At 63.0% G+C, this 452,096-nt stretch carries 431 protein-coding genes, 4 tRNA genes, 7 pseudogenes and 2 riboswitches (2 of these 444 running past the window's edge); of the genes and pseudogenes, 234 read left to right on the top strand and 208 right to left on the bottom strand.

Annotated features, from left to right (window positions below; all coding sequences use genetic code 11):
- Positions 1 to 75: the 5' end (the start) of a TonB-dependent receptor gene (locus IVB05_RS07340; protein WP_247783736.1), read on the bottom strand. It extends 2,283 nt beyond the left edge of the window; only the first 75 of its 2,358 coding nucleotides appear in the window; its start codon is at positions 73 to 75; the stop codon falls past the left edge of the window.
- Between the two features lie 114 nt (positions 76 to 189).
- Positions 190 to 391, bottom strand: a riboswitch (cobalamin riboswitch).
- A gap of 120 nt (positions 392 to 511) precedes the next feature.
- Between IVB05_RS07340 and IVB05_RS07335 the strand changes: the two genes are divergently transcribed.
- Positions 512 to 1,084, top strand: a complete 573-nt coding sequence (locus IVB05_RS07335; protein WP_247783735.1) for a histidine phosphatase family protein — start codon at positions 512 to 514, stop codon at positions 1,082 to 1,084.
- A gap of 10 nt (positions 1,085 to 1,094) precedes the next feature.
- On the opposite strand, the gene cobT is transcribed toward IVB05_RS07335, so the two are convergent.
- From cobT to cbiE, 8 genes are all read right to left on the bottom strand, one after another.
- On the bottom strand, positions 1,095 to 2,147 hold the full coding sequence (cobT, locus tag IVB05_RS07330; protein ID WP_247786613.1) for a nicotinate-nucleotide--dimethylbenzimidazole phosphoribosyltransferase: 1,053 nt from the start codon (positions 2,145 to 2,147) through the stop codon (positions 1,095 to 1,097).
- Positions 2,148 to 2,174: 27 nt separating this feature from the next.
- Positions 2,175 to 2,924, bottom strand: a complete 750-nt coding sequence (gene cobF / locus IVB05_RS07325) for a precorrin-6A synthase (deacetylating) (RefSeq protein WP_247520408.1) — start codon at positions 2,922 to 2,924, stop codon at positions 2,175 to 2,177.
- A gap of 45 nt (positions 2,925 to 2,969) precedes the next feature.
- Positions 2,970 to 3,647 (bottom strand): energy-coupling factor ABC transporter permease, encoded by a 678-nt coding sequence (locus IVB05_RS07320; RefSeq protein WP_247783734.1) that lies wholly within the window; start codon positions 3,645 to 3,647, stop codon positions 2,970 to 2,972.
- Positions 3,648 to 3,752: 105 nt separating this feature from the next.
- Positions 3,753 to 4,478 (bottom strand): uroporphyrinogen-III C-methyltransferase, encoded by a 726-nt coding sequence (cobA, locus tag IVB05_RS07315; protein ID WP_247512642.1) that lies wholly within the window; start codon positions 4,476 to 4,478, stop codon positions 3,753 to 3,755.
- Positions 4,475 to 5,785 carry a cobyrinate a,c-diamide synthase gene (locus tag IVB05_RS07310; RefSeq protein WP_247783733.1) on the bottom strand — a complete coding sequence of 437 codons (1,311 nt, stop codon included), beginning with the start codon at positions 5,783 to 5,785 and terminating at the stop codon, positions 4,475 to 4,477. Before IVB05_RS07310 ends, cobA begins: the two co-directional genes overlap by 4 nt.
- A complete protein-coding gene (gene cobM, locus IVB05_RS07305; protein WP_247783732.1) occupies positions 5,785 to 6,567 on the bottom strand; it encodes a precorrin-4 C(11)-methyltransferase in 783 nt (260 codons plus the stop codon). Before cobM ends, IVB05_RS07310 begins: the two co-directional genes overlap by 1 nt.
- Positions 6,564 to 6,932, bottom strand: coding sequence for a cobalamin biosynthesis protein (locus IVB05_RS07300; RefSeq protein WP_247512645.1), 369 nt, complete (start codon positions 6,930 to 6,932; stop codon positions 6,564 to 6,566). Before IVB05_RS07300 ends, cobM begins: the two co-directional genes overlap by 4 nt.
- On the bottom strand, positions 6,929 to 8,110 hold the full coding sequence (gene cbiE, locus IVB05_RS07295) for a precorrin-6y C5,15-methyltransferase (decarboxylating) subunit CbiE (protein WP_247520413.1): 1,182 nt from the start codon (positions 8,108 to 8,110) through the stop codon (positions 6,929 to 6,931). The genes IVB05_RS07300 and cbiE overlap by 4 nt, the downstream gene beginning before the upstream one ends.
- Between cbiE and IVB05_RS07290 the strand changes: the two genes are divergently transcribed.
- Positions 8,109 to 8,855: a cobalt-precorrin-6A reductase gene (locus IVB05_RS07290; protein WP_247783731.1), complete on the top strand. Its 747-nt coding sequence runs from the start codon at positions 8,109 to 8,111 to the stop codon at positions 8,853 to 8,855. The genes cbiE and IVB05_RS07290 overlap by 2 nt on opposite strands.
- Here the strand turns inward: IVB05_RS07290 and cobJ are convergent.
- From cobJ to IVB05_RS07255, 7 genes are read right to left on the bottom strand one after another with little or no spacing between them, the layout of a single operon-like run.
- On the bottom strand, positions 8,831 to 9,565 hold the full coding sequence (cobJ, locus tag IVB05_RS07285; protein WP_247783730.1) for a precorrin-3B C(17)-methyltransferase: 735 nt from the start codon (positions 9,563 to 9,565) through the stop codon (positions 8,831 to 8,833). The genes IVB05_RS07290 and cobJ overlap by 25 nt on opposite strands.
- A complete protein-coding gene (locus tag IVB05_RS07280) occupies positions 9,562 to 10,293 on the bottom strand; it encodes a precorrin-2 C(20)-methyltransferase (RefSeq protein WP_247783729.1) in 732 nt (243 codons plus the stop codon). Before IVB05_RS07280 ends, cobJ begins: the two co-directional genes overlap by 4 nt.
- Positions 10,294 to 10,295: 2 nt before the next feature.
- Positions 10,296 to 10,925: a precorrin-8X methylmutase gene (locus tag IVB05_RS07275; protein ID WP_247520416.1), complete on the bottom strand. Its 630-nt coding sequence runs from the start codon at positions 10,923 to 10,925 to the stop codon at positions 10,296 to 10,298.
- Complete coding sequence (gene cobG / locus IVB05_RS07270; protein ID WP_247783728.1) at positions 10,925 to 12,088, bottom strand: precorrin-3B synthase; 1,164 nt, start codon at positions 12,086 to 12,088, stop codon at positions 10,925 to 10,927. Before cobG ends, IVB05_RS07275 begins: the two co-directional genes overlap by 1 nt.
- Positions 12,085 to 15,327, bottom strand: coding sequence for a cobaltochelatase subunit CobN (cobN, locus tag IVB05_RS07265; RefSeq protein ID WP_247783727.1), 3,243 nt, complete (start codon positions 15,325 to 15,327; stop codon positions 12,085 to 12,087). Before cobN ends, cobG begins: the two co-directional genes overlap by 4 nt.
- Complete coding sequence (gene cobW / locus IVB05_RS07260; protein WP_247520419.1) at positions 15,327 to 16,355, bottom strand: cobalamin biosynthesis protein CobW; 1,029 nt, start codon at positions 16,353 to 16,355, stop codon at positions 15,327 to 15,329. Before cobW ends, cobN begins: the two co-directional genes overlap by 1 nt.
- Positions 16,352 to 16,726, bottom strand: coding sequence for a DUF1636 domain-containing protein (locus IVB05_RS07255; RefSeq protein ID WP_247783726.1), 375 nt, complete (start codon positions 16,724 to 16,726; stop codon positions 16,352 to 16,354). Before IVB05_RS07255 ends, cobW begins: the two co-directional genes overlap by 4 nt.
- A gap of 92 nt (positions 16,727 to 16,818) precedes the next feature.
- Positions 16,819 to 17,037: riboswitch (cobalamin riboswitch) on the bottom strand.
- Positions 17,038 to 17,080: 43 nt separating this feature from the next.
- On the opposite strand from IVB05_RS07255, the gene cobO reads away from it, so the two are divergent.
- Positions 17,081 to 17,734, top strand: a complete 654-nt coding sequence (gene cobO / locus IVB05_RS07250) for a cob(I)yrinic acid a,c-diamide adenosyltransferase (protein WP_247786612.1) — start codon at positions 17,081 to 17,083, stop codon at positions 17,732 to 17,734.
- 4 nt (positions 17,735 to 17,738) lie between these two features.
- The gene (locus IVB05_RS07245; RefSeq protein WP_247512655.1) at positions 17,739 to 19,187 is read left to right on the top strand and encodes a cobyric acid synthase; all 1,449 of its coding nucleotides are present in this window, start codon (positions 17,739 to 17,741) and stop codon (positions 19,185 to 19,187) included.
- 10 nt (positions 19,188 to 19,197) lie between these two features.
- On the opposite strand, the gene cobD is transcribed toward IVB05_RS07245, so the two are convergent.
- Complete coding sequence (gene cobD, locus IVB05_RS07240; RefSeq protein WP_247520422.1) at positions 19,198 to 20,154, bottom strand: threonine-phosphate decarboxylase CobD; 957 nt, start codon at positions 20,152 to 20,154, stop codon at positions 19,198 to 19,200.
- A gap of 11 nt (positions 20,155 to 20,165) precedes the next feature.
- On the bottom strand, positions 20,166 to 21,107 hold the full coding sequence (cbiB, locus tag IVB05_RS07235) for an adenosylcobinamide-phosphate synthase CbiB (protein ID WP_247520423.1): 942 nt from the start codon (positions 21,105 to 21,107) through the stop codon (positions 20,166 to 20,168).
- A gap of 125 nt (positions 21,108 to 21,232) precedes the next feature.
- Between cbiB and cobU the strand changes: the two genes are divergently transcribed.
- The 5 genes from cobU (at position 21,233) to IVB05_RS07210 (ending at position 26,281) form a co-directional block, all read left to right on the top strand.
- Positions 21,233 to 21,736 carry a bifunctional adenosylcobinamide kinase/adenosylcobinamide-phosphate guanylyltransferase gene (cobU, locus tag IVB05_RS07230; RefSeq protein WP_247512659.1) on the top strand — a complete coding sequence of 168 codons (504 nt, stop codon included), beginning with the start codon at positions 21,233 to 21,235 and terminating at the stop codon, positions 21,734 to 21,736.
- On the top strand, positions 21,733 to 22,524 hold the full coding sequence (gene cobS / locus IVB05_RS07225; RefSeq protein WP_247520424.1) for an adenosylcobinamide-GDP ribazoletransferase: 792 nt from the start codon (positions 21,733 to 21,735) through the stop codon (positions 22,522 to 22,524). Before cobU ends, cobS begins: the two co-directional genes overlap by 4 nt.
- Positions 22,524 to 23,156 (top strand): 5,6-dimethylbenzimidazole synthase, encoded by a 633-nt coding sequence (gene bluB, locus IVB05_RS07220; RefSeq protein ID WP_247783725.1) that lies wholly within the window; start codon positions 22,524 to 22,526, stop codon positions 23,154 to 23,156. Before cobS ends, bluB begins: the two co-directional genes overlap by 1 nt.
- A 925-nt stretch (positions 23,157 to 24,081) precedes the next feature.
- Complete coding sequence (locus IVB05_RS07215; RefSeq protein ID WP_247783724.1) at positions 24,082 to 25,284, top strand: site-specific integrase; 1,203 nt, start codon at positions 24,082 to 24,084, stop codon at positions 25,282 to 25,284.
- A 520-nt stretch (positions 25,285 to 25,804) separates the two neighbouring features.
- Positions 25,805 to 26,281, top strand: coding sequence for a tyrosine-type recombinase/integrase (locus tag IVB05_RS07210; protein WP_346771832.1), 477 nt, complete (start codon positions 25,805 to 25,807; stop codon positions 26,279 to 26,281).
- A gap of 146 nt (positions 26,282 to 26,427) precedes the next feature.
- Here IVB05_RS07210 and IVB05_RS07205 read toward each other — a convergent pair whose 3' ends face one another.
- The 5 genes from IVB05_RS07205 to IVB05_RS07185 form a co-directional block, all read right to left on the bottom strand.
- Positions 26,428 to 26,841: an MAPEG family protein gene (locus IVB05_RS07205; RefSeq protein WP_247783723.1), complete on the bottom strand. Its 414-nt coding sequence runs from the start codon at positions 26,839 to 26,841 to the stop codon at positions 26,428 to 26,430.
- 44 nt (positions 26,842 to 26,885) lie between these two features.
- Entirely contained in the window at positions 26,886 to 27,371 is a 486-nt protein-coding gene (locus IVB05_RS07200) for an SRPBCC family protein (RefSeq protein ID WP_247783722.1), read from the bottom strand.
- Positions 27,368 to 27,685, bottom strand: coding sequence for a metalloregulator ArsR/SmtB family transcription factor (locus tag IVB05_RS07195; RefSeq protein WP_247783721.1), 318 nt, complete (start codon positions 27,683 to 27,685; stop codon positions 27,368 to 27,370). The genes IVB05_RS07200 and IVB05_RS07195 overlap by 4 nt, the downstream gene beginning before the upstream one ends.
- Before the next feature lie 114 nt (positions 27,686 to 27,799).
- Entirely contained in the window at positions 27,800 to 28,606 is an 807-nt protein-coding gene (locus IVB05_RS07190) for a nucleoside phosphorylase (protein WP_247783720.1), read from the bottom strand.
- Between the two features lie 20 nt (positions 28,607 to 28,626).
- Positions 28,627 to 29,295, bottom strand: coding sequence for a metalloregulator ArsR/SmtB family transcription factor (locus tag IVB05_RS07185; RefSeq protein WP_247783719.1), 669 nt, complete (start codon positions 29,293 to 29,295; stop codon positions 28,627 to 28,629).
- Positions 29,296 to 29,368: 73 nt separating this feature from the next.
- Here IVB05_RS07185 and IVB05_RS07180 point away from each other — a divergent pair, with 73 nt between their 5' ends.
- The 4 genes and pseudogenes from IVB05_RS07180 (at position 29,369) to IVB05_RS07165 (ending at position 32,885) form a co-directional block, all read left to right on the top strand.
- Positions 29,369 to 30,109, top strand: a complete 741-nt coding sequence (locus IVB05_RS07180; RefSeq protein WP_247783718.1) for an MBL fold metallo-hydrolase — start codon at positions 29,369 to 29,371, stop codon at positions 30,107 to 30,109.
- A gap of 4 nt (positions 30,110 to 30,113) precedes the next feature.
- Positions 30,114 to 31,373, top strand: coding sequence for an MFS transporter (locus IVB05_RS07175; protein WP_247783717.1), 1,260 nt, complete (start codon positions 30,114 to 30,116; stop codon positions 31,371 to 31,373).
- Positions 31,370 to 31,756, top strand: coding sequence for a GFA family protein (locus tag IVB05_RS07170; protein WP_247783716.1), 387 nt, complete (start codon positions 31,370 to 31,372; stop codon positions 31,754 to 31,756). The genes IVB05_RS07175 and IVB05_RS07170 overlap by 4 nt, the downstream gene beginning before the upstream one ends.
- Positions 31,757 to 31,764: 8 nt before the next feature.
- Positions 31,765 to 32,885: pseudogene (locus tag IVB05_RS07165) on the top strand (cysteine desulfurase family protein).
- Positions 32,886 to 32,900: 15 nt separating this feature from the next.
- Here the strand turns inward: IVB05_RS07165 and IVB05_RS07160 are convergent.
- Entirely contained in the window at positions 32,901 to 33,518 is a 618-nt protein-coding gene (locus tag IVB05_RS07160; protein WP_247783715.1) for a class I SAM-dependent methyltransferase, read from the bottom strand.
- A gap of 1,388 nt (positions 33,519 to 34,906) precedes the next feature.
- On the opposite strand from IVB05_RS07160, the gene IVB05_RS07155 reads away from it, so the two are divergent.
- The 5 genes from IVB05_RS07155 to IVB05_RS07135 all read left to right on the top strand — a co-directional run bounded on the left by IVB05_RS07155 (position 34,907) and on the right by IVB05_RS07135 (position 39,757).
- Positions 34,907 to 36,061, top strand: a complete 1,155-nt coding sequence (locus IVB05_RS07155; protein WP_247783714.1) for a PLP-dependent aminotransferase family protein — start codon at positions 34,907 to 34,909, stop codon at positions 36,059 to 36,061.
- A gap of 623 nt (positions 36,062 to 36,684) precedes the next feature.
- Complete coding sequence (locus IVB05_RS07150; protein WP_247783713.1) at positions 36,685 to 37,233, top strand: hypothetical protein; 549 nt, start codon at positions 36,685 to 36,687, stop codon at positions 37,231 to 37,233.
- Between the two features lie 311 nt (positions 37,234 to 37,544).
- On the top strand, positions 37,545 to 37,787 hold the full coding sequence (locus IVB05_RS07145) for a hypothetical protein (protein WP_247783712.1): 243 nt from the start codon (positions 37,545 to 37,547) through the stop codon (positions 37,785 to 37,787).
- A 263-nt stretch (positions 37,788 to 38,050) separates the two neighbouring features.
- On the top strand, positions 38,051 to 39,175 hold the full coding sequence (locus IVB05_RS07140) for an acetylserotonin O-methyltransferase (protein WP_247783711.1): 1,125 nt from the start codon (positions 38,051 to 38,053) through the stop codon (positions 39,173 to 39,175).
- A 54-nt stretch (positions 39,176 to 39,229) separates the two neighbouring features.
- Positions 39,230 to 39,757, top strand: coding sequence for a cytochrome c (locus IVB05_RS07135; RefSeq protein WP_247783710.1), 528 nt, complete (start codon positions 39,230 to 39,232; stop codon positions 39,755 to 39,757).
- A gap of 301 nt (positions 39,758 to 40,058) precedes the next feature.
- Here the strand turns inward: IVB05_RS07135 and IVB05_RS07130 are convergent, their stop codons facing one another.
- From IVB05_RS07130 to nagA, 3 genes are all read right to left on the bottom strand, one after another.
- The gene (locus tag IVB05_RS07130) at positions 40,059 to 41,201 is read right to left on the bottom strand and encodes a hypothetical protein (protein WP_247783709.1); all 1,143 of its coding nucleotides are present in this window, start codon (positions 41,199 to 41,201) and stop codon (positions 40,059 to 40,061) included.
- A 92-nt stretch (positions 41,202 to 41,293) separates the two neighbouring features.
- Positions 41,294 to 42,496, bottom strand: coding sequence for an aspartate kinase (locus IVB05_RS07125; protein ID WP_247783708.1), 1,203 nt, complete (start codon positions 42,494 to 42,496; stop codon positions 41,294 to 41,296).
- Positions 42,497 to 43,669, bottom strand: a complete 1,173-nt coding sequence (gene nagA, locus IVB05_RS07120) for an N-acetylglucosamine-6-phosphate deacetylase (RefSeq protein ID WP_247783707.1) — start codon at positions 43,667 to 43,669, stop codon at positions 42,497 to 42,499.
- Positions 43,670 to 43,786: 117 nt separating this feature from the next.
- Between nagA and IVB05_RS07115 the strand changes: the two genes are divergently transcribed.
- The 5 genes from IVB05_RS07115 (at position 43,787) to IVB05_RS07095 (ending at position 48,796) form a co-directional block, all read left to right on the top strand.
- Positions 43,787 to 44,725, top strand: a complete 939-nt coding sequence (locus IVB05_RS07115; protein ID WP_247783706.1) for a BadF/BadG/BcrA/BcrD ATPase family protein — start codon at positions 43,787 to 43,789, stop codon at positions 44,723 to 44,725.
- Positions 44,697 to 45,689 carry an N-acetylmuramic acid 6-phosphate etherase gene (locus tag IVB05_RS07110; RefSeq protein WP_247783705.1) on the top strand — a complete coding sequence of 331 codons (993 nt, stop codon included), beginning with the start codon at positions 44,697 to 44,699 and terminating at the stop codon, positions 45,687 to 45,689. The genes IVB05_RS07115 and IVB05_RS07110 overlap by 29 nt, the downstream gene beginning before the upstream one ends.
- 11 nt (positions 45,690 to 45,700) lie before the next feature.
- On the top strand, positions 45,701 to 46,699 hold the full coding sequence (locus tag IVB05_RS07105) for an SIS domain-containing protein (protein WP_247783704.1): 999 nt from the start codon (positions 45,701 to 45,703) through the stop codon (positions 46,697 to 46,699).
- A 308-nt stretch (positions 46,700 to 47,007) separates the two neighbouring features.
- Positions 47,008 to 48,066 (top strand): hypothetical protein, encoded by a 1,059-nt coding sequence (locus IVB05_RS07100; protein ID WP_247783703.1) that lies wholly within the window; start codon positions 47,008 to 47,010, stop codon positions 48,064 to 48,066.
- Positions 48,067 to 48,400: 334 nt separating this feature from the next.
- Entirely contained in the window at positions 48,401 to 48,796 is a 396-nt protein-coding gene (locus IVB05_RS07095; RefSeq protein ID WP_247783702.1) for a hypothetical protein, read from the top strand.
- Between the two features lie 41 nt (positions 48,797 to 48,837).
- Here IVB05_RS07095 and IVB05_RS07090 read toward each other — a convergent pair whose 3' ends face one another.
- From IVB05_RS07090 to IVB05_RS07020, 15 genes are all read right to left on the bottom strand, one after another.
- On the bottom strand, positions 48,838 to 49,503 hold the full coding sequence (locus tag IVB05_RS07090; protein WP_247783701.1) for a tetratricopeptide repeat protein: 666 nt from the start codon (positions 49,501 to 49,503) through the stop codon (positions 48,838 to 48,840).
- 38 nt (positions 49,504 to 49,541) lie between these two features.
- Positions 49,542 to 49,949, bottom strand: coding sequence for a hypothetical protein (locus IVB05_RS07085; RefSeq protein ID WP_247783700.1), 408 nt, complete (start codon positions 49,947 to 49,949; stop codon positions 49,542 to 49,544).
- Between the two features lie 13 nt (positions 49,950 to 49,962).
- Positions 49,963 to 51,600 carry a type II and III secretion system protein family protein gene (locus tag IVB05_RS07080; RefSeq protein WP_247783699.1) on the bottom strand — a complete coding sequence of 546 codons (1,638 nt, stop codon included), beginning with the start codon at positions 51,598 to 51,600 and terminating at the stop codon, positions 49,963 to 49,965.
- Between the two features lie 451 nt (positions 51,601 to 52,051).
- On the bottom strand, positions 52,052 to 52,465 hold the full coding sequence (locus IVB05_RS07075) for a TadE family protein (RefSeq protein WP_247783698.1): 414 nt from the start codon (positions 52,463 to 52,465) through the stop codon (positions 52,052 to 52,054).
- Positions 52,465 to 53,811: a pilus assembly protein TadG-related protein gene (locus IVB05_RS07070; RefSeq protein WP_247783697.1), complete on the bottom strand. Its 1,347-nt coding sequence runs from the start codon at positions 53,809 to 53,811 to the stop codon at positions 52,465 to 52,467. The genes IVB05_RS07075 and IVB05_RS07070 overlap by 1 nt, the downstream gene beginning before the upstream one ends.
- A gap of 9 nt (positions 53,812 to 53,820) precedes the next feature.
- The gene (locus tag IVB05_RS07065; protein WP_247783696.1) at positions 53,821 to 54,351 is read right to left on the bottom strand and encodes a hypothetical protein; all 531 of its coding nucleotides are present in this window, start codon (positions 54,349 to 54,351) and stop codon (positions 53,821 to 53,823) included.
- Positions 54,352 to 54,357: 6 nt separating this feature from the next.
- Positions 54,358 to 55,002, bottom strand: coding sequence for a methyltransferase (locus IVB05_RS07060; protein ID WP_247783695.1), 645 nt, complete (start codon positions 55,000 to 55,002; stop codon positions 54,358 to 54,360).
- A 3-nt stretch (positions 55,003 to 55,005) separates the two neighbouring features.
- Positions 55,006 to 55,917, bottom strand: a complete 912-nt coding sequence (locus IVB05_RS07055; protein ID WP_247783694.1) for a type II secretion system F family protein — start codon at positions 55,915 to 55,917, stop codon at positions 55,006 to 55,008.
- Positions 55,914 to 56,843, bottom strand: a complete 930-nt coding sequence (locus IVB05_RS07050) for a type II secretion system F family protein (protein ID WP_247783693.1) — start codon at positions 56,841 to 56,843, stop codon at positions 55,914 to 55,916. Before IVB05_RS07050 ends, IVB05_RS07055 begins: the two co-directional genes overlap by 4 nt.
- Positions 56,843 to 58,243 carry a CpaF family protein gene (locus IVB05_RS07045; RefSeq protein WP_247783692.1) on the bottom strand — a complete coding sequence of 467 codons (1,401 nt, stop codon included), beginning with the start codon at positions 58,241 to 58,243 and terminating at the stop codon, positions 56,843 to 56,845. The genes IVB05_RS07050 and IVB05_RS07045 overlap by 1 nt, the downstream gene beginning before the upstream one ends.
- Positions 58,240 to 59,442, bottom strand: a complete 1,203-nt coding sequence (locus IVB05_RS07040; protein ID WP_247783691.1) for an AAA family ATPase — start codon at positions 59,440 to 59,442, stop codon at positions 58,240 to 58,242. Before IVB05_RS07040 ends, IVB05_RS07045 begins: the two co-directional genes overlap by 4 nt.
- A gap of 11 nt (positions 59,443 to 59,453) precedes the next feature.
- Positions 59,454 to 60,362, bottom strand: coding sequence for a Flp pilus assembly protein CpaB (gene cpaB / locus IVB05_RS07035; RefSeq protein ID WP_247783690.1), 909 nt, complete (start codon positions 60,360 to 60,362; stop codon positions 59,454 to 59,456).
- Between the two features lies 1 nt (position 60,363).
- Positions 60,364 to 60,870 carry an A24 family peptidase gene (locus IVB05_RS07030; RefSeq protein WP_247786611.1) on the bottom strand — a complete coding sequence of 169 codons (507 nt, stop codon included), beginning with the start codon at positions 60,868 to 60,870 and terminating at the stop codon, positions 60,364 to 60,366.
- Positions 60,871 to 60,935: 65 nt separating this feature from the next.
- A complete protein-coding gene (locus tag IVB05_RS07025; RefSeq protein WP_346771831.1) occupies positions 60,936 to 61,118 on the bottom strand; it encodes a hypothetical protein in 183 nt (60 codons plus the stop codon).
- Positions 61,119 to 61,265: 147 nt separating this feature from the next.
- Complete coding sequence (locus IVB05_RS07020; RefSeq protein ID WP_247783688.1) at positions 61,266 to 61,475, bottom strand: hypothetical protein; 210 nt, start codon at positions 61,473 to 61,475, stop codon at positions 61,266 to 61,268.
- Positions 61,476 to 62,087: 612 nt separating this feature from the next.
- Between IVB05_RS07020 and IVB05_RS07015 the strand changes: the two genes are divergently transcribed.
- From IVB05_RS07015 to IVB05_RS06905, 23 genes are all read left to right on the top strand, one after another.
- A complete protein-coding gene (locus IVB05_RS07015) occupies positions 62,088 to 62,828 on the top strand; it encodes an SDR family oxidoreductase (RefSeq protein WP_247783687.1) in 741 nt (246 codons plus the stop codon).
- A 261-nt stretch (positions 62,829 to 63,089) separates the two neighbouring features.
- Complete coding sequence (locus tag IVB05_RS07010; protein ID WP_247783686.1) at positions 63,090 to 63,326, top strand: hypothetical protein; 237 nt, start codon at positions 63,090 to 63,092, stop codon at positions 63,324 to 63,326.
- Between the two features lie 12 nt (positions 63,327 to 63,338).
- Positions 63,339 to 63,953, top strand: coding sequence for a DUF4255 domain-containing protein (locus IVB05_RS07005; RefSeq protein ID WP_247783685.1), 615 nt, complete (start codon positions 63,339 to 63,341; stop codon positions 63,951 to 63,953).
- Positions 63,950 to 65,122 carry a hypothetical protein gene (locus tag IVB05_RS07000; RefSeq protein ID WP_247783684.1) on the top strand — a complete coding sequence of 391 codons (1,173 nt, stop codon included), beginning with the start codon at positions 63,950 to 63,952 and terminating at the stop codon, positions 65,120 to 65,122. The genes IVB05_RS07005 and IVB05_RS07000 overlap by 4 nt, the downstream gene beginning before the upstream one ends.
- 25 nt (positions 65,123 to 65,147) lie before the next feature.
- Positions 65,148 to 68,273: a phage tail sheath subtilisin-like domain-containing protein gene (locus IVB05_RS06995; protein ID WP_247783683.1), complete on the top strand. Its 3,126-nt coding sequence runs from the start codon at positions 65,148 to 65,150 to the stop codon at positions 68,271 to 68,273.
- 4 nt (positions 68,274 to 68,277) lie between these two features.
- The gene (locus tag IVB05_RS06990) at positions 68,278 to 68,721 is read left to right on the top strand and encodes a phage tail protein (RefSeq protein WP_247783682.1); all 444 of its coding nucleotides are present in this window, start codon (positions 68,278 to 68,280) and stop codon (positions 68,719 to 68,721) included.
- Between the two features lie 4 nt (positions 68,722 to 68,725).
- Positions 68,726 to 70,702 carry a phage tail sheath C-terminal domain-containing protein gene (locus IVB05_RS06985; protein WP_247783681.1) on the top strand — a complete coding sequence of 659 codons (1,977 nt, stop codon included), beginning with the start codon at positions 68,726 to 68,728 and terminating at the stop codon, positions 70,700 to 70,702.
- Positions 70,699 to 71,259, top strand: a complete 561-nt coding sequence (locus tag IVB05_RS06980) for a phage tail protein (RefSeq protein WP_247783680.1) — start codon at positions 70,699 to 70,701, stop codon at positions 71,257 to 71,259. The genes IVB05_RS06985 and IVB05_RS06980 overlap by 4 nt, the downstream gene beginning before the upstream one ends.
- 11 nt (positions 71,260 to 71,270) lie before the next feature.
- Positions 71,271 to 71,477 carry a hypothetical protein gene (locus IVB05_RS06975; protein WP_247783679.1) on the top strand — a complete coding sequence of 69 codons (207 nt, stop codon included), beginning with the start codon at positions 71,271 to 71,273 and terminating at the stop codon, positions 71,475 to 71,477.
- A gap of 7 nt (positions 71,478 to 71,484) precedes the next feature.
- Positions 71,485 to 72,198, top strand: coding sequence for a LysM peptidoglycan-binding domain-containing protein (locus tag IVB05_RS06970; RefSeq protein WP_247783678.1), 714 nt, complete (start codon positions 71,485 to 71,487; stop codon positions 72,196 to 72,198).
- Entirely contained in the window at positions 72,195 to 73,415 is a 1,221-nt protein-coding gene (locus IVB05_RS06965) for a contractile injection system protein, VgrG/Pvc8 family (protein ID WP_247783677.1), read from the top strand. Before IVB05_RS06970 ends, IVB05_RS06965 begins: the two co-directional genes overlap by 4 nt.
- Positions 73,415 to 73,936 carry a phage baseplate assembly protein V gene (locus tag IVB05_RS06960; protein ID WP_247783676.1) on the top strand — a complete coding sequence of 174 codons (522 nt, stop codon included), beginning with the start codon at positions 73,415 to 73,417 and terminating at the stop codon, positions 73,934 to 73,936. Before IVB05_RS06965 ends, IVB05_RS06960 begins: the two co-directional genes overlap by 1 nt.
- A gap of 7 nt (positions 73,937 to 73,943) precedes the next feature.
- Entirely contained in the window at positions 73,944 to 74,714 is a 771-nt protein-coding gene (locus tag IVB05_RS06955; RefSeq protein WP_247783675.1) for a hypothetical protein, read from the top strand.
- Positions 74,711 to 75,133, top strand: a complete 423-nt coding sequence (locus IVB05_RS06950) for a GPW/gp25 family protein (protein ID WP_247783674.1) — start codon at positions 74,711 to 74,713, stop codon at positions 75,131 to 75,133. The genes IVB05_RS06955 and IVB05_RS06950 overlap by 4 nt, the downstream gene beginning before the upstream one ends.
- Positions 75,134 to 75,135: 2 nt before the next feature.
- Positions 75,136 to 77,109, top strand: a complete 1,974-nt coding sequence (locus IVB05_RS06945; RefSeq protein WP_247783673.1) for a putative baseplate assembly protein — start codon at positions 75,136 to 75,138, stop codon at positions 77,107 to 77,109.
- Positions 77,106 to 79,244 carry a phage tail protein gene (locus IVB05_RS06940; RefSeq protein WP_247783672.1) on the top strand — a complete coding sequence of 713 codons (2,139 nt, stop codon included), beginning with the start codon at positions 77,106 to 77,108 and terminating at the stop codon, positions 79,242 to 79,244. Before IVB05_RS06945 ends, IVB05_RS06940 begins: the two co-directional genes overlap by 4 nt.
- Positions 79,241 to 80,863 (top strand): hypothetical protein, encoded by a 1,623-nt coding sequence (locus tag IVB05_RS06935; protein ID WP_247783671.1) that lies wholly within the window; start codon positions 79,241 to 79,243, stop codon positions 80,861 to 80,863. Before IVB05_RS06940 ends, IVB05_RS06935 begins: the two co-directional genes overlap by 4 nt.
- On the top strand, positions 80,821 to 81,765 hold the full coding sequence (locus tag IVB05_RS06930) for a collagen-like protein (RefSeq protein WP_247783670.1): 945 nt from the start codon (positions 80,821 to 80,823) through the stop codon (positions 81,763 to 81,765). Before IVB05_RS06935 ends, IVB05_RS06930 begins: the two co-directional genes overlap by 43 nt.
- Positions 81,766 to 81,782: 17 nt before the next feature.
- Positions 81,783 to 83,681 carry a hypothetical protein gene (locus IVB05_RS06925; RefSeq protein WP_247783669.1) on the top strand — a complete coding sequence of 633 codons (1,899 nt, stop codon included), beginning with the start codon at positions 81,783 to 81,785 and terminating at the stop codon, positions 83,679 to 83,681.
- Positions 83,682 to 83,693: 12 nt separating this feature from the next.
- Positions 83,694 to 86,489: a hypothetical protein gene (locus IVB05_RS06920; RefSeq protein WP_247783668.1), complete on the top strand. Its 2,796-nt coding sequence runs from the start codon at positions 83,694 to 83,696 to the stop codon at positions 86,487 to 86,489.
- Position 86,490: 1 nt separating this feature from the next.
- Positions 86,491 to 88,032: a hypothetical protein gene (locus tag IVB05_RS06915; protein WP_247783667.1), complete on the top strand. Its 1,542-nt coding sequence runs from the start codon at positions 86,491 to 86,493 to the stop codon at positions 88,030 to 88,032.
- Positions 88,029 to 90,041, top strand: a complete 2,013-nt coding sequence (locus tag IVB05_RS06910) for an ATP-binding protein (RefSeq protein WP_247783666.1) — start codon at positions 88,029 to 88,031, stop codon at positions 90,039 to 90,041. Before IVB05_RS06915 ends, IVB05_RS06910 begins: the two co-directional genes overlap by 4 nt.
- Entirely contained in the window at positions 90,038 to 93,574 is a 3,537-nt protein-coding gene (locus tag IVB05_RS06905) for a DUF4157 domain-containing protein (RefSeq protein ID WP_247783665.1), read from the top strand. The genes IVB05_RS06910 and IVB05_RS06905 overlap by 4 nt, the downstream gene beginning before the upstream one ends.
- On the opposite strand, the gene IVB05_RS06900 is transcribed toward IVB05_RS06905, so the two are convergent.
- Positions 93,575 to 94,564 (bottom strand): sigma-54 dependent transcriptional regulator, encoded by a 990-nt coding sequence (locus IVB05_RS06900; protein WP_247783664.1) that lies wholly within the window; start codon positions 94,562 to 94,564, stop codon positions 93,575 to 93,577. It lies immediately after the preceding gene.
- A gap of 359 nt (positions 94,565 to 94,923) precedes the next feature.
- The gene (locus tag IVB05_RS06895) at positions 94,924 to 95,730 is read right to left on the bottom strand and encodes a DUF2066 domain-containing protein (protein ID WP_247783663.1); all 807 of its coding nucleotides are present in this window, start codon (positions 95,728 to 95,730) and stop codon (positions 94,924 to 94,926) included.
- Between the two features lie 446 nt (positions 95,731 to 96,176).
- On the opposite strand from IVB05_RS06895, the gene IVB05_RS06890 reads away from it, so the two are divergent.
- The 25 genes from IVB05_RS06890 (at position 96,177) to IVB05_RS06770 (ending at position 123,865) form a co-directional block, all read left to right on the top strand.
- Positions 96,177 to 97,427: an ABC transporter substrate-binding protein gene (locus IVB05_RS06890; protein WP_247783662.1), complete on the top strand. Its 1,251-nt coding sequence runs from the start codon at positions 96,177 to 96,179 to the stop codon at positions 97,425 to 97,427.
- Between the two features lie 142 nt (positions 97,428 to 97,569).
- Positions 97,570 to 98,397 carry an AraC family transcriptional regulator gene (locus IVB05_RS06885; RefSeq protein ID WP_247783661.1) on the top strand — a complete coding sequence of 276 codons (828 nt, stop codon included), beginning with the start codon at positions 97,570 to 97,572 and terminating at the stop codon, positions 98,395 to 98,397.
- A 129-nt stretch (positions 98,398 to 98,526) separates the two neighbouring features.
- A complete protein-coding gene (locus IVB05_RS06880; RefSeq protein ID WP_247783660.1) occupies positions 98,527 to 99,537 on the top strand; it encodes a branched-chain amino acid ABC transporter permease in 1,011 nt (336 codons plus the stop codon).
- A gap of 1 nt (position 99,538) precedes the next feature.
- The gene (locus IVB05_RS06875; protein ID WP_247783659.1) at positions 99,539 to 100,621 is read left to right on the top strand and encodes a branched-chain amino acid ABC transporter permease; all 1,083 of its coding nucleotides are present in this window, start codon (positions 99,539 to 99,541) and stop codon (positions 100,619 to 100,621) included.
- Positions 100,614 to 101,396, top strand: coding sequence for an ABC transporter ATP-binding protein (locus tag IVB05_RS06870; protein ID WP_247783658.1), 783 nt, complete (start codon positions 100,614 to 100,616; stop codon positions 101,394 to 101,396). Before IVB05_RS06875 ends, IVB05_RS06870 begins: the two co-directional genes overlap by 8 nt.
- Positions 101,389 to 103,626 carry an ABC transporter permease gene (locus IVB05_RS06865; protein ID WP_247783657.1) on the top strand — a complete coding sequence of 746 codons (2,238 nt, stop codon included), beginning with the start codon at positions 101,389 to 101,391 and terminating at the stop codon, positions 103,624 to 103,626. Before IVB05_RS06870 ends, IVB05_RS06865 begins: the two co-directional genes overlap by 8 nt.
- Before the next feature lie 2 nt (positions 103,627 to 103,628).
- Complete coding sequence (locus IVB05_RS06860) at positions 103,629 to 104,462, top strand: phosphoenolpyruvate hydrolase family protein (protein WP_247783656.1); 834 nt, start codon at positions 103,629 to 103,631, stop codon at positions 104,460 to 104,462.
- Between the two features lie 24 nt (positions 104,463 to 104,486).
- A complete protein-coding gene (locus tag IVB05_RS06855) occupies positions 104,487 to 107,384 on the top strand; it encodes a flotillin family protein (RefSeq protein WP_247783655.1) in 2,898 nt (965 codons plus the stop codon).
- A 9-nt stretch (positions 107,385 to 107,393) separates the two neighbouring features.
- Positions 107,394 to 107,831 (top strand): SRPBCC family protein, encoded by a 438-nt coding sequence (locus IVB05_RS06850; RefSeq protein ID WP_247783654.1) that lies wholly within the window; start codon positions 107,394 to 107,396, stop codon positions 107,829 to 107,831.
- A gap of 1 nt (position 107,832) precedes the next feature.
- A complete protein-coding gene (locus IVB05_RS06845) occupies positions 107,833 to 108,276 on the top strand; it encodes an SRPBCC family protein (RefSeq protein WP_247783653.1) in 444 nt (147 codons plus the stop codon).
- Between the two features lie 16 nt (positions 108,277 to 108,292).
- Positions 108,293 to 109,111, top strand: coding sequence for an FAD binding domain-containing protein (locus IVB05_RS06840; RefSeq protein ID WP_247783652.1), 819 nt, complete (start codon positions 108,293 to 108,295; stop codon positions 109,109 to 109,111).
- Positions 109,112 to 109,117: 6 nt separating this feature from the next.
- Positions 109,118 to 109,597, top strand: coding sequence for a (2Fe-2S)-binding protein (locus tag IVB05_RS06835; RefSeq protein ID WP_247783651.1), 480 nt, complete (start codon positions 109,118 to 109,120; stop codon positions 109,595 to 109,597).
- A gap of 11 nt (positions 109,598 to 109,608) precedes the next feature.
- A complete protein-coding gene (locus IVB05_RS06830) occupies positions 109,609 to 111,192 on the top strand; it encodes a xanthine dehydrogenase family protein molybdopterin-binding subunit (RefSeq protein WP_247783650.1) in 1,584 nt (527 codons plus the stop codon).
- A 2-nt stretch (positions 111,193 to 111,194) separates the two neighbouring features.
- Positions 111,195 to 112,217, top strand: a complete 1,023-nt coding sequence (locus tag IVB05_RS06825) for a molybdopterin cofactor-binding domain-containing protein (protein ID WP_247783649.1) — start codon at positions 111,195 to 111,197, stop codon at positions 112,215 to 112,217.
- An 8-nt stretch (positions 112,218 to 112,225) separates the two neighbouring features.
- On the top strand, positions 112,226 to 113,107 hold the full coding sequence (locus tag IVB05_RS06820; protein WP_247783648.1) for a MoxR family ATPase: 882 nt from the start codon (positions 112,226 to 112,228) through the stop codon (positions 113,105 to 113,107).
- The gene (locus tag IVB05_RS06815) at positions 113,104 to 114,222 is read left to right on the top strand and encodes a VWA domain-containing protein (protein WP_247783647.1); all 1,119 of its coding nucleotides are present in this window, start codon (positions 113,104 to 113,106) and stop codon (positions 114,220 to 114,222) included. The genes IVB05_RS06820 and IVB05_RS06815 overlap by 4 nt, the downstream gene beginning before the upstream one ends.
- The gene (locus IVB05_RS06810; protein WP_247783646.1) at positions 114,219 to 115,109 is read left to right on the top strand and encodes an amidohydrolase family protein; all 891 of its coding nucleotides are present in this window, start codon (positions 114,219 to 114,221) and stop codon (positions 115,107 to 115,109) included. The genes IVB05_RS06815 and IVB05_RS06810 overlap by 4 nt, the downstream gene beginning before the upstream one ends.
- Positions 115,110 to 115,139: 30 nt before the next feature.
- Positions 115,140 to 115,988, top strand: coding sequence for an MBL fold metallo-hydrolase (locus tag IVB05_RS06805; protein ID WP_247783645.1), 849 nt, complete (start codon positions 115,140 to 115,142; stop codon positions 115,986 to 115,988).
- A gap of 19 nt (positions 115,989 to 116,007) precedes the next feature.
- Entirely contained in the window at positions 116,008 to 117,585 is a 1,578-nt protein-coding gene (locus IVB05_RS06800; protein WP_247783644.1) for an isochorismatase family protein, read from the top strand.
- A 13-nt stretch (positions 117,586 to 117,598) separates the two neighbouring features.
- Positions 117,599 to 118,225: an NAD(P)H-dependent oxidoreductase gene (locus tag IVB05_RS06795; protein WP_247783643.1), complete on the top strand. Its 627-nt coding sequence runs from the start codon at positions 117,599 to 117,601 to the stop codon at positions 118,223 to 118,225.
- A 73-nt stretch (positions 118,226 to 118,298) separates the two neighbouring features.
- On the top strand, positions 118,299 to 119,312 hold the full coding sequence (locus tag IVB05_RS06790; protein ID WP_247783642.1) for an NAD(P)-dependent alcohol dehydrogenase: 1,014 nt from the start codon (positions 118,299 to 118,301) through the stop codon (positions 119,310 to 119,312).
- Positions 119,313 to 119,722: 410 nt separating this feature from the next.
- Positions 119,723 to 120,784: an efflux RND transporter periplasmic adaptor subunit gene (locus IVB05_RS06785; protein WP_247783641.1), complete on the top strand. Its 1,062-nt coding sequence runs from the start codon at positions 119,723 to 119,725 to the stop codon at positions 120,782 to 120,784.
- Between the two features lie 50 nt (positions 120,785 to 120,834).
- The gene (locus tag IVB05_RS06780; protein ID WP_247786610.1) at positions 120,835 to 121,515 is read left to right on the top strand and encodes an ABC transporter ATP-binding protein; all 681 of its coding nucleotides are present in this window, start codon (positions 120,835 to 120,837) and stop codon (positions 121,513 to 121,515) included.
- Complete coding sequence (locus tag IVB05_RS06775) at positions 121,512 to 122,672, top strand: ABC transporter permease (protein ID WP_247783640.1); 1,161 nt, start codon at positions 121,512 to 121,514, stop codon at positions 122,670 to 122,672. Before IVB05_RS06780 ends, IVB05_RS06775 begins: the two co-directional genes overlap by 4 nt.
- A 2-nt stretch (positions 122,673 to 122,674) precedes the next feature.
- Positions 122,675 to 123,865, top strand: coding sequence for an ABC transporter permease (locus IVB05_RS06770; RefSeq protein WP_247783639.1), 1,191 nt, complete (start codon positions 122,675 to 122,677; stop codon positions 123,863 to 123,865).
- A gap of 3 nt (positions 123,866 to 123,868) precedes the next feature.
- Here IVB05_RS06770 and IVB05_RS06765 read toward each other — a convergent pair.
- Positions 123,869 to 124,847: pseudogene (locus IVB05_RS06765) on the bottom strand (tripartite tricarboxylate transporter substrate binding protein).
- Positions 124,848 to 124,958: 111 nt separating this feature from the next.
- Here IVB05_RS06765 and IVB05_RS06760 point away from each other — a divergent pair.
- Positions 124,959 to 125,681, top strand: a complete 723-nt coding sequence (locus IVB05_RS06760; protein ID WP_247783638.1) for a LysR substrate-binding domain-containing protein — start codon at positions 124,959 to 124,961, stop codon at positions 125,679 to 125,681.
- 289 nt (positions 125,682 to 125,970) lie between these two features.
- Positions 125,971 to 128,649 carry an alpha/beta hydrolase fold domain-containing protein gene (locus IVB05_RS06755; RefSeq protein WP_247783637.1) on the top strand — a complete coding sequence of 893 codons (2,679 nt, stop codon included), beginning with the start codon at positions 125,971 to 125,973 and terminating at the stop codon, positions 128,647 to 128,649.
- Between the two features lie 57 nt (positions 128,650 to 128,706).
- On the opposite strand, the gene IVB05_RS06750 is transcribed toward IVB05_RS06755, so the two are convergent.
- Complete coding sequence (locus tag IVB05_RS06750; RefSeq protein ID WP_247783636.1) at positions 128,707 to 129,093, bottom strand: TfoX/Sxy family protein; 387 nt, start codon at positions 129,091 to 129,093, stop codon at positions 128,707 to 128,709.
- Positions 129,094 to 129,278: 185 nt separating this feature from the next.
- On the opposite strand from IVB05_RS06750, the gene IVB05_RS06745 reads away from it, so the two are divergent.
- The 3 genes from IVB05_RS06745 to IVB05_RS06735 all read left to right on the top strand — a co-directional run bounded on the left by IVB05_RS06745 (position 129,279) and on the right by IVB05_RS06735 (position 131,136).
- Positions 129,279 to 129,662: a nuclear transport factor 2 family protein gene (locus IVB05_RS06745; protein WP_247783635.1), complete on the top strand. Its 384-nt coding sequence runs from the start codon at positions 129,279 to 129,281 to the stop codon at positions 129,660 to 129,662.
- Between the two features lie 39 nt (positions 129,663 to 129,701).
- A complete protein-coding gene (locus IVB05_RS06740) occupies positions 129,702 to 130,202 on the top strand; it encodes an L-2-amino-thiazoline-4-carboxylic acid hydrolase (protein WP_247783634.1) in 501 nt (166 codons plus the stop codon).
- Between the two features lie 82 nt (positions 130,203 to 130,284).
- Positions 130,285 to 131,136, top strand: a complete 852-nt coding sequence (locus IVB05_RS06735) for a phytanoyl-CoA dioxygenase family protein (RefSeq protein WP_247783633.1) — start codon at positions 130,285 to 130,287, stop codon at positions 131,134 to 131,136.
- A gap of 34 nt (positions 131,137 to 131,170) precedes the next feature.
- On the opposite strand, the gene IVB05_RS06730 is transcribed toward IVB05_RS06735, so the two are convergent.
- Both IVB05_RS06730 and IVB05_RS06725 read right to left on the bottom strand, forming a co-directional pair.
- Positions 131,171 to 132,835 (bottom strand): NAD(P)/FAD-dependent oxidoreductase, encoded by a 1,665-nt coding sequence (locus tag IVB05_RS06730; RefSeq protein WP_247783632.1) that lies wholly within the window; start codon positions 132,833 to 132,835, stop codon positions 131,171 to 131,173.
- A 168-nt stretch (positions 132,836 to 133,003) separates the two neighbouring features.
- Complete coding sequence (locus tag IVB05_RS06725) at positions 133,004 to 133,735, bottom strand: gamma-glutamylcyclotransferase (protein ID WP_247783631.1); 732 nt, start codon at positions 133,733 to 133,735, stop codon at positions 133,004 to 133,006.
- 202 nt (positions 133,736 to 133,937) lie between these two features.
- Here IVB05_RS06725 and IVB05_RS06720 point away from each other — a divergent pair, with 202 nt between their 5' ends.
- The gene (locus tag IVB05_RS06720; protein WP_247786609.1) at positions 133,938 to 135,530 is read left to right on the top strand and encodes a gamma-glutamyltransferase; all 1,593 of its coding nucleotides are present in this window, start codon (positions 133,938 to 133,940) and stop codon (positions 135,528 to 135,530) included.
- A gap of 89 nt (positions 135,531 to 135,619) precedes the next feature.
- On the opposite strand, the gene IVB05_RS06715 is transcribed toward IVB05_RS06720, so the two are convergent.
- The 6 genes from IVB05_RS06715 to IVB05_RS06690 all read right to left on the bottom strand — a co-directional run bounded on the left by IVB05_RS06715 (position 135,620) and on the right by IVB05_RS06690 (position 140,471).
- Entirely contained in the window at positions 135,620 to 136,483 is an 864-nt protein-coding gene (locus IVB05_RS06715) for a DUF1236 domain-containing protein (protein WP_247783630.1), read from the bottom strand.
- Positions 136,484 to 136,657: 174 nt separating this feature from the next.
- The gene (locus tag IVB05_RS06710) at positions 136,658 to 136,912 is read right to left on the bottom strand and encodes a hypothetical protein (protein WP_247783629.1); all 255 of its coding nucleotides are present in this window, start codon (positions 136,910 to 136,912) and stop codon (positions 136,658 to 136,660) included.
- A 102-nt stretch (positions 136,913 to 137,014) separates the two neighbouring features.
- Entirely contained in the window at positions 137,015 to 138,307 is a 1,293-nt protein-coding gene (locus IVB05_RS06705; RefSeq protein ID WP_247783628.1) for an FAD-binding oxidoreductase, read from the bottom strand.
- Between the two features lie 15 nt (positions 138,308 to 138,322).
- The gene (locus IVB05_RS06700; RefSeq protein ID WP_247783627.1) at positions 138,323 to 139,054 is read right to left on the bottom strand and encodes an amino acid ABC transporter ATP-binding protein; all 732 of its coding nucleotides are present in this window, start codon (positions 139,052 to 139,054) and stop codon (positions 138,323 to 138,325) included.
- The gene (locus IVB05_RS06695; protein ID WP_247786608.1) at positions 139,051 to 139,704 is read right to left on the bottom strand and encodes an amino acid ABC transporter permease; all 654 of its coding nucleotides are present in this window, start codon (positions 139,702 to 139,704) and stop codon (positions 139,051 to 139,053) included. The genes IVB05_RS06700 and IVB05_RS06695 overlap by 4 nt, the downstream gene beginning before the upstream one ends.
- Positions 139,704 to 140,471 (bottom strand): ABC transporter substrate-binding protein, encoded by a 768-nt coding sequence (locus IVB05_RS06690; protein ID WP_247783626.1) that lies wholly within the window; start codon positions 140,469 to 140,471, stop codon positions 139,704 to 139,706. The genes IVB05_RS06695 and IVB05_RS06690 overlap by 1 nt, the downstream gene beginning before the upstream one ends.
- Positions 140,472 to 140,624: 153 nt before the next feature.
- Here IVB05_RS06690 and IVB05_RS06685 point away from each other — a divergent pair, with 153 nt between their 5' ends.
- The 3 genes from IVB05_RS06685 (at position 140,625) to IVB05_RS06675 (ending at position 144,293) form a co-directional block, all read left to right on the top strand.
- Positions 140,625 to 141,308 carry a cupin domain-containing protein gene (locus IVB05_RS06685; protein WP_247783625.1) on the top strand — a complete coding sequence of 228 codons (684 nt, stop codon included), beginning with the start codon at positions 140,625 to 140,627 and terminating at the stop codon, positions 141,306 to 141,308.
- Complete coding sequence (locus IVB05_RS06680) at positions 141,305 to 143,626, top strand: molybdopterin guanine dinucleotide-containing S/N-oxide reductase (RefSeq protein ID WP_247783624.1); 2,322 nt, start codon at positions 141,305 to 141,307, stop codon at positions 143,624 to 143,626. Before IVB05_RS06685 ends, IVB05_RS06680 begins: the two co-directional genes overlap by 4 nt.
- 385 nt (positions 143,627 to 144,011) lie before the next feature.
- The gene (locus IVB05_RS06675) at positions 144,012 to 144,293 is read left to right on the top strand and encodes a hypothetical protein (protein WP_247783623.1); all 282 of its coding nucleotides are present in this window, start codon (positions 144,012 to 144,014) and stop codon (positions 144,291 to 144,293) included.
- A 97-nt stretch (positions 144,294 to 144,390) separates the two neighbouring features.
- On the opposite strand, the gene IVB05_RS06670 is transcribed toward IVB05_RS06675, so the two are convergent.
- Both IVB05_RS06670 and IVB05_RS06665 read right to left on the bottom strand, forming a co-directional pair.
- Entirely contained in the window at positions 144,391 to 145,656 is a 1,266-nt protein-coding gene (locus tag IVB05_RS06670; protein ID WP_247783622.1) for a D-amino acid dehydrogenase, read from the bottom strand.
- A 64-nt stretch (positions 145,657 to 145,720) separates the two neighbouring features.
- Complete coding sequence (locus tag IVB05_RS06665) at positions 145,721 to 147,049, bottom strand: aspartate aminotransferase family protein (protein ID WP_247783621.1); 1,329 nt, start codon at positions 147,047 to 147,049, stop codon at positions 145,721 to 145,723.
- Between the two features lie 152 nt (positions 147,050 to 147,201).
- On the opposite strand from IVB05_RS06665, the gene IVB05_RS06660 reads away from it, so the two are divergent.
- Positions 147,202 to 147,750, top strand: a complete 549-nt coding sequence (locus IVB05_RS06660; protein ID WP_247520527.1) for a cupin domain-containing protein — start codon at positions 147,202 to 147,204, stop codon at positions 147,748 to 147,750.
- An 82-nt stretch (positions 147,751 to 147,832) separates the two neighbouring features.
- Here IVB05_RS06660 and IVB05_RS06655 read toward each other — a convergent pair whose 3' ends face one another.
- Together IVB05_RS06655 and IVB05_RS06650 are read right to left on the bottom strand one after the other, a co-directional pair.
- The gene (locus IVB05_RS06655; protein ID WP_247783620.1) at positions 147,833 to 148,648 is read right to left on the bottom strand and encodes a hypothetical protein; all 816 of its coding nucleotides are present in this window, start codon (positions 148,646 to 148,648) and stop codon (positions 147,833 to 147,835) included.
- A 15-nt stretch (positions 148,649 to 148,663) separates the two neighbouring features.
- Entirely contained in the window at positions 148,664 to 149,059 is a 396-nt protein-coding gene (locus IVB05_RS06650; RefSeq protein ID WP_247783619.1) for a hypothetical protein, read from the bottom strand.
- 388 nt (positions 149,060 to 149,447) lie between these two features.
- Here IVB05_RS06650 and IVB05_RS06645 point away from each other — a divergent pair, with 388 nt between their 5' ends.
- Positions 149,448 to 150,329: a 3-keto-5-aminohexanoate cleavage protein gene (locus IVB05_RS06645; protein ID WP_247783618.1), complete on the top strand. Its 882-nt coding sequence runs from the start codon at positions 149,448 to 149,450 to the stop codon at positions 150,327 to 150,329.
- Positions 150,330 to 150,338: 9 nt separating this feature from the next.
- Here IVB05_RS06645 and IVB05_RS06640 read toward each other — a convergent pair whose 3' ends face one another.
- Positions 150,339 to 150,950 carry a helix-turn-helix domain-containing protein gene (locus IVB05_RS06640; protein WP_247783617.1) on the bottom strand — a complete coding sequence of 204 codons (612 nt, stop codon included), beginning with the start codon at positions 150,948 to 150,950 and terminating at the stop codon, positions 150,339 to 150,341.
- A gap of 109 nt (positions 150,951 to 151,059) precedes the next feature.
- Between IVB05_RS06640 and IVB05_RS06635 the strand changes: the two genes are divergently transcribed.
- From IVB05_RS06635 to IVB05_RS06625, 3 genes are read left to right on the top strand one after another with little or no spacing between them, the layout of a single operon-like run.
- Positions 151,060 to 151,548 (top strand): tautomerase enzyme, encoded by a 489-nt coding sequence (locus IVB05_RS06635; RefSeq protein ID WP_247783616.1) that lies wholly within the window; start codon positions 151,060 to 151,062, stop codon positions 151,546 to 151,548.
- Between the two features lie 58 nt (positions 151,549 to 151,606).
- On the top strand, positions 151,607 to 152,386 hold the full coding sequence (locus tag IVB05_RS06630) for a crotonase/enoyl-CoA hydratase family protein (protein ID WP_247783615.1): 780 nt from the start codon (positions 151,607 to 151,609) through the stop codon (positions 152,384 to 152,386).
- A 7-nt stretch (positions 152,387 to 152,393) separates the two neighbouring features.
- On the top strand, positions 152,394 to 153,182 hold the full coding sequence (locus IVB05_RS06625; RefSeq protein ID WP_247783614.1) for a hydratase: 789 nt from the start codon (positions 152,394 to 152,396) through the stop codon (positions 153,180 to 153,182).
- A 131-nt stretch (positions 153,183 to 153,313) separates the two neighbouring features.
- On the opposite strand, the gene IVB05_RS06620 is transcribed toward IVB05_RS06625, so the two are convergent.
- Positions 153,314 to 154,204, bottom strand: a complete 891-nt coding sequence (locus IVB05_RS06620; protein WP_247783613.1) for a LysR family transcriptional regulator — start codon at positions 154,202 to 154,204, stop codon at positions 153,314 to 153,316.
- A 120-nt stretch (positions 154,205 to 154,324) separates the two neighbouring features.
- Between IVB05_RS06620 and IVB05_RS06615 the strand changes: the two genes are divergently transcribed.
- The gene (locus tag IVB05_RS06615; RefSeq protein ID WP_247783612.1) at positions 154,325 to 154,756 is read left to right on the top strand and encodes a cupin domain-containing protein; all 432 of its coding nucleotides are present in this window, start codon (positions 154,325 to 154,327) and stop codon (positions 154,754 to 154,756) included.
- 116 nt (positions 154,757 to 154,872) lie between these two features.
- Positions 154,873 to 155,277, top strand: coding sequence for a DUF4864 domain-containing protein (locus IVB05_RS06610; RefSeq protein WP_247783611.1), 405 nt, complete (start codon positions 154,873 to 154,875; stop codon positions 155,275 to 155,277).
- An 11-nt stretch (positions 155,278 to 155,288) separates the two neighbouring features.
- Here the strand turns inward: IVB05_RS06610 and IVB05_RS06605 are convergent, their stop codons facing one another.
- Both IVB05_RS06605 and IVB05_RS06600 read right to left on the bottom strand, forming a co-directional pair.
- Positions 155,289 to 155,699 (bottom strand): hypothetical protein, encoded by a 411-nt coding sequence (locus IVB05_RS06605; protein ID WP_247783610.1) that lies wholly within the window; start codon positions 155,697 to 155,699, stop codon positions 155,289 to 155,291.
- Positions 155,700 to 155,728: 29 nt separating this feature from the next.
- On the bottom strand, positions 155,729 to 156,964 hold the full coding sequence (locus tag IVB05_RS06600; protein ID WP_247783609.1) for an MFS transporter: 1,236 nt from the start codon (positions 156,962 to 156,964) through the stop codon (positions 155,729 to 155,731).
- 129 nt (positions 156,965 to 157,093) lie between these two features.
- Here IVB05_RS06600 and IVB05_RS06595 point away from each other — a divergent pair, with 129 nt between their 5' ends.
- The 3 genes from IVB05_RS06595 (at position 157,094) to IVB05_RS06585 (ending at position 159,382) form a co-directional block, all read left to right on the top strand.
- The gene (locus IVB05_RS06595; protein ID WP_247783608.1) at positions 157,094 to 157,549 is read left to right on the top strand and encodes a hypothetical protein; all 456 of its coding nucleotides are present in this window, start codon (positions 157,094 to 157,096) and stop codon (positions 157,547 to 157,549) included.
- Between the two features lie 143 nt (positions 157,550 to 157,692).
- Positions 157,693 to 158,154, top strand: coding sequence for a cupredoxin family protein (locus tag IVB05_RS06590; RefSeq protein WP_247783607.1), 462 nt, complete (start codon positions 157,693 to 157,695; stop codon positions 158,152 to 158,154).
- Between the two features lie 151 nt (positions 158,155 to 158,305).
- Positions 158,306 to 159,382: an AI-2E family transporter gene (locus tag IVB05_RS06585; RefSeq protein ID WP_247783606.1), complete on the top strand. Its 1,077-nt coding sequence runs from the start codon at positions 158,306 to 158,308 to the stop codon at positions 159,380 to 159,382.
- 690 nt (positions 159,383 to 160,072) lie between these two features.
- Here the strand turns inward: IVB05_RS06585 and IVB05_RS06575 are convergent.
- Positions 160,073 to 160,915 (bottom strand): GNAT family N-acetyltransferase, encoded by an 843-nt coding sequence (locus IVB05_RS06575; RefSeq protein ID WP_247783604.1) that lies wholly within the window; start codon positions 160,913 to 160,915, stop codon positions 160,073 to 160,075.
- A gap of 279 nt (positions 160,916 to 161,194) precedes the next feature.
- On the opposite strand from IVB05_RS06575, the gene IVB05_RS06570 reads away from it, so the two are divergent.
- The 3 genes from IVB05_RS06570 to IVB05_RS06560 all read left to right on the top strand — a co-directional run bounded on the left by IVB05_RS06570 (position 161,195) and on the right by IVB05_RS06560 (position 163,197).
- Complete coding sequence (locus IVB05_RS06570; protein WP_247783603.1) at positions 161,195 to 161,641, top strand: hypothetical protein; 447 nt, start codon at positions 161,195 to 161,197, stop codon at positions 161,639 to 161,641.
- A gap of 367 nt (positions 161,642 to 162,008) precedes the next feature.
- Positions 162,009 to 162,398: a VOC family protein gene (locus IVB05_RS06565; RefSeq protein WP_247783602.1), complete on the top strand. Its 390-nt coding sequence runs from the start codon at positions 162,009 to 162,011 to the stop codon at positions 162,396 to 162,398.
- Between the two features lie 157 nt (positions 162,399 to 162,555).
- Entirely contained in the window at positions 162,556 to 163,197 is a 642-nt protein-coding gene (locus tag IVB05_RS06560) for a hypothetical protein (protein ID WP_247783601.1), read from the top strand.
- 454 nt (positions 163,198 to 163,651) lie between these two features.
- Here IVB05_RS06560 and IVB05_RS06555 read toward each other — a convergent pair whose 3' ends face one another.
- The 3 genes from IVB05_RS06555 to IVB05_RS06545 all read right to left on the bottom strand — a co-directional run bounded on the left by IVB05_RS06555 (position 163,652) and on the right by IVB05_RS06545 (position 165,686).
- The gene (locus IVB05_RS06555; protein WP_247783600.1) at positions 163,652 to 163,918 is read right to left on the bottom strand and encodes a hypothetical protein; all 267 of its coding nucleotides are present in this window, start codon (positions 163,916 to 163,918) and stop codon (positions 163,652 to 163,654) included.
- A 255-nt stretch (positions 163,919 to 164,173) separates the two neighbouring features.
- On the bottom strand, positions 164,174 to 164,635 hold the full coding sequence (locus IVB05_RS06550; RefSeq protein ID WP_247783599.1) for a GNAT family N-acetyltransferase: 462 nt from the start codon (positions 164,633 to 164,635) through the stop codon (positions 164,174 to 164,176).
- A gap of 796 nt (positions 164,636 to 165,431) precedes the next feature.
- Positions 165,432 to 165,686: a hypothetical protein gene (locus tag IVB05_RS06545; RefSeq protein ID WP_247783598.1), complete on the bottom strand. Its 255-nt coding sequence runs from the start codon at positions 165,684 to 165,686 to the stop codon at positions 165,432 to 165,434.
- Positions 165,687 to 166,871: 1,185 nt separating this feature from the next.
- Between IVB05_RS06545 and flhA the strand changes: the two genes are divergently transcribed.
- Complete coding sequence (gene flhA, locus IVB05_RS06540) at positions 166,872 to 169,109, top strand: flagellar biosynthesis protein FlhA (protein WP_247783597.1); 2,238 nt, start codon at positions 166,872 to 166,874, stop codon at positions 169,107 to 169,109.
- Between the two features lie 328 nt (positions 169,110 to 169,437).
- Positions 169,438 to 169,644, top strand: a complete 207-nt coding sequence (locus tag IVB05_RS06535; protein WP_057834980.1) for a hypothetical protein — start codon at positions 169,438 to 169,440, stop codon at positions 169,642 to 169,644.
- Positions 169,645 to 169,958: 314 nt separating this feature from the next.
- On the opposite strand, the gene IVB05_RS06530 is transcribed toward IVB05_RS06535, so the two are convergent.
- The 4 genes from IVB05_RS06530 to fliI all read right to left on the bottom strand — a co-directional run bounded on the left by IVB05_RS06530 (position 169,959) and on the right by fliI (position 173,506).
- Positions 169,959 to 170,906: an anti-sigma factor gene (locus IVB05_RS06530; protein ID WP_247783596.1), complete on the bottom strand. Its 948-nt coding sequence runs from the start codon at positions 170,904 to 170,906 to the stop codon at positions 169,959 to 169,961.
- 3 nt (positions 170,907 to 170,909) lie between these two features.
- Complete coding sequence (locus IVB05_RS06525) at positions 170,910 to 171,470, bottom strand: sigma-70 family RNA polymerase sigma factor (protein ID WP_247783595.1); 561 nt, start codon at positions 171,468 to 171,470, stop codon at positions 170,910 to 170,912.
- A 183-nt stretch (positions 171,471 to 171,653) separates the two neighbouring features.
- Positions 171,654 to 172,070: a flagellar export protein FliJ gene (fliJ, locus tag IVB05_RS06520; RefSeq protein ID WP_057842912.1), complete on the bottom strand. Its 417-nt coding sequence runs from the start codon at positions 172,068 to 172,070 to the stop codon at positions 171,654 to 171,656.
- 110 nt (positions 172,071 to 172,180) lie between these two features.
- A complete protein-coding gene (fliI, locus tag IVB05_RS06515; protein ID WP_247783594.1) occupies positions 172,181 to 173,506 on the bottom strand; it encodes a flagellar protein export ATPase FliI in 1,326 nt (441 codons plus the stop codon).
- A 366-nt stretch (positions 173,507 to 173,872) separates the two neighbouring features.
- On the opposite strand from fliI, the gene IVB05_RS06510 reads away from it, so the two are divergent.
- The 5 genes from IVB05_RS06510 to IVB05_RS06490 all read left to right on the top strand — a co-directional run bounded on the left by IVB05_RS06510 (position 173,873) and on the right by IVB05_RS06490 (position 177,779).
- The gene (locus IVB05_RS06510; RefSeq protein WP_247783593.1) at positions 173,873 to 174,574 is read left to right on the top strand and encodes a response regulator transcription factor; all 702 of its coding nucleotides are present in this window, start codon (positions 173,873 to 173,875) and stop codon (positions 174,572 to 174,574) included.
- A gap of 165 nt (positions 174,575 to 174,739) precedes the next feature.
- Positions 174,740 to 175,546 carry a cytochrome P460 family protein gene (locus IVB05_RS06505; RefSeq protein ID WP_247783592.1) on the top strand — a complete coding sequence of 269 codons (807 nt, stop codon included), beginning with the start codon at positions 174,740 to 174,742 and terminating at the stop codon, positions 175,544 to 175,546.
- Positions 175,547 to 175,804: 258 nt separating this feature from the next.
- Positions 175,805 to 176,209: a DUF350 domain-containing protein gene (locus IVB05_RS06500; protein ID WP_247783591.1), complete on the top strand. Its 405-nt coding sequence runs from the start codon at positions 175,805 to 175,807 to the stop codon at positions 176,207 to 176,209.
- 2 nt (positions 176,210 to 176,211) lie between these two features.
- Positions 176,212 to 176,616, top strand: coding sequence for a hypothetical protein (locus IVB05_RS06495; RefSeq protein WP_247783590.1), 405 nt, complete (start codon positions 176,212 to 176,214; stop codon positions 176,614 to 176,616).
- Between the two features lie 5 nt (positions 176,617 to 176,621).
- On the top strand, positions 176,622 to 177,779 hold the full coding sequence (locus tag IVB05_RS06490; RefSeq protein ID WP_247783589.1) for a glutathionylspermidine synthase family protein: 1,158 nt from the start codon (positions 176,622 to 176,624) through the stop codon (positions 177,777 to 177,779).
- Positions 177,780 to 177,814: 35 nt separating this feature from the next.
- On the opposite strand, the gene IVB05_RS06485 is transcribed toward IVB05_RS06490, so the two are convergent.
- From IVB05_RS06485 to IVB05_RS06460, 6 genes are all read right to left on the bottom strand, one after another.
- Positions 177,815 to 178,693 carry a protein-glutamate O-methyltransferase CheR gene (locus IVB05_RS06485; protein ID WP_247783588.1) on the bottom strand — a complete coding sequence of 293 codons (879 nt, stop codon included), beginning with the start codon at positions 178,691 to 178,693 and terminating at the stop codon, positions 177,815 to 177,817.
- Positions 178,690 to 179,850 carry a chemotaxis response regulator protein-glutamate methylesterase gene (locus IVB05_RS06480; RefSeq protein WP_247783587.1) on the bottom strand — a complete coding sequence of 387 codons (1,161 nt, stop codon included), beginning with the start codon at positions 179,848 to 179,850 and terminating at the stop codon, positions 178,690 to 178,692. Before IVB05_RS06480 ends, IVB05_RS06485 begins: the two co-directional genes overlap by 4 nt.
- Positions 179,851 to 179,933: 83 nt before the next feature.
- Positions 179,934 to 180,299 carry a response regulator gene (locus IVB05_RS06475; protein ID WP_108517399.1) on the bottom strand — a complete coding sequence of 122 codons (366 nt, stop codon included), beginning with the start codon at positions 180,297 to 180,299 and terminating at the stop codon, positions 179,934 to 179,936.
- Positions 180,300 to 180,357: 58 nt separating this feature from the next.
- Positions 180,358 to 180,828 (bottom strand): chemotaxis protein CheW, encoded by a 471-nt coding sequence (locus IVB05_RS06470; RefSeq protein WP_247783586.1) that lies wholly within the window; start codon positions 180,826 to 180,828, stop codon positions 180,358 to 180,360.
- 35 nt (positions 180,829 to 180,863) lie between these two features.
- Complete coding sequence (locus IVB05_RS06465) at positions 180,864 to 183,593, bottom strand: hybrid sensor histidine kinase/response regulator (protein WP_247783585.1); 2,730 nt, start codon at positions 183,591 to 183,593, stop codon at positions 180,864 to 180,866.
- Between the two features lie 194 nt (positions 183,594 to 183,787).
- Positions 183,788 to 184,435 (bottom strand): histidine phosphotransferase family protein, encoded by a 648-nt coding sequence (locus IVB05_RS06460; RefSeq protein WP_108522925.1) that lies wholly within the window; start codon positions 184,433 to 184,435, stop codon positions 183,788 to 183,790.
- 150 nt (positions 184,436 to 184,585) lie between these two features.
- Between IVB05_RS06460 and cysQ the strand changes: the two genes are divergently transcribed.
- On the top strand, positions 184,586 to 185,404 hold the full coding sequence (gene cysQ, locus IVB05_RS06455) for a 3'(2'),5'-bisphosphate nucleotidase CysQ (protein WP_247783584.1): 819 nt from the start codon (positions 184,586 to 184,588) through the stop codon (positions 185,402 to 185,404).
- Positions 185,405 to 185,521: 117 nt separating this feature from the next.
- Here the strand turns inward: cysQ and IVB05_RS06450 are convergent, their stop codons facing one another.
- Positions 185,522 to 186,028 (bottom strand): YHS domain-containing (seleno)protein, encoded by a 507-nt coding sequence (locus IVB05_RS06450; protein ID WP_247783583.1) that lies wholly within the window; start codon positions 186,026 to 186,028, stop codon positions 185,522 to 185,524.
- A gap of 111 nt (positions 186,029 to 186,139) precedes the next feature.
- Here IVB05_RS06450 and IVB05_RS06445 point away from each other — a divergent pair, with 111 nt between their 5' ends.
- The 3 genes from IVB05_RS06445 (at position 186,140) to IVB05_RS06435 (ending at position 188,375) form a co-directional block, all read left to right on the top strand.
- Positions 186,140 to 186,769, top strand: a complete 630-nt coding sequence (locus tag IVB05_RS06445) for a DUF1134 domain-containing protein (protein ID WP_247783582.1) — start codon at positions 186,140 to 186,142, stop codon at positions 186,767 to 186,769.
- A gap of 130 nt (positions 186,770 to 186,899) precedes the next feature.
- On the top strand, positions 186,900 to 188,183 hold the full coding sequence (locus IVB05_RS06440) for a hypothetical protein (protein WP_247783581.1): 1,284 nt from the start codon (positions 186,900 to 186,902) through the stop codon (positions 188,181 to 188,183).
- A 117-nt stretch (positions 188,184 to 188,300) separates the two neighbouring features.
- A tRNA-Val gene (locus IVB05_RS06435) sits at positions 188,301 to 188,375 on the top strand.
- A gap of 498 nt (positions 188,376 to 188,873) precedes the next feature.
- Here IVB05_RS06435 and IVB05_RS06430 read toward each other — a convergent pair.
- Positions 188,874 to 189,260: a hypothetical protein gene (locus IVB05_RS06430; protein WP_247783580.1), complete on the bottom strand. Its 387-nt coding sequence runs from the start codon at positions 189,258 to 189,260 to the stop codon at positions 188,874 to 188,876.
- Positions 189,261 to 189,650: 390 nt separating this feature from the next.
- Between IVB05_RS06430 and IVB05_RS06425 the strand changes: the two genes are divergently transcribed.
- Together IVB05_RS06425 and IVB05_RS06420 are read left to right on the top strand one after the other, a co-directional pair.
- Positions 189,651 to 190,358: a hypothetical protein gene (locus IVB05_RS06425; protein WP_247783579.1), complete on the top strand. Its 708-nt coding sequence runs from the start codon at positions 189,651 to 189,653 to the stop codon at positions 190,356 to 190,358.
- A 55-nt stretch (positions 190,359 to 190,413) separates the two neighbouring features.
- Positions 190,414 to 190,704, top strand: a pseudogene (locus IVB05_RS06420) (DNA ligase); the annotation flags it as partial.
- A 450-nt stretch (positions 190,705 to 191,154) separates the two neighbouring features.
- Here the strand turns inward: IVB05_RS06420 and IVB05_RS06415 are convergent.
- Entirely contained in the window at positions 191,155 to 192,579 is a 1,425-nt protein-coding gene (locus tag IVB05_RS06415; RefSeq protein ID WP_247783578.1) for a hypothetical protein, read from the bottom strand.
- A gap of 696 nt (positions 192,580 to 193,275) precedes the next feature.
- On the opposite strand from IVB05_RS06415, the gene IVB05_RS06410 reads away from it, so the two are divergent.
- Positions 193,276 to 194,280 (top strand): SGNH/GDSL hydrolase family protein, encoded by a 1,005-nt coding sequence (locus tag IVB05_RS06410; protein WP_247783577.1) that lies wholly within the window; start codon positions 193,276 to 193,278, stop codon positions 194,278 to 194,280.
- 138 nt (positions 194,281 to 194,418) lie between these two features.
- Positions 194,419 to 195,168, top strand: a complete 750-nt coding sequence (locus IVB05_RS06405) for a hypothetical protein (RefSeq protein WP_247783576.1) — start codon at positions 194,419 to 194,421, stop codon at positions 195,166 to 195,168.
- Between the two features lie 577 nt (positions 195,169 to 195,745).
- On the opposite strand, the gene IVB05_RS06400 is transcribed toward IVB05_RS06405, so the two are convergent.
- The 5 genes from IVB05_RS06400 to IVB05_RS06380 form a co-directional block, all read right to left on the bottom strand.
- Complete coding sequence (locus IVB05_RS06400) at positions 195,746 to 195,886, bottom strand: hypothetical protein (protein ID WP_247783575.1); 141 nt, start codon at positions 195,884 to 195,886, stop codon at positions 195,746 to 195,748.
- A 115-nt stretch (positions 195,887 to 196,001) separates the two neighbouring features.
- The gene (locus IVB05_RS06395; protein ID WP_212423353.1) at positions 196,002 to 196,181 is read right to left on the bottom strand and encodes a hypothetical protein; all 180 of its coding nucleotides are present in this window, start codon (positions 196,179 to 196,181) and stop codon (positions 196,002 to 196,004) included.
- Positions 196,182 to 196,326: 145 nt separating this feature from the next.
- Positions 196,327 to 197,649, bottom strand: coding sequence for a M20/M25/M40 family metallo-hydrolase (locus IVB05_RS06390; protein WP_247783574.1), 1,323 nt, complete (start codon positions 197,647 to 197,649; stop codon positions 196,327 to 196,329).
- A gap of 17 nt (positions 197,650 to 197,666) precedes the next feature.
- Positions 197,667 to 198,182, bottom strand: a complete 516-nt coding sequence (locus IVB05_RS06385; RefSeq protein ID WP_247783573.1) for a hypothetical protein — start codon at positions 198,180 to 198,182, stop codon at positions 197,667 to 197,669.
- Between the two features lie 92 nt (positions 198,183 to 198,274).
- Entirely contained in the window at positions 198,275 to 199,822 is a 1,548-nt protein-coding gene (locus tag IVB05_RS06380) for an acetolactate synthase large subunit (RefSeq protein WP_247783572.1), read from the bottom strand.
- Positions 199,823 to 200,045: 223 nt separating this feature from the next.
- Here IVB05_RS06380 and IVB05_RS06375 point away from each other — a divergent pair, with 223 nt between their 5' ends.
- The 3 genes from IVB05_RS06375 (at position 200,046) to IVB05_RS06365 (ending at position 202,906) form a co-directional block, all read left to right on the top strand.
- The gene (locus IVB05_RS06375; protein WP_247783571.1) at positions 200,046 to 200,642 is read left to right on the top strand and encodes a L,D-transpeptidase; all 597 of its coding nucleotides are present in this window, start codon (positions 200,046 to 200,048) and stop codon (positions 200,640 to 200,642) included.
- Positions 200,643 to 200,763: 121 nt separating this feature from the next.
- Positions 200,764 to 201,540 (top strand): DUF2927 domain-containing protein, encoded by a 777-nt coding sequence (locus IVB05_RS06370; protein WP_247783570.1) that lies wholly within the window; start codon positions 200,764 to 200,766, stop codon positions 201,538 to 201,540.
- Positions 201,541 to 201,907: 367 nt separating this feature from the next.
- Positions 201,908 to 202,906: a LysR family transcriptional regulator gene (locus tag IVB05_RS06365; RefSeq protein ID WP_247783569.1), complete on the top strand. Its 999-nt coding sequence runs from the start codon at positions 201,908 to 201,910 to the stop codon at positions 202,904 to 202,906.
- A 10-nt stretch (positions 202,907 to 202,916) separates the two neighbouring features.
- Here the strand turns inward: IVB05_RS06365 and IVB05_RS06360 are convergent, their stop codons facing one another.
- Together IVB05_RS06360 and IVB05_RS06355 are read right to left on the bottom strand one after the other, a co-directional pair.
- Positions 202,917 to 204,080 carry a M48 family metallopeptidase gene (locus tag IVB05_RS06360; protein WP_247786607.1) on the bottom strand — a complete coding sequence of 388 codons (1,164 nt, stop codon included), beginning with the start codon at positions 204,078 to 204,080 and terminating at the stop codon, positions 202,917 to 202,919.
- A 12-nt stretch (positions 204,081 to 204,092) separates the two neighbouring features.
- Positions 204,093 to 205,250 (bottom strand): DUF898 family protein, encoded by a 1,158-nt coding sequence (locus IVB05_RS06355; protein ID WP_247783568.1) that lies wholly within the window; start codon positions 205,248 to 205,250, stop codon positions 204,093 to 204,095.
- Positions 205,251 to 205,499: 249 nt separating this feature from the next.
- Here IVB05_RS06355 and IVB05_RS06350 point away from each other — a divergent pair, with 249 nt between their 5' ends.
- Positions 205,500 to 206,045, top strand: coding sequence for a hypothetical protein (locus tag IVB05_RS06350; RefSeq protein WP_247783567.1), 546 nt, complete (start codon positions 205,500 to 205,502; stop codon positions 206,043 to 206,045).
- Between the two features lie 75 nt (positions 206,046 to 206,120).
- Here the strand turns inward: IVB05_RS06350 and IVB05_RS06345 are convergent, their stop codons facing one another.
- Entirely contained in the window at positions 206,121 to 207,293 is a 1,173-nt protein-coding gene (locus tag IVB05_RS06345) for an isovaleryl-CoA dehydrogenase (RefSeq protein WP_247783566.1), read from the bottom strand.
- A 320-nt stretch (positions 207,294 to 207,613) separates the two neighbouring features.
- On the opposite strand from IVB05_RS06345, the gene IVB05_RS06340 reads away from it, so the two are divergent.
- The 8 genes from IVB05_RS06340 (at position 207,614) to IVB05_RS06305 (ending at position 215,222) form a co-directional block, all read left to right on the top strand.
- Positions 207,614 to 208,885, top strand: coding sequence for a cytochrome P450 (locus tag IVB05_RS06340; RefSeq protein ID WP_247783565.1), 1,272 nt, complete (start codon positions 207,614 to 207,616; stop codon positions 208,883 to 208,885).
- Positions 208,886 to 208,912: 27 nt separating this feature from the next.
- Positions 208,913 to 210,187 (top strand): cytochrome P450, encoded by a 1,275-nt coding sequence (locus tag IVB05_RS06335; protein ID WP_247783564.1) that lies wholly within the window; start codon positions 208,913 to 208,915, stop codon positions 210,185 to 210,187.
- Positions 210,188 to 210,243: 56 nt separating this feature from the next.
- A complete protein-coding gene (locus IVB05_RS06330; protein ID WP_247783563.1) occupies positions 210,244 to 210,636 on the top strand; it encodes a PaaI family thioesterase in 393 nt (130 codons plus the stop codon).
- 576 nt (positions 210,637 to 211,212) lie between these two features.
- Positions 211,213 to 212,724: an FAD-dependent monooxygenase gene (locus IVB05_RS06325; protein ID WP_247783562.1), complete on the top strand. Its 1,512-nt coding sequence runs from the start codon at positions 211,213 to 211,215 to the stop codon at positions 212,722 to 212,724.
- A 46-nt stretch (positions 212,725 to 212,770) separates the two neighbouring features.
- A complete protein-coding gene (locus IVB05_RS06320) occupies positions 212,771 to 213,091 on the top strand; it encodes a helix-turn-helix domain-containing protein (protein ID WP_247783561.1) in 321 nt (106 codons plus the stop codon).
- On the top strand, positions 213,088 to 213,483 hold the full coding sequence (locus tag IVB05_RS06315) for a VOC family protein (protein ID WP_247783560.1): 396 nt from the start codon (positions 213,088 to 213,090) through the stop codon (positions 213,481 to 213,483). Before IVB05_RS06320 ends, IVB05_RS06315 begins: the two co-directional genes overlap by 4 nt.
- Before the next feature lie 24 nt (positions 213,484 to 213,507).
- Positions 213,508 to 213,861, top strand: coding sequence for a VOC family protein (locus tag IVB05_RS06310; protein WP_247783559.1), 354 nt, complete (start codon positions 213,508 to 213,510; stop codon positions 213,859 to 213,861).
- A gap of 161 nt (positions 213,862 to 214,022) precedes the next feature.
- Entirely contained in the window at positions 214,023 to 215,222 is a 1,200-nt protein-coding gene (locus IVB05_RS06305) for an adenylate/guanylate cyclase domain-containing protein (RefSeq protein ID WP_247783558.1), read from the top strand.
- 62 nt (positions 215,223 to 215,284) lie between these two features.
- Here the strand turns inward: IVB05_RS06305 and IVB05_RS06300 are convergent, their stop codons facing one another.
- The gene (locus IVB05_RS06300) at positions 215,285 to 215,761 is read right to left on the bottom strand and encodes a MarR family transcriptional regulator (protein ID WP_247783557.1); all 477 of its coding nucleotides are present in this window, start codon (positions 215,759 to 215,761) and stop codon (positions 215,285 to 215,287) included.
- Positions 215,762 to 216,183: 422 nt separating this feature from the next.
- Between IVB05_RS06300 and IVB05_RS06295 the strand changes: the two genes are divergently transcribed.
- The 5 genes from IVB05_RS06295 to IVB05_RS06275 all read left to right on the top strand — a co-directional run bounded on the left by IVB05_RS06295 (position 216,184) and on the right by IVB05_RS06275 (position 219,350).
- Positions 216,184 to 217,062, top strand: a complete 879-nt coding sequence (locus IVB05_RS06295; protein WP_247783556.1) for an MBL fold metallo-hydrolase — start codon at positions 216,184 to 216,186, stop codon at positions 217,060 to 217,062.
- A gap of 157 nt (positions 217,063 to 217,219) precedes the next feature.
- A complete protein-coding gene (locus IVB05_RS06290) occupies positions 217,220 to 217,426 on the top strand; it encodes a DUF3072 domain-containing protein (RefSeq protein WP_247783555.1) in 207 nt (68 codons plus the stop codon).
- Between the two features lie 98 nt (positions 217,427 to 217,524).
- A complete protein-coding gene (locus IVB05_RS06285) occupies positions 217,525 to 217,758 on the top strand; it encodes a hypothetical protein (RefSeq protein WP_247783554.1) in 234 nt (77 codons plus the stop codon).
- An 86-nt stretch (positions 217,759 to 217,844) separates the two neighbouring features.
- Entirely contained in the window at positions 217,845 to 218,750 is a 906-nt protein-coding gene (locus IVB05_RS06280; protein WP_247783553.1) for a complex I NDUFA9 subunit family protein, read from the top strand.
- A gap of 222 nt (positions 218,751 to 218,972) precedes the next feature.
- Positions 218,973 to 219,350 carry a PRC-barrel domain-containing protein gene (locus IVB05_RS06275; RefSeq protein WP_247783552.1) on the top strand — a complete coding sequence of 126 codons (378 nt, stop codon included), beginning with the start codon at positions 218,973 to 218,975 and terminating at the stop codon, positions 219,348 to 219,350.
- Between the two features lie 343 nt (positions 219,351 to 219,693).
- On the opposite strand, the gene IVB05_RS06270 is transcribed toward IVB05_RS06275, so the two are convergent.
- On the bottom strand, positions 219,694 to 220,617 hold the full coding sequence (locus IVB05_RS06270) for a LysR substrate-binding domain-containing protein (protein WP_247783551.1): 924 nt from the start codon (positions 220,615 to 220,617) through the stop codon (positions 219,694 to 219,696).
- Positions 220,618 to 220,740: 123 nt separating this feature from the next.
- Between IVB05_RS06270 and IVB05_RS06265 the strand changes: the two genes are divergently transcribed.
- The 3 genes from IVB05_RS06265 to IVB05_RS06255 are packed head-to-tail and all read left to right on the top strand — an operon-like array spanning position 220,741 to position 223,901.
- Positions 220,741 to 221,907: an acyl-CoA dehydrogenase family protein gene (locus IVB05_RS06265; RefSeq protein ID WP_247783550.1), complete on the top strand. Its 1,167-nt coding sequence runs from the start codon at positions 220,741 to 220,743 to the stop codon at positions 221,905 to 221,907.
- A 9-nt stretch (positions 221,908 to 221,916) separates the two neighbouring features.
- A complete protein-coding gene (locus IVB05_RS06260) occupies positions 221,917 to 223,047 on the top strand; it encodes a CaiB/BaiF CoA-transferase family protein (protein WP_247783549.1) in 1,131 nt (376 codons plus the stop codon).
- Entirely contained in the window at positions 223,044 to 223,901 is an 858-nt protein-coding gene (locus IVB05_RS06255; RefSeq protein ID WP_247783548.1) for a MaoC family dehydratase N-terminal domain-containing protein, read from the top strand. The genes IVB05_RS06260 and IVB05_RS06255 overlap by 4 nt, the downstream gene beginning before the upstream one ends.
- Before the next feature lie 138 nt (positions 223,902 to 224,039).
- On the opposite strand, the gene IVB05_RS06250 is transcribed toward IVB05_RS06255, so the two are convergent.
- The 3 genes from IVB05_RS06250 to IVB05_RS06240 all read right to left on the bottom strand — a co-directional run bounded on the left by IVB05_RS06250 (position 224,040) and on the right by IVB05_RS06240 (position 226,781).
- Entirely contained in the window at positions 224,040 to 224,939 is a 900-nt protein-coding gene (locus IVB05_RS06250) for an NAD(P)-dependent oxidoreductase (protein WP_247783547.1), read from the bottom strand.
- 61 nt (positions 224,940 to 225,000) lie between these two features.
- Entirely contained in the window at positions 225,001 to 225,999 is a 999-nt protein-coding gene (locus IVB05_RS06245) for an ABC transporter permease (RefSeq protein WP_057855342.1), read from the bottom strand.
- A gap of 41 nt (positions 226,000 to 226,040) precedes the next feature.
- Complete coding sequence (locus IVB05_RS06240; RefSeq protein WP_247783546.1) at positions 226,041 to 226,781, bottom strand: ATP-binding cassette domain-containing protein; 741 nt, start codon at positions 226,779 to 226,781, stop codon at positions 226,041 to 226,043.
- A 437-nt stretch (positions 226,782 to 227,218) separates the two neighbouring features.
- On the opposite strand from IVB05_RS06240, the gene IVB05_RS06235 reads away from it, so the two are divergent.
- Both IVB05_RS06235 and mdlC read left to right on the top strand, forming a co-directional pair.
- Positions 227,219 to 228,211: a sugar-binding protein gene (locus IVB05_RS06235; RefSeq protein WP_247783545.1), complete on the top strand. Its 993-nt coding sequence runs from the start codon at positions 227,219 to 227,221 to the stop codon at positions 228,209 to 228,211.
- Positions 228,212 to 228,402: 191 nt separating this feature from the next.
- Positions 228,403 to 230,031, top strand: coding sequence for a benzoylformate decarboxylase (gene mdlC / locus IVB05_RS06230; protein WP_247783544.1), 1,629 nt, complete (start codon positions 228,403 to 228,405; stop codon positions 230,029 to 230,031).
- Positions 230,032 to 230,153: 122 nt separating this feature from the next.
- Here the strand turns inward: mdlC and IVB05_RS06225 are convergent, their stop codons facing one another.
- A complete protein-coding gene (locus IVB05_RS06225; RefSeq protein WP_247783543.1) occupies positions 230,154 to 230,777 on the bottom strand; it encodes a hypothetical protein in 624 nt (207 codons plus the stop codon).
- Between the two features lie 120 nt (positions 230,778 to 230,897).
- On the opposite strand from IVB05_RS06225, the gene IVB05_RS06220 reads away from it, so the two are divergent.
- The gene (locus tag IVB05_RS06220; protein ID WP_247783542.1) at positions 230,898 to 231,314 is read left to right on the top strand and encodes a hypothetical protein; all 417 of its coding nucleotides are present in this window, start codon (positions 230,898 to 230,900) and stop codon (positions 231,312 to 231,314) included.
- A 189-nt stretch (positions 231,315 to 231,503) separates the two neighbouring features.
- On the opposite strand, the gene IVB05_RS06215 is transcribed toward IVB05_RS06220, so the two are convergent.
- Together IVB05_RS06215 and IVB05_RS06210 are read right to left on the bottom strand one after the other, a co-directional pair.
- Positions 231,504 to 232,298, bottom strand: coding sequence for an SDR family oxidoreductase (locus IVB05_RS06215; RefSeq protein WP_247783541.1), 795 nt, complete (start codon positions 232,296 to 232,298; stop codon positions 231,504 to 231,506).
- A gap of 23 nt (positions 232,299 to 232,321) precedes the next feature.
- Positions 232,322 to 233,020 (bottom strand): hemolysin III family protein, encoded by a 699-nt coding sequence (locus tag IVB05_RS06210; RefSeq protein ID WP_247783540.1) that lies wholly within the window; start codon positions 233,018 to 233,020, stop codon positions 232,322 to 232,324.
- Between the two features lie 211 nt (positions 233,021 to 233,231).
- On the opposite strand from IVB05_RS06210, the gene IVB05_RS06205 reads away from it, so the two are divergent.
- The 4 genes from IVB05_RS06205 to IVB05_RS06190 all read left to right on the top strand — a co-directional run bounded on the left by IVB05_RS06205 (position 233,232) and on the right by IVB05_RS06190 (position 239,024).
- A complete protein-coding gene (locus tag IVB05_RS06205; RefSeq protein WP_247783539.1) occupies positions 233,232 to 234,695 on the top strand; it encodes a YcjX family protein in 1,464 nt (487 codons plus the stop codon).
- Positions 234,692 to 235,723: a TIGR01620 family protein gene (locus IVB05_RS06200; protein WP_247783538.1), complete on the top strand. Its 1,032-nt coding sequence runs from the start codon at positions 234,692 to 234,694 to the stop codon at positions 235,721 to 235,723. The genes IVB05_RS06205 and IVB05_RS06200 overlap by 4 nt, the downstream gene beginning before the upstream one ends.
- Positions 235,724 to 236,247: 524 nt before the next feature.
- A complete protein-coding gene (locus IVB05_RS06195; RefSeq protein ID WP_247779201.1) occupies positions 236,248 to 237,702 on the top strand; it encodes an IS1182 family transposase in 1,455 nt (484 codons plus the stop codon).
- A gap of 746 nt (positions 237,703 to 238,448) precedes the next feature.
- The gene (locus IVB05_RS06190) at positions 238,449 to 239,024 is read left to right on the top strand and encodes an isoprenylcysteine carboxylmethyltransferase family protein (RefSeq protein WP_247783537.1); all 576 of its coding nucleotides are present in this window, start codon (positions 238,449 to 238,451) and stop codon (positions 239,022 to 239,024) included.
- A gap of 178 nt (positions 239,025 to 239,202) precedes the next feature.
- Here IVB05_RS06190 and IVB05_RS06185 read toward each other — a convergent pair whose 3' ends face one another.
- The 4 genes from IVB05_RS06185 to IVB05_RS06170 form a co-directional block, all read right to left on the bottom strand.
- A complete protein-coding gene (locus IVB05_RS06185; RefSeq protein ID WP_247783536.1) occupies positions 239,203 to 239,835 on the bottom strand; it encodes a nucleoside deaminase in 633 nt (210 codons plus the stop codon).
- 172 nt (positions 239,836 to 240,007) lie between these two features.
- On the bottom strand, positions 240,008 to 240,250 hold the full coding sequence (locus tag IVB05_RS06180) for a hypothetical protein (protein WP_247786606.1): 243 nt from the start codon (positions 240,248 to 240,250) through the stop codon (positions 240,008 to 240,010).
- Between the two features lie 1,046 nt (positions 240,251 to 241,296).
- The gene (locus IVB05_RS06175) at positions 241,297 to 241,896 is read right to left on the bottom strand and encodes an NYN domain-containing protein (protein WP_247783535.1); all 600 of its coding nucleotides are present in this window, start codon (positions 241,894 to 241,896) and stop codon (positions 241,297 to 241,299) included.
- 1,184 nt (positions 241,897 to 243,080) lie between these two features.
- On the bottom strand, positions 243,081 to 244,577 hold the full coding sequence (locus IVB05_RS06170; RefSeq protein ID WP_247786605.1) for a glycosyltransferase family 39 protein: 1,497 nt from the start codon (positions 244,575 to 244,577) through the stop codon (positions 243,081 to 243,083).
- A gap of 264 nt (positions 244,578 to 244,841) precedes the next feature.
- Between IVB05_RS06170 and IVB05_RS06165 the strand changes: the two genes are divergently transcribed.
- The 3 genes from IVB05_RS06165 to IVB05_RS06155 all read left to right on the top strand — a co-directional run bounded on the left by IVB05_RS06165 (position 244,842) and on the right by IVB05_RS06155 (position 247,578).
- Positions 244,842 to 246,575 carry an adenylate/guanylate cyclase domain-containing protein gene (locus tag IVB05_RS06165; RefSeq protein WP_247783534.1) on the top strand — a complete coding sequence of 578 codons (1,734 nt, stop codon included), beginning with the start codon at positions 244,842 to 244,844 and terminating at the stop codon, positions 246,573 to 246,575.
- A gap of 203 nt (positions 246,576 to 246,778) precedes the next feature.
- Positions 246,779 to 247,024, top strand: coding sequence for a hypothetical protein (locus tag IVB05_RS06160; RefSeq protein WP_247783533.1), 246 nt, complete (start codon positions 246,779 to 246,781; stop codon positions 247,022 to 247,024).
- Between the two features lie 353 nt (positions 247,025 to 247,377).
- A complete protein-coding gene (locus IVB05_RS06155; protein WP_028351035.1) occupies positions 247,378 to 247,578 on the top strand; it encodes a cold-shock protein in 201 nt (66 codons plus the stop codon).
- Between the two features lie 147 nt (positions 247,579 to 247,725).
- Here the strand turns inward: IVB05_RS06155 and IVB05_RS06150 are convergent, their stop codons facing one another.
- Both IVB05_RS06150 and IVB05_RS06145 read right to left on the bottom strand, forming a co-directional pair.
- Positions 247,726 to 248,346 (bottom strand): hypothetical protein, encoded by a 621-nt coding sequence (locus IVB05_RS06150; protein ID WP_247783532.1) that lies wholly within the window; start codon positions 248,344 to 248,346, stop codon positions 247,726 to 247,728.
- 190 nt (positions 248,347 to 248,536) lie between these two features.
- The gene (locus tag IVB05_RS06145; protein ID WP_247783531.1) at positions 248,537 to 248,998 is read right to left on the bottom strand and encodes an Lrp/AsnC ligand binding domain-containing protein; all 462 of its coding nucleotides are present in this window, start codon (positions 248,996 to 248,998) and stop codon (positions 248,537 to 248,539) included.
- Between the two features lie 116 nt (positions 248,999 to 249,114).
- Here IVB05_RS06145 and putA point away from each other — a divergent pair, with 116 nt between their 5' ends.
- From putA to IVB05_RS06130, 3 genes are all read left to right on the top strand, one after another.
- Positions 249,115 to 252,126 carry a bifunctional proline dehydrogenase/L-glutamate gamma-semialdehyde dehydrogenase PutA gene (putA, locus tag IVB05_RS06140; protein ID WP_247783530.1) on the top strand — a complete coding sequence of 1,004 codons (3,012 nt, stop codon included), beginning with the start codon at positions 249,115 to 249,117 and terminating at the stop codon, positions 252,124 to 252,126.
- 97 nt (positions 252,127 to 252,223) lie between these two features.
- Positions 252,224 to 253,429 carry a CoA transferase gene (locus IVB05_RS06135; RefSeq protein WP_247783529.1) on the top strand — a complete coding sequence of 402 codons (1,206 nt, stop codon included), beginning with the start codon at positions 252,224 to 252,226 and terminating at the stop codon, positions 253,427 to 253,429.
- A gap of 11 nt (positions 253,430 to 253,440) precedes the next feature.
- Positions 253,441 to 254,088 carry a glutathione S-transferase family protein gene (locus IVB05_RS06130; protein ID WP_247783528.1) on the top strand — a complete coding sequence of 216 codons (648 nt, stop codon included), beginning with the start codon at positions 253,441 to 253,443 and terminating at the stop codon, positions 254,086 to 254,088.
- A 27-nt stretch (positions 254,089 to 254,115) separates the two neighbouring features.
- On the opposite strand, the gene IVB05_RS06125 is transcribed toward IVB05_RS06130, so the two are convergent.
- Together IVB05_RS06125 and IVB05_RS06120 are read right to left on the bottom strand one after the other, a co-directional pair.
- Positions 254,116 to 255,630, bottom strand: a complete 1,515-nt coding sequence (locus IVB05_RS06125) for a hypothetical protein (RefSeq protein WP_247783527.1) — start codon at positions 255,628 to 255,630, stop codon at positions 254,116 to 254,118.
- A gap of 90 nt (positions 255,631 to 255,720) precedes the next feature.
- Positions 255,721 to 256,767: a hypothetical protein gene (locus tag IVB05_RS06120; protein WP_247783526.1), complete on the bottom strand. Its 1,047-nt coding sequence runs from the start codon at positions 256,765 to 256,767 to the stop codon at positions 255,721 to 255,723.
- Between the two features lie 241 nt (positions 256,768 to 257,008).
- On the opposite strand from IVB05_RS06120, the gene IVB05_RS06115 reads away from it, so the two are divergent.
- The 3 genes from IVB05_RS06115 to IVB05_RS06105 all read left to right on the top strand — a co-directional run bounded on the left by IVB05_RS06115 (position 257,009) and on the right by IVB05_RS06105 (position 258,932).
- Positions 257,009 to 257,383, top strand: coding sequence for a cyclic nucleotide-binding domain-containing protein (locus IVB05_RS06115; protein WP_247783525.1), 375 nt, complete (start codon positions 257,009 to 257,011; stop codon positions 257,381 to 257,383).
- A complete protein-coding gene (locus tag IVB05_RS06110) occupies positions 257,380 to 258,192 on the top strand; it encodes an MBL fold metallo-hydrolase (protein WP_247783524.1) in 813 nt (270 codons plus the stop codon). Before IVB05_RS06115 ends, IVB05_RS06110 begins: the two co-directional genes overlap by 4 nt.
- A gap of 125 nt (positions 258,193 to 258,317) precedes the next feature.
- Complete coding sequence (locus IVB05_RS06105; RefSeq protein ID WP_247783523.1) at positions 258,318 to 258,932, top strand: glutathione S-transferase family protein; 615 nt, start codon at positions 258,318 to 258,320, stop codon at positions 258,930 to 258,932.
- Between the two features lie 358 nt (positions 258,933 to 259,290).
- Here the strand turns inward: IVB05_RS06105 and IVB05_RS06100 are convergent, their stop codons facing one another.
- Genes IVB05_RS06100 through IVB05_RS06090 form a run of 3 tightly spaced genes read right to left on the bottom strand, consistent with a single transcriptional unit; the run spans position 259,291 to position 261,303 of the window.
- Entirely contained in the window at positions 259,291 to 259,788 is a 498-nt protein-coding gene (locus IVB05_RS06100; protein WP_247783522.1) for a TPM domain-containing protein, read from the bottom strand.
- Position 259,789: 1 nt separating this feature from the next.
- Entirely contained in the window at positions 259,790 to 260,674 is an 885-nt protein-coding gene (locus IVB05_RS06095; protein ID WP_247783521.1) for a YgcG family protein, read from the bottom strand.
- Positions 260,675 to 260,694: 20 nt separating this feature from the next.
- A complete protein-coding gene (locus IVB05_RS06090; protein ID WP_247783520.1) occupies positions 260,695 to 261,303 on the bottom strand; it encodes a LemA family protein in 609 nt (202 codons plus the stop codon).
- A gap of 161 nt (positions 261,304 to 261,464) precedes the next feature.
- Between IVB05_RS06090 and IVB05_RS06085 the strand changes: the two genes are divergently transcribed.
- The 3 genes from IVB05_RS06085 to IVB05_RS06075 are packed head-to-tail and all read left to right on the top strand — an operon-like array spanning position 261,465 to position 264,690.
- Entirely contained in the window at positions 261,465 to 262,313 is an 849-nt protein-coding gene (locus IVB05_RS06085) for an enoyl-CoA hydratase (RefSeq protein WP_247783519.1), read from the top strand.
- Positions 262,314 to 262,332: 19 nt separating this feature from the next.
- A complete protein-coding gene (locus tag IVB05_RS06080; protein WP_247783518.1) occupies positions 262,333 to 263,481 on the top strand; it encodes an acyl-CoA dehydrogenase in 1,149 nt (382 codons plus the stop codon).
- Positions 263,482 to 263,493: 12 nt separating this feature from the next.
- Positions 263,494 to 264,690, top strand: coding sequence for an acyl-CoA dehydrogenase family protein (locus IVB05_RS06075; protein WP_247783517.1), 1,197 nt, complete (start codon positions 263,494 to 263,496; stop codon positions 264,688 to 264,690).
- 136 nt (positions 264,691 to 264,826) lie between these two features.
- On the opposite strand, the gene IVB05_RS06070 is transcribed toward IVB05_RS06075, so the two are convergent.
- Together IVB05_RS06070 and IVB05_RS06065 are read right to left on the bottom strand one after the other, a co-directional pair.
- Positions 264,827 to 267,151, bottom strand: a complete 2,325-nt coding sequence (locus IVB05_RS06070) for a xanthine dehydrogenase family protein molybdopterin-binding subunit (protein ID WP_247783516.1) — start codon at positions 267,149 to 267,151, stop codon at positions 264,827 to 264,829.
- Positions 267,152 to 267,302: 151 nt separating this feature from the next.
- On the bottom strand, positions 267,303 to 268,406 hold the full coding sequence (locus tag IVB05_RS06065) for a trypsin-like peptidase domain-containing protein (protein WP_247783515.1): 1,104 nt from the start codon (positions 268,404 to 268,406) through the stop codon (positions 267,303 to 267,305).
- A gap of 321 nt (positions 268,407 to 268,727) precedes the next feature.
- Here IVB05_RS06065 and ftsH point away from each other — a divergent pair.
- Positions 268,728 to 270,569, top strand: a pseudogene (gene ftsH, locus IVB05_RS06060) (ATP-dependent zinc metalloprotease FtsH).
- On the opposite strand, the gene IVB05_RS06055 reads toward ftsH, so the two are convergent.
- Complete coding sequence (locus IVB05_RS06055) at positions 270,566 to 271,447, bottom strand: dihydrodipicolinate synthase family protein (RefSeq protein ID WP_247783514.1); 882 nt, start codon at positions 271,445 to 271,447, stop codon at positions 270,566 to 270,568. The pseudogene ftsH and the gene IVB05_RS06055 overlap by 4 nt on opposite strands.
- Between IVB05_RS06055 and IVB05_RS06050 the strand changes: the two genes are divergently transcribed.
- The 3 genes from IVB05_RS06050 (at position 271,433) to IVB05_RS06040 (ending at position 274,010) form a co-directional block, all read left to right on the top strand.
- Positions 271,433 to 271,738: a hypothetical protein gene (locus tag IVB05_RS06050; RefSeq protein WP_247783513.1), complete on the top strand. Its 306-nt coding sequence runs from the start codon at positions 271,433 to 271,435 to the stop codon at positions 271,736 to 271,738. The two genes, IVB05_RS06055 and IVB05_RS06050, sit on opposite strands and share 15 nt — an antisense overlap.
- A gap of 72 nt (positions 271,739 to 271,810) precedes the next feature.
- Positions 271,811 to 273,559 (top strand): peroxidase family protein, encoded by a 1,749-nt coding sequence (locus IVB05_RS06045; protein ID WP_247783512.1) that lies wholly within the window; start codon positions 271,811 to 271,813, stop codon positions 273,557 to 273,559.
- Between the two features lie 40 nt (positions 273,560 to 273,599).
- Positions 273,600 to 274,010 carry a hypothetical protein gene (locus tag IVB05_RS06040; RefSeq protein ID WP_057855314.1) on the top strand — a complete coding sequence of 137 codons (411 nt, stop codon included), beginning with the start codon at positions 273,600 to 273,602 and terminating at the stop codon, positions 274,008 to 274,010.
- Between the two features lie 4 nt (positions 274,011 to 274,014).
- Here IVB05_RS06040 and IVB05_RS06035 read toward each other — a convergent pair whose 3' ends face one another.
- Both IVB05_RS06035 and IVB05_RS06030 read right to left on the bottom strand, forming a co-directional pair.
- Complete coding sequence (locus tag IVB05_RS06035; RefSeq protein ID WP_247783511.1) at positions 274,015 to 276,126, bottom strand: BTAD domain-containing putative transcriptional regulator; 2,112 nt, start codon at positions 276,124 to 276,126, stop codon at positions 274,015 to 274,017.
- A gap of 38 nt (positions 276,127 to 276,164) precedes the next feature.
- Positions 276,165 to 277,526, bottom strand: coding sequence for a YcaO-like family protein (locus tag IVB05_RS06030; protein ID WP_247783510.1), 1,362 nt, complete (start codon positions 277,524 to 277,526; stop codon positions 276,165 to 276,167).
- 95 nt (positions 277,527 to 277,621) lie between these two features.
- Between IVB05_RS06030 and IVB05_RS06025 the strand changes: the two genes are divergently transcribed.
- A complete protein-coding gene (locus IVB05_RS06025; RefSeq protein WP_247783509.1) occupies positions 277,622 to 278,149 on the top strand; it encodes a hypothetical protein in 528 nt (175 codons plus the stop codon).
- Positions 278,150 to 278,206: 57 nt separating this feature from the next.
- Here the strand turns inward: IVB05_RS06025 and IVB05_RS06020 are convergent, their stop codons facing one another.
- The 5 genes from IVB05_RS06020 to IVB05_RS06000 all read right to left on the bottom strand — a co-directional run bounded on the left by IVB05_RS06020 (position 278,207) and on the right by IVB05_RS06000 (position 282,049).
- Entirely contained in the window at positions 278,207 to 278,656 is a 450-nt protein-coding gene (locus tag IVB05_RS06020) for a helix-turn-helix transcriptional regulator (protein WP_247783508.1), read from the bottom strand.
- Positions 278,657 to 278,715: 59 nt separating this feature from the next.
- Positions 278,716 to 279,042 carry a hypothetical protein gene (locus IVB05_RS06015; RefSeq protein ID WP_247783507.1) on the bottom strand — a complete coding sequence of 109 codons (327 nt, stop codon included), beginning with the start codon at positions 279,040 to 279,042 and terminating at the stop codon, positions 278,716 to 278,718.
- Positions 279,043 to 279,311: 269 nt separating this feature from the next.
- Positions 279,312 to 280,952: a phosphoglucomutase (alpha-D-glucose-1,6-bisphosphate-dependent) gene (pgm, locus tag IVB05_RS06010; RefSeq protein ID WP_247783506.1), complete on the bottom strand. Its 1,641-nt coding sequence runs from the start codon at positions 280,950 to 280,952 to the stop codon at positions 279,312 to 279,314.
- 106 nt (positions 280,953 to 281,058) lie between these two features.
- The gene (locus tag IVB05_RS06005; RefSeq protein WP_247783505.1) at positions 281,059 to 281,316 is read right to left on the bottom strand and encodes a DUF3551 domain-containing protein; all 258 of its coding nucleotides are present in this window, start codon (positions 281,314 to 281,316) and stop codon (positions 281,059 to 281,061) included.
- A 217-nt stretch (positions 281,317 to 281,533) separates the two neighbouring features.
- The gene (locus tag IVB05_RS06000) at positions 281,534 to 282,049 is read right to left on the bottom strand and encodes a thioesterase family protein (RefSeq protein ID WP_247783504.1); all 516 of its coding nucleotides are present in this window, start codon (positions 282,047 to 282,049) and stop codon (positions 281,534 to 281,536) included.
- A gap of 372 nt (positions 282,050 to 282,421) precedes the next feature.
- Here IVB05_RS06000 and IVB05_RS05995 point away from each other — a divergent pair, with 372 nt between their 5' ends.
- Positions 282,422 to 282,931: a MarR family transcriptional regulator gene (locus IVB05_RS05995; protein WP_247783503.1), complete on the top strand. Its 510-nt coding sequence runs from the start codon at positions 282,422 to 282,424 to the stop codon at positions 282,929 to 282,931.
- 14 nt (positions 282,932 to 282,945) lie between these two features.
- On the opposite strand, the gene IVB05_RS05990 is transcribed toward IVB05_RS05995, so the two are convergent.
- Positions 282,946 to 284,589, bottom strand: a complete 1,644-nt coding sequence (locus IVB05_RS05990) for an ATP-dependent acyl-CoA ligase (RefSeq protein WP_247783502.1) — start codon at positions 284,587 to 284,589, stop codon at positions 282,946 to 282,948.
- Positions 284,590 to 284,762: 173 nt separating this feature from the next.
- Between IVB05_RS05990 and IVB05_RS05985 the strand changes: the two genes are divergently transcribed.
- Positions 284,763 to 286,385 (top strand): AMP-binding protein, encoded by a 1,623-nt coding sequence (locus IVB05_RS05985; RefSeq protein ID WP_247783501.1) that lies wholly within the window; start codon positions 284,763 to 284,765, stop codon positions 286,383 to 286,385.
- Positions 286,386 to 286,413: 28 nt separating this feature from the next.
- Here IVB05_RS05985 and IVB05_RS05980 read toward each other — a convergent pair whose 3' ends face one another.
- The 7 genes from IVB05_RS05980 to IVB05_RS05950 form a co-directional block, all read right to left on the bottom strand.
- Positions 286,414 to 287,571: an ABC transporter substrate-binding protein gene (locus IVB05_RS05980; RefSeq protein WP_247783500.1), complete on the bottom strand. Its 1,158-nt coding sequence runs from the start codon at positions 287,569 to 287,571 to the stop codon at positions 286,414 to 286,416.
- A gap of 27 nt (positions 287,572 to 287,598) precedes the next feature.
- Positions 287,599 to 288,384 (bottom strand): cyclase family protein, encoded by a 786-nt coding sequence (locus IVB05_RS05975; protein WP_247783499.1) that lies wholly within the window; start codon positions 288,382 to 288,384, stop codon positions 287,599 to 287,601.
- Between the two features lie 29 nt (positions 288,385 to 288,413).
- Positions 288,414 to 289,655, bottom strand: a complete 1,242-nt coding sequence (locus IVB05_RS05970) for an SDR family NAD(P)-dependent oxidoreductase (RefSeq protein ID WP_247783498.1) — start codon at positions 289,653 to 289,655, stop codon at positions 288,414 to 288,416.
- Positions 289,652 to 290,830 carry a thiolase family protein gene (locus IVB05_RS05965; protein ID WP_247783497.1) on the bottom strand — a complete coding sequence of 393 codons (1,179 nt, stop codon included), beginning with the start codon at positions 290,828 to 290,830 and terminating at the stop codon, positions 289,652 to 289,654. The genes IVB05_RS05970 and IVB05_RS05965 overlap by 4 nt, the downstream gene beginning before the upstream one ends.
- A 26-nt stretch (positions 290,831 to 290,856) precedes the next feature.
- Positions 290,857 to 291,285: an organic hydroperoxide resistance protein gene (locus IVB05_RS05960; RefSeq protein ID WP_346771830.1), complete on the bottom strand. Its 429-nt coding sequence runs from the start codon at positions 291,283 to 291,285 to the stop codon at positions 290,857 to 290,859.
- 9 nt (positions 291,286 to 291,294) lie between these two features.
- Complete coding sequence (locus IVB05_RS05955; protein WP_247783496.1) at positions 291,295 to 292,113, bottom strand: aspartate/glutamate racemase family protein; 819 nt, start codon at positions 292,111 to 292,113, stop codon at positions 291,295 to 291,297.
- A 496-nt stretch (positions 292,114 to 292,609) separates the two neighbouring features.
- Entirely contained in the window at positions 292,610 to 293,434 is an 825-nt protein-coding gene (locus tag IVB05_RS05950; protein ID WP_247783495.1) for an alpha/beta hydrolase, read from the bottom strand.
- Between the two features lie 140 nt (positions 293,435 to 293,574).
- Here IVB05_RS05950 and IVB05_RS05945 point away from each other — a divergent pair, with 140 nt between their 5' ends.
- From IVB05_RS05945 to IVB05_RS05930, 4 genes are read left to right on the top strand one after another with little or no spacing between them, the layout of a single operon-like run.
- Positions 293,575 to 294,723, top strand: a complete 1,149-nt coding sequence (locus IVB05_RS05945; RefSeq protein WP_247786603.1) for an ABC transporter substrate-binding protein — start codon at positions 293,575 to 293,577, stop codon at positions 294,721 to 294,723.
- A gap of 38 nt (positions 294,724 to 294,761) precedes the next feature.
- A complete protein-coding gene (locus IVB05_RS05940; protein WP_247783494.1) occupies positions 294,762 to 295,805 on the top strand; it encodes a branched-chain amino acid ABC transporter permease in 1,044 nt (347 codons plus the stop codon).
- On the top strand, positions 295,802 to 297,571 hold the full coding sequence (locus tag IVB05_RS05935; protein WP_247783493.1) for a branched-chain amino acid ABC transporter ATP-binding protein/permease: 1,770 nt from the start codon (positions 295,802 to 295,804) through the stop codon (positions 297,569 to 297,571). The genes IVB05_RS05940 and IVB05_RS05935 overlap by 4 nt, the downstream gene beginning before the upstream one ends.
- Positions 297,568 to 298,281 (top strand): ABC transporter ATP-binding protein, encoded by a 714-nt coding sequence (locus IVB05_RS05930; protein ID WP_247783492.1) that lies wholly within the window; start codon positions 297,568 to 297,570, stop codon positions 298,279 to 298,281. The genes IVB05_RS05935 and IVB05_RS05930 overlap by 4 nt, the downstream gene beginning before the upstream one ends.
- A gap of 22 nt (positions 298,282 to 298,303) precedes the next feature.
- On the opposite strand, the gene IVB05_RS05925 is transcribed toward IVB05_RS05930, so the two are convergent.
- The 7 genes from IVB05_RS05925 to IVB05_RS05895 are packed head-to-tail and all read right to left on the bottom strand — an operon-like array spanning position 298,304 to position 304,762.
- Positions 298,304 to 299,281, bottom strand: coding sequence for a 3-hydroxybutyryl-CoA dehydrogenase (locus IVB05_RS05925; RefSeq protein ID WP_256473209.1), 978 nt, complete (start codon positions 299,279 to 299,281; stop codon positions 298,304 to 298,306).
- Entirely contained in the window at positions 299,278 to 300,369 is a 1,092-nt protein-coding gene (locus IVB05_RS05920; protein ID WP_247783491.1) for an NAD/NADP-dependent octopine/nopaline dehydrogenase family protein, read from the bottom strand. The genes IVB05_RS05925 and IVB05_RS05920 overlap by 4 nt, the downstream gene beginning before the upstream one ends.
- A 23-nt stretch (positions 300,370 to 300,392) precedes the next feature.
- Entirely contained in the window at positions 300,393 to 301,037 is a 645-nt protein-coding gene (locus IVB05_RS05915; RefSeq protein ID WP_247783490.1) for a flavin reductase family protein, read from the bottom strand.
- 9 nt (positions 301,038 to 301,046) lie between these two features.
- Complete coding sequence (locus tag IVB05_RS05910; RefSeq protein WP_247783489.1) at positions 301,047 to 301,958, bottom strand: fumarylacetoacetate hydrolase family protein; 912 nt, start codon at positions 301,956 to 301,958, stop codon at positions 301,047 to 301,049.
- A gap of 10 nt (positions 301,959 to 301,968) precedes the next feature.
- Positions 301,969 to 303,096 (bottom strand): cupin domain-containing protein, encoded by a 1,128-nt coding sequence (locus IVB05_RS05905; RefSeq protein ID WP_247783488.1) that lies wholly within the window; start codon positions 303,094 to 303,096, stop codon positions 301,969 to 301,971.
- Positions 303,097 to 303,138: 42 nt separating this feature from the next.
- Positions 303,139 to 303,543 carry a RidA family protein gene (locus IVB05_RS05900; RefSeq protein WP_247783487.1) on the bottom strand — a complete coding sequence of 135 codons (405 nt, stop codon included), beginning with the start codon at positions 303,541 to 303,543 and terminating at the stop codon, positions 303,139 to 303,141.
- A gap of 43 nt (positions 303,544 to 303,586) precedes the next feature.
- A complete protein-coding gene (locus tag IVB05_RS05895; RefSeq protein WP_247783486.1) occupies positions 303,587 to 304,762 on the bottom strand; it encodes an acyl-CoA dehydrogenase family protein in 1,176 nt (391 codons plus the stop codon).
- 277 nt (positions 304,763 to 305,039) lie between these two features.
- Here IVB05_RS05895 and IVB05_RS05890 point away from each other — a divergent pair, with 277 nt between their 5' ends.
- The 7 genes from IVB05_RS05890 to IVB05_RS05860 are packed head-to-tail and all read left to right on the top strand — an operon-like array spanning position 305,040 to position 312,837.
- Positions 305,040 to 307,202, top strand: coding sequence for an indolepyruvate ferredoxin oxidoreductase subunit alpha (locus IVB05_RS05890; protein ID WP_247783485.1), 2,163 nt, complete (start codon positions 305,040 to 305,042; stop codon positions 307,200 to 307,202).
- Positions 307,199 to 308,743: an indolepyruvate oxidoreductase subunit beta family protein gene (locus IVB05_RS05885; protein ID WP_247783484.1), complete on the top strand. Its 1,545-nt coding sequence runs from the start codon at positions 307,199 to 307,201 to the stop codon at positions 308,741 to 308,743. The genes IVB05_RS05890 and IVB05_RS05885 overlap by 4 nt, the downstream gene beginning before the upstream one ends.
- A 2-nt stretch (positions 308,744 to 308,745) precedes the next feature.
- Positions 308,746 to 309,711: a PDR/VanB family oxidoreductase gene (locus IVB05_RS05880; RefSeq protein ID WP_247783483.1), complete on the top strand. Its 966-nt coding sequence runs from the start codon at positions 308,746 to 308,748 to the stop codon at positions 309,709 to 309,711.
- Positions 309,712 to 309,722: 11 nt separating this feature from the next.
- The gene (locus IVB05_RS05875; RefSeq protein ID WP_247783482.1) at positions 309,723 to 311,036 is read left to right on the top strand and encodes an aromatic ring-hydroxylating dioxygenase subunit alpha; all 1,314 of its coding nucleotides are present in this window, start codon (positions 309,723 to 309,725) and stop codon (positions 311,034 to 311,036) included.
- Between the two features lies 1 nt (position 311,037).
- The gene (locus IVB05_RS05870) at positions 311,038 to 311,550 is read left to right on the top strand and encodes an aromatic-ring-hydroxylating dioxygenase subunit beta (RefSeq protein ID WP_247783481.1); all 513 of its coding nucleotides are present in this window, start codon (positions 311,038 to 311,040) and stop codon (positions 311,548 to 311,550) included.
- 6 nt (positions 311,551 to 311,556) lie between these two features.
- Positions 311,557 to 312,291, top strand: coding sequence for an SDR family oxidoreductase (locus tag IVB05_RS05865; RefSeq protein WP_247783480.1), 735 nt, complete (start codon positions 311,557 to 311,559; stop codon positions 312,289 to 312,291).
- Between the two features lie 18 nt (positions 312,292 to 312,309).
- A complete protein-coding gene (locus tag IVB05_RS05860) occupies positions 312,310 to 312,837 on the top strand; it encodes a MarR family transcriptional regulator (protein WP_247783479.1) in 528 nt (175 codons plus the stop codon).
- Positions 312,838 to 312,893: 56 nt separating this feature from the next.
- Here the strand turns inward: IVB05_RS05860 and IVB05_RS05855 are convergent, their stop codons facing one another.
- The gene (locus IVB05_RS05855) at positions 312,894 to 313,709 is read right to left on the bottom strand and encodes a dienelactone hydrolase family protein (RefSeq protein WP_247783478.1); all 816 of its coding nucleotides are present in this window, start codon (positions 313,707 to 313,709) and stop codon (positions 312,894 to 312,896) included.
- Positions 313,710 to 313,875: 166 nt separating this feature from the next.
- Between IVB05_RS05855 and IVB05_RS05850 the strand changes: the two genes are divergently transcribed.
- The gene (locus IVB05_RS05850) at positions 313,876 to 314,805 is read left to right on the top strand and encodes a helix-turn-helix domain-containing protein (protein ID WP_247783477.1); all 930 of its coding nucleotides are present in this window, start codon (positions 313,876 to 313,878) and stop codon (positions 314,803 to 314,805) included.
- A 29-nt stretch (positions 314,806 to 314,834) separates the two neighbouring features.
- On the opposite strand, the gene IVB05_RS05845 is transcribed toward IVB05_RS05850, so the two are convergent.
- Genes IVB05_RS05845 through IVB05_RS05815 form a run of 7 tightly spaced genes read right to left on the bottom strand, consistent with a single transcriptional unit; the run spans position 314,835 to position 321,962 of the window.
- Positions 314,835 to 316,253 (bottom strand): aldehyde dehydrogenase family protein, encoded by a 1,419-nt coding sequence (locus IVB05_RS05845; RefSeq protein WP_247783476.1) that lies wholly within the window; start codon positions 316,251 to 316,253, stop codon positions 314,835 to 314,837.
- A 48-nt stretch (positions 316,254 to 316,301) separates the two neighbouring features.
- Positions 316,302 to 317,063, bottom strand: coding sequence for an SDR family oxidoreductase (locus IVB05_RS05840; RefSeq protein WP_247783475.1), 762 nt, complete (start codon positions 317,061 to 317,063; stop codon positions 316,302 to 316,304).
- A 13-nt stretch (positions 317,064 to 317,076) separates the two neighbouring features.
- Complete coding sequence (locus IVB05_RS05835) at positions 317,077 to 318,045, bottom strand: tripartite tricarboxylate transporter substrate binding protein (protein WP_247783474.1); 969 nt, start codon at positions 318,043 to 318,045, stop codon at positions 317,077 to 317,079.
- A gap of 43 nt (positions 318,046 to 318,088) precedes the next feature.
- Positions 318,089 to 319,168 (bottom strand): alpha/beta fold hydrolase, encoded by a 1,080-nt coding sequence (locus tag IVB05_RS05830; RefSeq protein ID WP_247783473.1) that lies wholly within the window; start codon positions 319,166 to 319,168, stop codon positions 318,089 to 318,091.
- Positions 319,169 to 319,226: 58 nt separating this feature from the next.
- The gene (locus tag IVB05_RS05825; RefSeq protein WP_247783472.1) at positions 319,227 to 320,198 is read right to left on the bottom strand and encodes a DUF6282 family protein; all 972 of its coding nucleotides are present in this window, start codon (positions 320,196 to 320,198) and stop codon (positions 319,227 to 319,229) included.
- A gap of 29 nt (positions 320,199 to 320,227) precedes the next feature.
- Positions 320,228 to 321,160: a hypothetical protein gene (locus IVB05_RS05820; protein ID WP_247783471.1), complete on the bottom strand. Its 933-nt coding sequence runs from the start codon at positions 321,158 to 321,160 to the stop codon at positions 320,228 to 320,230.
- Positions 321,144 to 321,962 carry an aldolase/citrate lyase family protein gene (locus IVB05_RS05815; protein WP_247783470.1) on the bottom strand — a complete coding sequence of 273 codons (819 nt, stop codon included), beginning with the start codon at positions 321,960 to 321,962 and terminating at the stop codon, positions 321,144 to 321,146. Before IVB05_RS05815 ends, IVB05_RS05820 begins: the two co-directional genes overlap by 17 nt.
- Positions 321,963 to 322,022: 60 nt before the next feature.
- On the opposite strand from IVB05_RS05815, the gene IVB05_RS05810 reads away from it, so the two are divergent.
- From IVB05_RS05810 to IVB05_RS05795, 4 genes are all read left to right on the top strand, one after another.
- Entirely contained in the window at positions 322,023 to 322,877 is an 855-nt protein-coding gene (locus IVB05_RS05810; RefSeq protein ID WP_247783469.1) for a DNA-binding transcriptional regulator, read from the top strand.
- Positions 322,878 to 323,082: 205 nt separating this feature from the next.
- On the top strand, positions 323,083 to 323,628 hold the full coding sequence (locus IVB05_RS05805) for a TRAP transporter small permease (RefSeq protein WP_247783468.1): 546 nt from the start codon (positions 323,083 to 323,085) through the stop codon (positions 323,626 to 323,628).
- A gap of 1 nt (position 323,629) precedes the next feature.
- The gene (locus IVB05_RS05800) at positions 323,630 to 324,937 is read left to right on the top strand and encodes a TRAP transporter large permease subunit (RefSeq protein ID WP_247783467.1); all 1,308 of its coding nucleotides are present in this window, start codon (positions 323,630 to 323,632) and stop codon (positions 324,935 to 324,937) included.
- A gap of 41 nt (positions 324,938 to 324,978) precedes the next feature.
- On the top strand, positions 324,979 to 325,941 hold the full coding sequence (locus IVB05_RS05795; RefSeq protein ID WP_247786601.1) for a TRAP transporter substrate-binding protein: 963 nt from the start codon (positions 324,979 to 324,981) through the stop codon (positions 325,939 to 325,941).
- Between the two features lie 88 nt (positions 325,942 to 326,029).
- On the opposite strand, the gene IVB05_RS05790 is transcribed toward IVB05_RS05795, so the two are convergent.
- Together IVB05_RS05790 and IVB05_RS05785 are read right to left on the bottom strand one after the other, a co-directional pair.
- Positions 326,030 to 326,959, bottom strand: a complete 930-nt coding sequence (locus IVB05_RS05790; RefSeq protein ID WP_247783466.1) for a GTP-binding protein — start codon at positions 326,957 to 326,959, stop codon at positions 326,030 to 326,032.
- 2 nt (positions 326,960 to 326,961) lie between these two features.
- Positions 326,962 to 328,452, bottom strand: a complete 1,491-nt coding sequence (locus IVB05_RS05785) for an amidohydrolase family protein (protein WP_247783465.1) — start codon at positions 328,450 to 328,452, stop codon at positions 326,962 to 326,964.
- Positions 328,453 to 328,856: 404 nt separating this feature from the next.
- On the opposite strand from IVB05_RS05785, the gene IVB05_RS05780 reads away from it, so the two are divergent.
- The 5 genes from IVB05_RS05780 to IVB05_RS05760 all read left to right on the top strand — a co-directional run bounded on the left by IVB05_RS05780 (position 328,857) and on the right by IVB05_RS05760 (position 332,842).
- Complete coding sequence (locus IVB05_RS05780; protein WP_247783464.1) at positions 328,857 to 329,519, top strand: hypothetical protein; 663 nt, start codon at positions 328,857 to 328,859, stop codon at positions 329,517 to 329,519.
- Entirely contained in the window at positions 329,516 to 329,782 is a 267-nt protein-coding gene (locus tag IVB05_RS05775) for an HGGxSTG domain-containing protein (RefSeq protein ID WP_247783463.1), read from the top strand. The genes IVB05_RS05780 and IVB05_RS05775 overlap by 4 nt, the downstream gene beginning before the upstream one ends.
- Before the next feature lie 132 nt (positions 329,783 to 329,914).
- Positions 329,915 to 330,076 carry a hypothetical protein gene (locus IVB05_RS05770; protein WP_247783462.1) on the top strand — a complete coding sequence of 54 codons (162 nt, stop codon included), beginning with the start codon at positions 329,915 to 329,917 and terminating at the stop codon, positions 330,074 to 330,076.
- Between the two features lie 325 nt (positions 330,077 to 330,401).
- Complete coding sequence (locus IVB05_RS05765) at positions 330,402 to 330,650, top strand: hypothetical protein (RefSeq protein ID WP_247783461.1); 249 nt, start codon at positions 330,402 to 330,404, stop codon at positions 330,648 to 330,650.
- 980 nt (positions 330,651 to 331,630) lie between these two features.
- Entirely contained in the window at positions 331,631 to 332,842 is a 1,212-nt protein-coding gene (locus IVB05_RS05760) for a hypothetical protein (RefSeq protein WP_247783460.1), read from the top strand.
- Between the two features lie 155 nt (positions 332,843 to 332,997).
- Here the strand turns inward: IVB05_RS05760 and IVB05_RS05755 are convergent, their stop codons facing one another.
- A complete protein-coding gene (locus IVB05_RS05755) occupies positions 332,998 to 334,440 on the bottom strand; it encodes a hypothetical protein (protein ID WP_247783459.1) in 1,443 nt (480 codons plus the stop codon).
- Between the two features lie 657 nt (positions 334,441 to 335,097).
- Between IVB05_RS05755 and IVB05_RS05750 the strand changes: the two genes are divergently transcribed.
- Positions 335,098 to 335,475, top strand: a complete 378-nt coding sequence (locus IVB05_RS05750; protein ID WP_247783458.1) for a site-specific integrase — start codon at positions 335,098 to 335,100, stop codon at positions 335,473 to 335,475.
- Between the two features lie 29 nt (positions 335,476 to 335,504).
- Here the strand turns inward: IVB05_RS05750 and IVB05_RS05745 are convergent.
- Together IVB05_RS05745 and IVB05_RS05740 are read right to left on the bottom strand one after the other, a co-directional pair.
- Positions 335,505 to 335,579: transfer RNA gene (locus IVB05_RS05745), tRNA-Glu, on the bottom strand.
- Positions 335,580 to 335,732: 153 nt separating this feature from the next.
- On the bottom strand, positions 335,733 to 336,071 hold the full coding sequence (locus IVB05_RS05740; protein WP_247783457.1) for a hypothetical protein: 339 nt from the start codon (positions 336,069 to 336,071) through the stop codon (positions 335,733 to 335,735).
- Between IVB05_RS05740 and IVB05_RS05735 the strand changes: the two genes are divergently transcribed.
- A complete protein-coding gene (locus tag IVB05_RS05735) occupies positions 336,070 to 337,098 on the top strand; it encodes an RluA family pseudouridine synthase (RefSeq protein ID WP_247783456.1) in 1,029 nt (342 codons plus the stop codon). The genes IVB05_RS05740 and IVB05_RS05735 overlap by 2 nt on opposite strands.
- A 214-nt stretch (positions 337,099 to 337,312) precedes the next feature.
- Positions 337,313 to 338,212, top strand: coding sequence for an RNA polymerase sigma factor RpoH (gene rpoH, locus IVB05_RS05730; protein WP_247783455.1), 900 nt, complete (start codon positions 337,313 to 337,315; stop codon positions 338,210 to 338,212).
- A 254-nt stretch (positions 338,213 to 338,466) separates the two neighbouring features.
- Here rpoH and IVB05_RS05725 read toward each other — a convergent pair whose 3' ends face one another.
- From IVB05_RS05725 to IVB05_RS05710, 4 genes are all read right to left on the bottom strand, one after another.
- Positions 338,467 to 339,090: an N-acetylmuramoyl-L-alanine amidase gene (locus IVB05_RS05725; RefSeq protein WP_247783454.1), complete on the bottom strand. Its 624-nt coding sequence runs from the start codon at positions 339,088 to 339,090 to the stop codon at positions 338,467 to 338,469.
- A gap of 35 nt (positions 339,091 to 339,125) precedes the next feature.
- Entirely contained in the window at positions 339,126 to 340,355 is a 1,230-nt protein-coding gene (locus IVB05_RS05720; protein ID WP_247783453.1) for a GGDEF domain-containing protein, read from the bottom strand.
- A gap of 780 nt (positions 340,356 to 341,135) precedes the next feature.
- On the bottom strand, positions 341,136 to 341,753 hold the full coding sequence (locus IVB05_RS05715; protein WP_247783452.1) for a LysE family translocator: 618 nt from the start codon (positions 341,751 to 341,753) through the stop codon (positions 341,136 to 341,138).
- Between the two features lie 69 nt (positions 341,754 to 341,822).
- Positions 341,823 to 342,218, bottom strand: a complete 396-nt coding sequence (locus IVB05_RS05710) for a response regulator (protein ID WP_247786600.1) — start codon at positions 342,216 to 342,218, stop codon at positions 341,823 to 341,825.
- 172 nt (positions 342,219 to 342,390) lie between these two features.
- On the opposite strand from IVB05_RS05710, the gene IVB05_RS05705 reads away from it, so the two are divergent.
- Positions 342,391 to 343,233, top strand: a complete 843-nt coding sequence (locus IVB05_RS05705) for an SDR family NAD(P)-dependent oxidoreductase (protein ID WP_247783451.1) — start codon at positions 342,391 to 342,393, stop codon at positions 343,231 to 343,233.
- Positions 343,234 to 343,585: 352 nt separating this feature from the next.
- Here IVB05_RS05705 and IVB05_RS05700 read toward each other — a convergent pair whose 3' ends face one another.
- Complete coding sequence (locus tag IVB05_RS05700; RefSeq protein WP_247783450.1) at positions 343,586 to 344,392, bottom strand: lytic murein transglycosylase; 807 nt, start codon at positions 344,390 to 344,392, stop codon at positions 343,586 to 343,588.
- On the opposite strand from IVB05_RS05700, the gene IVB05_RS05695 reads away from it, so the two are divergent.
- Positions 344,393 to 345,208, top strand: coding sequence for an IS4 family transposase (locus IVB05_RS05695; RefSeq protein WP_247783449.1), 816 nt, complete (start codon positions 344,393 to 344,395; stop codon positions 345,206 to 345,208).
- A 64-nt stretch (positions 345,209 to 345,272) separates the two neighbouring features.
- Here the strand turns inward: IVB05_RS05695 and IVB05_RS05690 are convergent, their stop codons facing one another.
- Positions 345,273 to 346,025, bottom strand: coding sequence for a lytic murein transglycosylase (locus tag IVB05_RS05690; protein WP_247786599.1), 753 nt, complete (start codon positions 346,023 to 346,025; stop codon positions 345,273 to 345,275).
- Positions 346,026 to 346,287: 262 nt separating this feature from the next.
- On the opposite strand from IVB05_RS05690, the gene IVB05_RS05685 reads away from it, so the two are divergent.
- Positions 346,288 to 347,232 carry an OmpA family protein gene (locus tag IVB05_RS05685; RefSeq protein ID WP_247783448.1) on the top strand — a complete coding sequence of 315 codons (945 nt, stop codon included), beginning with the start codon at positions 346,288 to 346,290 and terminating at the stop codon, positions 347,230 to 347,232.
- 78 nt (positions 347,233 to 347,310) lie between these two features.
- A complete protein-coding gene (locus IVB05_RS05680) occupies positions 347,311 to 348,861 on the top strand; it encodes a hypothetical protein (protein WP_247786598.1) in 1,551 nt (516 codons plus the stop codon).
- On the opposite strand, the gene IVB05_RS05675 is transcribed toward IVB05_RS05680, so the two are convergent.
- Positions 348,824 to 349,792 carry a DUF817 domain-containing protein gene (locus IVB05_RS05675; protein ID WP_247783447.1) on the bottom strand — a complete coding sequence of 323 codons (969 nt, stop codon included), beginning with the start codon at positions 349,790 to 349,792 and terminating at the stop codon, positions 348,824 to 348,826. The two genes, IVB05_RS05680 and IVB05_RS05675, sit on opposite strands and share 38 nt — an antisense overlap.
- 169 nt (positions 349,793 to 349,961) lie before the next feature.
- Positions 349,962 to 350,201 (bottom strand): PilZ domain-containing protein, encoded by a 240-nt coding sequence (locus IVB05_RS05670; protein ID WP_256473206.1) that lies wholly within the window; start codon positions 350,199 to 350,201, stop codon positions 349,962 to 349,964.
- Positions 350,202 to 350,530: 329 nt separating this feature from the next.
- Here IVB05_RS05670 and IVB05_RS05665 point away from each other — a divergent pair, with 329 nt between their 5' ends.
- A complete protein-coding gene (locus IVB05_RS05665; protein ID WP_057849867.1) occupies positions 350,531 to 350,767 on the top strand; it encodes a hypothetical protein in 237 nt (78 codons plus the stop codon).
- A 111-nt stretch (positions 350,768 to 350,878) separates the two neighbouring features.
- On the opposite strand, the gene IVB05_RS05660 is transcribed toward IVB05_RS05665, so the two are convergent.
- From IVB05_RS05660 to dnaG, 3 genes are all read right to left on the bottom strand, one after another.
- A complete protein-coding gene (locus tag IVB05_RS05660; RefSeq protein WP_247783445.1) occupies positions 350,879 to 352,639 on the bottom strand; it encodes an RNA-directed DNA polymerase in 1,761 nt (586 codons plus the stop codon).
- A gap of 195 nt (positions 352,640 to 352,834) precedes the next feature.
- On the bottom strand, positions 352,835 to 354,949 hold the full coding sequence (rpoD, locus tag IVB05_RS05655; protein ID WP_247783444.1) for an RNA polymerase sigma factor RpoD: 2,115 nt from the start codon (positions 354,947 to 354,949) through the stop codon (positions 352,835 to 352,837).
- A gap of 392 nt (positions 354,950 to 355,341) precedes the next feature.
- Positions 355,342 to 357,351 carry a DNA primase gene (gene dnaG, locus IVB05_RS05650; RefSeq protein WP_247783443.1) on the bottom strand — a complete coding sequence of 670 codons (2,010 nt, stop codon included), beginning with the start codon at positions 357,349 to 357,351 and terminating at the stop codon, positions 355,342 to 355,344.
- A gap of 316 nt (positions 357,352 to 357,667) precedes the next feature.
- Between dnaG and IVB05_RS05645 the strand changes: the two genes are divergently transcribed.
- Complete coding sequence (locus IVB05_RS05645) at positions 357,668 to 358,234, top strand: chlorite dismutase family protein (RefSeq protein ID WP_247783442.1); 567 nt, start codon at positions 357,668 to 357,670, stop codon at positions 358,232 to 358,234.
- A gap of 162 nt (positions 358,235 to 358,396) precedes the next feature.
- Here IVB05_RS05645 and IVB05_RS05640 read toward each other — a convergent pair whose 3' ends face one another.
- The 3 genes from IVB05_RS05640 to IVB05_RS05630 form a co-directional block, all read right to left on the bottom strand.
- Positions 358,397 to 358,795 (bottom strand): gamma-glutamylcyclotransferase family protein, encoded by a 399-nt coding sequence (locus IVB05_RS05640; protein ID WP_247783441.1) that lies wholly within the window; start codon positions 358,793 to 358,795, stop codon positions 358,397 to 358,399.
- Between the two features lie 101 nt (positions 358,796 to 358,896).
- The gene (locus IVB05_RS05635) at positions 358,897 to 359,709 is read right to left on the bottom strand and encodes a transglutaminase family protein (RefSeq protein WP_247783440.1); all 813 of its coding nucleotides are present in this window, start codon (positions 359,707 to 359,709) and stop codon (positions 358,897 to 358,899) included.
- Positions 359,710 to 359,711: 2 nt separating this feature from the next.
- On the bottom strand, positions 359,712 to 360,623 hold the full coding sequence (locus IVB05_RS05630; protein WP_247783439.1) for a transglutaminase family protein: 912 nt from the start codon (positions 360,621 to 360,623) through the stop codon (positions 359,712 to 359,714).
- 102 nt (positions 360,624 to 360,725) lie between these two features.
- Between IVB05_RS05630 and IVB05_RS05625 the strand changes: the two genes are divergently transcribed.
- On the top strand, positions 360,726 to 361,523 hold the full coding sequence (locus IVB05_RS05625) for an N-formylglutamate amidohydrolase (protein WP_247783438.1): 798 nt from the start codon (positions 360,726 to 360,728) through the stop codon (positions 361,521 to 361,523).
- Positions 361,524 to 361,728: 205 nt separating this feature from the next.
- Here the strand turns inward: IVB05_RS05625 and IVB05_RS05620 are convergent, their stop codons facing one another.
- From IVB05_RS05620 to IVB05_RS05605, 4 genes are all read right to left on the bottom strand, one after another.
- Positions 361,729 to 362,706 carry a DUF3592 domain-containing protein gene (locus tag IVB05_RS05620; RefSeq protein ID WP_247783437.1) on the bottom strand — a complete coding sequence of 326 codons (978 nt, stop codon included), beginning with the start codon at positions 362,704 to 362,706 and terminating at the stop codon, positions 361,729 to 361,731.
- 192 nt (positions 362,707 to 362,898) lie between these two features.
- Positions 362,899 to 363,516 (bottom strand): LysE family translocator, encoded by a 618-nt coding sequence (locus IVB05_RS05615; protein WP_247783436.1) that lies wholly within the window; start codon positions 363,514 to 363,516, stop codon positions 362,899 to 362,901.
- A gap of 71 nt (positions 363,517 to 363,587) precedes the next feature.
- Positions 363,588 to 364,154: a hypothetical protein gene (locus IVB05_RS05610; protein WP_247783435.1), complete on the bottom strand. Its 567-nt coding sequence runs from the start codon at positions 364,152 to 364,154 to the stop codon at positions 363,588 to 363,590.
- Positions 364,155 to 364,165: 11 nt separating this feature from the next.
- Positions 364,166 to 365,611, bottom strand: a complete 1,446-nt coding sequence (locus tag IVB05_RS05605) for a hypothetical protein (RefSeq protein ID WP_247783434.1) — start codon at positions 365,609 to 365,611, stop codon at positions 364,166 to 364,168.
- 119 nt (positions 365,612 to 365,730) lie between these two features.
- Between IVB05_RS05605 and IVB05_RS05600 the strand changes: the two genes are divergently transcribed.
- From IVB05_RS05600 to IVB05_RS05580, 5 genes are all read left to right on the top strand, one after another.
- A complete protein-coding gene (locus tag IVB05_RS05600; protein WP_247520232.1) occupies positions 365,731 to 366,045 on the top strand; it encodes a helix-turn-helix domain-containing protein in 315 nt (104 codons plus the stop codon).
- A complete protein-coding gene (locus IVB05_RS05595) occupies positions 366,038 to 366,505 on the top strand; it encodes an SRPBCC family protein (RefSeq protein ID WP_247783433.1) in 468 nt (155 codons plus the stop codon). The genes IVB05_RS05600 and IVB05_RS05595 overlap by 8 nt, the downstream gene beginning before the upstream one ends.
- Positions 366,502 to 367,014 (top strand): SRPBCC family protein, encoded by a 513-nt coding sequence (locus IVB05_RS05590; RefSeq protein ID WP_247783432.1) that lies wholly within the window; start codon positions 366,502 to 366,504, stop codon positions 367,012 to 367,014. Before IVB05_RS05595 ends, IVB05_RS05590 begins: the two co-directional genes overlap by 4 nt.
- Before the next feature lie 255 nt (positions 367,015 to 367,269).
- On the top strand, positions 367,270 to 369,498 hold the full coding sequence (locus tag IVB05_RS05585) for an ATP-binding protein (protein WP_247783431.1): 2,229 nt from the start codon (positions 367,270 to 367,272) through the stop codon (positions 369,496 to 369,498).
- A gap of 249 nt (positions 369,499 to 369,747) precedes the next feature.
- Positions 369,748 to 370,691, top strand: a protein-coding gene (locus IVB05_RS05580; RefSeq protein ID WP_247777928.1) for an IS630 family transposase whose coding sequence is annotated in 2 segments (ribosomal slippage) — positions 369,748 to 370,083 and positions 370,086 to 370,691 — 942 coding nt in all. Because the reading frame shifts where the segments join, the coding sequence is not laid out codon by codon here.
- A 110-nt stretch (positions 370,692 to 370,801) separates the two neighbouring features.
- Here IVB05_RS05580 and IVB05_RS05575 read toward each other — a convergent pair.
- The 6 genes and pseudogenes from IVB05_RS05575 to folE all read right to left on the bottom strand — a co-directional run.
- Positions 370,802 to 371,245 (bottom strand): hypothetical protein, encoded by a 444-nt coding sequence (locus tag IVB05_RS05575; protein WP_247783430.1) that lies wholly within the window; start codon positions 371,243 to 371,245, stop codon positions 370,802 to 370,804.
- 18 nt (positions 371,246 to 371,263) lie between these two features.
- A complete protein-coding gene (locus IVB05_RS05570; protein WP_247783429.1) occupies positions 371,264 to 371,632 on the bottom strand; it encodes a nuclear transport factor 2 family protein in 369 nt (122 codons plus the stop codon).
- An 84-nt stretch (positions 371,633 to 371,716) separates the two neighbouring features.
- Positions 371,717 to 372,187 (bottom strand): MarR family transcriptional regulator, encoded by a 471-nt coding sequence (locus tag IVB05_RS05565; RefSeq protein ID WP_247783428.1) that lies wholly within the window; start codon positions 372,185 to 372,187, stop codon positions 371,717 to 371,719.
- 31 nt (positions 372,188 to 372,218) lie between these two features.
- Positions 372,219 to 373,829 carry an acyl-CoA synthetase gene (locus tag IVB05_RS05560; protein ID WP_247786597.1) on the bottom strand — a complete coding sequence of 537 codons (1,611 nt, stop codon included), beginning with the start codon at positions 373,827 to 373,829 and terminating at the stop codon, positions 372,219 to 372,221.
- A gap of 144 nt (positions 373,830 to 373,973) precedes the next feature.
- Positions 373,974 to 375,500 (bottom strand): FAD-dependent oxidoreductase, encoded by a 1,527-nt coding sequence (locus IVB05_RS05555; protein WP_247783427.1) that lies wholly within the window; start codon positions 375,498 to 375,500, stop codon positions 373,974 to 373,976.
- Between the two features lie 22 nt (positions 375,501 to 375,522).
- Positions 375,523 to 376,134, bottom strand: a pseudogene (gene folE / locus IVB05_RS05550) (GTP cyclohydrolase I FolE); the annotation flags it as partial.
- 290 nt (positions 376,135 to 376,424) lie between these two features.
- Here folE and IVB05_RS05545 point away from each other — a divergent pair.
- Positions 376,425 to 377,159, top strand: a complete 735-nt coding sequence (locus IVB05_RS05545) for a protein-L-isoaspartate(D-aspartate) O-methyltransferase (protein WP_247783426.1) — start codon at positions 376,425 to 376,427, stop codon at positions 377,157 to 377,159.
- A gap of 98 nt (positions 377,160 to 377,257) precedes the next feature.
- Positions 377,258 to 377,569, top strand: a complete 312-nt coding sequence (locus IVB05_RS05540) for a hypothetical protein (protein WP_247783425.1) — start codon at positions 377,258 to 377,260, stop codon at positions 377,567 to 377,569.
- Positions 377,570 to 377,691: 122 nt separating this feature from the next.
- Here the strand turns inward: IVB05_RS05540 and IVB05_RS05535 are convergent, their stop codons facing one another.
- Positions 377,692 to 378,147 carry a GatB/YqeY domain-containing protein gene (locus tag IVB05_RS05535; RefSeq protein ID WP_247783424.1) on the bottom strand — a complete coding sequence of 152 codons (456 nt, stop codon included), beginning with the start codon at positions 378,145 to 378,147 and terminating at the stop codon, positions 377,692 to 377,694.
- 299 nt (positions 378,148 to 378,446) lie between these two features.
- Between IVB05_RS05535 and carA the strand changes: the two genes are divergently transcribed.
- From carA to IVB05_RS05520, 3 genes are all read left to right on the top strand, one after another.
- Positions 378,447 to 379,637 carry a glutamine-hydrolyzing carbamoyl-phosphate synthase small subunit gene (gene carA, locus IVB05_RS05530; protein ID WP_247783423.1) on the top strand — a complete coding sequence of 397 codons (1,191 nt, stop codon included), beginning with the start codon at positions 378,447 to 378,449 and terminating at the stop codon, positions 379,635 to 379,637.
- 152 nt (positions 379,638 to 379,789) lie between these two features.
- A complete protein-coding gene (locus IVB05_RS05525) occupies positions 379,790 to 380,290 on the top strand; it encodes a PaaI family thioesterase (RefSeq protein WP_247783422.1) in 501 nt (166 codons plus the stop codon).
- Positions 380,291 to 380,410: 120 nt separating this feature from the next.
- The gene (locus IVB05_RS05520) at positions 380,411 to 380,944 is read left to right on the top strand and encodes a cupin domain-containing protein (RefSeq protein ID WP_247783421.1); all 534 of its coding nucleotides are present in this window, start codon (positions 380,411 to 380,413) and stop codon (positions 380,942 to 380,944) included.
- Positions 380,945 to 380,957: 13 nt separating this feature from the next.
- Here IVB05_RS05520 and IVB05_RS05515 read toward each other — a convergent pair whose 3' ends face one another.
- Positions 380,958 to 381,116 (bottom strand): response regulator, encoded by a 159-nt coding sequence (locus IVB05_RS05515; RefSeq protein WP_247783420.1) that lies wholly within the window; start codon positions 381,114 to 381,116, stop codon positions 380,958 to 380,960.
- 368 nt (positions 381,117 to 381,484) lie between these two features.
- On the opposite strand from IVB05_RS05515, the gene IVB05_RS05510 reads away from it, so the two are divergent.
- The 4 genes from IVB05_RS05510 to IVB05_RS05495 all read left to right on the top strand — a co-directional run bounded on the left by IVB05_RS05510 (position 381,485) and on the right by IVB05_RS05495 (position 383,260).
- A complete protein-coding gene (locus IVB05_RS05510; RefSeq protein WP_247783419.1) occupies positions 381,485 to 382,183 on the top strand; it encodes a Crp/Fnr family transcriptional regulator in 699 nt (232 codons plus the stop codon).
- Between the two features lie 96 nt (positions 382,184 to 382,279).
- Positions 382,280 to 382,657: a response regulator gene (locus IVB05_RS05505; RefSeq protein WP_247783418.1), complete on the top strand. Its 378-nt coding sequence runs from the start codon at positions 382,280 to 382,282 to the stop codon at positions 382,655 to 382,657.
- A 151-nt stretch (positions 382,658 to 382,808) separates the two neighbouring features.
- Entirely contained in the window at positions 382,809 to 383,045 is a 237-nt protein-coding gene (locus tag IVB05_RS05500) for a hypothetical protein (protein ID WP_247783417.1), read from the top strand.
- 38 nt (positions 383,046 to 383,083) lie between these two features.
- Positions 383,084 to 383,260 carry a hypothetical protein gene (locus IVB05_RS05495; RefSeq protein WP_247783416.1) on the top strand — a complete coding sequence of 59 codons (177 nt, stop codon included), beginning with the start codon at positions 383,084 to 383,086 and terminating at the stop codon, positions 383,258 to 383,260.
- A gap of 56 nt (positions 383,261 to 383,316) precedes the next feature.
- Here IVB05_RS05495 and IVB05_RS05490 read toward each other — a convergent pair whose 3' ends face one another.
- Positions 383,317 to 383,610, bottom strand: coding sequence for a hypothetical protein (locus IVB05_RS05490; RefSeq protein ID WP_247783415.1), 294 nt, complete (start codon positions 383,608 to 383,610; stop codon positions 383,317 to 383,319).
- A 605-nt stretch (positions 383,611 to 384,215) separates the two neighbouring features.
- Between IVB05_RS05490 and IVB05_RS05485 the strand changes: the two genes are divergently transcribed.
- A complete protein-coding gene (locus IVB05_RS05485; protein ID WP_247783414.1) occupies positions 384,216 to 385,679 on the top strand; it encodes a DUF1254 domain-containing protein in 1,464 nt (487 codons plus the stop codon).
- A 79-nt stretch (positions 385,680 to 385,758) separates the two neighbouring features.
- Positions 385,759 to 387,201 (top strand): DUF1254 domain-containing protein, encoded by a 1,443-nt coding sequence (locus tag IVB05_RS05480; RefSeq protein ID WP_247783413.1) that lies wholly within the window; start codon positions 385,759 to 385,761, stop codon positions 387,199 to 387,201.
- Between the two features lie 49 nt (positions 387,202 to 387,250).
- Here IVB05_RS05480 and IVB05_RS05475 read toward each other — a convergent pair whose 3' ends face one another.
- Positions 387,251 to 387,559, bottom strand: a complete 309-nt coding sequence (locus tag IVB05_RS05475; protein WP_247783412.1) for a hypothetical protein — start codon at positions 387,557 to 387,559, stop codon at positions 387,251 to 387,253.
- Positions 387,560 to 387,734: 175 nt separating this feature from the next.
- Entirely contained in the window at positions 387,735 to 388,268 is a 534-nt protein-coding gene (locus IVB05_RS05470) for a DNA starvation/stationary phase protection protein (RefSeq protein WP_247783411.1), read from the bottom strand.
- Between the two features lie 124 nt (positions 388,269 to 388,392).
- Here IVB05_RS05470 and IVB05_RS05465 point away from each other — a divergent pair, with 124 nt between their 5' ends.
- The 4 genes from IVB05_RS05465 (at position 388,393) to greA (ending at position 393,693) form a co-directional block, all read left to right on the top strand.
- Positions 388,393 to 389,097, top strand: a complete 705-nt coding sequence (locus tag IVB05_RS05465) for a class I SAM-dependent methyltransferase (protein ID WP_247783410.1) — start codon at positions 388,393 to 388,395, stop codon at positions 389,095 to 389,097.
- Positions 389,098 to 389,179: 82 nt separating this feature from the next.
- Positions 389,180 to 389,255 (top strand) — tRNA-OTHER (locus IVB05_RS05460).
- 281 nt (positions 389,256 to 389,536) lie between these two features.
- A complete protein-coding gene (gene carB, locus IVB05_RS05455; RefSeq protein ID WP_247783409.1) occupies positions 389,537 to 393,001 on the top strand; it encodes a carbamoyl-phosphate synthase large subunit in 3,465 nt (1,154 codons plus the stop codon).
- Between the two features lie 218 nt (positions 393,002 to 393,219).
- The gene (gene greA / locus IVB05_RS05450) at positions 393,220 to 393,693 is read left to right on the top strand and encodes a transcription elongation factor GreA (RefSeq protein WP_247786596.1); all 474 of its coding nucleotides are present in this window, start codon (positions 393,220 to 393,222) and stop codon (positions 393,691 to 393,693) included.
- Between the two features lie 11 nt (positions 393,694 to 393,704).
- On the opposite strand, the gene IVB05_RS05445 is transcribed toward greA, so the two are convergent.
- Positions 393,705 to 394,043, bottom strand: coding sequence for a hypothetical protein (locus tag IVB05_RS05445; RefSeq protein WP_247783408.1), 339 nt, complete (start codon positions 394,041 to 394,043; stop codon positions 393,705 to 393,707).
- A gap of 7 nt (positions 394,044 to 394,050) precedes the next feature.
- Here IVB05_RS05445 and IVB05_RS05440 point away from each other — a divergent pair, with 7 nt between their 5' ends.
- A complete protein-coding gene (locus tag IVB05_RS05440; RefSeq protein ID WP_247786595.1) occupies positions 394,051 to 394,467 on the top strand; it encodes a DoxX family protein in 417 nt (138 codons plus the stop codon).
- Positions 394,468 to 394,821: 354 nt separating this feature from the next.
- Here IVB05_RS05440 and IVB05_RS05435 read toward each other — a convergent pair whose 3' ends face one another.
- Entirely contained in the window at positions 394,822 to 395,301 is a 480-nt protein-coding gene (locus IVB05_RS05435) for an Lrp/AsnC family transcriptional regulator (RefSeq protein WP_247783407.1), read from the bottom strand.
- A 279-nt stretch (positions 395,302 to 395,580) separates the two neighbouring features.
- Between IVB05_RS05435 and trxB the strand changes: the two genes are divergently transcribed.
- From trxB to dapA, 3 genes are all read left to right on the top strand, one after another.
- Positions 395,581 to 396,546: a thioredoxin-disulfide reductase gene (gene trxB / locus IVB05_RS05430; protein WP_247783406.1), complete on the top strand. Its 966-nt coding sequence runs from the start codon at positions 395,581 to 395,583 to the stop codon at positions 396,544 to 396,546.
- Between the two features lie 2 nt (positions 396,547 to 396,548).
- Entirely contained in the window at positions 396,549 to 397,472 is a 924-nt protein-coding gene (locus IVB05_RS05425) for a LysR family transcriptional regulator (protein WP_190242137.1), read from the top strand.
- A 619-nt stretch (positions 397,473 to 398,091) separates the two neighbouring features.
- Positions 398,092 to 399,024, top strand: coding sequence for a 4-hydroxy-tetrahydrodipicolinate synthase (gene dapA, locus IVB05_RS05420; RefSeq protein ID WP_247783405.1), 933 nt, complete (start codon positions 398,092 to 398,094; stop codon positions 399,022 to 399,024).
- A 63-nt stretch (positions 399,025 to 399,087) separates the two neighbouring features.
- Here the strand turns inward: dapA and IVB05_RS05415 are convergent, their stop codons facing one another.
- Positions 399,088 to 399,234, bottom strand: coding sequence for a hypothetical protein (locus IVB05_RS05415; protein WP_247783404.1), 147 nt, complete (start codon positions 399,232 to 399,234; stop codon positions 399,088 to 399,090).
- A gap of 228 nt (positions 399,235 to 399,462) precedes the next feature.
- On the opposite strand from IVB05_RS05415, the gene IVB05_RS43465 reads away from it, so the two are divergent.
- Positions 399,463 to 399,594: a hypothetical protein gene (locus IVB05_RS43465; protein ID WP_256473190.1), complete on the top strand. Its 132-nt coding sequence runs from the start codon at positions 399,463 to 399,465 to the stop codon at positions 399,592 to 399,594.
- Positions 399,595 to 399,825: 231 nt separating this feature from the next.
- On the opposite strand, the gene IVB05_RS05410 is transcribed toward IVB05_RS43465, so the two are convergent.
- The 6 genes from IVB05_RS05410 to IVB05_RS05385 form a co-directional block, all read right to left on the bottom strand.
- On the bottom strand, positions 399,826 to 400,506 hold the full coding sequence (locus IVB05_RS05410) for a ParA family protein (RefSeq protein WP_247783403.1): 681 nt from the start codon (positions 400,504 to 400,506) through the stop codon (positions 399,826 to 399,828).
- 188 nt (positions 400,507 to 400,694) lie between these two features.
- Complete coding sequence (locus IVB05_RS05405) at positions 400,695 to 401,024, bottom strand: hypothetical protein (RefSeq protein WP_247783402.1); 330 nt, start codon at positions 401,022 to 401,024, stop codon at positions 400,695 to 400,697.
- A gap of 116 nt (positions 401,025 to 401,140) precedes the next feature.
- Positions 401,141 to 401,503, bottom strand: a complete 363-nt coding sequence (locus IVB05_RS05400; protein ID WP_247783401.1) for a hypothetical protein — start codon at positions 401,501 to 401,503, stop codon at positions 401,141 to 401,143.
- A gap of 145 nt (positions 401,504 to 401,648) precedes the next feature.
- A tRNA-His gene (locus IVB05_RS05395) sits at positions 401,649 to 401,725 on the bottom strand.
- 229 nt (positions 401,726 to 401,954) lie between these two features.
- Positions 401,955 to 402,389 carry a phasin gene (locus IVB05_RS05390; protein WP_247783400.1) on the bottom strand — a complete coding sequence of 145 codons (435 nt, stop codon included), beginning with the start codon at positions 402,387 to 402,389 and terminating at the stop codon, positions 401,955 to 401,957.
- A 260-nt stretch (positions 402,390 to 402,649) separates the two neighbouring features.
- Positions 402,650 to 403,033 (bottom strand): phasin family protein, encoded by a 384-nt coding sequence (locus IVB05_RS05385; protein WP_247783399.1) that lies wholly within the window; start codon positions 403,031 to 403,033, stop codon positions 402,650 to 402,652.
- 292 nt (positions 403,034 to 403,325) lie between these two features.
- Here IVB05_RS05385 and IVB05_RS05380 point away from each other — a divergent pair, with 292 nt between their 5' ends.
- Entirely contained in the window at positions 403,326 to 406,523 is a 3,198-nt protein-coding gene (locus tag IVB05_RS05380) for a PAS domain-containing sensor histidine kinase (RefSeq protein WP_247786594.1), read from the top strand.
- A gap of 32 nt (positions 406,524 to 406,555) precedes the next feature.
- On the opposite strand, the gene IVB05_RS05375 is transcribed toward IVB05_RS05380, so the two are convergent.
- A complete protein-coding gene (locus IVB05_RS05375) occupies positions 406,556 to 407,275 on the bottom strand; it encodes a glutathione S-transferase family protein (protein ID WP_247783398.1) in 720 nt (239 codons plus the stop codon).
- 158 nt (positions 407,276 to 407,433) lie between these two features.
- Here IVB05_RS05375 and IVB05_RS05370 point away from each other — a divergent pair, with 158 nt between their 5' ends.
- Genes IVB05_RS05370 through IVB05_RS05360 form a run of 3 tightly spaced genes read left to right on the top strand, consistent with a single transcriptional unit; the run spans position 407,434 to position 410,383 of the window.
- A complete protein-coding gene (locus tag IVB05_RS05370; protein ID WP_247783397.1) occupies positions 407,434 to 408,402 on the top strand; it encodes a tripartite tricarboxylate transporter substrate-binding protein in 969 nt (322 codons plus the stop codon).
- A complete protein-coding gene (locus tag IVB05_RS05365; protein WP_247783396.1) occupies positions 408,399 to 408,884 on the top strand; it encodes a tripartite tricarboxylate transporter TctB family protein in 486 nt (161 codons plus the stop codon). The genes IVB05_RS05370 and IVB05_RS05365 overlap by 4 nt, the downstream gene beginning before the upstream one ends.
- Positions 408,884 to 410,383: a tripartite tricarboxylate transporter permease gene (locus tag IVB05_RS05360; RefSeq protein ID WP_247783395.1), complete on the top strand. Its 1,500-nt coding sequence runs from the start codon at positions 408,884 to 408,886 to the stop codon at positions 410,381 to 410,383. Before IVB05_RS05365 ends, IVB05_RS05360 begins: the two co-directional genes overlap by 1 nt.
- Here IVB05_RS05360 and IVB05_RS05355 read toward each other — a convergent pair.
- The 3 genes and pseudogenes from IVB05_RS05355 to IVB05_RS05345 form a co-directional block, all read right to left on the bottom strand.
- Positions 410,380 to 410,484 (bottom strand): annotated as a pseudogene (locus IVB05_RS05355) (IS5/IS1182 family transposase); the annotation flags it as partial. The gene IVB05_RS05360 and the pseudogene IVB05_RS05355 overlap by 4 nt on opposite strands.
- Positions 410,485 to 410,612: 128 nt before the next feature.
- Complete coding sequence (locus tag IVB05_RS05350) at positions 410,613 to 411,578, bottom strand: carbon-nitrogen hydrolase family protein (RefSeq protein WP_256473187.1); 966 nt, start codon at positions 411,576 to 411,578, stop codon at positions 410,613 to 410,615.
- 20 nt (positions 411,579 to 411,598) lie between these two features.
- Positions 411,599 to 412,468, bottom strand: a complete 870-nt coding sequence (locus tag IVB05_RS05345; RefSeq protein WP_247783393.1) for a class I SAM-dependent methyltransferase — start codon at positions 412,466 to 412,468, stop codon at positions 411,599 to 411,601.
- A gap of 205 nt (positions 412,469 to 412,673) precedes the next feature.
- Here IVB05_RS05345 and IVB05_RS05340 point away from each other — a divergent pair, with 205 nt between their 5' ends.
- The 3 genes from IVB05_RS05340 (at position 412,674) to IVB05_RS05330 (ending at position 417,168) form a co-directional block, all read left to right on the top strand.
- Entirely contained in the window at positions 412,674 to 415,739 is a 3,066-nt protein-coding gene (locus IVB05_RS05340; protein WP_247783392.1) for an AAA family ATPase, read from the top strand.
- Positions 415,740 to 415,762: 23 nt separating this feature from the next.
- Positions 415,763 to 416,017 carry a nickel-binding protein gene (locus tag IVB05_RS05335; RefSeq protein WP_247783391.1) on the top strand — a complete coding sequence of 85 codons (255 nt, stop codon included), beginning with the start codon at positions 415,763 to 415,765 and terminating at the stop codon, positions 416,015 to 416,017.
- A gap of 323 nt (positions 416,018 to 416,340) precedes the next feature.
- Complete coding sequence (locus IVB05_RS05330) at positions 416,341 to 417,168, top strand: metallophosphoesterase (protein ID WP_247783390.1); 828 nt, start codon at positions 416,341 to 416,343, stop codon at positions 417,166 to 417,168.
- On the opposite strand, the gene IVB05_RS05325 is transcribed toward IVB05_RS05330, so the two are convergent.
- Positions 417,107 to 417,592 carry a cyclic nucleotide-binding domain-containing protein gene (locus IVB05_RS05325; RefSeq protein WP_247783389.1) on the bottom strand — a complete coding sequence of 162 codons (486 nt, stop codon included), beginning with the start codon at positions 417,590 to 417,592 and terminating at the stop codon, positions 417,107 to 417,109. The two genes, IVB05_RS05330 and IVB05_RS05325, sit on opposite strands and share 62 nt — an antisense overlap.
- A 124-nt stretch (positions 417,593 to 417,716) precedes the next feature.
- Entirely contained in the window at positions 417,717 to 418,034 is a 318-nt protein-coding gene (locus IVB05_RS05320) for an ArsR family transcriptional regulator (protein ID WP_247783388.1), read from the bottom strand.
- 69 nt (positions 418,035 to 418,103) lie between these two features.
- On the opposite strand from IVB05_RS05320, the gene IVB05_RS05315 reads away from it, so the two are divergent.
- The 3 genes from IVB05_RS05315 (at position 418,104) to IVB05_RS05305 (ending at position 422,008) form a co-directional block, all read left to right on the top strand.
- Positions 418,104 to 419,060, top strand: a complete 957-nt coding sequence (locus IVB05_RS05315; protein ID WP_247783387.1) for a threonine/serine dehydratase — start codon at positions 418,104 to 418,106, stop codon at positions 419,058 to 419,060.
- 172 nt (positions 419,061 to 419,232) lie between these two features.
- On the top strand, positions 419,233 to 420,258 hold the full coding sequence (locus IVB05_RS05310) for a Fe(3+) ABC transporter substrate-binding protein (RefSeq protein WP_247783386.1): 1,026 nt from the start codon (positions 419,233 to 419,235) through the stop codon (positions 420,256 to 420,258).
- Between the two features lie 103 nt (positions 420,259 to 420,361).
- A complete protein-coding gene (locus IVB05_RS05305) occupies positions 420,362 to 422,008 on the top strand; it encodes an iron ABC transporter permease (protein ID WP_247783385.1) in 1,647 nt (548 codons plus the stop codon).
- A 107-nt stretch (positions 422,009 to 422,115) separates the two neighbouring features.
- On the opposite strand, the gene IVB05_RS05300 is transcribed toward IVB05_RS05305, so the two are convergent.
- From IVB05_RS05300 to IVB05_RS05290, 3 genes are read right to left on the bottom strand one after another with little or no spacing between them, the layout of a single operon-like run.
- On the bottom strand, positions 422,116 to 422,772 hold the full coding sequence (locus tag IVB05_RS05300; protein ID WP_346771829.1) for a GNAT family N-acetyltransferase: 657 nt from the start codon (positions 422,770 to 422,772) through the stop codon (positions 422,116 to 422,118).
- A gap of 1 nt (position 422,773) precedes the next feature.
- On the bottom strand, positions 422,774 to 423,424 hold the full coding sequence (locus tag IVB05_RS05295; RefSeq protein ID WP_214490657.1) for a 3-oxoacid CoA-transferase subunit B: 651 nt from the start codon (positions 423,422 to 423,424) through the stop codon (positions 422,774 to 422,776).
- A 23-nt stretch (positions 423,425 to 423,447) separates the two neighbouring features.
- Positions 423,448 to 424,155 (bottom strand): CoA transferase subunit A, encoded by a 708-nt coding sequence (locus tag IVB05_RS05290; RefSeq protein WP_247783384.1) that lies wholly within the window; start codon positions 424,153 to 424,155, stop codon positions 423,448 to 423,450.
- Positions 424,156 to 424,436: 281 nt separating this feature from the next.
- Between IVB05_RS05290 and IVB05_RS05285 the strand changes: the two genes are divergently transcribed.
- Positions 424,437 to 426,362 (top strand): AsmA family protein, encoded by a 1,926-nt coding sequence (locus IVB05_RS05285; protein ID WP_247786592.1) that lies wholly within the window; start codon positions 424,437 to 424,439, stop codon positions 426,360 to 426,362.
- Between the two features lie 115 nt (positions 426,363 to 426,477).
- Here IVB05_RS05285 and IVB05_RS05280 read toward each other — a convergent pair whose 3' ends face one another.
- The 4 genes from IVB05_RS05280 to IVB05_RS05265 form a co-directional block, all read right to left on the bottom strand.
- The gene (locus tag IVB05_RS05280) at positions 426,478 to 426,789 is read right to left on the bottom strand and encodes a transcriptional regulator (protein ID WP_247783383.1); all 312 of its coding nucleotides are present in this window, start codon (positions 426,787 to 426,789) and stop codon (positions 426,478 to 426,480) included.
- 77 nt (positions 426,790 to 426,866) lie between these two features.
- The gene (locus IVB05_RS05275) at positions 426,867 to 427,157 is read right to left on the bottom strand and encodes a hypothetical protein (protein ID WP_247783382.1); all 291 of its coding nucleotides are present in this window, start codon (positions 427,155 to 427,157) and stop codon (positions 426,867 to 426,869) included.
- A 158-nt stretch (positions 427,158 to 427,315) separates the two neighbouring features.
- A complete protein-coding gene (locus IVB05_RS05270; RefSeq protein ID WP_247518425.1) occupies positions 427,316 to 427,543 on the bottom strand; it encodes a hypothetical protein in 228 nt (75 codons plus the stop codon).
- Between the two features lie 147 nt (positions 427,544 to 427,690).
- Positions 427,691 to 428,101, bottom strand: coding sequence for a hypothetical protein (locus tag IVB05_RS05265; RefSeq protein WP_247783381.1), 411 nt, complete (start codon positions 428,099 to 428,101; stop codon positions 427,691 to 427,693).
- A 97-nt stretch (positions 428,102 to 428,198) separates the two neighbouring features.
- Here IVB05_RS05265 and IVB05_RS05260 point away from each other — a divergent pair, with 97 nt between their 5' ends.
- The 3 genes from IVB05_RS05260 to IVB05_RS05250 all read left to right on the top strand — a co-directional run bounded on the left by IVB05_RS05260 (position 428,199) and on the right by IVB05_RS05250 (position 430,091).
- The gene (locus IVB05_RS05260; protein WP_247783380.1) at positions 428,199 to 428,378 is read left to right on the top strand and encodes a DUF3072 domain-containing protein; all 180 of its coding nucleotides are present in this window, start codon (positions 428,199 to 428,201) and stop codon (positions 428,376 to 428,378) included.
- Positions 428,379 to 428,472: 94 nt separating this feature from the next.
- A complete protein-coding gene (locus IVB05_RS05255) occupies positions 428,473 to 428,892 on the top strand; it encodes a CopG family transcriptional regulator (RefSeq protein WP_247783379.1) in 420 nt (139 codons plus the stop codon).
- A 5-nt stretch (positions 428,893 to 428,897) separates the two neighbouring features.
- A complete protein-coding gene (locus IVB05_RS05250) occupies positions 428,898 to 430,091 on the top strand; it encodes a PHB depolymerase family esterase (protein WP_247783378.1) in 1,194 nt (397 codons plus the stop codon).
- 148 nt (positions 430,092 to 430,239) lie between these two features.
- Here IVB05_RS05250 and IVB05_RS05245 read toward each other — a convergent pair whose 3' ends face one another.
- On the bottom strand, positions 430,240 to 430,995 hold the full coding sequence (locus IVB05_RS05245) for a ThuA domain-containing protein (protein ID WP_247783377.1): 756 nt from the start codon (positions 430,993 to 430,995) through the stop codon (positions 430,240 to 430,242).
- A gap of 298 nt (positions 430,996 to 431,293) precedes the next feature.
- On the opposite strand from IVB05_RS05245, the pseudogene IVB05_RS05240 reads away from it, so the two are divergent.
- The 7 genes and pseudogenes from IVB05_RS05240 to IVB05_RS05210 form a co-directional block, all read left to right on the top strand.
- Positions 431,294 to 431,389 (top strand): annotated as a pseudogene (locus tag IVB05_RS05240) (transcription elongation factor); the annotation flags it as partial.
- 136 nt (positions 431,390 to 431,525) lie between these two features.
- Complete coding sequence (locus IVB05_RS05235) at positions 431,526 to 431,864, top strand: YdhR family protein (protein ID WP_247783376.1); 339 nt, start codon at positions 431,526 to 431,528, stop codon at positions 431,862 to 431,864.
- A gap of 46 nt (positions 431,865 to 431,910) precedes the next feature.
- Positions 431,911 to 432,753, top strand: coding sequence for an amidohydrolase family protein (locus IVB05_RS05230; RefSeq protein ID WP_247783375.1), 843 nt, complete (start codon positions 431,911 to 431,913; stop codon positions 432,751 to 432,753).
- 59 nt (positions 432,754 to 432,812) lie between these two features.
- Positions 432,813 to 433,307 carry a hypothetical protein gene (locus IVB05_RS05225; RefSeq protein ID WP_247783374.1) on the top strand — a complete coding sequence of 165 codons (495 nt, stop codon included), beginning with the start codon at positions 432,813 to 432,815 and terminating at the stop codon, positions 433,305 to 433,307.
- Between the two features lie 1,202 nt (positions 433,308 to 434,509).
- The gene (locus IVB05_RS05220; protein WP_247783373.1) at positions 434,510 to 435,895 is read left to right on the top strand and encodes an ABC transporter substrate-binding protein; all 1,386 of its coding nucleotides are present in this window, start codon (positions 434,510 to 434,512) and stop codon (positions 435,893 to 435,895) included.
- A 197-nt stretch (positions 435,896 to 436,092) separates the two neighbouring features.
- The gene (locus IVB05_RS05215) at positions 436,093 to 436,965 is read left to right on the top strand and encodes a sugar ABC transporter permease (protein WP_247783372.1); all 873 of its coding nucleotides are present in this window, start codon (positions 436,093 to 436,095) and stop codon (positions 436,963 to 436,965) included.
- Entirely contained in the window at positions 436,962 to 437,813 is an 852-nt protein-coding gene (locus tag IVB05_RS05210; protein ID WP_247783371.1) for a carbohydrate ABC transporter permease, read from the top strand. The genes IVB05_RS05215 and IVB05_RS05210 overlap by 4 nt, the downstream gene beginning before the upstream one ends.
- Positions 437,814 to 437,881: 68 nt before the next feature.
- Here the strand turns inward: IVB05_RS05210 and IVB05_RS05205 are convergent, their stop codons facing one another.
- From IVB05_RS05205 to IVB05_RS05185, 5 genes are all read right to left on the bottom strand, one after another.
- The gene (locus tag IVB05_RS05205; RefSeq protein ID WP_247783370.1) at positions 437,882 to 438,304 is read right to left on the bottom strand and encodes a protease inhibitor I42 family protein; all 423 of its coding nucleotides are present in this window, start codon (positions 438,302 to 438,304) and stop codon (positions 437,882 to 437,884) included.
- A 21-nt stretch (positions 438,305 to 438,325) separates the two neighbouring features.
- On the bottom strand, positions 438,326 to 439,159 hold the full coding sequence (locus IVB05_RS05200) for a C1 family peptidase (RefSeq protein WP_247783369.1): 834 nt from the start codon (positions 439,157 to 439,159) through the stop codon (positions 438,326 to 438,328).
- A gap of 236 nt (positions 439,160 to 439,395) precedes the next feature.
- Entirely contained in the window at positions 439,396 to 440,211 is an 816-nt protein-coding gene (locus IVB05_RS05195; RefSeq protein WP_247783368.1) for an ABC transporter permease, read from the bottom strand.
- Entirely contained in the window at positions 440,211 to 441,125 is a 915-nt protein-coding gene (locus tag IVB05_RS05190) for an ABC transporter permease subunit (protein WP_247783367.1), read from the bottom strand. The genes IVB05_RS05195 and IVB05_RS05190 overlap by 1 nt, the downstream gene beginning before the upstream one ends.
- Complete coding sequence (locus IVB05_RS05185) at positions 441,122 to 442,273, bottom strand: ABC transporter ATP-binding protein (protein ID WP_247786591.1); 1,152 nt, start codon at positions 442,271 to 442,273, stop codon at positions 441,122 to 441,124. Before IVB05_RS05185 ends, IVB05_RS05190 begins: the two co-directional genes overlap by 4 nt.
- A 218-nt stretch (positions 442,274 to 442,491) precedes the next feature.
- On the opposite strand from IVB05_RS05185, the gene IVB05_RS05180 reads away from it, so the two are divergent.
- On the top strand, positions 442,492 to 442,992 hold the full coding sequence (locus IVB05_RS05180) for a heme-binding protein (protein WP_247783366.1): 501 nt from the start codon (positions 442,492 to 442,494) through the stop codon (positions 442,990 to 442,992).
- A gap of 16 nt (positions 442,993 to 443,008) precedes the next feature.
- Here the strand turns inward: IVB05_RS05180 and IVB05_RS05175 are convergent, their stop codons facing one another.
- The 3 genes from IVB05_RS05175 to IVB05_RS05165 all read right to left on the bottom strand — a co-directional run bounded on the left by IVB05_RS05175 (position 443,009) and on the right by IVB05_RS05165 (position 445,038).
- Entirely contained in the window at positions 443,009 to 443,605 is a 597-nt protein-coding gene (locus IVB05_RS05175) for a Fe-Mn family superoxide dismutase (protein ID WP_247786590.1), read from the bottom strand.
- 408 nt (positions 443,606 to 444,013) lie between these two features.
- Positions 444,014 to 444,712 (bottom strand): glutathione S-transferase family protein, encoded by a 699-nt coding sequence (locus tag IVB05_RS05170; RefSeq protein WP_247783365.1) that lies wholly within the window; start codon positions 444,710 to 444,712, stop codon positions 444,014 to 444,016.
- Between the two features lie 11 nt (positions 444,713 to 444,723).
- Complete coding sequence (locus tag IVB05_RS05165) at positions 444,724 to 445,038, bottom strand: DUF1127 domain-containing protein (protein WP_247783364.1); 315 nt, start codon at positions 445,036 to 445,038, stop codon at positions 444,724 to 444,726.
- Between the two features lie 65 nt (positions 445,039 to 445,103).
- Between IVB05_RS05165 and IVB05_RS05160 the strand changes: the two genes are divergently transcribed.
- Both IVB05_RS05160 and IVB05_RS05155 read left to right on the top strand, forming a co-directional pair.
- Positions 445,104 to 446,027, top strand: coding sequence for a transcriptional regulator GcvA (locus IVB05_RS05160; protein ID WP_247783363.1), 924 nt, complete (start codon positions 445,104 to 445,106; stop codon positions 446,025 to 446,027).
- 44 nt (positions 446,028 to 446,071) lie between these two features.
- The gene (locus IVB05_RS05155; protein ID WP_247783362.1) at positions 446,072 to 447,382 is read left to right on the top strand and encodes a tetratricopeptide repeat protein; all 1,311 of its coding nucleotides are present in this window, start codon (positions 446,072 to 446,074) and stop codon (positions 447,380 to 447,382) included.
- A 26-nt stretch (positions 447,383 to 447,408) separates the two neighbouring features.
- Here IVB05_RS05155 and IVB05_RS05150 read toward each other — a convergent pair whose 3' ends face one another.
- The 4 genes from IVB05_RS05150 to IVB05_RS05135 all read right to left on the bottom strand — a co-directional run.
- Positions 447,409 to 448,425, bottom strand: coding sequence for an adenylate/guanylate cyclase domain-containing protein (locus IVB05_RS05150; RefSeq protein ID WP_247783361.1), 1,017 nt, complete (start codon positions 448,423 to 448,425; stop codon positions 447,409 to 447,411).
- Positions 448,426 to 448,439: 14 nt separating this feature from the next.
- A complete protein-coding gene (locus IVB05_RS05145; RefSeq protein WP_247783360.1) occupies positions 448,440 to 449,900 on the bottom strand; it encodes a glycerol-3-phosphate dehydrogenase in 1,461 nt (486 codons plus the stop codon).
- Between the two features lie 112 nt (positions 449,901 to 450,012).
- Positions 450,013 to 451,539 carry an ABC-F family ATP-binding cassette domain-containing protein gene (locus tag IVB05_RS05140; protein ID WP_247783359.1) on the bottom strand — a complete coding sequence of 509 codons (1,527 nt, stop codon included), beginning with the start codon at positions 451,537 to 451,539 and terminating at the stop codon, positions 450,013 to 450,015.
- Positions 451,540 to 451,947: 408 nt separating this feature from the next.
- A protein-coding gene (locus tag IVB05_RS05135) for an EAL domain-containing protein (protein ID WP_247783358.1) crosses the window boundary here: on the bottom strand, positions 451,948 to 452,096 show its end. The gene runs 2,554 nt beyond the window's last position; the window shows 149 of its 2,703 coding nt (coding positions 2,555–2,703); the start codon falls outside the window, past its right edge — the gene reads right to left on this strand; it ends in the stop codon at positions 451,948 to 451,950.

The following is a 452,096-nucleotide window of genomic DNA, read 5'->3' as shown; positions in this document are numbered from 1 at the left end:
GAGGGAAGCAAAATAAGAGAGAACGCCGGATGCGAGCAAGAATTTGCCCGACCGGGCGGCACGAAGAGACGACATGGTTGATACCTCGGTATGACGTCAGTGGCACGTCACAGCGACCCAGGTCTCAACCTCCAGCTTGCTAAGCCTCGGGTGAAGCCGAATGTCTGTACTCCCCGACCGACATCTTCGCGTGTGACCACGGCTGACGGCAGGTCTCCTGGCTTGCGGGTCGTTACCTTGCGTCGCCTTCCCGGGACCGAGATGCCCAGTGGCTCGTGACGCAACATTCTCCGCTCACAGTTGCGGGGGCAGCTACGGCATTGAGGAAACCTCCTCGCACCGCATTCCCTTTTCACCCCCGTAAGGGGAAACCGTCGCGTGCATCTAGGATTAAGACGAGCGCGGAGTCAATGTGCAGTCTGGGTGTCCTTGTCGCAGCGATCTCTACATTGACAATTGCTTACCGGAGCGTGCTATCGCGTTACTGCTCTGACGTAGGTGGAGACGTTGAATGGAAGGGGACACCTTCCTCTGGCTGGTCCGGCATGCCGTCGTCAATGGCGTCGCAGGGACGATCCATGCCTCGGACGCCCCCGCGGATCTCAACGACCGGACGCAACTTGAAGCGCTGAGACGGCATCTGCCGCAGGACGCCACAAGCTACGCAAGCCCGTCGCGACGGACCGTCGACACGGCGCGTGCGCTGGGGCGTGACCCGATCCTGGTGCCCGAATTCCGCGAGCAGGATTTTGGCGACTGGACCGGGCAGCGCCACGACGATCTCGCCGCTGCCGGCCGCGAAGGCTACGCAAAGTTCTGGAGCGATCCGGCTCACTCCCGGCCGCCGGGCGGCGAAAGCTTTGAGGATCAGATTGTCAGGGTTCGGCAGGGCCTCGATCAGATCGGGACCGGACCGGCAATCCTTGTCGTCCATTCCGGCACCATCCGCGCTGCGCTGTGCATCGCACTTGACCTCACCCCGCAGGCTGCCCTCCGCTTCGTCATCGACCCGCTCTTCCTCACTCGCATCGATCGGCTGTCGAATGGCTGGCGGGTGCTATCGGTCAATCAGCGCGCTGCTTGAAGCGCCGTCATCAGGCCGGCCGATCCGGCACGTTGGCTTGCGCAAAGGTCGCCATGCCGTTGTGCAGGGCGCATGCGAGCCGCACCAGCGGCAGTACGATCGCGGCACCAGATCCCTCGCCGAGCCTCAGGTCCAGGCTGACCAGAGGATGGATGTTGAGCGCGCGAAGAATCAGGCGATGTCCCTGCTCCGCCGATTGGTGCGAGGGCAAGAGATATGGCTGACACGACGGATTGAGACGCACCGCCGCGAGCGCTCCAGCTGACACGATGAAGCCGTCGATCAGGACCGGAATGCGCCCCTGCGCGGCTGCGATGATCGCACCGCAGATGGCGGCGATCTCGAGACCCCCAACTGCACACAAGATCTTTTCGGCAGAAGCCCCCGCAAGCCTGTGCAGGGCCAGCGCGGCATCAACCAGCCGCGCCTTGCGGGCCCGGCCGGCGGTATCGACACCGGTTCCGCTACCTGCGATCTCTTCGGCGCTCACGCCGAGCAGGGCCGAAGCGATTGCTGCCGAGGTCGTGGTGTTGCCGATCCCCATTTCTCCGAAGATGAGTAGATCAGGATGCCCGGCCTCTGCGCGCAGCACCGCGCGCCGGCCGCATTCAAAGGCGAACGCCAGCTCGCTCGGGTTAAGCGCCGCCTCCACACTGAAATCGCGGCTGCCACAGCGCGGCTTGTCGGTGACGACACCCGCCAGCGGCGCTCCCGCCAACGTGCCGGCGTCGACGACTTCGAGACCCAAACCCAATTCGCGTGCCAAGACCGATATCGCAGCGCCGCCCGCGGCGAAATTCGCCATCATCGCGATCGTCACCTCCTGCGGATAGGCCGACACGCCCTGCGCGACGATGCCGTGATCGCCGGCAAAGATGATGATCGGCACGCGCGCCGCGCGAGGTTTTTCCGTCTGCTGCAAACCGGCAAGCTCGACCGCAATGTGCTCGAGCCGGCCGAGCGCACCGGTCGGCTTTGTCAGTTGCCCCTGCCGCGCGAGCGCCGCCTCGCGATGGACGGCCGAGACATCAGGGCAGTTCTGGGAGACCCACTCGGGAAGCATGTTGTTCTGCCTCTGCATGCAGCCGCCTCACGGCCTGCGCTTGAGAATGTAGCTGTCCATGATCCAGCCATGCCGTTCGCGCGCCTCTTGCCGCGTCGCGACGATGCGAGGGCCAACCTCGGCAAGCTCACCGGACATGATGATTTGATCGGACATGCCGAGATAGGCGCCCCACCAGATGTGCAGGCCTTTCGGCTCCAGCGATTGAAAGGCGGTGCCGCCATCAAGCATCACGACCACGGTGTCGGTGCCGTCAGGCCAGCCGGCTTCGCGCAGCCGCCGCCCCGTCGTAACGAGAAAGGGCTCGCCGATGTCGTTGAGCGGCAGCGCATGCGCCGCGCACAGCGCCTGGATCGACGTAATGCCCGGGATCACCTCGATCGCCGGCAACGGGTCCAGCCTTCGCGCGATGCGCAGGCTGGAATCGTAGAGCGACGGGTCGCCCCAGATCAGCAGGGCCACGCGGCCGTCGCTGCCAAGGTGGCTCGCGACCTCCTGTAACCAAGTTGCAGCGACAGCGTCGTGCCAATCGTCAACGCCCCGGCGGTAGTCCGCCTCGCCGGCATCGCGCACGGGCAGATCGAATTCCACGATACGCGCCTTGTCGCTCGTGAGCACATCGGCGCAAATCGCCCGCCGCAGTTCGGCGAGATCGGACTTCGCCGCGCCCTTGCGCGGGATGAGGACGAGATCGGCAGCGTTGATCGCGCGGATCGCAGCGAGCGTGAGCTGCTCGGGATCGCCGCAGCCGATACCTATCAGGGAGAGCGTCAGCATAACCTGTGCGAAGGGCGGCCGTGGCAGCCGCCCCTCACGTTATCTCTACACGGCGTTGTGCAGGCGCGGGGTGACGAAGCCGTAGGCCGTAACGCCACGCAGCGATTTTGCCAGCGCGAGCACGGCAAGATCCGCCAGCGGCTCGATCACAATGACCAGCGCATAGGATCCTGCAAACATCGCGATGTTGGCGAGATTCGTCGCGCCAAAGCCCGCACCGTAGAGCGCCCAGAATGCAACCCACGCGACGATGGCGGACTGGTACGTCGTCGAAAGCGCCAACGCCTGGCGATATTGCAGGTCAACATAGGCGGTGTTGCGGGGAATGATGCGCTGGGACAGCGCGTGGATCGCGAACAGCGGCACCACCAGCGTCGTCAAGTTCATGCCGTATTGCGGCAGGTCCGTCGGCACGAAGAACAGGCCTTGCAGCAGAAGACCCAATGCGAGTCCGAACGCGGCGGGTGCGGCACCGAACAGCAGGAACAATGTGGAACCGAGGATGAAGTGCACCTCGGAGACTCCGACGCGGAAGTGCGGCAGGATCTCGAAGAATGAGAACACCAGCGCTGTCGTCGCAACCGTGCGCACGGCAAATGAAACGATGCCTTGCTCGCGCACGCTATCCGCCGCTAGCTTGAGAGCGACGCCGCCTGCGGCAATTCCGGTAGCATAGCTCAGCACGAGTTTTGCACCCGTCACAATTCCCGGTTCGATATGCATGGCCTCAAGTCCTTCCTGCCGTCACACCGACGGCTTTGGCGTCAAAATTGACTCTTTCGAAGAGCACGCGTCAAGCGGCGAGCGAGGGTCGGCGACGGTGTCATCTCACGTCATCTCCGCCAACGCGCCGAACAGGATCACGGCGGCGGTCTTCGCCGCTCCGCCTCGCGCGAGCTGTTCGGCGAGCTCCTCGATCGTGGTGCGGACCAGCCGCTCGTCGGTGCGGCCCAAGGATTCGGCAAACAGCGCCGGCGTGCTCGGCGCGAGGCCATGCTCGATCAGCTTCGCGGCCAGGACCGGGAACGTGCGCCGGCCCATATAGACGACGGTCGTCGCCTCCGGATCGGCCAGCGCCGCCCAGTTCAGGTTCGCGGGCAATTCACCGGTGACATCGGCGCCGGTCACGAACTGGACCCGGCGCGACGTATGCCGTCGGGTCAGGGGAATGCCGGTCTGCGCCGCCGCGACGCAGGCCGCGGTGACGCCTGGGACGATCTCGTAGCCGATCCCTGCCGCGCGGAGTGTCTCGAGCTCCTCTTCCAGACGACCGAAGATGCCCGCATCGCCCGATTTCAGCCGCACCACGCGCGCGCCCGTTCCCGCGTAATCGACCAGCAACCGGTTGACATGCTGCTGCTTGGTCGAGGGGCGACCGGCGCGTTTTCCCACCGCGACGAGATTGGCGGCTGGACCGGCCAGATCGAGGATCGCCCCCGATGCGAGGTCATCATAGAGCACCACGTCGGCTTCGCGCAGCCGCGCCGCCCCTTTCAGCGTCAGGAGCTCGGGATCGCCGGGGCCGGCGGAAATGAAGGAGACGAAGCCGCTCACCGGTCCTCCGCAATCAGATGGAAGAAGGTACCGGAGGTGTTATCGCGCCGCGAGCCGGTCTCCGCAACCACGGCGCCCGTCGCATCGCACACGACCGCGAGCGGCGTGTCAGGCTGCGCGACGATCATCGAATAATGAAACTCATGGCCCCTTAGCCGTGCGCCGGCCTTGTGTCCGGGTATCGGTGCAGCAAGCTCCGCCAGGCGATAACCCAGATGCATGCGACGCCTGGCATAGCTCGTCTCCAGGCCAAGCAAGCCGACCATCTGGTGGCGTGCGCCCTCGGCGTCGGTCAAGGCCGTACCGAGCACCATATAGCCTCCGCATTCGCCATGCACGGGGCGCGTCTCGGCGAAGGCGCGCAATGCGCCACCAAACCGCGTGTTGCCTGCAAGCCGGCCCGCGTGCAGTTCCGGATAGCCGCCGGGCAACCAGCACACGTCGGCGCTCGCGTCAGGCCCTTCATCGGCAAGCGGCGAGAAGGGCGATATCTCGGCGCCGGCGGCGCGCCAGGCTTCGAGCATGTGCGGATAGATGAAGGAGAACGCCGCATCGCGCGCCAGCGCAATCCGCTGCCCGGGTGGCGTGACGGTGAGATCGCCCGGGGCCGATGGCGGCAGCCAGGCAGAGGCCGATTGCAGCACGGAGTCGAGATCGACATGCTCGGTGACGAAGCGTGCAGCCTTCGCAATCAGTTCGCCGATCTCTGCCTGCTCCTCGGCCTGCACCAGTCCAAGATGCCGCTTCGGCAAGGCGATCTCGGCATGGCGCGGCAGCGCACCGAATACGGCAATGCCGGCGTCTGCCATGGCGCGGCGCACCAGATCCTCGTGCCGCGGGCTCGCGACGCGATTGAGAACGACGCCTGCAAGCCGGACGCCCGCGCGGAAATCGCGCAGTCCGGCGGCAACCGCCGCGGCCGTCTGCGCCTGGCCGGATGGATCGATCACCAGCAGAACCGGCCAGCCCATCATCTCCGCGATGTCGGCGGTCGCGCCGGTGCCCGCCACGCCGCGCGCAGCGACGCCGTCGAACAGGCCCATCGAGCCCTCCGCGAGCACGAGATCGGCGTCCGCGCCGCGGCCGACCAGCTGCGCGATCGTCTCGCGATCCATGGCCCAGCTATCGATATTGACCGAGGCATGTCCCGTCGCGGCCGCGTGGAAGGCGGGATCGATATAGTCGGGTCCGCTCTTGAAGCACTGCACGGTCAGCCCGCGATTGCGATAGGCGCGCGCGAGCGCCAGCGTCAGCGTCGTCTTGCCAATGCCGGAGGCCGGCGCCGAGATGACGAGGCCTGTCGCCATCACGACGCCTCCGGAAAACGCGGTGCCTGCCCGACCGGGCGGTAACGGCGATTATAGTCGGCAGCGTAAAGGCGGCTCTCGGCGAACTCCTCCGAGCCCAGCGTCTTGCCGACCAGAATGAGCGCGGTCCGCTCGAGCTCGACACCGACTGCGGCATCGAGCGTGGCAAGCGTGGCGCGCACGATGCGCTGGTCCGGCCAACTTGCGCGCCAAACAATCGCGACCGGACAATCCGTGCCGTAATGCGGCGTCAACTCGGCAATCACCTTGTCCAGGAGATGGATCGACAGGTGGATGGCGAGCACCGCACCGGTCGCGGCGAAAGCGGCGAGCTTCTCGCCGCCCGGCATCGCGCTCGCCCGGCCGGGCGTACGCGTCAACACCACGGACTGGGCAAGGCCCGGCAGCGTCAGCTCGGCCTCGAGCGCCGCGGCGGCGGCGGAGAAGGACGGCACGCCGGGCGTGATCGAATAGGGAATCTTCAGCGCGCGCAGCCGCCGTAGCTGCTCGCCCATCGCTGACCAAATCGAGAGATCACCCGAATGCAGCCGCGCGACGTCCTTGCCTTCCACGTGCGCGGCGGCGATCTCCGCAATGATCTCGTCGAGCGACAGCGGCGCGGTGTTGACGATCCGCGCGCCCGGCGGGCAATGCCCGAGTACGCCTTCCGGCACGAGCGAGCCGGCATAGAGGCAGACCGGCGAGGCGGCGATCAGATCGCGCCCGCGCAAGGTCAAGAGATCTGCAGCGCCGGGGCCGGCGCCAATGAAATGCACGGTCATTCGCCGTCTCCTTCGGCAATCGCCGCCGTTACGGTGCGGTCTTGTGAAACCGCGCGCGTCGCAATCAGGCGCGCGCGACGACCGGCCGCCACCAGTGCGGCGGCTTCCGCGACCGACCCCGTGCCAAATTTTTCCCGGATGAGTTTTGACTGGGTCAGCGTCGCGGCGCCGGCCAGCACATTGGCTGGAACAGCCTTGATCGGCACGTTGAGCTCGCGCGCCAACGATATCAGAGCGGCCGTCTCCGCCTTGTCGCTGACCGTGGCGACCGCCGCGAGGCCTTCGCAGCCGCCGGCCGCGATCAGCGCTTCGCGCAGCGAGGCAAGCGTCGCGGTACGCCTGAAGCCCAAACCTGCGACCTTCATTTGACCGCACTCCATTGCACGACCGGCCGCACCGACTCCCAGGATCGGTACCGGCCCAGCGGGGCGGCATGAGCGATCTCGATCCGCATCAATTCCCCACCATGGCGCTGATGCAGGTCCGCGAGAAACGCCTCCGTTTCTAGCGTCACGGCATGTGCGACCAATCGCGTGCCCGCTTCAAGACACAGCCAGACGGGATCGAACAACGTGGCATTGAGCCCCCCGCCGACGAATACGGCACCGGGCGCCTTCAGGCCCGCGAGAGCATCGGGCGCGGTTCCTTCAACGACGGTGATCCGATGTGTCAGACCGAACGCCGCAACATTGCGGCGGATGTTCGCAGCGCGTTCCTCGCGAGCCTCAACCGCAATGGCCGTCCCCCCCGCCAAAGCCCATTCAACGGAGATCGAGCCTGAGCCCGCGCCAATATCCCACAATCTTTCGCCGGGCCGCGGCGAAAGGGCTGACAGCGCCAGCGCGCGCACCGGCCGCTTGGTGATCTGGCCGTCATGCACAAAGAGATCGTCCGGAAGACCCGAGCTGCGCGCGATGCCCTGCGATCCCCTCGCCTCCAGCGCCAGCGCGACGAGATTGTCGCGAGGCTCGGCCGAGTAGCTGTCGGCACGATGTTGTCTGATGCGTTCGCCGGGGCCACCAAGGGCCGCAAGGCTCCAGATCAACGACCCGCCCCAGCCACGTTCCGTGAGCCATTTTGCGAGATCGCCGCCTGCCTTGCCGTCGCGCACCAGGCAAATGATCCGCGCGCCCTGCGCCAGATGCGGGACCAAGCGCTCGAAAGGCGCGGCGTGGAGCCCGAGACAGACGACAGATTCGAGGCGCCAGCCCAATCGCGCCGCGGCGAGCGAGAAGGTCGAAGGCGCGGAGTGGACAACCCACTCGCCTGCCTCGAGCTTCTCAGCAAGGCTTCCGCCGACGCCATGCCAGAACGGATCGCCCGAGGCAAGCACCGCCGTCGGGCGGCCGCGCCGGCTCAGCACAATGTCCGCATCGAACGGTACCGGCCACGGACGGCCGCGGTTGCCAACCTCCGCGAGCGCGAGATGGCGTTCGCCGCCAAAGACAGTTTCCGCCCGGGCAATCGCCTTTCGGCTTGCCTCGGAGAGGCCGGCAAGGCCATCTTCGCCGATGCCAATAATGGTCAACCAGGGATCAGCCATGATGCGCGCCCTCATTCTGGGCGGAACGGCCGACGCCAATCTGCTTGCAGAGAGCATCGCGCGCGCGGGACTCGACGCGATCTATTCCTACGGCGGGCGCACCCGTGCGCCCGCCAACCAGCCGCTGCCGACTCGTATCGGCGGCTTCGGCGGCGTGAGCGGTCTTGCCGAACACATTCGTCGGGAAGGCATCACGCATGTGGTTGACGCAACGCATCCCTTCGCGGCCGAAATGAGCCGCAACGCGGTTGCGGCGTGCGTGGAAACCGGCACGCCGCTGATGGCTCTGGAACGCGCCCCCTGGGCCAGAACGCCCGGCGACAACTGGATCGAGGTGGCCAATATCGCCTCCGCTGTTGCGGCCTTGCCGGAAAGCCGCACCCGGGTGTTTCTTGCGATCGGCCGGCAGCATATCGCGCCCTTCGCCAGCAGGCCGCAGCACGCCTACACGCTGAGATTCGTCGACGCGCCCGAGGACGCCTTGCCATTCGATGCCGACGTCATCTTGTCGCGCGGCCCGTTCACGCTCAATGGTGAACTGGAGATGATGCGCGCGCGTCGCATCGAATGGATTGTCGCCCGCAATTCCGGCGGAGACGGCGCGCGCGCCAAGATTGACGCTGCGCGCGCGCTGGGTCTTCCCGTGATCATGCTGTCGCGACCAGCACTTCCGGACCGGTTGCGGGTGGAAAGCGTCGCCGAGGTCATGCAATGGCTCGGTCATCGTACCTGCCTCGGTGCATAGACCCAGCGGCCGATCCGGCGCGTCGTCGAATTGCTGACGATCACGAGCGTCCGCATGTCGGCCATTTCGGGCTTCGCCTCGCATAGCCTGAGCGCCTCAATCCGCTCATCGGGTGTGCTGACCGCCCGCGCAAAGATGACAATGCGCTCGCCGCACCCCGCCTCGCTCAGGACGTCCAGCGCGTGTCCAAAGCCCTCGGGCCGGTTCGCCGAGCGCGGATTGTACATCGCGATCGCGAAATCAGCTTCGGCGGCGAGCCGCAGGCGCTTCTCGATCACCGGCCACGGCTTCAGATTGTCGGAGAGATTGATCACGCAAAAATCATGTCCGAGCGGTGCGCCGGCGCGCGCGGCGGCTGCCAACATCGCCGTCACGCCAGGTAACACGCGGATGGGAAGCCCCTGCCATTGCGGCCGGTCCTCAAGCGCCTCGAACACGGTAGAGGCCATCGCAAAGACGCCGGGATCGCCGGAGGACACCACGACAACCTGATGGCCTTCTGATGCGAGCCGCAAGGCTTCGTTCGCGCGCTGCAACTCGACGCGGTTGTCGGAGGGGTGCAACGTGAGGCCTTCGCGCGGAGCCACGCGCGCAACATAGGGCGCATAGCCCACGACGTCGGTCGCGGCCGCGAGTGCGGCGGAGACTTCCGGCGTGACCAGTGCGTCGTCGCCCGGCCCAAGTCCCGCGATGGTCAGCGTGCCCGTCATTCGACCGACACCAGGCGTCGCCCCTGCCCGTGGACTAGCACGATCGCGAAATAAGGACAGTCGGCTTCCTCGACATCGATCAGCCGAGCGACACGCTCACTCGGCATGGTCCCGCGCTCGACCAGCCACGCGTCAGCCAGTCGGCCGGCGGACACAAGCGCGCGGCGCACTTTTGTCAGATTGCGGCCGGTCTTCATGATGACGAGCGCGTCGGAATTGCGCATCCGACGCTCCAGCTCGTCCTCCGCGAGCGTGCCCATCAAAACCGTCGTCACGTCGTCGCCGAGCGCGATCGGCCGGCCGACAGAGTTCCAGCAGCCGGCCATTCCGGGGATGCCTGCGATCACCTCGATCCCGACCCGCCGGTGCAAGCGCGCGTGCAGGTGCATGAAGGAACCGTAGAAGTAGGGATCGCCCTCACAGAGCACGACGACGTCGACCGCCCGCACAAGCCGCGTCAGGCGCTCCGCCCATTCGTCATAGAATCCGGTGAGCAGACGGACATACTCCGGACTGTCGAAGGCGATCTCGGTCGTGACGGGATATTCCATTGGATATTCCGAGACGTCCGCCGCCAGCATCCCCTCGACGATCCGCCGCGCCTGGCCGGGACGTCCCTTCTTGCGGAAATAGGCGACGTGCTTCGCCGCGCGCACTTCACGGTCAGCACGCACGCTCATCAAATTCGGATCGCCTGGCCCGAGGCCGCAGCAGATGATACGCCCCATCCCTATTCGCTCCGGCTTGCCAGCGCATTCACGGCGGCAACGGTGATTGCGGAGCCGCCAAGGCGCCCCTCGACCGTCAGCGCCGGCGCGGGTGAATCGGCCATCAATGCGGCCTTGGATTCAGCCGCGCCGACGAAACCGACGGGGCAGCCAATGATCGCCGCCGGCCTTGGGCAATCACAGTCCTCCAGCATGTTGAGCAGATGAAACAGCGCGGTCGGTGCATTACCGATCGCGACAATGGCGCCCTCAAGATGCGGCCGCCACAGCTCGAGCGCGGCCGCCGAGCGCGTATTGCGCATGGACTGCGCGAGCGCGGGAACGGCGGGGTCGCTGAGCGTGCAGATGACGGCGTTGCCGGCCGGCAGGCGCGCGCGCGTGATTCCCTCCGAGACCATGCGCGCGTCGCAGAGAATGGGCGCGCCCTTCTGCAGCGCGGCGCGCGCGATCGCCGCCATGCCGGGTGTGAAGCGGATATGGGCCTCGAGACCCACCATGCCCGCAGCATGAATCATGCGCACGACCACCGGTTCCTCGTCAGGCGCGAACCGGCCGAGGTCGGCCTCGGTCCGGATGGTGGCAAAGGATCGCCGGTAGATCGCCGCGCCATCGGTTTCGTAGATGTGCTGCATCAGCATGCTCCCACCAGGATAGAGGGATGCTTGACGAGGCTTGCGCCGCTCAGGCCGCGCCTGACAGGCCTATCCCGTGTCGAACCGTCACGAACGAGATCAAACCCGTCACCGGTCCCAACCAATGTGATCGACGCAGGGCCGGAATGGGCGCAGCCCTTGGCGCAGCCGGATACGTGAAGCCGCGCGCCAGCCGCAACGTGCGGCGCGAGCGCAGCCGCCAGCCCACGTGTATCGGCGTGCGCCTCACGGCAGCGCGGCGCGCCGCTGCACGCAATCACACGGAGCGCGGGATCGTCGGCCCGTGTGATGAGATCCGGCGTTCGGGGCAGCTCATGTAGCCCCTCCGCCAGCATCATGCGCCACGGCGTCGTGCGCAGTGCCGGCGCGCAACCGGCGAGATGGCGGAGCGCCGAATGGGATAGTTGCCCGAACGCCGCGCCGATCAACGCGCCATGCGGATCGAGGCCCGGAGCCGGTGCAGCCATGCCGCGTGCAGGCTCGGCATCCCCCCGCAACCCTTCGGGCAGCCGCGCGCCGGCGCGGACATGGGCCGCCATGCGCCCTCGCCCGTCTCTGGCTCCGCCTGATGCCAGGAACCATTCGGCGAGCGAGAGTGCGACGCTCACCGCTTCGCTTCGTGCAACAGAGCGGCCTAACTCGGCTCCGTCGGCGCGCACGATCAGTGTGCCCGAAGGATCGCGCTCGAAGCGCACGTCCGCCGACGCCGCGGCGAACATGCGCTCCTTCCCGTCATCGACTGCAAAGCCAAACTTGGTCGGAAGATCGAGAGAGCTATGGACCAGCGCATGCTCAAGTTCGGTAGCAAGCGAACACGTGTCATCGCCAGCGCTCCAGAACGGCGTGACCAGAATGTTGCGCCGTCTCTCGCTCTCCGCATCGGGGTCGACCAATCCAAACTGCGCGAGCCCGTCGAGCAGAGCCGGATGTCCTTCATCACTGACGCCACGGATCTGAAGATTGGCGCGGCTGGTGAGGTCGATCAAACCATTGCCGTAACGTTCGGCGAGGTCCGCTATTCCTGCCGCCTGCCTCGCATCAAGCCGCCCTCCATACGGACGAACGCGCACGACCAGCCCGTCGCCTGACAGCATCGGCCGCAGCGCGCCCGGGCACCAGCCCTTGATCGCGATCGCGCTCATGAGGCCTCTCGCAGCGCCGCCGCAATCGAATTGCGGCGCGTCTTCCACAGCGAGGCCTCATGCAATCGGGTAAAGCAGGTTTCCATTGCAGCGAGCGCCGCGGGATTTTCGTACGCCATGAAGCCGCGGACGTCGTCATTGCCGAGCGTTGCGTCGTAGTAGAGATCGAACAGATGCGCCGGCACGGCATCCGCAAGATGAGCGAAGGCGGCCATCTGCTCCAGCGTCGCGGCGATTTCCGCCGCGCCGCGAAAGCCGTGCCGCTTCATCCCGGCGATCCACTCAGGATTTGCAGCACGCGTGCGGACCACGCGTGAAATTTCCTCCGTCAGCTCGCGGGCGCGTGGTTGATCGGGCCGCGTGGTGTCGAGGTGATAGAGCGAGGGGATGCTCGTGCCCAATCGCGCCGCTGCGGCCGCGACACCCGCCTCATGGGCGGCATAGTCCGCGGCGAGCAGCAGGTCTGTCTCAGGCAGGTCCTGAGTATGGACGAAGGCGTCGGCGGCAGCGAGCTTCGCCTCGATGCCTGCGCGGTCGGGCTTCATCGCACCATCGGACGAAAACGCCCAGGACGATGCCGACAACCACGCCTCGCCGACTGCCTCCCGCGATTGCGGCGTGAAGACATCGGGTAGCGACGCCAAGCCGACGCCATATTGTCCGGGACGCGGCCCGAACACGCGCGATGCGCGATGACAATAGGGATTTTCCTCGCCTTCGCCTTCGCGCTCGGCGAGCGCTTCGGCTGCTGCCTCGAACAATTGAGCGAGACCGGAGAACACGTCGCGAAACAGCCCGGACACGCGAAGCGTGACGTCGATGCGCGGCCTGCCAAGCTCGGCCAGCGCGATGATGTCGTAACCGGTCACCCGGCCCGATCCGTGATCCCAGCGCGGCGCGATGCCGGCAAGATGCAGGGCCATCGCAAAATCCTCGCCAGCCGTGCGCATGGTCGATGAGCCCCAGAGATCGACGACGAGCCCCCTCGGCCAGTCACCGTGATCCTGAAGGTGACGGCGCAGCAATTCCTCCGCGAACTTGATACCTTGCGCATGCGCCGCCGGCGTTGGCACGGCGCGGGGATCGACGGCAAACAGGTTGCGTCCCGTGGGCAATACGTCCTGACGCCCGCGATAGGGCGAGCCCGCCGGCCCCGGCGCAACGCGCCGGCCGGCGAGCGCATCAAGCAGCGCGCTCTTCTCCGCCTCGCCGCAAGCGCCGCGGCCGAAGACATGCAGGCCGTCGCCGAACTGGCTTTCCTTGAGATCGCATACGAAGCGATCGATCCGCGGAATAGCCTCGGCCGGCGCGGCCGATGCGGCAAGGCCCAGATCGCCTTCAAGCCCTGCGGCCCGGGCCTCATCGCGGATTGCCGCAATCAGGCGCTGGCGGCGCGCGGGATCGAGGCCGTCGGCCGTCGAATATTCGTCGAGCAGTCGCTCGAGCCGGCGTAGGCCCTCGGGCACCACGGCCTTCGCCAACGGCGGCGGCAGATGCCCGATGGTGACGGCGCCGATCCGCCGCTTGGCCTGCGCCGCTTCGCCGGGATCGTTGACGATGAAAGGATAGATCACGGGCCGGTCGCCAATCAGCGCTTCCGGCCAGCAGGAGGACGACAGCGCAACGGACTTACCGGGCAGCCATTCGAGCGTGCCATGCGCGCCCATGTGGATGACAGCGTCGATCGCCTCGCGCCGGAGCCACAGATAGAAGGCAACATAGGCGTGGCGCGGCGTGCGTGTGAGATCGTGATAGTCCACATCACGATGCCCAACCTCACCTCGTTCCGGCTGCACTGCGATGATGGCCTTACCGCATCGAATAGCAGAGAAATGAAGTTCGCCGGATTTGCAATTCGGATCATCTTCCGGCGCGCCCCAGGCGCGCGCGAGGTCATCCTGCAACTGGCGTGGAAGACGGGATAGCTCCACGCGATATTCGGCGACGCTCCACGTCAGTTGCTCCCGCATCAGAACATCGCCAAGCGACGTGGGCATCCCGACATCAAAACCAGCTCGACCAAGATCGGACAGCAACGCTTCGATCGAGGCGAGCGCGTCTAGCCCAACCGCATGCGCGATCTGGTGCGGACGGCCCGGATAATTCGAGAGCACGATTGCCAGCCGCTTCTCGCCGGCCGGCTTGTCAGCAAGTTGTCGCCAGGCCGCGACCCGCGCGGCAACAGCGCCCACGCGCTCGTCGTCGGCTCTATGCGCAAGATGGGCGAATTGCAGATAGGGATCGCGCTCGCTCGCCGACTTGAAACTCACCACGCCCGCGAACAGCCGGCCGTCAACCTCGGGCAATACCACATGCATTGCGAGGTCTCCCGGCGAGAGACCGCGTAGCGACTCCGCCCAGTCGTCGCGCCGCGCCGTGGACAGCGCGATCTGAAACACGGGGCACGACGCAGCATCGAACGGCGTCGCGCCGTCCTCGCCGACCGCAGAAAACGCAGTCGCATTGACGATGGCGGCCGGCGCGTGCTGCGCGAAATGCGCCCGCAGCCAGTCCGCAACTCCCGGCGCCTTCAGCGAGGTGACGAACACGCCGAAGGCATCAAAGCTCTTCCGCAACGCTACGATCAGAGCGTCGACCGGATCCGTGTCGGCCGCCGTAAGATAGGACCGATAGAACGTAACCAGCGCGCTGGGCCGCCCATCGGAGGTCGGCGCAGCCACGACACCACGCGCGGGGTCATAGAACCCGATCTCGGGAATATCGATCGCCCCGACAACAGGTCCCGCATAGAGTCCGGATGCGAGCGCGAGCTGCGCGATCGCAGCCTGCGCCGCAACCGGCCCCCCCTTGTCGCAGAGCACCTTGAGCCGCCGGAGCGTCGAAACCGGCAATGTGGAGAACGCGTCCAGTCGCAGATCGTCACGACCGTCCGCCGGCAGCACGGCCAGCGCGATGCCGCGATCCCTGGCGAGCTGATGCAGCACCGTGAGCCCATACGACCAGTAGGACTCGCCGCCGATCAGGCGCACGAGGATGCCGCGTGCTTGCGACAGCGTTCGCTCGACATAGGTGTCGACCGACAGCGGATGACGCAGCTCGGCAAGACTGGCGAGCCTCAGCGACGGCAGGCTGGCCCGCCCTCGCCGCCAGCCCGACGCGAAGGCGGCAAGATCGCTGTCCGAAAACGAAAGCACCACGAGATCGGCCGGATCCTGGCCGATGTCCCGTGGCGTCGCGGTCTCCTCCAGCCCGCGGCTCTCGCGGAAGACGACGTGCATCAGATGCCAAGTCCTGTCCTGATCGCGGCCTCATCGATATCGCCGTGCTCACCGATCACGACCAGCTTTGACTGTCGTGGCTTAGCGCCCCAGGGCCTGTCGAACTGATGCCGCACGCGCTCGCCGACCGATTGCAGCAAGAGCCGCATCGGCTTGCCTTCAACGGCGACATAGCCCTTGGCGCGCAGCACATTCTGCTCGCGCGCCAACCGCTGGATCGATGCGATGAGCGCATCGACATCGGTGACTTCCGGAAGCTCGATGACGACAGAGGTAAAGTCATTGTGCTCGTGCTCGCCGTCATGATGCGACGGGCGCGCGGCGAGATCATCTTCCGCCGCCGCTTCAAGACCCAGGATCACGCGCGCATCGACCGCGCCGTCCACGACGGGCAGCATCGGCACGCGGCGTGGCATCTCGGCTTCGATCGCAGCCCGCGCTGCTTCAAGCCCTACCGATCCGGCAAGGTCCGCCTTGGTCAACAGCACGATGTCGGCGCAGGCGATCTGGTCCTCGAACACTTCTGACAGCGGCGTCTCGTGATCGAGATTGTCGTCGGCCGCACGCTGCGCTTCCACCGCATCCGGATCCGGCGCGAAGCGACCGGCCGCGACGGCCTCCGCATCGGCCAGCGCGATCACGCCATCAACCGTGATCCGGGAACGAATCTCCGGCCAGTCGAATGCCTTGAGCAAGGGCTTCGGCAGGGCCAATCCAGATGTCTCGATCAGGATATGGTCGGGCTTCACGTTGCGTGCGAGCAATTGCTCCATGGCCGGAATGAAATCGTCGGCCACGGTGCAGCAGATGCAGCCATTGGCAAGCTCGACGATGTTTTCGGCCGGACAATTGGCATCGGCGCAAGATTTCAGGATGTCCCCATCCACGCCTTCGCTGCCAAACTCGTTGACGAGCACGGCAAGCTTCTTTCCATTGGCATTGGTGATCAAATGCTGGATCAGCGTCGTCTTGCCCGATCCAAGAAAGCCGGTGACGACCGTGACGGGGACTTTTGCGAGCGAGTTCATTCGGCGGCCTCCGGCACGACGGCAATAGGTGGAATGCGGGCGCGCGATTGCTTGCGAAAGATCTCCGGACGGCTGCGCCACGGCACGATGCCGTCGGACGCAGCCGCATAGGCTGACGCGCCGGCGATCACATCGCGCGCATTGGTTTCCGACAGACGGCCGTAGACATAGCACCACCGTCCCGGCGCGCTGAGCGCGACCGAGCAGCCCTGACTGCACGCGGACAGGCATTCGACCGGAACCACACCGACGCCATCAGGCACACCGGCCTCGAGAATGGCGGCATGCAGGCGCTTGCCGGGCGTGGTCTCGCCCTCGCCGAGCGTCTGGCCGGCACGGCAGGTGATGCAGACGTGAAGTGTGACAGTCATCGCCCCTTCCAGGATAAACAGCGGGAGCGATGAGGTGCGCGAATCCATCCGAAGGAAGGCTCGCTTCCCCGTCGCGGAACACCCCGTCCGCCGGTCTCAAACGTTGCGCTGGCAGGTCTCCCGGCTTGCGGAGCAGGATTTTGTCCTTCGATGTCCGCCTTCCCGACCCCGTTCGGGGCAGTGGCTTCGGGCATCTCTCCGGTCACGGTCGCGGGGGCGGCTGCTTTTCGAACCCAAACCTCTCGATTTGAGCCCTATCGCATTCCCTCTTCGCCTGTCATAGGACAGGAACCAACGCAGGCCCACCATTTGCCCAAGCTAGCTACTTGTCAAGCCGAAGGACCACGTCAGATGATGACTGAACAGGATGCCGCCGAGGACGAGGACGTCGTGGCCTCCGAGGCTTCGAGTGGTGCCCGCCATGCGGCGAAAATGGCAAAGAAAAAGCTCGCCCGCGACAAGATCATGGCGACCAAGAGCAGTGAGAAGGGACTGATCATCGTGCATACCGGCGCGGGAAAGGGAAAATCGTCCTCCGCCTTCGGCATGATCGTCCGCTGTGTCGCGCATGGCTTTCCCTGTGCGGTCGTGCAGTTCATCAAGGGCGCCTGGGATACCGGCGAGCGACGCCTGCTCACCGGGCATTTCGGCGATCTCTGCCAGTTCCATGCGATGGGAGAAGGCTTTACCTGGGAAACCCAGGACCGCGCCCGCGATATCGCCGCCGCAAAGGCAGGCTGGGACAAGGCGAAGCAACTGATCCTGGATTCCCGCTTGCGCATGGTCGTGCTCGACGAGATCAACATCGCGCTTCGATATGACTACCTGGACATAGCTGAGGTCGTCGACTTCCTGAAGACCTCGAAGCCGCCGATGACGCATGTCGTTCTCACCGGACGCAATGCCAAGGAGGAGTTGATCGAGATCGCCGATCTCGTCACCGAGATGACGCTGGTGAAACATCCGTTCCGTTCTGGCGTCAAGGCCCAGCCGGGCGTCGAGTTCTAATTCGATGGCGCGCGCATTGATGATCCAGGGAGCCGGCTCGGACGTGGGTAAATCGCTCATCGTCGCGGGTCTCGCGCGTGCCGCCAAGCGACGCGGCTATCGCGTGCTCCCATTCAAGCCGCAGAACATGTCGAACAATGCAGCCGTGACTGTCGATGGCGGCGAGATCGGCCGCGCGCAGGCGTTGCAGGCGTTGGCTGCCGGCGTCGAGCCGCATACCGATATGAACCCGGTCCTCTTGAAGCCGGAAACTGATGTCGGCGCCCAGATCATCGTGCATGGCAAGCGCATCGCCACGGCCCGCGCGCGCGAATACGCATCCCTGAAACCTTCGCTGATGGGCGCGGTGCTCGAGAGCTTTGCGCGGCTGAAAGATCGCGCCGATTTCGTGCTCGTCGAAGGCGCCGGCAGCCCGGCCGAAGTGAACTTGCGCAAATCAGACATCGCCAATATGGGCTTTGCCCGGAGAGCCGACGTTCCCGTGGTGCTGATTGGCGATATCGACCGCGGCGGCGTCATCGCGCAGCTCGTCGGCATCAAGACCGTGATCAATGCGGACGATGCCGCGATGGTCCAGGGTTTTCTGATCAACAAATTCCGCGGCGATCCCACACTGTTTGACGACGGCTATCGGCTGATCGAAGCCCGGACATCCTGGCGCGGCTTTGGGGTGCTGCCCTACTTCACCCGGGCCGGCGAACTGCCGGCCGAAGATGCGCTGGGGCTCGGTGAGGCGCGAAAACCTGGTCAATGCAAGATCGCGTTTCTCGCGCTGTCGCGGATCGCCAATTTCGATGATCTCGATCCGCTCAAGCTCGAGCCCGGCGTCGACCTCGTGATGGTCCGCCCGGGAGAGGCCATTCCCGGCGACGTCAGGCTCGTGATCATTCCCGGCTCGAAATCGACGCGCGGCGATCTCGCCTTCCTGCGCGCGCAGGGCTGGGACATCGATCTGCTCGCGCATCACCGCCGTGGCGGTCATGTGCTCGGCGTCTGCGGCGGCTACCAGATGCTCGGGCGGAGCGTGGCCGATCCCGAAGGGATCGAGGGCCCGGCTGGCGAAACGCCCGGTCTCGGCCTTCTGAACGTGACGACGGTGATGACGGAGCAGAAGACGCTCACCCGCGTGACCGCGCAGCACGCGGAAACGAGGCACCCGATCGACGCCTACGAGATTCATATCGGTCAGACGGACGGGCCGGACCGTGCGCGTCCATTCGCTCTGCTTCATGGCGCGCCGGAAGGCGCGGTCTCAAGCGACGGACGTGTCTGCGGCAGCTATCTGCACGGCCTATTTACGTCCGACAGTTTCCGCAGCTCGTTTCTCAGGCAATTGGACATTCCGGTTGCCAACCAGCGGTATCATGGGCGGGTGGAGAGCGCGCTCGATGCGCTGGCCGATCACATCGAGGCCCATCTCGATGTCGAAGGGCTGCTCGCGCTCGCACGTTGAGCGCCAAACGTCAGCTCGAGAGAGCCTCGGCCAGCCGCGTCCATTCCGATTCATCGCCTGGCAACCCCAGCCGCAACCAGCCCGGCCTTTGCTCGAAGATCCGTGACCAGATGCGCGCACCGGCCAGCCGCGCCTGCGCGGCACGCCCGTCGCCGGTCTCGTAGAGACGGAACAGCGGCGTGCCGCCGATAAGGCGCCACCCCTGCGATTTCACGGCGGCATCGAGCCGCAGGCAATCGGCTTCCAGACGGGCCGCGGTCGCACTGGCCCAAGCGCGATCGCGCAAGGCGCGCCATCCGACCGCAATCGCGGCACCGGATACCGGCCACGGGCCCGCCATCGCCGATAGCGCGGCGATGTCTTCTTCCGCGCCGAGCACAAAGCCAAGGCGCAACCCCGCGAGGCCATAGAACTTTCCGAACGAGCGCAGAATCAGGAGACCGGGTCGTCCCGCCTCCGCCGCCAGCGATAGCTCTGGCCTGGCGTCGGCAAAGCTTTCGTCGATGACGAGACGACCGACGCGCGGCAAGAGCGCGAGCAACTCAGCCTTGTCATAGCGTCGCCTGTCGGGATTGACGGCCACAGCAAGATCGGCGCGCGCCAACGCGTCAAGACTGGCGACTTCTGCAACATGCCAGCCGGCGGCCGACAAGACAGCGGCGTATTCATTGTACGTCGGCGCGAGTACGCGCGCCCGGCCGCACGGCGCAAGTCGCGGCAGGAGCTGGATCGCGGCCTGCGCGCCGCCCATCGCCAGAATCGGCGCCTTGGTCGCATAGGCCTGCCGTGCGGCTTCATGTAGCGATTCAAGATCTGATCGCGATGGCAGGGCGTTCCAGAAATGCGGCTCGATCTCGCCGATCGGATAGGGCTGACGATTGATGCCGGTCGACAGATCAATCCAGTCCTGCATGCGTCCACCGAAGCGCTGGACGGCCTGATCGAGATTGCCACCATGCTCGCGCATCGCCGCCCTCGTCATGCCAACGCCAGTGCGACGAGCAACCCGCCGAGGAGCAGCATCGCGCGGATGTAGAGCATCAAGCCTTGCCGGACGTCGGCAGCGAGCGGATCGCGCGCGCCGTCGTTCAGCCAGGGCTCATTGGTCGCGCCGCCATGATAGCTGCGCGGCCCGCTCAGACGGACGCCGAGCGCGCCCGCCATCGCGGCTTCCGGCCAGCCGGCATTGACCGAACGATGGCGGTTCGCGTCCCGTACCATGCATGACAGCGCATCCGTGACGCGCAAGGAGACCAGCGCGAATAGGAAGCCGGTGAGACGCGCCGGAATGAAGTTGGCGATATCGTCGATTCGCGCGGCCGCCCAGCCAAAATACAGATGACGCTCGGAACGATGGCCGATCATGGAGTCGAGCGTGTTGACGGCCTTGTAGCCGACGATGCCGGGCAGGCCGAACAGTGCGCCCCAGAACACCGGCGCCACGATGCCGTCAGATGTATTTTCGGCAAGACTCTCGATGGCTGCCCGCGCGATCCCCGCGTCATCAAGCGTTGCGGGATCGCGCCCCACGATCTGCGCGACCGCCAGTCGTGCAGCATCGATGTCGCCCGATTGCAGCGGCCGCGCCACCGCGGTGACATGGTCATAAAGCGAGCGCAGCGCGATCATCGGCCATGCGAGAATGCCGATGAGTACAACGCCGCTCCAGCCCGGCCCCAACATAACCTGCACGATCCAGGCACCTCCGGCGCAAAGCCCGATCACCAACAGTGCAGCGGCGACGCCTGCAATGCGGCGGATCGACGGGGCGTCGACGGACCGGTTCCAGCTGCGATCAAGCAGGCTGATCAATTTACCGATCCAGGTCACGGGATGGCCGATGCGCGCGAACAGTGCGCCGGGCCACCCCAACACGGCGTCCACCGTCATCGCTACCGCTATTGCCCCGGCAAAGTCCACGCATTGTCTCCTGTTACCCGCCTGATGCGCAAGAATTCCAGCGAAGCGCAAGCCCCCCGAGAGGAGAATTCGGCTTTGTCTTTGCCGGCGATTGATGGTTAGTGCGGGTCTGAACGGAGAATTCAATGGCGATCGTGTTGATCACGGGAGGCGCCCGTTCCGGCAAAAGCCGGCGCGCCGAGGCGCGTGCGCAAGCCTATCCTGGCCGCCCCATCTACATTGCGACCGCCGAAGCGCTCGATACGGAGATGGAAGAGCGGATCGCCCGCCACCGCGCGCGCCGAGGCAATGACTGGATCGAGCGAGAGGCCCCGCTCGATCTGGTGCAGGCACTGACTGAAACGGACCATAGCGGTGCCCGGCTCGTCGATTGCCTGACGCTGTGGCTGTCCAACCTCCTCCATGCCGAGCGCAACTGGTCGGACGAAGCCGCCCTGCTCACCGCTGCGCTCGGCCGACAACGCAGCCCCGTGATCCTTGTGACCAACGAGGTCGGCCTCGGGATTGTGCCGGATAACGCGCTTGCGCGTGCCTTTCGCGATGCCGCTGGCCTGTTGAACCAAAATGTGGCCGCGGTAGCCGACGAGGTCGAGTTCGTGGTGGCGGGATTGCCGATGAAGGTCAAGTGATGCCTGGGGTCGAGCAGCTCCGAACCATCATCACCGACTTGAGGATCGGTGTTTCGTTCGCCACGATTCTTCCTTTCGGCCCGTCCACGGCCGTGGACGATGGCGAAGTCACGCGCGCAACCTGGTCGCTTCCGGTCACGGGCTTGCTGGTGGGGCTCGTTGGATCTGCTGTCTACGGCGTCGCCTACGCGGTTGGCCTGACATCGGGGCCGGCCGCGATGCTGGCGCTTGCAAGTACGGTCATCGTAACCGGCGCGCTGCACGAGGACGGACTTGCCGACGCTGTGGACGGATTGGGCGGCGGCCGGACGCGCGAGCGCAAGCTCGAGATCATGCGCGACAGCCGGATCGGCACGTATGGGGCCTGCGCGCTCTTCATCTCGCTGATCCTGCGCTGGAGCGCGCTGGCGGCGATCGCCGCGCCGCGATCGGTCATGATCGCACTCCTGCTTGCACATGCCGCTGCGCGCGCGGGCGTGCCTACCTTCATGGCGTTTGTGCCGCCGGCACGGCCGGACGGACTTTCGGCTCGCGCCGGACAGCCGACGCCTCAAGGCGCCGCCATTGCGCTTGGCTTGGGCGCCCTGATCCTCGCCCTCGGCTTCGGGACGGGCAAGGCGATCCTGGCCGTGGCCCTGCTCGCCTTGATCGGGCTGATGACGGCTCGCCTGGCGATCAAGCAGATCGGCGGGCAGACCGGCGATATATTGGGCGCATTCGAACAGCTTGGCGAAACCGCCATCCTGCTGATAGCGACCTCCCTCTTTCACTCCAGCCTGCCACTCTGATGGTCGCTTTCGACGATCAATTCCGCCGCCAGTTGCGCGAGCTCTTCATCTGGCGGCGCGACGTGCGGCGCTTCAGGACCGATCTGCTGCCCGAAGGCGCGCTGGAGCGGTTGATAGACATCGCTTGCCTGTCCCCGTCGGTCGGGCTGAGCCAGCCCTGGCGGTTCGTCATCGTCGAGGACGGGGCAAGACGCCGAGCCGTGATCGACGACTTCAAGACCTGCAATGCCGATGCCCTGGCGTCCTATTCGGGCGAACGCGCAGCGCGATATGCAGCGCTCAAGCTCTCGGGTCTCGAGGAGGCACCGGGTCACCTGGCCGTCTTCGCGGACAAGGCCAGCGATATCGGCCACGGCCTTGGACGCGCCACGATGCCGGAAACGATCGAATATTCCGTCGTTGCGGCGATCTGCGCGATGTGGCTTGCCGCGCGCGCGGAAGGCATTGGGCTCGGCTGGGTGTCGATACTGACGCCAGCCCGCATCTACGAGAGCCTCGACGTTCCCCAATCCTGGAAATTCATCGGTTACTTCTGCGTTGGGTATCCCCAGGCAGAGTTCGATCGCCCCGCACTTGAGAGAGCTAACTGGGAATATCGGCGGGCGTCGAAGGAATTTACGATTCGACGCTAGCCGTTGCGCCGAAGCGATCGGTCAAGACGAGAGCTTTCAGGGATTGATGGAGGGACGTAGTACCCGGGAAGCGACTCGGACCATCATTCGGATTCTTTGCGTACGCTCAACCAGCAGATCACTCCCCTAAAGGCGTTTTCCATTCCGAAGAGCGGATTCAGCTTTTTGGATCGCGCCAGTGCTCCGCTCTAGTCAAGCCTATCCGCCCGCGTGGCCAAAAGTTACGCCGACGTCCTCGTCACACCTTCGAACAACTGCTCAGATTTGCCATCAATCGATTTTTCTTGATCTCCCGGTGCACACGTCATGCACACTCCGTCTTCTAACCAATTGAAAAACTTGAACTCTCGCTCCAATCCATCATTGGGCCGCAACGCGCGGATAATCCGAGAATTCCTCGGGAGCGACGATGGAAATGGCATTGATTACAAAAATATGATCGCATCGCTCTAACTGCGCCAAGCCATACGAAATGAATCCCACTTTGCTGACCTGGGGTTATGAGGTCGCAACTTTCTACTGCTTGCAATTGATCGACGAGCAAAAAGGCGTTTGAGTTGATTCATAAAAATCGACAATCGCAAAGCCGCACCGATTTTCAGCCGGGAATCGCTGGGCAATGTGATAGGGGCCCCTGAGCAAACACGGCGCCTCGCGCAAACGCATTCGCGGAACGTTACGCACAGGCCGCTTGCTCGCTTGAATCATTTGTGAGATGACCCTTGCGCAAACCAGCGCTAACATCCGAGAATGTAGGACCCGATACACCGCTGAGGCTGTCCGTGGCAGCTGCAATCGCCTTTCCGGATCAGAGCATTTCGGAAAGCAGCCTGAGACGAGAAGCCAAGCGGGGGCGGCTTACAGTCGAGATTATTGCAGGCAAAGCGTTTACGACTCTCAATGAAATTGAAAGGATGCGTGGCCGATGCCGCGTAGAAGTAAGGGTGCCCGACTCCACCTCAGACCAGCCCGCTACAGGGCCGGAAAACTCACCCATCAAGCCACTTGGGTCATCCGGGACGGCACGGGATATTTCGCCACTGGATGCGCTGAACGCGAAGTTGCAGGAGCTGAGCAAGTCCTCAAGGACTATATTGCAAAAAAATACGCGCCGACGCGCAAGGAAAAAGACCTAGAGAAAATTCCCGTCGCCGATGTGCTTTCGATTTTCATTGACGACCGCCCCGACCTTTACGTCGAGAACTCCGACGCTCAGAAGTATCTCAATCGGATCGGGCGCCTCAAAGAGTTTTGGGGAAAGCTCATGTTGTCGGAGGTGACCCGGACCAAGTGCCGTGAGTACCAACAACACCGCGGCAATAAGGGCGGTGCACGCCGAGATCTTGAGGACCTCAGGGCTGCCATCGCCAACCATGCGGCGGAAGGGCTGCACCGTGGCATCGTGAAGGTCACGCTTCCCAAGAAGGGCCCTGCCCGCGATCGATGGCTGACTCGCGATGAAGCCGCCCACCTAATCTGGACGTGTTGGCGCGCCCGCGAGATACAGACTATGCATCGCGGCCCCAATAAAGGGCAGCAGATCGAAACGAGCAAGCGGCCCCTCCGCCATCTCGCCCGGTTCATCCTTATCGGGATCTATAGCGGGACGCGCGCGGGCGCCATTGCGTCAGCATCGCCGACCGCGGCCATCGGGCGGTCCTTTGTTGACCTTGAACGTGGCGTCTACTACCGACGCGCCCAGGGAAAGCGGGAGACTAACAAACGGCAGCCGCCGATGCCGATCCCACCGCGCCTCCTGGCACACCTGCGACGTTGGAAGGAGCGCAAGATTATTGCGCGGCACTTTGTCGAGTTCAACGGCGAAGGTGTATCTTCCGTGAAGACCGCGTTCAAACATGCGGTGGCGCTGGCCAAGCTCGGGCCTGGCGTTTCGCCGCATACACTACGGCACACCGCCGCAACGTGGCTGATGCAGAACGGTACCGACCCATGGCAAGCCGCCGGCTACCTCGGCATGAGCGTCGAAACGTTATTGCGTGTGTACGGGCATCACCACCCAGACCACCTGAAGGATGCCGTTGCCAAGATGACGGCCAAGCCTACCGCCTCAGCTTCGCCTCAGAAACGAACTGAAAAGAAGAAAACGAACGTCGTCAAAATTCAATGAAAATGGGCACTTCTAGTGGCAATACAGCGAGTTTCCACCGCTCATAACGGTCTGGTTGCAGGTTCGAGTCCTGCCGGGCCCACCACGCTCCGCCCTTCGGGCTACGCGTGGCGCAGCCGCGCGGAGACCGAAGGGCGAAGCGTGGTGCCCGGCGTAGCTTGATCAAAGCGAAAGCGAAGACGGACTGGAGCGGCGAAGGGCGGACCGCGCTGCACTCCCAACTAAAATATCGAAAACAACCCCATGCAAAGTAGCAGGTGGTCGCGGGCATGGATGCCTTGAGCGAATCCTGCGAAAACATTTTGACACGTCGGGCAAATCAGCAGCATGATTGCATCGTCACGCAATTCGTTAAACGCCCATGGCCCCACCCAGCAGCAGGCTCTTCGGCGCGATTGCAGGCAAAACCTGTACAAACGTGCATGATCTCGATCAAGAACCGCTGATTTTGCTTGGTTTCCCCGACAGAGCTCGCTGCCGGACTTGATGCATTGGTTGCGGGCAAGCCGTCACTTGCCTCTTGAGCGGCCTCTATCACCGTCTGGCGATCGGCCGGCGCGCTACGAACAAGCGTCAGCCCACCGTGCCGCTGCCGGATCGACTGCTGGTCCATATGCGTCGCTGGTACGACAAGAAGATCATCGCCAACCACTTCGTCGAGTGGCAGGGCACGGGCGTGAAGTCGGTGAAGAACGGCTTCGCGCGGGCGGTGGAGGTGGCGAAGCTCGACCTCTCTGACGGAAACGTCACTCCCCACACGCTACGCCATACGGCAGCGACCTGGCTCATGCAGCTGGGCACTGACCCATGGGAAGCGGCTGGTTATCTCGGCATGTCGGTGAAGGTTCTGATCGACACCTACGGTCATCACCATCCCGATTACATGAAGGAGGCGTCCGGGGCGATCACTCGCAAGAGGGAGACGACCAAGCGCGTCGTCGGCACCACCCAGGCGGCCAAGCCAGCCGTCCGCACTCGCAGCATTCGAGCAATCTAGGCCGTGAAACTATAAATCTGCCGGGCGGACGGCTTGCCAAAGTCCGCTATGCCCGGATAGCGACCAAGTTCCGCAGCGCAGCGAAATGACGCGATGGGCCAACAGCGAAAATGATCATCGTCGTCAGGCGGCCCGGTGTTGATACCCTAGTGGATGACTGCCACGGTGGTTACGGCAATGAGAATGATAGTTACGAGCGCACCTGAAACATAGAGAACGGTTCTGATGCTGCCGCCTTTGGCGGCGTTGCCTCCGCGCAAATAGACCGCAACGTGGGTCAGACGAATTGCGATATAGATCCATACGAGCGTTGCAAGCGTAGCGGGTCTTACCCCCATCAATATAGCCAGAACAGACGGGACGACAAAAGGAGTCAGCGCCTCCACCGCGTTCATGTGAACGCGATCGATCCGGTACAGCAGATTGTCTTCATCGGCTGGAAGGACAGGTCCGGAGAGTGCCCCGGACCTGCCTTTGGACGCTCCTGAAAAGACCGCCAGTCCAATTGACAGGAGGCAAAGGAAAAGCACGCCGACAATGCTAAGCGAGTAGGCTGCCATACAGACCTCCGCCGATCACGATCATGCCGCAAGGGACGCGAGCATCATGCCTCGCCGACAATCCGTTCGGCGAACCGTTTCAGATAAAGCGGCCAGCCCTGATCGCCCTCGACTCCATCCCGGACGCTTTCCCAACCCTCGCCATGGCGTTCAAAGTGACGGTGCTCAAGCTCCAACCGAGTCCGGCTTGGCGACTCGGCAATGAATCGCACCTCCCATTCACTCGTCTTGTCGGGATCAGTTTCGATTTGCCAGCGCGGGCTGATGTCCCAGCTTAGAAGGACGCGATTCGGCGGCTCAAAAGCCAACACACGCGCCCAGCGGCATTCGCTTCCATCGACACCTCGATCATAAACGTGACCCCCGACCCGCGGTTCGAACACAGTCTCTGCGATCGGGACGGAGAGCAGATTGTGCTCGCGTGGCTTGAAGCTGCCGAAGTCTTCAGTGAAGACCTTGAACGCGCGATCGATAGGCGCCTCGACCACGACAGATTGTTTGATGGGCGCTGCCGATACACGTTTAGTCATTGCTGGTCCTCCACTGATTTTTCGACGGCCACTTTGTAGGCTGCCAGTGTGCTGCTCCAGAACCGGTCAAGCCAGGCGCGCATCTGGCCGAGCCCCGCTGGATCGATGTGATAAATGTTGCTGGCGCCCTTTGGCTCGGCACGAACCAAACGAGATTCGCGAAGCACCTTCAGATGCTGGGAGACGGCTGACTGGGAGACCGTCAGCTCTCGAGTGAGTTCAACGACAGTGCGAGGCCGCGCGCCCACCAGCTCGAAAATTCGTCTGCGAGTGGAATCGCCCAGCGCAGCCAATTGCGCGCTGTCTTTAGCCATGGAAGGTCGACGTCCGATTGTTGGGGTCATTAGTCATGGCTAATGATTAGCGTAGACTGATGGTTTCGTCAAATGGAGATGTGGCCCAACTTTCGCCGACGGATCACAACCTGGTCATGATCCAGAACTTCGCCACCCCCGCGCTGTAGCAGCAACGACCGCGAGCGTGGCCTTGGCGCCGTCCGCCTCGCCCTTCTCGAAGTCGCCCTCGCTCTGCGCCATCGAGTTCGTCACGTGCGCGAAGCACACGATCGAGTTGTTGCTCGTCGTGCCGAAGGCGTAGAGGGCCGCGAGCATCCCCAGATCGCGCGCCCGCGCGATCGCCGCTGCGGTCTCGCGATAGGGAGCATCCGTCGTCCAAGTCGAGCCGCGATGCAGCTTCTCGGGCAGCGATCGGCCCTCCCGCTCGACGAGGTCCAAGAGAGACATGTTGGGGGCTTCGGCGAAGGTCGAGCCCGGGAGGTAGTGATAGCTTGTCCCCTCGTCGCGCAGCGCGCGGTCGATCAGGACGAAGTAGGGCGTCGGTCCGATGGGATTGATCTGGCCCGCTGAAGTAACGCTGACGAGCAGCCGGCAGCCCGATGCGAAGAGCTGCTCGGCGACCAGGACGGCGAAGGGTGCCCCGACCGCGCAGCCGACGATCCCGACCTCGCCGATGCCGTCGAGATCGAAGGCAAGAAGCTCGGTGTGGTAGCAGGCCCAACCTTCATGGATGCGGCCGGCGCCAGTCCGCTTGAGGTGGCGGACTACGTCACCGTCCGGATCGAGCACGCAGATTTCGGGCACAGCGACGAGCGGCAACTGCCTCTGCCGGCGCGCCTCCCTCAACAGGGATTCAGGCCGGAACACCGAGGGCGCCTTGTGATCCTTCACGCCAACGATCGGCCACGCGGGTTCCGCGCAATGAGGCTTATCATCCATGATGCACCTGACGACCTGTCTCAAGCCACGGATTCGACCGGCAGGCCGGCGGCTTTCCATTCCGGGTAACCGTCCTCAAGACGGCGAACGCGATAACCGCGCGCCCTCAGTGCCGACACGGCTTCGAACGAAAGAACGCAATAGGGACCGCGACAGTACGCAATCACTTCACGGCCTTTCGGCAACTCACCCAAGCGTCGTTCCAATTCGGCGAGAGGAATATTGAACGCCCCCGGTAGATGGCCAAGCGCGAACTCATCCTCGGGCCGCACATCAAGCAACGTAACCAGATCGTCCCGCAATCGCGCGACCAGGTCGTCACGCGAGACGGGCTCAAGCGCATCACGGGCCTGAAAGTAGTCGGCCACCACACGACCGATCTCGGCGACATTCCGTTCACCGACGCGACCCAATGCTTTGATCAGCGTGACCACTTCGGTTTCGCCGGCCAGTCGATAAAGAATGTGCTTGCCGCGACGCTCGGTCTCCACGAGGCGCGCACGCCTGAGGATCTGAAGGTGGCGCGACGTGTTGGCGAACGTCAGACGCGCCCGAGCCGACAGCTCCTCGACGGTGCGTATCCCCTGCGCAAGGTGTTCCAGGAGTTCAAGCCGGTGAGCATGGCCGAGCGCCTGCGCTACTTGGGCAAGATTCTCATAGATCGCTTGTTTCGGTCCCGAGCTTGACACGGCGCCTCTTCAATATATCATTCAGCAGATCGATTGAATGTATCTAGCGTTTCTCACAAGGGAGTGCAAGTCCATGATTCTCCGCCAGTTCTTGCATAGCGATCCAGTCGGTATCTCCTACCTCTTCGGCTGCGGCGGCAAAGCCACCGGAGCGGTCGTTGATCCGGTCGGCGATATTCAGCCCTACCTGCAGGCCGCCGACAATGCCGGCATGCGGATCCACTTCGTCATCGACACCCATGTCCATGCCGATCACCTGTCAGCAGGCCGGGCGCTTGCAGCCGCAGCGGGGGCTGAGTACGTGCTCTCGGCCGAGGCTGGCGTATCGTTTCCCTACAAAGGCGTGCGCGACGGCGATGTACTTCCGCTAGGCAACGTCTCCGCCACCGTGCTGCACACGCCCGGTCACACGCCCGAGCACATCTGCATCCTTGTGACGGACCGAACGCGCGCCAACGAGCCCTGGTTCGTCTTCACTGGTCACACGCTCATGGTCGGCGATCTCGGCCGCACCGAACTTGCCGTGAGCGCGGAGGAAGGCGCCAGGCAGTTATTTCGGAGTGTGCGCAGGCTGAAGGAGCTTCCTGACTACGTCGAGGTGCTGCCGGGCGCCTATGCGGGCTCGGTCTGCGGTCGCCGCCTGAGCGGCAAGCCATCGTCCGCGATCGGCTTCGAGAAGCGGCACAATCATGCGTTCACGATCGAGGACGAGGCCGAGTTTGTCCGGTTCATGATCGCCGAGATTCCGCCGGCACCACCGGAAGCCGCGAAGATCAGGGCGGCAAACTCAGGCACGGCGGCGGTCGCGGCCTGATATCATGACCGAAGCTGTAACCGGTCCACGGACTGCCTCGTCTGTCCGACTGGGGCTCAAAGAGAACTGGCCGCAGTTCGCCTTGCTCGTCCTGATCAACGCCTTCGTCGGCGGGATGGTCGGAATCGAGCGGACGGTCGTGCCGCTGATCGGCTCCGAGGAGTTCAAAATCAGTTCGACGACGCTCGTCGTTTCCTTCATCGTCAGCTTCGGCGTCGTGAAGGCGTGCGCCAACCTGGTCTCCGGCCAGCTCGCCGACGCCTGGGGACGCAAACGTGTTCTGATCCTCGGCTGGCTCGTCGGCCTGCCCGTGCCGTTCATGATCATGTGGGCGCCGAGCTGGGGATGGGTCATCGCAGCGAACGCCCTTCTCGGCATCAACCAGGGTCTTGCCTGGTCGATGACGGTGATCATGAAAATCGATCTCGTCGGGCCGAAGTCGCGAGGACTTGCCGTGGGCCTAAACGAGTTCGCCGGCTATCTTGCGGTGGGTGTGACCGCCTTCCTCACCGGGTATCTTGCCTCGAAGTACGGTCTGCGGCCGGCGCCGATCTACCTAGGCGTTGCCTATGCGATTCTTGGCACGGCGCTCTCGATCCTGCTGGTGCAGGATACACGGGAGCACGTCCGAGTGGAAACGGCGGCCCATACGCAGCAATCGGTGCCGATCAGCTTCCGCGAGATATTCCTTCTCACCTCGTTCCGGGATCGCAACCTGTTTGCCGCATCGCAGGCCGGGCTCGTCAATAATCTTAATGATGGGATGAGCTGGGGAATCTTTCCCCTGTTCTTCGCTTCGTTCGGCCTCCATGTCGACCGGATCGGTATCTTGAAGGCCGTCTATCCGGTGACCTGGGGCATCCTGCAGATCGCCACGGGCCCTCTTTCCGATCGTTGGGGCCGCAAGGGACTGATAGTGGCTGGCATGTGGGTGCAGGCCGTAGGCTTGTTTCTGACTGCAGCAACAAGTCATTTCGAATGGTGGCTTGTCGGCAGCCTACTGCTCGGGCTTGGCACGGCCATGGTGTATCCCAGCCTGATCGCCGCCGTCTCCGACGCCTCGCATCCGAGCTGGCGCGCACGATCGCTCAGTGTCTACCGCTTCTGGCGCGATCTCGGTTACGCGATCGGTGCGCTGTCGGCCGGCCTGATCGCCGACCTCTTCGGCATGGGTTGGGCGATCGGAACGATTGGCGCGCTCACCTTCCTGTCGGGGGCGATCGTATTCATCGCCATGGAGTCCAGACCCGGAGCGCGACAATGACCGAGGCCTTTTCAGGACGCTGCCTCTGCGGGGCGGTGCGTTTCGAGGCGCGAGGCCGGCCGAAAGGGATCTTCTGGTGTCACTGCGATAGCTGCCGCCGCCATTCTGGTGCGCCGGTCAGCGTCTTCGTCGGGTTCGAAAACGACGCTGTCACGCTGACCGAGGGCACCATAACCACGTTCAAATCATCGCCGGGCACCATGCGGGGCTTCTGTTCCCGCTGCGGCTCCACGCTGACCTGCGCTACCGTGCATTTTCCGACGGAAACGCACTATCACGTCGGCGCCTTCGACCGGGCGACGGAGCTGCAACCGAGCAAGCACTTCTTCACCGATGAGAAACTGCCGTGGCTGCGGCTTAATCACGACGAGCAAGGCAAGTGACTGCGACGATGCCGCCAATCTGTCTCGACTACAACGCAAGCACGCCGGTGGATCCTGCAGTCTCGGCGGCCATGCGGCCATTGCTGGAGGAGGCCTTCGGCAACCCATCGAGCGGGCATTGGGCGAGCACGCCGGCCAAGGCCGCCCTGGAGCGCGCCCGCGGCCAGGTCGCCGCGCTGATCGGCGCTGCACCAGAGGAGATCGTGTTCACCAGCGGCGGCAGCGAAGCAGACAACCTCGCAATCAAGGGCACGTTCTTCGCGCCCAACCGCCACGGGGCGCACATCATCACCTCAGCAATCGAGCATCCGGCTGTTCTCGCTCCCTGCCGATTTCTCCAAGGGTTCGGCGCCTCGGTTACTCATCTCCCGGTGGATCGGACAGCTTGATCGATCCAGAGGACGTGCGGCGCGCCATTACTCCGCAGACGGTGCTGATCAGCATCATGCACGCCAACAACGAAGTTGGCACCATACAGCCGATCGCGGAAATCGGCGCGATCGCGCGGCAGCACGGGATCCGTTTTCACACCGATGCGGCGCAATCAGTCGGAAAAATCCCGACCAGGGTGAACGAACTCGGCGTCGATATGCTTACGGTCGCCGGTCACAAGCTTTACGCCCCGAAAGGCGTCGGTGCGCTGTACGTCAGGCGAGGACTTGAACTTGAGCCTCTGATCCACGGCGCCGGGCACGAATCGGGCCGACGCGCCGGAACCGAGAGCGCTCTGCTCGCTGTTGGGCTCGGGGCTGCCTGTGCGATGGCTGCGGACCTTGCACCGATGAACCACATTCAGGTCTTGCGCGATCGCTTGGGGCAGGCCCTGCAAAACAGGTTCGGCCAACGCATTGCACTCAACGGCCATCTCAAGCGTCGATTGCCTAACACGCTCAACGTGTCGTTCGTCGGCAGAATAGGCGCGGACATCCTAGCCCAGCTACGCGATGTCGCTGCATCGACAGGTTCGGCGTGCCATTCGGGCCGGATCGAACTCTCACCGGTTCTCGCGGCCATGAGCGTGCCCGAGAGGATCGGAATGGGGGCGATCCGTTTCAGCTTGGGAAGGTACACCACAGCCGACGAGATCGAGGACGTGGTCGCACGTTTGGCCACGATCGCGGCCGTCTGATCGCTCAGTTCAAGGCTACCGCTTTGTCGCCAGCACAAGAGCAGGTTCGTTTGCGTCATGTCCCACAATATGGACGTCCATACCCGCTCGTTCGAGAGCAGCCGATACGTCGTTCAGCGCCGGAAAGCGATAGATTTCCGGTGGAAACGATGCCATGGCTTTCAGGTCAGCGTTCGTTCGGAACAGCAACCCAAGACGGCCACCCGGCTTTAATACACGCGCGATCTCGCGCAGCGACATGTCGATATCTTTCCAGAAATAGAGCACGTGGACGCACTGTGCTTTGTCGAAGACATTGTCGGGAAAGGGCAGCGATTCAACACTCGAAAGGACGACGTTCATGCGAGAGGCTTCGACGAGCGGCCGGTTTCGTTGCGCCGCGATCTGGACCATCAGCTTAGAGGGGTCCACCCCGAAGATGCGTCCCCGAGGAGCCCGCGCGGCCAATTCCGTCAGGCTGCGGCCGTGGCCACATCCAACATCGAGGATGTGATCGCCCTGCTCGATGCCGAGCGCATTCATTGCGCGCAGATTCTGGCTCCAGGTTTCGCGCGCCATGATGAAGGCGATCAGCCGGCCTAAAAGGCCGCGCGCATTGCGTGCATGTTCGGCAATGAACTGAGGACGACGCATCTGGCTTCCCGTGGTTGAACAACCTCATAGTAGAGTGCCTTAACTCCGCAGAACCGGCTCGCCGAAAATGAAATGCGTATCGCCATTTTTGAAAACACCGCCACAGAACACTAGGTTGGACGGACCGGCTGCCGAAGGGTGCCCCTGCGAGCGGGGCCGGCGACAGGGAAGCGCTTAGTCAGCCAGAAGATGGTGGGTGTTTGGGCCAGTGCCAGGTCAGAACCGGACAGTAGATTCAGGGTATTGGCGGTAAGTAGGCATGGCGGGTTGATCTCATATGGCGGAATCAGCCGTTCTCCTTTGTTCTTCGGGTCCTGTCGGGGTCCCGGTTGGGTCCCGCATGAACGTGAACGAACGCAGAAGATCGCAAATTATCGACATAAAAAAACCCGAGAAAACAAGGGCGTTCTGCTGATCCGGACCGCTCATAACGGTCTGGTTGCAGGTTCGAGTCCTGCCGGGCCCACCAGCTTTCGCTGGCTGCGCCAGCTTCGGCTGGGCAAGCCATTTCGTAGCGAAGGCTGCCGCGCCGAAGCCCGCAGGGCGAAGGCGGGCCGCGCGCCGGCAAGCCACCCCGCGATTGTCTCAGGAAAGGCAGCCGCAAGGCCGACGCGGCTCGCGCTTCCAACTAAAATATCGAAAACAACCCCATGCAAAGTAGCATGGTGGTCGCTGGCATGGATTCTCTACCCGCGAAACATTTTGACACGTCGGGCAAATCAGCGGCACAATTCCATCCTCGCGCAATTGGTACGATCGCCCATGGCGCTACCATCGGGCTCTCGGCGCGATTACAGACCCAAACTCCGACGACTGAAATTGTACCGGCTCCTGCGCGGCTAAACCTCGCCCTGCGCCTCCTTCACCGAACGGCCCGTCAACGGTCGACCATGTTTCGCGACAGACCGCCTTGCGCCAGGAGCGGGCGTTCCACGACCACGCATTCCGCGAACAACCGGCCCTTGCCCTTGACTGATAAGCTTCACGCTCAAGGAACCTTCGGTTGCCATCTCCACATCTGTGAAGCGGTATGATGGAACGTTCACCTTTGTGCAGGGTTACCGGTCCATTGCAAAGGAAGATGGACCAGGATTGTGGCTTTTCACGTCAGTCTTGTTGGTCGAACTGACCTCAGTGGCGAGATCTACCGCCAGATCCGGCAAGCAATTCTGGACCGGCGCCTTCGACCTGGAGAGCGCTTGCCACCCACGCGAGAACTGGCCACCGCGCTGAGGGTCTCACGATCGACTGTGACGGTCGCGTATGAACGCCTTCTCGCAGAAGGATTTGCGACATCCCATACCGGCTCCGGAACGTTCGTCAGCCATCATCTTGAGACGAAACGACCGGCATCGAAGACTAGGCGATCGACGGCCCGCGCGATTCAAGTGCGTGGAGTTTGGAACACGATACCGCTGCCGCCACACTTTCTCCGCGTGGCGCCTTTCGACTTCAGGCCCGGGCTTCCGGACGCTTCGCTATTTCCACATCGAACCTGGCGGCGGGTCGTCGCCCGTGCGCTGCGCTCGCGGGAGATGGCGGCAGGTGTCTACGAGAATCCCGCGGGCAATTGGGACCTGCGCGCGGCGATCGCTCGCCACATCGGCGTCTCACGCAGCGTTTCCGGATCGCCCGACGACGTCCTCGTGACGAATGGCACCCAACAGGCGCTCGACATCATCGCTCGCGTGCTTCTCGATCCCGGCGATGTCGTAGCCGTGGAGAAACCGGGCTATTTGCCTCCAAAACAATTGTTCAGGGCGTTAGGTGCACGCGTGATCGGCGTGCCGGTCGATAGCGAAGGTTTGGTCGTGGAGGCATTGCCCGCCGAAGCCAGGGTAGTCTACGTGACGCCCTCGCATCAGTTTCCCCTCGGCGTGGCCATGAGCCTGTCGCGCCGACGGGCGCTGCTTGCCTGGGCCGAGCGCCACAACGCGGTTGTCGTCGAGGACGACTATGACAGCGAGTTTCGCTTCGGCGGGCGTCCGCTCGAGCCGCTTCAGACCATCGATTCGACCGGTCGCGTTGTGTATGTCGGCACGTTTTCAAAGACGTTGCTGCCGGCTCTCCGGCTGGCCTTCATGGTCGTGCCGCCGTCACTGCGGGAGGCGGCGCACAAGGCGAAGTACGTTACCGATTGGCACACAGCGACGATCGCGCAGAGCGCGCTGGCGCAGTTCATCGACGAGGGCACGTTTGCGCGCCACATTCGCAGGGTGGGCCGCTCCTATGGAGAACGGCATGAGATGCTGACCTCGGAGATCAAGAGAAACTTCGGCGATTATCTCGACCTTGTTCCATCGAGCACCGGGCTGCATGTCGCCGCCTACGCGAGAAGAGCGTCGGTTGATGATATCGATGCGATTGCATCTCGAGCCTTTGATCTCGGCGTTGTCATTCGCTCCTTCCCGCTGGAGGGAGAGCCTCGGGCTGGCGTCATGCTGGGATATGGGGCGATCGAGACGGCGCGGATCGCCGAAGGGCTGGGACGGCTACGCAGATGCTTCGATGAGCGCATGTCTCGACGCGCGAAAGCGGCATGAGCGATGTCGCGTGAGGTGACGGCGCACCGTGAACCGCCGCCTGGATTGGACTGATCGATCATACGCGGATTGGACCTTCCTTCATATCGCTTCGGTTGTAATGTTGGGGCGCTGACAAGGTCGACGGCGCGCGTTGCCGCAGCTCGAATCAGCAAAAATGCAGAGCGCGGCCGTCTTCCTTGCAGCGCGACTTCGGGACCGGCCAAGTGCGGCCAGATTCGGCGGCAGCACGAGCGCCAGACACCTGCAACGTCACCAAGGAGAGCAACATGGGCGCTCCATCACCGAAACTCTGCAACCCTGGTGAACATTGGGTGACGTCATGGATCTCATTTTCGACCTGTCGGCTCCGGAATTGAGCGCGCTTCTGTGCGCGATCTCTCTCGCTCTGATTCCGCTAATGATATGGGCCTTTTGGGACATCGACCGACGACGCCAAGCACAGTTGACGCGAAGACGCCTGCAGCGGCTATCCGTGGCGCGAGGCCGGGGACCGCTGATCGCCCGCGTCAGCCGCGGCGTCGCCAGCAAAAATTCTCGCAGCTTCAAGCAAAATCCCGCCTTCGTCATTCGTTCGGACGATGTTCGGGCATCGTCAAGGTAGCCTTTGAGGAGAACGGCTCATGGAAAGCATTCAAACCCGCCTCGCGCTGGCATCGCAGCGGGCGGCCGGCCAGCGATCGTTTCAGATTCTAGGCGATCACGATCTGCCTAGGCTCGAGGCGTTTTTCCTGTCTTTTGATTTTGATCAGCGGCGCGGATACTTTGGCGGGGGCATCTCCAGCCAGTCGATCCGCAAGTTCTGCCGCTCCATCGATTGGAATGTCACCACGATCATCGCCCGAAGCGGCCCTTGCTGCCTCGAAGCGATCGCAACGCTGGTCTCGCTGCCTCCGGATTACACGGCCGTCGAACTTTCGATCGCCTGCCCGCTCGCCTGCGAGCAGCAGCCCATCATCGCCGAGCTTTTCGAACTCGCGATCGGCGCGCTCGGAAATCGAAAGGTCATTGTCAGCCGTGAGCTCGCGCATCCCGACCTGATGGCGCTGGTTCGATCCAGCGGTCTTGGGCGCTTCGAGAGCGATCATGTCGAGATCGATCTGGTCGCCGCCGCCCGGACAAAGCGCGGTGCCTTAACAGCGTTGCTTCGCGAAGAAGACCTGACGTGGTGATTTACGCGAGCGACTTGGGCGATCTCCGCGCCTGACGCTCGCCCGCCGAGGCGACCAGGCGAACTAAACAGCTCGTCGCATCCCATAAATACCTCAACGTCGCATCTTCGACGTCGCTCGTGAACGACGTTGTTGATGTTGATCAAAAAATGCGGGAGTACGTCATGTCGTAGGCAGCAACAAAGCCAGGTACGACCCGCGTTTACCAGCCGCGACGCGAGGGCTCCACGAGCCACAGCAGGCTTGCTGCAAACACGGTTCTGATTGAGCGAGGGGCCTCGGACGAGACGGCATCGGCGGGGAAGCTGCAGGTGCTGCTGTTGATGGGCAGCGGCGTCGTTGCCGCCGCCCAAATCGGCAAGGCCATCATTGCGGTTCCGATGATCCGCGGCGGCCTGGCCGCCACGGTGCCCCCGGAGGATATGTGCCCGCCATCGGCGCCGCCTTGCGAGCACGCGGCGACGCATAATCCAGTAATTGGAATTGGTCCGACGGAAGTACAAGAATTCGGCACCTCGACCGGTCCTGCTGCGCCCTGCGCTGCCTCAGCGTAGGGCCTTAGGTGTCACCATGCCAACCGGAATTGGACTGGCCAGGAATCCATGAATTGGCACTTCTATCGGTCCTATAGTCTCCCTACCGTTGCCTCGGCGGAAAGCGAAGGAGCGCCAAGGGAAGGAGCGCATGGCTGGAAATGGGAGACTGAAATGCCTCGAGCGGAAATTCGCGTCTATCACTCGACTACGTGGATTTGTGCCGAAGATCACCGCGCGGCTCAAGAGCTGCGAATTAACCGTCAACACCTGAGGAGAGCACGATGCCCAATCATCAGCGCGCTGCTGTGCACAGGACAACGCTTGCCCGCCAGCCCGGTTCGATCTCGGGCGAGACAAGGCTGCGCGCGGCCGATCAACCGATCGTCACCACGCAGGAGCTTCCTTCCGCCGTCCCGCTAATGGCACTTTCGACCGGCTTCTGGGCTTTCAAGACCCTGGCCGGAGCACACGAGGAGGGCCTGTTCAGTCACCTTGCAGGCGGCGCCGGCACCACGGTTGCGGAGCTGGCGGAAGCGCTCGGGCTGCATCCACGCCCGGCCGAGATGCTGTTGACCGGCTGCGCTGCACTCGGGCTTCTGGAGAAAACGGACGGCCGCTATCGCAATACGCCCTTAAGCGAAGCCTATCTCGTGCGCGGGAAGCCATATTACTTCGGTGGCTTCGTGCAGATGGCCGACAAGCGGCTCTACGCGGGCTGGGGCAAGCTTACCGAAGCGCTGCGCACGAACCGGCCAACCACGTGGGACCCGGCAGTGCAATCCTCGATGTTCGAGGGCGAGGATCCGACGATGCTGGCACTCTTCTGGGAGGCGATGCATTCGCTCTCCACGATGACCGCGCGCAAGCTCGGCGAAGCCGTGGATCTCAATCGTTTCCGCCGCCTTCTGGACATCGGCGGCGGATCGGGCGCGTACGACATCGAGCTTTGCAAACTGTATGGGGAGCTGCGCGCGACCGTATTTGATCTGCCGCATGTGGCCGCGATCGCCGCTGGAAAAATTACCGAGGCCGGCTTGACCGACCGCATCGAAACCGCCGGCGGCAACTTCTTCGAACAGCTTCCCGAGCATCACGACGTGCATCTCCTGTCGATGATCCTGCACGATTGGGATGAAGCGAAGAACCGCGCGCTGCTGCGCCGGTCCTTCGAGGCTTTGCCGAGCGGCGGCGCAGTCGTCATCAGCGAGCTTCTCGTCAATGACGAAAAGACCGGGCCGGCGCCGGCCGCGCTGATGAGCCTCAACATGCTGATCGAGACGGAAGGACGAAACTACACGCCGATCGAATATTCGGCGTGGCTCGAGGAAGCCGGCTTCCGGCACATCGAGACGGTCTGGTTCGACGCACCCGCCGCGAACGGCGCCGTGATCGGCCGCAAACCATAAGGCGCAAAGCTGAGTGGAACAGGCGCACCGCAGTTCAAGCCAGGGAGGCAAATCATGTTGCGGATTTCAGTTCGTCTTGCATTCGTGACCGCGTTAGTTATCGCGCTTCCAGCGTTCGCGGCCATAGCTGACGATTCACAGATCACGCGCGGCAAATATCTCGTCACGCTCGGCGGCTGCAACGACTGCCACACGCCGGGATACTTCTTCGGGAATCCCGACATGTCGCGCTTTCTCGGCGGCTCGGATGTGGGCTTCGAGATTCCGGGTGAAGGTGTCTTTGTGGGCCCAAACATCACACCCGACAGAAAGACCGGCATCGGTAGTTGGACCCCAGAGCAGATCGTGAAGGCGATACAGGTCGGTGAACGGCCGGACGGCCGCATCCTGGCGCCGATCATGCCTTGGCACGCTTTTGCGACACTCACGGCGGATGACGCCATGGCGATCGCGGCTTTTCTCCAAAGCTTGAACCCGGTCAGCAACCAGATTCCCGGTCCGTTCAAACCCGGGGAAAAGGTTTCGACCTTCATGTTCCGGATTGTGCCACCGGGCGAAACCGCAGCGGCTGCGGCCAAGTAGTCTGGGTCTGATCCAAACAATACTCCGCATTTGTTTAGCGTAAGCGGACGTCGCGGGTTCGTGCGCCAATGTCTGAGAATGACGCCGCACCAGTTTCGCACCAGAAACAATCTCATCGGAACGCAACGAACGCGATCCAAATCGAACAAAAACGCGGCAAAATCAACGAAGCTGATCGATACTCTGCCGCTCATAACGGTCTGGTTGCAGGTTCGAGTCCTGCCGGGCCCACCAGCCTTCCCTCGCGAAACGAGCGAAGGCTGCCACGCCGAAGCTCAGCCCGCGAGCTACGGCCTGGCAATCAGATCATTCTCTCGTCACTGTCGCGTCCAAGCTTACTCAGCCGCTCAATGAACTTTGCCTTTTTCTCATGACGCGCGCGGATCGAGCTGAGGCGACGATCAAAATCGTCTTGGTTGCCCTCTTCTACAGCCAGCGCCTGAAGATCCGAAAGCAGACTTATGGCGCTATCATAGCCAGTCGGGTTGCGGCGTTCGATTCCTTCCTCGATCTCCCGCCACACACTGCTGGCGCCGCGCTGCTTGAGAATCATAAGTCGAGTGCGGCGTGCTTTTTCCGCCTCAGCTGCTTGGCGGCGCCGTTCTGCTTCATGGCACTCGGCCTCGGCGCGCTCCCGCGCCTCCCTGATCTCCTGCGCCCGCGTTCGCAGTGCACCGACGGTGCGGTGTGTAGCAGGTGCAGGGTTCTTCTTGCGAACTCTACTCCTGAGCTCGGCGGCTACATGGGTGTCACCATCGACGACGCGCAGTAGCAGCTCAGCTTTCTCACGTTCAGGAATGACCGCTACTGCTTTGCGCAGCCCGTCTTTGGACATGGCCGTGTCATCTGCACTCAATTCGGCAGCCGCCATTACGAGATCGGAATCGATGCCGAAAAACTCCGCAAAACCTTCGAGCGCACCAGTCAACGGAGCTATGCCTGGCAGCGGCTCGACTTCATCTTCAGGGATGAACTCGTCCTGTACCGCTGTCAGCCACAGCAGGTAAAACAACCGAAGGTCTCCCGACAGCACATCGGTCCGCAGCGGCGCGAGCGCAGCAAGCCGACTGGAGCCATCATCCCAGTCGTCGTAGCCCCCATCTTCGTGATGTTGAATATCAATGATCAAGTTATCGCCAGAGGTCCACACCTCGACCCAATCGATCTCGCGAAGAAAGCGATCTATGTCCGCTTGGTTCACGAAGCGCTTCGGCACCTTGATCATCAGGCGCCGCGTGCCCCAATTCGCGAGATAAAGGTGGAGGTCGAACCAGCGCTCCATGAACTTGCGCGGGTCGCCCTTGAGATCTCCCCATTCGTAATGGTTGGTGAAGCTCGTCGCGGTGATCCACGCCCGTGATGAAATCGTTCGTAATGCGTCCTGCGCTGCTCGGTCGAGGGGACGATCGATCGCCTGAAATTCGTAGTATTGGTATTCGCTCATGCGCGGGTTCGGTCCTACGGATGGGAATGCTAGACAGCGCGTCGCCCGCCTGCGCGTGCCGAGGGGCCCACCAGCGATGCCGCTCCTCGAACCTATGTTTGCTGGACAAGCGAATGCAACGCCCTAACGGCGGCCTCCCGGTTCTCCACAGGGACAAACAGACTGACCGAATGCGGCGATAACACGTATTTGTCGGGGACAATCCCGTGCTGTCCGAGAACCTGCAACGCCCTTAACGGCAATTCCGACGAAACGCCGCCAAAGCAGGTGAGACTCACCGAGCTTGAAGCGTCGCGCTGCTTGCGCAGATCCGTGCTTCGCTCCAGCGTGCGCAACAGGGCGTCGAGCCACTCCGAATCACAGGCCACCGTCATGCTGGTTTTTCCCGCGATGAAGCTCGAGGCGAGGAGCTGCGGCCAGGACAGGCTGTTTTGCTTGAGATGCTGCGCGAATTTCTCGAAACCGTGATTGAGATCTTCGGAATCGATTTCCACATGCTCAATGCGAGCCATCGAGTTGACGGCCAGAACCTTTCCGTTTTCCATGCCTGCAACCTCTTTCATCACTTGCGTGCTGCGTTTAACGCCACCCCACTGCTTGAGAACCAGAGGCACATCCTGACTTTGCGCCAGCTCTACGCTGCGAAAATGCAGGACCTTTGCTCCCCAGAAGCACATTTCGGACAGGGATGCGAAGTCCACTCGCCGCAGGGGCTTTGCGTCAGGCACGATACGCGGATCGGCCGAACAAATTCCGTCGACCTCTTTGATGATTTCACAGCGTTCGGCCTTCAGCGCCGCGGCCATCGCAACGGCCGTGGTGTCGCTGCCGCCCCGGCCGAGCGTGGTGATTTCCCTGGTCACCGGGTTCACGCCCTGAAATCCTGCCAGCACCACAACGCGCCCACGATCAAGTTCCTCACGCACGCGAATGGGCCGTACATCCAGAATGCGCGCGGAGGAATGGGAGTCGTCGGTCATCACGCCGGCCTGGCTGCCGGTGAAGCTGATCGCGGGCACGCCGAGATCGGAAAGCGCCATGCTCATCAGGGACATGCTGATGCGCTCACCGGTCGTTAGCAGCATATCGAGTTCACGGCGATTGGGTGTCGGGCTTACCTGATAAGCCATCTGGATCAATTGGTCGGTGGTCTTGCCCATGGCGGAGACGATCGCCACCACACGATGACCACGGCCATGCAGGGCGGCGAGACTGCGCGCAACCGCGCGAATTTTCGCCGGTGTTTCAAGACAGACACCGCCATATTTTTGCACGATGATGGGATGGTTGCGCATCTAACCTCGATGAGAAGCCTCGCCCATCGAACCGGCACCGCCTATCCACGTGCCGACGATTTCAAAGTTCGGATTGAAGGCGACAAGGTCCGCGCGGTATCCTGGCGCGATCCGTCCAAGCTCGGACTCAAGGCCCAGAAATGCCGCTGATGTCCGGGAGGCCATGATGAGGGCATCGACAAGGGAGATTCCGAGCAGCGCAACAGCGTTGCGCACCGCCTCGATCATGGTGAGGTGAGCGCCCGCGAGTGTGCCATCGGGGCCGGTCAGGCGATTTTCGTGCAACGTGATCGGCCTTCCCTGCAGCATGAATTGCCGGTCGTTCGTGCCCGCCAATGGCATGGCATCGGTGACCAGCATCAATCGATCGCGTCCCTTGCAGCGGAAGGCAACACGCAAACCGGCGCTGTCAACGTGGATGCCGTCGCAGATGATCCCTGCAAACAGCCGGTCATCCCCCAGCGCGGCGCCCACCAGGCCTGGCTCCCGGGCGTTCAACTGCGACATGGCATTGAACAGATGGGTCACCCCCGAGACACCGCGATCGACCGCCTGCCCGATTTCGGCTGCGGTGGCGTCGCTGTGGCCGGCCGCGATACGCAATCCGGCGCCGATCAATTCATCGATCATGGACGCGGGCACGCATTCCGGCGCCAAGGTCACCATGGAGCGGCCGCGGCCCCCAAAACTTTTGATCGCGGCGAGATCGCGCTGATCGGGCACGCGTATCTCGGCTTCCGGATGAATGCCCTTGCGAGACCTGTTGAGGGCTGGTCCTTCCAGATGAAAGCCGAGAACGCCGGGAATCTTCAGACAATCCTGGGCGACCGCAGCCAATCGCTCGATGACCTCGCTGCGATCGGTGATGAGGGTCGGCAAGCAGCCCGTGGTCCCCTCCTTGCGGTGCGTCTCAACGATGCGTCGAACGCCGACCTCCGTCGGCTCGTCGTTGAGAAGAACGCCCCCGCCTCCGTTCACCTGGATGTCGATGAATCCGGGTGCAAGGATCGCGTCTGCGGGAAGGTGGATTGAGTCGCGCGCCTCCGCCTCGCCGAAGGTGATGCTTTCAATCCGCCCCTGCGAGATCCTGACCGACCCCGGCCCGCGCATATCGGCACCGTCAAAAATGTGCTGCGCGGCAATCGTGAGGGAGGAAGAACCAGCGTCGCCCATCAGTATTGATCCGAGAATACCAGTCACGGACTCGTGAGGCGAGTCACCTACAAGACTTCATATGTACACCAAGGAGCTTTGGGAGGACCCCGAGCGAAACCTTCGCGTTAACTTTCCATGGGAACAAAAGGTACCACGTATCTCGGCATTGATGGCGGCGGAACTCGCTGCCGTGCCCGGATTGAGGACGAAAACGGCACGGTACTCGGTGCAGCGAGCTCGGGGCCCGCCACGACGCGGATTGGCTTCGAGAAGGCCTGGCGGTCCATCATGGAGGCCACTGAAGCGGCAGCCGCACAGGCCGGACTGACGGGCGAGGATTTCGCGCGGATGCACGCCGGAATTGGCCTGGCCGGTCTTGGTCGCCGGGGCGCGGAAGCGGCGCTCAACAAGATCGCGCATCCCTTTGCGTCCGTCATCTTCATCAGCGACGGCCTGGCGGCCTGTCTCGGCGCCCATAGCGGCGCGAACGGGGCCATCGTGGTTGCCGGCACAGGCTCGGTGGGTGTCGGCCTGATCGACGGCCGCGAAATCCGTCTCGCCGGATACGGCTTTCCCGTGTCGGACGAAGGCAGCGGTGCCGACATCGGCCTGCAGGTTGTTCGACTGGCGCTACGGGCCGCGGATCGCCGTGGCGAGCTGACCCCATTGCTTTCAGAGGTGCTGGGCGCATTCGATCATGATCCTTATCAGGCGGTGGCCTGGTCTGAAGAAGCCAGGGCCACAGACTATGCTGCGTTCGCGCCGATCGTGATGCGGCACGCCAATCAGGGCGATCCGGTCGGCCGTCGCATTGTCGAACGCGCGGCCGATGCCATTGGCGATCTGCTTGATCTGTTCCTGGCGAGAGGAATTGACCGGCTCTCGCTGGTAGGCGGGCTCGCGGATGCCATTACGCCCTGGCTGACGCCTGACCTGCGCGCCCGCCTGAGGTGTCCTGACGCCGACGCGGCCGCCGGGGCGTTACTGGTGGCGCGAGGGCGGCTTGAGCTGCCCAAGAAAGAATTGCCCAACAGAGAAACTGACCATGAACAGGCTTCGAAGTTCCGCGTTTGATGGCGCATGGATCAACCATACAGCCACCGAAGAAGTCGATCCCCGCTTTGCCGATCTCGATGCATGGTCGCTGACGTCAGCGATGGAAGCGATGTGGGAGGGCCAGCTTGCGGCAGTCGCGGCGATCGGCCATGCCCTTCCCGCGATCACTGCGGCGACCGAAGCGGCCAAAGCGGCGCTGGGTGATCACGGACGCATTGTGTATGTCGGCGCCGGCACCTCGGCCCGCGTGGCGGTCCAGGACGGCGCCGAGCTGATGCCGACCTTCGCCTGGCCCAGCGAGCGCGTCCGCTTCATCGTCGCCGGCGGAGACAGCGCGTTCGTCACCAGCATCGAGGGCGCGGAGGATGATGTCGATGATGCGGTCACGCAGATCGATGCCGCACGGCTCACACAACACGACGTGGTGATCGCCGTTGCCGCCAGCGGGACAACGCCATTCACGGTCGCGGCGCTGCAGCAGGCGGGCTCGTTCGGTGCGGTGACGATCGGTGTTGCCAACAATCCCGGCACCGCACTGCTGGCGTCGGCAAAGTTTCCGATCTTGATCGAGACCGGCCGCGAGCTGATCGCCGGCTCCACGCGGATGAAGGCAGGCACCGCGCAGAAGGTTGTGCTCAACCTGATCTCCTCAGGGATCATGCTGCGCCTTGGCCGGGTGTACCGCGGCATGATGGTGAACATGCAGCCGACCAATGCCAAGTTGAAGCGGCGGGCCGAGGCCATGGTGGCCCAAATCGCGCACTGTGATCCGTCGCACGCGGCACGCTGGCTTGAGCAGGCCGAGGGAGACATCAAGACGGCAGGCCTTCTGGCGCTGGGTTTCGACAGGGTTGATGCCGAGACCATTCTGAAAAACTGTGACGGTAACCTTCGGCGCGTGTTTGCCGAACTCGTCAAGGATCGTGACCGGCATCCCAAGGGAGCGACGGCGCGCAAGCAAGGCGGAGCGGTTGAGCCGTGACGACATCCGCAATGGCGAGCGAAATCGGGGAAAGTGCGGATGTTGTCGCCAAAATTGTTCGTAACCGTCTCGCCACGCGCGACATCGCGCAGCGAATTGGGATTGGCTCCGCTCCCCTGTGCGTCGTGTGCGGTCGGGGAAGCTCCGGACATGCCGGGGTTTTCTTAAGATACCTTGTCGAGACGCGGCTTCGCCTTCCCGTTTCAGCCAGCGCGCCTTCGGTGATCACGGCATTTCGCACGCCGTTGATGCTGCGCCATGCGCTTTTCATCGTGATCTCGCAATCCGGGCGCAGCCCGGATCTTGTCGCGGCGACCAGGTCGGCGCGCGCCGCGGGCGCCCGCACCATCGCCATCGTCAATGCGACGTCGTCGCCGGTGGCTGACGAAGCGGAATTCGTCGTTCCGATCGAAGCCGGCAGAGAGCACTCCGTAGCGGCGACCAAGACCGTGATCGGCTCGATGGCCGCTGGCGTCGGACTTGTTGCCGAGCTGGCGCAAAATCGTGCGTTGCGGTCAGCCCTCGACAGGCTGCCCGAACGCCTGCACCGCGCGCTGGCGCTGGACTGGTCCGAGGTTGCCGATGATCTCACCAAAGCGTCAGCTGTGTTTGTGGCGGCGCGGGGCCTCGGCCTGGGCTCGGCGCGGGAGATTGCGCTCAAACTTTCGGAAATCCTGCGCCTGCCTTCCATCGGTCTGAGCGCCGCCGAGCTGCAGCATGGGCCGCGCGCCGCGTTATCGTCGCGCACGCCGGTTGTCATGATGCGCCTCATGGATGAAACGGCGGCCACGGTGGACGCGTTGGCAGAAGAATTGCGCGAGCAAAAGATCGCGCTGCATCTATGCGGCGGACCGCGTGGCTCGTTGCCCTGGTTGGCCGAGGATGACCCTGCCACCGACCCGATCACCATGCTCGTTCCGGCCTATCGGATGATCGAGCAGACGGCGCGCGCCTGCGGATTTGACCCGGATCGTCCCCCTCGCCTGAGCAAGATTACCGAGACGTTTTGACGGCTGCTGTTCGCTGGCCGGCGGCCGAAAGCTGGAACACCGCCGCACCAGATGCGTACGCTTCTCGTTCGCCGCGTTCGCGCATGGCGATCTTCTCGACGGCGTCAGAAAGATACGGGCAGCGGAAGCGCCCTTCCAAATGACGCAATGGGGAAGGCGGTTAGACGAGCAATATCAATTGGCTGGGGGCGAGAGCGAGGGTTCTGCTTTCTCCGCGCGCCATCGGTCTTTCGCAGGTTCAAGCAGAGGGACTGGTTGCCAGTTCGCTGTGGATGCCCATACCATCAAGCTATTGGCGCGATTTGAGATTGGGCAGAATCATCGTGCGGAACAAATTGGCGGTTCTGATTACTTTGGCAAAACGCCCCGAGGGGCGAGCGACGCTCGATGAGCTCGTAGACGAAGTCGCGCTGCTCATTGCAGCGACAGATGAAAAGATCGGAAATAGCGAACAGCTCTCCGCACTCGACCATATCGACATTTTTCAGTCCGGGCTCTTGGCATCCGAGGACGACAGCTTGCGGATCACCGAGAATGGCCGGTCACTCCTCCGTACCCTGGGAATCTCGGCGCAAGAGTTTCCATCAGGAACTTTTCGGCCTGACGACCCCCGAATGCCTGCTGGAAGCAAGGATCATCCGATGGATACAGATCGTCCAGCCGCGACAAGCAACGAAGCATCCGCACATCATAGTTATCGTGAGATCGCCTCGGATGCTCCCGCTTTCCTGATCCGCAAATTCGGCTCTGGGCTCCGAGGTGCAAGCTCCAATTCTTTGAGTAATCTAATGAAGCGCATGCGGCAGGGGATCGGCATCTGGCGCCGCCATCTCCAGCAGGATCAGCCACCGAAAGAGACCCGGCGCTCGGGCGCAAATATGGAACGCGGACTGTTCGCGCTGCTGAGCCTGCTCGTAATCGTGAGCTGCGCTGGCGCGGCCGCCGCCCTCATACAAATCAAAACCTTGAAGTCAGAACTAGCCGCCCTGCAACGCGAACTGCTTCCGCTCAAGCTGAGAGTAGCCAGGCTCGATCAGATCGAAAAGAGCAAGGAAACACCAGACAAGGTGAGCGATCAAAAAAATCAGTCGCCGCGAGAAAGTCGCGCTGAAGAAGCCCCCCTTCTTCTCTCTCGCGAAGAGATTCAGCTCATTCGCGACTATATTAAGCCGGCCCCCGTCGTGGGCTCCTCGACGGCACCTGTCAGCGTCGGTGATCCTGTCACCGGGCCGACAATCCCCTTCCCGTCTCCTGTCACGGAGAAGGTGCCCAAATTGCTCGGCGCGAGGTTTGCGATCAAAAACAGCACGATCATCATCGTCAGGAAAGACAGTCGTCAGGCTGACGCTGTGCTTGGACCGAACTAGATCCCGTTCCTGTCCCACGGCGGACCGCAGCGGCCGGTCAGGGATTTTGTACGCGCGGTAATTCGTCCAGCCAGCTCGAAGAAGCCATGCGGTTGTTGCGATGAGACGAGCTTGGCCATAGCCGACTTACCAGAACTCTTATTTCCTTTCGCACCGCGCGGAAATAGAGCAGGTGCGTGATCGCAAAGGACAGAAGGCAAGTCCCTAAAATGGTCGCCATCACATACAGGCCAGCACCCGACGGGACCGCAATGGGTCCAAGCGATGCCTGCGTGGTGGTGGGTACGCCGGCCTGCCAGGAGAGGACCAAGAAGCCCGCATAGGCAACGCTCGAGTGAGTTGCGACCGTGAACGGGAGCCTGGACCTGGTTGTGAGCCCAAAGCAGGCCAACAGGAAGATCGGAAGCGCAAGCCCGAAGAACTGAAACCCATCGATCGCGACGAACTCGCTCAACATTGCATTGCTTCGCTGAAAGATGCCGAAAATCCTGAGATTGATGAACCAGAGAAGTTCAGAGCTCGGGGCATATTGAAGGGCACGCGCCGCCAGTTCAGCGCAAAGCGCGGCGACAAAAAGCGCGAATGGTCCCAGGAATTGCAGTTTGCAAAGACGGTTCATGAGACGGCAAGCCATACGTCAAAAAACGTTCAGCTAGGCTTACGTCAAAAACGTTTAGCTGGTCTTAAGGGTTTCCCCCGGCGCAAATGCGCGCCTTCCAGCGCATATTAAAGTATCAATGGGAAACAAAATATAACGGGCAGCTATTCTGCCTATGGCTGATTATTTGGCGGCCTTTCAATGAACCGCCGGCTGCCATTGAGAAGCTCGAGGTTATTGGCGATCACCGGGTTGCCCGGATCGAGCGAATAAGCCTTCTCAAACTTTCGCCGCGCCGCAGCCAGATTGCCGCGCAGCATGTACGAGTATCCCTGATCATTCAGAACTTGAACTGTTTCTCCCCCTAGCCGGACCGCCTGCGCATAAGCCTGATCGGCAAGATCAAATCGACGCAACCGATCGTAGCTCGCTGCGAGCCCGATCCAGGCCGTTACGTCCTTCGGCGATTTCTCGACCGCGTCCTTGAAATAGCGCTGGGCGATCCCGTAAGCGCCGCGGTTGAAGTGCTCCAGTCCCAACCGCACGGGCTCGTCCGAAGGGTAGTATTTGACGTCGGTCGGTTCCTGCACGGGGTCCCCGCCCGGCGGATCCACGGGGGCCACGATTGCGGCCTCCCTCAATGTGTGGTCACACGCCGCAAGGCCGGTCGCCAGCCAGCAACAGGTCAGCATTAGAATGAGACGCCGCATAACCCCTCGTCCCCCGCGCGGCCCAGCGGCCTCATTGCACTGTTCGAGAATATCATCGCCAAAAATACCGCCCTCAATGTCGCCAGAACGACCAAAAGAATTATCGAAGAAGAAGTCCCAAGGCGGCAAATGCGCTCTCGCTTTGCGGCTGCGACCCTTGGGCTCCTTTACCTATCCCCTGCCCCGCCGACCCCACCGACCGGCACCGATACGCCAGAAGTCGATCCAGCCCCCAATCCTTCTACGTTGATGTTCTGGGTTGGGGTAGTCCGCACGCCCATCTGTTTCGTCGCATCGCCAATGTCGGGAAGCTGATCCACCGGCTGTTTCGTGTTGCCATAGCGCGTCACGGCGGCACCCACGCGCCGGGCGTCGTACGCGATCCTGCGATTACCGACGTTTCGCGGCCACGGATGGATTGTATGGGTGACGGCGTTTACCTGTTTGGCATCGCCAGCGGTCATTGTGATGGTGTCGGAACGCTGGAAATACCGGTCTACTTCGTCGTGACCGTGAAGTCCGTAGCAGCCGCTCAACAGGAGCGGAGAGAGCATAGCCAGGTATCTAACCGTCATCTCTCTCTCTCCCTCAGTTCAACGTCTTGATAGCTGGCTGACCCGAAACGGCGGCTGGTACCGGCTGCCTGAGCTCGGGAGCGATGATGTGGCCATAGGGTCCTTTGACGTCGCCTCCGGAATTTACGTAGTCGTTGTAACGCTTGCGCACTTCCATCTGACCGTTGAGGAAGAAGTCGACATCGTTGGCCGGTAGCCGCGAGTCGAGCGGCGACGCCAGCGCCTGCCCCGGCACCGCCGGCGCGACCAGGCGCGGCGTGATGATGATGACGAGGTCCGTTTCCTCCTGCTGGTAGGACCTGCTGCTGAACAAGGTTCCAAGCACGGGCACCGAGCCGATCCAGGGCAATTGCGAAACGTCCTGCCGGTTGCGAGTCTGGAGCAGGCCGGCGATGGCAAAACTCTGGCCGTCGCGCAATTCGACCGTGGTGCGCGCGTCGCGGCGGGTCAAAGCAGGAACTGTAGTCCCCTGAATCGTCACCGCATTGGTGAAATCAAGCTCGCTCACCGACGGCTCAACCCGAAGATTGATCACGCCCCGCGAGAGAACGGTGGGCACAAAGGCCAGCTCAACACCGAACTTCTTGTAATCGATGGTGATGGTGGGAAAACCGGTCGTCGTCGTGTTCGGGATCGGCACTGGAAATTCACCGCCGGCCAGGAAGCGGGCGGCATCCCCGGAAAGCGTGGTCAAATTCGGCTCCGCCAGCCGGCGAACCAATCCTTTCGTTTCCAATGCAGAGATCAGCAAGTCTACCGAACCGCCGTTGCTGGTTCGAACAAGACTGGTCAACAAGCTTCCGAACGGGATCGGGGCGACGCCGCCTGCGGTGCCGACGAGCGTTCCCACAGTTCCGAGTAACGGAAGGCTGCCCGTCGGAGGACTTCCAACAGGACTGCCGCCAGCACCAAGGGGGCCAGGGGCCGTATTAATACCACCGATCGGTGTTCGACCGGCGGCCGCAGTGCCCAGCCCGGTATTACCGACATTAGTGCCATTGGCGTTAGCGGCGTACAGGTTCACGCCGAGGTTACGTCCAGCCTCCCGGTTGACCTCGAGAAAGCGCACCTCCAGCATCACCTGCTGTGGTGCCGCGACGCTCATCGCGTTGACGACGACTCCGCCTTTTGCAACTGAGCCGGTGGCGATCGCCATGGCCCGCTCAGCCGCAACTGCGTCAGTGGCGGTTCCGCTGAGCACCACCTGCCCCTCGGAGGCCGAGACGCGAATACCCTGCATGCCGGTGCCGGACCGGATGTTCTGCTGCAAACTGCCGGTATCGATCACGACCTCAACGTCGAGGATCCCGATCTGCTTCATCGAGCTGTCGAACAGGATGACGTTGGTGGTGCCGGTCTGCTTGCCCTGGATGTAGATCAGATGATCGCTCAGCGACTTCACGTCGACGATGTCAGGCGAACCCGCGACGATCGTCGAAAACGCCGTATCGACCCTGAAGGTGCGTGACTTGTTGAGGGTCACCTTGACCCGCTGGACGTCGCTCATTTCGCTGACGAAGACACCGCTGGAAGAGCCCCGCCGATCTGCCGCCCCCGCGCGGTCAGCGGAACCAAACGCAACGCCAAGAGCTATCACGCTGAAGGCGAAAAGCCTCCCTCGCGCGCCACCAAAAACACGACCGCCCCTCATTCGATTCCCCTCGCCGCGATCCACTTCCGTCCCCGTAAATTTACGGCCTCGGCGTCCTAAAACTCTCCCCGCACACCAGGTCGTAGAGCTTACAAGCTGTTCCAATACAAATCGTTACGTTCGAATTCCTTGTCGTTACGCACACCAGCGCAAACTCAGCGCCGCCTCACAGAGGCCAAGTGTTCGCCGCGAATGCGTCACTGAATCATCATCCCCTCATCTGCATCGTTGGCAAGGAGAGACCTCTATTGGGCAGTGCAACATCGGAGAAAACTTTTGAATGTTGCCAAGGCACCACTGCTATGCCCGCTTTCGTGCATTGCGCTACTCTAACGTCCTACCTTTCGGCGCTCGGCAGCTACCGGTTCCCCGACCGATGCGGCACAGCCGTTCAGACAATCCGGACAAATTCCTCCACCGCTTACCGCAGCGCACTCCAAAACGATGCCGATTAGAAGGGGATGGTTGTGGACGCGCTCGGCGCGTTCAATGCTGTGCCCCATATCGGCATCAGCATGTTGAAACTCGGTTCCGATGCCGTAACAGTAAGTGCGGAGGCTCCCGCAGTCGTGTTCAGCGTGGGGGAGAGACCGCCAGCAAATAGCATTGGGGCAACGGCTTTCTTGTCCGCATCCGATGGCAGGGGGTCACCGCTGCACGTTGGTGGAATTCTCTTGATTGCGCTATTGACGTAGCAGTCGTTGATCATCCAGGTCCGAGCACCAGCATTCGCGAGCGCGCGCAATGACTGCATGGTGATTGCGTAGCGCCCCAGATCGAAGATGGCGAACATCAAAATGAAAAGCGGCACCGCGACAAGGCAAAATTCCATCGCCCCGATGCCGCGCTGATCGAGCTTTCTCATCACTGCACCAACTGGACATACTGGCTGCTAGTCAGCTTCGTTTCCTTTGGGCACCCTGTGGTGTCAAAGGTGGCATTACCGTTGAACTCGACTGACTTGGCGATCAACTCGCCACACTTTCCGCCGGTTATGTTGACCGTCGGATCGCCCTGAAACGTCACATTCGCGCTTGGCAGGTACATGACCCCTTTCAAATTGATACCGGAATTTCCGCCAAATGTTACGTCGTTCGGGCCGTTCTTGCTCGTATCAGGATCAGGGATCTTGTAGATCGCCATATTGGCGAACAGGCTGGCATGGGACTGAAGTTCGGGCGGAAGCCACGAGGTTTGTACGGCCGGGTTGCCAGTGATATTGATCGAACTCCCGCCAGTTGCTTTGAGACTCGCACCGGGCAACAGGATGAACAGTGCCGACGTTCCCGAGATCGACACGCCGCCATTGAGGCGCAGCGAGCCAGAGATGAAGTAGACCCCACCATTTGGATCCAACGTAATGGAACTGGACAATTTGTTACCGTTATTGTTTGTGCACCGATTCGCTGCGATCGTTGGACTGTACGCGAATAGCTTGGTTTTATCGCTGCAATCCGGGAGCGTCGGTAAAGTAACCCCGTCAAGCACGGAGAAGGGATTGGGGATCGGAGCCGGCATGTAAGTTAGCGCGGTGTTACAGAACGATGCGCCACCCGTGCAGCCGCCGACAGTCGATAACGAGCCGAGATTCATGCTCATCCCGCCGCCGGTGAAGTTGATTGCATCCTTGGCCGTACTGTTCGAGGCCATGCCGCAATTAGGCGCATCGATGTTCGGGCTGCCCTGGAAACTGATAGAGCCGGTCAATGACAAGACGCATGGCGGCGCCGTCAGGCTTTGTACTTTGGCCACGGCTGTCGCCGGTATGTTGACAGTGGTCAAACCAAGCACTCTCGCCAGGTATGCCGGCTGTTGCTGGGTGACAGTGGCCTGAACGTAGGTTCCGGCCGCTCCCTTCCACGACGTGAGCGAGGCAACCTGGACGGTCTGCGAGATTCCTGACGGAAGGCTAGTGCCACACTGGGAGCCGGGATAGGAGGTGGCACCCGCGTTGCAGAACGCGTTCTGTGCCGCGGATTGCTTGGCGCGATAGTCCACTGTTTGTGTAACCGCGCACGGTGGGTTCGATAAGCACAACTGCTGCACGGCACCCGAATAGGCTGCCGCATCGGCGGCATTCTGCGCGTGCTGCCTGGTGACGTACCACGATCCCGCCTCGCCCCCGAGTGCGACCACTCCTATCAGCGGCACCAGGGCGATGACGGTTGCGAAGGCGACGGAACCACGACGAGAGTGAAGCAAGCCACGCATGGACCACTCCTATTGAAACCGTTCTGCGTAAGGCAGTGTGAACGAACAAGGATCGGCGTTACCACTCCGACAGATCACCGATCTCAGCACGATTGGCGCCACGGTGACGGTCGTCGTGTATGTATAGTGCTTGGGCGAAAGAAAGTTGGTTGCGGAGCAGGCAGCCATTGAATCGGAGCAAACGACCTGGAGATTGTTGATGGGATAACCCGAAACCGAAGTGGGGAGCGCTGACTTCCAGCCTGCCCAATCGGTCACGTCAGGTGGCGGGTTGTACTGGATCCTTTGCCCGAAGGCGCGCAATGCCTCCCACGCGGCTACAAACCGAAAGCCAGCGGCGGCAACGTCGGCAAGCGGCAGAAGCAGGCTCACCCCCAGGAAAAGGAAAACGAACAGCATTTCAAACGCGGCAGCACCGCGCTGATCCGCGATGAAAGACTTTCGATGGCTCGCGCGCCCGCCTCGGACACTTACCACGCCCGGATGCCGACCCCGAGCACGAGCAATTTGAACGATGTCCACGACAATTCGGCCACGCATATCCGCTCACCAAACATAAGGGACCAATCTCCAACGCGATGCTTCGTAGCTGGAATACTCGGGGCAAGTGCGCCGAAGCAGGTCTTCTTCGTAAAGAATTCGGCATACCTGGACGCCGATATGCAGGACCAGTATGAGCACCGTTACCGGTGTCAGGTATTGCAGCACTACACCCAGGATTACGATTTCTTCTGCGAAATAGAGCGGGTGCTTGATCCATCGATAGGGACCGGTTTGCACCACTGAACGCGCCTGTGGCACCAGGCTGAACGACCGCCCCAGGTGTCGGATGGTGACAAGCATCATGATCATGCCGATCAGCACGCAAGCGGTGGACAGCAAGTTTGGCAACGCTTGGTCGGTTTTGCCGAAGAAGGAGATCGTCCATGGCATATAGCTGCCGACGAATGCAGCTATTCTAGGCAGCAGCCCATCCGCATGCGCCTTTGCCGGGGACCTGGTCATGATCAACACCGCCAGGAGCATGTAAAAGACGGCAAGGCAAAAACTGGACAGAAGCGATGGCCAGGGATCGGTGAATGACCCAATTCTGATGGCGACGCAGAGTCCCAGCAACATGAACCACATGCTGCCGAGCAGCTGCATCATCCACTCGTAAGACCGGTTTTTCGACAGGGTCACCGTGCTCATGGCTTACTTCACCCCGATGCTCGAGAATGTACGCACGAGGTGCAGAAACGGACTTCCACCCAAAATGATGAACATGGCTGGAAGCATGAACAACACCATCGGAATAGTCAGCTTGGCGCCCAGCTTGTGCGCTCTTTCCTCCAGGTTAGTAATACGTTCCCGCCGGAGGTCGATGGCGATACTGCGCAGAGCCTGACTCAACGGCGTTCCGTATTGCATGCTTTGGCTGACCATGGTGCCGAACCGGCGAAGCCCTTCCGACGTAGATCCCAATTTCTCGAATGCCTCGCTGCGATTTGGCAATATCCGGAGATCATCAAGAAGGCCGTACAAAACCCGGGCCATCGCAGGATTGGTCTGGTTCATTTCTTGCGCTACTCGTTCCAGCGCGCTCTCCAGACCCATTCCCGCTTCGCTGCAGACAACAAGCAAGTCGATCATATCCGGCGTGCCTTGCCGAATGCCGGCATTGAATCGCCGTCTCAGCACCAACAGGATCAACCGCGGCCCCATAATTCCGGTCACCACGCCAATGAGACCGAAGATCAGCACATCGGTCAGCGGCTTCCCAAGAAGCTGCGCAACCAACAGGGCCATGATCGGGAATAAGACCATGCTGACAGTTTTGACACCGATCCAGATCGACAAGGTTCGATGAGGATTCAAACCTGACGATTGAACGATCGTTCGGAGCTGGTCCAGATTTTCCGCAGAGTAAAAGCGCCGATACCGCGTGCCGAGCGACGAAAGCCAACCGGTCATGTCCTGGAGCGGCGCTGATCGGCCAGGAACGCCCAACACCGCATTTGACACCCGTACGTTCAACGCACGAATGTGTAGTTCGTGGATGATCAACACGAAGGTCGCAGTAGCAAGTGCTATGGCGAGGGCCACCAAACTGAGACCAAAGGTCATAGCTCTGTTTCCCTTCTGACCATCCAACGTATCACAAGGGTCCCGATAATCACCGAGGCTGCTGCGTAAGCCAGGAGCTTGTTTCCCGTCGGATCATAGATCAGCAGATCGACTGTTAGCGGATTGATCAAGTATAGTAACCCACCGACAATGACGGGCGACACTGAAAGCGCGCGTGAGGAAAAGATTACCTCTCCGGCCAGAGCCTTCGCGCGAGCAGCCAGCGCAACACGCTGCCTCACAGTATCTCCCAGTGTTTGTAAGGTTTCGGTCAAACTGCCACCTGACTTCAGCTGGACGGCAAGTGTGACGGCAAAGATCCCGTACTCTGTCACTTGCGTTCGCCGATAGACAGCTTCGACAGCCTCCTCTGGAGGTCTCCCCATACTTACTTCGCTGCATACGATGGCAAACTGCCCAGCTGTTGGTTGCGGCATCTCGCGCGCAATGGTGCGAAACGCTTCGGTCACGGGTAGCCCAGATCGAACAGTACTTGTCACCAGCTGAATCGTGTCGGGTAGCTGTCGAAAAAGTTGACTGGCGAGACGCTGTCGCTGCCATCCGAACAGACCTCGCACCGTCACAATGGCTACGATTGCAGCCGCCGGATACGCGTAGAAGTTGGAAAATTTCAGCACGCTATTGGCATAAAGGATTGCGGCTGCTGCGATCACACCGGCAAATAGCACATACGCGGGGTGCCAAGCGTAAGCTATCCCGGCCTTGTAACTGACCATGCGGAAGAGAAACTGCCAGCGGGACCCGGCCTCCAACCGACGAATGGAGGGCAGGTTCGCCGACTCTGAAATTGGCAGAGCTATCGCTACCTGACGATCGATGCGTCGTTGTCGTGCGTCGAGCCACAGCGTCGTGGCTGCTGCGCATATCAGCAGCACCAGGTCAATGGTGGTCAAAAACTCCGGCATTATAGCTGCCTCATAGCTTCAGCCCAGGCTCGATCAAGCCCATAATAGGCAAGACGGCTCTTGAATTTTGGGACTGCGTTGGTGGACCTGTAGGTGCCCGATATCCGCCCGTGAACATCCTCGTGTTCGTACTCGAACGCCGCGATGTCATTGGTGGTGATCACCTCGCCTTCCAGCCCGATCACCTCGCAAATCTGGATAACGCGACGCTGTCCATCCCGCATGCGCTCTACTTGCACAATGAGATCCAGCGCAGCGACGATCTGAGACCTGATCGCCCGCAGCGGCAGATTTGGCTGTCCCATCTGCACCATGTTTTCAATACGGGTCATTGCGTCGCGGGCGCTATTGGCATGCACCGTGGAGATCGAACCATCATGGCCGGTGTTCATCGCCTGCAGCATGTCAAACGCTTCAGCGCCGCGCACCTCGCCTACGACGATCCGGTCAGGACGCATCCGCAGCGCATTCCACACCAGATCGCGTTGTGTCACCTGCCCCGTGCCTTCGAGGCTGGGAGGACGGGTCTCCAGGCTGATCACGTGCGGCTGTTGAAGCTGTAACTCTGCTGCGTCCTCGATGGTGACAATGCGCTCACTGTGATCGATGAATTGGCTCATGGCGTTCAACAGCGTCGTCTTGCCGGAACCAGTACCGCCAGAGACCAGAACATTGAGCCGGGATCGGGCGGCAATCTCCAGCAATCCTCCCATGGCCGCAGTCACCGAGCCGTTCTGGATCATCCCGGCCATGTCCAGACGGCGACTTGGAAATTTTCGGATGGATATGCAGGGGCTGTGGATCGCCAGCGGCGGGAAGATGATGTTGACCCGGCTGCCGTCCGGCAAGCGGCAATCCACCATCGGACTGGATTCGTCAACTCGGCGCCCGACTTGCGCGGCAATTTTCTGCGCCACCGATGCGATGTGATCATTGTCGCGGAATCGTACCGCGATCCGTTCCAGCTTGCCGCTTCGCTCGACGTAAACGTTACTCGGTCCATTGACCATGATGTCGTTGATCGATTGATCCAGCAGAAGCGGGCGGAGCGGCCCGTAGCCGGTCATGTCGTCCGCTATCTCGTCCGCTAACTGAAACTGCTCGCGGCCTGACAGTTCCAGCCGTTCCTCGTTGGCGATTCCGTGGATGATTTCCTCGATCTGCCGCCGAAGAACATCGCGCGAAACAGTTGCGGCCACCGACGGCTCGATCTGCTCGATGACCCGTTCGCGCAGCGAAGCTGGCATCACTGGCCGCTGGGTAGAAGGTTCGTCGCGCCTTGTAGATGCAGGCAAGCTTGGCGTAGATGCCAGCAAGCTCGGCGTCGACGCAGGCAAGCTTGGCGTCAATGCAGGCAAACGAGCTGGCGTGTCGTCTTCGCGCCTACCAAACTTTTTCATAGCCCGAGCAGCCTCCTGAGCCGTCCCTTCCGCTCGGCGCCGACACCCGTGATCTCGCGTACAATCGGAGCGAGGTGACGCCGCAGTCCTGATACGTGCTTTAGAGCTGGAATTCCGAGATTGACCGCCTGGGTCATCCCCTTCCCGAGATCGGGAATCACCATGTCTGGTTCTGCGCCCAGGGCCTTGACAATCGTTGCCCTGGGAAGTCCCCCGGCACGATTGGCACGGTTGAGCAAGGTGAAGACGCGATCTTTGCCGGCGATGTTGGTGACGGCGGTGCGCAGTGCATGGGCATTGCGAAGTCCGGTCACCTCGGCTTCCAGCAGCACCAGCACGTGACGAGAGAGCGTGATCACCGGATGGATCGATGGCGGAAACGGGACCGGTACATCGACAACGATGTAATTGAATCGTTGACGGAGCAGCCCCAGCACGTGTCTCACTCCCGCTTCAGTGATGTCCAGCTGCGCATCCAGCTCCTCATCGGCGGAGATCAGGCAAACCCGCTCGTTGACCTCAATTGCCGCGCGCTCGAGGAACAGCGTGTCCGCCCGCATGGGGTTTTCCAGAGCGATGCGCAAGCCTGGCCCCGGCTGAACCCCCAACATCACTGCCGTTTCACCGCCTTGCAGATGGAGGTCGAGCAGTGCAACCTTGGCTTTGGTGGTTTCGGCCAGTTGCAGTGCGATATTGATGGCGATACTCGTTGCTCCGGCGCCCCCCTGCGCACCGCAGATCGAGATTACATGTCCGCCACGATCGATTTGACCGGGCGCTACGTCGCCGAGTAGCTTCGGTCGCAGCTGGTCCAGCACCATATCCCGCGTGAGCGGCCTCGGCAGGTACTCGGTCAAGCCGAGTTCCATGAGCTCGCGGTAGAAGGTGATCTCTCTGCTCTCACCAATCAGAGCCACCCGGACATCGGGTGGGCAGACGCCGGCCAACCTTTCCAGTTCGGTAAATGGATCCTCGACTCCGCTGATGTCCGCCACCAACGCGGATAGATCGGTGTCGGTTTCGAGCATCCGTATGGCATTGCGGATCGTGCCACGCCCGATCGACAAGTTGCTGCCGTCGAGGCCCTTGCGCAGAGCGGCAGCACTAAGCTCGTCATTCACGAAACAGACGATTCGGTTGCGCGTTACAACAGATGCAGGTTCTTCAGCCGGACTGACTACTGCTATGTTAGCGATCACCACTGCCTCCCTTACCGACGTGACGATACGGCCGAAGCGACCGGCGTTGACGGGGCAATTCCCGGCGACACATCGCCGCTCAAAAGCGTGCGCGTGTTCCCCGTATCGTCTCGCTTGACTGAGTATTTCGTGCCGCTATTGCGTGCATAGACCACCACCGTCGCGTCCGTGTCCTCCATGTCCTGTCGATCGACCGCTGACCGTACGGCCAAGGAGACCTTTCCGAGCTGTGCTGCGACTGTGACTTTCTTGACCTGCTCTGGCGCGAGCTGCAACGAAACAGTGCGCGCTACCTTACCGGCCGTGGCGTTGCTGGCCGAGCCACCTTGCACAATCTCCTGGTCGATCGCGACAATTCGAACATTATGAGCAACGGTTTCGCTCAGCGTGCCGTGCTGGTGATCTGGATTCTTCTTCTCGCCTGCTGTCGTCGACTCCTGGGTCAACACGACATCCACATAGTCACCTGGCCAGATCAGGCCCGAGACACCAGACGCGGCGTCAACGTTGATGCTGATGGCTCGGCTATCCGGTGCCAAGACGCTGGCGAGGAAACCCCGTTCTCGCGGACGCAATATGTCCTTCGATGTGACGTGACTGCCAGTATCGAGGAAGTTGCGAACCAGAGATCCGCGAAGTCCGATCTTGGCGCCGGGCGTATCAAGGATCGCCCCTGCTGGAACACGTTCCGGCGGCACCGAGCGTACCTCGAAATCTTCATCGCGGGCCAGTGTCCCTCTCGGTAGCGGGTGTACCGCGACGAAGTACCCGACAGTGGGAGGCGCCGGCGCCGGAGTGTTCTCCGTGACCTGTGCTACCGGGACCTGCTTCGGCAGGTTCATGTTGTAGGCGATAAGCCCGAGCGCAACGGTCGCGAGCAAAAACACCATGATGATCGAGAGGCGCAAAGCGGATGACATGTCAAAGTCCTTTGCTGAGAACGGTCCAGATACCACCGCACGCTATGGCAACCCCGTAAGGTAGCGGCGCGTGTCGCAAATGGCGCCAACGCTCTATCGCGTAGACACGGCGTACGAGCGACGATCCGGCGGGCGCTAGTCTGGGATATGGCAGGAGGCGCATCATCAGATGCACCAGGGCAAGAACGCCGCCGGCCAGCGCGGTTATGGTCAACAACAGAACCACGCCTGTCAGCGGGAGACCAATCGCCAAAGCAACCAGCAACTTGACGTCGCCGCCGCCAATCAGCCTCCGCTGGTAGATGACCAACAGCAGCAGCAGGAGGATCGTCGCCGCGATCAGCGATTGGGCAACTTGCATCGGGTTGGCCAACTGGCCGGCAATCCCGAGGAGCGCCAGCGCCAGACAGATCTCATTTCGGATCAATCTTGTCGCGACATCGATCGTTGCGACATAGAGCAACAATAGGATTTCGAGAAACGAGGTTATGGGAACAATCCAACTCATCAAACGCACGCCTTAAAAAGAGTGGTGACAGATCTCCCGTGCCTCCATGAGCCCAGACGGCTGTATTAGCTTCCGACGGCAGTGCTGATAGCGGCGCTGATCGTGCTGATCCCGCTCGTCAGCACGGTCGCGACAGTTCCACCAGCGCTAGTACCGAAAGCAGCAGTCACTGCGCCGACGATGCAAGCCGCCACCATCACGTATTCGAACGACACCACGCCATCCTTGTCCGTGCGCAGACGCTTCAACGCGTCCGCGGACTTAACCCGATACCTCAACATAGGAGGAATCCTTCCTTGGGCCGAAGGCAGGACTTTCAGAAACGAGGCTTTGGCAGCAATCCAATAAAGTGGGGGGCAGATTCCTATGCCCCCCTCTGGGGCGAGATGCCTGTATTACACGGCCGCAGTGAAAGCGGCGGTGATAGCGGTGATCCCGCCAGTCAGCGCCGTCGCGATCGCACCACCGGCTCCAGTACCGAACGCAGCAGTCACTGCGCCGATGATGCAAGCCGCGACAATAATGTACTCGAACGACACCACGCCGTCGTTGTCCGCGCGCAGGCGCTTCAGAGATTCCGTGGTCTTGACGTAGTATTTCAACATAGGAGCAATCCCTTTCTTTCACGATGAATTTGCAGAACGGGCACGCATTTTCAGAAACGTTGGCAGAAGAAGTCGTTGCCAACTTTTCCCATCTTAGTATCAAGCAAAAATGCTTGTCACCTGATAATCCTTCTTTAACCATATTCTGGGCAGCGCTTTCCCGTAGTTGCACGGGCGAAGTGCTTGGAAATTTCGAGTTACCTCCCGGAGATTCGAGCAGCACTACGCTCGTAAATTGGCGGGTCATGTTGTTTTTCGGGCCAGATCGAGCTGGCCGACGCGCACTGAATGTCACCACGACCGCGTCGACGCGGGAACGGTCACCGGATTGTCAGGATCGATAGCGTTGAGCGAAATATCGCACCACCCGTTCAATAGCCTGCGATTTGCGTTCGCGTTGATTACCAAAATTTCCCGTCGCATCGATGAACTCAGATGAGGATCGTAGTCCACCGTTGCGCTGATCATCGTGTAGCGCGCGACAAGCCAAGGCGAGAGTGGAGCCGCCGTTTTGCTGGTGTATGCGAGACTCTCTCGCCAATTCCCGGATCAAAGCGCAAAGCGTCGAAAACCGAAGCATCAATCGCTACGGCAATGCCCAGCGTGCTTCAAATGAACCGTCTACACTCGCAGGAATTGTCGTCGAACCTCTTGCCGTTTCTCGCCGGAGAAATAAACGGCGCGACTGTCGTCCGCGGGATCATCGAGCGTGACCGGAAAATCGACTCGACCTTCTTCGCTGTGGACATAGGCCACGGCTTTGCAGGTGAAATCGAGCCCGGCAATCTTCAGCGTCGTGCACCTGCCCGACATCTCCGCCAGCAGATCAACAAGAATGCGCTCATCGTTCTCGATGATCCGTCGGCGGCCCGCGACGAACGGTTCTGGACCCAGGTCTGCAACGCCCGCGTCAGCGACCGCATCGGCGACATCCCATTGGCCGGCCTCACCGGCTTCGTCGCAGGGCTCGCGCGCTCGGTTGCCGAGCACAATGTGACGATCAACAACCTGTTGCCCGGCACCTTTGACACCGACCGGTTGAAATCGAATCTGGCAGCATTAGCGAGGAATTCCGCGCGCGACATCGGCGCGGTCACCGAGGAAATAAGGATCGCAAACCCAACCAGGCGGTTCGGGCATCCGGACGAATTCGGCGCGACGTGCGCGTTCCTGTGCTCGGCACAGGCCGGCTACATCACCGGGCAAAACATCCTGATCGATGGCGGGGCCTATCCGGCACATTCTGATCGCGGCTCCACTGGCCGGGCAATGGCGTGGAGAGCGGAGCAGCCACCCTCGCCGGCATGCTGGCCGCAGGTCCGACGCGCGCCTTCGCCGTCCGCGGCGCTGTGACGATATCGGCCATTCACCGCAAAGGCAGCGGGTGCCGCCGGACCCGCCGGGTGCGTCAAGACCCGATCGGGCAAGCACCTGAACGCGAAGAACGATTCGCTCGCGCGCCGCTTCAGCGCCGGGTCATGGCGCACGCACCCTGCCATCGCGAATCTGGGAAAAAGCTTCAGAAACATGGAGATGGCTCGTTGGCACGGCTGTTGCGATGAACAACCTCGGTAAGACAGCCTCGGTAAGTCGATAACCGAAAGGGCCTCCGATGTGTCCGCGCAGGACGATGAAGCCGACATCGAGACGCAGCTCCGCCAATACATCCGGGCCAATCCGGGCGCGGGCGATACGGCGATCGGTATCGTCTCGTTCTGGCTTTTCCTGCCGCCGACGCCGCAAAACATCACCCGGGTCGAGCGGGTTCTCGTTCGACTTGAAGCAGAAGGATTGGTGCGCTCGCGCGACGTTGCAGGCACCACATACTGGTTCGTTGCAGATAACCCCTAAGGGGGCGGCGGCATGATCACCGCGCTGCGCGCCACCAGTCAGACGCTCGCCGCCGTTCTCCGCGCCCGCTTCCTTGCGGAACCGTCGCTTGCCCCCCTGTTCGGTGCCGGCGGGGCGACCGTTTCTCTCGCCACCCCGGACGAAATGGTGCGACGGCGCGAAATCGGGCTGTCGATCTGGCTCTATCGTGTGATCCGGGACGACCTGACGCTCAACCGGCAGGAAGAACGCTCCGGCTTCGACACATTCCGTCGCGTGCCGCTGCCGCTTCGCCTGCATTATCTGCTGACGCCGATGCTTTCCTCAAGCGCCGATCAGGCTCCCGAAACCGAGCAGCACATTCTCGGTGCGGTGCTGCAGACCTTCCACGATCATCAGTCGCTCGCAGGGGCCGACCTCGCCGGCGATTTCGCGGGAACGTCGACCGAGCTGCACGTGCATCTCGAAAGCCTCGCGCTCGACGAGATCACGCGCATCTGGGATTCGCTCGAACGCTCCTATCAGCTTTCGGTGTCTTACGAGGTGAGCCTGGTCGAGGTCTCCTCGCGGCGGCCGGATCTCGGGGATCGTGTGGTGATGACGCCGCGCGCACGCAGCGGCCTCGCGCGGGCGGGAGGCGCGTCATGACGACGCTCCTCATCAATTCCGGCGCGCTGAACTGGACCGTCGTGCTCGACAACCGGGCGACACCGGCAGCCGATCTGCTTCAGGCGCTCATCGCGGGCCGCGCCCTCGATGAAGCGGATGCGCGGCCTGTCGACGGGCTGATGCTGCTTTCCATCGACCGGCCGACGCTGGCGCCATCGGTGGATGGCGACGGCATGTTCGGCTGGAGCGGTGTTCCGCGCGCCGTGTGGGGCGGCAATGCGGCTATTGCCCTCGCGTGCCGCGGTTCGGTCGAGGCGCCGGGCTTCCTGCCGCGCCGGCTCGACCTCACCCTGCCGGCCCAGCCCGGCTACCCCGATGTGATCCAGGCGCTCAATCTCGGCGGTGTCGAGCTGCATCGCGTTCCAGTCGGGCTCAGGGGACGGGCGGTTGCGGCGAATGGCGCGCCGCGCCCGTTCGCGCAGATCGACGTGTCCGGCCTCTGGCATCGCAGCTTTGACTACGTCGACGAAACATCGCCGTCGACGATCGACACGATCGCTGCCGTAGCACCAGGTTTGGCGCGCTTCCGCGACGGCGCCGGGCTGCAGGCACGGGTCTGGCAGCTCCAGTTGCAGCCGCAACGCTCGGCGCTGCTGGACGACGCGCTGCCCGGCGCGCGGCGGATCCGCGTTTCGGCCGGCGTGCCCTTTGCGCCTGGTTCTGCAACCGACGTGATCGCCATCGCCGGGCTCGGTGACACCACGGAAATTCTCCATGTCGATGCCATTGCATCGCCGGTGACGCCGGACGAAGTGCTGGTCGATCTGCGCCACCCGCTGGCGGAAGCGCATGTGCGGGGCGGTGAAGTGCGCAACGCCCAGCTCGCGGGCGCCAGCGCATGGTCGCCGATCCAGCATGGCGTTCACGCCGGCGACCGAAGCGTCTGTCTTGCCAATGGCGGCGTGCTCGCAACGGCCGGCGATCTCATCGAGATCGACGGCGGCGGCGTGCCGTCCGAAATCGCGACACTCACGCGTGTCACGGCGATCGCCGACGCGGGCGGATTCTACAGCCTGCCGCCCCTGCACCGCGCGTCGCTGATCCGCCTTCGGGCGCAGCACGCGGCCGAGTTACAGCCTGCCGAAGCCACTTTTGTTCTCGAACCCTCGCTCGCCGCCATGCGCGGCGACGTCGTCTTCCCGATCTGAACCGACCATCCGAAGGAGAGCGTTGATGGGCGAATATCTTTCACCGGGCGTCTACTCGGAATTCATCGAGCCGATCGCTCCGATTGAGCCAGTGAGCACGTCCACCGCGGCGATGATCGGGGTCAGCGAGCGCGGACCGGAAAACGTGCCTATCCTGGTCGGGGCACCCGGCGAATTCGAGCGCTGGTTCGGTTCGATCCTGCCGATCGACGACTACCGCGATCCGTTCGATGCGCGCCGCGCGCATTGCTATCTGCCCCATGCCGTCCAGGGATTCTTCGCCAATGGCGGCAAGCGGCTGTATGCACTGCGCGTGATGCCACCTGGCGCCACGCGCGCCGCGATGACGCTTTTCGCCCGCGATCCGCTGGGCGCCGAGAGCGGCCTCGCGCTGATGACCCGCGCTGCAGCCGGCGATACGCAAGCGCTGATCGCGGTCGGCGGCGCGTTGCCGACGGTCGGCCAATCGGTCCGGATCGGCGACGGCTCGGCGGCGGAATACCGGCCGATCACCGCCGTCCATCCGGCGGCGGTCGGGACCAACGGCTTCCACGTCGCGATCGAAACGCCGCTCGCGCACGACCACGCTGGCGGTGCAGCCGTCGCGGTGTTCGCCCCGGTGCCGGGCTCGGCTACCGCCTTGACCGGCCCGGTCACGGCGGCGGACGCGATCGTTACCGTGAATTCTGCGGTGAATCTGACCACCGTGCCCGCACCGGGCGTGCAGCGACTCGCACTGTCCGGCGGCGGCGTCACGACCATTGCCACCGTCAACGCGGTGGCGGCGGGCGGCGCGCCAAACGAATACGACCTCACGCTCGCCGGCCCGGTCGGCCAAGGCTATGCCGCGACCGACAGCGCGGAGGTCTACACAACCGATCCCGGCCCGTACGCACTCGCCATCGGCGCCGTCACCGGTTCGTCTATCCTTGCCACCGACGTTGCCGTTGCAGCGGGATCGATCGTCGAGCTTGGCGTGGCGCCGAACCTCGACGCCCGCCGCAGCATGCTTGCGGCCTATCTCCCGCTCGCCGTCGACCTCCCGGCCGGCGTGGCGACGGGCGCTGTGGTCGAGCACGTGACGCTGACACCGACGGCGACACCAGCGACCACGCTCACGGCGGAAATTGCCGGACGCGCTCTCGCGCTTGCGGCGCGAACCGATATCGCGCCGGGCTCCATCCTGCTGCTGACCGACGGCCCGGTTCAGGAATACGCCGTCGTCGCCTCATTGTTCGGGCCGGAAGCACCGGCGCCCGATCCGGGAACGGTGATGCTGGTTCAGGCTCCGACGCATGTATTCCCGGCGGGCTCCGGCGCGCAGATCGTCAGCCTGGGAGTGCCGGTGCCGCAGCATGCCGCAACGCAGGTCGTGGCTCCAGCGCATGCCGGCGACAACCGCGTCGCGGTCCTCCGCGCCGACGGCTGGGGCGCCGGCGAAAACCTCTCGGTCCAATCGAGCACCGGCGTGAGCTATCATCTGGTCTCCGCCGCACCAGTGCCGCTCATCTCAGCGCGGATCGAATTCGCTAGCCTCGATGCCGAGCACGCCGCCGGATCCGAGATCGCGATCCGCACCCCGCTGCTCGACGTCACCGCACTCGATCGCGGCCGCTGGGGCAACCGGCTCCGCATTTCGGTCGAGGACGAAGCCTCAGGGCTGGCGTCGAATGCCGCGATCACCGGATTGATCACGGCCGTCGAACTTCAGCTTTCGACCATCAGCGGGCTGCAGCCGGGCAGCAACATCGAGGTCACCAACCCCGCAAGCGGCGCCAGCATCATCCTGAAGGTGCGCAGCACCGACCCGGCAACGACGCGGATTCGTCTCGAGACGCCGGGACTCGACGCGGCAGCGCTGGCCATTCTCGGACCGGTCGCCCCGCCGCAGACCTACATGCTGCGTTCACGCGAATTCCGCCTGACGATTGCGCTGCTGCGCCGGCCCGATCCTGCCGAGCCTTCGCGCAACGAAGAGGTGATATCGAACGAGGTGTTCAGGAATCTCAGCCTCGACCCCCGTCACGCCCGCTATGCCCCCCGCATCCTGGGCGACGTGAACGGAGCGCTGCGGCGCGAGGATCGCCGGCCCGAGGGAGAATCCGTCTATATCCGACTGAGCGATCGCGCCGCCACGGCTGCCGTTCTGCGCAGCATCCGGCTCGGCCCGGAAACGCTGATCGATCACTTGCCGAACGGGCGAACTGCACCAGCGCGCCATCCGCTCACCGGCGGCGTCGACGACATGGCCGGCATGGTCGACAATGTCTATGTCGGCGCCGACAATGCCGACGCCGAGCTGCGCACCGGCCTCTATGCCTTGTGCAACGTGCCGGACGTCAGCCTTGTGGCGATCCCGGGCCAGGGCAGCGCGCGTCTGCAGGCCGAAGCGATCAGCCATTGCGAATTGATGCGCTATCGCGTCGCGATACTTGATGCGGCCTATTCCGACTCGAGCATCGCTGAAGTCCAGAACCAGCGCCAGCAATTCGATACGCACAACGCGGCCCTCTACTATCCGTGGCTCCAGATTCCGGATCCGACGCCGGTGAACCTCGCCAATATCGGCTCGTTTTCGCTGCCGCCCTCCGGACACATGCTCGGCATCATCGCGCGCTCCGACGAGGAGGGCGTACATGTGCCGCCCGGCAACATGGTGGTGCGCGGGATCACCGGGATCTCCCGCCTCGTCACCAAGACCGAGCATGATGTGCTCAATCCCTCACCGACCAACATCAACGTGATCCGCGATTTCACCGATGAAGGACGCGGCTACCGCGTCTACGGCGCGCGGACCATCACGTCGGATACGTCGCGGAAATATCTCAACGTCAACCGGCTGATCTTCTTCGTCCAGAAGTCGCTCGAGGTCGGGCTGCAATGGGCCGTGCTGCGGCCGAACTCCGCGCCGCTGTGGGCGGCGGTGCGGCAATCCGTGACATTCTTCCTGCACGACGTCTGGCGCTCCGGCGCGCTGTTGGGCGGGCGACCGGAAGAGGCCTTCATCGTCGCCTGCGACGAGACCACGATGTCGCCGAGCGATCTCGATAACGGCAGGCTGATCTGCATCGCCGGCATCGCGCCCGTGAAACCTGCGGAGTTCGTCATCCTCCGCCTCGGCTTCCTCACCAGAACCGCTACGCAGGAGTGACATCATGGCGACCGCGCAACGGAAGGATCCCTTCCGCACATTCAACTTCCTGGTCGAGGCGGACGGCCGCCCGCTGGGATCGTTCTCGGAGGTCTCGGGCCTCAATGCCGACGGCGACTCCGTCGATTATCGCGCCGGCGACGCGCCTACCAACCTGGTCGACAAGCTTCCGGGGCTTCGGAAGATCTCGAACATCACGTTGAAACGCGGCATGACGCAGAACCGCTACCTGTTCTCGTTGTGGGCCGACACGGCGAGCGGCAACACGCGCCGGCTCAACATCACGATCACGCTGCGCGATGAAAAGCGCAAGAACGTCCTCTCCTGGAGTTGCCGCAACTGCTGGGTCAACGCCATCGAGGGGCCGAGCCTGCGCGCCACCGACAACCAGGTCGCCGTCGAAAGCGTGACGATCTGCCACGAAGGCATCGACTTCAAGATCGAGTGACGCCATGCTCACCCTGCCCGCCACCCCCGGCATCTATCTGCAGCGCTCCGATCCCGGACGCGACGATACCGCCGTGCTCAGAACCGACATCGTCGGCTTTGCCGGGTTCGCGGAGCGGGGACCGATCGGTACGGCGGTCAGCCTCGACACGATGCGGCAGTTCACCGCCGTCTACGGCGGCTATCTTGCGGGTGCCGAGCTCGCCTATGCGGTGCGTGCGTTCTTCGAGAATGGCGGGCGCCGCTGCCGTGTCGTCCGTGTCGCCAGCGAAGCGGCGCTCGCCGGAGCGGCGCCGGCGACGCTCGACATTATCGACAGCAAGGGAAGCATCGGCTTCACGCTTGCCGCGTCCAGTCCCGGCGCCTGGGGCAACCGGCTCGATGTCTCGGTTCGCGCGATGACGCGCGGCGACACGCTGATTCCTGCGCCGGGCGCGCCGGAACGAAGCGTGGCGATCGATGTCGGCCTGTTCCTGCCGGGCGATCTCGTGCGGCTGAGCCAGCCGGGCTCGCCAGATGCGTACCGGCTGGTTGCGAGCGTCGACCGCGAGGCCGGCGCAATGGTCTGGACCTTGCCCGACCTGCGCGCGCGGCGGCCATGGGAAAAACCGCTCACCGGTTTTGATTCCTCCCGGCCGATCCGCCTGGAGCGTATCGTTCACGAGATCGTCGTGCGCGAAAGCGGCCGCGTGGTCGCGATCTATGGCGATCTCGGCCTCCATCCCGCCTCAAGGCGGTTCATCGGCGACGTGCTGCGCCCGGTCGACTTCGAGGCCGGCGGGCTGGAGGTCGTCGCGCCGATCGAAGTCATTCTGCCGGAGCGTCCCGCCGCCTTCGTGCCCGCGCCGGTGGCCGACGATGCGGCCGCCTACCATGCGATGCAGGGCGGACGCGACGGGCTGACGGCGGTCACGGTCACCGACATGATCGGCCGCGATTTCGATGACCGCAGGCAATTGCGCGGCTTCTTCAGCCTCCGCTGGGCGCGAGACCTCTCGATACTGGCAGCGCCTGACATCGTCGGCCGCCGCAACCCGCCGCCGGAATATGGCATGGCCGATCCGGCCGATCCCTGCGTGCCGTGCTTCATCGATCGCCCGACCGCGACACGCCCGCGCCCGCCCACCGGCGAGCAGCCGCCGCGCTTTACGCTTGCCGAGATCGCGCGGATGCAGGGCGCGCTGATCGAGATCTGTGAGGCAAAGGCCGATCGGATCGCATTGCTCGATCCGCCCTGGGAAACGGCGAGCGGCTCGCCGCTCGGTCTTGCACCGATTGCCGACTGGCGCCGGCGTTTCGAGACCAGCTACGCCGCGCTTGTCTTCCCATGGTGCATCGTTCCGGATCCGATAATGCGCGCCGCCACGCGCGCGGTGCCGCCCTGCGGCCACGTCGCCGGCCGCATCGCTGCAGAAGATAACGCGCGCGGCGTGCCCGGCACTGGCGCCAACGCGCCGATCGACTGGATCACCGACACCTCGATCGTCATCGATCGCGCGGCCCATGGCCGGTTGAACGAGACCGGCATCAACGCGCTCTGCGTCACGCACGGCCGCGCGCCGCGCCTGATGGGTGCGCGCATGCTGAGCTCGGCATCCGCGTGGCGCTTCGTGACTACGCGGCGGATCGTCTGCGCCATCCGCCGCCAGCTCGTAGCCGCCCTGCAATGGGCCGTGTTCGCGCCGAACGACGCGGTGACGCGGATAATGATCGTCCGCCAAGCCTGCGACTATCTCGAAATGCTGCGGCGGCGCGGCGCACTCGCCGGAGCGGTGCCGGAAGAGGCGTATTACGCGCGCTGTGACGACACCACGACCACGCAATCGGATCGCGACAATGGCCGGCTGATCACCGAGATCGGCATCGCACCCAGCGCGCCGTTCGAATTCATCGTGCTCAAGCTCGGAAAATCGGCGGACCAGTTCGAGATCGCCGATCAGGGCGCCGGCCTGCAGCCGCTGTTCTCGGAGGCCGCGCCATGACCAAGCGCCGCGACCCGTTGATGAGCTTCAACTTCACCGTCTCGCTGCTGCCGAGCCCGGACAGCGGCAATGGCGCCGCGGTCGGCACGATGGTGCTCACGACCTCCGGCATCCGCGCGACCGCCGGGTTCAGCGAGGCCAGCGGGCTCGAGATGCGGATGCAGGTCGAGGAATACTCCGCCGGCGGGCTCAACGGCACGGTGCTCAAATTTCCCGGCCGGGTGAGTTGGTCGAACATCGTGCTGAAGCGCGGCGTGGTCGCAAGGCTCGATCCGCTCGACAAGAGCGACCTGTGGACCTGGTTCAAGGGCTATCTCGACGGCAAGGGCCAGCGCCGCGACGGCGTCATCACGCTCAATGACAATTCCCATCAGGCCAGGCGCGCCTGGGCGTTCCGGCGCGGCCTGCCGCTGCGCTGGGTCGGCCCGAGCTTCGACGCGACGCGCAATGCGGTCGCGGTGGAGACGCTTGAAATCGCCCATGAGGGCATCACCGACATCAGCGCCGGCACCAGCATCGGCGGCGCGGTCGCCGACGTGCTCGGCAAGATATTCTGAAAGGCGTGGTCATGGACGTTGTCATCGACGAGGTCGTCGCCCGCATCAAGGTCGCGGATCGCTCCGCGGTTCTCGACGAGGCGACGGTAGCGAACCTGGTGCGCGCGGTCATGGCCGGGCTCGACGAGCGCGACATCCGCCAGCGCCGCCGCGCGGCGGACACCCAGATCACGGACGACGGACGTGGCGGCATCGCCGGACGTTCGGCGGACATGTGAGGGCACGATGCAAGTACCTCCGGGACAGGCTTCGCTGACGATCAACTGGCACAACGAGAGTGCGACAGTTCCGTGCCAGTTCAATCCGACGGAACTGCAGATCGAAAAATCAGCGCAACTGGCCGAGATCGGCATTCCCGGCCTTGCTGCGCCGATCCAGCAATTCGTGCGCGGTCAAGCGGCTGTCCTCACCGCGGACCTCTTCTTCGATACTTCCGACCAGGGCACGGGCCAGAAGAGCACGGCGGTGACGACGCTGACGGACCCGATATTTGCCGCCTTGCTCATCGACCCGGAACTGCACGTGCCACCGACCGTAATCTTCCGCTGGGGCAAAGGCTTCCCGACCAGCAGCGTTCCCTCCCAGGTCAAGGGCCAGGCGCGGAATTCATTTCGCGGAGTCGTGGTCAGCGTCCGGCAGAATTTTACGTTCTTCTCGCGCTTCGGCGTGCCGCTGCGGGCCAAGCTGCACCTGACCTTGCGCGAGTATTTTCCGCTGCGCGACCAGCTTCGCGACCTCAAGCTCGCTTCCCCCGACCGCACCCACGGCCACGTTCTCAGGCGTGACGAAACGCTTGCCCGGCTCGCAGTCACGCAATACGGCAAGTCGAGCGAATGGCGCCGCATCGCCGACGCCAACCGGATCGGCGATCCGCGACGGCTGCAGCCCGGCAAACGTCTCGTGCTGCCCTCGGTCCCGGTTTCGGGAGGCGCATCATGAGTGCGTTCACCCCACTGGCCGATGTTGCCGACAGCCGTGGCTATGGCGACATGTTCGCCCCGGCCTTCGAGATCCGCGTCGAAGGCGTCGGCCTGCCGCATGACGTCGTTCGCGACGTGGTCGAGGTGACCTATACCGACAGCCTGACGGAGATCGATCGCTTCGACGTCACGGTCTCGAACTGGGACGACAACAAACGTCAGTTCAAGTTTCACGGCTCGGAAAGCGAAGCGGACGCCGCCGATCCAAATGCCTCTCGCCATCTGTTCACGATTTTCGAGCCGAGCGCCAAGACCGCCGAACTTTATCTCGGCTATGCCGGCAAGCTTCGCCAGATGATGCGCGGGCGATTTGCCACCGTCGAACCGATCTTCCCATCCTCGGGCAAGCCGACGCTGACGGCGTCGGCGCTCAACGTTCTGCAGCGGCTGCGCCGCAAGCCCTATTCGAGCGCGTGGCCCAACAAGAAGCCAAGCGAGATCGCGGCCGGCATCGCCGAACTTCGCGACGGCAATGCCAAGCGCTTCCCGCTTCCCGTCGATGTCGATCCCGGCGCGGCCTCGAACGAGGACCCGATCCCCTATATCGCGCAGGCCGCGCAACACGACATCGACTTCCTGCTCAATCTCGCCCGCCAGTATGGCTACGAGGTCGAACTGCGGCTCAAGGAAAAGCCGGACGGATCGACCGAAGAGCGGCTCTGGTTTGGACGGCCTGCGCGTGCGCCCGAGCCGGTCGATATCTCGCTGCGCTGGGGCGCGACGCTGGTCGATTTCAAGCCGGCCCTCACCACCGCAAACCAGATCAAATCGGTCACGGTGCGCGGCTGGGACCGCAAGCGGCAGAAGGCGATCGAGGAAAAGATCGCCTTCGATTCTCCCAAGCTCAAGGCGCAGAATCCGGACCTTGCCAAGGTGATCGAGCGGATCGAGCCGCGCGAGGACATCGTCGTCGACCTGCCGGTGGCGTCTCCCGCCGAAGCGCGGGAACGCGCGATCGCGATCATGCGCGATCGCAACGCCAACATGATCAAGGCGCGCGGTACGACGATCGGCATGCCCGATCTTCGGGCCGGGCGGCGGATTGAGATCACAGGCCTCGGCGGCCGGTTCTCCGGTCAGTATCTCCTGACCAGGACCGACCACACGCTCGGAGAGGGCGGTTACCTCACCCGTTTCGAGTGCCGGCGCGAGCATTTTCCGGCGGGAGTATCGTGATGCGTCCCGGAGACATGCAAGGCATTGCCATTGGCATCGTCGAGGAAGTCGGCAAGGACGAGAACGCAGGCTATGTGAAGCTGCGCTTTCCATGGCTCGAAGCCAGCTACATCACCGAATGGGTTTCGTTCCTGCAGAACGGCGCCGGGCCGAACCGCGGCGTGTTCTTCATGCCGGAGAGAGACGACGAAGTCATCGTCGGCTTCCTGCACGGCGAGTTCAGCCGGCCGATGGTGCTCGGCGCCGCCTACAATCCGCGTCATCTCGCGCCGGCCACCGACCCGAGGCAGCGGATGATGCAATCGCTCAACGGGCACAGCATCAGCTTCGTCGATTCGACGGTGAACGGCGGCGACAAGGGCGCGCTGATCATCCAGGACGGCCACGGCAACAAGATCACGATGTCGAACGGATATGTGCGGATCGAATCGACCGCCGTGCTCGAACTCTCCGCGCCGCAGATCGTGCTGAGCGGCCCGGGCTGGACCAGGCCCGTCATCCAGTACAAGCAACCGGTTTGAGGACGTCATGGCCAACATCGACGTCCCCCTCCCCGAAAGCATCACCAAGGCCCTCGCGGCGCCCAAATGCCTCGACATGCAGTTGCCTTCCGCCAAGAAGGTGCAGCTCCGCCTGCCGCTCGGCGGTACCATCAAGCCGATCCCCGACATCACCAAGGGCCTGCCGAGCACCTGCTCGCTGACCTTCAACCTTGCGCTGCAGATCGCGCCGATCATGGCCTCGATCGAATGCCTGATGAACGTGCTGAAGTTCATCGGCGCGATCATCGACGCGATCAAGTCATTCAAGGACAATCCGCTGTCGGTGCCGTCGAGCATCGACAAGCTGCTCGATGCCGCGAAGGACGTCGCAGGCTGCATCGCAAAGGTCACGACACCGCCGCTCGGCATCCTTCCCTTCATCAAGGATCTGCTGCTGATGATCGCGCGGATCCTGCGCTGCATCGTCGAGGCGCTGAAAAGCATCGTCGAGATCATGGACGGGCTCGAGCTGCAGCTCGCGACCGCGCGCCAGAACGGCAACGACGAGCTGCTGGCCCAGCTCAACTGCGCCAAGGAGAACGCCGAACTCGCTGCCGCCGGTCAGATGCAGGCGATCGAACCGATCCAAGTCCTGCTCGACCTCGCGAAGCCGTTCTTCATTATCGGCGGCATTCCGGAAATCGCATTGCCCGCCATCGGCTCGGATACGGATATCGACGCGCTGAAGCAGGTGCTCGAGACGCTGGACACGGTGCTGGGCGCCATCGAAACCGCGGCGGAGGCTATCCCGGTATGAGCCTCCTCGCGCGCCCGCTCCCGCCCGCCCGCGCCTATCTCGGCAAGGGTTTGGCTTTTCCGCTCGCCATCGGGGCCAATGGCCGTCTGGCGCGCGCCTCGGGCGAGGCCAAGGTCGAGCAGTCGATTGCGCTGATCCTGTCGACCGCGCCGGGCGAGCGGGTGATGCGGCAGGATCTCGGCTGCGCCATCCACGACATGGTGTTCGCGCCGAACGACCCGTCGAACGTCGTTCGTATCACCGAGGCGGTGCACCACGCGCTCGCCGATCAGGAACCGAGGATCGTCGTGCTCGACGTCAATGCCGAGCAGGACATTTCCCATCCTTCGCTGGTCGTGATCCGGGTCGATTACCGCGTGCATGGCAACAACACGATCGCCAATCTCGTCTATCCGTTCTTCATCCGGGAGGGAATCTGATCATGCCTCTCGCGGATTATGTGCCAAGGCTCGACAACCGAAATTTCGACGACCTCGTCGAGGAAGCCCGCGCCCGCGTACCGCGCTATACGTCCGAACTGACCGATTTCAACCCGGGCGATCCGGCGTTCGCGCTGATCGAACTCAACGCCTGGATGACCGATCTGTTGCTCTACCGGCTCGGACGGGTGAGCGAACTGCACTATCTGAAATTCCTTGAACTCGTCGGCATCGAGCTGAAGCCGGCACTACCGGCTTCGACGGTCATCGTCATTCCGGTGCAGGCGACCTTCGGCGGCCAGAGCGTGATCGTGCCGGCACGAACCGCGGTGTCGAGCGCCGAGCCCGACGACAAGGGTCCGATCGTCTTCGAGACCAGCCGCGCGTTCACCGCGATCAATGCGCGGCTTGCGGCGCTGCAGGTCAATGACGGCTTCTCGATCTTCGATCGCACCCCGGTCAACATGCCCTCAGGCGCGGGGTTTGCGCCGTTCGGCGACCTCGCCGCGGAAGGCGCAAGCCTGATGTTCGGGCTCGACAGCAATGTTGCGCTACCGGGAGATGCCGAACTGAGCATCGGCGTGTTCGCGGCGGCATCCGCGACCGGCGGCGTCACGCAATGCGGCGACAGCACGATTTATCGTCCCGGCAAAATCGCCTTCGAAGCCTGGTCCGGCCTGTCCTGGCTGCCGATGACGACATTGTCCGACGACACCAACGGGTTCACCCGCACAGGCACTATCCGCGTGCGCCTGCCGAAGGCCGGATCGATGCCGCGCGCGGCGTTCGGATCGGTGACCACAAAACTCTTCTACACTCGCGCGCGTCTTGTACTCGCCGATTATGACCAGCCGCCGCGGCTCACCTATGTCGCGCTCAACGCGGTGCCGGCGTTGCAGGCGGAGACGCTGGAATATGAAATCCTCGGCGGCAGCGACGGTTCGCCCGATCAGGTTTTCCGTCTGGCGAATGTGCCGGTTCTCGAAGGCTCTCTCGTGATCGAGGTCGATGAAGGCGACGATGCGGGTTTCACCGCCTGGACCGAGGTCGAGGATTTCTATGGCGTCGATGCCCGAGCCAAGGTCTACGTGCTGGACCGCGCCAATGGCGAGGTGCGGTTCGGCTCCGAACAGGCGCTGATCGGCGGGCGCATCCCGGCCGCCAACCGCCTGCTTGCACGCGCCAACATAAGGGCAAGGATTTATCGCTTCGGCGGCGGCCAGCGCGGAAATCTCCCCGCAGGCCAGATCTCCGTGCTGATGAACGTGCTGCCGGGACTCGATGCCGGCGCGGTCACCAATCCGGTGGCTTCGGCCGGCGGCGCCGATGAAGAAACCATCGACGAGATCATCGAGCGTGCCCCGCGCTCGCTCAAGGCGCGCGATCGCGCCGTGACGTCAGAGGATTTCGAGCAATTCGCAAAGGACGCAGGCCCGGTCCGGCGCGCCAAGACATTTGCGCTCGCCCATCCGCAATTCCCGGGAATTGAAGTTCCGGGCGTGGTCACGCTGGTGATCGTGCCGGACAGCGATGCGCCCGCGCCGCGGCCGAGCGAAGCCCTGCGCCTCGCGGTGTGCGCCAATCTGCAGAAGTATCGCCTGATCGGTACCGAGCTCTACGTCACCGGTCCTGATTACGCCAGGCTCGCGCTCGCGATCACAGCCGTGGCCGAACCGAGCGCCGACCCGGCGGAAGTCAAGCAGGCGATCGAGAACGCCGCGCGGGCCTTCCTGCACCCGCTGACCGGCGGCGTGCGCAGCACCGGCTGGCCGTTCGGCGGACCGGTGCATTACGGCGAACTGTATCAGGCCATCGCCGTTCCCGGCGTCCAGCGTCTCGACGACATTGCCTTGACGCTGGAAGGAATCGAAATCGAGCCGTGCAAGTCCGCGACGATCGGCCCGACCTCGCTGATCGAGCTCGTCGACATCACGGTCGAAGTCACGAATGAAGCCGACGCGGGAGATGGGCCATGAACAGCCTCGCGCCCTTCCTGCCGCGTCCGGTCGAGCCTCCTAACGATGCGCGCTTCACCGCGCTTGGCGCGCCTAACCGATGGAACGCACTGCTCGCCGACAAGATCGATGCCGGCGCCGCAAACGGCATTCTCACGCTCGCCGCGAAGCCGGGAGGCGCAGATTTGGGCGCGGCCGATGGCAGCCTTGGCGGCCTCATTCCGCCGAAGACGTTCACGCCGGCACCGGATCTGCGGCATGTGCTGCTCGATAGCACCGCGAAACAGATCCTCATATTCGAGCCCTGCCTTTGTGCTTTTGCCGCCGTGCCGTGCCTGCCCTCAAACCGGCTGGCGCTTGCCGCGCCGATTGCCGTGCTGATCGCCGGAACGCGGCTTTATATCAGCAATGCCGGCGCCGATCCCGCCGTTCTCGTCTATGCGCCGGCCGGGCTCGTGTTGCGCGCGCAATGGCGCCTGCCGAAGGGCGTTGCGGCAAATCCCTGGCAGCCGGGATTGATGGCGCAAAGCTGCGGCCGGCTCTGGGTTGCGGACGCGGCAAATAGCGCGGTCCATCTGTTCGCGCTGACCGGCGTCTATCTCGGCACCATTCCCGCCATCGGTCCGCTGGCGGCGATGGCTGCCGACCGCGATGGCGCGGTCTGGTTCGTCCGCCAAGGCGAGAGCGTGGCCCACCGGATCGAGCCCGACGGCAGCATCATTGAGACGATCGCACGGGTGGAAGAACTCGCAGCGCGTTTCGACCCGAGCCCGGTGCGGGTTCTGAAGGATGGCAGCCTGCTGCTGGCGGACTGCGATCCCCCGGGCCGTTTCGCTCCGAACGGAACGCGGCTGCCGGCGCCATCGGCCGAACTCCTCACGCCGTCTTTCGAAAGCGAGGGGACTTTCGTCTCGCCGGCGATCGACAGCCACATCGAATCCTGCCTCTGGCATCGCATCGTTCCTGATATCACTCTGCCCTCCGGCACGCGGATCGATCTGTCGTGCCTGACCGCCGATGCGCCGCTCAGCGATGCCACCGTCCTCGCGATGCCTGCGAATGCGTGGACGCGGCTGCCGCCGCCGAATTCGCCAGGCAGCGACATCCTCATATCGGCGCAACCCGGCCGTTATCTATGGCTGCGTCTCGTGCTGCACGGGCCCGGCAACGCCACGCCGCGGATCGGCCGGGTCGAGATCGAATTTCCGCGCGTCAGCCTTGCACGCATGTTGCCGGCGGCATTTCGTCAGGATCCCGTTTCGGCGGACCTCACCGATCGCTTCGTCGCCATCATGGACCGCCCGCTGCGCGACATCGAACGCAAGGTCGACCACAACGCCGCGCTCTATGACCCCGAAGCGGCTCCGGCCATGCCGGGCGCGGACATGCTGAGCTTCATCGCCGGCTGGATCGGACTGAGATTCGAAAGCCGCTGGCCGATCGAGCGGCGGCGCCGGATGCTCAAGGCGATGGCGCGCCTGCTTTATCTGCGCGGCACGGCGGAAGGACTGCGACAGGCGATGATCGCCTATTTCGGCTGGCGCGAGCAGGCAGGATACGAAAAGCGGATCGTGCCGTGCGGTTGTCATCCGCGCTGCGGACTTCCGCCGGCGCCCGTATCCGCCCAGCCGATGATGATCCTCGAGCACTGGCGACTGCGGCGCTGGCTGTTTCTCGGCGCAGGCCGGCTTGGCGACGCGGCGGTGCTTTGGGGCTCGGGCATCCTGGACAAGGTCGAACTGGATCGCGGCGCGCGTGTCGGCGCGAGCCGGCTCGATTCCGTCCACGATTCCCTGCGCGATCCGTTTTACGTCACCGCCTGGAAGTTCAGCCTGTTCCTGCCGGCCCGCTATGGCCGCGAGCCGGCCGAGCGCGGCGCGATCCTGCGGTTCGTCGACCAGTTTCGACCGGCCCACGCCGCCGCGCGGATCGTCTATGTCGCGCCGCGGATGCGGATCGGGATTCAGGCCGCGATCGGCTTCGACGCCGTCATCGCCCGCTATCCGTCCGCGACAACCAGGCTCGGCGAGATGCGGCTCGGGCGCGGCACCGTCACGCCGGTTCCTCGCCGTGACGAGCCCCGCCGTCTCGGCAGCGATTCCTTTCTCGGTGCGCCCAGCATTTCCCGTCGTACGACAGACGAGGGTCGATCATGAATTATCATCACAAAGGCCAGCACGATTCCTCCGGCAAGGCTTCGTTCTGCTGCGACGATTGCGAGCCGCGCCATCCGGTGCGCAATCACTACTTCACCGGAAAGCTGCTGGTGGAGCGCGACTTCACCGACGAGCAGGCCTATATCCGCCAGAAACTTCGGCTGCATCACCAGCGGCTGCATGGCGCAGGCATCGTCTGCGGGCTCGATCTCGTGCAGCATCCGAACCCGGCCTGCCGCGACCGCCTGATGGTGCTGGAGCCTGGCAGCGCGATCGATTGCTGCGGCCAGGACATTCTCGTGGTCGAACCCGAAGTGATCGCGCTGGCGGATTTCCCCGCGATCCAGGCGCTGATCGACAAGCCGGATGGCAAACCCCACAATCTGCGCTTCTGCCTCACCTATCGCGAATGTCCGATCGAGGACGTTCCCGTCCTGTTCGACGATTGCGGCTGCGACGACACGGCTTGCGCGCCGAACCGCATCCTCGAGAGCTTTGGGCTCGAGGTCGAGATCGACCCGACCGATCCGGTCAGCACCCCGCCGCATGCGAGTCTCGACTGGAAAACCACGGCGCTGATCGCCCATGCGCGCCATGTCGCGCATGACAAGGCCAAGCGGCGACTGTTCGTCGCCAACGCGGACAATCCCGGCACGCTCTACCAGCTCGATTCGGACACGCTGTCGCTTGGTCCCGCCACGGGCCTTGGCGGCGCGGCGGTGGCGCTAGCCATCGCGCCTGACGGCAGCGCCGTCTATGTCGTCGTCAACAGCGGCGGGGGCAGTTTGAAGCTCGCGATCTTCGATCCGAACGGCGCCAACGGCATCGCGGATCCGCCGCGCCTTGTGAACCTCGCGAACACCGCCGGCGGCGGCGCGGCCTTGCGCGTTGCCGCGGATGGACGCGTCGCGGTGATGGGGCTGGCGAAAGGAGCGCTCGCCGTCTACCCGGCCGGCGTGCCGGCGCCGCCGACCACGATCGATACGCGCCTTGCCAACGCCGCGCGGCTCGGCCTCGCCTGGGCCAGCGACGGCGCAAGCCTTCTGACCGCTTCTCCGGGCGGCGCCGACGTCCATCGGATCGAGATCGGCAATCAACCTGGCGACACGACCAAGACCATAGCTGGTGCTGTCATCGACGGCTTCGACATCGTCCCGGCCGTCGCCAGCGAGCGGCTCGTCGCGATCGACAAGGCGGCAAAGCGGTTGCGGCTGATCGATCCCGATGCCGGCACGATCGTGGCCGAGCTGACGCTTGCCGCCGCACCGGTTGCGGTTTCCGTAGCGGCCGGCTCTGCCTACGCATTGGTCGCGCTGGACACCGGCGAATTGCAACTGATCGACCTCGTCGCGCTCGGTCACGGCACGCCGGGCGCCGCCGGCACGCCGATCATGATCGGCGACGATCTCGCCTTGCCATTACATCCAGCGACGGCGGCACGGTGTTTGCGCCATTCGCCGGCGATCCCGCGGTGCCGGCCTCGGGCGGCGTCGCCATCCTCGATCTCATCGGAACCGATTGTTCGGCGCTGCTTCTCGGCGGCGATTGTCCGGGCTGCAAGACCAACGATTGTCTGGTGCTTGCCGAGATCAACAACTGGAAGCCGGGCTTCGCGCTGACCGACATGCCGGAGCCGGCGCCGGATCCGACTGCCGACGCGACGGCGAAGATCGCGCGCATTGACAATTCGGTCCGCACGATCCTGCCGAGCGTAAAGAACGTGGCCGACGCGCTGCTGTGCCTGATGCACAAATCGGGCACCGGCTCCGGCGGCCCGGGCGACAAGGGTCCTCCCGGCGACAAGGGCCCGGTCGGCGACAAAGGACTTCCTGGCGACAAGGGCCTGCCCGGCGACAAAGGTCAACCTGGCGACAAGGGGCCGCCCGGTGACAAAGGTCAACCCGGTGACAAGGGCCTACCAGGCGACAAGGGCCTGCCTGGTGACAAGGGTCAACCCGGCGACAAAGGCCCGCCCGGCGATCCGTTCACGCAGGACCTCACCCATATCTGTGCGATCAACTGGCCGCATGAGGACATCCTGAAGCTGCCAAAACCGGCGGGCATCGCGACCGTCCAGCTCGAGCTGCGCATCCTGTTCGACCGGCAGGTCGAACTGATCCACGTCAACGAGCAAACCTTGCACGTCATGATCGAACAGATCGAGGATGTCATCGGTCCGAACAACGAACCGGTCGGCATCAAAAAGCGCTGCTGGTGCGATCTGATCGGTGAAATCTCCGCCCATCGCGCCGAAAATCGCTGCGAACCGAAGACCAAGCTCACGAAGGCCAGCGGCGCAAACCTGATGGGCGATGTCGCGCGCTTCGTCACCAACGTTCCGATCGCCGTGATCCGCGACGGCGTTGCGATCCGCGTCGAGCTGCAATGCGATCTCGTCGTCGATGAAAAGGGCCTCGGCGTCGATGGCAATCACCTGCCGCCATGGCTCCCGGCTCGCAAGACCGGCGACCAGATCGAAGGCGGATTGTTTGCGAGCTGGTTCACGCTGCAAGTTTCCTGATTGGCGAGGTTACGATCATGGCTTCCGACACGAAATGGACCATCAACACCGACACGTCAGCCTGGCGCGGCGTGTCCTGGGGCGACGCCACCGGAGCTGCGACGACATCGAAGACAAAGACCGACCCGTGCTGCGATCCCTGCCCCGATTGCGGCGGGCTCGAATGCTACTGCCGGCCGCGCTTCTTCGCAGGGCAACTCCTGACCGAAAAGGAGTTGAACGGTCTGCAGGACTACGTGATCGCCAAGAACAAGCTGCATAATCGCTATCTGGTCGGCGCCGGCATCGTCTGCGGATTGGAGGCGCAATGCGATCCATGCGGCGACAGGGTTCGCGTCACGACGGGCTACGCAATCTCCCCGTGCGGCGAGGACATCGTGGTCTGCAAGCCCGACTCGGTCGATATCTGCGCGCTGATCGCGAAATGCCGGGAAACGGACGAACCCGATTGCAGGCCCTACGCGCCGGGAAAAGACGATTGCGCCGAGGTTATCGAGGACTGGGTTCTCACCATTCGTTATGCCGAAGCGCCCTCCCGTGCCGAACCGCCTGCAAGCGCGAAGGGTTCCTGCGGCTGTGGCGGTTCGGGATCGAAGGGCGGGTGCGGCTGCGGCGGCTCCGGTTCGAAAGGCGGTTGCGGCTGCGGATGTTCGGCGACGCCGGCAAAGGCGGTGACGAATGTTGCGAATTCCGCCGAGCCGGTGCTCCGGCGCGGTGCGCCGCCGGCCTGCGTGCCGCAATACACCTGCGAATCATACCGCTACGACGTCTTCCGCTTGCCCGACGAAAAGCCGAAAGATCCGCAGCGCGATCCCGCGCATCTGATCAGCGGCGGGCTTGACGGGTTGGAAGGGCCTTTCATCGAGCGGCTGCGATGTTGTCTGCGCGAGATCGAGGACGCCATACCGCCTCTCCCCTCCGGATCGGCGAATGAAGCCGCCTTCCGGCAGCAGGCCGTCCGCTGGTTCTGCGACGTACGCAACAACCTGAAACGCCTGTTGATGCGCCGTGGCGGTCACGATTGCTCGCTGATCGACCGGCTGATGGCTATTCCCATTCCGCCGACCGACAATCAGCAGACCTTCGAGCAGACCAGCAAGATCGCCGTACAGGAACTGATCATCATCATGTTCGAGATGATGCTCGATTGCCTGTGCTCGGCCATGCTGCCGTCCTGCCCGGAAGCGGAGGACCCGCGCATTCCGATCGCGGTCGTCAAGGTCCGGCGTGGCAATTGCGAGATCATCTCGGTCTGCAACTGGACGCCGCTGCGGCGCCAGCTCGTGACATGGCCGGCCATGAACTACTGGCTCGGCTGGCTGCCTCAAATCGCTGTCATCCGCGAATACATCCATCTGATGTGCTGCGAGGCCTTCGGCCTGTTCGACAATGTCGACAAACACGGCGCCAAAACGAGCGATGCTGTCTCGGGCGAGGAAGGCGCTGTGCCAAAGGCCGCCGCAGCGAGCCCCGAAATGGCAAAGGCGAAAACCATGGATACAGATCCTCAAGGCATGAGTGCCGGCACGACCTTCATGGCCCGCTCGCTGGCGAGCGTGATGGCAAAGCGCGCCGGCGGGATACCGGTCTTTGAAGCCGGCCCTGGCGCCGTCTCTGACAATGACCTGATGGCGGTGCTGGCGGGGCCGCGCGGCGCGCAGACGACCGGGCCGCGCCTCGATGCGGCAAACCGGGTTTTCGCCGGACTGGTTCGACCGTTGCGCGAAGCGGCGCCGGTCGATGCGATGATGGCGCCGCTGGGAATCCGGTTACCCGGCGCGGCCGCGCAGAGCAGCAGCGACCTCGGCGCCGAGATCGCCGCGCTCCGCAAGACAATCGCCGAGCAGAACGACCGGATTGCGGTGCTGGAAACCGCCGCACCGAAGCAAGCCGCCGCCAAGCCCCGGCGGAAATAGGGAGAGACACCGATGTCAGCCTCGAACCCCGATCGCCCGATCTATTTCGAAGGCCAGACGCTCGGCGCCGCGGACCTGACCGCCGCGATCGATTTCGCGCGCGATCTTTCGCGCATTGCAGCCCTCGGTCCGCATTCCTGGGGCGTGCATGCCGGCTGCGAAGTCGTGGCGACCGCAAGCGGTGGCGAGGTGCAGTATTTCGTGACGCCTGGGGTTGCGACCGATCTCTACGGACGGATGCTCGTCGTCGCCGCGCCAATGGCGGTGCCCGCAGGCCGGCTGTCGCGGCTTGCTTCCGGCGTCTATCCGGTCTGGCTGCGCTTCGATGCGCGGGCCTGGCGCGCCAATCGCGTCACCTTCGAAGGCTGTTCGGACGCAAACGAAGCCTATGCCAGGCTCCGCGAGACTGTGGCCATCGAAGTGGGCGCGAAGATCCAGCCGAAGGATCGCTCCGCCGGAGTGGTCATCGCGGGCACGCCTGAGGAGGATCCGCGCCGCTTCCTGCTGACGCTCGACCCGCAAGCACCGATCGTGCTCGACGAATCCGCACCGCACCAGTTTTTCCCGGATGACACCGCGTTCGCACTGGTTCCGGTCGGCGCCGTGGTCTGGCAGGCCGGTGTGCCCGGGCAGTTCGTCGAGCCGGACGAACCGACGATGCGCCTGTCGCGCACGCTGCGACGCAACGTCGGCGTGATCGCCGAGCAGGTTCTTGCCGCCGACGGCGTGATCCGGCTGATGGACCGCCGCGCCGAACTCGCCGCCGGACAATCCATCGACGACCTGGCGCAGAAGACGGCGATTTCGGTCGACGACCTCGCCGCGGTCGGCCAGCGCTTCGTCGGCAAGGAGCTTGTCTGGATCGAGGGCCACACGCGCGCCCGCGGCGACGTGCGGCTATGGGGAACCAGGCTCGAGCTGCGCGACATAACCGGCGCCGAAAAAAACAACGCGCCGCTCTGGCTGCGCCGATTCACATCCGCGAAGAATGCCGCCAATGGCGAGGATCTCCAGACCGCGATCGGGGCCGCGCCTGATGGTGCGAACCGTTTCACGGTCGGGCCGTTCGACGCCGGCACGGCCGATCTCGACCCGCGCTTCATCGTCGACAGCAAGGGACGCGCCGGCATCGGGCCCGGCCTGCCCGGCAATCTCGACAACAACAACCTGCTCGTGACCTCGGACGACGAAGCGCGTGTCGCCATCGCCAGCGCCGCGCATAAATCCTCCCGCCTGGTCTTCACCGAGCAGCCGCCGACCAATACCGACGGGCGGATCGAGTACGAGAAAGCGAAGCGCAAGCTGCACTTCGAGCATGGCGGCGATCCCGTCCAGAACCAGCCCTTCTGGATGACGCTGACCGATACCGGCCATCTCGGCCTCCGGACGATGGAGCCCGAGACTTATGACGGAACCGGCAACGACCTCGTCGTGGCGAGTGCGGCCAATTCCGGCATCACCCTCAAATGCGACCCCGGCTTCGATTCCAATCTCTATTTCGCCACCGGCGCGGCAACCGCGGCCGAAAGGAAGGCCGGCTGGGTGACCTATCACCACATTTCGTCGAGCCTTGATTTCGGCACCGCGCAGGCGACGCGGATGACGATCACCAGCCAGGGCAATGTCGGCATCGGCACGACCGCGCCGGCCTCCAAGGTGACGATCACCGATCCCGCCTCCGGCGAGGAGCTCCGATTGGACCCCGGCGAGATCGCCGCACGAACCGGCGGCGCGGCCTCTGATCTCGATCTGCAGCGGACCGGCGGCGCGGTCGTCGTTCATGCCGGCATGAGCGAAACCAGCCGTGTCGTGGTCGATGCATCGGGAAGGGTCGGCGTTGGCATCGCCGCTCCGGCGGTCCCTTTTCACATGCAGGCATCGAGCCCCGAGCTGCGCATCGATACCACAGCAGGCGTTGGTTCACCGAGGGTCTCGCTCCTGGCAGACGGCGCGCAGCGAATGGCGATGTCATGGGAACGCGGAGAAGACCGCGGCTATCTCTGGAACGAAGGCGCGCGCACCGTCACGTTCGACAACGGCAATGTCGGGATCGGCATCGGCGCACAATCGCCGATCGCACGTTTCCATGTCGCGGACTCGATCTCGGGCGCCGCTGCCAGCATCGCTAGCCATGTTGCGTTGATCGAGAACACCAATGGTTCTGACAATGCCGACGTGCTGGCCCTCAGGATCGCAGCCGGCGTCGCAACGGAAAACAACAATTTCGTGACGTTCTTTAACGGCAACACGGCGATCGGCGGCATCGAAGGCACCAGCGGCGCTGCCAACAAGGTGACCCTCAACACGAGCTCGGCGGATTTCGCCGAATGCCTGCCGCGCAAATCAGGCCAGGCGCCGATCGGTGCGTGCCGCATCGTCGGACTGCGGCACGGCCATGTGTCGCTGCAGACGGATGGCGCCGAAGCCCTGTTCGCGACCAGCGAAGCTCCGGCGGTTCTCGGCAACTGGCGGCCAGACATCGCAGGCTTCGAGAAGATCGCACTCGTCGGACAGGTGCCGCTCGCACTCGACGGCCCGATCGCCCCGGGCGATCTGATCGAGCCATCCGGTCGCGGCGATGGTATCGGCCGCCGCTTCGACGAGACCGCGGGCGATCTTGCGCCCCTGATCGTCGGCCGGGCCTTGGGCTCGGTATCAGCCGGAACGCGCGAGACCGTCGCGGTTGCCGTCGGACTACATGCGGCAGATGTCGGCCGTCTCGTCGCCCGGGCCGTCAAGGCGCAGTCGAACGAGATTGCCGATTTGCGCCGCGAACTCGCGCAGCTCGCAGCCAGGATCGGAGACTGACATGACGCAGCTTGCGATCGGCCGTCTCTCGCTCGAGATCGCCGCCGCCGGCGTGAGGGATCCCGCTGCCTTGCGGGACAGGATTGCGGATGCGGCGCGGCGCGATCTCAAGCGGGGGCTGGCGCTGGCGCCGGGGATGGAAGGACACGAGGCCGTCCATATAAGGCGCCTGGAAGTCGACCTCACGGCGATCGGCGACATTCCGCCCGAACGTATCGGCCTCGAACTCGGCCGCAGGATTGGCGTGGCGATCGATGCGCTGGTGCGGACGCCGGATGAACGAACGATCGTCTTCGAAAGCCGCGCCGCGCGGCTTGCGGCCTATCTGGCTGCGCTGATCGAGGGCGCCCCCGTCGATCGCTGGTGGTTTGCGCCGTTCGAAAATCTGTCCGTGCTCGCGCGATCGCGCGCCATCGCCACGGTGCTCGAACGCGACATCGAGGAAGCGCACGCGGCGCTGCGATGTCTTGCCGAGCCCGTGCGCCTCAGGCTTCCGCATGTTCTGGGCGTTGCCGAAGCGCAGCGCCTCCTCGGGACGATCGCGTCGCCGGCCGACACCGCGGCCGAAGCAGCGCTGTTGCAACTCGCCGCACTGCCCCACATCGCGCGAGATGAGCCCGCCCTCGTGGCGTTGACGCTCATGATGGAAGCATGCGGGCGCGATCTCGACATGCCGCTTGGTGCCGTCGCAACCGCCGCCAACCTTGTCGCAGGTGCACTCGCCACAGCGAAGACGCGTAACGCGCAGCGGACCAGACGACCGAAAGCTTCGGTCGCAGCGGAGGCGATTGTCGCAGCTCCCCTTCCGCAAGCCGCCCGGGCGCTCTACACCCGGCTCGGCGTGGCGGGGCGCGAGGCCGTTGCGAAACTTGTCGGTGCCGATGCGGTGGCGCCGACGTCACCGCGCCGCAAGCAGGATGGTTCGCATTTCACGCCCTTTGCCAATCTCGCGCTGCTCTGGCCGTTCGTCGACGAACTGCCGCTGGATCGAATGCATCGCGGCGCGGCGCCGAAGGGCGCTGATCCGGACCAATTGCTGACACTGCTGTTGCTCGCGACCGTCGCCGGTCCGGACGGCGCCGCGCAGATCTGGCGCGACCCGGTCTGGCAGATGCTGTTCGATCTTCCGAGCGGACTGACGCTTGGCCAGGTCAAACGCGCTTTACGAAAGGCGCCGCCGCCGTTGCGGATTCGCAGCCGGCAAATCTGGCGGCGCGCGCGTGCGACTGAAACGGCATGGCTCATCGGGGGCGCCGCTGCGCTGGTCGGACCGGATCTCGCGCAGCGCCTGGTCCGTCCGGCGCTTCTCGCACTACGGGCATTTGCCGGACGCCTGCCCGGCTTCGACGGATCGAGCGCGCCGTTCCTTTGGAGCAATCTGCTTCGCGCGGAAGGAAGCGTGCGAATCGCCGGCAAGCGGATCGAGATCGAACTGGCGCGACCACCGCTCGATATCCTGCTTGCCATCACGCGCATCGGTGACCGCGAAATCTGGCTGCGCGATGACCGGCAGTTGGTTCTTCGCCGCGGGAGTGTGGAATGAGATTCCTCGTGCCAGAGATTCTCGACCGCCGGATCAGGCAGGAGGCGGCAAGCCTTGCGGCAAGGTTCGGCGGACGGCCGGCATCGGCGAACGCGCCGTGCGACCTCGTGGAGGCGCTCCTTGCCATGGATGAGCCGGCCTCGATCGCCGATTTCACGGTCCATGATCTGCCCCCGATGTGGTGCACCGTCGTGGCCCATTTCGGGCTTCAGCAAGCGGAAGCGTTTGCGTTGGTGGCGGCGGCAGCACCCGATCTCGATCCGCGCTATGCCAGTCTCTATGCCTTGCTGCATGACGATGCGACGCTGAATTGGTTCTCCGCGCATCTTGGATTGCGGCTCGGCGGCGCGGACGTTCAGTGTGCCGCGGCGCCGGATGGACGGCTCTGCCGCGAACGGTTGATGTTGCAGGTGCAGGAGGCCGGCGGGACGCGGTGCCGTGATCGCAACGGCCTGCGCGTTCATCCCTATCTTGCGAGCTTCCTGCGGGACGAAGCACTCCCCGCCGACATCACCATCGTGCCCCGGAACGAGGTTCAGTCGGAACGCAACGCGCTCGCCGATCTCGATGTCGTCATGGCCACACCTTCCGCACGGCCAATCGTCCTGATGTCCGGCACCGACCGGATCGGGCAGCGCGAAGCGATCCTCGATCTGCTGGCGCGGCTTGGACGGGGCCTCGTGATCGCGACGATGCCGCAAGCTGGAAAGACATGGTCCGCCGATACCCTTGCCGATCTGGTGATGCTCGCGCGGCTGCATCGCGCGGGATTGCTGCTGGTCACTGAGGCGGGAACCGCGCATGGCGACGTCGCGCGGCTGGCGCACGGGCATGTTCCGGTATTCGTCTCCGCACCCGATGAGGCCGCCTGGCTCACCGCTTTTGGCGCGGACGCCGCGCCGCTCGTGATCCGCGATCGCGAACACTGCCGCGAAACGCGTCAGCATCGCTGGCGCGAGGCGCTCGCGAGCGCCGGGCTCGACGCGCGGCAGGCCGATCTTGACCGCGTCGCCCGTCGTCACCGGCTTGGGCCGGCGGAAATCGGCCGGGCGGTCCGCTCGCTCAGCCTGCAGGCCATGCGCGGACAGGCCGAGCATGTCGTCGACGGCGAAGCGCTGATGGATGCGGCGGGACAGATCAACCGCGCTGCGTTCGGTCCACTCGCCACGCGGCTCGATCGAAACGCCGACTGGGACAGCCTGGTGCTGCCACCGACCACCCATGATTCCTTGCGCGATTTCGCCGGCGCCATGGCCAATAGCGCCCGGATTTTCGAGGACTGGGGTTTTGCAAGCGTAGGCCGCGGGCGGCGTGGCGGGGTGACGGCGCTGTTCACCGGTCCGTCCGGCACGGGCAAGACGATGGCGGCGGGAATCATCTCACGACACGCCGGCTACGAGATCTGGCGGATCGACCTGTCGGGACTCGTCAGCAAATATATTGGCGAGACGGAGAAGAACCTCGAACGCGTCTTCAGCGCCGCGCGCGCCTCCGACGTCGCGATCCTGTTTGACGAAGCCGACGCCATCTTCGGCACAAGGAGCGAGGTCAAGGACGCGCATGACCGTTACGCCAATATCGAAACAGCCTATCTGCTGCAGCGCCTGGAAGATCATGACGGCCCGGTGATCCTGGCTTCCAACATCGCCGCCAATATCGACCAGGCCTTCCTGCGCCGGCTCGATTTCGTGATCGAATTTCCGGTCCCCGACGCGTCGCTGCGCACCGAAATCTGGCGGCGTTCGCTGCCATCAGAAGCTCCGCTCGGTGACGACATCGACATCGCCTTCCTCGCGCGCCAGTTCACCTTCACCGGCGGCGATATCCGCTCCGTCACTCTCGATGCCGCGTTCCGCGCCGCACGGCTTGGCACAGCGATCGATATGGCGCTGCTGCTGCGTTCGGTGTCGCGGCAACTCGCGAAACATGGCCGCGTGCCTGCCCTCGCCGAGTTCGGCCGCTATCGCGCGCTGATGGATCAACCGGTTGCACGCGAGGCGGCAGAATGAGCGCCGCCGCCGGAGCCGAGGGGTCATCCCGCCGCAAGGTCAGGGCTCCGGCCGCGCCGGTGACGCACGATACCGAGACGATGTCCCGCGCCGCGGAGCGACAGGGACCAGGCGAAGCGCTTCCCACACACTTGCGCGCACCTGCCGAGCAATCGCTCGGACTTCCGCTCGACGATGTCAGGCTGCACCGCGATTCCGGCGCCGGCGCGTTTACCCGATTCACCAACGCGCGCGCTGCACAGTGGCAAAACCACATTTTCGTTCGCCCGGATCTCTACGCGCCGGATGAGGGCAGTGGCCGCGATCTTCTCGGGCACGAACTGGTCCATGCCGGCCAATATGCCGCCTTTGGCGCGGGCGCGGCGCCGGTGAGCGGAGGCCATGAAGCATCCGAAGCCGAGGCACGGACGCTGGCGCCGAAAGTGCTCGGCGGCGAGCCCGATGCCGCAGCGCCGCGCACCGCGCCGGCAGCAAGTGTCAACCGCGAAGGTCCGCCCGGGACCGATCAAGTCTCAAGCGAAGCGCCTCTGGTCTGCGATCCCGATAGCATGCCTGAAGGCGACGCCCAGACGTCTAGTTCCGAAGCGGAGGCACCAGCCGAACCTGTGTCCGACGGGTTGGACTTCACACAGGATCCGACAACCATCGACGTCCAATCGATGACCAATGGGGAGCTGATCGCGCAAGCGCGCGAGACCACAAGGATCATTGCCCGTTTCAAAGTGTCGAGCCCGGAGACAGCTGCCTGGGACCAGCTCAAGCTCGAAATTGAGGACGAACGGAAGCGGCGCATCGGGCGCGGATTCATCTTCCTGGCCGACAAGACAGACGAAACGCCGATGGCGTTCTTCACGCTGCAGGCCGGGGCGCGTTCGCGCGACTGGCTCATCCTCAAAGCGGATATCACGGTTGCCTACGGCCCGGCTGACGTCACCCTGACCGGCCCGATCATGAACGGGCGGCAGATCAACGCGTATATCGATACGCTGGGCTACCAGCGCGTCACGGGCACCGTCGCCAATCTGGTGCTGGCGAATTCCGATGCGATCATGCCGGTGTTCGACAATGCGTTCATGCCAGGCCTGCCGGGGCTTGGTGGTTCGCCCTTGGTGACCACGGGGATGGGCTGGGGCACGCATGAAGACGATTGGACCCGTCCCGGCACGTTGCCGCAATATGGCGGGCTCGGCCGCTATGGGATGCTCGACACGACGCTCGGCGGCCGCTCGTCGTCGCTGCTAGACTTGGCGATTCCGCGCAAGCAAGGCAACTTCCCTGTCCAGCTCGCCGACCAGAACTTCCGCGGCGCCGTCGGCGAACTCAGTGTCCAGTCCGATTGGCGCACCGGATGGGGCATGGGCGTCGAGGACATGAATACCCGCGGTTGGACGGACCGCAACGGAGTCTACCATCCGCCGTCACAGCACAATTTTCCGGTGGTCGATTTCGGGCCAAGATCCACCGTTCCGCAGATCCTCGGCATCAACCTGATCTCGGTGACGACGAGCGGGGCGGCGACATACGACGACCGCAAGAAGCAGTATTTCAACAAGCTCGATATCCTGCTCGACACCCAAGGGCGGCGCCCCAGCGCGGCGCCGAACGCCAACCTGATCCTGAACCATCTCCAGACGGCGTCCGGCAAGCCACTGACCCCTGGGACGCCGGATTATGCGGCCGCCGAGGCGCGCTTTCTCTCAGATACGATGTTCGCGGTACCGGAAGGCGATCTCGCCGCCATGCGCAGTGCAATCGCCGACCCGAACGCCGCACCTACGGGCGGCACGAACAGGATGGTAACGCGGGCGGGCTTCAAGGATCTCTATGACGCCTCGCTCCGTTCATCCCCGATCGAGGTCACCCTCAAGGACGGCAGCAAGGTGTCCATCACCTCGCTGCAGGATCTTGCGACACGCGCACCGCGCGCCGACAGCCTGCCTGAATCCATGCGCGGATCAGGCAGCATGGCGGGTGGGCAGCAGCGGATGGACGCGGCCCAGTTCGACCAGGCTATGAGAGAGCTTGGCAAGACAGCCTCCAGCCGGGTGATCAGCGTTGACGCGGCCGCCGACTTCGCCGCCGCTGCCGATGCCGCGCGGGGCGGCGGCACGGGAACGACGCCCGCGACCCGCGTGCTTGAAATCGGCAGCTCGCACACGGGGTACGTCGGTGCACGCATCGGAGAGGGAATTGCCGATCCGCGTTCTCCGGGAGCTCCCGGCAGCGGCACCATGCGCTGGACCACCGCGGTGGATTCCGACCCGATGCTCGCCGCGTTGCGCAATCTTTCCGGCGACCATACGCTCACGCGCAACTCGCCCGGCTTTGCCGCGGTACGGGCGCAATACCTCGCCAACGCCCAGCTCGCCTTCAATGCGGACGACGTGGCGGCGTTTCGTTCCGAGCTGAGGGGCGCCAATGTCGACGCGACCGGCAAACCGCAGGCCTGGTCCGGAAAGATGCGCGAGCGTTTTGGCGCCGTGCTGCAAGACAGCCCGATCGTGCTGAAAGGGACCGGGGGCAGCCTGATCGCGATCAACTCGCCCGATGCACTCGACAATGCATTTCACTCGGGTCAGATCACCCCCGAGCAATACAGCGCCGCGCAGTCCGGTGTGCAGGAGCACCTCGCTGGCCGCGTTCTGCGCACCAACGTCACGACGGAAGGCCTCGCAGGTCTTGAAGGACTTGCCGATACCGCGCGCACGAAGCTGCCGGGCGCTCCGGGCGAGGCGGTCACGCCGGCGACGGCGGCCGAAGCGCGGCTCGGCTCCGGCAAGGCCACGGCTTCCGCCGCCAAGCGCGGCGCCGGGACAGGCTTTGTCGTCGGCGTTGCGACGACGTTGGGCATGATGTGGATCGACGAGCGCGAGCATCCCGATTGGCAGATCGAACTGGCCAAGGCCGGCGCGCGCGACACGCTGATCGGTGGAACGCAATCTGCCATCGAGCATCGCGTCGAGGCGATGATCGTCAACCGCGCGACGTCCCAGGGCCTCGCCGCATCGCCCTGGGCGAAATTCGGCGGACGCGCCGGCGTCGGCGGCACCTTTGCCGTCGTGACCGAGGGTATCAGCATCGCCACCGAGGACCGCGAGCATAGCGAGGGCGAAGTCCCGACACGCCTCGCCCGTGCAGCCGGCATTGCCATCCTGTCCACCGAGATTGGCGCCGCGGTCGGCTCGATCGTCCCGGGCCCCGGGACGGCGGTAGGCGCGGTCGCTGGATTCCTAGTCGGCGCGGCCGCCGGCATCGGCGCCGCTATCCTGATGGACAGCGCCCTTCCCATGGGAAAGGAGGATTGGGACAAGATTGCCGCAGAGAAACAAGCCCGCAAGGAAGCGGAGGCCCGCCGGCAGGCCGAAGAGGCGTTCAAGGCGCGCATCGTCGGCAATTTCGGCGACAATCGAACGCTGACGCCGACAATGTCCTCGCCCGACATTACGACTGAAGAGCAGGAGGCGATCGCGACATGGGTGAACCTGATGCGGATCGCGCAGCCGTCAATGCCGTCCGATCTCGTGGCGCAGTGATCACCGGTAGGTCAGATGATCGATCCCGAGCTGACGCAGCTTGCGACCCATATGCCTGCGCTCCGTGGAGGCTTTCTTCGCAGCCGCTGAAATATTCCCCTTGGTCTGGTGAAGCAGCCAACGCAGATAATTCTCTTCGACCTTGCGCAACTCGCGTTGACAGATCTCACGCATGCTTCCCGAATAGACAGGGGTGCTGTCGCAATCATCTTGTCCGCCCGCGGCCAAGCCCGCGCGCTGCACATGCTCGGGCAGAGCGAACTGATTACCCTCCGCGAGCACGATTCCCCGCAAGACAACGTTTTCGAGCTCGCGGATATTGCCCGGCCAGGCATAGGCCGTCAGCGCGGTCCGCGTGGCAACGCCGACAACGATCTCCCGGCTGCCGCGCGCATCGCGATACCGCTCGACGAAGAAATCGGTGAGGAACGGAATGTCCACGCGTCGCTCGCGCAAGGGAGGCAGTTCGATGGTCAGCGCGTTGAGCCGAAAATAGAGGTCTTCCCGGAACGAACGAGCCCGCACCGCGGCTTCGAGATCGGCATTGCTCGCCGCCACCACCCTGACATCGGCCGTCCTTAGCGCGACCGAACCGACGGGCCGGAACTGCGCATCCTGCAGGAAACGAAGCAGCGCGGCCTGCCCCTTGAGCGACAGCGCGTCGACCTCGTCGAGAAACAGCGTGCCGCGATTGGCGGCCGCGACAAGCCCCGTTCGGGCGCTGCCGGCATTGGTAAAGGCACCTTTTTCATGCCCGAAGAGTTCGCTCTCGAACAGCGTGTCTGGAATCCCGGCACAATTGACCGGCACGAACGGCCCCGATTTTCGCGGGCCCGAATAATGGATTGTCCGCGCAGCCAGCTCCTTGCCGGTGCCCGTTTCGCCTCGAACAAGGACATTCGCTGAACAAGCTGCAATCTTTTGAATAAGAGAGTTCACTCGCAAAAACGCTTCCGAACGGCCGATAAAATGAGAGCAAATCGGCTCCATCGCCCCGCTCCTTTCATTCTGCCAGCCGGAGCCAAAAGCTCGCGGCTATCAGTCAGTCCAAAATCTCCATGTCGTGGTTTCTTACTTGGGCTGCGACCAAGCAGCGCACCCTAGCCGATCATAAGCAGTCTCAAGCAACCCTCAGGCGATTGCTATTCAAAGTGGAAAGATCGCGGAACATTGAGGCTCTTTCGTGAAGGAGCAAACTAACATCGTCGGCACAGCGCGGCTGTGAAGTCATTCACGTTTGGACATACGCGACGTCGAAAACGACCGCGCACCACATCGGTCGCATTCCCTGGTATGGCAGATCGTTCGCCAATCCCGTGATCGCTGCGGCAGTCGACGGCCGAACGCTTTCAACGGCGCAGGCGGCCGCCCGGATCGCCATTGCCCGACAAGACCTGAGCTGCGCCGCCAATGCCGCGTCGGAAGGCTTCATCGAACGTGACGCCGCGATCCTGCCAACTGTGCTTCCGGTCGCCCCAGTCCATCCGCCACTGTGTGGCCCAGCCGAGCTCCCGGTCGTTCCAGACCAATCGCCCGACCAAAACGACTTCTCCACCCGCCTCGGCCGCTACCGGCGCCAGCGCCGGGAACGGCGCCGTCCTGAGGTCAGCACCGGTGATATTCGATTTCGCCAGCGCCGCCGTGCCCGGCAGCACAATGCTCATGCCACGCTTGTCCGCCGCGGCGAGCAGCGACTCACGCTGCAAATCTGACTGGGGTCCATCCGTTGTCACGAGATAGTTCCTCGGGCCTTGTTCCATCTCGACAAAGACGGCAAGGCGCGGACGATGTGAAAGCCAGGGCTTGAGGCCAAACGCCCTGAGAATGTCGTCGATCTTGCTGTCCTCGAACGCCACGGTGAGGTCGTAGGGCCGGTCGCGGGTGCCCTGCTCGTCCCGAATGGGCTTGCCCGAAAACTGATCGCGATAGCTGAATGCCGTGACGAGATCTTTTGCCTTCGACTTGTAGGCGGCCAGTCGCCGGTCGCCGGCGAGTTTCTGTGCGCCGGATACCTTGATGAGGACGTCCTCCAAACACGCAGCAAAGCCAGTGATGCGGTTCGCCTCGCCCTGGCCCGTCACGGTGACCTTCCCACGATAAAGATCGGCTCCCGCGGCGGCCATGGTGCCGGCGCACAAGGTCAGGGCGGCTGCCACGAATATCCGGATCATCGCGCGGTCCGCACCACGGCCTATCAGGATGGACCGGCGTCTCGTCCTATGCAGATCGGCCATGATGATGTCTCTCCGGTTCCGCTCGCGCTTCTCGCGAGGGCATTAAACTGGCACTTCAACCGGCGCTCCGGTCGCAGGTTCGAGTCCTGCGGCACCCGTCAGTGAACTCAGGGACTTATTGCTTCGTCCCTGTAGCCCACAATCCTGAATCACCGATCCTAAATCACCGCAAATCTCGTCGCGGCGCAGCATGCAAAATGAGACTACCTGTCAAGTTGCGGCAGGTGAAGTTGCGCGCATCGGCCCAGTCATCAGCTAGCTTTCGCCCGGCGATCCGGAATGCATCCCGGCTCACGACGGCAACCAGCCATCAACGGCCTGGCGATTTTGGAACGACTTAAAAACTGGCGATACAAGGGAGGGGTTCGATGTATAGAAGCTGTGCGGGACTGGTCGCGCTGAGCAGCCTGCTGCTTTCCGGCGCTGCCTTAGCTCAAGAGAAGATCAAGGTCGGCGTCACTGCGACACTCGAGGGCACCTATACGGTGCTCGGCGAGGACGGAATACGCGGACACCAGACGGCGCTCAATGCGCTTGGCAAGAAGATCGGCGACAAGGAAATCGAATTCATCATCGCCTCCACGGATGCCACGCCCGACTCCGCCATTCGTGCCGTGCGCAAGCTGATCGAACAGGACAAGGTCCAGATCCTGCTCTCGCCGCTGTCCGGCGACGAAGGCATTGCGGTCAAGAATTTTGCCAAGACGCGCCCCGAGCTGACCTTCGTCAACGCGGCTTCCGGCGCCCAGGAAACCACTTATGTCGACCCGGCGCCGAACTTCTACCGCTACAACATGGACGGCGCCCAGTGGCAGGTCGGCCTTGGCAAATACGCTTACGAAACCAAGGGCTACCGAAAGATCGCAACCGTAGGCGACGACTATTCGTTCATCTACACCCAGGTGTTCGGGCTTGTGCTGGAGTTCTGCGGCGCAGGCGGACAGGTCACCAATCGGCAATGGGTGCCGCTCGGCACCAAGGACTTCGCCTCCGTTATTGCCGCCCTGCCCGACGACGTCGATGCGATCTATCTCGGCCTCGGCGGCGCCGATGCCGTCAACTTCCTGAACCAGTATCAACAGGCCGGCGGCAAGGCCAAGCTCATGGGTGGCTCGATCATGGTCGACCAAACCATCCTCTCCGCAAAAGGCAACGCCAAGAATGCGCTGATCGGCACCCTCGCGGCGAGTGGCCAGGCCGATACCTGGGAGGATCCAGGCTGGCAGAAATTCGTGAAGGCCTATCAGGATGCTTTCCCGCCGAACAAGCGGTTCCCGAGCCCGTCGCTGCTCGCCACCAACTACTACAACTCGACGATGGCGCTGATCCTCGCACTGCGTCAGGCCAACGGCGATCTCAGCAACAACCAGGCAAAGCTGAGGGAAGCCCTCGCCAAGATCGAGCTCGACGCGCCCAACGGCAAGATCAAGCTCGACTCCAACCGCCAGGCCATCGGAACCAACTTCGTCACCGAAGTGGTGGATGACGGCAAGGGCGCGTTGTTCAGCAAGGTCGTGAAGGTGATCCCGAACGTGAACCAGACCTTGGGTTACGACCCCGCGGTATTCTCCAAGATCGGGGTGCCGAGCCGAACGGTTCCCGAGTGCAAGAAGTATTGAGTTCTTCGCATTTGCGAATGGGCCCCGGTCGCGCGCCGGGGTCCACTCGGGCCCGGGCGAAATGTGATCTTCCCTTGCATTCTCGCGGTGGATGTTGAACGCTGACTGAAAAAGACAAGAACATCCCCGCGGGAGGGAAGGCATGAGCAAGGCTCTCGCCGTCTTCCACGGCCGGTTCGGTCGCGCGACGGTCTATCAATTGAACCGCCCCTTCAACATGCACGCGCATCGCGAAGGGCACCTGATTTTTCATGTCGGTGGAACGCCCGCCCGCATTGATGTGTGCGATGAGCGATGGCTTCTCACAGAAGACTCCATTGTTGCCATCAACCCTTGGGAACCACACAATTTTGTCCCCACCGATGTAGAGAACGGGGCAATCTTCTTCGTCCTTTACGTCAACGCCGAATGGTTCGCTCCCGATGCGGCGCGCGCCCACAGCCTGCGGTTCGGCCGCACCTGCTTCAAGCGGACGGTCACCCTCGACAGGCATATTCGGCGAGCCGCAGCGCTGGTCTGCGGCGCGCCTTCGTTAAGCAGCCTCGATAGCGAACTGAGGCAGTTGATCGACAGTTGCTATGACGAGAGCTGGCAGGTATCCGAGCCGGTGCAGGAGACGCGCACCGCCGCCGCCGTCACCGACTTTCGCGTCCGCAAATCCATCAAGCTGATGTCCGAAAGCCCGGGCGCCGAGATCGAACTGGATTCGATCGCGCGGGAGTCGGGGCTATCGCGTCCGCACTTCTACCGGTTGTTCCGCACCCAGACCGGCGTCACCCCGAACCTCTATCTCAATACACTCATCATGGAACAGGCGCTGGACGCCCTGGTCGCGACCGAGGTGCCGATCGCCGATATCGGCTTCGATCTCGGCTTCTCCTCCCAGAGCGGTTTCACGCGCTTCTTCGCGGCCAATGTCGGGATGGCGCCGACCGAATACCGCCGCGCCGCCAAAGTCTTGCGGCCCTGAGCGCACCGGGCGCGAAAAGATACTGACAATCAAGTGCAGGGTTTGCGGCGCCGTTAGGATGCCCCGAAACGCGAGCCGAAACGGCCGCGGCGTCTGGGAGGACGGCATGGCGACGGCCGGGCCAAAACCGTGACAGGATTCATCGAACGCCATCCGGCATGGGCGCTGATCCTTTTGATCGCGGTCGCGGTGATGCTGTGGCTGATCCTTGCCGTGTGGCCACCCGGCCTCGAAGAGGCGATCGGCCGAAAGCGGGTCTTCCTCAACGCCGTCTTCAACGGCATCACGCTTGGCAGCCTCTACTTCCTGGTGGCAAGCGGGTTCACCCTGATTTTCGGCCTGATGCGCAACGTCAATCTCGCGCACGGCTCGCTCTATCTGTTCGGCGGCTACATCGGCTACGCCATCAGCATCTGGACCGGCTCATGGGTGCTCGGCTTCATCGTCGCGTTCATCGGCGTGGCGCTGGTCGGGGTAGTCCTGCAAATCGTCGTCTTCCGCCGCATGGAAGGGCAGGATTTGCGCCAGACCATGGTCACGATCGGGCTTTCGATCGTGTTTGCGGATCTGATGCTGTGGGTATTCGGCGGCGATTTCTATCAGATCCAGACCCCGAACTGGCTGGTTGGCCCGATCGAATTGCCGCTGGTCACCGCGGTCAAATCGTCGGGCGAGGCAGTCTATCTGCGCTACCCGATGGTGCGGCTCGTGATCTTCGTCGCTGCAGTGGTGATCGGCATCGCGATGTGGCTGGCGCTCAATCGGACCCGCGTCGGAATGATGGTGCGCGCCGGCGTCGATGACCGCGATATGCTCGCCGCCACCGGGGTGCCGATCCAGCTCGTCTTCGTTGTCGTATTCGCGCTCGGCGCCGGGCTTGCCGGCATCGCCGGCGTGGTCGGCGGAACCTTTCAATCGATTTCGCCCGGCGAAGATACCCGCTTTCTGCTCGCCTCTCTGGTGGTCGTCATCGTCGGCGGCATGGGATCGATCCCGGGCGCGGCGCTGGGCGCCGTCATCATCGGCCTCGCCGAGCAGCTTGGCTCCGTCTACATCCCGACCTACGCGATCGTCGTGACCTTCCTCATCATGGTGTTGGTGCTGGCTCTGCGGCCGCAGGGCCTGTTGGCGAGGCGCTGACATGTCGTTGGTCCAGGGCGCGCAACAAGAGACCAGTCGGCCGGCATCAGCGCGGGCGGCGTTGCTGGCGTGGCCGGAGTTCAACCAGCCGGCCGTCTGGCTGGTGGCGGCGATCCTCCTGATCATGCCGTTCATTGCCAGCGGCTTCTTCCTGATCGAGATCTTCGCCACGACGCTGATCCTGGGGACCATCGCGCTCAGCCTGATGTTCCTGGCGGGCTATGGCGGCATGGTCAGCCTGATGCAGCTCACCATCGCGGGCTTTGCCGCTTACATGGTTGCGGTGTTCGGCATGAGCGCCAACACCAATATCAGCCTGGGCTGGCCGTGGTGGCTTGCCACGCCGATGGCGCTGGTGCTCGCGACCATCTTCGGCACGCTCGGCGGCACACTCGCGGTGCGCACCGAGGGCATCTACACCATCATGATCACGCTCGCGATCGGTGCCGCCTTCTACTATTTCACCAATCAGAACTGGGCGATCTTCGGCGGCCACACCGGTATCAACACCATCGCCACGCCGAAATTCTGGGGCGTCGACTGGCGTTCCGACGTCCCCTATTATTACGTCACGCTGGGCGTCGCGGCGTTCTGCTATTTCGCCGTTCAATATGTCTCGCGCGCCCCGTTCGGCCTCGCGCTGCAGGGCGTGCGCGACAATCCCCGCCGCATGGCGGCGCTCGGTTTCAATGTCAACGCGCACCGCGTGGCGGCCTACGCCTTCGCATCCTTTATCGCCGCGCTCGGTGGCGTGCTGCAGGTCTGGAACTACCGGCAGATATCACCCGGCTCGGTTAGCGTCGGAGCCTGTATCGATATCCTGATCATCGCCGTGGTCGGCGGTATCACCCGTCCCGTTGGTCCGTTCATCGGCGCCTTCATCTTCGTCATCCTGCGCACCTTCGCGCTCGATCTGCTGGTCAAGTTCGGGCTCGACGGCAATCGCTTCCGCCTTCTGATCGGCCTCGGATTCCTCGCCATCGTGTTCTGGTCATCAGACGGCGTGATCGGGCTCTGGGAGCGATGGCGCCGCCGCGCGACCGCTCCAGAAAAACGTGCGGGCGGAGGCCACGGCCATGGATAACGCCGCGCCACGCTTTTCAGCGGTCGGTTCCGGCGCCGCGCTGGAGCTGCGCGGCGTGACACGGCTGTTCGGCGCGCTCGCGGCGCTGACTGACGTCACCATCACGGTTCGCCCGGGGGAACGCCGCGCCGTGCTCGGCTCCAACGGCGCCGGCAAGACCACGCTGTTCAATTGCGTGACCGGCGACTTTCCGCCGTCATCCGGCACCATCCGCTTCTTCGGCGAGGACATCACCCATTTCCCGCCCTATGAGCGTATCAGGCGCGGCCTGCGCCGCACCTACCAGATCTCGGCGCTGTTCCCCGGCCTGACGGTGAGGGACAATGTCTACCTCGCCTGCCGCGGCGTATCCCGCGGTCGATTTTCTCCGCTGCGTCCGGGCGCGAACGACGCCCTCATGCATGCGGCTGAGGCGCTGATCCAGGCGGTACATCTGACACCGGTCAGGGAACAACTGGTCGCGGAACTCGCGCATGGCCAGCAGCGACAGCTCGAGATCGCGCTCGCGCTCGCCGGCGCCCCGCGCTTCATCCTGTTCGACGAACCGGCTGCGGGCCTCTCCCCCACCGAGCGGCGCGAACTGATCGAGATCCTGACGTCGCTGCCCGCCCATATCGGTTACATCATCATCGAGCACGACATGGATGTCGCGCTTCGTGTCGTCGAAAGCGTCACGATGATGCACAACGGCCGCGTCTTCAAGGAAGGCCTGCCGCACGAGATCGAAGCCGATCCCGAGGTCCAGGAATTGTATCTGGGGGCCGGCCATGAGTGAGGTCCGCCGCGCCGCACCCGCCCTCGAAGTCCGAGGCCTCGACGTCTATTACGGCCATTCCCATGCCCTGCAGGGCGTCGACCTGACCTTGGACTCAGGCGTGTTCTCGGTGGTCGGCCGCAACGGCATGGGCAAGACCACGCTGTGCAAGACCATCATGGGTCTGTTGCGGGCGAGCGGCGGTTCAGTCCGCGTTCGCGGCGAGGAAATCACCCGCTTAAGCCCGGCGCGGATCGCGCGGCTCGGCGTCGGCTATGTTCCGCAAGGCAGACGGCTGTGGCGCTCGCTCAGCGTCGACGAGCATTTGCGGCTGGCCGCCAGCATGCGCCGCGGCGCCTGGACCATCGATCGCATCTACGAGACGTTTCCGCGCCTTGCCGAACGCAAGGACCATGGCGGCGGCCAGCTCTCGGGCGGCGAACAGCAGATGCTGGCGATCTCGCGCGCACTTCTGACCAACCCGCATCTGCTCATCATGGACGAGCCGACCGAAGGCCTTGCGCCTGTCATCGTCGCCCAGGTCGAGGAAATGCTGGTAAGTCTCGGCGAAGATGGCGATATGTCGGTACTCGTGATCGAGCAAAATATCGGCGTCGCCACCGCGATCTCGAAGAATGTCGCGATCATGGTCAATGGCCGCGTCAATCGCATCATCGACTCCGCGCGCCTGGCGGCCGACCGGGAACTGCAACAACGTCTGCTTGGTGTTGGAGTCGTTGGCGTCCACGCCGGGCCCGAAACGGATATCGAAGCCACCGATGCAAGCGCAGGCGCCGAGGCGCGTCCCGCGCCGCTCCGCGCGCCGAGCACGGCGCCAGTCCGGATCTACATCTCCAATCCCACGCTGCCGACGCGCTGGTCGCAGCCGGTACCAATTTCGCGCATCGAGGCCGCAGCACGGACGCTTTCGACGGGCGTTACGCGTATCGAAGACGCTGCCCGGCAAAAGCGCCAGCCCGGCGCGGCCGTACCAAGCGCATCGGGGCCACCCGTCGTCCTCGTCGCCGGCACGCTCGATACCAAGGGCGAGGAATTGCGTTTCATTCGCGACGTGATCGCCGGACAGGGCTTGCGGACGCGCCTGGTCGACGTCTCAACCAGCGGCAAGCTCTCCACCTGCGACGTCTCCGCCCAGGAAATCGCGCTGAACCACGGCCGCGGCGGATCTGTTGTGTTCGGGTCCGACCGCGGCGCGTCGGTGACGGCGATGGCGGACGCCTTCGCCAACTGGCTGCGCCGCCAGGGCAATGTCGCAGGCATCATTTCGGCGGGCGGCTCCGGCGGTGCTTCGCTGGTCGCGCCCGCCATGCGCACCCTCCCCGTCGGCGTACCAAAGCTCATCATCTCTTCCGTCGCGTCGGGAGATGTCGGCCCCTATGTCGGGCCTGCCGATATCACGATGATGTATTCGGTCACCGATGTGCAGGGCCTCAACTCGATCTCGCGCGCCGTGCTCGCCAACGGCGCCAACGCCATCGCCGGCATGGTGAAAGCGCGCCTGGACAATCAGGCCAGACCCGAACGCAACGTGCCAGCCGATTTGCCGGCGGTCGGCATTACCATGTTCGGCGTGACGACCCCGGCCGTGCAGAAGATCGCGGCCGAGCTGCGCAACGATTTCGAATGTCTGGTTTTTCACGCCACCGGCGTCGGCGGCCGCTCGATGGAAAAGCTGGTCGATTCCGGAATGCTGGCGGCCGTTATCGATCTCACGACGACGGAAGTCTGCGATCTCCTGATGGGCGGCGTGTTTCCGGCGACCGATGATCGCTTCGGCGCGATCATCCGCAGCCGCCTGCCCTTCATCGGCTCCGCCGGCGCGCTGGACATGGTCAACTTCGGCGCGCCCGACACGATCCCTGAGCGCTATCGCCAGCGCAAATTCCACGTTCACAATCCGCAGGTGACCCTGATGCGCACCACGCCGGAGGAGAACGAGCGCATCGGGCGCTGGATCGGCGACAAGCTCAACCGGATGGATGGGCCGCTGCGCTTCTTCCTGCCGGAAGGCGGCGTCTCCGCGCTCGACGCGCCCGGCCAGCCGTTCTGGGATCCGGAAGCGGACGCCGCGCTGTTTACCGCGCTGGATTGCAGCGTGCGCCAGACCAGCAATCGCCAGCTCATCCGCGTCAAGCGCCACATCAACGAACCCGAATTTGCATCCGCCATCGTCAACGCGCTCCGCCCTCTGGTCGGACGCCCGGGGACCCGTCGGAAAGTCGCGAGGTGACCATGGCGAAGTTCGAACGTTCAGCCATCCTGAAGAAGTTTCGCACCATGGCCGCCAGGGGCGAGCCGATCGTCGGCGGCGGCGCCGGTACTGGATTGTCCGCCAAATGCGAGGAAGCCGGCGGCGTCGACCTGATCGTCATCTATAATTCCGGCCGCTATCGCATGGCCGGGCGCGGCTCGCTTGCCGGAATGATGCCGTATGGCGATGCCAACGCCATCGTCGTGGAAATGGCCGGCGAAGTGCTGCCGGTGGTGACCAGGACTCCGGTGCTGGCCGGCGTCAACGGCACCGACCCGTTCCGCGACATGGACCTTTTCCTCGACCAGTTGAAGGCGCTGGGTTTTGCCGGCGTGCAGAACTTTCCGACGGTCGGACTGATCGACGGAGTGTTCCGCGCCAATCTCGAGGAAACCGGAATGTCCTACGCGCTGGAGATCGACATGATCGCCAAGGCGCGGGACAAGGACATGCTGACGACGCCCTATGTGTTCAGCGAAAGCCAGGCGACGGCGATGGCGATTGCCGGCGCCGACATCATCGTCTGCCATCTCGGCCTGACCACCGGCGGCGCGATCGGCGCGCACACCGCATTAAAACTCGAAGACTGCCCGGAACAGATCGACACCTGGGCAGAAGCGGCGCTCAGCGTCAATCCGGACATACTGGTGCTGGCCCATGGCGGTCCGATCGCCGAGCCTGATGATGCCGACTTCATCATGAAACACACGCGCAAGTGCCACGGCTTCTACGGCGCCTCCTCGATGGAGCGCCTGCCTGTGGAGCGGGCGCTCACGGAACAGGTACGTAAATTCAAGGCGATCGGCGCGCGGTAACGCCGGGAGCAAAGGGAGGAAAAGATGTCGGGGACTCTGGTTGGCGAATTGATCCTCTGGCTGATCGTTGCGATCGTCGTGATCGCTATCGTCGTCTACATCGTGAACTGGCTCTACCACCGTTCGTCGAAGGAAGTGTCCTTTGTGCGAACCGGTCTGCTCGGCGAACGCGTCGTGATCAACGGCGGCGCCTTCGTGCTGCCGTTCATTCACGACTACACGCCCGTCAACATGAACGTGCTGCCGATGGGCATCGTGCGGGCCAAGCATGACGCGGTGATCACCCGCGACCGCATGCGTATCGACATCGAGGCCGATTTTTACGTCCGCGTTCAGGCGACGCGCGAGGCAGTCGCCATCGCCGCCGCCACGCTCGGCCGGCGCACGCTCGAACCCGAGCAGTTGCACGCCCTGCTCTCCGGCAAGTTCGTCTCCGCCATCCGGTCGGTCGCCGCCGAAATGACCATGGAGCAGATGCACGAGCAGCGCGGCGAATACGTAACGCGGCTCAAGGCCGCCGCCGCCGAGGCGCTTGCCCAGAACGGGCTTGAGCTGGAATCTGTCGCCATCACCGATCTTGATCAGACCGACCTGGAGTATTTCAATCCGTCGAACCGGTTCGACGCCGAGGGCCTGACCCGCCTGATGGAAGACATCGAGGCCAAGCGCAAGCTGCGCAACGACATCGAACAGGATTCGATGATCAGGATCCGCACCCGCAACCTCGATGCCGAGCGCCAGGCGCTGGAGATCGAGCGCGAGAGCGAGACCGCCCGCCTTGAACAGGAACGTGACATCGAGATGCGCCGGGCGCTGCAGCGCACCGAGGTGGCGCGCGAACGCGCGTTGCGCGAGACCGAGGCCGAGCAGGCTCAGATTTCCGCCCGCGAGACAATTGAGAAGGCGCGCATCGCCAACGAACAGTCGATCGCCGAAGCCCGCATCTCCTCTGAACGCGAGACCCGTCACCGCGAGATCGAGCGCACGCGCGCGGTCGAGGAAAAGGAATTGCTGGCGCGCGAGGATATCGAAAAGGCCAAGATCGCCAATCAGCGCGCGGTCGATACCGCCCGCATCGCCTCAGAGCGCGAAGTTCGCCAACGCGACATCGAGCGCACGCGGTCGGTCGAGGAAGCCGAGATCACGGCCCGCGAAGCGGTCGAGAAGGCGCGCATCCAGCAGGATCGCTCGATCACGGACGCGCGGATCGCCAACGAGGAAGAAACCCGCAGGCGGGAGATCGAACGGACCCGCGCGGTCGAGGAAGCCGAGATCGCGGCGCGCGAGGCGACCGAAAAGGCTCGCATCGCCCAGACCACGATCGTCAACCTCGAACGTATCGCCTCCGACGAGCGCACCCGCTCGCTGGAGATCGCGCAGGTCCGCACTATTCAGGAAGCGGAGATCGAGGCGCAAAAGGCGGTGGAAGCAGCAAGGATTGCGCGGGAGCGGACGCTCGCAGCCGAGCGGATCGGCGCCGAGCACGCTACGCGCAAGCTGGAAATCGAGCGCAACCAGGCGCTCGAAGTCGCAGGGATCACCGCGCGCGAGGCGACCGAATCCTCCCGCATCGCCCAGGAAGAGCGCGTTCGCTCGCTCGAAATCGCGCGCAACCGCGCCATCGAGGAAGCCGACATCGCCGCGCGCGAAGCGATTGAGGCCGCGCGCATCGCCCAGGAGAAGGTGATCGCCGCCCAGCGTATCCGGGCGGAGAAGGAAACCCGGGGGCTCGAGATCGATCGCACTGAATCGATCGAGGCCGCCGAACTCAAGCGCCGCGATGCGATCGAACGGCGGCGTGTCGAGGTCGATCTGGCGCTGGAAGCCGAGCGCATCGCCTCGTCGAAGACCCGCGAGGTGCTCAACATCGACCAGAAGAAGGCGGTCGAGATCGCCGATGAGGAGCGTGTCATCGCGCTCGCCGCCAAGCGGTCCGAGCGCATCGATGCCGATCGCCTGGTCAAGCAGGCCGAGATCATCGCGCGCAAGGAAGTCGAGACGTCAGATGTCTCCCGCGAACAGGCGCTCGAGACGGTACGGCTCGCCCGCCGGCGTGCGATCGAGCAGCTTGAAGTCGCCCGCGTCCAGGCGCTGCAGGAAGCCGAGATCGCCTCCCGCGAGGAAGTCGAGCGGGCGCGCATCGCCTCCGACCGCGGCCTCGACGAAGCGCGGATCGGCCGCGAGCGCGATCTGCGCAAGCTCGAAGTCAATCGCGAGAAGGACGTCGAAACGGCGCTGATGGACAAGGCCATCGCCCTCTATCAGAAGTCTCTCGAGGAATCGGCCGCCAAGGTGGCGGCCGAGGATGCGCGCGTGGGGGCGACCGAAGCGGCCGAGCGCGTCGTCACCGCCCGCGACAGCGAAATCGCCAGGCGCCAGAAGACCATCGAGGTGCTGCTGGCGGAGAAGCGAGCCGAGGAAACGAAGATCGGGGCCGATGCCGAGCGCGTCCGCGCCGCCGTCGAAGCCGAGGCGCAGCGGCTGCTCAACGAAGCCGAGAACGTGCTTACCGACCAGGCGCGCTACTCGCTGTTCCGCCGCAAGCTGCTCGACCGCATCGAGGGCATCGTGCGCGAGAGCGTCAAGCCGATGGAGAAGATCGAGGGCATCCGCATCCTTCAGGTCGACGGCCTCAACGGCGGCGGCGGTGGCAATGGCGGCCGCAGCGCCACCGACGAGGTGATCGACTCGGCGCTGCGCTACCGGGTGCAGGCGCCGCTGATCGACTCGATCCTCGCCGATATCGGCGTCGAGGGCGGCAGCCTTTCCAAGATGCCCGGCCTGATCCGCGAGGCGCGCGACATGCAGGGCATCAAGGAAGCGGAAGCCCGCAAGGTCGGTCCAGGCAAACCCGACGCGCCGCCTGCCCCCGACACCCCCAGCGCGCCCGCCGCCGAACGCGGACCGCGCAAGAAAGGTTAAGAGCACGCCATGGCCCGGGTCTACGTCTCCACCGTCGTCAACGCCCGCAACGACCGCGTCTGGGCGCGCGTGCGCGACTTCAACGGAATGCCGAACTGGCATCCTGCCATCGCGGAGAGCCGCATCGAGGGCGGTGAGCCCGCGGACAAGATCGGATGCGTGCGCGACTTTCGCCTGCGCAACGGCGACCGCATCCGCGAAAAGCTGCTCGGCCTCTCCGACTACGAGATGTTCTGCACCTATTCGATCCTGGAGTCGCCGATGGGAGTGGAGAACTACGTCGCGACCCTGCGGCTGACACCGGTGACCGACGGCGACCAGACCTTTCTCGAATGGACCGCCGAGTTCGACTGCGCACCCGAGCGGGAAAACGAACTCGTCAACAATATCGGAACTGGCGTGTTTCAGGGCGGCTTCGACGCGCTCAAGCGCGCCTTCGGAGGCTAGCGTGCCGCATATCGTCAAAAGCACCATCCTCAACGCGCCGACCGGCGCGGTCTGGAATGTGCTGCGCGATTTCAACGGCCACGACCGCTGGCACCCGGCGGTCGCGACCAGCACCATCGAGCGGGCGCAGGCCCCCGACAAGATCGGCTGTATCAGACGCTTCAAGCTGCAAGACGGCTCGGAGCTGCGCGAGCAACTGCTCGCGCTGTCGGACCTCGAACAGACCTTCAGCTATTGCCTGCTCGATACGCCGATCCCTATGTTCAACTATGTGGCCCATGTCCGGTTGCTGCCGGTCACCGACGGCGACCGCACCTTCTGGCATTGGGAATCCCGCTTCACCACGCGGCCCGCGGATGCCGAACGGCTGACGCAGATGGTCGCCGAACAGATCTATCAAGCCGGCTTCGAAGCCATTCGCCGGCACCTGAGGGAGGCCGCATGAACGCGGAGGCAAAACCATGCCCGTCACGGTGAAGACATTCGCGAGTTTTGGCGAAGCGGCGTCGGCGCTGTCGTCCGACCGCGGCGCGCGCTATCTCGGCGGCGGCACGCTTGTGATGCGCGCGCTCAACGAAGGCGATGTCTCGATCTCGACCGTCGTGCACGCGACCGACCAGGCGCTGTCCCGCATCGATATCGCGAGTTCACGCATCACGATCGGCGCCGGCGTCACATTTGCAAAAATTCTGGCCGAGCGCGATCTTGCCTTTCTGCACGCACCCGCCCGCTCGATCGGCGGACCGGCGGTGCGCAACATGGGCACGGTGGGAGGTAATCTGTTTGCACCCAGCCCCTACGGCGATTTCACCGTCGCGCTGCTGGCGCTCGACGCGACCGTCTCTGTCCAGGGCGGCCTCGGCGCACGCAACATGGCAATCGAGGAATTTTTGCAATCTCGCGAACGCCAGAGCGGCGCGCTGGTGCTGGCGGTCTCCTGTGCGCGACCCGCAAGCGCCGACGCCTTCCGCTATCGCAAGATCGCCCGCATAAAGCCCAAGGGGGGCTCGGTGATTACGCTGGCCGCGCATCTGCCTTCGAGCGGTGGCCGCATATCGGGGGCGCGCATCGCACTCGGCTCGATGGCCGCGACGCAGCTTCGCGCAAGGGCCGCCGAGCGCGCGCTGGAGGGCCGCTCGCTGGACGACGCGGCGATCAGCGCCGCGGCTGCGGCCGCAACGGAGGGCGTATCGCCGGCCGACAACGCCCTTGGCAGCGCCTGGTATCGCCGCGAGATCGTCGGCGTCCATCTTCGCCGCCTGCTGTCAGGCCTGGAGTAAGCATTCATGACCAAGACCCCGCTCCAGTTTCGTCACAACGGCCGCGACGTCGCTTTGTTCGTCGACGGCGGCGTCAATCTGCTGGTTGCGCTGCGCGAATCGATCGGCGACATGACGCCGAAGTTCGGCTGCGGCCAGGGCGGCTGCGGCGCCTGCAGCGTGCTGATCGACGGCGAACTCCATCTCTCCTGCCTGACGCTGGCGGAAACCGTGAACGGCCGCTCGATCGAGACGCTCGACGGGATGAAGGACGGACCCAATCTGCATCCGCTGCAGCGCGCCTTCATGGAGCAATTCGCGGCCCAGTGCGGCTACTGCACGCCGGGCATGCTGATGGCGGCGAAGGCGCTGCTCGATCGCAACCCCTCGCCGACCCGCGCCGAGGTCGTCGAGGCGATCTCGGGCAACATCTGCCGCTGCACCGGCTACGAGCCGATCATCAACGCCGTCCTCGCCGCCGCCACGAGCGGACGCGCCCGCGCCTGAAGGGAACGACCATGCTGGAATTGCGCAAGGACATCTTCGCCGACGAGCGCGACGATAATTTGAAAGAGATCGGAAAGGGCACGCAGCGCCAGGACATGCTCGGCCATGTCACGGGCACCTCGACCTACTTTGACGATCACAAGCTGCAGGGCATGCTCCATCTCAAGGTACTGCGCAGCCCGCACGCCCACGCCCGCCTGCGCCGCATCGATACGATGGAAGCGGAACGCGCGCCCGGCGTGCGGCGCATCATCCGCGGCGCCGACGTGCCGGTCAATCTCAACACCCTGCTCAGCCTGATCAACTTCGGCAAGGACGACGAGCCTTCGCTGGCGGTCGACAAGGTCCGCTACAAGGGCGAACCGATCGTCGCTGTCGTCGCCGACAGCCCAAGAGAAGCCTTCGAAGCGCTCGCAAAAGTGCGGGTCGACTACGAGCCGCTGCCCGCGGTGTTCGACGTCGAGGACGCGCTGAAGCCAGGCGCGCCGGTCGTCAACGAGACCTACCCCAAGAACACCTTCATTTATCACGACGTCTACGACCATCAAAAGCTGCGCTTCGGCGATGTCGAGCGCGGGTTCGCCGAGGCCGATCATGTCCTCGAACAGCGCTACCAGATGTCGCCGATCGAGCACGCGCCGACCGAAACCAATGGCTCGATCGCCGCCCCCGACACCAACGGACGCTATGTCGTCTACACCTCGACGCAGGCGCTGTTCTTCTCGCTCGACACCTGCGCAAAAATCCTCGACGTCCCCTCCAACACCTTCCACTTCATCGGCGGGACCGTCGGCGGCGGCTTTGGCGGCAAGGTGGACACGCTCACCGAACCGCTCGCGATTCTCGGCGCCATGCTGACCGGGCGTCCGGTGCGCTATCAGCTCGGCCGCGAAGAGGAGATGCAGTTCGGTTCGCCGCGCGGCGCCGAGCGCATCTACATCAAGGACGGCGTGATGCGCGACGGCCGCATCGTCGCTCGCAAGATCCGCGCCTATTTCGACAGCGGCGCCTATACCCGGCTTTCCAGCTACGCCGTGGTCAAATGCGCGGCTCACCTGCCCGGCCCCTATACGATCCCCAACGTCTCCGGCGACATCTACTGCGTGTTCACCAACCGTACTCCGGCGACCGCGATGCGCGGCTTCGGCGTCACGGCGATGGACTTTGCGCTCGAATGCCAGATGGACAAGCTCGCCCATCTCGTCGGCATCGACCCGATGGAGTTTCGGATCCTCAACGCCTATCGCGACGGCGACATGAAGGCGCACCGGCGCGAGGCGAAAAACACCGCGCTGATCGAATGCGTCCAGGTCGCCGCTGAAAAGGCCAAGTGGCCGCTACGCGAAGAGGCCAGGCGCATGTCATCGCGAAAGGATGGCGGCGGCAATCGGGCGGCGATTTCGCCGACGCCGCTTGAACCTGTTCCGCAGCGCGCCGCGGCGTCGCAGCAGCGAACCACCTACGATCGTGCGCCGGCTGCAACCACCCAGCCGCCGGCGCCCGCGCCGGCGCCTCCTCCTCCGAGGCCGCAAACTCCATCGCCATCGCATGGCGCCGCCCGTTTCTCTTCCGTCTTCGGCACCAGGAGGCGCTGACCATGGCCAGGCATCGCGGACGCGGCATCGCCTCAATCAACTATCCCATCGGCATGAATCTCGGCGGCGATCCCAGCCAGGCGCTGGTTCATTCCAACCCCAGCGGCAAGTTCACGGTGTCGCTGTCATCGATCGATCTCGGCCAGGGCATGAAATCGGTGACGCGGCAGATCTGCGCGGAGACGCTCGGCGTGCCGGTCGAAGACGTCTATGTCGACACCGCGGATTCCGACACGGGTCCGCATTGCATGGGCTCGTTCGCCTCGCGCGGCACCCATCGCGTCGGCAACGCCGTCATGGCGGCGGCCAAAGAGGCGCGCGGCGTCATGATGGAAGCCGCCGCCGAGGAACTGGAAGTCAACGCCGCCGACCTCGATACCGACGGGCGCGGCAACATCCACGTCAAGGGCGCGCCGCACCGCTCAATCTCCACCAAGGACGTCGCCATCGCTGCGCAGTTCAAGCAGGGCAAGACGATATCGGGGCGCGGCATCTTTCTGGTGCCGCTCTCCGAGGTCAATCCCGAGACCGGCGAGATGTCGCCCGCCACCTGCTACGCGCATGCCTGCCTGGTCGCCGAGGTCGAGGTCGATGACGAGACTGGCGAGGTCGCGATGGTGCGGATGGACAGTGCCTATGAACTGGGCCGCGCGCTCAATCCGCGCCTGGTGGAGCAGCAGCTCGTCGGCGGCGCGTGGATGGGGATCAGTCACGCGCTGTTTGAAACGCCCGAGCCCTATTATCCCGACCCGGCGCATGGCCCGCGCGACTTCGTCGAATATCTGATGCCCGGCCCCGGCGACATCTGCCCGCATGATATCGCCGTGCTGGAGCGCCCCGCAGCCGACGGACCGTTCGGCGCCAAGGGGCCCGGAGAAATGTGCGCCAATCCCGTGCTGCCCGCGGTGGCCAACGCCATCTTCAACGCCGTCGGCGTGCGGATGGATGAATTGCCGATCACGCCGGAAAAAGTCCTGCGGGCGATCAAGGCGCAGGGCGGCGCGCGGCCGCAGGCGAGGCGCTGAGGCAGAACATGGCGGTTCGCGGCAACATCGTCGGCATCGACAGCCCCGAGGCGCTCGAACGGGCGTTGCGCACGGCCTATTACCTTGCCGACGACGGCCTCGCGACGGCAGCCTATCTTGGGCTGGCGCTCGGAAAGCCGCTGCTCTTGGAAGGTGCGCCGGGGGTCGGCAAGACCGAAGCCGCAAAAGCCATCGCTGCCGTGCTCGGCCGCCGCCTGATCCGCCTGCAATGCTATGAGGGCATCGACGCATCAGCCGCGCTCTATGAGTGGAACTATCCGCGCCAGATGCTCGCCATCCGGCAGGCGGGCGAAGAGAGCATCGACATCTATGGCGAGACTTTTCTGATCGAACGGCCGATGCTCGCGTCGCTGCGTGCGCCCGACTCCACCGTGCTGCTGATCGATGAAATCGATCGCGCCGACCAGGAGTTCGAGGCGTTCCTGCTCGAATTCCTCTCCGACTTCCAGATTTCGATCCCCGAGCGCGGCACGGTCCGCGCGGCGGAACGCCCCGTCGTCGTACTGACGTCGAACCGCACCCGCGACCTGCACGAGGCGTTGCGCCGCCGCTGTGTCTATCACTGGATCGACTATCCGACGGCCGAGCGCGAGGCGCGCATCGTGATGATGCGGGCGTCGAGCGTCGCCGAAGCAACCGCGCGCGCCGTGGTCGCCGCCGTCGGCCGGCTGCGGCGCGAACCGCTGAGCAAGGCGCCGGGCATCGCCGAGGCGGTGGACTGGGCGGAAGCGGCCACGCTATTGCACGAGCGCGGCGCGCGCTGGCCCGATGCCTTCAAGCGCTCGATAGGCGTTGCGCTGAAGGACGAGGAGGATCTCACCTTCATCTCCGGCCGGCTCGATGCCCTCATTGCGGAGGCTGCCGCGTGATCGACGAACTTCAGCTACCTCACGCGGCGCGCGTGTTCGTATCCTTTGTCGCGCTGCTGCGCGTCAACGGTTTTGCCGTGGCACCGGAACAGACAACGGCATTCCTCGCGGCGATAGAGCTGCTGGGCCCGCGCAGCCTCGACGCCATTCGGCAGGCCGGCTTGGCAACACTCGCCCCGCCGCCCGAGCGGCGCGCGACCTACGACCGCCTGTTCGACATTCATTTCCTCGGCAGCGAAGCGGTGGATCGCGCAGGCGCAGAAGATGAGGAAGTGGTTCGCCTGCAGGAGGAAGGACGCGGCGAGGACGAAACGCTGCTGGCCGACGAAGCCAATGAGTCCGGACTTGCCGCGGCCCGCGCCGAGGCGCTGGTCGAACGCCGCTTCGCGCCGAGCCAAACCGGTGACGCCTTGCGAAAGCTGTCACGAGAGGCCCCCGCGCGGCTGCCGCGGCGGCGCGGCCATCGCCGGATGCGCGCCCGCCGCGGCCCTTGGGCCGATCTGCGCCGCACCCTGCGCGAGAGCGTGCGCAATGACGGCGAGGTGCTGCGGCTCGGACGGCTGAAGCGTCGTGCCCGGCCGCGCAAGGTGTTGTTGCTGATCGACGTCTCTGGCTCGATGAAGGGGCGTACCGACGACAATATGAAGCTCGCGCATGCGCTGTCGCACGCAGCTCCCAATGTCGAAGTGTTCACCTTCGGCACCCGCCTCACCCGCGTCACCCGTGCGCTCCGTCTCAAGCGCCGCGAGCAGGCGCTGTCGGCGGCCGCACATCTGGTCAGCGATTGGGACGGCGGCACCCGCATCGGCGACGCGCTGCAGGCGTTCCTGGCGGTGCCAAGATTCGGCAGCTATGCGCGCGGCGCCGCCGTCTTCATCGTCTCCGACGGCCTTGAGCGCGGCGATCCATCTGCGTTGCGCGATGCCGTCGCAAAGTTGTCGCGACGCGCCTGGCGCCTGAGCTGGCTGACGCCGCTCGCCGCCGGTCCCGGTTTTCAGCCGCAGACTGAAGCGCTGATCGCGATCCGGCGCTTCGTGGATGATCTGGTCGACGGCGGGTCCACCGCCGCCATCGTTTCGCATGTGCTCTCGCTCGGACAAAGGAAGGCCGCGTGACCGAACTCGTCGATGCCCATCACCATATCTGGCGTCAGGCCGACCTGCCCTGGCTGAGCGGCCCGATGCAGCCGCGCATCTTCGGCCCCTACGAGCCGATCCGGCGCGACTATCCGATTCAGGAATATCTCGATGATCTCGCCGGCTCCGGCGTGACGCGCTCGGTCTATGTACAGACCAACTGGGCCAATGGTCGCTTCGAGGACGAAACCGCCTGGGTGCAGCAAACCGCGAAGGACCACGGCTGGCCGCACGCCATCGTCTCCTACGCTGATTTCAACGTCGATGACGTCCGCCCACAGCTCGATCGTCTCGCGCGCTATCCGCTGGTGCGCGGCGTGCGCATGCAACTGCACTGGCACGACAACCCGCTCTATCGATTTGCCGCGCGTCCGGACCTCTGCGCCGACCCTAAGATCCGGCGCAACATCGCGCGGCTCGCCGAGTATGGTTTCAGCTTCGACCTGCAGGTATTCGCGCCGCAGATGGCGGATGCCGCCGAGCTCGCGCAAGCCTGTCCTGACGTGACCTTCATCCTGCAGCATGCCGGCATGCTGGAAGACCTCTCGCCACAGGGCCGAGCCGCCTGGCGCGGTGGCATGACGCGGCTCGCCGCCTGTCCGAATATCGTCTCAAAACTTTCCGGCCTCGGCACATTCATTCACCACAATGATCCGGCGCATGTATTCGATGTCCTCACCGAGACGGTGGCGATGTTCGGCGCCGAGCGATGTCTGTTCGGCTCCAATTTTCCGATCGAGAAACTTTGGACCAGCTATCGCGAACTGGTGGACGCCTATCTCGCCGCGACAGCGCATCTTCGCGCGGAGCAGCGCGATGCCGTCTTGAGAACAACGGCCCTGCGCGTTTATCGGCTGGGAACATAAACGAATAAGAGGATTCGGGGAGAGAGACAAATGCCGCTTGAAATCAAGATTTTGGACTATGGGGATATCGAACTGGAATCGAGCTTTCTCGTGCTCGGCCGTGATTGCGGCCGGACCCGCCGTGTCCTGACGCTCGGCTTTTTGATCGTCGGCGGTCCCTATCCGGTGGTGGTCGATACCGGCTATCGCTCCAACCAGATCATGGAAACGCTCGGCATGCGCGGGCTTCAGTTCCACGAGAACATGATCGAGAACCAGCTCGCGCGCCACGGCGTGCGCATGGGCGACGTCCGCTACGTCTGCCACACCCATTTGCACATCGACCACGCCGGCAAGGACGATCTGTTTCCGATGAACACGACGGTCGTGCTCAACCGCAAGGAGCTGGAATATTCCGTCTCCGGATTGATGCATCCGCAATATCCGGCGCCCGATATCAAGCACCTGATCGACCGCCTGCACACCAAAAGCGCGCTGCGCTTCCTCGATCTTGAAGTGACCGGTCCGATCGAACTGATGCCGGGCGTCTATTGCGACGCCGCCAACGCCCACACCGAAGGCTCGATGAACATCCACGTTCATACCGCTGACGGTATCGCCACCATCTGCGGCGACGTGATCTACGATTTCAACGATCAGATCGTCACCCCCTTCAACGAGATCCACGATGCCGAGCCGCGCACGACCGGCAATCACGGCACCAGCAAGCGTGCGGAGAAGGCGGCGATCAAAAAACTCCTGAGCAACTCGCGCTATTTGCTTCCGGTCCACGACCGACCGGCCAAGATCGAAGGCGGCGTGGTGGTCGGCCGGCTGCACGACCAGGTGCCCGGCCCGGTGGTTCAGAGCCTGCCGCAGCGCAACTGGTTCCCGGCCTGAGCGCTGAAAGGACGGACCGATGACGCATGTCACGCTGCGCCCGGAATTCGAAACCCTGATCGACCCCTACGCGCCCGTCGGCCAGGTCGGGACGGGCTTTGACTTCACGGAAGGCCCGATCTGGCATCCGGTCCATCACTATCTGCTGTTCTCGGATATGCCCGGCGATGTGCGGCGGCGGTGGGACGCCAAGCGCGGCGTGGTCGAGGTCAAGCGCCCGTCGAACAAATGCAACGGCATGACCTATGACGCCGAGCTCAATTTGATCGTCTGCGAGCATGCCACCTCGTCATTGATCCGCGAGCGCCCCGACGGAAGGCGCGAGGTGATCGCCTCGCATTTCGAGAATCAGGAGCTCAACAGCCCGAACGATGTCTGTGTGCATTCGAGCGGCGCCATCTATTTCAGCGATCCCTGGTATGGCCGCATGCCGGTCTATGGCGTCGAGCGACCGCGCCAGCTCGGCTTCCAGGGCGTCTATCGGGTCCCGCCCGGCGGCGGTCCGCCAAAACTCGTGGTCGACCGCCATCTGTTCGACCAGCCGAACGGGCTCTGCTTCTCGCCCGACGAGCGCCTGCTTTATGTCAACGACACCACACAGGCGTTGATCCGCGTCTTCGACGTCGAGGCCGACGGCTCGCTCGCCAATGCGCGAATCTTCGCCAGCAGCATTCGCTCGGAGCTCGAACCCGGCCTGCCCGACGGCATGAAGTGCGACCAGCGCGGCAATGTCTGGGTCACGGCACCCGGCGGCGTCTGGGTCTATTCGTCCGCCGGCGAGTTGCTCGGCAAGGTCCGCGTGCCCGAACTCGTCGCCAATCTCGCCTGGGGCGGCGCTGATTTTCGCACGCTCTATTTGGCCGCGACGCATTCGGTCTACGCGATCCCGGTCAAGGCCGGGCCGCGCCACGAACCCTATATGAGCGGCCGCGCCTCGACCGGTCCCGATGCAGCCTCCTCCCCGCCCGCCGCAGCTCAATTGGCCAGCGGCGACATGCAGCTCGATCCCCGGCGCTGCGCGATGATCATTCAGGATTTGCAGAACGACGTCATCATGGAAGGTGGCGCGTTTGCCGATTCCGGCTCGCCTGCGCACGCGCGCCAGCAGCGGGTGGTCGACAATGTCCGCCGCCTCGCCGAAGCGGCGCGGGCGCGCGGCGTCGTCATCATCCACGTCTGGTTCATCGTCGAGCCGGGCGCGCCCGGCGTCACGCTCAACGCGCCGCTGTTCGAGGGACTGGTCGATAGCGGCGCGATGGTGCGCGGCAGCTGGGGCGCAGCGCCGGTTCCGGGGCTGGAGCCGCGCGCCGGCGATTTCATCGTCGAGAAAATGCGCATGAGTGCCTGGGAAGGCACGCGGCTGGAGACCATCCTCAAGGCGACCGGCCGCGACATGATCATCAACACCGGCGCCTGGACCAACATGTCGATCGAGCACACCGCCCGCACCGGCGCCGACAAGGGCTACTTCATGATCGTCCCTGAAGACTGCTGCTCGACCATGAACGCGGATTGGCACAACGCCTCGATCAACTTTGCGATGCAGAACGTCGCCGTCGTCACCAACGCCGATGCGGTCATCAGAGGATTGGGATGAACAGAGTGCGGCCATGCCAAAACTCTTTCACCTGAGCTGCTCGCCGCGCGCAGACTCGGAATCCTCCGCCGGCGCAAAGGTCTTCATTGACCGCTTCCGCCAGGCAGGGCCGGACTGGGACATCGACGTGATGAACCTGTGGCGGGATCACCTGCCGGAATTCGAGGGTTATGTCCTGGAGGCGAAATATGCCCGCATCGGCGGGCGGCCGTTCACGGATTCGCAGCGCGATGCGTTTGCGGTCACCGAGCGCATCGCGCTCCGCTTCGCGCTCGCCGACCGCGTGCTGATTTCGACGCCGATGTGGAATTTTGGCATTCCCTACAAGCTGAAACAATGGATCGACGTCATCACGCAACCCGGGCTGGCGTTCCGCTACGATCCGGCGCAAGGCTATCTGCCGCTGTTTAAGGACCGGCCGACGATCGTGATCCTGGCAAGCGGCAGCGACTTCATCACCGGCATGAATCGCGGCCGCATCGACATGGCGACCCCCTATCTGCGCGAGGCGCTGCGCTTCATCGGCGTAACCGACGTCCGTTTCGTGCCGATCGGACCGACCACCGGGCCGCTCGAACCGATCCGCACCGCACGCGAAGGCGCACATCGGCGGCTGGCCGAAATGGCCGCGCGATTCTGATCCATAGGCTTGGCGGAACCGGAACATTTGCGGCTATATTGCGCTTAGCCGACTGCGCCGAAGGAGAACTCCATTGAAGTGCTACGAGCTACAGGGACCGAGCGGAATCGATGGACTTGCCCTCGTCGACAAGCCCGTGCCGGAGCCCGGCGAGGGCGAGGTGCTGGTTCGGCTCAAGGCGGCAACGCTGAACTATCGCGATCTTCTCACCGTCAAGGGCGGTTACGGCTCGCGTCAGAAATTTCCGCTTGTGCCGGTTTCGGACGGTGCGGGCGTGATCGAGCGGGTCGGCCCGGGCGTGCGGGAATTCGCAGCCGGCGACCGCGTCGTCGGCAGTTTCTTCGAAAGCTGGATCGGTGGCGAGCCCAGCGAAGCAAAGATGCGCGCAAACCTCGGCGGCTCGGTGGACGGCGTCCTGACGGAATATCGGATCTTTCCAAAGCACGCGCTGGTCAGGACGCCGGAGCACCTCAGTGACGTCGAAGCCGCCACGCTACCCTGCGCCGGGCTCACGGCCTGGAGCGCGGTCGTCAAGCTCGGCGGCGTGAAGCCCGGCCAGACCGTTCTGACGCAGGGTACCGGCGGGGTATCTCTCTTCGCACTTCAGTTTGCCAAAATGTGCGGCGCGCGCGTCATGGCGACCTCGTCGAGCGATGCGAAGATCAAACGTCTCAAGCATCTCGGCGCCGACTTCACGTTGAACTACAAGGCGACACCCGACTGGGGAAAGAAAGCCCGCGAGTGGAGCGGCCAGGGCGTCGACCTGGTCGTCGAGGTGGGCGGGGTCGGCACGCTGAACGAATCGATCAGGGCGACCAGGATCGGCGGCACGATCGCGTTCATCGGCGTGCTCGCCGGCCCGCCGCCGTCCGACTCGCGGCTCCCATTGATGGTGATGCAGCAGCAGCGGCTGCAGGGCGTCACCGTCGGATCAATTGAGGACCTCCAGGCGATGGCGAATGCCATCGCGGTTCACCGGATGAAGCCCGTGGTCGACAAGACCTTTTCGTTCGACCAGGTGAAACAGGCGTTTGCCCATATGGAGAGCGGCGCGCATTTCGGGAAGGTGGCGATCGAGATCGGCTGAACGCGACATTTCGCCATCGACAGCCAATTCCTGCGACTGGTTCCACCGCAAGATTTTGCCGAGTTTTGAGCGTATTTGGCGATCGACAGGCCTCTCACCGAAGGATCCTCGATGCTCCTGGCCACAACTGGCAGCACAGCGCGCACAACTCTTGCTGGTTTCGGGAATTGCCTCCGCCGCCATTAGGCTTTAAATTCCTGCCACTCGCCTCGTCGAAAAACGGGCGCCGCCCGGCGCTCGCGAGAGCTCAACGGGATTGCAACCGAGCTGGGGTCGCGGCCTTACGGAAAGCTTGAGGCCTGCCCCCTTCTATGGCGAGACATGTGAACCGGCTGTGAGCGAGACCACCAGCGCGAGAAATGATGCCGCCCGCGCGGAAGTTGCAGCGAGCAGCCGGATGGAAATGAATGATGGCCGAAGACAAGAGCAAATTGCTGAGATCGCTGACGATCGATCGCAGCACCAACAAGGCGGAGCGACCTGGTCGCCGCTGGCTGCCGATTTCGGCGGCGATTGTCGCCTGCGTCGTCGCGTTCGCCGCCTTTGCCGCGTTCGAGTTCCGCAAGCAGGATTCCCCCAAGGAGACTGCGTCGCAGACCGCACAGCAGCCCGCCGCGCAGCCGCAGACACCTCAGCAGCCGACAACGAATAACAAGGCGGCCGGCAATCTGGCGGCCTCCGGCTATGTGGTGGCGCGTCGCAAGGCAACCGTTGCGGCCGAGATCACCGGCAAGGTCGTCGAGGTCTTCATCGACGAAGGCATGACGGTGACCGAGGGTCAGATCGTGGCGCGGCTCGACAGCGTGCTTGCCGAAAGGGATTATGAGTTGGCCCGCTCCCGCGTCGAGACGGCCGATGCCGCGGTCGCCGCGATTACCGCTGATCTCGAAGACGCGACCCGGATCATGTCGCGTGTCCAAACACTGTCGCAAAAGAATTTCGCGACCGAGGCCGACCTGACCAAGGCACAGGCCCGGGTCGGCGTGCTCAGTGCGCAATTGCGCCAGGCGCAGTCGCAATTCGAGACCGCCAGGATCGACGCCAAGCGCAGCGCCTCGATGCTCGACAAGCATCAAATCCGCGCGCCGTTCGCCGGCGTCGTCATCGACCGCAGCGCACAGCCTGGCGAAATGATTTCGCCGATGTCGGTTGGTGGCTACACGCGCACCGGCATCTGCACCATCGTCGACATGGATTCGATCGAAATCGAGGTCGACGTCAACGAAGCCTTCATCGGCCGGGTTGCCCCCGGAGGCGCCGTCAACGCAATGCTGGATGCCTATCCGGACTGGACCATTCCCGCCTCTGTCATCGCCATCGTGCCGACTGCGAATCGCGAAAAGGCCACGGTGAAGGTGCGCATCCGCTTCGAAAAGAAAGACCCGCGCATCCTGCCCGACATGGCGGTGAAGGTGAACTTCCTAGGCGACGCCAAGACAAAGGGCGGCGCCGAGACCACCGCCGCGAACTAGCCTCCAGCCGGAATCCTCGAGAGGAGACAAGCGTGACAGCCGAACATCCGATGGTTCGCCTTACCGGCGTAGCTAAGCGTTTCACCAAGGGCAAGGAGACGATCTCGATCTTCGATCATCTCGACCTTGCTATACCCCGCGGCGATTTCATCGCCGTCATGGGACCCTCCGGCTCAGGCAAGACGACGCTGCTCAATCTGCTCGGCGGCATCGACCGCGCCGACGCCGGTGAGATTGCGGTTGCAGACCACCGCATCGACGGCCTCTCCGAGGGCGAACTCGCCGCCTGGCGGGCCGTCAACATCGGCTTCATCTTCCAGTTCTATAATCTGATGCCGATGCTGACGGCAGCTCAGAACGTCGAACTGCCGCTGTTGCTCACCCGATTGAACCGCAAGGAGCGCGCCGAGCGCGTTCACACCGCGCTTTCCGTGGTCGGGCTCGCCGATCGCATCAAGCACCGTCCGCGCGAAATGTCGGGCGGTCAGCAGCAGCGCGTGGCGATTGCGCGCGCCATCGTCTCGGATCCGAACTTGCTGCTGTGCGACGAACCGACCGGCGATCTCGACCGGCAATCCGCCGACGAGATTCTTTCGATCCTGCAACTGCTCAATGGCGAACTCGGCAAGACCATCGTGATGGTGACGCATGACCCTGCGGCGGCAAACTATGCCAAGCGTGTCCTGCATCTCGACAAGGGCCGCTTCGTCGAACGGGAGCTTGCCGCGTGAACGACTTCGACCTGGTCCGGAAAAACCTGTTCCGCCGCAAATTGCGCGCCAGCCTGATGATCGTGTCGATCCTGATCGCGTTCATGATCTTCGGCGTGCTCGCCGGATTCTACCGCGCCTTCACCGCCGGCGAGGATGCCGCCGCCGCGGACCGGATGATCACCGTCAACAAGATCAACTTCACCCAGCCGATGCCGATCGCCTACTACAATCGCGTGCGCGCGATCGAAGGTGTCCGGCAGGTGACCTTCGCCAACTGGTTCGGCGGCTATTATCAGGACCCGAAAAACTTCATCATGGCGCTCACGATCGAGCCGAACACCTATTTCGACGTTTACCGCAGCGAGTTCGAAGTTCCGCCCGAGCAGCTTCAAGCCTTCATGCGTGACCGTGGCAGCGCGGTGGTCGGTGAAAGCCTGGCGCAGAAGTGGGGCTGGAAGATCGGCGATCGCATCCCTCTTAATAGTAACATCTTCAGCCAGAAGAGCGGCGGCCACACCTGGGACCTCACCATTGCCGGCATCGTCAAGGGCAAGGCCGAGCACGTCGACACCAACTTCCTGCTGTTCCAGTACGCCTATTTCGACGAAACCCGCTCGTTCGGCAAGGACACCATCGGCTGGATGATCCTGCAAACCGCCTCGCCGGAGAACAACGATCGCGTGGCGAAAGCGATCGACGCGATGTTCGCCAATTCCACCGCCGAGACCTCGACCGACACTGAAAAGGCGTTCGGCAAGGCGTTCGCCGCGCAGTTCGGCAACATCGCGCTGATCGTATTGCTGGTGGTTGGCGCGGCCTTCGTCACCATCCTGATGATCGTCGGCAATACCATGGCGCTGTCGATCCGGGAGCGCACCCGCGAGATCGGCGTGCTGAAGACGCTCGGGTTCTCAGGTCCGCGGATCCTTAAAATGGTGCTTGGCGAATCCGTGCTGCTGGCGCTGCTCGGCGGCATTCCCGGGCTGGCGATCGCGGCGCTGATCGCAGCGGCGCTGCGCAACAGCCTCGCCAGCATCGCGCCCGCTTTTGCGGTATCGCCGACGATCATCCTGCAAGGCCTGGCGTTGATGGTCGCGCTTGGGCTGATCACGGGCATCATTCCGGCGCTCAACGCCATGCGGCTCAAAATTGCAACCGCGCTCGGACGGGGATAGGCATGCGTTCGCTCTGGCTTCAAGTCGCGGCGGTGACCGCCATCAATCTCAGGAGCATCGCGCAGCGGCGCTGGCTCTCGCTCTCGACGGTGATCGCGATCGCGCTTGTGGTGATCGTCCTGCTCGCATTCCTGGCAATGGCCAACGGCTTCCAGCGCACCATAGCGGGATCCGGCGCCGATGACATCGCGATCGTGCTGCGGGCCGGCTCGCAGGCCGAAATCAACAGCACGGTGAGCCGCGATCAGGTGCGGCTGATCGAGGACGGTCCCGGCATCGCCCGCGGCAGCGATGGCAAGCCGCTGATCTCGCCGGAACTCTATCTCGTGGTCGACGGCATCAAGCGCTCGACCAAGACCAAGGCCAACCTGCCGCTGCGCGGGATCGGCGAACAGGGCAGCACGCTGCGCAAGGACATCGTCATCACCGCAGGCCGCATGTTCAGCCGCGGCAGCAACGAGGTCGTGGTCGGCAAGGCACTGCTGCGGGAATTCGAAGGATTCGACCTCGGCTCTACCGTGTCGTTCGGCGCCACGCGCTGGACCGTCGTCGGCGTGTTCGAGGCCGGCGGCAGCGTGTTCGAATCCGAGATCTGGGCCGATCTCAACGTGGTGCAGAGCCTGTTCAACCGCAACAACATCGTCCAGACCGTGCGCGTGCGCCTCACCGGACCGGCCGCGCTCAATGAGCTCAAAAGCTACAGCGACAACGATCCGCGGCTGAAGCTCGACGTCAAATCCGAAGCGGCCTACTTCGCCGAGCAGGCGTCGCAGACCTCCGATCTGATTCAGAAACTTGGCTGGCCCTTGGCGATCGCGATGGCGCTGGGGGCGGTCGCCGGCGCGCTCAACACGATGTATTCGTCGGTCGCCGCCCGCGCAACGGAAATCGCAACGCTGCGCGCCATCGGCTTCGGCGGCTTCCCTGCGTTCGTCGGGACGCTCGCGGAATCGCTGTTGCTTGCCGCCATCGGCGGCCTGTTAGGCGCCGCCGCCACCTATTTGATTTTCGACGGCGTCACGGCCTCGACCCTTGGCGGCAACTTCACGCAGGTGGTGTTCGACTTCAAGCTCAGTCCCTGGCTGATTGCCGAGGGTGTTGCGCTGGCGCTGATCGTGGGCCTGATCGGCGGATTGTTTCCGGCCCTGCGGGCTGCGCGATTGCCGATCGTCGAGGGCCTGTACGCGAACTGAATCTTATTCCCCCTTGAGCCCTGCCGCGCGGATCACCTCGCCCCATTTGCGCGTCTCGTCGTCGATGAACTTGCCGAACTCGCCCGCCGTGCCGGGACGCGTTTCCAGTCCCTGGGCGAGCAGCTTCTGCTTCACCTCGGGATCGGCCAGGACGCGAATAATTTCTGCCTGCAGGCGATCGACGATAGCGCCCGGCGTCGCCGCCGGCGCCATGAAGCCGTACCAACCGGACGCGACCACGTTGGAAAGGCCCTGCTCGCGCAAGGTGAAAGCCTCGGGGTAAATCGGGCTGCGCGCTGCCGACGCCACACCCAGCACACGCAACTGACCGCTCTGGATATGCGGCAAGGCGGTACTGAGCGCGGTTAACGTGGCGTCGAGACGGCTCGCCAGCAGTTCCGTGTAGGCCATGTTGTCGCCGCGGAAGGGCACGATGAGGCCCTTGACGCCAGCATCGCGAAACAGCAACTCGGCGGCCAGATGGGGCTGCGAGCCTGCGCCCGGAGAACCAAAGGTCAGGCCTTCGGGCTTCGACCTGCCGTAGTCGATCATTTTCCTGAAGGGTCCTGAAGGGCGCCTGCGCGTTCACCACCAGGAACAGCGGCGCCATCATGGCCATCGCCACCGGCTGCAAATCCTTGCGGTTGTAGTTCAGTTTCTCGAACAAGGCCTCGGCCGTCGCAAACGGCGCGGCCGCATAGAGGAAGGTGTATCCATCCGGCACTGCGCGCGAGACCAGCTCGTTGGCGACGCGAGTGCCCGCGCCCGGCTTGTTCTCGACGATGAACTGCTGGTTGAGGCTGCGCCCGAACTGCTCGGCCAGGATACGCAACGAGATGTCGCTGGCCCCGCCCGCCCCATAGGGCGACACCAGCCGCACGATCCGCGACGGCCAATCGCCTTCGGCAAACGCCTGATGGTGCGGACCTGCGGCGAAGCCGGCGGCGATGGTCCCCAACAGGGTTCGGCGTGTGACTTTCATGAATGCCTCCTGGGAAGAAGAGCCGCCTGGAGTAGCGGCGCGTCCGTCCCGTTTTCATCGGGCCGCGTTTGGCGCGATCGCATTGCTGGATCGCCGGGCCTGGCGCGGCGCGTGCTCTCAAACCTGGACGAGGCGCTCGACAATTTGACCAATCTCAAGGAGCTTCGCCGCGGGCTGGTGCGTGTAGCTGCTCCCGAAACGCTATCCTGCACGCTGCTGCCTGAACTGATCGCCGGATACAACAACAGCCATCCGGGCGTGGACGTCCGCTTCGACGACGTGCCGATACAGGAGGTGCTGGCGGGCCTGCAGAACGGCTCTACCGACATCGGCTTCGGCCCGGCCGGCGTCGTTCCGGACCAATCGGTCGAAGTGCATATGATCTGCGCCGATCCACTCTGGGTGGCGTTGCGCAGCGATGACCCGCTGACAAAAGCCAAGTCGGTCAGTTGGAAGGATTTGCGCGAGCGGCCGCTGCTCAACTACATGCCCAACATCGCCATCAACGTGTTGAGCAACGTCCCGTCCCGGCATCATCCAAAAGAATTGGTGCCGGTGCACCGGGTAAACACCGCGCTGTCGATGCTGCGGGTCAGGCAAGGCGCCGTGATCTGCCCCTCGATGGCGGAGCCGCTGGTACGCGGCTTCGGACTGACGTTCCTGCCGCTGCTGCAGCCGGCCGTCAAATGGAAGATCGCGATGTTCGTAAGAAACAGCGCATCGCTCTCGCCCGCCGTGGAGAGTTTTCGCGACTTCACGCTGGATTTCAGCCCGAACTGGGCGACAAGCGGTGTCGATCGCCGCCGCACCAGCGAACGGCGCAAACGCATATAGCGAACGAGCAATCCAGTAGGATGGGTAGAGCGAAGCGAAACCCATCGAGCGAACCCGCCTCACGATTGATGGGTATCGCTTCGCTCCACCCATCCTACGATTTGTCATGCCCCGCGCAGAGCATGGCGGGTAAGTCGCTGCTTCACACGAAGAAATTCGCCAAATCATGAACCTGGAGCCTCGCACATCGCATCTGCCCGAAACATCCACCGATTGCATTTGTCTTGATGACAAACTGAACACGCGGCAGTAGCCTACCTCAAAATATAAAACGCACGGGAGGAGTGGCATGCCAGACGCAGCGGTCGCAGCACGTTCTTCTGAATCGGCAAACAGCGGCACGACGCAACAGGTCGATGTCGCCGTTGTCGGCGCCGGATTTGCCGGCCTCTATCTCCTGCATCGCCTGCGCAAGGCCGGCTTCTCGGCCGTCGTGATCGAGGAGGCCGGCGACGTCGGCGGCACCTGGTACTGGAACCGCTATCCCGGCGCACGCTGCGACATCCAGACCATCGACTACAGCTACACGTTCGATCCCGAACTGGAGAGCGCGTGGCAATGGTCGGAGAAATACGCCACCCAGCCCGAAATCCTGCGCTATCTCGGCTTCGTCGCCGACCGATACGAGCTGCGGCGCGACATCCGCTTTGGCACGAAGGTCACCGCAGCGAATTGGGATCAGACCGCTGAGCGTTGGTTGCTCACCACCGACAACGGCGCTGGTGTTTCCTGCCGCCACTACATCATGGCCACCGGCTGCCTCTCCGCGCCAAAACCGCCGGAGATCGATGGCGTCAAGGATTTTAAAGGCGAGATCTATTTCACCGGCCGCTGGCCGCATGAAGAGGTCAAGCTCGCCGGCAAGCGCATCGCCGTCATCGGCACGGGATCATCGGGCATCCAGTCGATCCCGCTGCTCGCGGAGCAGGCGGCGCAACTCACCGTCTTCCAGCGCACTCCGAACTTCGCCTTGCCCGCGCATAACGGCTCTGCGCCGGCGGACCGCCGCGCCATGCTGGAAGGCGACCGCGCCGCCTACCGCGAGCAGGCGCGCTGGTCACTCGCGGGCGTTCCCTATCCGCAACAGACGGCCGTGAGCTGGCAATTGAGCGACGCCGAACGCCGCGAACGCTTCGAGCAGGCGTGGGCCGCCGGCGATCTCGTCTACATCCTGACCCAGCTTTGGGCCGACCAGGGCGTCGACCTCGGCGGCAATACGCTGCTCGCCGACCTGGTCCGCGAGAAGATCCGCGACATCGTCAAGGACCCGGAGATAGCCGAAGCCTTGACCCCGCACGACCATCCGTTCGGTGCCAAGCGTCCCTGCCTCGATACCAACTATTACGCCACCTACAACCGCCCCAACGTCACGCTGGTGAACCTGCGGCAGGAGCCGATCACAGAGATCACAGCCACCGGCATCACGACCGGCAAGCGAACGTTCGACGTCGACGTGATCGTGTTCGCCACCGGCTTCGACGCCATGACCGGCGCCATCAAGGCGGTGCATCCGATCACCGGCCGCGATGGAAAATCGCTGTCCGACGTCTGGGCTAACGGCCCGCAGTCCTATCTCGGGCTCACAGTCTCCGGCTTCCCGAACCTGTTCCTGATCACCGGCCCGGGCAGCCCGTCGGTGCTTTCGAACATGGCGGTTTCGATCGAGCAGCATGTCGACTGGGTGGTCGACCGGCTGGCGGCGATGCGCGAGGCCGGCTTCACGACCATCGACGCGACCGAAACGGCGCAGGCCGGCTGGGCGCAGCACATGGCCGATTGCTCGATGATGACGCTCCATCGGCTGGCCAACACCTGGTACACGGGCGCCAACGTTCCCGGCAAGGCGCAGGGCGTGATGCCCTATACCGGCGGCGTCGGCCCCTACCGCAGCATCTGCAATGAGGTCGTCGGCCGCGGCATGCTCGGCTTCAAGCTGTCGGGCCCGGATGTTGCCGAGCAATGCAACGACGGCGAGGTGGTTCGCCTGCAGCCGGACGTGCGGCTGGTGCTGGGCATGCTGGCCGAGATGAACCTGCCGCAAATCGAACAGCTTGGCGCGCAGGGTGCGCGCGACTTTGCCTCCGAATTCAACAAGGGCCGCCCTGCCGGGAGGCCGGTCGGCGAAGTCGGCAGCGGCGCGCTGCAAGGCGCCGACGGTCCGCTGCCCTATCGTCTCTACCGACCGGCAACATCAGGGCCGCATCCGATCGTGGTCTATTTCCACGGCGGCGGCTGGGTATTCGGTGACGAGCAATCCGACGATCCGTTCTGCCGCGACATCTGCCGCCGCAGCGGAATGATCGTCGTCAGCGTCGGGTACCGTCATGCGCCCGAGCATCGCTTCCCGGCGGCGGCTGAGGATGGCTATGCGGCGACGCGCTGGATCGCCGAACATGCGGCCGAACTCGGCGGCAAACCGGGACCGGTGCTGGTCGCAGGCTGGAGCGCCGGCGCCAATATCGCCGCCGTCACCTGCCAGCTCGCGCGCGACCGCGGCGGCCCGTCCATTGCGGGCCAGTTGCTCGTGTGCCCGGTCACCGATTGCAGGTTCGACCGCCCGTCCTACACCGACAACGCGGTCGGTTATTTCCTGACGCGATCGCTGATGTTCTGGTTCTGGGACATCTATTGTTCGCCCGCCGACCGCACCGATCCGCGCGTCTCACCGCTGCGCGGCAATCTGGCCGGCCTGCCCCCAGCGTTCGTGACGACCTGCGAGTTCGATCCGCTGCGTGACGAGGGCATCGAATATGCCGAGGCGCTCGCTGCCGCAGGCGTCCCGGTCGAGCAGCTTCAGGCGCGTGGCCACATCCACACATCCCTGATGATGGTGGATGTCGTGATCACCGGCGTCAGCGGACGTGCAAAGATGGCGGAAGCGCTGCGCGGCTTTGCCGGGCTGCCCCGGAAGCTGGAAGCGAGCGGCGAGGATGCCTCGCCGATCGCGGTGAACGCTGCTGCGGGATAGCGCGCAAGGCAATGGATGGCTGGGAACCTGATCTGAGTATCTCTCAGCTCTGGTTGCTCACGAGCGCTTGTGTTGCCTTGACGCGTTGGGCTGCTTCGGCGCCGGCCGCTTCGCCGCAACCCGGTGTGCCGCCGCCAACGCAGCTTGCGCCCACGCGATGAGTTCATCGGGTTCGTCGAACAGCCGATCTGGCACGCGCCAGAACGCGAGGTCTATGGTCTGGCCCTTCTTCGCGTAGTTGAGCGGCGGAAACGCCTCGGCTTCCCTGAACGTCTCCCGGTTATCATCATCAACCCGGAAATAGAGCGTGTTCTCCGTCACCACGCCCAGCATAACCCCGTCGCAGAACACGCCGGTCTTGCCGAACATACGCCGCAGGGTGATATGGCCGAGCGAGGCGAGCTGCTCGCGCAGAAACTCGGCATAGGTTTCGCTGGCAACCATCCTCAATCCCGCTTGCGTTTCATTCTCCGCCACCGATGACAGGGGCCCGGCAGGTTGTCATGCAATAGATTTTCTACGTCAATCGCTCAATGAATTTCGCTTATAATCGCCGTGACATCAGCACTATCCTGCCAGATTCGCTCAAGATCTCCCAGTAAACCGAAAGCATCGGAAGTTCATATCTCATGACCGGTACAGACGATACAAAAGGCATCGAAAGCGTGATCCAGTCCTACCTCGACGGTCTCCACGAGGGCGACGCCGTCAAGATTGCGAGTGCCTTTCATCCGACCAGCGCGCTGACCAGCATCTCGGAGGCGGGCGAACTGACGATCACGCCGCGCGACGTCTGGCTGGACAACGTCCGGAACAGGCCGTCGCCAAAGCAGCGAGGCCTGTCGCGCCACGATCAGGTGCTGTCGATCGATCTCGTCGGTCCGACGATGGCCTACGTCAAGCTCAAATGCGCGATTCCGCCGCGCTTCTTTACCGATCAACTGTCGCTGTTGAAGATCGACGGCCGCTGGCAGATCGCGCAAAAGGTCTTCATGACCGAGCTGCGGGAATAGTCTGCCGCAGGCGCGCCGCAGCATGAAAGGAAGCCCGCGATGAACGTACTCGACGATTACATGGTCGATCCGCGCCTGTCGCTGCTGGACAAGACGCGGATCCAGGCCCAGGTCCTGGTGCCCGTGCTGCGGGCGTTGCGCGCTGAACTGGGCAAGGAAAGGGCCGATGCGATCGTAAAGGACGCGCTGCGCGACTGGTCGAAGCAACTATTCGCCGCCGTGGGCGAAAGCGTTCAGGGCAGCGCGCGGCGCAAATGGGCGGCGATGCATACGGCGCTAGCCGAAGTCACCGAACGGGAAGTGACGGTGGATATGCGCCGTCACGATGAGGAAGCGCTGGAATTCGACGTCACGCATTGCCGCTTCGCGGAATTCTTTCGCGCGCTCGGCGAGCCGGAACTCGGCGCGCTGCTGGTCTGCGCCACCGATTTCGATATCGTCGCGGCCGGTGGCAGTGAGGTCGGCCTCACGCGCGACCAGACCCTGATGCAGGGCGCACCGAGCTGCACGTTCCGCTACAGGTTCGCGCCGCGAACGTAATTGCCTCGTGAAAAACGCTCTCAATCGAATATGATGTCCCCCAACAAGCCCGGCTTGACCGGGCTCGCAAGGGAGAGCGCCGATGGCAGCGACAGCGGAGCAAGCGTCACCCTGGCTCAAGGGACGATCATTCGCCTCCTTAAGGGAAGAGTTCGACCGCAGCGGTTACCTGATCTTCGAACGCGTTCTTACGCCCGATCGCGTCGCTGAAATCCGCGCGGCGCTGGCCCCGCATCTGGCGCGCGATCTGCTCGGCCGCAACGATTTTGAAGGCACCAGAACCAACCGGATCTATGCCCTGCTGGCGAAATCGCCGGTCTTTGCGGAACTCGCGATCCATCCGCTCGCCATGGCCTTTGTCGAGGCTGAACTCGGCGAGAGCTGCCTGCTGTCCGCCATGCTCGCGATCAATCTGCATCCCGGCGAGACGGTGCAGCCTTGGCACTTCGACGACGGCGGCGTCAAGATCCCGCGGCCTCGCCCTGCCCTTGGCATCTCTACGTTCTGGGCGATCGACGACACGACCGAACAAAATGGCGCGACCGAAATCATCCCGGGAAGCCATCTGTGGGACGGGGAGTATATCGCGGGCGCGCTGCAGCCTGCTCATTTCACCAACGAAGCCGATCACGATGAGGGCAACAGGGCGGACGCCGTCAAGCTCATCATGCCGTCGGGATCGCTGGCGATCACCAAGGGAACGCTGTGGCACCGCGGCGGCGCCAACAGGTCAGACCGGCCGCGCCTGATCGTCACGCCGCAATACTGCGTGGGCTGGGTGCGGCAACTCGAGAACATGGCGCTCGCCGTCCCCGCCGAAGTGGCGAGCCAATTGCCGGAGCGCGCCCGCGAACTGATCGGCTATTCGATCCATCCGCCGTTCATGGGATATGTCGACGGCGTTCATCCCCGGCGCCTGCTGCGGACGCATTGACTGGTGCAAGGGCGCCGCGGCCTCACCGCACGCCCTACTCTGCAGCGGTCGCAGACCTCACTGAGACCCGCGCGTCCGCATCGAACACGATGCCCTCATAGCCCTTCTGCGCAACGTCGGTGATGGCGGCGACATATTTCGGCGTGCCGCCATTATAGACGAGGTAGCGCGTCTTGCCGTGCTCGTGGCCGGGGATGTTGGAATTGTAGCCGGTGAACCATGACTTGGCTTTGCGCATCAGCATGATGGCGTACATCTTCGTCACATGCGCGGTCCAGCGCGCCTGCGCTTCGGCCGTTGGCTCCGCCCGCGTGTAGCCGCGGCTCGATATGTGCTCGAGCAGGCCCATGCACCAGCCGACGCCGTTCTCGATGCCGCGCGGAAAGTTGGTGGAGGCCGAACCGCTTTGCGGCCCGGTCGGCATCAGCAGGTTCGGAAAACCATGGGCCATCATGCCGAGAAAGGTCGAGGGTCCGTCGCGCCATTGGTCGGCCAGTTTCACCCCGCCCGTGCCGGTGATGTCGATCGCATCGAATGAGCCGGTGATGGCGTCGAAGCCGGTGGAATAGACGAGGATATCGAGTTCGTAATCGCGCGCGCTGGTGCGCAGGCCGGCCTCGGTCACCCGCTCGATCGGGGTCTCGCTGATGTCGACGAGGTGCACGTTGTCGCGGTTATAGGCCTCGAAGTAATTGGTCTCCAGCGGCACCCGCTGCACGCCAAAGCCATGATCTTTCGGAATCAGCTTTTCCGCCGTCACCGGGTCCTTCACGCGCCGACGGATGCGGTCGGCGATGTAGGCGGAAAATTCGGCGTTGGCCGCCTCATCGGTAAAAATCTCGCGAAAGTTGCTCAGCCAGATGCCGAAGCCGGGCTCGTCATAGAGCTTGTCCCACAGCGCCAGCCGCTCCTCGCGCGTGGCCTCATAGAAGCCGCGCCGGTCCGGCTCGTGCTCGAAGCCGCCGGGCGTGCGCTTGCAGGCGGCAAAGATTTCGTCGTAGCGCGAACGGATGTCGGCCATCTCCTCGTCCGAGATCGGGCTGTTGTTGAGCGGCGCGCTCCAGTTCGGACGACGCTGAAACACCGTGAGTTCGTCGACCATGTCTGCGATTTCGCCGATCACCTGGATAGCGGTCGCGCCGGTGCCGATGATGCCGACCTTCTTGCCGGCCAGCTCGACCGGTTCGTGCGGCCAATGAAACGTGTGGAACGAACGCCCCTTGAACGTCTCCATGCCTTGCAGCCGCGGCAGCGTCGGCGTCGACAGCAACCCGATCGTTAGAATCACGAACCGGCAGGTCAGCTCAAAGCCGTCGTTGAGCCGGAGCCGCCACAGATGATTTGCCTCGTCGAAGGCCGCCGACTCTACCTTAAGATTGAACCGCATATATTTGCGGAGATCGAACTTGTCGGCGACGTAGTTGAGGTAGCGCAGGTTCTCCGGCTGCGCCGAAAATCGCTCCTTCCAGTGCCACTCGTTGAGCAGCTCTTTCGAAAAGGAATAGCCGTAGGTGTAGCTCTCGGAATCGAAACGCGCGCCCGGGTAACGGTTCCAGTACCAGGTGCCGCCGAGATCGGGAGCGGCATCCAGCACGAGGGCGTCCACTCCGAGATCGGCCAACCGCTTGATCTGGTAAATGCCCGACACCCCCGCGCCAACGACGACGACCTCGTAATACGACTTGATGTCCCCGGTCATGCGCGGCTTCCCCGTTGTTGTTTCTTGGACGATTTGGCGCAGTCGCGTTGGACTATACTCAATAATTCGCGTCGTGCACTTGGGTCAGGATGCCGGGTTGCATTGCAAAAACGGCCCGCTCAAACATTGTTTGAAAGCGGAGCACGGTGTCGCCTCTCGACGGGTGTGTCACATTCCCGGCGTGGCGCCGATCTCGGCGTGGAGTTGCGCGACATACGGATCCTCGATCCCCAGCGCTTCCAGCTGCGTCGCCAGTTGCACGAGATATTCCCTGTTGGTGCCGAGGATGCCCTTCCCGCTCGCGATCAGGCGCGTGGTCTCGCCGAGCGGCAGCTCGCCGACATAGCTCGGGTGCAAAGGGTTCGAGACGAACGCAAGCGCCTCGATCGGACCCTGCGGCGTCTGCATCGGCACCAGCGCCGGCGCATAGCCGCCGCGCAGCATCTCGCGGCGCCACAGGATCGCGGTCTCTGTATGGACGGAGGAGGCCGCGATGCGGAACGCCAGCCCGCGGCAACATCCTTCCTGCGGCTCCAGCGAAAGCATCAGCGCCGGATGGTCATGCGAGCCCCGGCCAAGGTTGATCTTCAGCGTGAAGCGGCGCTGATAGTTTTCGACGTCGGCAAGCCGGACTTCGGCGAAATGGAATCCGGGGTCCCACATCAGCGAGCCGTAGCAATAGATCCAGAGGTCAGAGCCGGCCTTGTGATCGCCGAGCACCGCAAGCCGTGACGCTTCGATCACCTCGTCTGACAGCCGCCAGTCCGCTGGCCATCCCGCTTCCCGCACACGCTGCTCCCACATCGCAAACATCTTGGGCGTCAGGCGCAGCCGCGATTTTTCCGGATGCGTCACCCGGGTCCGAAGTTCGGGCAAATGAATGAATGCGTCCGCGGTCAAGCCGGCATGCTCCTCTGGTGATGCGGCAATTCTTCGCAATGTGCCATTGTCGCCCCGCCAGCGCCAACCTTGAAGACGAACGAATGTGGTCCCCTTGCATGTTATTCTGTCATGGCTCGCCCAGGATTTTTAGGGTGTAATGAAGCTCACCCCGACCACGCCCGCCACCCGCAAACTTTCACCCGATATCGAAGGCCATCCGATGCGCGACCAGTTCTCCAATACGCAAGCGATCCGCAAACCTGCGGTCACCTCCAAAGGCGGCATCGTCGCGGCGCAATCCAGCAAGGCTGCGCACGTCGGCGCCGAGGTGCTGGCCGCGGGCGGCGACTGCGTCGACGCCGTGATTGCGACCACCTTTGCGCTGGGCGTGCTGGAGCCCTGGATGAGCGGGCTCGGCGGCGGCGGCGCGATGGTGCTCTACCGGGCGCGCGAAGACCGCTATGAGGTGATCGACTACGGCATGCGCGCGCCGGCGAGCCTCAACCCTGCGGATTATCCGCTGACCGGCGGTGGCGCGGCGTCCGATATTTTCCCCTGGCCGCGCGTGAAGGACGACCGCAACCTTCATGGCCCCGGCTCGATCGCCGTGCCCGGCGTGGTGGCCGGCATGGAGGAAGCGCATCGCCGCCACGCAAAACTGCCGTGGAAGGAATTGCTGGCGCCGAGCGTCAAGCTCGCCGGCGAAGGCCTCTTGGTCGACTGGTGGACCACGCTGATGATTTCGAGTGTGGCTGCGGATTTGCGGCGTTACCCCGCGAGCGCCGCCGCCTATCTGCTGGACGGGCTGCCGCCGAATCCGCTATGGGGCATCAAGTCGGAAGTCCGCATGCCGCAGGACCGGCTCCAGGCCACGATGGCGCAGCTCGCCAGCGCCGGCCCGCGTGATTTCTACGAGGGCGACCTGGCGAACAGCCTCGCTGCCGACATCCAGGCCGCCGACGGCGCGCTGTCGGTCGAAGACCTCAAGCCGTTCCGCGCCCATCTGCGCGAGCCGCTGGCCATTCCCTATCGCGGCGGCAAGGTGTTCGCGACATCAGAACTCACCGCCGGACCGACGCTGTCGCGCACGCTCGGCCTGCTGCAGCACGATCTCAAGCCCGCGCGCGGCGGACCGGATGCAGCAGCCTACGTCGCCTATGCCTCGGCGCTGCAGGCGGCCTATCGCGAGCGGCTGAAGGACATGGGCGATGAAGACGGCAGGCGTTCGCTCGGCGCGGAAGCGCTAGCGCCGGCCTGCACCACGCATTTCTCGGCGGTCGATCGCGACGGCAACATGGCCGCGGTGACGCAGACGCTGCTGTCGACCTTCGGCTCCAAATTCGTATCTGGCCAGACCGGCATCACCATGAACAACGGCATCATGTGGTTCGATCCGACGCCGGGCACGCCGAATTCGCTGGCGCCGGGCAAGCGCTGCCTGACCAATTACACGCCGGTGCTGGCGCAGGCGGGTGATGGCCGCCGCGCTGCCATCGGCGCTTCCGGCGGGCGGCGCATCCTGCCGGCGGTGAGCCAGCTTCTGTCCTTTGTGATGGATTACAGCATGGATCTCGATGCGGCGATTCACCAGCCGCGCATCGACGCCAGCGAGGGCGCCGTGGTGATCGGCGATGTTCGCCTGCCGCAGGCCGCGCGCGAGGCACTTGGCGCGCGCTTCGACTACGAGGAAGCCCGCATCCAGACCCTGCCGATGAAATTCGCCTGCCCCAGCATCGTGCTGCGCGACGGCGACACCAACAGCGGCGCGACCGAGGTGTTCCAGCCGTGGAGCGAGGCGGTGGCGGAAAGCTGAAGCGAGCAGCACCACGTCGCGCGAACAAAGAAAGTGCGGCACTGATGCCGCACTTCTCTTGCTCAGCGATGGTCAGCGCGTCCGCTTGCCTACCGAGGCTGCGGCTCGATCGTCACCATGCAATCGGCGCCGCTCTGACCTGACACCACGATCTGTCCGTCCCCAGCACCCAGCGCAATCGGCGCGGTCGAGGCTCCACCGGGGACGCGGACCGTGACGCTGATGGCTTCCTGCTGTGCCGCCGAACCGACGGTCTGCGGCGTGAGTTCGGTGACATTGCCGGCGGTGTCGCGCCGCATGATGCGGCACGGCGAAGCACCACCGGCGGCGGCCATCGAGCTGGTGTATCCGGCTGTACCGCTCGTGCTCCCAGTGTCGCTTGCGCCGCCGGCGGCGCGAATACGGGAGGCGTCACGCGGGACCTGGCTGACGATCCGCTTGGTGCGCGGCTCGACGATGACGATGTCGTCATCGGTCGTGAAGTACTCGTAATCACGGTACTCCGGTTCGATCGAGACGATCTCCCGAGGCAGCCGATGGAACCGCACATGGCGCGGCACAGGTTCGCCGATCCGGATCGCGATGTTGAGGTTGCGCTGCGGCGGCGCCAGACGCTCGCGGGTCAGTGTCTGGGAAATCCGTACCTGCTTTTCAGTCGAGATATTCGACTGCTGACCGGCCTGCGTCTGGCCGGTCTGGCTCTGGGTGGTTTGGCTAGCGGGAGCGCCCTGCGCACTGGTGGGAGGCTGCGTCCGCGTTGTGTCCGTCGCGGTAGATGGCCGGCCCGCATCCTTATCCTGCTCCGCAGCACCCTTCGAGCCGTCGCGCTGATCACGGCCGGATTCCTTCTGTGTCGTAGTCGTTCCCTCGCGCTCCTTCTGAGTGGCCGTGGTTCCATCCTTCGACTTTTCCTGCTCCGCCGTGGACTTGCCGCGCGCTTTATCGCGATCCATCTCGGCGCTGCCTTTGCTGTCCTTGGCGTCCTTGCCTTCACGGGCTGTTTGTGCGTCGCGGCCGCCCTGGCGGGAATCCTGCGCGCGCTCACGGGATTTTGCATCCTCGCCGCGTCCGCGCTTGTCATCGCTTGCGGTTGCCGGACGCTCGCTTGATGGCGCGGCCTTGCCCCTTTACTCGGTCTGTCGGGAACCGGCTCCCCTTTCTTCGCGACCAGCCGCCCCTTGCGTCCCTTGTTCCGCGCCCCGCCCGCGCTCCTGCGCCCGCTCTGCACCGCGTTCCTGCGATGCAGCACCACCTTTGCCGGTATCGCTTGGGCGCATCTGCTTCTGCTCTTCGCCTCTTGCTCCCGGCGCCTGGCCGTAGGAAACAGCCGGGGCCAGCATCAGGCAGATAATTCCTGTCGACAACAATAGCTGCTTGCGCATGTTGACCTCCTCCACATCGGCGTTACGCAAGCGAACGTGCACCGGTGATGGATGTTCCCCACCCCAGCCGACTCTGATGTCGCAATTTCGGGCGACGAAGCGCTAGATCCCGAGCCGGTCCCGCACCCGCCCCGTGACAACAGCGGCGGTGACGCCGAGCGGCCAGAACGCGTGCAGCGCCATCGGCTTGATACCGCTGATGGGCATGTCGATCTCGGCATTCTTCCCTCCAGCAAGGCGACGCGCGAGCTGCGCGCCCATCGCGGTCGACAGCGCGACGCCGCGACCGTTGCAGCCGAGCGAGATCAGGAGGTTCTCCGCGGGCTCGTGCACATGCGGATAATGATCGGGCGTGATCGCGAGCCGGCTGTTCCAGCCGTGCGTCCAGGTGGCGCCCTTCACGCCCGGCCACAGCCGCTCCGCATAGCGGATGAGATAGGCGACGTCGGCTGGCTTGCTGATCCAGCGCATCGGCCCGCGGCCGCCGATCAACAAGCGATTGTGCGCATCGATGCGGTAATAGACGGTGATGTGGCCGCTCTCGTACAGAACAGAACGCGTCGGCATGATCGCGCGCGCCACCTCCTCGGGCAAAGGTGCGGTGGCGGCGATCGAGGAGAACACCGGAACGATGGTCCGGCGCAGGCCCGGCCACAGATCATCGGTGAAGCCATTGGTCGCCAGCAGCACCTTTTCGGCGCGCACGATTCCACGCGGCGTCTCGATCCGCCAGCCGGCACCTTCACGCGACAGCGAGAGCGCCGGCGTTTCGCCATGGACGGCAGCGCCTGCCGCGATCGCCGCGCGCGCCAGACCGCGCGCGTAACTCAGCGGATGCAGGTCGCCGCCGCGATTGTCCAGCATGGCGCAGAGATAGCGGTCGGCGCCGGTCATCTCCCGCATCTGTTCGCGGTTCAGCAGTGTCACCGGCATGCCGCGGCGAATGCACTGCTCGGCGGTCGTCTTGATCGCGGCTGCGCTTGCCTCATTATACGCGGCGCGCAGTGTGCCGTTCTGCCGCGCCTCGCAGGGAATCTGGTAACGGCGGATCAGGTCGAACGTGAAGTTGGTAGTGCCGTAGGAAAACGCGATCATGCGGCCGCCGAGGTCGGTACCGAAATCGGCCTCGATCTTGTCAGGGTCGTGCTTGAGCCCCGGATTGACCTGGCCGCCATTGTTGCCCGATGCACCCCAGCCGGGCTGTTGCGCCTCCAGCACCGTCACGTCGACACCCTGCTCAGCCAGATGCAGCGCCGTGGATAGCCCGGTAAAACCGCCGCCGATGATCGCGACCGAAGCTTTTTTGTCAGCATCGAGCGGCGGCGTCGGTGTCGGCGCCACGGCCGTATCGGCATAGAGGCTTGGTGGCAACGGCAGCGAGACAGGCGAATTCATGACGATGACCGAAGTTTAGAGCGGATGCAGCACGCGCCGCAAAAAGTCTTGTGTGCGCGCATGCTGCGGCTGGTTGAGAACGGTTTTCGCCGCTCCCTGTTCGACGATCACGCCGCCGTCGATGAACAGCACGCGATCGGCGACGTCCTTTGCAAATGCCATTTCATGGGTGACGACGACCATGGTCATGCCGTCGTCGGCAAGCTTGCGCATCACGCCCAGCACATCGCCGACCAGTTCGGGATCGAGCGCCGAGGTCGGCTCGTCGAACAGGATCGCCTTGGGCTGCATCGCAAGCGCCCGCGCTATCGCGACGCGCTGCTGCTGTCCGCCGGACAGTTGCGGCGCATGGACATCGGCCTTCTCAGCCAGTCCCACCCGCGCCAGCAGCGCGCGGCCACGCTCCAGCGCCTCGGCGCGCGGCTCCTTCTTCACATAGACCGGCCCCTCGATGACGTTCTCCAGCGCCGTGCGATGAGGAAACAAGTTGAAGCGCTGGAACACCATCGAGACTTGCGTCCGGACCGAAACGATCGACGGCGCATCGCGATCAACTCTCGCGCCTTCGACAAGGATGTCGCCGCTGTCATAGCTTTCGAGCCCGTTAATGCAGCGCAGGATGGTGGATTTTCCCGAACCGGAGGGGCCGATGATGCAGACCACCTCGCCCTTCTCGACCGACGCCGTGATGCCCTTCAGCACCTCGACTTTGCCAAAGCTCTTGTGAACGTTGGACAGCTCGATCATTTCTGTCCCGCGCGTTTTTCGAAGTGACGGACCAGCAGGATGAGCGGGATGCTCATGGTGAGATACATCAGCGCAACAAGCGTGAACACGCTGGTGTTCTTGAAAGTGGAGGACGCGATCAGCTTGCCTTGCAGAGCGAGTTCGGCGACCGTGATGGTCGAGGCCTGCGAAGAGTCCTTCAGCATCATGATCATGACGTTGCCGTAGGGCGGCAGCACGATTTTCACCGCCTGTGGCAGCACCACGCGGCGCATGGTCTGCCACCAGCCCATGCCGATCGCCTGCGCCGCTTCGATCTGCCCTTTATCGATGGCCTCGATGCCGGCGCGAAAATTCTCGGCCTGGTAGGCCGAATAGGCGATGCCGAGGCCGAGGATCGCGGCCTGCAGCGCGCTCAGCGTGACGCCGAATTCGGGCATCACGAAGTAGAGATAGAACAGCAGCACGATGATCGGGATGCCGCGGATCACATTGATCAGTCCGGCGCTGAATCCCGTGAGGACGCCGATGCCGGATACCCGCATCAACGCCCAGATCAGGCCGAGCGCGGTTGACAGCAACAGCGATCCGATCGTGACGATGATCGTCAGCGCCACGCCGCTCATCAGGATCGGCAGGAACTCGGTCGTATCGCGCCAGAAGGCCTGCATCAGGAAGCCTGCGCCTTCAGGCCCCATTTATCGAGAATTTTTTCCACCGTCCCGTTCGCCTTCAGCTTCGCCAGCGATGCATTGATCTTGGCGAGCAGTTCGGTATCGCCCTTGCGCACGCCGATGCCGACCGAGCCGATGGTGGCAGGCTTGTAGCTCTCGACGATGCGCGCCTCGGGAAAACCGCCCTGCTTCAGATTGTAGGCGAGGATCGGATAATCGGCGAAGCCGGCCTTCAATCGTCCGGCGTTCACATCGCGCAGAATATCCGGGATCGTGTCGTAGGCCTTCACCTCGCTGAACAGGCCCGACTTCTTCAGCGCGTCGACGAAAGCCGTCCCGACCTGCGCGCCGACCACTTCGCCCTTCAGATCGTCCTGCCTGGTGTAGGTCTTGCTGTCGCCCTTCGGCACCAGCAAGCCTTCACCGTAGCTGTAGAACGGTTCGGAGAAATCAATCACTTCCTTGCGCGCCGGCGTAACGAACATCGCCGCCGAGATGATGTCGATCTTGTTCGACGTGAGCGAGGCGATCAGCGTCGAGAACTGCATCGGCTCGATCTGGACCTGGAAGCCGGCATCCTTGCCGATCTCGGTGATGAGATCGACCATGATGCCCTGAATGCTGTTGGTCTTGGTGTCGAGGAAGGTGAAGGGCACGCCGGTCGGCGTCGAACCCACCTTCAGCACCTTTTGCGCGGATGCCGGCATCGCGGCGGTAAGAACAACGGCCGCCATCGCGGCCTGGACGAGACGTTTGAGAGCCATGGCACCACCTCCTGGATCGAACACCGCCGCCCGCGTTAGACCAAAGAGTTGCGGGAAACGCCGTTCCGGCCTATTTTCACCATTATGAAATTGTGGTCACACTTGCCGCGGCATTGCAAGCGATTTTCATGCACATGAAGGAAGCAGGCTGACGTGAGCGGAGGCAGGAGAATCAAGAAGCCGGCGCCCAAGGCCAAGGCAAGGGCCGCGGCAAAGGCGGCGCGCAGGCCGAAGGCGAAGGCTGCCGCGAGGCCGGCCGAACCCGCGATGGACCTCGCCGTCGGCCGGCGCATTCGCGACCTCCGCCGTGAACACAAACTGTCGCTGGAGACGATTGCGGCGCGCACCGATCTGTCGATCGGCTTCCTCAGCCAGATCGAGCGCGGCCTGTCGTCGCCTTCGCTTCGCGTGCTCGCGACACTGGCGGACGTGCTCGGCGTCGGCATCGCCGCGCTGTTCGGCTCGCGGCCGAGCGACGATCCCGCTTCCGGCGGGGTGGTAACGCGCCAGTTGCAGCGCGCCGAACTGAAGCTGTGGCGCACCGGCATATCAAAACAATTGCTGAGCCCGGCGGGAACGGAAAACCGCCTCAACCTGTTTCTCGTGCACCTGGAGCCCGGCGGCAACACCGGCGACGAGCTCTACACGCATGACGGCGAAGAGGCAGGCCTGGTTCTGGAGGGTGAGATGACGCTCACGGTGGACGCCGAGACCTGGTCGCTAAAGACCGGCGACAGTTTTCGCTTCGCCAGCCGCCGCCCCCACCGCTTTTCAAACCCCGCCGATGATGCGAAAGCTGTAGTGCTGTGGGTGAATTGCGTGACGGCGGCGTCATGAACGAGCGTCTGGAACAAGGAATGGATCAGGCCCGAGAGGATTGGAGCCCGCACAGCGCGCATTGGGGCGCGTTTTCCGCGCGATGGAACGGCGCGACGCTGGATATCAAGCCTTACGAGGAGGATCCTGCGCCCTCACCGATATTGGCGAACTTTGCCACCGCGATGCGCCACAAGGCCCGCATCCTGCGGCCGATGGTCCGCAAGGCATGGCTGAACCGGAGCACACGCAGCGAGCGTACCTTCGACCAGAAATTCGTCGCGTGCCCGTGGGACGAAGTTCTCGACCTGCTCGCAAATGAATTGTCGCGGGTCCAAACCGAACATGGCGCTGCCGCGGTGTTCGGCGGCTCCTATGGCTGGTCCAGCGCCGGACGTTTCCACCACGCGCAGAGCCAGGTGCATCGCTTCCTGAACACGGCGTTCGGCGGCTATGTACGTTCGGTGAACAGCTACAGCGCCGGCGCCTCGACCGTGATCCTGCCGCATGTCCTAGGGGCTTACGAAGACATCTCGCGCCGAAACGTGACATGGGATCAGGTCGCCGAACATACCGATACGGTGCTGGCCTTCGGCGGCATGGCGCTAAAGAATTCAGACGTCGCAAGTGGCGGCATCAGCCGGCACATCGAGCGCGGCGCGATGCAGAAGGCTGCGCGCCGCGGCGCCGTATTCTACGGCATCGCGCCCTTGCGCGACGACATGCCGGAGGAAGCCGGCGGACGGTGGCTGCCGATCCGGGTCGGCACCGACGTGGCGCTGATGCTGGCGCTCGCGCACACGCTGCTCGTCGAAAATCTGTGGGACAGCGCCTTTGTCGCGCGCTATTGCACCGGCTTCGACATCTTTGAACGCTATCTGCTCGGCCGCGACGACAACACGCCAAAGGACGCGGCGTGGGCGGCCGATATCACCGGCATTCCCGCGACTACAATCGTCAGCCTCGCGCGCCTTCTGCCGCGCGGACGCACCCTGATCACGGTCTCGCATTCTCTGCAGCGGGCGCAATATGGCGAGCAGCCGGTGTGGATGGGCGCGGTGCTCGCGGCCATGCTCGGCCAGATCGGCCTGCCCGGCGGCGGATACAATTATGCGCTCGGCGCGCTCGGCCACACCGGCCGCCGGTTCAATGCGGTTCCGATTCCGACGCTATCGCAAGGCAAGAATAGCGTCAGCGACTTCATCCCGGTTGCACGCGTCGCCGACATGCTGCTCCATCCGGGCGAGAGGTTCGAATACAACGGCCGGTCGATGCAATACCCTGATATCAAGCTGGTCTATTGGGCGGGCGGCAACCCCTTCCACCATCACCAGGATATCAACCGGCTGCGGCGCGCCTTCAACGTCCCGCAAACCATTGTCGTGCACGAAAGCGCCTGGACGCCGATGGCGAAGTTTGCCGACATCGTGCTGCCGGCGACCATGACGCTGGAGCGCGACGATATCGGCGCCGCCGCTACCGATCAGAGACTGATCGCGATGCGCAGGGCTGTGGAGCCGGTTGGCGAAGCGCGCGACGATTTCGATATTTTTGCCGCGCTGTCGCGGCGATTGGGCGTCGGACAGGCCTTCACGGAAGGACGCGACGTCAGGCAATGGCTGGCCCATCTTTACGAGCCGACGCGGCGCGCGCTTGCCGATGCCGGTTGGGATGCGCCTGACTTCGATGAATTCTGGCGGCGCGGCGAACTCGCGCTGCCGTCAGCCCCCGATGATGGCGGCTTTCTGCGCGCCTTCCGCAACGATCCCCTCAACAACAAGCTGCCGACGCCAAGCGGCAAGATCGAGATCTATTCGAAAACCATCGCGGGCTTCGGTTACGACGATTGCTTAGCCCACCCGGCATGGCTGCCCTCGACCGAACCGCCAAATTCGCGCCACCCGTTGACGCTGATCGCCAACCAGCCGGCGACGAGGCTGCACAGCCAGCTCGACTTCGGTGCCTACAGCCAGTCGAAAAAAATTGCCGGCCGCGAACCCGTCCGTCTCAACCCCATCGATGCCGCGCGCCGCAGCATCGCCGATGGCGACATCGTCCGCCTGTTCAACGATCGGGGCGCGTGCCTGGCCGCCGCTGCGATCACAGATGACGTCATGCCCGGCGTGGTGCAATTGTCCACCGGCGCCTGGTACGATCCGCAAATCGGCGTGGCCGAACGTCCGCTCTGCGTTCACGGCAATCCGAACGTGCTCACGCGCGACATCGGTACATCGCAGCTCGCGCAAGGCTGCTGTGGTCAGGTGACCGTGGTCGAGTGCGAGAAATACCTGGGATCGCTGCCCGCCATCCGCGCCTTCGATCCTCCCGATCAGGATTGATGCAGAGGCAATGACAACCCCATCGCCGTCATTGCCTGCGACAAACGCGAAGCGTTTGCGCAAGGGAGCGAAGCGACGAAGCAATCCATCTATCGGCGCGCTGTGGCATGGATTGCTTCGCTGCGCTCGCAATGACGGCTTCCGTTCTCGTCTCCCTCTCGCCGTCCTTCATGGACGTCCGCCTACCGGGGGAACATCGTGAAAGAATTTAGACATACCCGAATGAAATCGAAAATCCGAACTTAGGATTGTCGATTCAGACGCCGTCAATCCCTGCGGCCTAAGCTTCCCTGAGTTCGTATGGGTACATTAGGAGCCGAGCATGCCGAACCGAGGGAAACACGGGAAAGCACGAGCCGCTGCCGCCGAGGCCCGAGAAGATATCATGAGCTCGGCTGCCCTAAGCGCCATGAGCGCAGGCGCCGTAAATGCCATGGCGGCAGTAGGCGCCGCCGTCATCAAGCTCCACAAGGAGACGGTGGACAAAAAGCCGGAGTGGTTCTGGAACCTGTTCGCGAAGTGCGAGGCCAAGGCCGCACGTCTCGCCGAGCAGGCCGCGCACACACCGCGCTCCAATGGCGACGCCACCTTCATTGAGGTCTACGCCAGGACCTTGCCGGAGCTGGTGAAGAAGGCGCTAAGCGCTCGCGAGCAGGCGCTGCACTGAGGGAAACTCGGCGCGTCTCGCGCCTCTTGCCAATTGCGGTCGCACTTGCAGTGAGTCGGACGACGATCGAAATGACGAAGCGGACGTCGTCTGGCCCTCACCCGAACCGGTGATCGTACCGGCTCACGCTTAGTTCGCTCACGTCGATATCCGGCTTCCGTCCCGACATCAGGTCCGCCAGCACCCTCCCCGACCCGCAGGCCATGGTCCAACCGAGCGTGCCGTGGCCGGTGTTGAGATGCAAATTGCTGTAGCGCGTGGCGCCGATGACAGGCGGCCCGTCCGGTGTCATCGGGCGCAGGCCGCACCAGAATGTTGCCTTGCTCAAGTCACCGCCGCGCGGGAACATGTCGGTCAGGGAATGATCGAGCGTCGCCCGCCGCGCCGCGTCGAGCGAATCGGAATAGCCCGAAATTTCCGCGGTGCCGCCGACGCGGATGCGATCACCCAGCCGCGTGATCGCGACCTTGTAGCTTTCGTCCATCACGGTCGATGCCGGTGCATTATCGGGATCGGTGACGGGGACCGTGATCGAATAGCCTTTTACGGGATAGACCGGAACAGAAATACCAATGGGTTTCAGCAGCCGCGTCGACCAGCTCCCGAGCGCTGCGACATAGGCGTCGGCCTGCAACAGCCCGGCGCTGGTAACGACACCAGTGATCTTGCCGCCATCGGCGACCAGCCGCTCGATGCCGGTATTGAATTTGAACTGCACGCCGAGCTTTGCTGCTTCCTTGGCGAGCGCCTGCGTGAACATGTGGCAATCGCCGGTCTCGTCCTGCGGCAGCCGAAGCCCGCCGACGAACTTGACCTTCGCAGTGGCGAGCGCCGGCTCCGCGGCAATGCAGCCGGCCGGATCGAGCACTTCGTAAGGCACGCCATATTGCTTGAGCACCGCGATATCGTCGCCGGTGCCGTCAAGCTGCTTCTGCTTGCGGAAGAGCTGCAGCGTGCCTTGGCTGCGCTCGTCATACTTGATCCCGGTCTCGGCGCGCAGCGCGCGCAAGCAATCGCGGCTGTATTCGGCGATCGGAATCATCCGGCTCTTGTTGATGGCGTAGCGCTCTGCCGTGCAGTTACGCAGCATCTTCAGCCCCCAGATCCACATCACAGGATCGAGCTTGGGCCAGATCACCAGCGGCCCGTGGCGCATCAACAGCCATTTGATGGCTTTCACCGGCACGCCCGGCCCAGCCCAAGGCGAGGAATAGCCGGGCGACACTTCGCCGGCGTTGGCGAAAGAGGTTTCTTGCGCTGGCTGAGCCTGACGGTCGACGACCGTTACCTCATGGCCGGCGCGCGCCAGATAATAGGCGGTGGAGACGCCGATGACGCCACTGCCGAGAACGATGATTTTCACGACCCCTCACGCATCCGCCGCGGCGTCGCACGCCGCGGCCGCTCTATTTTCTTACGAGCAAGGATCAGGCCACGCGCTTGATGGCGTCGCCGAGGATCGAGACGATGTCGTCGATATGGCTCTTCTCGACGATCAGGGGCGGCGACAACGCAAAGGAATCGCCGCTCATGCGCAGGTAAAGCCCGCGATTGAAGCAGTCCACCATCACATCATAGCCGCGCGCGCCGACGCCCTCGCTACGCGGCGCGACTTCGACCGCGCCCATCAGGCCGCAATTGCGGATGTCGACGACGTTCGGCAGACCTTTCAGCGAATGCAGCGCATCACGCCAGTATTCTGCCATTGACGCGCCGCGCGTGAGCAGCCCCTCGTCCTTGTAGATGTCGAGCGTCGCAAGGCCCGCCGCGCAGGCGACCGGATGCGCGGAATAAGTGTAGCCGTGGAACAGCTCGATGGTGCCCTCGGGGCCGTTCATCAGCGCGTCGTGGATCTTGCGGCTGGCGAACACCGCGCCGCAGGGAACGGTGCCGTTGGTGATGCCCTTGGCCGTCGTCATCAGGTCCGGTGTGACGCCGAAATAATCCGCGGCGAACGGCGCGCCGAGGCGGCCGAAGCCGGTGATCACCTCGTCGAAGATCAGCAGGATGCCATGCTTCTCGGAGATTTCGCGCAGGCGCTTCAGGTAACCCTTCGGCGGCGGCAGCACCGCGGTCGAGCCCGGCACCGGCTCGACGATGACGGCGGCGATGGTGTCGGCGCCATGCAGCGCCACCATCCGCTCGAGATCGTCGGCGAGCTCGGCGCCATGGTCAGGCTGATCCTTCGCAAACGCATTGCGCGCGAGATCATGGGCGTGACGGATGTGGTCGACGCCGGGCAGATGGGTCGCGAACGCACGGCGGTTCGCCACCATGCCGCCGACCGACATGCCGCCAAAACCGACGCCGTGATAGCCGCGCTCGCGGCCGATCAGGCGCGTCCGCGTGCCCTGTCCGATGGCGCGCTGATAGGCCAGCGCGATCTTCAGGGCGGTGTCGACCGATTCAGAGCCAGAGTTGGTGAAGAAGATACGGTCGATCCCCTTCGGCGCGATCTCGGCGAGGCGCTCGGCGAAATCGAACGCCAGCGGATGGCCCATGTTGAACGAGGGCGCGAAGTCGAGGTTCGTCAGCTGCCGTTCGACGGCGGTTGCGATCTGGCGGCGGCCGTGGCCGGCATTGACGCACCAGAGGCCGGCCGAGCCGTCGATCACCTTGCGACCGTCGACGGTGGTGTAGTGCATGCCCTCGGCGGAAGCGAACAGCCGCGGCGCTTTCTTGAACTGCCGGTTGGCCGTGAACGGCATCCAGAACGAATCGGTTTGCAGGGTGTTCGGCTTCTGATGAAGGGTCACGGGTAGCTCCTGTGCTGGCAGCTCAAGGTACCACCGGGCCACGCTCGGGAAGGCACAACAAGTCCTTTTCTTCGCTCCTGCAACCCATTGATTTTGCTAGCCACGTCAGGGCATATTTGTTCGATCCGAAACACTTGCAACAGGGATTTCCGATGAGCGTCGATATCGGTGGGCGACTCCGCTTCGTTCGCGCCCGTCACAAGCTGTCGCAGCGCGAGCTGGCAAAACGCTCCGGCGTGACCAATTCGACGATCTCGCTGATCGAATCGAACCAGATGAACCCTAGCGTCGGCGCGCTCAAGCGCATCCTCGACGGGCTGCCGATGGGGCTCGCCGAGTTCTTTGCGATCGAACCGGAGCGGCCGCGCAAGGCTTTCTACCGGGCCGACGAACTGACCGAGATCGGCAAGAAGCCGATCTCCTTCCGCCAGGTCGGCGACAATCTGTTCGGCCGCAGCTTGCAAATTCTCAAAGAACGCTACGAGCCGGGCAGCGACACCGGGCGGGTGCCGCTGACCCATGACGGCGAGGAAGGCGGCATCGTGGTCTCGGGCCGGCTCGAGGTCACCGTCGATGACGAGCGCCGCATTCTCGACCCCGGCGACGCCTATTATTTCGAAAGCCGCAGGCCGCATCGCTTTCGCTGCGTCGGCGGCAAGGCGTGCGAGGTGATAAGTGCCTGCACGCCGCCGACGTTTTGAGCAGCGGGCGCATACTCAAATCCGCTGTAGCGCTGTCATCGTCGCGATCTTCGTCTTTGACTTGGAAGCGGACGTCGGTAACTTACTCCAGAGCCGCGGCCTTGCGATGCAACCACTCTTCGAGATTCGTGTAACCATTTCCATCGTCATCGCCGCCTGGATTCGCAGGCAAAGTATGAGTAATACGATTCACACGCATTGACGGCCATCCGCCACCGTTCTTTTGGCAACGGTCGCTGCCATCCGCGCTAACGCAGTTGATGATCGTGCCTGCTCTGTTCTTGATCTCGTTGATGACGCGGATATCAACCGAATCGCGATCTTTCGGGCACGCACCGCCATGGACGAGAACAAAATCGTGGGCCTGACCTGGCGAAACCGCCACGATACCTTGTGGGATCGTGCCTGATGGCGCTGAGTAACTCGCCTGGCTCTCCTTCAAGTCGGAATTCCACGCCACCATTGACATCGGATCGCTTGACTGACGAAAGCCGCCATTGTCAGACACGTAGACCTTGGTTGCGCTGTTCGGATTGGACACTTCAATCGGCAGGCGCTCCAACTCGGTATCGGGACCAGTGATATACATGTTACCAATGACCGAACTGTTCGTCGCGGGTGGCGCAATAGCCAATTCCTCTTCACCCGTCATGCGGGTTGCGTACCAGGTCCAATTGTAGACGGTGTTGTTCAGCATCGCGAAGTACTTCGCGCGCGAGTTTGGACTGCGATCCACGTTGTGCGCCATGATGTTGTACAACATGGAAATAGACCCCGGGGCATATCCAAAGAGCACGCCAAAACCATGCGGGCCTTTTGGGTGGAGAGATCGGTCAAGCGGTTGAGCGAAGATGTTGTTTGATAGCGTGATCTGGTCCGTGTACCACCAGGCTGACATCACTTCATCGATAGATCAGCTAAACGAGCAGTGATCGACGACGATGTTCTTGATTGGATTCGATTCGCTGCCGCTATGACCGTCGATGGTCAGGGCATCGCGGTCTTCGGGATCAGAACCAGCGTCATCGCCCACACGAACACGAATGTGTTGAACCAAAACGTCAGACGTCGCGATGACCAGATTGCCACCGCGACGTGTGATCCCGGGAGACGGAGCCGTTTGACCGGCGATTGTCAGATAAGGGTTAAAAATCGACAGTTCTGGAGAAATATCGATGTAACCAGAAACTTCGAAAATACAAACGCGCGGCCCCGAAGCGGCAGCACAGGCGCGAAAAGAACCAGCCCCGCTCGAGTTGTTGTTCGTCACGCGGTAGACCGTACCGCCACGACCTGCCCTCGTTGACATGCCGAAACCACGGCCTCCCGGGATAACCGGAAGGTAGCTGACCGGGTCCTGCGGAACAGGGCTAAAGGTAGTGCCAGGAGCCGGTGCCTGCGCTGGAGCCGGTACGGACGATGGCGCGGGAGCTTGGGCTCGCGTCGTGCCAGCCGAGACCATAGTCAGTGTCAGAAGCGAAAAACTGGAGAATAAAAGAAGTGTCATGACTCGCATGTAACTCCTCCAGGTGACCTCCCCATCAATACTCGATTTACCGTCCCGAAGCCGACGAAGGTGAAGCATAGCATCCGCCAGAACCCCAAGGTGGGTCTGCTTGGCCCAAAAAATCGGATACGCTCGTCTCTGAGTACACGCCTCATAGATGGCAGAACCGATTTTTCAGGAGAGTAATGGCATGCGCAAGGTCTGGATCGAGGCGGCGTTGAACGGCTCGTGGAGCCGCGCGCTCCAACCCGGCATTCCCGATACCGTTGAGACCATCATCGCCGAGGGCGTCGCCTGCGCGCGTGCCGGCGCCACCATCGTTCACGTCCATGCGTATGATGGCGGCGGCCCGCAGACCTATGACTGGCAGGTCTATGCCCGCATCATCGAGGGTATTCGTAACCAGGTCGATGTGCCGGTCTATCCCTCCTATCCGGCTTTCATAACCACAGGCAGCGACAGCAGCCCGCTCGCCGACGTCGCGGCCCGATTTGCCGACATCGAAGAACTTGCTGCGCGCGGCCTGCTGGATTTTGCCGTCATCGACCCCGGTAGCGTCAATTTGAGCCTGACAAAAATCACGGCGGCCACGCAGCCTGGCGGCACCTACATGAATCCTGAATCCCAGATCCGGTATGCGCTCGATTTCGCAGCACGCCACGGCCTGCATACCGATTTTGCCATCTACGAGCCCGGCTTCGCGCGTGCCGGCGCAGCGCTTTCGCGCGCGGCCGGCGTCAAGGTGCCGATCTATCGTCTCATGTTCTGCAATCTGATCGCGGTCGGCTTTCCGCCAAAACCATATGCGCTCGCTGCCTACCATGCGCTGTTGGAGGAGGAAGCGCCCGGTGCGCCCTGGATGATTGCGGGTGTCAGCGCCGATCTTCGCCCGCTGTTCGCGGAGACGATCGCGCGCGGCGGCCATATTCGCGTCGGCCTCGAGGATGCGCCGCTGGGAACAAAGGCGACCAATCTCGAACTGGTCGAAGAGGCGGTAAGAATGGTGCGCGAGCACGGCGCCAAACCGACCTCTCCGACCGAGATGCGGCAGGCGCTCGCCGCGTCGGCGTGAACGGCGGCGCTACTTCGCCAGCGCGCCCGAAAGCACCAGCTCCAACTCCTGCCTGACATCTTCGAGCGGCTGGACGCTGCGCGCGGCGCGGCACATGGCGACAGTGCCTTCCAGCGACGCGATAACGAGTGCCGCAAGCCGCCGGGCGCGCGCGGCTGTAACGCCCTCGCGCCGCATCGCCGCGATCATGATTCCCTGCCAGTCGGCGAACACGCCTTCGGCCAGATCGAGCAGGCGCTTTTGCGCGGCTTCGTCCGGCGCGCCGTCTTTCTCGGTCGCATCGTTGACATACTGCTCGACCGCTACCGCGAGCACCGGACAGCCGGCCTGGAATTTTGATCGCTCCAGCGTTTGACGCCACAGCGCGATGAAGGCGCGGAGCCCGCTGATCGCACCATGCTCCTGCGTTAGATGCCCGAGCGGTCCGCTGACCTGTCTGCCTGCAAAGACAAGCGCGTCCTCGATCAGTTGCTGCTTGCCGCGCGGAAAATGATGGCCGATCGAGCCGCGCGGCGTGCCGGTATGGCGGACCACATCGCGCATGCTGGTGGCATTGACGCCACGCCGGCTCATCAGGTCGGCGGCGCCTGCCACCATCTTGGCGCGGGTATTGGACGACATCGGAACTCCGCTTCGAGTCGCGCCATTGTAGAATATGACGCTTGACATAGCCAGCCCGATCTGGACTATGCCACCCGTCATAGTCGCCAGCCGGCAGGGAGGATGCACGATGACCGTTATCCATGTGATGATCCCGCAAGGGCGCTTGAACGCCGATCAGCGGCGCGTATTGGCGAAGACACTGACCGATGCCGTGCTGGTTCCGGAGGTCGGCAAGCTCGCGCCCGAGGCGCGCCGCGGCTATCAGGTGCATTTTACCGAGCGGCCGCTCGACATGATCGCGCACGGCGGAGAACTGCTTTCGGACAAGCCAAGCGACGTCATGGTGCTCGATGTCGTCGCGATGGACTGCTGCTGGACGCGCGAGGATCGCGCCACGGTGATCCGCAACATCCATGCGGCGCTCGCTGACGCCTGCGGCATGAAGGCGCCCTCGCCGGCCTGGTGGATCAATTTCCGTATCATCGAGGAAGGCAGCTGGGGTTCGCGCGGCGGCGTGCTGTCGTTCCTCGACCTGCTCGACCACGGCGCATCGCACTTTTCGCCGGAGCGCGCCGCGGCGATCCGCACCGCGCTTGCCGTCAAGTACGAGCGATAGCTTTCCGCGCGCAATCGCACCGACATTCGAGACATCCAGGATAAAGGAAACGAACATCATGAGCGCCGAAGGAAAAATCCGCACCGAAACCCATGATCGCGTGTTCAAGATCATCATCGACAACCCGGCGAAGAAGAACGCGTTCTCGCCCGCAATGATGGAGCAGTTGTCGGACGCGCTGACCGAGCTCCACGACAACGAGAGCCTTTGGGTCGGCGTCATCTGCGCCGAGGGAAAGGATTTCACGGCCGGCCTCGACATGCCGAAATTCTTCGGCCCCACCGCCGAGAAGCGCAGTATCAGGGAAGGCAATGTCGATGTGTTCGGCCTCGGCAAGCGCTGCAGGAAGCCGATCGTCACCGCCGTGCAAGGCATCGTCTTCACCATCGGCATCGAGCTGATGCTGGCGGGCGATATCGTCGTCGCCGCCGATGATAGCCGCTTCTGCCAGATGGAAGCCAAACGCGGCATTGCCCCGTTCGGCGGCGCGCATTTCCGCTTCCTGTCGCGCACCGGCTGGGGCAACGCGATGTATCATTTGTTCCTGTGCGATGAATTCACCGCACCGCGCGCCCGCGAGATCGGCCTGGTGCAGGAGGTGGTGCCGGCGGGCCAGCAGGTCGAGCGCGCGATGGCGCTCGCCACGATCATTGCGCAAAATGCACCGCTCGGCATTCAGGTCACCAAGGAAGCGGCCCTGAAATATGTCGAGCATGGCGAGAAGGCGGCGATCGCCTATATTCCAACCGTGCGCGAACGCGTGCTGAACAGCGCCGACGCGCGCGAGGGCATTCAATCCTTCATCGAGCGCCGCGCCGCGGTGTTTCGGGGGCGGTGAGGCCGACATGAAGAAAATTTCCGGAAAGCAGGAAGAACTGGCGGACCTGCTCGTCCGCGCCCGCCGCAATGCCTGTCAATTGTCCGCCCTGCCCGATGATCTGGTGCCGGCAAACGCCGCCGACGCCTACGCCGTGAACCAGATCGTTGCGGAGCGGCTCGGCTGGGAGCCGCTGGGCTGGAAGATTGCGGGAACGACGGAGGGAGTGAAAAGCAAGCTGCGGCTGGACGGGCCGATCTATGGCAGGACGTTTCGTCGCTTTGCCTGCACGTCTCCCGCGCGCTTCAAGGCCGGCGAGTTGCTCGATCCCCTGATCGAATGCGAATTCTTCGTAACACTCGCGCGCGATCTGCCGCCGCGAGAAAAACCCTGGACGTTGCCTGAAACCATCGAGGCAATCGGCGAGGTTCACGCCGGGATCGAAGTGGCGGAGTGCCGCTATGCGAGAAAAGCCCTGCCGCCGATGCCTGCCATTCTCGCCGACGGTAGCGCGTCGGGACGTTATGTCTTCGGCGACAAGATCGAGAACTGGCGCGAGAGACTTGCGTCGACGCCGGTTCGGGTCGAATTCGATGGCGTGCTGCGCCGCGAGGGCGTGGGCGCCGACGTCATGGGCGATCCGCTGCGGCCGCTGTGGTGGCTGGCCGAACAGCGCCGGCAATGGGGCGACGGACTTCGCGCCGGAGAGACGATCAGTACCGGCTCGATGACCGGCATGCTGCCGGTGCGCGGCGGTCAGCACGTACGCGCACGCTTCGGCGACGTGGCGACCATCGAGATCACGATTGATCTGTGACGGCGGCTTCTTACCAGGACGGCACCTGAACCAAACGTCAGGGCATGCGACTTAAACGCCGGGGACCGCATTTCACCCCGCCCGAGGGGTCGGGCGGATCGATCCGCCAGGCGCGGCGCGCTCCTTGAACCTCATCCGGTCAAAATCGATTTCAGCGCATCGCGCTGCTCGATGATGTAATCGAAGAACGCGGCAACGCGCGGCACGCGGCGGCTATCGGGATGCGTCAGCAGGCGCCAGCTTCGCGTCAGCTCCGGAATAGGGCCGAGCACGCGGACCAGATTCGGCTCGGCGTCGCCGAGCGCGGTCGGCAGCGGCCCCAATCCGGAGCCGGATTTCACGGCGGATACGAGTCCGAGCACGCTGTTGTTGCGGACCGGCATCCTGGCGTCGGGTGCGACCTCCTTCAGCCATTTCGCCGCGCGGTGACCAGCCAGCGTCTCGTCGAAGCCTATGAGAAGGTGCTGTGACAAATCCTCGACGCGGTCGGGCTTGCCGTGACGCTCGATATAGTCACGGCTGGCATAGACGGCCCAGAACGAATCCGCGATCTTGCGGCCGATCAGCTCGTCGTCGGTATCGCCCGAGCGGAAGGCGATGTCCACCTCCCCCTTCGACAGGTCGAGATAGCGGTCGCTGGTGATGAATTCGACGCGCAGATGCGGATGGCGAGCGTGAAACCGCTCGATCAGGCCCGACTGCGTCATGCGGATGACGATCGGCTCCGGACAGGTCACGCGGATCGTGCCCTTCATGTCCTGTTCGGCATCGCCTGCCCGCCGCTGGAAATCCCCGACCGCGGCCTCGATGCGTTCGGCAAAGGGTAACAGCGTGGTGCCGTATTCGGTCAGGCGATAGCCGCTCGCAGCCCGTGTCACCAGCGCCTGCCCGATCCGGCGTTCGAGCTCTTCGAGCCGGCGGTGCACGGTCGACTGGCTGGTGCCGAGCGCCTTGCCAGCAGCAATCGTGCTGCCATGGCGCGCAACGGCTAGAAAGTATTTCAGGTCGTTCCAGTCGAACATGCACCCATTATGCACTTTTGGAGCGGGGCCTAGCAATCTTGTGGCTCCCGCGGTGCCGCCATGCCGCCTTAAGCTTTTGCGCCGAAACAACGCGGCGATTGACGCACAAAGGAGCTTTGCATGCGCAGCCATCTCATTCCGGGCATCGCCCTGCTCGCCGGCCTCGGCTTTAGCAATCCAGCACTGGCGCAACAGCACGGCGCAGCAGCACCCAATATCGCCAAGCCCAACATGGTGCTGCAGCAGGTTGTCGAAGGACTGCCCACCGATGACAAGCAGACCGTGCGGGTCATGACGGCGACGTTGAAGCCGGGCGACAAGACCGTCTATCACACCCACCGCTTTCCGGTGACGGTCTACGTGCTGGAAGGCACCTTTACCCTCGAGCTCGACGGCCGCCCGCCGCTCACGGTCAAGGCCGGCGAAGCGCTGGTCGAGCCGCCCAAGGTGCCGATGACCGGCTATAACCGCAGCGCCACCGAGACGACCAAGGTCGTCATTTTCTACGTCAGCGCCAACGACACGCCGTTCCTCGACATGATGTCGCACTAGGAGAGGACCGCGCTCCGGCTCGCGTGCGGAGCGCCGCGAGCCGTGATTTGCGCGCCCTTTCCGGCAGGTGTAACTTTTGCTTCCGCCGCACCAGCGCGACCAACGGGAGCATTTCCATGCGCGCCGTCGTCCTGCTTCTTGCTTTTTTGCTCGGCCTCGCTGCTCCAGCCACGGCCGACGACGTCGCCGCTGCACAAAGCATTATCCGCGCGCAGGAGCAGGCGTTCAGCCGTAACGATGCCGCGGCGGCCTATTCGCATGCCGCGCCCGAGATCAAACAGCTCTTTCCGCAGGCCGACATCTTCATGCAGATGGTCGAGCAGGCCTACGCGCCGGTCTATCGCCACAAGAGTTTCGAATTCGGCGAGGCGCGCTCCGCCAATGGCCGGATCGCCCAGCGCGTCCACATCGTCGACGACAATGGCGAAGCCTGGGAGGCGATGTATACGCTGGAGCAGCAACCGGATGGCAGTTTGAAGATCACCGGGTGCTCATTGTTGAAGGCCGGGCAGTCGGCCTAATCTCCATCGCGCTAGAAGAATTCGCCCAGGAACTCCGCGGCCTGGTCCGAGATGCCGACGATCTTGTTCGTTGCCTGACGATAGAATTTGAAGCTGAGTTCGGTCTGGGGTTGACCGTCATTCCAGTCGCTGAATCGTTTGAGTTCGCTCCGCCCGAGCGGCCGCTTCGCGAGTGCAGTGCGTCTGATGGCGATGCTCACACGCGGTGTTTGCCTGACGACGCCGCGCCTCTTTGCAATCGCCTGGGCTGAGGTGACAATGCCGCGCGCGATGAGGCCTTGCCCGCCCTCGTTCTCGCTTGCGAACATAAAGACCGTGTCGCCTTTGGCGATATGTTTGCCGCCATACATCGTCTTTTGCGCGACGAACGAGAACGACTTGGCGCGCGGATCGTGGATTTCGGCTTTGATCGCGAACGGCATGATTTCCCTGCCAAGTTCCGGGATCGGCCTTACGCCATCGCCAGCCGTTGTCGCGCGCGCATCAACAGCAGCAGCATGATGCCGATATTCAGCGCGTTCCACGCCAGCCCGTTGGCGAAGGCCGCGCCGTAGGAGCCGTAGGCGTCAAAGATCGCGCCCGAGATCCAGCCGCCGAACGACATGCCCAACACGGAGGCGAAGATCACGATGCCTACGCGGGTCGCGGCCTCGGAGGCCGGCATCGCCTCGCGCACGATGATGGCGTAGCTCGGCACGATGCCGCCCTGGAACAGGCCGAACATCGCGGAGATGATGTAGAGCGAGGTCAGGCCGTCGAAGAACAAATAGAACAGCAGCGCGGTGCCCTGCGCCACCGAGCCGATCAGCAGCGTGCGTATGCCGCCGATCTTGTCGGCGAGGAAGCCCGAGCCGATGCGGCTGATGATGCCGAACCCCAGCATCAGCGACAGCATTTCGGCGCCGCGCGCCACGCCATAGCCGAGATCGCCGCAATAGGCCACGATATGAACCTGCGGCATCGCCATTGCCACGCAGCAAGCAATGCCGGCGAGCCCCAGGATCGCGGTCAACGCATTGGTGGAAAGGCGCAGGTCGACGCGCGGCGGGGACGCATTCTCGTGGTCGCGCTGCGCGCCGGCCCCCATCAGCATCCGCAAGGCGATCAGCGCCAGGGCCATCGCCACCGCCGTGAAGATGCCGATCGCGATGTGGGTGGCGCGCCACTGGTAGGTCTGGATGCCCCAGTTCACCAGCGGCGGCCAGATCGCGCCGCCGATGTAATTGCCGCTGGCGGCGATGGCGACCGCGAGACCGCGGTAGCGGTCGAACCAGTGCGAGGCCTCCGCCATCAGTGGGCCGAAGGTGGCCGAGGAGGAAAGCCCGATCGCGAAATGCACCAGGATGAATTGCCAGATCGAGGATGACATTCCCGCGACGACATAGCCTAAGCCCAAAATGCCGATGCCGAGCCCGATCGCGGTGACGATGCCGTAGCGGTCGGTGATCTTGCCGGTCAGCACCCCGCCGGAACCGAATCCGAGCATGATCATCGTGAACGCCAGCGAGGCGGTGCCGCGGCTCGCGGCGAACTCGGTCTGCACCACGGGAAGTGCGACCACCACCGACCACATGCCGACGCTGCCGAGCGAGCCGATCAGCACGGCGACGGCAAGCCGGATCCATGCCCGGCGCGAGTCGGGAACGAACAGGTCGGAATCTCGGGTGAAGTCGGAAGAAATTACCACGGCGCACGCAACTTCGTAGGCTATTCGCCTAACGTCAAGCCACAATGGCGCGATATTGGGCATGCAGATGTGATGGGGCAGCGCCCTCAGTGCCTTGGCGGAATCGGCTAACGGCATTAGTTTGCCGGTATGTTCGTTCGCTTGACGAGGCCGGTGCGCGCCAAGGCGGGGTGGTTTGTCGCCCTGATCTATCTGTTTTGCGTACTCGCGCCCGGCGTCGCGCTGGCGGTTGGCGATGCCGCGTCGTGCCTCGCGCATCAGTCCGGGATGGCGGCCGCCGCGCATGTGCATGACGGTGTTCAGCCGCAGCACCCGGCCTCGCACCAGCATCATGCGATGCAAGCGGATGAGCATGAGATGCATCGCGCCGATACCGGCAACGCCACGCAAGAGCACACGAAGCATCAGCACGACGGCAAGGGTTCGCCGGGACCGTGCTGCGCGATGCTCTGCCTTTCCGCGATCGCGGCCGATCTGCCCGCCATCGCAAAACCCTCGCCGCCGATCTCGCGCTGCGTCTTTGGGAATTTTCAGCACCTGCCGGGCAAGGCGCCCCCTCTGCTCTACCGCCCTCCCATCGCCTGACCTGACGTAACGAGACGGGCAGCCGCGGCTTGCGACAGCGCGCGCATGCCCGTGTCCGTCAGAGAGTTCAATCATGTCTGCGCAGTTGCGGCGTCTCGCGCCAATGCGCAGCGCATTCGAAAAAACACGAGAAGGAACATCGGATGAAAATCATTGTGACAATCCTGCTGGCGCTGTCAGCGCTTTCAGCCCTGCCGCGTCCAGCGCACAGCCATGAGCAGCACGCCCACCAAAGCCATGCGGCGGGCGAGCCCGGCGATCCCAAACAGCCTTCCCGCACCATCGAGGTCGGGATGAGCGAGATGGCCTACGCGCCCGCCCGCATCGAGGTGAAGCGCGGCGAACAGATCCGCTTTGTGGTCCGCAACACCGGCGCCGACGACCACGAATTCCTGCTCGCCACCACGGCAGAAAATCTAAAGCACGCCAAGGCGATGATGGAGAACCCGCATATGGCACATGACGAACCGAACGGCGTTCGGCTGGCGCCGAAGAAATCGGCCGAGATCCTCTGGAAGTTCACTCACGCCGGCACGTTCGAATATGCGTGCCTGATCCCCGGCCATCGCGAGGCCGGCATGGTCGGCCAGGTTCTGGTGAAATAAGTCCTGGTAAAATAAGTCCTGGTGAAATAGGTCCCGGTGAAATGAGTCATAGGTAAAGCGAAGGCGGCAAGCTGCGCAAAAGTACCTGTTTTCGTCACCCCTGATCCACTACAACCGGGCCCAATCCGAAAGCTGGGAAAGCGAGACCGCCGTGCAAAGGATCGAACACCAGGGTTTCCTGCTGCTGCTTGTCGCCGTCACGCTGGCGTTTGGCTGGGTGCTGTACCCGTTCTATGGCGCCGTTCTCTGGGCGATTGTCGTGGCGGTGCTTTTTGCACCGGTCTATCGCAGGCTGCTGCAATCGATGCAGGGCAGACCAAGCCTTTCGGCCGCCGTCACCGTTCTGATCATCATCGCCATGGTCATCCTGCCGCTGACAATGATCGCGGCTTCGCTGGCGCAGGAAGCGTCAAGCCTTTTCGCGAAGATCCAGTCAGGCGAGTACGATTTCGGCAGCTACCTGCAGCGGATATTCGACGCCCTGCCGGCCTGGGCCACCGGATTGCTCGAGCGGGCCAACCTCGCCGATTTTTCGGCGCTGCGCGAAAAGCTCGCTTCCGGCCTCATGAAGGGCGGGCAGGTTCTCGCCCCGCAGGCGCTGAGCATCGGCATGAACACGTTCGATTTCGTGATCCGCCTCGGCATCATGCTTTATCTGCTGTTCTTCCTGCTGCGTGACGGCCGGGCGTTGGCCGAACGGATCAGGGACGCCATTCCGCTGCGCGGCGAGCAGAAGGCGGCGCTGTTCGCCCGGTTCGCCGACGTCGTTCGCGCCACCGTGAAGGGCGGCATCCTCGTCGCGATGGTGCAAGGCACGCTCGGCGGCATCGCATTCTGGTTTCTCGGAATCCACGCCGCGCTGCTATGGGCCGTGCTGATGGCGTTCCTGTCGCTGATCCCTGCGATCGGCGCCACGCTGGTCTGGCTTCCGGTTGCGATCTACTTCCTGGCGACCGGCGCCATCTGGCAGGGCATCGGATTGATCCTGTATGGCGTGCTCGTCATCGGACTGGTGGACAATCTGCTGCGTCCGTTCCTGGTCGGCAAAGGCTCCAAGCTGCCGGACTATATCGTGCTGATCTCGACGCTCGGCGGCATCGAAGTGTTCGGCCTGAACGGCTTTGTCATCGGCCCGTTGATCGCGGCGATGTTCATGGTGAGTTGGGAAATCTTCGCCGTATCGCGGCAGGCGCCAGCGGATGACGCCGCCGGCAACGCAGCCCCGTAGGATGGGTAGAGCGAAGCGAAACCCATCAATAGGCTGCCAACGGCAATGATGGGTTTCGCTGCGCTCTACCCATCCTAGACACACTCCTGTGTACACTAGTGGACTGACTTCCCATCCAGGGAGGTCTAAACTCAACCATCACCGCACCGCCCCGTGGCAGCTATCGGTGAGGAGAACGCTAGCCGCGCTCCCGCCTTCTCACATGGAGTAGCGCCGTGCAGAAACGACGCCGCGTAAAACAAACCTCGCCCCTGGATCAACGCCTGATCGATCAAGCGCAACGCCTGCGAAAAGAGGCGCGAGGCACCCCGCCTGGCATTGAGCGCGAGCGGCTGCTCCGCAGAGCGCGACAGGCTGAAACGGCTGTCCACATGGAGCAATGGCTTACGCCGTCCGGTCCGCGAGCGCCGAACTGAGAATTTCTCTCGGCGGCGTTTGGTCCCGTGCTGCCTCCTGCAGGCACCGCTTCATCGGGATGCGATCCGCAGCAAAAGTGCTTTCTCGGGCGGACCTTCCGATTTCAATCCAGGCGTTCCCAGCGCAAACGCGGTCACGAGCAGCAGAATGCTCGCGCAGATGATATGCAGACAGAAGCGATCCATCGGCGTTAACAAGCGAGTGTGCTGCCCGTTCCGTGGGAACCAGTGATTGTGCCAGTGATTGTGCAGGTGTCCTGATTATCGCGGGAACCTACCCCAGTTCAAAACTGGTAACGCCGAACACCCGCTCCAGCCGCAGCGGCGGGATCGCGCCGGTATACATGCGGGCCGTCTCGAACACCGGCGCTAATCCAAAATCCTGCGCCAGCGCGGTCGCCTCGCGGTTGATGCCGGGCACGTCGAGAAAAATCTCGCCGCCGCCGACCTTGGCGAGCAAGGCGGTCAGGACCGCTTCGGCGATGGCGCGGCCGTCGGCCACCAGCGGGCCGATCTTAAAACCCTTCCGGCACGGACGGATCACACCCCAGCCGGCAAGCCGGCCATCCCGCACGAGCGCGCAACCGGCGTGACCGGGCGAACCGATCCAGGCGCGCAGAAACGCAGATCGCGGCGCGGGAAACACGGTAGCGTCGTCCGCCTCGACAGCCGCGAACGGAACATCGGACAGCGCAATGATTTCAGCCCGCGGCGCGGCGGGGGCCGCAACCGTGCCGCCGTAACGGATGTTGGCGTAAGCGAGCGCGAACCCGGACTTTCGATAATTGTCCTGCTGCGCCGTCACGCCATCGAGCCCGATCACGCGCGCGCCGGCGTGCGCGATCGCCGCATTCCATATCCGCAAGCCGAAACCCCTGCCGCGCAAATCCGCTCGCACGATGTAAAAGCCGAGAAAGGAAAACCTCGCACCGTAATTGACGCAGGAGACCATCGCCGCAGGCGCGCCATCGAGTTCGCCGATGAAAAAGCCTTCCGGATCGACGGAAGCAAAGCACGCGTCGTCGGCAAAGCCCGGATTCCAGCCCTCTGTCGCGGCCCAGTCCACGGCCAACGAGATTTCGTCCGGCCGCATCGTTCGAATGGTGAAGGCGTTCATGGCGGGCGGTCCTCCCGGATGCGTGTCTTCAGCCGTCAAGAGTAAAGCGACGACTTGTCCGCCGTAGCTCGCCAGAGCGAAGGTGGAAGCAGCCTGCGGAAATTACAATTGTGGGACGGGTGTAGTTGATTGCGCTCCGTCAGCGTCCTCGCGATGCAGATGTGCACAGTCCAGAAATGGCACACTTCTTCGCGAAGAATATCATTGCGCCCTGCGAATTGTTTAGCGAAAATTAATCATATGCTGGCTGGCGGGGCTGCATTGTTGGAGGCGACACACATGTACCGATCATCGCTCACGCTGGCCTTTGTTGTGCTGTACTCGGCGGCCGGCGCGGCAAGCGACCTGTCATCCGTCTACGTGGCGCCGGGCGGAATCTACGCACCTTCCGCAAACGTCTATGTGCGTCCGGGACCAGCCCATCGGCAATCGCCCTACGCGGAACCCGGTTACGGTTACGGATATCGGGCCCCTGCATACCGCGCACCGGCGGCGGTCTATGGCGAGTACGGACCCGCCTACGCCGCGCAGCCGGTCTATGTCGACCGCGCGCCCGCTTATCCCGAGCGCTACTACGCTCCCGAGCGTCACTACGCTCGCGAGCGTTACTCCGCGCAGGAATACGACTATGCGCCGGAATATGCACCGCGGCCGCCGCTGCCCGTGCCCTACCGTGCGCGGGCACGATGCGACGACGGCTATGGCAGGTGGGCCTACTGCGAATAAGGCCGCCGTCACCGCGCGGGATCAGGACCGCAGGGCGGATGAGCGATAGCGTAATCCGCCGTCCAACCGGCAAAAGGTGGATTACGCTGTCGCTAATCCACGCTAGGGACTGCGAGCAATCCTTGATCAGTAAGTAGGATCGGTGGAGCGGCTTGTCCGCCGTAGCTCAAAGAGCGAAGGCGGAAGCGATACCCATCACCCTTCCGCGCACGCGATTGATGGGTTTCGCTTTCGCTCTACCCATCCTGCGGGACTGCCCAGCAGCCGAAAGCGATTTGAGCGCATTTCCAAAATGGAACTCACCTGAAGGTGCGCTGGTTAAGCGTTGGAGCTGTTGGACAATAACGCTTATCCAGGGAGACGCGACATGGCGGTCCATTTCAACCACACCATCCTGTCGGCACGCGACAGCAAGGCCTCGGCGAAATTCCTCACCGAGATGTTGAACCTTCCGGCCGCGAAGCACTGGGGGCCATTCGAGATGGTCATCACCGAGAACGGGGCCTATCTCGATTACATGGACACCGACGAAATCGCACCACAGCATTACGCGTTTCTGGTCAGCGAACCCGAATTCGATGAGATTTTCGGTCGGGTCCGGGAACGCAATCTTGCGTACTGGGCCGATCCGGCGCGGAAGCAGCCGGGCGAGATCAATCGCCACGATGGCGGACGCGGTGTCTACTTCGAGGACCTCAACGGTCACCTCCTTGAAGTCATCACCCGCCCCTATGGCAGCGGCGGATGGAATCCGTGAAGCCGGCGGCCAGGCACGCCGCTTGAGCCGCCAAGCTCCGCTGGTTTCGAACAAGGCAGCCATCGGCTACCGTAAGGGATCAGGCGGGGAGTGCATCGTGAATCCCGACGCTTTCGCGAGTGACACAGTACGATTTGGCTCGCTTTGGGCGATTGGCATGGCAGCCCTGAGCCTGTCTGCGGTTCGACGACAGCAACATATCCTGCCACCATCGGGCCAGGCCGCGGCCGCGCATTTGACCTTGGTGGCCCGGCTCCCTCAACAAGCGACCTCCGGGATCGACGAGATCCTGGCAGACCTCAGGCGGCGCGATCCTTCACACCACTATTACCCCACCGATGCCATTCATGTGACGATTCGAAATTTCGACAGCATGAACGACGTCGATCGCTCGCAGTTACGCGCGCAACTCCGGCATTGCATCGGTTCGCTCCGTCCCTTCACCTTGCGGGCACGAGGCCTGGGTGTTTCCCCCAATTCAGTTTTTGTGCAGCTCTTTCCTGAAGATCGCTCACTGTGGGAATTGAGACGCAAGCTTGCATTGCCGACCCGGGACAGTTTTCACGCACGGGCAATGGACTCGAGCCGGGTTCGCGACCTTCTGTTTCGCAGGCTCGCATTTGCGAATCTGATCCGCTTTTCGGGCCCGATATCTCTTCCGTTCATTCGCGAAATCGCACGCCATCGTACGACCAGCTTCGGCGGCTTATGCGTGGAAGCCCTCGAACTTGTGCAAACGGACAGGCTGTTCTCCGCAGCCGGCACGACAACGATCGATCGGATGCCGTTGGCTAGGTAGCAACTCAGGCGGGCATGAAAGTCTTCGGCCTGAGCGATTTTGTCATCGCCCGCCGATCGCGAAGATGTTCATGGTGAGCTGGGTGATAGTCGACCCGGCTCTTCATCTTCGACATTTGCCACTTTATCCCGAAACTACCATATGTTATGGTAAGCGGCTCGCACCGGGTGTATCCTCCAAGGTCCAGGAGGCGAAATATTTGCAATTGATTGTAACCTGGGGCGCCGCTGGATCATAGGATCGGCGGCCTTTCGCTAGGCTGAAGAGCCATGACACATCACGATGTCCCCTTCGTGGTCTCGCTAATCTGGCTGGTCGCGCTCAGCGGCGGACTGATCGCCCTGCTTTTTGAGTGAATGTAGCCCGGGGAAGTTACCAGGCCTCATGGCGCGTTTACGCCAGCAAGGCTGGCCTGCTTATCAGCGCTCGCATCGCACATCGCTGCTTCAAATTGTCATCGAACGCGGCGTCGTTCAGACGCGTCCCGCAGAATTGCGGTGACCTTGCGGTCCAGGACTTCAAGACGGCTGCGAAGCTCCAGCTGTTCGTCCGATATGACGCGCTTAACGGTGACTTCAACGATAATAGACAACACGTAACAGACGAATGCTGCCGCAAGAATCGAGGAGATTAGCGGTCGAAAGTCAGGAGCCACGTTCCAAACAACAAGACCCGTGACGGCGGCCGCCATCCAGATGACGACCTTGAAAAATGTTTTCATTAAAGTGCTCCGGCAGAAGCCCGTGCCGTCCACTTCCAATTGCCACTTCCAATTTCCCTGCCTCCAATAAGGCAGCACAGGAACAATCGATTTTCAGGGCCGCAGTTCCCTTAACTAAAGCAGCGCTCCGCTGGAACAAATTGGGCAAGGGCCGACAGAAACGACTGCGGTAGCACGCTTGCACGCAAGACCATTTCTGGATGCGTTTTTCTGCGGTGCGCAGAGCCAACTCCTTCGATCCTCCGGCCTTTGCACTTATTCCCAGCGGATCGCCATCTCGCTCGTCGGGCCCCATCCGAGGCTCTCGTAAAGCGGACGGCCCTGCCGCGTCGAATGAAGGAGCGCATAGCCAACGCCGAGTTCGCGAGCTCTCTCTTCGGCCAGCGCCATCAACCGCCTGGCCAATCCCCTGCGGCGGTGCTCAGGCTCCACGAAGACGTTGAGGATGTAGGCGCGGCGATGGTCGGCCGGATGGCTCGGATGCGGCGGCCAGTCGATCACCATCATGCCGAGACCCGCGATCACGACCCCGGCGTCTTCGAGCATCCAGCCAAAATAGCTGCCGTCATCGAGCAGCGGTGAAAGCCACCGCTCGAAGGCCACAGTCATCGGCCGCAAGGCTTCGCGCGTGCGGCCGGACTCGGCGAACATTCGCTCGCGATGCTCGCAAATCAGTTTGAGATCATGCTTCGCAACAGCTCTTGCCGTGATGGTCATGAGCGCAGTCCCCAAGTAGCGCGCAGGATCGGCGGAGCGAAACCCGCCAACACCATGCGCAGGCGCATTGATGGGTATCGCTTCGCTCCACCCATCCTTCGGGCTGCCGTTACGCAGTCTTAGGCCGCCTCGGATGCATGAACCAACGCCCCCAACGATGCCAAGGTAGCCCGAATGTTATCTCTCCGCGACCTGAGGCTCCGCGCCAACACCGGGTACGTTGGGTCAGACAAGTCGCGAACACCCGCGCGCGTCTCTTCGTGCTCGATGTCAACGGCGAGTAGCTCGATCGATCGCAACAGGTTTTCGATCAGTGTCGCGATTTGAAACCTGTTCGCCGCTGCGGTTTCCCGGAGCGTTTCAATTTGAGATGAGTTTGCCATCGGTAGCCTCCGCCGGTCAGTTTCAGGACGCGCTCACGCACATTCGTGTGTAGAGCAAGGAGGGTGCCAGTAAGCGACGAGACCCCCCGTAGTTTTCCGGCCCGGACATCGTTCCAGTTCAAACACTGTTGCTGTGAGTTCGGCAGCGGCGGCGGCTTTAAGCCGAGGAACGCGACAACGAAAGCGGCTCAACAGCTCGCAGGATGGGTGGAGTACCCACCCTCTATTCCATTCAACAAGTCTGATGGGTTTCGCTTCGCTCTACCCATCCTACAAACTGACGCTTGATGGCCTGAGAGTTCGCCAAAGAGGCAATCGTCGCTCCCAACAAGGTACGATGATTCCGACGGTCGCGCCGATCGTCGCGAACCTTGTTCAGTTTGCAATTCGCGACTCTCGATTTGGAGGTTCAACTACGTGCCCGGCGGGCGCGGCCCTTGAAATTGGATTCCGCACTTCTTGGCGATAGAGGCTTGCTCAACGGCCACCATTTGCCCCTTCATCTGGGACAGTTCCGCTGCCGTCTGTTTGTCACCGCCGACGAAGAAAGCTGCCGGCCAAAAGATCACGATGGCGGCCGCGGTGGCGAAGACGCGCAGCCCGCCAGCGCGGCGCCTAGCACCACGATTCCCAGATTTCGCATTCTTGAACCCCAGCCCGGCTGCCATCCAAGCGCAACCAACGGTAGAGAGCAAGCCCGTAGCTATACGGGCGTTCCCTGAGAGGAGATGGATTTCAGCGCCAGTGGATAGTTGTCGGCGAAGTGCTTCCAGTAACGTCTGGCCGATCATCGGAGATGCGCCAAGCTGCCACTCCGACGCATACGGTAAGCGTCAGCGCCGTCACGAGAAGGAACATAAAAGAAAACTGGCTCATGCCTTGGCCCCGCAAACCAAGCTGAATTTTGGATAAGCGATCATGGTTCACCGAGTCGGAAAATGCAGCCGGGCTGACCTAAAGCGGTTTTGCGGTGGACAATGATCGGGGACGAGCCGAGCCCGGCAGGGCGATGCGCGATGAGACGAATATCTTGAACCCGATCAACGTGATTTGCCCGGTCCACTCCTCGCCGCAAAAATATACTTCTTCTCGCCTCCCCCAAATCAGCCCTACAACTCCGCCCGTTCCGGCCCGCCAAGAGGGGCGTATCGCGATCGTCACGGACGTGGGTCGGAATGCGGTGGACGCGGCAGCGCCCGCTGCGCTGATAAGATCGCAGGGCGGGCTTTAGCTCGTGAGCGATCGGCGGCGCGGCAGACGAACGACGCTGAAGCGTACGGCAAAACCGTGTGGTCCTGGCGCCCGTGGCTGGCGTCAAGTCGGCGGAGGTGTTGCGAGCCCGACCGGGCTTGCCAACACCGTCAATTCGCCGATGACGGAGGCAAAAGGAATTCGTCTCCGGGGAGAGCTCGGCATAAGCCGTAAAACCATTGCGCAGGGGATGCCGGAGTGCTCCGGCTGTACCTGTATGCTCGTGTGCGCCTCTACCTCCATCTCTTGCACACGAGACCGCGGGTGCAGCAAGCACCCGGCATTCCCTGCGCCCTCTCGTTTGGGCGAAACGGTTGGCAAAGCCCGGGCGAAACGCGCCGCGGGAATGCGGAGGTGTGTTCTCTCCCCGTCATTGCGAGCGCAGCGAAGCAATCCACCTCTCCGCGTGGGGATAGATGGATTGCTTCGTCGCTTCGCTCCTCGCAATGACGGCTCTGGCGGCGGGGGCATGCGGGTGAGACTGACAGCGGCCCGAAATACGGCCCGCACCACCCCCCGTTAACCCTTTGCTAACCATACACCCGGCAAGAATTGCCGAGTGAAGTCGAGTGTCGTCGGCCGCGTAGAACGGGAGGAACCCCGTGGACGCCAGTGCGGTGCCTCACTTTCGGACCGGCGGCCCTTCGGCCGCCGCGCAGACGTTTGGCGCCCGCGGGCGTCAATCGCGGGGGGAAGCGGCTACCATGGTCGATGTCACGGCGGGTCAGGGCGGCGCAGGCGAAAGCGGCAAGTTTCCGAGCCTCGGCGAAATCGGAGATATCTTAAAGCGCGGCGATCTGGCGCTGGCGTTCGGCGTCCTCACCATCCTGGTGGTGCTGATCCTGCCGCTGCCGGCGATCGTCCTCGATCTGTTTCTGGCGATCTCGATCACGGTGTCGATCCTGATCCTGATGACGGCGCTGTTCATCCAGGCGCCGCTGGAATTCTCGGCGTTTCCGACCGTGCTGCTGATCTCGACCATGCTGCGGCTGTCGCTCAACATGGCCTCGACCCGCCTGATCCTGTCGCACGGCCATGAGGGCACGGCGGCGGCCGGCCACGTCATCGAAGCCTTCGGCAATTTCGTGATGAGCGGTAATTTCGTGATCGGAATTATCGTGTTCGCGATTCTCGTGATCGTGAACTTCGTCGTCATCACCAAGGGTTCGGGCCGCATCGCCGAAGTCGCCGCGCGGTTTCAATTGGACTCGATGCCCGGCAAGCAGATGGCGATCGACGCTGATCTGTCCGCCGGCCTGATCGACGAGGCGACCGCGAAAGCACGCCGCAAGGCGCTGGAAGACGAAAGCGGCTTCTTCGGCGCGATGGACGGCGCCTCGAAATTCGTCCGCGGCGACGCCATCGCAGGGCTCCTGATCGTCTTCATCAACGTCATCGGCGGCATCATCATCGGCGTCGCCCAGCAGGGCATGAGCTTTGGCGACGCCGCCCGCACCTACACCATCCTGACGGTCGGCGACGGCCTGGTAACGCAGGTGCCGGCGCTGATCGTCTCGACCGCGGCGGGCCTCCTTGTGTCGAAGGCCGGCATCACCGGTTCGGCCGACAAGGCGATGATGAAGCAGCTCTCCGGTTACCCGCAGGCGCTCGGCATGTCGGCCGGCGTGATGCTGGTGCTGGCGCTGCTGCCGGGCATTCCGATGCTGCCCTTCCTCGCGCTCGGCGGCGGTGCCGCGGCGCTGGCCTGGAAGGCGCGGAAACGCAACGGCGCCGTCAGGGAAGCGGAAGCGGCCGCAGCGGCAGCGCCCGAACTCGCCGCCGCAGCCGCCCAGGCCGCGGCCGAAGAGCCGATCGCCACCGCGCTCAAGATCGACGACCTCAAGATCGAACTCGGCTATGCGCTGCTGCCGCTGGTCAACGGTCCCGACGGCACCGACCGCCTGACCGAGCAGATCAAGGCGCTGCGCCGGTCGCTCGCCATCGAAATGGGCTTTGTGATGCCGGCGGTGCGCATCCTCGACAACGTCCAGCTCGAGGCCAACACCTACGTCATCAAGATCAAGGAAGTGGACGCCGGCTCCGGCAAGATCTGGCCGAACCAGTTCATGGTCATGGACCCCGCCGGCAACCAGGTCGGCGTGCCCGGCATCCATACCGTCGAGCCGACGTTTGGACTGCCGGCGACCTGGGTCGACGCCGCGCTGAAGGAAGAGGCGTCGCTGAAGGGCTACACGGTGGTCGACGCCGCCACCGTGCTGTCGACACATCTGACCGAGCTGCTCAAGAACAACATGAGCGATCTTTTGTCCTATGGCGAGGTGCAGAAGCTCTTGAAGGACCTGCCGAAGGAACAAGGCGAGCTGGTCAAGGATATCGTGCCGAGTTCGGTCACGGTCTCGGGCATCCAGCGCGTGCTGCAGTTGCTCTTGGCCGAACGGATCTCGATCCGCGATCTCTCCACCATTCTCGAAGGCATCGCCGACGCGCTCGCCTTCTCGCGGCACCCCGCCACCATGGTCGAGCACGTCCGCGCCCGGCTGGCGCGGCAGATCTGCGCGCAGAACACCACCTACAACGGCTACCTGCCGCTGATCGCGCTGTCGGCGCGCTGGGAGATGGCGTTTGCGGAATCGATCGTGGGCACCGGCGAGGAACGCAGCCTCGCCATGCAGCCCTCAAAGCTGTCGGAGTTCATGACCTCGGTCCGCAACGCCTTCGAGCAGGCCGCCCGCGAAGGCGAAGCGCCGGTGCTGGTCACGTCGGCGGCGATCCGGCCGTTCGTCCGCTCGCTGGTCGAGCGCTTCCGCTCGCAGACCACCGTGCTGTCGCAGGCCGAGATCCACCCGCGCGCGCGGCTGAAGACGGTGGGAAGCGTCTAGGCGGAACGCAAGTCGCCCAGGCAAATCAGCGGCGAAAAGGCGAAGCTTTTTCGCCACATGCAAATGGTTTGTCGAAAATGGCCGATCCGGCACCATTCGGCATCGAGAAGTGCGAAGTCCATTTAAGCTATTATAGAAGCTGAATATTTATTCATTTCCGGCGATCGGCACGGCGATTCCAATCGCGGCCGTTCAAGTCTTTTCACCGCCTTGTGATTGCCACTTGGGAACTATTCCCGGGATTCCTACGTTTGCTGACGCGAGACGTTGAACCGCCCTGTGAATGGCATCGACGAATTTGCAGGACGGAAGGCGGCAGGAGACTTCCATGAACCACTCGATCTACAGCGCAGATCGCACGACCCATCTCAAGATCGTGGTCGTGGCTTTGGTTGCAGGTATCGTGGTCGCCGGTTTCAGCATCTCCGCGCGCACGACCTCGGATGAAGGTCTGACCCAGACCGCGAGCACGCGCGTCATGAAGGCCGGTAAGCCGGTCGTGATTACGAGTTCAGGCAACTCTGTCGTACGCTAAAGGAGAATTCACGGAATTCACGTGGCTCTTACAGCCCCCCAAAGTCGCCACGTGGATAATTAAGACCCCAACTACCCCCAAGTTGACTACGAAAACGCCCGCTCCCCACGGGCGTTTTCTTTTTGTCGGACTAGTGTCCGGTGTGCCCATCACCGCCCGTCGAACCGTCGCCGCCTGTCCACGGCTCGCTTGAATCTCCGCTCCGTGTGACCTTCGTGCCTTGGCGAAATGCGTATCCGATAAATCCCGCCAGGAGGATGAGAACGAGAAGCGGCCCGAGCCAGTTCGGCATGGTGAACTCCGTTCAGACCGCCTCAGCGCGGCGCGGCGGCCGGCACCGTCTCGATCAGCTTGCCGGTATAGATCGGCGTCGAGGTCGGCTTGCCGCTCGGCGATCCACCGGCCTGCTCGACGGTCACCGCGTAGGTCGCGGCATTGATCGTACCGGCGTCGTAGTCGGCGAGCACCGGGCGGGCGGTGAAATCGCTGCCGCCGATCACGCCGAGCGAACGCGGCTGCGGCAGCTTGTCGGAGATCAACCAGAGCTCAAAGCTCTTGCCGGGCTCGGCATCGGTGCCAACTTTGCGGACGGTGAAATTTTTGGTGGCGGCGTCGACCGTCAAGATGAAGGCGGGCGAGCCCGCGTCGCGCTGCAGCAGCGCAACGTATTGCGCCGAGGGCACGGGCGATGGCGCCGGCGTCTTGACCTCGACCGTCTGGATGCGCGGCTTCGGCCGCAGCGCGTCCGGCAGCAGTTCCGGCCGATAGACCTGCACCGCCAGCATCCCGACCAGGGCTGCGGCAAGCGCGGTGGCAATCGACGCGACGCTGCGCAAGCGCCGGACCCGGCCCGTCAACTGAATGACGTTCGAATTATCTACGGCGGTCGGAGGCGCGGCAGCCGGCGGCGCTTCGACGGCCGCTGGTGTCTCGACGGCTGGCGGCGCCTGGGCCACCACAGGCTCGGCCACGGGTTCAGTCGGCGGCGGGGACGGCGGCGGCGCCTCGTGCAGCGCCAGCGGCGCCTGCTGCCCGGTGGAATGGCCGATCGCGGCCTTGATGTTTTCCCACACGATCGGTCGCGGCTCGACGGAGCCGACCATCTGGTTCAGCACGCCGAGCCGGTATTCCCAGGCGTGCACGATCGCGGTGAATTCGGTATCGACGGCCATCATGGTCTCGACCTGCGCGCGTTCGTCGGCATCGAGGGTGCCGAGCGCATATTCCGCGGCGAGCGCGATATGGTCTTCGCTATAGGCCATCGTTCAAGATCCGGACCCCGAAAGCCCGAGACACTCCCTTATGTCCATCATGCTGCGGCGCAGCCACGTCTTCACCGTATTCACTGGCGCCTCGAACTTGGCGGCAAGCTGTTCGCGGCTCCAGCCGTTGTAATAGGCCAGCAGCACGAGCTTCTGCCGATCCGGCTCGAGGCGGCCGACGCATTCCAGCAACCGCTTCAACTCTTCCGTCATCTCGCGCCGCGCCAGCGGATCGGGTGAATCGGCCGCGACTTCCATCGCGGCAGGCTCCTCCTCGATCGAGCTTTCGCTCTTCTTGCGCACCACGTCGATCGCCCGGTTGCGCGCGATCGACACCATCCATGTAATCGGCGAAGCGAGCGCCGGGTTGAACTGGCCGGCGCTGTTCCAGATCTTGACGTAAGCCTCCTGAATGACCTCCTCCGCGAGGTCCTGACGGCGCAAGATACGGAGCACGACGCCGAAGAGTTTCGCACGCGTGGCGGCGTAAAGGCGCTCAAAAGCGGCCTGATCCCCCTTCGCCACCGCGGCAATCAGCCATACCAGCTCCGCTGGCGTCAGCATTCAACGTCCCCCAAAACCTCGATCCTCCACCCGCGTCTTACGCCGGAGCCGTCGAGAAGTTTCGTAGCATACCCTGCGCCAAAGGGGCCACCAAGTCGCCGGTTTCGGGGAATCTGGACAAGAAAAACCCGGGCCTTGTGGCCCGGGTTTTCGATCATTCAACCGATGAGTGTGAGAGAAGCGTCAGGCGACGCCAAGCCGGGCGCGCATCAGGCCAATGGAGTCCATGTCGGCCTGCTCCCGGGCGCTCTCCTCGGCGCGCTCGCGCGCCTGATCGCGCTCGTCGAGCAGTTCGACCTTCTTCAGTTCCTCGAACGCTTCGCTCAGCAGGCTCTTGGCATCCTCAAGCTGGATGCGCAGTTCGTCGGCGGAACGGGTCAGGTTCTCCCGGCGCTGGATCGCGGCCTTGGCGTAGGTCGGGTAGGCGAAATGGGAGGGGTCGTTGATCCCGGCCCGCTCCTGTTCGGTCTGGATTTCGCGCTCGAGATCGACCGACATGCGCTGGAAGTCGGCGATCATGCCTTCGATCTGGGTAACCCTTCGGCGCTTTTCATCGACCTGAAATTTCTTCAGGCGGATCAGCGTTTCGCGTGACTTCATCGACTCATACTCCCCAGAAGTCCCAATCTGAACGCGGGACGGAGGCCGGCTCCCCCGGGGGGCCCCACCGGCGTCATTAATCATGTGCCGGGGATGATGGCCTGACAAAGTTAGCGTTCCGTTTCCAAATTGGTGAGGATTTGCGCCAATAGGCGATAGCCGTCATCCAGGCCTGATTTTTCGTCCTTGGCCTGGCGAAGGAAGGCCTCCAGCGGCTCGTGCAGCCGGATCGCCTCGTCGACTTCGGGGCTCGAACCCGCCCGGTAGGCGCCAAGACGAATGAGTTCCTCCATGTCGGCGTAGGTCGCCATCACCTGGCGGCCCCGCATGATGACGGGCAGATAGTCCGGATTGGCCGATCTCGGCATGGTGCGGGAGACCGATTTGAGGATATTGATCGCGGGAAACCGCCCGCGCTCCGCAATCGAGCGTTGCATCACGACGTGGCCGTCCAGAATACCGCGGACCGCGTCGGCGATGGGCTCGTTATGGTCGTCGCCGTCGACCAGCACCGTGAAAATGCCGGTGATGGTGCCAATGCCGGTGCCCGGCCCTGCCCGCTCCAAGAGTTTCGGCAATTCGGTGAACACGGTCGGCGTATAGCCCTTGGCGGTCGGCGGCTCGCCGGCCGACAACCCGATCTCGCGTTGCGCCATCGCAAAGCGCGTGACCGAGTCCATCAGGCACAGCACGTCCTTGTCCTCATCGCGGAAATACTCCGCGATCGCCAGCGTCAGATAAGCCGCCTGCCGCCGCATCAAGGCGGGCTCATCCGATGTCGCCACCACCACGACCGAGCGCGCAAGACCCTCGTCGCCGAGATCCTCCTGCAGAAATTCCTGCACCTCGCGGCCACGTTCGCCGATCAGGCCGATGACAGTAATGTCGGCATCGACGTTGCGCGCCAGCATCGACAGCAGCACCGATTTGCCGACGCCGGAACCTGCGAAGATGCCGAGCCGCTGACCACGGCAGCAGGTCAGGAACGTGTTGAGCGCACGGACGCCGAGATCGAGCGGGGCGCCTACGCGCTTGCGCGAATGCGCCGGCGGCGGCGAGTTGCGATAGGGCATCGGCGACGGCCCCTGCGCCAGCGGCCCCTTGCCGTCGATCGGTTCCCCCATGGCGTTGATGACGCGGCCGAGCCAGGCCGGTGACGGCCGCACCTGACTGGCCGCCGTTGCAATGACCGCGCGGCAACCGCGCCTGACACCGTCGAGCCCACCGAATGGCATGACCACAGCATTGCTGCCGGAAAAACCGATCACCTCGGCCGGGATGAAGCGGTTGCCGCCGGTATCGATGACGATCCTGGCGCCGACCGACATCGCATGAATGGGCCCCGCGATCTCGACCATCAGCCCGCGCACGCCCACAACACGGCCATATATATTGACGCCGTCGATATCGCCGATCTGCTCCGCGAGCGCCTTCATTGCGAAAACCTTAAGTTTCCGCGTTTTAGCGAACGGCGCTTAACCTCGTGTTTACCCGCATCATTAATCATTGCGTCACTGTCTTTGGTGACTGAGAGCGCTCGCCCGTCAGAAGAAGGACGAATCGCGGGAGTCGGTTAGGCCCGTCTCTTCATGTGGAGCCTGAGTACGCACGGTAGGAAAAAACTGCTTCGACGCAACATCTTAGGGCGATTCGATAAAAATTGCACTTAAAGACCTTGCGAACCGGAATCAGAGTTTGTTAACCATGTGTTGTCAGGATCCGAATCAGTTGTTCAAAGGCGTTTTGAGTGCCGCAAGTGCGGCCGACCTGACGCCCGGAGCGGCGGACTAAAGGGGACTGGCATGCGCGTTTTGCTGATAGAAGATGACAGCGCCGTCGCGCAGTCGATCGAGCTGATGCTCAAATCCGAGAGTTTCAACGTCTATACGACGGATCTCGGAGAGGAAGGCGTCGACCTCGGTAAGCTTTACGATTACGACATTATCCTTCTCGACCTCAACCTGCCCGACATGTCCGGCTACGACGTGCTCAAGCAGCTCCGGGTTTCGAAGATCAAGACCCCCATTCTGATCCTCTCCGGCCTCGCCGGCATCGAGGATAAGGTCAAGGGCCTCGGCGTCGGCGCCGATGACTACATGACCAAGCCCTTCCACAAGGACGAACTGGTTGCCCGCATCCATGCGATCGTGCGCCGTTCCAAGGGTCACGCCCAGTCGGTCATCCAGACCGGCGATCTCGTCGTCAATCTCGACACCAAGACGGTCGAAGTCGGCGGCCAGCGCGTGCACCTGACGGGCAAGGAATACCAGATGCTGGAGCTGCTCTCGCTCCGCAAGGGAACCACCCTCACCAAGGAAATGTTCCTCAACCATCTCTACGGCGGCATGGACGAGCCCGAGCTGAAGATCATCGACGTCTTCATCTGCAAGCTGCGCAAGAAGCTGGCGAACGCCTCCGATGGCCGCAATTTCATCGAAACCGTGTGGGGCCGCGGCTACGTGTTGCGCGAGCCGCACGAGGCGGACGAGCGCATTCCCGCCTGACACCCAGGGTTTACGGCGAGCTGCAAGGCTCACTGCTCCCGACTGGACCCCGCCCGAAATGGCGGGGTTTTTGTTTGGGAATGACTTAATTCACGTCCCCCGATTGAAACCCGATTCCCGCTGTCCCGTAGCTGACGGAATTGTCCGCAAACGATGGGGGAAGTCATGAAAAACGTCAGGCTGGTTGCCGCTGTCGCGCTCGGATCGGCATCGGGCGCGCTCATCGGCTATTCGGCGCTCGCCGGCGGCGACAAGGTCGCCTTCCCGGAGTATTTCGACAAGGGCACGCTCTACGCCACGGTCGATCGTTACGACAACAAGCAGTATCGCGAACTCTATGCGACGCCGGCGGCAGTCGATGCGGTACGCAAGGGGCAGCCGATCCCGAGCGGCACGGTGCTGACGCTGGTCCAGTACAAGGCGCAGCTCGATGCGGCCGGCGAGCCCCTCAAGGATGCCAACGGCCGTTTCCAGAAGGGCGACCTCGTCGCCTACACGGTGATGGAAAAGCGCGACGGCTGGGGCACCGAGTACAAGGATGACATTCGGAACGGCGAATGGGAGTATCAGGCGTTTGGCCCGGACAAGAAGGTCAATGACAAGGCCAATTTGACGGCCTGCTTTTCCTGCCACAAGCCGCATGCCGGGCAGGATTTTGTTATCTCACTAGCGGGCCTGAAGGGCACGCCCGAAGGCGCCATGGCAAAGCCCACGCCGGGCCCTGGCGTGGTCTCGATCTCCGACTTCAAGTTCGGCCCGGAGACCGTCGTGGTCAGCAAGGGCCAGACCATCACCTGGCACAACACCGATTCCTCGCCGCACCAGGTGACGATCACCGGCCCCAAGGCGCAGCGCTCGTCGATCGCGCTGAAGGGCAAGACCACCCAGCTGATCCTCGCCGATGCCGGAAACTACGATTACATCTGCGGCCTGCACCCGGCAATGAAGGGCAAGATCGAGGTCAGGGAATAACCGACTGCGTCAAGGCCGCGGTAGAAGATTTGCCAGCCCCGCCCGAAATAGCGAAGTTTTTGTTTATAGCGTTTTCCAGCGAAGCGGACACCGGTTCGCGTCAAGAAAACGCGTCAAAACAAGCATCTAGTGCACGGTTCTGATCCAATCAGAACCGGGCTCCAGGCAGAGTTTTTATTGGGATTGAACCGCCCGCGTCTATGCGCCGACTGACAGATCGTGCGAACCTTATCGAACGCACGAGTCGGGGCGAATTCAATGGTTCTGCAATCCCTTGCCGGGCTGCCGGCGTTCCTGGTCTATTTCTGCACGGCAATTGTCGCCGTGGTGGCCTACCTCTTCGTCTATACCCGCGTCACGGCGCACAATGAGTTCGACCTGATCCGGGCCAACGAGCCGGCAGCCGCCATTGCGCTGGGCCTGAGCCTGCTCGGCTTCGTGCTGCCGCTGGTCAGTGCCATCGCCCATTCCGCCAATGTCTGGGATTGCATGATCTGGGCCGCGATCGCCCTGATCGTGCAGATAACAGTCTATTTCCTCGTCAGGGTTCCGGTGCCGAACCTGTCGAAGCGGATCGCTTCCGGCGAACTCGCCGCCGCGATCTGGCTCGGGCTGTCCTCGCTGGCTGCCGGCGCACTGAACGCCGCCTGCATGATCTACTGACCATGGCCAACAAATCAGAGCACGAATTCGGCAAGCGCAAACCGGTCTCGGTGCCGGCATCGCCGCGTCCCGCTCAGCCGCCGGCCAAGCGTTCGGGCCATGTTGCGCTGCTGCTGATGGGTACGTTTGCAGTCGGCAGCGCCGCCTACACGCTGATGCCGCACCGCAATTGCGAGCCATCGCCGAATGCGGCCTCGCCGTCGTACCAGCAAAACAATACCGAATGCTCGTCGCGCAGCTCTTCATCCAGTGGCGGCTCCGGCGGCAGCTCGTCGCGCAGCAGCTACTACTCGAGCGATTCGTCCTCGAACCATTCATCCTCGGGCACTTCCGATTCCGGCTCGCACAGCGCGCAGCGCGGCGGCTTCGGCTCGTTCGGGCACGCTGTCGGCTTCTCTGGCGGCTGAATTTCATGCAGCGCATCCCCTGCCCCGAACGCGACGACTGGCGTGCCACCGCCGAAAGCGTGGGATTCACTTTTCACACCATCGACGGCGAGCGCTATTGGGACGAACGGGCCTATTACGCGTTCACGCTGAACGAGATCGAACGGCGGATCGAAGGGCCCACCGCCGAGATCGATGCGATGTGCCTCGAACTGGTCGGCCGCGCGATCAACGACGAAAAATATCTGCGCCGGTTGAAAATACCCGAAGCCTTCTGGCCGCTGCTGTCCGAAAGCTGGCGCCGCCGCGACGCCAGTCTCTATGGCCGGCTGGACCTGAGCTACGACGGCTGGAGCCCGGCGAAACTCTTGGAGTACAACGCGGACACGCCGACCTCGATCTTCGAAGCGGCGGTCTTTCAGTGGACCTGGCTCGAACAGGCGATGGAGCGCAACATCATCCCGAAGCGCGCCGACCAGTTCAATTCAATCCATGAGCGCCTGATCGACGCCTGGAAGAAACACGGCGGCGCGAAGCATCTTCATCTCGCCGGCATGACCGGGAATACCGAGGACGCCGGCACGCTGGCCTATCTGCAGGACACCGCGAGCCAGGCCGGATTGAAGACCACGCTGATGGACATCAAGGACGTCGGACTGGGCGGTGATGGCCGCTTCGTCGATCTCGACGATCGCGCAATTGGGCTCGCCTTCAAGCTCTACCCCTGGGAATGGATGTTTCAGGACGCGTTCGGCGCGAAGCTCGCGAGTGCGCCGACACGCTGGATCGAGCCGCCCTGGAAAGCGATCCTTTCCAACAAGGGTATTCTACCACTGCTATGGGAGATGTTTCCGAAGCACCCCAATTTGCTGCCGGCCTATTTCGAGGACGATCCGAAGGCGTCGATGCTCGGCTCCTCGTTCGTGCGCAAGCCGCTTTATTCGCGCGAAGGCGCCAATGTCGCGCTCGTCAGCGCCGGCACCACGCTGATGGAACAGCGAGGCCCGTACGGGGCGGAAGGATTCATTCGGCAGGCCTTAGCGCCGCTGCCGAGCTTCACCGACCAATACCCGGTGCTTGGAAGCTGGCTGGTCGATCACACGCCATGCGGCCTGTCGATCCGCGAGGACGAGAACCCGATCACCGGCAACACGTCCCGCTTCCTGCCGCACGCGATCGTATAGCGCGGCATGGCAGGCGGACGAGTCGAAGACCAGGCTCAGCGCGCCGCGGCGACGGCCCGCAGGGTTTGCGGCACCAGGGTCGACGCCCCCACCCGTATCACCGGCGCGATGTTCGGACGGTAAAGTCCGCGGCGCTCCGGATAGGGCTTGAAGGTGTTGGTAATGCCGACCACGGATTCGGCCGCGCCCAGCGCCAGCACGCCGTCGGGCTCCAGCATCCGGGAGAGCCGCTCGAAGATACTGGTCTTGGTATTCTGATCGAAATAGATCAGCACGTTGCGGCAGAAGACGATGTCGAACACGCCGAGATGGGAGAAGTCCTGCAGCAGGTTGAGCTGACGATGCTGCACCATGCTGCGAATCTCGGCATTGATCTGCCAAAGCTCGCCGTTCTGGGTGAAGTACTTCACCAGCAACCCGATCGGCAATCCGCGCTGCACCTCGAACTGGCTGAAGATTCCGGCCTTCGATTTTTCCAGCACCGCCTGCGACAGGTCGGTCGCGACGATCTCGGTACGCCAGCCCGACAGCAGGGAACCTGCTTCCTTCAGGCACATCGCGATCGAGTACGGCTCCTGCCCGGTGGAGGACGCCGCGCACCAGATGCGCAGGGAACGACGGGCCGCGCGCGCCTGCGCCATCGCCGGGATGATCGTATCCCGCAAATGGTCGAACGGAATCTTGTCGCGGAAGAAGAACGTCTCGTTGGTGGTCATCGCCTCGACCACCTCCGCCGTCATCGCTTCCGCCCCGCTCCTCATCTTCGCGACGAGCTCGGGAATTCCCGGCAGGCTGGACTTGCGCGCCAGCGGCAACAGCCGGCTTTCGACCAGATATTGCTTGTCGGCGGAAAGATCGAGCCCGGAGCGCTCTTTCAGAAGCTTACGCAGATACTCATAGTCTGAAGGCGTCACGAACGATCTCCTGAAAACAACCGAACCAGTTTTGGCGCGATCTGATTGAGCGGCAGAACCGCCGCGCAAATACCTGCGTTGGTGGCCGCGCCCGGCATACCCCACACCACGCTGGTCGCTTCGTCCTGGGCAATCACGCTGCCGCCGGCGGCGACGATGTCCTTGCCGCCGCGCATGCCGTCGGAGCCCATGCCGGTCAGAATCACCGACATGATGCCGCCCTGCCAGACGTCGATGGCGGAGTTGAACAGCGGGTCCACCGCGGGTTTGCAGAAATTCACCGGCGGCCCGTCGTCGAGCGCGATCGCAGTCTCGGCGCCGTGGCGCACCACGCGCATGTGGCGGCCGCCCGGCGCCAGATAGATCCGGCCGGGCTTGACGATCTCGCCATCGACGGCTTCATGCGCCGGCCGGCGGCTCGCGCGCGCCAGATGCTCGGCGAGAATCGTGGTGAAGGTCGGCGGCATGTGCTGGGTGATCAGCACCGGAAAGCGATCGATCACCGGGCCGATGTCGGCAACCAGCGTCATCAGGGCCTGCGGGCCACCGGTCGACGAACCGATCAGAAGCACCCGCGGCGCCAGCATGCTGAAGGGCCGGCGCGCCAGCGGCAGTTGCGCAACCGGATGATGGACCGGTAAGTCGCGTGCCCGCTCGGGGGCCGGCGCCATGGATGGGCTCGCGGCCGGCGACGCACGCCGGCGGGCCCGGGCGCCCAGATGACGAATCTTCTGAATCAGATCGTGGTGGAAGGTCTCGGCCGCGGTGGCCTCGCGCGTGCTCTCCGGCTTTGGAATGTAGTCGGAGGCGCCGAGCGAAAGCGCCTTGAAGCTGATCTCCGCATTGCGGCGGGTCAGCGTCGACGCCATGATGATGACGAGGTCGCGCTTTTTCGCCAGGAGTTGCGGCAGCGCCGAAATGCCGTCGAGCTCCGGCATTTCGATATCGAGCACGGCAACATCGGGCTTGATGCGCTCGATCTGGTTGACGGCGTCGAGACCGGTACGCAAGGAGGCCGAGACCTCCATGTCCGGCTCGGCGCCGATCCAGCGCGAGATCATCCCGCGGATCACGACGGAGTCGTCGACCACCATCACGCGCAGCTTGTCTTGCCGTGTCGAGATTGGCGGTGGAGACTTCGTTAACGCAACACTCATTACTTCACCCGACCCAACTCAAGCGGCACACTTACAAAAACAACGCCGAAGGCCGTTGAGCCGCCGGGATCACCTGCCCGAGATCAGAGCAGGCCGACTTCCTGGAACTTCGCGGTGACGATGTCCTTGTCGAACGGCTTCATGATGTACTCATTGGCGCCGGCATGCAGCGCTCGCGCAATGTGTGCGACGTCATTTTCGGTGGTGCAGAACACCACCTTGGGCGCGTCGCCGCCGGGCATGCGGCGCAGATTGCCGAGGAATTCGTAGCCGTCCATGACCGGCATGTTCCAGTCGAGCAGAACCGCTTCGGGCATGGCGCGCTTGCAGACTTCAAGCGCCTTTTGGCCGTCCTCGGCTTCGACGATCTGAAAGTCGAGACCTTCGAGGATGCGGCGTGCGACTTTTCGGATGACGCTCGAGTCATCGACGACCAGACATGTTTTCATTTTAGGTCTCCAACTATATTAAATCCCAAGAGGGATGTTTTCATTCCAGCTTCGGTCTTCATGCCGCCATCAGGTCCGGCACGATTTCGAGAACGCGATCGACGTCGAGGACGACCATGAGCTGGCCGTCGAGACGGTGAACGCCGCCGGCGAGCTTGGCCATGCGGGGATCGAGATTGACGGGGTTTTCCTCGCGGCCATCGTCGCGGAGTTTCAGGACCTCGCCGATCTGATCGATCAGAAGGCCGTAGGACTCGCCGCGCAGATCGACGCCGACCGCCATCGGCGGCTTGCCGTCGTCGTTCTTGGGCAGGCCGAGCCGGGCGCGCATGTCGACCACGGTGACGATGCGGCCGCGCAGGTTGAGCACGCCGGCGATCTCGGCCGACGACAACGGCACCCGCGTCAGCCGTTCCGGCATGAACACGTCCTGCACCCGCGAGATCGGCAGGCCGAACAATTGCCCGCCGATCACGGCGGTGACGTATTCGGCGACAGTGCCCTCGATGGTCTCGGTCTTGGTTGTCATGTGCTTGTTTCCTTACGCCGTCCGGCTGAACTTGTTCATGCCGCTCTGCTGGTCTCGGCGGTCTGTTCCTTCAGCGCCGCGATCAGGCCGGGACGGTCGAACTTGGCGACATAATCGTGGAAGCCGGCCTGCCGCCCGCGCTCGATCGCCGCCGGCGACACCAGCGAGGACAAAGCGATGATCGGCATCGTGCTCAGATTGTTGTCGGCGCGGATGGTTTCGGCGAACTCGAAGCCGTTCATGTCCGGCATTTCGATGTCGGTCAGCACCACGTCGAAGGTGAGGCCCGAGCGCAGCGCGGACAGCCCCTCCTGCGCGTTGACGGCGACCCGCACCTTGTAGCCGGCGGCTTTCAAGACCGGCGCCAGCATGTTGCGGAAGAACGCTGAGTCGTCGACCAGCAGCACCGATTGCGCCGTTGATGAAGCCCGCATCTCCTTGCGCGAGAACCAGTCGGCAAACGCCATCGGCAGGAAGTGGCCGACGTCGATCACTTCGGTGGCCTGGCCCTTGATCACGGCGGAACCGAGAATGCCCTCCTGCTGGCCGGCGACCTCGATGTGCAGCCGCTCCTCGACGATGTCGATGATCTCGTCGACCACGAGCCCCATCGAGCGGCCGTCGTCGGCGAACACCAGGATCGGCTGCGAGCCCGTGGTCTGGACGGTGACCCCATTCATCTGCACCAGCGGCATCAGCTGCTCGCGGTACTGCACCATGTAGCGGCCGTTACTGAGCTCGATCTTGTCGGTGGCGATCTCCTCCAGCCGGGTGACGAGGCCGAGCGGGACCGCCTTGGGCTGGCTCGATCCGGCGCGGAACACCAAAAGCGAGGTAAGCTGTTCTCCGCCGATCGCATGCGCGGCCGACGCCTCGTCGGCCATCTCATGGGCCGAGGAGCCGGAGGCGCCGAGCGCCTTGGCAATGCCGTTGGGGTCGATGATCATGATCACGGCGCCATCGCCGAGAATGGTGTTGCCGGAGAACATGTCGATGTGCCGCAGTTTTGTGGACATCGGCTTGACCACGATTTCTTCGGTGTGGAACACGCCGTCGACCACGATGCCAAAGGTCTGGCTGCCGACCTGCGTCACCACGATGAAGCCGTTCTCGGGATCGGAGGAAGAGCCGTCGTCGATCTTCAATAGCTTCTTCAGGTGCATCAGCGGCAACAGCTTGTTGCGCAACCTGAGGACAGCGGTGTCCTTGATGCGCTCGATGCGGTGTTCGGAGTTGGCGCGGGCGCGGACCAGCTCGACCACGGACAGTTGCGGGATGGCAAAGCGGTCGCCGGCGGCCTCCACGATCAGGGCCGAGACGATGGCAAGCGTCAGCGGGATCTTGATGGTGACAGAAGAGCCCTCACCGGCTACCGACTTGATGTCGATGGTGCCGCCGATCTGGTCGATATTGGTGCGCACCACGTCCATGCCGACGCCGCGGCCGGAGACCGAGGTGACGGTGGCCGCGGTCGAGAAGCCCGGCGCGAAGATGAACTTGTGGATCTGGGCTTCGGTCATCTTCTCCAGTTCGGCCTCGGTGACGAGACCGTTGGAGACTGCCTTGGCCTTGATCCGCTCGGTGTTGAGCCCGCGGCCATTGTCGGCGATGCAGATGATGATGTGGCCGCCCTCGTGATAGGCCGAGAGGCGGATGGTGCCCTGCTCGCCCTTGCCTGAAGCCAGCCGCTCGGCCGGGGTCTCCAGGCCGTGGTCGGCGGAGTTGCGCACCATGTGCGTCAACGGATCCTTGATCAGGTCGAGCACCTGGCGGTCGAGTTCGGTGTCGGCGCCGTGCATCTCGAGCTCGATCTGCTTGCCGAGTTCGCCGGAGAGGTCGCGGACGATCCGCGGCAGCTTCTGCCAGGCATTGCCGATCGGCTGCATCCGCGTCTTCATGACGCCTTCCTGCAGTTCGGCGGTGACGTTCGACAAACGCTGCAGCGGCACCTTGAACTCGGTGTCCTCGTTGCGGCGGGAGATTTCCAAAAGCTGGTTGCGGGTCAACACCAGCTCGGAGACCATGGTCATCAGATGTTCGAGCGTGTCGACGTTGACGCGGATCGACTGGTTGGCGATCTTGTCGGCTTCCTGGACGTCGGTGTCGGCGACAGCGGCGCGCTTGGCAGGTTTTGCCTTTACTTCCTTTGCAACCTGCGGCTCGGGGGCGGCTTCCGGCGCGGCCGGCTTGGCGGCGGGCTTCGGCGCGGGCGCGACTTCGGTCGCGGTCTCGCGGAAGGCGCGCTCGAGGTCGTCGAGCGAGACTTCGCCGGGACGCAAGGGGCGTTCCAGCACCTGCTCGATCAACGTGCCTGATGTCACCGCCGGCTGAACGGGCGGTGCGGCAACGACGGGGACTGGCGCGGGCTCAGCCGCAGCTTCCGCATGGTGGCCGCCCTCGGCCATCGCGTGCAGCTTCTCGATCAGATCTTCGTCGGTGCCCTCGGGCTCGGTTTCGGTGGCCTCAAGGCCGGCGAGAATTTCCTTGATGCGGTCGATGCTGCTCAGGATCAGCGTCACGGCCTCGGCCTTGACCGGCATGCCGTCGCGGAATTTGCCCATCAGCGTCTCGCCGGCATGGGCCAGCGCTTCCAGCCGCGGCAGACCTAAGAAGCCGCAGGTGCCCTTGATGGTGTGGACCAGCCGGAAGATGTTATCCAGGATCTTCGCGTCGCTCGGGTCCTGCTCGAACCGCACCAACTGATTGTCGACCGTATCCAGGCTCTCGCTGGTTTCGGTCAAAAACTCCCGCAACAAATCATCCATGAAACTGGCCTTCGTACGCACCGGCACGCGACATCGACGTGCCTTACGGAACTAGGCCAGCTTCTATGCAAAGCGTTTAATATTGGTTGCTCAAATGGAAAAGAACGGGATCAACAAAGAGATAAGACGGCAGAAATGAATTCTGCCGCCTGTTTTCAACACTTGGTTAACCATGTTTGCGCGCAGGCCGCGCTTCAGGCCGCGGTAACGACCACCTTTTCGCCATCGGGCGCAAGCGTCACGCTCAGCCCGCAGGCCTGCGCCAACAGCCGCGTATAGTAAGGCTGCACCGCGTGCGCATCGACGGACGCCGTCGAATTCACGCTCAGGAGATCGGCGATGTTCTGCGGCAGGCGGGCGTTCAGGCCGGCCGACGTCACGCGAAAACTCATCGTCTCGCCGTCACCGATCGGATCGATCGTCAACGTACCGCCGCGCGGGATCGTCTGCTGCGCAATGATCAGCATGTTCAACAGCAGCTTGACGCGGTTCTTCGGCAGCAACAGCCGCGGCAGATTCCAGGTGATGGTGATCTTGCCGTCCTCGATGTGGCCGCGCGCCATGGTCTGGGCATCGCCGAGATCGATCTGCGCGCCCGCCGATCCCGCCGCGCCAAACGCCAGGCGGCAGAACTGCAATCGTGCGGAGGCGGTCTTGGCGCTCTTGCGGATCAGATCGAGCGCGAAATCGCGGTCTTCGGGCTTCGGGTTGTCGTCAAGCACCTCAAGCCCATTGACGATGGCGCCAACCGGGCTGATGAGATCGTGACAGACTCGCGAACACAACAGCGCCGCGAGTTCGAGGGCATCGGGAGCCGGACCGGGAGACGAAGTGCCAGACATCATGGGTTCCTGGAAAGCCGCCTGGTCGCAAATTGCTGGCGGGCGTTTACGAATCACGCGTGCTTATCGGTTTGATACACTGCGCAGCCCCCTGCTGCCAGCATGGGGCGGCAATGGTAAGGCAGGACGAACAGCAAATAGGCCCAGCTCATGAATGAGGCTCGTCCACACGACCGCGATACCGCCGCGGCGCTGATCGAACCGCTGACCGACATCGTGATCCGGGCGGGTGCGGCCATCCTCGCCGTCAACCGTTCCGCCATGAAGGTCGACGGCAAGACCGACGGCTCGCCGGTAACGGAGGCCGATCTGGCGGCGGACCGAATCATCGCCGAGGGCCTGGCCCAGGTGGCGCCCGACATACCTTCGCTGTCGGAAGAGCGCGCCGAGCCGGCCGCGCTGCCCCACAAGGAAAGCTTCTTCCTGATCGACCCGCTGGACGGCACCAAGGAATTCGTCGCCGGCCGCAACGAATTCACGGTCAATCTGGCGCTGGTAACCCACGGGACGCCGCTGCTCGGCATCATCAGCGCGCCCGCGCTCGGGCTGATCTGGCGCGGCATTGTCGGACGCGGCGCGGAACGGCTGACGCTTGGCAAGGGTAAACCGCTGATCGAGCCGATTCGCACCCGTCCCTGCCCGCCGCGCGGCCAGCCGTGGACGGTCGCGGTCAGCCGCTCGCATGGCGATGCCAGGACCGAAGCCTTCATTGCGGCAAGGCCGGGCGCAATACGATACGAACTCGGCTCGGCGGTCAAACTCGGCCGGGTGGCCGAGGGCGGGGTCGATATCTATCCCCGGCTGTCGCCGGTCTCCGAATGGGACGTGGCTGCGGGCCATGCGGTCGTTACGGCCGCCGGCGGCAGGATCACGGATTCAAACGGTGCGGCGCTGGTTTTTGGCTCCGGGCGGAAGGACTTCATCGTTCCGGAATTCATCGCCTGGGGCGATCCCAAGGCGGCGGTGTGAGTTTCGTAGCCCGAGCGAGCGAAGCGACCCCGGGACAGTGGCAACAAAACCAACGGATATTCGATGTGGCCGGCACCGCCCCGGGGTCGCTGCGCTCGCCCGGGCTACGGCAGCTCGCTACTGCGCAAGCCCTCGCTCCAGGGCCGGCCAGCGCGCGCGCGCGTCTTTCACGAAACGCGCCGGCTCGGCGGCGAACGCATCGCGGTTTTCCTCGCGGCCGAACAGATAGAGCCGCTGGCCCGCGACCACCCAGAAGCGCGGGTTGCCCGCATAGGTTACGCCTCGTACCAGATCGACCGGGTCATAGCCGCCGAACTGGGGCCCGTAGATCTCCGGATGCGCCACGAAAGAGGCGCGATTGCCCTGGTTGCGGAAACGCCAGACGGCGCCGGATTCGCGGGCCTCGAAGTCGGGCAACCCCTGGGCTGCCATGGATTCCGTGAAATAGGCGACGGGATCGAAGCCCTCGATGGCGAGCCCGGAATAGCGGTTCACCACCACGCGCTCGGTGGTCGCGGCCCACGCGGCGAAATCAAGGCTGAGCGCAGCAAAAAAGCCTGCCAATAAGGCAAAAAGGGCTATTCCGGGGCGCGAACCGTATCTTTCCTGCCGTTGTGCCGTCATAGTTGGTGCCGATAACATGCGAGTCGAGGGGACACTGGGCGCAACCTAGAGCCATGCTTGTTGGCGTCAGGTTAAGGCGGCGGCCAGAATTTCGATGCCAGGGGTTCTTTCATGACGTTTGCTACACGCCTTGCCGCGGTGACGTTTGCCGCGCTGATGTGCTGGACCGTGCAGGCTTCCGCACAGCAGCCGCAGCAGGCACCATATCCGCAGCAGCAGCCGGCGCCCTATCCGCCGCCGCAACGCCAGGCGGGGCCCGAGACCTTTGGACCGGACGAACTGGTTTCGGCCGGGCACAAGTTCTTCGGCAACGTCTCGCGCGGGCTGGCCTCGGTCATCGAGCGCGCGGTCAGCCAATGGGGCCTTCCCAACGGCTATGTGCTCGGCGAGGAAGGCTCAGGCGCTTTTGTGGCAGGCCTGCGGTATGGCGAAGGCACGCTCTACACCAAGAACGCCGGCGATCTGCGGGTCTACTGGCAGGGGCCGTCGGTCGGCTTCGACTGGGGCGGCGACGGCGCGCGCACCATGACGCTGGTCTACAACCTGCCCGCCACCAACGCGATCTATCAGCGCTTCGTCGGCATCGACGGCTCCGCCTATATCGTCGGCGGCTTCGGCATGACCGCGCTGACCGCCAATAACATCGTGCTGGTGCCGATCCGCTCCGGCATCGGACTGCGGCTTGGCGCCAATGTCGGCTATCTCAAATATACCCCGCGCGCGACCTGGAACCCGTTCTGAGCCCGTTCGTCGGGATATCCACACGCGTCTCGTCCTGCCGATTCAGGTTAACGCGGCAATGGGCTGGCCTTTGGCCGGCCGGGCGTGGCAATGTGATTAACGAATCCTTGTCTGTGTGGAGTGACCATCCATGATCGAGCCGATCATGTATCTGGCGATCGGTTTTCTGGTCTCCATGCTGTTCGGTCTGATGATCGTGCCGCTGGTGCATAACCGTGCGGTGCGGCTGACGACGCGGCGGCTCGAGGCGGCAACGCCGCTGTCGATGGCCGAGATCCAGGCCGACAAGGACCAGTTGCGCGCGGAATTCGCGATGTCGGCGCGACGACTCGAAATGAACGTCGAGCAGCTCAAGAACAAGACCACGAGCCAGCTCGCCGAACTCGGCAAGAAGAGCGACGCGATCAACCGCATGAAGATCGAGCTCGGCGAAAAGAACGCCGCGATCTTCTCGCTCGAAGCGCGCGAGAAGGCGGTGAAGGAGCAGTTGCGCGCCACCGAAGAGGAATTCGCGGCGAAGACCGAACTGTTGCGCAACGCCGAAGCGGCGCTGACCGACAAGCAGGCCGAGCTCGCCAGGATCAATCACGAATTGAACGATCGTTCGATGACGGCGGACAGCCGCCAGGTCGAGCTGGTCGCGGTGCGCACGCAGATCGAGGAATTGAAGGGCCGCGTCGGCGACGCCGAAAAGGAATTTTCGACGACGCAGGCTCGCCTCGCCCAGGAGCGCGCCGACTCCGACCGCGCGACGCAGGAACTGAGCGAAGCGCGCAGCCGCGTCGAAAATTTGAGCCAGCGCGTCACCGATCTCGACCGGCAATTGATCGTCCAGGTCAAGGAGGCCGAGATGCTCGGCAACCGCGTCAACGACCTCGAAGCGCGGCTGGCGACGCAAGGCAAGATCCTCGCCGAGCGCGAATACGAAAACAACCAGCTCAGGCAGACCACTACGGTCGCCGAGCGCGTCATGACGGATTTGCGCAACGAGGTCGCGACGCTGTCCGGCGGCGGCAGTTCGGCGGCGATCGAGAAATTGCGCAGCGAGAAAGCGGCTGTCGAGGAACAGCTTCGTATCGCCCGCGACGAACGCGCCAAACTGCAGCGCGACATCAACGCGATCCAGCAACAGGCCGAAAGCTCCTGGCAGACCGAGAGGATGGAAAACGCGCTGCTCCGCGAGCGCATCAACGACATCGCCGCCGAGGTCGCCAAGCTCGCCATGCAGCTCGAGGGCCCGAATTCGGCGATCGAGGCGATGCTGGCCGCGGAACCGGCCGTGCCGAAAACCCCGGCCAAGCCCGCCAACGACGTCGCCGGCGCCGCCCCCGTCTCCGAAGGCGGCGGGACGCTGGCCGAACGCATCCGCGCGCTGCAGTCGCACGCCTCCCGCGCCCGCCAGCAGGGGGCGTAATTCTCCCGACTTCGCGCGAAAACGCGGCATTACGGCCCGACTGATCGCTTGACACTATGGGCCCGTACTTCGTAAATCGCGGGCTCTGACGGGGCTCATGGTTCGCCCCAAATTCCCGGACGCATAGCTCAGCGGGAGAGCGTTCCCTTCACACGGGAGAGGTCCAAGGTTCGATCCCTTGTGCGTCCACCATTCAAAGCCCCGCAAGACGGGGCTTTTTGCATTTTTGGAACAGGGCTTATTCGGCAGTTGCCGGCACATTTAGGCAAAGCCAGGCAGCAACAGGCGGGGGAAAATCCGGGAATTTTGTTCAGGAAATGTTTTTTCGTTTCGCCCCCTCTGCGCCGAGGAGACCGCCGCATCCCGTTCCCAACTACTTGCTTGGGCCAGCCATTTCCATTTCAACTTCGTCTTCGAACGCTCTCATGTTCATGGCGACGAAGCGCCGCAATACGTCTAGCGGAGCCACGATCCGTTACCCGCGATGGGAGATATGAAGTCCCTGTGCAGGCAAGTTGATCTTTTGGCGCCATCGAACAGCACGGTGACGCCGGTGGTACGGGGACTGACGTCGACAATAACGCCAGTCTGGCCAGCCAGCTTTGGGCATCGATCGGCTCCAAGCTCACTCACCTTAAAGCGAGTGCCGACAACAATTCTGTCGATTTCCTGAACCATCATCAAAACTTTTCAATAAGGGCAAACAATCGTTTCGCTTAAAGCCCGAGAAAAATGTGAGGGACGTCCTGCGTTGCGGCATTTGATCCCCGCATGACTTTTGCCATCAGATGCCGCACTGCGAAACCCCCGACGAGTACGGGAATCTGGAAGACCCTGCCTGGCCCAACCGCGATGCCGGAAGGCAACGCTCCGACCGAAAGTGATTTCTGGCCCAATAATCTCGTTGGTTTTTCCCGGCACCTGGCGAATCATTCCCGGCAGCCACTTTTGGGGGGCGATCATGGATTTATTCCTCGCTGAGAAAGTCGCCGTTTTGGAAAGCGAGACGACGCACAAGACCTGCCGTTCCTGTGGTGAAAGATTGAGGCTGATTCGAACGATGGTTAACTCGCGCACGGGCTCCATCCTCCACATGTTCGAATGCCGGTGCGGGGAGCGCACGTGGGACGACTAGAGACCAGGCCTTGTGCGTCCACCACTAAAACCCCTTTAAAATAAAGGCTTTCTTGCATTTTCGCCCGTCGCCGGTCTCGGCAGATTTGGGGGAATTTCACGCTTTTTCACGCTTCAATGCGTGAAAAATCCGCGAAGTCGGAAAGCGCCCCGCCCGGCCGAGGCCACTAAACGAGCCGGCATACTCGCCGAGGCCGGGCACGATGGTGCGCAGTCTATATCGAGGCCCACCGCGCGGCCCATGGGGATAACCACACGTTTTGATTGTTACCGGTCGTGAGATTGCGGAACATCAGACCATGTCTTTTTCGGGACAAGGAGATGATCTCACAAATGGCCGACAATTCAGAGAGGCGCGTTGAAATAAAGGACCTCGCTGTCGTTGTGCCTCTGATCGCTAGCTCAGTTGCCATGAGCTACGAGGTCGGCCGGTTCCTCATATTTGGTGGATTTTATTATTTCAGCATTTCGGAGCACTTACTTTTCGCTCTCTCAAGTCTGCCTCTCGCACTGTTCGGCACGATCTTTCTCGCGCTTATTTTTGTTCCAATTAGCTACTTCGCAAACAGAACCCATGAATGGAAATTCGGCCCTCGAATAAGAACCTATATTGCCTTGCTCACCATCGCGCTTCTAATCCTGTTCGTGGTCTTCATGGAGAGTAACTTTGTTCCAGAATTGCTTCGAGAATTTCGAGCGACGCTAACTTTGTTGCTGGTGATAGGAGGCGCCATCTTAGCGAACGGATTTCATTACCGGCAAGGATTGACTAGCCCCGTCGTCATTCTCTTCGTTTTGGGAATGTCGATCACGTTCGCAGTGACGGTCGCGATGGACATTTCCAACGCAAACATATCTCGCGTCCGAACAGGCCGATTTCTTTCGGAGATTGTCACGAAATCGGCAACCCAGAAGGCATTCGTCGTCATGGGTGGTGAGCGCGGCTTGTTACTCTATCATCCTGACAGCAAGCGCGTGAGTTTTCAGCGAGCCGACGAAATCCAAAAAATCGAATGGCAATTATGGGGCCGCCCCGAATGATGGGCACCCCTCATCATCGCCGCTAGCCTCGGCTTCCTCGTCGGCCTCGCGTGCCTTTGACGTTCTGGCGCTCGACGGCGACGATTTGCGGAAACTGCCCTTGCACCTTCGAAAGAACAACCTCGCCCGGCTACTGGCGCGGCGGATCGCCGGCATTTTCGTCAGCACCTTTGAGCAAGGCGAGATCGGGCCGGACCTGTTTCGCCACGCCTGCAAGTTCAACCTTGAGGGTTTGGTTTCGAAGCACCGCGAGCGGCCCTATCGCGCCGGGCCGTCGCCGTATTGGGTCAAAGTGAAAAACCCGCAGCATCCGGCGATGCAGCGGGCTAAAGAGGCGTTCGAGTAGCGCGCGCCTGGGCTGGCGCCCTACGCCTTCCGACGAGGCGCACCGCTATCTTGCTCGGTTTCGGATCGACGGCGATTGCTTTTTTTCAAAGCCTCGATGAGATCGATCACGTTTCCGCCGGCAGGAAGGGTGAGCCTCGGCTGCTCCTGCGCAAGTCCACCATAGACCTCAATAAAATCAGTACTTTGATTGACCAACTAATGTGACCTAGCTCTCATGTTCGGCACGAAGTGTGTGAACAAAACATGCGTGCAATAACGGTGCATCCATCTGTCGTGCTAAAAATAGCAGAAGCGCCTTTTGGTTTTAGCCAAAAAGAGATAACTGGCGTGAGAACGCTTTACCGATTTTCGGTAATCCGCTTTTGCCGATTTGCGTAAAGAGAAATGATCGACCCCCGGATCAAGTTGACAGAGCGCAGGTACGAGCCCGCGCCCTAACTGATGAGACTCACGGATTTTGGGGTTCAATTTCGACTTGGACTTGCCAGTATGGATTGAACTGATCCTTTGATCCCGCTCGGTGTATTTTTAGTGGTTGTCGATTTTCAATAGCGATACCGATGTATTCTGATCTCCACTGCGCATTTTCGTATTGAGATTTCGAAACGATTGCCTTTCCTAAGCTTTCGCATTTTGCAATTCGTTGCGAAATCTGTCCGACCCGTTGCTTTGTGTCATCATCACCATGCTCCCGCCATCTACAGTAAAATTGGTAAGCGGGCGTAACGAAGCAAGCCTCGGCGTCTGGCAACGCGACTCTCGAAAAGGATTCGCCGCTGTTCTGGGATGCGCCTCCACGAAGAACCGCAAATCCAGTTGGCGCCGCATCAAGAATCTCAGCCAACGCCAAGCAATCGTCTAGCAATTGTACGGTTTCAAACGATGCTGCGCATTCAGCTCTTCGTTTCTTGTAAATTGCCAAGTACTGCCTCATGGCAATTGTAACGTTTTCGTACGCTACGTACTCAGCGCGACTTTTCTGATAGGCGGAAGCCCATAGGTTGATCGTTGCATCGTAATGCGACACAACGTCAGCACAATCATTGTATTTGTTCAAAAAGAGAAGGGTCGCATGTACGGAAGCTGACTCAAGATCGAGTTGCGCCGGCGAGAGTCGCGTGGCGAAGCGGTACGCCTTGTCAGTTCTTCCTATTTCTTTGAGCTTGGCTTCCAGTTCCTTCTGAACGCGGTCGACGTTCCCTTGGTATGATTGATTAGTTGCTAGTCCATGAGTCGCAAACGAATACAAAGTTACGTCCTTCGTACGACGAACGGCTGACGACCAAGCTAGTTCCGCAGCAGAATAATTTCGTTCAGCATCATTGATTTGCGCGAGAGCCGTCCAAATTCCATCGTCCAAGCGTGTTTCGACGCGGGTCGCAAGTTCGACGGCTCGAAGTGCGAGACTCCTTTGTTTGACTCCAAGCAGATTACGATAATCCGCTTGGGTCTGTAAGTTAAGCGTCGCCATCTTTTCGGCGCCAGCATAATATTGGTCAATGAGTTTGCCTACACCATCAACGTAGGACTCCCTAGTGTCCGTCCATGTATGAACTAACGCAAATGTTCCAGTGACCACTGAAAATATGAAAGCCGCCGTAGACAGCATTCGAGTGGGGTCGCGAAGAAACGGCTTTGGTAATTTTTCGGGAAGGCCAGTCACAACAACAGGGATCGGAGTCCTTTCTGACGTTTCTGCCTCATCTGACATTTCAAATACCTCATAGGAGAGAAGAAAATCTTTGGTGGGTGCAATTGCCGAATGCCAATTATAAATCTTTCGATGGGAGGGGCTCTTTTCAGGTTTGGACACAAACCGCACGAGCCAGCTTTTGTCGGCCACATGATTGCCGCCCGCCCCAGGGTAGAGCAATCATTTCTCAACCTGAATGCGAGCACAAGCAATTTTCCGACGCGGATTGCAGGGTGAGTTGCCAGCAACCCAGCCGCTGCCGGAACGGCATTGCAGCGTAGGAAAAGTACCGCCTTCCGGCGTTTTACAATCTGGCATAGCAATCTTAGAAGAGCCGATTCAGCGTATTGCCCGGCTGCGGCAAGGCCGCTGTAATGACCAGCCATGGGCACTGGACACGCGAGGCGGCCTGGATACGTTCTGCCCGAGATTGTGCCGGTCGCGGAAATCGCACCCGATGCGAACGAACCAATTTGGAGGCCGGTATCGGCCTGCGCGGCGAGACGATGATTGAGGCTGGATACTCGACAATAAAATATCCGTGCTTGCAGAACCAAATAACGCCGCGGTTCGACGGTGGTGCTCGGCCTTTTGATCGGGCGCAAGGCAGGCCTACTCGTGACCGGTGGCAAGCGGGTTGCGCAGAGATAACGAAAACGATCGCCGGGGCATGATCGCTTCCGACAACCCATTCCACTTTTGCGCTGGCGCTGCCCTCCGGATCGGGATCACGACCGGATTGCCGCAGTCGGTGGGACCCACGCGCTCCAGCCTGTTAGCAAAATGAATGCGCTGCAACATGTGATTGAGCAGTTGACACACCTCGCGCGACCCGTTGCTATGCTGAAGTGTTTAGTAAAAGGGTAGGGAAACTTCATGAAATACGCGTTCTTCAGCAGGTTTTTGCCGTTAGTTGCCGTCACAGCTTTTTCGTTGTCGGCCCTGCCGGCCTCGGCCAGCATATATAACTCGCTCGTTGTCTTTGGCGACAGCCTGTCGGACGTTGGTAACAACGCCGTCGTGATCGGCACCAATGCCGGACAGACCATTTCAGGCAACACCTACGTTCCCAGTCAGCCCTACGGCTCCGGGGTTTACAGCAATGGACCCGTTTGGGCATCGAACGCCGCATCGCAACTCGGCGTAACGCTGCAACCTTCGCTGCTTGGCGGAACGGGTTACGCGTATGGGGGCGCGACCACGGGTCCAGCCGGCAACGGCTTTCCTTTCAGCCTGCTCACCCAGGCCAACCAGTACCTGGCCACCAACACCGTCTCCGCCAATGCGCTTTACGTCATCGCCGGCGGTGGCAACGATGCCCGAGCAGCGCTTGGCGCAATCGCAGCGTGCCCGGCGTGCGCGGGACCAACCGTGGCGGCAACGGCAGCTCAATACGCAGCCAACGTCGGTTCGATTGTGAACGCGCTTCAAGCTGCAGGTGCGCAGCACATCATCGTCTGGAACACGCCCAATCTCGGGCTAGCGCCTGCTGTTGCGGCGGCAGGCGCTTCCGGATTGGGGACGTTCCTCGCTGCCAGCATGAACACCGCGCTCGCCGCGCAGTTGACGGGCGAGTCCGGCGTAACGACTTTCGACATTTTCGGTCTGGGCACGTCGATCGCACTCAATCCAGCAGCGTTTGGTTTTACCGACGTGACCAATGCCTGCGGGGCAGTTGTCGCTGCGAACTGTAACACCTACGCATATTGGGACGGCATTCATCCGACAGCTGCGGCGCACGCAGTGATCGCCGACGCCTTCCTCGTGGTTGCCGGCGTTCCCGAACCCTCCACCTGGGTCATGATGTTCGTCGGCTTTGCTTGCGTTGGCTTCGTGGCCTACCGCCGACGCCCACAGCCAGCCGCGCTTGGCGCTGCCTGATCGCCAGCCCGATCAGAATGCAGAGACCGCCTTCGGGCGGTCTTTTGCTTGGCACGAGGATGCCTCTTATTCATCCACTGTTGTTGATTGACTTCTGAAACCCGGTGGGCTCAAGTCACTTTTTAAGCTTGTTTTTGCATGCCATTGGCACGTCTGAAGAGAAATATTTTACGGGCGTTGCTGGGCCCCGCATCGCTGGAATCGGCCTCCGTCGCTCAGGAGATTATTTGCCCAAGCGAACGAGTTGCGCATCCGCGTCCGATTTACATGAACGATCAAATCGACCGGATCGTCGCTTCTATCCCTGAATCTACCGTGCCTGCACAAATCCGCGCCGTGACCGGTGTCGAAACTGTTCACGATGCTACAATCGCCTACCACATAGCTGATGCCACGATAATCGACGGAACAATTTACTCTGGAACGCTTCGCTATTTCATTTCCAGCCAACAGTCGCGGACGCCCCCTCGAAGTCTCGAATGCGCGTCGCTAATTTCATCAATGGTCACTCAAAAATACTTTGCGCACTGGCTTGCTGACGGCTGCGTGCAATACTTGCTGCCAGCGCAAGCAAGGATAAACGTCGGCCCGATCCCTTATCCCGACGCAACAGCTTACGCAGAACTCTTCGGCCAGGACTGGAAGTCCATCGTCGTCGATAGTGCTACGGTCAAGAACCTAATCATCACCGCTGATTACGCGCAGAATAGCTCAAAGCGCAGGCGCTACGAAATTCTGCACTCAAGGATCGTGAACACCTTTGGCCCAAAGGAGAAAACATCTCTCGTTTATCTCCGACGAGGGAACACGGGCGCGGCCCGTCTTATCGACAATGAAGCCAGTTTAATCGAAGCGCTCGTCGGCGCGGATTTGAGGTACTGGAAATAGACGCTGGCGTAGACCGCATTAGCACATCCTTGCTTTCGGCTAAGCTGCTCGTGTCAATCGAAGGAAGCCATTGCAGTCACGCAGCAGTGTCAATGCAACCCGGCAGCGGAATCATTATGCTTCAGCCGCCTGACAGATTCACAGCATTCCACAAGGGATGGGCCGATTGTCGCTCCGTTAGATTTGGATTTGTCGTCGGACTTCCGCGACCTGCCGGCTCCTTCTTTCCAATCGTCGACGTCCTGCGGACAATCGACTTGATGTTGGATGCTCTTTGACTCCACGTCAGGGAATCCACTGGAGGGAAACCAGTATTGGGGCAGCCCGGAAGGCTCAATCTGAGGCGATGGGCCTGCCCTGCCCCAAGTCAAGACCTTGGGTCATTTTCAGGTCGGGGGCCGAGGGCGCGAACCGATTTATGCAGAGCCAAATGACCGCTCAGAACCTCGTCATTACCATCACCACCCTCGCCGGCGGCGCGGTACCCTCGCCGGCGGCGCGGTCGAACTGCAGATCGGATACAAGGCAGTACTGCTCGTGACCGGCGGCAAGCAGGTCGTCCAGAGAAAAGCTTAAGTCAGATCCCAAACACCCAGATCGCGACGATGGTGCCCAGCGTCGCTAGCCCGCTGATGGTCCATCCGGTCGCGTAGGAGATTTCGTCGTCGCCGGTGCCGCGCATCGCGTCGGGGCCGGTACTTGCTGACCGCCACTGCATGGCATTGCTCCAGAAAGCCTGCCTGCAGAGATAACGTCGGCCCGGGTTCCCGGTTCCGCTCTATTTTGGCGGCCAGTCAGCAGAGGCCGCCAGATCGGTCTTCACACGCCGGTCGTCACACGAAGGAAAGCCGGCGCGCATCGGCCGGTGCGATTTCATTTTCGTCGCCGACGATGATGGTGACTTTCCACCCCTCGCTGGCCCAGACCCTCGCTTTGGCAACCGCCACCAGCATGCTGCTTCGGTCCATCCTGACGGTCTCGTCCCTGCGTTCCGCCACGATCCTGTACGCCATGCCACACCCCCTACACACGTAGAACTACTGGGGAACCATGTTCGGTTACCGCTTTGTCCGCAATTGGCCGACAATTTGTCCAATCGGGGGCATGGTTAACGGCGGGTTAACGAGGCAAACGCGACTTTGAGGGCCCTTTTGGCCCCTATTTGGCGGCTTTTCGCACGGCGAGCGCCGGTTTTGTTACCTCGTCGAGCCCGGTCAGGATCAGGACGGTCAACAGCGCATTCTGCGGGCCGTACCAGGCGTTAACCGGCTTGTACCACTCGTTGCGCGAGTGCCAGTTGCCGCCCTCCCCGCCGCCGCCGATGGTGACGGCCGGAATGCCGAGCGACATCGCGATGTTGGAATCGGTGGAAGAGCCGGCAAAGGTCGGCCGCGGGCCGCGGGTGACGGCCGAAACCGCGCGCTGGGTCGCCTGCACGATCGGCGAATCCATCGCGACGATGCCCGCCGGCCGGTCGCCGATCAGTTTTGCCTCCACCGTCATCTTGTCGGATTTCCAGCGCGCGTTTTCATCCGCCACCGCCTCCTTGACGAGGTCGAGCAGCCGCGCCTCGAGCTTGAGCAGTTCGTCGGTCGAGTTCGAGCGCATGTCGACAGCCATACGCGCTTCGGCGGCGATGGCGTTGACCGAGGTGCCGCCGTTGACGGTGCCGACGGTGAACGTGGTCTTGGGATCGGATGGCGGCTGCAACTCCGAGATTTTCGCAATCGCCCGGCCCATAGCATGGATCGCGCTCGGCAATCCGAACTCCTGGAACGAATGCCCGCCGGGGCCCTTGAAGGTGAACTCGTAGCGATGGCTGCCGGTCGCCTGGTTGACCACGCGGGTGATGCCGAGCCCGTCGATCGAGATGAAGCCGTCGATATCGGTATGATCGCGGAACAGCGCCTTCACGCCGCGGAGATTGCCCAGCTCCTCCTCGCCGACCGTGCCGACGAACATGATGTCGCCGACGGTCGCGATCTGATTTTCGTTCATCACCTTGATCAGCGACAGCAATACCGCAAGCCCGCGCGAATCGTCGCCGATGCCCGGAGCTACGATGGCGCCGTCCTTCTCCTTGACGGTGACGTCGGTGCCTTCGGGAAACACCGTGTCGAGATGCGCCGACACCACGAGCTTCGGCCGGCCGCCGCCACTGCCCTTGCGCAGCGCGATCACATTGCCTTCGCTGTCGATGGCCGCATCCTTGAAGCCGAGCTCCTGCATCCGCTTCTGATAATATTCGGCGCGGACCTTTTCCTTGAACGGCGGCGCCGGAATTTCGGTGATGCGCTTCTGTTCAGCGAAGGTCCGCTCGTCATCGGCCTTGATGTCGTCGAGCGTCTTGACGATTTTGGGATGGGCGAGGATGGCCTCCAGGTCGGGCGCGGGAGCCGCCTGCGCCAGAGCCTCGTGCACCAGCGCGTGCTGCGCGAGAGCGACAAGGGCGATTGCCAGGATCGATCGAGTGAGTGTCATCAGTAAATCTCCGTTCGCTATCCTGCGCTCAAGCCCGCATCCTTCAGCCGCGCCGCGAACCAGATGGACAAAGCCTGGTCGTGAACGCCGCTGGTATAGACTTCCGACATCGTGACTTGAGTCTTGCCCAGCGTCAGCAGCACGCCGATCCAGTAGGCGAACCACAAATGCGGATCGGTCAGCGCCCGCAGCTTGTGCTGGTCATGGTCGAGCGGCTGATGATTGGCCGACTTCCGCACCTCGACGGCGAGCAGGTTATTGGGAATGGCGCGCTGGTGCACCACGATATCGGGATAGATCGATTTGGCGAGGTGATCGTCGGTCGAGACGATCGTTCCGTGCGGCAGCCGCAGCGTGCGATCGCCCAGCCGGTCGTATTCGCAATCGATCTCCCAGCCCGGGAACTGCTTTTCGAACTGAACGGCCAGCCGGTGCGTCAGCGCGCGCTCGCCGGCCTCCTTTTCGAGCAGAAAGGCTTCGCACGCATAGAACTCGTGAAGTGCGGTGATGACCTTGTTCAGTTCGGTCTGCATGACGCCTCCCACGAAGGCTAGAGCATGATCCGGAAAAGTGGGCACCGGTTTTCCGAAAAGATCATGCTCAAATCAAAAACATAGCCGTCGCCTTACATCTGCACTTCGATCAGCCGCGGTCCCGGTTCGGCGATGGCTTCCGCCAGCGCCTTGACGAAATCGTCGGCATTGGCGACCGCGCGGCCCGGCACACCCATGCCCTTGGCGAGGGCTACGAAGTCGAGGTCCGGGCGGTCGATCTTGAGCATGTCGAGCGCCCGCTGGCCCGGCTCGCCGGCGCCGACGCCGTCGAACTCGCCACGCAATATCTGGTAGATCTTGTTTGCAAATACAATCGTGACGACGTTGAGGCCTTCGCGCGCCTGTGTCCACAGCGATTGCAGCGTGTACATCGCGCTGCCGTCGCCGACCATGCAGATCACCTTGCGGTCCGGGCACGCTACCGCAGCACCCGTCGCGACCGGGGTCGAGAAGCCGATCGAGCCGCCCATGTTCTGCAGCCAGTCGTGCGGGGCGGCGGCCGCCGTCGGCGGAAAGAAGCCGCGGCCGGTGGTGACGGATTCATCGACCATGATGGCGTTTTCCGGGATCGCCATCGCGATCGCCTGCGCGATCGAGGCATGCGTCAGCGCGCCGGTCGGTTTTGCCAGTTCGACCAGCTTCTGCGGCTGCCGGTCGGCCGGCTGCGCGTGAAGCGCGCCAGCCAGCGCTTCCAGCGCAGCGACGGAATTTTCAGCGCCCGAGGTCATGCGGTGCACCTCGCAGCCCTGGGGTTTGAGCATGCTCGGCTTGTTCGGATAGGCGAAGAACGCGACGGGATCGTTGGCCTCGATCAGCACGATGTTCTTGAAATCCTTCAGGATCGGCAGGGCCTGCTCGATCACGTAAGGGATGCGGTCGATCGCGAACCGGCCCTTGCCGCGCGCCATGCGCGGATTGTAGGTCTGGCCCATCACCTTGCAGCCGGTCTTGCCCGCGATCTGGGCGGCCAGCGCCAGCCCGTGTTCGGTGAGCGCGCTGCCGGTCATCAGCAGCAGCGTCGACGCGCCGCCGTTGCGCAACACCTTGGCGGCATGGTCGACGGCCTGCGCGGAATAATTGGCGCGCTGGCTTTCGGCCGGAACCTGCGCGATGCCATCGGCCTCGTTCCAGGCGGTATCGGCCGGCAGGATCAGGGTTGCGATCTGTGCCGGCGCGCTTCTGGCCGCCGCGATCGCGGCAGCGCCATCGGCGGAAACGGATTTTGCATCCGGCGAGGTCCGCACCCAGGAGGACATCGGCCGCGCCAGCCCCTCGATGTCGGAGGTCAGCGGGGCGTTGTAGCCGATGTGATAGGTCGCGTGCTGGCCGACGATATTGACGATGCCGGAATTGGCCTTCTTGGCGTTGTGCAGGTTGGCGAGACCGTTGGCGAGGCCGGGGCCGAGATGCAGCAGCGTCGAAGCCGGCGTGCCCTTCATGCGGTAATAGCCGTCGGCGGCGCCCGTCACCACGCCCTCGAACAGGCCGAGCACGCAGCGCATCCCCTCGACCCGATCCAGCGCGGCGACGAAATGCATCTCCGAGGTGCCGGGATTGGTGAAGCAGACATCCACGCCGCCCGCGACCAATGTCCGCACCAGACTTTCCGCACCGTTCATGGTCTCGTTCCCCTTCGCGCTTCGTTCTATGAGCCGCTGACGATCAATCATTGTTCACACGTTTCGTCAAAGGTTTAGGGAACAATGCAGCCATCGCTTGGGGGATGTTGTCTTTTTTAACCGCGGTGCTTGAAAATGGCTGTAGTCACGGCCTCGTTGCTTGCACGATCGCCGCAATTATGGCCTGTCTCCAGCATATTGAGATTTTTTCACGAGGAAGAAAATGACCCGGGCTTTTGCTTTTCTGTTTGCGGCGGTGGTGGTGCTGGCGGGAGCCGGCCACGCACAGGCCCAGCAATTCTTCTTCTTTGACGACTCCCGCGACATCATGGGCGGCGGCCCCGGTTTCTTCCGACCCGGCATGCCCAGCGGATCGAGCCCGATCCCGCGCACGACCGTGATGTTTAACGGCGATTACGCGCCCGGCACGATTTACATCAGCACCGCCGAGCGCAGGCTCTATCTCGTGCTCGGTAACGGCCAGGCAATTCGCTATGGCATCGGTGTCGGCCGGGACGGCTTCCGCTGGGGTGGAACCCACCGCATTTCCGCGAAGAAGGAATGGCCGAGCTGGACGCCGCCCGCCCAGATGCTGCGGCGGCGGCCGGATCTGCCGCGCCACATGGGCGGCGGCATCGACAATCCGCTCGGCGCGCGGGCGATGTATCTGGGATCGACGCTCTACCGCATCCACGGCTCCAACGAGCCCGAGACGATCGGACAAGCAGTGTCGTCCGGATGCTTCCGCATGACCAATGAGGACGTGACCGATCTCTACAGCCGCGTCCGCATCGGCACGCCGGTCATCGTCAGGAATTAGGCCGGAACCGGCGTGACCATGCACGCAGGCGCGTGATCGAGGCTTTCAACCCTTGCACGCACGCGCTGATTGCTGCAGCGTCATTTCAATGCGCACAGCTCGCCGATCCCTGTACTTGCGGATGCTCGCGGCCGCCCTCTGCGCCGTTGCGCTCAGCGAAATCTTCCTGCCGTGCACGGCCTTCGCGGACATTCCCGCCATCGCGCAGCGCCAGCGCACCGAGAAAAAGAACTTCACCGACAGCGAGATCGTCGAGGGCTTTCTGAAGACCGCGTTCGGCGCCGAATATCATCTCGCCGGCCGCGTCGACCGCATCCGCAAATATGACGGGCCGGTGCGGGTGTTTGCCGACGGCAACCGGGCCGACCGCAAGGCGCAGCTCGCGAAAATCGTAGCCGACATCGCCGCGCGCGTTCAGCACCTCGACATCGCGATGGCCGAAACCATCGAAGACGCCAATGTGCAGGTCAAGCTGGTGCGCGACCGCGATCTCCAGCGCACCATTGCGACCTTCTACGGCAGCGAACGGGCGAAAGAGATTAAATCTTCGCTCGACCCGCAATGCCTGTCGGGCTTTCGCAAGAACGAGAAGTTCGAAATCGAGCATTCCGACGTGATCCTCACCGTCGACAATGGCGACTTCGTCTTCTTCGACTGCGCCTATGAAGAATTGCTGCAATCGCTGGGACCGATCAACGATACATCGAGCGTGCCCTGGACCATGTTCAACGACAATGTGTCGATGGGCTATTTCGACATTTACGACCAGTATCTCCTGAACCTTCTCTATGATCCCCGGATCAAGCCCGGCATGACCGTGCAGGAGGTCAAGGCGTTGCTGCCGGATGTGCTGGGCGACGTGCGCGCATGGGTGCGCAAGGTCAACAACCTGCCGTGAGTGGCGGGCCTCGTGGTGCGGGGTCGAGCGGGCGTGCGCTAGCCGCCGGCCTCACCCGTCATTGCGAGCGAAGCGAAGCAATCCATTGTCGCCTCGTCATCGGGCGCGCATTCGCGCGACCCGTTGGCTCGCAATGACGGCGGAGAATTCACGGCTGGTCAGGAAATTCCCCGCCGTCGGGCAGCCCTGGCGAAAACCTTCGTTACGCGCCGCGAGCGCCCCTTTTGTGACAGTAGAAGGTCCGGCGCTTCGCGCTATCCACCGCTTTTTTCAACGACAACGCAGAGTTTTATTTGCGAAACATTGTGACTTCCGGGAGCAAATCCTATTTAATGAGGTCTATGGGCGCTTCCTATAAGTTTTTCAAATGAACGATCTGCCACGCATCCAGGCCTTGCGCTGTTTCATCACGGTGGCCCGCGAAGGCACGGTTTCGCGCGCGGCCACCTTGCTGCACCTGACCCAGCCTGCCGTCAGCCTGCAACTGAAGGGGCTGGAGGAGAACACCGGCCTGCAGCTCTTCAACCGCACGCCGGGCGGATTTACCCTGACCGAAGCGGGCGCCGCCCTGCTGCCGCTGGCACACCGGACGGTATCGGCCTCGGCGGATTTCAGGACGGCGGCAGATTCCTTGCGCGAGTCGCTGCGGGTAACGCTGCGCGTTGGCACGATCCTGGATCCGGAGTCGATCCGGCTGGGCCCGTTCGTGCGAAGCCTCGCCACTTCCTCGAAGAAGACCGAAGTCTTCCTCCGCTACGGCACGAGCGACGACGTGCTGGCGCAGATCGGCAAAGGCGAGCTCGACGTCGGATACTATATCGATGCCACGCCGCCTGACTGCCTCGCGTCGGGGATGCTGCCCGAACGCACCATCGACGATGGCAAGTTCCGGCTCACGCCACTGACGCGCTACGACTACCGAGTGATCGCTCCTCGCGAATGGAGCGACAAGGTGCTGGGAAAGGATTGGGCCGATCTTGCCGACCTGCCCTGGATTGCGACGCCGCATGCCTCGGCGCATCGGCGGCTGATCGACGACGTCTTCCGGCCGATGGGCTCATTGCCGAAACGCATCGCCTTCGCCGAGCAGGAAGACGCCATGATCGAGTTCGTCGAAACCGGCAATGGCCTCAGCCTCGCCCGCGATTGCGTGCTCGACCGCATCACGCGCAAACGGAATTTCGTGATTGCCGACAAGCTGGCGCTGACCTGCGACCTCAGTTTCACCTGCCTGACGTCGCGGCGTCACGAGCCGATCATCTCGCAGGCCTTCTCGGCCATGCAGGCGGTATGGGACCTGAAGCCGGGCGGCGCAGCACCTGCGCCGATCGAAGCGGCGAGATCGCGAAAAAGCGCCCGGAGGTAGTCCGATCGGCTCAAATTTTGGCCGGGTCAGACTTGGCCGGGCCAGGCTTGCCCGGCTCAGGCTTGCCCGGCTCAGACTTGCCATCGCAGATCGATTTCAGCGAGCGCCATTCCTCTGATGTCAGCAGTGGCCGCCCGCCGGGCTGCCGGTCCTCCCGGCTCATCCGCGCCAGCCGGTCCTCGCTCAGGGGATGGGTGGAGATGATGGAGAGCCCCTTGCTCTCCTTGCCGGTGACCCGAAGCAGCAATTCCCCGGTCGGCTTCGCCGGCCGGCCGAGCCGGTGCATGACGTCGATAGCAAAATCGTCGGCATTGGTCTCGGCCTCGCGCGAATGCGACGAGGTCACCAGCGTGCGCGAGCCGAAGATCAGCGCGCTGGAGCCGGTGATGTCGCCGAACAGCAATCCGATCAGGAACGACGTGCTGCCGTCGCGGATCAGCCCGCGCATGCTGTCGCGATGCTTGAGGTGGCCGAGTTCATGGGCCAGCACGCCCGCGATTTCGTCGGCGTTCTCGGCCTTCGCCAGCAAGCCGTCGAACAGATAGACCTTGCCGCCCGGCAGCGCGAAGGCATTGGGAATCGAACTCGACAGCACGGCCGACTGCACCGAGGTGTCGAGGCCGGCGGATTCGCGAATTGAAGTGACGAGCTTGCCGAAGGCCTTCTGTCCGGCGGCATTGTCGCAAACCTTGGCATTGAACATCGTCTTGATCTGGCTGTCGGCGACCTCGCCGAGCCGCCGTTCGAACGCTTCGGGCACCAGCGGCGTGAGACGATCGGCGATCAGCGGAAGTCCGAACAGCACCACGGCAACAATCGAAGCCGCGGCTGCGAGCGACCAGCCGACAATGACGGCAACGCCGCGGCGGCCGGGCGTGTTTTCATCCAATTTGGCGCAGCGTGCGACCAGCTCGGTCGCAAGCGCGTCGTCGCGAACCTCCAGCCGCGCCAGCGCAGCCGCGCTCAGGCAGCCGAGGCGCAGCATGCCCGAAGGGCTGTCGGCGCGGCAGATGTCGGCATAGTCCCACGCCGCCAAAACCTGTTCGTGTTCGCTGATTTCGAGCCGGTCGGAAAAATGGAGGGTAACCGCGCGGCGCCGGCTCGACGCCCCGTCGAAATAGGTCGCTGCATTGGCCGGCGGTGTTTTCGAAATCTCTGGCGCGTCGCTATCCATGGTCATCACGCTCTAGAATCCGCCGACATCGAGACCGTCGGCAAACCCTTCGCCGAGCGCGTTGGCCAGATCGCCCCGCGCCGCGACGTTGGCGGCAGCCTCGAGGCCGCTGATGTTGACCGAGCCTAGCACAATCACCCAGAGATCGCGCGTCAGATAGACCCGCATCACGACGTTGAGCGAAAGCGCCAGCACCAGATAGCCCAGACCGGTCAGCACCAGCAGCGGAATGCTCCTCATCAATTCCGGTGTCTTGAAAAACTCCGTCAATCCCGCGCCGCTCATGCTGCCGACCAGCACCGCGCAGAGGGCCAGATAGACCGCGAAGACAAGCCCGAGCAGGGCCATCCAGCCGATCACTTTCCAGTACAGCCCGATCAAGGCGCTCTTCGGCAACGACGATTCCAGGCGCACGCCGCCGAACCGGACGCCGGACAGCCACCAGCGCCATTCGATGGCCTTGTAGCCGGCGTAAACGAAGGGGGCGATCGGGTATATAGAGATTGCGATCGGCGTGAGCAGCCACAGCCACCAGCCGCGCTTGAAGAACTCCCAGCCGCGCCCCTCGAAACTGCCCTGCAGGTCGCCGTAATGGGAATGGCGCATCTTGTAGCGTTCGAGCGCCGCAGCCCGCCATGGCAGGATCAGCCCGAGTGTGAGGATCATCAGCAAGCCCCACAGCGAGGCCTGCAAGGCATAGATCCAGCCCGAGCCGGTCATCCAGAAGCGCACGCCGCGCCACACCGTGCGCGTCATGCGATAGCGCCGCGCGCGGAAAATCGCGAACTGCCCGAACAGATAGAAGAAGGCGATCAGCGGAATGCTGGCGAACGCCTGATAATGCTCGGCCTCGAGACCGATGAGAAAATAACCGAGATAGATCGGCACCAGGATCGCGAGCGCGACCAGGAATCCGATCAGCAACTCCTTGCCGCGGCCGGTATATTCGGCGGCATCGCCATCGACCAATGTGTTGGACCAGAGATGGCGGCGGATGTCGGTGAGGAGCCAGAATCGATAGAAGCCGAGGGTCACGAGCTCCAGCGCGGCACCGCGCTTGGCCAGATCAAAGAATTCGCCGCGGTTACCTGAAAACGCCACCGGCATCGGCGGCGGCACAGGCGAAGGCGGCGGTGGCGGCACCTGCGGGGGCCAGCTCATCTCGTTCATGGTTCAACTCCAACGCGACGGTGGCGGATCAAACCACGAAATTGCCGGCCGTTGTGTGACCCAAGTCCCACAACTACATCCTAATAGTCCGCGGAAACGGACAAGAATTGACAGGCGCCGCTTCGCCCGCACAGGACCTCGAAGAGACGCAGTTCAGTCAACAAGGTAAGAAAATTACTACTCCCGGACCGGTTTTTGTCTGTGCGCAATCAACAAAAAGGTAGCCCTACGCAGCTAGACTGGCCGCTCATGACAGAGACCATTGAAGACAGCGACCGAGTCGGGCGTCGATGGAATCCTGTCGTCGCAACGGTTACGCTTCTATTGCTGGCTCCGTTAGCTCTCATTCTGCCCGTAGTCATTGTAGTGGCCGGATTATTCGTTCATTCGGCCATCGTGCCAGCGCATTCAGCCAGCACGACGATTCCTGACTTGGAAACGGACCTTACACTCCGCTTCTATTCCACATGGGGTGACACTGACTCCGGTCGCTACCTATACGTCAATACGCCGCGTGGCAGGATCAGGATCTACATGACCGCGTTCGATTGGGCTCACTATGGTCGGACAAGCATCTATCTTACCCCTGAACGCAAGATCGCCGTCCTTGGTCCGTCGGGCGACGACTATCTGGTATCGCTTGATCCGCTGACGACCAAAATTGCTACTGGCGCATCCGAGAATTGGACCTATTTGGGAGCATTTGATTTCCAATTTATGGAAGGAGGCGGGCGATCTCTTCGTTTCATTGGCGCGGCAGAGCAACTGCAGCCACCTCGACCAGCCGCGAAGTAAGTAGCTCGTTTTTCGAAAGCGACCGCTCGCTTTGGGGCATTGCGGCGTTCTTAACGCGCTCGCAAAATCTCCTCCTCACGCCGTTTTTTCAAACAGCTCCCGGCCGATCAGCATGCGGCGGATTTCGCTGGTGCCGGCGCCGATCTCGTAGAGTTTGGCGTCGCGCAAGAGACGCCCGGTCGGATAGTCGTTGATGTAGCCGTTGCCGCCCAAGAGCTGAATGGCGTCGAGCGCGCATTGGGTGGCTTTTTCCGCCGCGTAGAGAATAGCCCCCGCCGCGTCCTCGCGCGTGGTCTCGCCGCGGTCGCAGGCTTTTGCCACCGCATACACATAGGCGCGCGAGGCATTCATGGTCGTGTACATGTCGGCGATCTTGCCCTGCACCAGTTGGAAGCTGCCGATCGGCTCGCCGAATTGCTTGCGCTCGTGCACGTAAGGCAGCACCACGTCCATGCAGGCCTGCATGATGCCGATCGGGCCCGCCGCCAATACCGCGCGCTCATAGTCGAGGCCCGACATCAACACGTTGACGCCGCGGCCGACCTCGCTCAGCACGTTCTCCTCCGGGACCTCGCAATCCTCGAATACCAGTTCGCAGGTGTCGGAGCCGCGCATGCCGAGCTTGTCGAGCTTCTGCGCGGTGGAAAATCCCTTCATGCCCTTTTCGATGATGAAGGCGGTCATGCCGCGCGGGCCGGCCTCGGGATTGGTCTTGGCGTAGACCACCAGCGTATCGGCCTCGGGGCCGTTGGTGATCCACATCTTGTTGCCGTTGAGCACAAAGCGATCGCCCTTCTTGTCGGCGCGGGTCTTCATCGAGACCACGTCAGAGCCGGCGCCGGGCTCCGACATCGCCAGCGAACCGACATGCTCGCCCGAGATCAGCTTCGGCAGGTATTTCCGCTTCTGTGTTTCATTGCCGTTGCGGCGGATCTGGTTGACGCAGAGGTTGGAATGCGCGCCGTAGGACAGGCCGACCGAGGCCGAGGCGCGCGACATCTCCTCGAGTGCGATGCAATGCTCGAGATAGCCGAGGCCGCTGCCGCCATATTCTTCCTCAACGGTGATGCCGTGCAGGCCGAGCGCGCCGATCTTGGGCCAGAGATCCCTGGGGAATTGATTGCTGCGGTCGATTTCGGCCGCGCGCGGCGCGATTTCGTTCTGAGAAAACGCATGCACCGTCTCGCGGATCGCATCCGCGGTCTCGCCGAGATCGAAGTTGAACATCCGATGGGCGTTGGAAATCATGGTCGCCTCCCCGGCGAATTAAACGTTGTTTCAAACAGACATATAGCGTTTTCGAGCGAAGTGGACACCGGTTCGCGCCAGGAAAACGCGTCAAAACAAGAATCTAGAGCCCGGTTCTGATTGAATTAGAACCGGGCTCTAGTCTTAGCAAATGCGCTTGTCACGGGGCGAAATGCACCGGCTGGCCCAAGGCCGGGCGGCGGTATCGATGCGGCCAAATGCACCCAACTCGCCCTTGCGCCGGCGCACGGCTAGGGATGTAATAGGGTAAAACATCGCCCGGCCAGCTTCGGTGCGGGAAACAGTCAGGGAGGGCGTCCATGCACGGAACCATCGATCTCGCCGGAGATTCCCATCTGCGCGCCGCGCGCGACAGGGCTCAGTCGATTCCGCTCGGTGATTTCGACGTCAGCCATCCCGAGCTGTTCAAGACCGACTCGTTCTGGCCGTATTTCGACCGGCTGCGCCGGGAAGACCCGGTGCATTATTGCAAGGACAGCATGTTCGGGCCGTATTGGTCGGTGACCAAATACAACGACATCATGGACATCGAGACCAACCACGCGGTGTTCTCGTCGGCGGCTTCCCTCGGCGGCATCACCATCCGGGACGTCGCGCCGGACCTGCGCCGCGAAAGTTTTATCGCCATGGACCAGCCGCGCCATTCCGCGCAGCGCAAGACGGTGGCGCCGATGTTCACGCCGACCCATCTCGATCAGCTCGCGATCAACATCCGCAAGCGCTCCGCCGAATGCCTCGACAACCTTCCGAAGAACGACGTGTTCGACTGGGTCGACCAGGTCTCGATCGAGCTCACCACGCAGATGCTCGCCGTGCTGTTCGACTTCCCCTGGGAAGACCGCCGCAAGCTGACGCGCTGGTCCGACATCGCCACCACCCTTCCCGGCCCCGGCGGCCTCGTGGCCACCGAGGACGAACGCCAGGCCGAGCTGATGGAATGCGCGACCTATTTCGCCCGCCTCTGGAACGAGCGCATCAGCCAGCCGCCGAAGAGCGACCTCTTGTCGATGATGGCGCATAGCGATGCCACCCGCGACATGGACCCGAAGAACTTCCTCGGCAACCTGATCCTGCTGATCGTGGGCGGCAACGACACCACCCGCAACACGCTGTCGGGCAGCATCTACGCGCTGAACAAGAATCCCGATCAATACCGCAAGCTGCGCGACAATCACGAGCTGATCGACAGTTTCGTGCCGGAGGTGATCCGCTGGCAGACACCGCTGGCGCATATGCGCCGCACCGCACTCGAAGATATCGAGTTCCGCGGCAAACAGATCAAGAAGGGTGACAAGGTCGTGATGTGGTACGTTTCGGGCAACCGCGACGAGGACGTGATCGAACGTCCCTACGACTTCATCATCGACCGCGCCCGGCCGCGCACCCACGTTTCCTTCGGTTTCGGCATCCACCGTTGCGTCGGAATCCGGCTGGCCGAGCTACAACTAAAGATTATATGGGAAGAAATCCTCAAGCGATTCGAGAATATTGAGGTGGTCGGCGAACCCAAGCGGGTGTATTCGAGTTTTGTCAAAGGCTACGAGACCCTGCCGGTCCGGATCGCCGGCTAAAGCCCCTATCACTTGGGATAATCGACCATGAACGTCCAGACCGCCATCAGAGCCGACAAGAAAGAGCTTCTGCGCGCCGCGCGCGAAGAGGCCTATTCGACGCCGCTGAAGGACTTTCATCCCGGTGCGCCAAAACTGTTCCAGAACGACACGCTGTGGCCGTGGTTCGAGCGGCTGCGCAAGGAAGAGCCGGTGCATTACTGCACCAACTCGCCGATCGAGCCCTATTGGTCGGTCACCAAGTACAACGACATCATGCATGTCGATACCAACCACGGCATGTTCTCCTCCGACTCGACCCTCGGTGGCATCTCGATCCGTGACGTGCCGCCCGGCTATGACTATCCGAGCTTCATCGCAATGGATCAGCCGCGGCACTCGGCGCAGCGCAAGACGGTGTCGCCGATGTTCACGCCGACGCATCTGGATGAGCTGGCAAAACTGATCCGCGAGCGTTCGCAAAAGGTGCTGGACGACCTACCGCGCAACGAGACCTTCAACTTCGTCGAGCGCGTCTCGATCGAACTGACCACGCAGATGCTGGCGACGTTGTTCGATTTCCCGTGGGAGGAACGGCGCAAGCTGACGCGCTGGTCCGACGTCTCGACCGCGCTGCCCAAGAGCGGCGTCGTGGAATCGCCCGAGCAGCGGCGCCAGGAGATGGACGAATGCTACGCCTATTTCTCAAAACTCTGGAACGAGCGCGTCAACGCGCCGCCGCGCAACGATTTGCTGTCGATGATGGCGCATAGCGACGCGACGCGACACATGGATCCCGACAATCTGATGGGCAACATCATCCTCTTGATCGTCGGCGGCAACGACACCACCCGCAACACCATGAGCGGTTCGGTGCTGGCGCTGAACGAGCACCCGGATCAATACCAGAAGCTGCGCGAGAACCCTGCGCTGATCGATTCCATGGTGCCGGAAGTGATCCGCTGGCAGACGCCGCTCGCCCATATGCGCCGCACCGCTTTGGTCGATACCGAGATCGGCGGCAAGAAGATCAAGAAGGGTGACCGCGTCGTGATGTGGTACGTCTCGGGCAACCGCGACGAGGAAGGCATCGAGCGTCCCGACGAATTCATCATCGACCGCGCCCGCCCCCGCACCCATCTGTCGTTCGGCTTCGGCATCCACCGCTGCGTCGGCATGCGGCTCGCCGAGTTGCAGCTGAAAATCGTCTGGCAGGAAATGCTGAAACGCTTCGACCGCATCGAAGTGGTCGGCGAGCCGAAGCGGGTTTACTCCAGCTTCGTGCGCGGCATCGAGCAGCTCCCGGTGCGCATTCCCGGATGACGGGCACTGAGCTAAATCCGCCCGAGCTTGCGGAAGCCATCAACGCCAGGGGCTTTATGGCCGCGGCGGGCTTCCGCATCGTCGCCATCAAGCCCGGGCATGCCGAAATCGCCCTTGCGCGTCGCGACGACCTCCTGCAGTTCTTCGGGCATTTTCACGGCGGCATCATTTCAGCCCTGGCCGATCACGCCGCCGGGATCGCTATCACTTCCGGTCTCCCCAAAGGCAAGATCGGCGTCACCGTCGAGATCAAGGTCAACTTCCTCAGCCCCGCCGACGGCATCGAACTCATCGCCCGCGCCAAAACCCTGAAGATGTCGGGGTCGATCGGCGTTGCCACCGTCGAGGTCTTTTCCAGAAGCGAGACGTCCGAGACGCTGTGCGCATTCGGCACCTCCACGATGCGCGCCATGGATTTACCGGGCGAGTTGCTGCAGCTCCGGGCGTGAACCCGCAAATCCTGGATGGCGTGAGGTGGTCAAAATTTGCGGCAGCGAGTTTCTGTGCAGAGCAAAATTAGATGGGTGAATTCGTACTACGAATAATCGTCGAGCTATTTGGCGAATTTCTTTTCTGGTCGGCCGCGTACCTCACAGCCAGCTGGCTCCTCCCAATCCTCTCCTTCGGGCTTCTTCGCGTGCTCCCGATAGGTGCATCTCAAACCCTCGGGGCATCATGGTCATTCACGCGCCTGTCAACGTTTCGCGTTGGTGTCGGCCCGAGTCTGGCATGTGCTATCGGGATAGCTCTCTGGCTCCTGATCGGAGCAATCACGGCATACGCGATCCGGGGTTGAGGTCCGCCCTACCCCATCGACTGCATCATCAGATCGGTTCGACAGGTCGGTTTCGGGCCAGAGGGCAGCACCGCAAAACCATTTCCGTAACTCTCAGCTCTACCGCGGAAATAACCGGAACGCAGAACACCAATCTCCCCACACTGATATGTAGCGCGCAAGGGGCTTGCTTCAAGACCCCGGGCATCCCGTACAACGCCGGCCGAAGCAATTGCTACGGACGGACGAAATGGGTGCGGCAAAGACCAGGCGCGCGGTGGCGATCGTCGGCGGAGGTCCGACGGGACTGATGTTGGCAGGCGAGTTGGCGTTGGCGGGCGTCGACGTCGCCATTGTCGAACGGCGCGCCAGCCAGGAGCTCGCTGGCTCGCGCGCGGGTGGTCTGCACGCGCGCACGATCGAGGTGCTCGATCAGCGTGGCATCGCCGATCGGTTCCTCTCGGAGGGACAGGTGGCGCAGGTGGCTGCGTTCGCCGGGATCGCTTTGGACATCAGCGACTTTCCCACCAGGCACAATTACGGGCTCGGGCTGTGGCAGAACCATATCGAGCGCATCCTGGCCGGTTGGGTCGGGGAGCTGGTGGTCACGATCCATCGCGGAATTGAGGTGACCGGGATCGCGCAGGACGATACCGGCGTGGATGTCGAGCTGTCCGACGGCCAGTCGCTGCGGGCGGAGTATGTTGTCGGTTGCGACGGAGGACGCAGCCTGATCCGCAAGGCAGCCGGCATCGAGTTCCCGGGATGGGATCCGACCGTCAGCAACCTGATCGCCGAGGTCGAACTGGCCGAGGAGCCGAAATGGGGCATCCACCGCAATGCCTTTGGCGTCCATGGCTTCGGCCGGGTGGAGTACGAGATCCGCGGCGGCGAAGTGGTCTACATGGATCGAGGCCCGGTACGGGTCATGGTGACCGAACGGCACGTCGGGCCCGCCGGCGAACCCACTTTGCGCGATCTCAGCGAGGCGCTCATCGCCGTCTACGGGACCGATTACGGGATCCACAGTCCGACCTGGATTTCGAGATTCACCGATATGGCTCGGCAGGCAGCTTCCTACCGCAAAGAACGCGTGCTGCTGGCCGGCGACGCCGCACACGTGCATTACCCGGCGGGCGGACAGGGCCTCAACCTCGGTGTGCAGGATGCGGTGAATCTGGGGTGGAAGCTCGCCCAGGTCGTCAGGAAGACCTCGCCGGCAAGCCTCCTCGATACGTACCATGCCGAGCGGCACCCGATCGCCGCCCGCGTGCTGCGCAACACGATGGCGCAAGTCGCGCTGCTCCGCACAGATGACCGCACCAACGCCCTGCGCGAGACCATCTCCGAGCTGCTGCCCATGGACGAGCCTCGCAAACGGTTAGCCGCTGACATGTCCGGCCTCGACATTCATTACGACCTCGGCGAGGGACATCCGCTGCTCGGACGCCGCGTGCCCGATCTCGACCTCGTCACCGCCAATGGCCCGCTGCGGGTCTTCACCCTGCTGCACGATGCCCGGCCGGTGCTGCTCAACCTCGGTGAGCCCGGCGCCCTCGACATCACGCCACGGGCGGATCGGGTTAAGCTGATCGACGCCAAATACGCTGGTGCGTGGGAGGTTCCGGTGTTTGGCACGGTCACTGCTCCCGGCGCGGTGCTGATCCGGCCCGATGGATATGTGGCTTGGGTGGGTGATTCAGCCCAGTTGGGACTCGCTGACGCGCTAACCACCTGGTTCGGACCGCCTGCCGCGGCGTAGCCGCGCAGGTTTTCACGCGCAGCTTAACATGCAGTCAAATTACTGCATGTTATTTGGCGTGGACGACGACCAGCTCGACAATGTCTTCAAGGCGCTCGGTGATCCCTTGCGCCGGCGCATCCTTGATCGCCTGGCGAAGCGTCCCGGGCAGTCGTTGTTTGAGATCTGCGCTTCGTCGTTTGCAGAGGATGGCAGAAGCCTGTCGCGACAAACGATCTCGCAGCACCTCGACATGCTGGAGAAGGCTGGACTTGTCCAGACGCATTGGAGCGGGCGCACCAAAATGCACACCTTCGACAATGCGCCCCTGCGAAAGGCAGCCGCTGCCTGGCTCAACAAGCATCTGAAAAAAGGGAGTGCGACATGAGGATCTATGTCATGAGCGTTTTGGTTGACGATCAGGCCAAAGCCTTGAGTTTCTACACGGAGAAGCTGGGCTTCATCGTCAAGCACGATATCCCGATGGGCGCGCATCGCTGGTTGACCGTCGTGTCGAAGGAGGCACCGGAAGGAACCGAGCTCCTGCTCGAGCCGAGCGAGCACCCTGCCGCCGGGCCATTCAAATCTGCGCTCGTGAACGATGGGATTCCTGCCGTGTCCTTCAAAGTGGATGACCTCAAGAAGGAGTTCGAGAGATTGCGCCAGCTTGGTGTCGAATTCACAGTCGAGCCGATGGACGCAGGCACGGTCAGAATGGCCGTCTTTGATGATACATGCGGCAATCTCATTCAGCTCGTCGAAATGATCGAAGGAAAGTAAGAGCTCCAATCGTTGGAGGCGTCGATGCGCATGCGTTATGTCAGGGTGCTCGTGACCGAGCTGGCAGCCGCCAGGAAGTTCTACGCTCAAATTCTAGGATTGGATATACTGTGGGAGCACGAGAACAAGGCGATCGGATTTGATCTCGGTCCCGTGTTGATTGTCGAAGACGTGTCTTCAGAGGAAGACCGTAAGGAGCGAGACCTTGCAGGCCGCTACGTGGGGTGTTCGATAGAAGTCGAGGATATTCAAGCCACGTATTCCGAACTTGTGGCGAAGGGCGTGCACTTTACTGCTCCACCTGAAAAGCAGGAATGGGGTGGCACGCTCGCGCATTTCGAAGACGCTGCCGGAAACCTTTTGACCCTGGTTGGCTGAAGGTGGGTCTGCCTCCTTTATCAGGACCGGTTTGTTGAACACCGAGGTCAAGATCGCTTCGATATGCGCAAGCAGATTGCGGCGGACTCCCGTTGACGTCGCCGAGCGGAGACACGACATATCCTGTACCGTCGATCCAGGTCACCGCCCGGGAGCAAGATATGAACGCGCCGCCAAACATCGATCCCGTCCCTGCGCATTCCGACGGCGACCTTGTGCACTGGCTGACAAATGACACACGCGATGAGCGCTTCATTGACAATATTTTCGCCGAGCTGTGTCTCCGGCTCCAGCGAGCCGGCATTCCCGTCAAGCGGGCGACGCTTCATCTCCTGATCCATCATCCGCAATGGCTCGGCGCCCGGATCATGTGGGCCGACGGGATGCGCGAGGCCGAGCTTGCGCGAGTTGACTACGATGTCAGGGAGCGATCCGAATTCATCGGTAGTCCCGCCAACGAAATCCATGACGGTGCCACCGAGGTGCGCGAGAATCTCGAACGCGATCCATCGCTGGGCCGCAAGCACGCCATCTATGACGAGATGCGGGCGAAAGGCCTGACCGACTATGTGGCGTGGCCGCTGTACCATACGCTCGGCAAGCGGCATATCGTGACTTTTGCAACCGACCGGCCGGGAGGTTTCGACAACGCGCACATCGCCCGCCTGTTGAAGCTGTTGCCGGTTCTGGCGCTGGTCAGCGAAATCCGTATGAAGAATCGCCTGGCGCGAACGCTGCTGGAAACCTATGTCGGGTCGCATGCCGGCGAACTCATTCTGGCCGGCGCCACCAGGCGCGGAAGCGGGACGACGGTACGCGCCGCCATCATGATCTGCGATCTCCGTGATTTCACCAAGATTTCCGACAACTGGCCGCGCGATGACGTCATTGATCTTCTCAACGGCTATTTCGACGCGATGTCGGAGCCGATTGCGCGACATGGCGGGGAAATTCTGAAATTCATCGGCGACGGCCTGCTCGCCATTTTTCCGCTCAGCCAGCCTCAAGCCTGCGCAAATCTGCTGCATGCCGTGGCCGAGGCCCGTCAGGCCATGGTTGCCCTGAACGAAAAGAACGGCGAAACCGGTCGTGCGCCGCTGAATTACGGCATCGGCGTCCACGTCGGAGACGTCATGTACGGCAATATCGGGTCGCGCAGCCGGCTCGACTTCACCGTCATCGGCCCTGCTGTCAACATGGCTTCGCGTCTCGAAACCCTCACCAAACAACTGGGCAGAACGGTGCTGCTGTCCCGCGCGTTTGCCGACTTCGTCGAACGCGATTTCGATCTCGAACACGTCGGCGAACATCCGGTCCGCGGCTTCAACGACCCAATCGAGCTGTTTGCGTATCACGGCTGAATGCCGATCCTGTCGCCGGTCGTTCAATCGTGGGTCGAACGAACACGGAGTCCCGTGTCGTGTCACGCTTCCGCGCGGCTCATGTCCCGGCCTGGCGTTTCTGGTCGCATCGCGATGAGACCAGCCGCAATGTCCTTGAGCAGGCCTAAGGTCCCCTCCAGGCCGCGCGTGTCATTTTCTGCTGCCTTGGCGACCGCAGCCGCCCATTCGCGCCGGACGATCATATAATTGCGGCGTCCGGCCTCCGTGAGGCGGACCGTGACGCCGCGCCGATCGCCTTCCGACATGGTGCGCTCGATCAGACCCCTCCTCTCGAGGCCGGCCATGAGCGTCGAAAGATTGCTGCGCTGGAGTCCAACGGCTGCGGCGATCTGCTTGGGGGCGGCGATCGGATGGTCCTGCATGTACCGCATGACCATCCCCTCGGTTGCGGTGAGTGACACCGCCCGCGGGTCCTTGTAGCCGCGAAACTGGATTTCGCGCGCGATGACGAGCATACAGTCGGCCAGCTCTGCCCACCGTTGCGCATCACCCTTCACTGGTTTCTTCGGTCGGCCATTCCTCATCCGCGCACCCATGCGCGCATGGTTATGCCGGATCGGATGGAATGTATATAGCCATAATAATTATACTATCATAACCACATGTCGCAGCGCGGCCCAAACAAAGCTCGCGGCTCCTGCCGCCGCAGCGTCCACAGCGATGCCGTTGCCGGCAGAGCGGCAGGTTCCGCGGCTCAATGAAACGGGTCGCCACCATGATTGAGAGGAACGTTCCATGGCAGAACAGACATCTCGCCCGACCCTCGATCGCTTGTTCGACGCAGCACGCGACTCAGGCCGTGTGCAGCCAACCGATCAGGCTGGCGGCGTAAACGTCACACGCCGCCTTTTTCTGGCAGCGAGTTGCCTTTGCACGGCTTGTTTCATGCCGGCACGCACCGTCATTCGCAGCCGTGCCGATGGTCAGACGTCAGGCGCCTGCGTTCTATCGGCTGATGCTCGGCGATTTCGAAGTGACAGTGCTCTCGGATGGCAGCAACAGGCTCCCGGCAACCAGGTTGCTGCGTGGCGATGCCGCTCAAATCGAAGCCGCACTGAAGCGCGGCTATCTCGCCGATGTCGTCGAGACGTCCCACAATTCTTTTTTGGTGAATACCGGCAGCAAGCTGATCTTGATCGATGCCGGCGCCGGATCATTGCTCGGACCGGGCGCAGGCCACCTTGCAAGCAACCTCCGCGCGGCCGGTTATCAGCCGGAGCAGGTCGACGAAGTCTATCTCACGCATTTGCATGCCGACCACATCGGCGGCCTGATGACGGGACAGGAACTCACATTTCCGAACGCGGTCGTGCGCGTCAACAGACGGGATACCGATTACTGGCTGAGCGAATCCAATATGCAAGCGGCCCCCGCCGACGCGAAGCGGTTCTTTCAGGCTGCCATCGCATCGCTCACCCCGTACATGCGCACCAGCAAGCTCGCCGTATTCGACGGCGATACCGATCTCGTCGCCGGCGTGCGGGCGCGCGCCGCCTATGGCCACACGCCCGGACACACCATGTATATGGTCGAGAGCAAGGGACAGCGACTGCTGCTCTGGGGCGACATCGTCCATGTGGCCGCGGTGCAGTTCGACAGCCCTGCCGTTACGATCGGCTATGACGTGGACGTCGCCGACGCCGAACGAGAGCACTGGCGCCAATTCGCTGATGCGGCAGACCAAGGCTACCTGATCGGCGGAGCGCATATCTCGTTTCCGGGTCTCGGCCAAGTGCGCCGCGACGGCGAGAGAACATACACCTATGTGCCGCTCAACTACTCGGCCGGAATGGGCTAACCGCAACTTGACGGGCGGCACCGTGACAGCGGCGGCGATCGATCAAAGCCGCACGGGGCGCATCTCCTCCTTGGGTCATTCGCGCGGCTGATGCAAACGTAGCCCTCGCGTAGGAACAATTAGTGAACTCGTCCGTTTTCAGCGCGAGGAGACAGCCATGAGTAACAAGGAAAGCGCTGCCAACATTCGTAAGTCCCCCGACGATTGGGTGTCAGGGGACGGGCCGATGACCGACGCCCAAGCGTCTTACCTGCAGACCCTGTCAGAACAGGCACAACAGCCTCTTACCTTCAGAAAGGACCTCACCAAGGCGGAGGCGTCCAAGCTCATTGACGAGATGCGCAAAAAGGCTGGTGTCGAATAGGAACTGCAGGAGGAAGTCTCGCCGCCGGCAGTTCAACGCGCCAGGTTGGTCAAGGGCAGTTCGAACTCGCAACGCCGTGCGGCGTGAAGGAGGAAAAAATGGCGACATGCGAAACCTGCGGCAATGACTACGACAAGGCGTTTCAGGTTGTGATGAACGGCAAAACGCACACGTTCGATAGTTTCGAGTGCGCAATTCACGCCTTGGCGCCGGCGTGCGAGCATTGTGGAACGCGCATTGTCGGACACGGCCTGGAAAAGAATGGCACCTATTATTGCTGCGACCACTGCGCTCAAAAAGAAGGTGTGACCGATCTTCGCGATCGCTCGTGAAGCAGCGGAGGAAACCTTTCGCGGCGGCTATCACGCCGAGGCGGTGCGGAGTCGTCGAGTCAAGCTTGCAGTCGGGTTGAACCGGGATGACTAGCCGAAAAGTGACTGTCTTTGGCGGTACCGGCTTTTTGGGCCGGCGCGTCGTACAACACCTTTTGGACCACGGTTTCGAGGTCAGGGTTGCGTCACGGCATCCAGAGCGGGGAGCTCAGGTCTTTCGCGATAGGTCATCGAGACTGGAGGTTGTTAAAGCCGATGTCGGCTACGATGGATCGGTGATTAGCGCTGTCGCTGGCGCTTTCGCTGTCGTCAACGCCGTAAGCCTCTATGTCGAGCGCGGCAGCGACACGTTTCGTTCCGTGCACGTCGAAGCTGCTGCGAGAGTGGCAAAATATTCACGAGGATCAGGCGTGCAGCGCCTGGCCCACGTTTCCGGAATTGGCGCCGATGCGCAGTCACACTCGTCCTACATTCGAAGCCGGGGCGAGGGCGAGTCCGCGGTACGGGCTGCGTTCTCCGGGGCGACGATTATCCGTCCTTCAGCAATGTTTGGGCCGGATGATGCATTTCTAATCCCGCTCATGAAGATGCTACGGATGTTTCCCGTCTTTCCGATGTTCGGACGCGGTCAGACTGCGCTTCAGCCCGCGTATGTGGAAGACGTTGGGGAGGCGATTGCGCGCTGTTTCAACGCCGCCGAGCCGGCAATGATTTACGAGTTAGCCGGTCCCAACACCTACACCTACAGGGAATTGCTTCAGGCGATCTGCAATTACCTGAATATCCGGCGCGTCCTCGCGCCAATGCCCATTACCGTGTGGAAGATGCTCGCTTTTGCCGGTGAATTCTTACCTGCTACTCCCGTCACATCGAACCAGGTCGAGCTTATGACCCAGGACAACGTCGCCTCTGGCAGGCATCCCGGTTTTGACGCTCTCGGCATTGAGCCGAGGGACATAGAGATTGTGCTGGCTTCTGCCAGACAGGGGTGATTGAGCCGGAGAACGAATTCTATAGCTGTATTGTTAGGTAGAAATTAGAGATCGAATTAGAACCCAAGAGAATCCCCGGCGTAAAAACCGGAGGCTCTCGATTGTCACGCCCCTGCAACGCACGGCCGCGGGACCGAAATCGGATTTCAGAATTACTTTGCTAGGAACGACCCTTTAGCGGCGGAGTTAAGTGGACAAAACCAACTAATGAGGGAGATAGCCATGGCCCGCGCAACAGCCCATCCGGATCATCAATGCATCTCAAGCGAAGACATTCATGGAACCGAGGTTTATGAAGCAGGTGGAAAGAATATCGGTGAGATTGATCACCTCATTATCGACAAGGTGTCGGGTCGGGTGGCCTATGCCGTCATGAGCTTTGGCGGATTTGTTGGGTTAGGCCACAGCCATTACCCGATCCCCTGGGGCGCTCTGACATATGATACGTCGCTTGGTGGTTTTCGAACCAGTATCACCGAGCAACAGCTCAAGGATGCGCCTGAGTTCAGTGATGACTCCTGGCAGGATAGAGACTGGGAAGCGCGCACCCATCAGTATTATGGGACGCCTACGTACTGGGACGCGCAACGCGGCCTATAGCGCCAGGCAGCGCATCTGAAATTTTCGATCGTCAGTGCCAGTTCAGTCAATGAAGAACTGGTCGACCAGCCTTGGGGTCGGTGTGAGGTGGCCGACAGGTCGCGCACACCAGACCTCAATGTCCACGACGGGCCATTCGTAACTCAACCTTGCGCCCGATGTCCGGTTACCCCTGCCAGGGACCGGATAACAGACATCGCGTATCGGCAGCTTCGAGCCCACAGCCATCGTTCCGGCGAGCCTGCCCCGCCCTATACAATTGCGGCATGACTGCTGTAGCCAGATGAGAATGCCGGGCTGGACCGTTTTGTTCTAAGCCAATCCTTAAGGCCCTCACATCGGCTCAGGCGAGCTTGATGTCCCAGAGGCCCTCTTCGCGGCAGGCGGTCAGTTCGCTGCGGAGCAGCTCGCTCACGAGCGTGATCGCAGTCGAGCCGGGATGGTCGATGGGAGAAGCAAGGGTCAGTTCGCGCATCGGCGACGGTTTTGATATCGCAGCCGTTTCCAGCCGGCCGGAGGCTACTTCGTGGCGCACCGAAGAAGGCGGCAGCAGCGTGTATCCCAACCCCTCCTCGACGAGGCTGGTCAGCACCCGAAACGAATCCGCTTCCAGCTTAACGTCGAGTTTCAGTTTCTTCTTCGCCGCCGCCTGCTCGATCAGCGCCCGGAGGCCGTGCGAATGACTGGGCAGCACCAGGCGTTGGCGCAGCAGCCAGCCGATCTCGACCTGCTTCTTCTGCGACAGCCCGCTGCCGCGCGGCCCCACGGCGACGATGGGATCGCGGCCGAGGCTCTGCACGGTCAGATGCAGGTCGCTCGACGGCCCGTAGATCAGCGCCAGATCCATTTCGCCGCGGTGCAGCCATTCCATCAGATGGCCGCTGTAGCTTTCGACGATGCAGAGCGAAATGCCCGGATATCTGTCGACGGTGCGCCGGGCGAGCCGCGCCGAAATCACGCAGCTCACCGTCGGCACCAGCCCGAGCACGACGCGGCCCGAGGGCGGGCCGCCCGAGGACTGGATCTCGTCGCGCACCTGGTCGATCTGCCGGACGATGCCGGCGGTTCGCGCCAGCAGCAGCCGGCCGGCATCGGTCAGCACCATGCCGCGGCCGTTCCGCGTAAACAGCTCGGCCCGCAGTTCATGCTCGAGCAGCTTGATCTGGCGGCTCAGCGCCGGCTGCGCCACCCGCAGCGTGTCGGAGGCCTTGCTGAGGCTGCCGAGCTCCGCCACGCAACTGAAGGTCCTGAGCTGCCTGATATCCATCGCTTGCCAATCTTCGAAGGCAGGTTCATACGCTATAACAATTCAGCATAGGAGACCGGCGCTGGTTTCACAACCGACCGTCAGGCAATTGACATCAACCCCTATCCATCGCCAGAAAATCAAATGACCGCACAAGAACAACAAGACGAATTCCACGACATCCGCGACGCCGTCGCAAAGCTTTGCGCCCAGTTCCCCGGCGAATACTGGCGCAAGCTGGACCGCCAGATGGCGTACCCGAAGGAGTTCGTCGACGCGCTGACGGAGGCCGGTTACCTCTCGGTCTTGATCCCCGAGGAGTATGGCGGCTCCGGGCTGAAGCTCTCGGCCGCGGCCGCGATCCTGGAGGAGATCCAGCGCGCGGGCTGCAACGGCGGCGGCTGCCACGCCCAGATGTACACCATGGGCACCGTGCTGCGGCACGGCAACGATGCCCAGAAGGCAAAGTATCTGCCCGGGATCGCCAGCGGCAAATTGCGGCTGCAGGCCTTTGGCGTCACCGAGCCGACCAGCGGCACCGATACGTCCTCACTGAAGACGGTCGCCAAGCGCGACGGCGACCACTACATCGTCAACGGCCAGAAGATCTGGACCAGCCGTGCCGAGCATTCCGACCTGATGATCCTCCTCGCGCGCACCACGCCGAAGGAACAGGCGAAGAAGCGTACCGATGGTTTGTCCGTGTTCATCGTCGACATGCGCGAGGCCAAGGGCAACGGCCTCGAAATCCGCCCGATCCGCACCATGATGAACCACGCCACCACCGAAGTGTTCTTCACCGACATGCGGGTGCCGGCCGAAAACCTGATCGGCGATGAAGGCAAGGGCTTTCGCTACATCCTGTCAGGCATGAACGCCGAGCGCATCCTCATTGCGGCCGAATGCATCGGCGACGCCAAATGGTTCATCGCAAAGGCCACCAACTATGCCAAGGAGCGCGCCGTGTTCGGCCGCCCGATCGGCCAGAACCAAGGCATCCAGTTCCCGATCGCAAAGGCCTACGCCGCGATGCGCGCGGCCGAGCTGATGGTCAAGGAAGCCACCCGAAAATACGAAGCCGGGCTCGATTGCGGCGCCGAGGCCAACATGGCCAAGATGCTGGCGGCTGACGCCTCCTGGGAAGCGGCCAATGCCTGCGTGCAGACCCATGGCGGCTTCGGCTTTGCGGAAGAATACGACGTCGAGCGCAAGTTCCGCGAAACGCGGCTGTATCAAGTTGCGCCGATCTCGACCAATCTGATCTTGTCCTACGTCGCCGAGCATGTGCTCGGCCTGCCCCGCTCCTACTGAGAACATCAGATGTTGCCGTTAGAGGGATTGATCGTCGTCTCCGTCGAACAGGCGGTCGCAGCACCGTTCTGCAGCTCCAGGCTTGCCGATGCCGGCGCGCATGTCGTCAAGGTCGAGCGGCCCGAAGGCGATTTCGCCCGCGGCTATGATGCGGCAGCCAAGGGCCAGAGCAGCTATTTCGTCTGGCTCAACCGCGGCAAGAATTCCGTGGTGATCGATCTCGCCACCAAAGAGGGCCGCGCCGCGCTGGAAGAGCTGATCGCGAGCGCGGACGTGCTGCTGCAGAACCTCAAGCCGGGCTCGATGGACAAGCTCGGCTTCTCGCTGGAGCGCCTGCGAAAAGATTATCCGGCGCTGATCTGTTGCACCATTTCGGGCTATGGCGATGACGGTCCTTATGCCGATCGCAAGGCCTACGATCTCTTGATCCAGGCCGAGAGCGGGCTGGCCTCGATCACCGGCGGGCCGGAAGGGCCGTCGCGGGTCGGCATCTCCGTCGTCGATATCGCGACCGGCGCCACCGCGCATGCATCCATCCTGGAAGCGCTGATCGCGCGCGGACGCACCGGTAAGGGCGCGGACATCAGGATCTCGATGTTCGACGTGATGGCCGACTGGATGGCGGTGCCGCTGATCAATTCGGAAGCCGGCAATCCGCCGAAGCGGATGGCGCTGGCCCATCCCTCGATCGCGCCCTACGGCGTGTTCAATTCCAGGGATGGCAAGGGCATCTTGATCTCGATCCAGAGCGAGCGCGAATGGAAGAAGCTCTGCGCCGAGGTGCTGGATCAACCCGACCTTCCCAATGATCCCCGCTTCGCCAACATGGTCGAGCGCGTGCGCAACCGTTCACTCACCGACAAGACGGTGGCCGACAGTTTTGCCTCGATGACGCGGGTCGATCTGCTCAAGCGCCTGGACGCCGCTGATATTGCGTTTGCCGAGGTGAACACCATGGCCGATCTCGCCGTGCATCCGCATCTGCGCCGCATCGAAGTTGATACGCCGAAGGGCAAGGTAAGTTACGCCGCGCCGGCCGCGATCTTCGTCGGTGAGGACAGGCACTATGGCGCCGTGCCCGGGATCGGCGACCACGTTGAACTTCCCAAAGCTCCTCATGTCCAGAGCCACCAGTCATGACAGAAGCTCTAAACCTCGATCATCTGCGCCAATGGATCGGCCGCAGCACCGAAGCGACCGACATCGTCACCGCGCAGCTCGTGAAGGGCCTGCGCGCCACGCTGTTCCAGGACATCGGCGAACCCACGACAGGCGACCCCGCGCCGTGGACCACGCATTGGTGCCTGGCGCAGCCGGTATTTCCGATGTCGCAGCTCGGCCCCGACGGCCACCCCACCCGCGGCGGCTTCCTGCCGCCGGTGCCGCTGCCGCGCCGGATGTGGGCCGGCGGCGAAATCGAATTCATCGAGCCCCTGCGCGTCGGCGACGAGACGACGCGCACCTCGCGGATATCAGACGTGACGATGAAGACCGGCTCGACCGGCGTGCTGTGCTTCGTCTCCGTCGAACACACGATTACGACGCCGCGCGGCACAGCGATCCGCGAACGGCAGGACATCGTCTATCGCGACATGGGTGGCGCGGCGCCAGCCGCATCAGCCAAGGCCCCTCCACCGCCGCCGCCCGTCGCAAAGCATCGCGAAAGCCACGTCAGCGATCCCGTACTGCTGTTTCGCTACTCGGCGCTGACCTTCAACGGCCACCGCATCCATTACGACCGAGACTACGTCACCAAGGTCGAGGGTTATCCGGGCCTGATCTTCCACGGCCCGCTGCAGGCGGCGCTGATCGTCGAGTTCGCCGCAAAGCTTCACGGTGACTCGGCGCCGAAAAAGTTCAGCTATCGCGGCGTGCAGCCCTTGTTCGAAGGCGGCGAGTTCTCGATCAACGCCAACGAAACCAGCGCCGGCATGGAACTGTGGATCGCCAATGCCGAGGGCCAGCCGACGATGAAGGGCACGGCGACGTGGTGAGGGCTGCACTGTCCGCTTTGCGCGCAAGGCGGCGATGCGCGCCGGTTACCCCAAACTATCGCCTTTGACCCGGAGTGCACTTGGCGCCCCCGGCAGCTATGCAGGAAGGATCGACGCGGCGATGAAGTATCGCCGCCGCTATCCGGCCTTGACGTATTTCCGCCAGTTGTGCGCCTCCCTGAATCCCAGCACCTCGCGCGCCTTCCGGTTCGAGAGCGGCGCGTCGTAATCGCCGAGCTCGCGGGTGAGCGGGACGTTGGGACAATAGGTTCTCAGTACCTCGCGGGTCGGAATGTTGGCGGTGACGGTGTCGTTGACAGCATTGAAGACCTGAAAGCCGAGCCCGTCCTTCTGGATCGCCAGATGCACGATCTCACCGAGGTCGCGGGCGTCGATATAGCCCCAGGCATTGCGTTTTCGCGACGGCAGATTGGCCAGGAAGCCGGGAAACATGTCGTATTCATGCGGCTCGATGACGTTCGCGATCCGCAGCGCATAGACGTCGATGCCGTAGCGCATGGCGAAGGCGCGCGCGGTCTTTTCATTGACGACCTTGGATAGCCCGTAAGAGTCCATGGGATCGGTGTCGTAGTCTTCCTCGAGCGGGAAACTTCTGAAATCCTTGTCGCCTTCGGCAAAACAGACACCGTAGGTGGTCTCGCTGGAGGCGATCACGATCTTGCGGACGCCGAGCTTTGCCGCGGCCTCGATGACATTGTAGGTGCTGATCGTGTTGACGCGAAACGTCTCGTTATCCGGCTCGATCAGTACCCGCGGTATTGCGGCAAAATGCACGACGGCGTCAGGCGCTACCGGCGGCTTGCCGGCTTCGAAACGGTCGAAGCCGAAATGCGTGGTCAGGGCGTTGAAGGCCTGGCCGCTGTCCGTCAGATCGGCGATCAGGGTGCCGATGCCGGGGTGATCGAACGGCTTGAGATCGACATTGAGAAGGTCGTAACCCTTGCTCTTCAGGTGCGGCAGCACGTGCCTGCCGGCCTTGCCGGTTCCCCCGGTAAATACCACACGCTTGCCTGTCATCTGCGTTTCTTTCGTGCGTCGTTGATCGAATGGTGGAGAGCTGCGGCCACGCCAGCGGCGTTCATTCCGACGACCGGTAATTCCGCAGCCGGTCGAAGGTCACCGCAATGATGATGAACGAGCCGATAAAGGTGCCCTGCCAGAATGCGCTGACCCCCAACAGCCCGAGACTGTTGCGGATCACCTCGATCAGCGCCGAACCGATCAGGGCGCCGAAGGCAGTGCCAATTCCGCCGGCGAGATTGGCACCGCCGATCACCGCCGCCGCGATCACCTGCAGTTCCATGCCCGATCCGAGATTGGTGGTGACGGCCCCGAGCCAACCGGTTTGGATTATGCCGGCAATGCCGGCCGAGAGCGCGGATATCATGTAGACGGCGAGCTTGGTGCGCCGCACCGGCACGCCGGTCACGATGGCGGCGTGCTCGTTGCCGCCGATCGCGAATACGTAGCGGCCAAATCGAGTGTAGTGCAGCACAAAACCGGTCAGCAGCGCCAGCGCGAGCATGAAGAGCACGGGGTTGGCGATCCCGAACAGCCAGGCGCCGCCGCCGAGGAACAGCAGCTTGTCGTGATCCGGACCGAACTGGAACACCACGGTGTTGTTGGAGGCGACCATCGCCAGACTGCGCGCGATCGACAGCATGCCCAGCGTGACCACAAACGGCGGAATACCCAGATAGGCGATCAGCACACCGTTGATCGCACCGATCACCAGCGCGGTGGCAAGCGAGGCGGCGATGCCGACCTCGATGCTGTAACCGGCATGCATCACGACCGCGAGTATCATGCTGCACAGGCACAGCACCGAACCGACCGAAAGATCGATGCCGCCGGTGATGATCACGATCGTCATCCCGAGCGCGATGATCGCAACGAAGGTGAAGTTGCGGGTTACGTTGAAGATGTTGTTCGAGGTCGCAAACGAGTTGGTCGCGAACGACAGAAAAATACAGGCCAGGATGACCGCGACCGAGACCCAGAAGGCCTGTCGCGAGGTCACCCAGGTGAGCAGCGGGAACCTGGCGCGCTTGATGTTGTCGTCGAACTGAATTTCCATCCCTGAAACTTTCGATGTCCAGCGAGCGTCGAGAGGCTTCGCTACGCGTATTCGATGGCTCCGGTGATCAGTCCCGTCACTTCCTCTGGCGAACTGGCGGCGACGTCCTTGTCGGCGACCTTGCGGCCGCGGCGCAATACTACGACGCGATCGGCAATGCTGAATACATCCGGCATGCGATGGCTGATGAACACGATCGCGATGCCGCGATCGCGCAGCCGTCGCATCAGATTAAGGACCTCGGCGACCTGCCGCACCGAAATGGCCGCGGTCGGTTCGTCCATCAAAACGACCTTGGCGTCGGCAATCCGGGTTCGGGCAATGGCTACCGCTTGTCGCTGTCCGCCGGACATCTGCCTGACCAGATCGCGCGGCCGTGTCTCGGATCGCAGCTCGGCGAAGATCTGTCCGGCCCGGCGATACATCGCGGCATAGTCGAGAATTTTGAACGGGCCGCCGCCTTTGCGGATTTCGCGGCCGAGGAAGACATTGGCGGCTGCGCTGAGATTGTCGCAGAGCGCCAGATCCTGATGCACGATCTCGATGCCATGCCGGCGGGCTTCGATCGGCCGGTGCATGGACAAATCCTGGCCTTCCATCTGCATCGTTCCATGCGTGGGGCGAAAATTTCCGGCGATGATCTTGACGAGTGTCGATTTACCGGCCCCGTTGTCGCCCATCAGTCCCACGATCCGGCCGGGCTCGAGCGACAGCGAAACGTCGTTGAGGGCATGGATGGCGCCAAAATGCTTCGAAACATTTTTCAGTTCGAGAAGGGCCATACCGGATTTACCTGGCGCAGAACCGTTGCCGCGTTGCGTGTCTATGTTCTGGAGAAACCTGAACAGGCATTGAATTACAGGGCCTGTGGTCAGTCAATGATCCCGGCGGGAATCAACGCCGCACCCTCGCGAAAGGATCTTTTGCATGATGTGGTGCAACGCACCAAACAGAGCCTCGTCATATTTCTGCACACATATCCGTTGACTCATCAGGCGTCCGAATTATTCTTATCAATCGCTGATTGTGGCTATCATGACTGGACCCTGTCGTCACTGCGGATCACATTCGAGGACAAGCTCGAAATAGTGCGGATGCTAGGGACCTGATAGCCACCCCCTCACATCAAGCCGTTTCCTTGCCCTCGTGAAGTTTTGAACCAGACGAACTTCGGCAAAACGGGCGAATAAACGTCCGCTGCCATACGTGGGAGGGACAAATGAACAAGGCACTATTGGTATTGGTCGCTGCGGCGCTCAGCCTGTCGGCCGGATCGGCGATGGCTCAGAAGAAGCAGCTCGTCATCGTCGTCAAAGGCCTCGACAATCCGTTCTTTGAGGCCATTAATCAGGGCTGCCAGAAGTGGAATAAGGAAAACGCCAGTTCCCCCTATCGTTGCTTCTACACGGGGCCTGCCTCAACCTCGGACGAGGCGGGCGAGGCCCAGATCGTCCAGGACATGTTCGGCAAGCCCGACACGGCCGCGATGGCGATCTCTCCGTCGAACGCGCCATTGATCGCCAACGCGATCAAGGCCGCCAAGCCCAAAATACCGGTCATGACGCTCGACGCCGACCTCAAGAAGGAAGACGCCGGGTTGCGCAAAACCTATCTCGGCACCGACAATTACCTGATGGGCTTCCGGCTCGGCGAATATCTCAAAAAGGCAAAGCCGAACGGCGGCACGCTCTGCCTGATCCTGGGTAACGTCGCTGCCGACAACATTCTGCGTCGCGCCTCCGGAACGCGGGATGCCTTGTCCGGCAAGAAGGATGTGGACCGATTGAAGGGCGAAGGCGGCTGGACCGAGATATCGGGCTGCCCGGTCTTCACCAATGATGACGGGCCGAAAGGCGTGCAGGCGATGTCGGACATCCTCACCGCCAATCCGAAACTCGATGCGTTCGTGATCGAGGGCGGCTGGCCGCTGTTCGGCGCACCGCAGCCCTATCGTCAGCTCACCGACCAGTACAAGGCCCAGATCGCCAGCAAGCAGCTGGTGATCGTCGCCGCCGACACCATCGGCGAGGAAGTCGCGCTCGCCAAGGAAGGTCGCGTCGAAGCGTTGGTCGGTCAGCGGCCGTTCGAGATGGGTTACAAGGCGCCGTCGGTCATGATCGATCTGATTGAGGGCAAGAAGGTGGATGACCCGGTATTTACCGGCCTCGACGAATGCACCAGGGAGACCGCCGATACCTGCATTCAGAAATAGCCGCGCATCCCGGCAGGGATCGAGCACGGTCGCGGGTTCGCAGGAAGGAAATAGGGAGGCGCGTGGCGCCTCCCTATTTGTTTTCGCGGGCCAGCTTGACTTCATAAAGCAATCCATCGAGAGGTGGATCGCTTCCGCCTTCGTTCAAGCGCCGGCGCGGAACGCAAGAAAATCCTGATGGGAGCCACCTCATGTCGTCCCGCAAACCAGCCAAGCCTGCGACCGCCTCGCTCACCGTCAAGGATGCCACCTTCGGCCTGCTCCGCGCGTTCGGCATCAAGCGCGTGTTCGGCAATCCCGGCTCGACCGAGCTGCCGTTCCTCAGCGACTGGCCCGACGACATCGATTACGTGCTCGGCCTGCAGGAGGCTAGCGTCGTCGGCATGGCCGACGGTTACGCGCAGGCGACCCGCAATGCCGGCTTCGTCAATTTGCATTCCGGCGCCGGCGTCGGCAATGCGCTCGGCAATATCTATACCGCCCACCGCAACCAGACGCCGCTGGTGATCACCGCCGGCCAGCAGGCGCGCTCGATCCTGCCGTTGCAGGCCTTTCTCTATGCCGAGCGCGCCTCGGAATTTCCGCGGCCCTATGTCAAATACAGCGTCGAGCCGGCGCGCGCCGAGGACGTGCCGGCGGCGATCGCGCGCGCCTATTACGTCGCGATGCAGCCACCCTGCGGGCCGACCTTCGTCTCGATCCCGATCGACGACTGGACGCGCCCTACGCAGCCGATCGAGGCCCGCCGCGTCAGCCGCGAACTCGGCCCCGATCTGGAGGCGATGAAGGCGCTGGTTGCCGCGCTGTCGGCGAGCAAGCGCCCTGCCCTCGTCGTCGGGCCCGGCGTCGACCGCGCCGGGGCTGTCGACCTGATGGTGCAGGTGGCGGAAAAGACAAAGGCCGCGGTATGGGTCAGCCCGTTCTCGGCCCGCTGCTCGTTCCCGGAACGTCACCCGCAATTCGCAGGCTTCCTGCACGCTTCGCCGGGCCAGCTATCGGACGCGCTGCGCGATCATGACCTCGTGGTGGTGATCGGCGCGCCGGTGTTCACCTTCCATGTCGAGGGCCATGCCGCGATCTTCGACGGCGCGACCACGATCTTCCAGATCACCGATGATCCGGACGCCGCCGCCGTCACGCCGTCGGGCGCCAGCATCATCGCGACCATGAAGCCGGCGCTGGCAATGCTGCTGGAACTGTTGCCCGAAACGAAGCGCGCGATGCCGGCCGGCCGCACGCTGCCGCCCGCGCCGTCAGCCGCCGATCCGCTGCCGGTCGAATTTCTGCTGCACGCGCTGTCCGAAGCCATGCCCGCCAATGCGGCGCTGGTGGAGGAAGCGCCCTCGCACCGCCCGGCGATGCAAAAGTTCATGCCGATGCGCGGCCAGGACAGTTTTTACACCATGTCGAGCGGCGGTCTCGGCTACAGCCTGCCTGCCGCCGTCGGCATGGCGCTGGGACGACCGGCGACGCGCACGGTCTGCCTGATCGGCGACGGCTCGGCGATGTATTCGATCCAGGCGCTGTGGACCGCGGCGCGACGCAAGCTGCCGTTGACGGTGGTGGTGATCAACAATGCCGGCTACGGCGCGATGCGCTCGTTCAGCCAGGTGATGCAGGTGCGCAACGTGCCGGGCCTCGAACTGCCCGGCATCGATTTCGTGAAACTCGCCGAAGGCATGGGCTGCCACGCCGTGCGGGTGACGAAATCATCCGAGCTCGCGGGCGCGCTCAGGGATGGGCTCGGACATGACGGCACCAGCCTGATCGAGGTGATGGTGGATTCCGCCGTCCCGCTGCTCTACGCGCAGAAGAGTTGAAACGCGATTCTATCCACGTCATTGCGAGCGAAGCGAAGCAATCCATGCCTCCGCTTGCTGCACTATGGATTGCTTCGCTTCGCTCGCAATGACGATGAGAGACCGCGCTCTACGCGAAAGAGCTAGCCCCGACGCCCGGCCCGCGCCGCGGCGATTTCGTCCGCAAGCCGGCCATAGTCCGCCCAGACCAGATACAGGAACAGCGGCGGCTCCTGCTGCGTCTGCAACAGTTGCGCGTAGCGCTCCCCGGCGCCCTTCATCTCCCACCATTTCTGCGCCGACATCGCAACTCTGCGGAAATGGTTGAGCGTCCCCGAAAATGTCTTGCGGTCGGCTCCGGCAAGGCCAGCGCAATAAGTGAGCCAGTTGAATCCGGCAATGACGGCAATCGCCAGATCGCTCATCGTGTTGCCGGTGAATTCGATCACCGTTTCATCGTGCGGCAACTGGCGAAGATACGCCTCCAGTATCGCCGCTTGTGAATCCGGCTCGACGAGCAGCTTGAATTCACCCCTGGGCACCATCAGCAGATAGCGGAAGGCTTCCAGCCGCGTGTGGTTGCAGACGGAGTCCTTGTCGGCGCCGGCATCCGGCGCGGTCCGCTTGCAGGCCGGATAGACCCATTTCCCGTTGTCCGCCTCGTCGAGATATTGCCTGCCCCGCTTCTCGATATCCGCCAGCAGCGCATGCGGCGCATCCGGCAGCGTCGCCGGAGCTTTTCCAAATGGCCAGCCACGCCAGCTCATGAAACCTCTTCTTGATTCAAAGGCCCGACAATTCGTCTGCAAGTTCCGTACGCGGCACTACTTGACGGACCTCTACGCTCGCACGAGAGTTCAGCATGGGGCAACCCTGGAGTGAAAGTCATGAAACAGCCAAGCCTTGAAAAAGCTGCCTTGGGAAAAGCTGCCCTCGCCGTCTCCGTCTTCACATGCGCGACCATGCTCTCGTTTGACTGGAGCGAACAGAAGGGCGCCTCGCTGTCGATCGAGCGCGCGCAGGCACAGGTGGCTGATCCCTACACCCCGGGCGTTGTCCGGCGGCAGGCGCGGCGGGCCGCGGCCGGTGCCGCCGCGGTGGGCGCCGGTGTCGTCGCAGCCGGAGCGACTGCGGCCTACTACGGCGGCGGCCCCTACGCCTATTACGGCGGCGACGGCGGCGGCGCCTATGGCTATTACGGCCAGGGCGCATGGAGCCAGGACTACGCGGCACGCAACGGCATCATCTGCCAGCCCGGCACAATGGTCCGCCTCGAAGACGGCCTGATGCACCGCTGTCAGTAAGAGAGATTGTCGGGAACGGCGGCAGAGGGGCCGCCCTTCTCGCTCACAACCCTATTTAGAAAATTCGTAGCCCGGATGGAGCGCAGCGCAATCCGGGATCAGTCCATCCGCCCGGCAGCCTCGGATTTCGCGGAGCCTGTCATCGGGCGCGCATTCGCGCGACCCGTTGGCTGCATCCGGGCTATGTTCTCACTTCCCGTAACTCTCCCGCATCTTCGCCTGGATCTTCGCCATGCCCGAGATCCAGCGGTCGTAATTCTCGGTCTTCTTGCGCATGTAGCCCAGCACTTGCGGGTGCGGCAGGATCACAAAGGTTTCCTCTTCCAGTCCCTTCAGCACGTCCTGCGCCACCTGCTCCGGCGAAAGGTCGCCGTCGCCGGATTGCGGGCCCTTGGGGATCGAGCGCAGCATGTTGGTGTCGACGCCCTGCGGGCAGAGGATCGACACCTTGATGTTGTCGGCCTTGTGCGAGATCGCGAGGTTTTCGGCAAAGCCGACCGCGGCGTGCTTGGTGGTCGAATAGGCCGGGCTGCCGACCTGGGACAGCAACCCCGCCGCCGAAATCGTGTTGAGGAAGTAGCCGCCGCCGCGCGCCTTCATGCGTGGAATCAGGTGCCGCGCCGCATAGACATGCGCCATGACATGAACGGCCCAGCTTCGCTGCCACGGCTCGTCGGAGTTTCCGCCGGCATTCACCGACAGTGGATCGAAACCGCCGCCGATGCCGGCATTGGAGCAGAACAGCGCAATCGGGCCGAATTGATGCTCGGTCTCCTCGATGACGTGATGGACGTCCTTCTCCTTTCCGACATCGCATTTGAAGGCCGCCCCACCGATCGGCGTGGCGACGGTTCGCGCGCCATCGGGATCGATATCGGCGACAACGACCTTGGCTGCGCCTGCGCGATGAAAGGCCTCGCACATCGCCTTCCCGATGCCGTTGCCGCCACCGGTGACAACCACGACTTTGCCGGTCACCTGCATGGCCGCTCTCCCCTCGGATATCGTTACGTCAGGATCATCATATCGAGAATAGCCGTATAATGGCAGGCGGCGCCGAGCAAGACGAAGCCGTGCCAGATCGCGTTCTGGAAGCGTAGCCGCTGCCAGGCATGGAAGATCACGCCGAGGCTATAGAGCACGCCGCCCGCCACCACGAAGCCCAGCGCCAGCGGCGGCACCGCCTTCACCACCGAATCGTAAATCATGACGCCGCTCCAGCCCAGCGCGAGATAGAGTCCCACGGCCAAGCGATCGTATCGCCCCGGGCGCGCCAGCTTCAGCACCACACCGGCGATCGCGACGCACCACACCCCACCCAGCAGCGTAAGCGCCAGATAGCTCTCCTTCAGCGCCACGATGAACGGCGTATAGGTGGCCGCGATCAGGAGATAGATCGCGGAATGATCGAAGCGGCGCAGCACCCATTTGGCGCGCGATACCGGCCAGAGATTATAGACCGCCGAAAATGTCAGCATCGCCAGCAGGCCCGCGACGTAGACCGACACCACCGCAATTTCGAACGCACTGGCATAGACCGCGGTCAACACGATCAACGCCGTGGCGGCGACAAGCCCCAGACAGACGCCGACGATATGCACGACGCCGTCGGCGATCAGCTCGGCGCGGTCGTAGTTCCAGTGCATGGCGTCGGCCGCCGCATGGAACGATGTCGAGGCGAGTTGTTTCAGTCTGAAGATGGTCATGCGGATCCACAGCAGCTGGTGAGAGGGCGATCAGGACAATGGTCTTCCCGGTACTCCACAGCCGTGGCATTTTCGTGCTGCCGGTCACAAGCCGATATCCATAGAAGCCCGTGGCCAGCCTATCACAGACGCTTGATTTTGGCCGGCCAATCGCCACTTTTCCGGTAATCGCCCACCAACGCCCCTCCGACATCGAGCCTCCCACGCCCGCATGGCCCCCAGTTTTTCAGATATCGTCGAGGAAGCGCGCCTGTCGGCGCGGGCGCTTCTGGACTACGGCGACAGCTTCTTCAATCCCACCGTGCGGCTCGGCGTCACAGGCCTGTCGCGCGCCGGCAAGACCGTGTTCATCACCGCGCTCGTCCACGGCCTGACCCGCGGCGGAAGGTTTCCGGTGTTCGAACCCTATGCCACTGGCCGGATTGCCCGCGCCCGGCTCGAGCCGCAGCCGGACGATGCGGTGCCACGCTTCGACTATGAGAACCACGTCCGCACCCTGATCGAGGAGCGGCGCTGGCCAAGCTCCACCGTCGACATCAGCGAACTGCGCCTCGTCATCGACTACCAGCGGCAGAATGGCGCCGACCGCACGCTCACCATCGACATCGTCGATTACCCCGGCGAATGGCTGCTGGATCTTCCGCTGCTCGACAAAAGCTACGAGCAATGGTCGACGGAGAGCCTGGCATTGTCGCGCGAGGGACCGCGCCAAAAGCTCGCCGCGCCGTGGCACGAACATCTGAAGACGCTTCACCCCGAGGGCCGTGAGGACGAACAGGCGACGCGCATGGCGGCAAGGCTGTTCACGGATTATCTGCGCGCCTGCCGCGACGAGCGTTTTGCGATGAGCCTGCTGCCGCCCGGGCGTTTCCTGATGCCGGGCAATCTGGCGGATACACCGGCGCTCACCTTTGCGCCGCTCGATGTCGCGGCCGACGGCAGCGCGCCCGATGGTTCGCTGTGGGCGATGATGCGACGGCGTTACGAGGCCTACAAGGATGTCGTGGTGCGTCCGTTCTTCCGCGATCATTTTGCCCGCCTCGACCGGCAGATCGTGCTGGTCGATGCGCTCGCCGCCTTCAATGCCGGGCCGGAAGCGCTGCACGATCTCGAAGCCGCATTGACAGGCATTCTCGATTGCTTCCGCATCGGCCGCAGCACGATATTGAGCACCCTCTTTCGTCCCCGGATCAATCGCATTCTGTTTGCCGCCACCAAGGCCGATCATCTGCACCATCAGAGCCACGACCGGCTGGAAGCCGTGCTGCGGCGCGCGGTCGCCAAGGCGGCCAACCGCGCCGAGTATGCGGGTGCGACAATCGACGTGGTCGCGCTATCGGCGGTGCGCGCCACGCGCGAGGCACAGGTCGCGCGCGGCCGCGAGAAGCTGCCGTCCATTATCGGCACGCCCGCGCCCGGCGAGACCGCCAATGGCGATACCTTCGATGGCGAGACCGAAGTGGCGACCTTTCCGGGCGACCTGCCCGCGGACCCTGAGGAACTGTTCAACGGCGGCTTTCGCGGCCTTTCCAGCACGGCTTCCGAACAGGCCGATTTCCGCTTCCTGCGCTTCCGGCCGCCGCTCCTGGAGCGCACGGCCAACGACGAGCCCGCGCTGCCTCACATCCGCCTCGACCGCGCCCTCCAGTTCCTGATCGGAGACCGATTGCAATGAGCGAGAAAACGCCGCATCGGCGGCCGGCGACGTTCAAGCTCGGCGATCCCGGCGTGGTCGTGATGGGTCCGGATGAAACCGGACGCCCGGCCCGCGGCACCGTGCACATCACGCCCGAAGCCGATCCCGCCACCCTGCCGGTGCCGATCGATGCGCCGCGTGTCCCGGCACGCCGCCGCTTTCGCTGGGGCACGCTGTTCTGGTCCGCCGTCGGCGGGCTGGTGCTGCTCGGCCTCGGGCTCGGCGTCGTCAACCTGATCGAGGACCTGTTCGCGCGTAGCCAGACATTGGGCTACGTCGCGCTGGCATTCGCTGCCGCCGCCGCGCTGGCGCTGGCGGTCGTCATCGGGCGCGAAGCCTTCGGGCTGGCGCGGCTGGCGGCGATCGAAAAACTGCATCAGCGCGCCACTGAAGTGCTGCGCAGCGACGACCGCGCCGCCAGCCGCGCCGTCGTCAACGATTTGCTCAAGCTCGCCCATCAAAACCCGCAACTGGCCCGCGCCCGCGCCACGCTGGTCGGCCATGCCGACGACATCATCGACGGTGCCGACATGATCAAGCTGGCCGAGCGCGAATTGATGGCGCCGCTGGATGAAGAGGCGCGCCGGCTGGTTTCCACAGCCGCGCAACGCGTCTCGGTGGTGACAGCCGTTAGCCCGCGCGCCCTGATCGACGTGCTGTTCGTGTTCGTCGCCGCGATGCGGCTGATCCGGCAACTGGCGCGGCTCTATGGCGGCCGGCCCGGCACGCTCGGCATGATCAGCCTGCTCCGCCACGTCATCGGCCATCTCGCCATCACCGGCGGCATGGCGGTCGGCGACAGCCTGGTGCAGCAGATGCTCGGCCACGGCATCGCGGCAAAGCTCTCGCAGCGGCTTGGCGAGGGCGTACTCAACGGCCTCCTCACCGCGCGGCTCGGGTTAGCCGCGATCGATGTGACACGCCCGCTGCCGTTTACGGCGCTGCCGCGACCGGCGCTAGGCGATCTCGCCAAGGACTTGCTGAGCAAGCGCGACGGCGAAGCGTGAGGTTCGATTTCGCTAGGGAGCGCCACTGAATCGAACCGACGAAAAAAAATACGAAATTGAAGATAGTTGTCCGGCAGTTCTTGATCGGTGTTGCACGCTTGGTTGTCCATCAAGGAGGCGAATATGCTCGGTATCCGAACGGCATTCGCTGTCGCTTTAGTCGTGCCATTCTTTGAAGCCTTGTTATCGGCAGAAGCAGCAATGGTAGATCAAAGGGCCGCACGTGCTGAATGCTTCAGGCAGGCCCAAGCCGCTGTAAACCATCGGCTTTAGTCCGACTACTGCCGACAAGAACGCTATCGGAATGGACGCCTATCGTCAGTGCTGCTTCAAAGCAGGCATACGGCCGTAGATACTCGGTCGTCTTCTGAAAGACCGCCGTCAGGCGATCATTCAGCCTGCAATTGACCCCTGACCGGGGGATCGGCGTCCAAAATTTGGACGCCGATCCCCCGGTTTGGGTCCAGGCTGTGTGAAAACCCCGTCGATGCTATGATTCTCTTGCTGAATCGGCGGGGGAAGTGATGCGGGGTTTCGTTCAAGGGGCGGATCGCCAGCAGACGACGCTGTTGCCGGAATGCCTCGATGATTGGGTCGACGAGAGCAATTCTATTCGCGCGGTCGATGTATTCGTGGATGCATTGGAACTGCGCGACCTCGGGTTCGATGGCGTTGATCCTGCGGCGACCGGCCGGCCGGCGTACCATCCTTCGCCGATGCTCAAGCTCTACATTTACGGCTATCTCAACCGGGTGCAATCGAGCCGGCGGCTGGAGCGCGAGGCTGGCCGCAATCTTGAGGTGATGTGGCTGACCGGACGGCTCGCGCCGGATCACAAAACCATCGCCGACTTCCGCAAGGACAATGGCGCAGCGATCAAAAAGGTTTGCGCGCAATTCGTCGAGTTGTGCCGCAAGATGGGCCTGCTGACGAAGGCCAGCGTTGCCATCGACGGCAGCAAGTTCAAGGCCGTGAACAGTCGCGACAACAACTTCACGCAAGGCAAGATCCAGCGCCGCCAGAAGCAGATCGAAGAGAGCGTGGCGCGCTACATGAGCCAACTGGACACCGCCGACCGCCAGACGGCCGCAGGAGAAGAGCCGTCGGAAACGGTGCTGATGACCAAGACGCGGCTTAGGGAAAAGCTGGCGAAGCTCGAAGAAGAAGTGAAACGACTGGCCGCGATTGAAAAGGCATTGCTCGCCTCGCCCGACAAGCAGATATCGCTGACCGATCCCGATTGCCGCTCGATGGCAACGAGCGGGCGCGGCTCAGGCATGGTCGCCTACAACGTACAAAGTGCGGTCGACACCACGAACCATCTGATTGTCGCGCACGAGGTCACCAACGTCGGCACCGATAGATCGCAACTGGCGACGATGGCGCAGGCGGCGAAAGCCGTGCTGCGCAGCGATAACTTGGACGTCGTTGCGGATCGGGGCTACTTTAAAGGTGAGGAAATCCTGGCATGCGAACAGGCCGGGGTCGCGGTCACGCTACCCAAGCCGCAAACTTCGGGAGCCAAGTCGGCAGGCCGCTTTGGGAAACCTGATTTTGTCTATTTGGCCAAGGATGACGTCTATCGCTGTCCGGCCGGCGAGAAGCTGGCGCACCACTTCACCGCTGATGAAGATGGCCAGAAAATGCGGATTTACTTGACGAAGGCGTGCCGCACATGCCCGTTCAAGGATCAGTGCACAACGTCCAACGAGCGCCGCATCAAACGCTGGGAACACGAACACGTCGTCGAGGCCGCGCAGACGCGGCTCGATCAGAACCCGCAAGCCATGCGTGTGCGCCGCGAAACCGTCGAGCATCCGTTCGCCACACTGAAGATGCGGATGGGTGCGACACACTTTCTAATGAAGCGGTTGCCCAATGTCGCGACCGAAATGGCGCTGAACGTACTCGCCTACAACCTCACGCGCGTAGTGAACATCGTCGGCATCAAGCCGCTCCTGGTGGCAATCCGGGCGTGAAGAGCTCGTGCTGTTATGCGCATCGTGTAACCGCTCAGGTCGCTCAGCGTGGCCCGAGGTTGCGCCCGGATTGACTCCAGACTCGATACAGCAAAAATACGCTCAGACCGTCGTGTCGACGCGGATCGTCCCCGGTTGCGTGCAGTTTTTGGGGGCGGAAAAACGTTTTTACACAGTCTGGGTCACCAGCAGACCTGACGGCTCGGCTGCGGGATGTCCGCTTTACCCACAATGGCCGACGTTAGCGACCGCGAGTTGTCCGTTTAGTGCCAAGTGCAGGCATTGGAGGCCGTCGACGCATGAGATGCTGAATGATACCATTCAAGTGGCATGGGATCGGAGGTTCAGCATTGACCCAGGCTCACACCGCGGCACCAAAGGGGTATGTGTTCGGCGCCACTGAAGGCGAAACATCTCCTTCATTTTCGCGACGGCGGCAAGATCTGCATCAAGGTCGGCCCCGCCATAGGCTCCGACAATCTCACCTTGGGGTCCCAGTAGATGCCGGTCGGTGCGGGCATTCCGATCCACTGACACTTGCGGATGGACGAAGCCTTCTATGTTTTGGAAGGCAGCGGAATTTTCACACACTGAACGATGCTAGACACCCTTTTGAGAAGGGCGGGACGATATTCATTCCGAAGAATGCTTGGGACCAGCCGGTCGCTGCCCTTGCGGTGAGCTATGTGCACCCCATACTCCTGCTACCCATCGCGCTCTATCTGATACGACCCCGCGCCTAAGAAATGTCAACACTGGCCGTCGTCCTCCGTATCGTCGCCCTCCTCGCCTTTGCGGGACTCATGTTGTTGTCAGTCAGCTGGTGTCGCGGACATGCCAAGACGCGAGCACGTCAGGATCGTGGCGACCGAGCACCGCTGGTGGCGAACTTCACCGCTCTCGGCCTGTTCTTCCTTTCGCTTCTGATCTTTCCCAGCAGCCCCGCCGGTTTCACGGCACTGCTGCTGGCGCTGTCAGGGTCCCTTCTTGCGCTAGCGGGCGCCGCCCTCGTCGTCAGATCCCGGGCCGAGCTTGGTGCCGCCTGGAGCTACGCGCCCATAGCAGATCAGAGCACCGGCCTCATCACAACCGGCCCTTATCGCCTCGTGCGACACCCCATCTATCTGGGCCTTGCAGTGCTCGTCATAGGCGAAGCGCTCGCCTTCGGCAGTTGGCCGGCTCTCTTTATTGCGCTGTCGGGGATCGTCCCGACCTTCGCCTGGCGCGCCCGCGCGGAGGAGAAACTGCTCAGCCGTACATTTGGCGAGCGCTTCGAGGTCTATCGACAGCGAACCAAGATGATCATCCCGCACCTTCTCTAGACCCTGCCCACGACGTGTCGACTAACCGTTACGCGATGCGGCAAAGAACAATCGCGAACCTCGGCCCGCTACCTTCTGCCTGACCTCCGGGACGCGCCAGGAGCCGCGTCGGAGACAACAATCCAAGAGGGACAGACCCAATAAACCAATTCGGTGTCATCAGCGGATGTGAAGAATCCTAACCGCGCCAAAGGCGATCAATAACCGAAACCCTGGCCCAGGTTGCAAGGCGCGACCCGAGCCCAACTCCCATCTTAGTATCTAAAGTCCGGGTGCGATCATCTCCGGAGCCATCCACAAATATCTTTCGAGCTTTCAAGAATTCCCAAATGAACGGATTCCGCTTCTGAAAGACCTTCTGAACTTCGTGATGCAAACATCCCGACAGGACATCGGGCGGGGAAGCAAATACCTCCGGCAATGTCGAGGACAAACCAACATCGGTTAGAATATTCCATCGTGAGTTACCGCCCATTACCGGCGATCGTAGGCCGAACATCACTCTGCCGATCCTGCTTTCCCGGATGGCGTAAGAACACATCGCGCAGGGCTCGATAGTTGAATAGATCGTGCACTCATGAAGGCTCGTGGACCCTAACTTTTTCTGAGCTGAAGAAATTGCGACCATCTCGGCGTGCCGCGTAACGTCTCGGTCATTTCTGACCATATTGAGCGATTCGCAAATGAATTCGCCTCGTCGTCCGATGACAGCAGCAAACGGGTATTCCCTCCTTGAACCCGCGGATTGCGCCAGAGCAACGCAGCGGCGCATCATTGCCATATCGGATGATTCTGAATCATGCTTGATCATGGTGCTGACTTTCGCGGCACGGCAGACCGTTAAGATGATTTCGGGATTTTCCCCCGTCGCAAACAATAATAACTGGTCACGGCATTAATCATGTTCGGTCCCGGTCATTTCGACGGCCTCCGCTCGACGTCGATGGTCGCTACGAGCCGTTCAATCTCGCCGTAATCGCGGATCAGCCGCAGACTCGCACCCGGCGGACCCGCCAGCCATGGCCGTCCCAGAAACGCTGGTTCACCCATTCGCAACTGCCAAAATCGTCGTATGGCCCGCGACTTGCTCCGTAAGGGGCGGGTACATAATAGCGGCCCGGAGCCGCGACGCCCGCGGCGACGCCACGCTGTGCGCTTACGGGCGTCGCGGCGAGCGAACCAACGATCGTAGCCACCGCGACGAAGGCAGCAAATGTCTTCTTCATTCCAGGGCCCTCCTGCAGATGACGCCTTCGGTCAGCGCCCGGTGGATGCACGGGAAGTTGCTCGTCGCGCAGACCATGGCCGCCGCCATCAACTTTCAGATTCTGTCCCTCGACGAAACTGAACACGCGAAGCTCGTCGAAAAAAGCTAAGATAGGCGATGCTGCGATTTTCAGCGAGGGGCTCATTACGTCGAGGCGATAGATGCGACCCGCCTCCTGTGCGTGGATGGCGCGCGGCCACGCGACCGCCGCACCACCCAAGACACCAAGAAATTCCCGCTGGCTGCATGTAAACCCCCAGTGGGCCATCGTATCAGGTCAACTGAGTGCATTGATAGGGGCTGGCTTCGAGTTGCTTGTTGCAAAGTCCTGATGTCCGTTGTGGGTCATTCGCGGGTGCTAGTACGACTCCGAACAATGCCCGCTTTACGCCCCGGCCAACGGACATCGCCGACCACGAGCACGAGGTCCCAAAAGTGCCAACAGGCAGTTCGCGCTTGGTGTAATATAAGAGAGGACGCCAACTCAGACGGTCTTAAACCATGTGGGACGGGATCAAAACGAGCGTTGCTAGTGATGGGCTCAATTGCAGCAATGATCGTTGTCGGGCTGGCAACCTATTTCCTCGTTGCTTATCCCAGCCTCATATCATTCGCCGGCTTCTTCGCGGTCGTGCCCGTATTCCTGATTATCGGGCTAGGCTTTTTCACGATCGCCCGGAAAGGGGCCGCCAACTGAAGCGGCCTTGCTCTGAGGACATCGCGGGAATCCCTGCCCCTGTTGCACAGTTTGTTGCACACAAACTGCTGCAAGAAGTTCAGGAAGACATGAAGCCGAAGATGAAGTCGCGCCGCTAGGGGACGTTGGGGGCTCGTAGGGCGGGCAAAGGCGCGCTTGCGCCGTGCCCACCATCCATCGCCGGGCGCACGTCTTGATGGTGGGCACGCTTCCGCCTTCGCTCGTTGAGCTACGGCGAGACAAGTCGCCTTGCCCACCCTACGGACTACGGACAAAGCGATCGGGGCAAGCGTTGAAGATCGCCGTGATCACACATTATTGGTGTCGCGCTGCAGGAACTCCGGCAGGTTATTTCGCAACTCGCGCGGGGGCGGCCGCTCGGACGGGTCGCGGCCAATCTTGGATTTCAACTCCATCAGGTCAGTAAAGACGTCGGCCTGGCGCCGCAATTCGTCGGCGATCAACGGCGGTTGAATCGAAATCGTCGAAACGACGGTCACCCGGACCCCACGACGCTGCAACGCCTCGACCAGGGAGCGGAAATCGCCATCACCGGAGAACAGCACGATCTGGTCGACATGTTCGGCGAGCTCCAGGGCATCGACCGCGAGTTCGATATCCATGTTGCCCCTCACCTTGCGGCGGCCGCTGGCGTCGATGTATTCCTTGGTCGCCTTGGTGACCACGGTGTAGCCATTATAATCGAGCCAGTCGATCAAGGGCCGGATCGACGAATATTCCTGATCCTCGATGATCGCGGTGTAATAAATCGCACGAAGCAGCATGCCTCTGCTCTGGAATTCCTTGAGCAGCCGCCTGTAATCGATATCGAAACCAAGCGTCTTGCTGGTCGCATAGAGATTGGCGCCATCGATCAGGACCGCGATCTTGCCGAGGGAGGATGACATTCAGGCAATGACCCCAAAATTGGATAGCAGGAAACAAGGACGTCACTTCAGGTTACTGGATGCGCGGCACAACAAACTCGCCTGCGGACATCTCAGACCGCACTCACCGTTAACTCGTAGAAGAGAGCAGGACTCGTCGCCGTGGACAGCTCAAATATTGTTGCTGTACTCGATCGCTTTTGGCCGTGAAATTTTTTCCGCGACAGCCGAACCCGATCGCAGTGACGCTAAGGCGCGCGACATGAGTCGCTCAATTGTCCGTAGGTAAGCGGCGCAGATACAAACGGATGCCGCCGCTATACGAAGGTTTATGATCGTTGTCTTCGATGTAAATTCCCTCGGTGAGCACCGCGACCTGGATGAAACGGAACGGAATATCTCGTAGGGTGGGCAAAGGCGCGTTAGCGACGTGCCCACGATGTATCATCGAGCGCGCTTCTTGATGGTGGGCACGCGGAGCCTGTCATCGGGCGCGCGTTCGCGCGACCCGGTGGCTTTGCCCACCCCACGGATTGCGAACTGATTTGCTTCGCGCGCAAGCGCAATCTCGACGCGAGACTGCGACAAGACAACACGACGGGCAAATCAGTCAAAAGCTGTCCAGTGCCCTTTGCAAAAATATTCCGCTTAACTTGCGGGGCAAATCATCGGCATAACTCCGCCCGTCTCACGGCGGATGAGGGGCGTTGGCCATCGTCACGAACGCGCGGTGAGATGCGATGGACGCGAGAGCTGCGACTGACGTGTGCAGCTTGAACGTACGGCGAAGTCGTGTGGTCCTGACGCCGCGGTGCTGGCGTCAAGTTCGCGAGAGGCACGCCTCTCACGGGCGACGGTGGCAAGAAAGCCGTTACCGGGGAGAGCTCGAAGTAAGCCGTAAAGCCATTGCGCAGGGAAGGCCGGAATGCTCCCGCTGCCCTGTACGCAAATCGCACGCGAGACCGCGGGTGTAGCAAGCACCCGGTCTTCCCTGCGCCCTCTGATTTAGAGGGCGGGAAGTTATCAAGCAAACCTCGGGCGAATTGCGCCGCGAGATCGCCGCCTCACATTCAGTTGTCATCGTCCGCGAAGGCGGACGATCCAGTATTCCAGAGACAGCAGTGATTGAACCGATAAGCCGCGGCGTACTGGATCCCCCGCCTTCGCGGGGGATGACGACCTGTTTTGTGGCGGCGCCCCGCGGGCTACGAAGCGGCCTCAGACCTCAAAACCCCCGCCAGCACGCGCCAGCGGAACAGCGGCGAATCCGGCGGCGGGGAAAGCTCGGGAGTCCAGCCGGTGAGCTTTTCCAGCGCGTAGGTATCCATCACCACCCCGCGCCAGACGCGTTCGACCCGCTCAAGCGGCTGCCGCTTGGCGGTCGTGAGATCCCACAGCGGCAGGCGATGGTCCGGCTCGCGCGCGACATAGAGGCCGGGATGATCCTTGATCGCCTTCATGCCGGGATCGCCAAACCCCTGGAACCTGCCGCGTTCGTTGATCTGGATGACCGGCACCTGGCCGTTGAAATGCCAGCGCAGCATCGCGTAGGTGCGATAATCCGACGTCGCGATCCAGGTCGCGCCGGTCGCTCGCAACTGCTCGCGCGCGCGCGCCGCGACCTGTTCATAGCCGGCCTCGCCGCCGACGGGATCGGTCCTGCCGATCAAATTCCAGGGCGCTGCGACGTAATAGAAGAACACGCCGACCACGAAGGCGATGCCGGAGATGACCGCCACCCTCGCCCACCAGAAGGTCGATTTCACGATCCGGTCCGAAAAACCCTCGCGCGGCAGCATCACGAGATTGATGGCGGTCGCGGCAAAGCCGGCGGGCCACAGGAACATCGGCCAGGTGTCGCCGACGCGCAGCGTCAGCGACTTCCAGAGAAAATAGAGGAAGGGTACCAGCACCGCGGTCGACAGCAGGATCGCGACCGGCTCGCGGCTGCGATAGCCGCGCCACGCGGTCAGCGTCACGCCGGACAGCACCACCGGCAGCAGCACGAAGCCGACGAGACCGAATTGAAGCCCGATGAATTCGCCGACGGTGCGGAACGAAAACGGATGGGTCGCGACCGCGCGCACGAACTGGAAGCGGAACGACGCCCAGTCGTGTTCTGCATTCCAGATCAGCACCGGCGAAAACACCACGACCGCGATCAGCGCCGCCAGCCACGGCCAGGGGCTGAACAGCCAGCGCCGCCGCCAGTCCGGCACCAGTGCGAACGCGAGCACCGCCGGCAGCAGCATGATCGCGGTGAATTTCGACAGCAGCGCCAGCCCTGCGAACAGCCCCGCGGCCAGCCACCAGCGCGGATTGCCGCTCTCGTGCAGCCGCACCAGCGACCACAGCATCGCAACCCCAAACGGGATCACCGCGGTGTCGGGCGCGACCTTCGCCATCAACAGCCCGTAATACAGCGCCGCTTCCGGCAACAGCACCGCGAGGATGACGGCGCGAACATCATGCGTCACGCGCCGGACGATGTCGGCGAGCAAAAGCTGCGTGACCAGCATCGCGACGATGCCGCCGAACCGCACGCCGAGACTCGTATCGCCGAAGATCGCGGTGCCGAACCGGATCAGCCAGGCGATGCCGGGCGGATGATCGAGGAAGGAAAGCGCGCTCTCCTTCGACCAGGTCCAGTAATAGGCCTCGTCGGTGCGCAGATCGAGCACGCCGGCATAGACCAGCCGCATCGCCGTCAGTGCGGCGATCAGCAGCGCAACCCAAAGACAGGACGCTGCAAACCATGGCGGCGCGGCAGAGCGGTCCGGTTTGGACTGGCTGATATCGGGCGGGGCGATCGTCACGGCGCTTTCTCCTCGACTGGGCCGGGAGTGTCAACGAGCCGCGGCGGAAAAAACTTCATCGTCGTCCCTGCGTTCGCAGGGACGACAGGCTGTAGTATTCACAGATGGAATTAGGCATTAGTATCGCCCAATATTGACCCTGTGGATCGCATGGCCATCTCATCCCGAGAACAGATCACGACCTTCATCCGCGGCATCAGCCTCCGGCAGGTCCGCCTTGTCAGCGGCGTCGTGCTGTTCGCCTATCTGGTCAGCCATTTCCTCAACCATGCGCTCGGCAACATCTCGCTGGAGGCGCTGGCCGGTGGCGTCTATCTGCACACCGCATTCTGGCAATTCCTTCCCGTCACGATCCTGTTCTACACCGCGTGCCTGGTGCATACCGCGCTCGGCATCTGGGCGCTCTACGAACGCCGGCAATTCCGCTGGAAGGCGATCGAGCCGCTGCAGCTTGCACTCGGCCTCAGCATACCGATGCTGATCATCGCGCATATTATCGGCGTCCGGCTCGGCCAGACGCTGTTCGGCCATGAGAAGCTCTATCCGCAGATACTCTTCCTGTACTGGATCTGGGCGCCATACCGGATCTGGATGATGCTCGCGGTCATGATCATCGCCTGGGTCCATGGCTGCATCGGGCTTTATTTCTGGCTGCGGATGCGCTCGTTCTACAAACGCGCCGCGCCGTTCCTGCTCGCCGCGGCGGTGCTGGTTCCGACGCTGGCCATGCTGGGCTTCTATCAGGGCGGGCGCATGGTCATCGATAATGACAGCGAGGAATGGCGCGCGGAGACCCAGTCGCAGCGCCTGATCGGCACCCGCACTGAGGCGCAGGCGCTCGACCGCATCACGAACTACTTCCTGTTCGGATATTTCGGCCTGATCGGCATCGCGCTGCTGGCGCGCGGCGCTCGCGCCATCAACGAGCGCCGCCGCGGCATGATCAATCTCTCTTACGGCAACGGCCGCACCGTGCGCGTCCCCCGCGGCCTCAGCGTGCTGGAAGCCAGCCTGCGCAACAACGTGCCGCACGCCAGCGTCTGCGGCGGGCGGGCGCGCTGCTCGACCTGCCGCATCCGCATCATCGGCGATTGCGGCGACCTGCCCCAACCGTCGCAGCGCGAGGCATTCGTGCTTGGCCGGGTCGGCACGTCGGATCCGTCCATCCGCCTTGCGTGCCAGTTGCGGCCGGCGACCGATCTATCGTTTTTCCAGCTGTTCCTGCCGCACACGATGTCCGCCGACGGCCACGAGTCCAATCCGACGCGTATCGGGCAGGAGCGCTATCTCGTCAGCCTGTTCGTGGACATGCGCGGCTCGACCAAGCTGGCGGAAAAGCGCCTGCCGTTCGACACGGTGTTCATCGTCAACCGTTTCCTCGGCGCGGTGTCGCAGGCGGTGATCGAGAGCGGCGGCCGGCCGAACCAGTTCGTCGGCGACGGCATGCTGGCGCTGTTCGGGCTCGCCTGCAGCCGGCAGGAGGCGTGCCGTCAGGTGTTGAGGGCGGCAGCCCTGATCGCCGTCAATGTCGACGAGCTGAACAAGTTTCTCGAACACGATCTGCGCGAGCCGATCCGCTTCGGCATCGGCATCAATGGCGGCGAAGTCATCGTCGGCGACATCGGCTATCGCGATCACATGGTGTTCACCGCGCTCGGCGATCCCGTCAATGTCGCGGCACGATTGCAGGACATGACCAAGATTCTTGCATGCGAGGTTGTCATCTCGGATGAAGTTCGCGCAACGGCAGGATTGGCGGAAGATGCGCTGCCGGCGCAGGAAGTCGAGATCCGCGGACGCAACGAGCCGATGATCGTGCGCACGGTTGCGGATGCGCGGATGCTGCCGGCGCTGGTTAACGAAGAGCAAAGCGCCGCAGCCTGAAACCGCTGCAGCGATAGCGGTTCGAAACGTATGTGATGTTTTTCACACCTGAATAATCGTTCAGAAAATTGTCCGCGAACGAAGCGCCGTTTCCTCGAACCCGCGCGGTGAGGGACGCGACAGATTGGCGATGGGTAAGACTGAAACTTAAAACCCGCGCCAAGACAAAAACGTCGAACGCGCACACTTCAAGGAGAACGACCATGCTTCGCAAAGTGACTCTCGCTCTAGTTGCCGCCGCTTCGCTCGGCGTGATGGCGCTGGCGCCCACCTCCGCTTCGGCGGGCGGGTTCTGGCCGCATCACCATCACCACCACCACTGGGGTCATGGTCATGGCCATGGCTTCAGGATCGGCTTCGTCGGTGGCGGCTATGACGGCTGCTATGTGACCCGCCGCGTGCTGACGCCGTATGGCTTCCGCTGGCGGACGGTGAACGTCTGCTACTGATCCGGCCGCAGACGTTCCGTTCCGAAGCCCCGGTCGCTCACGCGGCCGGGGTTTTCCGTATGCGATATGCCAGGCCAAAGGCCCGCCGCCCGCAAGCGGTGGAATGACGTCAACCGGCGGCAGTCGAACCAATTGCCCAATTTTCGAATCACCGCCGCCGGCCGCGTCAAATGAGCGCGAAACCGGGAAAATGGCGGAAATCGGCATGGAATGGGCGCTTTTTTGCCGAAACGGGCATTCCGTTTGCGCTACCCAGCCTGCCCCAACCCGCGTATCCTGATGGCTCGGGCATGCCGGTTAGTGCGGGGACCGACGGCTCGTTTACTTTTTTTGATTCCGCGGAGACGACGTGAATGGCTAAAGGTACGGTGAAGTGGTTCAATCCAACCAAGGGTTACGGGTTCATCCAACCCTCGAGCGGCGGCAAGGACGTGTTCGTTCATATTTCGGCAGTTGAGAAAGCTGGTCTTTCGACACTCAATGAAGGGCAGACCGTCGAATACGAAGAGATCGCCAACCGGGGCAAGACTTCGGCCGAGAACCTCAAGGTTTAGCGCGAACGCGCGATCGGCAACGGCGCGCTCTCGGACTAAAACTCCGGGAGTTGGGCTAAAAAAACTTCTCAAAAACTGTGAGCGTTCGGCGGAGCGGGCACCGCTTCTGCACGTGCGATGGCTAAATCGTGCGCAAGAACCGGCCGCTCAATCTTCCGTAACCCATTTCTGGACCGTCATCACGTCGGGTGGCTGCAGATAGCCGCGCGGCCAGAGATCGACGACCCACTCGACCTTGGTGGCGCGATCGACCAGCACCGCGGTGTTGTGCGGCGTCTGCAGCACCAGCGTATTGCCGCGATATTTCGGATCGCCGATCGCGTGATGCTTCAGCAGGCCCCACTCCCGTAGCACCAGCAACAGGCTGGTCGTGTTCCGCGTCGTGTCCCAGCAATCGTAATTGTGCTTGTCGTCGAAGTAGCGGAAATCCGCCTTCGCCACGCGCTTGCTGGTGCCGAGGATCGGCCCCATGCGGCGATCGAACCACATCACCGCCTTCTGCACCGCGGCGCGTTCAGCCGCGGCCGAGGCGCGCCCCGCCGCCATGATCTGGGTCAGCGCGCTGCGGTCGCCGGCCGTGAAATCGAGGATCTCGCGGCGCCGGCAGACGAAGCCGTAGCAGACCGTCATGGAGTTGGCCGACGGCGGATAGATCGAAACCGAGCTGTAGAGGTTGGCGACCTCAGCGCTCATCTCGACGGCCTTCGCCGCGGAGACGCCAAGCAGCGTCGCGAGGCAAGCGCCGAACACGGCGACTCCCGCGCGCATCTGCCTTCCCCGTATCGGCTGTCCTGCGTCTCTCATGATCCCTGCTGTTCCCATGCGACGAGCCTGACGATTAGCGCGGCTCCTTCACGCTGCCAACAAGCAAGCCCGCAAATATGTGGATCACGCCGCGGAAATTCCGTCTGCTGTGTTTTCCGTGCGCCAGTTGGCTCCGGCCCCGCATCGCGCGGGACTAGCCGACCGGCAGCGGCGCGTCGCGCTTGACCTCCTCCATCACGGCGTAAGTCCGCGTCTCGCGCACGCCCGGCAGCGCCAGCAGGGTTTCGCCGAGGAACCGCCGGTAGGCCGTCATGTCGGCGACCCGGGCTTTGACCAGATAATCAAAGCCGCCCGCCACCATGTGGCACTCCAGCACCTCGGGCGCGGCCTGCACGGCCTTGGCGAACCGCTCGAAGACGTCGGGCGTGGTCTTGTCGAGCATCACCTCGACGAACACGAGCAAGCCCAGGCCGAGCCGGTGCGGATTGAGCCGGGCGCCGTAGCCTTCGACAAAGCCGTCGCGCTGCAGCCGTTTCAGCCGCTCGCCGATCGACGTCGGTGACAGCCCGATCCGCTCGGCCAGCTCGACATTGGCGATACGGCCATCTGCTTGCAAAATTGAGAGGATTTTGCGGTCTATTTTGTCAATTTCCATCATTTATCTGGCTACTGTTCAATTACACCTGATTTTCTAAGTCAAAACTCCATATTTGTCTATCGAACTGCGGTTCGACCGGCAGTAAGCTGGTAGCCACGAACCAAGAGAATCGCATGCCGGCCGATCCGCCATCCCCTCCGCGCTTCAGCGCGCCTTACGCGCCCGATGAACATGCAATGGCTATCCGCCTGCTCCGGGCCGCGCGGCTGGATGCGGCGCCGGAAGAGCGCATCGATCGCACGGCGACGCGGCTGATCGAGGCGATCAGGGCCAATGACGATCCGCTCGGCGGCGTCGAGGACATGCTGCGCGAGTTCGCGCTGTCGACCAAGGAAGGGCTGGCGCTGATGGTGCTGGCGGAAGCGCTGCTGCGCGTGCCGGACGCCCGCACCGCCGACCAGTTCATCGAGGACAAGCTCGCCCAGGGCGACTTCATCCATCACGAAACCAGGTCGAGCGCGTTCCTGGTCAATGCGTCGGCCTGGGCGCTCGGAATGTCGGCCCGCGTGATCCAGCCCGGCGAAACGCCACAAGGGACCATCGGACGGCTAACCAAGCGGCTGGGCGCACCCGCCGTGCGGGCCGCGACGCGGCAGGCGATGCGGCTGATGGGCAACCATTTCGTGCTCGGCGAGACCATCGAAGCCGCGCTGTCGCGGGCGCAGCCGCATTCCTCGCGCCATCAACGCTACTCCTTCGACATGCTCGGCGAAGCCGCGCGCACGGCCGATGACGCCGCGCGCTATTCCAACTCCTATGCCAGCGCGATCGAGGCGATCGGACGCACAGCTGGTGAGCGCCCCCTGCCCGACCGGCCCGGTATCTCCGTCAAGCTCTCGGCACTGCATCCGCGCTTCGAGGCCGTGAGCCGCGCGCGGGTGATGAGCGAACTGGTCCCGCGCCTGATTGATCTCGCCCGGCAAGCCAAATCCCATGACCTCAATTTCACCGTCGATGCCGAGGAAGCGGACCGGCTGGAATTGTCGCTCGACGTGATAGCGGCGGCGCTCGGCGATTCATCGTTTGCAGGCTGGGACGGCTTTGGCCTGGCGATCCAGGCGTACCAGAAGCGCGCCGCCGACGTGATCGATTACGTCGACCATCTCGCACGCAGCCTCGACCGCAAAATGATGGTACGGCTGGTGAAGGGCGCCTATTGGGATACCGAGATCAAGCGCGCGCAGGAACGCGGGCTCGACGGCTATCCGGTATTCACCCGCAAGGCGATGACGGATCTGAACTACCTCGCCTGCGCGCGGCAATTGCTGGCGTTGCGGCCGCGGATCTTTCCGCAGTTCGCCACCCATAATGCGCTGACGGTCGCGACCATCCTCGAACTGGCAACGGACCAAAGCGGTTTCGAATTCCAGCGGCTGCACGGCATGGGCGAGGCGCTCTATGCGAAGCTCGGTGAAGACCGCCCCGACATCGCCTATCGCACCTACGCGCCGGTCGGCAGCCACCGCGATCTGCTGGCCTATCTGGTGCGGCGATTGCTGGAGAACGGCGCCAATTCATCCTTTGTCGCGCTCGCCGCCGACGAGGCGGTGCCGGTATCGCAATTGCTGCGGCGTCCGGCCGATATCATCGGCAGTGCCAACAACGCCGCGCATCCCAACATCCCGCTGCCTCGCGACCTCTACGGACCCAAACGAAAAAATTCCCGCGGAGTTGAATTCGGCGAGCGCGCGGCGCTGGAGCAACTCGCCTCAGACATCGCCGCCGTACCATTGCCCGCACCGGGGAGCATCATCGACGCACCCGAGAGCGAGGCCAATGCGGCAATACTGGCAGCGCGCGACGGCTTCAAGCACTGGTCCAGAATGCCGGCCGAGACGCGCGCCGCGACGCTGGAGAAAGCCGCCGATCTGCTGGAACAGCGCGCGGCGCATTCCCTCGCGCTGCTGCAACGCGAGGGCGGCAAGACATTGGACGACGCGATCTCGGAAGTCCGCGAAGCCGTGGATTTCTGCCGCTACTATGCCGCGCAGGGACGCGAGTTGTTCGGCGAAGGCACGGCAATGCCGGGACCGACGGGCGAGAGCAACATGCTCTGCCTGCGCGGCCGTGGCGTCTTCGTCGCAATCTCGCCGTGGAATTTTCCGCTGGCGATCTTTCTGGGTCAGGTCGCGGCGGCCTTGATGGCGGGCAACGCGGTCGTTGCGAAGCCGGCCGAACAGACGCCGCTGATTGCGGCTGAAGCGATCCGCCTGCTGCATGAAGCCGGCGTGCCGGCGTCCGCGCTGCATCTGGTGGCGGGCGACGGCCGGATCGGTGGCGCGCTGGTGGCGCATCCAGATATCGCCGGCGTTGTTTTCACCGGCTCGACCGAAGTCGCGCGAACGATCAACCGCGCGCTCGCCGCCAAGGATGGACCGATCGTGCCGCTGATCGCCGAGACCGGCGGCATCAATGCGATGATCGTCGATGCTACCGCGCTGCCCGAACAGGTCGCCGACGACGTCGTGACGTCGGCGTTCCGCTCCGCCGGCCAGCGCTGCTCGGCGCTGCGATTGTTGTTCCTGCAGGACGACGTCGCCGACCGCATGATCGAGATGATTGCGGGCGCGGCGCGCGAACTCGTCATCGGCGATCCCTCCGATCCCGCCACGCATATCGGCCCGGTGATCGACACTGAGGCCAAGCAGCGGCTGGACACGCATATCGAACGCATGAAGAAAGAGGCCCGGGTGCACTTTGCGGGTAGCGCACCACAAGGCAATTATGTCGCGCCGCATATCTTCGAATTGTCCGATGCCGGCCGGCTCACGGAAGAAGTATTCGGCCCGGTGCTGCATGTGGTGCGCTATCGCGCCGACCGCTTCGACCAGGTGCTGCAATCGGTCGAGCGCTCGGGCTACGGGCTCACCCTCGGTATCCATTCCCGGATCGACGATACGGTGGAGGACGCGATCGAGCGCCTCCAGGTCGGCAACATCTATGTCAACCGCAACATGATCGGCGCGGTCGTCGGCGTGCAGCCGTTCGGCGGCCATGGGTTATCCGGCACCGGGCCCAAGGCCGGCGGGCCGCATTATCTGGTTCGTTTCGCGACCGAGCAGACGGTGACCATCAATACTGCCGCAGCCGGCGGAAATGCAGCGCTGATGTCCGGCGGGGAGTAGTTGCATCACTTTCCAAGATGGGCCAAATGACGTTTGAACCTGATCGCTCATAGCGATAATTCAGCAGGAACGACAAACGTCACGGAGCGGCGCCACGATGGAAAAGGGTATTTTCGAAGGCCTCAAGGTTCTGGACTGCGCGAGTTTCATCGCAGCGCCTGCGGCCGCCACCGTGCTGTCGGATTTCGGCGCCGACGTCATCAAGATCGAGCCGCCCGGCGCCGGCGATCCCTATCGCAACCTGCCGAATTTGCCGGGCTACCCGCATAGCAAGCATAATTTCGCGTGGATGCTGGAAGCCCGCAACAAGAAAAGCCTCGCACTCGATCTCTCGAAGGCCGAGGGTCAGGCGGTGCTGCACCGGCTGGCCGCACAGGCCGACGTCTTCATCACCAATTATCCGCCGCAGGTGCGCGAGCGGCTCGGCATCACCCACAACCATCTGGCGCCCCTCAACGAACGCCTGATCTACGCCTCCTTCACCGGTTACGGCGAAAAGGGCGAGGAAGCCAACAAGCCCGGCTTCGACTCCAACGCCTACTGGGCGCGCTCGGGCCTGATGGACCTGGTGCGGGCGGATGAACACACGACGCCGGCGCGATCGATCGCGGGCATGGGCGACCACCCCTGCGCGATGGCGTTTTACGGCGCGATCGTCACCGCGCTCTACAAGCGCGAGCGCACCGGCAAGGGCTCGCATGTCAGCTCCAACCTGATGGCCAATGGCGTCTGGGCCGCCTCGGTGCTGGCGCAGGCCAAACTGGTTGGCGCGAAGTTCGGCGAACGCCGCCCGCGCGAACGCGCGCTCAACGCGGTCACCAATCACTACCAGTGCAAAGACGGACGCTGGCTGATCCTGTCGCTGCTCAACGAGGACCGGCAATGGCCGACGCTGGCGCGCTGCCTCGGCCGCGAGGATCTCGTCACCGATTCGAGATTCGAAACCAAGAAAGAGCGCCATGCGCGATCGGTGGAGTTGATCAAGATCTTCGACGAGACCTTTGCGACCAGGGACCTTGCCGAGTGGCGCAAGATCCTCGACGGCAACGGCCTGGTGTTCGGCGTGGTCGGCATCCTCGACGATATTCCGAACGACAAGCAGATGATCGAGAACGAGGTGCTGGTGCCGTTCGAGAACGACACCACGCTGACGATCTCCAGCCCGATCTGGGTCGATGGCAGCAAGAAGGTTCAGCCGCGCAAGCCGCCCGGCATCGGCGAGCACAGCGACGAGATCCTGCGCAACGCGGGCTATGACGAAGCCGCGATCGGCAAGCTGCGCGCGTCCGGCGCGGTGGCGTGAGGCAGTAAGCCATGCCCAGCTATCGCCTGCATTACTTCCCGGAGTCGGGAAACAGCTACAAGATCGCGCTGATGCTGACGCTGTGCGGGCAGAGCTTCGAGCCGGTCTGGACCGATTTCGGCGGCGGCGTCACGCGCACGCCGGAATGGCGGCGCAACGTCAACGCGATGGGGGAAATTCCGGTGCTCGAGGTGGACGGCGAGCGCCTGACACAGACCGCGCCGATCCTTCTCATGCTGGCAAAGCAATTCGGCCGGTTCGGCGGCGAGACTGAACAGGAGCAGTTCGAACTGCTGCGCTGGCTGTTCTGGGACAACCACAAGCTCACCGGCTACATGGCAACCTACCGCTATTTTCGGACCTTCACACCGTCGCCGGACGAGCATGTGCTGAAGCATTTCCGCAGACGCCTCGATGATTTCCTCTCCATCCTCGAGCAGCACATGCAGAAAAATGCATTCGCGATCGGCGAACGGCCGACGGTGGCCGACATTTCGATGATGGCCTATCTGCATTACCCCGCCGACGAGACCGGCTATGACCTGGCGACGAGCCATCCCGCGATCAATGCCTGGCTCGGGCGCATGGCGCAAATTCCGGGCTGGAAATCGGCCTATGATCTGCTGCCCGGCAAGCGCCTGACGCACTACGCCAAGTAAACTTGCACCAAGTGACCGTTCGTATCGCTAACGGCTTTTGACGAAGCACATGCCGATGCGCGAGATCTTGCCCGCGGCCTGACAGCTCAGGCCCTCGGCGCAGGTCCAGTCGCGGAAACTTCCGTCATTGCTTGCGGCTGGCTTGCCTTGCACATAGCAATGCGCGCCCCAGCCGTCGTAATAATTGGTGCCGGCGAGTTCGGTGCTGCCGCGCAATTGCGGACGGCTGGCGAACCCGCGCGAGTAGTCGGGCGGCCTGCCATCGCGCAGGCTTGCGAGAATATCACGGCGGCGAATCTGGTCGCCGAAGAAATGCGGCGACGCCGGCACGACGGTCGAATTCGACGGCTTGTCCGCCATCCAGTCGACGCCAGGAAAGTGAAAGCCGCCGATGCCGCGCGTCTGGTGGCAGCCGGAACAGGTCACGTCGTTGAGCCGACGCTCGAACCCGGCAGGCGAGCGGATATTCTGCAGCTTCACGCCACCTTCCGTGGCCTTCTTTAGCGCAGCCACGACGTCAGCCTCGCCGAACACCGCGCCCTCGCCTTGCACCAGTCCGAATTCGGGCTCCAGGTCCGACGGATCGAACCCGACCGGCGTTGGCGCAATCGCGCCGCTGGCGAGGAATTTTTCCGGGATCAGCACGGTGCCGCGATCGAACGCCGCGAGATTGGCGGGGTCGAGCAGCCATGCCCTGAACTCGCGCTTGAGGCCATCGTCCGCCAGAAGGCGCGCGCGGTCGATCTGGTTTTCCATCGGCGCTTCCGCAAATACGCGCGCGTCCCGATCGTGGCGAAACACCTTCAACAGATAGTCGGTGCGGAAATCGCGCACCGAAGATTTTGGCGCGTGCGCGATCTGCAGATTGGTCTCGATGCGGTCGATATTTTCATGACCGATCAGGTCGAGCGGGCCACCCTTTGCCGCCGGTGTCCCACCGAGCGGCGCGGCGAGCCAGCGATTGGCGATGTCGGAGCAGGTGATCGCGGAGCCTTCGCCTCTCGCTTTCAGCACGAGGTTCAGCGTCATCGGCAGCCGCGGCGGCGAAGCGTCGTCGCCGGCCGCCCTGTTCATCCGCGTCAGGCGGTAGATCAGGCGGATCTCGCCGCAGCTTGCTTCCGCAGCGTAAGTGCGATCCATGCGGTTGACGATGCCGGCCAGCACGAACCGCGTCTCTGCCGAATAAAGCAGCGCGCGGTCGAACAATTGGAAATCAAAGTCCTCACCGACGCCGATCGTCTCCTTCGGCAGGCTCGCTCCGTGCCGTGCGACATAGCGATCGAACTCGCCATCGATCGCCTGCCGGACCAGGATCATCGACGGCAAGGCGAATAGCGCGCGGTTGGCCAGCGGAATATCAGCCGACCGCTCCGGCAGCAGCATGCGATCGAGGCGGAATTTTCCGCCATCGAGTTCGCGCAGCGTCGCGGGATCGGTGATGGCTGTGCCGCGCTCCAGCGCGGCATCCTGTGCCGCACGCGCCGGCAAAGCGCCGCACAGCAGAGCAAATACGATAGCAAGAATTCCTGGCGCGCGGCTCATGCTCCAACTAACACCGCGCAATGAGACCTATTCAAGAAAAAAGGCGCTTCACATCGCCGTGAAGCGCCTTCCTAATCGTAGGTCGTCGCGCTAGCGCGCGACGATCAGGCCCTTGCTGGTCACGACCACCCAGCGGCCGTCCTGCTTGCGAATGGCATCAACACGGCCGAGGCCCGGAATGGGATCGCCGGCATAGACCTCGTACATGCCGCGGCGGCTCTCGATCAGGGCGCTGCCATTGGCGACGTCCCGCAACACCCAGCCTTCGACGGTCGGCAGCCGGGCAACCTCGGGCTTCGGCGGCGCCGCAGACGCTGGCGGGGCCGCAGGCGCGGCTGCGGCGGCAGCTTGCTGCGGTATCGTGCCCGTCACATCCTTCGCGGGAGCTGGCGCGGCGGCAGCCGTCGTCGTCGTGGACGCCTGGGCGGCGCGGAGCTTGTCGACGGTCTCGCTGAGCTTGGCGAGTTTCGCGGCAGGTTCGGCCTGTGCCTTCTCGACCTTGTCGAGGCGGTCGCTGGCCTTGTTGAGCTGGCCCGTCGTCGTCTTGGAATTATGCTCCAGGCTCGATTTCAGCGCGACGATCTCGGCATCGATTCGCGCCACCGAGGCTTCAAGCGCGCTGTCCTTTGCCGACGCCTGGACCGATGCTTGAGCCGATTCCTGGGCCGAATCTCCGGCCATCAGCTTTCCAACGCCTGCGGTTGCCAGCGCGCCACCAAGCGCACCCGCCACCGTCGCCAGCGCCACCACGGCAGCCATCGCCCCGAACCGGCGCTTGCCGGACGATCCATCCGCCGGCGCAGCCTTCGCATCGGCGCCAACGCGGTCGCCGGGCGACATAATCGTCACGTTGCCGGGGAAGCGCGGCGCTTCCGGCTTCACGGCGTCGATCTTGGGAGGCTCAGCCTTTGACGCCTCGACCTTCGGCGCTTCCATCTTGACGGCGTCCACCTTGGGGGCGTCCTTGGCCGCATCGGGCTTCGGCGAGGTCTCTTCCTGCTCGGGCGCGAGTTTTGCCGCCTCGACCTCCGCCGCGGCCGTTACCGACTCATTCGGTGCAGGCATGTCAGGCGCGGCCGGCCCGGCGCCAAGAGTTCCGGTCTCACCGCTGGCGGGCTGGGGGTGCTGATCGCTCACGTTGGATTCTCCAGAATTGGTTGACCATTTGGTAACTTTTAATGCTTGCCAAATCCTTACCAGCGGCGGCCTTACCGAAGTTTTAGGAACTCATCCGGCCCGGTTTTGGGCCGCAAATGTCGGCCGGCCCGGTCCCGAGCCCCTAATGCTGCCCTGCGGCATCCTTGCTGGTTCCGTTTGCGCCGGTCTGTTTCCCGAATAACATGGAACGACCGACCAGCCAGAAAGGCAGGTTGCCACCATGACCATCGAGAAATGCATCAACGAGTTTGATGTAGATGACGTCATTTTTGAGGAAGGCTCGACCGGGCGGGAACTGTTCGTGGTGCTCGACGGCCAGGTCGAGATCGCCAAGATGAACGGCGCCAGCAAGACGGTGATCGTCACGCTCGGCAAGGGTGAGTTCTTCGGTGAGATGGCTGTCATCGACGGTTCGTCCCGTTCGGCAACCGCCATTGCGGCCGCCCCAAACACCCGCGTGATGCGGATCAACCACGCCCGCTTCGTCTACCTGGTGAGCCAGCAGCCGGCCTTTGCGCTGATGATCATGGATGCGCTCAGCAAACGCTTGCGGGCCTCCAACACGGTCGCCTTCAGAGCCGCGGCCCCTTCATGAGCGAGCGCCGACCAAGCCCGTTCAAAACACTGCTCGACAGCGACGTCTATACGCTGATCGAGGCGGCCGAAGACGTCTATCAGATACGCTTCAAGAACCGCGCCGCGAACGCCTATCTGGTGCGCGGCCGCTCGCGCACCATCATGATCGATGTTGGGTTATCCTCGAATTATCCGCACCTGCTGACGTCCCTCGACCATATCGGCGTGAAGCCCGACGATATCGACATGGTGGTGCTGAGCCACGAGCATCTCGACCATATCGGCGCGGCCTATCACTTCCATGGCCGTGCCTTCATCGCCGCGCATCGGCTCGCCGCCAACAAGATCATGCTGCGCGACGACTTCTCGATGCTGCGCAAGATGTTCAACGAGCCGAACGTACCGATCAACATCGACCTCTGGCTGGAAGAAGGCAACCTGATCGACCTCGGCAATTTCCGCCTCAGCGTGATGTACACGCCCGGCCACACCTCGGCCTGCATCACCCTGTTTGAGCCGGATAAGGGATTGTTGTTCGCCTCCGACACCTTGATGCCCGGCGGGGTGATGGGCGGCGTGTTCGGCTCGGGCAGCATCGCCGATTACATCCAGTCGCTGGAGCGGCTGAAGGGTCTGAACTCGAAAATCCTGCTGTCGGGGCATGGGCGACTATCCGACACGCCGCAAGAGGACGTGCGGATCGCGATCCAGCGCTCGCACGGATTGTTGTCGGACACGGCGCAATTGTTCGACGCGCTGGATGCGCGGGCGAATTTCGAGCCGATCATGCAGTCGGTGCGTGACCTCAACAAGCTCGACGACAGCTAGGTCAGCCGGTCTGCAACATATTCCGCAGCGCCGAATGTGTGATCCGTCCATTTGACAAATGGCACGGCGGACTGTTCAACGGTGCCCAACAACACTGCATAAAAAACATCGGGAGAGACAGCATCATGAAGTTTTACGACTCGGTTGGGCCGAACCCTCGCGTGGTCCGCATGTTCATGGCGGAAAAGGGCATCGAGGTGCCGAAGCAGACGGTCGATCTGCGCAAGGGCGAGAACCGCGAGGCCGAACATTTGAAGCGCAATCCGCATGGGCAGATGCCGACGCTCGAACTCGACAACGGCAGCTATCTCTCCGAGATCACCGCGATCTGCGAATATCTCGAAGAGAAGCATCCGGCACCTGCGATGATCGGGACGACGCCGGAAGAGCGCGCCGAATGCCGGATGTGGACCCGCCGCGTCGACCTCAACATCTGCGAGCATATGGGGAACGGCTTTCGCTTCGGCGAAGGTCTCAAATTTTTCGAGAAGCGGATTCCCTGCGCCCCCGAGGCCTCACCCGGGCTGAAGATGATTGCCGCCAACCGCCTGCAATGGCTCAACGGCCAGATGGCCGACGGCCGCGACTATCTCTGCGGCAAACGCTTCACGCTGGCCGACATCCTGCTCTATGGCTGGCTTGATTTCGCCGGCCAGGTCGGCCAGCCGCTCGATACGGCCAACGCCAATATCGTGACGTGGATGGCGCGCGTGGGCGAGCGACCTTCGGCGAAGGCGTGAGCCACCACAGTTGTAGAACGGGCGACAAGACGTAAGTGCGTCTGCGGGGGTCACCGGGATAGTGGCGCAACTCGATCGCGCCAGTTGACGTCACGAATCGTACAATGTCGGGAAGTTCAGTTCGCTGCTCACTCAAGAGAAAGGCCGGCGGGCGTTACGCCGCCGACCTCGTCTTGCAACTGCCGGCTCGTGGTCCGGTTCCGTTGCTTTGCATTCCGGTTACTGCAACTGATTTAATCCGTAGCACCCAGTGCCGGCTGACGCCATTGCGCGTAGGTATAGCCGAACCGTACCGAGGTCGGCTCACACTATCGAAACGGATGGAGCCGATTATCCATTGGTTTAGGGTGGTGGTGAACTACATCACCACCGGCGCATCCGGCAATTCGTTCCGCCCTGCTCCCTGCGCCGGAAAGTGCGTCGCCAACTCGCGCGACACCGCCTCGATTCCTCTGATCACGCCTCCTTCAAAATTTCCGGCCCTGAACTGCGTCTCCATCTCGACGCAGATTTTTTCCCAGCCGGCGCGGCCGACCCTGGCGTCTATGCCGCGGTCGGCAACGATCTCGAAGTCGTGGTCGGCCAGCAGCAGGTAGATCAGGACGCCGTTGTTGTGCGCAGTGTCCCAGATCCGCAATTGCGAAAAAATATCCAGCGCCCGCTCCCGCGCGGGCTGATTGCGAAACAGCGGCGCGCCGTCGAGTGCGCCTTCGACCACGAAACGCACCTGTCCGGAATGGGTGGCTTCGCCTGACTTGATCGCCTGCTCGATCCTCGCCAGCGCCTGCGGCGGAAAGATACGCCGCAGCCGCCAGCGGTGTTCGAGGAGATGCCTGCCGATGCGCCTGATGCTCATGCTACCAGCTCCCCGATGCACCGCCGCCGCCAAAGCTGCCGCCCCCGCCACTGAAGCCGCCGCCCGAACTGCCGCTGCTGCTACTGCTGCTCCAATCGCTGCTGCCGCCACTCGACCAGCCGCCGCGTGTGCCGCGGCTTCCACCGGAGGGTATCAGATCGATGAACGCAGAAATGAGAAAGACGAGCACACCGATGAGCGCAGCCGCCCCGAGGCTGCCGACGAGGAGCCACGCCAAAACTCCGACGAAGCCGCCGGTCGCAGCCGACCCGACCAGCCGGCCAAGCGACGCCCTTAGCGCGCCGCCGACAATGAACACAAAGGCGAGGACGAAGGGATTGAACGGGTCGATCGTGTTGAACAGGCCGGGACTTTGCCAATGCGGTGGCTCCGGCTCGGGCAATTTTTCGCCATCGACGACCCGGATTATCCGGTTGATCCCGGCAGAAACTCCGCCGGCGAAATCGCCGGCCTTGAACTTCGGCGTGATGTCTTCGTCGATGATACGCTTGGTGGTGACATCGGTCAGCGCGCCTTCGAGGCCATAGCCGACCTCGATACGCAGGCGGCGATCGTTCCTGGCGATGACGAGCAGCGCGCCATCGTCGATTTTCTTGCGGCCAATCTTCCAGGCTTCCGCGACCCGGAGCGAAAATTGCTCGATCGCCTCGCCGTCCGTCGTCGGCACGATCAGCACCGCGATCTGGCTGCCCTTTCGCGTCTCGAGATCTTTCAGCGTCTCGGTCAGCGACGCGATGTCAGCGGCTGCGAGCGTGCCGGTCTGATCGACCACCCGTCCGCTCAGCGGCGGCACCGCGACGAGCGCCAGCGCCGAACATGCCCAGCACAGCAGCAGCGCAAGAAGGGAGGCTCTTGCAGCGGTCATCGCGTTTGTCTTTTCAGCCGCTACTTGGCGGGCGCCGGTGTCGGGTTGAAGTCCACCTTCGGCGCCGTGGAGATTGCCTTCTCGTTTTCGACCGTGAAGTTCGGCTTCTCCTTGTAGCCGAAGGCCATCGCCGTCATGTTGTTTGGAAAGGTACGAATGCCGACGTTATAATCCTGCACTGCCTTGATGTAGCGGTTGCGCGCCACGGTGATGCGGTTTTCGGTGCCTTCGAGCTGCGCCATCAAATCGCGAAACAGCGCGTCCGATTTGAGCTGCGGATAGTTTTCGGTCACGACCAGCAGCCGCGACAGCGCGCTCGAGAGTTCGCCCTGGGCGGCCTGGAATTTCTGGAATGCGGCGGGATCGTTGAGCACCTCCGGCGTCGCCTGGATGCTGCCGACCTTGGCGCGCGCATTGGTGACCCCGAGCAGCACATCCTTTTCCTGTTGCGCGAAGCCCTTCACCGAATTGACGAGGTTGGGCACGAGATCGGCGCGGCGCTGGTACTGGTTGACCACTTCCGACCAGCCCGACTTCACCTGCTCGTCGTTGGTCTGGATCGCGTTGTAGCCGCAATTGGTCAGGCTCAGCGTCGCCAGCGCCGCCAGCACGGTCCAAAATCTGCGCATTGGGCTCTCCCGCTGTTTTTTCCGGCGCACGGCATCAGAATGGCCGCATCAAATAAGCGCCCAAAGCCGTTCCCGTTCCATTTCGCAGCCGATGGCCCTTGCGTATCATTTGCCGAAATAACAACATGGCCTGATAACAATAAGGGAAACGCGAGGGCGTCATGGAGTTCGAGACCATCGTCGTGGAGCGGCCGGAGCCACGCATCGCGCGGATCGTGATGAACCGGCCCGAGGCGCGCAACGCGCAGAACCTGCAGATGACCTACGATCTCAATGCCGCCTTCGACCAGGCGGTGCAGGACGACGCTATCAAGGTCATCATCCTCGCCGGCAACGGCCCGCATTTTTCGTCAGGGCATGATTTGCGCCCCGGGACTAAGAACACCGCTGGCGTGGATTTTCCGCCGGTCGGAAATTGGGGCGGCTTCGCCGAACCCAACGCCCATGGCCGCTTTGCGCGCGAGCAGGAGATCTATCTGCAGATCACACGGCGCTGGCGCAACCTTGCAAAACCTACGATCGCGGAAGTGCATGGCAAGTGCATCGCCGGCGGCCTGATGCTGGCCTGGGCCTGCGACCTCATCGTCGCGAGCGCCGATGCGGAGTTCTGCGATCCTGTCGTCACCATGGGCGTCTGCGGCGTCGAATGGTTCGTGCATCCCTGGGAGCTCGGTCCGCGCAAGGCCAAGGAATTGCTGTTTACTGCGGACGTCTGGAATGCGGAGGAAGCGCACCGGCTTGGCATGGTCAACCATGTCGTGCCACGGGACGAACTTTCCTCCTTCGTGATGAAGCTCGCTGAAAGGATCGCGGCGAAGCCGTCGTTCGCGCTGAAGCTGACAAAAGAGGCCGTTAATCGCTCGGTCGACGTGATGGGGCAGCCCGCGGCGATCGAGCAGGCGTTCGCGCTGCATCAGCTCTGCCACGCGCATAACCTTCAGGAATTCGGAATGGTGGTGGATCCCGCAGGCCTGCACCCCTCCGTCAGAAAACCGGCACAAGCAAAATAGAACAAGCAAAGCAGATCAGATGGACCTTACCCCAAGTGACGAGCAGCGGTTGCTGCGCGAAAGTGCCGATCGCTTCGTCAGCGAGACCTACACCGCCGATCACCGCCGCAAAGTCGCCAACGAACCACTCGGCTTCAGCGCCACTATCTGGAAGCAGTTCGCCGATCTCGGCTGGCTGGCGCTGCCGATCGCCGAGGCCCATGGCGGGCTCGGCGGCGGCGCCATTGAGATCGGCATCCTGATGGAAGCGTTCGGCCGCGGCCTCGTCTCCGAGCCCTATCTCTCCACGGTCGTGATCGGCGCATCGTTGATATCTGAATGCGGCACGGAGGCGCAGAAGCAGGCGCTGCTGCCGAAAATCGCCGATGGATCGCTGTATCTGGCGTTCGCGCATTCAGAACGTCAGGCGCGCTACGATCTCGCCGACATCAGGACCACGGCGAAAAAGACGCCTGACGGCTGGCGCCTCGACGGACACAAGACTGCCGTGCTCGACGGCAGCGCCGCCGGACAGATCATCGTCTCGGCCCGCGTCGATGACGGCAATGGCAAGCTGGGAAAGCTCTGCCTGTTCCTGGTGCCGCAAGGTACGCGCGGCCTCGCCTTGCGCGATTTCCCGCGGCTTGGTGGCGGGCGGGCCTGCAATCTCGATCTCCGGGATGTACTGCTTCCTGCCGACGCCCTGCTCGGCGATGGCGGCGATGTCTTACCCGCGATCGAAGCCGCGATCGACCGCGCCATGGCAGCGCTTGGGGCCGAGGCCGTCGGCATCATGCAGACGCTGCTCGACCAGACGCTCGAATATACCAAGATACGAAAACAGTTCGGACGACCGCTGTCCGCCAACCAGGTGATCCGTCATCGCCTCGCCGATATGGCGATGCAATGCGACGAGGCGCGCTCGATGGCGTTACGCGCAGCGCTGATGGCGGACGCCGAGCCGATCGCACGTAGTCGCGCAGCGTCAGGGGCGAAAGCCAAGATTGGCAAGTGCGCGCGCTTTGTCGCCGAACAATCGGTCCAGCTTCACGGCGCGATGGGTGTCACCGAAGAGCTCGACATCGGGGCCTACTTCAAGCGGCTGCTCGCCTTCGATACGCTGTTCGGCGGCAGTGCCCATCACTATCGCCGTCACGCCGCCCTCGGCGGCCGTGCCGTTCTGGCCTGAAAGGAGCGCACCATGGATCTCGCCTTCAATGCCGAAGAGCACGCTTTCGAGAAGGAAGTCCGCGGCTTCATCGCGGCAAACCTCACACCGGAAATGAAACGCGCCACCGCACTGACACCCTCCGTATTTTCTGACCCCGACATCGGCATGGCTTGGCAGCGCGCGCTGCACAAGAAAGGCTGGGGCGCGCCGGGCTGGCCGGTGGACCATGGCGGGCCGGACTGGACGCCGGCGCAGCGCTGGATTTTTGAAGCCGAATGCGCCCGCGCCGGCGTGCCCAATGTGAATGTGATGGGCGTCAAGATGGTCGGCCCCGTCATCATCGGCTTCGGCTCGGCGGAGCAGAAGAACTTTTATCTGCCGCGAATTCTCTCCGGCGAGGACTACTGGTGCCAGGGCTATTCCGAGCCGGGCTCCGGCTCAGATCTCTCGTCGCTGAAAACCCGCGCGGTGCGCGATGGCGACGACTACATCATCAACGGCACCAAGATCTGGACCACGCATGCCCATCACGCCAACCGCATGTTCGCGCTGGTGCGCACCAACGAGAGCGAGCGGCAGCAGGACGGCATCTCCTTCATCCTGATCGACATGAAGAGCCCGGGCATCACCACGCGGCCGATCCTGACCATCGGCGGCGACCACGAGGTCAACCAGGTGTTCTTCGATGACGTCCGCGTGCCCGTCGCCAACCGCGTCGGCGAGGAAGGCAAGGGCTGGACCTACGGAAAATATCTGCTCGAGTTCGAGCGCGGCGCCGGCATCGCCTCGGCCAAATTGCGCGACGCGCTGAAGACGATTCTGGACCTTGCCGAATCCGACGCGACCGGCCGCGCCATCGACGATCCCGATATCGCGGTGCGGATGTCCGAGATCGAGGTCGATATTGATACGCTCGAGATGACCGAACTGCGCGTGCTGTCGGCGCTGCAGACCGGACAGAATCCCGGCGCGGTGTCGTCGCTCTTAAAACTACGCGTCAGCGAGATCCGCCAGGCCGTGACGCGGCTCGGCGTCGAGGTGATTGGCAATGATGGCCTCTATGTCGAGCCGGTGCGGCCGCTCTACCGGCTCAACGAGGCGCCGGGAATCCCGGAGGAGATGCTTCCCGTCGTGCCGGAATATCTCAACGGCCGCGCGTATACGATCTTCGGCGGCTCGTCGGAGATCCAGCGGGAGATCGTCGCGAAGATGGTGTTGGGGTTGTAGGCCTCCGCCTCCGTCATTCCGGGGCGCGCGCAGCGCGAGCCCGGAATCCATTTCGAGACGGACATGCTGCCTGATGGATTCCGGGCCTGCGCCTTGCGGCGCATCCCGGAATGACGAGTTGAGAGCGCGCGTCTACTTACGCTTCCGCCCGCGCATCCCGGATCGCCTGCCATACCTTCGCCGGCGTCAGCGGCGTGTTGAGCTGCCTGATGCCCAGTTCGCTCAAGGCGTCCATCACGCCATTGGTGACGCAGGGCGGGCCGCCGATCGCACCGGACTCGCCGCAGCCCTTGGCACCGAGCGGATTGGTGCGGCACGGCGCGGAATCATCGAGCGTCACGGCGATCGGCGGAATGTCGTCGGCGCGCGGCACGCAGTAGTCCTGGTAGCTCGCGGTCAATAGCTGGCCTTCCTCGCTATAGGCCACGCCCTCATACAGGGCCTGCCCGATGCCTTGCGCGACGCCGCCATGCACCTGGCCGGTTACCAGCATCGGGTTGACGGCGACGCCGACGTCGTCGACCGTGGTGTAGCGCACCACCTTGCTGACGCCGGTTTCGGGATCGATCTCGACCTCGCAGATATGCGTGCCGTTCGGCCAGCTCGGGCCGTCGACCTCGCCCTCACTGTCGACCGAGAGCCGCGCGCCGTCTTCCTTCTTCGCGATCTCGAACAGGCTGATGCGCTTGTCGGTGCCCACCACCGTCAACCAGCCGTCGCGATACTCGATGTCCCCGACGGACGTCTCCAGCACGTTCGAGGCTTTTTCGCGCGCCTTCTGGATCATATCGTTGCTTGAGACCGCGACCGCCGTGCCGCCGACGAACAGCGAGCGTGAGCCGACGCTGCCGAAGCCGGTCGCCAGATCCGTATCGCCTTGCACCACGTCGATCTTGTCCATGGCAATGCCAAGCGTATCGGATACCATTTGCGTGTAGGTGGTCTGCAGGCCCTGCCCCATCGCCATGGTGCCGGAATGCAGGATGAGACGGCCTTCTGCAGTGGCATGCAGGCTGACCTTTTCGGTGTGCGCGCGCCCGCCGGTCCATTCGATGTAGCTGGTGAGGCCGCGGCCGTAGAGCAGGCCCTTCTTCTTCGCCGCCTTCTTGCGCGCGGCAAAGCCGTCCCAGTCCGAAAGCTCCGAGGCGCGCGACAGCATGTGCGCAAAGGCGCCGGAATCGTACACCTGGCCAACCGCATTGGTGTAAGGCAATTGTGCGGGCTTGATGTAGTTGACCTTGCGGATGGTGCGTGGGTCCATGCCGATCTGCCGCGCGGCGGCGTCCATCAGCCGCTCGACGATGAACACGGCTTCGGGACGGCCGGCGCCGCGATAGGCGCCGACCGGCGCGGTATTGGTCATTACCGACTTCACTTCGAAATGCACCAGCGGCAGGTCATAGACGCCGGTCTGCACGAACGGACCGAGCACCAGCGGGATGATGTTGGCGGTCCCCGACGAGTACGCTCCGGTGCCGCCGATCGAGCGCACCCGATAGGCGAGCACGCGGCCTTTGGTGTCGAGCGCGAATTCACCGGTCGAAGTGAGATCGCGGCCATGGGTGCCGCCGACGAATTCGTCGGTGCGGTCGCCGCGCCAGCGGATCTTCTTGTTCAGTTTGGTGGCGGCGTAAGCGACGATGCCGTCTTCGGGATAGAGGCTCGTCTTCTGGCCAAAGCCGCCGCCGATATCGCCGACCAGCACGCGCACGCTGTCCTTCGGCCGCTTCAGAATGGATTCCGCGAGCAGGTCACGGGTCGAGCCGGGGGTTTGCGACTGCACGTGCAGGATCAACCGGCCGGTCTTCTTCTCGATCTCGGCAATCGTCGAACGGGGCTCCATCGCCGAGGGCACCAGCCGCTGGCTGACCAGATCGAGCGAGACTTTATGCGCCGCGTTTGCAAACGCCTCCTCGACCTTGGCGGCGTCGCCATAGCTCATGGCGGCCACGATGTTGTCGGGCGCCTCGGGCCACACCACGGGTGCGCCTGATTTCACCGCCTCGACAGGATCGACCACCGACGGCAACACCTCGTAGTCGATTTCGATCGCCTCGGCCGCGGTCTGCGCCTGCACCCGCGACGTCGCGACCACAGCAGCCACTGCCTCGCCGGCATAACGCACGACGTCATGAGCAAGCAAACGCCGCGGCGGCACCGTCATCGGCTTGCCGTCCGGCCGCTTGAAGATCGCGAGAGTCGGCAGGGTGCCGATGTCGTCCTTCACCAGATCGGCACCGGTATAGACGGCCTCCACCCCGGCCATATCAAGCGCGGCCTTGGTGTCGATCGACTTGATCCTGGCGTGGGCATGGGGCGAGCGCAGCACATAGAGCCACAGCGCGCCTTCTTCGGGTTTGTCGTCGATGAACAGCCCCTTCCCGGTGAGCAGTCTCTGGTCTTCCAAACGCTTGACCGGCTGGCCCGCACCGAAACGCATATTGCCGGGAAGAATGTTCATCAATTTGTCCTTCGAGCTCTTGTCGGATTGGGCGGGGTTTTAGCGGTTTTTCCGCCTGAGACAACTCATTCAATTCGCTGCAATAAATGCGCCAAGGTCCGCGGCGGCAATCGCCACGGGCGGGTATGATCCTGCCGTCAAAAAGGGGGGATCAGCTGCGGCCGATGTCCACGATGTCAATGTTGATATCGCGCGTCTGCGAGCCCCGTTTCAAGCTGATGCGGATGCTCTTGCCGGCGCCGACCTGCTCGATCTGGTCGGTCAGGTCGGAGAGCCGGTGCACCGGCTTGCCGTCGGCCTGGACAATGACGTCGCCGAGTGCGCCCGAGCCGAAATCGACACCGCGGATGCCGGCGCGCTCGGCAGGGCTTCCGGGCGCGGTGCGCACGATGATCACCCCTTCGACACCTAACCTGGTCGAAACGGCCTCGCTGGCGGCGACAATGCCGATCCCCGGCGTCGGCACGCGACCGTTATTGATGAGTTCGGGGACCACGCGATTGACGATATCGACCGGGACCGCGAATCCGATACCGGCGCTGGAGCCCGAGGGCGAGATGATAGCGGTGTTGACGCCGATCAACCGCCCCGCCGAATCCAGCAGCGGGCCGCCTGAATTGCCGGGATTGATCGCCGTATCGGTCTGGATCACGTTGGTGATCTCACGGCCACTGCTGGTCGGCAGCCGGCGTTTGAGCGCGCTGATGATGCCGCTGGTCAACGACTGGTCGAGACCGAAAGGGTTGCCGATCGCAAACGCAATTTGACCGACCTTGAGATCGTTCGAACTGCCAAGCGCTACCGGCGGTGGCAGTTGGCGGGGATTCCTGATCCGCAGCACCGCGAGGTCGTAGTTCGGCGCCACGCCGACGATTGAAGCTTGGGCCACCTCGCCTGAGGCGAAGCGAACGGCAACCTCGCGGCCATTTTGGACGACGTGATTGTTGGTGACGACGTGGCCGTTATTGTCCCAGACAAAACCGGTCCCCGAGGCCGCCGCGCCGGCTTCCGCGCCTTCGTCCTCGGCGAATGGATTGGTGACAGCGGATCGTGCCGCGACCTGCACCACCGACGGCGAGACGCGCTCGAAAAGCTCGATGTTGGCGCGCTCAGCCTCGGACAGCGGTCCCCGCTGATCGACGGTCCGGGCGGTCGAGTTGGTCCATGGGCCGTAGCGAATATTGATATTGGAGACGGTCAGCGCCGCCAACACGCCCGCGATAATGGCTGCGAAAAGCACGAAGCGACGGTTCATCGATCCCTCACCTGGCAATGCCGCTCGCGTGCGAATGGCAATGGGAAGCAGCGGGCTGTTCAGCCGTTTGAAGTGCCAGCACACCAAACGCCCACACCGGCCGAAAGTTTCCGGTTTTCAGAGACTTGCTGGCACGCTGGAATCGGCTTTCCAGCAATGATTTAAGTAGCGCGATTTGCCCCGCAAGCCGCGTCCATTGAAACCAAACCTCCCCGTTCCCATTGTCATGGAGGCGCAATCCATGTCTCGCCGCAGGTCCCTTTGGATCAGGCGAGTGCCCCGACCCGGCTTCCCGTGAGGATCTGCGACCGGAGTTCGATCATGAACAACAAAATGCGTTTCAATGTCGGCTATGCGATCGCCGCGATCTTTGCCGTTTTTGTGATTCAGTATTTCATTTCCGCGGCCAGCCAGATCGCCATCATTCCCTACAGCGAATACCAGCAGTTGTTGAAGCAGGGAAAGGTCGCGACCGTCGGTATCTCCGACCGCACGGTGCAGGGCACCTTGAAGGAGCCGCTGTCCGGCGGACAAAAGCAGTTCGTCACCACACGTGTCGATCAGGAGACCGCGCAGGAGCTCGAGAAGTATAACGTCCGCTTCACCGGCTAGATCGAGAGCACGTTCCTGCGTGACCTGCTGTCATGGGTGATGCCGGTGCTGCTGTTCTTCGGCCTGTGGTGGTACATCGCCAGACGCGCCGCAGAAGGTGGCGGCCTTGGCGGCGGCCTGATGGCGATCGGCAAGAGCAAGGCCAAGATCTATGTCGAGGCCGATACCGGCGTGAACTTTTCCGATGTTGCCGGCGTCGACGAAGCCAAGGACGAACTGCGCGAGGTCGTCGACTTCCTGAAAAACCCAACCGACTACGGGCGGCTTGGGGGACGCATGCCCAAGGGCGTGTTGCTGGTCGGTCCGCCCGGCACCGGCAAGACCCTGCTGGCCAAAGCTGTCGCCGGCGAAGCCAAGGTCCCATTCTTCTCGATATCCGGTTCGGAGTTCGTCGAGATGTTCGTCGGCGTCGGCGCGGCGCGGGTGCGCGACCTGTTTCAACAGGCGCACCAGAAGGCCCCGGCGATCATCTTCATCGACGAGCTCGACGCGCTCGGCCGCGCCCGCGGCATCGGGCCCTTTGCCGGCGGGCACGACGAGAAGGAGCAGACGCTCAACCAGTTGCTGGTCGAACTCGACGGCTTCGACTCGCGTTCTGGCCTCGTCATTCTTGCCGCCACCAACCGGCCGGAAATCCTCGATCCGGCGCTGCTGCGTGCCGGCCGCTTCGACCGCCAGGTGCTGGTCGACCGCCCCGACAAGAAGGGGCGCATCGAGATCCTCAAGGTGCACATGAAAAAGGTGCAGCTTGATTCCGACGTTGAGCCCGAGGCCGTTGCAGCGCTCACACCGGGCTTCACCGGAGCGGATCTTGCGAACCTGGTCAATGAAGCCGCGCTGCTTGCGACACGCCGCGGCGCCAAGTCCGTCGCCATGACCGATTTCAACAATGCGGTCGAGCGCATGGTCGCGGGGCTGGAAAAGCGAAATCGGCTGCTCAATCCGAAGGAGCGCGAGATCGTCGCCTATCACGAGATGGGCCACGCATTGATCGCGCTTTCGCTGCCCGGCGTTGATCCCGTGCACAAGGTGTCGATCATTCCCAGGGGCGTCGGTGCACTCGGCTACACCATTCAGCGCCCGATCGAAGATCGCTTCCTGATGACCAAGGAAGAGCTGGAGAACAAGATGGCGGTGCTGCTCGGCGGGCGCGCGGCGGAATTGATCGTGTTCAATCATCTGTCCACCGGCGCCGCCGACGACCTGCGCCGCGTCACCGACATCGCCCGCAGCATGGTGACGCGCTACGGCATGTCCGAAAGGCTCGGCGGCGTCGCCTACGAGCGCGATCCCGGCAATTTCCTGGCGGGCGCCGATCGGCCATTCCCGGTACGCGAGCGCGAATACGCCGACGAGACCGCCGCTGCCGTCGACGAAGAGGTCCGCGCGATCGTCGATCGTGTGTTCGAACGCGCGCAGGGCATCCTGAAGGCCCGCCGCACGATATTGGACCGAGCGGCGCACAAGCTGCTCCAGAAGGAAACCCTGGAGCAAAGCGATCTCGAAGCGCTGATACGCGAAACGCCGAAAGAAGCGCTGCGAGCGATCTAGGCCTGGCCGAGGTCCCGCAGCGCCGCCTCGACGACCTTGCGCTGATCTGCCGTCAGCGCAGCCTGCGGCGGGACCGGGTCGCCGACCGCATAACCCTGAATGTCGAGGCCGGCCTTGATGCAAGCGGCCAAGTTGAACCGCGCGAAGGCTTCGTTGATGCGCCATAGCTTGCGTTGCAGCGCCATCGCCTCATCCCAGCGCGCCGCCTTGCAGAGATTATAGAGCTGGACGCTTTGCCGCGGGATGATGCAGGCCGGACCGGCCATCCAGCCCAGCCCGCCGATCAGCATCACCGCTGCCGGGATGTGGGCGGAAGCCGAGAACACTTTGATGCTGTCGCCGCAGCGGTTCATGATCGACAGCAGCCGGCCGGTATTGGTCGAGGCATCCTTGATGTAGCCGATACGCGGATGGGTCGCGAGCCGCGCGATGACGTCGAGCGTGAGATCGGATCGCTGGAATTGCGGGTTGGTGTAGATCACGACGGGAATATCGACGGCGTCGGCAATGGCGCGGAAATAAGCTTCGACCTGCGCGTCGGCGACCGGGAAATACGCCTCCATGATCGCCAGGATGCCATCGGCGCCGAGTTTTTGATGCGCCTTTGCCTGCGCCACCGCGTCCGCCGTCGACGTCGAGGCGACGCCGGCGATCACGGGCACGCGGCCATCAGCGGCTTCGATCGTGGCTTGTGCGACGGTCGCGCGCTGCGCCTGGTCGAGATAGGCGAACTCGCCGGTCGAACCGAGCGGCGTCAGCCCATGCACGCCCGCCTTGATGAGGTCGTCGCACAACCGGCCCAGCACCTCCGTGCGAATTTCGCCCGAAGCGTCGACCGGTGACACCAAATAGGGAAAGACGCCGTGGAAATCAGCCATGGAAAGAAAATGCCTCAAACTTGCCCGGCGTCGCGTCGAAAGGGAAAAACCGGCTCGGCGCGCACGGCTCCTGAAACAACAAACATCAGCGCGAGCATTGCGCCGACACATCGCGCCAAGGGTGCCATCTCGGTAGGCTTCACGCCAAGCTCCTATGTCAGCCGGCACAACGAGGTGCCGGACCATATAGCTGCATCGCTTGCCGGGAAACAGCCGGGAGACGCGGCGTTTCGCAACATCCGTTTGCCGCACAATGGCCCAAAGATGTCCACAGATGTACACAGGTTCTAACAATTTAACTCACGATAATTTCACGACTTTCTTCGCAATCTCGCTGCCCCGACCAAGCGCGAGAGAAATTTTATGGCTCTGCAGAAAGTCGCTGACGCATCCTCTTTCCGAACTTCCGAGTTCGATGCACGCGACTCTGCTCAGGCGGCGGCAACTCCCGGCTTTCGTCATTTCCTCGGCACGCCTGCTCCATCGCAGCGCTTCCGCGCCTTCGGTGTCGATCCGCTCGGCTCGCCGTCACACCATGCGGAGCTCCGCGGACTGATGCAGCGCCTGTCGCGGCGAATGGATGCTGCAATCAAATGGCCGCCACACCAGGCTCGATCGGCAGAATACTGGGAAAATCCCTTCATCCCCTCGGGCTATACCTATCTGCTGCAGTTCGTTGCGCACGACCTGGTGCATTCGGCGATCCCGCTTTCGGTCGCCGGCGGTCTCGGCGGAGGGACCACGAACGCGCGCCGCACGCCGCTTCGGCTGGAGACGCTGTACGGCAGCGGTCCTGTCGGATCGCCGCACATCTACGCGCTCGATGCGCCGAATGACGACCGCCGCACCAAGCTGCGGCTCGGGCGAATGCGCTGGAAGGGGAACGAGCCGGCGACCGGGTGCCCGTTCCGCGACATCGCGCGGACCCCGGCCGAGAACGTGACCGGGATCGACCGCAGCATTGCAGGTGTCCGCGTTGCCCTCACCGAGGCGCTGGTCGCCGATCCGCGCAATGACGATCACGCCGTGATGTCGCAGCTCACGGCGCTGTTCGCGCTGCTGCACAACGGGCTCATCGATATCATTCGCCGCCATGAAGGCAACGCGGGGCCAAACGGTCAGTTCGGCGCCGCATACAGGCGCTTCCTGTGCGCCCGCAGCGCACTGACGGCCATCTATCACAACATCGTCCGCGACGACCTGATGCGGCGGGTGATCCATCCGGCGGTCTATGCGGTCTATCACGGACCGAACCCGGATTTCATCGATCGCCCCCATTCGACCGAAGGCTTTGCCACCGGCGACTGGGAAGTCCCCTTCGAGTTCTCGCACGGCGCGTTTCGCTTCGGCCATGCCATGGTGCGGCATGAATACCAGATCAACGACCTGTCGCTACACGACCTCAACAACACGCTCGAAAAGAGCTCGGTAAACGATCCGGCCAACATGCCGCTCGACGAGACCTGGATGGTGCAATGGTCGCGCTTCTTCGAGATCAACGGATCGACGCCGAATTTGAGCCGCCGGATCGGACCACATCTCAGCGATGGGCTGGGCAACGACCAGATCTTTCCGGCGTTCGACGAAACCGAACGAGTCGGCCTGCTCTATCGCGACCTGCTCGGCGCGGGGCTCGCCGGCATGTGGTCGATGGATGCATTGATTGCCGAGATCGGCCGCAGGCGGCCACACTTCGTCGCCATGTCGCGCCTGCTTTCCGACCGCGCCTATCGTGCCGATCAACTTCGCGAATGGCTGACCGCCGCCCCTGCGTATGGCGCGCTGACGGCCGACGACATCGATACGCTTTCGAACGAGCCGCCGCTGCCATTCTTCATCCTGTTCGAAGCGATGCGGCAACCGCACGCTGAGGGCCTGCACCTGGGTCCGCTCGGTTCGCTCATCGTTTCGGAAGTCATTTTTGGCGCGCTCGCCGGCGACCCGCGTTGCGCAGACGGCGGCTCGCTTGCCGAGCAATTGGCGGCCATTTCCCGCGAATTTTATCCGGCAAACGTACTTCAGGACATTCCCGATATCTCAAGCATGGCGCAGCTAGTGGAATTCACCACCGAAACTGCCGAGCTGCAGCAAGCCGTGCCGGCATTTTTGTGATGCGGAATCCACCGCTTCACGCAACTGGGAGAGCGAAACTATGGCAATCGAAAGAATGCAAGTGACCAACCATGAGCGCTGGGGCAATCTGGTGAAGACCTGGTCCACCGGCAAGAACTATCTCGACGACGACAACGAATATCCGATCCCAACCACCGTCGACGAATTCAAGGAGCAGCTTGCCAAGGCCCAGGTGTTCATGACGGTGCCTGAACGCTTCAAGAAGGTAAAGTTCGTCGAGCAGGAGATGGACACGATCGTTGTGCGCCTGCCGCCCGCCGTGATGATCGCGGATTCCGAAGAAAGCCTCAAAAAGCCGGGCGCGACCTATCCGCTTCCGCCGTTCTACAAGCGCCTGTTCAACGGCCTGGATCCGGTAATTCCGGAGAGCGACAAGTTCCGCGTGCATGCCGAACGTGTCGGCGACTACACCATCAGCTACTGTGCATGACGATCTAGCTGCGCGTTAGGTGAGTGATGCCATCGACTGGAAGCCCTCCGCCACGCAAACTTTGGCGCAGGGCTTCCCAGCGCTCCTTCACGCTGATTGGATGCGCTTGCATGACCCAGCGCGCCGCCGCCTCGTCCGTCGGCGTGGACGATCCGACCCAGAATGAACGCAGACCGTTCACAAAGCGCTGGATTTCCTGCTGCGCCTGCACGCGTTCTCCGAGCTGGAACAGCGCAGCCGCGCGCCACGCCGGGAGGATCTTGTTGATGCCCTGCGCGCGATCGCACGCCTCGATGGTGCCTTCATAGTCTCCGCAAAAGAACCGCACAGTGCCGTGATACGCCCACTCGAGATAGGATGGCGCAGGTGAAAGCGCGAGCGACCGCTCGGCGCGAACGCGGGCATCTTCGATCGATCCGCAGATCGCCGAGTAGTGAGCGCTGGACAGCAGCGTCCATGGGTCATTGTCGTTGAGCTCACATGCCAGCTCCATGTGCGGCGCTGCTTCCGCCTCGCGGAGCGCCATCACATAAGACCAGCCGCAGCACAGATGCGCCCTGGAATCGACCGGGTCCAGTTGAACGGCTGTCTTCGCCAGCTCGAGGGTCGCCTTGGCCTTGTCGAACTCGCGAAAGACCCCGGGATGCACCAGATGCTCGATGTTGTTCATCTGCACGAGGCTGCTGTAGCAAGGCGAGAAACCCGGATTGTCGCGGATCGCATCGCGGAAAATCGCCACCGCCCGCCGCCAGCTTTCCGGATCGAATTTCGACATGAGATTCTGTCCGCGCAGCCAACGGTCGTGCAGTTCGAGCGATACGTCAGGCTCGCCCGCCAGCCGCATCAGCCGCTCGGTCGACAATTGAACGTTGAGCGAGGTCGCGATCCGGCGAATGATGCGCTGCTGCGTTTCGAACCAGTTGCCGAGGCCGAGCCGGAAGCTTTCGCTCCAGACGTAAATCCCGGTGGTATCGTCCCGCAGCACCATCACGATATTGATTTCGGCGCCCGCCTGGTAGGCGGTGGTTTCGATGCAGTATTGCGACGCCGTGCCCGAGTCGGGAAGCACGACGGCCGCGGGAGGACGATCGACCACGCTCCATTCGCGGAAGCGGACGAGACAGGCGGCGAGATGCTGGGAGAACCCCTGCACCAGATGGCTGTGATCCTCGTCGACGCCATGCATCGCAAAGGGCCGCAGCACCAGGCGCGTCCTGGCCGATGCATTGACCGATGGCGACATCGGGGCCACCGGCTGGACAGCAGTCCCCCTGACCATCCTGACGGCGAATTCGTCATTCGCTACCGAGGCGGACCGTTCGGCCGGCGTACGCTCCAGAATGCCGAGCTTGATGTTCGCGACGAGTTCTTCCGTGGCCGATGACGGCTCCATCGCGTAGTCGCGGTCCAGGAGATCCCACAACGCCTTGTAAATGCGCAGCGCACCGGCGACATCGCCCTCTTCGGCATGCGCCCGCATCAGATAGCGGCAGGCATATTCATGGGTCGGATCGAGATTGACGATCGCGGCCGCGATCCTCTTTTTGGCGTCGGCGGGAACGCGCGCGGAGGTCAAGCCTTCGTCGAGATTTCGCATCAGCCGTTCATGGATGGTCTGCCGCTTGGCGAGCACCCAGACCCGGAACGACGGGTCGAGATCGTCCATTCCTTCGAGCAGCCGCCCGTCGAGCTGCGGGGTATCGAGCAGCAGCGGGTGAACGCGTCCGCCTTCGGCGAGTTGGATCACGCTTTCGATATCGACTTCGATTCGTCCGACGTCGATGCCGATCATCAGCCGCTCCGCGACGAAGCCGTCATATCCGGCCTCCTCGAGCATCGACCGCAGTTCGCGAACGACCTGGCGCAGCGAGGCGCGTGCCCTTTCCTCGTCCGAACGGCTCCAGAGCAGGCCGACCAGCCGTTCGCGGCTCTCCTGCTTCGCCTCCAACAGCGCAAGGTAACTAAGGACCGCGCCGGCCTTGCGGGTTCGCAGTTCGATCGGCCGGCCGTTGAACCGCACGCCGAGCCGTCCGACCAGCGACACCGAAAGGCGCGGGGCGCTTTCGGGCGCCGCCGTGGCCTTGTCTGCTGTCATGGCGTTTGTGCTGGCCGGCATGCAGGGTTTCCGGAACCGGTTGGTTAATTCCAGCCAGTCTATATCAAAGAGACGCCTCCGGTATAGGTTGCGCCGCCTCCGGTTCGCGCAATCGCATCCCGCAGCCTGGCCGTGACGATTTCGGATGGCTCGAGTTGCAGGCCTGGAGCAATCACGCGGACCACCGGAACGGCGAAGCGCTGGCGCGTCAGATCAAGGCAGAATGTCTCGATTCCCACTTTTTCCAAACGCTGTACGATCAGTTCAAATATGACGCTCGCTTCAGTTGCGCGAACGGGCAGATGGGCCGCGTACTCCGCGACCGGCTGCAACAGTCCGCACTGATCGGCATCGATCGCCGCGCGCTGCAGGTGGATGCGATCCTGGGTATTGAGCGCGTCATCGCCGCGCTCACGGCGTTTGGTTGCGACGACGGCGTCGGCCAGTTCGAGCTGACACATTTCGAGAATAGCCGAGCGGACCGCGGCCTCGAGCGCCGGCCGCGCGGCTAGGCCGAACGCAAAACCGGAACCGTCCACCCGGCAGGAGACGGCCGCGACGCAGGGCACGCCGATATCCGTCGTGATATCGAGCAGCCATGTCCGGCGCTGCACCGATGCGCCGTGCCGGAGCTGCCGCAACAAACCTTCCGCCACGATGCCGGCTTCATGCTGCGGCGGAATCGATCGGGGCAGCTGACCGCCTCGCCACCACAGGCTGGCGGCATCGCGCTCGATCAATTCCAGCAGGCCGTGCAGTGCTGCGGCATCCCGTGACGGACCGGCGGCCGATCCGATGCTCAAGGGGAATGGCGGCGCGATGTCGCGCTGCGCCGGCGGACGCCGCAGGCAGATGTCGGCCGGAAGCCACACTTCGCCGCCGTCGGTCAGCCTCGTTGTACGACACCAGGAAAGCGCTCGCTCTGGTTGCAATCGGCGTTCCGAAAGAGCGGCGACCAGCTCCAGCGCTTTCGGACCGAGTTTTCCGGCCCAGTCGTCGACGCCGGGTTTGAGCAACACGTCGCTCCCGGCCTGCAATTGAGAGAGATACTCGACTCCCTCGCCGATGCAGCCCTGAAATGCATCCCGCAACGTCAGACCGACGCCTGAAACGCCGACCATCGGGCTTCCGTCGTGCAAGGGATCGGCAAGCGCTGGATCGAATTGCGCACCAAAGCTGATGAGGCTGGGCGCATCGGGCGAGGTCAGTTCGAACACCCGCGCGAATCGGGAAGCAGCGTTAAGCAAATGGGCGCGATTCGCGGTCTCCGGATCAATCCGGCTGCCGGATTCGGAGGCATATTCCAGCAATTGCAGGATGCGTCTGGCATCGCGATCGCCGGCGGCGTCCACTTCGTTGCCGAGAAGCAACGCTGCTGCGCGTGCAAACAATTGCTGCATCGAATTTTCGGTACCGCTCACGGTGACCTCACGACTTGACGGGCAGACTCCGGACGAGAGGCCAGCCCGCCCTCGCCCTGGAGGAACTTATGCTCGCGAAAGCCTTAGTCATAGCCATGGCAGCAGATATTGCCCGTTCAGACTATGCCAAGCCGACCTTGATTCGTAGCCGTAGCCGCGAGTGGCTGATCGCCTGCCGTTGGGGACCGGAGGGCGAATATCTCTCGATCGCGACGGCTGGCCCGATCACGGAGCCTCTCGCACTGGTTGCACCGCAGGTGATTGCGCCGATCCACAGCCTGGTCGGCGTACTGGTTGCCGAATCGGAATCGCAATCCACCAGCACGTTCCTGTTGGTGCGGCAGTTGCCTGGTGCGATCGAACTTGCCGGTACATTTTTTCCGGCCGACGGCTACGTGCTGCTGCAGGACCACGGCGACATCCATCTCGTCTGCAAGGCGCGCTACTCGCACAGCTGCGGCTGGCTCGACGGCAAGGAGATCCGCAAGGACATTCCCGATCCGGCGCCCTATTCGGCCGAGGCAATGTCCTGGCATATCGAAGCGACGCGCCGTGACTGGATCGGCGAGTTCATTCCCGGCGTGAGGCCGCCGGAGCGCCTTGCGATTCGCGCGTCCGGCTGACGCCCCAACCGGATTGCGGGGGCGGCACAAGATTGCCGCTCGTCTTCCTGCGGAAGACTATCCTCGCGAGGGAAACTTCCGCCGCTCACCACGATCGACAGCATTGAACATTGCGACCGTGGCTTTCACTCCGGGAGTTCGACTGGCGATGCTTTCAACCAGCTTCGCGATGCAAAGCCGCACACGCGGACTGGTCGTTCGCGCATAGGCCTTGAGAACGCGCAAGGCCCCCGGCTCGGCAAGCAAGCGAACCGGCGACTTCAAGCCGGGAGATCCGGCCCCGGAAGATTCGAACAGCTCGCCGACCGAAACACCCAGCACAGAAGCGATTTGCGACAACCGGCTCGCACCGACCCGGTTTGCGCCCCGCTCGTATTTCTGCACCTGTTGAAAGGTAACGCCGATCCGTTCCGCCAGCATGGCCTGGCTCATGCCGCGGCTAACCCGCAACATACTAATCCTGGCACCCACCATCGCATCGAGCGGGCCAGATTTCCTCGTCGCCATGGGCAGGCTCCCAACCGTTCAAGTTGGAACCTTAGCACAACCTCAGAGGGCCTAGGGCACTAATTTGCGATCACAGGAAGCATTTTGACGCGCTGCTCGACATTGGCGTGGTCAATCGTCAACCGGCCTTTCGGGTCGATCGCCGCCTTCATGGCCGGTGGGTGACCGGTTTCGAGGAAGTGCAGCAGCACCGCACGGCTCTCGTCCGAAAGCGCAAACAGCCCACGCATCAATTCAAAGAATCCCGGCTCTTCCGCTACATAGAGCAGTTCACGCAGTTCCGCGCCGGTATAGTGCCCCAATGCCGTCAAAAGCCATTCGGTTTGGTCATTCGGATCGCTCTCAGGCACTCGATTCAGATAATAGACGACCGATTCCGCACTCATTTCATCCCCCGGTACCTCGTGATAGCTTACAGGCCCCCCGCTCCCGGACGGCTTTTTCTGGCAGCTAGCTCCCGAGGTTAACACTGCGTGGAGCTTCGTGATTTCAGCGTGATCGCAAGCGCGGCGGGCGCCCGAAACTCAGTTCCACTGTTCCCGCCTGGTCGGGAGTGTGCCGAACCGGTGCAACTGGGCGCAGCCTGGCGCAACATCCTTCCGTCGTGCGAAGAGCGGCCGGGATTTCCCGTTGCCCCAACCGCCTCACCACGAAATCAGAAGGCCTTCGCGATGGCGCGCTGAGCGTCCTGCTGAATCGTCTTCAAATGGTTCTGGTCTCGGAAACTCTCGGCGTAGATCTTGTAGACGTCTTCGGTGCCCGATGGCCGCGCGGCAAACCATCCCGCCTCGGATTCGACCTTGATGCCGCCGAAGGATTGATCGTTACCCGGCGCCCGGGTCCGAATCGCGCTGACCGGCTCACCGGCAAGCTGGCGCATATCGAGTTGCTCCGGCCCGAGCGCCTTCAGCGCGCTCTTCTGCTTCGGCGTCGCCGGCACGTCGATCCGCTCGTAGTAGGGCACGCCGAGTTCGGCCGCGAGAGTGGCAAACAACTGGCTCGGGTCGCGGCCGGTGCGGCCGAGGATTTCGGCGGCGAGCAGCCCCATCACAATACCGTCCTTGTCGGTCGTCCAGACCGAGCCGTCGCGCTTGAGGAACGATGCGCCGGCGCTTTCCTCGCCGGCGAATCCGAACGCACCGCTGCCGAGGCCTTCGACGAACCATTTGAAGCCGACCGGGGTTTCGACCAGCTTGCGGTTCAGCTTAGCCGCGACACGGTCGATGATCGAACTGGAGACGATGGTCTTGCCGATCGCGGCCTCGCTGCCCCATTGCGGCCGATGCTCGAACAGATAGGCGATTGCAGCCGCAAGAAAATGGTTCGGGTTCATCAGGCCGCCCGTGCGCGTCACGATGCCGTGCCGGTCGGCGTCGGTGTCATTGGCAAAGGCGACATCGAACCTGTCGCGCATCGCAATCAGGCTCGCCATCGCGAACGGCGAGGAACAATCCATGCGGATTTTTCCATCCCAGTCCGCCGTCATGAAACGGAACGTCGGGTCGACGACGTCGTTCACGACAGTCGCATTGATTCCGTAATGCTCGATCAGCGGCTGCCAGTAATGAACGGCGGCGCCGCCCAGCGGATCAATCCCGATTTTCACGCCCGATGATTTGATCAGCGCCATGTCCACGGCATTGCCGAGATCGGCGACATAGGGACGGATATAGTCGTGCGGATGCGTCGAAGACGCCTTGCGGGCGCGCTCATACGGCACCCGCGCAACGCCCTTCATGTCGGCTTCCATATAGGCGTTGGCGGCCTTTTCGACCTTGGCCGTCACGTCCGTGTCGGCCGGGCCGCCATGCGGCGGATTGTATTTGTACCCGCCATCTTCAGGCGGATTATGCGACGGCGAGATGACGACACCATCGGCAAGTCCGCTCGTTCGGCCTTTATTGTAGCTCAGGATCGCATGCGAGATGACGGGCGTCGGCGTGTAGCCGCTGCGCTCGTCGATCATGATGTCGACGCCGTTGGCGGCAAACACTTCCACCGCGCTCGCCAGCGCCGGCTCGGCGAGCGCATGGGTATCGATGCCGATGAACAGCGGGCCGGTCAGCCCGGTTTCGCGGCGGTGGTCGCAGATCGCCTGCGTCGTCGCCAGGATATGGTTTTCGTTGAAGGAATTTTTCAGCGACGTCCCGCGATGACCCGAGGTTCCGAAGGCAACGCGCTGGGTGGGATCAGAGGGATCCGGTTTCGACGCAAAATAGGCCGTTACCAACCGCGGCACGTTGACAAGGGAGGCGGAATCGACCGGTTTGCCGGCAGCGGGATTGGGGGCAGTCACATGACCTCACGGAATGGGTGGTTTCGCCGGACTATACGTAGAAGCGATGGCGTGGGCAAAGTTGGGCATTGCTCCTCCGAAGCGGGCCGATGCAGCTGCCTCCAGACTAGTAAACGCCGCGCTGCCGAGACGGTTTCCTGTCGCCGCCCTGCGTGAAATACGGGTTGTTCAGGCACTGCGCCGCGCGGCCCGATGCGGACGCCGCGCACTGCGCCAGCGAAGTAAAGCTGCAGTCGATATAGCCGCCGCCAATGGCGTAGGTTTGCAGGCAGACAGGGAAGTTCGGGTCATAGGTCTGGGCGCGCGCGGGCGCGGCGACCAGCATCATCCCGATCGTCAGAATCGTGCAAGCCAATACGCGCATTGGGGCTCCTTCAGGACAGGTAGATAAGACAATGGGGGAGAGCTTGGCTACTTCCTGTCCACAACAGATAGGAAGCAATAGGATATCAGCCACCTCAAAGGCGCCGCTCGCTTGGCGCTCTACGACAGATGCGGCCGGGCAGATCGGAAGTCCCCGTCCGTATCGGTGGCTCCTCGTAAGCGGTACGCGCTCCGGGTGTTCAGCTTGGGGACAGCCGTTACGCTGGCAGGTTGCTCGGCCCGTATCTCAGGCTTGTTGAAGCAGGGGTGGCCGAGCCGCCGCAACGCGCCTGGTAAGTCTTCAACGCGAGACGCATGTCGTCCGGCAACGCAATCGATTTGTGATCCACCAGCGACGTCGTCACGGTCACGAAGGTGGCGCGTACGCACTCGGCGCCATCCTTGAACGCGTGAACCGTGAGCTTCACCGAGGTGCGTCCGATATCGCGCACGATGACCGCGACGTCGAGGACGTCGCCGATGCTGCTGGGCTTGGCGAAATCCGCCGAGACGTGCGCATAGCCGAGGCCGGTCCGCCGCGTTCCGACCAGCTCATGATAAGGAAGCCCCAGCGCATCGCCGTACCAGTCCTCGATCACACCGTTGAACAGGTTGAGATACTCCGGCGTGTAGACGATTCCGGCCGGATCGCAGGAGCCGAAGCGTACCCGAAGGCGCGTGCGCCAGATGCCGCCCGGCAGTTCGGAGAGTATCATGGATTCAAAACGGGCCATGCAAGGCGCTCATTTTAGTTTAGGCATAAAGTATTATTCTATAACCGGGGCGACGCGCAAAGTCGAGCGTTGAAGTCTCCGTACGCCGTGCCCCCCGCTCAATCGGCGGTCCGGCGTGGAGGCGCAGAGGCGTCAATTTTCGAAGAAATTCAGGTTGTTTCCTGCATGGGTGGGCCCGCCACGCTTGCCCAGCCACGATACCCTCCGCTACGGTCGAGGTGCAGGAGGCAACCGAATCCGGGGAGCGAGGTCGTTCACGCCTCTTGCGTGCCGAGAACTTGATTTGGTCCTAAAGGATATACACGTTCGCTTCAGAACCTTTTTGGTGCCGATCCGCTCGGCTGCACAGGGAATGTCGGGAGGCATGGGTTGATGGCCGGCAAGGAGATCGCGCTGATCGACGAAGAGAACATGACCGGAGCAGACACCGACAACCGCGCCCAGGTCAGGGTATGGCTTCGCCTCCTTGCCTGCACGTCCCTGATCGGCGCCGAGCTTCGCCGTCAGTTCCGCGAAGAGTTCGACTTCACGATGCCGCGCTTTGACGTGCTGGCGCAGCTCGATCGCGAGCCTGTCGGACTGGTGCTGGGCGAGCTGCCAAAGCGGTTGATGGTCACGGCCGGGAATCTGACCCCGATCGTGGATCGCCTGGTCGAAGACGGCTTCATCACGCGGTCGCCGTCGCCGCTCGACCGCCGTGTGCAGATCGTCTGCATGACGTCCGCGGGCAGGAAGGCGTTCAGGCGGATGGCAAAGAAGCACGGCCTGTGGCTGGCTTCGCTGTTGGCCGAGGTTCCGAAAGGAAGGCTCGACGGATTGGTTAGCGAACTCGACGACCTGAAGAACGCCGTGAAGCGCGCGACGGAGCAAGCCCGCGCCTGATCTGCGCCGCAAGGCTAGCGGCGCAGTCTGTACCCCGCCGCATCACGATCCCAGATGTCGGGCGTTTTTCCGGCCTCGCGCAGCGTGACCTTTCGGATCTTGCCGTTTTCGGTCAGCGGCATTTCGGTGACGATCCGGACAAAGCGCGGCACCGCGAAATAAGCCATCTTGCCCTCGCAGTGCCGGACGGCATCGATCGGCTCCAGCGCATGGCCGGGTTCGAGCTGGACGGCCGCCGCAACCTCGTCCTCGCCGAGCTCGGACGGCAGCGGATAGACGGCGCAGGCAGCGATTGCCGGATGCTTCAACAGCACCTGCTCCACCTCCCAGGATGAAACATTCTCGCCGCGCCGGCGGATGGAATCCTTCATCCGGTCGACGAAGCGGTAGTGGCCGTCCGCATCGCGCACGACGCGGTCGCCGGTGTGAAACCAGAGATTTCGCCACGCTTCGGCCGTCTTGTCCGGCATTTCGAAATAGCCCGTCGAGAATGCGAGCGGATCGCGCGCGCGTAGCAGCAGCTCTCCGGCCTCACCGTCAGGGAGAGGCACATCGTCGGGACCGGCGATGCAGGCCTCCACGCCCTCGACGAGATGGCCCATGGTGCCGGGGCGATCGGACGGGATCGTGCTTGCGAACACGAAATTCGTTTCGGTCGAACCGTAACCGTCGAGCAGCGGCACGCCGAAGCGTTCGAGAAACGGGCCGTGAAACTCGCCGGGGACACCGCCGCCGAGCGCGACCCGCAGGAAGTGCGCGGTGTCGTCGGCGGATTTCGGCTGCGCCAGCAGCATCACGGCCATCGCGCCGAGGAGATAGCCGATTGTTGCCTGATGCCGTCGCGCCGCGGCCCAGAAACCGGAGGCGGAGAATTTCGGCTCCAGCGCGTAGGTGCAGCCGTTCAGCAGCGCCTGATAGAACGCATTCAGCGCATTGGTGTGGAACAGCGGCAGCGTCGTGAACAGCACGTCGCCCTCGCGGATGCCGAGCGCACGCGCCGAGTAGACGCCCCACCAGAACATCTGCGCCTGCGGGCAGCAGACCCCCTTGGAAGGACCTGTAGTGCCGGACGTATAGAGGATCGCGACCATGTCGTCCGGCCGCACCGGCGCGGGCGATGCTCCCTCGCCGAGCGAAGGCAGCGGCGTGATCGATCCCGATACCGCCGGAGGCACAGCACCTTCTCCGATCATCCAGATAAGATCCGGCAGCGCGACATCACGATCCAACGTTTCGATGGCTGGCAGAAAGCCGGACTCGATCACCAGCAGCTTCGGCATGGAGTTGCGCAGGATGTGGCTGAGCTGGATGCCGCGCAGCGCGGTGTTGATCGGCACGGTCACGGCGCCCATCCAGGCGCAGCCGAGATAGACTTCCAAAAATTCCGGCCGGTTCGAGCACATCAGCGCGACGCGGTCGCCGGCCTGAATTCCGGCGCGCATCAGGCGGGCCGCGGATGCGGCGGCGATTGCGGCCGTCTCGGCATAGCTCCATCGTGTTTCGCCGAAGACGAACAGCGTGCGGTCGCGGTATTGCGCGGCTTGCCGCGTCAGGATGGTCGAGAGAACCCGGTCTACCGGCGGGAAGCGCTCGACCGCCTGCGACCAGATCGGCGCATCTGACCGCTGCCTGGCCGCGCCGCTATCACCTGCCTGCACACGCACTTCCCAAAGGTTTCGCCGGGCTGGTCTGCGATAGATCGCTCTTGGCCGGCAAGATAGTTTAGGCTTAAAGTATTCACGAAAGCTGCCGCCGCAGCAAGGGGCTGCGCGCGGGTTCCGGCTGCCGTCCCTTGCGGCGGCTGGAGGCACGAACAGGAGCGACGTCCGCAATGAGCCTCGACACTTCGTATCGATCGCCATCCGATGCTTTCGCGGCCACGGCCAAAAGGCGGCCGAATGCGCCATTCCTGCTGGCGCCTGCAAGCGCGGGACTGCCCTACGCACCGGAAGGATTCAAGATCGAATACGGCGCGTTCAAGACCGAGGTGGATCGGCTGCGCGCGGAATACGCGGCGGCCGGCTATGGACGCGGGGCGCGAGTTGCCTTGCTGCTCGAAAATCGCCCGGTCTTCTTCCTGCACTGGCTCGCGCTCAATGCGCTCGGGGTTTCGATCGTTCCGATCAACCCGGACGTCCGGCCCGACGAATTGTCCTTCCAGCTTGAGCTGTCGCAGGCTGACCTGCTGGTAGCGACGCCGGATCGCATGCAGGTGACGAAGGGAGCGGCGCTCGGGCGCGCCCGCCTGATCGATACCGACAGCCGAATTCCCCAATGCCAGACGGACATCGTCGCGCAGAATGCCGAGTTCAACGGCGAATGCGCGCTGCTGTTTACGTCAGGCAGCACCGGCAAGCCAAAGGGCTGCATGCTCTCGAATCGCTATTTCCTGCAGGTCGCCGACTGGTATCTCGCGCAGGGCGGCGTGGCCGCGCTGCAGCCGGACCGTGAGATCAACCTGACGCCGCTGCCGATGTTTCACATGAACGCACTCGGCTGCAGCGCCGTCGGCATGATGGTGCTCGGTGGCGCCGTGGTTCCGTTGGACCGCTTTCACGCCAACCGCTGGTGGCAGTGCGTGGCCGATAGCGGCGCGACCGTCGTGCACTGTCTCGGCGTCATCCCCGCCATTCTGCTCCAATTGCCCGTGACAGAAGTGGAACGGCAGCACCACGTGCGCTTCGCCTTTGCGCCCGGCGTCGATGTCCGCCACCGCGCTACCTTTGAGGAGCGCTACCGCATCCCGATCGTCGAGGCCTGGGCGATGACGGAGACCGGCGGCGCGGCGGCCACGACCACGTCGCGCGAACCGGCAGGCTTTGGCGCGCGCTGCGTCGGCCGGCCATCTGAAGGCATGGAGTATCGCCTCGTTGACGATCTTGGCGCCGATGTCGCGCCCGGAAAACCCGGCGAACTGCTGGTCCGCGCCAAGGGCGACGATATCAGGGCCGGCTTCTTCAGCGGCTATCTGAAGGACGAGGAAGCGACCGAGGCGGCCTGGCAAGGTGGCTGGTTCCACACCGGAGACCTCGTCTTCGCCGACGAAGACGGGCTGATGTATTTCTTCGATCGCAAAAAGACCATCGTGCGGCGCAGCGGCGAGAACATCGGCGTGCTCGAGGTCGAAAGCGCGCTCTACATGGATACGCGCATCGGCGGCTGCGCGGTGACGCCCGTTCCCGACGACATCCGCGGCGAGGAAGTTTTCGCCTTCATCGTGCCGAGTGAAAAGATCGATGACGCAGATGCGCTCGCGGCCTCGATCGTCAAGACCTGCGCCGAGCGGCTCGCCTATCACAAGGTGCCCGGCTATATCGCCATCGTCGACGAACTTCCCTTGTCGTCAACGCGCAAGCTCGCCCGGGGCGAGATCAAGACGCTCGCGGCTGCGGCCGTCAGTGCCAACCGCGCGATCGACATGCGCGCGCTCAAGGCGAAGCTGCGCCACGCCTAAGCCATCGGCCGCCGGCTGCCGGCTGCCGTCACGGCAGCAGCTTGTACTTCCCGTTTTCGATCTGGACCAGGATCCGCGCACGGCTGTCAACGCCGTGGCGGTCGGCCGGCGTGTAGGTGTAGATGCCGTGCGCGCCCACGACATCCTTGGTCGTGAACAGCGCCTCGCGTAGCGCGTTGCGGAAAGCCGGCGTGCCGGGCGCAGCGCCCGTCGCCTTTGCGCGCTTGGCCGCATCCATGAACACCAGCCAGCCATCGAAGGCATAGGGCGAGAACGCGTCGGCCGGCGCCTCGCCATTGGCCTTCTCATAGGCCGCACGGAAGGCGAGAACCACCTTGCGGATCGGATTGCTCTCGGGAAGCTGTTCGCCCGCCGTCACCGGCCCGGTCGGGCAGATGATGCCCTCGGCGGACTTGCCGGCGAGCCGCAGAAAATCCGCACTGATCATGCCGTGATTGCCGTAGAGCGGACCCTTGTAGCCACGTTCGGCCAGCGCGATCACCGGCAGCGCGCCGGGCGTTCCGGTTCCGCCCAGCATGATCGCATCGGGACGCAAGGAGACCGCACGCAGCACCTGCGCCGTGACCGAGTTGTCGGAACGCGCATAGCGTTCGTTCGCGATCACCTTGATCTCGGCCTTCTCAGCGGCTTGCAGCAGCGAATTGTACATCAGGTCGCCAAAAGCGTCGGAGAAGCCGACGAACGCCACCGTCCTCACGTTGCGGCTCTTCATGTGATCGACGATGCCCTGAACGAGAAGCGGCGTCGGCTGCGGCGTTTGCACCACCCACGGCCCTCCCTCCCCGGCCGGCACCGGCGCGATCGGCGAGACCGCCACCATCGGCACCTTCATCTCGATGGCTGCGGTAGCCATCGCCAGCGTTTGCGGTGCGCCTGAGGTGCCGATCAGGAAGTCGACCTTTTCCTGCTCGACCAGCTTGCGGGCGTTGCGCGTCGACGCGGCCGGGTCCGAACCGTCGTCGAGCTGGATGACGCGAACTTTCTCGCCGTCGATCTCACCGATATAGGCCTGGCCCGCCGCAAGCCCCTTGGCGTTCGGCACGCCAATCGAGGACACCGGTCCGCTCAGGCCGGTGACGAAACCGACGAGGATTTCGGCGCGCACCGGCGTGATCGCGCCGAGCAGGAGCGCGGCGCCGATCAACAAAGTCTTTTTGTTTTTCATGATCTCACTCGATGTGGACGAATGGGCTCAACCCTGCCCTGGTACCAGCGCAAGGACGCGCAGCGGACTGCCGGAGCCGTTTTGGATCTTGAGCGGCGCGGCCACGATCACCGCACCGGTCGGCGGAAGCTGATCGAGATTACACAGGCATTGCAGGCCGTAACGCCCGCCGCCGTGCAGGAAATGGTGCGCCGGATAAGGCGGATCGAGATGACCGGCCTGGCCGGCATCTGTCCCGATCGTCTCGGTGCCAAGGCCGATGATGCCGCGCTCCTCGACCAGCCAGCGCATCACCGCGGCATCCGGTCCGGGCGTGTGGGCGCCGTCGTCCTTCAAATTGGCGTAGTCGCGCCAGCCTTTCTTCGACCAGTCGGTGCGCAGCAGCACCCAATGCCGTTCCGGAATCCGCCCGTGGCTTTTTTCCCAGGCCTCAATGACCGGTATCGTCAAAAGAAAATCCGCATCCTGTGCAGCCTGCGCCGAGCAATCGATCACGCAGGCCGGCGCGATCATGTCGCGCACCGGCAGCGTGTCGACCGAATTGTTCGGCAAGTCCTTGCCGGTGAACCAGTGGATCGGCGCATCGAAATGCGTGCCGGTGTGCTCGCCAAAAGTCAGGTTGTTCCAGTACCAGGCAGGACCACTCGCGTCGTAGCGCGAAATCTGCTGGATGCGCACGGGCGCGGCCTGACCAAACTCGGGCGGCAGCACGATGACCGGGAAATCTGGACTGAGCGTAAACGTCAGATCGACGACGCGCACCGCGCCGGATGCCACCGCGCCGGCAAATTGCATGAGACCATTGCTGTCCATTGCGCTTCTCCCGTTTCTAGCAAAGCCGCCTACGCCCCGAGTTCACGCTCGACCGCCTTGGGGTTGGCCGCAAGGCGCTGGCGAATGTCCTCGGCGACATCACCCACGAACACATCTTCCAGGCCGCGCTTGAGCGCCGACACGATTGACGACGCAACCACACGCGGAGCGACCTTCGGCGGCGGCACCGTCTGGAACCATTCGATATCGAGCGGCCCCGTGAACACGTTCACCACCTTGACGCCGCCCGGGCGAAGCTCCGCCCGCAGGCAGTGCGACAATGAGAGACAAGCTGCCTGCGACGCCGAATACGCGCCAAACATCGGCCAGTTCGCCAGTGCATAGACCGACAGGATATTGACCCAGGCGGCGGCGCTGTTGACGCCATCGGAGCCCCGCATCCGCATCGCCGGCCCGAACGCCTGCGCCAGATGCACGAAACCGAGATAGCTCTGGTCGATCTCGTCGCGCACAACGCTGGTGCCTTGCCGATCGAGCAGCCCGCCGGCGCGGACATGTTCGGTGGTGTTCACGAGGATATCGACCTTGCCGCCGATGTCGGCCGCGAGATCCGCGACGGACTTCTCGTCGCCGATATCGAGCGGCACGATCTGAACGCCCTCGAGCGCCCGCAGCGCATCCTCGCCGGGGAACGGTTTCCACGGTTCGGCGACGCCGACGAATACGATCGATGCACCGGCCGCCTTCAGCACGGCCACCGCTTCCTGACCGACGATGCTCCGCCCGTTCGTCACCAGAACGCGCCGGAATTTCGGATCAGCCGTCATCTCACGCCATTGCCTGTCGTCCGCCATGTTGGAGGTCTCCCGTTCGGGATGCGCGAAGGCTACCGCCTGCCCGCTTTTGTCCAGTTGAAACGACATCACGACCGGCTGCCCTTCTTCGCAATCGGCGTGCAGGTGCGCGACCAGCCTAGGTCCGCATTCCATTGCGACCAGGCCGACGCGCCACGGCGCACGCTCGCGGAAATGCACGTCGGCCGGAATGTGCAGCGTGGTTTCCGACAGCAGCGTGCCACGCCGCGGTGCGTCCGCGAAGACGAGATCGGCGGAAAGGCACGTAGGGCACGCATCGCGCGCCGGATAGCAGAACGTCCCGCAGGCGCCGCAGCGCTGCAGCATGAAGCGGCCCTCGGCGGCGGCCCGTGTAAAACCGTGCGACGCGCGGCTGCGCGCGCGTGGCGGCGACGTCGGCAGCCGCGTCCGTTGCAGCGGATTCTTCCGGCGCGGTTTTACGATCGGTTCGATCATGCGCCTGGTCCCGCGAGGATCGCCGCGCCTGAAGCGAGGCCGCGATCATAGTTGATCATTCCAAAGCCCGACGCCAACCCGATCCGCGCATCCCTGACCTGGGTCGGACCGGCCTGCCCGAGCACCTGGCGCAGCGCCTCGACCACCCCGAGATAGGCGCCGCCCGCGCCGGCCTGGCCGACCGAGAGCTGCCCGCCCGAGGTGTTGTGCGGGAAGCTGCCGTCGATCGTGAGATCATGCTGCCGCACGAAGTCCGGCCCCTCGCCCTTGCGGCAGAAGCCGAGATCCTCGAACTGCATCATCGAGATGACGGGGTAATCGTCGTAGGTCTGGACGAAGTCGAGATCATCGGGCTTGACGCCGGCCATCGCGTAGAGCTCGTCGACATCGATCGCCCACCCGCCCCGCACCTGAACGGGATCGTCGCCGAACGCATTGTGGCGCTCGATCGTTGAGAGAATTTTGGCGGCAGGCAGCTTCAGCGAAGCGGCGACGTCCTCGCTCATCACCAGGAACGCCTCCGCGCCGGCGCAAGGCATCACGCAGTCGAACAAATGGATCGGGGCGGCGATCGCCCGCGCCGATATGTATTGCTCGATTGTCAACGGCGCTTTCATCAGGGCATGGGGATTGCGAAGCGCGTTGCTGCGCTGCGCCACCGCGATCTTGCCAAAGTCCTCGCGCCGCGCGCCGAACGTTCGCATGTAGTTGCGCGCGATCAGCGCAAAGCTCGCATTGGCGCCGCCGGCGCCATAGGGATAGACGGCATCCTGGTTGAAGCGCGAGAAATTTTCGAGCGTGTAGCGGAAGGAATCGACGTGGTTGGTATCACCGGCGACGCAAGCCACGATGCGCGCATCGCCCGCCTGCACCGCCCGCGCGGCGCGGCGGAGCGCGGCAATCGCGCTCGCGCCCCCGAGCGGAATGGTGTCGATCCATCGCACGCACAGGCCAAAATGCTGGGTCAGGCTGATCCCGCTATCGAGCCCCGCCGTAAAACTCGAAACACAGAGCCCGTCGATATCTCGCGGCGTGATCCCGGCCCCATCGACCAGCGATTTCAGCGCGCGGCCGATCCACCACTGCGCGCTCTCGATCGAGTAGCGCGTGTAGGGAATCGTCACAGGGACCGCCATCACGACCCGATCATAAGGTGTTCGGACGGAGCTCTGCATCGGACTACCGGGTTCCTGTGAGCGGTTCAGAGCACGGTCAGTTTGACGTCGATATTGCCGCGCGTTGCGTTGGAATAAGGGCAGCGCTCGTGGGCGCCGGCAACGACTTCCTCGGCGACGGATTTCTCCAGTCCGGGGAGCAGCACCTTGAGTTCGACGGTGAGCGCGTAGCCGACCGCGATCGGTCCCATGCCGACCTTGGCGGTAACGGTCGGTTCTGCCGACGACGTGATCTTGCGGGTGCGCGCGACAAGTTTTACCGCGCCGAGGAAGCACGCCGCATAACCGGCAGCAAAAAGCTGCTCCGGATTGGTTCCCGGTCCGCCCGGCCCGCCCAGTGATTTCGGCAGCGACAGCGACACCGACAAAAGACCGTCGTCGCTTCCGGCCTTGCCGTCGCGCCCGCCGGTCGCAGTCACTTCGGCTTCATACAAAATCTTGTCTGGCTGCAGCATGTCTTGTCCTCAGGGGCTCTTTGATTTGTCGGCTTGCGTGGGTTTGTCGGCTTGCGTGCGCGCCACGGTGGCGCGGAAGTCCTGGAGGGCGCGCTCATTGGCCAGCGCAAAGCTCGGCCCCCGGCTCGGCTCGGTGCCGTTGAGGCGCCGCAACTGCACCCACATCTCGGCACTCTTCAGCGCCACTGCCGCACAGTTGACCACGGGCGCATGACCGATCTTGAAGCCATGCTCGCTCGCAATGAGAAGGCCGGGCAACACACCCGCCGGAATGATGACGTCAGCGCCGCGATCGACCAGCGGCTGTGCGCAGGCCGCGAAGTCGGTCAGCATGCGCGCCTTCGCCGCCGCGTCGCCCGCGAACGCGGCGCTAAAATCCTCCGGACGGCAACCCATCCCGGTGACATGCACCACGCGGCCGGAAAGCCCGTAACGATCCGCCTGTTCGTAATGCCAGACCTCGAAAGCTGAATCGAGTGTGACAAGGCCGAGCCGCCGGCCGAGCTGCGAGGCCGCGAGCAGCGTCGCCTCGCCCGTCCCGATCACCGGAATTGTGAGCGCCGAGCGCAGTTCGTACAATCCCGGATCCTGGAAGTGACCCATGACATAGGCGTCGAAGCCGCTCTCCTGCGCCGCGAGGCCGTTGTCGACCGCCTGGATCGCGCAACGAAATTCGCTGAGACGGCCGAAGTCGCGATCGGCAGGCGTGATGCCCTCGACATGGACGCTGGTGCCGGGCGCCGCGATCTCGTTCAGATAGGCCGCAAGCTGCGCCATGTAGGACGCGCTCGTAGCCTGGTCGACGAAGCTCTGCCAGAAGATGCGCACAGCGGATATCCTGTTTTCACGGGCTAAGCGTGTCGGTCCTCGAACCTCCGCAGCCTTTGGAGGGCTGACGACACGCACATGCCGGTCGCTGCGAAAGCGCGCCACAGCGCAGCGCCATTCCATCGACCGAAATATTTCAACCACAAAATAATTTTGGCGTCAATTGAACCGCGTGCCGATGCTCTCCGCGCGCGACAATATTGAGTGCCGAAAGGACAGGCAGGTAGCGCCTCACCCTTTTGCACAGGCGAATTCAGCCTTCGCGCCCGCACGCGCCGCCGCAAACTTTTTCCTCGCGGCACGAATCTGGCGTATTGACCTTCGGCCGAGAAATACTTTAGGCTTTAAACAATTGGCAGGCAGCGGCGCTTGGGCGGGCGCACGTCGCATTGGTAGTTGCGTTGATAAAGGCTCATCACTCGTGGCTGAGATCATCAACCTCGGAACAGAAGGCGCTACGGGCGGATTCCCATTCGTCGCGGTTCAGCGGAGCGTTTCAGTTTCCGGATCTCTGGGCGGCAACGAAATCGCGGACGAGGCCGGCGAAAGCCTCCGGCATCTGATCGGGAAGCGGCACCATGCCTCCTGAGAGCTCGCGCAAGACGCTGCCCTCGATAGCTCCAGCGACCTTCGGAGCCACCGGATGAACGTGCGGATCGCCCGTCGGAGCAATGACCAGCGTGGGGCAGTGGATCTGCCCCAGACGGTCTTCCATCCGATAGCGATTCACCACCCGGTGCCCTTCCGCCGCCATCTCGCCGGCCCGCAGGGCGTCGATCATGAAGCGCTGCAGCAGATCAATATCATCAACAGGATAGAACGGCTGCCGGCGCGCCCAGAGCTCAGCGAGATGGGCACCATCGGTACGCGCTTCCACATCATCGATGACGCGCATGCCCTCGTGTTTGGCCCGGCGCGCCGCATCGACGAAAGGACAGGCCGAGAGTACCAGGGCGCTGACGCGCGCTGGCACAGAGGCAGCCATTTCGACCGCGATCACCGCGCCGGTATGATGGCCCACGATCGCGGCGCGCGGTTCTTCCAAAGCATCGAGCAGCGCGAACACGCCCTCTGCCCACAGTTCGATCGAGGGGTCGCCGGCAGGCGAAGCGGAATCGCCGAAGCCGAGCGTGTCCATCGCGATCGCGCGGAAATCGCGGCCGAGCAGCGGCAGCACATCGCGGTACTCGTCCCACGAGCGCGGCGTCTGATGCAGCAGGAGAACGGGAAAGCCGGCTCCCGCCATGGCGACGTGGATACGGCCAAGACGCGTCGTGACGAAGCGACGCTCGACGTTGGAACCGGTTCTGCTAGCGCTCATTTCATAACTCCCGTGCCGACGCGGCGATCATGCCTGCGCCGGGTTTCGACGACAACTGCGGCATCGATCGTGCTGGTCCGACCTCGATCCATGCTGACATCTCGCTCAGGTCGCGGCTGTTTTCAACCAAGGGGAATGCAATGCGCAAGATGTTGAGTTTGACTGCACTCATCGGCGGCCTCGTCGCGGCCTCGACCGCACAGGCCGACATCACGATCGGATTCGTGACGTCGCTCAGTGGACCCGGCGCCTCGATCGGAATCCCGTATGGGCGCGGCATCCAGGCGGCCATGGAATACAAGAGCGAGGTCAACGGCGAGAAGATCAAGCTGATCCAGCTCGACGACGGCTCGGATCCCTCTGCCGCCACCCGCAACGCGCGCAAGCTCATTGAGGAAGAAAAGGTCGATCTCCTGATCGGCACCGCAACGGCACCTTCGACCATCGCGATGATGGCGGTCGCGACCGAACTGAAGGTGCCGATGATCGCGGTCTCCCCGGTGATCGGACAGCCCAACCCCGCGGACCAATGGGGCATTTCCGTTCCGCAGCCCGCCTCGCTGCTGGTCAAGGTCGTCGCCGATCGCATGAAGCGCGATGCCATGAAGAACATCGGCTATATCGGCTTCTCCGACGCCTGGGGCGATCTCGTCTATAACGGCGCCAAGGCGGTTGAAACCGAGGACGGCATCAAGGTGCTGACGAACGAGCGCTACGCGCGCGTCGATACGTCGGTCACCGGCCAGATCCTTAAAGTTCTCGCGGTGCGTCCGGATGCCGTGCTGATCGGCGGCTCGGGCACGCAGGGCGCGCTGCCGCTGCTGGCGCTCGGCGAACGCGGCTTCAAGGGCAAGACCTACGGCACGGTCGCGCTGGTCAACCCCGATTTCGTGCGCGTCGGCGGCAAGGCTGCGGAAGGCATTCAGGTATCCGCCGGTCCGGTCATCGTCGCCGAGCAGCTTCCCGACAACCATTTCGCCAAGAAGCTCGCGCTCGACTTCCGCGCCGCCTTCCTGAAGGCCAACAACGTCCCGACCACGGACGGGTTCTCGGCCTACTCCTTCGACGGCTGGAGGATCTTCACCTCCGCCGCCGAGCGTGCGCTGAAGACCGCAAAACCCGGCACCGTCGAATTCCGCAAGGCCATGCGCGACGAGATCCTCAACACCAAGGAGCTCTCAGGCGTGCACGCGGTCTACAATTTCAAGGCCGGCGCCTACCACGGCGTGGACGAGCGCGCGCTGGTGATCGTCCGCCTGAACAACGGCGCCTGGACCTACGAGCCTTGAGCGATACCGACTGATAACACGGAAGGACGGCCGACAGCATGACGGCAGACATCGCAGCGATCCTTGCGATCGACGGAATAGCCACCGGGGCGGTCTACGCCCTGGTGGCGATCGGAACCGTGCTGATCTTCACCGTAACGCGGGTGATCTTCATTCCGTTCGGCGACATCGCGGCCTTCACGGCGCTGACGCTGGCAGCGCTCGACGCCAGGCAGCTTCCCGGAACAGTCGGGCTTGTCGTCGTGCTGGCGTGCATGGCCTGCGCGATGGAGGTCGTCTCGCTGGCGCGCGCCGGCGAGTTTCGCGCGGTGCCGAAGGCCGTCCTCGGCTATCTCGTGTTGCCGTTGATTGTCGTCGGGATCGTCTGGCTGACGATGCGCTTCAATCCGCCGATGCCGGTGCGGATCGTTCTGGCGCTGCTCTTGATCATGCCGATCTCGCCGCTTTTGGACCGGATTGTGTTCCGTCCGATCGCCGACGCCTCGGTTCTGTTATTGCTGACGGTCTCGGTCGCGCTGCATTTCGCGCTGGTCGGACTTGGCTTGCTGTTCTTCGGACCTGAAGGCGTCCGGACCGAACCGCTGACGTCGATGGCGATCGAGATCGCCGGCGTGCACGTTTCCGGACAGACGGTGCTGATCCTGGCGGCGGCGCTGGTGTTCAGCGGCCTGCTGTTTCTGTTTTTCGACTTCACGCTGGTCGGCAAGGCGCTGCGCGCGACCGCGCTCAACCGCACGGGTGCCCGGCTGATGGGAATCAGGCCTGCGCGCGCGGGCACCATCGCCTACCTGCTGGGATCGCTGATGGCGGGCGTCTCCGGCATCCTGATCGCGCCTGTGAACACCATCTTCTACGATTCCGGATTCCTGCTCGGCCTGAAAGCCTTTGTCGGCGCCATCGTCGGCGGCATGGCCAGCTATCCAGGCGCCGCGCTCGGCGCATTCGGCGTCGGCATTATCGAGAGCTTCGCTTCGTTCCAGAGCAGCACCTTGAAGGACGTCATCGTCTTCTCGCTGCTGATACCTGTCCTGCTCTGGCGCTCGCTCGCCTCGCAGCATTCCGAAGAGGAAGTCGAGGAATGACCCTGCAGCAGATCCGCCTCATCATTGCCGCGGCGATCGCCTGCCTCGTGGCGGCGCCCTTCGTGCTCAATCCGTTCAGCATCACACTGCTGAACTACATCGGCATCTACGCGCTTGCCGCCATCGGGCTCGCGCTGCTGACCGGCGTCGGCGGCATTGTCTCGTTCGGCCAGGCGGCCTTCGTCGGCGTCGCAGCCTACTCGACCGCCTGGGTCACGGCGGTGAACGGCTATTCGCCCTGGCTCGGGCTGGTGCTGGCTGTCGTCCTGACCTGCAGCATCGCCGCGATCCTGGGCTTCGTGACGTTGCGCCTGGGCGGCCACTTCCTGTCGCTGAGCACGGTTGCCTGGGGACTGGCGATCGCGTTCCTGTTCGGCAACATCGATGGCCTCGGTCAACATAACGGCATCTCGGGCATTCCGCCGATCTCGATCGGCCCGGTCGCACTGGTCGAGAGCCGGCAGATCTATTTCCTGATCTGGGCGATCGTCGTGGCGGTTCTTTTCGTCTGCTACAATCTGCTCGACTCCCGCATCGGCCGCGCCATGCGCGCGCTCCGCGGCGGCAATACGCTGGTCGAGAGCCTCGGCATCAGCGCATTCCAGATCAAGCTGGTGACGTTCGTCATCGCCGCGTTCCTTGGCGCGCTGTCCGGATGGCTCTATGCCCATCTCGGTCGTTTCGTCAGCCCCGGACCGTTCGACGCAGCCATGGGCATCGAATATCTGATGATGGCGATGGTCGGCGGCGCCGGCAGCATCTTGGGCGGCGTGGTGGGTGCGGCGATCGTCACGCTGTTGAAGAACAGCGTGCAGGACTATCTGCCGCTGATCGCCAAGGGCGCCTCCGGCCAGCTCGAGATCGTGGCGTTCTCGGCGCTGTTCATCCTGTTCCTGCAACGCGCCCGGCAGGGCATCGTCCCGTTCCTCGCAGGTTTTCTCCCAGACCTGAAGCAGTCCCGTCCGCAAGCGGCGACGGCGTTGCCGCGCCGCGAGCAGCCGGCGCCCGGCACGCTGCTTCTTAAAGTGAGCGACGCGCAGCGGCGATTTGGCGGTCTCGTCGCCGTCAACAATGTCAGCTTCGACGTGAGGTCCGGCGAAATTCTTGGGCTGATCGGGCCGAACGGCGCCGGCAAGACCACGATGTTCAACCTGCTCACGGGGGCGCTGCGCGCCAACAGCGGCGAGATCGCGTTCGCTGGCCGCTCGATCACCCACGACCAGCAGTTCCACATCGCACGCGGCGGAATCTCCCGCACCTTCCAGCACGTCAAGCTGCGCCCGCGGATGACGCTGCTCGACAACGTGCTGCTCGGCACCTATTCGCGCACCAAAACCGGCCTGCTCGCCGGTGCCCTGCGCCTGAACCAGGCGGAAGAGGCCAGCGCGCGCTACGAAGCGCTGCAGCAGCTCGAACGGGTCGGGCTCGGCGACAAGCCGTTCGAACTCGCCGGCAATTTACCGCTCGGCAATCAACGCGTGCTCGAGATCGCCCGCGCGCTCGCGGCCGATCCGACCCTGCTCGTCCTTGACGAGCCGGCGGCCGGCCTGCGCCGCCAGGAGAAGCTCAAGCTCGCCGAACTGCTGCGGTCGCTGCGCGCGGACCACCTGACCATCCTTCTGGTCGAGCACGACATGGAGTTCGTCATGTCGCTGGTCGACCGCATCGTCGTACTCGATTTCGGCTCAAAGCTCTGCGAGGGCGAACCGGCGGCGATCCGCAGCGACGCCCGCGTCCAGGAAGCCTATCTCGGAGGTGTCGCGTGACACAGATGTTCTCGATCGAGGATGTGTCGGTCGGCTACGGCAAGGTGGAAGCCGTGCGCAATGTCTCGCTGTCGGTCGAAGAAGGGCAGATCGTGACCGTGATCGGCCCGAACGGCGCCGGCAAGACTACCCTTCTGATGGCCGCCATCGGTCTGCTGAAGTCCACGGGGCGGATGGTGTTCCAAGGCACTGATCTGGCGCGGATCGATGTCGAGGGCCGCGTCGAGCGCGGCCTTTGCCTTGTGCCCGAGAAGCGCGAACTGTTCGCCGACATGTCGGTCGCCGACAACCTGCTGCTCGGCACCTACAGCCTGCGCGATCGCTCGACGACGCGCAGAAGCCTCGACGACGTGTTCGACCGTTTTCCACGATTGAAGGAGCGCAGCAAGCAGGCTGCAGGTACGCTGTCAGGCGGCGAGCGGCAGATGCTGGCGCTCGGCCGTGCACTGATGGCCAAGCCGAAACTCCTCGTCCTTGATGAACCCAGCCTCGGGCTTGCGCCGCTCATCGTCCGCGAAATCTTCCGCACCATCGCCTCGCTGCGGAGCCTCGGCGTGTCGGTCCTGCTGGTCGAGCAGAACGCCCGCGCCGCGCTGGAGACAGCGGACTACGGCTATGTGCTGGAAACCGGCGAGATCATCCAGTCCGGTCCGGCGGATACGCTGATCCACGATCCGAAGCTGATCGCAGCCTATCTGGGCGGCCACTGACGCGAGGCGCGCGGCTCCTGCATCACACGACAGGTTCGCGCGCCAGCCCCATGGCCCGCAGCGCCGCAGCAAAGGCCGCAAGACGCTTCTCACGATAGGCGGCCTGATCGACGCCTTCGTAGTTCATGAATCCCTGCCCGGTCTTCATGCCGATCCGTCCTTCGCGCATATTCGTCGCGATGATGTCAGGTGCGGCGTAACGGCTGTCGCCCAACGCCTCGACGAGATAGCGGCTGGCATGATGCAGGATATCGCCGCCGCCCCAGTCGATGAACTCGAGCAGGCCGAGCACGGCGAAGCGGAATCCGAAGCCATAGATGACCGCCTTGTCGATATCCTCCGCCGAGGCGACGCCCTCCTCCACCATGCGGGCGGCCTCGTTCATCGCCAGCGACTGGATTCTGGGAACGATGAAGCCCGGCCGCGCCGCGCAGACGACCGGCACCTTGCCGATGCCTTCGAGCAGCGCCTTCATCTGCGTTGTCGTCTCCGGCGCGGTGAGCCGTCCCGGCGACAATTCGATCAGCGGCACCAGATAGGCCGGATTGAGCCAGTGCGCATTGAGGAAACGGCCGGGATATTCGATCGATCCCGCGAGATCGTCGACCAGGATCGTCGACGTGGTCGAGGCGATGATCGGGCCCTCGCCCGCCAGCCGCGAAGCTTCGGCCAGCGCTTCCTGCTTCAGGCTGAGGATTTCCGGCATACCTTCAAAGATGACATCGCAGCGCGGCAGCGCCGCACCTGCCTCCTGCCGAGGCACGATCGTGATCCGATCGGCAATCGTGGACACAAGCTCTGGCGGGAGCAGATCGATGCGCGAGAGGATTTCGAGCGTCGAGCGGATTTCCGCCCTGGCTTCGGCTGCCAGCGCCTCAAATGCTGAAGCCTCCCGTTCCTTGAAGTCGACGACGACGACCTGATGGCCGGCGAAAGCGAACACGACCGCGATCCCGCGCCCCATTCGGCCGGCACCGAGGCATCCGATGACCGGCCTCATCGAAAGCCCCCGGCGAGAAGATTTTGCAGCGCGGCCCGGTCGAGATCGCCGAGGCCGAGCGAAGACAAGCTCCGGCCCGTCACCGCAAAATCCTGCTCCGTGATGGCGGAGCCGATCGCCAGGAATGCCTTCACGAGCGGCGTTTGCACGCCTGCGAGGCCCGCCACTGATGCGAGGAACGACAGGCCGAGACGCAGATCCTCCAGCATGTAACGGTGCTCGACAAGAATGAGGCGCTCGGACCAATCGCCGGAATCCGTGAGCTGGTCGTGCGCGTCGCGCGCATACATCCAGGGTTCGCCGTCCTTGGAATAATGGTCGGCAAGCGGGAAATGCGGCCCGCCGTAACCAAGCGCCTCGCGGATGGCGATGCGTTCGGCATCCAGTGCATCCGTCACGCGGCGGATGGCCGGCTGCGTTCCCTCCTTGTGGATGTCCCACTTCTCGAAATGTTCGATCGGGCCAGCGTTCATGGTGATCAGCGGCGGATGGATGATCGGGCCGGCGTTCATCAGTGCGCCAGAGAGCGCATCGCCGCATGGTTCGATGGCATTTGGAAACGCAGCCTCGATCACTTCCAGCGCGTGTTTGGCGAGGCGCAATGGAAACACGCCGGTCGGCAACCGCGCGCCCCGGCCCGAGATGCGGACCGCATAAGGACCCTGCTTGCGCGCCAGCCACGGCAGGGTTCCGGTCTCCGCGGTTGCGATCTCGGCGCGGTTGCCCGCGTCTTTTGCCGCGCGGGCAAAGATGTAGGAGCCGAACGTGCCGGGCGGCAGAAACACGACCTGGCCATCGCGCAAATGCGGCGCGGCCAACTCGGCGATTGCGGGCTGCGCGAAAGCCGGCGCCGGACACAGGATGAGATCGGCAGCTTCGATGGCTTCCGCGATCGACGACGTGATCATGGCCAGCCGGATATCACGTCGCCCCGCCCGATCGATAACCGTTATCGTGCCGCCCTGCGCACGATGCGCCTCGACATCTCCAGGATTTCGCCGCCACAGCCGGACTTCGTGACTGGCCAAGGCGAAGTCGCCGGCTGCCGCGAACGAACCATTGCCTCCACCCAACACTGCAATCTTCAAGATGTCCTCCGCTTCCGATCCCGCTACGCAGGCTCCGCCTTGTTCTTTTCCTGCCACGCCGCCCAGGTCGGCCGGTCGATCTGAAACAGATCGGTGGAGCGCGCATACCAGCCGCTGCCGTGCATGCGGGCGATCAGACGCAGCGCCTGGGTGTCGATGTGACAGCGCTCCTTGTCCAGGATCACGGCATCATCGACATGGGCGCGGACCACGCGACCGATGACGGCGGTCTGCCGTGGCCCCGTCACCAGCGACGTGAGGACCCGACATTCGAACGAGACCGGCGATTCCGCAATGCGCGGCGGACGCACCGCCTGCGAGGCTGCCGGCGTCAGTCCAGCCAGCGTCAGTTCGTCGATCTCGGGCGGCGCGTCGATGCAGGTAATGTTCATGGCTTCCGCGTTGGCTTCGCCAACGAGGTTCACGACGAACTCGCCGGTATCGAGGATATTGGCCGCCGTGTCCTTGAAGCGCTCCGACCCTGCCAAAAGACCGATCGCGACGGTGGGCGGCTCATGCCCCATCACGTTGAAGAAGCTGAACGGCGCGGCATTGACCACGCCGCTGGCGGAGAGCGTGGTGATCCAGGCGATCGGCCGCGGCGTCACCGTGGCCGTCAGGATCTTGTAGCGGTTCTGCGCCTCCAGCGTCTCCATGTCGAAGATCATGCCGGCCTCTCAGATCGCCACCACCGGGTGGCGCAGCCGGCCGATGCCCGTCACTTCCGCTTCCACCACGTCGCCCGGCCACAGCCATTCCTGCGGGGAGCGGCCGGCGCCGACGCCCTCGGGCGTCCCCGTCGCGATGATGTCTCCGGGTTCCAGCGTCATCGCCGCCGAGATGTCCGCGATCAGGAGCGGCACCTTGAACAGCATGTGGCGCGTGTTGGAGCGCTGCTTCTCGACGCCGTTCACCGTCAGCCAGAGATCGAGCGCGTGCGGATCGGTGATTTCGTCTGCGGTAACGATGCACGGCCCGAACGGCGCGTAGGTGTCCTGTCCCTTGGAGTAGATCCATTGGCCGGCGCGGCGATTGTCGCGGGCGCTGATGTCGATCATCACGCTGTAGCCGAACACAAAGCCGAGCGCCTCGGCTTCCGGCACCCGCCGTGCGGTCCTTCCCATCACGACGGCAAGCTCGACTTCCCAGTCGAGCTGCTGCGTGATCGCCTTGTTGTGATGGATGGCTTCGTCTGGCCCGATGACGCTGGTCGGCGGCTTCGAGAAGATGATGGGCTGCTTCGGCAGGTCCTTTGCCGTATCGAGCGCGCGCGACGATTCCGCGACGTGCTCGACATAATTGAGGCCGATACCGAAGATGTTCTTACGCGGACGCGGGATCGGCGCCAGCAGCCTGACATTCGCGAGCGGCAATGCGGCGCCGACGGGCCAATGGTCCTTGCCCTCGTTCAGTATTCTCTTGAGCGCTGCCAGCGCGGGCGGCCCAAGATCAATAAAGTCGAGCATCGATGACGGAAGGGAAGCCCCGGCATGGTGGCCGGCCTCCTCGACGTCCACGACGAGATCGTCGACAACCGCTCCAAGACGGGCGGCAGCTTCGACCGTGCTGCGAAAGGTAACTAGACGCACTGTTGGTCTCCTAAGCTACGAGGGGCTGCCGGCCGCCATTGTCGCCAAAGGCTTCCTCACGGTAGAGCCCGAGCGCGTGCATGACCGGCAGGTCGTTGAAGGTGAACAGGCAGGCGTCCTCGCTGGCGGAGGCGTTCACATGTTCGTGCCAGGCCCAGGACGGAACGCAGAAGATGTCGCGCTCCTTCCAGTCGAAGCGCTTGCCATCGATGATCGAGTGACCGCGCCCCTTGGCGACCTGATAGATGAAACTGCCGGTGTGACGATGCGCGCGCGTGCTCTCGCCCGGCCGCAGCATCTGCATCGATGCGCCGATCGTCTGCATCACCGGCCCGCCGGTCACCGGATTCACGTAGTTCATGAGAATACCGTCATACGGCGAACCGTCGGTGGCCTTGCCATAGCGCTGCAGTGCCTCGTAGGTCGGGCCCCACTCATATTTCAATAGCGGCGAATATCCCTTGGACCATTCGGCGCCCGCCGGACGCAAGCCGGGACTGCCCCAGGTGTGCGTCATGTCGTCGACGGGATAGCCGACGCTCTGCTGCAGGTCGGGATGAACCACGTAGAAATTAGCTTCGAGCGTATTGACCAGGGGAATGTCTAGGCCATCCTGCCAGATGCAGGGCGTGCCGTCGCTGGAGACGCCGTGTTCGTGCCAGGTACCGTTCGGCGTCAGCACGAAGTCGTTGGCGCCGAGCGTCATCTTGTGACCGTCGACGATGGTGTAGGCGCCCTCGCCTTCCATGATGAAGCGAAGCGCGGACGCCGAATGGGCGTGGGCGGACGCGACCTCGCCCGGATGCATGACCTGCAGGCCGGAATACAGCCAGCCGACCGCGGCGGCGTGGTCGCGCCTACCGGGATTGTTCAGATAGATGACGCGCCGCCCGGCCTTCTCCGGCGACACCAGTTCGACGGAGCGCAGCACATGCGCGCGCAGGTCCTCATAACGCCACAACACCGGAACGGAGGACGATTTGGGCTGCCAGGGCTCGATCTTGTTCGCGACCGTCCAGAGCGCGCCCGCCTCAAGCTTTTCGAGCTGGTCATAGTAGGCGAGCAATTCAGGCGTATCCTCGACATTGGCCCGTCCGGCCACGTCTTCCCGGTGGTTCTCACGAGCTTTCGTTGCCATGTCGCCCTCCTGTGAGTTGGCGCCGTATCCGGCGTCGCGTTGTCAGTTCATCTGGTCCGGTATCATCGCAATCGCCTGGATTTCGACCTTGGCGCGATCCTCGATCAGCCCCGATACCTGCAGCGCCGTCATGGCCGGAAAGTTCCGGCCCATGACGCCGCGATAGGCCGCGCCGATTTCCTTCAGGCGCGCCGAATACTCCTTACGATCGAGCAGGAACCACGTCATCGACACGATATGCTCGGGCCCGGCGCCGCCGGCACGCACAACTGCATCGACGTTCTTCAAGGTCTGGCCGATCTGCTCTACCAAATCGTCGGACTCGAACTTGCACTGTTCGTTCCAGCCAATCTGGCCTGCGACGAAGATCATCTTGCCGCGGGCGGCGATGCCGTTCGCGTAACCGCTCGGCTTGGCCCAACCGGGCGGCTGCAAGAACTCGAACATTTCTTAACTCCCGTAGCAGGACGCGACTGGACACCCGCGCGGGCTAGCCCACCTTCAGGACGTCGCGTCCGATAATGAGTTTCTGGACTTCGGTCGCGCCTTCATAGATGCGCAACGCGCGAATCTCGCGGTAGAGCTGCTCGACGATCTCGCCGGAGCGCACACCTCGGCCGCCGAACATCTGCACGGCGCGGTCGATTACGGTCTGTGCGGTTTCAGTCGCGACCATCTTCGCCATCGCCGCCTGACGCGTTGTTGGCAATTTCTGCACGTCGCGCCGCCAGGCCGCCCGATAGGTGAGGAGCGCGCTGGCATCGACATCCGCGGCCATGTCGCCGAGGGCCGCCTGCGTCAACTGCTGGTCGGCGAGCACGCCGCCGAACATCCGCCGTGACAGCGCATGCGCCACTGCCTCGTCGAGCGCACGGCGGGCAAAACCAAGTGCGGCTGCTGCGACCGAGGCGCGGAAGATATCGAGGGTGCGCATCGCGATCTTGAAACCTTCGCCCGGCGAACCCAACAGCCGCGCCGCCGGAATCCGGCAGGCGTCGAAACGCAGCGTCGCCAGTGGATGCGGCGCCATCACATCGATGCGGTCGGCAATCGAGAATCCAGGATCGTCCGGAAGCACCACGAAGGCCGAAATGCCCCGCGCGCCCGGTGCCTCGCCGGTTCGCGCAAACAGCGTATAGACGTCGGCGATGCCGCCGTTGGAAATCCAGGTCTTCTCGCCATCCAGGATGTAGTGGTCGCCCTCGCGCCGCGCGCTGCAGGCCATCGCGGCAACGTCGGAACCCGCTTCCTTCTCCGACAGGGCAAAGGCGGCGACCCAGTCGCCGCGCCGTGCCTTCGGCAGCACCATTGCGCGCAATTCAGGGGAGCCTGCAATCGCCACCGCCCCGGTGCCAAGTCCCTGCATCGCAAAAGCGAAATCGGCGAGCCCGCTGTGCCAGGCCAGCGTCTCGCGGGCCAGACAAATCTGCCGGGAATCGATCACCGCATCGGGCCGATCGCCCGCGACCGATGCCTCCAGCAGCCCCGCAGCGCCTAGCTGGCGCACGAGCGAACGGCAGGTCTCGTCGACGTCACCGCCGTGCGTATCGCCAAGACCGGCTGCAAATGCATCAAGCGCCGCAGCGTAATCGCTGTGGCGGGAATCGAAGAACGGCCACGCGAGATGTTCGCGAGACGGCCCGCGCAACTGCGAAACCGGGGTCATGTCAATCTCCCGCAAAGGCCGCCTTGGCGTACGCCGTCAGGCGCGACGCGCTTCAATAATGTTTCATGGCTAAAATATCCTGTCAAGCGAGCCGATCCGGCGCTGGCGCCGGCCGGCTGTGCATGAAGCTCACGAAATAGGCTACAAAATCGCAGATAGATGCACATACGCTGTTTTGCCTTACGCAAACCCGCAAGTCCGATTGACATCATTTTTGTTTGATGTCTAAAATTATATTCGGTCATCCGGAGTTCCCCGCAAGGCCGAGGAGGCGAGCATGGCAGAACGCTCTTTCGCGCGCGAGGTGGAAGACCTGAAGCTGGGTGCCGGCCAGGAGTTTCGCGGCGAAGGTATCCTCGCCATTACCAAGGCCCTGCTCGAATGCGGCGTCAGCTATGTCGCCGGCTACCAGGGCGCGCCGATCTCGCATCTGATGGACGTGCTGTCGGACGCGCAGGATATCCTTTCCGACCTCGGTGTGCATTTTGAATCGAGCGCCAGCGAGGCCACCGCAGCCGCGACGCTGGCTGCCTCCGTGATGTATCCGATCCGTGGCGCGGTCACGTTCAAGGCGCCGGTCGGCATCAACGTCGCGTCCGACGCGCTCGCCAACCTGTCCTCAGGCGGCGTCACCGGCGGCGCGCTCATCATCATCGGCGAGGATTACGGCGAAGGCTCCTCCATCATGCAGGAGCGTTCGCATGCCTTTGCGATGAAGTCGCAGCTCTGGCTGGTCGATCCGCGGCCCAACGTGGCGTCCATCGTCAAGGCCGTGCACGATTCCTTCGAGCTATCCGAGGCGTCGAATACGCCTGTCATGCTGGAGGTGCGGATCCGCGCCTGCCATGTGCACGGCCGCTTCGCTACCCGCGACAACGTCCGCCCTTCCTTTCCGCTTTCCCGCGCGCTCGATGCGCCGTCGCGCGACACGAACCGCATCGTGCTGCCGCCGGCCTCGTTCCTGCACGAGAAGGAGAAGATCGAGCACCGCTGGCCCGCAGCGGTCGAATTCATCCACGCGCGCGGCATGAACGAGACCTTCGACGGCGATATCGACGACATCGGCATCATCATGCAGGGCGGCATGTACAACGGCGTCATCACGGCGCTGCGCGAGGCCGGCCTTGCCGATATCTGGGGCGAGACGCGGGTGCCGCTCTATGTAATGAACGTGACCTACCCGATCGTGGACCGCGAGGTAATCGACTTCTGCCGGGCTAAGAAGGCCGTGCTGATGGTCGAGGAGGGCCAGCCCGAATTCATCGAGCAGGCGCTGCACAAGATCCTGCGCAACGCCGACATTCCGGCCAAGCTGCACGGCAAGGACCTGTTCCTGATGGCCGGCGAATACACCGCCCAGGTCATGGGCGCGGCGATCGGCGCTTTCATCCGCCGCTGGCGCGCGGATGCGCTTCCCGATGCCGCACGCGCGCCGAACATCGACCGTGTCGAGGTCGACGACAAGATCCGCGCGCTGGCCGACGTCGTGCCGCCGCGGCCGCCGGGCTTCTGCACCGGCTGCCCGGAGCGGCCGATCTTTTCCGCAATGAAGCTGGTCGAGAAGGAACTCGGCCCGCACCACATCGCCGCCGATATCGGCTGCCATTTGTTTTCGATCCTGCCGCCGTTCAATATCGGCGCCACCACCATGGGCTACGGGCTCGGCCCGGCCTCGGCCTCCGCCTTCAACGTCGCGGCGAGCAAGCGCTCGATCTCGATGATGGGCGACGGCGGCTTCTGGCATAACGGGTTGACCAGCGGCGTCGGCAACGCCGTCTTCAACCAGCATGACGGCGTGATCGTCGTGGTCGACAATTATTATTCCGCCGCGACCGGCGGCCAGGACATCCCCTCCTCGCGCGCCGACAACCGTTCGCGTTCGACCAAGCATCCGATCGTCGAGGCGGTGAAGGGCGTCGGCGCCAAATGGGTGCGCCAGATCGACCGCACCTATGACGTCACGCGCATGCGCGACACCCTGCGCGAGGCGCTGACGACGGAGGAAAAGGGCCCGAAGATCATCGTCGCCTCGTCGGAATGCATGCTGAACAAGCAGCGGCGCGTGAAGCCGCTGGTGGCCGCAGCCGCCAAGCGCGGCGAGCGCGTCGTGCGCGAGCGCTTCGGTGTCGACGAGGACACCTGTTCCGGCGACCACGCCTGTATCCGCCTGTCCGGCTGCCCGTCGCTGTCGGTGAAGCCGACAACCGATCCGTTGAAGGACAATCCGGTCGCCGCCGTCGACAATACTTGCGTCGGGTGCGGCCATTGCGGCGAGGTCGCGGACGCCGCCGTCTTGTGTCCCTCCTTCTACCGTGCCGACATCGTTTCCAATCCGAGCGCCTTCGAAGCACGGCTCGACCGCATCTGGCGGGGTGTGATCGGCGCCCTGCAGCGCTGGCGGGCGGGACGGCGGATCATGTTCCAACAGGAGGCGGTATGAACGTCTCCGTAGCGCCCTCCTCCATCGCGCTCAGTCAGGCTCGGCCCATCACCATCGCGGTGCTCGCAATGGGCGGCCAGGGCGGCGGCGTGCTGGTCGACTGGATTGTCGCGCTTTCCGAGCGGCGCGGCTGGTTCGCGCAATCGACCTCGGTGCCCGGCGTCGCCCAGCGCACCGGCGCTACCATCTACTACATCGAGATGATCGCACCTGACGCCGGCAAGCCGGACCGTCACCCCGTGCTGTCGCTGATGCCGGCGCCCGGCAAGGTCGACATCGTGATCGGCGCCGAACTGATGGAGGCCGGCCGCGCCATCCTGCGCGGACTGGTTTCGCCCGACCGTACGCTTTTGATCGGCTCCTCGCACCGCTCGCTGGCCGTGAGCGAGAAGACCGCGCCCGGTGACGGCACCGCCGACGCGTCGCAGGTCTATGAGGCGGCCAATGTCGCGGCCAACCGCTTCATCGCGTTCGACATGGCCGAGATCGCCGATGCCACCGGCAGCGTCGTCTCCTCGGTGCTGTTCGGTGCGCTCGCGGGCTCGGGCGCCCTGCCCTTCACGACCGAGGATTTCGAGGCCACGATCAGGGCGGCCGGCGTCGGCGTCGATGCCAGCCTGCGCGCCTTCACCGCCGGCCGCGAGCGCGCCGTCGCCACGCTCAAGCAGGATCCCAAGATCAAGCCGACGGCAAAGCCGCCGCTCGCCAAACGCTTTCCGCGTCTCGAGCCGATCGGCCACGCCGATTATGACGCGCTTGTCGCGCGGGCGCGGCAATTGCCGGCAGAGCTGCACGGCATCGTCGCAGCCGGCCTGCAGCGCGTGGTCGATTATCAGGACGTCGCCTATGGCCGCGAATATCTCGACCGGCTGGAAGCGATGCCGCGCGACGCGATCGGGCTGATGCAGGCTTTTGCCAAATATCTCGCCGTCGCGATGGCCTATGACGACGTGATCCGCGTGGCGGATTTGAAGACGCGCGCCGGGCGATTCGATCGGGTGCGCCGCGAGGCGCGGGCCGGTGACGACCAACTTCTCGCCATCACCGAATTCTTCCATCCGCGGATCGAGGAGATGGCAGGGCTCTTGCCACCGCGGCTCGGCGAGAAGGTCGAACGCAGCGAACGGCTCGGCAAGCTCATCGATCGTGGACGAAAATTGCGCACGACCTCGCCCTCGGCGTTCCTGATGCTGTACTGCGTGGCAGGCCTGCGGCGATTTCGTCGTCGCACGCTGCGCCATGCCCGCGAGATGCGCCATCTCGACCAATGGACGCAGCGCGTCCGGAAATTCGCCGCGAGTGATACAGCGCTCGCGACCGCCGTGTGCGAGGCGCGCCGTCTCGTCGGTGGCTACTCGGACACGCATTCCCGCGGTGAATCGAAATTCGACAAGGTCATGCAGGCGTCCGACCGCTTGGCCGGCCGGCCCGATGCTGCCGAATGGGTACAGCGGCTGACCAAGGTCGCGCTGAAGGACGCCGATGGCGCTGAGCTCGACGGCGCATTACGCACCGTCGAGACACTGTTCGAGGACGCCTGAGGATGGATCAATTCGAAGTCGTGGTGTCGAAGGCCGAGGCGCTCACGCCGCGCATTCGCGAATTCGTGCTTGCGCGCGCTAACGGCGCCCCGATGCCGGGCTGGGCCGCGGGCGCGCATATCGACGTCCATCTGCCCGATGTCGGCCGACGCTCCTATTCGCTGATCGAGACGATTTCGCCGCGCGCGGCCGCCGAACATCCGACTGCCTATCGCATCGCCGTGCTGCAGGAAAACAAGAGCCGCGGCGGCTCCAGCTTTATGCACGGTCTCAAGACCGGCGATCGCCTGACGATCTCGCCGCCGGCGAACAATTTTCCGCTCCAAGCGGGCGCGGGCGAAGTCGCGCTGGTCGCAGGCGGCATCGGCGTGACGCCGCTGCTTACGATGGCCTGCGAATTGAGCGCGGCAAAGCGGCCATTCTCGTTCTATTACGCCGGCCGCAGCCGCAGCGAACTCCCTTTTCTCGGCGACATCGAGCGGCTGGCCAGCGCTAGCGCGACCATCCACGCCGACGACGAGGCCGGCCGCTTCTTCGATCTAGAGGGCCTGATGAGCCGGCTGGCGCCCGACGTACCGCTTTATCTCTGCGGACCGCTGCCGATGATCGAGGCCGCGATCGCGCTGGCCAGGCAGATGAACTGGCCGCAGGGACAGCTGCATTTCGAAATCTTCACCGCGCCCGAGGAGAAATCCGGCGATACCAGTTTCGAGGTCGAACTCAAGGGCAGCGGCCGCGTCTATGAAATTCCCGCCGGCAAGACCATTCTCGATGTGCTGCTCGAGGCCGGCGAGGACCCGATACATGACTGCAAGCGCGGCGATTGCGGGATCTGCCAGACGACTGTCATCGAGGGCATTCCCGATCATCGCGATTACATCCTGAGCGAAAGCGAGAAGGCATCGAACAAGGTGATGCAGATCTGCATTTCGCGCGCGAAAACCAAAAGACTTGTGCTCGACCTGTGAAGGAGGAACGCATGACCCGATATGCCGGCAACGCCGAGGCGCTTCGCGCGCTGGTCCGCGAGCAGGAAGTTCACCGCGACGTCTATGTGAGCGAAGAGGTGTTCCAGCTCGAAATGGAGCATATGTTCCCGAACAGCTGGGTCTATGTCGGTCACGACAGCCAGGTCCCCAATCCCGGCGATTATTTCGGCACCACGATCGGCACGCAGCCGGTCCTGCTCGTGCGCCACACCGATGGCAAGGTGCACGTGTTGCACAACCGTTGTCCCCACAAAGGCACGCGCATCACGTCCGAGACCTGCGGCAACACCGGAAAATTCTTCCGCTGCCCCTACCACGCCTGGAGCTTCAAGACCGACGGCTCGCTGCTCGCAATCCCCTTGAAGAAGGGCTACGAGAACACCGGCTTCGAACAGAGCCACGCCGCGCCCGGAATGGCGCCGGTGCGCCATGTCCGCAACTACCGCGGCTTTGTGTTCGCCAAGATCAACGACGGCGGCCTCGACTTCGAGGAGTTCTTCGGCGAAAGCCTGTCGAGCTTCGACAACATGGTCGACCGTTCGCCGGCCGGCCAGCTCAAGGTCGCCGGCGGCGTGCTGCGCTACATGCACAATTGCAATTGGAAGATGCTGGTCGAAAACCAGACCGACACCTGTCATCCGATGGTGGCGCACGAATCCTCGGCCGGGACCGTGGTCGAAGTCTGGAAGAAGGCGCCGCCCGGCACCAGGAAGCCGATGGCGGTCGAGATCATCGCTCCCTTCATGAGCCCGTACGAGTTCTTCGAGAACATGGGCATCCGGATCTGGGACAACGGCCACGGCCACACCGGCGTGCATCATTCGATCCATTCCGACTATTCGGCGGTGCCTGGCTATTTCGAGAAGATGAAAGCCGCCTATGGCGAGGAACGCGCCAAGGCGATCCTGGACGAAAACAGACATAACACGGTCTATTTCCCCAACATCATGATCAAAGGTCCAATCCAGCTGTTGCGGCACTTCAAGCCGATCGCGGCCAACAAGACGCTGGTGGAATCCTGGACCTTCCAGCTCGTCGATGCGCCGGACATGTTGCTCGAGCGCACGCTGATGTACAACCGCCTCATCAATGCGCCGACTTCCATCGTCGGCCATGACGACCTCGAAATGTATGAGCGGGCGCAGGAAGGCCTGCACTCGAACGGCAACGAGTGGGTGAACCTCCAGCGCCTCTACAGCCCCGACGAAGCCGAACAGACCAACGTGGCGGTCAACGGGACCAGCGAGTGGCCGATGCGCCATCAGTTCCGGGCCTGGAGCAAGTTCATGACGGTGGGGATGTGACATGAGCATGCTCGCCGAGGCTCCCCTCAAGAATGCGGTTCCTACGGACCAGGAATTGATCGACTTCGTCGTCCGCGAGGCGCGGCTGATCGACCAGCAGCGTTTCGACGAATGGCTCGATATGTACGCCGACGACGCCTTCTACTGGATGCCGCTGGAATGGAATCAAACCGATCCGCGGCTGACCTGCTCGCTGATGTACGAGGACAAGCTGTTGCTCTCGATCCGGGTCGAACGGCTCAAGGGCGCGCGGACTTTTAGCCAGAAGCCGAAGAGCCGCTGTCATCACGTGCTGCAGACGCCGCAGGTCGATTCGCGCGACACCGCTGCCAACAGCTATGTCACCTGGACGGCGATGCATTATGTGGAGACGCGCCTGGAAGAGCAGACACTCTATGCGGCCTGGGCGACGCATCATCTGAGCGTCGAGAACGGCAGGCTGAAGATCAAGCTCAAGCGCGTCGACCTGATCAATTGCGATGCTGCCTTCGGCAACATCCAGCTCTTTATGTGACGGAGAATGAGCGTGGTCCACCACACGGCGATCGTGAGCGGCGGCAATACCGGCATCGGCGCGGCGATCGCCCGCGGCCTCCTGGCCGAGGGCTATGACGTGATCTCGCTGTCGCGGCGCAAGCCCGACTGGAGCCATCCAAAACTCTCCTCGCGCGAGGTCGACCTGCTCGATGCGACGGCGACGCGGCAGGCCGCGGACGAGATCGCTGCAAAGGTCGCGATCACGCATGTCGTGCACAATGCCGGCGCGATCCGCGCCAAGCCGCTGGAAGAGGTCGCTGACGAGGACGTCGGCGCATTGGCGCAGCTGCATTTCGGCGCCGCGATTGCGCTGGCGCAGGCGGCGCTGCCGGGCATGAAGCAGGCCCGCTTCGGCCGTATCGTGCTGCTGTCGTCCCGCGCCGCGCTGGGAGCCGCCACGCGCACGGTCTATTCGGCGACCAAGGCCGGCATCATCGGCATGGCGCGGACCTGGGCGCTGGAGCTTGCCCCCTTTGGCATTACCGTCAATGTCGTCGCACCCGGCCCGATCGGAGATACCGAGATGTTCGAGAGCGTGATGTCGCCGGAATCCGAACGCGCGAAAAAGCTGGCGCAGTCGATTCCGCTCGGCCGCCTCGGCAAATCCGCCGACGTCGCGCGCGCAGTCAGTTTCTTCAGTTCACCGGATGCCGACTTCATCACCGGACAGACGCTTTATGTCTGCGGCGGAGCCAGCATCGGATCGATTTCCATCTAGCCCGGTGAGATCACAGCCATGGATGCCACAGTCAAACGAAAGCCCAGATCAGCGAAGGGCGCGCGCGGGCAAGCGTTGCGGCCGGTCGAGCCGGCGCACGAATCCGACGGCGCGCATCTGGAATTGCGCATCTGGCTGCGGCTGCTCTCCTGCGCCACCCGGATCGAGAAGGCGCTGAACGCCCGGCTGCGCAAGGAGTTCAACACCACGCTGGCCCGCTTCGACCTGTTGGCGCAGCTCACGCGCAAGCCTGAAGGCGCGACCATGTCTGAAGTTTCCCAACTTCTGATGGTTTCGAACGGCGCGATCACCGCGCTGGTGCAGAAGCTGGAGGCCGATGGCTTCATCCATCGCGAGGTCGATTCCGAGGACCGCCGCACTTTTCGTCTGCGGCTGTCGCAGGAGGGTGCCAGGGAATTCGGCCGGATGGCGCGCCGGCATGAGGAATGGGTGATTGCCCTGATCGGCGAACTGTCGCCCGTCGCGCAGTCGGATCTGCTGCAGCATCTGACGCTGCTGAAGCGGCGCCTCGACAAGCATACCTGACCCAGACGCTAGGCCGCATCACCGCAACACAAGCAATCGCGCAGTCAGTTCCGGACTCATTTGAGTCTTTGCTCGAAGAACGCCAGGATCTCGTCGCGGGCCGCGATCGTCGGCTGGCCCGCTTCGTCGATCAGGTGCGCGGTAACGACACTGTGCGGGGTCGTGACGTGGCGCGCGAAGAACGGCGCAAGATCGGTGTTCGCCGCGCTGTCCGGAAGCACCCGCCCGATAAAGCGATCACCGAGCGCGCCCCTATAGGCCGCGAAGCGTTGCGCCATGCAGAACTTGTCGCCCGCGAAGCGATAGGCCATGACAGTCAGATCTTCCCGCTCGAGCCGTTCGCGGACGGCCTTGACTTCGTCGGGTGCGATTTCAATGCCTGCCGGATTGTTCAACGGCAGCGATGGCTGCGAGAGCACCGGTGCCAGCATCGACGGCTCGAGCATCATGGTCAACGCAAAATTTCCCGTAAAACACATGCCGATGGCGCCGACGCCGGGGCCGCCGCACTCGCCATGCGCAAACCGCGCCAGCGAGCGGAGCCACTTTGTTACGGGGCTGGACTCGTTTGAGGCCAGGGCGCGAAACTCGGCGCTTACGCAGGCGCGCTGAAAGATCGTGGCGCCCTCCTCCGCGCCTGGAACGGCGCCGTCGCGGCCGAACAGCGACGGCATATAGACGGTGAAGCCGGCGTCGCGAACCCAACGGGCAAACCGCGCGACATGCGGACTGATGCCCGGCATCTCCGTCATCACGATGACGGCAGGCCCTGTGCCCGCCACGTAGACGACCTTGCTGACGCCATCGAGCGTGATGTCGCGGCGCGTAAAATCCTCAAGCGGATCGTCCTGCTTCATGGACCGTTTTGGCATCGGCGCAATTCCTTGTTGGTCGATGGATACCCGGACGAGGGCCGCAGCGCAGCGGCCGGAGATGCCTGCGGCCAAGGCTCTCCGGGCGATGTCTCCACAGATATCATTGCGATTTCGAGGCCGGCCGGCTAGTGTCAAAATTGACATTAATCGGGTATTTTTTGACATGACCAAAGTCGCGGTTCTCGAGATCGAGGGGTGCATGGCCTCGAGCGCGGCCATCACCCACGACGTGATGGCAACGGCCAACCGGATCAGCGCTGTGAAGCGCGTTCCGCCCTTCAAGGTTACGACGGTGCGTTGCGGATCCCGCCGTAACAATGTCGACCTGCGCGGAATCGAACTCGTCATCGTCCCCGGTCTTGGAACGCCGACGGCGGAGGCACTCGACGCGAAGTTGAAGGGCCCGGCGTGCCGGCGTGCGGGCGACATGCTGAGGCGAGCGCACGGACGCGGTGCCATGCTGGCCGCGTCCTGCGCGAGCACTTTTCTGCTGGCTGAGACGGGCTTGCTCGACGGCCGGCGGGCGACCACGACATGGTGGTTCGCGCCGTTGTTCCGGCGGCGCTATCCCGCCGTCGAACTGCTGACAGAGCAGATGGTCGTTGCCGATTGGCCGATCGCAACCGGTGGCGCGGCCATGGCGCAGATGGACCTGATGCTCGCGGTCGTCGGCCGGTTCGCTGGACCAAGCCTGGCGAAGGCCTGCGCCAACTATCTCCTGCTCGATGAACGGCGCTCGCAGGCGCCATTCATGGCGATCAACTATCTGGCGAGCCAGGATCCCAGGATTGCCACGGCCGAGAAATGGGTGCGCGACAACATCGCGCGCGACTTTGCGATAGAGGAACTGGCCGAAGCCGTCGCGCTGGCGCCACGGACATTTGCCCGGCGAGTCGCAGCGACATGCGGCGTTTCACCGATTCAGTTCGTGCAGCGGATCAGGCTGGAGACCGCGCGGTTGCTGCTTGAGACCACGCGCCTGTCGGTCGACGAGATCGCGCGGCGGGTCGGTTATGCGGAGCCTTCCACGCTTCGCCGGCTGATCCGGCGCGATACGAAACATCCGCCCGGACATTTCCGTCCCACCGCTTGAGCGTCTCCTTCGCTCGCGATGCGCCAGCCTCAGTAGCCCAGCATGGCCTTCACCTCGAGATATTCTTCAAACCCGAACACCCCGAACTCACGCCCATTGCCGGACTGCTTGTAGCCCCCGAACGGAAGGCTGCGGTCGAAAGGAGCCCCGTTGAGATAGACGCGCCCCGCGCGGATGCGGTTGGCGACGGCGCGGGCACGGTCAATGTCCCTGGACTGCACGAAGCCCGCCAGTCCGAACGGCGTGTCATTGGCGATCTCGATCGCCTCGTCCTCTGTGTCATAGCTCATGATCGACAGCACGGGACCAAAAATCTCCTCACGCGCAATCTTCATTTGCGGCGTCACATCACCGAAGACGGTCGGGCGAACATAGTATCCACGGTTGACGTCGGATGGCCGCCCCGTTCCGCCAGCTACCAGCGTCGCGCCCTCATCAACGCCGGACTGGATGAGATCCTGCACTTTCTCAAACTGCGCCTGGCTGACCAGCGGGCCCATGGTGGACGCCGGATCGAGCGGGTCTCCCAGTCGAATCGTGCCGACAGCCTCGCGCGCTGCCGCGAATGCCGCATCCCGCTGCGCGCGAGGGATGAGCATGCGCGTGGGAGACTGGCAGTTTTGGCCGGCGTTTGTGTAACAGGCGTGAACGCCCTGGATCACGGCGGCTTTCAGGTCGGCATCGGCAAGGATGATGTTGGCGGATTTGCCGCCCAGTTCCTGCGCGACGCGCTTGACCGTATCTGCCGCAAGCTTGGCCACTCTTACACCAGCCGCCGTCGATCCAGTGAACGACACCATGTCGATCTCGGGGTGGGCGGCGATCGCCTCGCCCACCGTGGGTCCGTCGCCGTTGACGAGATTGAAGACGCCCGCCGGAATACCCGCGTCGTCGACGATCTCCGCAAACAACATCGCGCTGAGCGGCGCGATCTCGCTGGGTTTCAGGACGACGGTGCAGCCTGTGGCGAGCGCCGGCGCGACCTTGGAGGCAACCTGGTTCAGCGGCCAGTTCCACGGCGTGATCAGTCCGCAGACACCGATCGGCTCGCGGCGGACGATCCCGTTCCCCATCCGCTCCTCGAACTTGTAATTCGCAAGCACGCGCGCCGCTTCCTCGAAATGAAACAGCGCGACGGTTGCTTGACGCTCGGTCGCAAACGTGATCGGCGCGCCCATCTCCAAGGTCATCATCCGCGCCAGTTCCGGCAGACGCGCCCTAAAGCCCTCGATGATCCTCTGGAGCCAGCGCAGACGCTCCTCGACGCTCGTTACGGAATAGGTCGCGAAAGCGCGGCGCGCTGCCTTGGCGGCCTGGTCCACATCGGACTTCGAGCCGAGGCTGATCTGCGCGAATGTCTCCTCCGTCGCGGGGTTTACTATTCCAAGCGTTGATAGCGCGGCGGGATCTACCCAGGCGCCGTCGATATAGAATTTCAATTTTTCCATTGTTTCCCGTCCACGACGTTACACCGCGCTACCGTTTGCGGCGTGTTTCTAGAGGTGCCTGCCCTCATCCACCGGCACCACAATTCCCGTCGAACTGGTCAGGTTGACGATGCAGGCGACCGCCGCCCTCGCGACATCGTCGGGCGTAGTGACGTGGGCGAGCGGCAGTCTCTCCGCGGTTTTCTGAAGCTGCTCGCGGGTCCGGCCGGCGACAAAATCCGTGTCCACGCCGGCTGGCGAGACGGAGAACACGCGGATTTTCGGCGCAAGCACTTTTGCAAGCGCGATCGTGAGCGCGTCGAGGCCCGCCTTTGCAGCCAGATAAGCCAGGCTGCTGCCCAAGCCCGTGCGCGCCGCAATCGACGAAATGTTCACGATGGCAGCGCCACTGCCGCGTTCCAGCAGCGGACGGAAGGCACGAACCATGGCGAATGGACCGCGCAGATTGAGCGAAACGGTGCGGTCGAAGATATCGTCCGTCAATCCGTCGAAATCATTAGCGGGTACTGGGGTCGTGGCGCCTCCGCAGTTGACCAGCACATCGAGCCGCCCGTGCAGCTGGTCCACGGCCGTCGCGGCCTCAGAGATGGAAGACGGATCGTCGATCGCGATGCGCATCGCGAGATGCCCGTGGCCTTGCAAGGCCCCGACCACCTCTTCGGCCTGCGCGCGGCGACTATTGTAGCCGACCACGACAGCGGAACCCATGGCGGCAAGGCGCGCCGCCGTCGCCTTGCCGATGCCACTGTTGCCGCCCGTAACGAGCGCAACTTTCGGAATCGACAGCGCAGGAATTTCAATACCAGTCATTCTTTCAGCGGCCTCACATCGCGATCTTTGCGGCCTCGATCACGGGACGCCATTTGGCGCGTTCGCCGTCGATGAACGCCTTGAGGTCATCAGGAGAGCCGCCAACGCCTTGCAGCGAGTTTTGTTCGAGGATGGTCTTGCCCTTGTCGCTCTTCAGGAAAGCGTTCACCGCGTTGTTCACCTTGCTCACGATGTCCTGCGGCGTACCGGTAGGAGCTACGATCGCGTACCACGCGGTCGCCTCGAAACCCTTGAATCCCGCTTCCTGCACGGTCGGCACATCGGGCAGTTGCGCGACGCGCTGGCTCGTCGTCACGGCAAGCGCGCGGACCTTGCCGGTAGCCACCAGCGGCAGATAGGTCGGCATGAAATCCATGGCGACATTGACCTGTCCGCCCAGCAGGTCCGTGATCAGCGGCGCCGAGCCGCGATAAGGCACATGCGTCATCTCCACGCCGGCAAACTGCTGGATCAGCGCCGAGGTAATGTGTCCGAGCGTGCCGTTGCCGGGATGGCCGACATTGACCTTGCCCGGATTCTGTTTGGCATAGGCGATCAGGTCGGGAAGCGTCTTCGCCGGAAAGTCGGATGTCGCCGTGATGATCAATGGAGACTTGGCGACAAGCACGACCGGCGTGAAATCCCGCTCGGAATCGTAAGCCAGGCCCTTGTACATGAACTTGTTGAGCGCGATCGGCGCCGGCGTTCCGAACAGCCACGTATGGCCGTCGGCTGCCGCCTTGGCGACCGCCGTCCCGCCGAGATTGCCGCCCGCGCCCGCACGGTTTTCGACGATGAACTGCTTACCGAAATCTTCGCTCAGCGCGTGCGCAACGGCGCGCGCCAGCGTGTCAACGGCAGCGCCGGCCGGGAACGGCACCACCATGGTGACCGGCCGGTTCGGCCACTCCTGCGCGACGGCGTGGTGACATGGCGCAACGGCAAGTGCGAGGCCGAGCAGGCCGAAACAGAGCACGCGCATGCTTCCTCCGAGTTATGTGCGGGGCTCGCGTTGGAGCCGGCGCTTATTCTGCAGCAAACTTGTCCAGGCCCTTGCGGCCCAGCCATTTGGATAGTTCGTCGGCAACGGCTTCGTTATTGAGATCCGCAAAAGCGATGTGCGTGTTGCCGCGCAGGCCCGCATCGGGAAGCAGCAGGACCTCGCAATCGCCGCCGTGACGATTGACGATATCGCAGAAGGTGCGCGCCACCTTGACCGAGGCGGCCCAGATCGGACGCGTGTCGGTGTAGTCGCCGAACACCATCTGGATCGGAAACTTTGTCAGCTTCTTGAACTCGGCCAGCGGCACGGCATTGGGACCGTACGGCGCATCCGGCTTGGGCTCGGGCCCCTCGCCCTCCGGGAAAACGAAGCCCGGGGTTTCGTAGGCAACGATGCCCTTCATGTTGTCGCTCTTTGCCTTCAGCGCCGACAACAGCGCGCGCCAGCCGCCCGCGGAATTGGTGACGGCAATGACGGGGCCGATCTTGTCGATGGCCTGGCCGCCGGCCTCCGCCTGCAGCAATGCATTCTCGAGGGTATCGAACTCGTCGTAACGGGCGCGCGTCGCCTGGTTCCAGGCTTCCTTGTCGGCCGTCGGAAACTGCAGGCCCGGATGCCAGTTGAGATAGGTCAGGCCGAAACGCCAGGCGGCAAAGTTGCGCTGATCGAAATAATCAGGCGTGTAGGTGATCGGCTCGCAGCTCCAGTTCGCGCGGCCGACGCGCGGGCCGTCCCACAGGTAAACGGGATATCCCTTGCGCAGGAAAATGCTCTTGTAACCTTCGCCGCCGTCCCAGCGGTTTTCCCACACCTTGGTGCTGGAGCTGTGCCACATGATCAGGCCGACGCTGCGCCTTTTCGCGGGGATGAAGTATTCGACGTAGCCATGGTCGCAGGAGAGAGTTTGGCTGGGGTCGCCGGACTTGGCGACGACCTTGCCGCCAACCTCATACGCGCCCGTCGACTCCAGGATGATCGGCGGCTTCGTCGGCTTGCGCCCCTCTTCGGCGAAGGCTGCATTGCCAAGTCCGGCAAGCAACAATGCCGCGGCAAACGGCTGCAACTGCTTCCAGCCTTTCAAATGGCTTCTACCGCAATTCATTATCAGCCTCCTCCCCAAATAATGCGCGCCGCTTTTCGCGGTCTTTGCGCTCGTCTTGCTAGGCGGCGTTCTGCGCGGCCGACCGGCTCACCGGAAGATTCAGGAACCGCGCGGCGTTGTCGCTGATGAGCTTCCTGATGGCGGGGCGCGGCATCTGCAGGTCGAGCAGGATCTGCGTGATGCTGCGGAAGCCATCGACCGGACGCTGCGAGCCCTGCAGCCCGAGGTCGGACGACAGGATCGTGTTGTCGACGCCGGCCACCTCGATCAGGTGCGCGAGATCATCCGGGCTGTACTTTAAGGATTTGCCTTCGATGAACATGCAGATCGAGTGTTCCATCTTGACGCCAATCGCGACCAGTTGCCGGATATCGGTGTCGTTGCAGCCGACGATGTAGGTCGGATGATTGACCATCATCTTCTTGACGCCGCGCCGCGCCGCCTCGTCGAACAGGATGTGCAGTTCGCTGGCCGGCAGATGACCGCCGGCCAGGATGATGTCCGCCTCGGCAATGAGATCGATGACTTCCCTGGTGTCGTCCGTGAGCTTGCCGTTGGCGTCGAGCGCGGAAAGCGGAATCGGATCGAGCATCTTCTGCGAGGTCTTTGGAAAGGTCGAAATTCCGCTCGCCATGGCCTTGATATGGTTCGCCGCCGATAGCGTCGGCATCCAGACGATCTTGCCGCCGAGCTTGATCGCGTGGTCGACGGCGTGGGGGTTGATGCCACCCGACGCATTGTTCAACACAATGCCCGAGAACAATTTTACATTGGTTTCTGGGAATAACTTCTCCAGCAGGATCGCATGCGCCATGCCGGCATAGAAGTGATCCTTGTAGAGCACGGCACGGAATTTCGCGGCCGCCGCATCGAGCAGTTCCTCGTGATGATCGAGAATCCGCGGCATCGCCGCCGGACCGCTATGGCAGTGCAGATCGATCGCGCCAACCAGAAGCTCAGCGACTTCCGCGGCTCGCGACAGCGGCGGCAGCGGCACGGTGGTCGGGTAAGACACTTGCTTGTCGGCCATGGTCGGGGGCCCTTTCAGTTGAGCACGTATCAGCCAGCGGATTTGCCGGCGGGGTTTTGCGCGGGCATCGGATAATCGTCTTCGTTCAGCACCCAGCCCGGCTTGGCCGAAAAATCCATGCGCGGCGGGCAGAAGATGTCGACGAGAACGTTGAGCTTGGGATCGACGGCCTGCGAGGTGTGAATGGAGGGCGGCGGGATCACGGCGACGGAAGGCGATCCGCAGCTCTCGTGATCGTCGTTGCGCCACTGGGCCATGTCGGTCGTCCAGGGCCAGCGCAGGTGATGAATGAAGGTGCCCGCCAGCGCCAGCGAGCATTGCTCGAAATCGTCATGGTGATGCGGCGACATCTTGCCCGGATCGCGCGGACCGTTCTTCGGCTCGAGGAAGTTCACCATGAAGGTCGAGCAGCGGAAGATCCGCCCGAACCGGCCCGGCGTTGCCGCGACGTCGAGACTGTAGGTGCGGATCTTCGCACCCGCGGCCGCCTCCGGCCACGGCTCGAACGGCGGCAGATTGGGATGCGGCGTCGCGTAGGACGCAGCATTTGAGCACAGTCTTGCGAGATCTACCGATCGCGTCGTCATCATGCGCACCACCTTGGCGGCGCCCTTTAGCGCGACAGAGCTAGCGCCCGCCGGCACGAAAGTGATGGAGTGACCGTTGACGACCTTGCGCTCATTGCCCCACACGATTTCGGCGCCCGCCCCCGGATCGGGAAGCAGCACGACATATTCGTCGGGCTGCTCGGCCCGGCTCAGCACCGCGCCCTTGTCGGCGTCGCTATAGGCGATGATGAAATTCTGGCCGCGGGCGTACCAGGTACGCGCGCCGTTCTGATTCTCGGCCGGCGGCGTTTCGTAGAATTTCGCATACTCGGCGCCTGCAAAATGAGTGGCGGCGGGTTTAGTGCCGACCGGAGCAGCGGCGAGCGCCGCGCGGGGATCAGAGCTGTGATACATGTGAGCCATCCGTGGTTTGCACGAGGTTTTTGAAATCGGTGAGCGTTTGCGCCGCGGCCCGGCGCATCTGACCCTGATCGGACGAGATGATGAAGGCGCTGGCGCCGAGGCCGGCGAAATCCTTGGCTTCCGCTGCGCTCGCGACCATCACGCAGACCGGCTTGACGGCTTTCTTCGCCGCCGCAATGATCCTGATAACCGCATCCTTCACGGACGCATCGGCCGACGATTTGGCGCCGAGGGCGACGGTGAGATCGCCACGGCCGATGAAGAACCCATGGATTCCGTCAACGGCGGCGATGGCGTCGATGTGATCGAGCGCTTCGGGATCCTCGATCATCGCGATCGCGCAGACCGATGCATCCTGTTCATCGACGAGGGCCCACATCGGCGTGCCGCCATAGGCGCCGGCGCGGGCCGAGCCGGAATAGCCCCGTCGCCCGCCGCGGTATCGCGCGGCAGCCGCAACCGCGCGCGCCTTCTCGACGGTCGCGACATGGGGCACCAGCACGCCGGTTGCGCCGCAGTCGAGGCAGGACAGCATCTTGGCCGGATCATCCGACGACACCCGCACGATGCCGGCGAGGTTGCTGGCGCGCGCGGCCAGCAGCATGACATCGGTCATCGCGCGATCGATCGGCGCGTGCTCCTCATCGATCACGACGAAATCATAGCCGAGCGCGCCAAAAATCTCGGTCGCGTGCGTGGTCGGCGTCTTGATGAACGAGCCGACGACGTGCTGCCGCGCGGAGAAGCGGCGGCGGAATGATGAAAAATGCGGCCTGACGACGTCTCCGGACACGGCTGTTCCTCCCGGCCATCTGCACGGGCCGCCTTCAGATGACGGGCTCCGGCGTGGCGCTTGGCGAAAACCATTGCAGGGAGGGCGCCGGTCGGCCATAGCTATTCCGCCGCGTTCCACCAGGTGGAATTCCATATGCCGCTCAAAACCAACACCGTCGAAGCCGCCTCGCGCTCGCTCCTGCTGCTGGAGGAACTCAATCGCCACCGCGTCACCTCGATCGATCGCCTGCACAAGGCGACGGGGCTGCCGAAATCGACGGTGGTGCGGTTGATGAAGTCGCTGTGCGCGATGGGCTATGCCGCCAACGACCGGCGGCAGGGCGGCTACGCGGTCGCCTCGCGGGTCAAATCGCTGAGCAACGGCTTTCACGGCGATCCGCTGGTGGTGGAGGCCGCACGCCCGTGGGCGCTCGCCTTCACCCGGCAATATCACTGGCCGATCGCCATCGCCGTCCTCGACAGGAGTTCTGTCGTGGTCCGCTTCAGCACTATTCCCGACAGCCCGGTCTCGCCGTTTCACGGCACCCTCAACACGCACCTCAGCCTGCTCGGGCGGGCGCTGGGGCGCGCCTATCTGGCCTTCTGCCCTATGAGCGAACGCTTGATGCTGCTCGACATGCTGACCCGGTCGCAGGAGAGCGAAGACAAGCTCGCCACCGAGCGCAAACGAGCGTTGGCTTTGCTGGCTACGATCCGCAAGCAAGGTTTTGCCGAACGCGACCCGATGGTCGAGCCGCGCTCGTCCGGCACGATAGCCGTTCCCATCATCGTCAACCACCGCGTGCTCGCAACCGTCGGCATGACCTACTTCACGTCGGCGCTCGACCGCGCGGACGTCGTCGAGCGCTACGTGCCTCTTGTGAAAGCCCTGGCGGACAACATTGCGGCGAGCGTCTCGTCGTTGCAGCAGTAGGGGCTAGGCTTGACCGTGTCCGCCGCGAGCTTGGCCTTGACGGCCCTGAGCAATTCCGAAACCCTGCCTCCTTCTGGGGACTGATTTCGGTGGTCCGCTTCCGCCCACGGCCAGGATCGATAGGCTCTTTCCGGAAGCGGACGGTTATCGGAAGTGGCACCTCTATTGCTTGTGGGCAATAGGCGTGCGAGGGGAAGGACACAGTATGATCCGCGTGTTTCTTGATCGAGTCTATCTGTTCTCCGGCTATCTCGCCGGACTTTTCCTGATTGCGATTTTTGTGCTGATGATGCTGCTGTCGGCCGGCCGGCCGCTCGGCATCAATATTCCAGCGGGCGACGATTTCATCTCCTGGTGCATGGCGGCGACGGCCTTCCTCGGGCTCGCGCATACGTTCAAACACGGCGAGATGATCCGCGTCGGCCTTCTGATCGACCGCCTCAACGACAACGTCCGCCACTATGTCGAGATCGCAGCCCTCCTCGTCGGCGTTGGCTTCATCGGCTTTTTCGCGTGGCATGCCGCGGTCATGACCTGGCAGTCGTGGAAGTTTTCCGACATTTCGCAGGGCGTCATCGCGGTGCCGCTGTGGATTCCGCAGCTCGGCTACAGTGGCGGCCTTGTGATTCTCTTCATCGCTTTCGTGGATGAACTGGTCCATGTCGCACGCGGCTTCGCGCCGCGCTACGAATTCCCGAAGCCGACGAGCGCCGAGGAGATCGTCGAGCGCGCCATGCAGAGCGGGGTCTGACATGGAGCTTCTCTCCATCGCCGCTATCCTGCTCGGATTTCTTGCGCTGCTGCTCGGTGCCGGCGTCTGGATCGGCGTCGCCTTGATGGCAACGGGATGGGCCGGCATGCAATTCGCCGGCGGCAGCATTCCAGCGGGCAGCGTGCTTGCGACAACGGTGTGGGGCAACAGCGCATCGTGGTCGCTCGCGGCCTTGCCACTCTTCATCTGGATGGGCGAAATTCTGTTCCGCACGCGCCTGTCGGAGGAAATGTTTCGCGGATTTGCGCCCTGGCTGAACTGGCTGCCGGGCCGGCTCATGCACGTCAATGTGCTCGCCTGCGGCGTATTCGGTTCGGTGTCAGGATCGTCAGCCGCGACCTGCGCCACGGTTGCCAAGATTGCGCTACCGGAATTGAAGAAGCGCGGCTATGACGAAAACCTGAGCCTCGGCTCTCTGGCCGGAGCGGGCACGCTCGGCATTCTGATCCCGCCGTCGATCACCATGGTGGTCTACGCGGTGCAGGCGAACGTCTCCATCATTCAGGTTTTCCTCGCCGGATTTCTGCCGGGCCTGTTGGTAATGACGCTCTATTCCGGCTACATCGCGATCTGGTCGCTCGCCAATCCGACGCGCACGCCGCCGGCCGATCCGCCGATGAGCCTTCGCAGGCGCATTGCAGAGTCGCTCAATCTCATTCCTTGCCTGCTGCTGATCGTTTTCGTCTTTCTGTCGCTGCTGATGGGCTGGGCGACGGCGACGGAATGCGCGGCCTGGGGCGTGTTGGGCTCGCTCGCCATTGCATGGTGGCAAGGCGCGCTGACCTGGGAGTCCTTCTGGGCGAGCGTCATGGGGGCGACGCGGGTCAATTGCATGATCCTGCTGATCCTGGCGGGCGCTTCCTACATGGGCACGTCGATGGCCTATACCGGCATCCCGCTGGCGCTCGCGAACTGGGTGAACAGCCTCCAGCTCAGCCCCTTTGCGCTGATCGCGGCGCTGACCGTCATGTACATCGTGCTCGGCACGGCGCTCGACGGCATTTCCATGATCGTGCTGACCACCGCCATCGTGATTCCGATGGTGAAGCAGGCCGGCTTCGATCTGATCTGGTTCGGTATTTTCCTGGTGCTGGTGGTGGAAATGGCCGAAGTCTCCCCGCCCGTCGGCTTTAATCTGTTCGTCCTGCAGACCATGAGCGGCAAGGATTCCAACACGGTCGCCAGGGCCGCCCTGCCGTTCTTCTTTTTGCTCGTTCTGGCGGTTGCCATCATCACGGTCTTTCCTGCTATCGTGATGCTGCTGCCGCGGATAGCGTTCCCTGGCTAGAGAAAGGTATTGTCATGTTCAGGCTTATCAAGACGTGCGCCATGGCCGCCTGCGTCGCGGCGCTTGCCGCTCCCGCACTTGTCGTTCCAGCAGTGGCGCAGACCAAATGGAATCTTCCAGCCGCCTATCCGGCGGACAATCCGCATTCGGTGAACCTGATCGCGTTTGCCAAGGACGTCGGCGATGCCACCGGCGGCAAGCTGCAAATCACCGTGCATGCCGCCGCCTCGCTGTTCAAGGCGCCGGAAATCAAGCGCGCGGTCGCCACCGGACAGGCGCAGGCGGGTGAGGTCCTGATCTCGCTGCATGAGAACGAAGATCCGATGTTCGGCATCGACGTTATCCCGTTCCTGTCGACGAGCTATCCGGCAGCCAAGAAGCTGTGGCTGGCGTCGAAACCTGCGATCGAAAAGAAGCTCGCATCGCAGGGTTTGATGCTTCTCTTCGCGGTGCCGTGGGGGCCGCAGGGCATTTATGCCAAGAAAGACCTTGCCACCGTTGAGGACATGAAAGGCTTGAAGTGGCGCGCCTATAATGTCGGCACCTCGCGCATCGCCGAGCTTGTCGGCGCGCAGCCTGTCACCATCCAGGCGGCGGAACTGCCGCAGGCACTGGCCACCGGCGTTGTGAACGCGTTCATGACCTCAGGCTCGACCGGCTACGACAGCAAGGCCTGGGAAACCATGACGCATTTCTATGATACGCAGGCCTGGATTCCGAAGAACGTGACCTTCGTCAACAAGGCCGCTTTTGATGCGCTCGACAAGTCGACCCAGGAAGCGATCCTCAAGGCGGCGGCGGTCGCCGAAGAACGCGGCTGGAAACTCGCGGAAGAAAAGGCGAAGTGGTATCTCGAACAGCTTCAGGCCAACAAGATGAAGGTGCTGCCGCCACCTCCGGCTCTGAAGACGGGCCTTGAGAAGATCGGGGAGCAGTTGACGGCCGACTGGCTCAAGAAGGCCGGCCCCGATGGTGAAGCCGTGATCGCCGCCTATAAGAAGTAAGACGATCGTTATTGCGCTCCAGTCGCGTCCGGCATTCGATTGCCGGACACGACAGTTTCGCAAGGGGGAGGCGATCGGCCCCCTCGCCTCACCCGGCTTCGATGCACGTTCCCATGATCCCATCGATCTCGGCGGCCGAGAGAACCCCGATCTCGGCAATGAACACGATCCGTGCCCGCGGCGCCCCGGCCGCCAGCGGCTCGCCCGGAGCCAACGTCGCGCGCCCGCCGGCGAGCTGAAACACCGTCAACCGTCCCGGCTGCTCCACCGTCTCGAACAACCCCTTCGCCCGCGCGAGCTTCGGCGCCAGCCGGCCAATCGCCTGCTGCAACCTTTGGAGCGACACCGGCCGTTCCGATGTCCAGCTCAGCGTCTCGAACCGGTCGGCCGCCGGCCGTCGCGGCCCCACCTCGCGCGGCGCCGGCACGCGGTCCACGTCCGCGGGGAACAGCAACACGGCCGGGACTTCGCCATGCAGGGCATCGACCACCACCGCTGACGGACGCAGCGCCCGGACGGCATCGCACAGCTGCGCGCGACCCGCCGCGTCTACCAGGTCCACTTTGCTCAGCGCTACCACGTCGGCCGCCCGCAGCTGGGACCGCAGCAGCGCGTCGTTCAACGCTTCTTCCGTTGTCGTCGCGTCCACCACGCACAGCACCGTTTCCAGCGGCGCCTCCCGCCAGATCAGGGGATCCATCAGGTTGCGCACGATGTCCGAGGGATCGGCGACCCCGCTGGTTTCGATCACGATGAACTCCGGCCGCGGATCGCGCCGCAGCAGGGCGGCTAGCGTGCGCAAGAGATCGCCTTCCAGCGAACAGCAGATGCAGCCGTTGCTCAGGCTGACCACCCCATCGCTGGCGCCCGCGATCAGCTCCGCATCGATGTTGATGGCGCCGAAATCGTTGACCACGGCGGCGATCCGCCGCCCCTCCGCATGCGCCAGCAGGTGGTTCACGACCGTGGTCTTGCCCGCCCCGAGGAAGCCGGTCACCAGCAGGATCGGGACCGGCACAATCAACGCTCGGCAACGGGCCGGCGCACCGGCCGCCCGGGCCTCGCCGCCACATCCAGCACGCCATCTGATATCAGCGGCTCGCCGCTGACCACCAGATGCCGCACGCCCTCTGCGGGACGGTTCATCGCCGAGAACGTCGCCCGGTCGGTCAGCGCATCGAAATCGAACACGACAATGTCGGCATCCGCGCCTGGCTGCAGCCTTCCCTTGGCGCGCATCGCGGGCGTGCTGTGGGAAAGGATCTCCGCCGGGATCAGGGCGCATTTGCGGATGCCTTCAAGGAGCGACAGCTTCTTGCGCTCACGCACCCATTCGCGGATGAAACGAGTGAAGCAACCCGCCGAACGCGGATGCGAGGTGGCGTCATCAGGCAGCGGCCAGGCGTCGCCGGTGTAAGGGCTGCCGTCCGACAGCGTCCAGGGCATCGCGTCGGACGCGATCGCGCCGCCGGGATAGAGCACCGAGATGTCCAGGAGGTCACGATGGTGCGGATTGTTCTCGGTATCCAGGATATGCCACAGCACCAGCGTGGAGGGCTCCTCCGCCTGCGCCGCCAGCAATTCCTTGCGGTCGCGGAAGCGCCGCCCGTCGGTCACGCGCTGCACCGAATCGTAGCCTAGTCCATTGCGCGCCTCGAACTCCGGATCGCTGAAGAAGGCCGCCGCCAGCACCGTCGAACCGGTGCCGTACGGATAAGCCTCCACCGTGATCGGCAGGCCCTGCGCCTGCGCCTTGGCCACCAGCACAGCGCAACGCTCGACGTCGGTCTTGCTGGAAGAGTTGAAGTGGCAGATGTGCATGTGCGCGCCGGTGGCGCCGGCATAGCCGATCAGGCGGATATAGGCCTCCGCGGCGCTTTCCGGGTCGATGCGGGACATGTAGGCGACGTGGGTGAAGGTCGCCACATCATGCGCCGCCGCCAGTTGGCACACCGCGGTCAGCTCCTGTACGCCGGCGCCCGGGGCATAGGCGTTGAGAATGCCGATGCCGATGCCGCCCTCGTTCAGTCCGATTGCAAGGCGGTCGAGGATGCCGGCGACCTCCGTGTCGCTGGCCACGTTGTCGATCCAGCGGCGATCGCGCATCGCATTGCCGAACGCCTCCAGCGAGCTTTCGGCGTTGGAGCCGGTCATCGCGCCGATCCGCGCAAACGCCCAGTTGGCGGCGGCGCCGTAGTTCAGCACGCGTCCCTTGGCGGCCTGGCGCCGATACCAGGATGCAACCGGCAATACGCCCGCCTCGAGGTCGAGCGTCGTCGTCACCCCGTCGAACGCCTGCATGCGGTCGGCCGGGATCGACTGGCCGTGGGCGTGCAGGTCGATGAAGCCGGGCGCCACCACGAGGCCAGTGGCGTCGATCACCCGCTCGGCGCTGCCGAGCCCGGTGCCGACAGCGGTGATCCGGCCGTCCACAACAGCCACATCGCCAATGGCGTCCATCCCGCTCGCCGGATCCACCACCCGGCCGCCACTGATCACCAAGGCACTCATATTACGACTCCCACGCAAAAACTTTAGGCAAGGCCGGCAGCAGCGCCGCAGGCACCTGGAGCGCCCACGCACGGGCGGTCTCGGCTCCAATAGAGACAGATTTTCGAACCGGCGACCACCACCACCGATGCTGATTCATCAAAACAACCCCATGCAAAGTAGCAGGGGGCTGCGGCATGAATGCTTCGAAAAACAATTTGACACGTCGGGCAAATCAGCGGCATTCCTTCATCATCCCGCAACCTTGTAAATCCCCGTCGCCCCGCAACAGCGGGCGCGTCGGTGCGATTGCGGCTCAAATCCTCACCCACATTGAAATTGCACCCGCGTCGCCGCGGCGAACGATCGCCTGCGCGTGGCCGAACCGCGCGCGCGGCCCGCGCGCGGCCTTAAGGAATCCCGACATGAACACCGCTCCGGACCTCACGACGTCAACGGCGATCGCGGCAACTGATCAGACCAAAGCTGCCGCAGCCCCGCGGATCAAGCTTCAGTCGCACGGATTCTCCATCGACCATCCAGATCCCGAAATCGGCGAACAGCTCATGGCTGATACACTGGGGGTCGCCGACCGCGAAGCGATGCATGGCATTATCAGACAATTGGTAAAGGCCAGCGTGAGCGGCGAGAGTCCCGACGAGGTCAGCCTCGCCTTCATGATTTCGATGGTGAAGAGCATCAAGCCCCGGGATTCCATCGAGGCCATGCTGGTGGCGCAGATGGTTTCGGTTCATGTGATGGCGATGCGATGCGCCCATCACCTAGCGAATGCGGACGACCTCGCCCAGCATGACAGCGCCGCGCGCGCATTGGGCAGGCTCGCCCGCACGTTCCCCGCCCAGATCGAGGCGCTCAACCGCTACCGCAGCCAGGGCGAGCCCGCCATCACCGTGCAGAACGTGTCGGTGGGCGACGGCGGCAAGGCCATTGTCGGCAACGTCACGCAGCATGCGCGCGTGATCGTTTCCGACAAGAGCCCGGCATCCGCGGCGCGGAATGCGCCGAAGGGCTCGGGCTCCAGGCGAAAGCGCGATTCCGCTGAGGCCAAGCGGGCAGCACCGGCATGAGCGATCACATCAGAAATACCGGCCCGATGCTGGCAAGCCCGCGTTGTGGCGCCAGAATCCGTTCCGGCGGCGCCTGCCGTTCGCCGGCGGTGCACGGCAGGAAGCGCTGCCGCATGCACGGCGGCGCACCGGGATCCGGCGCGCCAAGGGCAAACCGGAACGCGCGCAAGCACGGCCTGTTCACCGGGGATGCAATCGCCGAGCGAAGGCAGATTCAGGCGTTGTTGGGTGAAGCGCGGAAGCTGCTGGAAGAGATGAAGTGATTGGCTTCGCAAGCGGCGCTCCGAGCCTGCCCGTCCGCCCGTCGGCCATCTCTTTGAGTTTTTAATATCCCGATCAAAGTCGCCTGATCGGGCTGCACCGGGAACTACGGAAAGGCAGGGAAGTTAACCGACATGAAGATGGCCAAGGCAATCCGCCAGCAGGCAGCCACCGCAGAGCGGGTGGCGGTGAATACGGCTGACACGTACGTAGCCGACCAGATGAGAACACTGGCGCAGGCTTTCAAAATCCAGGCCGAGATCATCAAGAAGAACAAGAAAAAGAAGAAAAAATGAGCTTCTCGATAAGAGCGATGTGCCAACACGGTGATCTGGTCCACCGCAGGAAGACGGCCGAAGCTGCCCTCAAGAAGGCCCGGGAGATGTCGCGAGCCGGATGCTATGACATTTACATCACGACGCCCGAAGGGCGGGACTACCATTCTTCTGAGTTCGCAGATTTGCCTCGTACCCCCGCCGCCGGGCGAGCGCAGCTGAAAACTCACCCTCCCGATAAGCTAATTCGGAGTTCGCGTACGGTGAGATAGCGCCGCGATCCTACTCGCAAACAGGAACGAAGCGCGACCTATTCGATTACCACTTGTTGATCAGGAAGCTCCCCATGGCCGATGACATGCCCACCCCACCGCTTGTGTATGAAGGCCTGGATCCCAGTCCAGCACCAAAGTCTACGATTGAAGACGTTTCCGATGCTGTCAGGGGTGCCGCCAGTCGCGTCGGCGACGCGATCGAGAAAGGTAGAAAGCCCGGCATGCCGCTCAGCATCCTGAGCAACATTGCGCGGGAAGCGCCGCTCGGCTCCCTGCTGGTCGCCTTCTTGCTGGGTGTCGCTGTAGCCCGGCGTCGCTGAGGCGGAAGATGGTGTTTTCACGGGTGTGCGCAGGGAATCCGCGCGCAAGGGCGAACCAGAACGCGCGCAAAGCACGGCCTGTTCAACTGGGATGCGCTCGACCAGCGACGGCAGATTCAGACATTGCTGAGTGACGCGCGGAAGCTGCTGGAAGAGATGAAGTGAGTGGGCTGGAAAACGAGCCGGGTCGAGCGCATACTTGGGTCATGGAAAACGTACACAAATGCACCTCTGTTCTAGGGCCGCTAATCGCGGAGGCCAAGACGAACGGCATCCCTCTGGCAGAGAATGCCATTAACGAACTGGTGGCTGTGACGCCCGTGCCACTTCAAAGAGATGCGTTGGAAAGCGTTCGGTCGGTAGTGAAAGCGCACCGAGATGCAGCCGGATCATCCAGTTCTCAGTGCGACTTTGCTGATACCATTAATGACTACATTGAGAGGCTGGTGAGAAGTCTCGTATGACTCCCAAGCCTGAGTCTATGCGCAGTCCGTGTTTCGACTCCTATCGTTCCTCCTCCGGGTGAACCCACTTGGATTACGGTGACAGTGCACTCAAACGCCGGGTAAGAGTTTTATGCACTGTCACCGTAATTCCTGTTCCAGCCCCATTGGCGTCCGAGCTTAGCGGCATTGACAGCCACGCGTCCCCTCGGGCTGGGAGCGCAACCAAGTTAGCGCCTCCAGGTCATCGAGGAGCATTCACTCCAATACCGGCCGGCAGTCCGGCTCTTCATGCAGTATCTCGCACAACGTGCGGCGGACTGCGCGCCGATGTGCGGGAGGTGTCGGTCGAACGCGCATCAGCATTCTCAGGATGTTCTCAGGGACTGCTTTCTCGCCCCCCGTCGTCGGCGCGATGCGCAGGATTGTCGCCCATGTGGCACCGGGCCGCCGCTATGACCCCACGATTTCGCCATACGCATCGTGTTGTTAGCCCGCACGACCCTTCCCGTCAGGCTAGCCTTCGGAAACATGGACATGGGCGGTGATTTCATTGGCCGCTGGCGTGCGGGTAGCGGCAGGAGAACGGCACGGCAAGCGAAACCCGGACAGTACAGCGCGAAGGTGCTTGCTTGCGGCTCATTGCTGCTCTCGTGTGTCATCGTCGCTGGCATGGCGACGCAAACGGCATTGGCGGAAATAGCCGCGCCGGCCGCGACGCGCGTCGCTGATAACGAAAAAGCGCAGGGTGGGCCTGGCGTCGCGCAAGCATCCCACACGCAGAAGTCGGAACCCGAAACAGTCCTGCGACAGCCTGAGGTGCAGAAGCCAGCACCTGAGGTGCAGAAGCCAGCGCCGGAAGCTGCCGTTCAAATGCCGGAAGCACGGAAATCGAGCCACGAGGCCAAGGATTTAGCAAAGGATTTACCTGTACCACAGCTCGTCTTGCCGGGCGATCTGGCGAAGCAGATCGGCCAGAAGATCTGGCTGAATGAAACAGGCGGAAAAATTGATGCGATCACGTCATGGAGTGCGAACGAGGAATTCGCTTCCTTAGGCATCGGTCATTTCATCTGGTTTCCTGTCGGCAAATGGCTGCCTTTCGAGGAGAGCTTTCCGGCCCTGCTCGAATTCATGCGCAAGAAGAACGTGCGTTTGCCGGCCTGGCTGGACCAGACGCAAATTCCGGCCAACCCGTGGACAAGCCGGGCCGAGTTCAGGAAGAACGCCAACTCACCGCAGATGAAAGAGTTGAGGCAGTTTCTGCTCGACACCGTGGCGGAGCAGACGCAGTTCATGGTGGCGCGGGCGCAAGGTGCGATGGAGAAGATCCTCAAGACGACGCCCGACGGCACGGAGCGCGAACATATCGTCATCCAGTTCACGCGCGTCATTCGCGCCTCCGAGAATTTTTATCCGCTGATCGACTACATCAACTTCAAGGGCGAGGGCACCAACCCGAACGAAGCCGCCATGAACAGCGAGACCGGGCGGCGGCAGGGTTGGGGTCTCAAGCAGGTGCTGCTCAAGATGAACGGCGTGACCGGCGATCCGAAGGCCGTGCGCGCCGAATTCGCCGATGCGGCGCAGTTCGTCCTGCAGCAGAGGGTTCGCAACCTTCCATCCAACCGTGTCTTCGAGGTCGGCTGGCTGCGCCGCATCGCGACCTACCACCGCCCGATCGCGGATCCGGAATCGAGCCCCAAACCGGCTCTGAGGAAATCGTTGCGAGTGACGGCGGCTCAATAGCTTTCCTATGAAGAGGACCGTTGCCGTTTTTGCGTATGCGTGAGGCTGCTTGTCCCGCGACGTTCGTCAGGCAATCGCGGGCCGCGCCTCGCTGACGTCAGCCTTTGGCCCTCTTCGCCATCACCTTCTCACAGGCTGCCTGTTCGCCTAACCAACTAGTGAAGACTTTGCGGTTCGGAGTTTTGGTCCGGTTTGGGCTCGGGCTCCGCTTCCGGCTGAACTCCTATTGTCGCGTTTTCGACTTCAATCGAAGTGGTCTGAACGATTAGGGGTTGCCCAAACACTTCTTCAAAGGCTTCCGAAAATTTCGGGTTCGTTCGCATCCCCCGAAAAACGGGCCAAGTTCGGTAGTCGTCAGCACTCGGGTATCCGTGAGAACCGATTCGTTTCATTAAGCGGACGATTTCATCCACATAGCCGCGAACCGCAGCAACACTGATCTGAAATTCCTCAAGGACTGCGGTCCAATCTTCCTTATCGAGCACCTTGAGTGCCTCTGACTCGCGGTCTTGGAGCCGGATAGCATTTGCATGATTGACGATCATCATGCGCCGAGTCCTGTCCGCCTCTGCCCACTGCGAGGCAAACGAAAGAATCGCCTCCGCCGTGCCGTAGTTGCGTCGAACGATAAGGTCATAGCAGAACTGGTTCAGAGCATTGTCCGCATCACTGCGCTTGTCTTTCGCGAATTTTCGCCACAGCACGTAGCACAGCTTTATACCTATTTCGCAAATAACATTCACCGCTTCGCGGTAGTAGGCCGCATCTACGGTCAGATGATCCCCAACCTTGGCATCTCTCAGGTCAACGCCGAACTCCCTGCAATTGTTGATGTACTGAGAGGAGACGAGCCCTCCGGTGTGAGTGAAAAGATTCCTCCTCTCGCATAGTTCGACAAATTTCGTAAACGCCGGAAGGTCGCTTCGCAGACTAAGTTTGAATTTCTTCTCCATCCACTCGAAATGTGCGTGATGGCTGTCTCGAAGAACCGACTCGATCTCTTTCTCAATCAATGAACGACGCGCAGCATCAATGGATTCGTACTCCGACAGCTCGGACAATTTGATAGTCTTTTCGCTGCTTAGCACTAGGTCCGGAACCCGAGTAAACACGACCCTGAGCAATTTTCCTAGGAAGGCATCGTAGGCGCTAATTAGTCCAATCAACATCACCTCTGGCAGATGCTTCGCCCCCCGGAGCCCGGCTTCAATTTCTTCTTGATGAGCCGTGAGGCGACGGAGTGAACTCGCATCTATTTCGAACACCGTGCGGTCCGGCGTTGAGAGGTCCTCTCGCTTTTGTCCATTGCTTTGTGCGAATTGGGTAATCGTCCTTTCGGCGAGTATGGATGACGCCAGCGGCGCTAGGGTAATGATGAAGTCTAAGAAATTCCGATACGTGTCGATGGTAGCGCGGAACCAAGCGAATACGTCCTCAAAGCTATTTGCGTCCTCTGGAGGGCTGGGATTCTCCGGGGGCCTTCTTTCGGGAGCGGGGGGAGGGTTGTTCAGGTATTCCAATTTTTTTGTAACGACGTAACCCGAAAACCCGCCGTCCTTGCGATCAAGCGCAAGGAAATATTTCGATTTCTCAGCCATTTGCCCCCCAATTTGAAAGTTCGGACGGCTCTACTTCCGATTTAGTTCAGTTGCAAGATCGCTTTGAGGCCGACGCGGCGCGCGGGGGCTGGGCCGACGCGCACAATGCAGACGACAGTTTGAACCCGTTTACCGAATCGGCAGGTAGCGGAGTAAAATCGTCAGGCTCTCCTCGCGCTGTGCCTGTTTTGGAACGGCGGCGGCCGTCGCTTCTCTGGCCGCAGCCAAACAACGGGGCTTATTCCACAGCCGCAATGTGCAGTGGTTCGTGTGCACTGCGATTCGCCGAGGGATTGATCATTTGCAAGCCGAATTGCGCGCGTGCCTTTTCATGCGCTATGTCCGAACTGATCCGCCCGCCGCTACCCGAACCACATTCGCATGGGCCGCCGCTGATGCGAGACACACGCGCCTGGGCAGGCTTCGCAACGGCGCATTCTGATCGACCGAGTGTTAGTATCGCAAACGAGAGAGAGACAGTATCTTCCATGCTTGAGCCTTGGTTTCACCCGAGCTACGAAACCCTAAAAGCCATCAACGGAATTGTGTATCCATGGGCCGTGGTCGCAACCATGGCAGTAGTTAGCCTCCGCCGTCGGCTCACGAAGGCCGAGGCGCGGATAAGGGAACTCGAAATCCAACAGGCGACGACCGAACTTGATCGTCGTGATCCCGCTCACCTTCCTGCACAACACCATTGACGGCAGCATGAGGAGCAAGAAGGTGCTGGGGAACGATTTTGCGGGATGGGTAAAGGCCGCCGGGCTTCCGGACAAATGCAGGATTCACAGCCTCAAGAAGGGCGGTATGAGGCGCGGGGCCGAAGCGCGGTTGACCACGCGCGAGTTGATGGCGAAGTCCGGCCACAAGAGTTACGCCGAAGTGCAGCGCTACACCGATGCGGCTGACCAGTTGTTGCTTGCGGACAGCGGCGCGAAAAAGGAGCGCGAGGCGCGCGAGAAGCGGCCGAAGCTGATCACGGCAAGAACGGAAGCCGATCAGAAGATCCAGACTTACAAACACGGCCTTAAGTGATTGAAAGCACTGGAGGCAAAGAACCGATGTGGCGCTCCCTAGGGGAATCGAACCCCTGTTTCAGCCTTGAGAGGGCCGCGTCCTAACCGCTAGACGAAGGGAGCGTACGGGAGAGGGAATAGCCGCGAAATCGGCTTGCTGCAAGGCGGAAGCTTCTATTCGTCATGCCCGGGCCTGTCCCGGGCATCCACGTCTGGGCTGCCAAATGAAGAAAGACGTGGATGGCCGGGTCAAGCCCGGCCATGACGGTGAGAGGGTCAGGGTTCGTTGACAAATCTGAGCTTTCCCGCCGGTTTCAGCGTCTTGGCATCAAAAGTGCGGATTTCGGTGACCCCGCTTATATCCAGCGTCAGCACCAGCCGCTCGCCGGCCACCGCCGTCGCGACGATGCGGGCGCCCTTGGGCAGGGTTGCGATAATGTCCGTGGCGGCTGCCGCGGGGCTTCCCTCGCCACGGTAAAGACGGTACCCGACGGCGGTCAGCACCACGGCCACCGCCAGCGCCGAGGTCAGGCCCGCGATCAGCATCATCCGCCGCACCCGCGCCATCAGCGCGGCCTGCTCGGGGGTCGGTTCGGGCGCAACGGTATCGGTCATGCAAGGCTCTGCTTTGGAACAAGGCTCATCTAACGGCGGTCAAAGGCTGGAGGTCACCGTCGGCGGCGACGAGGGGTCGCCCCGTCTCGACCGCGTGCTCGCGGTGCTTCGCCCGGAACTGTCGCGCTCGCGGCTGAAGGCGCTGATTCTGGCCGGTTCCGTCACCGCGAAGGGCGCCCCCATCCGCGACCCCGCTTATCATGTCATTGCCGGAGATACGATCACAATCGACGTCCCCGAAGCGGTGGCGCCGGAGCCCAAGGGCGAAGATATCGCGCTCGACATTATCTATGAGGACGACGACATCATCGTCATCGACAAGCCGAAGGGGCTCGTCGTGCATCCGGCCGCCGGCCATGAGAACGGTACGCTGGTCAACGCGCTGATCGCCCATTGCGGCGCGAGCCTTTCCGGCATCGGCGGCGTGCGCCGGCCGGGCATCGTGCACCGGCTGGACAAGGACACGACCGGGCTGATGGTGGTTGCCAAGAACGACCAGGCGCATCAATCGCTGACCGCGCAATTCGCCGATCACGGCCGCACCGGGCCGATGCAGCGGGGCTACATGGCCTTCATCTGGGGCGTGCCCAACCGCCAGCGCGGCACGGTCGACGCGCCGATCGATCGGCATCCTTATGCCCGCGAGAAAATGGCGGTACGCCAGAGCGGCCGCGAGGCCATCACCCATTGGGAATTGCAGGCGGCGTATCAGGGGCGCGACGGCAAGCCGGTCGCCTCGTTTCTCGCCTGCCAGCTCGAGACCGGGCGAACCCATCAGATCCGGGTGCACCTCGCCCATATCGGCCACCCCCTGATGGGCGATGCCGTCTATGGCCCGCACTTCAAGACCAAGGCCGGGCAGCTCGGACCCCAAGGTAAGGATGCACTCACCGCCCTCGGCCGGCAGGCCCTGCACGCCTATCTGCTCGCCCTGGAACACCCCCGAACCGGAGAACTTTTGCACTGGGAGGCGGCTCTGCCGGAGGATCTGCTCCTCCTGCAACGGGCGCTGGAAGCGGCCCTATGACGCAGCCCTTTCAGAAAAGATAAGTTATGCCAACAGGTTATGGCTGCCACACGGGGACGTGACGTCAGCATTCCTTCCCTATTTGTTCGTTTTCCGCTATGTTGCACCTGCGCTGAATATCCAGCGCGGAACATCGCAGCCTGGTCGGCTTTAACACAGCGATCACCTGCCGGGCCCGCCGCTATCGGGGGCCTGAACCACTGGAGGGCGCTCAATGGCCCGTACAGCTACGTTGCCGGTTCTCAATGGAGAATCCGGCCTTTCCAGATACCTCGCCGAGATCCGCAAATTTCCGATGCTGGAACCCCAGCAGGAATACATGTTCGCCAAGCGTTGGCGCGAACATGACGATCGCGACGCGGCACATCACCTTGTCACCAGCCATCTCCGGCTCGTGGCCAAGATCGCCATGGGCTATCGCGGCTACGGCTTGCCGATCTCCGAGGTCGTCTCGGAAGGCAATGTCGGCCTGATGCAGGCGGTCAAGCGGTTCGAGCCCGAGAAGGGTTTTCGTCTCGCCACCTACGCCATGTGGTGGATCAAGGCGTCGATACAAGAGTACATCCTGCGTTCCTGGTCGCTCGTGAAAATGGGAACCACCGCGAACCAGAAGAAGCTGTTCTTCAACCTGCGCAAGGCGAAGAGCAAGATCTCCGCGCTGGACGAGGGCGATCTTCGCCCCGACCAGGTAGCGATCATTGCCAAGCGCCTCGGCGTGACTACTCAGGACGTTGTCGACATGAACCGCCGCCTCGGTGGCGACGCGTCGCTCAACGCACCGATCCGCGACGACGGTGAAGCCGGCGAATGGCAGGACTGGCTGGTCGACAATTCGCCCAACCAGGAAGCCGTGATGGCCGAGCACGAGGAGTTCGATCATCGCCGGCAGGCGCTGAACGGCGCCATCGGTGTGCTCAACCCGCGCGAACGCCGCATCTTCGAGGCGCGGCGCCTGGCGGAAGAGCCGATGACGCTGGAAGACCTCGCCGCCGAATTCGGCGTGTCGCGCGAACGCGTGCGGCAGATCGAGGTCCGCGCTTTCGAAAAGGTGCAGTCGGCCGTCAAGAGCACGATTGCCCGGCAGGAAGCGGAAGCGCTCGAAGCCGCGTACTGATCGCGCGATCGCGGTAACAGTTGACGAAAGCCGGCGGCAACGCCGGCTTTTTGTTTTTGGGGGCGTTGTTTCCGCAAGCGCGTCGTCGTCCCTGCGAAAGCAGGGACCCATACGCCGCGGCGGTAATGATTTTACACGCCGGTAGTTGTCTTTCTTCTCCAACTACAACAGCCGCGGCGTATGGGTCCCCGCGTTCGCGGGGACGACGCGTTGAGAGTGCTCGCGCTCTATGCCATCAATAATACGTCCGCGCCCTACTCGCCCCACTCCCGCGCCATCTTTGCAAGCACGCAGCCTTCGCAATAGCGCGCATCCTTGTAGTCGATCCAGTTATGCGCATAGACCCGATCGAGCGGAATGCCGTAACGCGCGCGCAGGACCTTCACCAGAATTCGCCATGCCGCGACCTGCGCCTCGGTCGGCCCGCGCGTCACGTCGGGAAAATTGCCGGCGAATTCGACGCCGACCGAATTGTCGCCGATCACCTTCCGATAGGTCGGCCCGTTGTCGATGTACTTGTTGTCGTTGCGGTTGGCGCCGTCGCCATGGGTCGGGATCAGATGTTCGGCGACCGCCCAGTACACCGTGCCGTCGGTTTCGACCCAGACCATGACGCCGCGCCGCGTCGGGTTCTTCGACTGCGCCTGCGCGCCGCCGCGCGCGGAGCCTGCCGGTCCTTCGGTCTGGTGCACGATGATGTTGCGCCAGGGATGGGCTTTCGCAACGTCGCCCCACGGCGCGAGCCAGACCATCTTCAACCCGGGAATATCAGGGGTGCCCGACGCGCGCGCGATCGCGGCGAGGTCGGGCGTTTGCGCGGCGGCGCAAGCGGGAAACAGGAGGGTGAACAGCGCGGCCGCGACGAGACGAAAATTCATGATCGAGGTCCAGTGACGGACCTGAGTAGCACGTCTCAGGCCCGCTCGCGCAGGCCCATAACCGATAGCTCCCGCGTTGCGGGTTCGGGCGCCAGCGGCGGCGCCGGGTCGTAGGTCGCAAAGCCGTTGCGGCCGGCCTTCTTGGCGTCGTACAGCGCGTGATCGGCGGCCGCAATCAGGCGGTCGGGATAGCCGCCCATCTCGCGGGCCCATTGCGCGACGCCGATCGACACCGCGATCGGAATGTCGTTGCCGGTGCATTGTTCGGCGTCCGCCCGGCAGACCTCCAGCACGCGGCGCGCGATCATGGCGCCTTCGCGCAGCGTCGAGGACGGCAGCACGATGCAGAATTCGTCGCCGCCGGTCCGCGCCAGCATGTCGCCGGGCCGCAGCCGGGTCTGCGCCATCAGGGTGAAATGCTGCAGGCAGGCGTCGCCGGCGGCATGACCATGGGTGTCGTTGATGGCCTTGAAGCTGTCGAGATCGATCACCAGCAGCGCGAAGGGCTGACCTGAGCGTTCGGAGCGCGCGCATTCTTCCGTCAGGCGCTGCACCAGATAGCGGCGATTGCCTACGCCGGTGAGGTCGTCGAGCAGCGCAAGGTCTGCGACCTCGTTGCGCAGGCGGTCCATCGCCATCAACAGGAAGCCGAAATTCAGCGACATCGACAGGAACACCAGCACCAGGATGACGACCGATTGCGCCGGGCTGAATTGCATATAGGAGAACCCGCCGCCCATGGTGGTCACCGCGCCGATCCACCTGGCGACGAAAATGGCCATGATGAGAATGGTGACGATGCCGGCCAGCCGCGCGCCCGGATTGACGCGACCCTCATGCCGGCCGAGCAACAGTTTCAGGCTCAGCACCATCGGCAGCGCCTGGGCGATCGTGAAGACGGTCATGCGCGCGGGCACGCTGTCGTAGGCGAAAGTGAAAAAGCACAGGCCGGCCGCGCCAAGCCCGGTAACCAGCAAGGTGTCGCGCCAGGAAACGGGCTGACTGAAAAACTTCCGGATCCCCATCGCAGCCAGGCAGATCGCCAGGATCAATGCGGTGCCGCCAAACAGCAGCGGTACCAGCGAATCCGGGAAAGCCACGCGCAGCATCGCCATCGAAGCACCAGCCGCCGCAACGAATGCCGAACCGGTCCAGAACCGCGCGGCTTCGAACGACGGATAGCTGCGCATGACGTAGGCCCAGATCAGGCCCAGCGCGAGAAAATTGATGACGAACACCGTCCAAAGCGTCGGAACGCTCAGCATCGCGACCCCGGGACGCGCACGTCCCGTCTCCCCAGTTGTCTAACGACCGCTCAAGACTTCCGCCTCGGGCTTTCTCCCACGACGCTTCTTGTTGTCTTGCCCCGTCGTCTTGCGGGACAAGGTGCATCCGCGCCGCTTAACGGACCCTGACTGCCGCCGGCCAATCCAAACCGTGGTTTTGAATTGATGAAGATCGTCGACATTGGGACAACGTTAAGCATGACGCGCGCGATGCGAACGGCGGTGACGCGGCGCGTTTCGGCAAAAAATCGCATCAAAATGCATAACAACTGTGGATAACGTGATGACAACGCCATGACGGCACGCGGCATGGGCCTGCGAATCTGCTGGGATTGTCATCGAGGATGTTGCGAGGCTGGCCCTCCGCCAAGCATGCCTCGGTGTCGCGTTTCAATCCATGAAAACCTTGAGAGGATACTATGGCTAAGAAAGCGAAGAAGGCGAAAAAGGCCAAGGCGAAGAAGGCCAAGAAGTCGAAGAAGAAGTGAATTTTGGCCCGGGTGGAGTGCTCAGCTCCGCCCGGGCTCCCAACTCCGGGTGCAATTTTTGGAGAATGGCGGGCCTTGGGGTCCGCCTTTTTCATTTTGATACGCACGAGCATGTAGCCCGGAGGGAGCCAACGGGTCGCGCGAATGCGCGCCCGGCGACGAGCGCAATTGCGCTCGCACAGTGATGACAGGCTCCGCGAAATCCGGGGTTTGCCGCCGCGGAATGATTGTCCCGGATTGCGCTTCGCTCCATCCGGGCTACGGGAAAATTTCAGCGCTCCGCAAACGCCAGCTTGGCGCCGAGCGCGGCAAATCCCGCCGCAAAACTCCGGCGCAGCCAGGCCATCGCCCTCGGGCGGGTGATGACGCGGTCGCGCAGCGAGGCTGCGAACAGGCCGTAAACCGCGAACACGGCAAACGTCATCGCCATGAAGGCTGTGCTCAATTCCAGCATCCGCGCCAGCGGATGCGCCTCGTCGACGGCCACGAACTGCGGCAGGAAGGCCAGGAAGAAGATCGACAGTTTCGGATTGAGGATGTTGATCAGGATCGCCGTCACGATGACGCGCCGGCTGGAGCGCACTGAGGCCGCGGGGCGCGTGTCGACCGAAAGCGCGCCCGTCTCGCGCAATGCCTGCCAGGCCATGTAGAGCAGATACACGACGCCGCACCATTTCAGCACGGCGAACGCCAAGGCACTCGTGTGCAGCACGGCGGCCAATCCCAGCATGGCGGCCAGCATATGCGGCACGATGCCCAGCGTGCAGCCAAAGGCCGCTGCAACGCTCGGCCGCGCGCCTGATGTCAGCGCCACCGCGAGCGTATAGAGCACGCCGGTGCCGGGGGAAGCGACCACGATCAGCGAGGTCAACAAGAACGACAGCGTCATGGTCAGCCATTACCACGCCAACCTCGGACGTGGAAGCGTGGCGCCGCCCTCCACCAACGCCGCGCGCGGTCAGCGTTCGTGGTGATGCCGCCTTTCATACACCATCCGTTCCGCTTCGCGGATCACGTCGAGCGGCGCCCACGGCTTGGCCCAGAACTGGACGCCATCGGGCAATTCCTGATGCAGCGGCCTGCCCGAGGTAACGATCACCCCCATCTCGGGATTGTACTTCCTGGCGATGTGCGCGAGCTCGACGCCGTCCATGTTGCCGGCAAGCTGCACGTCGGTCATCATCAAGACCAGACTGTCGGCGGCGCGCTCCAGCACCAGTTCCGCGGCCTCCGCGCTTTCGCATTCGATGACATCGACATCGCTCTCTTCCAATAGCAGGCAGATCATGTCGCGCTGCATCGGGTCGTCTTCGACGATGAGGGCCGTCGCGCGAAGGGGTTTTGATTGTCCCATATGAGCCTCCTCTGGATTCGCGCCGGTTTGGCGATGCCCCTTCTGTCGGGTAGTCGACGTTAAGGCCCGAACCGCTTTATTGTTCAGTTCCAATTTGCGAAAGTTGCGGAACCCGCCTTCTTTCTCGATCCTTAACCCGCCTTCTTTCTCGATCCTTATGGAGCCCACCCCAATGACTGCGATATCCGGAAGCGCGGCCGCCGTGACCGGCGCCGCCAGCGGCATCGGCCGCGCGCTCGCGCTGGAGCTGGCCGCGCGCGGCTGCGACCTGGCGCTCGCCGACCGCGACGAGGCCGGGCTGCAACAGTTGGCCGCCGAGATCGGCAACGCCGGCACGCGCAAGGTCACGACCCACCGCGTCGACGTCGGCGAGCCCGCCCAGATCCAGGAATTCGCGAACGCGGCCATTGCCGCCCACCCCTCGCTGAACATCGTCATCAACAATGCCGGCGTCGCGCTCCTTGGTGCCTTCAACGAGGTCGACCAGGCGCAGATGGAATGGCTGATCAACATCAATTTCTGGGGTGTGGTGCACGGCACGCGCGCCTTCCTGCCGCATCTTTCGCAACAGCGCGAAGCCCATATCGTCAACCTCTCCTCGATCTTCGGCATCATCGCCCCGCCCGGCCAGACGGCGTATTGCGCGGCGAAGTTTGCAGTGCGCGGCTTTTCGGAAAGCCTGCGGCATGAACTGGCAATGGCGAACAGTCCGGTGAAATTGTCGGTGGTGCATCCCGGCGGCGTGCTGACCAACATCGTGCGCAACTCCCGCACCGGTGCCGGCATCACCGACAATGCGCGCCGCGCGCAATCGATCGATCGTTTCGATGCGATCGCCAAGACCACGCCGCCGGTCGCGGCACAGCGCATCATTCTCGGCATCGAGAAAAACCAGCCGCGGATTCTGATCGGCAACGATGCGCGGTTCATGGATCTGTTGCAACGGTTTCGCCCGGCGACATATTGGTCGGTGCTGGCGAAGCGGATTGGGAAGGCGGAGGAGAAGGGGAAGTGAGAGACGTTGTTGTAAGGCACTGCAAGTCGGGAGGTGCGTTCGCGCGGTGATGGTGTGCGCAGGAGCCCGCACAACAGGTTGTCATCCCCCGCGCAGGCGGGGGATCCAGTACGCTGCGGCTTATCGCTTCAATCACAACCGTCTCTGGAATACTGGATCACCCGCCTGCGCGGGTGATGACAGCTGAATATGAGACGACGATCTCGCGGCGCATTGCGCGCGAAGCAAATCAGTTCGCAGTCCATATGGTGGGCAAAGCGAAGCGTGCCCACCATTCAAGGATGATGTCGCGGATAGATGGTGGGCACGCTGCGCTTTGCCCACCCTACGAAGTTACGAAGCGACGAGGCTCTTACCGCCCCACCAGCCTGTCGGCAAAATACCCGATCGTCTTGCGATAGATCGTCGCCCTGTTCCACTCGCGCATGGCTTCGAAATTCGAAGTGCCCTCGCCGTAGGGCGCGCCGCCCTTGAAGCCGCTCGTGTGCAGCAGGTTCGCGGTGGAGGCGAGCACGTCGGGCACGCTGTGGCGCAAATCGACGTGGCCGTTGCCGTCGAAATCGACGCCGTATTTGATGTAGGACGACGGCAGAAATTGCGTCTGGCCGATTTCGCCGGCGAAGGCGCCGATCAGGTCGCGCAACGGGAGATCGCCGCGCTGCACGATCTTGAGCGCCGCGAGCAGTTCGCCCTGGAACAGTTCGGTGCGGCGGCAATCATGCGCCATGGTGGCGAGCGTGCGGATCACCGGCATCTTGCCGATGTCGCCCTTGCCGTAATCGGACTCCAATCCCCAGATCGCGACGATGATTTCCGGCGGCACGCCGAACTTCTGCTCGATCCTCGCCAGCAATGACCCGTGCCGCTGCAGCATCTGCCGGCCGACGTTGATGCGCCCGGGACCGACGCGGGTGGAGACATATTGCTCGAACGTCTTGTTGAAGGTGCCGCGCTGGCGGCGGTCGAAGGCCAGCACCGCCGGATCCTGCGTGACGCCCGAAAGCGCCTGGCTGATCACGGCCTGCGAAACGCCAGCCGCGGTGGCTTCCTGCGACATCGCCGCCACGAAGGTGTTGAAATCGCCGCCGCAGCGGGCGGCATAGCTGGGAGTGGAGCAGATGACGGCGCCGAGGAAAATGGCCCAACGAAGTATGCGCATGTGAATCCCTTGTTCATTCTGGGGCCGATCATGCCATGGGAAAACGGCGCGCGAAACCTCGTCGTCCCTGAGCTGGCGGACGATAGCGGCCTGTACGCGAGCAGTGAGGCCATGGCGGCCGTGGACCAGCGCACCATCGTGCTGCCTGCGCGGGCACAGCGGGCCGAGCGGGTCGTGCCTCTCGAACTGCGCTTCGGCGCGGTGAACCTGGCCCGGCCACAAAGCAAGTTCCTGCGCCATCTGCCAGAAAGCCTGCCGCTGACCCTGGTCGATGTGCGTGAGGTTGATCCTCAAGCCGGTACCGAGCCGCTGCACTGGCGGCTTCTCACCACCCATTCGGTGACGAATGCAGAACAGGCCTGGCGTATCGTCGATTGGTACAAGCAGCGCTGGCTGATCGAGCAGTTCTTCCGCGTCCTCAAGACCCAAGGCTTCAAGCTCGAAGACAGCCAGCTCTCCACCGCCGATCGGCTCCTCAAGCTGGTCGCCATCGCGGCCAAAGCCGCGGTCATTACCATCCAACTCTTGCAGGCGCGCGATGGCCGCGGCCAACAGCCGATCCATCTCGCCTTCAAAGCGAACGAGGTCGCGGCGCTCACTGCCCTCAATCAAGATATCGAAGCCAAAAGCAAACGGCTCAACAATCCGTATCCGCCCGACAGCCTTGCCTGGGCTGCCTGGATCATCGGCCGTCTCGGCGGCTGGGACGGCTATCCCTCGTCCAAGCCGCCCGGTCCAATCACCATGAAACACGGTCTCGAGTACTTCCACGCCGTCGCGGTCGGATGGAGCCTCAGAAATGTGTGCATGCCCTAGTGCTTTCGCAGGGACGACGACCTGTTGGCTTGACGATAACTGTCGGACGCAAAGCGCGAGCCCCCTACTCGCCGCCGTCGATCTGGCGGCCCATCAGCGCTATCGCCTTCTGATAGACGCCTGCGGCATTCCAGGCCTGGATGGCGGCAAAGTTCGGCTCGCCCGGCTGGTAGCCCGCGCCCGTGCGCCAGCCATGGGCTTTCAGAAAATTCGCGGTCGAGGTCAGCGCATTGGCCGCGTTTTCGAGATTGCCGGTGCCGTAGGCCAGAATGGCCTTGGGCATGAACTGGGTCTGGCCGACTTCGCCATGCATCGAGCCGCGCTGCGTCGGCGACAGCGCGCCGCGGTCGATCAATTGCAGCGCCGCGTAAAGATGCTCGGTGAAATAGGCCGAGCGCCGGCAGTCATAGGCCAGCGTCGCGATCGAGGCGAGCATGTTCTGGTTGCCGCGCTGGGTGCCGAACCCCGTCTCCATCCCCCAGATGGCGAGCAGCGGCCCCGGCGGCACGCCGTAGCGCTCCCGAATGGAAGCGAACAGCGTACCCTGCGACGCCTTGAGCTGCCGTCCCTTCGCGACGATCGTCGTCGCCCCGCGCTTGGCGAGAAACTGATCGAGCGAGAGAGAAAAACTGCGCTGGCCGCGATCGGCATTGATGGTCGCCTGCGCGTAGTTGGTCGCCATCAGGGCCTGGATGGTCGAGGCGCTGACGCCCTTGGCGCGGGCTTCGCCGGAAAATTCCTGCTTCCAGGCGGTGTAGCCGGCGGACGAGCTGCCGCATTGGGCAGCGTCAGCCGGGGAGTTGAAGCATGCGAACATGGCCAGGGTGGCGCTGAAAGCAAAGGCGATGCGGAGCATGGAAAAGCCATTCCTGAGTGAGCACTGCAAATAAGCATCGGCTTCTAGCATGTCCCGGGGCGCGCTTCGAGGGTTGCGGCAAACGCGCGGGGGCAGAATCTCCCCGAAAACGGCCATGATTGCGGCTCATTTGAACCGGGTGATCCCCGGTCGCGACCTTTACGTGTCGTACTTCGTTCCGCCCCCTCCGCCATCGATCGTTTCTCGAACAAATGGATTTCCCATGACCTCACCGCACAGATTGTTCAGACCGATCCTCCTGCTGCTCGCCTTATCGCTTGGCGCGATGACGAACGCTTCCGCGCAGACGCGCGACGTAGCTGGCGCAAGGGATTATCCCGGCATCGGCCGCTTCGGCGGCAGCGTCATCACGGGTTATCAGGTGAAGGACTTTGACGCGGCCCGGATGCAAGGGGCCGCCTTCAAGGACGGCCAGCCCACCGACGCACGGCGGCTGGAGGGGCGCATCACGCGCATCGCCTATCGCACCAATCCCGGCCCCTCGATCCTGGAGGTGTCGCGCAATTTCGAGACCCAACTGGCGAAGGCCGGATTCGAAACGCTGCTTGCCTGCGATGTTGACGCCTGCGGCGGCATTCCCTTCTCGGAAGCGATCGACGCGCTGCCGATCCCGCAGATGTGGGTGGACGGTTTCAACTACCGCTATTTTGCGGGGCGCAAGACCGACGGCGGGCGCGAGACCTATGCCAGCCTCATCGTCAGCGAGAACAACCGCGACATCTATGCGCAGCTCGTCGTCGCCGAACTTGGCGCGATCGAGAACAAGATGGTGGATGCGGCTGTCATGGCCAAGGGCCTCCGCGAGACCGGCCGCATCGCGCTCTACGGGATCTATTTCGATACCGACAGGGCCGAGGTGAAGCCCGAAAGCCGGCCCACCCTCGAGCAGATCGCGAAGCTGCTGACCGCCCAGGTCGGACTGAGCGTCTTCATCGTCGGCCACACCGACAACCAGGGGCCATTCGCCTACAATCTTGATCTGTCGCGACGCCGCGCCGAGGCGATCGCCGCCGAGCTGGTGAAGAACTACGGCATCGGCGCGCCGCGGCTGCGCACCGCGGGTGTCGGACTGCTGGCGCCGGCCGGCTCCAATGCCACCGATGCCGGCCGCGCGCTGAACCGGCGGGTGGAGTTGGTGGCGCCGTAGCATCAACGCGTGGGCCTAGGCCCGCTTTGGCTGCCAAGGACAATGGCTATGACCAGGTCCAGTGGTTTCAAAGTCGGAATGGGAATTGTGGTTGCCGCGCTGGCGGGAAGCCAGAACGCGACCGCGCGGGCGCCAACGCTTTCCTTAGACCCTTCACGATTGCCGCGTCTCGGCACCATCGACGAGCGCTTTCAATCGTACAACGTCGAGATGGTCGAGGTCACCGGCGGACGGTTCTGGAAGCCGTACAGGACGAGTGCCTCAGCGCCGGCAACTCGCGGCGCTGATAACGCCGGGAATATCCCGGCGGGCGGCAATCCCGACCTCTTCGCGTATCGGGAGCCTATCGACCTGTCGAATCCCCGACTACGTAGATTGGCTGCCGCCCTCGCCCCGGCCTACCTGCGCGTCAGCGGCACCTGGGCCAATAGCACCTACTTTGCTGAAAGCGATGAGGCGCCCGCCACGCCGCCCAGCGGCTTCAGCGCGGTGCTTAGCCGCAAACGCTGGAAAGATGTCATCGACTTTGCCCGCGCCGCCAGCGCAGAGATCGTGACTTCGATGGCCACAAGCCCAGGAGCCCGGGACGCAACGGGTCTATGGCGGAGCGATCAGGCGCGTCGCTTGTTCGCCTACACCAAATCCGTCGGCGGCAGAATTGCCGCCGCCGAGTTCATGAACGAGCCGACGCTGGCCGCCATGGGCGGTGCACCGAAAGGATACGATGCGGCAGCTTACGGGCGGGACTTCAAAGCCTTTGCTGCGTTCATCAGGGACAGTGAACCGGATGTGATGGTTCTGGGCCCCGGCTCGATTGGCGAGACGGCAGCGCCGCAGTCATCGAGGCCATCCAGCTCCGAATTCATCAGCACGCGGGACTTGCTTGCAGCATCCGGATCCAGCATCGACGCTTTTTCCTATCATCACTACGGCGCGGTCTCGCAACGATGCTCTCCGGGTCAGACCACGCCTGAAGCCGCGCTTTCGGAAGCGTGGCTGGCGAGCACGAGCCAGACGCTCGCGTTTTACCGATCGCTCAGGGACGAGTTTGCACCTGGCAAGCCGATGTGGCTTACCGAAACCGCCGAGGCAGCTTGCGGCGGCAATCCCTGGGCTTCCACTTTCCTCGATACGTTTCGATATCTCGACCAGCTTGGCCGGCTTGCCAGGGCCGGCGTCCAGATGGTTGCGCACAACACGCTGGCCGCAAGCGATTACGGCCTGCTTGACGAGAAGACGTTGCGGCCGCGGCCAAACTATTGGGCGGCGCTGCTGTGGCGCAGGCTGATGGGCACAATCGTTCTCGACACCGGCACGCACCATGGGATGCACCTCTACGCGCACTGCCGGCGAGGCGTGCGTGGGGCCGTCACGCTGCTCGTCATCAATACGGACCGGACGAACGCCGCAAGCTTGCGATTGCCCGTGTCCAGTGAGCGTTACACGCTGTCGGCGGATCATCTGCAAGGCGCCGAGGTGAAGCTGAATGGAGCGGCTTTGGATCTCGGTCCCAATGACGATCTTCCGCCGTTTGCCGCCATGACGTCGCCACCAGGTTCGATCGAGATCGGACCGGCCACGATCACTTTCCTTAACGTCGAGGATGCAAAAAATCCGGCATGTAATTGAATCTTTTCCGGACACCGGCCGCACGCTCATCCCCGCGCTTCTCCCGTGGCGCATTGACCAGGCTCACCAGCGTGTAGCTGATGATCAGCAGCAGGAACCAGGAGCCGAACTTGCCGAAAGAAACCATCGACCAGCCGTGCTGCTGCGATGGATAGAGCCAGATTTTGGTGAAGGTGCCGATGTTTTCCGAGAGCCAGATGAAGAGCGACACCAGCGCGAGCCCGAGCAATAGCGGCATCGAACGGCTGATATGCCAAACCCTGAAATAGACGCGGGTGCGGAAGAACAGCCAGCCGGCAAGAGCGAACAGCAGCCAGCGCAGGTCCGGCATGAAGTGGTGGCTGAAGAAATTGACGTAGATCGCGACGCTGAGCGCGGCCAGGCCGAGCCGCCGCGGATGATCGGAGAATTTTAGATCGAACAGCCGCCACGCGCGGCAGAGATAGCTGCCGATGCAGGCATACATGAAGCCAGAGAACAGCGGCACGCCGCCGATCCGAAAGAAATTCGGCTCTGGATAAATCCAGGAGCCGACTTGCGTCTTGAAGATCTCCATCACGGTGCCGACGAAATGATAGATCAGGATCACCTTCGCCTCGTCAGGTGTCTCCAGCCTGCCCGCAAGCAGCACGACCTGAACCGCGATCATGCAGAGAAACAGGAAGTCGTAGCGCGGAAGCCACGCGCTCGCCGGATAGAACCACCAGGTGGCGATCATCAGGAAGACAGCGATCCCGCCGAACAGGCAGGCCCAGGCCTGCTTGACGCCGAAGCGGAGGAATTCGTAAAGCGCTGATGTCGAGCGGCGCCGGGCCATGAAGCGGCCGAGCCGATATTCGCCGGCGATGAAAGGCCGTAGCGGCGGCCAGATGCCGGCGGCGCTGGCGCCGGGAGGCGGGGAAATCGCAGGCTGGTTCGGGGCGTGATGCACGCTGCGGAACGTGGCGGGGCATCGCGGTCGAAGCTGGGCGGAGATTTGCAGATTTCGCTGAGTTTTAATGCGCGCGTCGGCTATTCACGCCGCTGCCGATCAAGAGCATCAGCGGGCTGATACAATCCCAATAGCCACGACTGTCGCAATCACAGGCTCTCGGCTTGAATTATTCAAACCGCACGCCAACGCGGTATTCTCTTCGCCATACAACGCTGCACAAAATCTTCAATCGCTCTTCCGGCATGATCAGCGTGAATTGATCGGGAATGAGAATTCGATCGGAGAACTCCAGTGCGGCGCCGGTGCTGGATATGTCGCGAACCACGCAAGGATACTTGTCGCCGCCATAATCGATTTTGGCAGCCTTCATAATGCGAACCCGTGGAGCAATCCGAGTTTCGACCACCGCAGTATTCCTAATCGCGAAATACGTTCCAGGATATCGACCGCGAGTTAAAGGTTGCTAAGCGCGCGAAACTTTTTCGTAAGCTACGGGGGTCGGCAGAGTGGGATTAACCTGTTGTTAGTGCATTGAGGTTGTTGCCCAGCGATGCTTGTCGTGATGCAAACCAGTGTATTCAACTACAAATTGCTTGGCGGAACTGGGGTGTAGCGACGGTGGCCGCGCGCTCAATCGTCGCTTCAAATTGGCCGCAAGAAACCGGCCATGCGCGTCCGAGTGGTACAGCGGAGGACTTGGTTGACAGTGGCGCCCTGATCGACCACAAGCCGCCCATGGCGAAGAAACCTGGAACCAATCCCAAAGGCGAGTTCGCCTTTTTCAATGTCGTCTATGAAGACGATTCCCAGCGCTCCAACCGGCGCGTGCCTTCCGAGCTGCTCGGCGGGCTCGACGGCGACGAGCCGGCGCGCGGATACATCATGGAACAGGACCGCGAAATCGCCGAGAAATCCGGCCGCACGCCGCTGGCGATCAAGAGCATCAGCCGGGTCGGGGCGAAGAAGAAGTGAGCCGCCTCGAGTGATGACCGAGCTACGTCCGCACAAGTTGGGCACTGATCGCTCGAAGGCGCGCTGAGTACCCCTGCCTCGTGCTCTTCCTCCGGCAGCATATACCCGCTCTCATAACGTAGAATAGTACGCATCGGACAATGCCGTTGCATGGACTTTCCTAAGATTACCGACTGCTGTCGGTGCAAGACCAGGATTTCCAAGGAGAGAAAGCAGCATCAGAAATTTAGAATGAGATATTCCGTTCGGTTGAGAGGTATTATTTGCGAGCATGAAATTCTTGATCGCTGTGTACCCGACTGTTCCGACTGCAAGATCTTTATGAAATTGCAATACTGGAATAGACGAAGCGCTCGCAGCCCGCTGGATAATGGCTTCAAACTTAGCGCGGAGCGGTGATTTCAAGAACCTGGGAAAAGTACCTGCGACCAGTCGGGATAAGTGCTCATGCGTGCCCCAAAGAGAAACGGTTGTTTCGATGAGCTTCATGAGTTCATTTTCGGTTCCGTACTTGGAGAGAATCCATATCTTGGCATAAAAGCCCCAATTCGTCGTATGATCAAGTGCATACAGAATCTTGATAATCTCTCCGGCAACAAGCGCATTCTTTGGAAGCCGAGCGGCAACCAATGCAACGGCAACATCCATTCGCGCCGCGTCATCGACCAAGCCACCGTCTAGGAGCAACAACGAAATCAGGTGAAGCTTCGCTTCCGGAGTCGCACTACTTTGCCACCAAGTAAGCACCACTTGGCGCAAGGCGGGCCAGTTAGTAAGAAAATCATAGAAAATAGAGTCATCAACGTTTGCGCGTACCTGCCGAGAAAAATTGATCAACCGCTTAAGAATCTTCCCACCGTTACCGTCTACGAATGTTCCTCGCCGCAAGCCTGCGCGTATCGCTAGTTCAACCTTTCGCCTTTCGCTCGTGGGCGGCAACTTGGCCGCTAACTTGTTTTGGATTCGGTCCGAGAGTTTATCAAGCAGCGCGTTTTCGCGAATTTTGAAATGTTCGTAGGCTTGATACTCAGTCAAGATTCTAGTCTTACCAGAATTGAGTCTAATTTGCCGCGTCTGAAGGGCAAGATCCAAATCACGAAGCGCTTTGCGAGCGTCGGGGATGGTATCAACACCAATGTCTATGTCGTCCATATATCGCGCAAAATCGATTCCTGCAGTGTGAGAAAGTAATTCGTCGATCTCAAACAGGAAGCTGTGAGCCAAGAGTCTTGGAGCGTCCAAATGAGCTTGCGGCAAACCAATAGGAATACGGGGCATATAGTCCGGCTGCCAAAGCATGCACGACAGCGTATAAATCAACAGGTCGAGAGCATGTTCTCGAACCGAAGCGTAATCGGCCAAGATATTTCGAAGATGATCGTATGATATAGAATCATAGTAATTGGCGATGTCGGTAACGACGATATACTTCTTACTCTTCGCAAAACCAAAGATGGTTTCTTGGAACGCCAGCCAAGCGTTGATTGGCCCATACTCCGATGAATGCCCTTTCACCACCTTCGAAAATTGGTGATCATCCGGAGCATAGAAGGATTTTGCGGTGGGTGCTTTCTTTCGAATCTCAGCCCACAGTGCATCGGAGAGCGTTTGCAAGATGAGGGAGTCTTTTACCGAGGGTATAACTAATTGTCGGCACAAACCTTTTGATTTTTCCGCAAGGAAGCGAATTGGACTGCGAGGAATGTACGCCGCAGAGACAACCTCCGCTTCAATCGCCGTACAAATAGCATCGATGCGTATGTGAAAATCCAAGTGTTCTAGAGGGTCAGGTACCGGCTGCCGCCGCATTGCCTCTCTAACCTTGTTCTTCCAGGTGAGCTTGAGGCGCGGCTCGTTAATTACGTCGCGCAACTTCTTTGCTTTGAGTGGAAATTTTGGAGAATGCATCCGGGCCCAATACACAATTTAAAATTGCTCTTTGCAACCAGAGCCTGATGAGCAAAAATAATCAAGGTGGCTAAACGGTGTACGACAAAGAAAAGGCGGGCTTTCGGCCCGCCACTTCGTATTCGATGATGCCCGGGTCGATCCCGGCAATGACAATAATCAGTTATCGAGGAACGACCGCAGCTTCCTTGACCGGCTTGGATGCTTCAGCTTGCGCAGCGCCTTCGCCTCGATCTGGCGGATACGTTCGCGCGTCACCGAAAACTGCTGGCCGACTTCTTCCAGCGTATGATCCGTGTTCATGCCGATGCCGAAGCGCATGCGCAGCACGCGTTCTTCGCGCGGCGTCAGCGAGGCCAGAACCCGCGTGGTGGTTTCGCGCAGGTTGGACTGGATCGCCGCATCGATCGGCAGGATCGCGTTCTTGTCCTCGATGAAATCGCCGAGGTGTGAATCTTCTTCATCACCGACGGGGGTTTCGAGCGAGAGCGGCTCTTTCGCGATCTTGAGGACCTTGCGGACCTTCTCCAAGGGCATGCCGAGCTTTTCGGCGAGCTCTTCGGGCGTCGGCTCGCGGCCGATCTCGTTGAGCATCTGGCGGCTCGTGCGCACGATCTTGTTGATGGTTTCGATCATGTGCACGGGGATGCGGATGGTGCGGGCCTGGTCGGCGATCGAGCGCGTGATCGCCTGCCGGATCCACCACGTGGCGTAGGTCGAGAACTTGTAGCCGCGGCGGTACTCGAACTTGTCGACCGCCTTCATCAAGCCGATGTTGCCTTCCTGGATCAGGTCGAGGAATTGCAGGCCGCGGTTGGTGTATTTCTTGGCGATCGAAATCACGAGACGCAGATTGGCCTCGACCATTTCCTTCTTGGCCTGGCGCGCCTCGCGCTCGCCCTTCTGCACGCCGTGCACGATCTTGCGGAATTCGCCGATCTCGAGCCCGGTCAAAGCGGCCAGCGACTGGATCTCGTGGCGCAGCTCCTTGATGCGGTCCTTTTCGTGATGGACGAAATTCTTCCAGCCTTTGGCGGAGAGTTTCGAGACACGGTTGAGCCATCGCGGATCGAGCTCCGAGCCTTGATAATTGCGCAGGAAGTCTTCGCGCGCGACGCCGTGGCTGTCACCCAAACGAAGCAGGCGGCCTTCGAACGAGACCAGCTTCTTGTTGATGTCGTAGAGCTGCTCGACGAGCGAATCGATACGGGCCTGGTTCAGCCGCAGCGACTTCACCTCGACGATGATCTCGTCCTTCAGCTTCTTGTACTTGCGCTCCTGCGAGGGCGATAGCGACTCGCTCTGCAGCTGATTGGCAATGTCCTGCTCCTGCAGGCGGCGCAGCTTCTTGTATTCGGAGGCGATCTTGTCAAAGGTTTCGACCACCTTCGGCTTCAGCTCGGCCTCGATGGCGGCAAGCGACATCTGGTTTTCGAACTCGTCGTCATCCATGTCGCCTTCGGCGGCGGACTCGGCCGGATCCTTTTCCACGGTGTCGCCACCGGGTGCAGCCGCGGGCGCGGCGCGGAACGGAGTCGGCGACGGCGGTGCAGCGGGAGGTGCGACATGCGCGGGCGCAGCCTCGCCGTTAGCCGCCTGACCGTCGGCGGGCGCACCGATCAACGCCGGGTTCATGTTGTTCTTGGCGTCGGGGCCGGCATAGGTCGCTTCGAGATCGATGATGTCGCGGAGGAAGATCTTTCCTTCGTTGAGTTCATCGCGCCAGATGATGATGGCCTGGAAGGTCAGCGGGCTTTCGCACAGGCCCGCGATCATCGCCTCGCGGCCGGCCTCGATGCGCTTGGCGATCGCGATTTCGCCTTCGCGCGACAGCAATTCCACCGTGCCCATCTCGCGCAGATACATGCGGACGGGATCGTCGGTGCGCTCGCCGGGCTCGGACTTCTTGACTTCCGTGACGGCCTTCTGCGTGACCTCGACAAGCTCGTTGTCGGTGTCGTCGGCCTCGTCTTCCTTTTCCTCGTCGGCGTCGGCCTCTTCGGCCTCGGACACGTTGATGCCCATGTCTGACAGCATCGACATGATGTCCTCGATCTGTTCGGGCGAGGTGGTGTCGGAGGGCAGCACTTCGTTGAGCTGATCGAAGGTCACGAAGCCGCGCTTCTTGGCCTGCTTGATCATCTTCTTGACCGCGGCATCGGAGAGGTCGAGCAACGGCGACGGCGCGTCGGGCGAGTCCTTCTCAGGGGCGTCCGCTGCCTTGTCGTCTTTTTCCTTGTCCTTAACCTGCAGCGTCTTTGCCTTGGTGGCCATTCATCAAGCTCCCGAAACGCGCTCGTGCGGGATGGCGCGCAACGCCACCCGCCTCTGAATTACTGAAGTCGTCAGCAGGATGTCTTTTGTTCGAAAAGCCAACCCGCCAGATCCTTGCTTTGCGCGTGATCGTTTCGGAAAACCGGATATCCATTTTTCCGGATCACGCTCGTGCCCCTGAGTATTCCGCATGCACACGACGCGGAAGGGGCGGCGCAGACGTCGCCACCCCTTTTAACCCGCCATCGCCGGTGTTATGCCAATAGCCCTTCGGCGCCGTTAAAGTAACCTTCGGACTATTAAGCTTCGCTTAACCCTGTTTTTGCCGCCAAACCATGGATTTGGCGAGTCTTTTTGCGGGCACGGCCGCCGCCGTCCGCATCATTTTTTTATCACACGCTCTTCCGGAACCGGCCCGAAAGCTCGCCAAAACCCTCGATCAGGGCCTCCGTGCCGTCGAGCGACTCCAGCCGGATGCTCACGTCCTTCAGCCATGCCATGTTGGCGTCAGTGGGCTCATCGCCCAACGCCAGTTCGGCATCTTTCTTCTCCCTAAGTAGGGCGTGCGTTTTCTGATGCAAGACAACGAGTTGTTGCCAGGTGGCCAAAACATCCTCCCGGGCGGCGCCGGGCTTGCTGCCCCACACCGCCGAGGTCGTGATCGCCCGCTCAACCCTTTGAAGAACCTCGTTTAATCCGCGGGCCTCGAGATCGGCCCGCATTTTCTCGGCCTGCTCCTCGACGTCAGGGGAATGGTGATGGTCGTTGGCGAAGGCCGTAATAATGCCGGCGCGGAGCTTGGTGGCCTCGGGATGGGCCAGTTCCAGCATCGCCACTTCCTCCAGATGGTCGTGCAGCAGCCAGGGGTGGTTAATCAGGGATTGCAGGATCAGTGCCTCGCGGCGGGACATCGCGCTGCGCTGGCCGCGCATGATCGGGCTGGTCGCGAGTTGGGGGCTGGCCGCCTGGTAGGGGCCCGAGGCGATCGCGGGGCTTGTGCCCGCCCCCGGTCCGCGCCCACCCCGGGGGGCGAATCGGCCGGTTTGGCCTGCTCCGCGCGGGGCAAACGCGCGGGGTGATTCGCCCTGCCCGGTCCGGAAATTACCCCGGCCATAGCCGCCGCCCCCACCTTGCGGCGCAAAGGCGCGCCGCAGGCGATCGGCGAGATCGTCGCGATAATGGCGACGCACCACCTCATCGCGGATGCCCTTGGAGAGTTCGTTGATGCGTGCCTCCAGCGCGGCGCGCCGCTCAGGCGTAGCAAAGCTGCCGCCCTCGATCTCGCGCGACCAGAGCATGTCGACGAGCGGACGCGCGGCTGAAATCACTTCCTCGATCGCGACGCGGCCGCCGGAGCGCGCGAGGTCGTCAGGATCCTGCCCTTCGGGCAGCAGCGCAAAGCGCAGGCTCTTTCCCGGCAGCAGCGCAGGCAGCGCCAGATCGGCGGCGCGATACGCCGCCTTCTGGCCGGCGCGGTCGCCGTCGAAACAGAGGATCGGCTCGTCCGCCATCTTCCACAGCAGCGCGAGCTGGTTTTCCGTCAAAGCCGTGCCAAGCGGCGCCACCGCGCCAGCAAAGCCTGCGGTGACCATGGCGATGACGTCGACATAGCCTTCGACCACGATCAGCGGCGAGCCGTTATGCGTCGCCTGCCGCGCGGTCGAGAGATTGTAGAGATTGTCGCCCTTGTGAAACAGCGGCGTTTCCGGCGAGTTCAAATATTTTGCCGGCACGTCCTTTTCCAGCGCGCGGCCGCCAAAGGCGATGACGCGGCCTCTGGAATCCGTGATCGGAAACATCACGCGATCCTTGAACCGATCGAACGGAACGGGCTTGTCCTCGCCCGCCACGAGCAGCCCGGCTTCCACCATGTCCTCGGTCGAAATGCCCTGCGCGCCGAGATGCTCCTTCAGCGCGAAGCGATCCGGTGGCGCATAACCCAAGCGAAACTGCAGCTGCGTCGCCGGCGAAATGCCGCGGTCGCCGAGATAGCCGCGCGCCTTGGCGCCGTTGCGCGAGGCCAGCGTGTCGGCAAAGAATTTGGCGGCGAGTTCCATCACGTCGTGCAGCGTCTTGCGGCGCTGCTCGTGCCGCGCGGCATCCGGCGTCGCCGCCGGCAGCGCCATGCCGGCCATGGAAGCCAGCCGCTCGACGGCTTCCGTGAAGCCGACACCCTCGGTCTCCATCAAAAACGAGATGATGTCGCCGTGCTTGCCGGAGGAGAAGTCGTGGTAAAAGCCCTTCTGGTCGTTGACCGTGAACGAGGGCGACTTTTCCTGCTGGAACGGCGACAGCCCCTTAAACTCCCTCCCTGCCTTCTTGAGCTTGACGCGGCGGCCCACGACTTCCGAGACCGGAAGCCGGGCGCGCAGCTCTTCGAGGAATTGGGGCGTGAAGCGCATGGGTGATTTGGGCCTGAGTCGTGAGGCGAACCGATCATGGATATAGGGATGCCGGCTCCGAAAGCGATGTTTATCAGGCTTCTCGCCGCTATTCACAGGGGCCGTCATTCCCCGGTGCGCAATTGCGCACCTGTGGGCGTCCGAAGGACGAGCCCGGAATCCATCTATCCGTCGACTGCGCGGCCCAATGGATTCTCTGATGTGCAAGTGCACATCAAAGCTCGCGCTCCGCGCGCCCTCAGGTGCGCCATTGCGCACCGGGGAATGGCGACGGAGAAGCCTTGAACCCCGACCGGTTCCGGGCTTCCATATCCGCATGTTCACGATTTTCAGAGGCGGCCGGAGCGGGGCATGGCGGGTGACGCGGTTCGGGCCGGTCAGGGGCGCGTCGCTGGCGCCGACGCCGACGCTGTCGGTCGTGCATTCGCTGTCGATCGCGCTGCCGATCATGCCCTCGCCGACCTCCTGGCGGCTGGCCGGCGTCGCCAGCCACCTGCGCTATACCGAGCGCGACGAAAAGAAGCGGCTTGATGCCGATCCAGCCGAGATCGGCCGACCCGAGGCAACCTATGCCGCGCTGATCCCGATCAAGAAATCGGCGACGTGGTGGGAGCTAACGCAGGAAGAGCGGCGGCAGATTTTTGAGGACCGATCGCACCACATTGCGGCGAGCCTGAAATACCTGCCGGCGGTCGCCCGGCAGCTCTATCACAGCCGCGATCTCGGCGAGCCCTTCGACTTCCTGACCTGGTTCGAATACGCGCCCGCCGATGCTGATGCGTTCGAGGAACTGGTCCGCACGCTGCGCGCCACCGAGGAGTGGCGCTATGTCGAGCGCGAGGTGGATATCCGCATGGAGCGCGAGCGGCTGGACGCGGGGTGACCAATTCTCATGCCCCGGATGCTGCGCAGCGCGAAAGCGATGCGCTGCTAAGCCGGGCCTACACTTGTGCGACATCACGGGCATGGGTCCCGGCTCTGCGGCGCAGCGCCACCGGACGATGCTACGCATCGCCTAGGCTGCACCGCGTCCGGGACACGAGAGCTAGTTCTCCAGAAACTTCCCCGAGGCGATCTGCGGCAGGCCGGTGACCGGCCAGTTGTAGACGTAGGTCCACGCCTCGCCGGCCGCGCCGTCTTCATGCGTTACCTGCAGCATGCGGCGGATGTATTCGGTCGGTTCCGGAAAGCCGGCGCCGCAGGCCTCATACATGTCGAACTCGCCGAGCAGGGCGTCGCGGTCACGCAGGCGGTACAGTTCGCCGAATACGATGTCGGCGGGATCGTCCGAGAGCACCAGCCCCGGATAATGCTTGATGAGGTAGAGCCGGCCACGGCAGGTGGCTGCGCCCAGAAAATCCGCGCTGCGCGACAAAAGCTGCGCCATCGGATGGTCGAAGCCGCGCATCAGCGTGCCGTAGACGAACAGACGATCTGAAATCATGGGCTTTCTATGTCATTGCGAGCGCAGCGAAGCAATCCATAGGGCCCGCACGAAAAGATGGATTGCTTCGCTGCGCTCGCAATGACGGGGAGAGAGCCACCTCAAGCCGGCACGACTTCGTCGCTGATGACGAAAAACTTCACCAGATCCATCCGCCCGAAACTCGTGGTCAGCGCGACGTCGGCGGCGTCGCGGCCGGTGCCCATCAGGATGCGGCCGGCCCTCGGGACATTGTGGCGCGCGTCGAACGTGTACCACTGGCCGGACAGATAGGCCTGGAACCAGCCCGAAAAGTCCATCGGCGCGGGATCGCGCGGCACGCCGATGTCGCCGAGATAGCCGGTGCAGTAGCGCGCCGGGATATTCATGCAGCGGCAGAAGGTCAGCGCCAGATGCGCAAAATCGCGACAGACGCCGGCGCCCTGCTCGTAGACGTCATGCGCCGACTTCATGTGATGCGCATGCTCGTAGCCGAAGCTGACGTGGTGATGCACGAAATCGACGATGGCCTGCACCCGCGCCCACCCCTGCGGTGTGTTGGAGAATAACGACCAGGCGATGTCGGTGAGCTTGTCGGTCTCGCAATAGCGGCTCGGCATCAGGTATTGCAGCAATTCGTCGGGCAATTGGTCGATCGGCAATTGCTGCGCGGTCGGCACCACCGCATCAGGCAGGCCGGAATCGCGCACCAGCGCATCGCCCCGCAGTGTGACGCCGCCGGCGGGCGCGACCAGCCGTCCGCAGACATTGCCAAAGCTGTCGCGGTAGAAGCCGATCGGCACGTCAGGCCCGGCTGTGATCCGCTCGGTGCCGACGATATCGGCAAAGCGCGACGGATGGATCGAGAGCATGATCACCATCGGCGTCGGCTGGGCGGCCGCATACGAAATCTCGAAGCCGACCTTGATCTCCATGCTCAGACCTTCTCCGCCTGCGGCGCTTCGTGCGGCTCGTCGCCGACCGAAACTACCCTGATGTGGACCTCCATCCCCGCAAAGGCGTCGGGCGAACCCAGATAGGCGCCGTGCAGCGGGATAGCCTGACGCGGATCGCGCGCCACCGCCACCCGAATGAGATCGCGGGTGCCGATGATGCCGTTGGTCGGATCGAACTCGATCCAGCCGGCGCTCGGCAGATAGACCTGCACCCATGCATGGGTCGAGCCGCCGCCGACATAGCCATGCGCGCGGTCGCCGGGAATGAAGAGATAGCCGGACACAAAACGCGCGGCGATGCCGAGCCGGCGCAGAGCCTCGATCATGAACAGCGCATAGTCGCGGCAGGTGCCGGAACCCGTCTGCAGCGTGTCGAGCGGATGCTGGGTGCCCTGCTCGTGGCGCTTGCGATAGCGGAACGCCTCGCGGATACCATGGGTCATGCCGCTCAGGATATTGAAGGTCGGCGTCGGCCCGTCGGTGTCGAGAAATTGCCGCGCCCAGCCCGACAGCTCGCCGTTCGGATCGCCATACTGCGGCGTGATGAACTGCAGGAGGTCGGGAAGCTCCTCGTCGTCGTAGAGGAACGGATAGAAATAAGCGGGATCGTCCGCGGTCAGCGCGAACTCTTCGGCCGGACTGTGCTCCACCGTCGCGGTCGATGTGAACGACAAGGTGTCGGCGCGCTCGTCGAAGGTTGCGATCGCGACGCTGTTGCCGAACACGTCGTGGATCCAGCGCAGCCGCATCGGCTGCGGCTCGATCTCGAGGCTGCCGGACAGCACCCGCAGATCATGGCCGTCGCGCGGCCGTAGCATGATGCGGTGCTCGCCGAACGCGACCGGGCGGCTGTAGCGATAAACGGTCTTGTGGTTGATGGTCAGGAGCGGCATCGTCAAACAATCATCGATTCTGGTACATCTAATCTAGGCCGAATCCTGCTCAATTGTAGATCGGGGTGCTGCTTCGATAGGCACCGCTTTAAGGAAAACGCTTTGGACGACGCCGCCGACACAACCCTGCTCCTCAGCTCCGAAGATGTTCCTCCGGTCCGCGAATTCAACGCCGGTGGACGCTCGCCGTTCCTGTTGACCTGCGACCACTATGGAAGGCTGATTCCGCGCGGGCTCGGTGACCTCGGCCTGCCCGAGAGCGAGCTGACGCGCCATATTGCCTGGGACGTCGGCATTGCCGGCGTCGCGGAGGCGCTGTCAAAACATCTCGACGCCCATCTGATCGTGCAGCGCTATTCGCGGCTCGTCATCGACTGCAACCGCCCGCCCCATGTCGCAAGCTCGATCCCGCGCATCAGCGAGGCCACGACGATTTCAGGCAACGAGGGCATTTCGCGCGAGGCAGCCCTGATGCGGCGCGCGCAAATCTTCGATCCCTATCACCGGCGCATCGGCGAGATCATCGACCAGCGCGGCAGCGCCGATATGCCGACGGTATTGGTGTCGCTGCACAGCTTTACGTCTGTTTATGCCGGCATCGCGCGGCCCTGGCATATCGGCACGCTCTATCACCGCGACACGCATCTGCCGCCGCTGCTGCTGAAACTGCTGCGCGCCGAAGGCGATCTCGTGGTCGGCGACAACGAGCCCTATGCGGTCAGCGACGAGACCGACTACACCATCCCCGTGCACGGCGAAGCACGCGGGTTGATGAACACAGGAATCGAGATCCGTCAGGATTTGATCTCGGATCCCGCGGGCGAGATAGCGTGGGCGGAGCGGCTGGCGCGGATTCTAGGTGAGGTTGACGTGGTGTTGCGGGCGCAGCGGTTGATTTAGCCACGATTGCTTCGACTATTTGTGCGGCGGCGACAGTCCGTAGGGGGGCAAAGCGACTTGTCCGCCGTAGCTCAACGAGCGAAGGCGGAAGCGTGCCCACCATCATGAGCGGAATGCTTGATGGTGGGCACGGCGCTAACGCGCCTTTGCCCACCCTACGAAGCTGACTGCCCTTGCGGCGCGCTTACGTATTTCGCAAGTGATCTTAGCCATGCACCGCGGCGTAATACGCCACGCCCCATATCGCCACGGCTGCCAACCACAGCACCCACACAAAACCCGTGCGCGGTTCAAGCGTCGCCTCCGAAGGATTCCCGGGGTTGACCCAGACCTTCACGGTGGCACCGTTCTGGTAATCGGTCGTGGACTTGCGCACCAGCCAGCGCGATGTCGAGGCGACGCTGCTGGCGAGGCGGGCGTGGGTACTGGTGTAGGAAATATTGTTGTAGGTGTAGGCATAGGACACCTTGCGCTGATACATGATCTGACCGCGCGACGATCCGTCCCTCGGCGCGGCGCGGTATTGCTCGATATCGGAAAGTTCGATGGTGCCTGTTACAACAGGCCATTTGCTCGCCAGCGATGCCTGCCGGTGCACAAGCAGCGCGAACAGTGCCACCGCGGTGCCGAAAGCGGCGAAGGCAACGGCCGCTGCGGAATTTTCCGAATGCGGAAGCCGCGACGAAACGAACTCGGTGATCCGGTGCAGGCCGATCGCCGAGCCGAACAGGATCGCCAGCACGATCCCCGTGCCGATCCCAAGACAGCCCCACATGCCCTTCGGCAGGTCGCGCTCCAGCACCGCCTGGTCCGGATGCCGCGGGTTGTAATAGACGGTGACGACGGCGCCGACCGAATATTTGGCGATGGTTTCGGCGACCTGGAAATTTCCAAGGTCCTCGCCGATGCTGACGCGATTGCAGCGCAGCTTCCTGCCCGCAACCGAATATTCGTAGACGATGTCGGCGAAGTTGCGCTCCTCGAAGCGATGCCCCTCCTCCCGATCGCCGTCGATCACCTTGACCTTGCGCACCTCGGCTTTCGAGACCACCACCTTACCCGCAGCCGACGGCCATTCGCGCGCGGCGCGCACCTGCAGCGATTTGTAGGTGGCGGCGGCAAGGATCAGCCCAAGCGGGGCGAGCAGCATCGCATAGACGAACCACGGCAGGTCAGGCAGCACGGCTTGTTCCCCAGAGGCGGCTTGCGGTTAGACGCGCCGCCGCCGCCGCGGGTTCAACGGCGGCCATAGCGTTTTCAAGCGAAGCCTGCCCCGGACTTGATCCGGGGTGGATGCCGGTTCGCGTAAAGAAAACGCGTCAAGACAAGAATCCAGAGCTTCGGTTCTGATTCCTTCAGAACCGAAGCTCCGGATTTACTTTGCCCGCGTCAGCGCCAGCCAGATGCCGCCGCCGATCATGAAGCCGCCGGAGATGCGCGACACCAGCCTCGTGCGCTGCTTGGAGAAGAACAATCGCGCCCGGCCGGCCAGCAGCGCGTAGACGGCATCGGTCGAGGCGGCAATCACCATGAAGGTGATGCCGAGCAGCGCCACCTGCGGGAGGTGGTCCTTTTCCATGTCCATGAACTGCGGAATGAACGCCCCGAAGAACACCAGCACCTTCGGGTTAGAGAGCAGCACCAGAAAGCCCTGCAGGAAGAAGCCGCCGCGCGGCGGAGGCGGCGGGTCATCGGCGTTGACGCCTTCGACCGGCGAACGGATCAGCTTGATGCCGAGCCAGATTAGATAGGCCGCACCGGCAAAGCGCACCCAGTCGAACCAGTAGCCCATGGTCGCCATCAGCGAAGTCAGGCCGACCGCGACGATGCCGATCACGATGGCGAGGCCGGTTTGCGCGCCGGCGCAATTGATCAGCGCCGCGCGGGTGCCGTGCCGCAGGCCGTTGGCGATCAGAAGCGTCACCACCGGACCCGGCAACAGCGCCAGCGCGATGCAGGCGGCGACAAAAGCGAGATAGGCTTGAAGGGACATGGGAGATTCCGGTGAGAGGGCGGTTACGTCATTATGCATGCGCAAGCCAGAGATGGAAAGAAGGCAGCAAGCTACCGCCCTTCCATCGCAGCCGTCATCCAGCGCGTCATTTCGCGGGTCGCCAGAAAGTCCAGCGCCGCGCGCCGCATCTCGGGCGCGTCACCCCTGCCGCGCGCGACCGCAACCAGGAGATCGCAGCGGCGCGAAACCGCGACGCCGACGGCAATGTGCGGTGAACCGTCAGGCATTTTGAGATCATAGGCCCTGGTCCGACCGGGCATATCCGCGAGCCGGACCATTTGGCCCGGCGCGAGCGGCGCAAAATGCGCGCTCATCAGGTCCAGATCGGCGACGCGATCGACCTCATCGTCGTCGGCGACGCCACGGTCGCAATTGCAGAACCCCATCTTCGGCCGCACGTAAAGCTCCACCTCGCCGCCACACGCAGGGGTGCCGCAGCGGAAGGCCTTGCCCGCGGGCCAACCATCGCGGGGAAACGGCCAGGCGATCTCCTGCCACTCGCCATTCCGTTCGTCTTTCCATTCATCCTGGCGCTCTGCTGTGTGTTGATAGGCCGCAGCGCCCGACAGCGCACCAAGCGCCACAATGGCTGACGCAATGAACGGCCAACGCGACATCGCTGGCGTCCTCACGGAAGACCGGCGACAGCGCGCGCCGGCCCGGTCATTTCCAGAATGTGCAGGCCGGTATTGGCGCGGTCGACGATGTAGAGGTAACCGCGCTCGTCGGTTTCGACATTGTTGGTCTGGATCGCGACCTTGCAGCGATCCTTGCCGTCGATCTTGACGCAGCGCTTGTCGGTCGCCGCCGTGATCGCCGGAATGAAATAGCCGACCTCGGTTGGATGATAGGGATCGCGAATGTCGAGCGCGCGCACGCCCGCATTGAAGAAGGATATGAACACCATCTTCTTGTAGAAAACCTGTGCCATGCTCTCGTTGGAGGAATGCGCGCCGAACCGCCCTCCCCGCTCGCAGAACGACCCGCTCGCTTCCGGCACCGTATAGTTCGAAATCATCATCGGCCGGTTCTCGATCGTGATATCGGCGAACCACACCATTTGCCGCGGCTCGTTGCATTCGTTCAAGATCGCCTCATCGACAATCATCACGATGTCGCGGGTCTTGCCGTCCTTGTCTTTGGCAAATTCCGCAATCGGCATCCCCAACATCGGGAACGTCGTGTGGGCGCCGTTGAATGCCGACATCGTCAGCCGCGCAATTTCCGGCAAACGCAGATTGTCCGCGGTCGGCTCCCTGGGTCCGTTGAGCAGCTTCTCGCGATCGACGATCTGCAATACCCCGCCCTTGTTGGTGCCGTAGCCGAAATAGACCCGGTTGCCGGAGGGGCCCGTCGAGATCGGCCCGTGCAGTTCGGTCGGCACCGCGCCGGTCGAGCCGGGCTCCTGGCCGGGAAGGCCGAAATCGCGGATCTTCTGCGGGTGCGCGGGATCGGAGAGATCATAGACTTGCGTCATGCGGCGCGTGCGCCAGTCCGGCGCGCCCGACACCAGGAAGGCTATGCCGGTATCGCATTCCCACCAGTTCTTGTGCGTGTCCTTTAATCCGGCGATCCGCGTGATAAGCACGGGATTGGCGGGATCGGCGACGTTCCAGATCTCATGCGCCTCGCCACCGAACGTCCGCAGCATGTAGACCGCGTTGCGATCGCCCGTTGGCAAGGCCTTGCCGTCACAGATCCGCACCATTTGCGCGCCGCCCGCTTCATACTTGCCTTCCTGGCCCGGGAGGTGGCGCAGATATCTGGGCTGCGAGGGATCGGTGACATCGACGATCGACGTGCCGTTCGGCTCGGCCTTGCCGGTCTGCGGATTGACCGGCGCCGGGATCTCGTCGCTGCCGCCGTGATGGCCGATATAGGCGATCCAGCGGTCGCCCTGATGATGGATGGTCGGCTGATAGGCGCTGCGCGCCTGCAGGTCGCTGGTTCCAACCAGCTTCATGTTGTGAGCTTCGGGCGGCGCGCCGATCACCTGCTGCTGCGCGCAAGCGATGCCTGGGCCTGCGAGAAAAAGGATCGAGAACGAGGCTGCGAGTTTAAGGCGACCGCTCATGTTCCACCCCGACTGTTCAAGGCCAATCTGCGCTGGCTGAGCGCACGATAACACAGCGGCGGGTAGTGCCCAAAACACGCCCTTGACATGCAACCTTTTGGTTGCCTATTATCCTGCCCATGGATGAGGTCTTCAAGGCGCTTGCCGATGCGTCGCGGCGTTCGCTGCTGGACAGGCTTCACGCCAAGAACGGACAGACGCTGAACGAACTCTGCGACGGCCTCGCCATGACGCGGCAGGCGGTCACAAAACACCTTGGGATTCTCGAGGCGGCCAACCTCGTCACCACGCTCCGGCATGGCCGCGAGAAGCTGCACTACATCAATCCGGTTCCGATCCACCAGATCGGCGAACGCTGGATCAGGAAATTCGAGCGCGGGAAACTTGCCGCCCTCAGCGAGTTGAAACGACAGTTGGAGAAGCGTGATGAGTAAGCCGGAATTCGTCTATGTCACCTATATCGAGACCACGCCGGGGAAATTGTGGGAGGCGCTGACATCAAGCGAATTCTCCAAACGCTACTGGTTCGGCACCGAGCTGAAATCCGACTGGAAGATCGGCTCACCGCTGGCGCTGGTCATGAACGGCACCACGACCGATACCGGGGAGATTCTCGAGGCCGACCGGCCGCGGCGGCTCTCCTACACTTTCAAGCATGTGACCAATGAGGCGTACCGCAACGAGAAGCCTTCGAAGGTCGTTTTCAATATCGAGCAGCACGGCAGATTCGTGAAGCTGACGCTCACGCATGAGGGTTTCGCAGAGGGCAGCAAGTTGCTGGACGGCATCTCCAAGGGATGGCCGGCCATCATGTCCAGCCTCAAGAGCCTGCTGGAATCCGGAACCGCGCTGGAAATTCCGGTTTCCGCGCTCGGCATCGAGGGCGCGTCATGAACATCAGGAATTTCAAGCCGGCCATTGTCTACACCATCTACATCGCTTCCACGCCGGAGAAGGTGTGGGAGGCGCTGACCAGCGCCGAGTTCAGCCGACAATATTTTTCCGGCCATGCGGTTGAAGTCGATCAGAGGATCGGCGGCGCCTTCATCATTCGCACGCCGGACGGCGCCTTGCATATTTCGGGTGAGGTGATCGAGTGCGAACGCCCGAGGAAGCTCACCGTTACCTTCAACGTGAACTGGCCGGCGCTGGTGGAAAAGCTCGGCCCAACGCCCGTGACCTACGAGATCGAGCCCGCGGGCGGTGTGGTCAAGCTGACCATGCTGCAGTCGCATGACCGCGACATCAGCGACGACATCCTGTCCGGCGGCCGTGCCGGCTGGCCCGCGATCCTCTCCAGCCTGAAGAGCCTGCTGGAGACCGGCCAGGCGCTGGCGATCGAGATGCAGCCGCCGGAACGGATGCTGGCCGCGCTGAAGGAAATGGGCATCGGGACGCCGTAGCGCCCGCTGTCGTCCCTGCGAAAGCAGGGACCCATACTCCGCAGCCGTTGTTGTTGGAAAAGATAGGACAACGACCGGCGTGCATGACAATTGCGGCCGGTGGTTGTGGGTCCCTGCTTTCGCAGGGACGACGATGCCGCGCTCACTAGCCGTTCTTCGCGAGTGGACTTAGCTCTGCCTAAGGGATATTCCAGCACGAGCATTTCGAACACGCTGCACGCACGCTGATTTCGCTGATCCAAGAACGACGCACCGATGAGCCTGCGCACCCGGCTATTGATTCTGGTTATCACCGCGATGCTGGTGCCGGCCATCCTGGTGGGACTGCGCTTCGTCCAGAATCGTACGAGCGAGATCGACGCCGCGCTGTCCAGCCTGTCGGCGACCGCCAACGACATCTTGAGCGATCTCGACGAGAAAATTCAGGGCACGGCCCAGCTTCACTATGGCCTCGCCCGCGCCCGCGATCTCGACACACGCGACAAGGCGGCCTGTTCGGCGTTCCTGTCCGCCGTGCGCGAAGAATACCCGCAGTTTACGGGCATACTGACCATCAATCCGGACGGCAGCCTGTTCTGCGACTCGCTGCGAACCAGCCGGACCCTCGATCTCAGGGATCGCGCATACTTCAAGCAGGCCCTGGTTACGCACGGCGCCGTCACGCTCGAGCCCGTATTCGGCCGGCTGACGGGGACCTCGGTGTTGCAGATCGCCTATCCCGTTCGCGCCGAATCCGGGGAGCTGAAATTCATCCTGCTCGCCTCGTTCAATCTCCAGAAATTTGCCGAGTATCACGTCAAGCGGCTCTCGAACGAAACCGAGATCCTGCTGGTTGACAAGAAGGGCACCGTCCTTGTTGCGCCCCAGGGCAAAGCCTGGACTGAACCGGCCGGTGCATCGATCGCGAACTCGGAGCTGTTCCGCTTTGCGGCCTCCCAGAACCGCGAGCCATTCCGCGAACTGACAGATCGAGACGGACGAAACCATGTCTGGGCTGTCACCCGCTCGCCTTCGGTCCGCGATGCCGGACTCTACATCATGGTCGGACGATCCAAGGATGGTCTGGTCGCCGCCACCAACCGCCGCCTGTACGAGGATCTGGCGATGCTCGCGGTGGCCTCGCTGCTGCTGTTCGCAGGTGTATGGATTCTCGTCACCGTGAGCGTCGGCCGACAGGTCGGACGGCTGGCGGCGATGGCGACGAAACTGGGACTCGGCGATCTCAGCGCGCGGATTGCCCCGCCCCATCCCCGCGGCGAACTCGGCGGGCTGATGACGCTGCTCAACGGCACCGCCGAATCGCTCGAGCGCCAGCGAGCCGCGATCGATGAGCTCAACCAGAAACTCACCCAATCCCAGAAAATGGAGGCGATGGGTCAGCTCACCGGCGGCGTCGCGCATGATTTCAACAATCTGCTGACCGTCATCCTCGGCAATGCCGAGCACCTCGCCGAGAAGCTGGCGGCGCACAAGGAACTGCACGGCATCGCCGAGAGCATCGCGACCGCCGCCGAACGCGGATCGGACCTGACGCGGAGCCTGCTCGCGTTCGCGCGCAAGCAGCCATTGATGCCGAGAGACATCGACATCGGCCAGAAAATCGTCGGCATGGAGCAATTGCTGCGCCGGACGCTCGGCGAACATATCGAGTGCGAATTCCGGCTTGATCAAAACCTGTGGCAGGCCAGCGTCGATCCCGGCCAACTGGCCTCCGCCCTGCTCAACCTGGTGCTCAACGCGCGCGACGCCATGCCATCAGGCGGCACGCTGACGGTCGAGGTGCAAAATACCTCGCTCGGTGAGTCCGATGTGGACGTCAACGGCGAGGCGCGGCCCGGCGATTATGTCATGGTCGCCGTGACCGATACCGGCACCGGCATGACGGCGGAGGTCGCCGGCCGCGCCTTCGAGCCGTTCTTCACCACCAAGGAGGTAGGTAAAGGCACGGGCCTCGGGCTGAGCATGGTTTACGGATTCGCCCAGCAATCCGGCGGGTCGATGCAGATCCACTCCGAGCCGGGACACGGCACCGCCGTCAAGCTGTTCTTCCCCCGCGTCGGCATGCCCCTGGCGAGCGCCGCGCCATCAGCCGGTCTTCCGGCCACGCCCACCGGCAGCGAAACCATTCTCGTCGTCGAGGACGACGACATGGTGCGCGGCTATGTCGAAGGTGAATTGAGGGCACTCGGCTATCGCGTCATCGCGACGCCCAGCGGACCCGCGGCCCTCGCAATACTGCGCGGCCCCGAGAAGATCCACCTTCTGTTCACGGACGTCGTGATGCCCGGCGGCATGTTCGGGACCGAGCTTGCGAAGGAGGCCGCCCGCCTGCAGCCACACTTAAAGATCCTCCTGACGTCAGGCTATACCGAGCATCCCGTCGACGCGATCGACGGCGGCGGCCGCGAGGTGCGGATCCTGCACAAACCCTACCGCCGGCACGATCTGGCGTCGACGCTGCGTTCGGTGCTGAAGGCGAGTTGATCGGGGCCAGGCACACTCCCCCAGCAGGTCGTCCCTGCGAACGCAGGGACCCATACTCCGCGGCCATAATTATCGGAAAGAAAGCGGATAACTACTAGCGCGCAGACAATTGCCGCCGGTGGTTATGGGTCCCTGCTCCCGTGCGCAATTGCGCACTAGAGCGGGATGGGTCTAGTTTGAATCGATTGAGGATTCCCAAATCGGAAGGCTTCTGATTCAACATGCTGGCTGGGAAGGAGGCCAGCATGGATGGGAAAACCCTATTCGAACGACCTTCGTGAGCGGGTGGTGAAGGCTGTCATCAAAGGCGGCCTGTCGAGGCATCAGGCGGCCGCCCAATTTGGGGTGGGCATCAGCACGGCGATCAACTGGGTACAGCGCTTCCACGAGACCGGCAGCGTCAAGCCGGACCAGATCGGCGGCTATAGGCCAAAGAAGATTGCGGGGCCGCACCGCGAATGGCTGATGCAACGGTGCCGGAAGGATTTTACCGTGCGCGGGCTGGTGGCCGAACTCGCTGTGCGTGGGCTCAAGGTCGATTACCGCACGATGTGGGAGTTCCTCCACGCTGAGAAGCTCAGTTACAAAAAAAGACGCTGATTGCCGCCGAGCAGGATCGTCCCGATGTTGCCCGTCGGCGGATGCAGTGGACCAAGTATCAGAATCGGATCGATCCCACTCGGCTGGTGTTCATCGACGAGACCTGGACCAAAACCAATATGGCGCCGCTACGGGGCTGGGCGCCGCGTGGTCAACGTCTCAAAGCCAAGGTGCCGCACGGCCGCTGGCACACCATGACCTTCATGGCCGCTTTGCGCCACGATCGCATCACCGCTCCCTGGTTCATCGAGGGGCCAATCAACGGCGAAGCCTTCCTTCTCTACATCGAGAAGGTTTTGGTTCCGACCCTGCGGCCCGGCGACATCGTGGTCATGGACAATCTTGGCTCGCACAAGGCCCGCGCCGTGCGTCGCGCCATCCGTGCCGCCGGCGCAAGACTCTTCTACCTGCCGAAATACTCGCCAGATCTCAACCCAATCGAGCAGTTCTTTGCCAAGTTCAAACACTGGCTGCGCAAAGCCGCGCAGCGAACCACCGAGGCCGTCTACGATGCTATCGCTCCAATCCTCGACACCGTATCACCGGCCGAATGCGCCAATTACTTCGCCAACGCCGGTTATGACCAAACCTAGACTCATCACGCTCTAGGCAGGGACGACGGTGAGAGTTTGCGACGACGGTAAGCTGTGCGCCCCGGCCCAGCGCCCTGCTCTACAGCAGCCGGCACGCGGGACTGCGCTTGTCAGGAACGGAACACGAGCAGGGCGACCACGACAAGGTTCCCCACGAACAGCACCGCATCAATGACAAAGATCCGCAGCATCGGCCCCTTCAACACGGGCCAATAGGCCACCCCGACGCGTCCACCGCGCATCAGGACCGGAAGGTTATAGGCGAACTGGCTGAAGTGACACGCTGCGAAGAACAGGAACAACGCGAGCTGCGCGTCGTACACCTGAAAGAAGGGCGGCCGGAACACCAGGAGATACAACGACAGGAGACCGATCGGCAGATTGATCGCGCCCAGAAATGCCACGCTGGCCGACAAGGTCGGGGCGATTGGATTGCTGCGCTCCTCCCGGGGTACCAGTATCTTCAGCGTATTGCCCTGCGTAATGCTGAACTGAACGAACGCGCCACCGAACCAGAGTGCATTGAGGATCAGAACGAAATCCGGAAATCGCATATCTACTTTCCGTAATGGCTACTTTCCGTAGAAGGCCTCGCTACGCACCACACGGCCGGCGCCGTCGAAGTGCATGAACTCGCTGGCGCGCGTGTCGCCCAACTGCCAGCAGACCGTCAGGCGCGCGATCGCGTCGTCCCAGCTCCAGTTCAGGATTTTCAGGTCTGCGCTCTTGATGCCGCCGTAAGCCCTCTGCCAGTAGGCGCGGATGTTCTCGGCGCCCTCGACTACCGGGGACTCCATCAATTTGAGCGCCAAGGGGCTACGCATCTCGGCGTTTTCGGCGAAGTGCGAAACGACCGCGTCGATATCGACCTTGCACCAGTTCGCGCACCACGCCTCGACAAAGCGTCCGGCCGCTGCCCGATCCATTGTCTGTTCGCTCATGCTCGCGCCCTCCCTCGGTGCAACTGCCGGGAAGAGATGACACAGGGCGGGTTTAACGTCAATCAGATTGACCTGAGAGAATTGTCAGTTGTTGTCGGCAATGACCCCCATGACGGCCATCCAGGCGGCCGCGCCGGGCGGGCCGACACGATCGAAAGCCTCGCGCAGAACCTTGCGCTCATGGCCCGATGCCCGTTGCTCAATGCGTTTTCCTGCTTCCGTCAGCCTCAGCAATTTGGAGCGATGCTGCTCGGGCGACCGCTTCGATGTCAGGAGTTTACGCTGCAGCAACAGGCCAAGCGGCCGGTTCACGGCTTGCTTGGAAATACCGAGGACCTCGATCAGCGCGCCGATCGAGATGTCGGGCTGTCGCGCGACCACGTAGAGAATGCGATGGTGCGGCCGCGACAGGCCAAGCGTGGCGAGGTACTGGTCGGCCGAGAGCGTCATCCCGCGCCAGCCGTAATACATGAGCTCCAGCGCCGCGTCCAAATCGTGGAGCTTCGTGAGCGAAGCGCGGTGCAGGCCCGCGGCGTGAGAAGCATTTTTTTGCATGTACCTACCGTGTCGAATTGACCGAAGAGACTTACCCCAGCGCCCGCAGCTCGCGTCGCAGCACCTTGCCCGTCGCGGTCATCGGCAGCGTGTCGGCGAACTGCACGAAGCGCGGGTATTCGTGGGCGGCGAGTTGCACCTTGACGAACTCCTGGATTTCGCGCGCCAGTTCATCGCTCGCCGCAAAGCCCGGGCGCAGCACGATCCACGCCTTGATCGACTCGGTGCGGATCGGATCGGGAATACCGACCACCGCCGACATCGCCACCGCCGGATGCTTCATCAGCGTGTGCTCGATCTCGGAGGGACCGACGCGATAACCGGCGGTGGTGATGACGTCGTCTTCGCGGCTGACGTACCAGAAATAGCCATCCTCATCCTGAACGCCGAGATCGCCGGTGAGGAGAAACTCGCCGGCATATTTTTTCGCCGTCGCTTCCGGGTTCTTCCAGTATTCGATCATGGTGCACGGGCATGGCTGGCGCACGCCGATGATGCCGCGCTCACCCTTCGGCAATTCCTCGCCCTTGTCATTGACGATGCGCACATCGAAGCCCGGCGTCGCCTTGCCCATCGCACCGGGCCGGATCGGAAGCAGGTTGGAGTTGCTGCCGATCACGAGGTTGCACTCGGTCTGCCCGAACACTTCATGCGCATCGATGCCAAAAGTTTCGCGCACCCACCCTAGCAGCTCGCCGCCGAGCGATTCACCGCCGGTGAAGATGCTGCGCAGTTTCACGCCGGGATTTTTCACGCCAGCCTGCCGCATCAGCTTCAATGCGGTTGGCGGCAGGAAAGTGTTGCGGATGGAAAGTTCGGCCATCATCGCCATCGCCGCCTGCGGTTCGAATTTGCGTGCGCGGTGGCCGACCAGGGGAATGCCGTGATACCAGAACGCGAACAGGGCGTTGATCAGCCCGCCGATCCAGGCCCAGTCGGCCGGCGTCCACATCAGGTCGCCCGGCTTGGGGAGGAAGTTGTGGCACATCTCGACATTGGGCAGATGGCCAAGCACCACGCGGTGCGCGTGCAGCGCGCCCTTTGGATTTCCCGTGGTGCCCGAAGTGTAGATGATCAGGGCGGGATCGTCGGCCGAGGTATCGACGGTCGTAAATTCTTCGGACGCGGTTTCGATCGACGTCCAGAACGGCTTAGCGCCGGCGTGAACGGCGCCGCTCGTGACGTAGATGTCTTGCAGGTAGGGCAACCGATCGCGGATCTTTGTAAGCTTTTCCCAACCGCTCTCGTCGGTGACGATGGCCCTCGCTTCCGAATTCGACAGACGGAATTCCAGCGCGTCCTCGCCGAACAGCGCGAACAACGGAATGGAGATCATTCCGGAACGAAACGCCGCCAGATGCGCGATCGGCAGTTCAAGCGACTGCGACAGGAACACCGCGACGCGGTCGCCGCGCGACAGGCCGTCGGCCTTCAGCACGTTGGCGAAACGGCGCGACATCTCGGCGACGTCGTCGAACGAGGTACGCGTGGTCGCACCATCCTCGTCGACATAGACCAGCGCCAGCCGGCCAGAACCGTCCGCATAACGGTCGCAACAGGCGGTCGCCATGTTGAAGCGTGAGGGAATGGCCCAGCGGAAATTGCGGTAGAGTTCGTCGTAGGTTGAGGCTTCGGTGAGCATGGCCCTGGTCGTCATCCCTGACTTTTTCGTCATGGCCGGGCTTGTCCCCGGCCATCCACGTCTTGCTTGCGGTCAATCTTAAAGACGTGGATGCCCGGGACAAGCCCGGGCATAACGAGGAGAGACGTTTTTTGTCGCCCTGACTCAAGGCGCCCGCGCCTTCTCCATCGCAAGCTCGGCCTGGAGACTTGCGATGTCGCGATAGATTGAGGCAACCGCGAGCACGCGGCCACGGCGCTTGTACTGCAGCAGGCAGTCCTTGCCGGCGATGTCGCCGTCCACGGTGATTTCGTCCCATTTCTCGGCGTGGCCGACATAATTGATCGGCACATCGTAGTGCTGGCTCCAGAAGAACGGCACCGCATGAAACGGCTCGCGCTGCCCCAGCATGTTTCGCGCGGCGGTCTGGCCCTGACGCTCGGCCACCACCCAATGTTCGACGCGAATGGTCTCGAGGGAATGCGGATCGGGCCAGCGCGCGATGTCGCCCGCGGCATAGATGCCTGCGACGCTGGTCTCCAGATAGGCGTTGACGGTGACGCCGCGATCGATCGCAAGCCCGGCCTTTTCGGCCAAAGCCAGACGCGGCCGCACGCCGACGCCGACCACCACGATATCGGCCTCGATCGCGCCGCCGCTTTTCAGCATCGCGCGTTTGCCGTCGATCGCGGTGACGGTGTCGCCGAGATGAAAGATGACGCCGTGCTCTTCATGCAAGGAACGGACGAAGTCGCCCATCTCGGGCCCCAGCACGCGCTCCATCGGCCGCTGCTCCAGCCCGACGACGTGGACCTCGATATTTCTGGCGCGCAACGACGCCGCGGCTTCGAGCCCGATAAAGCTCGCGCCGATCACGACCGCCCGCCGCGCGCCATCGGCCAACCCAATGATGGCGCGGGAATCGGCCAGCGAGCGCAGCACGCGCACATGGGGCTGGTCCGCGCCCGGGATCGGCAGGCGGACCGGCTCCGCGCCGGTCGCCAGCAGCAAACGGTCGTAGGGGATGGTCTCGCCGCCTGATGTGACGACATGGCGTGCGTTGACATCAATTGACGTCACCTCGGTGTTGAGCCGCAGATCGATCTTCGCCTCGGCGTAGAAATCATCCGGCCGCAGCGGCAGCCAATCCTCCGGTGCGCTGCCGGCGAGATAGTCTTTTGACAGGTTCGGCCGGTCGACCGGCGCCGCAGCCTCGTTGCTCAGCATCGCGATGCTGCCGCGATAATCCTGCCGCCGCAGCATCTCGGCTGTGGCAAAGCCCGCCGCGCCGCCGCCGATAATCACGATTTGGCCGGGCGCGTCGGTGGCGCCCTTCACCTGCGACTTGGGTTGCTCGCGCTTTTCCCGAACGAAGACACGGCCATCTTCAAGCTCGACCTTCCAGACTGCGATCGGACTGAGCGCCGGCGCCCGGGTGGCTTCGCCGGTGCGCAAGTCGAAACAGGCGTGATGCCAGGGACACCGGATGCCCTCACCGGTCACGAGACCCTCGGCGAGCGGCCCATGATAATGAGTGCAATGGGCGCCGATCGCAAAGATCTCCGATCCCGAACGCACCAGCACCACTTCATCGTCGCCGACATGGCCAAGCAAGGTCTCGCCAGCGAATTCGGACATGGGCACTCCCTTTGACAGATCGGGACCGGCGGGCGGCGCTTGCTGATCGGCCATCTCGTCCTCCGCTGCGCTGCGTCGCCATTCCCAAAAATTCCTGACGGGTCAGCGCGTTGTCGCGAAAGCAGCCCAGCATGCGGCTGGTCACGAGATCAGTGTCCGGCTTGTGCACGCCGCGCGTCGTCATGCAGTAATGCGACGCCTTGATAATAACGCCGACGCCCTGCGGTTCCAGAACGTCGTTGATGGTGTTGGCGATCTGCGCCGTCATCTTTTCCTGGATCTGCAGACGCCTGGCATAGACGTCGACGACGCGCGCCAGCTTGCTGATACCGACCACGCGGCCGTTTGGAATGTAGGCCACCCAGGCCTGTCCAATGATCGGCGCCATGTGGTGTTCGCAATGGCTCTCGAAACGAATGCCGCGCAGCACGATCATCTCGTCATAGCCCTCGATCTCCTCGAAGGTCTTCTCCAGGATTTCGACCGGGTCCTGACCATAGCCCGCGAAGAATTCCTCGAACGAGCGCGTTACACGCGCCGGCGTCTCGCGCAGGCCGTCCCGTTCGGGATCTTCGCCGGTCCACCGGATGATGGTGCGCACGGCCGACTCGACCTCGGCCCTGCTCGGCCTCTGGATCTCGGACAGCGACGCTCTTGCGCGATCCAGCGCATGTACGTTCGGATTCATTGCGATGCCTTTCCACGACGATTGCCAGGGAGTTTGAACCCATTGGATGTCGCGTCGGCGAAAAGGTTCCCGATGGCGGGCGGTCCTCCCGCTTCAGCCGCGGCAATGTGTGCCGAGAGGTCAGCTTACCGGCCAGGTACAGGCATGGTATCAAGGCTTGCTGGAGGACCGCCTGAACGCATTTGCGGTCATTCGCTGGACGCCGTGTTTCGCTTAAACGGCTGATCGGTCGAATCCTCCCGTTGCGCTCAAGCGGTCGACGCGAATCGTGGGCCGACGGGAGCCCAATCATGAAGACCATGCTGCTGCTGGTGCTTTCCATGGTTACCGCCGCGCGCGATGCGACAGCACGGGACGAACAATGCGTCCGCGAACGCGCCGCCATGGTCGAAACCATCAAGGACTACGCCCGGTCCCGCGCCGTTGTTTCGGGACAGCGGGGTTTTTCGGAGCGGGTCCTTGAGGCCATGGGGCAAACCAAACGCCATCTGTTCATTCCCGAACGATCGTGCACGATCGCATACGCGGACATGCCGCTTCCGATCGGCCGCGGCCAGACCATATCGCAGCCGTTCATCGTGGCCTTGATGACAGAGTTGGCCGAGGTTGCGCCCGATCATGTCGTGCTCGAAATCGGTACGGGTTCGGGCTACCAGGCCGCCATCCTCGCGCGCCTGGCGCGAAAGGTCTGCACCATCGAGATTGTCCCTGCATTGGCCGAGGCCGCTGCGAAAACACTCAAAGATCTTGCGTATGACAATGTGAGCGTCAGGCTTGGCGATGGCTATGCCGGCTGGCCCGAATGCGGTCCTTTTGACGCCATCGTGGTGACCGCCGCGCTCGGGCAGGTACCGCCGCCGCTGATCGAGCAGCTTAAAGTGGGGGGCCGGCTCGTCATGCCGGTGGGAGCCGAGTACGGCGCTCAGCACCTTACGGTCGTTGAGAAACTCGCCCCTGACAAGACGACAACGCGCGCCGTTGCCCCCGTGCGCTTCGTGCCCTTCACGCGTTCACCGAGCCGGTAACGGTCCCGTTCTTCGCGGAACAGGCCAGACTTGTCGCCCATGGAACCCTCGGTGTTCGTGCCCGTTGAACCTCCAAATCAAGCCAGGGAGGACCCCACATGATGAAGATCGCTCTTGCCGTGGCGGCAGCCGCAGCTGTGCTGACGTCTGCCCCGCTCGTTACTCCGGCCAAGGCCCAAGACGTCAAGCAAGGCGTCAAGATGGCCCAAGTCGGCGTCGATGTTCAGGTCGGGCGGGACCGCGACGACCGCTATTATAGGGACCGTCGCCGGTATGACTCCGACACTACAGTTGGCGTTGGCCCAGGTGGTATTACCGTCGGCCCGCGACAACGCTGCCGCACGGAGACTACCACGATTGAACGGGACGACGGCCGCAGGATCACGCGCAGGGAGCGCGTCTGCGACTAAAACTGCGAGCAACAAAAAGATAGCGCCGTAGCCCGGATGGAGCGAAGCGCAATCCGGGGCTCTTGATCCTACTCGCAGATCCCCGGATTTCGTTTCGCTCCATCCGGGCTACCGAAGCAAGATCACGACGTCAGCGCCGCCTTCACCATGCCGCTGGCTTTTCCAAAATCCATCTGGCCGGCGAACTTTGCGCGCAGCTCGCCGATCACCTTGCCCATGTCCTTCATGCCGGCGGCGCCGGTCTCGGCGATCGCGGCCGATATCGCGGCCTTCATCTCGTCCTCCGACATCTGCTTGGGCAGATAGGCCGAGATGATCGCGATCTCCTCGCGCTCCTGCGCGGCAAGCTCGGCGCGGCCGCCCTTGTCGTAGAGCTCGACCGATTCCTGGCGCTGTTTGATCATTTTCTGAAACACGCCAAGCAGATCGGCGTCTGTCAACGGCGGCTTGCCATCCCCGCGCGCGGCGATGTCGGCGTTCTTGATGGTCGAATTGACCATGCGCAGCGTGGAGAGCTTGCGCTCGTCCTTGGCCTTCATCGCGTCCTTGACCGCGTTGTTGATGTCGTCGCGCAGCATGGTTGCCTCACTAAAATGGTGCCGCCGGAAGGGCTCTTGGTCTATCGGAAGATTCCGCTTCTATATAGGGGCTACGCGCGTCACGCCACCGGCATCACGCGGCGAATCGGGCGGGCCGACGAGGCTGGGAATGGGGGCATCGGCCGCGGAATTGGTTAAGCCGGGCCGCCCGATTCGGGCCGATTTGGCCAAAAAACGCTGACGCGGCGGAACCGGCTGGCAAATATGCGGCAAACGCATGTGAATCCACGTCTTCCGGCTTTGACGGGCGGGGGCGCTTGCGACTATGAAGTGCGCTCATGACAACATCTGAAAACGCCTCAGCCTGGCCGGACCACAAACCGACCGCGCTCCTCGTGCTTGCCGACGGTACCGTGCTGGAGGGTTTTGGCCTCGGCGCGGAAGGCCACGCCGTCGGCGAGGTCTGCTTCAACACCGCGATGACCGGCTATGAGGAGATCCTCACCGATCCGTCCTATGCCGGGCAGCTCATCACCTTCACCTTCCCGCATATCGGCAATGTCGGCACCAACGACGAAGACATCGAGACGGTGAACATGGCGGCGACGCCGGGCGCGCGCGGCGTGATCCTGCGCACGGCCATCACCGATCCCTCGAACTACCGCGCCACGAAACATCTCGACCAGTGGCTGCGCGCCCGCGGCATCATCGGCCTCTCCGGCATCGACACCCGCGCGCTGACCGCGCTGATCCGCACCAAGGGCATGCCCAATGCCGTGATCGCGCACGCCAAGAATGGCGAGTTCGACCTGCACGGGATGAAGGAAGAAGCCCGCGAATGGCCCGGCCTCGAAGGCATGGACCTGGTACCGATGGTCACATCAGCCCAGCGTTTCACCTGGGACGAGACGCCATGGGCCTGGGAAAAGGGTTTTGGCCGGCAAAGCGAGCCGGAGTTCAACGTGGTCGCGATCGACTACGGCATCAAGCGCAACATTTTGCGGCTCTTGGCCGGTGAAGGCTGCAAGGTCACGGTAGTGCCGGCGACGACATCGGCCGAAGACATTCTGGCGATGAAGCCGGACGGCGTGTTCCTCTCGAACGGCCCGGGCGACCCGGCCGCGACAGGCAAATACGCGGTGCCGGTCATCCAGCAGGTGATTCAATCAGGCACGCCGACCTTCGGCATCTGCCTCGGCCACCAGATGCTGGGGCTCGCCGTCGGCGCCAAGACCATGAAGATGCACCAGGGCCATCACGGCGCCAACCATCCGGTAAAGGACGAGACCACCGGCAAGGTGGAGATCACCTCCATGAACCACGGCTTTGCCGTGGATCAGGCGACGCTGCCGGAGGGCGCGACGCAGACCCATATCTCGCTGTTCGACGGCTCCAATTGCGGCATCGAGCTCAAGGGCAAGCCGGTATTCTCCGTGCAGTACCACCCCGAGGCCTCGCCGGGCCCGCGCGACTCGCACTACCTGTTCAAGCGGTTCGCGGATCTGATGCGGGCGAACAAGCGGGCGTAAGGCTACACGCACCGCCGTCATTGCGAGCGAAGCGAAGCAATCCATCCTTGCTTTGCAGCGCGATGGATTGCTTCGCGGAGCCTGTCATCGGGCGGGCATTCGCGCGACCCGTTGGCTCGCAATGACGCACGGGTCAACCAATGGGAATTGCCATGGACGCCAAGCCCGCCGCCCCCAAGGTCGAATACGGCGTGACGCCGACACACGTCATGGCGTCGATGTCAGGCCTCGATTTCGTCCGCGCGATCTTTGACGGCAGATTGCCGGCGCCGCCGATCATGCAGAACGTGGAGCCGTTCGATTCCACCGCCGAGGCCGGCCATGTCGTGTTTCACAGCGTGCCCGGCTTCCGGCATTACAATCCGATCGGATCGGTGCATGGCGGCTATGCCGCGATCCTGCTGGATTCGGCGATGGGGCTTGCGGTGCACAGCGCGCTGCCTGCCGGCACCGGCTACACCACGCTCGAATTCAAGATTTCCTTCATCAAGGGCATGACCAAGGATACCGGCCCTGTCCGCACCGAGGGCAAGACGCTCAGTGTCGGCCGCCGCGCCGCCACCGCCGAGGCGCGCATCACCGACGCAAAGGGCCGATTGCTCGCGCATGCGACGACGACGTGTCTGGTTTTCGAGATTCCGAAGGGAACGTGAGCGAAAGACAACGGTTTGATCTTGTAGGGTGGGCAAAGCGAAGCGTGCCCACCATTGCTTGCGAAGTGCTTGTGGTGGGCACGCTTCGCTTTGCCCACCCTACGATTTCGGAGGAAGCCCATGTCCGTCGTCAGCGCCGATATCGAGCCCCTCTCCTTCATCTTCGAGGATGACGGCCTCGTGCCCAACAATCCCCTGCCGTTCCTGGTCTACAAGGGTGCGGTGGATGTTACGAACGATCATCCGGAAAAGACCATCGAGGGGTTGTTCGACGCCAACGGCTGGGGCGCGATGTGGCGCAACGGCGTCTATGATTATCTGCACTACCATTCGACCGTGCATGAGGCACTCGGCGTCGCCCGCGGGCATGCGCGCGTGCAGTTCGGTGGTGACCACGGCGAGGCACTCGATATCTCTGCCGGCGACGTTGCGATCCTGCCCGCGGGGACCGGGCATCAGTTGATCTCGGCCAGCGAAGACTTTTGCGTGGTCGGCGCCTATCCACCGGGACCGCCGATGCAGATCACGCGGCCGACGCCTGAAAACCATGCGAAGGCGTTGAAGACGATTCCGGAAGTGAAGCTGCCGAAGACCGACCCGGTGCGGGGCGAACACGGCCCGCTGGTCCGGCGGTGGAAGCGCAGCGCTGCTTAGACGACTGCGCCCGTCACTTGGGGGGCTGCAATTCGCCTTTGATCCATCCAACAGCGTTAGATTCCAGCGGATCGAACGCCATCGTCCTGGTTTCGGTGTGGCCGCATTTTGCGCATTCGAACGTGCGTTGCTCCAAACCTTCCGGCCCGTCCGAAACGGCCGTCGTGATCATCCGCGCCTCGCAATCAGGGCAACGCGGCCGCATCGGCAGAAGCTCTGGAGGGGGTCTTTCCGGGGCTAGCATGACACTCACCCAGCGTTGAGTTGAACCTAATCGGCGCTTACAAGTCGCGCGCGCCGACAACCTTCACAAAGGCCTAATCTAACCAGTGAAAACGCCCTTCGATCCGTCCAATACCCGACACTTGACATAGTAGTGATAAATATATCCGCCGAACTGTCCGATACCCGACTATCCGCCGAGAATTAATTAGCTATTGCCAGTAGTTGCGCCCATTGTGGGTCTATCGCCGGCTTCAGCCCTTAGGCATCGGCGACAGAGAGAGTTGAAGCTCCCGCCTATGTTGCGCAGGAGCTCTCGTGGCCGCTGAAAATCACATTCTGAGCTTGCTGGATGCTACAGCGCTGGCCCTGCTGAAGCCCCACATGCGGACGATTGCTGTCGAACATGGCGAGTTGCTCCACAACTCATCGTCGGAAATCGAGTTCGCCTTTTTCCCGCGCTCCTGCATCATTTCCGTTCTCGCCAGCACCGACCAGGGCGCGACCGCCGAGACCTCCATCGTCGGCCGCGAAGGCATGATCGGATCGTCCACCATCCACGGCATCACGACGTCGTTCGCGGATTCGATCGTGCAGGTCGCCGGCGAAGCTGTCCGCATTCCTGCCGGGGAAGTTCATCGGGCCGGACGGGAGAGCGAAAGCTTTCGAAAGACTGTTGCTTTGTTCGATCTCTCCTTGCTCGCGCAGTCGCAGCAATCGACCGCCTGCCAGGCGCTGCACCAGGTGGAAAACCGGGCGGCGCGCTGGCTCATGCAGTGCAGGAAACGGCTGGGCAGCAACGACATCCGCCTGACCCAGGAGTTCTTCGGACAGATGCTCGGGGTTCAACGCACCACCATCAATCTGGTCGAGCGCACCCTGCAGAATGCCGGTCTCATTCAAATCGGCCGGGGCCGCATTTCCATCCTCGACGCCAAGGGGCTGGAGGCTGTCTCATGCGACTGTTACGAGCGCATAGAGAAGCGGTACGAGGAGCTATTGGGCCCGCTCGAGTAAATTTTTCCTGCCGCCGGAACGAATCGGCCAAGACCGTGTCGGATACCCGACACTCTAAGGCACTTTGCCCCTGCCAGCCACAGACGCCGGTCCCTGATGCAGCCCAGCGCTCGCAAGCGACCTGTTGTGCTTATTGTCGAGGACGAATTTCTGGTCCGGATCGGTACCAGAGCCGCCATCGAGATGGCGGGATTTGACGTTCTCGAGGCTGGCGATGCGGACGAGGCCGTCAGCATTCTCGCGACCCGCAGCGATATTCATCTTATCTTTACCGACATACACATGCCCGGTTCGATGGACGGGTTGAAGCTCGCTTATTTCGTCAGGGACCGCTGGCCGCCGGTCAAGATCGTGGCGACGTCAGGTCGTGCCCGGATCAATGATAGCGACCTCCCCGAGGGTGGACGCTTCCTGCCTAAGCCCTACTCCGCTGCGGAAATCACCACGACGCTTCGCGAACTCATCCAAGGCTAGTTCGCAAGGCTAGTTCGCCAGCGTCGGGTGCTGACCTGCTTCGACCCCTAGTGGTCTAGTTTGGGTTTAGTCGGGTATCGGACAGACGGAAAACCCAAACTGATTTTAAAATTTTTGGCCCGTTCAACCTATCGGCTGGGAGGACAGCGTCATGGCAGAGAGGCGGCGCATCAAACACGAGGCGACCTTTGAAGAGAGGCTGGCGGAAGAGGCGATTAAATTTAAGGAAGCAGCTGAAAAACAACCTCCAGGAAGCACTGCCAGGGAATTGCTTTTGCGGCGCGCCCGACAGGCCGAAACGGTATCACACATCAACGATTGGCTTCGATCTCCCGGCCTGCAGCCGCCCAAGGCGCTAGAAAATTTGGTTTCAGATCAGAAGAAGTAAGCCGCACCCGGTGTCCTAAACTGGCAGGGGGACCGCAAGTGAAAGACTATCAGGCTTCTCTCGAGAAGCTTAGGAGCGATGCGGCTGAAGCGGCGCTGATCCGGGATCTTGCAACGGATATGGCTAAACGCGAAATGTTCGACCGGCTGGCCAAGCATCTGGATCAACTGGCTGACGACGTTGAGCAGGCCATGAACGCGCAAAAAGCCGGCTAAGAGTGGGCCGCCTCAGGTGGCGGCATTATCTTCATCGTCGCCTGTTTGGCGCGTTGTCAGCCGCGCCCGGCGATCGAAAGATTCGGCTCCTCCGGCGCCTGCTCGCTGGAAGACAGCCGCATCGCGGCGACCCGCGCGACGAAAAGCCCGATAACGAGATTTGCCCGTTCAGTCTCCAGCCTGTCGCGGATCGGCCCGGTCGGCTCGGTCGCGCACATGGTCTTGATGCAATCGAGGGTGCGGGACAAGGATTCGACCACTGCCAGGATCGGCTCAATGGATGGCGGCGCCGCCGGCGGCTCGGACGCGGGCTCAGGCTTCGGGCCACGAAATTCAATTACTTTCTGCATCGCTCAATTCCAAATCAGAAGTAACGTACGGACCGATTGCACCCGCATCATCCTGCACGGGCTCACCGGGCGGCTTTCATCATAGCGAAGCCTCCCACAGGCTCGCTTAAATTGATTATCGGAATCTTGCAGCACAATCTAAAGACGCGCGCTTTTTTCGCGCATTTTGACCGCCACGGCGCCGATCCGTTTCATCGGCGAGAACGGACCGCTGGCCAAACTAAGGAAACGCGGCTGACCGTTTTGCCAACACATGGCATCCCAAGGCGCGCGAAACAATTCAAAAGCGCACGAAATTTTAGCGACAATCAATCCATCCGCGAGCACTCGGTGCGACGGGAAAATAATGCAACTCACTGGACTTTGTGCTAGCGTGTTCTAGTGGAGGTAGCCCGCAAGCCGCTCTTCTGCAATTGACTCGATAGCCTCTCATTTCAGCACCTTTGTCTCCATTCTGCAGACGCCATGCGGCGTTTTATGCAGCCGGCTTTGTGCGTCCTCTTGCATGCGCGACCTCCCGATCGCGAAGTCGGGAGGCATCAACAGTGAGGAAGACCAAACCAGCCACAAATCACGACAGCCACATCAGTAGAGGAGTATTCGACATGTTTCGACGGATTCTGACGCTGACCTTGTCCCTTTGCCTTGGCGCGGCGGCTGCGCCCGCGGTGCAGGCTCAGTCCGCACCGGCAATCACCGAACAGGAGGCACACGCCATCGCGGTGGATGCCTACGTCTATTTCTATCCCATCATGTCGATGGACGTGTCCCGCAAGCAATTTACAAACGTCGAACAAGGCAAGGATTCCTTCAAGGGCCCGATGAACACGTTCGTCAACGTGCCCGAATATCCGCCGGCAGACTTCAAGGGTGTCGTGCGCTCCAACTTCGATACGCTGTATTCCGCCTCGTGGCTGGATATGACCAAGGAGCCCGTCGTCATCTCGGCGCCGGACACCGATGGACGCTATTATCTGCTGCCGATGCTCGACATGTGGACCGATGTTTTTGCATCGCCGGGCTGGCGCACGACGGGCACCAAGGCCGGGACGTTTCTGGTGACACCCCCAGGCTGGCGGCCGGATCTGCGCGACAGATTCGCCGAGGAGTTCAAGCTTCCGAAAGACACCCAGCGCATCAACGCGCCAACACCCTACGTCTGGCTGATCGGCCGGACCAAGACCGACGGCCCGCCGGATTATCCTGCGGTTCACAAGATCCAGGCCGGCTACAAAGTCACGCTTCTTTCCGAGTATGGCAAGACGCCAAAGCCGGTCGAATTCAAGCCCGACCCAAGCGTCGATATGAAGACGCCGCCAAAGACCCAGGTCGATACTATGTCGGCCGGCGTCTATTTCGCCAATGCCGCCGAGTTGCTCAAGCTTCATCCGCCCCATATTACCGACGAGCCGATCCTCGCGCAGATGAAGAAAATCGGCATCGAGGTTGGCAAGAGCTTTGACATCGGCAAGCTCGATCCCACCGTGCAGAGGGCAGTGGAAACGGCACCACAGGACGCGCAGAAGCTGATGGCCTGGAAGCTGCCGACGCTGGCGCGGGTTGCCAACGGCTGGGGGATGAACACCGACACGGTGGGCGTGTATGGCAACTATTACCTGAAGCGGGCCATTCTCTCGCAGCAAGGCCTGGGCGCGAACGTGGTGGAGGACGCCATCTATCCGCTCAATCTCGCCGACGAATCCGGCAAGCCGCTCGATGGCGCGAACAAATACACCATCACCTTCGAGAAGGGCGCCACCCCGCCGGTCAATGCGTTCTGGTCGATCACGCTCTACGATCAGGACGGCTTCCAGGTCGGCAACACGCTGAACCGTTTTGCGGTGAGCAGCTGGATGCCGTTCAAATACAACGCCGATGGTTCGCTCGACCTCTATTTCCAGAACGCGAGCCCGGGCAAGGAGCTCGAAGCCAACTGGCTTCCCGCGCCGAAGGCGCCATTCAATCTGACGATGCGCCTGTACGCGCCGAAGTCGGAAGCGCTGACCGGCAAATGGAACCCTCCGCCGGTTGTGAAGTCGCAAACAACGGTGGGAATCTCGGCCCAATAAAAGTTGACGGCCCGCCGGCGCTTCGGCGCCGGCGACCGACCCCCGCGAACACAATCTTCCCCAAAGAGGAGCCGGTACCATGTTGACGAAACGCGACCTTCTTCGTTCCGCCGCACTTGCTGCACTCATTGTCACGACAACGACGCCTGTCCCGGCGAACGCGCAGGCCAAGACCGAATGGCCTGACATCCGCGAGGCCAAGGCCATCGCCGAGGAAGGCTTCATCTATGGGCTGCCGATCGTGATGAACTACGCTGTCATGTATGAGTTCTCCGTGGACGCGAAGAACAGCCAGTTCAAGGCACCGTTCAATCAGATCAAAAACCTGGCGTATGTCGCGACGTACAAAGATACCGCTGTCGTGACGCCCAACAGCGACACTCCATATTCCACCTTATGGTTTGATCTGCGCGCCGAACCAATGGTTGTTTCTGTGCCGGCCGTGGAAAAGACTCGCTATTACACAGTGCAGCTGATCGACGGCAACACGTTCAATTTTGGTTATATCGGGAGCCGCGCGACCGGTAGCGACGCCGGAGATTACATGGTCGTTGGGCCGAACTGGCAGGGAGCCACTCCGCCCGGAATCCAGAAGGTCTTTCAGTCTTCGACGCAGTTTGCCTTCGCGGCCATTCGCACCCAGCTCTTCAATCCGGAGGATATGCCCAATGTCGTAAAGGTTCAGGCCGGCTACAAGGCGCAGCCCCTGTCGGCCTATATCAAGCAGCCAGCAACGACCGGTGCAGCAGCGATCGACTTTCCCAAGGCCGATGCTGAGTTGGTGAAGAAGAACTTCTTCGAATACCTCGATTTCGCTCTGCAGTTTGCGCCAGCAGGGCCGGAAGAACGCGCCATTCGCGAAAAGCTCGCGCGCATCGGCGTCGGCGCGGGCAAGACATTCGAGTTCAAGGATCTTCCGCTGACCCACAAGATTGAAATCGGACTGGGGATGAAAGACGGCGAAGAAAAGGTCGAGAAGTATCTCGCCAGCGGCCAGAAGGACGTAAACGGATGGAAAATCGGATCGCTGTTCGGAGACCGGCTGTTCTACAGCGGTGATTGGCTGAAGCGCGCTGCCGCCGCCAAAGGCGGCATTTACGGCAATGACGCCGCGGAAGCCGTCTATCCAATGACCAAAACGCTCGCCGACGGCGAAGCGCTCGATGCCTCCAAACACAAATACACCATCACTTTCCCCGCCGGACAGTATCCGCCGGTGGAAGCCTTCTGGTCGGTGACAATGTATGACGGCAAGAGCCAGCTGCTGATCGAGAATCCGATCAATCGATACCTGATCAATTCACCGATGCTGCCCGACATGAAGAAGAATCCGGACGGTTCTCTCACGCTGCATCTCCAGAAAGACTCACCCGGCGCCGACAAGGAATCCAACTGGTTGCCGGCGCCGAACGGCGAAATGTACCTCGTGATGCGGCTCTACTGGCCGAAGACCGAAGCGCCGTCCGTCTTACCTGCAGGCAATGGCTCCTGGAAGCCACCGGCGATCGTGGCGGCGAAGTAACGGAACGGCCGCCGTCATCAAGGCGGGGACGGCGGCCACAGGGGTCATTTCATCTGGCCCACTGACCCATCTGGAGGCATGTCAGCAAGCTGACGTAACTTGGCGTGCCACCGATGCTCTCTTGCGAGACGCAGCTTGCCCGGCTTGGCGCGGGGAATTTCGACCATTGGCCTGCGAGCTGCCGCTTCGCTTTCTGCTCATCGTTCACGCAGCTCTTTATCGACTGGTCAACGGAGAGGCCGGTGGTGGCGGCGACGTCGAGCTTGCAACTCCGCGCAACATCGAAGTTCGGCACGCCGTCTGCCACCGCAACGATCAACTGCGAGTTCAAAACGATCATCGAGAAAGAGATAGGCATCTCCCGCCTCCTTCGGATCGCAGCAAAAACTTCGGGCCGCCGCTTCTGTTCGAAGCAGCGCCAGCCTATCGCAAAACCGGCCGGGACGCGATGGGAATGTCCATCAGGAGACAGGCGCCGCAGAACGCAGGGATGGCAAAGCCGACCCTGCGCGTCTGCGGATCGCACGCAAAGCTCACGCCGCGTTGGCGCCTTCCTGGCGGCTGGCCTCGAACAGGAACCAGGTGCGGCGCTCGGTCTCGTCGATGAACAATTCGAGCAACTGGGCGGTGCCCGTGTCCTCATTGTCATCGCAAAGCTTGTGCGCTTTGCGCATCGCCGCCGCCATGTGCTTGTTGTCTTCCATCAGCTCGCGCAGCATTTCGCGCGGCGGCACATAGGCCTCGTTGTTGTCCTGAATGGTCTGCAGCTTGGCGATGTGTCCGATCGAGCGCAGCGTAATGCCGCCGAGCTTGCGCACCCGTTCGGCGAGCTGGTCGGTGGTGGCGAAGATCGCTTCGGATTGCTCGTCCAGCATCAGATGATAGTCGCGGAAATGCCGGCCGCTGACATGCCAGTGGAAGTTCTTGGTCTTCAGGTAAAGCGCGAAGGCGTCCGCCAGCAGCGCGTTGAGGGATGTCGAAATCTTCTCGACGGCGGCCGGCGCCAGGTCGGTCGGCGTGTCGAGATCGGGGGATACCTTGCCGGATTTGTTGTTGGTTTTGCTCACGTTGCACCTTCCTGTTAGGAACCGGACTCTGGCGGCGGTGGACATTGGCCGTCGGACGACCTAACGCATCACCTTCAGGCTGGTTCCGGTGCCGGAACCCGCTGCTTCACCGGACGCGCGCGCAATGGATGAATGGATCGACTATTACGATTCCACGCATACGATTTATGCGAGCAAGCTGCATCGCGACCTGCATTTCCAGATCATCGCGCGCGACATCATCGGCTACATCTCCTCGCCCGACTCCGTCGTGCTGGACTATGCCTGCGGCGAGGCGCTGTCCGCCGCCAGGGTGGCCGATGCCTGTGGCAAGCTCTATCTGGCCGAGCCGGCGCCAGGCGTCCGCGGCCGGCTGATCGCGCGCTTTGCGCCGAACACCAAGATCCGCGTTCGCTCGCTCGAGGATCTCAGCCGAATGGCGGAAAACTCGGTCGATCTCGTCGTCATGAATTCGGTCGCGCAATACATGACGCCGGAAGAGCTGGATTCGGCGTTTGCCGTCGTACGCCGGCTATTGAAGCCCAACGGTCGCCTGGTGCTGGGCGACATCCTGCGGCCCGAAGTCGGCATGGCCAGGGACGTGCTGGCGCTGTTGAAATTCGCAAGCAGGCACGGTTTCCTGAAAGACGCCCTTTACGGCCTCGCCAGCACCGCGCTGTCGGACTACCGGCAGCTGCGCACCCGCGTCGGGCTGCAGCGCTACCGCGAAGACGAGATGATCGAGAAACTCGCCGCCGCCGGCTTCGCCGCCTCACGCGCCCATCTCAACATCGGCCACAACCCGTGGCGGATGACGTTCGTGGCGCGCCACGCTTTCCAGCGCCCCTGAGTTCTAATCGCGCGCTAAGGTTGTTAACCCTAAAGCGCGGTAAGGGGTGGTTCACCGCGCCGTGATAAGCAATGATTGCCGCGGCCCGGTGGCGGAAGCGACGACGCGGGAGCAGTGCAATGCTCTTTATCCTGGTTCAAATCCAGGCCGGGCCTCCACGCTTCGCCCTGACGGCTACGCGTGGCGCAGCCACGCCGGAGACCGGCGGGGCAAAGCGTGTCCGGCGTAGCTTGAGCAAAGCGAAAGCGTAGACGGACTGGGGCCGCGCGGCGGACCAAATCCCATGAAATTGCCGGTTGATGGCCCGTTTTTGGGGGTTTCGCGGGTGCGGAATCTGGTCTAAAGACCACCCGCGCGCGAGGGTGACCCGCGCTCTTGGCTTAGGGGACGCGCAGCATGCGCGCCCTTTTTTTGTGCCTAAAATCCAGTCTGAGAGCTGATGCCCAAAAGAACAGATATCTCCACCATCCTGATCATCGGCGCCGGTCCCATCGTGATCGGCCAGGCCTGCGAATTCGACTATTCCGGCACCCAGGCGGTGAAGACGCTGAAGGAAGAGGGCTACCGCATCGTCCTCGTCAATTCCAATCCGGCCACCATCATGACCGACCCGGAACTGGCGGACGCCACCTATATCGAGCCGATCACCCCCGAAATCGTCGCCAAGATCATCGAGGCGGAACGCCACGTCATTCCGGGCGGCTTTGCGCTGCTGCCGACCATGGGCGGCCAGACCGCGCTGAACTGCGCGCTGTCGCTGCGCCGTCAGGGCACGCTCGACAAATTCGACGTCGAGATGATCGGCGCCACTGCCGACGCGATCGACAAGGCGGAAGACCGCCAGCTTTTCCGCAACGCCATGGAAAAGATCGGCCTGCAGACGCCGAAATCGCGGCTCGCCAACGCCTCGGCGCTGAAGAAGTCCTATCGCGACAAATACCAGACCGAACGCGAGAAGCTGTCCGGCGCCGCGCTGGAAGAGTGCGAACGGCAATGGACGCTCGGCGAGAACGAGCGCCGCAAGCGCTACCAGGAGCACGCGCTCGGTGAAGCGCTGATGGCGCTGTCCGAAATCGGGCTGCCCGCGATCATCCGCCCCTCCTTCACCATGGGCGGCACCGGCGGCGGCATCGCCTACAACAAGGAAGAGTTCCTCGACATCATCGAACGCGGCCTCGACGCCTCCCCGACCAACGAAGTCTTGATCGAGGAATCCGTGCTCGGCTGGAAAGAGTTCGAGATGGAGGTGGTGCGCGACAAGAAGGATAATTGCATCATCGTCTGCTCGATCGAGAACCTCGATCCGATGGGCGTGCACACCGGCGATTCCATCACGGTGGCGCCGGCGCTGACGCTGACCGACAAGGAATACCAGATCATGCGCGACGCCTCGCTGGCGGTGCTGCGCGAGATCGGGGTGGAGACCGGCGGCTCCAACGTGCAGTTCGGCGTCAACCCCGACGACGGCCGCATGGTGGTGATCGAGATGAACCCGCGCGTGTCGCGCTCCTCGGCGCTCGCTTCCAAGGCCACCGGCTTTCCGATCGCAAAGGTCGCCGCCAAGCTCGCGGTCGGCTACACACTCGACGAAATCGCCAACGACATCACCGGCGGCGCGACGCCTGCCTCGTTCGAACCGACGATCGATTACGTCGTGACCAAGGTTCCACGGTTTGCGTTCGAGAAATTCCCCGGCGCCTCCACCACGCTGACGACCTCGATGAAGTCGGTCGGCGAAGTGATGGCGATCGGCCGCACCTTCCAGGAGAGCCTGCAGAAGGCGCTGCGCGGGCTCGAGACCGGTTTGACCGGGCTCGACGAGATCGAGATCGAGGGGCTTGGCCAACACGACGACAAGAACGCCGTCCGCGCAGCCCTGGGCACGCCGACGCCGAACCGTATCCTGCAGGTGGCGCAGGCGATGCGGCTAGGCTGGTCGAACGAAGAGATCTTCAATTCCTGCAAGATCGATCCGTGGTTCCTGAGCGAGATGCGCGGCATCGTCGACATGGAAGCAAAGGTCAAGGCGAACGGCCTGCCGCCGAACGGCTACGGCATGCGCATGCTGAAGGCGATGGGTTTTTCGGACGCGCGGCTGGCCGTGCTGTCTGAGTCCACCGAGGCCGAGATCACCGCAAAACGTCACGCGCTCGGCGTCCGCCCGGTGTTCAAGCGCATCGACACCTGTGCCGCGGAATTCGCCTCCCCCACCGCCTACATGTATTCGACCTATGAGGCGCCGTTCGCAGGCAAGCTCGCCGATGAGAGCGCGCCGTCGGACAAGAAGAAGGTCGTCATCCTCGGCGGCGGCCCGAACCGGATCGGCCAGGGCATCGAGTTCGACTATTGCTGCTGTCATGCCTGCTTCGCGCTATCCGACGCCGGCTATGAGACCATCATGATCAACTGCAATCCGGAGACGGTGTCGACCGACTACGACACCGCCGACCGGCTCTATTTCGAGCCGCTCACCGCCGAGGATGTGCTGGAAATCATCGCCACTGAACGGCAGAACGGCACGCTGCACGGCGTGATCGTGCAGTTCGGCGGCCAGACCCCGCTCAAGCTGGCGCGCGCGCTGGAAGCCGCCGATGTGCCGATCCTCGGCACCTCGCCCGACGCCATCGACCTCGCCGAGGACCGCGACCGCTTCAAGCGCGTGCTCGACAAGCTGCGCCTCAAGCAGCCGAAGAACGGCATCGCCTATTCGGTCGAGCAGGCGCGGCTGGTGTCGGCCGATCTCGGCCTGCCGCTGGTGGTGCGCCCGTCCTATGTGCTGGGCGGCCGCGCGATGCAGATCATCCGCGAAGAGAACCAGCTCAACGATTATCTGCTCGGCACCCTGCCCGAACTGGTCCCCGGCGACGTCAAGGCGCGCTACCCGAACGACAAGACCGGCCAGATCAATACGGTGCTCGGCACCAATCCGCTGCTGTTCGACCGCTATCTCTCCGACGCCACCGAGATCGACGTCGACTGCCTATGCGACGGCAAGGACACCTTCATCGTCGGCATCATGGAGCATATCGAGGAAGCCGGCATTCACTCCGGCGATTCCGCCTGCTCGCTGCCGCCGCATTCGCTTGATGCGAAGATGATCGAGGAGCTCGAGCGGCAGACCCGAGAGCTGGCGCTCGGCCTCGACGTCGTCGGGCTGATGAACGTGCAATATGCGATCAAGGACGGCGAGATCCACGTGCTCGAGGTCAATCCGCGGGCGTCGCGCACAGTGCCGTTCGTCGCCAAGGTCGTCGGCACGCCGGTGGCGAAGATCGCGGCACGGATCATGGCCGGCGAGAAGCTTGCTGATTTCAAGCTGAAGAAGAAGCAGCTCGGCCATGTCGGCGTGAAAGAGTCCGTCTTCCCCTTCGCACGCTTCCCCGGCGTCGACACCGTGCTCGGTCCGGAGATGCGCTCGACCGGCGAGGTCATGGGCATCGACCGCTCCTTCGAGGTGGCGTTCGCAAAGAGCCAGCTCGGCGGCGGCACCCGCGTGCCGCGCAAGGGGACCGTATTCGTCTCGGTGCGCGAGACCGACAAGAACCGCATCACCGAAGCGGTGCGCCTCTTGCACTCGCTCGGCTTCAAGGTGATGGGCACATCAGGCACCCAGCGCTTCCTGACCGACAACGGCATTCCGACCGAGAAGGTTAACAAGGTGCTGGAGGGACGGCCGCACATCGTCGACGCCATCACCAATGGCGACATTCAGCTCGTTTTCAACACCACCGAGGGGCCGCAGGCGCTGGCGGACAGCCGTTCGCTGCGGCGGGCTGCCCTCTTGCATAAAGTGCCGTATTACACCACTCTTTCAGGTGCTGTCGCGGCCGCCCAAGGCATTCGCGCCTATCTGGGCGGGGACCTTGAGGTCCGCACCCTGCAGAGTTACTTTTCCGAAAACTGATCGTTAGAGGGGCAAAATGCCCGCTAAACGGTTGGCAATAAAGCCGTATGGCAGGAACTCACCGCTCGTTTGAATGTTGAATCGGCCCTTGACCGGGCCGAAAATTAATAGGCTCGCAGGGCTCGTATGGGGCCATGAAAGCCCGAATCGAAATCTAAAAAATGCCTCGTGCGCGCAACGCCCTGGGCGGCTCGCACGATGGAAGGACGGAAGACATGATGGAAAAGGTACCGATGACCGCTGGCGGCTATGCTGCCCTCGAGATCGAGTTGAAGAAGCGCCAGTCGGAGGATCGTCCGCGCATCATCGAGCATATCGCCGAGGCGCGCTCGCATGGAGACCTTTCGGAAAACGCGGAATATCACGCCGCCAAGGAAGAGCAGTCGCACAATGAAGGCCGCATCGCCGAGCTCGAAGACAAGCTCGCGCGTGCCGACATTATCGACATCTCCAAGCTCTCAGGCGACACCGTCAAGTTCGGCGCCACCGTCACGCTGGTCGACGAAGACACCGAGAAGAAAACGGTGTGGCAGATCGTGGGCGAGCCGGAAGCCGACGCCAAGAAGGGCCGTATCTCGATCACCTCGCCGCTGGCGCGCGCCCTGATCGGCAAGAAAAAAGGCTCGACTGTGGAAGTCGTGGCGCCGGGCGGCGCCAAGGCCTACGAGATCACCAAGGTCGAGTGGCGATAGTCACCTGCAAGTTACTGTTGCGACAAAGCCGCGTTTCGACGCGGCTTTTTGTTGGCGCACGACAATGCCGTCGCTGACAGGATTGTGAGTGGCGACGCAGCGGATTCCATAATATCCGACTCCGGATAATGCTTATAATCCATAACTAAATCGACGAGCGGCGCGCGGCAGGCTCCGCTGCTCCGGACGGCATCTTGCTGCGCTGCAATCGCGACAATATCGCGAAGCGATGAGTTGCGAGGGGAATGATTCAATTTCAGGGGTGTTGTGTCGGCATCACACGCAATCGCGCCAACACCGTGTAATGTTGTGAAGCTAAGTTCTGGCGTATCAAACAAGGGGGACGACATGGACCAAATCGACAGGATGCTCGCGAAATGGCAGCCGACGGCGCTGAGCTTGTTTCGCTTCATCACCGGCTTGCTGCTGTTTCAATTCGGCGTCGCGAAGATTCTGAAGTTTCCGACAATTCCGGATGGCAACGCTGCCGCCTTCCTCAACAAGGTGCAATTGATGTCGCTACCGGGAGCCGCCGGTGCGATTGAGCTGATTCTGGGCGCGCTTTTGCTGCTCGGACTGTTCACACGACCCGTCGCCTTCATTCTTGCCGGCGAGATGGCCTTTGCCTATTTCATCGGTCATGCGCCGCGGAATTTTTTTCCGATCATCAACGGCGGCACGCTCGCGATCCTGTTCTGCTTCGCCTGCCTTTATCTTTCGACCGCAGGCGGCGGGCCGTACAGCCTCGACGCCATGATGCGGAAGAAGACGTAAAGGCGTTCTGATCCGTCGTTGCGAGCGAAGACTCGTAGGGTGGGCAAAGGCGCCCTTCGCGCCGTGCCCACCATCACGACATTGCTCTGAATGGTGGGCACGCGGAGCCTGTCATCGGGCGCGCATTCGCGCGACCCGGTAGCTTTGCCCACCCTACAAACTCCGGTGGCTTTGCCCACCCTACAAATTACGGCTGGTTCGTCATTGCGAGCCAAGCGAAGCAATCCATCTCTCCGCAGAGGAAAGAATGGATTGCTTCGTCGCTTCAGCGCAAAATTGCTTTGCAATTTTGTCGCGAGCTCCCTTACGCAAACGCTTCGCGTTTGTCGCAGGCAATGACGGCGGCGAGAGCGTTCAGCCCGCCACCTTCACATCGAGCGGCACTGCCGCTTCATATTTCGAATTGTGCAGCACCAGCGACGTCCGGACGTTGCGCACGTGGGGTGCTGCCGTCAGGTGCGTGACGAAATCCTGAAACGTCGCCATGTCGGGCGCGACGCATTTGAGGATGAAATCCACCTCGCCCGACAGCATCCAGCATTCCCGCACCAGGGGCTCGGCGCGGACGAAATCCTCGAACGCGCGCAAATCCGCATCCGCCTGGCTGGACAGGTGGACGGAGGCAAACACCGTGACGTCGAAGCCGAGCCGGCGTGGATCCAGCAGGCCCCGATAGCCCTTGATGTACCCTTCCTCCTCCAGCGTGCGGACCCGGCGCAGGCAGGGCGGCGGCGAAATACCGACGCGTTTGGCCAGTTCCACGTTGGTGATTCGGCCGTCGGCCTGGATTTCGGCGAGGATTTTGAGGTCGATTTCGTCAAGATTCTTCGACACGCGCGTCGGGTTCCCTAATTCTGCTGCGCCTGGGCAGGTCTTACTGGTAACTCTCTTAGCGCAGGCCGTGCGGCTTGCGCAATTTTATTGCGCGTGCATCGCCATATTTCGCGATTGTGAAATCAGTTCCGGGGAAAATTCGCTGGGATGAATTGCAATTCTTGCATAGCTACCCAGATATTCTAGACTTGGATTTGACACTTTCGGCGCCCCGCGACGTCCTTCCGGGCGCTTTCTGCTCAGTCAACAAAAACCCCCGAATAAGAGAGGGATCCGCCGATGCCTGCGCCTATCCATGCCAAGGTCGTCATTATCGGTTCCGGCCCCGCCGGTTACACCGCGGCGATCTACGCGGCGCGCGCGATGCTGGAGCCGGTGCTGATCCAGGGCATCCAGCCCGGCGGGCAGCTCACCATCACCACCGACGTGGAAAACTATCCGGGCTTCGCCGACGTCATCCAGGGCCCCTGGCTGATGGAGCAGATGGAGAAGCAGGCGGCGCATGTCGGCACCAAGATCGTCACTGATTTCGTCAACAAGCTCGAACTGGCGCAGCGGCCGTTCCGGCTGACCTGCGACAGCGGCGACGTCTATCTGGCGGAAACCGTGATCCTCGCCACCGGCGCGCAGGCGCGCTGGCTCGGCATCGCTTCCGAAGAAAAATTCAAGGGCTTTGGCGTCTCGGCCTGCGCGACCTGCGACGGCTTCTTCTACCGCGGCAAGGAAGTGATCGTGGTCGGCGGCGGCAATACCGCGGTCGAGGAAGCGCTGTTCCTCACTAACTTCGCCTCGCAGGTAACGATCGTGCATCGCCGCGATCATTTCCGTGCCGAGCGCATCCTGCAGGATCGCCTGTTCAAGAACCCCAAGATCAAGGTGGTCTGGGATTCCGCGATCGACGAGATCTGCGGCACCGAAAACCCGGGCAAGGTCACCCATGTGCGCCTGAAGAACGTCAAGACCGGCAGGCTTACGGATGTGCCGGCCGACGGCGTCTTCATCGCCATCGGCCACGCGCCCGCAACCGACCTCGTCAAAGGCCAGATCAAGCTGAAATCCTCCGGCTATGTCGAGGTGGCGCCAAACTCGACCGCCACGTCTATTCCCGGCCTGTTCGCCGCCGGCGACGTGGCGGACGAAACCTATCGGCAGGCGGTCACGGCGGCCGGCCTCGGCTGCATGGCGGCCCTCGAGGCTGAACGCTTCCTGGCTTTGCGCGCGAGCGATCGCGCGGCGGCGGAGTAATCATGCCTAGAACACGGGACGGATCATCGGACATGGATTGGGACAAGCTGAAAGTCTTTCACGCGGCTGCAGAGGCGGGAAGCTTTACCCACGCCGGCGAACAGCTCGGGCTTTCGCAATCGGCGGTATCGCGGCAGGTCAGCGCGCTGGAGCAGGAGCTCGCGGTGTCGCTGTTCCACCGCCACGCGCGCGGACTGATCCTCACCGAACAGGGCGACCTGCTGTTTCGTACCGCGCATGACGTGTTCATGCAGCTGCAGGCGGCGCGCGCCAAGCTCACCGACAGCCGCGAGCGGCCGAGCGGCGACCTCAAGATCACCACGCCGCCGGCGCTCGGTATCAACTGGCTGATCCCGCGGCTCGACGAATTCACCGCGCTCTATCCGGATATCCGGATCTCCATGATCGTGACCGACGAAGATCTCGATCTGTCGATGCGCGAGGCCGACGTCGCGATCCGCACCCGCAAGCCGACCCAGCCGGACCTGATCCAGCGCAAGCTGTTCTCGATCGGCTTCCACGCCTATTGCTCGCCGGAATACATCAAGCGCTTCGGCACGCCACGCACGCTGGACGACCTGGACTCGCATCGCATCATCATGCTGAGCGATGCGCAGGTTCCGACGCATCTGCAGAACCGCTCCTGGCTGATCGACGCCGGCCGTAACGGCTCGGGTCCGCGCGAGGCCTACTTCAAGGTCAACAATATCCTGGGGCTGGTCCGCGCCTGTCAGCAGGGGCTCGGCATCGCCGCCCTGCCCGACTATCTGGTCGAGGAGAACAACCGCCTGGTGCAGTTGTTCGGCGAGACCGACTCGATCCAGATCGACACGTATTTTGTCTATCCCGAAGAGTTGAAGACGGTGGCGCGGGTGCAGGTGTTCCGCGACTTCGTGGTGAGCAAGGCGCAGCGCTGGCCCTCCTAGAGCGCGATCCGGACCCGCAGGGCCGCGTTAGCGCAAAAGTGGAGACCGGTTTTCCCTCGGGACAAACGCGAAGCGTTTGCCCGGAGATCATGCTCCATAAGCTGGACGCGGGTGGCGTTTCGTCGTCCCCGCTTTGCGGATTAGCCTATTTAATAGAGGGCCCGCTCACCGCATGACTGACATGCGGCTCGGACGGTTGCCGCACAGCACTGATGAGGATCATAGTGCTTAAACGCTGAGCGGTCGCGTCGCGCATATGTCCCCCTCCTCCAGTGGCGCGGCGGTTCAGTAATCCCTCTTGGAAGGTGATTGTGTCGGCCTCACGTGGCCAATACCTCAAGCCGGGCTCTCTTGGGCCCGGCTTTTTTTTCGTCTGCAAGTCTTCACCGACGAGCCATATCGTTGCGCCGATTGACATTGGGGTCCGCTGCCACCATCATCCGCACATGATCACGCGTTCGTGCGCAGCTTTATCGTCGAAAAAAGATCCCCACCTGGGGACCCGAGATCGACGCGCGCGCTAGACACTGCCACAACCCGCGATCCCGAAAGCCCCGCCGTCTGGACGGGGTTTTTTTATTGGTCCCGTCTCCGGCTCACCCCATGAGGAGATGGAACGATGACTGCCCCTTCGACTGACGATCTAACAAGCCGCCTGCAGGGCCTGTGGCTGCCGCTCATTACGCCGTTTCGCGACGGCGAACTCGACGAGGCGTCGTTACGCCGGCTCGTCAGGCACTATGCGGCCGGCCCGGTCGACGGCTTCATTCTGGCGGCGACGTCGGGCGAAGGCATGTCGCTCCGCGCGGACGAGCTCGAGCGGCTGGTGACGGTGACGCGCAGCGAACTATCCGGCGGCGGTCGCCACCTGCCGATCCTGCTGGGCCTGTCCGGCGCCTCTACCGCGAAGCTTCTGGATGCGCTGGATGAGACGGCGACCTGGCCGATCGACGGCTATCTGATCGCGAGCCCCTATTACATCCGCCCCTCGCAACGCGGCCTGGTGCAGCATTTCACCGCGCTCGCCGACCACGCCTCGTGGCCGATCGTGCTCTACAACATCCCCTACCGGACCGGCGTCAGCCTCACCAACGAGACGCTGCTGCAGCTCGCCCTGCATCCGAACATCGCCGGCATGAAGGATTGCGGCGCCGACCGCGCGCAGTCGATCGACTTCTTAAGCCGGCGACCACCGAACTTTGGCGTACTGACCGGCGAGGACGCGCTGTATCACGAAGCGCTCGCCGACGGCGCCGACGGGGCGATCCTGCTGTCGGCGCATCTGGAGACCGACGCCTTCGCATCGGTGCAGACACTGTTGAAGCAGGGCGATCGCGACGCCGCGCGCGCATGCTGGAAGGCCATTTCCGCGCTGACCCGGCTGTTGTTCGCCGAACCGAGCCCGGCGCCTGCGAAGTATTGGCTGGCGCGCAGCGGGCTGATCGACAGCGCCGAGGTCCGCCTTCCGATGGTGGAGGTGAGCGCGGAGCTCGCAGCGTTGCTGGACGAGGAAATCGAGCGACGCAGGCCACAGCTGTTGCGCCGGGCCTGAACGTCGCGCCAGGAGAGATGGCCGGCACCGCTCGCCTTGGATGGCGAGCGGAAGCAATGCGCTTTAGCTGACCAGCAAGCGATAGGTCAGCACCGGCGCGAAGCCGAGCACCATCGCCCAGATGGCGAACGACGACACCAGCAGAACGTCATGCGCCCGCTGGGCGAGTTCGCCGGTCGGATATTTCCTGTCGTGTGCGATCATTGTCATTCCCCGGTGATGTTCCTTGAGGAGAAATACCTACAGATAAAATTTTAATGTCGCGGCCGGGCCTTCGCTTGAAGTTGCGGCTTCGCACTCACCAGCCATTAACCAGGATATCACGGTGGTTAATCGGCGGTAGCACTTGCGGTCAAATGCAAGTGAAATCGGAACCGGGTTTTTAAAACCGCCCGCGTATCAAGATAGCAGGAGCCAACAAAAACGCGGGGGCGCGTCGTGCACTTTGAAAACAACACCATCCCTCAACAGGGCTTTTCCACCGAGGACATTGTGTGGGCCGTCGGCATCTGGTCGGTGATCCTGACGCTGTCGCCGGTCGTCGTGTTCTACGTGCTGATGGTGGCGTAAGCCGCACTCTCACGTCCGTCATTGCGAGCCAACGGGTCGCGCGAATGCGCGCCCGTTGACAGGCTCCGCGAAAGCAATCCATTCTTTCTTCGTGCGTCGCGATGGATTGCTTCGCTGCGCTCGCAATGACGGCGATAGGGCTTTTGCCACACCCGCAAAAGAAAAACGCGCGGAGCGCCGCGCGTCTTTGTCAGTCCAGAAAGATCAGTCCGAGAGGAGAAAGCGGCGTTGTTACGCCGCCTGCTTGTGCATGGCGCCAGATCCGGACGCGGTTCCGCGGATCGCCTTGATCGAACGTTCGATCGCGCCCCACAGCCTGGTGATCTCGGCCGCGGCCCGGCCTTCCGCGTAATATTCGCGGGCGCCTTCGCCCTGGCTCAGCGCCATGATCAGATCGGCGCGGTTGGTGATCTGGCCGCTCCACACCGGCGCGCGGAATTTCGCCAGCGCTTCACGCGCGATGGTGACGATGCGGCTCTCGACGCCGTCGCGTTCGGCGGGGGCGCCGTTGACCACGACTGCGTAGGGCTTGCGCGCCGAACGGCAGGTCTGAATCGTTTCCTGCACGGCGTTGACGTCGAACACGCCCGGCCGCGCCGGAATGATCACCATCGTCGCGTTGCGGATCGCGTCGTCGACAACGGCCGAAAGATTCGGCGGCGTGTCGATGAACACCCATTCGACGCCGTCGCGCTTGGCGGCAGCGACGATGCCGCTGACGGAATTCACCGCGGCCTTGATCGGCGGTTCGTTGGTGCCGCGCAATTTGTGCCAGAGCGTAAGCGATCCCTGTGGGTCGGCATCGACCAGAAGGATGGGCTTCGTTGCCTTGTGAACATGGGCAGCGAGGTGAGCAGCCAGGGTACTCTTTCCCGAGCCCCCCTTACGTGATGCAAATACTATTACGTTCATACCTTGGCCTCCAAGTTGACCCCAGAAGCTGAAAATGAATCAGCGGGCTGATTCGCGAAAGAAAAATTTAAGGGATGTCGCGATGAAGCCACGTAATTGCCAACAAGGCTGGTTTTTGAGTCACAGGTGCGTGCAGGCCCGCAACCGGAAACGGAACGGTTGAAAGCCTTGCAGAGTGCCTTGATCGCTCATTGCGCGGTTTTTGCGCGCTCGCGTTCGAGCTTTGCACGCTGGCGTTCGAGCCATTTGCGCTCGATCCATCCGAGCCCCTGCGCCATCGGCTTCTGCAGCGGCGGCACGTCCTGCGCGAACAAAAGGAGTCCGAGCGGAAGCATCCAGAGTCCGAGCACTGGCAGGAAGCTGAGAAAGCCGCCGACGACCAAGAGAAACGCGAGCGGAATCCGGACATAGATCGACGACGGCTTGCGTACCCAGCCGACGAATTTCGCCGGCCCAGGCGGCAGCTTTTTCTCAAACCAGGCAAAATGCCGGTCGAGCTCCTTTTGATGTGCGCTCAATGAACCCTCTCCTCTTGCCCAAAGGAGATGTTCATTGCAGATGGCGCAAACAAGGCGTCAGCCTGGCGCACCAGGGATTCTTAAAATGATGTAATGCCGTCAGGTCGCCCGCGCCGTCAGGTCGCGGGTTTCGCCGGCTTTTTGGTCTTGCGCGGCTTGACGCTCACCGCCTTGCGCGGCGTTGCCGGCCGGATCACGGTCGGCCGGCCGGCCGGCCTGACCGCAGCCTCGCGGGGCTCGGGATCCGGCCTGAACTGGGCGCGGCAGGGCGGCGAGAGCTGGGATTTTTTGGCAACCATGCAAGCCGTCACGCGGCCGACATCGGGAATTTCCGAACTGCAGAGCCGGAACGCATCGCTGGTGCAGGCCTGCTCCTGTTCGGGAGTATAGGTTTGGCCGGCGGCGGGAGAGATCGAAACCGACAGCGCCACGGCCAGCAGCCATCCAAGCTGGAAATTCCCTGCGCGAAAAATCGTCATCCATCCCCCCAGCCCAAAGTTTGGCGGAATTGTGGGTGAACGGATCAGGATTCGCAAGCACGGGTGGACGACACGCCACAGCACAAGTGTCGCGGCACGTTGGGCGGCAATTCAGGTTCAAGCGGCAATTCAGCAGCGTGAAGGCTGGTACAGTTGGGTGGGCTCGAACCACCGACCTCCTGTTCCACAGACAGGCGCTCTAACCAACTGAGCTACAACTGCATACCTCACGCGAGGTCCCAAAAAGGGGGTCGCGAATGGGCCGGAAACTAGGTGCAACGCCTCGCTTTGGCAAGGCCGCGAAGCATCTGATTGTAGTCGTCCCGAGGGCATTTTGCGTTCAATTGACGGGCCCCTCGGCCAGGCCCCCGGCAGCCTGCCAAAATCATCCCGCGCAGCAAAAAGCCCGGGCCGCTTGGCCCGGGCTTTTCGTGATCGATACCGGAAGCGGTCAGGCGGCCGGCTTGTAGAGCTTCGAGGCCGAGGCCTTGATCGGCTCGACGGTCTCGGTCGCTACCTTCTGGCCGAGCTCGGCGAGCTCCTTGGCTTGCGCGGTGAGGGTCTCGTACTGCTTGCGGGCATGCGAGGTCCACAGCTCCATCGCCGCCGCCGGCGTCTTCACGCCGAACAGCTCCTGCGCAAAATCGAGTTCGGCGGAAGTGTTGGCCTTGAAGAACTCGATCACCTTGGCGTTGTACGCGCTGGCGCCCTTGCTGGCCGAGGTGAACACAGCCTCGATGGTGCCGTTATGGGTTTCGGCGGCATCCTTGAACTTGGCGTAGCTGTCGCGAGCCTGCGAGACGCCCTTTTCGGCAAGCGCGCGCATCTGCTCGGGGACTTCGAAGGGGATGATGGAGGCAGAGAAGGGATCGGTGGAGCTGGTCACGGCTTGCATCCTTCACAATGGGGTTAAACGATGTTCCCCCTCGCGGGACGCCGGGGCAGGTAATCGGCCGGGACGCCGGAGGGATCACGCATACACACGCACTCACGGAAAGTGCCCATCCACGGGCTCGCCCAATAAGCACCCATATCATGTCAAATTTGTGCAGCGCACTGCAATTTCTGGTGCGTCGCCGCAAATTTAACCCGGCATGCGGGTTCCAGCAGGCGATCCAGCGGCAGCTTCCCGCCAATGCGGGCAGGTCAGGCTTTCGGCCGGGCCGCGTCCATGGCGGCCTTGCCGACGACCTGGCCCATTTCGCTGGCCTGCTCCGCCAGCGCGCGCATTTGCGCCTGCACATACTCGCTGTGCAACCGCATCACCTCGGGCAGATCCTTGGCCTTCAGCAATGACTGCGCGTGATCGAGCGAGCCCTGCACATTCTTCTCGGCATAGGCCATAGCCTTGCTGCCGACGTCCTTTACGCCGGCGCGAACCGTGGCGTTGCGCTCCTCGATGGAGCCGGCGGCGGTCTGTGCGGCGGCGACGAATTTCTCGAAGGCGTTGCGGGCCTGCTCCAGGCTAGCTTCCGCCATCGATCGCATTTCCTTGGGTATCTCGAATCGGTCTCGCACTTCGTCACTCATGGTGCGTTCCTTTTCAGTGGCAGGGATTGCGTCCGGATACCGTCGGGGGCCGCATCCTGGACGGATGCAGCGCCGGGGAGGTTCCCCGTTGAACCCTTGACGGCCGTCAGCAACCCACCCAACGCAGCGGCCGGCCAAAGGGTCCAGCCCGGATTAAGGTTATCCGTGGGTTAAATTAGCGCCGGCCGGCCGGGCCGTGGACCTGCCGCTGCGGCCTTGCGATAGTAACCGTGCCTTAACGCTGTCGGCGTTTTGGCGGTCGATTTTGACGCCGGACGGTCATGTAGCTGCGATGCAGGATGCGGAATTTCAGTGGCTGGCGCGGAGCGATCCGCGATTGGCGGCCTACGCGGCGAGCCCCCTGCCGGCCTGGCTGTGGACCGCCGACGGCAAGCGGATCCTGTGGGCCAATCCGGCCGGCGCCCGCGTGTTCGGTGAAGCCAGTGCCGCAGCCCTTGCCGAAAGAACCTTCGGACCGGCCGACCGGCACCGGCGGCAGATTGCGCGGCTCGCAGGCCGGTTGCTCGCCAACGGTGCCATCCGGCTGGAGCGCTTGCAGGGATTTGGCGCGGCGCCCGGCGGGCTTGCGACGTGCGGCGCTTCGCGGCTCGACTTTCCCAATGGCAGCCACGGCGTTCTGATCGCCGCCGGCAACATCGCGCTGATCGCGCCGCGACCGGCGCAGACACAGCCCGACAACGAGATGCAGCCAGAAACCGCATCATCAGAGCCGACCTTGTCAGAGCCGGTCTTGTCAGAGCCGGCCTTGTCAGAGCCAGCCTTGCAGCCGAGCGCACCGGTCATGGAGCAAGCGGTCGTGCCGCAACCGGCTCCCGACCACCCGCAGCCAGCACCATCGGGCGAAGCGCCCGCCGGGTTTGCGTTGTTCGATGCGTTTGCCGAACCTGCCGCCGCGGACGAGCCGCCCGCCGCCGAAACCATTGCGCGCGCGCCATCACCTGGCATCGAAGCGTTTGCCGGCCAGCCGCAGACGCGCCGCCGGCCGCTGCGCTTCACCTGGCAGATGGATCGGGAAGGCCGATTCACGCTCGGCACCGACGAATTCGCCGGCCTGATCGGCCCGCGCACCACGGCCGCTTTCGGCCGGCCATGGCGCGAGATCGCCGAGACCTTTGGGTTCGATCCCACCGGCCGGATGATGCAAGCCTTTGCGACGGGCGCCACCTGGAGCGGCATCGCGCTGAACTGGCCAGTCGATGGCGGTGACACGCTGCCCGTCGAAATGTCCGGCCTGCCGGTCTTCGATGGGGCGCGGAATTTCATCGGCTATCGCGGCTTCGGCGTCTGCCGCGATTTCGATGCGCTGGCGCGGCTCGCCGCCCGGCGCCTGGCGGAATTGTCCGGCGAGATGGTAACGCCGCAAGACGTGCCCGCTGCGCCATCCGCCGAGCCGGCCAGCGTCGCATCGCCTTCATCGGACGAATTGCCTGAACCGATTGCTGCCGAAACTTCTGCTGCAGAGACTTCAACTGCAGAGACTTCTGCTGCAGAGACTTCACATCAAAAAGATTTGGAAACGCCCGTGGAACCTCCGAAGGAAGCCTTAGAGGAAAGCGTCCAAGAAAGCGTCCGGGAAATCGCCAAGGACGCGCTGACGGAAACCGCAGCGGAGTTGCCGGCAGACGCCGCTGCAAACGTCTTGCCGTTCCGCGCCCCGGGCGAAGCGAAGCAGCCAGCGCTGACGCCGGTTGAAAACAGCGCCTTCGACGAACTCGCGCGACAATTGTCGGCGCGGCTCGACACCGAGAACGGCAACGAGGCGTTGGATGCCGCCGGCGAATCCATCTTCGAACCGCTGGCCGCGCGCGAAGCGGCTCCCGCGCCGCCCGAATGGCTGGCGCCGCCCGAGCCTCCGGCGCGAGGCGAAGCGGCGCGCGACAAGGCGCTGCTCGATTTGCTGCCGGTCGGCATCCTGATCTACCGGCTCGACCGGCTGCTCTATGCCAACCCCGCCTTCCTGACGCAGATGGGCTATCCAGGCCTGCACGCGCTGGAAGATGCCGGCGGCCTCGACGCACTCTATGTCGAACCCGGCGTATCAAACGCCTCCTCGACATCGGACACCGGCAAGCCGGTGACGATCTCGGCAAGCCAGCCCGCGGACGCGGATACGCCGGCAGCGGCGGCCGACGCGCGCCTCTACACCATCTCGTGGGACGGCGATTCGGCGCTGGCCTTGATCTTCTCGGGCACGCGCCATGAGGGCACGGCGATCGCGGCCGCCATCGCGCGAGCCGAGCCGGTATCGGAGTTCGAACCGGCGGTATCGGAGGCCGAACCGGCGGTATCGGAGCCTGACGTCTTCGGCTCCGAACCGGAGGCATCCGAACCTGACGTTTTTGAACCGTCGGATGTCGGGCATGCCAACGCCGAAGACCTCGCCGCCATCCTCGACACCACGGCCGAGGGCATCCTGATGTTCGACGCCGAGGGCAACATCCACGCGGCCAACCGCAGCGCCGAAGCGCTGTTCGGCCATAACGGCGACGAACTCGCGCGACGCAATCTCGCCGATCTGTTCGCGCCCGAAAGCCGGCACGGCGTGTTCGAATATCTCGCCGGCATCAAGGCTTCCGGCGTCGCCAGCCTGCTCGACCACGGCCGCGAGGTGCTGGGCCGCGAAAGCAAAGGCGGCATCATCGCGCTGTCGATGACCATGGGCCGCACCCGCCCTGACGGCCCGAATTTCTTCGCGGTGTTCCGCGATCTGTCGCAAGCCAAGCACACCGAGAGCGAATTGCGCGAGGCGCGGCGGCTGGCCGAACGCGCCGCCAGCGCCAAGGCTGACGTGCTGGCGCGGATCAGCCACGAGGTGCGGACGCCGCTGAACGCCATCATCGGCTTTTCCGAAGTGATGATCGGCGAGCGTTTCGGCGCGCTCGGCAACGAACGCTACCTCGAATACATGAAGGACATCCGCGCCTCCGGCGAACGCGTGATCGCCATCGTCAACGACCTGCTCGATCTCTCAAGGATCGAAACCGGCAAGCTCGATCTCGCTTTCACCAACCAGAACCTCAACGAACTGGTCGAGAGCTGCGTCGCGGTCTTGCAGCCGCAGGCCAATCGCGAGCGCATCATCATCCGCACGTCACTCGCGCGCATGTTGCCGCCTGTGATTGCGGATGCGCGGGCCTTGCGCCAGATCACGCTGAACCTGATCGGCAATTCGATCCATCTCGCCAATGCCGGCGGCCAGGTCATCGTCTCGACCGCGCTGTCCGATTTCGGCGAGGTGATGCTGCGGGTCCGCGACACCGGCAACGGGCTCAATGACAATGAGGTTGCCGCAGCCCTCCAGCCGTTCCGAACCCAGGCGCCATCGGATCGGGCCGAGAGTTCGGCCGTCAGCCTGTCGCTGACCAAAGCCCTCGTCGAAGCCAACCGCGCCAAATTCCAGATCAAGACCGGCGGCCGTTCCGGCACGCTGATCGAGATCGTGTTCCCGCACGCGGTCGCACAGGTCTGACCGGAGACAGGCGCGCGTATCCGCGATGTCGATCACGTCGCCTTTGACGGAAGAAACGCTGGAACGCCGAGGCCCTGGCCGCGCAAGTAGTCGGCCATCGGTCCGACGACCTTGCTGACCGCCGGTCTTGCCGTCATGCGCTGCCGCCATTGCAGAAGCTTCGGCGTTTCGCTGGTCATGTCGGCGCCCCAGCGCGCGCCGAAGAGCTGGGCCATATAGAACGCGATATCGGCAAAGGAATACGCGCCGCCGAGAAACTCGCGGTCATCAAGCACACGCTCCATTGTTCGATAATAATCGGCAGCGCCCGCGCGCGCGAGCTCCGCGGCGGAATCGAGCGGCGTCTTCCCGAGCTGCATCAATTTGATGATATGGGGGAAATAGATCTCATCCGATTCATGCTCCAGCCGGCGAGACCAGGCCCGTGCTGCAGGAGCCGCAGGCCACAGCGCAGGATGCGGCTTGATGTCTTCGAGATATTCGAAGATCTGGGTGGAATCGAAGATCTCGAGGTCACCGTCGATCAGCACCGGGACCTGCCGCTTTGGATTGATGCGCAGGACTTCCGGATGCTTTGGCGCGTAACCCTCCTTCATGGTGAAGGAGACCATGACCAGTTCGAAATCGATGTTCTTTTCGTGCGCGGCGATCTGGACCTTTGCGCCGAACATGCTCAGAGGGCCGGAGAACAGCCGCATTTTGCGATTGCCGCTTCGATGCGCCTCTCCGCCGGATTGAACGTTCTCGGGCATCGATTTCCCTCCTCAATCATCACCATGGACGGGATCTTAGCGAAAACTTCCGGATCCCGTTCGGACACGTAAAGGTCCTTCTGGACAGCGGCGCCTTTTCCGGTTGATATGCGACCAATTGACACACAGCCGCGCTGTGTGAGCCTGGAGGAAATCCCATGATGCCGTTTCATACGCGCCTGTTCGGCGCGGTCGTTGCGTTGACGCTTGCAGCCAGCGCGCCTGCCCTCTCGCAGCAGCTCGAGCTCAAGATCATGGCGCCCGCAGCCCCCGGCGGCGGATGGGATCAGACCGCCCGCTCGATGCAGCAGGCGCTGGTCGCCGCCAAGATCGCCCGCAGCGTCCAGGTTACCAACGTGGCCGGCGCCGGTGGCAGCGTCGGCATCGCGCAGTTCGTCAACGGCGCCAAGGGCGACGGCAACCAGATGATGGTGAACGGCTTCGTCATGGTCGGCGCGCTCGCCATGAACAAATCGCCGGTGACGCTCGAACAGGTAACGCCGATCGCGCGCCTCACCGAGGAGATCCAGGTGATCGTGGTGCCGGCGAATTCGCCGATCAAGACGGCGCAGGATCTTGCCGCCGCCGTGAAGGCCGACATCGCCAAGGTCACGTTTGCCGGCGGCTCGGCCGGGGGCGTCGACCATGTGATGGCGGCGCTGTTTGCGGGAACGATCGGCGCCGACGCCAAGAAGGTCAACTACATCCCGTTTTCCGGAGGCGGCGAGTCGCTGGCGGCCATTCTCGGCGGCAAGGTCACCGCGGGCATTTCGGGAATGAGCGAATACGAAGGCCAGATCAAGTCCGGCAAGCTGCGCGCGCTCGGCGTGACGTCGGAGAAGCGCATCGCCGGCAGCGACATTCCGACCTTCAAGGAACAGGGCATCGACCTCGTGCTGGCCAACTGGCGCTCGGTGGTAGCACCTCCCGGCATCACGCCGGAACAGCGCAAGACGCTGAGCGCCGCGGTGGAGAACATGGTCAAGTCGGACGCCTGGAAGGACATCCTCAAGCAGAAGGGCTGGGATGACGCCTATCTCGGCGGCGATGCGTTCGCCGACTTCCTGAAGAAGGAAACCGCGCGCGTCACCGACGTCTTGAAGTCGGTCGGCCTCGTCAAATCATGACGGACCTTCCGCAGGGGCCGGCGTCGCGGCGCGTCGATCGCGCCGGTGTCGTCATTGCGCTGGCGCTCGCAGCCCTTGCCGTGGTGCTGGTATGGGACTCGCGTCAACTGCCGGCCACCACGATGTACGGCATGGGGCCCGAGGTGATGCCGGTCGTCATCGCCATCGGGCTCGGCCTACTCGCGATCGGCAATCTGATCGACGCGCTGCGCGGCAACCTGCCGCCGCGCGAGAGCGCCGATCCCAAGGCCGTGCTGCTGATCCTCGGGGGCCTGGCGCTGCTTATCGCCATCATCGGCCTCGGCGGCGGCTTCATCCTTGCGACGTCAACGCTGTTTGTCGCCACCTCGGCGGCGTTCGGACGGCGTGCCATTCTCGCCGACTCCGCCATCGCGCTCGTGATGAGCACCCTGATCTATCTCGCTTTCGATCGGCTGCTGACGCTGAGCCTCCCCGCCGGCCCTCTGGAAAGATTGCTGTAATGGAAACTTTCGCCGCGCTCGCGCATGGCATGGCTGTCGCCGTGCAGCCGATGAACCTGCTCTACGCACTGATCGGCGTGTTCCTCGGCACTGCAGTGGGCGTGCTGCCCGGCATCGGTCCGGCGCTGACGGTCGCGTTGCTGCTGCCGGTAACCTACAAGCTCGATCCCGGCGGCTCGCTGATCATGTTCGCCGGCATCTATTACGGCGGCATGTATGGCGGATCGACCACCGCCATTCTCATCAACACGCCTGGTGAGAGCGCATCGATGGCGACGGCGCTCGAAGGCAACAAGATGGCCAAGGCCGGCCGCGGCGGTCCGGCGCTGGCAACGGCTGCGATCGGCTCGTTCGTCGCGGGCACCATCGCCACCATCGGCCTGGCCTTTCTGGCGCCGTGGCTGGTCGATTTCGCCGTGCGTTTCGGGCCCGAGGATTATTTCGCGCTGATGTGCGTGGCCTTTGTCACGGTGTCCGCCACCTTCGGGGATTCGCCGATCCGCGGACTGACCAGCCTGTTCATCGGGCTGACGCTCGGGCTTGTTGGCATCGACAAACTCACCGGCCAGGCCCGGCTCGCGTTCGGCATTCCCGAACTGCTCGACGGCGTCGAGGTGACGACGCTTGCGGTCGGCCTGTTCGCCCTCGGCGAAGCGCTTTACGTCGCCTCGCGCCGCCATCACGCCGAGGAGAAGATCGAGCCGGTGCGCGGCTCGCTGTGGATGACGAAACTGGACTGGAAGCGGTCGTGGAAACCGTGGCTGCGCGGGACGATGTTCGGCTTTCCGATCGGCGCGCTGCCTGCCGGCGGCGCCGAGATTCCGACCTTCCTGTCCTATTCCACTGAGAAGAGGCTGTCGAAACATCCGGAGGAATTCGGCAAGGGCGCGATCGAGGGCGTCGCCGGGCCGGAAGCCGCCAACAATGCCTCCGCCGCCGGCACGCTGGTGCCTTTGCTGACGCTCGGCCTTCCGACCTCGGCAACGGCTGCGATGATGCTGGCGGGCTTTCAGCAATACGGCCTGAACCCGGGACCGCTGCTGTTCGCGGAGCGGCCCGACCTGGTGTGGGGCCTGATCGCCAGCCTGTTCATTGCCAACGTCATGCTGCTGGTTCTCAACCTGCCGCTGGTCGGCCTGTGGGTGAAACTGCTCGCGATCCCGCAGCCGTGGCTCTACGCCGGCATTCTCGTGTTCGCGACCATGGGCACCATCGCGGCAAAACCATCGGTCGTCGAACTGTCGATGCTGGCAGGCTTTGGCGTGCTGGGCTTTCTGATGCGCCGGTTCGATTTTCCGATCGCGCCTGTCGTCGTCGGTCTTATCCTGGGCCCGATCGCTGAAAGCCAGTTGCGCCGCGCGCTCGCCATCAGCCTCGGCGATCCGCTGGTGCTGTTGCAGAGCCCGATGTCGGCCACGCTGCTCGGCATCGCGCTGATCGCGCTACTGGCGCCGTTCGTACTGAAGGGGATGAACCGGTTCAAGGCGAGCGAGGACTAGCGCGTGGACTCGTTAACGCGCAGCCAAATTCGGATTGACGCGAGTTTGATGAAGGCCAGATAGTTGGCTGCGAGCTTGTCGTATCGGGTAGCGACACGCCGACACTGACCTAGAGCGGACATTAGCGACGTCGAAGATCAGCTAGTGGGAAAGTATGCATACCTCATACACCGCGGGAGCCGAGCTATTAAAAGGCTTTGCGCTGGCCGCCCGATTGAAGCGGCGGCACTCAACGCTGTCCGACTATTTCGGTGGGTCCGTCTACAAAAACTGCTGGCTCGAGCGGCCTTCGGTTTATGGACAAGGAGAAGATGTCCGGCCGTGAGTAATGGCCGCAGACGTCGAGTGAGCGTCGCGCGCGACCGGCTGCCTCGGTGTCGATCTCAGCGTAGAGGATGCCCTTCACGCGGTTCAGGGGGCCCGATCCGACGCTGCCGCTCGGCTTGATCACTATCGCATCGCCATTGTTGATCCATTCCTCCGGCTTGAAGAGCCTGTCACGGTCCGGGAAATCCTCCGGCACGTCGCTGCCCTGCATTGCGGTTGCGGTTGCAACCACCCAGCAGCCTCCCTCGCGGGCGATGTGGCGGAGCGTGGCGAGGTACACCTCGCCATTATCCCAGGTTGGATTGACTAGGATGTCGATGCCTTGTGCGTAGAGCGCGTAGCGTGCCAGCGGCATATAGCTCTCCCAGCAGATCAGGCAACCGAGCCTGCCGGCCGGCGTATCGACGACTCTCAGGCCGCTCGCATCGCCCATTCCCCAGACCATGCGCTCGGGATTGGTCGGCATCAGCTTGCGATGACGGTTGAGCACCATGCCGTCGGGGCCGATCACCACCACGGTGTTGAAAAGCGTGGTGCCCGAGAAGCGGCTGTCGATCTCATGCAGTCCGACGACGACCGTCACTTCGCGCCGGCGGGCCGCGTCCTGCAGCGGCTGCAAATCTCCACGCTCGATACCGACTGCGTTTTGGCGCAACCGGGCATGAAGTTCGTCCGACAGCGCCATGTCGGCGCCCGGCTTCAGGCGCCAGACCCAGGTTGGATAGCCGGGAATCCACGCTTCTGGAAATACTAGCAGCGAGGCGCCGGCATCGGCGGCTTCGTCGATTGCCTCGATGGCCTTAGCGATGGTGCCGTCCCGGTCGAGCAGCACCGGCGGCTTCTGGATGACAGCGATTCTTGCAGGCATGTCGATCTCCTTCTCACTGCCTATTTGACGCCGACGGCGACGACCATCTCGCAGGGGCCTTCGAAACCAGCCTTCCCCTCGAAGGCGCCAAGTTCCTGCTCGATCTCGCGCCACGCCGCTTCGCGCCCGGCTTCGTCGAGGCCGGCGAGCATCTGATGCAGCGCGCCGAACGATTCCTTCTCAAAGCGTACGCATTCGGCGGCGGTCTTCGTGCGAACTGGCGCCGGGATGGTCCTGCTGTGAACATCGCGGAAGCCGGCCTTGCGGAAAGATTCCTCCAGCATGCCGGGGCCGCCGAGGCTGAAGGGGCCGGGTTGTCCCGGAAGAGGCGGAGGCAGATTGGCGCGACGGCGGATAATCGAAACCGGAATCGAGAAGAATTTGTTGTTTTCGGCTGTGCTGTAGACGATGGCGGCGATGCGGCCGCCAGGCTTCAGCGCACGTTTCATGCCGGCCAAGGCCTTTTGCTGATCCGGAAAGTAGATCAGACCAACGCGCGAGATGACCGCGTCGAATGCGCCTTCCGGTACGTCCAGCTCCTCGCCGTCCAGCACCTTGGTTTCGACATTGCCAAGCCCGGCATTGCGTGCGTTCGCTTCGGCGAAGGCCAGGATATTCGGAGAAATGTCGGTGGCAAGCACACGGCCGGCGGGTCCAACGCGTGTCGCGGTCTGCAACGTCTGGTCGCCCGCGCCAGCTGCCACGTCGAGTACCCGGTGGCCAGGTTCGATCGCGGCCATGTCGAGCATGATCTCGGTTGCCGGACCGAGCCAGGCACGCAGCAGCGGCCCCCAGTCGTTCCAGGCCTGGGCGGCGGACTGCCATTGCTCGCGGGTGGTCTCCTTATACTTGACGGGATCGAACGGTTTTGCAGCGATCGTGGTTGTCATGACGAATGTCTCCTTAAGTTTTCGGGTGTTGAGGGGGCGTGACGTGCTCACCGGGGCTTCATAGTGGCCCCACCAATGCCTTCGAGCGTCGATCTGGCCGATTTCGTGGTTTCGTAGTGAACCGCTAGGATGGCCCTTGTCCGTGGGAGCGCGCGTGGGAACCGGCATGGGAGCTGCGCGAGACAGCGATCGAGGTCCGAGGAGCATGAAAGACCAAAGCCCGCCCGGAATACGCCTGCTCGGCGAGCTGCAACTCGTTGGCTGCGATGGGCGTTCCGTGGCGTTGCCGGCCTCGCGCAAGACGCGCGCGCTACTCGGCTATCTGATCGCCACCGGACAGCCGCATCGCCGCGAACGTCTATGCGATCTGCTCTGGGATGGGCCCGACGATCCGCGCGCCGAGCTGCGCTGGAGCCTGAGCAAGATTCGGGCAGTACTCGACGACAAGAAAGGAATGCGACTGAAAGCGGACCGCGAGCGGGTCGGCGTCGAACTCGGCAATGCTGTCATTGATATCCAGCGGGTACGGTCGCTGCTTGGTGATGATGTCTCCGCCGCACCCATCGCCGCATTGAAAGAGGCAGCCTCTCTGTTCGGTGTTGGCGAATTTCTCGACGGCCTCGATTTGCCGCTCTGCTATCGCTACCAGGAATGGTGCATGGCAGAGCGCGAAGCCGTGAGCCGCCTGCACCTCGCGCTGCTCACCAGTCTCGTCGAACGGCTTCAAGGCCATCCTGCGGACGCGCTGGCCTATGCGCGCGCCCTTACGGCGGCCGACCCGCTGTCCGAGTCAGGTCACGCGGCGGTTGTCCGGCTGCTGGTCCGCGAGGGCAGGAACAAGGAGGCGCTTGGTCACTACGAACATGCAAGCCGGGTTCTCGAAGCCGAGCTCGGCGTCCGTCCTTCGGCCGAACTGGAAGAGGCCCGGCAAACTCTGCGCCCCACTGCGTCAGCCAGCGTCGCCGCGAAACGGCCCGCGCGCGCTTCGGGTATCCCTCCAGCGCCAACGCCTCCGCCCTCCTCCGCCTTTGTCGGCCGCGAAGCCGAGCGGGCGCTGATCGATCAGATCGTGGCGATGCGGACTGACAGGCCGGATGTGTTGCTGGTGACCGGCGAGCCGGGTATCGGCAAGAGCCGCGTTCTTGCTCATATTGGCGAGTGCCTCACCTCTGCCGGGGGGCGCGCCTTTGCAGCGCGCGCCTATGAAGCCGAAGCGGCGCGACCCTATGGCGTATGGATCGATGTTATCCGTGAGATCCTGCGCGAAAGCCCGCGCGACGGGCTGCCGGCTGATCTGGGCTTGCTGCTTCCCGAAATGGGCACGGTGGCGGAATCCGGAGATCGAACCCGGCTGCTCGACGCGGTCCTCGGCCTGCTGCGGCAGGTTGTGTCAATGCGACCTGCGGCCGTCATCCTCGACGATCTGCAATGGGCCGACGAGGGCTCGTCCTCGCTCCTTCACTACGTCGCGCGCCATATCGATACCACCCCCGGCCTGCTGATTGTGTGTGCGGCGCGAGCGGGAGAGATCGAAGACAATAGCGCCGCGTCGCGCGTATTGCGCTCGCTGGCCCGCGACGGGCGGCTGAGAGAGATCGAGCTTGCGGCCATGAGCGAAGCGGAAACGGCGCAGCTCATCCGGCAGGTCGACCCGTCACTCGACGCGGCCAAGATCTTTGCCGAAAGCGGCGGCAACCCGCTGTTCAGTCTGGAGCTCGCCCATGCGCACCGCCGTGGGGACGCGGGCCCCGGTCGGACCGTCGAAGCCCTGATCGCCGGCCAACTCGCGCCGCTTGCGGAAGGAATACGCGAGACGCTGGTCTGGGCGGCAGCCCATGGCCGCGCCTTCACGCCGGACGACCTTGCGCGATCTGCGCGTCTCGATGATACCGAGCTTCTCACGGCCCTTGGCGAATTGGAGCGGCGCGGGCTGATCCGGCCGGTCGGCGGCGATGCTTACGACTTCACGCACGATCTCGTCCGCCAGACGGCCTATCGTGCGCTCTCGCAGCCGCGGCGAAAGCTACTGCATCGGCGAATTGCACGCGCCCTGGATGCCGTCATCGGGCGCGACGGCGCCTTCGCAGCGGACATTGCTCATCATGCCGCGCTTGCTGAGGATGACGATATGGCAGCGCACGCGTGCAGACTTGCAGGTGAACGCGCGCTGCGGCTGTTCGCCAATGCGGAAGCGGCCAGCTTCGCCGAACGGGGTCTCCGTCATGCCGAGCGGCTTGCGGAGGGTCCAGCCAGGCTGGAGCTCCGCATCGCCATGCTCAAGATACGTGTGCTTGGCGCGACCGGTCCTGGCCTTCGGCCGCTCCCGCCGCTGGCGGACACGATTGCCGAGGCAACAAGCGACGCCGAAGCGCTCGGCCTTCAAACCGCGGCCGCGACCGGCCACTACCTGCTTTCCGTGCTGCATCAGGAAGCCGGCGACGTTCAGCAGGCGGAGACAAGTACGCTGCGCGCCGCCGAAGCCGGCCGCGCCGCCGACGATACGACGCGAGCGCGTCAGCTCGCGAACACCGCCCGTTGCCTGCTCGAACTGGAGACTGAGATCGGGCGTTCGCGCGCGCTGATCGCCGAGGCCAGCGCGATCGCCGGGCCCATCAGTCTTGAGCTGTGCGAACTGTACTGGGCCCGCGGTCTCCTGGAGCGATGGGACGGCAATGAGGATCACGCCGTCTCTTCGCTGGGGCGTGCACTTGATCTGGCGCGCCGGGACAAGGATCGCTGGCGCGAATACAAATGCCTGACCTGGCTCGCGATGCTCGAGCGGGAGCGGGGCCGATATGCCGACATGCACGCCCATTGCGCGGAGCTGGAAACGGTCGCGGCGCGGCTGGGCGACGATGAAACGCCATTCGTCAAGACGTTGAGGGCGCTGGCCGGATTGGCCACAGAGGAGGCTTCTGCCGACGATGCGCTGGCCAGCGCGCTAACGCGGCTCCGTGCGGTGGATGATAAATCTTACTTGGCTTACGCGCTCAATAGCGCGGCGCACCTCTACCGCCAGGCGGGACGCACCAGCCAGGCGCGTCTCTGCGCCAGCGAAGCTTTGACGGTTGCCTCGGTCATGCGGAGGCATAGCGAGATTGCAATTGCGCGGGCATTGCTCGCTCCGGCCGGTGAAACGGCTTCGGCACAGGACATCGAGGCGGCGTCAGGCCGGGATGACCTCAGCGTCAGGGCGCGCGCGGCGTTACTCGCATCGCAAGCCCGTCCGCGCGATTCCAACGGCGGTTCCCACGCCAAGCCGGCAGGTTGAATTCGAACAACAGGAGAAAACCCATGCCCCGCGTTATTGTTGAGCGGAATTTCGAAACGCCGTTCACCCAGGAGGAATTGAGTGCGGTCGAGGCTCGAATGGGGCCCTGCCTCGACCTCTACAACGTCCGTTGGATCCGCAGCTACTGGTCCGCCAACCGGCTGCGTATGGTCTGCGAATACGATGCGGCGGACGTGGCGAGCGTGCGCAATGTCCAGCGGGAGGCTAACGCCAAGTTCGACCGGGCTTGGGCCGCCGACGTGCTTGGCGAGCAATGAGGCCATGGTGTTCTGTCAATGTCCAAGCCGTATACTCCCGGCGCACGTTAGAGGAGAAATCCCATTCCCGGTATGGCTCTTAGCTCTCGCACGTGTGTGAAGCGTTGCGGCCCTCTTGTTGGCAGTTGGGACAAGTCATCGGCGCATATCGGACATCGAGTAGCCATCAAGCTCAATTTATGGGTACGCGCCCTGGTCCTTCCAGCGGGGCGATAGGCCCGTTTGAAGTCCCGACCGGCACAATTCTTGCTCGAATCCGCTATGCCTGAATGCATCCGCCTGCGGATCGCCCGTTTCCTGGGCATTTTTGGATTTGAATCATTATGCGCTGCCTTGTCGTTGCCGATTTGCATTATTCATTGCCGCAGTTCGACTGGCTGCTGGCGGCGGCCCCTGAGTTCGACGTCGTCATCTTCGCTGGCGACGCGCTCGACATCGGATCGTTCGTCGATTTCCGCGCGCAGATTCTGGTGGTGAAAAAATACCTGTCGCTGCTGTCAGGCATGACGCGCGTCATTCTCTGCTCGGGCAATCACGACCTCGACGAACGCAGCGCGGAAGGCGAGAAGATCGCGCGCTGGATAGGCGATGTCAGAGAACTCGGCATCGCCTGCGACGGCGACAGCCTCACCATCGGGGGCACGCGCTTCACGGTGTGTCCGTGGTGGGACGGGCCACTGGTCAAGAGCCGCATTGAAGCCCAGCTTCGCGATGCCGCGCTCGAGCGGGCGCAACGCTGGATCTGGGTCCATCACGCGCCGCCGGCGAATTCGCCGACAAGTTGGGGCGGCAAGCGGTTCTTCGGCGACGTCGAACTGGTGCAATGGATCGCGCAGTATCAGCCGTCGATGGTGATCTCGGGCCATGTGCATCAGTCGCCCTTCATTCCCGACGGCTCGTGGTTCGACCGGCTCGGCACCACCTGGATCTTCAACACCGGCCTGCAGCACGGCCGCCCGCCGGTCTATATCGTGCTCGACCTCGATGAGGACACAGCTTTCTGGCTCTCGGCCGGCGAAGCGCAACGCATCGACCTGCGCGCGCCCTTGGCTCGGCCGGCGGCGGAAATCGAGAACCCGCCGCCCTGGCTCATATCCTTGGGTCGGATTGCCGATCCGAGCCTGGCGAAACCTGCGTCGGCGGCAGGTTGATCATGCTCTGCAGGAGTTCGCCGACCATCGAGAGATGGTTACCCTGACCGGCATATTGATGCATCAGGTCGGCCAAATAGGTGTTGGCGACGTTGAGGCGCTGCGCCAGCAAGCGCGCGATCAACAGCGCCACCGCCGGCTGGTCGCGCAGGAAAGCCGCGGCGTCGTCGAACTCGTAGACGACGGAATCGGCGGCGGCGCGCACGGTCGCGGTGTGGGGCTGCTCGAGCAGCACCGACATTTCGCCCAGCATCGCCCCCGGTTCGGTCAGAACGGCGACGACGCTATCGCCCTTGATGACCTCCAGCCGTCCTTCGAGCAGCACGAACAGATGTCCGGTCTTGCCGCCCTCATGGAGCACGAGCGTACCCGCCGGCACGGCCCGCTGAATTCCTCCGGTGCAATAATCCAGAACCGCGCGCATCCAGCATGATCTCCCTGTCGGCCAAGACTAGGCACTGACGATGCCAAGGTCGAACGGATAAGGTGCGCTTCGCTGCTCAAAATGTCGGCATGGCAAGTCCGGCGGCCGCACGCTAGGCCGAACTTCAGATCTTCGCGAGCATTGCCGTTTTCAGCTTCGCGATGCGCGCTTCATCGCGCTTGTAGAACGTCCACTGCTTGACGCGCTTGGCGCTCAACAGCCCGGCTTGCGACAGTATCTTCAAGTGCTCGCTGACGGTCGGCTGACTGACGCCGAGCTTTTCGGCGATCAACGCCCCGCAGACCCCGTCCTTGACCAGGTCGCCGTCGACTTGCTCGCGAAAATGCGCCCGGGGGCGTTTCAGCCATTCCAGGATCAGGAGCCGCCGATCGCTGGCGAGCGCGCGAAAAGCAGACTCGACGTCGTCTTCCAATGAAGGCATATTGCTAATTAGCTAAATGACTAATTCCTGTCAACACGCCCAGGAGTGCTTTGGAAGGAGTGCTTTGGAATGAACGCGCCGGTGGATGCAGTAACTTCGGAAACGATCGCCCAATGCGAGAGGCTCATTCGGCCCTTCATCCGGCGAACGCCGGTCGTCGACGTCGATGCGGCCGAGTTCGGCCTTCCCGGCCATACGCTGACGCTCAAGCTGGAGCTGCTTCAGTACTCCGGCTCGTTCAAGGCGCGCGGCGCGTTCGCCAATTTGCTGACCCGCGAGGTACCGAAGGCCGGCGTGGTCGCAGCGTCGGGCGGCAACCATGGTGCGGCGGTCGCCTATGCCGCGATGAAGCTTGGCAAGCCGGCCAAGATTTTCGTGCCAAACATCTCTTCGCCGGCGAAGCTGCAGCGGATCCGCGACTATGGCGCCGACCTCGCGATCGAGGGCGACCGCTATGCCGATGCGCTCGCGGCAAGCGAAGTATGGGCGCAGCAAACCGGCGCACTGCAAGTGCCGGCCTTCGATCAGAACGAAACCATCATGGGACAGGGAACGCTCGGCCTCGAGCTCGCTGGCCAGGCGTCGGATATCGATACGCTGCTGGTATCGGTGGGCGGCGGCGGGCTGATCGCAGGAATCGCCGCCTGGTACGCCGGCCGTATCAAGGTGATTGGCGTCGAACCGCTGGCATCGCCGACGCTGACCAGAGCCTTTGAAGCCGGCCGGCCGGTCGATGCGGAGGCCGGCGGTCTGGCGGCGGATTCGCTGGCGCCGCGGCGGGTCGGCGAACAGGTCTTTCCGATCGTACAAAAATACGCGCGGCAAACCGCGCTGGTTTCCGACGCCGCAATCGCCGAGGCGCAGGCGACGCTTTGGCGTGCCTTGCGCATCGTGGCAGAACCGGGTGGCGCTGCGGCATTCTCGGCGATCCTGTCGGGCGCCTACAGGCCCGTCGCGGGCGAGCGCGTTGCCGTCATCATCAGCGGCGGCAACACTGCCGCCGTCAATTTCGACCTCAGCCATTGAGCGCCGGTGGTTGCGTCCCCGCGCATGGCGGCACGTCCACTTTGGAATCACTCTAAATCACAACGCTGGAATCCTTCTAAATCGACCCGTTCGCGACATCCAGTCGCTGACGGCATGGCAGTCGCTGCGCTACTGAGACCGGCATCTTCACCACTATTGCCGGGCAGCTCTCATGATCAACCTTCGCGCTACCGCCGCAACCGCAGCGTTGCTTTGTTTCACCGCTTTCGGAGCCTCGCCGGCGTCCGCCGACGGCGAGGTCAACGTCTACACCTATCGGGAAACCAAGCTGATCCAGCCGCTGTTCGACGCTTTCACCAAGGACACCGGCATCAAGGTCAACGTCGTCTCGGCAAGCTCTGGCCTCGAGCAGCGCATGAAGGCGGAAGGCGCCAACAGCCCCGCCGACGTGCTCTTGACGGTCGACATCGGCCGCATGGACGAGGCCGTGAAGGCCGAGGTCACGCAGCCGATCAAGTCCGTGGTGATCGACGAAATCGTGCCGGCGCAATACCGCGATCCTGATGGACACTGGGCCGGCATCTCCATGCGAGCGCGCGTGATCTACGCCTCGAAGGATCGCGTCAAGCAGGACAAGATCACCTACGAAGAGCTCGCCGATCCCAAGTGGAAGGGCAAGATCTGCATCCGCTCCGGCCAGCACATCTACAACAATGGCCTGTTCGCGGCCTACACGGCGAAGTACGGCGAGGCCAAGGCCGAGGAATGGCTGAAAGGCCTGAAGGCCAATCTGGCGCAGAAGCCCTCGGGCGGCGACCGCGAAGCGGCGCGCGACGTCGCGGCCGGCAAGTGCGACATCGGCATCGGCAACACCTATTACTGGGCGCTGATGATGAACAACGATCCCGAGAAGAAGCCGTGGGCGGAAGCCACCAAGGTGGTCCTGCCGACCTTCGAGGGCGGCGGCACCCACGTCAATCTGTCGGGCGTCCTGTTGGCGAAGAACGCGCCCAACAAGGCCAATGGCGTCAAGCTGATCGAGTGGCTCGTCGGCGACAAGGCGCAGCAGATCTACGCGGATTCCAACTACGAGTACCCGGTTCGTGCCGGCGTCGCCGTCAACCCGACGATTGCGGGTTACGGCAAGCTCACCGCCGATCCGCTCCCGATCGCCAAGATCGCCGCCAACCGCAAGGCAGCCTCGACGCTGGTGGACAAGGTCGGGTTTGATAATTGATCGCACCAAGTCGCGACAGTAATTCCGCCAACATGCCCTCTCCCTCCCCGGGAGAGGGCATAATGCTGCATGGGCTTGCGGCTTCTTGCCGATGTGAGCCGGCGTGACCCGGACCACGCGCTCGGGCCGGATCGCCGCCGTGATCGCGGTCGCGACCGCCATCCTGGTGGCCGCGCCCGTTATCTCGATCATCGCGCTGGCGCTGCAGCCGGCGCCTGACGTCTGGCAGCCTCTCATCGAATACGTGCTGCCGCGGAGCCTTCTCGACACCGCGCTCCTGCTCTTCGGCGTCGCCGCCCTGTCGCTCGCGATCGGCACCGGCGCGGCGTGGATGATCTCGCTGCATGAATTCCGCGGCCGGAAAATGCTGCTCTGGCTGGTGCCGCTGCCGCTCGCGATCCCCACCTACCTCGCGGCTTATGTCTATGTCGATTTGTTCGAGCCGCTCGGCCTGATCCACAAGACGCTCGCACTCTGGCTGCCGCTGCAGGACGCGGTGCGCGTGCTTCCCAATTTGCGCTCGCTGCCCGGCGCCATCATCGTGATCGCGCTGGTGCTCTACCCCTACGTCTATCTTTCGGCCCGCACGATGTTCCAGTTCCAGAGCGCGGAGTTCGCCGAGGCCGCGAAGACGCTCGGCGCCGGGCGCTGGACCACCTTCTGGCGCATCTCGCTGCCGATGGCGCGTCCCGCGCTGGCCGTCGGCACAGCACTGGTATCGCTGGAAACGCTGAACGACATCGGCGCCAGCGAATATCTCGGCGTCCGCACGCTCACGGTCTCGGTGTTCACGACCTGGCTCAACCGCGGCAGCCTTGCCGGCGCGGCGCAGTTGTCGTGTTTCATGCTGGCGATCGTGGCCGGACTTATCGCAATTGAACGCTACGGACGGCGCAACGTCACGACGGAATTTTCCGCCGAAAGCCCGCGGCTGACGCAACGGACGCCGCTTGCCGGCATCAAGGGCGGTTTGGCATTCGCCGCCTGCCTGCTGCCGGTCTGCCTCGGATTCCTGGTGCCGCTATTGTATCTCGCGCATCAGAGTTTCAAGCGTGGGCTGTTTGCGAATTTCGATATGGCGCTGTGGCGCGATGCCTTCAACTCGATAGCGTTCGCGAGCCTCGCTACGCTCGCCGCACTGCTGCTCGGCTTTGCGACCATTCTGGCCTGGCGCTGGCGGCCGACCAGGCTGCGCTTCGTCGCGATGAACATCGCGCAACTGGGTTACACGCTGCCGGGGCTCGTGCTGGCGCTCGGGCTGCTGGCGCCGCTGCTCGCCATCGACAACGCGGTCAACGCGCTCGCCGCATCGCTCGGACAATCGCTGCCGGGACTGATCGTGATCGGCTCCGGCGCCGCCGTTGTCATCGCCTATGTGATCCGCTTTCTGGCGGTGCCGACCGGATTCATCAAGGCAGGGTTCGAGCGGATCCCGCGCGATTACGACGACAGCGCGCGCGCCGTCGGCGCCGGCCAGGCCACGACGATGCGGCTGATCCATCTGCCGCTGCTGCGCCCTGCCATGCTCGGCGCTGTCATCGTGGTGTTCGTGGATTGCCTGAAGGAGTTGCCGGCGACGCTGTTGCTGCGGCCGCTGAACGTCGAAACGCTGGCGACCTCGATCTACCAATACGCCAGCCGCGGCAGTTTTGAGGAAGGCGCGCTGGCGGCGCTATTGATCGTCGCCGCCAGCATCGGTCCCGTGGCATGGCTGACGCGGTTTTCGGACATTCCGTCAGGGCCGGCGTAACGCTGACCTCGTAGGGTGGGCAGAGCGAAGCGTGCCCACCATTCAGGATGATGATCGAGGATGGATGGTGGGCACGGCGCAAGTGCGCCTTTGCCCACCCTACGCAACTAGATCGCGCGCGTGAAGCGCCGGAAGCCCGGCGAACCTGTGATCGCCTCGAATTCGGAAGCGCGCTTCTCTTCGGCGAATGCAAAGCCAGCCTTGGCATAGCACCGCTCCGCCGCTTCGTTGCCGATCAGGAACGAGATCGATGCCTGCTTGAATCCTGAAGCCCTTCCGGCCGCGAGCGCGTGATCGATCAGCGCCTGCACCAGTCCGCGCCCGCGATACGCAGGGAGCGTGGCGACATGTTCGATCAGCCAGTCGCCCTCACCGCCTTGCACCCAGCAATTCCTGGTGTAGGCGCCACGCTGGAAGATCGCCTCCACCTCCGATGCTTCGAGGCCGGATTCGCCGGCAGCCGCTTCGATCGCCGCTTTCGCGGCAGGGCCGGTGCCGGAGGCGGGCAACGCGCACAGCGAGGCCGCCGGTTTGCCGTCGACTTCGGCGATGATGAATTGCGAGACGTGCCACCAGGATGGCGTTGGCGCGACAGCGATCCGCTCGACGAAGTCAAGGCATTGCGGCTCGCCCCAGCCGAGCGCGATGTCGAACCAGCCGCGCGGCAGCGGGCCGCGCTGCGAGGCCAGGATGTTGCGGGCAATGAAGCTTGCGTCGTCAGTGCGCGCGGGACGGATCGCAGGCCGCGACCGCCCCGCCACCACGTCAGGCGTTCTTCAGCGCGACACGAAACTCGGCTTCGGTCTTGGCCTTCACCTCGTCGAGCGTGACGCCGTCGGCGAGCTCGATCAGCGCCATGCCGTCCTTGCCGTGCTTGTCGATGGTGAAGACGGCCAGATCCGTCACCACCATGTCGACGACCTTCTCGCCGGTCAGCGGCAGATTGCACGTCTTCAAAAGCTTCGGGCCGTCCTTGGCGGAATGCTCCATCACCACCACGACGCGCTTGACGCCGGCGACGAGGTCCATCGCGCCGCCCATGCCTTTCACCATCTTGCCGGGGATCATCCAGTTGGCGAGGTCGCCGTTCTGCGCCACCTGCATCGCCCCTAGGATCGACAGATCGATATGCCCGCCGCGCACCATGCCGAAGGAATCGGCCGAGGAGAAATAGCTGGTCGACGGCAGTTCGCTCACCGTCTGCTTGCCGGCGTTGATGAGGTCGGCGTCTTCCTCGCCCTCGTAAGGAAACGGTCCCATGCCGAGCATGCCGTTCTCGCTCTGCAGGTTCACGTCGATGCCGTCGGGGATGTAGTTCGAGACCAGCGTCGGAATGCCGATGCCGAGATTGACGTAATAGCCGTCGCGCAACTCTTTTGCGGCGCGCGCAGCCATCTGTTCACGGGTCCAGGCCATGAGGCTCTCCTGAAGAGTTGGGTTTAAGCGGCGGGCCGCGGGCGGGTGTTGCGGAACTCGATCCGCTTCTTGCCCGTGCCGACCTCGATGATGCGTTTGACGAAAATACCGGGCGTATGAATGTGGTCGGGATTGAGTTCGCCGGCCGGCACGAGTTGCTCGACCTCGGCCACCGTGATCTTCGCAGCGGTGGCCATCATCGGGTTAAAGTTGCGCGCGGTCTTGCGGTAGATCAGGTTACCGGCGGTGTCGCCCTTCCAGGCGTGGACGATGGCGAGGTCAGCGAACAGGCCGCGCTCCATGATGTATTTCTCGCCGTCGAATTCCTTCACTTCCTTGCCTTCGGCGATCAGCGTGCCGACGCCGGTCTTGGTGTAGAAGGCCGGGATCCCGGCGCCGCCGGCGCGGATGCGCTCGGCCAGCGTACCCTGCGGGTTGAATTCGAGTTCCAGCTCACCGGCGAGGTATTGCTGCGCGAACAGCTTGTTCTCGCCGACATAGGACGAGATCATCTTTTTGATCTGCCGCGTCTCCAGCAGCCTGGAGAGCCCGATGCCGTCGACGCCCGCATTGTTGGAGATAACCGTCAAACCCTTGACGCCGGAATCGCGGATCGCATCCGACAGGGTTTCGGCGATACCGCACAGACCGAAGCCGCCGGACATGATCATCATGCCGTCCTTGAGAACGCCATCGAGTGCCGATTTGGCGTCGGGATAGACCTTGTTCATGGAATATGACCTGATGGAGGGGAACGGCCGTAAGCCGGCATTATGTCCGGATTATTAGGCGAATTCTTCGCGGTGCGTCAATGACGGGTGGATTATGCCCCCGAACCGCCCGCCGGGCGCCACCTCGGCCTTGAAAGCGTCAAGAAAACCCTTCAAGTTGTGTGGGTTGGCACGGGCTTACCGATACGGCGCCTGCCCTGATCAAGATAGACCCTTAATCAACAAGTCCCCGTAGCATCAACCCGAGTTCGGTTTAGCCAGATCCGGATATGTCATTGACGATGGCCCAAGGAATGAAGCGCCTCGGGATGCCGATTGCGGCGCTGTTCGGCGTGGCCGTGCTCGCCCTGATCGGAACCTCCTGGTTCCTCAACCGCGACGCGCTGCGGCAGGCGGTCGAGGCGCAGATCCGCGATGTCACAGGGCTCGATCTGGTCGTCGCCGGCGCGATCGACGTTTCGGTATTTCCGGGAAGCTACGTCTCCTTTCACAATGTCGGGCTGAAGGGCGGCGGCACCATGGACCCCGCGCTGCAGGTCGATGTGCTGACCGCGAACCTGCGCCTGCTGCCATTGCTGCTGCGCCGCTTCGAAATCGCAGATGTCATGATGTTGCGGCCGCATATCCGCGTCATCAGGGAAGCGGGCGGCGAGAGCAACTGGACGCCGTTCGTCGAGCGGATCGCGCGCACGATGAAGCCCGGCGCCGAGAACCAGGTGTCGTTTTCCGAAATCAGGATCCAGGACGGCGTGCTCAAATACGAGGACGCCGCCAACAACGTCAAGGAACAGCTCAGCGACATCGATCTCTCGCTGGCCTGGCCGTCGATCTCGCGCTCGTTCGCGGCGACCGGGCAATTCGACTGGCGCGGCGAACGCGTCGACGGCTCGATCTCGGCCAGCGACTTCGTCGCGATGCTGTCGGGCGACCGCTCGGGCCTGAAGGCGCGCATCGTCAGCGCGCCGCTGAAACTGGCCTTCGACGGCTCGGTCGCCAACCGCACCAGCCTGATGATGGAAGGCACGGTGACCGTCGACAGCCTGTCGCTGCGCAACGCGATGCGCTGGATGGGACAGCCGGTGCCCGGCAGCGGCGGGTTCGGCCGCTTCGCGCTGAAAGCCCGCGCCAATGTCGTCGGCGCCTCGGTTGCGCTTACCAACGTCAATGTCGAACTCGACGGCAATGTCGCCGAGGGCGTGATGACGGTGGCCAATAACGGCCGTCAGACGCTGCAGGCCACGCTCGCCGCCGGCAATCTGGATTTCACGCCCTACATCTCGACCGTGCGCCTGCTGGCGAGCGGCGCGCGCGACTGGAACCGGCAGTTGTTCGACCTCACCTCGTTGTCCGCCACCGATCTCGACATGCGCCTGTCGGCGGCGCGGGTGACGGTCGGCCCGACAAAACTCGGCCGCACCGCATTCGGCGCCAATTTGCGCGGCGGCGCGCTGGCGCTCTCGATCGGCGAAGCGCAGATGTATGGCGGCATCGCCAAGGGCTCGATCGGGATCGCGCGTTCGGATGCGATCGCCGACGTCAAGGCGCAATTCCAGTTTACCGATGTCGATCTGCAGGCGTGCGCCGGCGAATTGTTCGGGATCACAAAACTCTCCGGCCGCGGCAATCTCGGGGTTTCGCTGACGGCCTCCGGCTCGAGCCCGTTCGGACTCGCTTCCTCGCTCGACGGCACCGCGACGATGATCGGCCATGACGGCGCGATCGCCGGCTTCAATGTCGAACAACTGCTGAAGCGGCTGGAGCGCCGGCCGCTATCCGGCGGCGGCAATCTGCGCAGCGGTTCGACGCCCTACGACAATCTCACGGTTTCGGTGCGCTTCAACGACGGCATAGCCACCGTCGAGGACGTCCGCGTCGACGGGCCGACGACGCGCCTGACGCTAACCGGCACCGCTTCCGTGCCGGCCCGCGAATACGACCTCAAGGGCGTCGCCAGCCTGACGCCTGCGGCAGCCGGCGGCGACAAGGGATTTGAACTCCCCTTCGTGGTGCAGGGCCCATGGGACGATCCGCTGGTGTTTCCCGATCCCGAAAGCCTGATCCGCCGCTCGCCCGGCGCAGCGCCACTGCTCGATGCCGTGAAGGACCGCAAGACGCGCGATGCGGTACGCTCGGTGATCGAGCGGTTTACGGGTGGTGGGCAGAAGCCAGCGGCGCCGGAGACGGCGGACGGGGCGAAGGCGAATTAGCTTTCTGTCTCGGTCGGATGCGTAGCCCGGATGAGCGTTAGCGACATCCGGGGTCTTGTTCTCCCGCATATCGCTGCGCTCATGCGGGCTACTTGCTGTCGGGGCCCCGCGCCCGCTATGCAACGTGAAGTTCCAAACCCGCGCGCTTCTGAAGATAACCGAGAACGCTAAAGAGATTCTTGGCCTGCGGATTACCGCGCGGACCGAACATCCGGATAAGACTCTTGGGCTGGGTCCCGGTCGCTTCGCCAAGCTTTTCAAATCCGACGGTTGCCTTGATATAGTCGCGCAGGATCGTCTTGCCGGTTTCGACATCCCCGCTCAGCATCGCATCGATGCCTTCACGAAGAAGCGCTTCGGCAAACTTCTTGTCGTTCTTGGCGCGGGTCTGCACCAATTCCTTGAAGCTTCCTGTCTTCGCCGCCATCTGTCTCTCCACTCTCCTCAACGCCGTCCGCGCTTGCTCAGTGCGTAGCCCGGATAAGCGGAGCGACATCCGGGACCTTACTCTGCCACAAGAGATAGGATCTGACCCGACTGCACTAACTCTTCGGCGGCTCGTTCCATGTGAGCTCTTGTTACAGACGGCACAATCACCAGGTTTGGCTCAAAGAATATTTGGCCACGCTCGAACTCACCTTCAACCGTTTGGGTAAAACGCGCTAAATCATAGAAGTTGATCTGGTACCGCCTTTCCGTCACGACGATCCGTGCCTCGGAAAACCACCCCTTGGACTCCAACGTCCATTCGTAATCCTCAAAGTCCGTGGGCAACTCAAGAGAGAAACTGGACACGGCGAACTCCATTTCTGGATTACTTCGCACAAACCATGCTGCTTCACAATTTGATGAATCGCTTCGTCAGCCGTAGCCCGGATGAGCGGAGCGACATCCGGGGTCTCATCTGCGATCCCGCATATCGCTACGCTCATGCGGGCTACGAACATGACCCTTCAGGGAACGTCATTGCTCCGGCCACCACCAACCCCATACGGCTTGTTGAGAAAATAACTCCGGTTACCCAACGCCGCTTCGGCATATTGATCGATCGCAACGATGATCGCCTGCACATGCGCGTGGCACCAGCCTTCGCGCGTCGCCTGGATGCGAACCTCCGCCAGGGCTTTTATCCATGGCGGATTATCCGCGTTATGGTCGTACCATCTGAGCGGTCCTGACATCGCTGGCCCCTGTTGATGAAGTCTTCCAGCTCCGCCCGCTTGCGCGAGAGCAAAAGCTGCGCCCGCGCATTGTCGAGGCCGGATTGATCGAGCCGGCGCGCAAGCTGGTCCAGTTCGCCAATCCGCCGGCGCAGGGCTTGAATCGGATCATCGCTCACGGCGGCCTCGAGCCTTTTCCGTTCCGGTTGCATCGGAACGAGGCTCTGGCTTCTTGATTGGACGCGTCTTCGTGACGCGAGCCGCTCCCCACCCCGGACCAACTCCGGGGCCGGCTTTCGCCGGAAAACGCACTGGCGCCCCGTTCGAGGATTTTCTGCTGGCTGCGCGGACATCCAGCTTCAGCCGCTCGTCGACATTGAGCAGCCGCTCTTCGCCGCCGAGCCGATTCCGCTCGCCGATCAGGCCGAGCATGACGACCCGCATGGACATCAGGTGAACGGCGGCCTCCGAGCAGTCCTCATCCCGGTTGACCCGTTTGCGGATATTATCCTCCGCACTCAGCATCTCCGCCCGCAAGAACCTGATTTTTCTACGAATTTCGTTCAATTTGTTGTCCATGGGCCACCTCGCAAGGGTTGAACCCTATAAGAACAAATAAAGAACAAATTTCAAGTTAAGAGTCGAGCCCAGATTAAAGATTCTTTGGAGTTACCCGATGCCCCGCCTCCCCGGCCAGGTCGACGCGCCGATGACGCCGCGCCAACTGGCGACGCTCCGCACCCTCAGCGCCGAGGCGTATCAGCCGAAGTTGTTCGAGAAGGGTCTGACGGCAAGGGAAGCCGAGCGACGGATCGCGGCGCTGAAGGCGGAGATCGAGCTGGCGAATTCGTTCTGAGCGATCGGCTGCTGCTTCAACAAGATAAGCCCTTGAAAGGATCTCGGGGACATCCATATGCCATCCATACAGATGGCGTATGGAGGGTATGATTATGGCAACCAATGTCCGGGAACTTCGACCCAAGCCGCCTGAAACAGAGAAAATCACGATCAATCTTGGTTATGTCGACCTTGGTCACGTCGATCTGATGGTTCAGGAAGGGTTCTACTCGAACCGCACCGATTTCATTCGAACAGCGATCCGGAACCAACTCGAACGTCATGCCGACGTCGTAAAGCAGTCAACGGTCCGAAAAAGTCTGGACCTCGGACTCCGGAACTACAGCCGCGAGGATCTCGAAGCGGTGCAGCAAGCCGGCGAGATGCTGCACATCAATGTTCTGGGCCTTGCCAGCATCGCCCAAGACGTCACGCCTGAGCTTGCTCGCGCCACCATTGCCTCGGTCTCCGTGCTGGGCGCATTGCATGCCAGTCCAGCCGTGAAGGCCGCCCTCGCCGACAGGACACGGTGAAGGCGATGCTGAACCAGGACATCATTCGGGAGGCGACACGCCTCACGCGCGCGGGCCAACTCGTTGAGGCCACCGCGCTCCTTCAGCGCATGCTTCGCGGCGAGAATGCGCCAGACGCGCCATCGCATGCCAGAGGTCGCATCGCTCTTGCAGGGCCGCTCATTATTGATGCCAAGGCCAATGTTGAGGAGACGGATAGTCATCCGCAATCAGAGCCAGCCACATCCGCACAACCGCGCATGCTCCGGGCGTTACTGGATCGCAAAGAGGGGCGCTCTGAAATCGGACTGCGAGGCATAATCAAGCGCGCCCCGCCGTCAACATCAGACATCGTACCGCAGGGCGCCCGGTTCATCGAAAGCACGTTCAGCAGTGCGGTGGGAAGCCGTACCTACAGGCTCTTCATTCCGAGCCGCTATCAGGAACAACCGCTTCCTTTGGTCGTCATGCTTCACGGCTGTACCCAGTCGCCGGACGATTTCGCCGCCGGTACGCGAATGAACTTTATCGCAGAAGAACAGAATTGCTTCGTGGCCTATCCTGCACAGCCCCGCGAGGCAAACCGGGCGAAATGCTGGAACTGGTTTCGCACTGCCGACCAGCAGCGAGGCAGAGGCGAACCCTCGCTGATCGCGGGTATCACTCGCCAGATCATGCGCGACTATTTGGTTGATCCAAAGCGCGTCTACGTTGGTGGACTGTCGGCCGGAGCGGCTGCCGCCGCTATCATGGGAGCAACATACAACGATCTGTACGCGGCAATCGGCATACACTCTGGCCTCGCGTGTGGGGTTGCCACGGACCTTCCCTCCGCGTTTGTCGCCATGCGACAAGGTGGCGGGTCCGATCACAGGCTAATTTCAGGTGACCGGCCACCTGTCCCGACCATTGTTTTTCACGGCGATCGCGACACTACCGTACATCCAAATAACGGCGGTCAAATCCTTGAGCAGTCTGTGAGAACGATGAGCACACAAAGGAAGGTGCATCGCGGGCAGATACAGGGAGGGCATGCCTATACAAGAACGATCCTGAGTGACGCGAGTGGACGGGGAATGTTGGAGCACTGGAATATCCACGGAGCAGGACACGCATGGTCCGGAGGCAGCCCTGCGGGCTCCTACACGGATCCGCGAGGACCGGACGCAACGAGGGAAATGCTTCGTTTTTTCCTCGAGCATTCGCTCCCGGAGGAGTAGGACATCACATGACAATCCCGTTCGAAAAGTTGAAGGCCCGACTGCTCGCCAACCCCAAGGTCAAGGCCGAATATGACGCGCTCGCTCCGGAGTTCGAGATCGCCTGATCCCGCATATCGCTGTGCTCATGCGAGCTACTTGCCGCTTGCTAGGGCGACCGTCGAGTAGACCAGAGGATAGCGTTGGTGAGGATTCGCTGGTAGCGGGCGTCCTGCCAGACTGACGGCTCGTGGCCCAGCGCCGTATAGAATACGCGTCCGTCGCCGTAAGTTCGCGTCCATGCGAGCGGCCAACCATAGAATCGTCGATGCACGCCGCTCTTGCCAAGGTCCACCGAGCCTGGGTCGAGGCGCAGGAGCACGCGTGATCCACGATAGTCGAAGTCGCTGATTTGGTAGATCTCGTCCTCGACTTGCAATGAATTCCCGAGAAAAGCCACCAGGGGATCGCGGGAATCGACCACCTCGATCGTCACGGCCTGATGCCAGGGATGACCATTAAAGTAGCCGCCGACCAGATCGAGATAGTCCGGCCAAGTGTAGAATGTGTCCGTCGCCGAATGAACGCCGAGGAACCCGCGGCCTGAGCGCACAAAATTGAGAAGCGCCGTCTTTTGCGCGTCGCTCATCGGAAGTTCGCCTGACGTGTAGAACATCACCGCGGCGTAGCGCTCGAGGTTTTCGGGGGAAAATTCAGACGTGTCTTCCGTTGCAGTGACTTCAAAGACACCCGAATTGCTTCCAAGCTGGGCCAGGATTGCCTTGGAAAGCGGTATGACATCATGCCGGTAGCCGGCCGAATATGTGAAATAGAGGATCCGCTCTGGCGGGCGCTGCGCATGCGCGCTGACTGATCGCATTGCCGCCGCGCTGCCGAGGAGCGCGATGAACTCACGTCGCCTCACAATCCTCTCCGCGCCTCTCCGCGACCAACCATGTTGAAAGAAGCTTAGCACAGATCAGGCCTTGCGGCATCGCCCTCTGCCGTCCTATGCAACGCCGCCCACGTCCATGGCTTCGGCCTGGCGGCATTCGCTGACGGCCACTCAGCCAGCAAGTGGATCCCGCATATCGCTCTGCTCATGCGGGCTACTTGCTACGGCAACGAAGCCGAACTGACGCTTTCGTCTTGCGGGCGCGCGCTTCCTCTTCAGATCATTTACGCGCGACGAATGCCCACGTCGCGCCACTCGCCGACAACCTTCGTTCGCATCACCGGTGGCAAGGCTTCTGATGGGCAAAGCTGTTGGGGATGAAGTCGGCGCATCCGGTCAAAAGCTTGAGATCATCTTGATCTCGTCGCGCGTCCCGCACCGGGCGCAGCCGATGTTCGGAATGGCCGCCTTGCGCCAGAAGCGGTCGTCGCCGCGAGGTCAGCCTTTGACCGTCTACCCGAATTCAGCGCATGATTGCCGACCTGACGGGAGGACCATCCATGCCCAATTGCATCGTTGTCGTTCAGTTCGATTTGCCAAAGCGCTCCGAGGAGCTGGCGGTGAAAGGCGGCACTTCGACCGCGCCGACCTATCGCGGCCTCGCCAGGAGAGGATTGATCCGAAAGGACTACCTGAATGGCGAAAGCGGCACCGGCGGCGTTTATCTCTGGGACAGCCGTGAATCGGCGGAAGCCTGGTTTACAGAAGCGCGCATCGCGGATTTGACCGAGCGCTTTGGGGTCCGGCCTCGCCTCACCTGGTACGACACATACGTGACGGTCGACAATTTGAAGGGCGAGACCCGCGTCAACGGCAAGGCGATTGAGGCCGTGGCCTGATCAACCTGACCGCGGCGCAAGGAAACTGATCAAGGAAACTGATCCGATGACGATTATCGACTCCCAGGTCCACGCCTATGAGGCCAACACGCCGAAGCGACCTTGGCACAGCGTGCCGAACTGGCCGGATCACGTCACGGGTGACGAGATGGTGGCGGCGATGGACAAGGTCGGCGTAGACGGCGCGATCTTCATCTCCGCCTTTTCCTTGTACCGCTACGACGCCAGCTACGCCGTCGAAGTGCAGCGGGCCCATCCCGGCCGGCTCGCCATCGTCAAGCCGGTCGACCCTGATGATCCAGATGTGGCCGATGTCGTCGCCGACTGGAAGAAGACGCCGGGCGCGGTCGGAATCCGCACCATGCTGAGGAAAGAGGAGAAGCGCGCGACCGATGATCCCGGCCTTGACCGGATTGCGCGCGCGGCCGTTCGTTACGACTTTCCACTCAACATCCTGTGCTGGGACAATCTGGACGCGGGCATCGCGCTGATCGATCGCCATCCCGACACGCGGTTCATCGTCGACCATCTCGGCATCCTGCAGCCACGCGTGCCGCCTGCACCTCCCCAACCCTGGGCCGACCTCCCGAAGGTGCTTGCACTCGCCAGGCGCCCGAACGCCGTGATCAAGGTCAGCGGCGCCTGCACGCTCTCGCGGGAGCCGTATCCCTTCCCGGACATTTGGGACCCGCTTGCCCGCGTATTTGATGCCTGGGGTTTCGATCGCTGCCTGTGGGGCACGGACTGGACGCGCGCGTTCGCCGTCGTCAACTACGAACAGGCCGTCGAACCATTCATGAGGACAGACCGCCTGAGCGACACCGAGCGGGCCATGCTGATGGGTGGCGCCTGCGCCAAGGCCTATGGCTGGTCACCGAAAAAAGGTTAGCACCGGCTAATTGAGGTCGCATTCGCTATGCTGGTGTTGCCTGACCGCAAAGACCGACCATGAGCGACGTGACCGAAAGCTTGCTCCAGAACCGATGGACAGAGTACCAGCGGCTGCTCGAGGTCTGCGCATCTTATGCCGCACTCGTCCGACTCGCCGAAATGGATAATATCCTGAGCCAAGAAGGTGCGACGTGGCCGATTTCACACGAGTGGGCATTGATCGTTCAGAAAGAGGCGATATCCGATGAGATGTATAGGAAGGCCCTCGCTGAGGCGGAGCAAAATGTCTCGCGTTTGAAGCGGATGCTGAGTGTCGGGACCAACTTCACCTACGAGGAGATGCTGCTCGCGATTACCGTCCGCGTTGAACTTCAGTTGTTGGCTGAACTTTTATTGAAAAGACGCGGGGCAATCGAGTTTACTCCCGATTTGGCAGACGAGGATCTGCGAGAAATTTCTGGATATTCTCAGAATGTCTCCGCATTCCGTTCAGCCAAGGCGGCAGCAAGGAGAAACTGGGGTATTCCGATCCGGTCTTCTTGGTTTGAATAAACGAATCAAACCAATCGATTCTCCCGATCAACGACGAGTGGTGGTGACCCTTGGTTTGCCGAGATCGAACTGGCGTTGCGGCGAGCAAAGTACATCACATGACCATCCAGTTTTGAAAAGCTAAAGGCCCGCCTGCTCGCCAAGCCGAAGGTCAAGGCCGAGTATGCCGGAGTTCGAGATTGCCGCAGAGTTACCCAGGGCTTGTTTGCGCGCGGGGCTGTCGCAGGCCGAGCTTGCGGCCCGGATGAACGCGGCAACATCCGGCGCCTTCGCTATCTGGTTCCCCGCATATCGCTAACGCTCATGCGGGCTACTTGCAGCGTTTTCGACCACAGGCCCGTTGCGCCAAAACACTAATTTCCTGAACCAAATCAACCCGATTTTACCCGTCCAGCCCTCGCCCCAAAAATATTCCCCTTCCCGTTTCCCCCAAATCACCCCCATAACTCGCGCACCTCATCCCCTTGAACGAGGGACGTATCGCGATCGTCACGAAACGTTGGGATGGGGCGCGATGGACGCGGCAGCGTTGGGCGCGCAGGCATGTTCGCAGGGCGGTTTTCCGTGAGCGATCGACAGCGTGTAGACGAACGGCGCTAAAACGCCTCCGCCAGAACTTCGGCCGGTCGCAAATGGCCGGTCGGATGGTTTGGTGAAGGAAGCTGCGTACGGCAAAACCGTGTGGTCCTGGCACCCGTGGCTGGTGTCAAATCGGCGGAGGTTTTCGCGAGCCCAACCGGGTCTCGCAAAACCGCTAATTCGCCGATGACGGAGGCAAGAGGAATTCGTCTCCGGGGAGAGCGCGGCATAAGCCGTAAAGCCATTGCGCAGGGAAGGCCGGATGCTCTCCGCTGGACCTGTATGCTCGTGTGCGCACTTCCTTGTGCACATTGCACACGAGACCGCGGGTGCAGCGCGCACCCGGTCTTCCCTGCGCCCTCATTGGGCGAGAGCTTCGGTCAAGCCTCGGGCGCATCGCGCCGCGAGATCGCGAAACTGTATCCACCGTCATTGCGAGCGAAGCAAAGCAATCCATTGTCACCTCTTGCACGGAAAGATGGATTGCTTCGCTTTGCTCGCAATGACGCCACAAACATCGGCTCCCCCTACGCAAGTCTGGGATTTGCCATCTGGATAACGCCGCATGGTTGCGCTATCATTATCCAACCGGTTAAAAAGCCGGGATTTTGAGGGAGAACAACGTGATATCCAAGAAATTAGGTGGGCTTTCACTCGCGGTCGCAGCCGTCGGGCTGTTTTACGCCACTGCACCCGCGCTGGCCCAGCAAAAAACCATCACCGTCTGGTTCGGCAAGGGCTTTTACAAATCCGAGGACGACGCCCTCCTGGAAGCGATCAAGAAATTCGAGGCCAAGACCGGCATCAAGGTCGAACTGTCGCAATACGCCATCCAGGACATGATCCCGAAGACAGTGGCGGCGCTGGATTCCGGAACCGTGCCCGACGTCGCCTATTCCGACAGCTATGACGTGCAGGCGCAGGGCAAATGGGCGTTCGAGGGCAAGCTCGAGGATCTCGGCGACATCCTGACGCCGATGAAATCGGCATTCGCGCCGAACACGCTGGAAACCGCGCTGCTCTATAACGACGTCGCCAAGAAGAAGGCCTATTACGGCTTCCCGCTGAAGCAACAGAGCATGCACGTCCAGATCTGGCAGGACATGCTGGAGCAGGCCGGCTTCAAGCAAAGCGACATCCCGACCAAGTGGGAAGATTACTGGTCGTTCTGGTGCGACAAGGTGCAGCCGGCGATCCGCAAGGCCACCGGTCAGCGCGTCTACGCCGTCGGCCAGCCGATGGGCGTGGAATCAACCGACTCGTTCCAGTCGTTCTACACCTTCATGGACGCCTACAACGTCAAGCTGGTCGATGACGACGGCAAGCTTACGGTCGACGATCCCAAGGTGCGGGAAAACCTGATCAAGGCGATGAAGGATTACACCGATACCTACACCAGGACCTGCTCGCCGCCCTCCTCCACCACCTGGAAGGATCCGGACAACAACGTCGCCTTCCACAACAAGACGATCGTGATGACGCATAACTTCACGATCTCGATCGCGGCGAAATGGCTCGACGACGCCAACAACCCGGCGCTGACGCCGGAACAGCGCGCGCTCGGCAAGAAGAACTATGACGAGACCATCATCACCGCCTCGTTCCCGAACAAGCCGGACGGTACGCCGATCAAGTACCGCTCCGACGTCAAGACCGGGCTGATGTTCACGGTCGCCAAGAACAAGGCCGAGGGCAAGGAGTTCATCAAGTTCCTGCTGCAGGAAGAGAACGTCCGGCCCTATATCGAAGGCGCGCTCGGCCGCTGGTTCCCGGTGACGACGGCCAGCCAGCAGAGCCCGTTCTGGCAGGCTGACCGCCATCGCAAGGCCGTGTACAACCAGTTCGCCGGCGGCACCACGCCGTTCGACTTCACCAAGAACTGGAAGTTCACGATTTTGAACAACGAGAACGTCTGGGCCAAGGCGATGAACCGCGTGGTGAGCGAGAAGGTGCCGGTCGAAAAGGCCGTCGACGAACTGATCGCCCGCATCAAGCAGGTCGCGGGCTAAGGCAAGCGATGCCGGCCGCTGCGAACGTATGTTGTCTGTCGTCCCTGCGAAAGCAGGGACCCATACGCCGCGGCGGCCGTTTTGAAGGATGCTGGTCGACGACCTTGCACAACAACAACGGCCTGTGGTTATGGGTCCCTGCGTTCGCAGGGACGACGGCGTAGCGACGGCCCGCATCTCGTTCCAAGAGTAGACGTATGGCAATCACGCTTTCGGGCGATCACGCACTACCCAGCCCGCCATTATCAGCCCGGCTCACCACCCCGCAGGTCTGGGGCATCGTGCTGCTGGCGCCCTATATCCTCGTGTTCCTGGCGTTCGTGGTCTATCCGGTCGGCTACGGGCTGTGGCTGGCGCGGCATCCGGCGAGCTATGTCGCGCTCTGGCACGACCCGATCTTCGCGCGCGCCGCCGTCAACACGCTGATCTTCCTCGTGGTCGGCATCAACATCAAAATGGCGATCGCGCTGTTTTTGTCCGGCTTCTTCGCGCAGCAGCGCACCTGGATCAAATGGCTGTCGGTGCTGTTCATCCTGCCCTGGGCGGTGCCGTCGATTCCGACCATTCTCTCCGTGCGCTTCATGTTCAATCCGGAATGGGGCGTGGTCAACCAGCTGATCTTCAAGTTCACCGGCGAGGACGGCCCGAACTGGCTGAACGACCCGACGGTGGCGCTTTCGATGGCAATCGGCGTGCACATCTGGAAATCGCTGCCGTTCTGGACGCTGATCCTGATGACGGGACGCCTCGCGATCTCGCATGATCTGTATGAAGCCGCCGAGGTCGACGGCGCGAGCTGGTGGCAGAAGTTCCGCTTCATCACCTGGCCGTCGATGCAGACGCTTTACATCACCTGCACGCTGCTCTCGATGATCTGGACGCTCGGTGACTTCAACAGCGTCTACCTCTTGACCGGCGGCGGCCCCGCCGACCTCACCCACGTGCTGGCCACGCTCGGCATCCGCTATCTCCGGCTCGATCAGCTCTCGCTGGCGATGGCCTCGATCGTCTGCGCGCTGCCGTTCGTGCTGCCGCTGGTCTATTTCATGATGAAACGGTTGTCGCGATGAAGCTGCCAACACTCCGCGAAATCGGCACCGAAGCCAAACTGCTGCTGATCGGCATCCCCGTGTTCATCTGGACCATGGTGCCGATCTATCACATGTTCCTGTTCGCGATCTCGCCAAAGGAGGACGCGTTTTCAGGCAAGCTGTGGCCTACGCATCCGACGCTGAATAATTTCAACATCGTGTTCCACCAGCAGCATTACTTCCTGCGCGATTTCTGGATCCAGTTTCTCAATTCGGTGGTGATCGCGCTTTCGGCGGGCGCGCTGACCTTGATGATCGCGACCGCGGCCGCATTCTCGATCTCGCGGCTGCGCGTCCCCGGCGGGCGCTGGGTGATGAATCTGGCGCTGTTCACCTATTTCATTCCGGCGGCGTTCCTCGCCGTTCCGATGTACCGAACCATGGGCACTTACGGCCTGTTGAACAATCACTGGTCGCTGATTCTTGCCATGGTGACGATCGCCTCGCCTTACGCGATCTGGGTGCTGAAGCAGGCGTCCGACAAACTGCCGGTCGAACTCGACGAAGCCGCCACCATGGACGGCGCCACCACGCTGCAATTGTTCCGGCTGGTCTATGTACCGCTGATGATGCCGTCGCTGGTCGCGATCGGCACCTACGCGATCCTGCTCGCCTGGAACGAATATCTCTACGCCTTTCTGCTGCTCTCCAAGGACACCGAGATCACGCTGCCCGTGGCCCTCGGCAACTTCCTGGCCGCGGACGACTCGCCGTGGGAATTGCTGATGACCACCGGCTTCATCTACGCGCTGCCGCCGGCCGCGATCTATTACGCGTTCAAGCGCTACATGGTGGGGGGACTGACCGCGGGCGCCGTGAAGTCGTGATGCGGCTATAGCGTTTCCGAGCGAAGTGGATGCCGGTTCGCGTGAAGAAAACGCGTCAAAACAAGAATCTACGGCTTCGCATTGAGACGGAAGCGAAATCGCTTGACGATCGATCCCTCGCCTTCGAAGTGCCGCCAGTATTTCAGTGCGATCTCGCCGCTGCCGGCCTTCTTCGCCCTGAAATCGAACGTGACATGACCGGCAGAGCCTATGGCGCCACCGGGATAGGTCTGCTCCGACCCGGCCGGCTCGACGACGGCCTGATCGAGACGATCGACCGCCCACCGGTAGCCGGTGGTCGCGTTCTCCGGCAGGCTGACGCGCACGCTCTCGCCGACGCGCAAGTCGACCGTCCGGTCGTTGTCCGCCTCTGTCAGCGACTGCATGATTCGTGTCCCGGTTTCGGCAGCGACCGCGCCGGTGGCGTGCAACAGGATTGCACCCAACAGCGCGGCAACGCGCACCCGGACGGGAAGGTTCCATCGGCTCAAGGGGTCGTCAATCTCCTGCGGTCAAATCGTCACGCCATAGCTCTCGTTAAAGAACCCTGCATTGATATAGGCCTCGCTGGCATAGGCAAAGCCCTTGTCGCCCCAAGCCGTACCCCAGCTGTTGCGGAGGATGAAGCGGCGGTCGGCGGTATATCCAACACAGCAGACGGCATGGCCGCCGCGAGCGGTCGCCGGCATGAACGTATCAAGCTTGCCACGCGTCGCAGTCGCGTTGTCCCAGGTCTGGTCGACACTGAGCGCCACCAGGATCGGACCATTGCTTGCCAGCCACGACCGCCAGCTCGCCAGATTGCGCTGCATGTTGACATAGGAGGCGATCTTGCGCGTCGCCGCGGTGGCGTAGAACGTGTTCTCATTGCCCAGATACATGTTGGTCTGGATGTGGAAGGGCATCAGCGTCTCCGGCACTGCGCCGTATTTCCGCAAGATCTCCACCGCGGCCTTCAGGCTGGTGCCGGCGCCTTCGATCATCGTTTCCGGCCTGGAGGTGAATTCGTCGGTTTCCTTCGACCCCATCCAGGTAAACCGCGGCGAAAGCTTTGCGTTCTGGGCGAGCCTATTGGCCTTGACGAAATGATAGCGGGCGACGCCATCGGTCGAACCCCAGCCGACGCAGGAGCCGGTCGATTCCTGATTGCCGATATCCCACCAAGGCTGGCGAAGATCGACGCTGGCCGGCGGCGCGGCGAGCGGTGCCGCTGCAGCACCGGCCGCGATGGCATCTTCCGCCGCCCAGTCGGTTTCGGTATTGCGCGAGGGCACCACATTGCAAATGCGATGCGACTCCGGTCTCGAACTCGACGACTTGTCGAGGACTTTCTTGGACTTGGCCATGATGAATTCTCCTGGTGACATGAGGAACCACGCGAAAAAATCGCGGAAGGCCGACAAGAATTTTGGAAACGATTTCCCAGCAAATCCAAACGCCATCACTTTTGCGTTGCAACGAAAGCGAAGGAGTATGAACTGGCGCACGTTCAGATAGAAAATTGTCCGCACGATTCCGTGATGGGCGCGCGGCGGGGCTTCAGACCCGAGGCGTCAGCGCTTTGCGAAACAGGCGGTGGCTCTTACAGCGGCGCCGCGCTCTTGGCCTGCGAGCTCGACAGTTTCGAGGCGAGCGAAGCGATCACGATGACCACCGCGATCAGCGCGATCACCATGGTGCAGATCGCGTTGATCTCGGGCTTTACCCCGAGCCGCACCTCGGAATAGATCCGGATCGGCAGCGTCGCCGAGCCTGGACCGGTGGTGAAACTCGCGATCACGACGTCGTCGAGCGAGAGCGTGAAGGCCAGCATCCAGCCGGCGGCAATCGCCGGAATAATCAGCGGCAAGGTCACGCGAAGAAAGGCCTGCACCGGATCGCAGCCGAGATCCATCGCGGCCTCTTCGAGGCTGCGGTCGAGCGAGGCGAGGCGCGACTGCACCACCACGGTCACGAAGCACATGGTCAGCGTGGTGTGGGCGATCGTCACCGTCCAGAAGCCGCGCTCGGCGTTCAGCGCCACGAACAGCAACAGCAGCGAAAGTCCCGAGATCACCTCCGGCATCACCAGCGGCGCATAAAGCATGCCGGAAAACAGCGACCGTCCCTTGAAGCGCTCGCCGCGGACCAGCCCGACAGCAGCCAGCGTACCGAGCAGCGTTGCGATCGTGGCCGATACCGCGGCGACACGAAGGCTCATCCATGCCGCATCCAGCATCGCGCGATCGTTGAAGAACTCATGGTACCAGCGCAGCGACCAGCCGCCCCACACCGTGACCAGCCGCGAGGCGTTAAAGGAATAAATGATGAGGATTACGATCGGCAGGTACAGAAACGCCATCCCGAGCGTGAGCGCGGTGATGTTGAATGGCGACAGCCTGTTGACCTTGCCGGCCATCAGTTCGTCCCTCCGAGCTGACGGCGCTGCAGCCGGTCGTAGAGCAATAGCGGCGGCACCAGCAGCACCAGCAGCGCGACCGCGGCCGCGGCGGCGACCGGCCAGTCCTTGTTGGTGAAGAATTCCAGCCACAGCGTCTGGCCGATCATCATCGACCCGGAGCCGGCCAGGAGGTCAGGGATCACGAACTCGCCGACGATCGGGATGAAGCACAACAACGCGCCGGCGCCGACCCCCGGCAAGGACAGCGGAAATGTCACCAGCCAGAACGCTCTCCCCGGCGACGCGCCAAGGTCGCTTGCGGCTTCCAGCAGCGATGGATCCATCTTGGCGAGCGTCGCATAGAGCGGCAGGATCATGAACGGCAGGTAGGAATAGACGATACCGATATACATCGCGGTGTCGGTCGAGAGCCACACCACTGGCGCCGAGACCAGATGCAGCGCGAGCAGAATTTTGTTCAGCAGGCCATCGTGCTGCAGGATATTTATCCAGGCGTAGATGCGGATCAGGAACGAGGTCCAAAACGGCACGATCACCAGCATCATCGCAATCGCCTGCCAGCGTTGCGGCAGCCGCGCCATGCCATAGGCGATGGGATAGCCGATCAACAGCAGGATCAATGTCGACGTCACGGCGACGACGAGGCTGCGAAGATAGGAGCTGATATAGAGATTGTCCGAGACCAGCAGCCTGAAATTATCCAGCGAGAGCTGCGCGAAGGCCGCCCTGATCGCCGCCCATCCTTCGGTGAAGTCGAACAAGGGCACATAGGGCGGCTGCGCGATCGCGGTCTGCGACAGGCTGATCTTCAGCACGAAGCCGAACGGCACCAGGAAGAACAGCACCATCCAAACATAGGGCGCGATGGCGGCATAGCGCGCCGGCTGTGCGAAGATGCGGCGCGCGCTCATTGCTCCAGCACCACGCAATCATCGGGCGTGAACCACGCCACCACGCGTTGGCCCGCGCTAAGGGTATCGATATCGAGCCGCGCGGTATTGGCCATCGACGCGCGCACCACCGCGCCGGAATCGAGCTTGATCTTGTAGACGGTCGAGCCACCGAGATAGCCGACATCGGTGACGACGCCTTCGAGCCGGTTGATCGCCTGCGAATTGACCGCGTCCGACGCCGGGCCACGGCGCGACAGTTTTACCTTTTCGGGGCGGATCGCGACCGTGACGACAGGCTTGGTGATGGGCTGACGCGGCTCCGCGACCACGATGGCGCCGCCATCCCGGGTCGCAACCGTCAGGCGATGATGCTCGTGCGAGGAGACCTCGCCGTCGAACAAATTGACGTCGCCGACGAACTCGGCGACCCAGCGCGAGGCCGGCGCTTCGTAAAGGTCGCGCGGGGTCGCGACCTGTTGGAGCCGGCCGGCATCCATCACGCCGATTCTGTTGGCCATCGTCATCGCCTCCTCCTGGTCGTGGGTGACGATGATGAAGGTCATGCCGAGCCGGCGCTGCAGCTCCATCAATTCCAGCTGCGTGCTCTCGCGCAGCTTCTTGTCGAGCGCGGCCAACGGCTCGTCGAGCAACAGAACCTTGGGCCGCCGCGCCAGCGAGCGCGCCAGCGCCACGCGCTGCTTCTGGCCGCCGGAAAGCTGATCGGGCTTGCGCTTCTCCATGCCCCCGAGCTTGACCAGCGCCACCATCTCGGCGACGCGGGTGTCGATGGCGGCGCGCGGCATGCCGGCGCGCTTCAGCCCGAACGCAATATTGTCCCGTACGTTGAGATGCGGAAACAGCGCGTAGTTCTGGAACATCATGTTGACGGGCCGCTCATGCGGCAGCACCGGCGCGATGTCGCGGCCGCCGAGCAGGATGCGGCCCTCGTCGGGCGTCTCGAAGCCGGCAAGCATGCGCAGCAGCGTGGTCTTGCCGCAACCGCTCGGGCCCAATAGTGCAAAAAATTCACCCGCCCTGATCTCGAGCGAGAGCTGGTCCACCGCACGGAAACTGCCGAAATTCTTGGAGACCCCCTCGATCCGAAGCAAGGGCATGTCGTCCGCCGCCGCGGCCGGCGGCGCGGGACTGGCCGGCGTCGCAGGCATTTCGGTTTTCGGCGTGTCGATCTCGGGCGATTCCTCGGTCATGCCACCTGCCAGCCTCGTGTGGCTCGCACGCTAGCGGCGGATCGGCATTCGCTCAACCGGCCGGGAACAAGCAGCCACAATATTATGGATGCGGGTCACGGCTCTGGTAAGGTTCGGAGCTCACAGAAAGCCAACTCTTGCTCGCGGTACGATAGAGATGATCGTGGAGGATTATGATGACCGCTCGGATTCTGCTGGCTGCGGCCGCGTTTTCTACCCTGCTTGCCGGCGCAGCCGCCGCCCAGGAAGCCATCGTGAGCTACAAATCGTTGAGTCCCGAACTGGCGCAAGATCTGGCCAAAGCGACGCTGGCGGATTGCCGGAAGCGCGGCTTTCAGGTGACGGTCGCCGTCGTCGATCGCTTCGGCGTCACGCAAGTGCTGCTGCGCGACCGCTTTGCAGGCCCTCACACGGTGTCGACCGCTTCAGGCAAGGCATGGACCGCGGTCAGCTTTCGCACCAGCACGACCGAGCTCAACGCCATCAGCCAGCCCGGGATGATGCAGGCCGGAATCCGCAGCCTGCCCGGCGCCGTCATCATCGGCGGCGGCTTGACGGTTGAGGCGGCAGGCTCGCTGCTGGGCGCCATTGGCGTCTCCGGGGCTCCCGGCGGCGACGCAGACGAAGCCTGCGCCAAGGCGGGCATCGACGCCGTGCGTGACAAGCTCGATTTCTAGGCTCGTGCCGCGCCGCTCAGCCCTCGCGGCTGAGCCGGTCGTACAGCTTCGCGGCGTTATCCCAATTGATGGCCTCCATGAAGGCATCGACATACGCAGCAGCCTTGGCGCCATAGTCCATGTGATAGGCGTGCTCGTACATGTCGAGCGCAATCACCGGCCGGCCGCCGGCGACGGCATTGGTGTGATCGGCAGCCCATTGATTGACCAGTCGCCTGTCGTGAGGCGAATAAGACAGCAGCACCCAACCGGAACCGCCACCTTCCGCCTTGCCCATCGCGGAGAATTCCGCGCGCCAGCGATCGACGCTGCCGAAATCGCGCGCAATCGCGTCTCCCAGCGAGCCTCGGGCCGCGCCGCCGCCACCGAGACTGTCGAAATACGCCTCGTGCAGAATCATTGAGTTCATCGCAACCAGTTCTTCGCGCTTGAGGCCATTGATCAGAAAATTCGGCGCCTTGGCAAAGTCAAGTTCCGCCAGTTGGACCGCGATGGCGTTCAAACGCTTCACCGCGCCGACATAGTTGTTCTCATAGTGGCTCACGAGAATTTTCTCGGAAATTCCCTTCACCGACTTCGGATCGAGCGAGAACGGCTTGATCTCATAGGCCATGCGCTTTGCTCCTGGCTGCGCGGTCTCTGCATTCGCGGATCGTTGACCGAGCGTCGAGGCCGCCGCGATCCCGGCGACCAGCCCGGCGCTCTTGATGAAATCCCGACGTTCCATGTTTTCTGCCATCGTTCACTCTCCGGGTTTGCCCTGCCCCAGATTCGTCGCGGCGCCCATCGCGGCTCGGACGCGCCATGGGCGCATCGTGGTCACGACGGAGCGAGAAAAAGCGTGAAATGAGATTGGATTAGCGGCTGACACACTGCGTCCCTGGATGGTTTTCAAAACCGGACGCGATTCTTCGGCATGTCGCCTCGTGGGGAGATCGCTTCCCCATGGCAAGGATGACACCAGCAGGGACCTGCCCTGTCAATCTCACGCGCTGTAACAATCAGGCGACGGAACCCTGAACTAGTATCTCGGCCGATGATCGACCACCCATTGGCGCGCGTGTTCGACGGGCCTTCCGACGTGAGGCATCACCATCGCGCGCACGGCAACGACGCTCGGTAACGCCTCCATGGCCGCACGCCACGCAGCGATGCGTGGTTTGCTGCGCAGCATCTGCTGTCCTTCCGGCGTGAGGCTGAGGCTCGTCATCGTCGGCAACATGAAGAAGTCGGCGAGCGTTGGCCGGTCATTGACCAGGAATTTCCGGCCGGGATCGAGGTCATTTTCCATGACGTCGAGGCCGATCGCGATCTTCGGCAGCGCGGCGGCGACGACCTTTTCATCCGGCGCGATGCCGAGAGCCGGGTAGATCAAACGCTCATGGCTGAGATGATAGGCAATGTAGGGATAATAATAGTTGTTCAACGCGCTGATCCACCGGTTCATCCGCGCCCGCTCTCGCGCGTCGTCGGGCTGAAGCCGCGGTCCATCGAACGCCTGATCGACATAGGCTGCAATTGCGGAGGTTTCGTAGGTCACGAACCCGTCATGGTCGAGAATCGGGACGCGGTTGAACGGATGCAGCGCGAGATGGCGTGGGCTGCCCATCTCCTGCTCCAGATCGCAGAACGTGAACGGCACGCCTTTCTCGGTCAGCACGAGCCGGACGATGTTCACGAAGGTGCTGACCGGAAAGCCGTAAACAGTGACGTTGCCCATAGAACGCTCCCTCAACACCAGAACGGCTTTTCCGCTTCGCGCAATGCCTCCTCCCGGGACACACCGATGTCCTTGAGAAGATAGTCGTTCAACTCGGCCAATTCGCCGAGTTGCTTTCGTTGGCGGCTCCGGTCGATCCAGAATCCCAGCGTGCGCAACCAGCCGCCAGCCGAACTTGATGAGACAGATAGTTGACGAAAGGTCCGCATGCCGGCGGCTTCGCGCGGCAGGGCCAATCCCTGCCGAGAGTAATTTGACATGACAAAGGCTCCAGAATGCGCCGAAGCATTTCGGGCTCCGGCGAGAAGCTGGACAAATAGAGCCACGCAAGGCTTGCGCGCAAAGCATCGTTTCTCTAGCCTGACCGAGTTTTTCTCATGAAGGTCGGGTCATGCTTCGCCGCCTGCCGCCGCTGAATGCGCTCAAGGCCTTCGAGGCCGCCGCGCGGCATGAAAGCTTCACCCGCGCTGCCGAAGAACTATGCGTCACGCAGGGCGCGGTCAGCCATCAGGTCAAGGCGCTGGAAGCGGAGCTCGGCATCAAGCTGTTCAACCGCGAACGCCAGCGACTGGTCATCACCGGAGCCGGCCGCGACTACCTCAATGTCGTGCGCGATGCACTGGACCGTATCGCCGTTGGCACGGAGCGCTTGATGCAGCGCCAGAGTTCGGGTGTTCTGACGGTCAGCACTTCGCCTGACTTCGCGGCCAAGTGGCTGGTGCACAGGCTGGGTCGTTTTTCCGAATCCCATCCCGAAATCGATCTGCGAATTTCGGCGACCATGCACCATGTCGACTTCGCGCGAGAGGATGTCGATCTTGCGGTCCGGCACGGCGACGGCAGCTGGCCCGGGCACGATGTGATACGGCTGTCTCCCGAGCAATTATTCGTTGTCTGTAGTCCCAAACTCCTTGCGGGGCGTCACCGTCTGGTCCGGCCTTCGGATGTTCTGAAATTTCCCCTGCTCCACCTTGACGATCGCAAGGCGTGGACAAGGTGGCTCGAAGTTGCCGGCGTTCCCAACGCAGAGCCTTCGCAAGGGCCGGTGTTAAACCGCGCCAGCATGGTTATCGATGCCGCGGTCGACGGCCAGGGAATAGCACTCGCGCGCACCACGCTTGCAGCGTGGGATCTCATCTCTGGGCGCCTCGTTCGGCCGTTCAAGGATGCAAGCCGGCTTTCCAGGACATACTGGATCGTGTGCCCGAAGGCCACGTCCGACCTTCCCAAGATCAAGCTGTTTCAGGATTGGTTGCTGGCCGAAGCGGCGCATGACCGTCGGCATTTGCAAAAGCTCGGAACGAAAGCAGCCTAGCTGTCGCACCAGATACCTGCCCTCGCTGCCCAAGGACAAGAACAATGAACCGGGACAGATACGATCTTCCGCTGACGACCGCCTCGGACCGCGCCGCGGCGCATTACCGCGACGGCGTGGACTGCATGCTGTCGGCCTGGCACGGCGCCGAGGATGCCTTCGACCAGGCGATCGCGGAAGATCCGGGCTTTGCGCTGGCGCATATCGGGCGCGCCCGGCTGCATCAGCTCAACATGGAGGGCGGCAAGGCGCGCGCCATGGCGGCGCGGGCCCGTGAACTGGCGGCCGGCGCGAACCAGCGCGAAAAAAGCCATGTCGAGATCATGGCCGCCGTGATCGAGAGCAAGCCGAAAGTCGCCGTGACCGGCGCCGAGGCGCATCTCGAAGAATATCCGCGCGATGCGCAGGTGCTGTCGATCCTGCTCGGCGCATTCGGCCTCTACGCGTTCTCGGGCCGTCCCGACCACGATGCCGCCAAGCTCGCGATCTGCGAACGCCACGCGCGGCATTATGGCGAGGACTGGTGGTTCGTCAGTTACCTCGGCTGGTCGCACACCGAGGCGGGAAATCTCTCCACCGGCCGGACACTGTCCGAGCGCGCCATGGCGCTGCGTGCGGAGAACGCCAACGCCGCGCATGGCCTCTCGCACGCGATGTTCGAGCAAGGCGACATGGCGGTGGGCCGCAAATTTCTCGCGCAATGGATGCCTTCGCATGGTCGCAAGAGTTTTCTGCATGGGCATCTTGCCTGGCACGTCGCGCTGACCAACCTCGACGAAGGCGATCTCGATGGTGCGCTTGCGATTTATGAACAGCATATCAAGCCGGCAGGCCGGCCCTACCCACCGCTGAACATCTTCACCGACGGCGCCTCGCTGCTGTGGCGGTTGTCGCTGGCCGGCCAAACCGGGCTGGAGCCGCATTGGCGGGACGTTGCGGCCTATGGCGAGAAATATTTTCCACAGGCCGGGGCGCATTTCGCCGACGTGCATTTTGCACTGGCCGCGGCAATGGCAGGCGGCGATGCGCTGGACGCGCGATTGGCCCAACTGGAAGCGCGCGCGGCCGACGGCAAGCTGGCGCCGGGCGGCTGCGCGATCGACCTCTGTCGCGGCATCCGGGCATTTGCCGAAGGCGACAATGACGGTGCGGTACGCCTGCTCGAGCTAGCGATTTCCGAACTGACGCGGATCGGCGGCAGCCACGCCCAGCGTCAGCTATGGGAAGACACGCTGATCGTCGCCTATATGCGCGCCGGTCACGGCGACAAGGCCGCCCGGCGCATCTCGACGCGGCTCGACTGCAGGCCTTCGGCGCGCGACGAGGCCTGGTCGCGGCAGGCGCAGCGAAACTGAAGCCATCCGGGAGATCAGCTATGAGATCAGCTACGGCGATCAACGGCAAATACCTCGATAGCGGCCGCGCGACCCCGCAAGCGGACCTCCCCAAGTGCTTCCACGGCGAAAGCCGGCTTGGGCTTCATGCGGCCCAACAGGTCCGCCGACACCAGCAAATTCCGGCCAACCTCCTTGCAGTGCTCCTGCAGCCGCGCCGTCACGTTCACGGTATCGCCGAAATAGGCAAGCTGGCGGCGTGAGCTGCCGCACTCGCTAATCACCACGTGACCGGCATGCAGGCCGGCGCGGAAATTCGGCACCATGCCGAACTCCTTACGGTACGAGTCCGCCCGTTCCGCGATGCTGTCGGCAATCGCGAAGAAGCAGTCGATGCAGCGTCCCCCCGACATCCGCTCGTCGAGCGGCCACGTCACGATGACCTCATCGCCGACATAGGCGTGAACCTCGCCGCCATGCGCAACGATCGCGCCGTCGATGTCGAAGAAGAACCGGGTAAGCAGGCTTTGCACGCGCAATTCTCCCATCGACTCGGCGAGCGATGTCGAACCTGCCAGGTCGAGAAACATCAGCACGCGCGCTTCCCGCACTGGGCTTCGGTATCGCCCGAGCACTATATTGAACAACACACGACTGCCGACCAGTCGTGTCAGTTCGAAGGTTGACAGGACCAGCAGGGACGCGAAGAAGCTAAATGCAACGGCAATGGGAAACTTCTCAATCAGCCACTTCGTCTCGATCCATTCCCAGTACAGTGTCACCTGCAACACCAGCGCCGCGCTCGCGACGACGATAGCCATGGTCGCGGAGCGCACCGCCAGATCCATCAGCAGCGGCCATTTGCTGATCCACGCACTTCGTCGCGACGTGAAGTAGAGATGAACACCCCAGGCGGCCAGTGTTATGCCCATCCCATGCAAGCTGCTCCGGAGATAGTACGGCAGCGTTGCTTCGATCGGATCGTCAATGAAGTAGCGATAGGCTATGCCCCCGAGCAAACCGATAATGGCCAGGAAAACAGTTGGCCTGATCACACGCCGCATGTCCGATCCATTCTTCACACGGGCGCCGCCATCAACGCAGCCAGCGCCTCGCGATCCGAAGGATGCATGGTCAGGCCGAGCTTGGTGCGCCGCCACAGGATGTCATCAGGAAATCGGGCCCATTCCTTTTGCATGAGATAGCGTACTTCGGCGCCCGTCAATTCCGGTCCGAAGGCAGGGCCGAGGTCGCTCCGCGCTTTGGCGTCGCCGAGGATAACCTTGGCGTTCGACCCGTAGGCGGCGACCAGACGCCTCGCCTGGTCCTCGCCGAGAAACCGCCAGCGGTCGCGCACTTCGTCGACCTCGTTATCGAAGCGGTCCCACGCAAAATCGCCGCCGGGCAGCGCCGCCTTCGCGGTCCAGCGCGCCGACATCGGATAGAATGGCGTCAGCTTGGAGACCGCCCTTTCCGCGCGCAGCCGCGAGGTGGTGACGTCGCCGCCGAAAACCGTGATCAGCGGCGCCTTGCCGCGTCCGTAGTCGAGCGCCATCGCCCCGTCGCCGCTGCTCGCAGGATTCCGCACCATGTTGGCGCCGGAAAGCGTGCGCACCACGTCGACCGTCTCGATCCGCTCGCGGAAATAGCGGTTCGCCGCATCGCAGAGATAGGCGACGTCGCCTGCCGCCATCGCAACGATGGCGGGATCGCCCTTGAAGGCATGGCTGACGGTGCCGATCAGGGTAAAATCGCGCTGATAGGGACTTGCGAAGATCAGCCGTCCGTCGCTGTTCTGGAATACATAGACGTTGTCGCTGTCGAACAGGCGGCGGACGACGATCTGGTCCATCTGTACAGCGGCCACCCTCGGCGGCGGCACGCGCAACACCGTCTCGGCGACGGACGGCGTCCAGGCGCCGGTGGCGTTGGCGACCGCCCGTGCCGTGATCACCTGGCGAAAGCCGCGATCTTTCGTCACCAGCCGCCACTCCTTGCCGCGTTCGGCCCGGGTGCAGCGTGCGCCGGTGCGAATCACCGCGCCGCGCGCCGCGGCATCGACGGCGGTGAGAACCACCAGCCGAGAATCGTCCACGACGCAGTCGGAATATTCGAAGGCGGTGCCGAACGGGCGCTTCAGCGCGTTGCCCACGGGATGGTGGGTGACGTCGACGGTCGCCGAGGCCGGCAGGCCGTTGCGCGAGGCCAGCCGGTCGTACAACAGCAGCCATGAGCGCAACTGCCAGGCCGGACGCTCGTCCGAATGCGCAGGGATGGCAAACCGCATCGGGCGCACCAGATGCGGCGCTATCCTGAGCCAGACGTCGCGCTCGGCAAGCGCCGAACGGACGCGAAGAAAATGTCGGCGCTCCAGCCCGGCGAGATCGCCATGGATCAGCCGCGGCGAGGCCGAGGAGGCGCCCGCGCCGAGATCGCCCTGCTCCACCAGGATCACGCGCAAGCCCCGTCCGGCGGCGTCGCGCGCGATGCTGACGCCGTTCAATCCGCCGCCAATGATCGCGAGATCGTAGTCCGCCATACGCAAGGGCTACTGGTGAGAATCTGACCTCACTACACTAGGGCATGATGGCCAAAAGTGGATGTCGCTCCCGGAAATGAATCAGTCCGGACAAGAACCGGCAACCGCCGCTTTAGCTCGTTGCACCGATCGATGCGAAGAAGCGCTCCGGTCCTTCCAGTTCCACCAGCCTCTTCCTTTCGATCAGCCAGAACCGGCTTCCCACCGTTCGTACGAAGTTGCGGTCGTGTGAAACCAGCACGCAGCTTGCCTGATGCTCCAGTAATTCGTCTTCCAGCGCTTCCTGCCCCTCGATATCCAGGTGGTTGGTAGGCTCATCGAGCAGATAGAAGTTTGGCTCGGCGAGCCGCAGCAAAAGCATACCGAGACGCGCCTTCTGTCCGCCGGAAAGCCGGCCGATCGGACGGGTTTGCATCGCAACCGACAGGCCGGAGCCGGCGAGCAACGCGCGCGCACGCTGATCGCCAACCTCGAAACGGCTGACGATCGTGTGCATCGGCGTGTCAGCATCGGCAAGATCGGCAAGATTCTGTTCACAATAGCCGAGGGCGAGCGACTGCGAGACCTTGATGCCGGCCTGCGTGGCTTCCGGGTTTTCGATCGCTTGACGCAGCATCGCCACGAACCGGGTCTTGCCTGCCCCGTTCGGCCCCAGCAGCACGATCCGGTCTCCCTTGCAGATGAACTGCTTGCCGGTCTTGAACAGCAACCTGCCGTCGGGGGTAGCGACGGCGGCATCGTCCAGCGCAATCAGAACCTTGGCGTGCGTTCCGCGGTTGGCGAGCTTGATCGTCCCGGCGGATCGCTCGAGGTGGGCGGGCTTTGCCGCATCTTCCAGCTTCTCGGCCCGCTGCTTCAGCTGCTTCGTCTTCTGCAACAGAAGATCGCTGCCGGAATTGACGCCGATATTGTTGAGCTTTGCAGCGTGCTGACGAAGCTGCCCGGCAGCCTTCAGGTCACGCCGGTAACGCCGCTCATCCGAGGCATCCACCTCGCCCAGCGCAGCGCGAGCCTGCGTATAGGGCAACGAAAATATCTGCGACCGCCCGGGTCGCAAAAATACCGTGCGGTTCGTGGTTGCGTCGAGAAAGGCGCGGTCATGGCTCGATATGACGACCGGCATTTCCCGTGGCAGCGCGTTCAGCCAGGCTTCAAGCTGACAAATCCTGGCGAGGTCCAAATGGTTGGTCGGCTCGTCGAGCAGCAATACGTCGGCGTCGGCCACCACGATGCGGGCAAGCATGGCAAACCGCTGCCAGCCGCCGCTCAGCTGCTTCAGCGGCCTCTGTCGCAGCGCCTCGGGCACCTCAAGCGATTCCAGGGCAACGTCGACCCTCCAGCTTTCACTTGCCCGTCGTTCGACGGGAAGCATGTCGAGCACCGCCGCATAAAACGGCATATCCGCGAGCGCGGACGGTACATCCTGCTCGACATAGCCGATGGTCAGCCCGCGCGACCGGGTGATCTCGCCATCGCTCGGCTCCGCCATGCCTGCAATACAGCGCAGCAGCGTGGTCTTGCCGCGTCCATTGGCTGCGACGAGCCCGATGCGGTCACCGGGATTGACGGAAAGGTCCAGTCGGGAAAACAGCGGCGCGTTCAGCGTCACGCCAAGATTGCGAATATTGATAAGGGTCATGATCGTTTCCGGGTCTTGCCGGCCAAACACGGCGTCCGGGGCATGCAGCCGTCATCGGATGTTCGTGTTGGAGCGCGGCGAGCTACAAAATGCGGTCGCGAACGATCAGACGTTCGACGCCGCATTGCCACGGGGCAGACCAGGAAGAGATTCTCGGAAAAGTCTCTGGTCAGCCCTGCAAACTCATTTGCAGGGCGTTGACAGGGCCGAGCTGGCGATAGTGCCGCAAAAATGTCGTCACCGCGCAGCCCTCCCTATCTCGATCAGCTATCGAGCCAAAATAGCCGGGCCCTCGAGGGAAGGCAAGCCAAGGTCCCGTCGAAATCAAATCGCGAAGAGCTCGAGGTCAGGCATGCCTTCGCATCTCCGGGCCTTGCATCCGATGCAGCGCAACGCGCTTTCGCGAAATCAGGCGCTGGCGAGCTTGCGCGCCGTTTCGACGTCGTTTGCGGCACTGCGGCCGACCAGCGCGTCGTATTGCCCGATCGGCAGGGGCTTGCCGAGGAAATAGCCCTGCACCGCGTCGCATCCCTCTTCCGACAGGAAGCTGAGCTGTT

Origin of the sequence: Bradyrhizobium sp. 170, assembly GCF_023101085.1 — a bacterium.
In the GTDB taxonomy this organism is placed as follows: domain Bacteria; phylum Pseudomonadota; class Alphaproteobacteria; order Rhizobiales; family Xanthobacteraceae; genus Bradyrhizobium.
The sequence above is the reverse complement of the archived record's forward strand: the minus strand, read 5'-3'. Positions and strand labels throughout refer to the sequence as shown.

Bases quoted from the DNA above. Each gene is read 5' to 3' on its own strand.
- IVB05_RS06075 (WP_247783517.1), top strand. From the start codon at position 263,494: ATGGATCTCGCCTTCAATGCCGAAGAGCACGCTTTCGAGAAGGAAGTC.
- putA (WP_247783530.1), top strand. From the start codon at position 249,115: ATGCCGGCCGATCCGCCATCCCCTCCGCGCTTCAGCGCGCCTTACGCG.
- IVB05_RS05370 (WP_247783397.1), top strand. From the start codon at position 407,434: ATGATGCCGTTTCATACGCGCCTGTTCGGCGCGGTCGTTGCGTTGACG.
- IVB05_RS06545 (WP_247783598.1), bottom strand. From the start codon at position 165,686: ATGGCAGCCGGGCTGGGGTTCAAGAATGCGAAATCTGGGAATCGTGGT.
- IVB05_RS07130 (WP_247783709.1), bottom strand. From the start codon at position 41,201: ATGAGCGAATACCAATACTACGAATTTCAGGCGATCGATCGTCCCCTC.
- IVB05_RS06085 (WP_247783519.1), top strand. From the start codon at position 261,465: ATGGAGTTCGAGACCATCGTCGTGGAGCGGCCGGAGCCACGCATCGCG.
- IVB05_RS06040 (WP_057855314.1), top strand. From the start codon at position 273,600: ATGGCAATCGAAAGAATGCAAGTGACCAACCATGAGCGCTGGGGCAAT.
- IVB05_RS06745 (WP_247783635.1), top strand. From the start codon at position 129,279: ATGACCGGTACAGACGATACAAAAGGCATCGAAAGCGTGATCCAGTCC.
- IVB05_RS06375 (WP_247783571.1), top strand. From the start codon at position 200,046: ATGACCCGGGCTTTTGCTTTTCTGTTTGCGGCGGTGGTGGTGCTGGCG.
- IVB05_RS06280 (WP_247783553.1), top strand. From the start codon at position 217,845: ATGACTAGCCGAAAAGTGACTGTCTTTGGCGGTACCGGCTTTTTGGGC.
- IVB05_RS05635 (WP_247783440.1), bottom strand. From the start codon at position 359,709: ATGGAGATCAAGGTCGGCTTCGAGATTTCGTATGCGGCCGCCCAGCCG.
- IVB05_RS05770 (WP_247783462.1), top strand. From the start codon at position 329,915: ATGAAGATGGCCAAGGCAATCCGCCAGCAGGCAGCCACCGCAGAGCGG.
- IVB05_RS07215 (WP_247783724.1), top strand. From the start codon at position 24,082: ATGCCGCGTAGAAGTAAGGGTGCCCGACTCCACCTCAGACCAGCCCGC.
- trxB (WP_247783406.1), top strand. From the start codon at position 395,581: ATGCCTGCGCCTATCCATGCCAAGGTCGTCATTATCGGTTCCGGCCCC.
- IVB05_RS05950 (WP_247783495.1), bottom strand. From the start codon at position 293,434: ATGAGCGCTAGCAGAACCGGTTCCAACGTCGAGCGTCGCTTCGTCACG.
- IVB05_RS05225 (WP_247783374.1), top strand. From the start codon at position 432,813: ATGAGCGACGTGACCGAAAGCTTGCTCCAGAACCGATGGACAGAGTAC.
- cobU (WP_247512659.1), top strand. From the start codon at position 21,233: ATGGCGATCGTGTTGATCACGGGAGGCGCCCGTTCCGGCAAAAGCCGG.
- IVB05_RS05540 (WP_247783425.1), top strand. From the start codon at position 377,258: ATGATGAAGATCGCTCTTGCCGTGGCGGCAGCCGCAGCTGTGCTGACG.
- IVB05_RS05475 (WP_247783412.1), bottom strand. From the start codon at position 387,559: ATGCCTATCTCTTTCTCGATGATCGTTTTGAACTCGCAGTTGATCGTT.
- IVB05_RS06825 (WP_247783649.1), top strand. From the start codon at position 111,195: ATGGCCAGGCATCGCGGACGCGGCATCGCCTCAATCAACTATCCCATC.
- IVB05_RS05515 (WP_247783420.1), bottom strand. From the start codon at position 381,116: ATGATCACGACGGCCGTTTCGGACGGGCCGGAAGGTTTGGAGCAACGC.
- IVB05_RS06985 (WP_247783681.1), top strand. From the start codon at position 68,726: ATGCTCACCCTGCCCGCCACCCCCGGCATCTATCTGCAGCGCTCCGAT.
- IVB05_RS06700 (WP_247783627.1), bottom strand. From the start codon at position 139,054: ATGATCGAGCTGTCCAACGTTCACAAGAGCTTTGGCAAAGTCGAGGTG.
- IVB05_RS06565 (WP_247783602.1), top strand. From the start codon at position 162,009: ATGGCGGTCCATTTCAACCACACCATCCTGTCGGCACGCGACAGCAAG.
- IVB05_RS06325 (WP_247783562.1), top strand. From the start codon at position 211,213: ATGGGTGCGGCAAAGACCAGGCGCGCGGTGGCGATCGTCGGCGGAGGT.
- IVB05_RS06275 (WP_247783552.1), top strand. From the start codon at position 218,973: ATGGCCCGCGCAACAGCCCATCCGGATCATCAATGCATCTCAAGCGAA.
- IVB05_RS06350 (WP_247783567.1), top strand. From the start codon at position 205,500: ATGACAGAGACCATTGAAGACAGCGACCGAGTCGGGCGTCGATGGAAT.
- IVB05_RS05375 (WP_247783398.1), bottom strand. From the start codon at position 407,275: ATGCCCGAGAACGTTCAATCCGGCGGAGAGGCGCATCGAAGCGGCAAT.
- dapA (WP_247783405.1), top strand. From the start codon at position 398,092: ATGACTGCCCCTTCGACTGACGATCTAACAAGCCGCCTGCAGGGCCTG.
- IVB05_RS06260 (WP_247783549.1), top strand. From the start codon at position 221,917: ATGTTGCCGTTAGAGGGATTGATCGTCGTCTCCGTCGAACAGGCGGTC.
- IVB05_RS06395 (WP_212423353.1), bottom strand. From the start codon at position 196,181: ATGGCGTACAGGATCGTGGCGGAACGCAGGGACGAGACCGTCAGGATG.
- IVB05_RS07110 (WP_247783705.1), top strand. From the start codon at position 44,697: ATGAACAGGCTTCGAAGTTCCGCGTTTGATGGCGCATGGATCAACCAT.
- IVB05_RS05230 (WP_247783375.1), top strand. From the start codon at position 431,911: ATGACGATTATCGACTCCCAGGTCCACGCCTATGAGGCCAACACGCCG.
- IVB05_RS06555 (WP_247783600.1), bottom strand. From the start codon at position 163,918: ATGAAAACATTTTTCAAGGTCGTCATCTGGATGGCGGCCGCCGTCACG.
- IVB05_RS06160 (WP_247783533.1), top strand. From the start codon at position 246,779: ATGCTTCGCAAAGTGACTCTCGCTCTAGTTGCCGCCGCTTCGCTCGGC.
- IVB05_RS07045 (WP_247783692.1), bottom strand. From the start codon at position 58,243: ATGAAAAAGTTTGGTAGGCGCGAAGACGACACGCCAGCTCGTTTGCCT.
- IVB05_RS07075 (WP_247783698.1), bottom strand. From the start codon at position 52,465: ATGAGAAAGCTCGATCAGCGCGGCATCGGGGCGATGGAATTTTGCCTT.
- IVB05_RS05925 (WP_256473209.1), bottom strand. From the start codon at position 299,281: ATGAGGCCGGTCATCGGATGCCTCGGTGCCGGCCGAATGGGGCGCGGG.
- cobT (WP_247786613.1), bottom strand. From the start codon at position 2,147: ATGCTTCCCGAGTGGGTCTCCCAGAACTGCCCTGATGTCTCGGCCGTC.
- IVB05_RS05820 (WP_247783471.1), bottom strand. From the start codon at position 321,160: ATGTATCACAGCTCTGATCCCCGCGCGGCGCTCGCCGCTGCTCCGGTC.
- IVB05_RS05615 (WP_247783436.1), bottom strand. From the start codon at position 363,516: ATGTCCCTTCAAGCCTATCTCGCTTTTGTCGCCGCCTGCATCGCGCTG.
- IVB05_RS06840 (WP_247783652.1), top strand. From the start codon at position 108,293: ATGCCCGTCACGGTGAAGACATTCGCGAGTTTTGGCGAAGCGGCGTCG.
- IVB05_RS06100 (WP_247783522.1), bottom strand. From the start codon at position 259,788: ATGAGCATCAGGCGCATCGGCAGGCATCTCCTCGAACACCGCTGGCGG.
- IVB05_RS06870 (WP_247783658.1), top strand. From the start codon at position 100,614: ATGGATAACGCCGCGCCACGCTTTTCAGCGGTCGGTTCCGGCGCCGCG.
- IVB05_RS06935 (WP_247783671.1), top strand. From the start codon at position 79,241: ATGAATTATCATCACAAAGGCCAGCACGATTCCTCCGGCAAGGCTTCG.
- IVB05_RS05250 (WP_247783378.1), top strand. From the start codon at position 428,898: ATGCTGAACCAGGACATCATTCGGGAGGCGACACGCCTCACGCGCGCG.
- IVB05_RS06955 (WP_247783675.1), top strand. From the start codon at position 73,944: ATGGCCAACATCGACGTCCCCCTCCCCGAAAGCATCACCAAGGCCCTC.
- IVB05_RS05490 (WP_247783415.1), bottom strand. From the start codon at position 383,610: ATGCAGAAAGTAATTGAATTTCGTGGCCCGAAGCCTGAGCCCGCGTCC.
- IVB05_RS05725 (WP_247783454.1), bottom strand. From the start codon at position 339,090: ATGAATTTTCGTCTCGTCGCGGCCGCGCTGTTCACCCTCCTGTTTCCC.
- IVB05_RS07150 (WP_247783713.1), top strand. From the start codon at position 36,685: ATGGAAAGCATTCAAACCCGCCTCGCGCTGGCATCGCAGCGGGCGGCC.
- IVB05_RS07065 (WP_247783696.1), bottom strand. From the start codon at position 54,351: ATGCGTGGCCGAATTGTCGTGGACATCGTTCAAATTGCTCGTGCTCGG.
- IVB05_RS06660 (WP_247520527.1), top strand. From the start codon at position 147,202: ATGAGCGTCGATATCGGTGGGCGACTCCGCTTCGTTCGCGCCCGTCAC.
- IVB05_RS06360 (WP_247786607.1), bottom strand. From the start codon at position 204,080: ATGGATAGCGACGCGCCAGAGATTTCGAAAACACCGCCGGCCAATGCA.
- IVB05_RS06465 (WP_247783585.1), bottom strand. From the start codon at position 183,593: ATGGATGATTTGTTGCGGGAGTTTTTGACCGAAACCAGCGAGAGCCTG.
- IVB05_RS05545 (WP_247783426.1), top strand. From the start codon at position 376,425: ATGAAGACCATGCTGCTGCTGGTGCTTTCCATGGTTACCGCCGCGCGC.
- IVB05_RS06130 (WP_247783528.1), top strand. From the start codon at position 253,441: ATGCCCAGCTATCGCCTGCATTACTTCCCGGAGTCGGGAAACAGCTAC.
- IVB05_RS05765 (WP_247783461.1), top strand. From the start codon at position 330,402: ATGGCCGATGACATGCCCACCCCACCGCTTGTGTATGAAGGCCTGGAT.
- IVB05_RS07005 (WP_247783685.1), top strand. From the start codon at position 63,339: ATGATCACCGCGCTGCGCGCCACCAGTCAGACGCTCGCCGCCGTTCTC.
- IVB05_RS05855 (WP_247783478.1), bottom strand. From the start codon at position 313,709: ATGCCAAAACGGTCCATGAAGCAGGACGATCCGCTTGAGGATTTTACG.
- IVB05_RS06850 (WP_247783654.1), top strand. From the start codon at position 107,394: ATGGCCCGGGTCTACGTCTCCACCGTCGTCAACGCCCGCAACGACCGC.
- IVB05_RS06535 (WP_057834980.1), top strand. From the start codon at position 169,438: ATGAACCACTCGATCTACAGCGCAGATCGCACGACCCATCTCAAGATC.
- IVB05_RS05465 (WP_247783410.1), top strand. From the start codon at position 388,393: ATGGATGAATGGATCGACTATTACGATTCCACGCATACGATTTATGCG.
- IVB05_RS05500 (WP_247783417.1), top strand. From the start codon at position 382,809: ATGGCAGAGAGGCGGCGCATCAAACACGAGGCGACCTTTGAAGAGAGG.
- IVB05_RS05415 (WP_247783404.1), bottom strand. From the start codon at position 399,234: ATGACAATGATCGCACACGACAGGAAATATCCGACCGGCGAACTCGCC.
- IVB05_RS05610 (WP_247783435.1), bottom strand. From the start codon at position 364,154: ATGTCGCGTTGGCCGTTCATTGCGTCAGCCATTGTGGCGCTTGGTGCG.
- IVB05_RS05260 (WP_247783380.1), top strand. From the start codon at position 428,199: ATGCCCCGCCTCCCCGGCCAGGTCGACGCGCCGATGACGCCGCGCCAA.
- IVB05_RS07255 (WP_247783726.1), bottom strand. From the start codon at position 16,726: ATGACTGTCACACTTCACGTCTGCATCACCTGCCGTGCCGGCCAGACG.
- IVB05_RS06710 (WP_247783629.1), bottom strand. From the start codon at position 136,912: ATGCGCAAGCAGCTATTGTTGTCGACAGGAATTATCTGCCTGATGCTG.
- IVB05_RS05215 (WP_247783372.1), top strand. From the start codon at position 436,093: ATGGCAATCACGCTTTCGGGCGATCACGCACTACCCAGCCCGCCATTA.
- IVB05_RS05785 (WP_247783465.1), bottom strand. From the start codon at position 328,452: ATGAGTGCCTTGGTGATCAGTGGCGGCCGGGTGGTGGATCCGGCGAGC.
- IVB05_RS06200 (WP_247783538.1), top strand. From the start codon at position 234,692: ATGAGCGAGAAAACGCCGCATCGGCGGCCGGCGACGTTCAAGCTCGGC.
- IVB05_RS06675 (WP_247783623.1), top strand. From the start codon at position 144,012: ATGAGCTCGGCTGCCCTAAGCGCCATGAGCGCAGGCGCCGTAAATGCC.
- IVB05_RS07115 (WP_247783706.1), top strand. From the start codon at position 43,787: ATGGGAACAAAAGGTACCACGTATCTCGGCATTGATGGCGGCGGAACT.
- IVB05_RS06625 (WP_247783614.1), top strand. From the start codon at position 152,394: ATGAAGAAAATTTCCGGAAAGCAGGAAGAACTGGCGGACCTGCTCGTC.
- IVB05_RS05720 (WP_247783453.1), bottom strand. From the start codon at position 340,355: ATGCTGAGCGTTCCGACGCTTTGGACGGTGTTCGTCATCAATTTTCTC.
- IVB05_RS06295 (WP_247783556.1), top strand. From the start codon at position 216,184: ATGGTCAGACGTCAGGCGCCTGCGTTCTATCGGCTGATGCTCGGCGAT.
- IVB05_RS06750 (WP_247783636.1), bottom strand. From the start codon at position 129,093: ATGGTTGCCAGCGAAACCTATGCCGAGTTTCTGCGCGAGCAGCTCGCC.
- IVB05_RS06270 (WP_247783551.1), bottom strand. From the start codon at position 220,617: ATGGATATCAGGCAGCTCAGGACCTTCAGTTGCGTGGCGGAGCTCGGC.
- IVB05_RS06635 (WP_247783616.1), top strand. From the start codon at position 151,060: ATGACCGTTATCCATGTGATGATCCCGCAAGGGCGCTTGAACGCCGAT.
- IVB05_RS06125 (WP_247783527.1), bottom strand. From the start codon at position 255,630: ATGAGCCGCGCGCCAGGAATTCTTGCTATCGTATTTGCTCTGCTGTGC.
- IVB05_RS05485 (WP_247783414.1), top strand. From the start codon at position 384,216: ATGTTTCGACGGATTCTGACGCTGACCTTGTCCCTTTGCCTTGGCGCG.
- IVB05_RS06025 (WP_247783509.1), top strand. From the start codon at position 277,622: ATGGCAGCAGATATTGCCCGTTCAGACTATGCCAAGCCGACCTTGATT.
- IVB05_RS06530 (WP_247783596.1), bottom strand. From the start codon at position 170,906: ATGGCCTATAGCGAAGACCATATCGCGCTCGCCGCGGAATATGCGCTC.
- IVB05_RS05290 (WP_247783384.1), bottom strand. From the start codon at position 424,155: ATGAACAAGGTCTATCCCGACGCCAAATCGGCACTCGATGGCGTTCTC.
- IVB05_RS06800 (WP_247783644.1), top strand. From the start codon at position 116,008: ATGACGCATGTCACGCTGCGCCCGGAATTCGAAACCCTGATCGACCCC.
- IVB05_RS05445 (WP_247783408.1), bottom strand. From the start codon at position 394,043: ATGTCGTCCCCCTTGTTTGATACGCCAGAACTTAGCTTCACAACATTA.
- IVB05_RS06490 (WP_247783589.1), top strand. From the start codon at position 176,622: ATGCAGCGCATCCCCTGCCCCGAACGCGACGACTGGCGTGCCACCGCC.
- IVB05_RS07105 (WP_247783704.1), top strand. From the start codon at position 45,701: ATGGCGAGCGAAATCGGGGAAAGTGCGGATGTTGTCGCCAAAATTGTT.
- fliI (WP_247783594.1), bottom strand. From the start codon at position 173,506: ATGAAGGCGCTCGCGGAGCAGATCGGCGATATCGACGGCGTCAATATA.
- IVB05_RS05680 (WP_247786598.1), top strand. From the start codon at position 347,311: ATGGGAATTGTGGTTGCCGCGCTGGCGGGAAGCCAGAACGCGACCGCG.
- IVB05_RS06475 (WP_108517399.1), bottom strand. From the start codon at position 180,299: ATGAAAACATGTCTGGTCGTCGATGACTCGAGCGTCATCCGAAAAGTC.
- IVB05_RS05900 (WP_247783487.1), bottom strand. From the start codon at position 303,543: ATGTTCGAGTTCTTGCAGCCGCCCGGTTGGGCCAAGCCGAGCGGTTAC.
- IVB05_RS06265 (WP_247783550.1), top strand. From the start codon at position 220,741: ATGACCGCACAAGAACAACAAGACGAATTCCACGACATCCGCGACGCC.
- IVB05_RS05845 (WP_247783476.1), bottom strand. From the start codon at position 316,253: ATGGAAAAATTGAAATTCTATATCGACGGCGCCTGGGTAGATCCCGCC.
- IVB05_RS06875 (WP_247783659.1), top strand. From the start codon at position 99,539: ATGTCGTTGGTCCAGGGCGCGCAACAAGAGACCAGTCGGCCGGCATCA.
- IVB05_RS06390 (WP_247783574.1), bottom strand. From the start codon at position 197,649: ATGACACTCACTCGATCGATCCTGGCAATCGCCCTTGTCGCTCTCGCG.
- IVB05_RS05965 (WP_247783497.1), bottom strand. From the start codon at position 290,830: ATGCAGAGCTCCGTCCGAACACCTTATGATCGGGTCGTGATGGCGGTC.
- IVB05_RS06835 (WP_247783651.1), top strand. From the start codon at position 109,118: ATGACCAAGACCCCGCTCCAGTTTCGTCACAACGGCCGCGACGTCGCT.
- IVB05_RS05605 (WP_247783434.1), bottom strand. From the start codon at position 365,611: ATGAGCGGTCGCCTTAAACTCGCAGCCTCGTTCTCGATCCTTTTTCTC.
- IVB05_RS06990 (WP_247783682.1), top strand. From the start codon at position 68,278: ATGGCGACCGCGCAACGGAAGGATCCCTTCCGCACATTCAACTTCCTG.
- IVB05_RS05330 (WP_247783390.1), top strand. From the start codon at position 416,341: ATGCGCTGCCTTGTCGTTGCCGATTTGCATTATTCATTGCCGCAGTTC.
- IVB05_RS06550 (WP_247783599.1), bottom strand. From the start codon at position 164,635: ATGACCATCACGGCAAGAGCTGTTGCGAAGCATGATCTCAAACTGATT.
- IVB05_RS06590 (WP_247783607.1), top strand. From the start codon at position 157,693: ATGAAAATCATTGTGACAATCCTGCTGGCGCTGTCAGCGCTTTCAGCC.
- IVB05_RS06145 (WP_247783531.1), bottom strand. From the start codon at position 248,998: ATGGAAATTGACAAAATAGACCGCAAAATCCTCTCAATTTTGCAAGCA.
- IVB05_RS06220 (WP_247783542.1), top strand. From the start codon at position 230,898: ATGAAACAGCCAAGCCTTGAAAAAGCTGCCTTGGGAAAAGCTGCCCTC.
- IVB05_RS05535 (WP_247783424.1), bottom strand. From the start codon at position 378,147: ATGCTGCGCGACGACATCAACAACGCGGTCAAGGACGCGATGAAGGCC.
- IVB05_RS05255 (WP_247783379.1), top strand. From the start codon at position 428,473: ATGGCAACCAATGTCCGGGAACTTCGACCCAAGCCGCCTGAAACAGAG.
- IVB05_RS06595 (WP_247783608.1), top strand. From the start codon at position 157,094: ATGTTCGTTCGCTTGACGAGGCCGGTGCGCGCCAAGGCGGGGTGGTTT.
- IVB05_RS07275 (WP_247520416.1), bottom strand. From the start codon at position 10,925: ATGCAGCACATCTACGAAACCGATGGCGCGGCGATCTACCGGCGATCC.
- IVB05_RS06305 (WP_247783558.1), top strand. From the start codon at position 214,023: ATGAACGCGCCGCCAAACATCGATCCCGTCCCTGCGCATTCCGACGGC.
- IVB05_RS05180 (WP_247783366.1), top strand. From the start codon at position 442,492: ATGACCGCTCGGATTCTGCTGGCTGCGGCCGCGTTTTCTACCCTGCTT.
- IVB05_RS06150 (WP_247783532.1), bottom strand. From the start codon at position 248,346: ATGCGCGCGGGAGTCGCCGTGTTCGGCGCTTGCCTCGCGACGCTGCTT.
- IVB05_RS05365 (WP_247783396.1), top strand. From the start codon at position 408,399: ATGACGGACCTTCCGCAGGGGCCGGCGTCGCGGCGCGTCGATCGCGCC.
- IVB05_RS06705 (WP_247783628.1), bottom strand. From the start codon at position 138,307: ATGAATTCGCCTGTCTCGCTGCCGTTGCCACCAAGCCTCTATGCCGAT.
- IVB05_RS05340 (WP_247783392.1), top strand. From the start codon at position 412,674: ATGAAAGACCAAAGCCCGCCCGGAATACGCCTGCTCGGCGAGCTGCAA.
- IVB05_RS05985 (WP_247783501.1), top strand. From the start codon at position 284,763: ATGAGCCTCGACACTTCGTATCGATCGCCATCCGATGCTTTCGCGGCC.
- IVB05_RS05210 (WP_247783371.1), top strand. From the start codon at position 436,962: ATGAAGCTGCCAACACTCCGCGAAATCGGCACCGAAGCCAAACTGCTG.
- rpoH (WP_247783455.1), top strand. From the start codon at position 337,313: ATGGCCCGTACAGCTACGTTGCCGGTTCTCAATGGAGAATCCGGCCTT.
- IVB05_RS06855 (WP_247783655.1), top strand. From the start codon at position 104,487: ATGTCGGGGACTCTGGTTGGCGAATTGATCCTCTGGCTGATCGTTGCG.
- IVB05_RS06730 (WP_247783632.1), bottom strand. From the start codon at position 132,835: ATGACCGGGGACATCAAGTCGTATTACGAGGTCGTCGTCGTTGGCGCG.
- IVB05_RS07030 (WP_247786611.1), bottom strand. From the start codon at position 60,870: ATGAGTTGGATTGTTCCCATAACCTCGTTTCTCGAAATCCTATTGTTG.
- IVB05_RS05940 (WP_247783494.1), top strand. From the start codon at position 294,762: ATGACGGCAGACATCGCAGCGATCCTTGCGATCGACGGAATAGCCACC.
- IVB05_RS07300 (WP_247512645.1), bottom strand. From the start codon at position 6,932: ATGAAGGTCGCAGGTTTGGGCTTCAGGCGTACCGCGACGCTTGCCTCG.
- IVB05_RS06195 (WP_247779201.1), top strand. From the start codon at position 236,248: ATGCGGGGTTTCGTTCAAGGGGCGGATCGCCAGCAGACGACGCTGTTG.
- IVB05_RS05905 (WP_247783488.1), bottom strand. From the start codon at position 303,096: ATGGCAACGAAAGCTCGTGAGAACCACCGGGAAGACGTGGCCGGACGG.
- IVB05_RS07140 (WP_247783711.1), top strand. From the start codon at position 38,051: ATGCCCAATCATCAGCGCGCTGCTGTGCACAGGACAACGCTTGCCCGC.
- IVB05_RS06920 (WP_247783668.1), top strand. From the start codon at position 83,694: ATGTCAGCCTCGAACCCCGATCGCCCGATCTATTTCGAAGGCCAGACG.
- IVB05_RS07015 (WP_247783687.1), top strand. From the start codon at position 62,088: ATGAACCGTCTACACTCGCAGGAATTGTCGTCGAACCTCTTGCCGTTT.
- IVB05_RS06370 (WP_247783570.1), top strand. From the start codon at position 200,764: ATGCTCGCGGCCGCCCTCTGCGCCGTTGCGCTCAGCGAAATCTTCCTG.
- IVB05_RS06960 (WP_247783676.1), top strand. From the start codon at position 73,415: ATGCGTCCCGGAGACATGCAAGGCATTGCCATTGGCATCGTCGAGGAA.
- IVB05_RS06355 (WP_247783568.1), bottom strand. From the start codon at position 205,250: ATGAACGAGATGAGCTGGCCCCCGCAGGTGCCGCCACCGCCGCCTTCG.
- IVB05_RS05825 (WP_247783472.1), bottom strand. From the start codon at position 320,198: ATGGCCGACAAGCAAGTGTCTTACCCGACCACCGTGCCGCTGCCGCCG.
- IVB05_RS06400 (WP_247783575.1), bottom strand. From the start codon at position 195,886: ATGCAGTGGCGGTCAGCAAGTACCGGCCCCGACGCGATGCGCGGCACC.
- IVB05_RS05360 (WP_247783395.1), top strand. From the start codon at position 408,884: ATGGAAACTTTCGCCGCGCTCGCGCATGGCATGGCTGTCGCCGTGCAG.
- IVB05_RS06000 (WP_247783504.1), bottom strand. From the start codon at position 282,049: ATGGCCCGTTTTGAATCCATGATACTCTCCGAACTGCCGGGCGGCATC.
- IVB05_RS05690 (WP_247786599.1), bottom strand. From the start codon at position 346,025: ATGTTCGCATGCTTCAACTCCCCGGCTGACGCTGCCCAATGCGGCAGC.
- IVB05_RS06385 (WP_247783573.1), bottom strand. From the start codon at position 198,182: ATGCAGACCGAACTGAACAAGGTCATCACCGCACTTCACGAGTTCTAT.
- IVB05_RS05870 (WP_247783481.1), top strand. From the start codon at position 311,038: ATGAGCATGCTCGCCGAGGCTCCCCTCAAGAATGCGGTTCCTACGGAC.
- IVB05_RS06795 (WP_247783643.1), top strand. From the start codon at position 117,599: ATGCCAAAACTCTTTCACCTGAGCTGCTCGCCGCGCGCAGACTCGGAA.
- IVB05_RS06015 (WP_247783507.1), bottom strand. From the start codon at position 279,042: ATGAGTGCGGAATCGGTCGTCTATTATCTGAATCGAGTGCCTGAGAGC.
- IVB05_RS06480 (WP_247783587.1), bottom strand. From the start codon at position 179,850: ATGAGTGTTGCGTTAACGAAGTCTCCACCGCCAATCTCGACACGGCAA.
- IVB05_RS05755 (WP_247783459.1), bottom strand. From the start codon at position 334,440: ATGGCTGAGAAATCGAAATATTTCCTTGCGCTTGATCGCAAGGACGGC.
- dnaG (WP_247783443.1), bottom strand. From the start codon at position 357,351: ATGCGCTTCACGCCCCAATTCCTCGAAGAGCTGCGCGCCCGGCTTCCG.
- IVB05_RS05480 (WP_247783413.1), top strand. From the start codon at position 385,759: ATGTTGACGAAACGCGACCTTCTTCGTTCCGCCGCACTTGCTGCACTC.
- IVB05_RS06285 (WP_247783554.1), top strand. From the start codon at position 217,525: ATGGCGACATGCGAAACCTGCGGCAATGACTACGACAAGGCGTTTCAG.
- IVB05_RS06110 (WP_247783524.1), top strand. From the start codon at position 257,380: ATGAGCGAGCGCCGACCAAGCCCGTTCAAAACACTGCTCGACAGCGAC.
- IVB05_RS06735 (WP_247783633.1), top strand. From the start codon at position 130,285: ATGGCAGCGACAGCGGAGCAAGCGTCACCCTGGCTCAAGGGACGATCA.
- IVB05_RS06240 (WP_247783546.1), bottom strand. From the start codon at position 226,781: ATGGCCCTTCTCGAACTGAAAAATGTTTCGAAGCATTTTGGCGCCATC.
- IVB05_RS06785 (WP_247783641.1), top strand. From the start codon at position 119,723: ATGGCCGAAGACAAGAGCAAATTGCTGAGATCGCTGACGATCGATCGC.
- IVB05_RS05805 (WP_247783468.1), top strand. From the start codon at position 323,083: ATGATCCGCGTGTTTCTTGATCGAGTCTATCTGTTCTCCGGCTATCTC.
- IVB05_RS06995 (WP_247783683.1), top strand. From the start codon at position 65,148: ATGGGCGAATATCTTTCACCGGGCGTCTACTCGGAATTCATCGAGCCG.
- IVB05_RS05700 (WP_247783450.1), bottom strand. From the start codon at position 344,392: ATGCGCATACTTCGTTGGGCCATTTTCCTCGGCGCCGTCATCTGCTCC.
- IVB05_RS05685 (WP_247783448.1), top strand. From the start codon at position 346,288: ATGACCTCACCGCACAGATTGTTCAGACCGATCCTCCTGCTGCTCGCC.
- IVB05_RS05320 (WP_247783388.1), bottom strand. From the start codon at position 418,034: ATGCCTTCATTGGAAGACGACGTCGAGTCTGCTTTTCGCGCGCTCGCC.
- IVB05_RS05875 (WP_247783482.1), top strand. From the start codon at position 309,723: ATGACCCGATATGCCGGCAACGCCGAGGCGCTTCGCGCGCTGGTCCGC.
- IVB05_RS05830 (WP_247783473.1), bottom strand. From the start codon at position 319,168: ATGAATTGCGGTAGAAGCCATTTGAAAGGCTGGAAGCAGTTGCAGCCG.
- IVB05_RS06495 (WP_247783590.1), top strand. From the start codon at position 176,212: ATGGCCAACAAATCAGAGCACGAATTCGGCAAGCGCAAACCGGTCTCG.
- IVB05_RS07200 (WP_247783722.1), bottom strand. From the start codon at position 27,371: ATGACTAAACGTGTATCGGCAGCGCCCATCAAACAATCTGTCGTGGTC.
- IVB05_RS06905 (WP_247783665.1), top strand. From the start codon at position 90,038: ATGAGCGCCGCCGCCGGAGCCGAGGGGTCATCCCGCCGCAAGGTCAGG.
- IVB05_RS05915 (WP_247783490.1), bottom strand. From the start codon at position 301,037: ATGATCTTCGACATGGAGACGCTGGAGGCGCAGAACCGCTACAAGATC.
- IVB05_RS07310 (WP_247783733.1), bottom strand. From the start codon at position 5,785: ATGGCGACAGGCCTCGTCATCTCGGCGCCGGCCTCCGGCATTGGCAAG.
- IVB05_RS06645 (WP_247783618.1), top strand. From the start codon at position 149,448: ATGCGCAAGGTCTGGATCGAGGCGGCGTTGAACGGCTCGTGGAGCCGC.
- IVB05_RS06980 (WP_247783680.1), top strand. From the start codon at position 70,699: ATGACCAAGCGCCGCGACCCGTTGATGAGCTTCAACTTCACCGTCTCG.
- cobD (WP_247520422.1), bottom strand. From the start codon at position 20,154: ATGCGCGAGCATGGTGGCAATCTCGATCAGGCCGTCCAGCGCTTCGGT.
- IVB05_RS06715 (WP_247783630.1), bottom strand. From the start codon at position 136,483: ATGGATCGCGATAAAGCGCGCGGCAAGTCCACGGCGGAGCAGGAAAAG.
- IVB05_RS05310 (WP_247783386.1), top strand. From the start codon at position 419,233: ATGATCAACCTTCGCGCTACCGCCGCAACCGCAGCGTTGCTTTGTTTC.
- IVB05_RS06235 (WP_247783545.1), top strand. From the start codon at position 227,219: ATGAACAAGGCACTATTGGTATTGGTCGCTGCGGCGCTCAGCCTGTCG.
- IVB05_RS06070 (WP_247783516.1), bottom strand. From the start codon at position 267,151: ATGAACATTCTTCCCGGCAATATGCGTTTCGGTGCGGGCCAGCCGGTC.
- IVB05_RS06510 (WP_247783593.1), top strand. From the start codon at position 173,873: ATGCGCGTTTTGCTGATAGAAGATGACAGCGCCGTCGCGCAGTCGATC.
- IVB05_RS06180 (WP_247786606.1), bottom strand. From the start codon at position 240,250: ATGAAGAAGACATTTGCTGCCTTCGTCGCGGTGGCTACGATCGTTGGT.
- IVB05_RS05425 (WP_190242137.1), top strand. From the start codon at position 396,549: ATGCCTAGAACACGGGACGGATCATCGGACATGGATTGGGACAAGCTG.
- IVB05_RS05525 (WP_247783422.1), top strand. From the start codon at position 379,790: ATGGACGCCAAGCCCGCCGCCCCCAAGGTCGAATACGGCGTGACGCCG.
- IVB05_RS07180 (WP_247783718.1), top strand. From the start codon at position 29,369: ATGATTCTCCGCCAGTTCTTGCATAGCGATCCAGTCGGTATCTCCTAC.
- IVB05_RS06915 (WP_247783667.1), top strand. From the start codon at position 86,491: ATGACGCAGCTTGCGATCGGCCGTCTCTCGCTCGAGATCGCCGCCGCC.
- IVB05_RS07160 (WP_247783715.1), bottom strand. From the start codon at position 33,518: ATGCGTCGTCCTCAGTTCATTGCCGAACATGCACGCAATGCGCGCGGC.
- IVB05_RS07175 (WP_247783717.1), top strand. From the start codon at position 30,114: ATGACCGAAGCTGTAACCGGTCCACGGACTGCCTCGTCTGTCCGACTG.
- IVB05_RS06885 (WP_247783661.1), top strand. From the start codon at position 97,570: ATGAGCAAGGCTCTCGCCGTCTTCCACGGCCGGTTCGGTCGCGCGACG.
- IVB05_RS06945 (WP_247783673.1), top strand. From the start codon at position 75,136: ATGCCTCTCGCGGATTATGTGCCAAGGCTCGACAACCGAAATTTCGAC.
- IVB05_RS06315 (WP_247783560.1), top strand. From the start codon at position 213,088: ATGAGGATCTATGTCATGAGCGTTTTGGTTGACGATCAGGCCAAAGCC.
- IVB05_RS05280 (WP_247783383.1), bottom strand. From the start codon at position 426,789: ATGGCGGCGAAGACAGGAAGCTTCAAGGAATTGGTGCAGACCCGCGCC.
- IVB05_RS05150 (WP_247783361.1), bottom strand. From the start codon at position 448,425: ATGCGGCGTGTGATCAGGCCAACTGTTTTCCTGGCCATTATCGGTTTG.
- IVB05_RS05890 (WP_247783485.1), top strand. From the start codon at position 305,040: ATGGCAGAACGCTCTTTCGCGCGCGAGGTGGAAGACCTGAAGCTGGGT.
- greA (WP_247786596.1), top strand. From the start codon at position 393,220: ATGGAAAAGGTACCGATGACCGCTGGCGGCTATGCTGCCCTCGAGATC.
- IVB05_RS06575 (WP_247783604.1), bottom strand. From the start codon at position 160,915: ATGAACGCCTTCACCATTCGAACGATGCGGCCGGACGAAATCTCGTTG.
- fliJ (WP_057842912.1), bottom strand. From the start codon at position 172,070: ATGAAGTCACGCGAAACGCTGATCCGCCTGAAGAAATTTCAGGTCGAT.
- IVB05_RS07060 (WP_247783695.1), bottom strand. From the start codon at position 55,002: ATGAGCACGGTGACCCTGTCGAAAAACCGGTCTTACGAGTGGATGATG.
- IVB05_RS05800 (WP_247783467.1), top strand. From the start codon at position 323,630: ATGGAGCTTCTCTCCATCGCCGCTATCCTGCTCGGATTTCTTGCGCTG.
- IVB05_RS05175 (WP_247786590.1), bottom strand. From the start codon at position 443,605: ATGGCCTATGAGATCAAGCCGTTCTCGCTCGATCCGAAGTCGGTGAAG.
- carA (WP_247783423.1), top strand. From the start codon at position 378,447: ATGACAACATCTGAAAACGCCTCAGCCTGGCCGGACCACAAACCGACC.
- IVB05_RS06470 (WP_247783586.1), bottom strand. From the start codon at position 180,828: ATGACAACCAAGACCGAGACCATCGAGGGCACTGTCGCCGAATACGTC.
- IVB05_RS06940 (WP_247783672.1), top strand. From the start codon at position 77,106: ATGAACAGCCTCGCGCCCTTCCTGCCGCGTCCGGTCGAGCCTCCTAAC.
- IVB05_RS05715 (WP_247783452.1), bottom strand. From the start codon at position 341,753: ATGACGCTGTCGTTCTTGTTGACCTCGCTGATCGTGGTCGCTTCCCCC.
- IVB05_RS06345 (WP_247783566.1), bottom strand. From the start codon at position 207,293: ATGATTTCCAACGCCCATCGGATGTTCAACTTCGATCTCGGCGAGACC.
- IVB05_RS07245 (WP_247512655.1), top strand. From the start codon at position 17,739: ATGGCGCGCGCATTGATGATCCAGGGAGCCGGCTCGGACGTGGGTAAA.
- IVB05_RS06900 (WP_247783664.1), bottom strand. From the start codon at position 94,564: ATGGAGCCGATTTGCTCTCATTTTATCGGCCGTTCGGAAGCGTTTTTG.
- IVB05_RS05880 (WP_247783483.1), top strand. From the start codon at position 308,746: ATGGATCAATTCGAAGTCGTGGTGTCGAAGGCCGAGGCGCTCACGCCG.
- IVB05_RS05595 (WP_247783433.1), top strand. From the start codon at position 366,038: ATGAGTAAGCCGGAATTCGTCTATGTCACCTATATCGAGACCACGCCG.
- IVB05_RS05585 (WP_247783431.1), top strand. From the start codon at position 367,270: ATGAGCCTGCGCACCCGGCTATTGATTCTGGTTATCACCGCGATGCTG.
- IVB05_RS07190 (WP_247783720.1), bottom strand. From the start codon at position 28,606: ATGGATGATAAGCCTCATTGCGCGGAACCCGCGTGGCCGATCGTTGGC.
- IVB05_RS05560 (WP_247786597.1), bottom strand. From the start codon at position 373,829: ATGCTCACCGAAGCCTCAACCTACGACGAACTCTACCGCAATTTCCGC.
- IVB05_RS06865 (WP_247783657.1), top strand. From the start codon at position 101,389: ATGAGTGAGGTCCGCCGCGCCGCACCCGCCCTCGAAGTCCGAGGCCTC.
- IVB05_RS05155 (WP_247783362.1), top strand. From the start codon at position 446,072: ATGAACCGGGACAGATACGATCTTCCGCTGACGACCGCCTCGGACCGC.
- IVB05_RS06090 (WP_247783520.1), bottom strand. From the start codon at position 261,303: ATGCGCAGATTTTGGACCGTGCTGGCGGCGCTGGCGACGCTGAGCCTG.
- IVB05_RS05895 (WP_247783486.1), bottom strand. From the start codon at position 304,762: ATGACCCCGGTTTCGCAGTTGCGCGGGCCGTCTCGCGAACATCTCGCG.
- IVB05_RS05945 (WP_247786603.1), top strand. From the start codon at position 293,575: ATGCGCAAGATGTTGAGTTTGACTGCACTCATCGGCGGCCTCGTCGCG.
- IVB05_RS06340 (WP_247783565.1), top strand. From the start codon at position 207,614: ATGCACGGAACCATCGATCTCGCCGGAGATTCCCATCTGCGCGCCGCG.
- cysQ (WP_247783584.1), top strand. From the start codon at position 184,586: ATGAATGAGGCTCGTCCACACGACCGCGATACCGCCGCGGCGCTGATC.
- IVB05_RS06770 (WP_247783639.1), top strand. From the start codon at position 122,675: ATGCGTTCGCTCTGGCTTCAAGTCGCGGCGGTGACCGCCATCAATCTC.
- IVB05_RS06755 (WP_247783637.1), top strand. From the start codon at position 125,971: ATGCCAGACGCAGCGGTCGCAGCACGTTCTTCTGAATCGGCAAACAGC.
- IVB05_RS05860 (WP_247783479.1), top strand. From the start codon at position 312,310: ATGGATGCCACAGTCAAACGAAAGCCCAGATCAGCGAAGGGCGCGCGC.
- IVB05_RS05960 (WP_346771830.1), bottom strand. From the start codon at position 291,285: ATGCTGCAGCCAGACAAGATTTTGTATGAAGCCGAAGTGACTGCGACC.
- IVB05_RS05520 (WP_247783421.1), top strand. From the start codon at position 380,411: ATGTCCGTCGTCAGCGCCGATATCGAGCCCCTCTCCTTCATCTTCGAG.
- IVB05_RS05200 (WP_247783369.1), bottom strand. From the start codon at position 439,159: ATGGCCAAGTCCAAGAAAGTCCTCGACAAGTCGTCGAGTTCGAGACCG.
- IVB05_RS06975 (WP_247783679.1), top strand. From the start codon at position 71,271: ATGGACGTTGTCATCGACGAGGTCGTCGCCCGCATCAAGGTCGCGGAT.
- IVB05_RS06175 (WP_247783535.1), bottom strand. From the start codon at position 241,896: ATGTCATCCTCCCTCGGCAAGATCGCGGTCCTGATCGATGGCGCCAAT.
- IVB05_RS05885 (WP_247783484.1), top strand. From the start codon at position 307,199: ATGAACGTCTCCGTAGCGCCCTCCTCCATCGCGCTCAGTCAGGCTCGG.
- IVB05_RS05265 (WP_247783381.1), bottom strand. From the start codon at position 428,101: ATGGACAACAAATTGAACGAAATTCGTAGAAAAATCAGGTTCTTGCGG.
- IVB05_RS06135 (WP_247783529.1), top strand. From the start codon at position 252,224: ATGGAAAAGGGTATTTTCGAAGGCCTCAAGGTTCTGGACTGCGCGAGT.
- cobW (WP_247520419.1), bottom strand. From the start codon at position 16,355: ATGAACTCGCTCGCAAAAGTCCCCGTCACGGTCGTCACCGGCTTTCTT.
- IVB05_RS05970 (WP_247783498.1), bottom strand. From the start codon at position 289,655: ATGATCGAACCGATCGTAAAACCGCGCCGGAAGAATCCGCTGCAACGG.
- IVB05_RS07205 (WP_247783723.1), bottom strand. From the start codon at position 26,841: ATGGCAGCCTACTCGCTTAGCATTGTCGGCGTGCTTTTCCTTTGCCTC.
- IVB05_RS05270 (WP_247518425.1), bottom strand. From the start codon at position 427,543: ATGTCAGGACCGCTCAGATGGTACGACCATAACGCGGATAATCCGCCA.
- IVB05_RS06655 (WP_247783620.1), bottom strand. From the start codon at position 148,648: ATGTCAGCCTGGTGGTACACGGACCAGATCACGCTATCAAACAACATC.
- IVB05_RS05575 (WP_247783430.1), bottom strand. From the start codon at position 371,245: ATGCGATTTCCGGATTTCGTTCTGATCCTCAATGCACTCTGGTTCGGT.
- IVB05_RS07085 (WP_247783700.1), bottom strand. From the start codon at position 49,949: ATGACGGTTAGATACCTGGCTATGCTCTCTCCGCTCCTGTTGAGCGGC.
- IVB05_RS05865 (WP_247783480.1), top strand. From the start codon at position 311,557: ATGAGCGTGGTCCACCACACGGCGATCGTGAGCGGCGGCAATACCGGC.
- IVB05_RS07335 (WP_247783735.1), top strand. From the start codon at position 512: ATGGAAGGGGACACCTTCCTCTGGCTGGTCCGGCATGCCGTCGTCAAT.
- IVB05_RS05980 (WP_247783500.1), bottom strand. From the start codon at position 287,571: ATGAAAAACAAAAAGACTTTGTTGATCGGCGCCGCGCTCCTGCTCGGC.
- IVB05_RS05350 (WP_256473187.1), bottom strand. From the start codon at position 411,578: ATGCCTGCAAGAATCGCTGTCATCCAGAAGCCGCCGGTGCTGCTCGAC.
- cobN (WP_247783727.1), bottom strand. From the start codon at position 15,327: ATGCACGTCGTCTTCCGCGAGAGCCGCGGGCTGGAGGAGACCGCGACG.
- IVB05_RS06320 (WP_247783561.1), top strand. From the start codon at position 212,771: ATGTTATTTGGCGTGGACGACGACCAGCTCGACAATGTCTTCAAGGCG.
- cobM (WP_247783732.1), bottom strand. From the start codon at position 6,567: ATGACCGTGCATTTCATTGGCGCCGGCCCCGGCGCTGCAGATCTCTTG.
- IVB05_RS06290 (WP_247783555.1), top strand. From the start codon at position 217,220: ATGAGTAACAAGGAAAGCGCTGCCAACATTCGTAAGTCCCCCGACGAT.
- IVB05_RS07290 (WP_247783731.1), top strand. From the start codon at position 8,109: ATGATGCGCGCCCTCATTCTGGGCGGAACGGCCGACGCCAATCTGCTT.
- IVB05_RS05835 (WP_247783474.1), bottom strand. From the start codon at position 318,045: ATGCGCGTGCTCTGTTTCGGCCTGCTCGGCCTCGCACTTGCCGTTGCG.
- IVB05_RS06205 (WP_247783539.1), top strand. From the start codon at position 233,232: ATGGCCCCCAGTTTTTCAGATATCGTCGAGGAAGCGCGCCTGTCGGCG.
- IVB05_RS06780 (WP_247786610.1), top strand. From the start codon at position 120,835: ATGGTTCGCCTTACCGGCGTAGCTAAGCGTTTCACCAAGGGCAAGGAG.
- IVB05_RS05840 (WP_247783475.1), bottom strand. From the start codon at position 317,063: ATGACTGGTATTGAAATTCCTGCGCTGTCGATTCCGAAAGTTGCGCTC.
- IVB05_RS06890 (WP_247783662.1), top strand. From the start codon at position 96,177: ATGTATAGAAGCTGTGCGGGACTGGTCGCGCTGAGCAGCCTGCTGCTT.
- IVB05_RS06365 (WP_247783569.1), top strand. From the start codon at position 201,908: ATGAACGATCTGCCACGCATCCAGGCCTTGCGCTGTTTCATCACGGTG.
- IVB05_RS06620 (WP_247783613.1), bottom strand. From the start codon at position 154,204: ATGTTCGACTGGAACGACCTGAAATACTTTCTAGCCGTTGCGCGCCAT.
- IVB05_RS07280 (WP_247783729.1), bottom strand. From the start codon at position 10,293: ATGGGGCGTATCATCTGCTGCGGCCTCGGGCCAGGCGATCCGAATTTG.
- IVB05_RS07000 (WP_247783684.1), top strand. From the start codon at position 63,950: ATGACGACGCTCCTCATCAATTCCGGCGCGCTGAACTGGACCGTCGTG.
- IVB05_RS07170 (WP_247783716.1), top strand. From the start codon at position 31,370: ATGACCGAGGCCTTTTCAGGACGCTGCCTCTGCGGGGCGGTGCGTTTC.
- IVB05_RS05185 (WP_247786591.1), bottom strand. From the start codon at position 442,273: ATGCCTGCGACGCCGGCCAGTCCCGCGCCGCCGGCCGCGGCGGCGGAC.
- IVB05_RS05760 (WP_247783460.1), top strand. From the start codon at position 331,631: ATGGGCGGTGATTTCATTGGCCGCTGGCGTGCGGGTAGCGGCAGGAGA.
- IVB05_RS05315 (WP_247783387.1), top strand. From the start codon at position 418,104: ATGAACGCGCCGGTGGATGCAGTAACTTCGGAAACGATCGCCCAATGC.
- IVB05_RS06410 (WP_247783577.1), top strand. From the start codon at position 193,276: ATGAAATACGCGTTCTTCAGCAGGTTTTTGCCGTTAGTTGCCGTCACA.
- IVB05_RS06035 (WP_247783511.1), bottom strand. From the start codon at position 276,126: ATGCCGGCCAGCACAAACGCCATGACAGCAGACAAGGCCACGGCGGCG.
- IVB05_RS06525 (WP_247783595.1), bottom strand. From the start codon at position 171,470: ATGCTGACGCCAGCGGAGCTGGTATGGCTGATTGCCGCGGTGGCGAAG.
- IVB05_RS05325 (WP_247783389.1), bottom strand. From the start codon at position 417,592: ATGCGCGCGGTTCTGGATTATTGCACCGGAGGAATTCAGCGGGCCGTG.
- IVB05_RS06170 (WP_247786605.1), bottom strand. From the start codon at position 244,577: ATGCGGCTGGTCTATGCCGGCGTGCTCGATCTGCGCACCGACGAGGCC.
- IVB05_RS06680 (WP_247783624.1), top strand. From the start codon at position 141,305: ATGAACGAGCGTCTGGAACAAGGAATGGATCAGGCCCGAGAGGATTGG.
- IVB05_RS06925 (WP_247783669.1), top strand. From the start codon at position 81,783: ATGGCTTCCGACACGAAATGGACCATCAACACCGACACGTCAGCCTGG.
- cobG (WP_247783728.1), bottom strand. From the start codon at position 12,088: ATGAGCGCGATCGCGATCAAGGGCTGGTGCCCGGGCGCGCTGCGGCCG.
- IVB05_RS07070 (WP_247783697.1), bottom strand. From the start codon at position 53,811: ATGCGTGGCTTGCTTCACTCTCGTCGTGGTTCCGTCGCCTTCGCAACC.
- IVB05_RS06830 (WP_247783650.1), top strand. From the start codon at position 109,609: ATGCTGGAATTGCGCAAGGACATCTTCGCCGACGAGCGCGACGATAAT.
- IVB05_RS06610 (WP_247783611.1), top strand. From the start codon at position 154,873: ATGCGCGCCGTCGTCCTGCTTCTTGCTTTTTTGCTCGGCCTCGCTGCT.
- IVB05_RS06210 (WP_247783540.1), bottom strand. From the start codon at position 233,020: ATGACCATCTTCAGACTGAAACAACTCGCCTCGACATCGTTCCATGCG.
- IVB05_RS05600 (WP_247520232.1), top strand. From the start codon at position 365,731: ATGGATGAGGTCTTCAAGGCGCTTGCCGATGCGTCGCGGCGTTCGCTG.
- IVB05_RS06910 (WP_247783666.1), top strand. From the start codon at position 88,029: ATGAGATTCCTCGTGCCAGAGATTCTCGACCGCCGGATCAGGCAGGAG.
- IVB05_RS05140 (WP_247783359.1), bottom strand. From the start codon at position 451,539: ATGACCCTTATCAATATTCGCAATCTTGGCGTGACGCTGAACGCGCCG.
- IVB05_RS05195 (WP_247783368.1), bottom strand. From the start codon at position 440,211: ATGGCCGGCAAGGTCAACAGGCTGTCGCCATTCAACATCACCGCGCTC.
- IVB05_RS05335 (WP_247783391.1), top strand. From the start codon at position 415,763: ATGCCCCGCGTTATTGTTGAGCGGAATTTCGAAACGCCGTTCACCCAG.
- IVB05_RS06860 (WP_247783656.1), top strand. From the start codon at position 103,629: ATGGCGAAGTTCGAACGTTCAGCCATCCTGAAGAAGTTTCGCACCATG.
- IVB05_RS05190 (WP_247783367.1), bottom strand. From the start codon at position 441,125: ATGAGCGCGCGCCGCATCTTCGCACAGCCGGCGCGCTATGCCGCCATC.
- IVB05_RS06445 (WP_247783582.1), top strand. From the start codon at position 186,140: ATGACGTTTGCTACACGCCTTGCCGCGGTGACGTTTGCCGCGCTGATG.
- IVB05_RS06115 (WP_247783525.1), top strand. From the start codon at position 257,009: ATGACCATCGAGAAATGCATCAACGAGTTTGATGTAGATGACGTCATT.
- IVB05_RS05590 (WP_247783432.1), top strand. From the start codon at position 366,502: ATGAACATCAGGAATTTCAAGCCGGCCATTGTCTACACCATCTACATC.
- carB (WP_247783409.1), top strand. From the start codon at position 389,537: ATGCCCAAAAGAACAGATATCTCCACCATCCTGATCATCGGCGCCGGT.
- IVB05_RS07055 (WP_247783694.1), bottom strand. From the start codon at position 55,917: ATGACCTTTGGTCTCAGTTTGGTGGCCCTCGCCATAGCACTTGCTACT.
- IVB05_RS07135 (WP_247783710.1), top strand. From the start codon at position 39,230: ATGTTGCGGATTTCAGTTCGTCTTGCATTCGTGACCGCGTTAGTTATC.
- IVB05_RS06460 (WP_108522925.1), bottom strand. From the start codon at position 184,435: ATGTCTGGCACTTCGTCTCCCGGTCCGGCTCCCGATGCCCTCGAACTC.
- IVB05_RS06005 (WP_247783505.1), bottom strand. From the start codon at position 281,316: ATGCGCGTATTGGCTTGCACGATTCTGACGATCGGGATGATGCTGGTC.
- IVB05_RS05705 (WP_247783451.1), top strand. From the start codon at position 342,391: ATGACTGCGATATCCGGAAGCGCGGCCGCCGTGACCGGCGCCGCCAGC.
- IVB05_RS05645 (WP_247783442.1), top strand. From the start codon at position 357,668: ATGTTCACGATTTTCAGAGGCGGCCGGAGCGGGGCATGGCGGGTGACG.
- IVB05_RS05145 (WP_247783360.1), bottom strand. From the start codon at position 449,900: ATGGCGGACTACGATCTCGCGATCATTGGCGGCGGATTGAACGGCGTC.
- IVB05_RS05995 (WP_247783503.1), top strand. From the start codon at position 282,422: ATGGCCGGCAAGGAGATCGCGCTGATCGACGAAGAGAACATGACCGGA.
- IVB05_RS06740 (WP_247783634.1), top strand. From the start codon at position 129,702: ATGAACGTACTCGACGATTACATGGTCGATCCGCGCCTGTCGCTGCTG.
- mdlC (WP_247783544.1), top strand. From the start codon at position 228,403: ATGTCGTCCCGCAAACCAGCCAAGCCTGCGACCGCCTCGCTCACCGTC.
- IVB05_RS05295 (WP_214490657.1), bottom strand. From the start codon at position 423,424: ATGGCCTGGACCCGTGAACAGATGGCTGCGCGCGCCGCAAAAGAGTTG.
- IVB05_RS05505 (WP_247783418.1), top strand. From the start codon at position 382,280: ATGCAGCCCAGCGCTCGCAAGCGACCTGTTGTGCTTATTGTCGAGGAC.
- IVB05_RS06500 (WP_247783591.1), top strand. From the start codon at position 175,805: ATGGTTCTGCAATCCCTTGCCGGGCTGCCGGCGTTCCTGGTCTATTTC.
- IVB05_RS07125 (WP_247783708.1), bottom strand. From the start codon at position 42,496: ATGCGCAACCATCCCATCATCGTGCAAAAATATGGCGGTGTCTGTCTT.
- IVB05_RS06215 (WP_247783541.1), bottom strand. From the start codon at position 232,298: ATGCAGGTGACCGGCAAAGTCGTGGTTGTCACCGGTGGCGGCAACGGC.
- IVB05_RS06720 (WP_247786609.1), top strand. From the start codon at position 133,938: ATGCGCGACCAGTTCTCCAATACGCAAGCGATCCGCAAACCTGCGGTC.
- IVB05_RS05565 (WP_247783428.1), bottom strand. From the start codon at position 372,187: ATGCAAAAAAATGCTTCTCACGCCGCGGGCCTGCACCGCGCTTCGCTC.
- IVB05_RS06450 (WP_247783583.1), bottom strand. From the start codon at position 186,028: ATGACGGCACAACGGCAGGAAAGATACGGTTCGCGCCCCGGAATAGCC.
- IVB05_RS06695 (WP_247786608.1), bottom strand. From the start codon at position 139,704: ATGCAGGCCTTCTGGCGCGATACGACCGAGTTCCTGCCGATCCTGATG.
- IVB05_RS06155 (WP_028351035.1), top strand. From the start codon at position 247,378: ATGGCTAAAGGTACGGTGAAGTGGTTCAATCCAACCAAGGGTTACGGG.
- IVB05_RS07195 (WP_247783721.1), bottom strand. From the start codon at position 27,685: ATGGCTAAAGACAGCGCGCAATTGGCTGCGCTGGGCGATTCCACTCGC.
- IVB05_RS06335 (WP_247783564.1), top strand. From the start codon at position 208,913: ATGAACGTCCAGACCGCCATCAGAGCCGACAAGAAAGAGCTTCTGCGC.
- IVB05_RS05385 (WP_247783399.1), bottom strand. From the start codon at position 403,033: ATGAGTGACGAAGTGCGAGACCGATTCGAGATACCCAAGGAAATGCGA.
- IVB05_RS06570 (WP_247783603.1), top strand. From the start codon at position 161,195: ATGTACCGATCATCGCTCACGCTGGCCTTTGTTGTGCTGTACTCGGCG.
- IVB05_RS05935 (WP_247783493.1), top strand. From the start codon at position 295,802: ATGACCCTGCAGCAGATCCGCCTCATCATTGCCGCGGCGATCGCCTGC.
- IVB05_RS05345 (WP_247783393.1), bottom strand. From the start codon at position 412,468: ATGACAACCACGATCGCTGCAAAACCGTTCGATCCCGTCAAGTATAAG.
- IVB05_RS06425 (WP_247783579.1), top strand. From the start codon at position 189,651: ATGGCCGACAATTCAGAGAGGCGCGTTGAAATAAAGGACCTCGCTGTC.
- IVB05_RS06255 (WP_247783548.1), top strand. From the start codon at position 223,044: ATGACAGAAGCTCTAAACCTCGATCATCTGCGCCAATGGATCGGCCGC.
- IVB05_RS05555 (WP_247783427.1), bottom strand. From the start codon at position 375,500: ATGGCCGATCAGCAAGCGCCGCCCGCCGGTCCCGATCTGTCAAAGGGA.
- IVB05_RS05795 (WP_247786601.1), top strand. From the start codon at position 324,979: ATGGCCGCCTGCGTCGCGGCGCTTGCCGCTCCCGCACTTGTCGTTCCA.
- rpoD (WP_247783444.1), bottom strand. From the start codon at position 354,949: ATGGCCACCAAGGCAAAGACGCTGCAGGTTAAGGACAAGGAAAAAGAC.
- IVB05_RS05570 (WP_247783429.1), bottom strand. From the start codon at position 371,632: ATGAGCGAACAGACAATGGATCGGGCAGCGGCCGGACGCTTTGTCGAG.
- IVB05_RS05780 (WP_247783464.1), top strand. From the start codon at position 328,857: ATGAACACCGCTCCGGACCTCACGACGTCAACGGCGATCGCGGCAACT.
- IVB05_RS06045 (WP_247783512.1), top strand. From the start codon at position 271,811: ATGGCTCTGCAGAAAGTCGCTGACGCATCCTCTTTCCGAACTTCCGAG.
- IVB05_RS05400 (WP_247783401.1), bottom strand. From the start codon at position 401,503: ATGACGATTTTTCGCGCAGGGAATTTCCAGCTTGGATGGCTGCTGGCC.
- IVB05_RS06605 (WP_247783610.1), bottom strand. From the start codon at position 155,699: ATGCCGTTCGCGATCAAAGCCGAAATCCACGATCCGCGCGCCAAGTCG.
- IVB05_RS06190 (WP_247783537.1), top strand. From the start codon at position 238,449: ATGTCAACACTGGCCGTCGTCCTCCGTATCGTCGCCCTCCTCGCCTTT.
- IVB05_RS06690 (WP_247783626.1), bottom strand. From the start codon at position 140,471: ATGGCTCTCAAACGTCTCGTCCAGGCCGCGATGGCGGCCGTTGTTCTT.
- IVB05_RS07020 (WP_247783688.1), bottom strand. From the start codon at position 61,475: ATGTTGAAATACTACGTCAAGACCACGGAATCTCTGAAGCGCCTGCGC.
- IVB05_RS06650 (WP_247783619.1), bottom strand. From the start codon at position 149,059: ATGTCAACGAGGGCAGGTCGTGGCGGTACGGTCTACCGCGTGACGAAC.
- IVB05_RS05160 (WP_247783363.1), top strand. From the start codon at position 445,104: ATGCTTCGCCGCCTGCCGCCGCTGAATGCGCTCAAGGCCTTCGAGGCC.
- cpaB (WP_247783690.1), bottom strand. From the start codon at position 60,362: ATGTCATCCGCTTTGCGCCTCTCGATCATCATGGTGTTTTTGCTCGCG.
- IVB05_RS05410 (WP_247783403.1), bottom strand. From the start codon at position 400,506: ATGAACGTAATAGTATTTGCATCACGTAAGGGGGGCTCGGGAAAGAGT.
- IVB05_RS05285 (WP_247786592.1), top strand. From the start codon at position 424,437: ATGGCCCAAGGAATGAAGCGCCTCGGGATGCCGATTGCGGCGCTGTTC.
- IVB05_RS06950 (WP_247783674.1), top strand. From the start codon at position 74,711: ATGAGCCTCCTCGCGCGCCCGCTCCCGCCCGCCCGCGCCTATCTCGGC.
- IVB05_RS06440 (WP_247783581.1), top strand. From the start codon at position 186,900: ATGATCGAGCCGATCATGTATCTGGCGATCGGTTTTCTGGTCTCCATG.
- cobO (WP_247786612.1), top strand. From the start codon at position 17,081: ATGACTGAACAGGATGCCGCCGAGGACGAGGACGTCGTGGCCTCCGAG.
- IVB05_RS06805 (WP_247783645.1), top strand. From the start codon at position 115,140: ATGCCGCTTGAAATCAAGATTTTGGACTATGGGGATATCGAACTGGAA.
- IVB05_RS05710 (WP_247786600.1), bottom strand. From the start codon at position 342,218: ATGGGACAATCAAAACCCCTTCGCGCGACGGCCCTCATCGTCGAAGAC.
- IVB05_RS06310 (WP_247783559.1), top strand. From the start codon at position 213,508: ATGCGCATGCGTTATGTCAGGGTGCTCGTGACCGAGCTGGCAGCCGCC.
- IVB05_RS06020 (WP_247783508.1), bottom strand. From the start codon at position 278,656: ATGGCGACGAGGAAATCTGGCCCGCTCGATGCGATGGTGGGTGCCAGG.
- IVB05_RS06560 (WP_247783601.1), top strand. From the start codon at position 162,556: ATGGCAGCCCTGAGCCTGTCTGCGGTTCGACGACAGCAACATATCCTG.
- IVB05_RS06225 (WP_247783543.1), bottom strand. From the start codon at position 230,777: ATGAGCTGGCGTGGCTGGCCATTTGGAAAAGCTCCGGCGACGCTGCCG.
- IVB05_RS06185 (WP_247783536.1), bottom strand. From the start codon at position 239,835: ATGATCAAGCATGATTCAGAATCATCCGATATGGCAATGATGCGCCGC.
- IVB05_RS05975 (WP_247783499.1), bottom strand. From the start codon at position 288,384: ATGGACAGCAATGGTCTCATGCAATTTGCCGGCGCGGTGGCATCCGGC.
- IVB05_RS05630 (WP_247783439.1), bottom strand. From the start codon at position 360,623: ATGCCGCTCCTGACCATCAACCACAAGACCGTTTATCGCTACAGCCGC.
- IVB05_RS05775 (WP_247783463.1), top strand. From the start codon at position 329,516: ATGAGCGATCACATCAGAAATACCGGCCCGATGCTGGCAAGCCCGCGT.
- IVB05_RS05850 (WP_247783477.1), top strand. From the start codon at position 313,876: ATGACCAAAGTCGCGGTTCTCGAGATCGAGGGGTGCATGGCCTCGAGC.
- IVB05_RS05640 (WP_247783441.1), bottom strand. From the start codon at position 358,795: ATGATTTCAGATCGTCTGTTCGTCTACGGCACGCTGATGCGCGGCTTC.
- IVB05_RS05170 (WP_247783365.1), bottom strand. From the start codon at position 444,712: ATGGGCAACGTCACTGTTTACGGCTTTCCGGTCAGCACCTTCGTGAAC.
- IVB05_RS06640 (WP_247783617.1), bottom strand. From the start codon at position 150,950: ATGTCGTCCAATACCCGCGCCAAGATGGTGGCAGGCGCCGCCGACCTG.
- cbiE (WP_247520413.1), bottom strand. From the start codon at position 8,110: ATGGCTGATCCCTGGTTGACCATTATTGGCATCGGCGAAGATGGCCTT.
- IVB05_RS06505 (WP_247783592.1), top strand. From the start codon at position 174,740: ATGAAAAACGTCAGGCTGGTTGCCGCTGTCGCGCTCGGATCGGCATCG.
- IVB05_RS07320 (WP_247783734.1), bottom strand. From the start codon at position 3,647: ATGCATATCGAACCGGGAATTGTGACGGGTGCAAAACTCGTGCTGAGC.
- cobF (WP_247520408.1), bottom strand. From the start codon at position 2,924: ATGCTGACGCTCTCCCTGATAGGTATCGGCTGCGGCGATCCCGAGCAG.
- IVB05_RS06970 (WP_247783678.1), top strand. From the start codon at position 71,485: ATGCAAGTACCTCCGGGACAGGCTTCGCTGACGATCAACTGGCACAAC.
- IVB05_RS05735 (WP_247783456.1), top strand. From the start codon at position 336,070: ATGCAAGGCTCTGCTTTGGAACAAGGCTCATCTAACGGCGGTCAAAGG.
- bluB (WP_247783725.1), top strand. From the start codon at position 22,524: ATGGTCGCTTTCGACGATCAATTCCGCCGCCAGTTGCGCGAGCTCTTC.
- nagA (WP_247783707.1), bottom strand. From the start codon at position 43,669: ATGGGCGACGCTGGTTCTTCCTCCCTCACGATTGCCGCGCAGCACATT.
- IVB05_RS06820 (WP_247783648.1), top strand. From the start codon at position 112,226: ATGGCGGTTCGCGGCAACATCGTCGGCATCGACAGCCCCGAGGCGCTC.
- IVB05_RS06055 (WP_247783514.1), bottom strand. From the start codon at position 271,447: ATGGCTGATTTCCACGGCGTCTTTCCCTATTTGGTGTCACCGGTCGAC.
- IVB05_RS06630 (WP_247783615.1), top strand. From the start codon at position 151,607: ATGAGCGCCGAAGGAAAAATCCGCACCGAAACCCATGATCGCGTGTTC.
- IVB05_RS07050 (WP_247783693.1), bottom strand. From the start codon at position 56,843: ATGCCGGAGTTTTTGACCACCATTGACCTGGTGCTGCTGATATGCGCA.
- IVB05_RS05235 (WP_247783376.1), top strand. From the start codon at position 431,526: ATGCCCAATTGCATCGTTGTCGTTCAGTTCGATTTGCCAAAGCGCTCC.
- IVB05_RS06080 (WP_247783518.1), top strand. From the start codon at position 262,333: ATGGACCTTACCCCAAGTGACGAGCAGCGGTTGCTGCGCGAAAGTGCC.
- IVB05_RS06065 (WP_247783515.1), bottom strand. From the start codon at position 268,406: ATGAACCGTCGCTTCGTGCTTTTCGCAGCCATTATCGCGGGCGTGTTG.
- IVB05_RS07080 (WP_247783699.1), bottom strand. From the start codon at position 51,600: ATGAGGGGCGGTCGTGTTTTTGGTGGCGCGCGAGGGAGGCTTTTCGCC.
- IVB05_RS06615 (WP_247783612.1), top strand. From the start codon at position 154,325: ATGCGCAGCCATCTCATTCCGGGCATCGCCCTGCTCGCCGGCCTCGGC.
- IVB05_RS06105 (WP_247783523.1), top strand. From the start codon at position 258,318: ATGAAGTTTTACGACTCGGTTGGGCCGAACCCTCGCGTGGTCCGCATG.
- IVB05_RS06095 (WP_247783521.1), bottom strand. From the start codon at position 260,674: ATGACCGCTGCAAGAGCCTCCCTTCTTGCGCTGCTGCTGTGCTGGGCA.
- IVB05_RS06250 (WP_247783547.1), bottom strand. From the start codon at position 224,939: ATGACAGGCAAGCGTGTGGTATTTACCGGGGGAACCGGCAAGGCCGGC.
- IVB05_RS06965 (WP_247783677.1), top strand. From the start codon at position 72,195: ATGAGTGCGTTCACCCCACTGGCCGATGTTGCCGACAGCCGTGGCTAT.
- IVB05_RS06380 (WP_247783572.1), bottom strand. From the start codon at position 199,822: ATGAACGGTGCGGAAAGTCTGGTGCGGACATTGGTCGCGGGCGGCGTG.
- IVB05_RS06330 (WP_247783563.1), top strand. From the start codon at position 210,244: ATGGCCGCGGCGGGCTTCCGCATCGTCGCCATCAAGCCCGGGCATGCC.
- IVB05_RS06245 (WP_057855342.1), bottom strand. From the start codon at position 225,999: ATGGAAATTCAGTTCGACGACAACATCAAGCGCGCCAGGTTCCCGCTG.
- IVB05_RS05740 (WP_247783457.1), bottom strand. From the start codon at position 336,071: ATGACCGATACCGTTGCGCCCGAACCGACCCCCGAGCAGGCCGCGCTG.
- IVB05_RS05380 (WP_247786594.1), top strand. From the start codon at position 403,326: ATGCAGGATGCGGAATTTCAGTGGCTGGCGCGGAGCGATCCGCGATTG.
- IVB05_RS05665 (WP_057849867.1), top strand. From the start codon at position 350,531: ATGGCGAAGAAACCTGGAACCAATCCCAAAGGCGAGTTCGCCTTTTTC.
- cobJ (WP_247783730.1), bottom strand. From the start codon at position 9,565: ATGACGGGCACGCTGACCATCGCGGGACTTGGGCCGGGCGACGACGCA.
- IVB05_RS06165 (WP_247783534.1), top strand. From the start codon at position 244,842: ATGGCCATCTCATCCCGAGAACAGATCACGACCTTCATCCGCGGCATC.
- IVB05_RS06405 (WP_247783576.1), top strand. From the start codon at position 194,419: ATGCCATTGGCACGTCTGAAGAGAAATATTTTACGGGCGTTGCTGGGC.